At 39.5% G+C, this 395599-nt stretch carries 331 protein-coding genes and 10 tRNA genes (1 of these 341 running past the window's edge); 201 read left to right on the top strand and 140 right to left on the bottom strand.

Annotation, left to right across the window (positions count from 1 at the left end; all coding sequences use genetic code 11):
• Positions 1-2138, top strand: the 3' portion of a protein-coding gene (locus tag HDF25_RS01305; RefSeq protein ID WP_184621982.1) for a BamA/TamA family outer membrane protein. Its footprint begins 454 nt before the window's first position; only the last 2138 of its 2592 coding nucleotides appear in the window; the start codon falls outside the window, past its left edge; it ends in the stop codon at positions 2136-2138.
• 57 nt (positions 2139-2195) lie between these two features.
• Here HDF25_RS01305 and HDF25_RS01310 read toward each other — a convergent pair whose 3' ends face one another.
• Positions 2196-2993, bottom strand: a complete 798-nt coding sequence (locus tag HDF25_RS01310) for a hypothetical protein (RefSeq protein WP_184621984.1) — start codon at positions 2991-2993, stop codon at positions 2196-2198.
• A gap of 467 nt (positions 2994-3460) precedes the next feature.
• Between HDF25_RS01310 and HDF25_RS01315 the strand changes: the two genes are divergently transcribed.
• From HDF25_RS01315 to HDF25_RS01325, 3 genes are all read left to right on the top strand, one after another.
• On the top strand, positions 3461-4867 hold the full coding sequence (locus tag HDF25_RS01315; protein WP_184621987.1) for a glycogen synthase: 1407 nt from the start codon (positions 3461-3463) through the stop codon (positions 4865-4867).
• A gap of 9 nt (positions 4868-4876) precedes the next feature.
• Positions 4877-6151, top strand: coding sequence for a glucose-1-phosphate adenylyltransferase (locus HDF25_RS01320; RefSeq protein WP_184621989.1), 1275 nt, complete (start codon positions 4877-4879; stop codon positions 6149-6151).
• Between the two features lie 80 nt (positions 6152-6231).
• Complete coding sequence (locus tag HDF25_RS01325) at positions 6232-7041, top strand: hypothetical protein (protein WP_184621991.1); 810 nt, start codon at positions 6232-6234, stop codon at positions 7039-7041.
• A 4-nt stretch (positions 7042-7045) separates the two neighbouring features.
• Here the strand turns inward: HDF25_RS01325 and HDF25_RS01330 are convergent, their stop codons facing one another.
• Genes HDF25_RS01330 through HDF25_RS01340 form a run of 3 tightly spaced genes read right to left on the bottom strand, consistent with a single transcriptional unit; the run spans position 7046 to position 10857 of the window.
• Positions 7046-8101: a ferredoxin--NADP reductase gene (locus tag HDF25_RS01330; RefSeq protein WP_184621993.1), complete on the bottom strand. Its 1056-nt coding sequence runs from the start codon at positions 8099-8101 to the stop codon at positions 7046-7048.
• Between the two features lie 23 nt (positions 8102-8124).
• Entirely contained in the window at positions 8125-9483 is a 1359-nt protein-coding gene (locus HDF25_RS01335) for a sensor histidine kinase (protein ID WP_184621995.1), read from the bottom strand.
• A gap of 3 nt (positions 9484-9486) precedes the next feature.
• Entirely contained in the window at positions 9487-10857 is a 1371-nt protein-coding gene (locus HDF25_RS01340) for a sigma-54-dependent transcriptional regulator (protein ID WP_184621997.1), read from the bottom strand.
• Between the two features lie 179 nt (positions 10858-11036).
• Between HDF25_RS01340 and HDF25_RS01345 the strand changes: the two genes are divergently transcribed.
• The 11 genes from HDF25_RS01345 (at position 11037) to HDF25_RS01395 (ending at position 28377) form a co-directional block, all read left to right on the top strand.
• On the top strand, positions 11037-12281 hold the full coding sequence (locus HDF25_RS01345) for an efflux RND transporter periplasmic adaptor subunit (protein WP_184621999.1): 1245 nt from the start codon (positions 11037-11039) through the stop codon (positions 12279-12281).
• A gap of 34 nt (positions 12282-12315) precedes the next feature.
• Positions 12316-13014 carry an ABC transporter ATP-binding protein gene (locus HDF25_RS01350; RefSeq protein WP_184622001.1) on the top strand — a complete coding sequence of 233 codons (699 nt, stop codon included), beginning with the start codon at positions 12316-12318 and terminating at the stop codon, positions 13012-13014.
• Between the two features lie 138 nt (positions 13015-13152).
• Positions 13153-15555 (top strand): ABC transporter permease, encoded by a 2403-nt coding sequence (locus tag HDF25_RS01355; RefSeq protein ID WP_184622003.1) that lies wholly within the window; start codon positions 13153-13155, stop codon positions 15553-15555.
• Positions 15556-15574: 19 nt separating this feature from the next.
• Complete coding sequence (locus HDF25_RS01360; protein ID WP_184622005.1) at positions 15575-17968, top strand: ABC transporter permease; 2394 nt, start codon at positions 15575-15577, stop codon at positions 17966-17968.
• Between the two features lie 29 nt (positions 17969-17997).
• Positions 17998-18681, top strand: a complete 684-nt coding sequence (locus tag HDF25_RS01365; RefSeq protein WP_184622007.1) for an ABC transporter ATP-binding protein — start codon at positions 17998-18000, stop codon at positions 18679-18681.
• Between the two features lie 17 nt (positions 18682-18698).
• On the top strand, positions 18699-19496 hold the full coding sequence (locus HDF25_RS01370) for an ABC transporter substrate-binding protein (protein WP_184622009.1): 798 nt from the start codon (positions 18699-18701) through the stop codon (positions 19494-19496).
• A gap of 107 nt (positions 19497-19603) precedes the next feature.
• Positions 19604-19685: transfer RNA gene (locus HDF25_RS01375), tRNA-Leu, on the top strand.
• A 288-nt stretch (positions 19686-19973) separates the two neighbouring features.
• The gene (locus HDF25_RS01380; RefSeq protein ID WP_184622011.1) at positions 19974-20270 is read left to right on the top strand and encodes a hypothetical protein; all 297 of its coding nucleotides are present in this window, start codon (positions 19974-19976) and stop codon (positions 20268-20270) included.
• A 528-nt stretch (positions 20271-20798) separates the two neighbouring features.
• Positions 20799-24266: a hypothetical protein gene (locus HDF25_RS01385; protein ID WP_184622013.1), complete on the top strand. Its 3468-nt coding sequence runs from the start codon at positions 20799-20801 to the stop codon at positions 24264-24266.
• Positions 24267-24272: 6 nt separating this feature from the next.
• Positions 24273-27881, top strand: a complete 3609-nt coding sequence (locus HDF25_RS01390; RefSeq protein ID WP_184622015.1) for a DUF6443 domain-containing protein — start codon at positions 24273-24275, stop codon at positions 27879-27881.
• Between the two features lie 10 nt (positions 27882-27891).
• The gene (locus HDF25_RS01395; RefSeq protein WP_184622017.1) at positions 27892-28377 is read left to right on the top strand and encodes a hypothetical protein; all 486 of its coding nucleotides are present in this window, start codon (positions 27892-27894) and stop codon (positions 28375-28377) included.
• Positions 28378-28565: 188 nt separating this feature from the next.
• Here HDF25_RS01395 and HDF25_RS01400 read toward each other — a convergent pair whose 3' ends face one another.
• From HDF25_RS01400 to HDF25_RS01410, 3 genes are all read right to left on the bottom strand, one after another.
• Positions 28566-30212 (bottom strand): S8 family serine peptidase, encoded by a 1647-nt coding sequence (locus tag HDF25_RS01400; RefSeq protein WP_184622019.1) that lies wholly within the window; start codon positions 30210-30212, stop codon positions 28566-28568.
• 157 nt (positions 30213-30369) lie between these two features.
• A complete protein-coding gene (locus HDF25_RS01405; RefSeq protein ID WP_184622021.1) occupies positions 30370-31257 on the bottom strand; it encodes a DNA/RNA non-specific endonuclease in 888 nt (295 codons plus the stop codon).
• Positions 31258-31283: 26 nt separating this feature from the next.
• The gene (locus HDF25_RS01410) at positions 31284-31688 is read right to left on the bottom strand and encodes a nuclease A inhibitor family protein (RefSeq protein ID WP_184622023.1); all 405 of its coding nucleotides are present in this window, start codon (positions 31686-31688) and stop codon (positions 31284-31286) included.
• Positions 31689-31969: 281 nt separating this feature from the next.
• Between HDF25_RS01410 and tig the strand changes: the two genes are divergently transcribed.
• The 4 genes from tig to HDF25_RS01430 all read left to right on the top strand — a co-directional run bounded on the left by tig (position 31970) and on the right by HDF25_RS01430 (position 36459).
• Positions 31970-33325 (top strand): trigger factor, encoded by a 1356-nt coding sequence (gene tig / locus HDF25_RS01415; RefSeq protein ID WP_184622025.1) that lies wholly within the window; start codon positions 31970-31972, stop codon positions 33323-33325.
• Positions 33326-33523: 198 nt separating this feature from the next.
• Complete coding sequence (gene clpP, locus HDF25_RS01420; RefSeq protein ID WP_184622027.1) at positions 33524-34213, top strand: ATP-dependent Clp endopeptidase proteolytic subunit ClpP; 690 nt, start codon at positions 33524-33526, stop codon at positions 34211-34213.
• A gap of 3 nt (positions 34214-34216) precedes the next feature.
• Positions 34217-35458, top strand: a complete 1242-nt coding sequence (gene clpX, locus HDF25_RS01425) for an ATP-dependent Clp protease ATP-binding subunit ClpX (RefSeq protein ID WP_184622029.1) — start codon at positions 34217-34219, stop codon at positions 35456-35458.
• A 137-nt stretch (positions 35459-35595) separates the two neighbouring features.
• On the top strand, positions 35596-36459 hold the full coding sequence (locus HDF25_RS01430; protein WP_184622031.1) for an AMP nucleosidase: 864 nt from the start codon (positions 35596-35598) through the stop codon (positions 36457-36459).
• Here HDF25_RS01430 and HDF25_RS01435 read toward each other — a convergent pair.
• The 5 genes from HDF25_RS01435 to sppA form a co-directional block, all read right to left on the bottom strand.
• The gene (locus HDF25_RS01435; RefSeq protein WP_184622034.1) at positions 36456-36959 is read right to left on the bottom strand and encodes a SixA phosphatase family protein; all 504 of its coding nucleotides are present in this window, start codon (positions 36957-36959) and stop codon (positions 36456-36458) included. The two genes, HDF25_RS01430 and HDF25_RS01435, sit on opposite strands and share 4 nt — an antisense overlap.
• Positions 36952-37992: a glycosyltransferase family 9 protein gene (locus tag HDF25_RS01440; RefSeq protein WP_184622036.1), complete on the bottom strand. Its 1041-nt coding sequence runs from the start codon at positions 37990-37992 to the stop codon at positions 36952-36954. The genes HDF25_RS01435 and HDF25_RS01440 overlap by 8 nt, the downstream gene beginning before the upstream one ends.
• Positions 37993-37996: 4 nt before the next feature.
• Positions 37997-38599: a DUF4254 domain-containing protein gene (locus HDF25_RS01445; RefSeq protein ID WP_184622601.1), complete on the bottom strand. Its 603-nt coding sequence runs from the start codon at positions 38597-38599 to the stop codon at positions 37997-37999.
• 22 nt (positions 38600-38621) lie between these two features.
• On the bottom strand, positions 38622-40298 hold the full coding sequence (locus HDF25_RS01450) for a DNA polymerase/3'-5' exonuclease PolX (protein ID WP_184622038.1): 1677 nt from the start codon (positions 40296-40298) through the stop codon (positions 38622-38624).
• 134 nt (positions 40299-40432) lie between these two features.
• On the bottom strand, positions 40433-42202 hold the full coding sequence (sppA, locus tag HDF25_RS01455; protein ID WP_184622040.1) for a signal peptide peptidase SppA: 1770 nt from the start codon (positions 42200-42202) through the stop codon (positions 40433-40435).
• 51 nt (positions 42203-42253) lie between these two features.
• On the opposite strand from sppA, the gene folK reads away from it, so the two are divergent.
• A complete protein-coding gene (folK, locus tag HDF25_RS01460) occupies positions 42254-42751 on the top strand; it encodes a 2-amino-4-hydroxy-6-hydroxymethyldihydropteridine diphosphokinase (RefSeq protein WP_184622042.1) in 498 nt (165 codons plus the stop codon).
• A gap of 20 nt (positions 42752-42771) precedes the next feature.
• Positions 42772-43149 carry an Hpt domain-containing protein gene (locus HDF25_RS01465; RefSeq protein WP_184622044.1) on the top strand — a complete coding sequence of 126 codons (378 nt, stop codon included), beginning with the start codon at positions 42772-42774 and terminating at the stop codon, positions 43147-43149.
• A 69-nt stretch (positions 43150-43218) separates the two neighbouring features.
• Here HDF25_RS01465 and pssA read toward each other — a convergent pair whose 3' ends face one another.
• Both pssA and rho read right to left on the bottom strand, forming a co-directional pair.
• A complete protein-coding gene (gene pssA, locus HDF25_RS01470; RefSeq protein WP_184622046.1) occupies positions 43219-43902 on the bottom strand; it encodes a CDP-diacylglycerol--serine O-phosphatidyltransferase in 684 nt (227 codons plus the stop codon).
• Positions 43903-43908: 6 nt separating this feature from the next.
• Positions 43909-45630 (bottom strand): transcription termination factor Rho, encoded by a 1722-nt coding sequence (gene rho, locus HDF25_RS01475; RefSeq protein ID WP_184622048.1) that lies wholly within the window; start codon positions 45628-45630, stop codon positions 43909-43911.
• A 272-nt stretch (positions 45631-45902) separates the two neighbouring features.
• On the opposite strand from rho, the gene pyrF reads away from it, so the two are divergent.
• The 6 genes from pyrF (at position 45903) to HDF25_RS01505 (ending at position 51453) form a co-directional block, all read left to right on the top strand.
• Positions 45903-46736, top strand: a complete 834-nt coding sequence (gene pyrF / locus HDF25_RS01480) for an orotidine-5'-phosphate decarboxylase (RefSeq protein ID WP_184622050.1) — start codon at positions 45903-45905, stop codon at positions 46734-46736.
• 107 nt (positions 46737-46843) lie between these two features.
• Entirely contained in the window at positions 46844-47065 is a 222-nt protein-coding gene (locus HDF25_RS01485; protein ID WP_184622051.1) for a PspC domain-containing protein, read from the top strand.
• A gap of 105 nt (positions 47066-47170) precedes the next feature.
• Positions 47171-49804: a DNA translocase FtsK gene (locus HDF25_RS01490; protein WP_184622052.1), complete on the top strand. Its 2634-nt coding sequence runs from the start codon at positions 47171-47173 to the stop codon at positions 49802-49804.
• Positions 49805-49815: 11 nt separating this feature from the next.
• Entirely contained in the window at positions 49816-50466 is a 651-nt protein-coding gene (locus tag HDF25_RS01495) for a LolA family protein (RefSeq protein ID WP_184622053.1), read from the top strand.
• 90 nt (positions 50467-50556) lie between these two features.
• Positions 50557-51318: an MBL fold metallo-hydrolase gene (locus HDF25_RS01500; RefSeq protein ID WP_184622054.1), complete on the top strand. Its 762-nt coding sequence runs from the start codon at positions 50557-50559 to the stop codon at positions 51316-51318.
• A 51-nt stretch (positions 51319-51369) separates the two neighbouring features.
• Positions 51370-51453, top strand: a tRNA-Leu gene (locus tag HDF25_RS01505).
• Between the two features lie 99 nt (positions 51454-51552).
• On the opposite strand, the gene HDF25_RS01510 is transcribed toward HDF25_RS01505, so the two are convergent.
• A complete protein-coding gene (locus HDF25_RS01510; RefSeq protein WP_184622055.1) occupies positions 51553-52779 on the bottom strand; it encodes an alpha/beta hydrolase-fold protein in 1227 nt (408 codons plus the stop codon).
• 470 nt (positions 52780-53249) lie between these two features.
• On the opposite strand from HDF25_RS01510, the gene HDF25_RS01515 reads away from it, so the two are divergent.
• Together HDF25_RS01515 and HDF25_RS01520 are read left to right on the top strand one after the other, a co-directional pair.
• On the top strand, positions 53250-53507 hold the full coding sequence (locus tag HDF25_RS01515) for a hypothetical protein (protein ID WP_184622056.1): 258 nt from the start codon (positions 53250-53252) through the stop codon (positions 53505-53507).
• A 260-nt stretch (positions 53508-53767) separates the two neighbouring features.
• A complete protein-coding gene (locus HDF25_RS01520; RefSeq protein ID WP_184622057.1) occupies positions 53768-54115 on the top strand; it encodes a hypothetical protein in 348 nt (115 codons plus the stop codon).
• A gap of 77 nt (positions 54116-54192) precedes the next feature.
• Here HDF25_RS01520 and HDF25_RS01525 read toward each other — a convergent pair whose 3' ends face one another.
• Positions 54193-54918, bottom strand: coding sequence for a hypothetical protein (locus HDF25_RS01525; protein WP_184622058.1), 726 nt, complete (start codon positions 54916-54918; stop codon positions 54193-54195).
• A gap of 161 nt (positions 54919-55079) precedes the next feature.
• Between HDF25_RS01525 and HDF25_RS01530 the strand changes: the two genes are divergently transcribed.
• Together HDF25_RS01530 and HDF25_RS01535 are read left to right on the top strand one after the other, a co-directional pair.
• Positions 55080-55379 (top strand): winged helix-turn-helix transcriptional regulator, encoded by a 300-nt coding sequence (locus HDF25_RS01530; protein ID WP_260409292.1) that lies wholly within the window; start codon positions 55080-55082, stop codon positions 55377-55379.
• 147 nt (positions 55380-55526) lie between these two features.
• Positions 55527-55853 (top strand): nuclear transport factor 2 family protein, encoded by a 327-nt coding sequence (locus HDF25_RS01535; RefSeq protein ID WP_184622061.1) that lies wholly within the window; start codon positions 55527-55529, stop codon positions 55851-55853.
• A gap of 87 nt (positions 55854-55940) precedes the next feature.
• Here HDF25_RS01535 and HDF25_RS01540 read toward each other — a convergent pair whose 3' ends face one another.
• A complete protein-coding gene (locus HDF25_RS01540; protein ID WP_184622063.1) occupies positions 55941-58310 on the bottom strand; it encodes an ABC transporter permease in 2370 nt (789 codons plus the stop codon).
• A gap of 263 nt (positions 58311-58573) precedes the next feature.
• Here HDF25_RS01540 and HDF25_RS01545 point away from each other — a divergent pair, with 263 nt between their 5' ends.
• Together HDF25_RS01545 and HDF25_RS01550 are read left to right on the top strand one after the other, a co-directional pair.
• Complete coding sequence (locus HDF25_RS01545) at positions 58574-59242, top strand: O-methyltransferase (protein WP_184622065.1); 669 nt, start codon at positions 58574-58576, stop codon at positions 59240-59242.
• A gap of 160 nt (positions 59243-59402) precedes the next feature.
• The gene (locus HDF25_RS01550) at positions 59403-60830 is read left to right on the top strand and encodes an MFS transporter (protein WP_184622067.1); all 1428 of its coding nucleotides are present in this window, start codon (positions 59403-59405) and stop codon (positions 60828-60830) included.
• Here the strand turns inward: HDF25_RS01550 and HDF25_RS01555 are convergent.
• Together HDF25_RS01555 and HDF25_RS01560 are read right to left on the bottom strand one after the other, a co-directional pair.
• Entirely contained in the window at positions 60790-61470 is a 681-nt protein-coding gene (locus tag HDF25_RS01555; protein ID WP_184622069.1) for a hypothetical protein, read from the bottom strand. The genes HDF25_RS01550 and HDF25_RS01555 overlap by 41 nt on opposite strands.
• A gap of 95 nt (positions 61471-61565) precedes the next feature.
• Positions 61566-62138, bottom strand: coding sequence for a Crp/Fnr family transcriptional regulator (locus HDF25_RS01560; RefSeq protein WP_184622071.1), 573 nt, complete (start codon positions 62136-62138; stop codon positions 61566-61568).
• 163 nt (positions 62139-62301) lie between these two features.
• Between HDF25_RS01560 and HDF25_RS01565 the strand changes: the two genes are divergently transcribed.
• The 3 genes from HDF25_RS01565 (at position 62302) to HDF25_RS01575 (ending at position 64845) form a co-directional block, all read left to right on the top strand.
• Positions 62302-63351 (top strand): sensor histidine kinase, encoded by a 1050-nt coding sequence (locus tag HDF25_RS01565; protein ID WP_184622073.1) that lies wholly within the window; start codon positions 62302-62304, stop codon positions 63349-63351.
• Complete coding sequence (locus HDF25_RS01570; protein ID WP_184622075.1) at positions 63326-64099, top strand: LytR/AlgR family response regulator transcription factor; 774 nt, start codon at positions 63326-63328, stop codon at positions 64097-64099. Before HDF25_RS01565 ends, HDF25_RS01570 begins: the two co-directional genes overlap by 26 nt.
• A gap of 170 nt (positions 64100-64269) precedes the next feature.
• The gene (locus tag HDF25_RS01575; RefSeq protein ID WP_184622077.1) at positions 64270-64845 is read left to right on the top strand and encodes a porin family protein; all 576 of its coding nucleotides are present in this window, start codon (positions 64270-64272) and stop codon (positions 64843-64845) included.
• A 78-nt stretch (positions 64846-64923) separates the two neighbouring features.
• On the opposite strand, the gene HDF25_RS01580 is transcribed toward HDF25_RS01575, so the two are convergent.
• Both HDF25_RS01580 and lpdA (HDF25_RS01585) read right to left on the bottom strand, forming a co-directional pair.
• A complete protein-coding gene (locus HDF25_RS01580; protein ID WP_184622078.1) occupies positions 64924-65592 on the bottom strand; it encodes a hypothetical protein in 669 nt (222 codons plus the stop codon).
• 130 nt (positions 65593-65722) lie between these two features.
• Positions 65723-67126 (bottom strand): dihydrolipoyl dehydrogenase, encoded by a 1404-nt coding sequence (gene lpdA, locus HDF25_RS01585; RefSeq protein WP_184622079.1) that lies wholly within the window; start codon positions 67124-67126, stop codon positions 65723-65725.
• A 233-nt stretch (positions 67127-67359) separates the two neighbouring features.
• Here lpdA (HDF25_RS01585) and HDF25_RS01590 point away from each other — a divergent pair, with 233 nt between their 5' ends.
• The 6 genes from HDF25_RS01590 to HDF25_RS01615 all read left to right on the top strand — a co-directional run bounded on the left by HDF25_RS01590 (position 67360) and on the right by HDF25_RS01615 (position 73915).
• Complete coding sequence (locus tag HDF25_RS01590) at positions 67360-67503, top strand: hypothetical protein (RefSeq protein WP_184622080.1); 144 nt, start codon at positions 67360-67362, stop codon at positions 67501-67503.
• A gap of 140 nt (positions 67504-67643) precedes the next feature.
• The gene (mnmH, locus tag HDF25_RS01595) at positions 67644-68693 is read left to right on the top strand and encodes a tRNA 2-selenouridine(34) synthase MnmH (RefSeq protein WP_184622081.1); all 1050 of its coding nucleotides are present in this window, start codon (positions 67644-67646) and stop codon (positions 68691-68693) included.
• Positions 68694-68696: 3 nt separating this feature from the next.
• Entirely contained in the window at positions 68697-69728 is a 1032-nt protein-coding gene (gene selD, locus HDF25_RS01600) for a selenide, water dikinase SelD (protein ID WP_184622082.1), read from the top strand.
• 251 nt (positions 69729-69979) lie between these two features.
• A complete protein-coding gene (locus HDF25_RS01605) occupies positions 69980-72418 on the top strand; it encodes a TonB-dependent receptor (RefSeq protein WP_184622083.1) in 2439 nt (812 codons plus the stop codon).
• A gap of 309 nt (positions 72419-72727) precedes the next feature.
• Positions 72728-72811: transfer RNA gene (locus HDF25_RS01610), tRNA-Leu, on the top strand.
• Between the two features lie 306 nt (positions 72812-73117).
• Positions 73118-73915 carry an alpha/beta hydrolase family protein gene (locus tag HDF25_RS01615; protein WP_260409308.1) on the top strand — a complete coding sequence of 266 codons (798 nt, stop codon included), beginning with the start codon at positions 73118-73120 and terminating at the stop codon, positions 73913-73915.
• An 87-nt stretch (positions 73916-74002) separates the two neighbouring features.
• On the opposite strand, the gene HDF25_RS01620 is transcribed toward HDF25_RS01615, so the two are convergent.
• The 3 genes from HDF25_RS01620 to HDF25_RS01630 are packed head-to-tail and all read right to left on the bottom strand — an operon-like array spanning position 74003 to position 80083.
• Complete coding sequence (locus HDF25_RS01620; protein WP_260409293.1) at positions 74003-75610, bottom strand: SusD/RagB family nutrient-binding outer membrane lipoprotein; 1608 nt, start codon at positions 75608-75610, stop codon at positions 74003-74005.
• A gap of 25 nt (positions 75611-75635) precedes the next feature.
• Positions 75636-78794, bottom strand: a complete 3159-nt coding sequence (locus HDF25_RS01625; protein ID WP_184622089.1) for a SusC/RagA family TonB-linked outer membrane protein — start codon at positions 78792-78794, stop codon at positions 75636-75638.
• 41 nt (positions 78795-78835) lie between these two features.
• Complete coding sequence (locus HDF25_RS01630) at positions 78836-80083, bottom strand: ROK family protein (RefSeq protein ID WP_184622091.1); 1248 nt, start codon at positions 80081-80083, stop codon at positions 78836-78838.
• Positions 80084-80495: 412 nt separating this feature from the next.
• Between HDF25_RS01630 and HDF25_RS01635 the strand changes: the two genes are divergently transcribed.
• From HDF25_RS01635 to HDF25_RS01650, 4 genes are all read left to right on the top strand, one after another.
• Entirely contained in the window at positions 80496-81518 is a 1023-nt protein-coding gene (locus HDF25_RS01635; RefSeq protein WP_184622093.1) for an LLM class flavin-dependent oxidoreductase, read from the top strand.
• Positions 81519-81546: 28 nt separating this feature from the next.
• Entirely contained in the window at positions 81547-82584 is a 1038-nt protein-coding gene (locus tag HDF25_RS01640; RefSeq protein ID WP_184622096.1) for an aldo/keto reductase, read from the top strand.
• Positions 82585-82729: 145 nt separating this feature from the next.
• Positions 82730-83161, top strand: a complete 432-nt coding sequence (locus tag HDF25_RS01645; protein WP_184622098.1) for a DUF2147 domain-containing protein — start codon at positions 82730-82732, stop codon at positions 83159-83161.
• On the top strand, positions 83161-84177 hold the full coding sequence (locus tag HDF25_RS01650) for a WD40/YVTN/BNR-like repeat-containing protein (RefSeq protein ID WP_184622101.1): 1017 nt from the start codon (positions 83161-83163) through the stop codon (positions 84175-84177). Before HDF25_RS01645 ends, HDF25_RS01650 begins: the two co-directional genes overlap by 1 nt.
• A gap of 3 nt (positions 84178-84180) precedes the next feature.
• On the opposite strand, the gene HDF25_RS01655 is transcribed toward HDF25_RS01650, so the two are convergent.
• The 6 genes from HDF25_RS01655 to HDF25_RS01680 form a co-directional block, all read right to left on the bottom strand.
• Complete coding sequence (locus HDF25_RS01655) at positions 84181-85350, bottom strand: glycoside hydrolase 100 family protein (RefSeq protein ID WP_184622103.1); 1170 nt, start codon at positions 85348-85350, stop codon at positions 84181-84183.
• 11 nt (positions 85351-85361) lie between these two features.
• Positions 85362-86504: a glycosyltransferase family 4 protein gene (locus tag HDF25_RS01660; protein ID WP_184622105.1), complete on the bottom strand. Its 1143-nt coding sequence runs from the start codon at positions 86502-86504 to the stop codon at positions 85362-85364.
• Positions 86501-87142 carry a PIG-L deacetylase family protein gene (locus HDF25_RS01665; RefSeq protein WP_184622107.1) on the bottom strand — a complete coding sequence of 214 codons (642 nt, stop codon included), beginning with the start codon at positions 87140-87142 and terminating at the stop codon, positions 86501-86503. The genes HDF25_RS01660 and HDF25_RS01665 overlap by 4 nt, the downstream gene beginning before the upstream one ends.
• A gap of 92 nt (positions 87143-87234) precedes the next feature.
• Complete coding sequence (gene pncB / locus HDF25_RS01670; RefSeq protein WP_184622110.1) at positions 87235-88422, bottom strand: nicotinate phosphoribosyltransferase; 1188 nt, start codon at positions 88420-88422, stop codon at positions 87235-87237.
• Between the two features lie 58 nt (positions 88423-88480).
• Positions 88481-88969 carry a cupin domain-containing protein gene (locus tag HDF25_RS01675; protein WP_184622112.1) on the bottom strand — a complete coding sequence of 163 codons (489 nt, stop codon included), beginning with the start codon at positions 88967-88969 and terminating at the stop codon, positions 88481-88483.
• 12 nt (positions 88970-88981) lie between these two features.
• Complete coding sequence (locus HDF25_RS01680; protein ID WP_184622114.1) at positions 88982-89986, bottom strand: zinc-binding alcohol dehydrogenase family protein; 1005 nt, start codon at positions 89984-89986, stop codon at positions 88982-88984.
• Positions 89987-90086: 100 nt separating this feature from the next.
• On the opposite strand from HDF25_RS01680, the gene HDF25_RS01685 reads away from it, so the two are divergent.
• Positions 90087-90467 carry a winged helix-turn-helix transcriptional regulator gene (locus HDF25_RS01685; RefSeq protein ID WP_184622115.1) on the top strand — a complete coding sequence of 127 codons (381 nt, stop codon included), beginning with the start codon at positions 90087-90089 and terminating at the stop codon, positions 90465-90467.
• Between the two features lie 139 nt (positions 90468-90606).
• Positions 90607-91752, top strand: a complete 1146-nt coding sequence (locus HDF25_RS01690; protein ID WP_184622117.1) for a fatty acid desaturase family protein — start codon at positions 90607-90609, stop codon at positions 91750-91752.
• On the opposite strand, the gene HDF25_RS01695 is transcribed toward HDF25_RS01690, so the two are convergent.
• Together HDF25_RS01695 and HDF25_RS01700 are read right to left on the bottom strand one after the other, a co-directional pair.
• Complete coding sequence (locus HDF25_RS01695) at positions 91749-92351, bottom strand: hypothetical protein (protein ID WP_184622119.1); 603 nt, start codon at positions 92349-92351, stop codon at positions 91749-91751. The two genes, HDF25_RS01690 and HDF25_RS01695, sit on opposite strands and share 4 nt — an antisense overlap.
• 57 nt (positions 92352-92408) lie before the next feature.
• Positions 92409-93308 (bottom strand): NAD(P)-dependent oxidoreductase, encoded by a 900-nt coding sequence (locus tag HDF25_RS01700; protein ID WP_184622122.1) that lies wholly within the window; start codon positions 93306-93308, stop codon positions 92409-92411.
• Between the two features lie 94 nt (positions 93309-93402).
• Here HDF25_RS01700 and HDF25_RS01705 point away from each other — a divergent pair, with 94 nt between their 5' ends.
• Both HDF25_RS01705 and HDF25_RS01710 read left to right on the top strand, forming a co-directional pair.
• Complete coding sequence (locus HDF25_RS01705) at positions 93403-93894, top strand: DUF6985 domain-containing protein (protein WP_184622124.1); 492 nt, start codon at positions 93403-93405, stop codon at positions 93892-93894.
• Between the two features lie 59 nt (positions 93895-93953).
• On the top strand, positions 93954-94283 hold the full coding sequence (locus tag HDF25_RS01710; RefSeq protein ID WP_184622126.1) for a hypothetical protein: 330 nt from the start codon (positions 93954-93956) through the stop codon (positions 94281-94283).
• 492 nt (positions 94284-94775) lie between these two features.
• Here the strand turns inward: HDF25_RS01710 and HDF25_RS01715 are convergent.
• The 5 genes from HDF25_RS01715 to HDF25_RS01735 form a co-directional block, all read right to left on the bottom strand.
• Positions 94776-94860 (bottom strand) — tRNA-Leu (locus tag HDF25_RS01715).
• Between the two features lie 48 nt (positions 94861-94908).
• Positions 94909-94981, bottom strand: a tRNA-Gly gene (locus tag HDF25_RS01720).
• A gap of 50 nt (positions 94982-95031) precedes the next feature.
• Positions 95032-95116, bottom strand: a tRNA-Leu gene (locus HDF25_RS01725).
• A gap of 48 nt (positions 95117-95164) precedes the next feature.
• Positions 95165-95237 (bottom strand) — tRNA-Gly (locus HDF25_RS01730).
• A 135-nt stretch (positions 95238-95372) separates the two neighbouring features.
• Positions 95373-95858 carry a regulatory protein RecX gene (locus HDF25_RS01735; protein WP_184622128.1) on the bottom strand — a complete coding sequence of 162 codons (486 nt, stop codon included), beginning with the start codon at positions 95856-95858 and terminating at the stop codon, positions 95373-95375.
• Positions 95859-95930: 72 nt separating this feature from the next.
• On the opposite strand from HDF25_RS01735, the gene HDF25_RS01740 reads away from it, so the two are divergent.
• Together HDF25_RS01740 and HDF25_RS01745 are read left to right on the top strand one after the other, a co-directional pair.
• Entirely contained in the window at positions 95931-98393 is a 2463-nt protein-coding gene (locus tag HDF25_RS01740) for a bifunctional UDP-N-acetylmuramoyl-tripeptide:D-alanyl-D-alanine ligase/alanine racemase (RefSeq protein ID WP_184622130.1), read from the top strand.
• A 9-nt stretch (positions 98394-98402) separates the two neighbouring features.
• Entirely contained in the window at positions 98403-98993 is a 591-nt protein-coding gene (locus HDF25_RS01745; protein ID WP_184622132.1) for a DUF502 domain-containing protein, read from the top strand.
• 15 nt (positions 98994-99008) lie between these two features.
• On the opposite strand, the gene HDF25_RS01750 is transcribed toward HDF25_RS01745, so the two are convergent.
• Positions 99009-99716, bottom strand: coding sequence for a TIGR00730 family Rossman fold protein (locus HDF25_RS01750; protein ID WP_184622134.1), 708 nt, complete (start codon positions 99714-99716; stop codon positions 99009-99011).
• A 19-nt stretch (positions 99717-99735) separates the two neighbouring features.
• Positions 99736-101214 carry a sodium:solute symporter gene (locus tag HDF25_RS01755; protein ID WP_184622136.1) on the bottom strand — a complete coding sequence of 493 codons (1479 nt, stop codon included), beginning with the start codon at positions 101212-101214 and terminating at the stop codon, positions 99736-99738.
• 125 nt (positions 101215-101339) lie between these two features.
• On the opposite strand from HDF25_RS01755, the gene recR reads away from it, so the two are divergent.
• Positions 101340-101957 (top strand): recombination mediator RecR, encoded by a 618-nt coding sequence (recR, locus tag HDF25_RS01760; RefSeq protein WP_184622138.1) that lies wholly within the window; start codon positions 101340-101342, stop codon positions 101955-101957.
• 6 nt (positions 101958-101963) lie between these two features.
• On the opposite strand, the gene HDF25_RS01765 is transcribed toward recR, so the two are convergent.
• From HDF25_RS01765 to HDF25_RS01775, 3 genes are all read right to left on the bottom strand, one after another.
• On the bottom strand, positions 101964-104375 hold the full coding sequence (locus tag HDF25_RS01765; protein ID WP_184622141.1) for an outer membrane beta-barrel family protein: 2412 nt from the start codon (positions 104373-104375) through the stop codon (positions 101964-101966).
• 103 nt (positions 104376-104478) lie between these two features.
• Entirely contained in the window at positions 104479-105765 is a 1287-nt protein-coding gene (locus HDF25_RS01770) for a sensor histidine kinase (protein WP_184622143.1), read from the bottom strand.
• Positions 105762-106436 (bottom strand): response regulator transcription factor, encoded by a 675-nt coding sequence (locus tag HDF25_RS01775; RefSeq protein WP_184622145.1) that lies wholly within the window; start codon positions 106434-106436, stop codon positions 105762-105764. Before HDF25_RS01775 ends, HDF25_RS01770 begins: the two co-directional genes overlap by 4 nt.
• A gap of 137 nt (positions 106437-106573) precedes the next feature.
• Between HDF25_RS01775 and HDF25_RS01780 the strand changes: the two genes are divergently transcribed.
• From HDF25_RS01780 to trpA, 7 genes are all read left to right on the top strand, one after another.
• Positions 106574-107389 (top strand): SDR family oxidoreductase, encoded by an 816-nt coding sequence (locus HDF25_RS01780; protein ID WP_184622146.1) that lies wholly within the window; start codon positions 106574-106576, stop codon positions 107387-107389.
• Between the two features lie 3 nt (positions 107390-107392).
• Positions 107393-108232 (top strand): alpha/beta hydrolase, encoded by an 840-nt coding sequence (locus HDF25_RS01785; protein WP_260409294.1) that lies wholly within the window; start codon positions 107393-107395, stop codon positions 108230-108232.
• A gap of 73 nt (positions 108233-108305) precedes the next feature.
• A complete protein-coding gene (locus HDF25_RS01790) occupies positions 108306-108830 on the top strand; it encodes an OmpA family protein (RefSeq protein ID WP_184622148.1) in 525 nt (174 codons plus the stop codon).
• Positions 108831-109121: 291 nt separating this feature from the next.
• Positions 109122-110108, top strand: coding sequence for an anthranilate phosphoribosyltransferase (gene trpD / locus HDF25_RS01795; RefSeq protein WP_184622150.1), 987 nt, complete (start codon positions 109122-109124; stop codon positions 110106-110108).
• A complete protein-coding gene (locus HDF25_RS01800) occupies positions 110105-110740 on the top strand; it encodes a phosphoribosylanthranilate isomerase (protein ID WP_184622152.1) in 636 nt (211 codons plus the stop codon). Before trpD ends, HDF25_RS01800 begins: the two co-directional genes overlap by 4 nt.
• A gap of 12 nt (positions 110741-110752) precedes the next feature.
• The gene (gene trpB, locus HDF25_RS01805; RefSeq protein WP_184622154.1) at positions 110753-111934 is read left to right on the top strand and encodes a tryptophan synthase subunit beta; all 1182 of its coding nucleotides are present in this window, start codon (positions 110753-110755) and stop codon (positions 111932-111934) included.
• 24 nt (positions 111935-111958) lie between these two features.
• Positions 111959-112729, top strand: a complete 771-nt coding sequence (trpA, locus tag HDF25_RS01810) for a tryptophan synthase subunit alpha (RefSeq protein WP_184622156.1) — start codon at positions 111959-111961, stop codon at positions 112727-112729.
• A 25-nt stretch (positions 112730-112754) separates the two neighbouring features.
• Here the strand turns inward: trpA and HDF25_RS01815 are convergent, their stop codons facing one another.
• Complete coding sequence (locus HDF25_RS01815; protein ID WP_184622157.1) at positions 112755-113375, bottom strand: L-threonylcarbamoyladenylate synthase; 621 nt, start codon at positions 113373-113375, stop codon at positions 112755-112757.
• A gap of 78 nt (positions 113376-113453) precedes the next feature.
• Here HDF25_RS01815 and HDF25_RS01820 point away from each other — a divergent pair, with 78 nt between their 5' ends.
• Positions 113454-115112 (top strand): FMN-binding glutamate synthase family protein, encoded by a 1659-nt coding sequence (locus tag HDF25_RS01820; RefSeq protein ID WP_184622159.1) that lies wholly within the window; start codon positions 113454-113456, stop codon positions 115110-115112.
• 129 nt (positions 115113-115241) lie between these two features.
• Positions 115242-115958: a hypothetical protein gene (locus HDF25_RS01825; protein ID WP_184622161.1), complete on the top strand. Its 717-nt coding sequence runs from the start codon at positions 115242-115244 to the stop codon at positions 115956-115958.
• An 81-nt stretch (positions 115959-116039) separates the two neighbouring features.
• Here HDF25_RS01825 and HDF25_RS01830 read toward each other — a convergent pair whose 3' ends face one another.
• From HDF25_RS01830 to sucC, 3 genes are all read right to left on the bottom strand, one after another.
• Complete coding sequence (locus tag HDF25_RS01830; protein ID WP_184622163.1) at positions 116040-118085, bottom strand: M13 family metallopeptidase; 2046 nt, start codon at positions 118083-118085, stop codon at positions 116040-116042.
• Positions 118086-118439: 354 nt separating this feature from the next.
• Positions 118440-119888: an asparagine--tRNA ligase gene (asnS, locus tag HDF25_RS01835; protein ID WP_184622165.1), complete on the bottom strand. Its 1449-nt coding sequence runs from the start codon at positions 119886-119888 to the stop codon at positions 118440-118442.
• Between the two features lie 515 nt (positions 119889-120403).
• Positions 120404-121594 (bottom strand): ADP-forming succinate--CoA ligase subunit beta, encoded by a 1191-nt coding sequence (gene sucC / locus HDF25_RS01840; protein ID WP_184622167.1) that lies wholly within the window; start codon positions 121592-121594, stop codon positions 120404-120406.
• 132 nt (positions 121595-121726) lie between these two features.
• Between sucC and HDF25_RS01845 the strand changes: the two genes are divergently transcribed.
• From HDF25_RS01845 to HDF25_RS01860, 4 genes are read left to right on the top strand one after another with little or no spacing between them, the layout of a single operon-like run.
• A complete protein-coding gene (locus tag HDF25_RS01845; RefSeq protein ID WP_184622169.1) occupies positions 121727-122377 on the top strand; it encodes an ABC transporter ATP-binding protein in 651 nt (216 codons plus the stop codon).
• Positions 122378-122380: 3 nt separating this feature from the next.
• On the top strand, positions 122381-122878 hold the full coding sequence (locus tag HDF25_RS01850; RefSeq protein ID WP_184622171.1) for a hypothetical protein: 498 nt from the start codon (positions 122381-122383) through the stop codon (positions 122876-122878).
• A complete protein-coding gene (locus HDF25_RS01855; RefSeq protein ID WP_184622173.1) occupies positions 122878-123489 on the top strand; it encodes a haloacid dehalogenase in 612 nt (203 codons plus the stop codon). The genes HDF25_RS01850 and HDF25_RS01855 overlap by 1 nt, the downstream gene beginning before the upstream one ends.
• Before the next feature lie 35 nt (positions 123490-123524).
• Positions 123525-125150 carry a S41 family peptidase gene (locus tag HDF25_RS01860; RefSeq protein WP_184622175.1) on the top strand — a complete coding sequence of 542 codons (1626 nt, stop codon included), beginning with the start codon at positions 123525-123527 and terminating at the stop codon, positions 125148-125150.
• Between the two features lie 112 nt (positions 125151-125262).
• On the opposite strand, the gene HDF25_RS01865 is transcribed toward HDF25_RS01860, so the two are convergent.
• On the bottom strand, positions 125263-126204 hold the full coding sequence (locus tag HDF25_RS01865) for a M28 family peptidase (RefSeq protein WP_184622177.1): 942 nt from the start codon (positions 126202-126204) through the stop codon (positions 125263-125265).
• A 198-nt stretch (positions 126205-126402) separates the two neighbouring features.
• On the opposite strand from HDF25_RS01865, the gene HDF25_RS01870 reads away from it, so the two are divergent.
• A complete protein-coding gene (locus HDF25_RS01870; protein ID WP_184622179.1) occupies positions 126403-127386 on the top strand; it encodes an aldo/keto reductase in 984 nt (327 codons plus the stop codon).
• A gap of 10 nt (positions 127387-127396) precedes the next feature.
• A complete protein-coding gene (locus tag HDF25_RS01875) occupies positions 127397-127735 on the top strand; it encodes a YciI family protein (RefSeq protein WP_184622181.1) in 339 nt (112 codons plus the stop codon).
• 48 nt (positions 127736-127783) lie between these two features.
• Here the strand turns inward: HDF25_RS01875 and HDF25_RS01880 are convergent, their stop codons facing one another.
• Entirely contained in the window at positions 127784-129232 is a 1449-nt protein-coding gene (locus HDF25_RS01880; protein ID WP_184622183.1) for a glyceraldehyde-3-phosphate dehydrogenase, read from the bottom strand.
• Between the two features lie 88 nt (positions 129233-129320).
• Positions 129321-130181, bottom strand: coding sequence for an RNA polymerase sigma factor RpoD/SigA (locus HDF25_RS01885; RefSeq protein ID WP_008242129.1), 861 nt, complete (start codon positions 130179-130181; stop codon positions 129321-129323).
• 463 nt (positions 130182-130644) lie between these two features.
• Here HDF25_RS01885 and HDF25_RS01890 point away from each other — a divergent pair, with 463 nt between their 5' ends.
• Complete coding sequence (locus HDF25_RS01890) at positions 130645-130851, top strand: helix-turn-helix domain-containing protein (protein WP_184622184.1); 207 nt, start codon at positions 130645-130647, stop codon at positions 130849-130851.
• A gap of 11 nt (positions 130852-130862) precedes the next feature.
• Here the strand turns inward: HDF25_RS01890 and HDF25_RS01895 are convergent, their stop codons facing one another.
• Entirely contained in the window at positions 130863-131702 is an 840-nt protein-coding gene (locus tag HDF25_RS01895) for an MBL fold metallo-hydrolase (RefSeq protein WP_184622185.1), read from the bottom strand.
• Between the two features lie 86 nt (positions 131703-131788).
• Complete coding sequence (gene lpdA / locus HDF25_RS01900; protein WP_184622186.1) at positions 131789-133177, bottom strand: dihydrolipoyl dehydrogenase; 1389 nt, start codon at positions 133175-133177, stop codon at positions 131789-131791.
• Between the two features lie 345 nt (positions 133178-133522).
• On the opposite strand from lpdA (HDF25_RS01900), the gene HDF25_RS01905 reads away from it, so the two are divergent.
• From HDF25_RS01905 to HDF25_RS01925, 5 genes are all read left to right on the top strand, one after another.
• Complete coding sequence (locus HDF25_RS01905) at positions 133523-136783, top strand: TonB-dependent receptor (protein WP_184622187.1); 3261 nt, start codon at positions 133523-133525, stop codon at positions 136781-136783.
• A 189-nt stretch (positions 136784-136972) separates the two neighbouring features.
• Entirely contained in the window at positions 136973-137557 is a 585-nt protein-coding gene (locus HDF25_RS01910; protein ID WP_184622188.1) for a TetR/AcrR family transcriptional regulator, read from the top strand.
• Positions 137558-137583: 26 nt separating this feature from the next.
• Positions 137584-138936: a TolC family protein gene (locus HDF25_RS01915; RefSeq protein WP_184622189.1), complete on the top strand. Its 1353-nt coding sequence runs from the start codon at positions 137584-137586 to the stop codon at positions 138934-138936.
• A 4-nt stretch (positions 138937-138940) separates the two neighbouring features.
• On the top strand, positions 138941-140098 hold the full coding sequence (locus tag HDF25_RS01920; RefSeq protein WP_184622190.1) for an efflux RND transporter periplasmic adaptor subunit: 1158 nt from the start codon (positions 138941-138943) through the stop codon (positions 140096-140098).
• 22 nt (positions 140099-140120) lie between these two features.
• Positions 140121-143294 carry an efflux RND transporter permease subunit gene (locus HDF25_RS01925; RefSeq protein ID WP_184622192.1) on the top strand — a complete coding sequence of 1058 codons (3174 nt, stop codon included), beginning with the start codon at positions 140121-140123 and terminating at the stop codon, positions 143292-143294.
• Positions 143295-143371: 77 nt separating this feature from the next.
• Here HDF25_RS01925 and HDF25_RS01930 read toward each other — a convergent pair whose 3' ends face one another.
• Together HDF25_RS01930 and HDF25_RS01935 are read right to left on the bottom strand one after the other, a co-directional pair.
• Positions 143372-144553 carry an AIR synthase related protein gene (locus tag HDF25_RS01930; RefSeq protein ID WP_184622194.1) on the bottom strand — a complete coding sequence of 394 codons (1182 nt, stop codon included), beginning with the start codon at positions 144551-144553 and terminating at the stop codon, positions 143372-143374.
• A gap of 103 nt (positions 144554-144656) precedes the next feature.
• The gene (locus HDF25_RS01935) at positions 144657-146840 is read right to left on the bottom strand and encodes a glutamine synthetase III (RefSeq protein ID WP_184622196.1); all 2184 of its coding nucleotides are present in this window, start codon (positions 146838-146840) and stop codon (positions 144657-144659) included.
• Positions 146841-147091: 251 nt separating this feature from the next.
• Here HDF25_RS01935 and HDF25_RS01940 point away from each other — a divergent pair, with 251 nt between their 5' ends.
• The 5 genes from HDF25_RS01940 (at position 147092) to fbp (ending at position 150640) form a co-directional block, all read left to right on the top strand.
• On the top strand, positions 147092-147922 hold the full coding sequence (locus tag HDF25_RS01940; RefSeq protein ID WP_184622198.1) for an energy transducer TonB: 831 nt from the start codon (positions 147092-147094) through the stop codon (positions 147920-147922).
• Positions 147923-147995: 73 nt separating this feature from the next.
• Entirely contained in the window at positions 147996-148379 is a 384-nt protein-coding gene (locus HDF25_RS01945; RefSeq protein WP_184622200.1) for a VOC family protein, read from the top strand.
• Positions 148380-148435: 56 nt separating this feature from the next.
• Entirely contained in the window at positions 148436-149086 is a 651-nt protein-coding gene (locus tag HDF25_RS01950) for a tRNA1(Val) (adenine(37)-N6)-methyltransferase (protein ID WP_260409295.1), read from the top strand.
• A gap of 8 nt (positions 149087-149094) precedes the next feature.
• A complete protein-coding gene (locus HDF25_RS01955) occupies positions 149095-149586 on the top strand; it encodes a metallophosphoesterase family protein (protein WP_184622203.1) in 492 nt (163 codons plus the stop codon).
• 22 nt (positions 149587-149608) lie between these two features.
• A complete protein-coding gene (gene fbp / locus HDF25_RS01960) occupies positions 149609-150640 on the top strand; it encodes a class 1 fructose-bisphosphatase (RefSeq protein ID WP_184622205.1) in 1032 nt (343 codons plus the stop codon).
• A gap of 43 nt (positions 150641-150683) precedes the next feature.
• Here fbp and rnhA read toward each other — a convergent pair whose 3' ends face one another.
• Together rnhA and HDF25_RS01970 are read right to left on the bottom strand one after the other, a co-directional pair.
• Positions 150684-151157, bottom strand: a complete 474-nt coding sequence (rnhA, locus tag HDF25_RS01965; RefSeq protein ID WP_184622207.1) for a ribonuclease HI — start codon at positions 151155-151157, stop codon at positions 150684-150686.
• Positions 151158-151244: 87 nt separating this feature from the next.
• Positions 151245-151321: transfer RNA gene (locus HDF25_RS01970), tRNA-His, on the bottom strand.
• A gap of 458 nt (positions 151322-151779) precedes the next feature.
• On the opposite strand from HDF25_RS01970, the gene HDF25_RS01975 reads away from it, so the two are divergent.
• The 4 genes from HDF25_RS01975 to HDF25_RS01990 all read left to right on the top strand — a co-directional run bounded on the left by HDF25_RS01975 (position 151780) and on the right by HDF25_RS01990 (position 155815).
• A complete protein-coding gene (locus tag HDF25_RS01975) occupies positions 151780-152352 on the top strand; it encodes a UbiX family flavin prenyltransferase (RefSeq protein WP_184622210.1) in 573 nt (190 codons plus the stop codon).
• A gap of 153 nt (positions 152353-152505) precedes the next feature.
• A complete protein-coding gene (mtaB, locus tag HDF25_RS01980; RefSeq protein WP_184622212.1) occupies positions 152506-153825 on the top strand; it encodes a tRNA (N(6)-L-threonylcarbamoyladenosine(37)-C(2))-methylthiotransferase MtaB in 1320 nt (439 codons plus the stop codon).
• Between the two features lie 30 nt (positions 153826-153855).
• Positions 153856-155007 carry a prolipoprotein diacylglyceryl transferase gene (locus HDF25_RS01985; protein ID WP_184622214.1) on the top strand — a complete coding sequence of 384 codons (1152 nt, stop codon included), beginning with the start codon at positions 153856-153858 and terminating at the stop codon, positions 155005-155007.
• A 10-nt stretch (positions 155008-155017) separates the two neighbouring features.
• Complete coding sequence (locus HDF25_RS01990; RefSeq protein WP_184622216.1) at positions 155018-155815, top strand: inositol monophosphatase family protein; 798 nt, start codon at positions 155018-155020, stop codon at positions 155813-155815.
• On the opposite strand, the gene HDF25_RS01995 is transcribed toward HDF25_RS01990, so the two are convergent.
• Complete coding sequence (locus HDF25_RS01995; protein WP_184622218.1) at positions 155810-157141, bottom strand: hypothetical protein; 1332 nt, start codon at positions 157139-157141, stop codon at positions 155810-155812. The two genes, HDF25_RS01990 and HDF25_RS01995, sit on opposite strands and share 6 nt — an antisense overlap.
• Before the next feature lie 127 nt (positions 157142-157268).
• Between HDF25_RS01995 and HDF25_RS02000 the strand changes: the two genes are divergently transcribed.
• Entirely contained in the window at positions 157269-157610 is a 342-nt protein-coding gene (locus HDF25_RS02000; protein ID WP_184622220.1) for a DHCW motif cupin fold protein, read from the top strand.
• A gap of 60 nt (positions 157611-157670) precedes the next feature.
• Here HDF25_RS02000 and HDF25_RS02005 read toward each other — a convergent pair whose 3' ends face one another.
• From HDF25_RS02005 to HDF25_RS02015, 3 genes are all read right to left on the bottom strand, one after another.
• Positions 157671-158222 (bottom strand): NifU family protein, encoded by a 552-nt coding sequence (locus HDF25_RS02005; protein ID WP_184622222.1) that lies wholly within the window; start codon positions 158220-158222, stop codon positions 157671-157673.
• A gap of 87 nt (positions 158223-158309) precedes the next feature.
• Positions 158310-159656, bottom strand: a complete 1347-nt coding sequence (purB, locus tag HDF25_RS02010; RefSeq protein WP_184622224.1) for an adenylosuccinate lyase — start codon at positions 159654-159656, stop codon at positions 158310-158312.
• A 111-nt stretch (positions 159657-159767) separates the two neighbouring features.
• Entirely contained in the window at positions 159768-160007 is a 240-nt protein-coding gene (locus tag HDF25_RS02015) for a hypothetical protein (RefSeq protein ID WP_184622226.1), read from the bottom strand.
• Positions 160008-160149: 142 nt separating this feature from the next.
• Here HDF25_RS02015 and HDF25_RS02020 point away from each other — a divergent pair, with 142 nt between their 5' ends.
• Together HDF25_RS02020 and HDF25_RS02025 are read left to right on the top strand one after the other, a co-directional pair.
• Positions 160150-160716, top strand: a complete 567-nt coding sequence (locus tag HDF25_RS02020) for an RNA polymerase sigma factor (RefSeq protein ID WP_184622228.1) — start codon at positions 160150-160152, stop codon at positions 160714-160716.
• The gene (locus tag HDF25_RS02025) at positions 160713-161807 is read left to right on the top strand and encodes a S1C family serine protease (protein WP_184622230.1); all 1095 of its coding nucleotides are present in this window, start codon (positions 160713-160715) and stop codon (positions 161805-161807) included. The genes HDF25_RS02020 and HDF25_RS02025 overlap by 4 nt, the downstream gene beginning before the upstream one ends.
• A gap of 136 nt (positions 161808-161943) precedes the next feature.
• On the opposite strand, the gene HDF25_RS02030 is transcribed toward HDF25_RS02025, so the two are convergent.
• Positions 161944-162330, bottom strand: a complete 387-nt coding sequence (locus tag HDF25_RS02030) for a hypothetical protein (protein ID WP_184622232.1) — start codon at positions 162328-162330, stop codon at positions 161944-161946.
• 258 nt (positions 162331-162588) lie between these two features.
• On the opposite strand from HDF25_RS02030, the gene HDF25_RS02035 reads away from it, so the two are divergent.
• The 3 genes from HDF25_RS02035 (at position 162589) to HDF25_RS02045 (ending at position 164491) form a co-directional block, all read left to right on the top strand.
• The gene (locus tag HDF25_RS02035) at positions 162589-163515 is read left to right on the top strand and encodes a DUF72 domain-containing protein (protein ID WP_184622234.1); all 927 of its coding nucleotides are present in this window, start codon (positions 162589-162591) and stop codon (positions 163513-163515) included.
• Positions 163516-163578: 63 nt separating this feature from the next.
• Complete coding sequence (locus HDF25_RS02040; RefSeq protein WP_184622235.1) at positions 163579-164214, top strand: peroxiredoxin; 636 nt, start codon at positions 163579-163581, stop codon at positions 164212-164214.
• A gap of 79 nt (positions 164215-164293) precedes the next feature.
• Entirely contained in the window at positions 164294-164491 is a 198-nt protein-coding gene (locus tag HDF25_RS02045; RefSeq protein ID WP_184622237.1) for a cold-shock protein, read from the top strand.
• Between the two features lie 59 nt (positions 164492-164550).
• Here HDF25_RS02045 and HDF25_RS02050 read toward each other — a convergent pair whose 3' ends face one another.
• The 4 genes from HDF25_RS02050 to HDF25_RS02065 are packed head-to-tail and all read right to left on the bottom strand — an operon-like array spanning position 164551 to position 168180.
• Entirely contained in the window at positions 164551-165732 is a 1182-nt protein-coding gene (locus tag HDF25_RS02050) for a class I SAM-dependent methyltransferase (protein ID WP_184622239.1), read from the bottom strand.
• A gap of 4 nt (positions 165733-165736) precedes the next feature.
• Entirely contained in the window at positions 165737-166999 is a 1263-nt protein-coding gene (locus HDF25_RS02055) for an aspartate kinase (RefSeq protein ID WP_184622241.1), read from the bottom strand.
• A 36-nt stretch (positions 167000-167035) separates the two neighbouring features.
• Positions 167036-167494 (bottom strand): GNAT family N-acetyltransferase, encoded by a 459-nt coding sequence (locus tag HDF25_RS02060; protein WP_184622243.1) that lies wholly within the window; start codon positions 167492-167494, stop codon positions 167036-167038.
• Complete coding sequence (locus HDF25_RS02065; RefSeq protein WP_184622245.1) at positions 167494-168180, bottom strand: YggS family pyridoxal phosphate-dependent enzyme; 687 nt, start codon at positions 168178-168180, stop codon at positions 167494-167496. The genes HDF25_RS02060 and HDF25_RS02065 overlap by 1 nt, the downstream gene beginning before the upstream one ends.
• A 71-nt stretch (positions 168181-168251) precedes the next feature.
• Between HDF25_RS02065 and HDF25_RS02070 the strand changes: the two genes are divergently transcribed.
• From HDF25_RS02070 to HDF25_RS02090, 5 genes are read left to right on the top strand one after another with little or no spacing between them, the layout of a single operon-like run.
• Positions 168252-168866, top strand: coding sequence for a DUF4296 domain-containing protein (locus HDF25_RS02070; RefSeq protein ID WP_184622247.1), 615 nt, complete (start codon positions 168252-168254; stop codon positions 168864-168866).
• 25 nt (positions 168867-168891) lie between these two features.
• Positions 168892-171264, top strand: coding sequence for an endonuclease MutS2 (locus HDF25_RS02075; protein WP_184622249.1), 2373 nt, complete (start codon positions 168892-168894; stop codon positions 171262-171264).
• Between the two features lie 46 nt (positions 171265-171310).
• On the top strand, positions 171311-172363 hold the full coding sequence (locus HDF25_RS02080) for a PQQ-dependent sugar dehydrogenase (protein ID WP_184622251.1): 1053 nt from the start codon (positions 171311-171313) through the stop codon (positions 172361-172363).
• Positions 172364-172422: 59 nt separating this feature from the next.
• Positions 172423-173124: a CoA transferase subunit A gene (locus tag HDF25_RS02085; protein ID WP_184622253.1), complete on the top strand. Its 702-nt coding sequence runs from the start codon at positions 172423-172425 to the stop codon at positions 173122-173124.
• A 16-nt stretch (positions 173125-173140) separates the two neighbouring features.
• Positions 173141-173800, top strand: coding sequence for a CoA transferase subunit B (locus HDF25_RS02090; RefSeq protein WP_184622255.1), 660 nt, complete (start codon positions 173141-173143; stop codon positions 173798-173800).
• Here HDF25_RS02090 and HDF25_RS02095 read toward each other — a convergent pair.
• Together HDF25_RS02095 and HDF25_RS02100 are read right to left on the bottom strand one after the other, a co-directional pair.
• Complete coding sequence (locus tag HDF25_RS02095) at positions 173792-174445, bottom strand: uridine kinase (RefSeq protein ID WP_184622257.1); 654 nt, start codon at positions 174443-174445, stop codon at positions 173792-173794. The two genes, HDF25_RS02090 and HDF25_RS02095, sit on opposite strands and share 9 nt — an antisense overlap.
• A complete protein-coding gene (locus HDF25_RS02100; RefSeq protein ID WP_184622259.1) occupies positions 174435-175664 on the bottom strand; it encodes a LysM peptidoglycan-binding domain-containing protein in 1230 nt (409 codons plus the stop codon). The genes HDF25_RS02095 and HDF25_RS02100 overlap by 11 nt, the downstream gene beginning before the upstream one ends.
• A 184-nt stretch (positions 175665-175848) precedes the next feature.
• Here HDF25_RS02100 and HDF25_RS02105 point away from each other — a divergent pair, with 184 nt between their 5' ends.
• The 3 genes from HDF25_RS02105 to HDF25_RS02115 all read left to right on the top strand — a co-directional run bounded on the left by HDF25_RS02105 (position 175849) and on the right by HDF25_RS02115 (position 178554).
• Entirely contained in the window at positions 175849-176328 is a 480-nt protein-coding gene (locus HDF25_RS02105; protein ID WP_184622261.1) for a Dps family protein, read from the top strand.
• 99 nt (positions 176329-176427) lie between these two features.
• Positions 176428-178233, top strand: a complete 1806-nt coding sequence (locus tag HDF25_RS02110) for a UbiD family decarboxylase (protein ID WP_184622263.1) — start codon at positions 176428-176430, stop codon at positions 178231-178233.
• An 81-nt stretch (positions 178234-178314) separates the two neighbouring features.
• Positions 178315-178554 carry a hypothetical protein gene (locus HDF25_RS02115; RefSeq protein ID WP_184622265.1) on the top strand — a complete coding sequence of 80 codons (240 nt, stop codon included), beginning with the start codon at positions 178315-178317 and terminating at the stop codon, positions 178552-178554.
• Positions 178555-178651: 97 nt separating this feature from the next.
• Here the strand turns inward: HDF25_RS02115 and HDF25_RS02120 are convergent, their stop codons facing one another.
• On the bottom strand, positions 178652-180163 hold the full coding sequence (locus HDF25_RS02120) for an OmpP1/FadL family transporter (protein ID WP_184622267.1): 1512 nt from the start codon (positions 180161-180163) through the stop codon (positions 178652-178654).
• Between the two features lie 18 nt (positions 180164-180181).
• Positions 180182-181066: a hypothetical protein gene (locus HDF25_RS02125; RefSeq protein WP_184622269.1), complete on the bottom strand. Its 885-nt coding sequence runs from the start codon at positions 181064-181066 to the stop codon at positions 180182-180184.
• A 107-nt stretch (positions 181067-181173) separates the two neighbouring features.
• On the opposite strand from HDF25_RS02125, the gene proS reads away from it, so the two are divergent.
• The 4 genes from proS (at position 181174) to HDF25_RS02145 (ending at position 185174) form a co-directional block, all read left to right on the top strand.
• Positions 181174-182646: a proline--tRNA ligase gene (gene proS, locus HDF25_RS02130; protein WP_184622271.1), complete on the top strand. Its 1473-nt coding sequence runs from the start codon at positions 181174-181176 to the stop codon at positions 182644-182646.
• A 37-nt stretch (positions 182647-182683) separates the two neighbouring features.
• Entirely contained in the window at positions 182684-183823 is a 1140-nt protein-coding gene (locus HDF25_RS02135) for a cystathionine gamma-synthase (RefSeq protein ID WP_184622273.1), read from the top strand.
• 7 nt (positions 183824-183830) lie between these two features.
• Positions 183831-184610: a TIGR02757 family protein gene (locus tag HDF25_RS02140; RefSeq protein WP_184622275.1), complete on the top strand. Its 780-nt coding sequence runs from the start codon at positions 183831-183833 to the stop codon at positions 184608-184610.
• 66 nt (positions 184611-184676) lie between these two features.
• A complete protein-coding gene (locus tag HDF25_RS02145; RefSeq protein ID WP_184622276.1) occupies positions 184677-185174 on the top strand; it encodes a YdeI/OmpD-associated family protein in 498 nt (165 codons plus the stop codon).
• Between the two features lie 283 nt (positions 185175-185457).
• Here the strand turns inward: HDF25_RS02145 and HDF25_RS02150 are convergent, their stop codons facing one another.
• From HDF25_RS02150 to HDF25_RS02180, 7 genes are all read right to left on the bottom strand, one after another.
• Positions 185458-186186 (bottom strand): polyprenol monophosphomannose synthase, encoded by a 729-nt coding sequence (locus HDF25_RS02150; protein WP_184622278.1) that lies wholly within the window; start codon positions 186184-186186, stop codon positions 185458-185460.
• A 163-nt stretch (positions 186187-186349) separates the two neighbouring features.
• On the bottom strand, positions 186350-188266 hold the full coding sequence (locus HDF25_RS02155) for a peptide MFS transporter (protein WP_184622280.1): 1917 nt from the start codon (positions 188264-188266) through the stop codon (positions 186350-186352).
• A gap of 71 nt (positions 188267-188337) precedes the next feature.
• On the bottom strand, positions 188338-189999 hold the full coding sequence (locus HDF25_RS02160) for a peptide MFS transporter (RefSeq protein ID WP_221450831.1): 1662 nt from the start codon (positions 189997-189999) through the stop codon (positions 188338-188340).
• 110 nt (positions 190000-190109) lie between these two features.
• Positions 190110-191027 (bottom strand): hypothetical protein, encoded by a 918-nt coding sequence (locus HDF25_RS02165; protein ID WP_260409296.1) that lies wholly within the window; start codon positions 191025-191027, stop codon positions 190110-190112.
• Positions 191027-192205, bottom strand: a complete 1179-nt coding sequence (locus tag HDF25_RS02170) for an acetyl-CoA C-acyltransferase (RefSeq protein WP_184622282.1) — start codon at positions 192203-192205, stop codon at positions 191027-191029. The genes HDF25_RS02165 and HDF25_RS02170 overlap by 1 nt, the downstream gene beginning before the upstream one ends.
• 72 nt (positions 192206-192277) lie before the next feature.
• The gene (locus tag HDF25_RS02175) at positions 192278-193057 is read right to left on the bottom strand and encodes a GLPGLI family protein (protein ID WP_184622284.1); all 780 of its coding nucleotides are present in this window, start codon (positions 193055-193057) and stop codon (positions 192278-192280) included.
• 3 nt (positions 193058-193060) lie between these two features.
• Positions 193061-195847: an outer membrane beta-barrel family protein gene (locus tag HDF25_RS02180; RefSeq protein ID WP_184622286.1), complete on the bottom strand. Its 2787-nt coding sequence runs from the start codon at positions 195845-195847 to the stop codon at positions 193061-193063.
• Between the two features lie 412 nt (positions 195848-196259).
• On the opposite strand from HDF25_RS02180, the gene HDF25_RS02185 reads away from it, so the two are divergent.
• From HDF25_RS02185 to HDF25_RS02195, 3 genes are all read left to right on the top strand, one after another.
• Entirely contained in the window at positions 196260-196895 is a 636-nt protein-coding gene (locus HDF25_RS02185) for an RNA polymerase sigma factor (RefSeq protein WP_184622288.1), read from the top strand.
• Positions 196896-197334: 439 nt separating this feature from the next.
• Positions 197335-198414: a J domain-containing protein gene (locus HDF25_RS02190; RefSeq protein WP_184622290.1), complete on the top strand. Its 1080-nt coding sequence runs from the start codon at positions 197335-197337 to the stop codon at positions 198412-198414.
• Positions 198415-198502: 88 nt separating this feature from the next.
• Entirely contained in the window at positions 198503-198844 is a 342-nt protein-coding gene (locus HDF25_RS02195) for a hypothetical protein (RefSeq protein WP_184622292.1), read from the top strand.
• A 93-nt stretch (positions 198845-198937) separates the two neighbouring features.
• On the opposite strand, the gene HDF25_RS02200 is transcribed toward HDF25_RS02195, so the two are convergent.
• Positions 198938-199360 (bottom strand): hypothetical protein, encoded by a 423-nt coding sequence (locus tag HDF25_RS02200; protein ID WP_184622294.1) that lies wholly within the window; start codon positions 199358-199360, stop codon positions 198938-198940.
• A gap of 285 nt (positions 199361-199645) precedes the next feature.
• Here HDF25_RS02200 and HDF25_RS02205 point away from each other — a divergent pair, with 285 nt between their 5' ends.
• Positions 199646-200503 (top strand): energy transducer TonB, encoded by an 858-nt coding sequence (locus HDF25_RS02205; protein ID WP_184622296.1) that lies wholly within the window; start codon positions 199646-199648, stop codon positions 200501-200503.
• A gap of 44 nt (positions 200504-200547) precedes the next feature.
• Here the strand turns inward: HDF25_RS02205 and HDF25_RS02210 are convergent, their stop codons facing one another.
• The 6 genes from HDF25_RS02210 to HDF25_RS02235 form a co-directional block, all read right to left on the bottom strand.
• Positions 200548-201654 (bottom strand): efflux RND transporter periplasmic adaptor subunit, encoded by a 1107-nt coding sequence (locus HDF25_RS02210; protein WP_184622298.1) that lies wholly within the window; start codon positions 201652-201654, stop codon positions 200548-200550.
• Entirely contained in the window at positions 201638-204865 is a 3228-nt protein-coding gene (locus HDF25_RS02215; protein WP_184622300.1) for an efflux RND transporter permease subunit, read from the bottom strand. The genes HDF25_RS02210 and HDF25_RS02215 overlap by 17 nt, the downstream gene beginning before the upstream one ends.
• A 10-nt stretch (positions 204866-204875) precedes the next feature.
• Complete coding sequence (locus HDF25_RS02220; RefSeq protein ID WP_184622302.1) at positions 204876-206258, bottom strand: TolC family protein; 1383 nt, start codon at positions 206256-206258, stop codon at positions 204876-204878.
• A 78-nt stretch (positions 206259-206336) separates the two neighbouring features.
• Positions 206337-206711: a hypothetical protein gene (locus tag HDF25_RS02225; protein WP_184622303.1), complete on the bottom strand. Its 375-nt coding sequence runs from the start codon at positions 206709-206711 to the stop codon at positions 206337-206339.
• A 64-nt stretch (positions 206712-206775) separates the two neighbouring features.
• A complete protein-coding gene (locus HDF25_RS02230) occupies positions 206776-207846 on the bottom strand; it encodes a hypothetical protein (protein WP_184622304.1) in 1071 nt (356 codons plus the stop codon).
• The gene (locus HDF25_RS02235; protein WP_184622305.1) at positions 207843-209936 is read right to left on the bottom strand and encodes an XAC2610-related protein; all 2094 of its coding nucleotides are present in this window, start codon (positions 209934-209936) and stop codon (positions 207843-207845) included. The genes HDF25_RS02230 and HDF25_RS02235 overlap by 4 nt, the downstream gene beginning before the upstream one ends.
• 90 nt (positions 209937-210026) lie before the next feature.
• Between HDF25_RS02235 and HDF25_RS02240 the strand changes: the two genes are divergently transcribed.
• From HDF25_RS02240 to HDF25_RS02250, 3 genes are read left to right on the top strand one after another with little or no spacing between them, the layout of a single operon-like run.
• The gene (locus tag HDF25_RS02240) at positions 210027-210419 is read left to right on the top strand and encodes a BlaI/MecI/CopY family transcriptional regulator (RefSeq protein WP_184622306.1); all 393 of its coding nucleotides are present in this window, start codon (positions 210027-210029) and stop codon (positions 210417-210419) included.
• Positions 210420-210451: 32 nt separating this feature from the next.
• The gene (locus tag HDF25_RS02245; RefSeq protein ID WP_184622307.1) at positions 210452-212299 is read left to right on the top strand and encodes a M56 family metallopeptidase; all 1848 of its coding nucleotides are present in this window, start codon (positions 210452-210454) and stop codon (positions 212297-212299) included.
• Between the two features lie 30 nt (positions 212300-212329).
• Positions 212330-214780 (top strand): TonB-dependent receptor, encoded by a 2451-nt coding sequence (locus tag HDF25_RS02250; RefSeq protein ID WP_184622308.1) that lies wholly within the window; start codon positions 212330-212332, stop codon positions 214778-214780.
• A gap of 9 nt (positions 214781-214789) precedes the next feature.
• Here HDF25_RS02250 and HDF25_RS02255 read toward each other — a convergent pair whose 3' ends face one another.
• Positions 214790-215308 (bottom strand): hypothetical protein, encoded by a 519-nt coding sequence (locus HDF25_RS02255; RefSeq protein ID WP_184622310.1) that lies wholly within the window; start codon positions 215306-215308, stop codon positions 214790-214792.
• Between the two features lie 77 nt (positions 215309-215385).
• Between HDF25_RS02255 and HDF25_RS02260 the strand changes: the two genes are divergently transcribed.
• The 6 genes from HDF25_RS02260 (at position 215386) to HDF25_RS02285 (ending at position 220856) form a co-directional block, all read left to right on the top strand.
• Positions 215386-215781 carry a VOC family protein gene (locus HDF25_RS02260; protein WP_184622311.1) on the top strand — a complete coding sequence of 132 codons (396 nt, stop codon included), beginning with the start codon at positions 215386-215388 and terminating at the stop codon, positions 215779-215781.
• 70 nt (positions 215782-215851) lie between these two features.
• Positions 215852-216427: an NADPH-dependent FMN reductase gene (locus tag HDF25_RS02265; protein WP_184622313.1), complete on the top strand. Its 576-nt coding sequence runs from the start codon at positions 215852-215854 to the stop codon at positions 216425-216427.
• Between the two features lie 217 nt (positions 216428-216644).
• Entirely contained in the window at positions 216645-217811 is a 1167-nt protein-coding gene (locus HDF25_RS02270) for a TauD/TfdA family dioxygenase (protein WP_184622315.1), read from the top strand.
• Positions 217812-217823: 12 nt separating this feature from the next.
• Positions 217824-218990: a TauD/TfdA family dioxygenase gene (locus HDF25_RS02275; protein WP_184622317.1), complete on the top strand. Its 1167-nt coding sequence runs from the start codon at positions 217824-217826 to the stop codon at positions 218988-218990.
• The gene (locus HDF25_RS02280; protein ID WP_184622320.1) at positions 218968-219534 is read left to right on the top strand and encodes an HD domain-containing protein; all 567 of its coding nucleotides are present in this window, start codon (positions 218968-218970) and stop codon (positions 219532-219534) included. Before HDF25_RS02275 ends, HDF25_RS02280 begins: the two co-directional genes overlap by 23 nt.
• Positions 219534-220856: a DUF5690 family protein gene (locus HDF25_RS02285; RefSeq protein ID WP_184622322.1), complete on the top strand. Its 1323-nt coding sequence runs from the start codon at positions 219534-219536 to the stop codon at positions 220854-220856. The genes HDF25_RS02280 and HDF25_RS02285 overlap by 1 nt, the downstream gene beginning before the upstream one ends.
• On the opposite strand, the gene HDF25_RS02290 is transcribed toward HDF25_RS02285, so the two are convergent.
• Positions 220811-221758, bottom strand: coding sequence for a metallophosphoesterase family protein (locus HDF25_RS02290; protein WP_184622324.1), 948 nt, complete (start codon positions 221756-221758; stop codon positions 220811-220813). The genes HDF25_RS02285 and HDF25_RS02290 overlap by 46 nt on opposite strands.
• A 540-nt stretch (positions 221759-222298) precedes the next feature.
• On the opposite strand from HDF25_RS02290, the gene HDF25_RS02295 reads away from it, so the two are divergent.
• Positions 222299-223174, top strand: a complete 876-nt coding sequence (locus HDF25_RS02295) for an NmrA family NAD(P)-binding protein (protein WP_184622325.1) — start codon at positions 222299-222301, stop codon at positions 223172-223174.
• On the opposite strand, the gene HDF25_RS02300 is transcribed toward HDF25_RS02295, so the two are convergent.
• On the bottom strand, positions 223163-223852 hold the full coding sequence (locus HDF25_RS02300) for a response regulator transcription factor (RefSeq protein WP_184622328.1): 690 nt from the start codon (positions 223850-223852) through the stop codon (positions 223163-223165). The two genes, HDF25_RS02295 and HDF25_RS02300, sit on opposite strands and share 12 nt — an antisense overlap.
• Positions 223853-223854: 2 nt before the next feature.
• Entirely contained in the window at positions 223855-225303 is a 1449-nt protein-coding gene (locus HDF25_RS02305) for a sensor histidine kinase (RefSeq protein WP_184622330.1), read from the bottom strand.
• Positions 225304-225431: 128 nt separating this feature from the next.
• On the opposite strand from HDF25_RS02305, the gene HDF25_RS25775 reads away from it, so the two are divergent.
• Entirely contained in the window at positions 225432-225563 is a 132-nt protein-coding gene (locus tag HDF25_RS25775; RefSeq protein WP_260409297.1) for a hypothetical protein, read from the top strand.
• 28 nt (positions 225564-225591) lie between these two features.
• Positions 225592-226077 carry a DinB family protein gene (locus HDF25_RS02310; protein WP_184622332.1) on the top strand — a complete coding sequence of 162 codons (486 nt, stop codon included), beginning with the start codon at positions 225592-225594 and terminating at the stop codon, positions 226075-226077.
• A 12-nt stretch (positions 226078-226089) separates the two neighbouring features.
• Here HDF25_RS02310 and HDF25_RS02315 read toward each other — a convergent pair whose 3' ends face one another.
• From HDF25_RS02315 to HDF25_RS02330, 4 genes are read right to left on the bottom strand one after another with little or no spacing between them, the layout of a single operon-like run.
• Entirely contained in the window at positions 226090-229344 is a 3255-nt protein-coding gene (locus HDF25_RS02315; RefSeq protein ID WP_184622333.1) for an efflux RND transporter permease subunit, read from the bottom strand.
• Positions 229341-232601: an efflux RND transporter permease subunit gene (locus HDF25_RS02320; RefSeq protein WP_184622334.1), complete on the bottom strand. Its 3261-nt coding sequence runs from the start codon at positions 232599-232601 to the stop codon at positions 229341-229343. The genes HDF25_RS02315 and HDF25_RS02320 overlap by 4 nt, the downstream gene beginning before the upstream one ends.
• An 8-nt stretch (positions 232602-232609) precedes the next feature.
• Positions 232610-233800, bottom strand: a complete 1191-nt coding sequence (locus tag HDF25_RS02325) for an efflux RND transporter periplasmic adaptor subunit (RefSeq protein ID WP_184622335.1) — start codon at positions 233798-233800, stop codon at positions 232610-232612.
• Positions 233801-233814: 14 nt separating this feature from the next.
• Entirely contained in the window at positions 233815-235275 is a 1461-nt protein-coding gene (locus tag HDF25_RS02330) for a TolC family protein (RefSeq protein ID WP_184622336.1), read from the bottom strand.
• 278 nt (positions 235276-235553) lie between these two features.
• Between HDF25_RS02330 and HDF25_RS02335 the strand changes: the two genes are divergently transcribed.
• The 4 genes from HDF25_RS02335 to HDF25_RS02350 are packed head-to-tail and all read left to right on the top strand — an operon-like array spanning position 235554 to position 238879.
• Entirely contained in the window at positions 235554-236690 is a 1137-nt protein-coding gene (locus HDF25_RS02335) for a hypothetical protein (protein WP_184622337.1), read from the top strand.
• A 14-nt stretch (positions 236691-236704) separates the two neighbouring features.
• Entirely contained in the window at positions 236705-237133 is a 429-nt protein-coding gene (locus HDF25_RS02340) for a DUF1801 domain-containing protein (RefSeq protein ID WP_184622338.1), read from the top strand.
• A 22-nt stretch (positions 237134-237155) separates the two neighbouring features.
• Positions 237156-238184 carry an LD-carboxypeptidase gene (locus HDF25_RS02345; RefSeq protein ID WP_184622339.1) on the top strand — a complete coding sequence of 343 codons (1029 nt, stop codon included), beginning with the start codon at positions 237156-237158 and terminating at the stop codon, positions 238182-238184.
• 23 nt (positions 238185-238207) lie between these two features.
• Positions 238208-238879, top strand: a complete 672-nt coding sequence (locus HDF25_RS02350; protein ID WP_184622341.1) for a DUF6624 domain-containing protein — start codon at positions 238208-238210, stop codon at positions 238877-238879.
• Between the two features lie 2 nt (positions 238880-238881).
• Here the strand turns inward: HDF25_RS02350 and HDF25_RS02355 are convergent, their stop codons facing one another.
• From HDF25_RS02355 to HDF25_RS02380, 6 genes are all read right to left on the bottom strand, one after another.
• Positions 238882-239964 carry an NAD(P)H-dependent flavin oxidoreductase gene (locus HDF25_RS02355; RefSeq protein WP_184622343.1) on the bottom strand — a complete coding sequence of 361 codons (1083 nt, stop codon included), beginning with the start codon at positions 239962-239964 and terminating at the stop codon, positions 238882-238884.
• 12 nt (positions 239965-239976) lie between these two features.
• The gene (locus HDF25_RS02360) at positions 239977-240351 is read right to left on the bottom strand and encodes a nuclear transport factor 2 family protein (protein WP_221450832.1); all 375 of its coding nucleotides are present in this window, start codon (positions 240349-240351) and stop codon (positions 239977-239979) included.
• Position 240352: 1 nt separating this feature from the next.
• On the bottom strand, positions 240353-241087 hold the full coding sequence (locus HDF25_RS02365) for an SDR family NAD(P)-dependent oxidoreductase (RefSeq protein WP_184622347.1): 735 nt from the start codon (positions 241085-241087) through the stop codon (positions 240353-240355).
• 5 nt (positions 241088-241092) lie between these two features.
• Positions 241093-241311 carry a tautomerase family protein gene (locus tag HDF25_RS02370; RefSeq protein WP_184622349.1) on the bottom strand — a complete coding sequence of 73 codons (219 nt, stop codon included), beginning with the start codon at positions 241309-241311 and terminating at the stop codon, positions 241093-241095.
• 2 nt (positions 241312-241313) lie between these two features.
• On the bottom strand, positions 241314-241847 hold the full coding sequence (locus HDF25_RS02375; RefSeq protein WP_184622351.1) for a YceI family protein: 534 nt from the start codon (positions 241845-241847) through the stop codon (positions 241314-241316).
• A 110-nt stretch (positions 241848-241957) separates the two neighbouring features.
• The gene (locus HDF25_RS02380; RefSeq protein ID WP_184622353.1) at positions 241958-242530 is read right to left on the bottom strand and encodes a Crp/Fnr family transcriptional regulator; all 573 of its coding nucleotides are present in this window, start codon (positions 242528-242530) and stop codon (positions 241958-241960) included.
• Between the two features lie 123 nt (positions 242531-242653).
• Between HDF25_RS02380 and HDF25_RS02385 the strand changes: the two genes are divergently transcribed.
• The 7 genes from HDF25_RS02385 to HDF25_RS02415 all read left to right on the top strand — a co-directional run bounded on the left by HDF25_RS02385 (position 242654) and on the right by HDF25_RS02415 (position 246965).
• On the top strand, positions 242654-242974 hold the full coding sequence (locus tag HDF25_RS02385; protein WP_184622355.1) for an ArsR/SmtB family transcription factor: 321 nt from the start codon (positions 242654-242656) through the stop codon (positions 242972-242974).
• Between the two features lies 1 nt (position 242975).
• Positions 242976-243443 (top strand): SRPBCC domain-containing protein, encoded by a 468-nt coding sequence (locus HDF25_RS02390; RefSeq protein ID WP_184622357.1) that lies wholly within the window; start codon positions 242976-242978, stop codon positions 243441-243443.
• Position 243444: 1 nt separating this feature from the next.
• The gene (locus tag HDF25_RS02395; protein ID WP_184622359.1) at positions 243445-243825 is read left to right on the top strand and encodes a DoxX family protein; all 381 of its coding nucleotides are present in this window, start codon (positions 243445-243447) and stop codon (positions 243823-243825) included.
• Between the two features lie 12 nt (positions 243826-243837).
• Positions 243838-244416: a YdeI/OmpD-associated family protein gene (locus tag HDF25_RS02400; RefSeq protein ID WP_184622361.1), complete on the top strand. Its 579-nt coding sequence runs from the start codon at positions 243838-243840 to the stop codon at positions 244414-244416.
• A gap of 162 nt (positions 244417-244578) precedes the next feature.
• Positions 244579-245418: a pentapeptide repeat-containing protein gene (locus HDF25_RS02405; protein WP_184622363.1), complete on the top strand. Its 840-nt coding sequence runs from the start codon at positions 244579-244581 to the stop codon at positions 245416-245418.
• A 17-nt stretch (positions 245419-245435) separates the two neighbouring features.
• Positions 245436-246197 carry an ABC transporter ATP-binding protein gene (locus HDF25_RS02410; RefSeq protein WP_184622365.1) on the top strand — a complete coding sequence of 254 codons (762 nt, stop codon included), beginning with the start codon at positions 245436-245438 and terminating at the stop codon, positions 246195-246197.
• A gap of 42 nt (positions 246198-246239) precedes the next feature.
• Entirely contained in the window at positions 246240-246965 is a 726-nt protein-coding gene (locus HDF25_RS02415; RefSeq protein ID WP_317618178.1) for an ABC transporter permease, read from the top strand.
• 90 nt (positions 246966-247055) lie between these two features.
• Here HDF25_RS02415 and HDF25_RS02420 read toward each other — a convergent pair whose 3' ends face one another.
• The 6 genes from HDF25_RS02420 to HDF25_RS02445 form a co-directional block, all read right to left on the bottom strand.
• Positions 247056-249527 (bottom strand): TonB-dependent receptor, encoded by a 2472-nt coding sequence (locus HDF25_RS02420; protein ID WP_184622369.1) that lies wholly within the window; start codon positions 249525-249527, stop codon positions 247056-247058.
• 173 nt (positions 249528-249700) lie between these two features.
• Entirely contained in the window at positions 249701-250345 is a 645-nt protein-coding gene (locus tag HDF25_RS02425) for a hypothetical protein (RefSeq protein WP_184622371.1), read from the bottom strand.
• A gap of 52 nt (positions 250346-250397) precedes the next feature.
• The gene (locus tag HDF25_RS02430; RefSeq protein WP_221450833.1) at positions 250398-251537 is read right to left on the bottom strand and encodes an alpha/beta hydrolase; all 1140 of its coding nucleotides are present in this window, start codon (positions 251535-251537) and stop codon (positions 250398-250400) included.
• A gap of 45 nt (positions 251538-251582) precedes the next feature.
• Positions 251583-252149 (bottom strand): TetR/AcrR family transcriptional regulator, encoded by a 567-nt coding sequence (locus tag HDF25_RS02435; protein WP_184622373.1) that lies wholly within the window; start codon positions 252147-252149, stop codon positions 251583-251585.
• A 325-nt stretch (positions 252150-252474) separates the two neighbouring features.
• Positions 252475-252548 (bottom strand) — tRNA-Pro (locus HDF25_RS02440).
• 184 nt (positions 252549-252732) lie between these two features.
• Positions 252733-253758, bottom strand: a complete 1026-nt coding sequence (locus tag HDF25_RS02445) for a GntR family transcriptional regulator (RefSeq protein ID WP_184622375.1) — start codon at positions 253756-253758, stop codon at positions 252733-252735.
• A gap of 236 nt (positions 253759-253994) precedes the next feature.
• Between HDF25_RS02445 and HDF25_RS25780 the strand changes: the two genes are divergently transcribed.
• Both HDF25_RS25780 and HDF25_RS02450 read left to right on the top strand, forming a co-directional pair.
• Entirely contained in the window at positions 253995-254120 is a 126-nt protein-coding gene (locus HDF25_RS25780; protein WP_260409298.1) for a hypothetical protein, read from the top strand.
• A gap of 160 nt (positions 254121-254280) precedes the next feature.
• Positions 254281-256737: a TonB-dependent receptor gene (locus HDF25_RS02450; RefSeq protein WP_184622377.1), complete on the top strand. Its 2457-nt coding sequence runs from the start codon at positions 254281-254283 to the stop codon at positions 256735-256737.
• Here the strand turns inward: HDF25_RS02450 and HDF25_RS02455 are convergent.
• Positions 256726-257196 (bottom strand): Lrp/AsnC family transcriptional regulator, encoded by a 471-nt coding sequence (locus HDF25_RS02455; protein ID WP_184622379.1) that lies wholly within the window; start codon positions 257194-257196, stop codon positions 256726-256728. The two genes, HDF25_RS02450 and HDF25_RS02455, sit on opposite strands and share 12 nt — an antisense overlap.
• Before the next feature lie 537 nt (positions 257197-257733).
• On the opposite strand from HDF25_RS02455, the gene HDF25_RS02460 reads away from it, so the two are divergent.
• A complete protein-coding gene (locus HDF25_RS02460) occupies positions 257734-258270 on the top strand; it encodes a DinB family protein (RefSeq protein ID WP_221450834.1) in 537 nt (178 codons plus the stop codon).
• Between the two features lie 36 nt (positions 258271-258306).
• On the opposite strand, the gene HDF25_RS02465 is transcribed toward HDF25_RS02460, so the two are convergent.
• From HDF25_RS02465 to HDF25_RS02490, 6 genes are all read right to left on the bottom strand, one after another.
• Positions 258307-258579 carry a UBP-type zinc finger domain-containing protein gene (locus tag HDF25_RS02465; protein ID WP_184622381.1) on the bottom strand — a complete coding sequence of 91 codons (273 nt, stop codon included), beginning with the start codon at positions 258577-258579 and terminating at the stop codon, positions 258307-258309.
• A gap of 67 nt (positions 258580-258646) precedes the next feature.
• The gene (locus HDF25_RS02470) at positions 258647-259261 is read right to left on the bottom strand and encodes a hypothetical protein (RefSeq protein ID WP_184622383.1); all 615 of its coding nucleotides are present in this window, start codon (positions 259259-259261) and stop codon (positions 258647-258649) included.
• Positions 259262-259568: 307 nt separating this feature from the next.
• Entirely contained in the window at positions 259569-260228 is a 660-nt protein-coding gene (locus tag HDF25_RS02475; protein WP_184622385.1) for a TetR/AcrR family transcriptional regulator, read from the bottom strand.
• A gap of 2 nt (positions 260229-260230) precedes the next feature.
• A complete protein-coding gene (locus tag HDF25_RS02480) occupies positions 260231-261493 on the bottom strand; it encodes an aminotransferase class I/II-fold pyridoxal phosphate-dependent enzyme (RefSeq protein WP_260409299.1) in 1263 nt (420 codons plus the stop codon).
• A 126-nt stretch (positions 261494-261619) separates the two neighbouring features.
• Complete coding sequence (locus HDF25_RS02485) at positions 261620-262360, bottom strand: SDR family oxidoreductase (protein ID WP_184622388.1); 741 nt, start codon at positions 262358-262360, stop codon at positions 261620-261622.
• A 111-nt stretch (positions 262361-262471) separates the two neighbouring features.
• Entirely contained in the window at positions 262472-263722 is a 1251-nt protein-coding gene (locus HDF25_RS02490; protein WP_184622390.1) for a TPR end-of-group domain-containing protein, read from the bottom strand.
• A gap of 198 nt (positions 263723-263920) precedes the next feature.
• Here HDF25_RS02490 and HDF25_RS02495 point away from each other — a divergent pair, with 198 nt between their 5' ends.
• Complete coding sequence (locus HDF25_RS02495) at positions 263921-265306, top strand: M20/M25/M40 family metallo-hydrolase (RefSeq protein ID WP_184622392.1); 1386 nt, start codon at positions 263921-263923, stop codon at positions 265304-265306.
• Between the two features lie 65 nt (positions 265307-265371).
• On the opposite strand, the gene HDF25_RS02500 is transcribed toward HDF25_RS02495, so the two are convergent.
• Both HDF25_RS02500 and HDF25_RS02505 read right to left on the bottom strand, forming a co-directional pair.
• Entirely contained in the window at positions 265372-266310 is a 939-nt protein-coding gene (locus HDF25_RS02500) for a hypothetical protein (protein WP_184622394.1), read from the bottom strand.
• Positions 266307-268295: a phospholipase D-like domain-containing protein gene (locus tag HDF25_RS02505; RefSeq protein ID WP_184622396.1), complete on the bottom strand. Its 1989-nt coding sequence runs from the start codon at positions 268293-268295 to the stop codon at positions 266307-266309. Before HDF25_RS02505 ends, HDF25_RS02500 begins: the two co-directional genes overlap by 4 nt.
• Positions 268296-268548: 253 nt before the next feature.
• Between HDF25_RS02505 and HDF25_RS02510 the strand changes: the two genes are divergently transcribed.
• The 3 genes from HDF25_RS02510 (at position 268549) to HDF25_RS02520 (ending at position 271045) form a co-directional block, all read left to right on the top strand.
• Entirely contained in the window at positions 268549-269637 is a 1089-nt protein-coding gene (locus HDF25_RS02510; RefSeq protein WP_184622398.1) for a hypothetical protein, read from the top strand.
• A 36-nt stretch (positions 269638-269673) separates the two neighbouring features.
• Positions 269674-270489, top strand: a complete 816-nt coding sequence (locus HDF25_RS02515) for a helix-turn-helix domain-containing protein (RefSeq protein WP_184622400.1) — start codon at positions 269674-269676, stop codon at positions 270487-270489.
• Between the two features lie 79 nt (positions 270490-270568).
• Positions 270569-271045 carry a YybH family protein gene (locus tag HDF25_RS02520; protein ID WP_184622402.1) on the top strand — a complete coding sequence of 159 codons (477 nt, stop codon included), beginning with the start codon at positions 270569-270571 and terminating at the stop codon, positions 271043-271045.
• A gap of 15 nt (positions 271046-271060) precedes the next feature.
• Here the strand turns inward: HDF25_RS02520 and HDF25_RS02525 are convergent, their stop codons facing one another.
• Positions 271061-271711, bottom strand: coding sequence for a DUF6266 family protein (locus tag HDF25_RS02525; protein WP_184622404.1), 651 nt, complete (start codon positions 271709-271711; stop codon positions 271061-271063).
• Positions 271712-272065: 354 nt separating this feature from the next.
• Here HDF25_RS02525 and HDF25_RS02530 point away from each other — a divergent pair, with 354 nt between their 5' ends.
• A complete protein-coding gene (locus HDF25_RS02530) occupies positions 272066-273553 on the top strand; it encodes a GH1 family beta-glucosidase (RefSeq protein ID WP_184622406.1) in 1488 nt (495 codons plus the stop codon).
• A gap of 233 nt (positions 273554-273786) precedes the next feature.
• A complete protein-coding gene (locus HDF25_RS02535; protein ID WP_184622408.1) occupies positions 273787-274377 on the top strand; it encodes an RNA polymerase sigma factor in 591 nt (196 codons plus the stop codon).
• Positions 274378-274462: 85 nt separating this feature from the next.
• On the opposite strand, the gene HDF25_RS02540 is transcribed toward HDF25_RS02535, so the two are convergent.
• Positions 274463-275377 carry a glycoside hydrolase gene (locus tag HDF25_RS02540; protein ID WP_184622410.1) on the bottom strand — a complete coding sequence of 305 codons (915 nt, stop codon included), beginning with the start codon at positions 275375-275377 and terminating at the stop codon, positions 274463-274465.
• A gap of 254 nt (positions 275378-275631) precedes the next feature.
• Here HDF25_RS02540 and HDF25_RS02545 point away from each other — a divergent pair, with 254 nt between their 5' ends.
• The 5 genes from HDF25_RS02545 (at position 275632) to HDF25_RS02565 (ending at position 283544) form a co-directional block, all read left to right on the top strand.
• Positions 275632-276792: a FecR family protein gene (locus HDF25_RS02545; RefSeq protein WP_184622412.1), complete on the top strand. Its 1161-nt coding sequence runs from the start codon at positions 275632-275634 to the stop codon at positions 276790-276792.
• Between the two features lie 199 nt (positions 276793-276991).
• Positions 276992-280381 (top strand): TonB-dependent receptor, encoded by a 3390-nt coding sequence (locus HDF25_RS02550; protein WP_184622414.1) that lies wholly within the window; start codon positions 276992-276994, stop codon positions 280379-280381.
• A 14-nt stretch (positions 280382-280395) separates the two neighbouring features.
• On the top strand, positions 280396-281994 hold the full coding sequence (locus HDF25_RS02555) for a RagB/SusD family nutrient uptake outer membrane protein (protein WP_184622426.1): 1599 nt from the start codon (positions 280396-280398) through the stop codon (positions 281992-281994).
• A 10-nt stretch (positions 281995-282004) separates the two neighbouring features.
• A complete protein-coding gene (locus HDF25_RS02560) occupies positions 282005-283168 on the top strand; it encodes an IPT/TIG domain-containing protein (RefSeq protein WP_184622428.1) in 1164 nt (387 codons plus the stop codon).
• 94 nt (positions 283169-283262) lie between these two features.
• Positions 283263-283544 (top strand): CBU_0592 family membrane protein, encoded by a 282-nt coding sequence (locus tag HDF25_RS02565; protein ID WP_184622430.1) that lies wholly within the window; start codon positions 283263-283265, stop codon positions 283542-283544.
• Here HDF25_RS02565 and HDF25_RS02570 read toward each other — a convergent pair.
• Positions 283541-284131 (bottom strand): TetR family transcriptional regulator, encoded by a 591-nt coding sequence (locus HDF25_RS02570; RefSeq protein WP_184622432.1) that lies wholly within the window; start codon positions 284129-284131, stop codon positions 283541-283543. The two genes, HDF25_RS02565 and HDF25_RS02570, sit on opposite strands and share 4 nt — an antisense overlap.
• A gap of 219 nt (positions 284132-284350) precedes the next feature.
• Between HDF25_RS02570 and HDF25_RS02575 the strand changes: the two genes are divergently transcribed.
• Both HDF25_RS02575 and HDF25_RS02580 read left to right on the top strand, forming a co-directional pair.
• A complete protein-coding gene (locus HDF25_RS02575) occupies positions 284351-287503 on the top strand; it encodes a SusC/RagA family TonB-linked outer membrane protein (protein ID WP_221450835.1) in 3153 nt (1050 codons plus the stop codon).
• Between the two features lie 44 nt (positions 287504-287547).
• On the top strand, positions 287548-289041 hold the full coding sequence (locus HDF25_RS02580; RefSeq protein ID WP_184622434.1) for a SusD/RagB family nutrient-binding outer membrane lipoprotein: 1494 nt from the start codon (positions 287548-287550) through the stop codon (positions 289039-289041).
• A 25-nt stretch (positions 289042-289066) separates the two neighbouring features.
• Here HDF25_RS02580 and HDF25_RS02585 read toward each other — a convergent pair whose 3' ends face one another.
• The 3 genes from HDF25_RS02585 to HDF25_RS02595 all read right to left on the bottom strand — a co-directional run bounded on the left by HDF25_RS02585 (position 289067) and on the right by HDF25_RS02595 (position 292219).
• A complete protein-coding gene (locus tag HDF25_RS02585) occupies positions 289067-290344 on the bottom strand; it encodes an alpha/beta hydrolase-fold protein (RefSeq protein WP_184622436.1) in 1278 nt (425 codons plus the stop codon).
• 316 nt (positions 290345-290660) lie between these two features.
• Entirely contained in the window at positions 290661-291239 is a 579-nt protein-coding gene (locus HDF25_RS02590; RefSeq protein WP_184622438.1) for a dihydrofolate reductase family protein, read from the bottom strand.
• A 293-nt stretch (positions 291240-291532) separates the two neighbouring features.
• Positions 291533-292219, bottom strand: coding sequence for a hypothetical protein (locus HDF25_RS02595; RefSeq protein ID WP_184622440.1), 687 nt, complete (start codon positions 292217-292219; stop codon positions 291533-291535).
• Between the two features lie 376 nt (positions 292220-292595).
• Between HDF25_RS02595 and HDF25_RS25965 the strand changes: the two genes are divergently transcribed.
• The gene (locus HDF25_RS25965) at positions 292596-292733 is read left to right on the top strand and encodes a dihydrofolate reductase family protein (RefSeq protein ID WP_411267903.1); all 138 of its coding nucleotides are present in this window, start codon (positions 292596-292598) and stop codon (positions 292731-292733) included.
• Between the two features lie 182 nt (positions 292734-292915).
• On the opposite strand, the gene HDF25_RS02605 is transcribed toward HDF25_RS25965, so the two are convergent.
• Positions 292916-293122 (bottom strand): DUF6434 domain-containing protein, encoded by a 207-nt coding sequence (locus HDF25_RS02605; RefSeq protein WP_184622444.1) that lies wholly within the window; start codon positions 293120-293122, stop codon positions 292916-292918.
• Between the two features lie 104 nt (positions 293123-293226).
• Here HDF25_RS02605 and HDF25_RS02610 point away from each other — a divergent pair, with 104 nt between their 5' ends.
• The 3 genes from HDF25_RS02610 (at position 293227) to HDF25_RS25790 (ending at position 295860) form a co-directional block, all read left to right on the top strand.
• Entirely contained in the window at positions 293227-294363 is a 1137-nt protein-coding gene (locus HDF25_RS02610; RefSeq protein WP_184622446.1) for a hypothetical protein, read from the top strand.
• Between the two features lie 167 nt (positions 294364-294530).
• Positions 294531-294896: a transposase gene (locus tag HDF25_RS25785; RefSeq protein ID WP_184622448.1), complete on the top strand. Its 366-nt coding sequence runs from the start codon at positions 294531-294533 to the stop codon at positions 294894-294896.
• Between the two features lie 115 nt (positions 294897-295011).
• Positions 295012-295860 (top strand): transposase, encoded by an 849-nt coding sequence (locus HDF25_RS25790; protein ID WP_260409300.1) that lies wholly within the window; start codon positions 295012-295014, stop codon positions 295858-295860.
• Positions 295861-295989: 129 nt separating this feature from the next.
• On the opposite strand, the gene HDF25_RS02625 is transcribed toward HDF25_RS25790, so the two are convergent.
• Positions 295990-296063: transfer RNA gene (locus HDF25_RS02625), tRNA-Pro, on the bottom strand.
• Between the two features lie 249 nt (positions 296064-296312).
• Entirely contained in the window at positions 296313-297143 is an 831-nt protein-coding gene (locus HDF25_RS02630) for a DUF4349 domain-containing protein (protein WP_184622450.1), read from the bottom strand.
• A 370-nt stretch (positions 297144-297513) separates the two neighbouring features.
• Between HDF25_RS02630 and HDF25_RS02635 the strand changes: the two genes are divergently transcribed.
• The 8 genes from HDF25_RS02635 (at position 297514) to HDF25_RS02670 (ending at position 306356) form a co-directional block, all read left to right on the top strand.
• The gene (locus HDF25_RS02635; protein WP_082035969.1) at positions 297514-297591 is read left to right on the top strand and encodes a potassium-transporting ATPase subunit F; all 78 of its coding nucleotides are present in this window, start codon (positions 297514-297516) and stop codon (positions 297589-297591) included.
• A 9-nt stretch (positions 297592-297600) separates the two neighbouring features.
• Positions 297601-299319: a potassium-transporting ATPase subunit KdpA gene (gene kdpA / locus HDF25_RS02640; RefSeq protein WP_184622452.1), complete on the top strand. Its 1719-nt coding sequence runs from the start codon at positions 297601-297603 to the stop codon at positions 299317-299319.
• Between the two features lie 6 nt (positions 299320-299325).
• On the top strand, positions 299326-301356 hold the full coding sequence (gene kdpB, locus HDF25_RS02645; protein ID WP_184622454.1) for a potassium-transporting ATPase subunit KdpB: 2031 nt from the start codon (positions 299326-299328) through the stop codon (positions 301354-301356).
• A gap of 21 nt (positions 301357-301377) precedes the next feature.
• Positions 301378-301944, top strand: a complete 567-nt coding sequence (locus HDF25_RS02650; protein ID WP_184622456.1) for a K(+)-transporting ATPase subunit C — start codon at positions 301378-301380, stop codon at positions 301942-301944.
• 77 nt (positions 301945-302021) lie between these two features.
• Positions 302022-303092: a porin gene (locus tag HDF25_RS02655; protein WP_184622458.1), complete on the top strand. Its 1071-nt coding sequence runs from the start codon at positions 302022-302024 to the stop codon at positions 303090-303092.
• Between the two features lie 48 nt (positions 303093-303140).
• Positions 303141-303419, top strand: coding sequence for a hypothetical protein (locus tag HDF25_RS02660; protein WP_184622460.1), 279 nt, complete (start codon positions 303141-303143; stop codon positions 303417-303419).
• A 15-nt stretch (positions 303420-303434) separates the two neighbouring features.
• Complete coding sequence (locus HDF25_RS02665) at positions 303435-304565, top strand: sensor protein KdpD (protein ID WP_184622462.1); 1131 nt, start codon at positions 303435-303437, stop codon at positions 304563-304565.
• Positions 304566-304604: 39 nt separating this feature from the next.
• Complete coding sequence (locus HDF25_RS02670) at positions 304605-306356, top strand: ATP-binding protein (RefSeq protein WP_184622464.1); 1752 nt, start codon at positions 304605-304607, stop codon at positions 306354-306356.
• Between the two features lies 1 nt (position 306357).
• Here HDF25_RS02670 and hutG read toward each other — a convergent pair whose 3' ends face one another.
• From hutG to HDF25_RS02700, 6 genes are all read right to left on the bottom strand, one after another.
• Positions 306358-307374 (bottom strand): formimidoylglutamase, encoded by a 1017-nt coding sequence (gene hutG / locus HDF25_RS02675; protein ID WP_260409301.1) that lies wholly within the window; start codon positions 307372-307374, stop codon positions 306358-306360.
• Complete coding sequence (gene hutI / locus HDF25_RS02680; RefSeq protein ID WP_184622466.1) at positions 307350-308576, bottom strand: imidazolonepropionase; 1227 nt, start codon at positions 308574-308576, stop codon at positions 307350-307352. Before hutI ends, hutG begins: the two co-directional genes overlap by 25 nt.
• A gap of 1 nt (position 308577) precedes the next feature.
• Positions 308578-310251, bottom strand: a complete 1674-nt coding sequence (hutU, locus tag HDF25_RS02685; protein WP_184622468.1) for a urocanate hydratase — start codon at positions 310249-310251, stop codon at positions 308578-308580.
• Entirely contained in the window at positions 310229-311791 is a 1563-nt protein-coding gene (hutH, locus tag HDF25_RS02690; protein ID WP_184622470.1) for a histidine ammonia-lyase, read from the bottom strand. Before hutH ends, hutU begins: the two co-directional genes overlap by 23 nt.
• The gene (locus HDF25_RS02695) at positions 311784-312293 is read right to left on the bottom strand and encodes a MarR family winged helix-turn-helix transcriptional regulator (protein ID WP_184622472.1); all 510 of its coding nucleotides are present in this window, start codon (positions 312291-312293) and stop codon (positions 311784-311786) included. Before HDF25_RS02695 ends, hutH begins: the two co-directional genes overlap by 8 nt.
• 89 nt (positions 312294-312382) lie before the next feature.
• Positions 312383-313870: an ArnT family glycosyltransferase gene (locus tag HDF25_RS02700; RefSeq protein WP_184622474.1), complete on the bottom strand. Its 1488-nt coding sequence runs from the start codon at positions 313868-313870 to the stop codon at positions 312383-312385.
• A 224-nt stretch (positions 313871-314094) separates the two neighbouring features.
• Between HDF25_RS02700 and HDF25_RS02705 the strand changes: the two genes are divergently transcribed.
• Genes HDF25_RS02705 through HDF25_RS02720 form a run of 4 tightly spaced genes read left to right on the top strand, consistent with a single transcriptional unit; the run spans position 314095 to position 320106 of the window.
• The gene (locus HDF25_RS02705; RefSeq protein ID WP_260409302.1) at positions 314095-314877 is read left to right on the top strand and encodes a phosphatase PAP2 family protein; all 783 of its coding nucleotides are present in this window, start codon (positions 314095-314097) and stop codon (positions 314875-314877) included.
• On the top strand, positions 314864-316114 hold the full coding sequence (locus HDF25_RS02710) for a TolC family protein (protein WP_184622476.1): 1251 nt from the start codon (positions 314864-314866) through the stop codon (positions 316112-316114). The genes HDF25_RS02705 and HDF25_RS02710 overlap by 14 nt, the downstream gene beginning before the upstream one ends.
• A gap of 43 nt (positions 316115-316157) precedes the next feature.
• A complete protein-coding gene (locus HDF25_RS02715; protein ID WP_221450836.1) occupies positions 316158-317087 on the top strand; it encodes an efflux RND transporter periplasmic adaptor subunit in 930 nt (309 codons plus the stop codon).
• Position 317088: 1 nt separating this feature from the next.
• On the top strand, positions 317089-320106 hold the full coding sequence (locus HDF25_RS02720; RefSeq protein ID WP_184622478.1) for an efflux RND transporter permease subunit: 3018 nt from the start codon (positions 317089-317091) through the stop codon (positions 320104-320106).
• An 89-nt stretch (positions 320107-320195) separates the two neighbouring features.
• Here HDF25_RS02720 and HDF25_RS02725 read toward each other — a convergent pair whose 3' ends face one another.
• The 3 genes from HDF25_RS02725 to HDF25_RS02735 all read right to left on the bottom strand — a co-directional run bounded on the left by HDF25_RS02725 (position 320196) and on the right by HDF25_RS02735 (position 322530).
• Positions 320196-321206 carry a YncE family protein gene (locus HDF25_RS02725; RefSeq protein WP_184622480.1) on the bottom strand — a complete coding sequence of 337 codons (1011 nt, stop codon included), beginning with the start codon at positions 321204-321206 and terminating at the stop codon, positions 320196-320198.
• 64 nt (positions 321207-321270) lie between these two features.
• Positions 321271-321684, bottom strand: coding sequence for an EamA family transporter (locus HDF25_RS02730; protein ID WP_184622482.1), 414 nt, complete (start codon positions 321682-321684; stop codon positions 321271-321273).
• A gap of 30 nt (positions 321685-321714) precedes the next feature.
• Positions 321715-322530 carry a sterol desaturase family protein gene (locus HDF25_RS02735; RefSeq protein WP_184622483.1) on the bottom strand — a complete coding sequence of 272 codons (816 nt, stop codon included), beginning with the start codon at positions 322528-322530 and terminating at the stop codon, positions 321715-321717.
• 246 nt (positions 322531-322776) lie between these two features.
• On the opposite strand from HDF25_RS02735, the gene HDF25_RS02740 reads away from it, so the two are divergent.
• Positions 322777-324390, top strand: coding sequence for a Na+/H+ antiporter (locus HDF25_RS02740; protein ID WP_184622485.1), 1614 nt, complete (start codon positions 322777-322779; stop codon positions 324388-324390).
• Between the two features lie 142 nt (positions 324391-324532).
• Positions 324533-326908 carry an ABC transporter permease gene (locus HDF25_RS02745; protein WP_184622487.1) on the top strand — a complete coding sequence of 792 codons (2376 nt, stop codon included), beginning with the start codon at positions 324533-324535 and terminating at the stop codon, positions 326906-326908.
• A gap of 70 nt (positions 326909-326978) precedes the next feature.
• On the opposite strand, the gene HDF25_RS02750 is transcribed toward HDF25_RS02745, so the two are convergent.
• From HDF25_RS02750 to HDF25_RS02760, 3 genes are all read right to left on the bottom strand, one after another.
• The gene (locus HDF25_RS02750; protein ID WP_184622489.1) at positions 326979-328382 is read right to left on the bottom strand and encodes a hypothetical protein; all 1404 of its coding nucleotides are present in this window, start codon (positions 328380-328382) and stop codon (positions 326979-326981) included.
• Positions 328383-328942: 560 nt separating this feature from the next.
• Positions 328943-330100, bottom strand: coding sequence for a hypothetical protein (locus tag HDF25_RS02755; protein ID WP_184622491.1), 1158 nt, complete (start codon positions 330098-330100; stop codon positions 328943-328945).
• 10 nt (positions 330101-330110) lie between these two features.
• Positions 330111-331004 (bottom strand): TssN family type VI secretion system protein, encoded by an 894-nt coding sequence (locus tag HDF25_RS02760; RefSeq protein WP_184622493.1) that lies wholly within the window; start codon positions 331002-331004, stop codon positions 330111-330113.
• Between the two features lie 117 nt (positions 331005-331121).
• On the opposite strand from HDF25_RS02760, the gene HDF25_RS02765 reads away from it, so the two are divergent.
• On the top strand, positions 331122-332060 hold the full coding sequence (locus tag HDF25_RS02765) for a type VI secretion system baseplate subunit TssG (RefSeq protein WP_184622503.1): 939 nt from the start codon (positions 331122-331124) through the stop codon (positions 332058-332060).
• Here HDF25_RS02765 and HDF25_RS02770 read toward each other — a convergent pair.
• On the bottom strand, positions 332057-333907 hold the full coding sequence (locus tag HDF25_RS02770) for a type VI secretion system baseplate subunit TssF (protein WP_184622505.1): 1851 nt from the start codon (positions 333905-333907) through the stop codon (positions 332057-332059). The genes HDF25_RS02765 and HDF25_RS02770 overlap by 4 nt on opposite strands.
• A gap of 140 nt (positions 333908-334047) precedes the next feature.
• A complete protein-coding gene (locus HDF25_RS02775; RefSeq protein WP_184622507.1) occupies positions 334048-334482 on the bottom strand; it encodes a GPW/gp25 family protein in 435 nt (144 codons plus the stop codon).
• A gap of 157 nt (positions 334483-334639) precedes the next feature.
• Between HDF25_RS02775 and HDF25_RS02780 the strand changes: the two genes are divergently transcribed.
• From HDF25_RS02780 to HDF25_RS02885, 22 genes are all read left to right on the top strand, one after another.
• A complete protein-coding gene (locus HDF25_RS02780) occupies positions 334640-335161 on the top strand; it encodes a hypothetical protein (protein ID WP_184622509.1) in 522 nt (173 codons plus the stop codon).
• A gap of 2 nt (positions 335162-335163) precedes the next feature.
• Positions 335164-335658 carry a type VI secretion system transmembrane protein TssO gene (locus HDF25_RS02785; RefSeq protein ID WP_184622511.1) on the top strand — a complete coding sequence of 165 codons (495 nt, stop codon included), beginning with the start codon at positions 335164-335166 and terminating at the stop codon, positions 335656-335658.
• A 19-nt stretch (positions 335659-335677) separates the two neighbouring features.
• Entirely contained in the window at positions 335678-336628 is a 951-nt protein-coding gene (locus HDF25_RS02790; RefSeq protein WP_184622513.1) for a PKD domain-containing protein, read from the top strand.
• Positions 336629-336632: 4 nt separating this feature from the next.
• Positions 336633-338993, top strand: coding sequence for a type VI secretion system protein TssR (gene tssR, locus HDF25_RS02795; RefSeq protein ID WP_184622515.1), 2361 nt, complete (start codon positions 336633-336635; stop codon positions 338991-338993).
• Positions 338994-339003: 10 nt separating this feature from the next.
• Positions 339004-341517, top strand: coding sequence for an ATP-dependent Clp protease ATP-binding subunit (locus tag HDF25_RS02800; protein ID WP_184622517.1), 2514 nt, complete (start codon positions 339004-339006; stop codon positions 341515-341517).
• A gap of 73 nt (positions 341518-341590) precedes the next feature.
• Positions 341591-342037, top strand: coding sequence for a hypothetical protein (locus tag HDF25_RS02805; protein WP_184622518.1), 447 nt, complete (start codon positions 341591-341593; stop codon positions 342035-342037).
• Positions 342038-342072: 35 nt separating this feature from the next.
• On the top strand, positions 342073-343458 hold the full coding sequence (locus HDF25_RS02810; protein WP_184622520.1) for a DUF5458 family protein: 1386 nt from the start codon (positions 342073-342075) through the stop codon (positions 343456-343458).
• A gap of 176 nt (positions 343459-343634) precedes the next feature.
• Positions 343635-344204: an NAD(P)H-dependent oxidoreductase gene (locus HDF25_RS02815; protein WP_184622522.1), complete on the top strand. Its 570-nt coding sequence runs from the start codon at positions 343635-343637 to the stop codon at positions 344202-344204.
• 124 nt (positions 344205-344328) lie between these two features.
• Positions 344329-344724, top strand: coding sequence for a type VI secretion system tube protein TssD (tssD, locus tag HDF25_RS02820; protein WP_184622524.1), 396 nt, complete (start codon positions 344329-344331; stop codon positions 344722-344724).
• Between the two features lie 36 nt (positions 344725-344760).
• Positions 344761-345156, top strand: a complete 396-nt coding sequence (tssD, locus tag HDF25_RS02825; RefSeq protein ID WP_041878824.1) for a type VI secretion system tube protein TssD — start codon at positions 344761-344763, stop codon at positions 345154-345156.
• A 222-nt stretch (positions 345157-345378) separates the two neighbouring features.
• Positions 345379-345774: a type VI secretion system tube protein TssD gene (gene tssD, locus HDF25_RS02830; RefSeq protein WP_184622526.1), complete on the top strand. Its 396-nt coding sequence runs from the start codon at positions 345379-345381 to the stop codon at positions 345772-345774.
• Between the two features lie 113 nt (positions 345775-345887).
• Entirely contained in the window at positions 345888-346283 is a 396-nt protein-coding gene (tssD, locus tag HDF25_RS02835; RefSeq protein ID WP_184622528.1) for a type VI secretion system tube protein TssD, read from the top strand.
• A gap of 81 nt (positions 346284-346364) precedes the next feature.
• Positions 346365-348200, top strand: coding sequence for a type VI secretion system Vgr family protein (locus HDF25_RS02840; RefSeq protein WP_184622530.1), 1836 nt, complete (start codon positions 346365-346367; stop codon positions 348198-348200).
• A gap of 2 nt (positions 348201-348202) precedes the next feature.
• Entirely contained in the window at positions 348203-349717 is a 1515-nt protein-coding gene (locus HDF25_RS02845; protein WP_184622532.1) for a T6SS phospholipase effector Tle1-like catalytic domain-containing protein, read from the top strand.
• 70 nt (positions 349718-349787) lie between these two features.
• Positions 349788-350744, top strand: a complete 957-nt coding sequence (locus HDF25_RS02850) for a DUF2931 family protein (RefSeq protein ID WP_184622534.1) — start codon at positions 349788-349790, stop codon at positions 350742-350744.
• 197 nt (positions 350745-350941) lie between these two features.
• Positions 350942-351910, top strand: coding sequence for a DUF2931 family protein (locus HDF25_RS02855; RefSeq protein ID WP_221450837.1), 969 nt, complete (start codon positions 350942-350944; stop codon positions 351908-351910).
• Between the two features lie 15 nt (positions 351911-351925).
• Complete coding sequence (locus tag HDF25_RS02860; protein WP_184622538.1) at positions 351926-352921, top strand: hypothetical protein; 996 nt, start codon at positions 351926-351928, stop codon at positions 352919-352921.
• A 3-nt stretch (positions 352922-352924) separates the two neighbouring features.
• Positions 352925-353404: a DUF4280 domain-containing protein gene (locus tag HDF25_RS02865; RefSeq protein WP_184622540.1), complete on the top strand. Its 480-nt coding sequence runs from the start codon at positions 352925-352927 to the stop codon at positions 353402-353404.
• Between the two features lie 6 nt (positions 353405-353410).
• Complete coding sequence (locus tag HDF25_RS02870) at positions 353411-356122, top strand: OmpA family protein (protein WP_184622542.1); 2712 nt, start codon at positions 353411-353413, stop codon at positions 356120-356122.
• A 14-nt stretch (positions 356123-356136) separates the two neighbouring features.
• Positions 356137-356844, top strand: coding sequence for a hypothetical protein (locus HDF25_RS02875; protein WP_184622544.1), 708 nt, complete (start codon positions 356137-356139; stop codon positions 356842-356844).
• Between the two features lie 40 nt (positions 356845-356884).
• Positions 356885-357649 (top strand): hypothetical protein, encoded by a 765-nt coding sequence (locus HDF25_RS02880; protein WP_184622546.1) that lies wholly within the window; start codon positions 356885-356887, stop codon positions 357647-357649.
• 30 nt (positions 357650-357679) lie between these two features.
• Positions 357680-359170 (top strand): TPM domain-containing protein, encoded by a 1491-nt coding sequence (locus HDF25_RS02885; RefSeq protein ID WP_184622547.1) that lies wholly within the window; start codon positions 357680-357682, stop codon positions 359168-359170.
• 10 nt (positions 359171-359180) lie between these two features.
• Here HDF25_RS02885 and HDF25_RS02890 read toward each other — a convergent pair whose 3' ends face one another.
• Together HDF25_RS02890 and HDF25_RS02895 are read right to left on the bottom strand one after the other, a co-directional pair.
• The gene (locus tag HDF25_RS02890) at positions 359181-360980 is read right to left on the bottom strand and encodes a mechanosensitive ion channel family protein (protein ID WP_184622548.1); all 1800 of its coding nucleotides are present in this window, start codon (positions 360978-360980) and stop codon (positions 359181-359183) included.
• A gap of 27 nt (positions 360981-361007) precedes the next feature.
• A complete protein-coding gene (locus HDF25_RS02895) occupies positions 361008-362318 on the bottom strand; it encodes an NRAMP family divalent metal transporter (RefSeq protein ID WP_260409303.1) in 1311 nt (436 codons plus the stop codon).
• Positions 362319-362443: 125 nt separating this feature from the next.
• Between HDF25_RS02895 and HDF25_RS02900 the strand changes: the two genes are divergently transcribed.
• The 6 genes from HDF25_RS02900 (at position 362444) to HDF25_RS02925 (ending at position 372068) form a co-directional block, all read left to right on the top strand.
• A complete protein-coding gene (locus tag HDF25_RS02900; protein WP_184622549.1) occupies positions 362444-362758 on the top strand; it encodes a DUF6660 family protein in 315 nt (104 codons plus the stop codon).
• A gap of 133 nt (positions 362759-362891) precedes the next feature.
• Complete coding sequence (locus HDF25_RS02905; RefSeq protein WP_184622550.1) at positions 362892-367271, top strand: CusA/CzcA family heavy metal efflux RND transporter; 4380 nt, start codon at positions 362892-362894, stop codon at positions 367269-367271.
• A 19-nt stretch (positions 367272-367290) separates the two neighbouring features.
• Positions 367291-368484: an efflux RND transporter periplasmic adaptor subunit gene (locus tag HDF25_RS02910; protein WP_184622551.1), complete on the top strand. Its 1194-nt coding sequence runs from the start codon at positions 367291-367293 to the stop codon at positions 368482-368484.
• A gap of 11 nt (positions 368485-368495) precedes the next feature.
• Entirely contained in the window at positions 368496-369386 is an 891-nt protein-coding gene (locus HDF25_RS02915) for a cation diffusion facilitator family transporter (protein ID WP_184622552.1), read from the top strand.
• Positions 369387-369603: 217 nt separating this feature from the next.
• On the top strand, positions 369604-371580 hold the full coding sequence (locus HDF25_RS02920) for a KUP/HAK/KT family potassium transporter (RefSeq protein ID WP_184622554.1): 1977 nt from the start codon (positions 369604-369606) through the stop codon (positions 371578-371580).
• Positions 371581-371669: 89 nt separating this feature from the next.
• On the top strand, positions 371670-372068 hold the full coding sequence (locus tag HDF25_RS02925) for a c-type cytochrome (protein ID WP_184622556.1): 399 nt from the start codon (positions 371670-371672) through the stop codon (positions 372066-372068).
• Positions 372069-372208: 140 nt separating this feature from the next.
• On the opposite strand, the gene HDF25_RS02930 is transcribed toward HDF25_RS02925, so the two are convergent.
• Positions 372209-373723 carry a sulfatase family protein gene (locus HDF25_RS02930; RefSeq protein WP_184622559.1) on the bottom strand — a complete coding sequence of 505 codons (1515 nt, stop codon included), beginning with the start codon at positions 373721-373723 and terminating at the stop codon, positions 372209-372211.
• A 340-nt stretch (positions 373724-374063) separates the two neighbouring features.
• Between HDF25_RS02930 and HDF25_RS25925 the strand changes: the two genes are divergently transcribed.
• The 4 genes from HDF25_RS25925 to HDF25_RS02950 all read left to right on the top strand — a co-directional run bounded on the left by HDF25_RS25925 (position 374064) and on the right by HDF25_RS02950 (position 376481).
• Positions 374064-374636, top strand: a complete 573-nt coding sequence (locus HDF25_RS25925) for a GNAT family N-acetyltransferase (protein ID WP_184622561.1) — start codon at positions 374064-374066, stop codon at positions 374634-374636.
• A gap of 125 nt (positions 374637-374761) precedes the next feature.
• Positions 374762-375241 (top strand): VOC family protein, encoded by a 480-nt coding sequence (locus tag HDF25_RS02940; protein ID WP_221450838.1) that lies wholly within the window; start codon positions 374762-374764, stop codon positions 375239-375241.
• A gap of 3 nt (positions 375242-375244) precedes the next feature.
• Positions 375245-376042 (top strand): alpha/beta fold hydrolase, encoded by a 798-nt coding sequence (locus HDF25_RS02945; protein ID WP_184622565.1) that lies wholly within the window; start codon positions 375245-375247, stop codon positions 376040-376042.
• 97 nt (positions 376043-376139) lie between these two features.
• On the top strand, positions 376140-376481 hold the full coding sequence (locus tag HDF25_RS02950; RefSeq protein WP_184622567.1) for a darcynin family protein: 342 nt from the start codon (positions 376140-376142) through the stop codon (positions 376479-376481).
• Positions 376482-376555: 74 nt separating this feature from the next.
• Here the strand turns inward: HDF25_RS02950 and HDF25_RS02955 are convergent, their stop codons facing one another.
• The 3 genes from HDF25_RS02955 to HDF25_RS02965 all read right to left on the bottom strand — a co-directional run bounded on the left by HDF25_RS02955 (position 376556) and on the right by HDF25_RS02965 (position 380476).
• Complete coding sequence (locus HDF25_RS02955; protein WP_184622569.1) at positions 376556-378961, bottom strand: TonB-dependent receptor; 2406 nt, start codon at positions 378959-378961, stop codon at positions 376556-376558.
• Positions 378962-379091: 130 nt separating this feature from the next.
• Positions 379092-379808, bottom strand: a complete 717-nt coding sequence (locus tag HDF25_RS02960; RefSeq protein ID WP_184622571.1) for a DUF2490 domain-containing protein — start codon at positions 379806-379808, stop codon at positions 379092-379094.
• Positions 379809-379903: 95 nt separating this feature from the next.
• Complete coding sequence (locus HDF25_RS02965; RefSeq protein WP_184622573.1) at positions 379904-380476, bottom strand: Crp/Fnr family transcriptional regulator; 573 nt, start codon at positions 380474-380476, stop codon at positions 379904-379906.
• A 73-nt stretch (positions 380477-380549) separates the two neighbouring features.
• On the opposite strand from HDF25_RS02965, the gene HDF25_RS02970 reads away from it, so the two are divergent.
• The 6 genes from HDF25_RS02970 to HDF25_RS02995 all read left to right on the top strand — a co-directional run.
• On the top strand, positions 380550-381242 hold the full coding sequence (locus tag HDF25_RS02970) for an HAD family hydrolase (RefSeq protein WP_221450839.1): 693 nt from the start codon (positions 380550-380552) through the stop codon (positions 381240-381242).
• On the top strand, positions 381243-381875 hold the full coding sequence (locus HDF25_RS02975; protein WP_184622575.1) for a chloramphenicol acetyltransferase: 633 nt from the start codon (positions 381243-381245) through the stop codon (positions 381873-381875).
• Positions 381876-382581: 706 nt separating this feature from the next.
• A complete protein-coding gene (locus HDF25_RS02980; RefSeq protein WP_184622577.1) occupies positions 382582-382932 on the top strand; it encodes a hypothetical protein in 351 nt (116 codons plus the stop codon).
• 62 nt (positions 382933-382994) lie between these two features.
• Entirely contained in the window at positions 382995-383966 is a 972-nt protein-coding gene (locus HDF25_RS02985; RefSeq protein ID WP_184622579.1) for a 2,3-diaminopropionate biosynthesis protein SbnB, read from the top strand.
• A gap of 46 nt (positions 383967-384012) precedes the next feature.
• On the top strand, positions 384013-394932 hold the full coding sequence (locus HDF25_RS02990) for a non-ribosomal peptide synthetase (RefSeq protein WP_184622581.1): 10920 nt from the start codon (positions 384013-384015) through the stop codon (positions 394930-394932).
• Positions 394933-394949: 17 nt separating this feature from the next.
• Positions 394950-395599 (top strand): condensation domain-containing protein (locus HDF25_RS02995; protein ID WP_221450840.1); only part of this gene is annotated, 650 nt, incomplete at its 3' end.

Raw genomic sequence — 395599 nt, forward strand, 5'->3', positions numbered from 1 at the left:
CTTTAGCCGATGCACTGGGCATTCCTCATGCTAATCCTGAAATCCTTTATGTAGGCGATGATCCGGCTTTAGGAGAGTACAGAAAACAATTTGCCAACGCTGTTTATTTGCTGGAAGAACGTATGCCTGCGGGATATGAAAAAAGTGATAATAGCCTGAAGGCGCAGCGTAAGGTCGATGAGGATAATGATACCCATATTGCTCAGAAGTTAGTGTTAAGAGCCAGGTTACTCGATTTTATAGTCGGTGACTGGGACAGACACGAAGATAACTGGAGATGGTTAAAGCTGGATGATCAGGACGAAAAGGAATATGTTCCTGTACCACGTGACAGGGACAAGGTCTTTTATAAAACTTCGGGTGTATTTCCGTGGGTCCTTTCTCATCAGTGGCTGAAAGCAAATCTTCAGCCTTATGAACCCGTGATCAGAGCCGTAGACCAGTGGAATTTTAACCAGCGTTATTTTGATCGTTATTTTTTAAACGGGCTTAGTGAGAAGGACTGGAGAGAAGTAGTGAAATATGTGCAGGAAAAGCTACAGGACGGTTTGTTAAGACAGGCGATGTTACGTATGCCGGCTAATATTTTTGCTGAAGGAGGGGAGGAAACGCTGAAAATTATGATCGCCAGAAAGAATAATCTGGAAAAAAGTGCATTGGATTATTATCGTTTCCTGGCAGTTACTGTCGAGGTCTCTGCTTCTGATAAGCGCGAGTATTTTGAGGTGAAACATAAGAAAAATGGAAATATAGAACTGACCATCAATAATATCAAAAAGAATGGAGAGAAGGGACGAACATTATACCACAGGACTTTTCAAAAAGGTATAACCCACGAAATCAGGTTATATGGAATGGGAGGAGAAGATGTCTTTGAAGTTTCGGGAGAGACCCGTTCACCGATTACTGTTCGCATGATTGGCGGTGGAGGAAAAGATAAATTTGATGTTAGTCCGAACCATAAATCCAATACGTTTATTTATGACCGTTCGGACGAAGAGAATGAGTTACCGGCTTCGTCTGTAGCCAAATTACGTTTATCAACTGATACTACGGTTAACCAGTACAATAAGAAAAGTTTTATATACGATCAGTTTGGTCCTTTATTCCATCTGAATTACAATATTGACCAGGGGATACAAGCTGGTGTAGGTCTGATTCTGGAAAAACAGGGTTTCAGGAAATATCCATATGCCTCTAAACAGGAGTTCTGGCTTGATTACTCAACGGGCAGACAATCGTTTATCTTAAATTATGCAGGCGACTTTAAGAAGGTCATCGGGAATACTGATTTTAAAATTAATGCAAATTTTCTGGGCCCTAATAACCTGAGCAATTTCTTTGGTCTGGGAAATGAAACGGCATTTATCAAAGATGACGGTAAGGGAATGCCTTATTACAGGAACCGCTATGATTACCTCACCGCAGATTTTCAGCTTTACAGAAAGCTGGATCACTGGACTGTAGGTGGTGGCCTGGCTACTGAATACTATACCAGCAGTCGTAAGGGAAACCAAAACAGGTTCCTGAATGATTTTAATCTGGCTCATCCCGAAGAATCGGTTTTTGCCGATCGTCTTTATGTAGGTCTGGTTGCCGAGGTAAAATATGATTCGAGGGATAATATCGCTATCCCTAAAAAAGGTATTTACTGGAATACCAGAATAACTGCCAATCAGCAGCTGAATGATGATCATGAGCGTTACGGAAAAGTACAATCGGAGTTCCGTTATTATCTGAGCCCGGGAAATGGTGATTTTGTCATTGCCAATCGTTTGGGTGGGGGAACAACTTTTGGTGATCCAGAATATTTCCAGCTGATGCAGTTAGGGGGAGTACACAATCTCCGTGGTTTCCATACCAATCGTTTTACCGGTAAATCCATGTTATATTATAACCTGGATCTCCGGATGAAATTATTTGATTTTACTTCTTATATCGTTCCCGGATCTGTTGGGCTATTAGGATTTAATGATGTTGGCCGGGTCTGGATGCCCGGGCAATCTTCCGATCAGTGGCATTATGGTTATGGGGGAGGAATTTATGTGATTCCCGCTGACCTTATCCTAATCCAGGCAGCTGTTGGCTTTTCAAAAGAGAGTACCATGCCTTATATTTCTATAGGATTTAGTTTCTAAAAAAGAGCAGGTTGCTGATCGAACCGGTGGCCTGCTCTTTTAAGAGCCTGTCTAAATTCAGTTCTTAACCTGTTTGTAAATAACCTTCAATGTGTTGTTTATCCCGTTGACAGTACTGCTGATAGTTTCCGGATAATTATCACTGTTATACGAATAACTAAAAGTCTGATTCTTTTCCGGTTTTAGAGGGAAATTACATTGCTGTAAGTTATTCCTGGCAGACAGGAAAAGATTATCTTCTTTTTCCAGGGTGAGTAACCATAAATACCCGGCGTGTTTGAATAAGCCATTTTTAGTGTCGTAATCGAGTTTTGCTTCCTCCGTATTCCCTTTTTCTCCAATCAGGTTACCAGCTTCATTATATGATTTTTTTAGTTTATCTGTCAGACGGTCATTCATATCATAATAATTGATCTCACTGGGCTGATTAAGGCTATTATAACTTAATGTGTAATATCCGGTTTCGGTATAATTATTTCCCTTGACCACTGCCATTGAACCCTGTATCACCTGACCTTTTTCATTGAAATCATAATCTGTTGAGGAAATTAAAGCCGCACCCTTATATCTTTGCAGGGTTAATGGTTGTCCGGCTGCATTATAGGTCATCAGCATACTGGTTCCGTTACCATATTCTATTTTAGCGATGGATAAATCGGCCGTATAACTGATCTGCATACCTGATTTTCCTGTTCCAAGCTGTATAGGAATAAGTATTTTTGCAGATGGCTGTACAACTGGCGGGATTATCTTTTCATCAATTTCAGCTGCCCTTTCTCCTTTTTTACAACTTGTAAAATGGCTCAATATCAACAGACAAATAACAGGTACATGTTTTGTGAAAACTCTATTCATAACGATTAATTTTGGTTTTGATTAAAACCTCAAGCTAGTTCCATTATTTAGATATGTGTTTAATTATTTAGAAATTATTTTGCTATTGTGTAGAGGGAAGAGGAGTGCTAGTCGGGTTGTGTTCGGGTACTGGTCGGGTACTGGTCGTAATGAATCCATATTCAGGGTATCCTGCGTGTATGGTGAGGCCACGTTTTTTCTAAGTAAAAGGTGGCCTTAACGTGGGGTAATGGTGGCCTCATGTTGGCCTCATCCCGAATAGTACCCGAACACAACCTAACCAGTACCCGAAGACAAACCATCATGAAAGCGATCATTTGAACTATGGAGGTATTAATTCATTTCTTTTAAATTCCCTGTACAGGAAAATACCTTGCTAATAAGGGGAATCGTTAAAAAATGAAAAACCAATTGCTTTTATTTGAGTTATAACTCATATTTTAATAGAAAATTACAAGACCCTCTTTATGGAAATAATTCATCTGAGTGCAGAATGTTATCCGATAGCTAAAGTAGGCGGCCTGGGCGATGTTGTCGGCGCTTTGCCAAAATACCAGAACAAGCTGGGCCATTTCGCCAAAGTAGTCATGCCTGCTTATAATAATTCGTTTCTGATACAGAATGAGTTTGAAGTAGTTTATGATGCCTGGGGAAATATCGGTGCCCGTCATTTTCCGGTGCGGATCTTCAGGGAAAAAACAAACAAACTGGGATTTGATCTTTACCTGGTCTATATAGCCGGGCTGACTGACCGTGACCGCGTTTATGGTTATGACGATGATACAGAACGTTTCCTGGCTTTTCAGATCGCTACATTGGATTGGATCAGTCAGTGGGAACATCGTCCTGATGTCATTCATTGTCATGATCACCATACCGGTTTGGTCCCATTTATGGTTGGTAACTGCGAAAAATACAGGGGTCTGAGAAATATTCCCACGGTATTAACGATTCACAATGCTCAGTACCAGGGACAATTCGGATGGGATAAATTACATGAGCTTCCGGCTTTTGATTTATGGAGAGCTGGTCTGTTAGGATGGGAAGATGATATTAACCCGCTGGCTTCGGCTATAAAATGTGCCTGGCGCGTAACAACAGTTTCTCCAAGTTATCTGGAAGAAATCAGTTATAGTGCTAACGGACTGGAAAGCCTGCTGGCCAGCGAACGTGCAAAATCGGTCGGAATTCTGAACGGAATTGATAATGAAGTATGGGATCCGCAGCATGATCCTATGCTGGAAAAAACTTACAATAGCAGGACAGTAGAAAATGGGAAAAAAGCAAACAAAGCAGCTTTATGCGATGTTTTTAATTTAGATCCAACCAAACCATTGTTCACTTTTATTGGCAGGTTAGTAGGGGAAAAGGGAGCAGATTTATTACCTGAGATTTTTCATAATTCATTAGCACACAGCCGCGGGAATATCAATATTCTTGCATTGGGATCCGGCGATCCGGTTGTCGAAGGGAAATTGTTGGAATTAAAGAACTGGTTTCCTGGTGTATATAACGCTTATATTGGTTATAACGAAAAAATGTCCCATCAGATTTATGCAGGGGCTGATTTTATTCTGATGCCTTCGAGGGTAGAACCTTGCGGGCTCAATCAGCTATACGCTTTGCGTTATGGGACTATACCAATTGTACGCAGAATTGGCGGGTTGAAAGATACAGTGGTGGATATAGGAGATGGTGGATTTGGTATCTGTCATGATCAGACCAGTGTATGGGATGTAGGGCATGCTATCGGAAGGGCTTATGACCTTTACCAGAATAAAAAACACGTAAAAGATATACTTAAATATAGTATGCAAATAGACCACTCCTGGGATAGAGCAGCCCAGGAATATATAGACCTGTACCAAATGTAATTTAACCATATGACTGAAAAAGTACTAGGAGTCATCCTTGGCGGTGGCCAGGGCTCCAGATTATCGCCGCTTACCCAGACCCGTTCCAAGCCAGCAGTTCCGATAGCTGGTAAGTATCGTTTGGTAGACATTCCTATTTCGAATTGTCTGAATTCTGGTATCCATCGTATGTTCGTACTTACACAGTTTAATTCAGCTTCTTTAAACAAACACATTAAAAACACCTATCATTTCAGTCATTTCAGTGATGCTTTTGTAGACATCCTGGCAGCGGAACAGACACCTGATAACCCAACCTGGTTTCAGGGAACTGCTGATGCTGTCCGTCAGACCATGCATCATTTATTACAGCATGATTTTGAATATGTGCTGATCTTATCGGGTGATCAGTTGTACCAGATGGATTTTAATGAAATGCTGAATGCACACGAAGAAAGCGGTGCTCAGGTTACCCTGGCAACGATTCCAAGTACGGCAAGGGATGCAACTGGTTTTGGGATTCTAAAAGCGAATGAAGAAAATATTATTACTTCATTTATTGAGAAGCCTAATGCAGAGCAGCTGGTAGACTGGGCTTCTGATACAGGGCCTGAAATGCAGGCTGAAGGACGTAATTACCTGGCTTCAATGGGTATTTATGTTTTTAACCGTGATTTGCTGGTAAGGATTTTTGCAGAGAATCCCGATGAAAAGGATTTTGGAAAAGAAATTATCCCACGTGTTTTACAGACGCAGCGTGTACTGAGTTTTCAGTATGAAGGGTACTGGACAGATATTGGAAATATCAGTTCTTTCTTTGAAGCGAACCTGGGCTTAACCGATGACATTCCTAAATTCAATCTGTTTGACAGTAACCAGAGTATTTTTACGCGTCCGCGGATGTTACCTCCGACCAAAATTCTGAGTACTTCACTGAGTAAAGCAGTGATCGCCGAAGGTTGCATCCTGAATGCTGACCTGATTAAACATTCTGTAGTTGGGATACGCTCAAGAATAGGGAATGGTACTTCTGTTGAGAATACTTATATCATGGGAAGTGACCGTTATCAGACACTGACAGAAATTGCAGAGGAGAATGCTGCGGGCAGACCATTGATCGGAATCGGTGACCGCTGTAAAATAGTGAACGCTATCATTGATAAAAATTGTAAGATTGGAAATGATGTCCAGATCATTGGTGGAGCACATTTAGAGGATGGAGATTTCGAGAATTATGCAGTTAAAGACGGGATTGTTGTCGTGAAGAAGGATGCTGTTATTACCAATGGAACTGTTATAGGATAATTCCCTGATTGAATACATTACAAAGCCGTTTGCAGGAAATCCTGTAAACGGCTGTTTTGATTATAAAATATACTGATTTGATGAGATTTACATACCACTATCTATTCTTTCTTTTCATCGTTTTAATAACCAGCTCTGGTTATGCTCAGGAAAAAAAAATAAAATTAACGACTGATTTCTACAATGAGATAGGAAAATATAATCTCTCTGAAATTTTAACTGCTGATAGTATTCTGGCGGTAGACCAGATAGACGGAGAAATCACGGAGCGAAGAATCAAAAGAGGAGAGATCCTGGGTTTCATAGGGGATAAGTATCAGCGGATCCTGATCCATCTGATTTCGGTAGTTAAGAATCCCAAAAAACCTGGAGAATATTTAATCTATGGAAAGTCGAAGGTGAAGGAAAATATCTGTTCATTCCGAGGGACTTTAAAGATACTCGAGGCAAGGCTTTACAGAAACAATAGTATTCCAAAATACCGGGAAGGTCTGATGGTTAGTGAACTTTATTTAAATGAGGAAAAACAGCAGGTTTCGGCAGGATTCTTTAAAGGTAAGCTATACAGCAGGTTTGTTTTAGACGACAGCAATAAATTAAAATATTGTGCAATAAATTTTGCAACTGATGGCTTCTTAAATAATGCATTTACAGGTAGCTGGACAAGCTATAAAGGTGGTGCTTCTAAAAAGTGTAACTGGGGTGATTTCAGAATTCCAGGAAGTGGTGATCTGGATATCGGCGCAGGCGAATTTAGTGTAAATAGCCGTTATCTTGAAAATGGCTGGAAAACCTATAAAGATGCGCATGCAGATCTCAGAGAAGAGGGGTATACAGAGGAGATTATTGCTAAGGCTATGGAAAAAGAAAACGAACAGTGGTGGAAATAATAGTCTAAATCACGATTTTAGTATTATTCTGCGTGGGATGTGCAGTACAGATCAGTACTCTGCCCTGAGCAATTTCCTCATCAGTCAGGACTTCGTTATAATCCATTCTTACGCCCCCCTCGGTACAGGTGGATACACAGGTGCTGCAAATTCCTGCACCACAGCTGTAGGGTACATTAATATGATGGGAAAGCGCTACTTCGAGAATCCGTTTATACCAGGGTACTTCTAACTGATAAACCTGATTGTTGTGCTCCAGGATGACGGTGTAAGTGTTTTTGTCTTTGACGACCTTTTCGGTCATATCGTCTTCATCGATTTCATCTTCAGGGATAAAATAGGTCTCTTTTTTAATCTGATCCAGTCTGAAACCCATTCCCAGCAGGTTAATCCGGCAGGAAACCATGTAATCGATAGGGCCGCAGGTATAACAAAGAGCCTCCGACTGTTCGTAGATCAGATTGGTATTCACGAGATCGTGGATCAGGAAGCTGTTTAACCTGGCAAACTGGAGATTTTTAGAATCACTGAACAGATAAATGAGTTTTAACCGTTCAGGGTATTTTTTCTGCCATTCATTTAGTTCTTCATAGAACAGGGTCTGACTGGCAGACCGGTTGCTGTAGATCAGTACTATTCTGGAATATTCTTCCTGGAGTAAAGCAGTTTTTAAAATGGAAAAAACGGGTGTGATACCTACGCCGGCTGCAAAAAGAAAGACGGTACGTTGGATTTGATCAACCGGGGAATAGGTAAAGATCCCTGCCGGAGGTAAAACTGTAAATATATCTCCGACGGCAGTCTGATGATGGAGATATTTGGAAATTTCTCCGTTTTCAACCAGTTTTACGGCTATACTCAGTGGCTCGTCCATTGCAGGAGAACTACAGATAGAATAAGAACGCCTGACTTCTTTCCCCTTGACCTGGAAAAGAACAGTGAGGAACTGACCAGCCTCATAAGCTGGTATTTCACCGTTTACCGGGGCAAACTGAATGAAGACATTTTCTCCCGCACGTTTTGAAATCTCTGTAATACGTAATTGCAATGTGGTGATCATAGGCTGCAAATCTATCGATTTCCTTAAACATAGTTAAAAACAAGCGAGAAGATGGTTTTTTGATGAGGAACAGAGCTGACTTCGAGACTGCCATAATGCATTTTCATGATATTACGGGTAATGGTCAGTCCTATACCTGAACCATTTTTCCGTGTAGTGAAAAACGGAACAAAGATCTTTTCTGCCAGTTCGGGCTCGATCCCTTTTCCATTGTCGCTTACTTCAATAAAAAGCCGGTTTTGTTCTAAGCGGTAATCAATTTCAATCAGTGGGTTTTCGACATCTTCCAAAGCATGTATGCTGTTGGTAACAAGATTAATCAGCGCCTGTTCTACGAGTTTCAGGTCGACATTAATGGTGATTTTTGAAGAAGTCTGGCTTACTGAAAGTTTTACGTTTTTGGCGGCAGCAAAAGGCTGCATCAGTACCTGAATATGCTGAAGAATACCACCGATACTGTGTGATTCGAGTTCGGGTGTAGGCAATTCTGCAATCAGACGATAGTCTTTGACAAAATCGAGCAGACCTAAGGAACGTCTTTTGATAGCCTGTATAGCTGGCCGCATATCTTCAAGGTCTTCTTTGTCCAATGCTTCTTTATTGGTGATCATGCTGTTTATCGTATCAGAAAGAGAACTGATAGGCGTGATAGAATTCAGGATCTCATGAGAAATTACACCTATCAGCCTGTTCCAGGCCTCGGTTTCTTTTTGCTCAATCTCATCTTTGATATTCTGAAAAGAGATGATCCTGTAGTTCTTGTTATAGAGGTTAATAGGAATGACCTCGGTAGACAACTGAATGAGTTTGTCCTGAATTTTAAGTTCCAGAAACCGTTTTCCTCCCTGAAGTATATTTTCAATTTCAGTAGTAAATACGGGCAGGTGCTCTTTCAGACGGTGCCAGTATTTATAAGCCGGAACTTGCAATAACGCAGCAGCGGCCTCATTAAAAAAGGCTATTTCAGCTTGTTCAGCAGCATTACTGCTGTCCTTCACTACGATTACACCGACGGGAACTTGCTGGAGGATCGTTTTAATTAGCTGGAACATTGCATCCTGTTCGAGCTGGATGTCTTTATGCGTTTTGATGATGTCATCAAATGATTCGTACAGATCCGGAAAACTTCCTTTAGTACTTTTATTCCTGAAATTCAGGGTATGATCCCGGGTTTTGACCGCTACTATAAATCGTCTGATATCAGATTTGATCTGGTTAATATAATTGTACAGCGAAAAGATACTTAATAGCAGAATGCAGGAAACTCCGGTAATGGTAAACCATAACGAGGTTTTAAGGACAAGATAACCGAGTAAAACAGCTAGTGCATTAATCAGCAATAAGTAAAGCAGCAGCCTGAAAGTGAAACGTTGATAAAACATAGGTTATAATCCGAATTTTTCTATTCTGCGGTACAGGGCGGCCCTGGTAAGCCCGAGTTCGGCAGCTGCACGTGAAATATTGCCTTTATGGTTCTCTATTGCTTTTTGTACCATCATCTTTTCCATTTCTTCGAGGTCAAGTGTTGCCGGTAATGGGGCTGCACCGCCAAAACGCTGTGGGCTTAACTGTAAATCCATTTCGCTAATCTCGTTACCATCGGCCATGATTATTGCTCTTTCAATAACATGCTGCAATTCACGGACATTGCCTGGCCAGTGGTAATGAAGGAGCATATCACCTGCTTTAGTATTGATATGGGTGATGTTTTTATGGTATTTGGTACTAAATGTATGTAAAAAATGATTGGCAAGCAGCAGGATATCTTCGGCACGCTGGTTCAGCGGGGGAAGTTCTAATTCCACGGTATTAATCCGGAAAAGTAAATCCTGGCGGAAAGTTCCTTTGGCAACCATTTCATTGAGTGGCATATTGGTCGCCGTAATCAGTCTTACATTTACTTTCCGGTCTTTACTTTCCCCTAAACGGGTCACGGTACGATTTTGTAAAACTGTCAGCAGTTTTGATTGTAAGGGTAAAGAAAGGTTACCAATCTCATCTAGGAAAATGGTTCCGTTATCAGCCAGTTCAAATCTTCCTGGACGGTCATCACGGGCATCGGTAAATGCACCTTTGGCGTAACCGAACAATTCACTTTCAAACAGGTTCTCATTTAAAGAACCCAGATCGACATGCATGAAAATATGGTTCTTCCGCAGCGAATGCTTGTGCAGTTCATAAGCGAATACCTGTTTACCGGTACCGTTTTCTCCCAGAATTAAGACATTGGCATCGGTTGGGGCCACTTTAACCAGGGTATGCTGTAAATGTTTTATTGGCGTTGAGGTACCGATGATGTTTTCGAATTTCCTGGCCAGATCGGTCTGCATGGAAGTATGGATTTTTTCCAGCTTTTTAACCTTTTTAGTCGATTGTCTTAATTTGGATGCTGCCGAAAGGGTAGCATAAAGTTTCTCATTTTCCCAGGGTTTGAGAATAAAATCGGTGGCACCTTTTTTTATCGCCTGTACGGCCAGCTCTACGTTACCATAAGCAGTCATCAGGATAACAACGTAATCTTTATCAATAGATAATATATGTTCCAGCCAGTACAGTCCTTCACGGCCGTTACTGGCCCCTTTCTGATAATTCATGTCGAGCAATATAATATCTATCTCGTTGTGACTCAATAACACATTGATCTCTTTAGGCGATTTACAGGTGACAACCTGGTTGAAATGCTGCTTTAGAAAAAGCTTTGCACTTAACAAAATATCATCGTCATCATCTATTACTAAAACATTTGCGTCTATCATTTTTAAAGGATTTTACTCAAAAATAAAGGAATTGTCCGAAGCTGTACAAGAGGTGTCCGGTAATGAACAGTTATTTTGTTGGTTTTAGATTTAAATAACTGATATTTAGGTGTTTAATTATATTTTTTTGCTTTGGCATATCCTTGGCTTATGGCCTGATAGATTACACGTAAATTATCATGGACAAAATTATTGCTAAAAAAAGGTTCAGTACAAAAAAGATTTTAATGCTTACCGGTGGCTTGATGCTGGTTGTACTGGTTGCCTATGGATATAAATTATCACTAAGTAAAGTATATAAAGCTGACGCAGATAAATTAACGATCAGTAAGGTTCAGTATGGAGACTTTGAAGATGTCGTTTTATTGAACGCTAGTGTGGTACCATTGACCTCAGTGATTGTAAGTTCATCAGAAGGAGGAACGGTTGCTGAGATCTTTACAGAAAATGGTGCTTCGGTAACTAAGGGTACACCACTGCTGAGAATTGCCAATCCGAATGCTTTATCAAATTATACATCGAGCGAAACGAGTATTATAGAACAGATTAATCAATTGCGTAAAGTTCGTCTGGACCTGGAACAAAATCAAAGGGTGATGGCGCAGGACATGATGGTGATTGAGAATACGCTTCGTACGGCAGGCCGTAAATATAAAATTGACAGCGCTTTGTATGTGAAGAAAGTGATTACCAGAGAAGAATTTAATGCCTCAAGTCAGGATTATGAATATAATAAGGGCAGAAAAGATATACTTAAACAGGCGGTGAAACAGGAAAATCAAAGCAGGAAAATGCAATTGCAGCAGATTGATGTTTCAGTAACCAGGATGAATGAGAGTCTGGAAACTATCCGGAAAAATATTGAAAATATGACGATTAAGGCACCAGTTTCGGGTAGGTTATCTTCTTATGATCCCGTGATTGGTAAATCTTATACAGCCAATGAGATGTTGGGCAAGATCGATGTGCTGCAAGGTTATAAATTGCAGGCCGGAGTAGATGAATATTATATCAACCGGGTTAAGGAAGGTCAGTCAGCAACTTGCGAGTTTAATGGGAAAACCTATCGTTTAAGTGTCAGAAAGGTAATTCCTGAGGTCACCGCTGGTCAGTTCCAGGTAGAACTTGTTTTTGAAGGAAAATCGCCTGATGAGTTGAGAAGAGGCTTATCTTTACAAGTAAAGCTGACTCTTTCGGATAATAGCAAATCGTTGCTACTGGCACAGGGACAGTTTTTCCAAAGTACAGGAGGCTCATGGGTATTCGTACTGAAAGATGGAAAAGCACACAAAAGAAATGTGAAAATAGGTCGTAAAAACTATTTGTATTACGAAGTTATGGAAGGGTTGCAGAAAAATGAAGAAGTGATTACTTCGTCTTATGACCAGTTCAACCAGTACGATATTGTAGAGGTAAGTAAATAAGAAAAAAACAGATAAGCATATAAATCATCAGATCATGATAAAAATTGAGAACCTGGAAAAAGTATATAAAACTGAAGAGGTAGAAACTACTGCTTTAAACGGGATTAACCTGCATGTCAGAGCCGGAGAGTTTGTCTCCATTATGGGGCCTTCGGGTTGTGGTAAATCGACATTATTGAATGTAATGGGGTTGTTGGATAAACCGGAAAGTGGCAGTTACAAATTTCTGGAAACTGAGCTGCTGACGATGAACGATAAGGAACGTTCAAACTTCCGCAAAAGAAATATGGGTTTTGTATTCCAGAACTTCAACCTGATAGATGAGCTGACTGTATTTGAAAATATAGAATTGCCGCTGATTTATAATAAGGTGGCTGCCCCGGAGCGTAAACGCCTGGTCAATGAGATGATTGAAAGAATGAATATTGTTAACAGGAGCGGGCATTTTCCACAGCAGTTATCTGGTGGACAGCAGCAGCGTGTAGCTGTTGCCCGGGCACTGGTTACCAAACCGAAGCTGGTGCTGGCCGATGAGCCTACAGGTAACCTGGACAGCTCTCATGGTAATGAGGTTATGGAGCTGCTTTGTGAGTTGAATGAACAGGGAACTACGATCGTGATGGTTACCCACTCTTCGCATGATGCTAGTTTTTCAAACCGGATTATCAACCTGAAAGACGGGCATGTGATTTCTGAAAAAGTGAATAAAGCACGTACAGAAGAACTGATTTAAAGAGAAGGTTAATAGTGATTACCGCGTGCATCGATTTCACAGGTCTGGCCACCTGCGTTTGAAACAGGTCATTCTGAGAGTTGGTGTGCGCATGGTAATTCTCATCAAATATGAATAAACAATTTAGAAGAACTTGAAATGTTTAAACTCAATCTCAAAATCGCGTTAAGAAACCTTTGGAAGAACAAGGGATACACTTTTATTAATATTGCAGGTTTATCCATTGGAATGGCTTGCTGTATCCTCATTTTTATCTTTATCAATTACCAGTTGAGCTATGATCAGCAGTTTGCGAATAAAGACAGGATATACAGAGTAGTTTCTTACTGGAAATATGTGGATGGTGAGGAATTCCAGAGCGGGGTTCCCAGACCACTGGCACCAGCTATGCGTAATGATTTCGGGATGCTGGAAGAGGTAGCAGCTATACAGCGCAGCGGAGGGATTTTTAAAGTAAAAGACGCAGCCGGTCTGGTCAGACTGAAAACTGCAGAAGAAGCTTATTACATAGAACCTCAGTTTTTTAAAATATTTGATTACCCCTGGTTACAGGGAGATCCGCAGAAGGCATTGGCCGAACCCAATACTGTTGCGCTTTCGAGAGAAATGGCCACCAAATTTTTTGGTAACTGGCAGACAGCTGTAGGAAAGACACTGGAATTTAAAAACAAAGATGTACTTAAGGTTACTGGCGTATTTGAGGATGTTCCTGAAAATAGTAGTAACCCGATAAAAATTGCGATTGCTTATGCGGGTTATGAACATAGCAAAATGAAAAGCTGGCGGTCAGTTTCTTCTGGTTCACAGTGTTATATCTTATTGACAAAGGGTTCGGATATTGCAGATCTGGAAGGACCTAAAAAGGCCTTTATGAATAAGTATTATACAGATAAGGGAATCGGTAAGGAAGATCACTTTTTCCAACCCCTGGCAGAGGTTCATCAGGATGCACGTTATAGTAATTTCGCGCATAAAACTACTGGAAAAGGTGAACTGGCTGGTTTATTGGTGATCGGTGTATTCTTACTGATTACTGCCTGTATCAATTTTATTAACCTGGCCACTGCCCAGGCAGTAAGCCGTTCCAAAGAAATTGGCGTTCGTAAGGTGATGGGCAGCAGGCGTAAACAGCTGATGGCCCAGTTTCTGACCGAAACGCTTACCATTACTTTTTTTGCTTTGCTGGTGGCCTGTATATTAACGGAGGCTGCATTGCCAGGTATGGCTAATTTGTTTAAAGAAAAGATCTCTTTTGGTTTGTTCAGTCAACCGGTGATTCCTGTTTTTATGATCGGCATGGTGCTGTTTGTTGGCTTTGTGGCTGGTTTTTATCCGGCAATGATTATGTCAGGATTTGATCCGATACTGGCTATTAAAAATAAAGTGAGTATTGGGAACGGTGGCGGTGGTGTTTTGCGGAAGGTACTGGTTGTCGTACAATTTGCAATTACGGTAATTCTGATCACCGGGACGCTTGTCATCCTGAAGCAAATGAAATATATGAGGGAAAAACCATTAGGTTTTAATCCTTCTGCTATAGCCATGGTAGACGTTCCAAGTGATAGTTTGAGTATCCTGAAATACAATCTTTTAAAATCCAGGGTTTTAAAAGAATCAGGTGTGCGGTCTGTTAGTCTGTGCAGTACGGGACCTTCTTCGGGAGATTCCAATTTTGGAAACTTTACTTATAATCATAGTGCTAAAGACGCGGATTTTGAGGCGAGCATCAAGACTTCGGATGAAAATTATCTGCAGACCTTTGGACTGAAACTGATCGCAGGAAAGACATTTACTAAAAATGACAACTTAAAGGAAATCATTGTGAATGAAACTTTACTGAAAAAACTCAGTGTAAGCTCACCAGAAGTGGCGATTGGTAAAATAATCCAAATGGGGGGTGATCCGGTGGGAGCGTCAATTGTGGGGGTCGTAAAAGACTTTAACAACACGAATCTGAGAGAACCAATAGCACCTATTCTGATCGAAAAATCTACAGGTCCATCTACTACAACTCTTGCAGTGAAAATGGATACCAGAGATATTCCGGGGGTAATGAAAAACATAGAAGCGATCTGGAATTCTGTGTATCCCGAACATGTCTATGATTCTACTTTTATGCAGGATGACATCAATAAGTATTATGAAAGTGAACGTGTGATGGGGACTTTATTTAAAGTATTTGCCGGGGTGATTATTTTTATTGCTTTTATAGGGTTGTTTGGCCTGATTTCTTTTGTAGCTACACAAAGAACTAAAGAAATGGCTATTCGTAAGGTATTGGGGGCAACGACGCTCGAACTGGTTAATATGCTGAATTCGTCCTTTATGATCATGGTGTTGCTGGCCAATCTGGTGGCGTGGCCGGTGGCTTATATATTTATTGATCACTGGTTATCGAGGTATGCTTACCGGATAGAGTTAAGTGTATGGCCTTTTATTACAGCAATGTCTATTTCTATGGGAATTACCCTGATGACAGTAAGTTTCCGCTCTTTCAAGGCAGCGAAAACCAATGCAGTGGATGCCTTGAAATACGAATAAACAATTTAAGCCCAAAGATATGTTTAAGCTTAACTTCAAAATCGCCTTACGTAACCTGTGGAAGTATAAAACTTATACTTTCATCAATATTGCAGGATTAGCCATTGGAATGGCCAGCTGTATTCTGATATTTATTTTTATCAGGTACGAGCTAAGTTTTGACGATCAGTTCGTGAAGAAGGACCGTATCTACCGGGTGGTAAGTAACTGGACAGAGATTTCTGGTACTGATGCTTCACAAGGGGTGCCGGTTCCGCTGGCGAAAGCGATGCGCAATGATTTTCCACAGCTGGAAAAGGTAGCGGCTATACAAAGTGCACATGGCATTATCAGTACCACTAAACATGCTGGAAGGCCAATGATTAAAGAGGCAATCGGAGTGTTTTATGCAGAACCTGATTTCTTCGGCATTTTCAATTACACCTGGTTGGCTGGTAATCCGGATCAGGTTTTAAATGAACCGAATACAGTTGTACTTTGTGAAGAAAAAGCTACGCAGTATTTTGGTGACTGGCGTAAAGCGGTGGGGCAAACCCTGCGTTTTCAGCATGAAACTGAACTGAGGGTGACCGGAGTTTTCAAAGATCAGGGAGAAAATAACAGCCTTAATCTGCCAATGGTAATTAGTTATGCCAATTACCCAGGCAGGAAAGAGGATAGCTGGTCGCATGTAGCTTCAAGCTCTGAATGTTATGTGCTTTTAAAGGATGGTCTTCACATAGATGAGCTGCAAGGAGTACTAGCTGCATTTAATACTAAATACCATGCTAAAAATACGCTGACTATCAGGGAGTATAATACTTTTCAGCCATTAAAGGAGATACATTATGATTCGCGTTACGGGAATTTCGCGGGAAAGACAATGGAGAGGAAACAGATCTATGGGCTGTCTGTTATCGGAATTTTCCTGTTGCTTACCGCTTGTATTAATTTCATTAACCTGGCTACTGCACAGGCTGTAAACCGCTCTAAGGAGGTTGGGATAAGAAAGGTAATGGGCAGTGGACGTAAACAGCTGGTACTACAGTTTCTGGGAGAAACACTGACGATCAGTACGGCTGCCTTATTGATTGCCTGTGTATTGACCGAAATGGCGCTGCCTTATATGCAGAACCTGTTCAGTGAAAATATTTCATTTAGTATGCTGGAACATCCGGTCATATTTGTCTTTTTAGTAGGCCTGGTATTTTTAGTAAGTGCACTGGCAGGATTTTATCCGGCTTTGATTATGTCTGGTTTTAGTCCGGCTTTAGCGATTAAAAATAAAGTGAGTTCGGCAGCTGGTGGTGGAATGGGTTTAAGAAGAATACTGGTAGTTTTCCAGTTTACAATAACAGTTGTACTGATTATTTGTACCCTGATGATTTTAAAGCAGATGAATTATATCAGGCAAAAACCACTGGGTTTTAATCCTAATGCGGTTGCACTGGTGAATATCCCTGCTGATAGTTTAAACAGGCTTAAACAACATAATTTCAAGGACAGATTATTAACTATCCCAGGAGTAAAGGAGGTTAGTTTCTGTGATACTCCACCCTCATCAGGTATGGTAGCTGAAAACAGATTCTCAGTTAACGGAATTCCGGTAAAGGATTTTCAGGTAAGGGTGATGCATGGAGACCGTTCTTATTTTGAAACTTTTGGTTTGAAAATGATCGCGGGCCAGATTCTGCCGAAAAGTGATACGGCTAACGCCTGGGTAGTGAATCAGACTTTTTTAAAGAAAATGAATATAGCCAGTCCCGAACTGGCACTGGGTAAGTTATTGAAGGTGGGTGATCAGAATTTCAGAATTGTAGGGGTGATGAAAGATTTTAATGATAAATCACTACATGAGGAGATTTCTCCGCTCGCTATTTCATCGGGTCAGGTGGAATATTATAATGTGGCTGTTAAAATGGATCAGGCAAAGATGGTCGAATCTATGAAAGCAGTTGAACATCTATGGAACAGTACTTTTCCTGATGAGGTTTATGATGCCATGTTTGTGAATGATGACCTGAACCATTATTATCAGACCGAAATTGTCATGGAAACTTTGTTTAAGAACTTTTCCATGATCATTATCTTTATTTCCTTTATTGGTTTGTTTGGGCTGATTTCTTTTGTAGCCTCACAGCGTACCCGTGAGGTGGCTATCCGAAAAGTGCTTGGTGCAACAAACCTTGAACTGGTCAGATTGCTGAACGGCTCATTTTTACTGATGGTTTTTCTGGCTAATCTTTTGGCCTGGCCCATTGCTTACTTATTTATAAACAGATGGCTGGCGGGTTATGCCTACCGGATCAATGTAAGTATCTGGCCTTTTGCAATTGCAATGGTAGTTTCTATGGGAATAACATTGATTACGGTGAGTTTCCGCTCCTTCAAGGCCGCAAAGACAAATCCGATTGACGCACTGAAATATGAATAAATTATTTGACCTTTATAATCTAACATCAGATGATACAATTACAGAATATTGAAAAATACTACGCTAACAAAGGGGTAAAGAGTTATATCCTGAGACATGTCAGCACGACTATTCAGCAAGGGGAATTTGTCTCCATTATGGGCCCGTCGGGTGCCGGTAAATCTACTTTACTGAATATATTGGGAATGCTGGAAGAACCCACTTATGGTACCTATGAATTTATGGGTGAAAATGTGGTGTCCTTAAATGAGCGTAAAAGGATAGAACTTTACAGGAACCATATTGGTTTTGTCTTCCAGGCTTATCATCTGATTGATGAAATGACTGTGGCTGAAAATATAGAAGCTCCTTTGTTATATAAAAAGGTAGGTAGTGCAGAGCGCAAAAGTCGTGTGGCAGAAATGCTTGACCGGTTTAATATGGTCGCGAAAAGAGATCTGTTCCCTAACCAGCTTTCGGGCGGTCAGCAGCAATTGGTTGGTATTGCCAGGGCTTTAGCTGCACAACCTTTAATTATACTGGCAGATGAGCCTACAGGTAACCTTCAATCAGCACAGGCCTTACAGATTATGGAACTCTTCAGGAAATTGAATGAAGAAGAAAATATAACCATTATCCAGGTGACGCACTCGGAAATTAATGCAGGTTATGGAAACCGGATTCTGCATTTACTGGATGGGGTAATCAGTGAGGATCTTCAGGTGGTGGTTTAAAAAAGTATATTTGCTGTATGTTACGTGAGTTCACCGATCAGCTTAATACTAAGATTACAATTAATTATCCGCCAAAACGGATTATCTCTGTTGTACCCTCTCAAACAGAATTATTGTTTGAACTGGGTTTGAATGAAGAGGTGATTGGCCTGACTAAATTTTGTATCCATCCGGAGGCAGCTTTTAAAGCGAAGACCAAAATAGGAGGGACCAAAAAATTAAATATCGAACTGATCAGAAGTTTGAAGCCTGATCTGATCATTGGGAATAAGGAAGAAAATACCCGGGAAGATATTGAATTGCTGCAAAAGGAGTTTCCGGTCTGGATGAGTGATATTTATACGCTGGAAGACGCGATGCAAACGATTAGCCAGATTGGAGAATTGGTAGACCGGCAGCCAGAGGCGTCTTATCTGAACCATTTGATTAGGGCTGGTTTTACGGATTTGCAAACGCTGGCTTTGGAAAGGGGGATTAACAAGACTGTAGCTTACCTGATCTGGAAGGGGCCTTATATGCTTGCCGGAAGGGATACTTTTATCAATGATATACTGGTTAAAAACGGGCTGACTAATGTAACGCGCGAAAGCCGTTATCCTGAAACAGATCTGGAAGAACTGGCTGCGTTAAAACCCGGACTGGTCTTACTTTCTTCGGAGCCTTATCCTTTCAGGGAAAAACATATTGAAGAGCTTAAAATTGCGATACCGGCAGCTAAAGTGATGCTGGTTGATGGCGAAATGTTCTCGTGGTATGGCAGCAGGCTGGTAAAAGCAGTTCAGTATTTGTTTCAGCTACAAAATGAATTAAAATAAATTGGCTTATAATGAATGCTTTAGCCTAAATGAGGCAAAATAAATGCAAAAGGATTTTGAGAATTAATAACAATACCTATCTTTGCAGTCCTAAACAACTCCTAGATGCGGATGTGGCGTAATTGGTAGCCGCACCAGACTTAGGATCTGGCGCTTCACGGCGTGGGGGTTCGAGTCCCTTCATCCGCACAAAAAAGGTGATAACTGAAAAGTTGTCACCTTTTTTATTTTACCTGTTTTTTACTTGTATGTGGCCTGATATATTAGGCTATTTTTGTAGTTATATAAAACCATGCCTGATGGAGGAATTGTTTAGAGAATATAACGAGATTTTATTTTCAGCCAACAGCTGCGCTGTAGAAGGCAATACTTTTACAGTTGATGAAACACGTGAGTTAAGAGAACGGAGAATCAGTTTAAAATTGTAAAACCGGTCGCTCTATGAAGCTTATGAAATTCTTGACCATTTCAAAGCTTATGAATTTCTGTTTAACCAATCTGGAACAACCACTTACAGAAGAGCTGATCAAACAAACTCAAAAGATATTAACTGAAAACACAATCAAGTTTTCAAAGGGATACGAGCCAGGTGAATATACCGATACTCAAATGGCAGCCGGAGATACAGTTTTTGGTGATTATAAGGTTAACATCGCGCGTATAACTGTTTTTTTTGCAGAAACAGCTATAGGCAGAATGCAAAAGGAAATGGATCAGAAGAAAAATCTGACTCAGAACTTTAACATGAGTTTTAAACCCAGGAAAAAAGAGTAAAACGAATTATATTGTAATCCATTGCGAGGGAGGGCGAGTCCCTCCATCCGTACAAACATTAAAAAGCAGTCTTAACGACTGCTTTTTTGCTTTAAGAGGTTTTTGGAATCTTTTAACTTTCGCTCAACAAATCAATAACCGGTACGTTTGGTTTATTGTTAGCTCTCCGGTCTTGAAAATTTATGTGTTTATATATAATGTAAAATTCGTTGGGTGAATGTTTAGCTGTTTTAAATGAAAATTATTAGCTTAGTTGTTTATTTATAAGATTTAATTAGATATTTTAATTATTAATCCTGTAATATTATTTTAATGTGTTATTAAGATAATTTCAACCAAATAGCTCTTGACAAAATGATTAGAAAAATTAAGCTCTCTCCCTCTCTCTGTAACTCTTCGTGTTTGTCAATGACCTTGATTTAGTTGATCCGAACTCTGCCACCCTCATATCTCTGATTTAAATATAAAAACCAAATTATCAACAGTCATATTTAGGGGAAATCCTATTTGTGACCTGATCCTGTCATTATGAAAAAAAACTTACTGCTTCTACTGCTTTTTTATAGCATCTCATTTAAATTGTTTGCCCAGGTATTGCCGCAAACCCCAAATGCTGCCGAACTCGGAAGGTATGGACAAGTCCCTACAGATCTTTTTAACGGGTTGCCTCAAATCTCTGTTCCCATTCATACTGTTAAAATTAAGGACATTGAGGTGCCTATCCAATTAAGTTATTACGCCAGTGGAATTAAAGTGGAACAGCATCCTACCTGGGTTGGTTTAGGATGGAATCTTTCGGCAGGTGGGTCAATTACCAGGATAGTTAATGGAGCCCCGGATGAGACTACCAGAGATGATATTGCGAGAGATAATGGTACGACTTTTAGTACTTACGGATTTGGATATTTTTATAAATCAAAGGATCTGGATATTGCTGACTGGGCAGGTGCCGGAGGATTTAATACTTTGCAGATGGGGATTAACGGGGAAGGTCAGCCAGATGAATTCATGATCAATGCACCGGGAATCAATGCCAGTTTTTACCTGTACCGGGATGCGTTAGATTCTGTACGTGTAAAAGTTAAGTCTAAAGATGGGAGAAGAATCAGGGTGAAAGTAGATCTGGAAAAAGATTTAGCATTGAATTTTTATAATGGAAATTCTTTTCTTGCAGAAACACTTTTTGCTCCTTTCTATAGGTTTACGGTTAAAACAGAGGATGGAAAAACGTACGTATTTGGTGGAGACGTAGCTGCTACTGAGTACAGTAGTTCTCCTGCAAAATATTTTAAAGCACTTCCAACAACCTGGTACCTGACTAGTATAACTGGTATATCCGGGGGCAAGGTGAATTTTACCTATCAAAGGGACGGTAATCCGATCGTGGTCAGTAACGTGATTTCAAAGACAATTCGTTATATAAAGGATGACCCCAATTCCGGAAGGGAATGTCAGCAGGGGTGTGTTGCTAATTCTCAATTCTCCTACGGATTTCAACATCCAATATATTTATCTGGAATTTCTGGTTCAGACGGTACTCAGATAGGTTTCATTGATAGCCGGTCAACAGAATTACCTTATGAATATAATGAAACTTTTCTTAAGCAAAGGCTTACTAGCGAAGGTGTAGATTATCATGCACATCAAACTCTCATTCAATCAAATTATTGGATGAAGTTAGATGAAATTGTTATTAACGGTAAAAAAAGAGTGAAATTTAATTATACTGCTGATTTAAAGGCAAGATTAAAACTCAATAATATAGCTTTTAATGATGCAGATAAAAACCAGGCTGGAACCTATACATTTGCATATAATCCTATGTCTTTGCCTGGTTATAACTCGAAAATGTCTGATAACTGGGGGTATTATAACGGGAAAATGTTTGAAGGAACCTCCTTTGATCAACTATACCAATACAGGTCGGCTGATCCTGAAAAGATGAAGGCCGAAATTCTTACTTCTATTACTTATCCAACTGGGGGTGCTACATCTTTTTATTATGAGGCGCATGATTATAGTAAGATTGCTTCTCAGCTTCCCGATTTTAAATTGAACCCGGTTAGTGGAACTGCCGGAGGGTTACGGGTCAGTAAAATTGTATCCAAACCTGATCCGAATTCATCAGAGGGAGCCTTAACAAAAGAGTATTCCTATGTAAATGCTGATAATAGTTCAAGTGGAATTCTTTCTGGTATACCGTTGTACCATTCTATAGGTAGAATGCACGTTGAATATGATTATAGTGGTTGGTCTGGTCTGGTGTACTTTAGGACAAAGACCAATTATGACCAGACTTTTGATATGTTTTCCGAAAATTATGTGAATATGTTGGGTAACACAAATGGTAACCATGTGACGTATTCCAGGATTGTAGAGAAAACAAGTGGAAATGGAAAAGTCGTCTATAAATATACCAATCATGACACATTTCCGGATTTACCTCCACTTGCCATGGCGACAAATTTCGATGACAGAACATTTATGGATAAATTCATCTCAAGAGAATTAGAACGTGGACTATTAATTTCACAGGAGACATATAATGAATTGGGAATGCCAGTAGAAACAGTTACCAATGAATATAACTCCTCACCGGAAAGGTATAATGATCTTGTCAAGTCTATTTCATTAGCTGGGGTTGACGGGCTTTTAAATCAGCCATTTGTCAGACTGGTGACTACTGGTATCTACACTTTTTATCCGTATTTGCAGAAAAAAACAGTTACCAGTTATTTCCCTTCTGCGGTTTCAAAGACAACGCAATATTCTTACGATGCTGATGACAAGACTTTAAGTAGTGTTGTTTCAACTGATAGCAAGGGTGATATTTCTACTGCTACCTATACTTATCCTGGTAATCTGAAAGAAACATCACCGGTATATAAAACTATGTATAATGATCTGCATATGATTTCGCCGGTAATTGAGGAACGTCAGGCTCTTACGAAATCAGGGCAGAGTACTTCTATTCCATTGTCTCTTAGACGCACAAATTATTCGGAAGTTGGCCCTGGTGTTTTTATGCCCGGATCTGTTGAGCAGAGTATCGGCAATTATGCAACAGAGACCCTTGTGAATTATACTTATGATAATAATGGGAATATCTCTACTAAGTTTGCCCAGAAGGGGCCTTCTACCAGTTATATCTGGGGATATAAGGATCAATATCCTATTGCAATTATTGAGAATGCAAATAATGGAAGCTCTGTCAGTTCAGTTGGACCAAGATATTTAGGTATGGTAATACCTAACAATTCTAGTTCTAATACCACGGCCTTTACTACTGGTGCTGCTGCAGATATAAGTCTGCAAATTAATGGTGACCCTGGATTTACCTATACATTACAATACACATTAACTTCTGGAACAAGTATCTATAAACAAGGAAGTCTCTGTGCTAACAGAACCTCCTCAGGAAGCTGTAATTATCCGTCTGTTGTCGTATTCCCAAATTTACCGGCAGGAAATTACATTATGGATATAAGTGGATCGTCGGCACCTCCTGCTGGTCTTTACAGAAGTGCAACAATAACTTATCAGGAAAAAAAAATAGTGACAAAAGGAGCTAAAGAATTTTTCTATGAGGGGTTTGAAGAGAATACAAACGGAAATGTCATTACAGGAAATGATGCTCAGCCTGCTTATACCGGAAACAAATTCTGGAATGGAAATTATCAACCGGTATTTGATGCGCCAAGTGGACGTAGCTATATTATTCAATGGTGGAGTTATACAAATTCTAAATGGAGTTTTAATCAGAAGGCATATTCGGCAAACCTTACTTTGACCGGACCAGTAGATGATGTACGTATATTTCCTGTAGACGCTAAAATGAGAACTTATACTTATTCTCCACAAGTTGGGATGACAAGTCAGACCGATGAGAAAGGACAGACTTTCTATTATCTATATGATGGGTTTCAGCGGTTGATAACTGTGAAAGATCAGAATGGAAACATTATTAAAAGTTACAGTTATAACATTAAAAGCTAAATAGAGATGAAAAAATATTTAAGCCTGCCTGTCTTCCAATTTACGTTTATAATCTTTTTTTTATTGTTTCTGTTGTTTCCAGGTGCCGGTTATGGCCAATACCTGGAACTTTCAAAACCCACTGTTGGAGAGTATTCGTCAAACAAATCTTTTCAGGTGTCTCTTACCAGAGATTTAAATGAAGAATTAGGTTCTGCACCAACTAAGAGTCAAAACTATGTAATTACAAATATTTTCAGGAAACCAGCTGTCCTGAGTGTTGACAAGGCTAAGGTGAGTGAGGTAAGTCAGGAGATCCAGTATTTTGATGGATTGGGACGGCCAATACAGACTATTCAGACCAAAGCTAGTCCATTTGGAAGAGATATTGTTCAGCCTTTCACTTATGATGCGCTTGGAAGAGAAGCCACTAAATACCTGCCTTATACTGATGGAACAGCTGCAGCTGGTTCTTACCGGAGTAATGCTTTAGCTGATACTGGTGGGGTTTATACTGGTAGTGCGCAGTACTTGTTTTATCATCAAAACTGGGAAACTATCAACTATTCGTCAGTCAGTATTCCTTCAGCTTCAACAGCTTTCGAGCCTTCGCCATTAAACCGGGTGGTAGAACAGGGAGCTCCAGGAAGAGACTGGCAATTAAGATCGTGTAGCAAGCGGTTCGATTATGCAACTAATGATGGGACGAGCTATACAGCAAGACGCTTTGGGGTTAGTATTGATGCCAATGGCCAACGTAGCCCGATAGATCTGGGGAACTATGGAGCTGGTCAGCTTTATGTGACCATTTCTAAAAATGAAAACTGGCTGGTGAGCCAGGGCCAGGATGTCAATCGAAAGCTGAATACCACAGAAGAGTATAAGGATCAGGAAGAACATGTCGTGTTAAAAAGAACTTATAACAATAACAACGGAGTTTTTGAAACCTTGTCTACTTATTATGTGTATGATGACTTTGGTAATTTGTGTTATGTGCTTCCTCCGGGGGCAAATGCCGATAATGCTGTTAGCGGTCAGAATAATCAAGCTATATTAAATAACCTTTGTTATCAGTATGGTTATGACGAAAGAAACCGTCAGGTGAGCAAACAGCTTCCAGGCAAAGGGGTAGAATATCTGGTTTACAATGCTCTGGATCAGGTCGTGGCTACACAGGATGGTAATCAGCGGTCGAATAACCAATGGATGATCACTAAATATGATGCTTTAGGCAGAGTGATAATGACGGGCAGCTGGAGCAATGGCAATACGGCGATTAGTCCTCAAAGTTTAAAAGCCCTGGTTTATGCTCAAAGTATCAACTGGGAAAATAAAGATAATACACAAGGTTATGGTTATACCATGACCAATACTTATCCTCATACTCTGGATAATGTACTGACGGTAAATTATTACGATAATTATAGTACTCCTTATACCAGCCCTTATAACTATGCGGTAAACAGTCAGATCATTCCGGCCATGCCAGCAGCAGCAAGTACCATGACACAGGGACTGTTAACGATGAGTTTGACTGCGGTATTGAACGGGATAAATAACAACATAAGCCCAGGGAATATGCTGGGTACGGTTTATTATTATGATGATCAGGGAAGGGCTATCCAAAGCTATGAAATGCATTACCTGGGGGGCAAGTCTATTAATGCAGGGAACTATGATCAGATCAGTCATAGCTATGATTTTACCAATGCGATCACCCAGACTGTACGGGTTCATCATAACGCGACCAATTCATCTTCTCCTGCGGTGATTACCATAGCGAATAGTTATGTCTATGACCATATGGGCAGGAAACGCCAGACTTTTGAGCAGATCAATGAGGGAACTAATGTTTTGCTGAGTCAGAATGATTATAATGAGGTAGGCCAGGAATTGAATAAACACCTACATTCTGTAGATAATGGGGCTAGTTTTTTGCAGAATATTAGTTATACTTATAATGAAAGGGGTTGGTTGAGTACTTTAGGCACAGATGGGTTTCTGCTTAATCTCAGTTTGAATTATAACGCCCCGGCCCCTGGTACGGGGCGTACACCGCAGTGGAACGGGAATATCAGCCAGATGGGGTATGGTGTAAATAAAGGGATAGATAAGGGGACTCATGAGTTCATTTATAATTATGATGGTTTAAATCGCTTAACGAAGGCACAATCTACTGATAGCCTATTGGATGAAAGCCTAAACTATGATCAGATGGGGAATATTACCTCTTTAATCAGGGGAGGGACAAGTGCGGCCAACTTAGCTTATACGTATACTGACGTGAATGGTAACTACAGTAACCAGTTACAAAAGGTCACGAATAATAATGCAGTCTTTAGAAGTTATGGATATGATTCCAATGGGAATGCAACTTCGGATGGAGGTACTCAAACGATTAACTATAACCTGTTGAACCTGCCACAAAGTATAGTACAGGGTGGAATTACCAAAGCTTCTTATATCTATAGTGCAGCAGGAAACAAGTTAAGGAACACTGGAAGTGATGGCAGCTGGGACTATGTGAATGGTATTGTTTATCAGAATGGAGTGATCTCCTTTATCCAGACCGAAGAAGGCAGGGCGAGTTACAATGTGCAGAATGGGACTTACAATTATGAGTATAACCTGAAGGATCATTTAGGGAATACCAGGGTCTCATTTGATAAAGACCCAACAACAGGAAAAGCAAGGGTCATTCAGGAAGATGAGTACTATTCTTTTGGATTAAGAAAAATTGGGGGCTATGATTTCGCGAGCAATAATCGTTATCTTTATAATGGAAAGGAGATACAGACTGATTTAGCTAACCAATATGATTATGGGGCAAGGTTTTATGACCCGGTTATCGGAAGGTGGAATGTTCCAGATATGATTGCTGAGTTGACACCAAACTTGACACCATTCCGTTATTGTTTCAATAATCCAGTTAACTTTACCGATCCTTTTGGATTGTGGGAAAGAACTGACAATGGTTACAGTACAGATAGGAAAGAAGATATAGAGCGATTTTTTGATATGATGCAAATAGAAAAACATTCTCTAAAAAATAACCCCAGTATGTCTCAAATGTCAAGTTTTATTGATGGGGAGATGAAGACTGGTGGCTTGGGTAGTTTAAGCGATGGTAGTAAATTAGCTAAAGGATTCAGTATAAGTAGTCAAAAAGATTTCTTTGGGGCGAATCATTATGTGACCGATAAAAAATCATATAGTAATTTCTGGCATAGCGTTCAGGGAGATTTAACACCCGAAGCATTAGATTTAAGAACGTTAAATAAGCAATGGGGAGGCTATCTTGGTAAATTAAGCTATCCTGGGGCTGATAACCCTAAGAAATATAATGGTCAGGATGATTATTCTTATAATCCTTCTAATCCAATTGAGCAAGGAGGAAGAAATCATGATTTAGAATATAAGGCTTTAGGTATTAATGGACTTGATGGACTCTTCAATGATAAAAGAGCAATTCCAGCAGACTGGAGATTCGTTCGCCACAATATAGGGATTGCAATTAATCCCGCGATGAGTCCTCTTCAAAGAATTCAGGGTGTTATATTAGGTTATGGATTAGGTGGTCTTGCCTTACCTAAAACGATAGGGTATTATACGTCGAAAATGGTAGATTCTCTCTAAATAATTTAATATGAAATTTAAGAAACTAATATTAATCTTAAGCTTATTTTCCATTTCTTGCGGAAATATCGGCGCTGGAAGCTTAGGTGCCTGGAAAATAAAGGTATTTCCAGTGTCAAATAAGCAACTGGCCTTATCAATAAACTCTATATATAAGGAATATCCTAAATATAAAGTCCCAGAGAAATGGAAATACGAGTCTGAATATTGGATACGTGATGGCTTTGAAGTTTCAAAAATAATGTTCTTTTACTTTGATAGTAATCCAGAGGAAATGTATTTTGTCTCTTTCTTAGAACCAGGACTAGTGAAAAATCCTGAATATGCAAGATTAGCAATAAGATCTATTTTTACTGAAAAAACTGGATGGAAAGAAATAAAAAAGTATAGTGATAGCGAAAAGTTGAGAATTGAGGGACGATTTGAGCAGGAGATTATTCCAAAGCTGGAACGATTAACGGGCACAAAATCATATTTTGAAAAGACTTACCCCTAAAACTCAAACGATCTATAAAAAGGAATCCTAGTTATTATACTAATAATCCTATCCCTTAAGAGTAATATTTAGGTACTTAATACAGATACTGAAATACCAAGATTTGAAGTAAAAGCAATTGTAAAGACCGCCTTATATTTATTTATAAGGCGGTCTTTTGTTTAAAATTCTAAAAGTTTCAGCTGAATTTATTTCACTGCTTTTAGTACATCAATAGGTCCATAACCCAGTTTAGCATCCTTATTAGGATAAAACCTGGCTGACTGCTGCATTCTTTGTAAAACCTGATCTCTTGTCCATGAAGGATGGGCTCCCCAGACCAAGGCTGCAATTCCTGCATTGATCGCTGTTGAAGCCGAAGAAGAAGAAGTGTTCTGATAGATCGCCGATTTGTTTCCTACAACCAGTAAAACATTGTTTACTGAAGGAGCAGAAGCAGTGGTCGTAGTAAATGATATTTCCGGACCTTCATGACACTCTGCGCATTTCACCAGCGTGCTATTTGTACTGTAATTTGTTCCGGTTGCAGCTACAGCTTCTTTCATATTACCTGGAAATGGTACACCTATGATGTCCGGAATATTAATAGTCAGCAAAACATTGAAAGCAGCGATAGATGTCCCGCCTGCGGCGATAATCATTTTTCCTTTGCCATGTGCATATTTGACAGCGTCTGCAATCATAGATACATCCCAGATCCAGCCATTAGACATCGAGATAATTTTAACGTCGCTGTTGTCAGCAAGATCCATTAAGGCCTTAGCTACGCCTTCCTGCTGTTTAGAACCATAGAGCAGAAAGAAATCCGTTCCTCTGTAAGTCAGTAAATTACAGTTATAGGCTATTCCTACAGGAATTCCGGAGGCTCTTGGTGCTGCAATCAGGGCAGCCATACTGTTCCCGTGTCCTTTGGCCAGGTCGTCGTCTTTAATGAAGACCCCATCAGTAGTAGAAGTGCTTCCTTTGAAAGTCCCGTATTTTGCAATTTTTCTTCCTGTAGAGACACCCGAATTAAATTGAGTATCAAATACAGGCTGTGTGCTGTAAACACCATTGTCAATTACACCAATGGTAATACCCTTACCGGTACTGTATTGCCAGGCATCAGGAATATGCTGGGCTTCATAGACTTTTGGGATAATTGATCCGTCAGAAGCGGTACTGAACCAATTTGGGTCTACAGCAACAGAGCCAGGGTCTGGACCTGATGAACTACTGTTTGTCACTATACCTGAATTGTTAATTGCGCCCAGTTTGATCAGGTTCTTATTGTAATTGCTTGGATCCAGGTACCTGATCTGTTTAGATTGTCTGAGTTTCTGCAATGTACTCAGATTGCCTATTTTGACTATCATAGAAGTCAGTTTCGGACTCTCATATTGCAGTACATCATCTTTACCATTAACCTCAGTCGAACCTGCTGATTTTTTCTGATGTTCGTTTTCCCGGATCTGTTGAAGAATATTGTCCCGTATCCCTTCGATATTAATTCCCGCACTTTTTGCATCTGCTTTACTGATACGGCTTAACTGTTGCTGAGGGCTGATACTTTCTACCCGGATAGCATTGTTTTCTTCGCTGCTGTAACCGATAGTCAGCAGGCTGTCTCCGAGTATAACAGCGCTGTAGAGTAATTCGTCATTGGTGTTCTGCCAGCTGAACGTACCGTTCTTATTTAGCTGGGACTGGATTTCGGCATTGATCTGTGCAACAGTGTAAGGTGTGTTGCCTGGTTGCTGCCCCGGACTGCCGCTTGTCGTCTGATGATCCTTTTTACAGGATACGAGTGCCGTGGAGGTTAACACAGCGAAAAAGATGATTTTTTTTAGTTTCATGATAGATATGTTTTTATAAGTAGATTACATGAATATAAAGATTAATCATTAAGAAATAATGGTATTTTACACGAACGCCTTTTTCTTTTAGGTATGGCACGTGGTTTACCATGGTTAAAAGAGAAAGGCGAGGTGATGAAAACAGGAAAAATTGAAACTAAAGGTTATCCACTTTTTGTTTCAATGCAGTCTGTACTGCGGTTGGTAAACTGCTCAGGAAATTATAGCCTGTTGCAGTCTCTATATTTTTTACAGATGTTCTGTAAGTTTTCCAGTCGGTATTGATGCTGTTGATATTTGGGGTATTCACTGCAATGACTCTGGTCGAAGCTGTAATGCGGCTTAAGTCATTACTCCCGTCGGCAAGTACAACGATGATTTTCCATATATTGGAAGGAACGGTAACTTTCCCATTATCAATGGTTTTGGTCGTTCCGCCAAGAGAACCCGTACCTCCTTGACCATAAGATCCGCAGATCACATAAACTTCGCTTCCGGCTTTGACTAACGAACGGGTATAGTTCTCAAGGTTGGCCCAGGTCTGCTGATTATTGTTAGGCGCCTGAGGCATCATATTGGTCATCAGGAATGTCGCCGCGTTGCTATCTGTAGAAGCTGTGCGGTCACCTGAAGGACAGTTATGGCCACGATCGAAGCCTGAACCGGAGTAACTGCTGTTTTGTACCTGGTACCATCCCGATGGGAGAGAAGTATCAGCCTTGAATCCGTCAGTGCGTGAAGTAGTGCCCAGATCGGATGCCTGAATATGCCAGCTTACCCAGTTTGGAGTTCCTCTGTCACGGCTGTAAGAAAGGGTGTAATAAGTTTTAGTCATCAGGTAATTGTTTGGTAAACTGACGCCACCTGCACCACTAGGGTTACCCAGTAACAGGTTGCCATCATCGCCTGTGGCATTTACTGCATTTAAACTTTTGCTGCTGAGGGTTGAATTGTCTGCTGGCTGAAGCTGGTTTTCTTTTTTACAAGAGGCAATGACAAGGCATAGCATGGCCATTACGTAGAATTGCTTAATTGTACGGTTCATTGGAAAATGGAATTAGGAAGATTGATCTAGGTTTCTATAGAATAGGTTGAAATGGCTATAACTTCTCCGTCCGGGAAAAGGGATGTGATAATAATTGGAATATTGCTTTCCCCTTCGAGACGGAATACATTGATGTCTGTACTGTTGTTCTTTAAGTAAGCATATAATTCAGTAAACTTTGCTGCATTTTGCACGATAATCTGGTCGGCAGGATCGGCTGCGGCAACGATATCATTAAAAAATATAGCCGGATCAAGTTTGTTCAGGGTCAGACTGGATGATTCAGGCGTAAAAAGACCGGTGATTTTTTCGTCAAGCTGGTCTTTTGGCAGATTTCCAAGGGATTGTGGAGTCAGCGGTGCTTCTGATTCGCTCATGTACCACAAACCCTGTAAGCGGGCAGATAGTTCGGTTAAGATTTGATTTTCCATTATTTGGCAGAATAATTTACGGATTAAAATTAGGAGGTTTTCTGGTTAAAAAAGACTGACACACAAAGGGTAATATAAACTTCACATCGTTTTAATATGTCATGTCAATTCTATTTATAGCATAAATCTTGTTAAAATATGTGATATATAGACATAATCCCGATAGATTTTGATATTTAACTATGTCTTATTCGAGAAAATTAATACTTTTGGCACCTCTAAAGAGGCGGCGGTACTGAAGATCTCCTAAGAAAGACATTTTAACACATTGATTTAGAAAGATGAATATTACACAGGAAAAGATTGACAACTTAAATGCAGTTGTAAAGGTTAAAATTTCGCCTGAAGATTATACTGAAAAGGTCGATAAAACTATTAAAGAACAAGCGAAAAAATCTACGCTTCCAGGTTTCCGTAAAGGAATGGTTCCTGCTGCACATATCAAAAAGATGTACGGCAGAAGTATCCTTGTAGAAACTATAAATACTTTATTAAGCGAGAACCTGAATAAATTTTTAACAGAAAATAAAGTTGAGATCCTGGGTCAGCCAGTTCCGGTTTTAGATAATGGTAAAGATTTTAAATGGGATGGTACTGACGCTTTTGAATTTGACTACGAAATTGGTCTGGCTCCGGCTGTAGAAGTTAACATTACTGCTAAAGATAAATTCACTCAGTACAATGTAAAAGCTGACGAAGAAACTTTGGCTTCCCGTATCAAAAACATCCGTCGCAGCTATGGCAAAATGACAAACCCGGAAGTTTCGGCAGATGATGATGTACTTTATGCCGAATTAGCACAACTTTCTCCGGATGGTTCAGTTTTTGAAGGTGGCATTACCAATACTGGTTCTATCCGTTTGGATCAGGTTAAAGATAAAGCGATTTTAAAATCTTTAATCGGTTTGAAAAAGGATGCTGTAGTTGAACTGGATCTTCAGAAAGCTTTGGGCAACAATGAAGCGGTTATCGCTAAATTGCTGAATATCGGCGAACCTGAAGCTAAAGAATTACAGTCTAAATTCAGAGTAACGGTTAAGAATATCAACCGTTTAGAGGAATCTGATCTGAACCAGGAGTTCTTTGATAAAATATTTGGTGAAGGTGTCGTTACTGACGAAGCTGGTTTCACCGCGAAAATCACAGAAGAAATTGAAGGTATGTTCAAACAGGATGCCGACCGCAAACTGCAGAACGATATGTACACTCAGTTAACTGAAAACGTGAAAATGGATTTGCCTGATGAATTTTTACGTAAGTGGTTAAAAGCTACTAACGAAAAATTATCTGATGCAGAACTTGCTGAAGGTTACAATGATTTCGCGAAAAACCTGAAATGGACTTTAATTGAGAATAAAATCATTAAAGACAACAGTATCGAGATTAAATATGAAGATGTATTCCAAACTGCTAAACAACGTTTAGATGCACAGTTCAGAATGTACAGTCCGGCTCCAATGCCAGAAGATCAGTTGTCACAATACACAGCGACCTTCCTGCAGGAAAAAGACAATGCTAACCGTATATTCGAAGAGGTAAAAGCAATTAAAGTTTTTGAATATATCCAATCGGTTGCAACATTAGACCAAAAAGATATAGCTTATAATAAATTTCAAGAGTTAGTTGAATCTGTATAGCAGATTTTTCAAATTTCTTTAATCTTATCATAAGGCGGCTTTATTAAAGCCGCCTTATTTATATATCGGCTATTTAATTTTACAATAACCAAATAATTTGCCAACTTAGTTTAAGTACTTTGGCTCTGATTAATGGGGATTCACGTTAAAATGTGAACCTGATCTTATAATTAAAACAACGATAAAATATATACAGACATGAATATAGATAAAGACGAATTTAGAAAATATGCAGTTAAACACCACCGTATAAACGGTTTAAACGTTGATCGTTATATTGGCCGTACTAACAGTTCGCCAAAAGCAATGACACCATATATCATCGAAGAGCGCCAGTTAAATGTAGCTCAGATGGATGTGTTTTCGCGTTTAATGATGGACAGAATTATATTTTTGGGTGATGCTATCCATGATGGCAATGCTAATATTATCCAGGCGCAGTTATTGTTCTTACAGTCGACTGATACAAACAGGGATATTCAGATTTATATCAATTCACCTGGAGGTTCTGTTTACGCAGGATTAGGTATCTATGATACGATGCAATATATTACTCCTGATGTAGCTACGATCTGTACAGGTATGGCAGCATCAATGGGTGCAGTTTTACTGGTAGCAGGTGCTAAAGGTAAACGTGCAGCTTTAAAACACTCACGTGTGATGATTCACCAGCCTTCAGGTGGTTCGCAGGGTGTAGCTTCTGATATGGAGATCAACTTAAGAGAGATGCTTAAATTGAAAAAAGAATTATATGATATCATTTCAACGCACTCAGGTCAGACTTATGAATGGGTGGAGAAAGCTTCAGACCGTGATTACTGGATGAAAGCTGATGAAGCTCAGGGCTTCGGAATGATTGATGAGATTTTAGGTTCGGATAAAAAATAGATAATGGCTAAACAAAATAAAGAATCCCGTTGTTCTTTTTGCGGTTCAAGTAAGCAGGATACTTTAATGCTTATTGAAGGGCTGGATGCATACATTTGCGACAAATGCGTGACACAGGCTCACCAGCTGGTACTACAGGAATTTGGCAGTAAACAAGCCAAATCTCTGGATGCTGCCGGTCCCCTCTTAAAGCCAGCGGAGATTAAAGCACATATTGACCAATATGTAATTGGACAGGATGATGCTAAGAAAGTACTTTCGGTAGCTGTATATAACCACTATAAAAGGTTAGGACAGAAGGTTGATCAGGCAGATGAAGTGGAGATTGAAAAATCGAACATTATGCTGGTTGGTGAAACCGGTACCGGAAAAACGTTACTGGCGAAAACAATCGCTAAGATTCTCCATGTACCTTTCTGTATCTGTGATGCTACTGTATTAACAGAAGCAGGTTATGTAGGAGAGGATGTAGAGAGTATCCTTACCCGTTTGCTTCAGGCTGCGGATTATGATGTGGCTTCTGCAGAACGTGGAATTGTTTATATCGATGAGGTGGATAAGGTTGCACGTAAAAGTGATAACCCCTCTATTACCAGAGATGTATCGGGAGAAGGTGTACAACAGGCGCTGTTAAAGATCCTGGAAGGTACTGTAGTGAATGTTCCGCCTCAGGGAGGACGTAAACATCCTGATCAGAAAATGATTCCTGTAAATACAAACAACATCCTGTTTATCTGTGGTGGTGCATTTGATGGTATCGAACGCAAAATTGCCAACAGATTACGTACACAGGTGGTGGGTTACAAGGTGAAGAAAGATGAGACAGAACTGGATCTGGAAAATCTGTACAAGTATATCACTCCGGCTGATTTAAAATCATTTGGTCTGATTCCTGAACTGATTGGCCGTGTACCGGTATTGACTCACCTGAATCCGCTGGATAAACAGGCATTGCGTAATATATTAACGGAACCTAAGAATTCTTTGTTCCGTCAGTATGTGAAATTGTTTGAATTTGAAGGTGTAAACCTGGTCTTTGATGACGCAGTTTTAGATTTTATTGTAGACAAGGCAATGGAATATAAACTGGGTGCAAGGGGATTAAGATCTATTTGTGAAGCAATCATGCTGGACGCGATGTTTGACATCCCGTCCGATCCGAGTATAAAGGAGCTTGTGATTACGCTCGACTACGCGGTGGAGAAATTTGAAAAGGCAGACTTTAAGAAGTTAAAAGCTGCATAAGAATTTAAAATCCCCGTTTTTAACGGGGATTTTTTTTAACTTGTTATTTTACACAAATTATTAACCAGCAATCAGGAGGTTTGTCCTGAATATGATCCGCTCTGGCTGAAGACAGCCAATAATTAATACAAGAAGATATGAACGAAGAAAAAGAAGTAAACAAAGACGCAACGAATGTAGAAAAGTCCAAAAAGAATAAAGAAGTCAACTCTCCGTTAAAACCGGGATTGAAATCTAAAGCTGATATTGTGAAGAACTGGTTACCCAGATATACTGGTCGCCCGCTCGAAGAATTTGGTGAATATATCTTACTGACCAATTTCAGTAAATACCTGACCATGTTCTCGGAATGGAATGACAATGCACCGATTATGGGATTGGATAAACCTATGCAAAGTGTAACAGCTAACGGAATTACGATTATCAATTTTGGTATGGGTAGCCCGATGGCAGCAACAATGATGGATCTGCTGACAGCAATTATGCCTAAAGCAGTTTTGTTCCTGGGTAAATGTGGTGGATTGAAAAAGAAAAACCAATTGGGTGATCTGATCCTTCCGATTGCTGCAATCAGGGGAGAAGGTACATCGAATGATTATCTGCCGGCTGAAGTGCCTGCACTGCCTTCATTTGCACTGCAAAAAGCGATTTCTACAACGATACGTGACCATTCACGTGATTACTGGACTGGAACCTGTTATACCACTAACCGCAGGGTTTGGGAACATGATAAATATTTTAAGAAATATCTTAAAACGCTGAGAGCAATGGCAGTGGATATGGAAACAGCTACGATCTTCACCACTGGTTTTGCGAATAAGATCCCAACTGGAGCTTTATTACTGGTTTCTGATCAGCCTATGATTCCTGAAGGTGTAAAAACTACGGAAAGCGACAGTTCGGTAACTACTAACTATGTAGATACGCATCTGAGAATTGGTATTGATTCACTGAAACAACTGATCAATAACGGATTAACTGTTAAACACCTTAAGTTTTAAATTAAAGCGGTGTTTTTAGGATAATCAAATAATAATAGACTTCCTGTGTGATGACTTACCATTGACCAGTCATCAAATGGGAAATCTATATACACAACGCCTGCTGTAGGAATGGTATAGATATGGGCATCGGCAAGAAAATTAACGAAATCTGTTAATCCGGGGTTATGACCGAAAAGGGCTATCCGGTTATGCTGATTGTCAAATCTGTTTACCACCTGCAATAAGGCTGTGGTATTGGCCTCATAAATCGCAGGCTCTTTCTGAATCTTATCTTTTGGCATATCCCAGGTATCTGAAAAATGTTTTGCAGTTGTCAAGGCTCTCTTTGCCGGACTGCTGACCAATAATTCTGGAATGAGATTCCTTTTGCTTATCCGCTCTGCCATTTCCGGAGCATTTTTATTTCCCCGGTGATTTAAAGGCCTTTCGAAATCAGTCATCCCGTTTGTCGACCAGTCTGACTTACCGTGTCTTACCAATACCAGTTGTTTAGCCATTGTTTAGTTTTTTGGTTACAGTATGGATAACAATCTTTTCAGACAAATTGTTCATACAGGCAAAATCTCCTCTGTAACAAGGGATATTTCCGTACACAGAACAAGGTCTGCAATATAAATCCAGTTGTACAGTGTCTTCTTCTGACTGGCCGTATCCCAGAAATCCTGCATAGGGATGAGTGGCACCCCAGACAGAGACTACGGGAATACCTTTTAGTGAAGCCAGGTGCATACCGGATGAATCCATGCTGAGCATGAGATCGAGATTGGAGATCAGCTGTAATTCCTGTTCGAGATTTACTTTTCCGATCAGGGAGGTGATATTAGGGTGTCTGGCAGCCCAGAGTGCTGCGATATCTGCCTCTTCCTTTCCTCCTCCAAAAATAAATAACTGATAGTCAGATTCTGCCAGTTCAAGCAGCACGATTTCCATTTTTGACAGAGGATATACCTTTTGCTGATGTTGCGCGAAAGGACTTACACCAACCCATTTCTTGTTTTTAGGCATACCGGTTAGCTGAATCAGTTCTGGACTGAGCTTTTCGGGCGAAAAGGGGGCGAGCTGATGACTAAGCTGAAATGGATAGCCCAAATTACGGAATACAGCAGCATAACGTTCAGTCATAGGTAACAGCGGTTTCATGACTTTATGTTCGCGTCTGGTAAGCTGCTTTTTCTCTGCTCTCGCTTTATCTACCCGAACGGTTCTGATCCCAAAACAGTAGAAAAGAAGACCCAGGATACGGCTCCTCAAATTGTTATGTAAATCTGCTACTGCTGTAATTTGTAGCGATTTTAGTTCAAAAAAAAGCTTTACCAGACCGAAAAATCCCTTGTGTTTCCCTTTAGGGTCAAAAGAATGAAAGTGGAGGTCCGGAATCCCTTTATAAAAAGGGGCGAATAGTTTACGGCTGACCACTGTCAATTTTACCCCGGGGTAATGCTGTCTGAATTCTTTGAGTATGGGAGCTGTCATCGCTACATCTCCCATAGCCGAAAAGCGGATAACCAGTATTCCGGGGTTTTTGGGCATTGCCTTATTTGTTTTGGTAAAGTACCGGGTTTAAAGCAGGATCGTTATACATCTTCATCTGCTTATAAACTTTCATGTATTTCTGTCCGGATTCAATATCTGCAATCAGCTCATCCAGACTACTGGATAAATCAGTTCTCTGGTTTAGCAGGATATTTAATTTAGTTGTACAGGCTTCTATATGTGCAGCATCAGCATTAGGACGGATAGTTTCTTCGTGCATATGGTAAACTTTCAACGCAAGAATAGATAATCTGTCAATTACCCATGCCGGGCTTTCAGAATTGATTTTTGCATTTTCAACAGGTTGAACGGCTGCAAATTTTTCAAGGAAGTAACTGTCGATATATTCTACTACATCTGTTCTTTCCTGGTTAGACTGGTCAATGCGTCTTTTCCATTGCAATCCTTCTACGGGATTGATCTGCGGGTTTCGTACGACATCTTCCATATGCCATTGCACGGTGTCAATCCAGCATTTAAGATAGAGCAGATGCTCAATAGTATTCCCGCTATAGGGGTTTTCAATAGGTTGGTCAATGTTATTGTGAACGTGATAATCATTAATCACATCCTGGAATATTTTATTGCAGAGGGTGCTCATCATGGCTTCAAAGGTAGTTATAATATTATTTTCGGCTATTGAAATAATCGGTGATCTGGGCCAGGCTAAAGGCATTCAGACATTGTTTAGCCTGCAAACCACCTTTTCGGCCGATGTAAACACCGTAATGCATATCGCGGAAACCTTCCATACGGTGGGCATCGGGATTAACGGATAACAACACGCCTTTTTCCAAAGCATAGCGGTGCCATCTCCAGTCGAGGTCTAAACGGAGTGGGTTAGCATTAATTTCAATGACTACATGATTGGCTGCACAGGCATCGATCACTTTAGCATAATCTATCGGATAACCTTTACGGCTTAAGAGCAGGCGTCCTGTAGGATGTCCCAGAATGGTTGTATAAGGGTTCTCTACGGCTTTGATTAACCTGGCAGTAGCTTTCTCTTCATCCATCCTTAAATTACTGTGCACAGAGGCTACAACAAAGTCGAATGTTTTTAGGATGTCGTCACTGTAATCCAGGGAGCCGTCATTGAGGATGTCACTTTCAATCCCTTTGAATATTTTAAATGGGGCCAGTTTCTGGTTCAGGGCATCAATTTCCTGATGTTGTGCGAAAATACGTTGTTCATTCAGTCCGTTGGCATAAAATGCTGATTTGGAGTGATCACACATGCCCAGGTATTCGAGATGGAGGGTATCTTTACAGTAGACGGCCATCTGTTCTAAAGTATGTACACCGTCACTCCAGGTAGAGTGGTTATGCAGACTTCCTTTAAGGTCGTCGTAGGTAATCAGCTGAGGTAACTGATTGGTTTTTGCAAGTTCTATTTCGTTTAATCCTTCTCTGAGTTCTGGTTCTACATAACTCAGTCCAGCCTGCTGATAGATAGTCTGTTCATCGGTGAAAGGCCCGTTTCCAGTTAGTTTTAATACTTCCTGTACATGTGCTTCATTACCGGTCAGTTTAAATAGGTTAAGGTAAAAGTCTTCTTTCGGACAGATATGTAATTGTACCCTTAAACCGAAAGCGCTCATGGCAGCAAATGTATTTTCAGCCTGCTTTTCAAATGGAAGCTCTTTGAGTAAAGGAAGTTTTGCAATTGTAGCAGCAGGATCACTGACACCGATCACAAAATCCAGTTCTTCAATAATTTCCAGGTATCTCCGGTAATCTCCGGCTACCTGCAGCAATGGTTCAGGATCAGAGGTCTTTAACCAGGTTGTCAGCTCTTCGGACAGGGTATTAACCAGAGTCTCGGCCTGGGCATAAAGAAATTTACCCTGGGCAGCCATTTTAAATTCTATGACTTTTTTGATCTCTTCCTGGGTTTTTAAGCCGAAACCTTTGGCTTCAATCAGACGGTTTTCGTTACAGGCGTAATAAAGTTCACCAATATTTTCTATACCCAGGTCTTTCCAGATGATGACAATCTTCTTTGGACCTATCCCTTTAATTCCCAGCATCTCGACGATCCCCTCAGGGGTGTCTGCAAGGATATCCTGTAATTCCTGCATGGTACCGGTTTGCAGTAATTCCCATACTTTAGCAGAAATACTTTTACCGAGTCCGTCGATCTTTTCGATTTCCTCAAGACTTTTACTGCTGATCGCATAGGGTAACTTATCTACTTTAAAAGCAGCATTGGCTACGGATTTTATTTTAAAAGGATTGTCATTATGAAGCTCCATCAATTGTGACAGGAGTCTTAGACTACGGGCTATGGTTTTGTTTTCCATCGGGTGCTAAAATAAATAAAAAGAAGCATTTTTCCCTGATCAATGTATTTATCGCCTGTTGGTAATTCCGGAGTCTGGTCAGGCGTAAAAGAAGATGAGCTGATGCTCTTATCAGAACATCAGCTCATGTATTTTTATTGTACGTTAATCTGATAAGGCATCCTGGCCTGAACACCGGCCTGGACCACTACTTTTTTCAATTGCTGGTACAGGAAGAAGTTTTCACCAAATTCTTTCTGGGCATAATAGGTTTTTACATTATCACCTGCATCTGACAGGAAGGATTTTAAAGGATCAGTTTTTTGTGGGTACTCTACAATTTTATAATCTTTCAACTGCGCTTTTTTGCCTGCTGCTACGATTGCATCATTGAAACTGCCAATTCTGTCTGCCAGTCCGATTTTAACGGCATCAGTACCAACCCATACGTGTCCGCCACCGATTGAATCGATATACGCTTTGGATTTCTTACGTCCGTCTGCTACGCGGGTAATAAAGCTGTCATAGACATGGTTCACATCTGTCTGAATAATTAGTCTTTCTCCTGGTGTTAAAGGACGGGTCACACTCATAATATCTGCATACTGACCAGTTTTGACACCGTCAAAAGTAATCCCCAGTTTATTGGTCAACAGGTTCTGGAAATTAGGAATAATGCCAAATACACCTATCGATCCGGTAATAGTATTAGGCTGTACAAAAATAGAATCCGCTGCACAGGCAATGTAATATCCGCCGGAAGCAGCCACATCGCCGAAAGAGGCAATCACTGGTTTCACTTTTTTACTCAGGATAATTTCTCTCCAGATGACATCTGAAGCCAATGCGCTACCACCACCTGAATTTACGCGAAGGACAATTGCTTTGATTTTATCATCCAGTCTTGCTTTTCTGATCGCACGGGAAATGCGCTCAGAGCCTATGGACTCATCACTTCCTTCACCACCAGTGATATCACCGTTTGCATAAATTACAGCAATTTTATTACTGCTCTCGCTGTTGTCATCTTTCTGATTATTTGCATAATCATTGATAGTTATTGTACTCAGGCTTTCTTTTTTACCGGTTCCGGATAGTGTCTTCAATTCATCAAGTACTTCATCTTTATACTTCAGACCATCTATCATTTTATATTTCAATGCATCCTGAGGAAGCTGGATCTTATAGGTATTGGCCATCATATACAGGCTGTCTTTCGGGATATTTCTGGATTTGGAAATACCTTCCAGAAAAGTATTGTAAAGACCACCCAGATAAGCGGTAACCTGCTGACGGTTATAATCACTCATTTTATCATTGGTGAAAGGCTCTACAGCACTTTTAAAGTTTCCGACACGGATGATCTGAGCTTCAACACCCAGTTTTTCCATAGCACCTTTGAAGAAGGTCAGCTGAGAGCTGTAACCTTTAAATTCTAATGCACCCTGTGGGTTCAGGTAGACTTTATCGGCAACTGAGGCCAGGTAATAGGCATCCTGTGTATAAACTTCACTATAGGCAATGATCTTCTTCTTACTGGTTTTGAAATCGATCAGGGCATCCCTGACTTCTTTTAAAGTTGCTTTTCCCGCAGCAGGAGAACTCACATTCAGGTAAACGCATTTGATATTGTCGTCAGTTTTTGCTCTTTTCAGGGCTCTGATCAGGTCATTAAAACCGATGCTCTTTCCTGCTCTTGAACCAATAACGGGAAGATTATCGAATGTTTTGTTCGGGGTGCGTTCTTTAATGCTCTGATCGAGGTTCAGATAAAGTACGCTGTTGCTTGCAACATCCACAGTTTTATCACTGTCAACCGCAGAGACCATAGCAACTACTAAAACGACGAAAAATATAGCGATAAGCAGTGTGGAAATAATAATTCCTACGACAGTCGCAAAAACATATTTGAAAAATTCTCTCATGTGGATGTTTAATATTTAATTTGTAAATATATTAAATGAATTAGCTTTTATATGGGTTTGGAGTACAATATAGTTTATTTGTTACTGGGAAGTAATCTGGGAGAAAGAGAAAAATTAATTCAGGAAGCAATTTTACGGATCGGTAACCAGATTGGTACAATCGTTTCAAGATCAGGAGTATATGAAACTGCTGCCTGGGGAAAGGAAGATCAGCCTTCGTTTCTGAATGTAGCGGTTGGTGTAGAAACCAAAATGACCGCTGATGAGGTGCTGGACAATGTATTGAAAATAGAAGAGGAACTGGGTAGGGTAAGACTGGAGAAATGGGGAGCCAGGCTGATTGATATTGATGTAATTTTATACGGACAGGAGGTCATTAATGATGGGGAAAGGCTACAGGTACCACACCCCAGGATGCAGGAGAGAAGGTTTGTACTGGAGCCACTTGCTGAGATTGCCGGCGATGTCGAGCATCCTTTGCTGAAGCAGAGCATTTCTGCATTATTGTCTTTATTGAAGGATGATTTAACTGTGTTAAAAATATTATAATTTTATTAGTTTTGTTTCAAATGATTGACGAAGAAAAAAATAACAGCCCCCTTGATCTGTCGTATCTGAGTGATATGTCTGGTGACAGCGCCGAGTTCATGATTGAAATGATCGATATGTTTAAGTTGCAGACACCTTTGTATATAGCGGATCTGGAACAATCATTTGAAGCTCAGGACTGGGAAAAAGTGGCAGGTTATGCCCATAAAATAAAACCTACACTTTCTTATGTTGGCAGAGAGGATGCCCGCGGTCACCTGCAACAAATAGAAAACAATGCCCGGGAGCAGAAGGACCTTTCTGATATGCCAAATGCATTAAAGGAACTCAATGATTTTGTGCAGATTTTGTACAGACAACTGGATGAAGCTAAAGCTGAGCTGGAAAAGAGGCTCTGATATTTTATGTTTTTAGAATTTATAGCCTCCCATCCTGTGGAAGGCTATTTTTTTGTCCCTGAAAATGGGTTATAATTTAGGCAGACGTCTGAAATGCAGTACAGACAAACTGATGTAAAGAACGAGCACAAATGGTATTGCTGCAAACTTAAGGAAAGCGATCAGTACTGCTGATAACATCAGGAAAATGAACTTTACTTTATTGTGTTTCCATTCCAGCGAGCCGAACTTCAACGAGAAAATTCTGATTTCGCTGGTCAGTAAAAAACTCATAATTACTGTGACAGCCACGAGTAATATGGTGGAATTAATCAATCCCGGATAATCCTGCTGAATAAAAGGGAGTGAGACAATAAAAAGGGTGTTCATTGGGGTATTTAAACCGATGAAATCTTCTGTCTGCCGGGTATCAATATTGAATTTAGCCAGTCTTAAAGCTGAAAAGATAGTGATCAGGAAACCGAGATAAGGCAGGTAGGGAGACGAATAATCGCTTTGTGTAAGCAACTGAAACATCACCACACCTGGTAAAAAACCAAAACTCACCATATCTGCCAAAGAATCAAGTTCTTTACCAATAGGGGATTTGACGTTCAGTAATCTGGCTACAAAACCGTCAAAAAAATCGCATATGCCGGAGATTAACACGGCATATGCGGCAATATTTAGTTCACCTTTAAATGCAAAAACCACACCTATACATCCTGAAAAGAGGTTGGCACAGGTTAATGCATTGGGAATGTGTCTCTTCATATCTGACTAGCTGTTCATTGAAATTAAGAACTCTTCATTGGTTTTTGTGTTCTTTATTTGCGCCTGAACAAACTCCATAGCCTCCTGAGCATTCATGTCAGCCAGGTGGTTACGTAAGATCCATACTCTTTGTAAAGTATCTCTGTCATGTAATAAGTCATCTCTACGGGTACTTGATGCTGTAATATCAATTGCAGGGAAAATACGTTTGTTAGATAATTTACGATCTAACTGTAATTCCATGTTACCTGTTCCTTTGAATTCTTCAAAGATTACCTCATCCATTTTCGATCCTGTGTCTGTTAAAGCAGTCGCCAGAATAGTTAACGAGCCTCCTCTTTCAATATTACGTGCAGCTCCAAAGAAACGTTTTGGTTTGTGTAATGCATTTGCATCCACACCACCAGATAAGATTTTACCGGATGCCGGAGCAGTTGTATTATAAGCACGGGCAAGACGTGTAATTGAATCCAGCAGAATAACAACATCATGTCCGCATTCTACCAGGCGTTTTGCTTTTTCCAATACGATATTGGCAATTTTAACGTGACGTTCAGCCGGCTCATCAAAAGTAGATGCGATAACTTCAGCACGTACGCTTCTTGCCATATCGGTAACCTCTTCAGGACGTTCATCGATCAGTAGAATGATCAGGTAAACTTCCGGGTGGTTTTTAGCAATGGCATTCGCTACTTCTTTCAACAGGTTTGTTTTACCTGTTTTAGGCTGTGCAACGATCAAACCACGCTGACCTTTACCTATCGGGGTAAATAAGTCAATAATACGGGTAGAGTAATTGTTGGTTTCTGTGAAAAGATTTAATCTTTCTGTAGGAAATAACGGAGTCAGATAATCAAAAGGAACCCTGTCTCTTACATCGGCAGGCAAACGGCCATTGATGGTCTCTACTCTTACCAGTGGAAAATATTTTTCACCTTCTTTTGGTGGACGGATACTTCCTTTAACAGTATCTCCGGTTTTTAAACCGAAAAGTTTGATCTGAGACTGGGAAACATAGATATCATCCGGTGAAGAAAGATAGTTGTAATCAGCTGATCTCAGGAAACCGTAACCATCAGGCATAATTTCCAGTACACCTTCATTGGTGATGGTATTATCGAAATCCAGGTTTGAATAGCTGTTTTCGTTTTGTTTCTGGTTACTGTTGTTACCGTTGTTGTTATTGTTTTTTGGCCTGTTGTCTTCTCTGGCAGGTTTTACCTTTTTAATTTCGGTATGCGCCGGAGCCGCTTGCTGGTTATTTTGATTTTCTTCCTTTTTAGCTACCGGGGCAGCATTTTCAACCGGAGCGGTCTCGTTAATTTCAACTGGCTGTGAAGTCTCAGGCTGAGCCTGGTTTTCTACAGGTTGGGCATCGAATAAAGATGCTCTGTTGAAATTGTTGTTATTTGCCGGTGCTGCCTGTTCTGCTTCGTCTTTAGGAATACGTGTTCTTTTTCTAAGCGGTTTTTCGGCAGGGTTGATTTTAGGTGCTTTTTGTTTAGCAGCTTTTGCAGGGCTTTCTTTAGCAGAATCATCGCTGACTTCTGTTGCCGTGACATCAGCTGAGGGGGTAGCTTCTGGTGTTTGCTGTTGTTCACTAATTTGATGAATAACTTCAACCAATTCAGCTTTACGCAAATCATCAGCATTCAAGATCCCCTGAGATTTTGCTAACTCCCGCAATTCTGCAGTGAGTTTTTCATTTAATTCTGTTTTGTTAAACATTATGTGGGTGTAGAGAAATTTTTATAAACGTATTTATCAGCATATCAAAGCAAAAAAAATGCAATTATGAACTTGAAATTAGAACAAAATATTGTGAGATTTTCTGGAATGATCAGATAAACTTTTGAGAATTATGCTGCAATTGTATGTAATTGTATTCTAATCTCCAAGTAAAATATGAAAATGTTATAAATAAATTACTTTACTTGTTTAAAACTCGCGCTTAAATTCCTGTGGAAATTTTGGCATATTTGCACAAAATCTTAGCCCAAATGAATAAAAAGCAACTATTTGAACAGATACAGTCGAAAAAATCATTTTTATGTGTAGGACTTGATCCGGTAATGGAAAATATTCCTGAGCACCTGTTGAGTTTCGAAGACCCGATATTTGAATTCAATAAACAAATTATTGATGCTACTCATGATATCTGTGTTGCTTATAAACCAAATACAGCATTCTATGAATCAAGGGGTTTAAAAGGCTGGGAGAGTTTATTGAAAACCTGGGCACACATTCCTAAGGATATCTTTACCATTGCGGATGCCAAAAGAGGGGATATAGGAAACACTTCTGCGATGTATGCAGATGCCTTCTTTAACCAGGAGAAATCGGGTATGAGTTTCGATTCGATTACTGTTGCTCCTTATATGGGGTATGACTCTGTCGGACCTTTTTTGAAATATGAAGATAAATGGGTGATTTTACTGGCCTTAACTTCTAATCCGAGTCATAGTGATTTTCAGTTGCTGGAGAGTTCGGCAGGTAAACTTTATGAAGAAGTGATACGGGTATCTTCTAAATGGGGGAACAGTGATCAGCTGATGTATGTGGTAGGTGCAACCAGGGGTGATGAGTTTGCAAATATCAGAAGACTGGCACCTGATAATTTCTTACTGGTACCTGGTGTTGGGGCACAGGGGGGAAGTCTGGCTGATGTCTGCGAATTTGGACTGAATGCTACCTGTGGTTTGCTGGTTAATTCTTCCAGAGGTATTATTTATGCCGGTAAAGGCCGTGATTTTGCTGAAAAAGCGAGAGAAGAAGCTTTGAAATTACAGCAAGAGATGCAAATAATTCTGGAAAAAGCAGGATTATTAGGGTAAAAAGAAGCTGTTCTGAAAAAAAATGTGTAAATTGGTATTCGCAATACCTGTGTAGTAATTCCTGTTTGGGGTATGATTATTGCATGTGGTGTTATTAAACAAAGAGCATGTTTCAGAGCATCGTCACTTATTTCGAGAAGCAGAGTTTTGGGGTCTGTACTTATATTGCAGACCGTTTTGACATGTCTATCAGCAAAATCAGATTATTCTTTATCTATTCTTCCTTTCTGGCAGTAGGGTTCCCTATTATTTTTTATGTGATGGCAGTGCTGATACTGGACGTTCGTCATTATATCAAAAGGATCAGACAAAGGATTTGGGATTTATAGTTACAAGGGTTGAATTAACGCTTTTTATTCTTAGATTGAGGCTTAGAATAACATACACATACAACTATATATTATATTTGTTGTTTATTAATACAGTTACGAAAAATGTCGGTAAGGGGAAACCAATTTAAATCTAATTCATTCAAAAACGAATATAGTGAAAAGCCAGGTTCGAAAACATCATCCAGGGAACCAAGATTGAGATTTGAGCGAATACCCTCTCTGAATCTTCAGGATGAAAGGGTATTGAAGATTGCAGGCTTATTTTTCCTGATTTTGTCTATCTATTTCCTGGTTGCTTTTACTTCCTACCTGTTTACCTGGCAGGAGGATTACAGTTACGTTATTGATGCAAACGGGGGCTGGAGTAATCTTTTCAAAACAATGGAAGAATTACAGCAGCATAATATTCCTGTTGTCGTACAAAACTGGCTGGGTAAGTTTGGTGCTTTATTATCGCATCAGTTCATCTATGAATGGTTTGGTGTAGCTTCATTCTTATTTGTTTTTGTCTTTTTTGTAATCGGTTATCGTTTACTGTTTAAGGTGAAGATTTTTGCCCTTGAAAAAACATTAGGCTACAGCTTGTTCTTTTTGCTGTTCCTGTCTCTTACTTTTGGATTTTTACATTCCTTCTTTTTAGATTCTCCACATTATCTGGAGGGTGAAATCGGTTACTGGGCCAATAAGCTGCTGGTTGCACAGATCGGTGTGGCGGGAGTAGGAGGGCTGATCGCCTTTTTAGGACTGACGATCCTGATTATTGCCTACAATATTGACTTTAAATTTCCGGAAAGGGTACGTCCTGTAGTGGATGAAATTATTCCGGATAATTCCAATGATAATGTATTTTCAGCGAGGCAGGAGCCTTCTGAAAGAGTCTCTCCGATGGAGCGGACACCATCTTTTACAACACCGGTTAATGAAACGCGGACAGATCAGGTAGAGTTTACTTTGAATGACAGACTGGCGACAGAGCGTAAGCAGGAACAAAATGTGGTCCTGACGCCGAGTCGTTTTGAAGAAAAGGAGGCAGAGTCTGAACCAGAAGTGATTTTACCTAAATCACCTGTGTTAAACGTAATGAATGCGCCGATCATTCTTTCTCCAACGCCTACATCAGAGCCATTGACTGAACTGACTTTTGAGGAGGTAAAACCGGAACCTCAATTGACTATTGAAAAAACGGAAGAGGAAAAGAAATCTGAGGACCTGGTAGAGCAGTTTGGAAATTATGATCCTACGCTCGATCTGTCAAGTTATCAGTATCCGAGTCTGGAACTGTTGGAAAACTATGGTTCAAATAAGATTTCAGTGAATGCAGATGAGCTGGAAGCTAACAAAAATAAGATCGTTGAAACCCTCAACCACTATAATATTGAAATCGATAAGATTAAGGCGACGATTGGCCCAACGGTAACGCTTTATGAGATTATTCCTGCTCCGGGGATCAGGATTTCAAAAATTAAAAACCTGGAGGATGATATTGCACTGAGTCTGGCAGCCCTGGGAATCCGTATTATTGCGCCAATGCCAGGTAAGGGTACCATTGGTATTGAGGTACCGAATATGCACCCTGAAATGGTTTCGATGAGAAGTATCCTGAATACGGAGAAATTCCAGAAAACGGATATGGACCTGCCTATTGCTTTGGGTAAAACAATCTCGAACGAGGTTTATATAGCAGATCTGGCTAAAATGCCCCATTTGCTGGTAGCGGGGGCAACAGGACAGGGTAAATCGGTTGGTATTAATGCTATTCTGGTTTCACTGCTCTATAAAAAACATCCTTCACAACTTAAATTTGTACTGGTCGATCCCAAAAAAGTGGAGCTGACTTTATTTAATAAGATTGAACGTCACTTCCTGGCTAAACTTCCGGGTGAGGCTGATGCAATTATTACGGATACTAAAAAAGTAATCCATACTTTAAATTCATTGTGTATTGAGATGGATCAGCGTTATGATCTGTTAAAGGATGCACAGGTAAGGAACTTAAAGGAATACAATGATAAATTTATCAAACGGAAGCTAAACCCTAATAATTCGCATCGTTTCTTACCTTATATCGTATTGATTGTGGATGAGTTCGCGGATTTGATGATGACTGCGGGTAAAGAAGTGGAAACTCCGATTGCCCGTCTGGCACAGCTGGCCCGTGCGGTAGGTATCCACCTGGTGCTGGCCACGCAACGTCCTTCTGTGAATATCATTACGGGTACAATTAAGGCGAATTTCCCGGCCAGGTTAGCTTTCAGGGTATTGTCTAAAATTGACTCGAGAACTATCCTGGACAGTGGTGGTGCAGATCAGCTGATCGGACGCGGGGATATGTTATTATCTACGGGAAATGATCTGATCAGGCTACAGTGTGCGTTTGTAGATACACCTGAAGTAGACAGAATTTCTGAATTTATCGGTAACCAGAGGGGATATCCTGAAGCTTACCAGTTACCGGAATACCTGGATGAGGCGGCAGAATCTGCCAAGGCAGACTTTGATCCTGATGATCGTGATTCGATGTTTGAAGAAGCAGCGCGTTTAATCGTTATGCATCAGCAGGGATCTACTTCATTGATACAGCGAAAACTAAAACTGGGCTATAACAGGGCTGGAAGAATCATTGATCAGTTGGAAGCATCGGGTGTAGTAGGTCCGTTTGAAGGAAGTAAGGCAAGAGAAGTATTATTGCCTGATGAGTATGCTTTGGAACAGTTCTTGACCAACCTGAAGAAATAATATAAGCACGGATGAAGAAGTTATTATGCACGTTACTGGTTTTATCAGGAATAAGTTTTGGAGTTTATGCACAGCAGGATGCTAAAGCAAAAGCTATTTTAGCTGAAGTAAGTAAAAAATACAGGTCTTATGATATCGTGAAAACTGATTTTACTTTTACACTGGAGAGCCCGCAAAATAAAGTGAATGAAGTGCAGCAAGGTACACTGATTGCAAAAGCTGCTGCTAATAAATATAAAGTAGTCATGACTGATCAGGATTTGATCAGTGACGGGAAAAGCCAGTGGACTTATCTTAAAAAAGATAAAGAAGTACAGGTCTCGGCAGCAGACAACAGTGGTGATGCATTGAATCCTGCCAAAATTTTTACACTTTATGAAAAGGGCTATAAATATCTGTATACAGGGGAGAAAAAGGCGGGTGCCAAGACTCACCAGATGATAGATTTATCACCTGTGGATATTAATAAATCATATTTTAAAATCAGGTTGACTATTGATAAAGCGGCTAGACAGTTAGTTAATGTGCTGATTTTTGATAAAAATGGAAATAAATATACGTATGCGATCAAATCGTTTGTGGGAAATGCGAAGGTCCCGGAATCGACTTTTACTTTCGATGCCAGGAAATATCCTGGAGTTGAAGTAGTTGATCTGCGTTAATAAATTATTAAAGAGAAAAAGGGGTTCAGACAATTCGTCCGAACCCCTTTTTTTGTTATTTTTGAGTACCAATATTAACCTTATCTGCTTTTGAAAATTACATTTTTAGGTACTGGCACCTCGCAGGGGATTCCTGTGATCTGCTGCAATTGTGAAGTTTGCCGGTCTGATGATCCGAAGGATAACCGTCTGCGGGTTTCTGTGTTGGTAGAAACCGGTGATAAGACTATTGTAATAGATAGCGGACCTGATTTCAGATACCAGATGTTAAGAGCAGGTGTAAAAGACCTGGATGCAATTGTATATACGCACGAACATAAGGATCATGTAGCAGGCCTGGATGATATTCGTCCGTTTAATTATCTGTTACAGAAAAATATTGATTTGTATGCTACTGTAAGGGTGCAGGAGGCTTTAAAAAGAGAATTCTCATACATCTTTGCAGAAAAGGTATATCCGGGGATTCCGCAGGTTAATATGCATACGATTGGTACGGAAAGTTTTTTTATTGGCGAAACGGAACTGATCCCTTTAGAGATTATGCATTATAAACTGCCTATCCTGGGTTTCAGAATGAAGGACTTTACTTATATTACGGATGCGAAGACTATTCCACAGCATTCCATAGACCTGATAAAAGGAACAAAGGTATTGGTTATAAATGCTTTGCAGGTTGAACCGCATATTTCGCATTTTACACTGGCAGAAGCGGTTGAGTTTGCACAGGAAATAGGGGCAGAGATGACGTATTTTACGCATATCAGTCATAATATGGGTAAACATGCAGATGTAGAGAAAGAGTTACCAGCTAATATCAGGCTGGCTTATGATGGTCTGGTCATAAATTTATAAAATTTCTGTTTGATCTACGGTGAATAAATATATATTTGCACCTCAGTTCATACCCAGGTGGCGAAATTGGTAGACGCACCACCTTGAGGGGGTGGCGCTTGCAAAGGCGTGGCAGTTCGAATCTGCTTCTGGGTACTAACCGGAATCGAATATATCGATTCCGGTTTTTTTATGTCTTTTCTGAGCTTAAAAAACGAGAGTATGAGGAGATGCTACATTAATTTAAGCGATATCTCATTTCAAAGCTTTGAGCTTATCGACAGTAGGTGGGTAATCTAAAATTGATAAAGCCTTGATGTAATTCTTTTTAGCCTCTTCTTTTCTTCCTTTAGCAGAATGATAATCACCCAATGCATCATATACATTGAAACTATGTGGGTAATTTATTTCATTCATCTCAAAGAAGTGATAAGCAGACTCAAATTTATTTGATCTCAAAAAAGCATAGCCCAAATTGTTGATAATTTGTTCCGAGGGAAGTATTTCATAACCCATTGAGTTAGATATTTGTTTGTATCCAGATTTGAGAGAATCCAGAATCGTTTTGTCGTTAACAGAGGTGCTAAACAAATCGTAGTTATCAACAGATAGGAAATTATAGTCCCGAAAAATATAATGAAGACCGTCATACTCACTGATAAATGGAGCCGTGTTATGACCCTCCAGCTCGTAATATTTAATTTTCCAAAGCAAATTTTTATTACTATTCCGTTGTAAGGCACTCTTTAGTCTGTCCATAGCGAGAACAGCATCATTAAAAGGAGTTATGGTTTTTCTCACTTCTGCTGTATCAAGCTTTTTCTTGAAGCCGTTAGCAACAGAGATAAATAAGGTCTTATTCTTAAACTTATTATCTGACAATATATTCTCTGCTTCTTTTGAAAGCTTAGAATTGTCGTACCATAAAGCAGGATCTATTGAAATATATGAATTAAATAATTCGGTATGCTTCAATAGTGTGTTAATAACAAAAAGGCCACCTAAAGAATGCCCTATCAACATACGGTATGGTGCAGTTGGATATTTAGATTCAATTTCAGGAATCAGTTCGTTCTGCAGAAAAAGCGTAAACTTTTCCCCTCCACCTGATGATTTAGCTGAAACGCTATCCAAAAATATTCCAGAAGTTATGTGTGTAGGAGTGAAGTCTCTTATCCGGTCGACGTTTGGGATAGCTACAATGATAGATTCTTGAAATATCCTGAGTGAGCCCATATTCTCCATCATTGCTGCAAGTCCTTGAAAATGTTCTTCACCGTCTAATACATAAATGACCGGGTATTTTTGTTTGCTGTAGATTCTGTCTGATGCACTTTTAGGAAGATATATAAAGTATGACCTTTCTTCTCCGAGTATCTTGGAATATGTTTTGTAAGTCTTACCTATTGAAATATCATTATTTTCCTGTGAGTAGCTTATGATTGGTATCAGGAAAAATAGTAAAAAAAATATTTTCTTCATATTGCTTATATTGTGTTTTACGAAAAGATAGGTTTTAAACCGGAATATTGCATACACAAAATACTAAATTTAAATGCCTATATGAGGTCCTTTCTGTGAAATTTGAATACTTATTACAGAAGTATTTGCTGATTTCGATTTTAAATAGATTTAACATATGATGATATAAAGCGTGTTTTGGTAAAATGTAGACTTGCTTTACATTGCTCTTTTTGCTAAAATAACGAGAATATTAGAAATGCAAAAAGGAGAGGAAGGGAGGTTGCGGTTCTGGAATTCTCGAAAGATAATTAATAAAAGTGCAAGGTTATTCTTTATACTGATTGAGAGTCAAAAGGGCCAGTTGCAGAATTGGCCACTATTTTGATGTTTTGTTACATGCGTAAAACTTAATCATTTTTTAGGTAAATGTTATGGATATGAATACAAGAAAAACTTTATGTAAATTTGCTTGAATAGAATTAAAGACTATGGCTACTGGAGAAAAACGTAAATTATTTTTTGAGTTGAGTAAAAGCGAAAAAGAAAAAAGGTTTAGGTCTGTTCTTAATCCAGTATTGAAACGAAACAGAGAATTGAATCAGCCTGTAGTTTTTAGAAATAGTCTTTGTCACAAGTCAAATCAATTTGTTCATAAATATCCTAATGGGAAACAATTTATTATAGAAATAGATCTGAAAACGCTGAGTACCAAACTTGGAGATAGCCCGGCATTAATGATTATTTAGATCATGGCCCGCAGACTTTTTATTGTTGCAGGCCCAAATGGATCTGGTAAAAGCTTATTTTCAAAAGTGCTGACGGAATCTGATTTCGAGGTTTTTGATGGGGATAAACATATGACTGATCTTTCTGCGCGGTTCACTGAAACACCTTCTAAAGACTTATGGAACTATATTAATATACTGTCTTCGCTGAGGGAAAACAAGCTGCAATTAAATCCGGTCTTAATTATGCCTATGAAACCAATTTTAGTTCGGATCAGCCTATGGCATCTGCTCTTGAATTTCGTGAAAATGGTTATGAAATACATTTGATCTTCATGGGGCTTAATAGTATTGAAGAATCTATAGAACGTGTTTTATTTCGGGTTCAGACCGGTGGGCACAAAGTATCTGAAATTTCAATTCGCTATAATTATAAGTATGGTTTTGAAAATCTATATAAGTACTTCAGGGAATTCGATTCTGTTATCTTGTTCGATAATTCTATACCAGGCGATGAAGGTCCTTCAGCACCGCGTGAAATCCTACATATAGTTGGTAACGAATTGCATTTACTACCTGAGGGAGTTCCTGAATGGGCTCTGCCTATCATTTCTGAATTTAAAGATTAGGATGGAGATCTAAGGCTATTCTATCTAAATTACTCGTCTATCTTATAAACCCTTCTCCTTTTAAATCCTAATTACAATTAATTACAGAAATTGATATTCATAATTTCAATGCAGACGATGACATGATCTAATCGAACCTTATTGTTTTCATCTCTTAAATAAGCTAGCCGCCTGGTGGGCAGCATCAAGCCGTCAAACTGTTGATGATCATAAACATAATGTGTAACGGGAACCGAACCCAAAATGTCAGCAAAATAATCATGCCGCATTAAAAGACCGTTTTGATTAAAATAGAATAATTGTACTTTACTATGAGTTGCGATGTAGTCAGGAAAAGTAACTTTCAGACAACGCCATTGCTCCTCATTTTCCAGGTATGGTTCAATTTCTTTGGTATCGAATCCTGGAAGGTCAAAGTTAAAAGGCATGGTCAAATAGTTCCAGATGGCATATCCACTGAAATATAAAAGATCTGGCATATCCCAGTGGGTAGAAGGACCGTGGCTGTTAAATGACTCTCTTGGATTAAAGCGTTCTTCGAGGGTTTTACCGTTCGTTGATTGAAGAACCACTTGGTTCGGCTCAAAAATGCCTTTTAAGTTGTTTTCTGTTAAAGAGGTAAAGCATACCTTTTGTTCACGACAGTCTGAATATAAGTGAGTATTGCTCAAAATCCCTCCCACTCCTTTAGCATACCATAGTTGGCCTGTGATGCGGAGATGAACTGACATCTTTTCTTTTTTTTTCCATGTGGCTGTTCCTCCGTTTGCAGACAGCACAAATTTCAATAAGTCATTTTCCATTAAAAATCTAAATTTATACGAATTTACATCAACATACACTTCTCATAAACACGACGAAATTATAGCATTTAGGATATATATTTGTTCCTGCTATACTCTGGTATAACACCTACAACATGGAAGACTGTAAAGAATTAATAACCCACGAATGTGAAAAGGATATGAAATACCTTCAAGATACCCTTTATGTTATTAGTGGTAAATGGAAAATGCTGATTATAGTTTCTTTATATAATGGAAACAGGCATTACCGCGAAATTGCGCGAAGCCTTCCAAATATTACGTTTCGGATGCTTTCTAAAGATCTTAAAGAATTGGAACAAAATAAGTTAATTGCGCGTGAAGTCAATGATGATGTTACTTTAAGGGTCGAATACAACATCACAGCATATTGCCAAAAATTGATCCCATTAATTAGTGAGATGATCAAATGGGGTAAAGCACATCGTAAAGTAATTTAACTTTCCCTCCGGCCAGACTACTAGTCTATCTTATAAATTCTCAATTATTGATTCAATAAGGGTTAAAAAACGCTCTAAGTCCGACCTTTATTTTCTAATTTTATAGTTCTATGGGTGGCGAGTAGCCCTGTGCAATTACAAATAAGTATGGAAAAAGTTATTCAACAATTCATTGATGCTATAAATGCATTTGATATAGACGCCGCACTCGAATTATTCACTGATGATGCTGTGATAGACGATGAATCTGTGGGCGAAAGTTTTAAGAACACTGCGGGGGTGCGTAAATATCTCGATAAATTTTTCGTTGGCTATAAGACAGTAACCAAGTTAGAATCTATTGAGGTGCTTGATAATTGGCATATTAAGGCACAGGTTGATTTCATCGGGGATTTCGGTCACGAGACAGGTGGCTTGAATTTCACATTCAACACTAATGGATTTATCAATGCAATCAATGCCTATCTCGATTGATTATATCATAGCTCAACAAAACATACACTTATGCATTATTCCTAATATATTCTTAGGAGTACATCCTTAATGAATTGTTATTTGGTTTTATTCGTACTTCAGCGCTTTAACAGGATTCGCCGTTGCAGCTTTGTAGGCCTGAAAACTGACCGTCAAAAATGCGACAATTATAGTTCCCAATATTGATATGAATACAATTGAAAATGATACGGTTGTCCTGAACTCAAAATTAGTGAGCCATCTGTTCATCAGATAATAAGCCAACGGGACACCAATACATGCAGCAACAAATACCATCTTCAGAAAGGAAATGGAGAGCAGTCTCATGATATTGCCAATTGAAGCGCCGAGTACACGACGTACGCCAAACTCTTTGGTACGCTGTTCTGCACTGTATGCAACCAAACCATAAAGTCCCATACTAGAGATCAGTATCGCTATACCTCCAAACATGTTTGCCAGAATGCCCAGTATCTTTTCTGACTGTAGTTTTTGGGCGTAGAGGTCATTAACAATCCTGACTTCTACAGGGTATTCCGGGTTGATATTTTTGGCAATGGCCGAAATCAGTTCAACATTTTTACTTAAACTGTTGGCAGGATTTAACCGCATATTAATGATCCCATTCGGATTTTTATTAAAATTGATTACCATCGGACTTCCGGAACGATAAGGGGAGCCCCAGATGAAATCTTTGAAGACGCCGATCACCTTGAGCTGTTTTCCAAATTGATTTACAGTTATTCCTATGGGATTTTTAAGTTTCATGATCTTCACTGCTGCACTGCTTAGCAAAATCGCGGCACTATCTGATGCGAAATCTCTGGAAAAATCGCGACCAGATACCAGTTCAACACCACTTGTCTTCATAAAATCATACTGGGTCTCGACTCTGTTGAAAACAATTTCCTTACCTCTTTCATCCATTCCCGGCCATTGAAATCCATAAAACCAATTGCCACTTGTCATGCTCCCTGAGGACTGGTTTACGGATGTGACGGCTCCAGCCTTCATCGCCTGGTCCTTAAACAATTCAAACTTTCCGGATAGTTCTCCATCTTGTGGCATTTCGGCAAGCAAATTGATATTGTAACCTACAGGTCTGTCTTTTATAAACTGAAGTTGTTTATAGATGACAAGTGTAGCAATGATCAGCATAATGGCAAAACAAAACTGTACGACTACAAGTACCTGTCTCATGTTGACTGGTATGAGTCTTGCATTTGCTGTTTTCTTTTTTAAAGTCTGAATAGGGGTGAAGGAAGAAAGGAACAATGCAGGATAAGCCCCCGATAATAGGCCGGTTATTAATGCTACAGTCAGTATGCCCAGCCAATAGCCTGTATTGGTATAATCAATTGTAACATCTATGTTTAACAGGTTATTGAATAGGGGTAAACTGGCTTCAACAATAATAACAGCAATTAATACGGCTACTGTAGTAAGAATCATAGCTTCGGTCAGGAACTGGATGACCAGAGAACCCCTTGTTGCACCGATTGTTTTCTTGATACCCACTTCCTTTGCTCTGCGCTCTGATTTGGCAGTGGCCATGTTCATGAAATTGATACAGGCGACTAGCAAAATGCCAAAAGCCAATGCCAGGAAAAGATAAATGCGTTCTATATCGCCACCTACACTCTTGCCATTCTGAAATTCACCATACAAATGTACATCCGATAAGGGAAATAAGAAATTTTCACTCTTTTGATCCTTATAATTTTCATTGAACAGCGTTTTTACTTTAGCATTAATCAGATCAATATTGGCGGGATTATTAACCCTGACCATTACAGGAAAATTGAAATTCCCCCAGCCCGGTTTTTTAGCATATTCATTGATACGCTCAAGAAAAGACCAGGGCATCAAATAATCAAACTTGATTGATGTATTGGCAGGCAGATCTTTGATTATACCGGTAACCTTTAGATAGTTAGTGTTTTTATACTTGACTGTTTTGTTCAGTGCGTCAGTAGTGCCGAATAAAAGTTTTGCAGTTCCGGCAGTTAATATGATAGAGTTTGGTGTATTCAATGCGGTAATGGGGTTACCAGCCAAAAACGCATAATTGAAAATTTTCAGGATATCCGGATCAGCAAAGAGATCCGTTTTCTTAAACGTTTTTTGTTTGTTGGCGATGAGTGATTGATCAAAACCAGCAATCCTGGTAATCGCATCTACCTCTGGTATTTTAGCTTTAATAGCCATACCAATTCCATCTCCAGGTACTGGTCCGGTACTGGTAATCTTTCCGGTAGCATCCTGAAAATTGGTCATCACCTGATAGATTTTGTCAGCATCTTTAAAGTGACGGTCAAAGTTAACTTCGTAATTGACATAGAGTAACAGTAACAAGCAGGCAGATAAACCAACTGCCAGACCAATAATATTGATAACTGAAGAAGTTTTATTTCTCCAGAGGTTACGCAAAGCGATCTTTAAATTGAGTCTGAACATAGCACAATGATTTATCAACGAAATAAATACAATTGATCTGCAATTTACCAAGTTTATGCCAATAATGGTTTATGTTGTAACGTGTTGTTATATAGTTTGTTATGTTTTTGTGATTAATTGAAGCGTTCATTATCGGACGGAACATGTACAATGGCGGACAGTTGGGGGAGAGGAGTTAACCCACAGGATTTTATTGAAAATTGTAATTAAGAAGTACAAATGAATATTTAATATTGTAAGTGTAAACTTTAAATCTTAAAAAGATGAGCGGACAAATATTTGCACAAGTTGACCAGTATATTAGTAATCTCCTCGCACCGGAAGATAAGGTGTTACAGGATACCATTAAATCTCTTGATGAAGAAGGATTTCCACAAATCAGTGTAACACCGAATCACGGAAAGTTATTACAGGTTATGGCTAAGCTCTCCAATGCAAAGAAGATTTTGGAATTAGGGACACTGGCAGGCTACAGTACGATATGGCTGGCAAGGGCTCTACCGGAAGATGGAAAGATAATCACACTCGAAGTGGAAGAGCGACACTCTAATCTGGCAAGAAAAAACATTGAAAAGGCCGGGTTATCTGATAAGGTCGATTTCAGGGTTGGTAAAGCCATAGAAATTCTACCTCAGTTGCTGGAAGACAAAGAAGGTCCGTTTGATCTTATTTTTATTGATGCTGATAAACCACCTTATACGGAGTATTTTGAATATGCTTTAAAGCTGGCAAGACCAGGAACTGTGATTATCTGTGATAATGTAATCAGGGAAGGAAAAGTCCTGGATGAAAATACAACTGATGAAAAAGTGAAAGGTGTTCAGCGTTTTAATAAAATGCTTCAGTCTAATCAAGATGTAACTGCTACAATTATACAAACGGTAGGTGTAAAGGAACACGATGGTATTGCTATCGCTGTTGTAAACAGGTAAATGGTTTTTATCTTTTTCAAGAGGGTCGCTTTTTAAAAGGCGACCCTTTTTTGTTCAAGGACGCTAGAATTTCAGATAAGTCCTGTCAAACTGAATTTTTGTCCTAACGGACAGCTAAGCAGATGGATTAATTTTGATGAACTAATTGAAAAAGATAAAAATGGGATCTGCAAAATATGAGCTTATTACAGAAAATGAAGGGTATGGGGCTTCGGTACGTTGGGCACTGGCCAGTCTTTCTCTGTCCATGTTAATGTCTTCACTCGACACCAGTATCGCTAATGTGGGATTACCCACACTAGCTCAGGTATTCAATGCCTCGATGCAGGAGGTACAGTGGGTTGTCCTGGCTTATTTGCTGGTTATCACCACCTTGATTGTCAGTGCAGGACGTCTTGGTGATATCATCGGTAGGCGACGTTTGTTATTGATAGGTATCAGTCTGTTTACAGTGACTTCGTTTTTATGTGGTGCTGCGCACACGCTTTGGCTGTTGATTGCTGCGCGGGCGGTACAAGGGCTGGGTGCAGCTATTATGATGGCCCTGACAGTAGCACTGGTAGGAGAGACTGTTCCAAGGTCTAAAACAGGGAGTGCTATGGGACTGCTCGGTACAATGTCTGCGATTGGCACTGCGCTTGGCCCTTCGCTGGGTGGCTTTCTGATCGCCGGACCAGGCTGGCGAAATATCTTTTTCGTCAATGTGCCATTAGGAGTGCTGAATTTTTTTCTTGCACGTCGCTATCTGCCTGCTCATGAACAGCGGGGAAAGGCTGATCGAAACAGCTTTGACAATCTGGGCACGCTGTTACTGGGACTGACACTGACGGCTTATGCACTTGCTGTGACTGTTGGTAATGGCCATTTCGATCGGTTGAATGTGGTGTTACTGCTGACTGCTGTTTTTGTAGGTGGACTCTTTGTATTTGCTGAATCAAAAGTGACATCGCCACTGATCCGCTTAAATGAATTTCGCAATGTTGTATTCAGTACAAGCCTGACGATGAACCTGCTTGTTGCAACAGTGATGATGGCGACACTGGTTGTGGGACCTTTCTATCTCTCCCGTGGACTCGGACTTAAAGTCGCTTTTGTTGGAATCGTGATGTCTGTTGGTCCGGTTATCTCTGCATTAAGCGGTATTCCGGCCGGTCGTATTGTTGACCTTTTAGGGGCGAAAGCTGTGGTTATGATAGGGCTCATTGCAATGACGCTGGGTTTATTTGCCCTATCTATACTCCCGGGTATGTTTGGTGTTGCAGGGTATATCGCTGCGGTCGCTGTCCTGACGCCTGGCTATCAGTTGTTCCAGGCTGCAAACAATACTACTGTCATGATGGATGTACAGACGGATCGTCGTGGCGTCATTTCTGGTATGCTTAGTCTGTCCCGCAATCTTGGATTAATGACGGGTGCCTCTGTCATGGGCGTAGTTTTTGCCTTAGCTTCCGGTGCAGCTCATATCACAACGGCGCGACCCGAAGAAGTCGCGTCCGGTATGCGGCTTACATTTATTATAGCCGGAATTATGATGGTACTGGCACTTTTTATTGCGGTTGTAAGACGTACTTCGGTACCTGTGAATTGACAGTATTGTTATCCACCCAATAGGCCATAGCTACGAATAACCACTGAAATTGTGCTGACCAGGCCAATACCTGAACGTTCGCAGGTGGAGGTCCCCAAAAACTAGAGATCTGAACGAGTAGTAAAAGAATGATTAACAAGGCAAAAACAATCTTGCCAGTCATATTCTTAAAGATGATTGTCTGGAGGTAAAGGATAATTCCTGTTATCAGCAGGGCCATTTCTATCAGAGTTGTAAACCATATAGAAGCCCATGCACCCAAACCGAGATAAATTGAAGAACCAGGGTATAGGGGAAGGTCATGAAAGTGTACGATCAGATCAAGGAACCAATGACTGAGTACAGCCAGGCCCAATAGGATTCCATTTTTGCTGTTTTTTTTGAATATCCAGTAGATACTGCCAAAGAGCACAGACCATCCGATTGCTCCTAATAAGCTGTGGGTAATGGGATAATTGGTGAATTCAAGGCTTCGGGGGCCGCTAAGACCCGGGTGTATGGCCACTGTTTCGATATGAAGTAATAATAAGGTTGGCCAGACCAGATCCAGAAATTGGGTAGCCATAAGGAGTGTTCCCAGTGAGATTTTTGGAGCTGCTTTTTTTGTCGCCAGCCCTAACCCGAAATGTCCAATAAACATAAAGACTAAATATTAATGATTAATAATTGTGCATACAAAATTGGCCAGGATTCTCAGAAAACAGCTTGATAAAAATCAAGAAATTGCGGGTTCGTTCAGGAGTTAAGATTTTTCCTTCTTATTCTGCTTAAGGTCTCGGGTGTCATTCCCATCATCGAGGCAAGATATTGCAAAGGGACATATTGAAAAAGTGATGGATTGTGGTTTAATAACCAATGGTAACGTTCTTCTGCGTTCATGGATAGTAAGGAAAAGATTCTTTCTTCCATAAAAAGAAAAGCACGGGCAATAAACAGCTTTTCAAGCTCATGCCATTTAGGAATTATCTGGCCGATAGTTGAATAATCTTCTTTACTGATCGTGAAAAGCTCACAATCTGTCAATGCCTGAATAGAAGTGCGGCTGGATAAATCAAAGATCAGACCTGAAAGATCTGCGACAAAATTCCCACTGTCGGATATCCATTGCGTCACCTCAGCATCCTGGCTGTTGGTATAAAAGCGGATCAGACCGGATCTTTGAAAACTTAAAAATCTACCAATTTTGCCAGGTTTTAATAAATACTCTCCCTTTTGGAGTGATTGAGGCTTAAAATAGGAGGCAACATTTTTAACATCTGATCCGGATATTCCAAAAAAGGTCGATATATAGTTCTCCAATTCGTTCATTAATGTTGTTTTATTTTTATACAACGGAGAAGATAACATAATATGGTGACAATTTCAGAAATCTGAACAATTGATACCGCTCATAAGAACACTCGCTGCCATTTTTGCCTGCTTTAACCGAATATCTGTATATTCATGGTACAGATGATGTAATTTCGTTTTTATGGATTCAACTCTGCCGATCAAAAACCTTGTTCGTCTTAACTGGTTGCTCGCAGTCGCGTTTAGTACAATTGTTTTTCTGTTCCTGTTTTTTCTGATGGAAGAATCGCAAATGCACAAGCTGTTTTATATGGTTATCACTGCGCTTGCTATTGGATTAATCGGCTTTGCTAATGTCGGGATTCTTATTTTGCTGGCCCGAAGATTCGGAACCGGAACAAAAGTATTCAAACGGTACCGTTATCTTTTTACCTATTTCGCGAGTGTCATCATTTATTTAATGCTGGCACCGGTATTCAATTATGCTTCGCATAAAATGAACAGTTATTCTCCTCTGGTCTATTTTTCTATTTTTGTCCTCGCCAGCGCGGTTGTGAATACGGTGATTATCGTTTTGCAGGACTTTATTATTCTGCATCATTATAAAGCACATACCGATCTGGAACTCTCTAAGTTAAAAACGGCCAATGCCGAGGCTGTTAATTTGCTTTTAAAGCAGCAGATTCATCCTCATTTTCTTTTTAATGCGTTAAATACACTGAAAGCATTATACCGGAAAGACCCTGCTGCAGGAGACACCTATATAGTTCATTTAGCCAATTTTCTGAGGGCCTCTGTTTTTAACCATAATTCAAAAGTTGCCAGTCTGGAAGATGAGGTAGCTTTGTTGAATGATTATCTGGAAATGCAGAAAATCAGGTTTGGTATTGCATTAGATTGCAGAATTGATTTACCTGAGGAAATTTTAAAGAATTATTATCTGCCTTCTTTTTCATTGCAGCCGCTCCTGGAGAATGCGATTAAACACAATGAACTGACCAGAGAAATGCCTTTAGTAGTTGATATTTTTTGTAGTGATGAGAGGGTAGTTGTACGGAATAACCTCCAGAAGAAAACTATCAGCGTAACTTCGGTTAATCATGGCCTGGCTAATCTTGCCGAACGTTATCGCCTCTGGACCGGGGATGAGGTGATCATCGAAGAAAAGGAAAATGTATTTTCAGTAAGTATTAAATTATTGACCAATGAATATAGTGATCATAGAGGATGAGCAGGTAGTTGCGGATGATCTTGAACTGAGTATTACGCAATTAGTTCATGAACCTGTAAGCATTATCCAGCTTTATTCTGTTAAAGAAGCTATTACTTATTTTAAGGGTGGTTTTGAAGCTGATTTGATTTTCAGTGACATCCAGCTTGGCGATGGTTTGAGTTTTGAGATATTTATTGCTGTACCAATCTCGACTCCGGTCATCTTCTGTACGGCTTATGATGAATATGCCCTTGATGCATTTAAAGCAAATGGGATTGATTATATTCTGAAGCCTTTTACGTTACAGATACTGGAGGGAGCCCTCCAAAGATATAATCAACTCAAAAAACAGTTTTCAAATGATCAGGCCCAGCAATATAGTAGCCTGATGAAGATACTTGCTGCTCATGAAACGCAGCATGCAGCTTCTTTACTCGTCTACCATCAGGATAAAATCATTCCGGTTAAGGTAGAGGATATCGCCTTAATTTATCTGGCGAATGAGGTGGTGCATGTGCTGACCTTTCCGGGTAAGATCTTTTATCCGAATAAGAATCTGGACGAGTTAGAAAAACTAGTTGGAAGTTCCTTTTTCAGGGCGAACCGACAGTATCTGATTTGTCGAAGCGCTATTATTGATGTCTCAAACTTCTTCTCCCGCAAATTATTGGTGAACCTGAGTATCTCTTTTGGTGACAAGGTGATTGTAAGTAAAGGAAAGGCCCCTCAGTTTCTAAGCTGGCTAACAAAAGCCTCAGCCAATTAAAGTTGCTTAATGTTTTTTTACCTGCACTTATTCCCTTTGGAAGCTGACTTTGCCCGCTTCACCCGATTTTCTCATCTGTAAAGCACTCTGAACGTGCAATTTTGATACAAATAAAAAAAATAATCAGGCTTTAGGGCTGTGTTTAATGTGTCAAATTTTAAGAGAAAATTATGAAAAAGTTAATGTTAATTTGTTTGGTGCTGGTGTCTTCAAAAGGTTTCAGTCAGAATTTTTTAAAGCGATTTGAATTCGGGCTGAAGGCGGGTGTGAATTATAGCAACTTTACGGATGCCAGTTTTCCAACTGATCCTTTAGTCGGATTCCATGCGGGTGGTACAATAGCCTTTAAGATCACCAATAATTTCCTGATCCAGGAGGAGTTTCTGTTTTCGTCGCAAGGGGCAAAAGTTAAAGGGGATTCGTTTGATAACCAGAATCTAAAGCTTTATTATATTACAGTGCCGATCTTGTTAAAATATCGTCATAGCTCTGGTTTTTATATTGAAGGAGGAGCACAGGCTGGGATGAAGGCAAAAGAAGATGTCAAAGGGTTAAGTATGGGAGATTTTGCAAAAAAACTGGACCTAGCTGCTGTCGGAGGATTAGGTTATCAGTCAAAAATGGGACTGGGTATAGGCGCGAGGTATGTCTATGGAATATCGAAGGTAGGGGACTTTAATGTAACGAACATCAGAAATGATTTTAAAAACAATAATATTCAGGCAAGTATCTTTTACGTTTTTTAATTAAGGATTAATCCCTGTTGGTAACCGTGAACCTTTAACCCTCTTTACAATTTCTGTAAAGAGGGATTTTAATTTTGATCAGTTTGCCGGAGCTGGTGCAGTATCTTCATTATAGGCATGCACAATCAGTTCAATATTGTTATAGCTGTAATCTTTGTTTTTAGCTATTTTTGCGGCTATCTCGGGACGGTCTTTCAGATAGTCCTGTAATTGTTTCTTAAATTTACTTTTGCGGGTTTCCACACGCAGATATTTGTTCTCGCCGGTTCTTTTCAGATAATAATAAATCCGGTCCTTTGTCAGGTAGCTGGAAAGCCCCCCTGTTTCGGAGCTACCAGAGGTTTGTAATGCAAGAGAGGATATCTTATGTGTTTTATCCATGCTGGACAGTTCCAGGCTCATTTTGTACAATTTGACACTTCCAGTTTCTATCAATTCTGCAAAAGCTTTCGTGATTGGTCTTTTTCGGACCAGTGTGACAAAATCTATATCGTCAATTACTTCAAAAACACGGGGCCCAATACCAAATCCGGAGCATTTGGTAACATTAATGACAGTGCTTTTTTCTCCAAGTTGTTTTTTAAAAGAAAAATTCTGGCAGTCTGAACCGTCAAAAGCAATTAAGCCTTCTACTTTGTTCTTCAGGGAATCTATATAATAACCCTTTAGGAATTTTTCTTTAGCTGCAGCCTTGGCTACCACAGGTAGGACAGCAATGAGAAGTAACAAGTATATTAATTTTTTCATCTCAATATTTTCTAAGTTTCTGTGTTTTGTAAACGTAATATATCTTCTTATGTAAAGATATAACATTATTGAGTAATCGTTAGTCCTGAAAATAGATTGCTTTGCTTTTTTGGAGCTGAAAAAATGTGAACTATATGTTAATGGCCCCTTGTCCGGCTGCCTGGAGATAGGCATCTTTTAGTGCTTCAGAATAGGTGGGGTGTGCATAGCTGATATGATACATATCTCTTGCCGTAATTTCATATTCCATACCTACTACGGCCTGAGCGATTACATCAGCAGCCCGGGGACCAATAATATGTACACCGAGAACTTCGCCGTATTTTGGGGATACCAGTACTTTTACAAAACCATCCGTATCCATAGATGCCCTTGCGCGGGCACTTGCCGAATAGGGAAATTTGCCAACGGTATATTCAACGCCTTTAGCTTTTAGCTCTTCTTCAGTGGCACCCGAAGAAGCAACTTCAGGCCAGGTATAAACTACGCCAGGAATCAATTTATAATTAATATGAGGTTTTTGACCATCAATGACCTCTGCAACAAATGTTCCTTCGTCTTCTGCTTTGTGTGCCAGCATAGGTCCGTCTATAACATCGCCTATGGCATAAATATTTGGTACTATAGTTTGCAATTGCTCATTTACCTTGATTTTTCCGCTCTTCTCAGTTTCAATACCAACTGCACCCAGATTTAATCCGTCTGTATAAGCTCTTCTGCCAACAGCAACTAAACAGTAATCTGCAGTAAGCTCCTGTTCTTTAGCTTCATCGTTTATAAAATTTACAGTTGCTGATGAACCTGTGTTTGTTGCAGACTGCACTTTACTTTTTAAAAGTATGTTGATATTAAGTTTGGAAAGTGTCTTGAACAGCGTCTTCCCTAATTCTCTGTCCATAGTTGGAATCAGTGATTCAGTATATTCAATTATGGTTACCCGGGTGCCAATACGGGCATAAACAGAGGCCAGTTCTACACCTATAACGCCACCACCTATGATAATCATTGATTCGGGACGGGAGGAGAAGGATAGACTTTCTGTAGAAGTAATGATTCTTTTTTTATCAATAATCACTCCTGGTATAGAAGAGGGTTTGGAGCCTGTCGCAATAATAAAATATTTGCTGGTCAGCATAGTTTCCTGATCAGCAGTACTTACTTTAATTTGTGTCTGATCAATAAAACTGCCTGTACCCTGATAAACATCGATTTTATTTTTCTTCATGAGATAAATCAGTCCCGATGTATTTTGTCTGACTACTTCAGATTTACGCTTAATGAATTGTGTGAAATCAAGACTGAGATTGTCGAGATTGATGCCGTGTACCTTAAACTGTTCCTGTGCCTGATGGTAATGCTCTGAACTGTCCAGTAAAGCTTTTGCAGGTATACAGCCTACATTTGTACAAGTGCCTCCAAGTGTATTGTATTTTTCTACAATAGCTACTTTATAACCTAATTGAGAAGCACGAATGGCAGATACATAACCACCTGGTCCGGATCCGATTACTGTGATATCATATTGATTATTCATAAAATTGATTTGTGTTTTTTTAATTCAAATTGTCTTGTGATACAATATTAGTAAATAATATACTAATCGGTATATTATTTACTAATGGAATTAAATATACAGGAACAGCTATAATCGTTATAATGACCTTCTATAGGAAAAATACTTAATAAGTAGGGTTCTGACCAGGAATATGACTAAATTGGCAGAAAATATGATGATCCGCTTCAGGATCAGATTAAAACTAATGGATTATGAGTAAGGTAGTAAAAAAAGAAGATAAGAAAGTTGTAAAGGGTGACGAAAAAGCGGTTGTAGTTCGTGTACCTAGAAAACTGAAAAAGTGGAACAAAAAGAATTTTGGCATTTTATCTTTTGACGGAAAAGACGCTGAATAAAGCTAAAGCCTTTCTTTTTGAAAGGCTTTTTTTGTAAAATTTATTCTTCTGGTACCTCCTGCAATTATTCGACACCGGCTTTCTGTCCGTCTTCAGGATTCTGTACTATATTTGTTCATCTTTTGAACCAAATCATCATAATGACTAAACCAATAGCTATCAGTGACTTTCTCGGGTTAGCTGATTCAATTCCCTTAATCGATGTCCGTACTCCGTTAGAGTTTGTACAGGGGCATATTCCGGGAGCTTTTAATTTGCCGATTTTTACGAATGAAGAGCGGGTGAGTGTTGGTACAACTTATAAACAGGTAGGGAGGGAAGAAGCTATTCTATTAGGATTTGATATTACAGGAAGCAAATGGTCTGGTTTTATTAAAGAGGCTCTGGAAATAGCACCGCAGAAAAAAATTGCAGTACATTGCTGGAGAGGTGGAATGCGCAGTGGTGCAATGGCCTGGGCACTGAATCTCTACGGGTTCGAGGTTTACCTTATCGAAGGTGGTTATAAAAGTTACCGCAGATGGGCATTGCAGCAATTTGACCAAGGTTGGAAACTTAGTATTTTGGGTGGAAAGACAGGATCTGGCAAAACTAAAATTTTGCATCATCTTCAGACCATGAACGAACAGATTATCGATCTGGAAGATCTGGCACAACATCAGGGCTCTTCTTATGGGACGATGAATAAAATGATCCAGCCTACACAGGAACAGTTTGAAAATAACCTGGCCTGTCAGCTTAATCTGTTGGATCCTGAAAGAAAGATATGGGTGGAAGATGAAAGTTTAACGATTGGGAAGCGGGTTATTCCTCAGTTTTTCTGGCGTAATATGCGCAACTCTGTTTTGATCAATGTGAATGTTCCGTTGCAGCAGCGTGTAGAAATACTGGTTGAAGAATATGGAAGGCTGGACAAGGATTTTTTAATTGAATGCACACAACGTATATGGAAAAGATTGGGGCCAGAACAAACTAAACATGCTATACTAGCAATAGAAGAAGACCGGATGGCCGATTTTATTGGTTTTGTGCTGGTTTATTACGATAAAACCTATAAAACCGGATTGGGAAAAAGAGCTCCCGATAAAGTGTTCTCAATGGATGTCGGGAACAGCGAATTTGTCAGTATAGCTCAGCAAATAATAGATTTTTCCGGAAGTATCCCGGTGGTTAACATGAATACTATTTAAAAAATGGACATTAAATTAACTCAATATTCACATGGTGCGGGTTGTGGTTGCAAGATCAGCCCGGCAATACTTGACAAAATATTACATAGCCCTGTTCCTAAAAGACAGGATGCAAATCTTCTGGTAGGGAATGATAAAAGGGATGATGCTGCGGTGTTAGACCTTGGTAATGGTACCGCATTGATTTCTACTACCGATTTCTTTATGCCCATTGTGGATGATGCGTATGATTTCGGACGGATTGCATCGGCTAATGCCATTAGTGATGTATATGCTATGGGCGGAAAACCAGTTCTGGCAATTGCAATTTTAGGATGGCCTATCGAGAAACTGTCACCAGAAGTAGCACAGCAGGTATTAGAGGGTGCAAGGGCGATCTGCGCAGAAGCAGGGATTACATTGGCTGGCGGACATAGTATTGATTGCCCTGAGCCGGTATTCGGGCTCTCGGTGAATGGGCTGGTCAATATCACTGAGTTGAAACAGAACTCGACGGCCGAAGCCGGATGTCGCTTGTATTTAACGAAAGCACTGGGGGTTGGAATCTTATCAACTGCTCAGAAAAAAGGATTGTTGCAAGCTGAAGATGCGGCTGTAGCTTTGAAAAGTATGGTTACCCTGAATAAGCCAGGTGAGTTGTTTGGAAAGATTGACGGTGTTAAGGCAATGACTGATGTCACTGGTTTTGGTTTGCTGGGGCATCTGACTGAAATGTGTGAAGGCAGTGGCTTGTCGGCGGTTGTTGAATTTGATAAAGTGCCTGTGATAGCTTCACTTGATGGTTATCTTAGTCAGAATTGTTTTCCTGGTGGAACTCAGCGAAACTGGAATAGTTATGGTCAGAAGGTAAGTACACTAACCGATAAACAAAGATTTATTTTAGCCGATCCTCAAACCAGTGGGGGATTGCTGGTAGCAGTAGCAGAAGAAGCTACTGCAGATTTTGAAAAATTACTGGAACAACAGGGTTTACCTTCTCATTCTTTTGGCTGGCTGAAAGCAAATGATGGAGGAGATCTGATCCAGGTCATCTGACCTGCAGAGCGTATTTTTTACTATTCATCACCGCAATATGCAGTGATGAATAGTAAAAAAAGCTAAACCCTCTAAATTTCTCTCCTTTTCTCTTTTCTTCAAGGGAAATTCTGGTATTTAATAGAAAACAACTTAATCAAATGATTATAAATAATCATTTTTTGATCTTTGTGTAGAATAAATCTAAATAAATTTTGATCACTCATCGCCATCTCTTTTCTTTGCATCAAATTATAATCAATCTAAATAAGATGAGGAGAAATCTACTAATTATTATTATGCTGTTTTTGGGCTTATCACAAGTCAATGCGCAACAACAGACGGGACAGATAAAAGGGAAAATTATTACGCAGGATGGCAGTGCTGCTTCTAATATCAGTATTGTACTAAAGGGAATGGGAATAGGTACACTAAGTGAAAAGGATGGTACTTTTAGCTTAAAAAAAATCAAACCAGGGACATATACTATTGCAGCAACTGCTATTGGTTTACAAAAACAAGAACAAAAAGTAGTAGTTAAAGCAGGAAGCACGCAGGAAGTTGATTTCACCCTGAATGAAAATTCATCGAAATTAAATGAGATCGTGATTTCGCATGCTAAAACTAATCAGTTCACTAAGAAGAAAAGTGATTATGCGGCTAAAATGTCACTGAACAATTTAGAAAATTCACAGGTTTATACGACAATCACTAAAGAGCTGTTAACTAATCAGGTAAGTTTTTCTGTAGATGATGCGACTAAAAATGTACCTGGTTTACAGAAAATGTGGGATGCAACAGGACGCGGTGGTGATGGTGGAGCTTATTATAACTCCAGAGGTTTTATTGTGCAGGCTCAGTTAAGAAACGGGGTTGCAGGAAATGTGACCAGTCGTATTGATGCAGCAAACCTGGAAAGCCTTGAAATGATTAAAGGCCCTTCTGCTACATTATTTGGCAGTACCCTGACTTCTTATGGAGGATTAATCAACAGGGTAACTAAAAAACCTTATGATCATTTTGGTGGTGAAGTTAATTATGCAACTGGTAGTTATGGGTTTAACCGTATCAGTGCTGATGTAAATACGCCGCTGGATAGTGCTAAGAATGTTTTATTCCGATTGAATACTGCCTATAACCGTGAAGGTTCTTTCCAGGATAATGGATTTAACAGAAGCACAATCCTGGCGCCAAGTCTTTCTTATAAAGTTAATGACAGACTTTCCTTTTTACTGGATGCTGAATTATCTGGTGGTACAAATGTTGCAAAACCGGTTATCTTTTTCTATTATCCTGTTGCCAGTTTAGGTGCTGACAGAGCTGATCAACTAGGTTTAGACTATAAAAGATCTTATGCAAGCAATGACCTGACCCAGACCTATAAAAGCAATAATTTCTTTGGGCAGATGAATTATAAGATCTCGGATCAATGGACTTCTCAAACGAATTATACCAGTACTTATAGTTTTTCAAACGGACGTAATCCATATTTTTTCCTTGTTCCAAATTCTGTCGTGCTGAAAGATCCGAATGCTAAAGGAAGCGACTATCTTTCACGTGGAGACCAGTCCACACAAAACAGTGAAATTACGGTAACTGAGATACAACAGAATTTTAACGGAGCATTCAATATTGGAAATGTAAAAAACAGAATTGTGGTTGGTCTGGATTACTTCAGACAGAATTCAAATCAGAAATTTTACTCGATAGATAGATTTGATCTGGTCAAAAAGAATGGTAATATTCCAAACTACAGTAATTTCAATGAAGCTAATCTGGAACAACGTTATCAGACTATCAGTCCGGATTCTATCTCACATTATCCTGTCAAATTCATTTCGAATACTTATAGTGCCTATGTTTCTGATGTTATTAATCTGACTGATAACCTGATTGCCCTGGCGGCCTTAAGAGTAGACCGTTTTGACAATAAGGGTAGTTATAATGAAGCTACAGGATTATATAGCGGAGCATATAAACAAACAGTTTTCGCACCTAAATTCGGGTTGGTTTTCCAGCCTATCAAAGATCAGGTATCAATTTTCGCCAATTATCAGAATGGTTTTACCAACAAAACAGGAGTTGATTACCAGGGTAACACTTTTAAACCTGAAGAAGCCAACCAATTAGAGGGAGGGGTGAAACTAAGTTTATTTGAAGGTAAATTAAGCAGTACTGTGTCTTATTATAATATAAAGGTGAAGAACCTGGTTAGGGCTTACTTATTAGATCCGTCTTTACCGAATGCAACTATACAGAACGGTACAAAAATTAGTAAAGGGGTAGAGGCCGAAGTTGTTGCTAATCCTGTAGAAGGGATGAATATTATTGCTGGTTTCGCCTATAACGATAATAAACTGACTAATGCAGATGCTGATGTACAGGGTAGAAGGGATGCTTATTCGATGTCTCCGTATGCTGCAAATCTCTGGATGAGCTACAAGTTGGTTAACGGTAAATTAAAAGGGGCTGGTTTAGGTTTTGGAGGAAATTATGCCAGCGACAATAAAATAGTCAACAGTGTATCTTCAGGAGTATTTATTTTACCTCATTATGTAGTTTTCAATGCAACGGCATTTTATGATCAACCTAAATATAGAATAGGTCTTAAAGTGGATAACCTGACTAATAAACAATACTGGATTGGTTATGGTACAATGAATCCACAGCAATTAAGAAGTGTAATCGGAAGCATTGCTTTTAAATTTTAAGTATTTCTGATTCGGGAAACTACTGAATTGAATGAAACCCGGATTGATCATCATGATTAATCCGGGTTTTTTTATACTTTCTGATGAAGAAAATGATTTTTATTGTAAAATATAGTCCCGTTGTATGTGTCTGGCTAATTTGCAGATTATCAATTTGTAAGGTAGGTGATTGAGTGTTGATTACCGTGTTTTTGCTATGATAGAGTTCGAAAATGGGAGATATTTGTTAATATATTTAGAGAATATATTCCATCGTTTGAGAAATAATGCTACATTTGTCGCCACAGAGCGGATATCCAGAATTTTAATGCCCGGATGGCGAAATTGGTAAACGTTGCGGTCTCAGAAGCCGTTGGAGTAAGATCCTTGAGAGTTCGAGTCTCTCTTCGGGCACATTTTTATCAAAGCTCTTTGTAGCCTGCAAACCGAAAGTTTGCAGGCTTTTTTTATGTCATTAAAATCATTATCTGACATATCTGCCCAAAGTTTATCCTTTGGTCACATTTTTCCCGCATTCCGTCACATTTATTCCCACCAGGATAATATTGCTTTAGATTTAGATCATAATTTATAATCAAAAAAATAAGATCCTTTAAATTAAAGACAATGAAATCATATATACTTCTTCTGCTTAGTTGCTTCAGTTTTAGCTTGTTTGGACAAACTGCACCTGAGCCTGCTTATCGACTGGACTTCACCATGGAAAATGTTGAGTTCAACAGCGTCGGGGTCACTCTGGCAGGTACTATCTTTAAACCCAGGCATGCTTATGCCGCAGTAGTCCTGGTGCATGGATCTGGTCAGGAAGCAAGGATGATGGGAATGGCGTCACTTTTGGCGAGAAATGGTATCGCAGTATTAACCTACGACAAACGTGGAGTGGGAAAATCGGGTGGGGTTTATGCCGGACCGGAAGTTGGAACTAATAACATTGATTCTGCTAATCTTAACCTGTTGGCTTTAGATGCAAGCGCAGCCTCTAATGAACTGTTGGCGCATCTGCCGGCCCATCATGGGCCTTTGGGCTTAATGGGTTTTAGTCAGGCTGGCTGGATAATTCCTTTGGCCGCAAAAGAAAATCGTAAGGTGAACTTTATGATATTGTTTAGCGGACCGGTTGTTACAGCTCTCGAACAGCTGAGATTTCAGTTTTATACGCAGGGAAATTCTAGCTTTTGGGAGACACACACTGAAGCTGAGGCACGTGATCATATACGCAGCGACGCTGACCGGTATCAATTTGCTGACACTGATCCGCGTGATGCTCTTGCTAAACTCTCGATCCGTGGCCTTTGGCTTTTTGGAGGTAAAGATGTGCAGGCTCCGGTACGTTTATCGATAGAACACCTCAAAGCGCTTAAAGCACAAGGTAAAGCCTATGATTACCAACTGTTTTCAGAACTGGGGCATAACACTTCCTCCTCGAAATCACACGAGCCGGTTAACGCTGCCATTCAATGGATCAAAGCCAATTGTAGCCATATGAAACGGAAATAGTTAGGTTAGGGGGCATAAAAAAAAGCGCCCTAAGCTTTTGCTTAAGACGCTTCTAAAGAGGCATTAATTAAAGGTTCTTGATGCTGATTAAAAATTGGGCTTATTGACGTCCCACCATAATCTTGTACCACCGTTATCCGGACCGTTTAACAATTGAACAGCTTTCTGAATTTCATCTCCATTAGTAGAGTATTCATTCTGTGGAAAGGCCAGTCTGCGGATCTGAATTTGAGTATCTATGGTTCCGTTACTGTTGTTGTTGACTACAGTAAATAGTTTAGGATATCCGGTACGACGATATTCTGTCCAGGCTTCCTGTCCCTCAGGGAACATAGCAATCCATTTCTGAGTGATGATACGCTCTAACTTTTGCTCATTGGTTGCACCACCATCCCATTTGATAGTAATTGTGGAGACAGCAGGCGAGTTGTTGGTTGCATTGGAAGGATCAACATAAGCGATAGGTAAACTGGTCGCATCATTAATATAAGTACTGCCGTTTACTCCCCATTGAGTCATAGATGTTTGAATACCGGTAGTATAGTTGGTTTGTGCATCACCTGCAGCAGTCCATCCGCGTAATGCTGCTTCTGCTTTTAAAAACCATACTTCGGCAGCAGTCATCATCATCATTGGTGAACTTGGACTTACAATCGTTTGTGGATTCAATACAGAGTACCCGTTATAACCAGGTTTGTTAGTTACAGCCGATCCGATGCGAATACCTTTATACTGACCAGCAAAACGTGTATCAGTGGCTGGTGAAGCAAATTTAGGTAAACGTGGGTCATTATATCCAACCAGAAAAGTTTCTGCAGATGCGCCCAGCGCAATATCAGTCCAGCCGGTTGTGATCACATTCAGTGGATTATGATATCCGCCACCCGAAATAGCAGCATTATCTGAATTCGTGGTTAATACACCTCCATTAGCCGGATCTAAAGCTTTTAATGCCTGAGTCTGTGCAGTAGCTGCATCAACCTTTACAATATGCATTGCTAAACGCAAACGAAGAGAATTTGCAAATTTGATCCATTTGGTATAATCTCCTCCATAAACCATATCGTATGCTTGAAAAGGAGTTTTACCAGGGTTGGCTTTCACAAAAGTATTCAGGTTATTGACAGCTGTATCCAGTTCAAGGAAGAATTGGTTATAGATGCTTTGCTGAGAGTCATAAGGTGTGCCCTTAAAAGTTTGTCCTGCCTTACTATAGGCTGCAGGGCCAAATTTATCAGTTAACCTGTTCATAGTCTCTACTTTAAGGATTAAGGCGATACCCCAGAAATCAGGAAGTGAAGTTCTTGCTCCGGCTTTTGCAATCGCATTGATGGCAAAGAATGAATTGGTATAAGAAGTAACAAATACATTTTGGTTCCATCCGTCTACCAGACTGTAATTTAAGTTATTAAGGTTTCCTCTAAAAGGATTTGGAGACATCATATAACCAGCATAACAGTCCGCATTTAAGTTTTGGTTCAGTTGATAATCGCCTTCCTCTCCAAAAACAGCAGATTGTATGCCTGGAAATACCAATCCGACCTGAAACTTACCTGTACCTATACCCGTATTATCAGTGTTGAATTTTTCAAAGTCTTTTTTACAACCAGTAAATGTAAAGACAGTTAGCGCAAGGAAAGCAGCCAGAGCATGCTTATATCCATTGCCTAATATATGTTTATAATGAGTTTTCATCTGTTTAATTTTAAATTTGAACATTTTATAAGGTAAGATTCAGGTTAAAACCGAAATTGCGTGTAGCTGGCTGACTAAATACATCTACACCAGATAAGCCATTCCCTGTAGACATAGTAACCTCAGGATCGAATGGTGCTTTTTTATAGAAGTATAAAAGGTTTCTTCCGGTAACAGAGAATCTCAGGCTTTTAACTGCTCCTTTAGTAAATGGGATAGTATAACCTAAAGATGCTTCACGTAAGCGAACTACTGTTGCACTATAAATGTAATTTTCTGTAATACCATCACGGCCACCAACGGTAGTGTACCATGTTTTAGGGTCAACACTGGTTATTGCTTTTCCGGTAGTCGCATCTACACCGTTGATTGTAACTCCACCCTGATCTCTTGCTGCACCCGATTCTTTTGATACACCATATTTATCCAATACTGCCTGTGTAAGCGATAATACCTGTCCCCCAAATTTTCCGTCTACAAGGAAGCTGAATCTGAATCTTTTGTAATCAAAACTGTTGCCCCATCCTAACTGAAATTTAGGGCTTGGGTTTCCAATGTAATTGTATCCGCTGTTTACTAATGGTTTACCACCTGGACCGATTTCAATACGCCCCTGATTATCACGTTGGAAAGTAACTCCGTAGATATCTCCAAAAGAGCCACCAGTTCTTAATTCTGATTGATAAGTGTTGCTACGGTTAGGAGTCAATATAAACTGATTGATACCATCTTTTGAATCGACGTCAATTACTTTGTTTTTATTTGCTGATCCGTTAAAAGAAGAGTTCCAGGTAAAGTTTGTGTTTTTGATTACATCATAACCCAGCATAAATTCAATACCAGAGTTCTGAACATTTCCAGCGTTTACATACCCCTGTGAATAGGTAGTAACGAAAGATGGGATAACCTTAATAAACTGATTTTTGGTATTTGACTTGTAATAAGTGAAACTAAAGTTTAACCTGTCTGCAAGGAAACGCAGATCAGTTCCTACTTCATAAGAATCAGTCTTTTCTGGTTTTAATTCAGGGAAAGGAGCAACGGAGTTTAATAATACTCCACCACCTGTGCTAAAATGTGTTAAAGGATTGGTTACGTAGTTAGGAACGGTGTTACCTACCTGTGCATAGGTACCTCTTACTTTTGCATAAGAAATAACCTCAGGTAAACTAAACATCTGGTTCAGGATGAATGATAAACCTACTGAAGGATAGAAGTAAGAATTGTTAGGGGTGAATGCCAGGTTGGATGACCAGTCATTTCTTGCTGTAAGTGTTAAAAATGCATAGTTTTTGTACCCGATATTGGCATTTGCAAATATTGATCTGATTTGATTATGGTTATTAGGTAAGGTTGTAACTGGAGGACCACCTACAACTGAAGTGATGTTTTCAGGAAGGAAAATATTAGGTATAGTTAAACCTGGTGCATTATAGCTATTGCTTGCGTCAGGACCAATGAGTGTACCTGTAGTGCTGGCATCAGTTATACTGGTACCCAGTACACCATCTACTTTAAAGTCAGATTTACTTGGCACTGCAAATGTAAGGAGTAAATCTGCATATTTCTGCTCAGTAGTTTGGTTACTTAGTAATAACTGTCCGTTTGCCTTAGCTAGTACGGGATTCGTATTCGCATATAAATCCTGTTCATAGGCATCGGTGAAGCGATCTATATTTCCACGTGCCTGTATGCTCATCCAGCTGGTTATGTCGTATTTAACGCTGGCATTAACTAAGATACGGTTACGTTTAGCCTCATTTGGATTACGGTTAAGCACCCACCAAGGATTTTGTTGTATGTCTTCATTGAATGGCCAGTTTTGTGTTGGTACAGAAACGCCTTCTACCTGCGCTGGTAATTCGAATTGTTTATAAGGCGTAATATCTCTTCCTCTAGGGAATAAATACAGTCCAGTTAAAGGATTTAGGTAAAAACCCAAACCTGGGCTGTTATTGATCTTTTGAGTAATGTAATTAAAGTTCCCGTCAACGGTTAGCTTGTTATCCAGAAAATGAGCTGTTTCACGGAAGTTAATGTTATGACGCGCCAGCTTATTGGTCGGTTCTACACCTCTTGCAGTGGTATTGGCATAAGAGAAGTAAGACTGCGCAGCTTCGGTACCTCCTGACAGACTGATGGAATTGGTTAAGTTTGTACCAGTCTGGAAGAATGGCGAAACATTATCAGTTGCTGAAGGTATTTTTGCTCCCCAGCTATCCGCTCCGCCTGTTGTTTGTCCATAGCTGTTCTGAAACTGAGGTTTGTAAGCAATACGATCGAGCGAAATAGAAGATGAAAAGTTGATCTGAGTTTTTCCGGCTTTTCCCTTTTTGGTTGTAATCAAAATTACCCCGTTCTGTGCCTGACTACCATATAAAGCAGAAGCAGAAGCTCCTTTTAATACAGTAATACTCTCAATGTCTTCGGGGTTAAGGTTGGAGATACCATCACCACCGTCCTGACTTGCACTAGCTGCTGCGGCACCAGTAGGGCCTCCCTGACCAATATTGGATCCAAAGGTGTTATTAGGTTGCCCGTTAGCATTTGAACCATTGGAAATTGGAACTCCATCAATTACATATAATGGTTGGTTATTTCCTGCTGCTGATTTATTACCCCTTAAGATAACTTTTGCCGAACCACCCACACCCGAAGCACTTGGCGAGATTGTTACGCCTGAAATCTTACCATTCAGAGAGTTCATCAGGTTATCGCTTTTAACACGGGTCAGCTCTGAACCAGATACTTGCTGCGTGGAATAAGTAATAGTTTTTTCTGACTTTTTAATACCTAATGCCGTTACAACTACTTCTCCAAGTTGTTTGGAATCTTCAAGTAAGGTGATACTCACCTGAGTGGAAGTGATTTTTACTTCCTGTTTTGCGTAACCGATATAGGAGAAAACCAATACATCGCCAATATTGGCTTGTATAGCATAATTTCCATTTACATCTGTCTGAGTAACGCTTTTGGTGCCTTTTACCTGTATGCTAACTCCAACTAATGGTTGTCCGGTCGCATCTTTTACAGCTCCTTTGATTATTGTGGCTACTTTTAGCGCATTTAGCGAATTGGTCTTGTAGTGAGGCCAACTAATTAATGCCACCTTACCCGCATTGGTGAGATTTGCTCCCATCGCCAGGCCTGGCATTAATAACGTGATAAGTAATAATTTTTTCATTTTTGGTTTTTTTGAATTTAGGTTTAAATCGTATTTTTTGTTTAGTGTTTGATTTCCTGTGGTTTATCCATATTGAGTCGTTTAGTATTTATAACTAATTGTTCATTGTCGAAATTTTCCATCACGAGCGCAGCGGCACCGATGATTTCTCCGTCAAAACCGAGATCTGAGATCAGTAGTTCTGTATTTGCAGCTAATCTTGGAATGCAGTATTTATTTAAGGCCTGCTGTATAGGTGCCATCATTATTTTACCGGCTTTAGCACCCCGTCCACTCAATACAATAGTTTGTGGGTTCATGATATGAATCAGGATAGAGAGTGCTTTCCCTATTTTATATCCAGCGTCTGAAAGCAATTCAATGACGAATTGATCGCCGTTATTTGCAGCTTCAAAAATGGCATCTCCCATCAATTTCAGGGGGTCTTCAATAAAAGAATGCAATGTGGACAGACGGCCATGTTTAATACCTTCAATGGCTTTCTTTACCACTACCAGCATAGAGGCTTCAGCTTCCAGACAACCCTGTTTACCACATATACATAGTGCACCGTCTTCAAATAGGGGGATGTGACTAAACTCTCCTGCAAAACCACTGTAACCTCTGAAGATGTCTCCATTGACAATCATTCCAAGGCCAATTCCCCAACCCAGGTTAATAACCATGACTTCTTTAAGGGATTTTGCTATTCCGAATCTTTGTTCAGCAAGCGCAATGATACTGGAGTCATTATCTATATAGGTACGAAGACCAGTGGCCTGAGCGATGTAATCGGTTAGCTTTGCGCCGTGTGTATCCAGGTAAGAGTAGTTTTTACCATCTTTTACACTGACAAAACCGGGCATCCCAATACCAATTCCGAGCAGGCTGTCTTTGGTTATACCTGATTTTAAGATATGGTTATCTATATAAGTTATCAGTTGAGCTAAAGCGGTAGGATTTGCATTCAGAATCATCTCAACAGTTTCGATTTCAGTTACCGGATTATTGTTCAGATCTACAATAGCAATCCTGGTGGAAAGCTGATCCATAGCAATAGCCATCAAATACATGGCATCTGGTTTTACGGCATACATCAATGGTCTGCGACCACCACTCGAAGGCGCGTACCCTACTTCAATCACAAAACCTTCTTTAATTAATTCGTTTATCGTCTTAGTTATAATTGGTATGCTTTTGTTAAATAAGGCGCTCATTTCAGCACATGAAAGTGATTTCTCAAGATATAATTGCTTTAAAATTTCACTTTTTAATTCTGTGCTTTTGACTAGCTTCTCTTTTACTTCCATTATATAATTGTGTTACTTCTTAAACTTACTAAAATGGTTTAATAAGTTTTATATGTAATTAAAATAAAATAAAAATAATTCAATCTTTAATTCTGTTTTAGTTTAAATCGTTTTAGTTTATGTTTTTATTTTATAATTCTAATTTATTTAACCGGAAAAATTGAGTTAACGAGGGGTTTGGGTCGGCGGATTTCGTCGTGTTTTCCAGATTTGGCTTCTGGATTGTGTCGAATCGGGAAATAAAAACGTTTTATTTTTTAAAATTCTGATGGCTGTTTTCGGGATACGGAGAGGGACTGAAACCGGACTTGTGTATGCAAAGTCAAATCTTCCCGGAAGGATATTTTTGCCATAACTAATCTCTAATTTTATAAAAAACGGCAGATACTTTTACATTATAGCCAGCTTCAGAATGACAGATGAAACATATAAAAGGAAATTATCAGATCTTCCTTATTCAGTATTAGATTTAGCTACAGTTGTAGCAGAAAAAACGCCTGCTGATACTTTTCGTAACAGCCTTGATCTGGCCCGAAAAGCAGAGGAGTTTGGATATACCCGGTATTGGTTCGCAGAACATCATAATATGATTAATGTAGCAAGTTCAGCTACATCCTTGCTGATCGGCCATATTGCCGGTGGAACCAAAACAATCCGTGTAGGCTCTGGAGGTATAATGCTGCCCAATCATTCTCCCTTAGTTGTGGCAGAGCAGTTCGGGACTTTAGCTTCTTTATATCCGGGAAGGATTGACCTGGGACTGGGACGTGCACCTGGTACAGATCAGATTACAGCAATGGCTATCAGAGGCGAACGCTTTAATGCAGTGCATGATTTTCCGCAGGATATTATTAAACTCCAGACATTTTTTTCTGCTGAGAATGAAAATAGTGCAGTCAGGGCCATTCCTGGTGAAGGACTTGATATTCCAATCTGGATATTAGGCTCAAGTACTGATAGTGCCAGATTAGCTGCCGCTATGGGACTTCCATATGCTTTTGCGAGTCATTTTGCACCAGCTCAGTTTCTGACAGCCATTCATATTTACCGTCAGAATTTCAGACCTTCAGTACACTTGAAGGCTCCTTATGTGATTTCCTGTATCAATGTAGTCGCTGCGGATACGGATGCTGAGGCTGAAAGGCTGGCAACTTCATTTAAGCAGCTTTTTGTGGGTGTAGTTACTGGTAAACGCAAGCTGTTACAGCCTCCGGTAGAAAATATGGATGAAATCTGGAGTGATTTAGAGGAAGAAGCGGTTAATCAAATGATTGCCTGCTCATTTATCGGTAGCCCGGAAACAATTAAAGAAGACATGAAATCTTTTCTGGATCAGACAAAGGTAGATGAAGTCATGGTGACTTCACACATTTTTGACCATCAGGCGAGAATTCATTCTTATGAGCTTTTTGCAAAGCTTTTAAAAGAGAACTAATATCTATTATATCATAAAATAAGATAACATGGAATACAGACAATTAGGTGCTTCGGGTCTTAAGGTACCCGTATTAAGTTTTGGTACTGCTACTTTTGGTGGTGGTAATGAGTTTTTTAAGGCCTGGGGAAATACTCAGGTTGAAGAGGCTGGCAGATTGATCAATTTATGTCTGGATGCCGGTGTTAATCTGTTTGATACAGCAAATGTGTATTCTAACGGATCATCAGAAGAAATTCTAGGTCAGGCTTTAAAGGGACTCCGGAATAGAGTCTTAATTTCAACTAAAGCCACTTTTCCAATGAGTGATGGCCCGAATGATCTGGGTTCATCCAGGTTTCATCTGATTAAACAATGTGAAGAGAGTTTGAAAAGACTAAATACTGATCATATTGATATTTATCACATGCATGGTTTTGATGGGGTAACTCCAGTGGAGGAGACTCTGAAAACACTGGAGAATCTGGTTCAGAGCGGTAAGGTACGTTATATAGCCTGTTCAAATTTTTCGGGATGGCATCTAATGAAATCACTTTCGGTTTCTGAAAGATTCGGATGGTCAAAATATATTGCACATCAGGCTTATTACTCCTTACTGGACAGGGAATTTGAATGGGAACTGATGCCATTAGGATTGGATCAGAAAGTTGGAACTATTGTCTGGAGCCCGCTGGCTTCGGGGCGTTTATCAGGTAAATACAGACGTAATGAACCTCTTCCTGAAAATAATCGCGTACAACAGGGAGGTGGTCATGGACCTGCTTTAAATGAAGAACGTTTATATACCATAGTGGATGCACTAGATGAAGTTGCTGCAGAAACTGGTAAATCTGTAGCCCAGATTTCATTAAACTGGTTGTTACAACGTCCAACGGTTTCGAATATCGTTATAGGGGCAAGGAATGAAGAACAACTCAAACAGAATCTGGATGCAGTGGGCTGGAACCTAAATACTGACCAGATAAAGAAATTAGACGAAGCAAGTGCTCTCGAACCTATTTACCCTTACTGGCATCAAAGACAAAATGTAACCCTAAATCCTATACCGGAATTTTATAAAGGATAATGTTATTTACCGCGAAGAGGTACTTTATAATAGAGAAATAAAAACCAGTAGAAAAAATAATTGTTTAATAGTTGATGTTTTGGGGCTTAAGTTCTTTTGATTGGGAACTGTAATGTGTATTTTAGCTTAAACTAAATATAAACTTATGAGATATATTTCAATCTTATTACTTTTTACAGCAATCTCTTTCACGGGTTTTGCACAGAACAAAGATGCTATTCTTGGTCAATGGATTAATTCGACAGGTGAAGCACATGTAGAGATCTTTAAAAAAGATGCTAAATATTTCGGGAAAATTGTATGGCTGAAAACTCCAAAAGATGAGAAAGGCAATGCTAAAACAGATCTTAAAAACCCTGATGATAAGTTGAAATCAAGACCTATTCTGGGAATGGAAATGCTGAAGGACTTCGTTTTTGAAGATGGTAAATGGACTGATGGTAAGATATATGACCCTAAATCAGGTAAAACCTATAGCTGTAATATGAATATAAAACCAAATGGTGAATTAAATATGCGTGGTTATATCGGTATTTCTTTATTAGGAAGAACTGAAGTCTGGAAAAGAGTTAAATAATGCGGGCATTCTTATACATTTTATTGCTGATACCTTTTTCTGTTTATTCTCAAACCTACGAACTCAGTACTGTTAATACCGGAACCAATACCAGTATCAGGGGAATGTCTATAGTATCTGATAGTATTGCCTGGGTTAGCGGAAGTAACGGATGTATTGGTAAAAGTACAGACGGTGGTAAACAATGGACCTGGTTGAAGCCCAAAGGATATGAGAAATTAGATTTCAGAGATATTGAAGCCTTTGATGCGAATCATGCGGTTATCGTTAATGCCGGTTCTCCAGCGTATATTCTCCGTACAGAAGATGGCGGAAAAAACTGGACAGAAACCTATAAAAATCTGGATTCGGCGATATTTCTTGATGGAATGGAATTCTGGGATAAAAAGCATGGGATCATTTTTGGTGATCCCATTCAAAATCGTTTACAGTTGCTGATTACAGATGATGGGGGATGCAGCTGGAAAGATATATCAGAACGATTAACTCAGACTATGGCTAAGGGAGAGGCTGGTTTCGCTGCCAGTGGGAGTGGAATGAAAACACTCGGTGGTGGTAAGGTCTGGATAGCTACCGGAGGTACAAAATCAAATATTTACGCCTCGGATAATTATGGCTTGACCTGGAAGAAGTATGATTGCCCTATTTTGCACGGAAAAAGTAGTACGGGAGCATTTTCTATAGATTTTTACAATGAAAACCAGGGGATAGTTGTTGGCGGGGATTATGAAAAAGATAAAGAAAATACAAATAATGTCTTGTTAACCGAAGACGGAGGTAAAACATGGATAAAGCCATCCAGACCAGTTTTTGGTTACCGTTCTGGTGTGATCTGGTACGATGAGAAAACCTGTTTTGCTACAGGTACCTCGGGAACAGATGTTTCCAGAGACGGAGGAATGAACTGGTACCATATCTCGGAAGAAAGCTTCAATGTTATTCAAAAAGGTAAAAAAGGAAATCTTGTATTGCTGGCCGGTAATAAAGGATTGATTTATAGTTTGAAAATTAAATAAGAGTCAGACCCTTGCCTCATCAAAAAAGGGAGTTTTATTTTCTTCTACACATTTAACGGCATATAAATACATCGCGGCCGACCAGCTTTGCCAATCCTGTCCCATTGGCAGATTATCCTGTGCTTTATGCCACTCATTAAAACCAAAGTCCGGTGCATCATAATGAATGCGCCGGATGAGTTTAGTTAATGCACAGAGTTTCTCAAAAGCAAGTTTAGGTCTTCCGGCGGCGACTAAAGCCGCTATATAAAATCCAATGATAAATGGCCAGATTCCTCCGTTATGATATTCTCCGGGTAGGTTGAAATCGGCATATCGCAAACGCCAGTCGGGATCTCCTGGTTGTATAAACGGGAAGAAATTAGGAGGGAGGTCTCCGGTCAGATCCCCTGTTTTTTTCATTTGCTCAGTTTCTTTTTCTATCCATGAGATAATTTCAAGAGCTCTGGATGGGGGCGCTAATCCTGAAAGAATAGCTATGCTGTTACCTAATAAATCGAACCTTTCACTACTATATATTTTATAGGACCAGAGAGCATAATATGGTTTATGTTTTACGACAAGGCCTTCATGAACATGATGGTGTCTGGCATCTGCATTAATCGTAAAACGGCTCATGGCCTGGCGAAGTCCATCGGCCCGTTCATGCTGTCCAAAAAGTCTGAGGTAACTATAAACCAGTGAATTCACGTAGAGCCCATAACCCATTACCCATTGTTCATCCCGCCAGTCGCTGGTAGGTTGTTGGGCTGTCAGGTAACGATCAGAAGGACTTTGATACTCCATCCAGAGCAGGGATTTAGCAACAGCAGGTTCCAGAAAATCCATTTCACCGGTCACTTTCCTGAAAATGGAGATACCTAGTAAAAAAAGTGGGGTTGTGTCGCTTGCACCCCGGTCTTCTTTATCATGAACTAAAGAAGTGATATGTCCTTTTTCGGACTGATTTTCAGCTAATGTTTCCAAAACATTTCTGGTGGATTGTAATAGTTGCTCATTATCAGATACGGCGATCCCAAGGATAGAGATTAACAGATCGCGTGTATAGGGCTCAGGATATCCCCATCCTGCAGTACGGGGGAGCCCATGAAAGGGACCTTTTGCATTATGTAGTAATACGTCTAAAGCACATTGTTTTGCTTTTTGAATTTCATTCCAGTCTTCAGTTTGCATGGCTTGATCATTTATACTATCCCTAATTTATCATTGATAATCTTTACAAATTGTTCTGCAACTTTGCGATAATTGAAGTTTTCAACGACGCGTTTTCTGGCAGCCTGCCCCAGTTCAAGTCTTAATAATGGCTGTGTGATTAATTGATGGAGATACTCCGCTATATCATGAACATTGGCTCGGTAATCTACAGTCCTTGGTTCATCAAAAAGTATTTTTTTGTATCCGGTACTTTCTGATTCATCAGGAATGGAAACCTCATTGACTACTATTTTTTCCGCTACCCTGGCCAGAAGAGCGGTTTCTCCATGGATAAGCGTATCCAGCATACCCATTGCCCGGATTCCTATGACCGGTTTTTCACATGCCCCTGCCTCTACCTGTAACATTCCAAAGCCTTCCAGTCTTGAAGGGGCTGCATAAATATCACATGCCCCTAATAAATAGGGGACGAAATTGCGTGAAATTATATCGGTTGTAAATATTACATTTTGTGCAATGCCTAAATCTCTGGCGAGTTCCAAATCAGCAGCGTTTTGAATTCTTGTGCGTTCCTGAGGCCACACTTTACATACATATTTCCATTCCGGAATATCTTTTTTTAAGAGGGCTAATGCCTGCATTACTTCTCTTCCTCCTTTTGAAGCTGCGTCACCGCCAACAGTTAAAATCATCAGCTCGTCCTGATGAATGTTCAGCATTTGCCTGACTGCATGAATGCGGGGATTATTTTTATCGCGGGGTGTAAATGTTTCCGTGTCACAGCCTATAGGGAGAACTACAATATTATCCGCCTTAATTCCATCCCGCACATACATTTGTTTTACCCAATTTGAAGTGACAAGGATAAGTGGCAGGTTGTTCAGCACATCCTGATGATTTGCGATATAGCCATTGGCTACTAACCAGGGGACAGGTAGCATTTCATGTCGTAATGGATGAAGAACGAGATTTGGTGTATGTCCCCAATAGCCCGTGCCAATAACTATATCGGGCCTGAACCACCGGTAGTACCATTCTTTTTCCTGTGGGGATTCGAAATGTGCTGCTCTGGCATCAATGCCCAGCTCTAGTAATCCTCTGTATAAGAGATCGCCTTGTGTAGCCAGCCCGCTTGGAGACGGTGGATAATCATATAACAACAGAACCTTCATAACGGAGTGTTTTGTAAGAGGTAATTCATTGCTTTTTCTGAATTGGTAAAACGCCAGAAAGATTCTTCCTTTGGAGTAGTTCTGGCTTCCCAGCTGTTTTCCTGAAAACCATATAAGCTGGTAACCAGTTTATATTTCTCCTGCCAGACTTCTGCTGATAGCAGGAAATATAAATCAGCTGTTTGCCGGGCCTGAGGATAATACTTTTTATTGCCATCCTCATAAGCAAATAACCACAGCTCTTTGATGGCTAATAACCCTTTATGCCAGAGCTTAATCACTGCCCGGCTTGTTTCTTCATGACGTCGATGCCTGGTATATTCACCGTTTGGATGGTGAGAAATAACAAGGTCAAAAGACTGGCCCGGTAAGATTTTTAAAATTGTTTTTTCTACTTCATTCTCGTCAAGAGGAATTTGTTCCGGACCATCATCGAGATCAGCCATTTTTCCTTCTGCACCCAGGGTGTCTAGCAGGACTTTGAATTTAGGCGCACGGTCCTGGTCTTTAGAACGACATAGACTGGCTATGAAATATTGCCAGCTGGGATTTGCTAGTATTGTTCCGCCTGCCCATAAGGTTTCATCATCAGGATGAGCTACAATAATGGCTACCTTTCTCCCTGTTTTATCCTTCATAACAATATAGCAGCTTTTTGTTTGTAACTATCTGTTAGTCAAAACGATTAAAGTTGTAAATTGTTTATGTCGGATTGAATTTTATTTGGATATTAATCTTGTATCTCCAGAATATCTTTAGCCAGACTGATCATCTTTTCAGATCCAGTGTATTTGCCATGTTCATCGGATAATTTAATCACGTCTGTCCATTCTTCATTCTGCGGTTGAGCCTGCGTCATTTTAATTACGATATTCATCGGAGCTGGGCCTGCGTCATTGGTCAGATTGGTGCCTATGCCGAAAGAAATGCCAATTTTATTATAGCAATGCCCCGCAATACGGGATACCTTTTCATAATTAAGTGCATCTGAAAAGATAATTGTCTTAGTTCTCGGGTCGATTCCCATTCGTTGATAATGAGCAATTACTTTATCTGCAAACAGAAGTGGATCTCCACTATCATGTCTCACACCATCAAACAGTTTAGAGAACATTTTATCAAATTGTCTGAAAAATACATCAGTAGTATAAGTGTCTGATAGTGCAATTCCCAGATCTCCGCGAAAAACCTGTACCCAATGTTCCAGGCCTAAAGAGTTTGCCATTTTGAAACCATAGCGAGCGGCATGAAACATGAACCATTCATGGGCATGAGTTCCGATTGGTTTGGTCTGGTGCATCATAGCCATGTGAACATTACTTGTACCTATGAAAGAACCTGAACCATATTTTTGAAGTGTTTGCAATACAATACGGTGTACAGCATAAGAATATCTGCGACGTGTACCAAATTCTGCAACTGTTACACCCAGATCATGATAGTTTTCAATCTTTTTCCGGGTCCGCTCAATGATTTCTTCATTGCTGATCCGGATGGAATGATTCATCTCGTAAAATAATTCACAAATCAGGGACATGATTGGCACTTCCCATAAAATTGCGCGATACCACAATCCTTCAATATGCACCTCCAGCTGATCATCATGCTGTTCAATATGGACTTCCTCAGGCTGATAACGGTAGCCTTCCAGGAAATCCAGGTACAGCGGATCGAGATACGGACAGTTAACCTGCAGGAACTTCTTTTCTTCTCTGGTCAGACGCAGCTGGGCCATTTCATTGACTGCCTTACGCAGTGCATCACCAAATCCTGCCGGAAAGGAGTGATTCCCACGGTTTATAAATTTATAGCGGACTTTTGCATAAGGAAATAAGCGGATAACGCCCTGCTGCATCGTGAACTTATAAAAATCATTGTCGAGGATAGACACTATTGAAGGAACCGGTTGTATAGTCATATGTTCAGGTTAATCCAGCTATTAGCATAATTCGCGCCAATAGCTGATTAAATCTGCCTTAAATATAAGAATTAGCATCCAATAGAACGGCTAGTTGAATACAATGTGTATCAGAACGATTGCTCCAGGCATGATTTGTACCTCTCTGAACCACGATATCCCCGGCCTTTAAAAGTGTTTCTTCATCATCCAGGATCATATATATTTCCCCTGATAAGATGATAATATAATCTAATGTATCAGTTTTGTGCATCAGAGGATGTACCTGGCCTTTTTCCAGTGGTTTAATGCCCAGGTCTTTATCTGGTGGAATGCTGACGTAACGGAAATAAGAGCCATTAACAGGAACTTTGGGGAAAGCTGTGTTTTCAACCAGAACTTCTTTTGACAGACTTGCGGGCATTTCATTGGTAACCCAGATATCAGAAATAATCAGACCTGGAAAATGTTCGGAGACATTTTTCACAATGGCATCTTCGGTAATTACTGATTTACCATTTTTAATTCCTGTTACGATTCGACGGGGTATTTTGGGAATTGGAGACATATCTTTAATAATTTAAGCAACTTGCATAACTAATTTTTTTCCTTTGGTCTGATTATCTTCTAAAAGCTGATGGGCTTTGCGGACGGTTTCCGGATCTAATGGTCCAACAACTTGAACGGAGGGGGGCGTGATTGAAGATTCAGCCATTAATCTGATGACCTCATCCAGTTTCTCCCCGTAATATTGAAAGTTATTTTGCAGGGAGTAAGCATAATTGGAAATATTTACAATTACAGTACCCTTGTTAAACAGTTCCTCTCTGGCAATATCTGTAGTGAGTGCAGTCACATCAGTATAAGTACCATTTATTGTAATGATCAGCGCACAGACTAATGACATATCACCACCTACTAAATCTATACAGTGATTAAATTGATTCCCCTCATTTTTATCAAGGATCACCTGCACCAGGTTCCCGTTATGATAATCAATTATTTGTTCTTCTTTTAACCCGGCCTTAATCAATTGATTTTTGCTTTCTTCATTGCCAGCTGTGACAATTATATTTTGATAACCTTTGGCAACGAGTATCTTGATCAGTACCATACCCACGCCGCCAGCCGCACCACTAATAAAAATGGTATCATTTAAACTGATTGCTAAACGATTATAACATTGCAGGGCAGTGAGCGATGCACTAGGTATGGCTGCGGCTTCTTCAAAGCTGATATGTTCAGGTTTGGCTGCTAATATTAATTCGGGTACACTGATGTACTCGGTATAAGTACCGTTTGAGCCCATGCTCCCCGAGGCGGCCAATACAGCATCACCAACTTTGTATCTTTGGACTAGTTTGCCGGTTTTAACTACTATTCCTGAGAGTTCGCGTCCCAGGATAGGGGAGTGCATCCGTTTTCTTTCCGTCTTACCTTGTCTCATCTGATAATCTATAGGGTTGAAAGCTGTCGCTTTTATTTTTATCAATACCTCGTTTTCACCAGGTTCAGGTACTGACAGATTATCCTCAAGGATAAAATTAGCAGTACTTCCAAAGTCTTTTAATATAATCGCCTTCATGATCTTTTGATTTTACACCGGCTAAATTAGTTGACCAATAGTTTATATTTGCTATCAGTTAACTTCAGGTAACTAGTTACCCCGAATAAACCATCAGCATATGGGCACTGTGAAAAATAAAGGAAATGTAAGAGAAGCGAGCTGCCAGGAAGAACTTACAGCTATGCGCGATAGTATAGAAATACTTGGTGGAAAATGGAAATTGCTGATCATGCGGTATCTGACAAACAGAACTGCTGAACATAATCATTTTAAAAAGATTCAGCGTGGAATTAATGGGATTTCTGCTAAGATGTTAGCTAAAGAATTGAAAGATCTTGAAGTTAATATGATGGTTACCAGGACCATTCAGGATACCAGACCTGTTACTGTTGAGTATGCAATAACAGAATATGGGAAGAGTATTATACCTGTAACGGATATGTTGGTACAGTGGGGACTGAACCACAGGGAAAAAATTAAAGAAGAGGTACTTGTATAGATGGTTTATCGTTATAGCTGTATGTAAATAAGTGTTTATTTATTGAATGGTAAAGATTCGTTAACAGGAATCGCTAATTATATACACTACATTTACAGCATTGACTTAGAGTCGCGATCAACGGGGGAAAAAATACAGGATGACCAAAAAAGTCAAGTTCATTAATATCAATCAGTCTAAATTTTATAGTACAGTACGCAAAAGAGTTGATACTCATTTCAGAGAAAATAATATTTCCATTCATGCGAATGGTGCAATGTGGTTTAAAGCTGTATTCTTTTTAACAGGGTTGGCGTCGCTCTACCTCCTTATCCTTTTAGGGAGTTTTAGTCTGCCCGTTTTACTTTTACTGTCCGTTTTACTAGGTGTGTTCGGTGCATTCGTGGGTTTTAATATCTGTCACGATGCAATTCATAAAGCCTTTTCAGAAAATGCGAAGGTGAATCAATTATTTAGTTTTGTATTTAATCTGATCGGGGCTAGTCCATATGTCTGGAATATTTGCCATAACATTGTACATCATACCTACACCAATATTGCCGGACATGATGAAGATATTGATGTGGCACCAGGACTTATCCGTTTCTCTGATACCGAAACAGTTAATAAATTACAAAGCTATCAGCATTTCTATGCCTTTGTCCTGTATAGCTTTTCAATGCTTTCCTGGGTATTCAGAAAAGATTATAAGAAGTTTTTTCAGCATAAAATAGGGGAACATAAGACTGTCCATCCAAAAATTGAATACTTCAGGCTTTTCTTTTACAAGGCGATATATTATTTTCTTTTTATAGGACTTCCTTTATGGGTTATGCCTGTTACCTGGGGACAATTTCTGATTGGTTTTCTGGTGATGCAGTTTTCACAAGGTTTGGTACTCGGACTTGTTTTCCAGCTGGCGCATGTCGTGGAAGGAACAGATTTTCCTGCTCCTGACCCAGTGGGGAATATAGAAGAGGCCTGGGCAGTACATCAGTTACGGACTACTGCAAATTTTGCTGGTGGAAGTAAACTGGCTGCATTTCTCTGCGGCGGATTAAACCGTCAGATCGAGCACCATCTTTTTCCGAAGATTTGTCATATCCATTATCCTGCAATTGGTGCCATTGTGCGGAAAACTGCGATAGAATTTAATCTTCCTTACATAGAAAGTATAACATTCACAGATGCATTGCAGTCTCATTACCGGATGCTGCGAAAACTGGGAAAAGAAACTTATAAATTGAATAAAAATATCAATAGGGAAATATATGTTATTCCTGCCGTTATAGAGGCTGTACTTTAAACAGGTTGCCTGGTCAGGTGGTTCCCCTGGATTAACATATTAACCCCGTAGGCTGTAGTAGCAAATGCAACGCCAATACCCAGGAAAGATTGTATAAAAGGGAATGGTTCGGTATCCCTGACTATCATTGTTATACTGGCGATTGAAACCAGGCAGGTCCAGGTAGCCAGATAATAGTCGATCTTTCTATTGAATATTTTTGCCATAGGGTAGAAGTGGAGACCGACAATCATAGCTATTGCAGACAAAATAAATTGCTGATAACCCAGGAATGATAATAATATACAGGCTATAGGGATAGTTATGCCTTCAATGCCAAAGATGATCCCAAACCATTTTTTGATATTTTCTCCTTCCTTTTTATCCGCTTCAGAAGTGAATTCAGGATATCTTTTAGCGGCAGCAAACAGTTTGATACTATAAATAATAAATATCAGGATAAAGATGCAGAAAAATGTCAGGACCAAATAGTGGTCTTTCCCTTGTAACCCACCAGTGGCTATTCCCGCCCACATTGTTGTGAAAAGGGCCATTAGCAATAATCCGCTGGCAATAGAGGTAACGATAGCTCTGGGAATGATATTTGGTCCTGAATTCATGAGTTTGTGTTTTGAGGTCTCTGAACTTTAATTTACACAAATTAATTTGCTTCAGGATTATATCTCCAGGAATCCTTTCATGTTAGCCAATACCTTCTCTGACAACCTTTGTTTGGCCTCAAAAGTGAAACCTCCAAACTGATCTGATAAAATTATATTGTCATGTCCACTAAACTCTTTGATAAAATCACCTACTCCGTCAGCATCGAAGATGGCGAAGTTTTTGGGATTAGCAATCCATTTTAAAAATGCTTCTTTTTCAAAAGGCACACCCAGCGAAGTATTAACAAGGATTGAGTTAGTTTTCTTAAGTTCAAACTCCCGCTCGGTTAATAATATTGTGTTTTTAGGTAAGTGAGTGGTAACGATATCACAAGATTGCATTAACTCATCAAGACTAAGATAGTTGATCCCATTCTTCTCTTCTTCATATTTTCTTGTTCGGCTAAAATAAGATACATTCATTCCAAAATGTAAAGCAGTCTGAGCAACCATCAGGCCCAGTGTTCCAAGACCAATGATACCAATACTTTTGTTTTTCAGTTCAACTGGTTCATCTTTCCATCTCGCTTTAAGAAGCCCTTTCAACAGGAAAATAAGTTGTGCAAATATAAATTCCACCGCTCCTTCATCCCCATAATCCTTAACCCCTTTAACCAGTATACCTTTCTCGCGGGCAGCTATGATATTAACATTTGCTGAAGCCTCATCATAAAGACTGCAACACATTCCTATGTATTTTAAAGATGTTGTTTGGGCTATGATTTCGGCAGTGATTTTTGTTTGCCAGCTGACTAGTACACAATCTGCATCACCTATACGTGCAAGCGTCTCGGCATCATCTGCCGGATAATCATTGTATATGGTTATTTTGTGTCTGGATAAGTTAGAAATCTGCTCGATGATTTCCTGGGTTAATCCACAATTATCTATAATTATTATTTTTTCAAATGTCATTCTTTGTTAATTAATTATTCCGGATGCGAATATATGTTAATTTTAACGCTTGGTGTATGTGTAAATATATGTTGGAGTTTTCTTAATTTGCATCATGAGCAAACATAGATTTTGGGGTGTAGTAGAATTAGGCTGGGCTGGGTTTTCCGGTGAGAAAACTTATACTATTCCTCATTTTGCTAAAAGTGATGTTGAGATTTTTTTTGGCGATGAATTTGATGAGGAAGGTGAAGAACTTGAGGATGCCCCTTCTTCGGATAAATTGGATCAGTACGAAGAGACATTCTTAGCTTTTCTTGAGCATTTGGATACTATCATCATAGAAATTAAGCAAAAAACTTTTGAACGGTATCAGAAGATTTATGCGCATTATTATGAAGATAAATCAAAGTCTGGAAAAGATCCGCTTTATATCAACACCTCTGAGAAGCATTTCAAATGTGTTCAGGATATAAATTATATCCGAATATCGGACGACCATGTTTTAAGGATTTCTATTCGTTATGAAATAGATACAGAACATGGAATTGAGATAAAAATACAAGACAATAAGGTTATTGATATTGGAGGAATAGCGGAAACCTAAGCAGGATTAAACCATTTTAGTTTTTATACATCATAGGATAAAATTAAAAACATTGTACTATGAAAGCTAAGATTATAGGGTTGTCTCTATTGATAGCCACAATTGGATTAACAAGCTCAACTTTTGCCCAGGATAGTAAATTTGCTCAGACACATCCACGCAGAGCAGAGGTTAACAGTCGTTTGAAAAACCAGAATAACCGGATTCATAAGGAGGTTAAGGAAGGTGAGTTGAGCAAACAGCAAGCCGCTAACCTACATAGAAAAGACAAAAGTATAAGAACTGAAGAGCGAAATATGGCTGCACGTGACGGTGGGCATCTGACCAAAAAAGATCAGGCCAAATTAAATCATCGTGAAAACAACGTGAGTAAACAAATAGGACAATAAATCATTATTATATAAAAGCGGAATGACCAGGTTTATTTACAAGCCTGGTCATTCCGCTTTTATGTGTCTGCTAATATTTATTATTTGCTTAAATTAAAATTCATGTAGATAAAAACAATCATTAAACTAGATAACAGAACCTGATTAATAAATTGAAAAACATCTATATGTCGAGCAAAGAAATAAAGGAAAGATATGATGGACTTTATAACAGCCTTCTGTCAGCGTATTGATCAATATGGGGTAGCACTATACAGACAATAAAATAAAGACCCTAATTATATTTTTGGATTTTCTACGAACTATATTCCATTAAAGACAATTTCTTTGAAAGGAATAGCCTGCCCTAATTGTAATCATGTTGGAGAATTAGAAATGACTTTTCTGCAACTCGAGCAAGATGGAGTTGTTGTACAGCGATTAAATTTATCATTAAAACCAAACATCGGAAAACAAAAAAAAGCTTCTGGTGATAACCAGAAGCTTTTGCAGTACTCAGAGCGGGAATCGAACCCGCACGACTTTTAAGGTCACAGGATTTTAAGTCCTGCGTGTCTACCAGTTCCACCATCTGAGCAGGTGTAAAACCTTTCAAAATAAAAGCCCTCTGTAAAGAAGGCTTTAGAGCGAAAGACGAGATTCGAACTCGCGACCCCGACCTTGGCAAGGTCGTGCTCTACCAACTGAGCTACTTTCGCATTGGTATTGTATTATCGGTTCTGTATAACATTATACAGTTACTCTTGAGTACTCAGAGCGGGAATCGAACCCGCACGACTTTTAAGGTCACAGGATTTTAAGTCCTGCGTGTCTACCAGTTCCACCATCTGAGCAGGTGTTAACCTTTTAAATAAATGTCTTCCGGTAAAGAAAACACTTAGAGCGAAAGACGAGATTCGAACTCGCGACCCCGACCTTGGCAAGGTCGTGCTCTACCAACTGAGCTACTTTCGCATTGGTTTTGATAACATCATCCGATGTTTCCAGACTTTCATAAGGTTAAAACTGTATACCTTGTTTCCGTTTGGGATTGCAAATATAAGCACTTTTATATTACTGTCAAGTTATTTTTAATAAAAAAAACAGGTATTAACTTAAGTTATTGTCCTTCAGTACTTCAGAAATTAAATTATTTTCAAACCCTTTACCCATGAGATAGGTAATCAGTTTATATTTTCTTTTATAGGCATCTTTTTCTACCAGCACAGCCGATTTTTTTTCTGCTGCTTCACGTATGGTTTTTAAATAATCATCATAATCGATGGTATTTAAAGCTTTCAAAATCATTTTCTCAGGGACTTTTTTTAGCTTGAGCCCTTGTTTGATTTTAATCTTCCCCCATTTTTTGATGTTGAACTTGCCCGATACATAAGACATGGCAAACCTTTCCTCATTTAAAAAGTTATTCAGAATTAACTCTGTAATGATTTCTTCGACTTCATCAGGTCTTAATCCCCAGTCATAAAGTTTGTTCCTGATTTCCTGTTGCGCGCGCTCCTGGTAGGCACAGTAACTTTCCGCTTTAACTAAAGCAGTTCTTTTGTCCAGGATAGGTTTTGAATATTGTTTTTCCAATGATTGAATAGATCAGCAGGAACAAATATCTGCATTATTATTAACTTAGTCCCAATCTAAGTACCCGGATAAATGAGTGAAATTAACTACACTATTCAGCAGATTGCTGAACTTTTGAATATCAAATCTTTCGAAGAAAAACAACCTGCCTTAATCAATAGCCTGCTTATTGACAGCCGTATTATCATCAGTCCTGAAAACTCTTTGTTTTTTGCCATACCTGCTTTAAGAGATGGACATGATTTTATTGCAGAGGCCTATGCAGGCGGTATCAGGAATTTTGTAATCAGTAAAGCTGAATATGTTAAAGCCTTTCCAGATGCAAATTTCCTGTTGGTGCCCGATGTAGAAAAAGCTTTGCAGCATATAGCAGCAGTTCATCGCAGCCAGTTTGAACTGGAAGTTATAGCCATCACAGGCAGTAATGGTAAAACTGTAGTGAAAGAATGGTTATACCAGTTATTATCAGCCGACTTTAATATCGTCAGGAGTCCGAAGAGTTTTAATTCCCAGTTAGGTGTACCACTCTCGGTATGGCAGACCAACAAGGAACATACCCTGGGCATTTTTGAGGCAGGAATCTCTAAAACCGGAGAAATGCAGCATCTGGCTCCAATTATACAGCCTACTATTGGTATCCTGACCAATCTCAGAGAGGCACATGCCGAAGGTTTCTCTTCTCCGAAAGAAAAACTACAGGAAAAACTAAAGCTGTTTTCGGGCGTGAAACTTTTTATTTATGCTCCGGAATATACCGGGAATATAGCAACTGAAGATTTACCCGGTGAAAAGAAATTCTCCTGGAGTACCATACAAACCACTGCCGACCTGTTTATTCTTTTCGTAGAACCTATCAATGGAAAAAGCTATATCAGGGCAGTTTATAAAGATAAAGAAATTGAATGCCTGATCCCATTTAGTGACAGAGCATCACTCGAAAACGGAATTACCTGTTGGGCTACCTTATTAGCCCTGGGTTATACACCAGAGCAGGCAGACTTCCGTCTGGAACGGTTGACTGCAGTCAATATGCGTCTGGAATTGAAGAATGGTATTAATCAGTGTTCTGTAATAGACGATTCCTACAGCGCAGATATTTCCTCTCTGGCTATAGCACTTGATTTTCTGAACCTTCAAAATCAACACGAAATCAAAACAGTAATCTTATCAGACCTGTTACAAACTGGCAAAACAGATGTGGAGCTGTACAAAGAGATTGCTGCTTTATTAAAACAAAAACAGATTCACAGGCTGATTGGTATCGGCCCCCATATTACCGCTTTTGCAGACCTTTTTGAGATGCAAAAAACATTTTATGGTAGTACAGAAGAATTTATTCAGCAATTTCCTGGTATTCCTTTTAATAATGAGACTATTCTCGTTAAAGGTGCCAGACGTTTTGAGTTTGAGCGGATCAGTAAACTCCTGACCCAGAAAGTTCATGGGACTGTGATGGAAATTGACTTAAATGCTTTAGCAAGTAATTTAAAATTTTATAAGTCGAAGCTGAAACCTGGTGTGAAAGTGATGGCTATGGTCAAAGCATTTTCCTATGGGAGCGGCAGTTTTGAGATAGCCAATTTATTGCAATACCACAAAGTTGATTACCTGGCAGTTGCCTATACCGATGAAGGGGTAGCTTTAAGAAAAGCCGGGATTACTTTACCTATTATGGTGATGAGTCCTGAGCCTTTTGCTTTTGAGGCGATTCTGAAATATAAACTGGAGCCCGAACTGTATAATCTGGATATCCTGAAAGCCTTTATTGATTTTTTGCCGGCTGCAGAAAATTCCTATCCCGTACATATTAAGATTGATACTGGAATGCACCGCCTTGGATTTGAAGAACCGGATCTGCCCGGATTGCTGAGCTTACTGACCAGTACAGACAAGATCAAAGTAGTTTCTGCTTTTTCCCATCTGGCAGCCAGTGAGGATGAAGATCATGATGAATTTACTAAATACCAGATCAGAACTTACCTTCATATCAGTGGTAAACTCCGCGCAGGATTAGATTATGATTTTATCCATCATATTTCCAATACCTCGGCTATTACTAGGCATCCTGAAGCACAACTGGACATGGTCAGGTTGGGCATTGGTTTATATGGTTTTGATGGCGGTATGAAAAACCTGTCCGGATTACATACTGTAGCTGTTTTAAAGACTACAATTACCCAGATCAAAACCATTAGTCCGGAGGATACCGTAGGTTATGGGCGCAGAGGAAGTTTGCCGGCAGGAGGAACTATTGCTACTGTTAAAATTGGATATGCAGATGGTTATCGCAGAGCTTTTGGCAATGGGGTAGGGAAGATGCTTGTCAATGGAAAACCGGCCCCGGTTATAGGTACAATTGCAATGGATATGTGTATGCTTGATGTAACAGGCCTGGATGCGAAAATTGGGGATGAAGTTATTATTTTTAATAATCAATTGACTATTTCCGATTTAGCTGAGCAGATCAGTACTATTCCCTATGAGATTTTAACAAATATTTCTCAAAGGGTAAAACGCATCTATTTTTATGAGTAGTTTTGTGTCATGAATAGGATTGGGAAGGCATTGTTAAATTATCTGATTAAAGGATTATTAATCGTATTGCCTATAGCGTTAAGCATTTACATTGTGATCTGGGCCGTAACTACAGTTGACAGCTGGCTGAATGTGAATAATATTTTAGGCGTTGACCCCAGAACAGGAGAAAGCCGGAATATACCTGGTTTGGGGCTTGCGCTGGTTATCGCTTTAATTCTGACTGCAGGGATATTTGTGACCAATTTTGTGACTGAACCAATGTATAACTGGTTCAACCGCTGGATGAACAGATTACCTGGATTGAATTTTATCTATTCGTCTATTAAAGATCTGACCGAAGCATTTGTTGGTGATGAAAAGAAATTTAATCATCCGGTTCTGGTTGAAATTACAGCAGATATTAAAAGAGTTGGATTTATGACGCAGAGCGATCTGACGACAATAGGTTTACCTGGAGATTGCGTAGTCTATTTCCCTTTTTCCTATTCCTTTGCAGGACAGGTCTGCATCATTTCCAAGGATAAAATCAAGACCTTAAATATGAGCGCTGCTGACGCGATGAAGTTAGTAGTATCAGGAGGGGTTAGTCATATCTAACCCCTTTTGATTGTCTTAGAAATTCGGTTTCAGGACATATTTGTCATAGAACCTGAAGATATGCTCAGCAGCTTCTTCAGCTGTATCAGCTAATCTGAACAGATTTAAATCTTCTGCGTGGATATTATGTTCTTTTTCCAGCATTGTATTTTTGATCCAGTCAATTAATCCACCCCAGTAATCCTTACCTAATAATACGATAGGGAAACGGGCAATTTTGCCAGTCTGTATCAAAGTAATTGCCTCGAATAGTTCATCCATTGTACCCATTCCACCAGGTAAAACTATAAATCCCTGAGAATACTTCATGAACATAACTTTTCTGACAAAGAAGTAATCAAATTGCAGTAATTTATTATGATCAACATATTTATTGTGGAATTGCTCAAAAGGAAGGTCAATGTTAAGTCCTACAGACTTACCACCATTTGTATGGGCACCTTTATTACCAGCTTCCATAATACCAGGTCCGCCACCAGTAATTACTCCATATCCACGGTCAGTTAATAATTTACCACACTCTACCGCCATCTGGTAATACTTATTGGTTTCTGCAGTCCTTGCAGAACCAAAAATAGATACACAAGGGCCAATTTTAGCCAGTTTCTCAAAGCCATCTACAAATTCGGCCATTATTTTAAAGATCTGCCATGAATCAGTTACCTTAATTTCTTGCCAGTCTTTGTTTTCAAACGCGCTTCTTATTTTCTCTTCACTCGTCATTATTATACTTATTTATATTTTAAAATTTAGTCTGGTTATCAGTACTCTTCCCTGTAACCCATAGTAACAAAAATGTAATCAGACCGTTCAGAACGATCAGTTCAAAACCTATTTCATAACCGAACCATGCCATACTGTTACTTTTAATAAAGAAAGATAACAGCGGCGAGGCAATTACAATATAGGGTACCAGCTTATCTCTTACAGCTCTTTTGGTTAACAGTCCAAAAGAAAATAACCCCAGTAAAGGGCCATAAGTATAAGTCGCAGCAATAAACAAAGAATTTACAACAGAATCATCATTTATTACCTTAAATATTAAGATCACAAAGACCATCATTACCGAAAAGCCAATGTGTACCAGATGTCTTTTCCTGATCAGTTCAGGTGCATTCTGATCTTCTTTTCTGTCAAAATGCAGAAAATCCACACAGAAGGAAGTCGTCAAAGCTGTCAGTGCAGAATCTGTGGTGGCAAAAGTTGCTGCTGTTAAACCCAGCATAAAGATAATCCCGGGGATAACATTCAAATGATTCAGTGCAATTTCAGGATAAAGATTATCAGGCGTTTTTAAAGCTGCAATAGCTATACCATTTTTTGCAGCAAAAATATATAACAGGGCTCCCACACTCAGAAAGAAGATATTCATGACCACAAATACCCCCGTGAAAGTAAACATGTTTTTCTGCGCTTCCCCAATAGTCTTCATACTGAGGTTTTTCTGCATCAGGTCCTGATCCAGACCCGTCATGGCTATGGTAACAAAAATCCCTCCCAGGAATTGTTTCAGGAAATGAGATTTGGTACCCATAAAATCTTCCCAGAAAAATACCTTTGAATAGCTGCTGTTTTTTACTGCTTCAAAGGTACCTGCCATATCCAGGTTTAATGATCTGGCGATAAATATAATGGATAGAACAACAGACAGCAGTAAGAATACCGTTTGCAGGGTATCTGTAATAATTATAGTTTTTAAACCGCCTTTGTGTGTATAAGCCCAGATTAATACCAGGCAGATTACAATAGTCAACCAGAAAGGAACGTTCCAGGCATCAAAAATAAATTTCTGTAAGACAATGGCTACTAAAAATAAGCGAAGAGAGGACCCTATCGTTCTGGACACCAGAAAAATAACTGCTCCGGTTTTATAACTGTATGCTCCCAGTCTTCTTTCCAGATAAGTGTAAATAGAAATCAGGTTCATCCGGTAATAAAGAGGCAGGAGCACTGTAGCAATGATGATAAAGCCTACCGCATTACCTAATACGAACTGAAAATATCCGAATTCACTTTTACCGACAGCACCAGGTACAGAGATGAAAGTTACACCCGAAAGAGCGGTTCCGATCATTCCAAAAGCTACCAGATACCATTTTGAATTGCGGTTCGCTATGAAAAATGTGGCGTTGTCAGAAGCATTTCTTGAGGTGAAATAAGCTACTCCAATTAAAAGAGCAAAGTATCCTAATAAAAAGGATAAAAGTATGGCAGGAGTCATTTATAAATATACTTTAGGAGCTAAATGTAAGAATTTGATCTTTTAAAAAAATCAAATTCCTTTATAAATTTTAGAATCTGTTTAAACAAACTCAAAATAACGGAAGATAAGTATAAATTTGTAAAATGAACTTTTCTTCAAAGCTTCTCGAAGACGCTGTTAACGAATTTGCTAAACTACCAGGTGTCGGACAAAAGACTGCATTGCGTCTGGTGTTACATTTACTGACTAAAGAACAAGAGGAAGTGGATACTTTTGGCAATTCCATAATCAGGTTAAGAAGAGATATTAAACATTGCAGTATCTGTCATAATATATCAGATCTTCCGGTTTGTGGAATCTGCGCTTCTGCCAAACGCGAAAAGGAAGTCATTTGCGTCGTAGAAGATACACGCGATGTAATGGCGATAGAAAATACCTCTCAATATTTTGGTGTTTATCATGTGCTGGGGGGGCTGATCTCGCCAATGGATGGTATCGGGCCATCTGATCTGTTTATAGATTCATTGGTTCAAAGAGTAGCCACAACACCAGTCAAAGAAATTATACTTGCCCTCAGTGCAACTATGGAAGGAGATACGACCTTATTTTATCTTTACAAAAGACTAAAAGATTTTCAGATTCCCATCACCACCATAGCCAGGGGAATAGCCTTTGGTGGTGAACTGGAATATGCTGATGAAATTACGCTGGGCCGCTCAATTGTAACCAGGGTGCCTTACGTGAATTCAATAATCAAATAAACAGACTTAAAATTTATAGCTGTAGCCAATTCTGAAGACCTGGGTTTCATAAAAATCAGTACTGTTTAAGATAAAGCCATTGCCTGTGACCGATCGTTGAATACGCAGTGTATTGAAAATATCTGTCCCATTCATGAATATTTCACCCTTTCCTTTCTGGATATGTCTTCTTATCCCAAGATCTGTCGAAAACCGCGAAGCTATGCGGCCTTGCGGAATGAGATCGGGGGCCAGGTAAATAGTTGAAAACTGTATTTCTGTCTGGGCCGGTAATTTAAAACGGCCATTAAATTTCACATTTCCCGAAGTCAGGCTTTGTCTGGCTGCTGTGAAGACAGTAGGCACCGGGTACCTGTTTTCGATAGTGAAGGCATTTAATGTATTCTTGTATAAAGCCGCATTAACGTTAAATGAGAACCAGGGTGTTGCTTTCTGATCAAAGTTCATTTCCAGTCCATAATTATAACTCCGGCCGGCATTCTGAAAGATATTATAAATCAATGTACTTCCGGGAACGATCGTTGCAATACGTGTAATGGTGGCGTCTGTTGTTTTATGATAGGCAGCTGTATACAAACTTCCGGCCGTCCAACTTGTTTTATAACCTAATTCGAAGGTGTTTGTAAACTGAGGACGTAAAGATGGATTACCTACCTTAAGCACTTCAGGTTCGTCATATTTTGGAAATATCCTAATGTCAACTTCATTAGGACGATCTACCCGGCCATTGTAAAATAAAGAGAATTTATTACGGTCATCAGGTTTCCATGAGAACCTGACATTTGGGAATGGGCGGGCATAATTGTAGCCGTCGCTCTGATAAGTATTGTGATCAGGGTTTACCTCATATTTTACATTCACATATTCTACCCGAAGCCCGGCTTCAACCTCTATAGATTTGTTCTCGTAGATATAATTTCCGTAAACAGCAGGTATGGTTTCCTTATAGTTTGCCCATCCTCCGGCATTAGGGTCAATCACAGAATTAGCTCCTGGAAAAAATTCCATGTTAGTGGGAATATAACGATGTCTTAGTTTTAACCCTGTTTCCAGTCTTCCGTGTTTTAATGGTTTGATATAATCTACATTCAGATCTGCTACCTGTTCATCTGACAATAATTTATAACTATCTGTTCCAGTGAAAGCAGGCGTAATATTGGTAAAAAAGTACTTCTCATCTTCCCGGTGAAAAGTATAATTAAAACTAGTGTTCAGCACGTGTCCGGGTTGCTTAAATTTATGCTGATAGATGGCAGATGCTGTTGCTGTATACTTGACTTCATCTTCAACAAAAGACCATAGCCGGCTGCGGATTGATAGATCCTGATTGAAATAGGGGATGTCACCCAGATCTGCGATCTTCTCTCTGCTGAATAAACCCGACAAAGTAAAAGTATTCTGCTCATCAGGGTTCCAGTCAATTCCGGTTTTTGCAGTAGCCACTGTTGTGGTCCGGTTTCTTTTAACCTGTTGTTTAATTATGCTTCCGTCGTCATAAATACGCTCTGCGAATTCATTGCGGTTGAGTGTCTGATTGTATAACCAATCGGCCTGTAAAAAAGTATTTAACTTGTTTTTCCGGTAATTTAAAGACAAAGAAGGGTTTATTTTTGGTGTGGCCTGATATTGAGGACTTATACCCGGAAGATTTTCTTTTCTTACCCAGAGAGCACCTAAACCTGTGCTTAAGCCAATTTTTCCATTAAAACCGTCCTGGTTATTTTTCTTGTAGATAATATTGATAATACCTGCATTTCCATTGGCATCATGTTTAGCTGTCGGATTATTGATGATTTCTATACGTTCAATAGCTGAAGCAGGAATATTATCCAGTGCGGTCTGACTACCGAAACCAGTAATTGCATTCTGTCTGCCATCGATTAATACCGCCACTTTATCATTTCCGCGCAGCATGATCTTTCCGTCCTGCATAGTTACTCCCGGTAGGTTTTGCATAGCTTGTAAGACCGAGCCACCGGCTCTGCTGATATTGTCGGAGGGGGTGAAAATTCTTTTGTCCATTTGAGCAGCTAAACCATCCGCTCTGACAGAGGTTATCTTTACCTCATTCAATATTTTCGGATCTTCTTTTAAATGTATAGTCCCCAGATCTAAAAAAGGAGTCAGTGTCCCGGCCAGTAATTCCTGCTGATGCTGGATATAACCAACATAAGAAACTTCCAGCCGGTAATTTCCTGAAGTTATACCTTTAAGGATGAAACGTCCTTCTTCGGTGGTGACAGTTCCGGCAATAAAACGATTGTCTGTTTGTGTTTTTAATACCACATTGACAAAGGGCATAGTGGCCTGTCCATTAGCTTCCCTGATTATTCCGGAAAGTGTTACTCCAGTGTCCTGGGCAAAAGTTAAGAGGGGGCATAAAAGGGCTGTAAACAGCAAATATCTGATTATTCGCATGGCTAATTTAAATTTGATTTGTAAAAAAACAGATGAAATACCTGTCTGGCATCATCTGGTACAAATCTCCAATGCGATTTAGAATTAATTTTGAATTTCCTGTTTAGCTGCCGAAGTCTATAGTGAAAATATGCCGGTCAGCAGAAAAATCATAGGAGATCCGCCAGCCGTATCGGTTACAGATTTCCCTGACTATAGCCAGACCAAGTCCGCTTCCTGGTGTATAAGCACTTGCTGTACTGAAACGTTTGAATAATTTATCCTTAATAAGGCTTTGTGTACCGCTATTTGAAATCTGTAATTGCCCTTTCAGGACCTGAACATGGATCATGCTTTTTCCGGCATTATGCCTGATTGCATTCATCAGTAAATTGGTGAGCATAATTTCGATCAGGATTCTGTTTCCTTCTATGGTCTGGGTTGTATCCAGTGTCTTCAGGATTTCCAGTTCTTGTCCGGCTGCAAAATCAGCAACCAGTTCCAGTACTTCATTTAATGCATCCGCAAGGACAATTGTTTCTTTGTCATGGAATTGCCTGTTCTCAATTTTGGCGAGTAACAACAGATTTTTATTAATCCTTGAAACCCTTGACAGTGCTTTATGCATATCATTGATGATAACAGATTGTCTGGGACTAATATTTTCCTCCTGCTCCATTAAATCCAGTTTTGATTGTACAACAGCCAGAGGAGTCTGCAATTCATGCGCTGCATTTTCCGTAAATTCTTTTTGCTGTTTGTAAACCGCAATATTACAATCAATCAGTTTACTGATACTGTTATTCATCTCTTCAAACTCCTGGATATCACTTCGTTCAAATTCCAGGTTCGTTCCGCTGTTTAAATCAAATGCTTTTATCTTTTGAAGGGATTGATAAAAAGGCCGCCAGAGTTTGGCTGCAATCCTTTTATTCAATAAAACAAACCCGACCAGCAGGATTATAAAAAACAATACGGTGACCAGTGTAATCGCTAACATTGTTTCGTGCGTTTCCTCTACGTTGGTCTCGACAGTAATCTTGTAAACTTTGTCTCCTATAGTGAATGTAGAGACCAGTCCCTGAAAACGGTCCAGTCCTTTAGAAGTCGTATAACGGTTCTGACGATAAATATTATAGGTGCTGTCAGGACTAACTGCTGTAGTTTCTTCAATACGCGTTTCCGGATGTAATTTATTCCATAAAACCATGCTCTCCCGAAGCTGATTCGTATTGATATGGAGGTCTTTCAGGTTTCTTTGCGTAGCCTGGCTAACCATATGGTTATGTTCATCCAACTCTTTTAACCAGATAAAATCTATAATCAGATAATATACCGGAATACTGCAAAGCAGTACAATAAAAGCATAAAAGGTGAAAACCTTAAAGGGTTTATCTAGTAGCTTGCTCATCCTTCCCATTTATAACCAGTTCCGTAAACAGTTTTTAAGTAATTGCCACAATCAGCCTCAGTCAGTTTCCTTTTCAGATTCTTGATATGTGCATAGATAAAATCGTGATTATCCATCATATCTGCCAGATCACCTGAGAGATGTTCGGCGAGCGCATTTTTAGAAACAACACGGTTTTTATTGCTGATAAAATATAAAAGCAGATTTAATTCTTTTTTGGTCAATGGAACAACTTCTTCCTTCGCATAGACAGTTTTGGCCAGTAAGTCAATCTTCAGTTCATGCTCTTCAATGATATTACTGTTCGTAAAATGTCTCCGGCGGATTACCGAATAAATTCTTGCCGCTAGTTCCTGAAGATGGAATGGCTTAGCCAGGTAATCATCAGCTCCGATCTGCAATCCTTTAATCTTGTCATCCAGCGAGTTTTTAGCCGAAATGATAATCAGTCCATCTGCTTTATTCTCCGCTTTCAGTTTTTCGAGTATTTTCATACCATCTCCGCCCGGAAGCATCAGATCGAGTAAAATACAATCATATTGATGGAATTCAGTTTTTTGCAATGCCTGCTGGTAATCCATGGCAAATTCGCACCGGTAATTTTCATCAGTCAGATAAGTCGCAATACTCTCTGCCAGTTCAACTTCATCTTCTATAATAAGAATCTTCATTGATGTAAATTTAACGTTTAGATTCTGAATATTTTCTGAATTATAATTCTGGATTAGCCATTATTGATTACTTTTATCCCATTCAGCGAGTAAATTATATCATCAAATGATAAAGCGCTATACCTTCAGAAATAACAATGGATTTTAAGAATAAAGTAATCATCATCACCGGTGCTTCATCGGGAATAGGGAAATCATGTGCAGAGGAATTTGCTAAACGCGGTGCCAATCTGGTACTGGCTGCAAGGAAATATGTGACTTTGTGTGAGATCACTGCGGATTTAGAAAAAAGATATGGCATCAGAGCCTTGGCTGTTCAGGCAGATGTAAGTAAAGAAGAAGATTGCCAGGAGCTGATCAAAAGAGCATTACTCACTTTTGAAAAGATTGATGTAATGGTAAACAATGCTGGTCTTTCTATGCGTGCGCTCTTTAATGAACTCGATCTTTCCGTACTGAAAAACCTGATGGATGTTAATTTCTGGGGGACTGTATATTGTACTAAATATGCTTTACCCGAAATCCTGAAAACCAAAGGCAGTATAGTTGGCGTATCTTCTATAGCAGGTTATCGCGGTTTGCCAGGCAGAACTGGTTATTCTGCGTCAAAGTTTGCGATGAACGGATTTATGGAGGCTTTAAGAACAGAATTATTGCATACAGGAGTACATGTGATGGTTGCCTGTCCAGGTTTTACAGCATCCAATATCAGAGTGACAGCCCTGGCAAAAGATGGTTCGTCTCATGGAGAAACCAGTATGGAAGAAGGTAAGATGATGTCTTCGGACCAGGTTGCGGTAAATATAATCAATGGGTTAGCTGCCCGTAAGCGTACTTTAGTGATGACAGGGCAGGGTAAACTGACTGTCTGGATCAATAAATTGCTTCCTGCATTAGCTGATAAACTGGTATTTAATCACTTTACAAAGGAGAAGAATGCCTTAATCAAATAAGGAATGATCCATTTAAAAAAAGGACTGATGTTATTTGCCTTTTTGGGACAGTTTATGACTTTATCCGCCCAGGTAAAGGTACAGAAGGATATTAATTATACAGACGCAAACAATAGATACAGACAGCTGGATATTTATTATCAGAAAGATTTAGCTGTAAAGGATGTCATCATATTTATCCATGGTGGTTCCTGGAGCAGTGGTAAAAAAGATACCTACTGGTGGTTGGGCAGGAATCTGGCCCGTAAAGGGATTGTCGCGGTAAATATAAACTATGACCTTGCACCTGATCATCAGTTCATCAGAATGGCACAGGACTGTGCGTTTGCTGTAAAATGGGTCAAAAATCATATCTATCAATATGGCGGTAATCCGAACCGGATTTTCCTGATGGGGCATTCTGCCGGTGGGCATCTGGCTGAACTGATTAACGATGACCCGCGGTATTTCAAACATGCTGATATCGCGAACCCCGTAAAAGGAGTAATCTTGAATGATGCCTTTGGGCTGGATATGAAAGAGTATATGAGTCATGCTGAAAAAGATAAAAGCTATTATGATTTTCTTCGTACTTTTTCAAATGACCCAATCAACTGGGAAAAGGGCTCTCCTTTATATTATATAGAGAACTGTAAGAATCCCCATCTTATTTTTTATGGTGAAAAGACCTATCCCGCTATTCAGCAGCAGTCAGAGAGGTTCAATAAATTACTGGTAGCTGCTGGGGTTCCTACCGAGCTTCATATCATCAAAGGGAAGAAACACGTAGCCATGATTTCCCAATTGGTTTTCGGCAGTAACCACTTATATGATTTAATTATAAAATTCTTAAAACGTACTTAATTGTTACGGCCAATCGTTTCTATAATTAGTGTGAATTTATTTATGTTTACAACTCACAAATTATAAAACACAAATGAAACTTTTAAGAACCCCATTATTATTAGCCGGAGCCGGATTATTGGTTTTCTCACTGCAATCTTGTAAGACCAAAAAAATCGTTGCTAAACCTAATCCGCCTGTTGTCGCTGCAAAACCTGTAGAAAAACCAGTTGAAGCTCCAGTAGAGCAGAAGGCAGAAACTACACCTGTAGTAGAAAAACCAGATTTCAATTTTAATAATATTCAGTTTGAATTTAATTCAGATGTACTTAAAACTGCTTCGATAGAAACTTTGGATAAAGCAGCCAGAGAAATGAAAAAAGATCCTTCTGTGAAATTTGTTTTAAACGGTCACTCTTCTGCCGAGGGAACTGTAGCGCATAATATGTCTTTATCCGTAGACAGAGCAAATGCTGTCAGATCTTATCTGATGAATGCTGGTATCAACGGAAATAATCTGGCTGTTAAAGGTTTTGGTGCAACACAGCCGGTTAGTGCCAACACTACCGACGAAGGCAAAGCATTAAACCGCAGAGTTGAACTTAAGATAGCTCAATAATCATTCAGAATCAGGAAGTTTGCATGAGCTCAGCACTCAAATTTTAGCGTAACTGGCTCATGCAGCCTTCCCGTTCCGTAGGAAAAAGGGACTATTTAAAAATAATTCAATAAATAGTTGCTCTTTTCCAAAAACAATTCCATATTTGCTACAAGATGATACAAACAAACGGACTTAACAATTGGTGGTGGCACAACTCAACTGAGTAGTGTGACCCAATTTTGTACGTTTTATTTTATATAAAAATATTTTGAGGGTTGCTTTTTAAGCAACCTTTTTTGTTTTATACCCATGAAGAAAATACTCAACCATTTATTTGAAAATAAGTCTTTTAGCAGGGAAGAAGCCCAGCGGATTCTTACAGCAATTGCCGCAGGAGAATTTAATACCTCGCAGATTGCCGCCTTTATTACCGCTTTTGGCATGCGGAATATTACTGTCGCAGAGCTACAGGGATTTCGGGATGCGATGCTCGATCTCTGTGTGAAAGTAGATCTGTCCGGTTATGAACTGGTAGACCTTTGTGGTACCGGTGGAGATGGAAAAGATACCTTCAATATTTCGACACTGGCTTCATTTATTGTAGCAGGGGCTGGATATAAGGTTGCAAAACACGGAAATTATGGTGTTTCTTCTGGTTGCGGATCTTCTAATGTGATGGAGTATCTGGGGTATAGCTTTACCGCTGACCAGGATGAGTTAAGAAGGAGCCTGGACAGATCCGGAATCTGTTTTATTCATGCACCATTATTTAATCCGGCGATGAAAATAGTAGCGCCGATCCGTAAAGATCTGGGGGTGAAAACTTTCTTTAATATGCTTGGCCCTATGGTTAATCCGGCGCAGCCGAAAAATCAGATTGTAGGCGTATTTAGTTTGGAACTGGCGCGTTTATATGCTTATTTATATCAGGATACTGATAAAAACTATACCATTCTCCATGCAGTAGACGGTTTTGATGAGGTCTCCTTAACCTGCGATTTTAAGACCTTCAGCAAAAACGGAGAGGCACTGGTTAAAGTAGCCGACCTGGGTTTTGAACAGATCAGTGAATTTGAAATTGCGGGAGGTGATACTATAAAATCGTCGGCAAATATATTCTTAAATGTATTACAGGGAACTGGTACTGATCCGCAAAATAACGTAGTATTATGTAATGCAGCGATTGCAATACAAACAATTAAACCGGAACAATCTTTTGCAGATTGTTTTTATGAAGCAGAGTCGTCGCTGGTAGGCGGTTTAGCTTTAAAAAGTTTTCAGAATCTGGTAGGATGAGTACAAAACTAAAAATCTGCGGAATGAAGGTACCGGGAAATATAGCTGAAGCTGTATTGTTACAGCCAGATTATCTGGGTTTTATTTTTTATCCCGGATCTAAAAGATTTATAGCTGATTTAAATCCTGAGTTGATTCGCAATATACCATCAACCATAAAAACTACCGGTGTATTTGTCAATGAAGAGCTGGAAATAGTGAAAAAGGCAATTGTAACCTATCAGTTAAAAGCTGTTCAGTTGCATGGAGAAGAAAGTGCAGCTTATTGTGGTGAATTAAAAGGACTGGCAGAAGTAATTAAGGCATTTGGGATCCATGAAACTTTTGATTTTAATCAACTGGATGGCTATATCAATCAGGTCGATTATTTTCTTTTTGATACTAAAACCCCTGAACATGGTGGCTCGGGCAAAACTTTCAGCTGGCAACTCCTGGGAAATTATCACCTTGAAAAGCCTTATTTTCTAAGTGGGGGAATAGGAATGGCACATCTTGCTGATTTGCAGCAGTTCAAAGATGAACGTTTATATGCAGTGGATGTGAACAGCAGATTTGAAATTGCACCGGGGCTGAAAGACATTGCCCTGCTTACAGAATTTAAAGAATCATCAGGCTGTTTTGGACAGCTTTAAAAAAAATAAGAAATGAATTATTTTGTAAATGAAAAAGGTTATTACGGAGACTTTGGGGGAGCATACATTCCTGAGATGTTATATCCGAACGTAGAAGAACTCAGACAAAATTATCTGAAAATTATTGGTGATCCCAGCTTTCAGCAGGAGTTTCATCATTTGCTGAAGGATTACGTAGGCAGGCCTTCTCCACTTTATCTGGCTAAACGGCTGTCAAAGAAATATAATGCCAATATTTTTTTGAAACGGGAAGATCTGAATCATACCGGGGCACATAAAATAAATAACACCATTGGTCAGATTCTGCTGGCTGAAAAATTAGGTAAAAAGAGGATTATTGCCGAAACCGGGGCTGGTCAGCATGGCGTAGCCACGGCAACTGTCTGTGCATTGCGCGGACTGGAGTGTGTGGTTTATATGGGTGAGATAGATATTCAGCGACAGGCACCTAATGTGGCCAGAATGAAAATGCTGGGTGCTAAAGTAGTATCTGCTGTTTCCGGGAGTAAAACTTTAAAAGATGCAACGAATGAAGCGATGCGTGACTGGATTAATAATCCGGTAGATACGCATTATATTATAGGATCTGTAGTCGGACCTCATCCATACCCTGATATGGTTTCTATTTTTCAGTCAGTTATCTCTGAAGAGACGAAAAAGCAACTTTTAGAACAGACGGGAAATGATCAGCCTGATTATGTACTGGCCTGTGTAGGTGGCGGAAGTAATGCGATGGGGATGTTTTATCATTTTATCGATGATGAAAAGGTTAAGCTGATTGCAGTAGAGGCTGGGGGTAAAGGGGTAGATACTGGTTTTTCTGCTGCAACAACCTTTCTGGGTAAAGAAGGGGTATTACATGGAAGCAGAAGTATTCTGATGCAGACGGCAGACGGACAGGTTGTAGAACCTCATTCAGTTTCAGCAGGTCTGGATTATCCAGGGATAGGGCCTCAGCATGCGCATCTTTTCAAAACCCACAGAGCAAAATATGTTTCTATCACAGATGATGAATCGTTACAGGCAGGGCTGTTGTGTACGCAGATGGAAGGAATTATTCCGGCAATTGAAAGTGCCCATGCTTTAGCTTATTTAGAGAAAATGGAATTTAAAGGTGGTGAAAATGTGGTAGTTTGTTTATCCGGAAGGGGAGATAAAGACATGGATACCTACATGAAATATTTTGGGTTTTAGTATATATTATAGCATACAGATCACATGAACAGGATTACTAAATTATTCAAAGAGAAGAAAAACAATATACTCTCTATATATTATACTGCGGGTTATCCAGGTTTGGGAGATACCATCGCTATCGCTAATGCATTGGAAAAGGCGGGGGCAGATATGCTGGAAATAGGATTTCCTTACTCAGATCCTGTAGCAGACGGCCCGGTTATTCAGGCGAGCAGTAAACATGCATTGGATCAGGGAATGGATTTGAACCTGTTATTTGAGCAGCTAAAGGAATTACGTAAAACAGTTACGATCCCTGTTTTATTAATGGGATATGTGAACCCGGTTTTACAATACGGGGTAGAGCGATTCTGTGAAGCCTGTGCACAGGTAGGCGTAGACGGTTGCATCGTACCTGATTTACCAATGGTAGAATACGAAGAGTTTTATAAAGATACTTTCCTGAAATATGGATTAAGTAATGTTTTTTTAGTGACTCCGCAAACTTCTGTAGAGCGTATTCATAAAATTGATTCTCTGAGTAACGGATTTATCTATTTATTGTCTTCTTCGGCTACCACAGGTCAGAATCTTCAGGTATCTGATACCACAGCCGCTTATTTTTCAAGAATTGCAGCCATGGAGCTGAATAATCCAACGATGATTGGATTTGGGATCAGCAGTAAGGAAACCTTTGATAAAGCCTGTAAATATGCAAACGGTGGAATTATCGGTACTGCATTTGTGAAATCATTGTCATCAGACAAGCTGAATGAAAACATCGATGCATTTATGAAGATGTTCAGGGCATAATACCTTATATAAGGATACTGGTTAACTACAAATAGTTTTCCAGTATTCCTTTTCCCTGACGGATGATTTCGAAATCACCCATCGTACAGTCTACTACAGTGGATGGTTCATTATCTCCATAACCACCATCAATGACCAGGTCAACCAGTGATTCATACTTCTCATAAATGAGTTCAGGATCTGTAGAATATTCGATCAGTTCATCATCATCTTTAATTGATGTCGATAAAATCGGGTTTCCTAACTGCTCCACTATCCCTCTGGCAATCGTATTATCTGGCACCCTGATCCCTACAGTTTTTTTATTTGAACTGAGTAATTTGGGTACATTATTATTAGCATTAAATATGAAGGTAAAGGGACCTGGCAAAGCTTTTTTTAGCAACCTGAAAACGGTAGTGTCGATAGGTTTTACAAAATCAGAGATATGGCTTAGGTCTGAACAGATGAAAGAGAAGTTTGCTTTATCAGGTTTTATGCCTCTGATCTGACAAATCCTTTCAATTGCTTTCTGATTGGTGATATCACAGCCAAGTCCATACACAGTATCAGTAGGATATATAATAATACCGCCTTTTTTCAGTACTTCAACCACTTGTTCAATCGCTTTCGGATTCGGATTCTCCGGATATATTTTGATTAACATATGTGAATTTACTTATAATTTTGTTGAGTCATTGATAAATGTTCGTACTATTGCCCCTAATTTAGTAATTCCAACAGTATGAGAAAAGCATTTATTGCGATTGCCGCATTTTTAGTTACGGCAACTTTGATGATTAGCCTGGCTTGGCCACCATTTTATTGGGCCTTTATTTTTATCGGTCCTATTGTTTTATTGGGCATTTATGACCTGTATCAGCCAAAACATAGTATTGTTCGAAACTACCCTGTTTTAGGTCGTTTAAGATATCTTGCTGAAGATTTACGTCCTAAAGTATACCAGTACTTTGTAGAAAGTGATACCAATGGAAAACCTTTCAGCAGATTGAACCGTTCCCTGATTTATCAGCGTGCAAAAAAAGAAAATGACACTATTCCATTCGGAACCCAGCTTGATGTTTATGAGAATGGATACGAATGGTTGAGCCATAGTATTGCAGCGATCAGTCACCATGAATTAAATGAAGATCCAAGAGTATTGGTTGGTGGGCCTGAGTGCGCTCAGCCATATTCTGCCAGTATATTAAATATATCTGCAATGAGTTTTGGTTCATTGAGCCAGAATGCGATTCTTGCCTTAAACGGCGGAGCGTTCATGGGTAATTTTGCACATAATACCGGAGAAGGAGGGATTAGTGACTATCATGCGGCTCCAAATGGAGACCTGATCTGGCAGATAGGTACAGGATATTTTGGTTGCCGGAATGACGATGGTACATTTAATTTTGATGCTTTTGGCATTCGTGCGAAAGGTGAGCAGGTTAAGATGATTGAAATTAAATTATCTCAGGGTGCTAAACCAGGTCATGGTGGTATTTTGCCGGCCAAAAAGGTAACTCCTGAAATTGCGAGAATCAGGCTAGTGAAAGAAGGTTTTGATGTAATTTCTCCACCTGCACACTCTGCATTTTCTACGCCACTGGAGTTATTGGCCTTTGTCAAAAGACTAAGAGAACTTTCTGGTGGTAAACCTATCGGGTTTAAATTGTGTATCGGTCGTAAAAGTGAATTCTTTGCGATTTGTAAGGCTATGGTTGAAACCGGTACTTATGTAGATTTTATCACTGTTGATGGTGGTGAAGGTGGTACCGGAGCGTCTCCACAGGAATTCTCTAATGCAGTGGGTATGCCTTTAAGAGAAGGTATTGCTTTTGTATATGATGTACTCTCTGGTTTTGATTTGAAAAAACATATCAAGATCATTGCTTCGGGTAAAGTATCTTCAGGTTTTGACCTGGTAAAAAATATAGCATTAGGTGCCGATTTATGTAATTCTGCCCGTGCAATGATGTTTGCTTTAGGTTGTATCCAGGCACTGGAATGTAATAGTAATACCTGTCCGACAGGCGTGGCTACACAGGATCCAAGCTTGATGAAAGGATTGGTTGTGGAGGATAAGAAGGTACGCGTATTTAACTATCACCGTCTGACTGTTGCCAGTGCAGTCGAATTGTTAGGTGCAGCAGGTCTGCGTCATACTTATCAGTTAAGCAGAGCTTATATTAACCGGAGGATTGCACCGAATGTGATGCAGTCTTACATGGAGACTTTCCCATATATTCCGGAAGGAAGTTTGTTAAACACTCCTTATCCGTTGAGATTTGAATTGGGTATGGCATTAAGTACTTCATCTAGTTTTGCGCCAACGGATTATAGAGTAACAGCTATTGATTATGCACATGCGAATTCGTTTCAGGATACGCATCAATCCAATAACTAATTTAACTCCGGTATTTCGGTTAAAAAAGCTGGTCCAATAGGGATCAGCTTTTTTTTGTCTGCTCTCTAAAAAACGCCAGATAATTTTAGCTTTCAATGTAATAAAGGCATCTTTGTGAAAAAACATTACATGAAGAAAAATTACGCTTTCCTATTCCTTTTAATTGTTTTCAGTGCGAGGCTGAAGGCGCAACAAACGCAGACCCGTAATGTTACAGGGCCAGGATCATTGATCGGGAGTAGTTTGATAGCTGGAAGTGATTTTGTTATCCAGGCCAATACTGGAGGCAGATTTACAGATAAAGGGGCAGCCCTGGAATTTGCAATACCAGCTGGGACTGATGGTTTAAATGTATGGGGACAGGGAAGAATCCTTACTGTTGCGCAAAACCAGTATAACGGGGATGCTACAGGAAAAATGATTTTGGGTACCCGGCGAATGATGAATAAATATGGGACTGCTTGGGAATGGTATTATGGTGATGATATTGTGATAGATGGAGCTGGTAATGTGGGGATGGGTATGCTTAGCCCTGCGGAAAAGTTATCAGTAAATGGTAGTATCCGTGCAAAGGCAATTAAAGTAGAAAGCCAGAACTGGCCTGATTATGTTTTTGATGAGGATTATAAAGTTAATTCCCTGCTGGAGGTGGAACAATTTATCAAAACGAACAAGCATCTGCCTGAAATGCCTTCGGCTAAAGAAGTGGATGCAAATGGAATTGAGCTTGGTGAGATGAATAAACTGCTGCTTAAAAAAATAGAGGAACTAACTTTGCATTTGATTGATCAGCAAAAAACAATAAATAAACAGGGAAAGCAAATCGAACAATTACTGAATAAGTAGTAAACTGATAGTCTGAAACAACGAACGGGCCTGTATGTTGAATACAGGCCCGTTCGTTATAAATGGAGTTTTATTTTAAGGCTACCAAACCCCTACACGGTTAGCAGGAGCGACATACATCTTTGCAGTAGCTGGAATATTAAAAGCCTTATAGAAGGCTTCCATACTATACACAGGCCCGTTCACTCTGAACATTTCCGGAGAATGCGGATCTGTTTTTAAACGTACACGCATAGATTCATCCCTGCTTTTGATACGCCATACCTGGGCAAAACTTAAAAAGAAACGCTGATCTGGAGTAAATCCGTCAATTTTCTTGTCGCTTTTGCCATCAGGCGTTAGTTTAAAGGCTTCGTAGGCAATAGCCAGACCACCAATATCAGCCAGATTTTCCCCTAGAGTCAACTGCCCATTCACATGTTGATTATCCAATAAGGTGAAGCTATTATACAAGTCAGCAACCTTTTTAGCTTTATCATTGAATTTAACCGCATCTGCTGCAGTCCACCAGTCTTTCAGGTTTCCGTCTTTGTCATACTGTCTTCCCTGATCGTCAAAACCATGGGTCATTTCATGGCCAATGACAGCGCCTATAGCACCATAGTTGATGGCATTGTCAGCACCAAAATCAAAGAAAGGGAATTGAAGGATTCCGGCAGGGAAAACAATCTCGTTTATAGAAGGATTGTAATATGCATTTACAGTTGGTGGAGTCATATCCCATTCAGTCTTATCTACAGGTTTGCCCATTTTTCCAACCATCTCTTTATAAGTATGCTTTTCTGCTGACTGAATATTGGCAAAATATGAGTTCTTCGCAATTTCTACATCATCATATTTTTTCCATTTATCCGGGTAGCCGATTTTTTTGATAAAGGCATTTAATTTCTCAATAGCTTTCTGCTTAGTTGCAGGACTCATCCAGTCCAGTTTTTCTATCCTTGATCTGTAAACTTTTTGAAGGTTATCAACCATTTCAAGCATTCTTTTCTTGGCTTCAGGAGTGAAATGTTCCTTGACATATAACTGTCCCAGTAACTCGCCTAAGTTTTGATCTGTACTACCTACAATAGTTTTCCAGCGCTCTTTTGGTTCTTTCAAACCATTGATGGTTTTACCAAAGAAATCAAAACGTGCAGCACGGAAATCTTTGCTTAGTGCATTGGCTGAACTACTTATAGCATCAAACTTCAGTTTCTCTTTCCAGGTCTCGATAGGTACTGTTTTAAATAAATTATTCAGCGCCTGGTAGTATTTAGGTTGCCCTACCAGAATTGTATCTGTTTTAATCTCTAATTTGCCTAATACTGATTTCCAATCGATATCCGGAGTCAGCTTTTGAAAATCAGCCAGATAATATTTATTGTAATTTTTCTGTGGATCACGCAGTTCGACAGGAGTGGAGTGTGAATTTGCAATGCTTGTTTCCAGTTTTAGTACATTATCTGCGTATTTGGCAGCATCCTCTTTTTTAGCACCTGTTAAGACAAAAAGCTGTGTAATGTATTTCAGGAACTCTGCTCTTATATTTTTGGTCTGTGCGTCGTTGTTAAAATAATAACTACGTTCAGGTAAGGTAATCCCAGACTGGCTGAAATTAACAGCATTTTTACTGCTGATTTTGTCATCTGCGCCAACGTGGAAATCCAGTAAATCTCCATTGCCATCTTTATAACCTTCAGCTATGAAATTGATCAGTTCTTTGTAGTCTTTAAGTCCATCAATCTTGGCGAGTACTGGTTTTAGTGGAGTATATCCCGCTTTTTCAATAGCAAGGGTGTCCATTCCACTTGCATAGAAATCACCAACTTTCTGTTCCAGGCTTCCTTTAGTATGATCTTCTTTAGAAGCATCTGTCAGGATCTGATTAAGCGCCTTTATATTGTCATCGTATAAGCTGTAAAAGGAACCCCATCCTCTTTCTGTTTTTGGAATTTCTGTTTTTTTCATCCACTGCCCGTTCGCATACAAGAAGAAATTATCCCCCGGATTGACAGTTGTGTCCATACCAGACTTGTTAAAGAACTCCGTCCGGACTTCTTTATTTGCAGTATGGCCCTTGTCTTTATTCTGACAAGCTGCAAGGAGTGCCAATCCTGCCAATGATAAACTCAGTTTTGTTTTCATATTTTAAAATAATTGTTAATTAAAAGGGTAAAATGGGAATATTCGCTGGAATTCAGCTTATCTTAAAACTAAGCAAATAGAAAGAGAAAATGGAATTATTGGGGTGTAAAAAAGAGGATACCGATTTTTAGAATCATCAGTGTATGGGACTTTGCATTACTTTCCGTATTGTGTCTGATGTTGGAATAGGGTTGGTATAGCCAATCGCTATGCCAACCCTATTCCAACATCAGACACAACATGAACACAACCTTATTTACAGTTGGTCTTAAAACACCCAAAATGCAAATGGCCGAATAACTTTTTAATTTGTTATCCGGCCACATAATGAGTACCAAATTTTATATTCTATGCTTAGAACTCTGCATTTTTTGGAAAGCGAGGGAAGGCAATCACGTCTCTGATGTTAGTCATACCAGTTACGAATAGCACCAGACGTTCAAAACCCAATCCAAAACCGGAATGTGGAGCAGAACCGAATCTTCTAGTGTCTAAGAACCACCATAATTCTTCCTGAGGAATATTCATTTCTTCCATACGCTCTGTTAATTTGTCCAGTCTTTCTTCTCTTTGAGAACCACCGATCATTTCGCCGATTCCAGGGAACAGGATATCCATAGCAGCAACGGTTTTTCTGCCTTCTGCGTCTGGTTCATTCTGGCGCATATAAAAAGACTTAATATCAGCTGGGTAATCAGTAAGGATGACCGGCTTTTTGAAGTGTTTTTCTACCAGGAAACGTTCGTGCTCAGATTGTAAATCGGCACCCCATTCATTAATCAGATATTTAAACTGTTTCTTCTGATTTGGTTTTGAAGAACGTAAAATAGCGATAGCCTCTGTGTAGGTCAAACGCTCAAAGTCGTTGTTTACACAGAAATTAAGTTTCTCTATTAATGATAATTCGCTGCGTTCCTGCTGAGGTTTGGTCTTTTCGTCTTCCAGTAAACGGTTGTTTAAGAATTCGATTTCCTCTTTACAGTTCTCCTGCGCATAGGTGATCACATATTTCATCATGTCCTCTGCCAGCTGCATGTTGTCTTCCAGATCTGCAAAAGCAACCTCTGGTTCAATCATCCAGAACTCTGCCAGGTGACGTGTAGTATTTGAATTTTCAGCCCTGAAAGTAGGGCCGAAGGTATAGATTTGTCCAAAGGCCATGGCAGCCAGCTCACCTTCCAGTTGACCGGAAACAGTAAGATTGGTTGCGCGTCCAAAAAAGTCTTCTGAGAAATCTACTTTACCGTCTTCAGTTCTTGGTGTTTTATCAAAATCCAGTGTAGTTACTTTAAACATTTCACCAGCACCTTCTGCATCTGAAGCAGTGATTACCGGAGTATGCATGTAAACAAAACCTCTTTCATTATAAAACTGATGTATAGCAAATGCCAATGCATGACGCACTTTAAAAACGGCATTAAAAGTATTCGTACGGAAACGCAGGTGTGCAATCTCTCTCAGGAATTCAAGACTATGTTTTTTAGGCTGCAAAGGAAATTTATCCGGATCACTGTCGCCAAGAATTTCTATTGAAGCAGCTTTGACATCAACACGCTGACCTTTCCCAAGGGATTCTACCAGCTGACCGGTAACGGCAATAGCAGCACCTGTAGTAATTCTTTTTAATAAATCCTCCGCAGTATTTGCAAAATCAACAACTATCTGAATATTTCCCATGCAGGAACCATCATTGATGGCAATAAATTGGTTGTTACGAAAGGTTCTTACCCAACCCATTACGGTCACTTCTCTGTTAAAATCACTAGTCTCTAACAGGCTTTTAATTTTTTCTCTTTTAATCATGATTTTCTTGTGGAGCGTTCAAAAATAACGATTTCCATTTAGAAATAACAGATTTAGAAGAGGAGATTTGAGTTTTTGCAAGAAAGGTTGATCTTGTGTGTTTTTTAGTATATAATCAATTTTTAAATACTGTTTTTTATGTTTTTGTGTTGTTTATTTGTTTTTGTGGTGTTGATATTTTGTTTTTTACGGTATTTTGTTGTTTTAATTTGATTTTTTATTGTTTTTAATTTGTGTTTTTATTGTTTATTGCATTTGTTTTTTAATATTATTGATTATTTGTGTTATTTAATTGTGTTTAATATGAAAATAATGTGTTTTAATGGTTGTTTTATTGAATAATATCCTATATTTGTATTGCTCGTTTAAATTATATTTGGTTAAAAAACCTTCGGCTTAATTGCTGGAGGTTTTTTTTATGGATTTTTGTAAATGAAAAAGGATGGGAACCAATTATATGGACACAAAAAAAGGGGTAACCTAATGGCACCCCTTTTTCTATATAAAGATTTTGTTTATGCTAAAACCTGAGTAACCAAAGCAGCAGCATCTTTCAAAGCAATTGCTGAGAACACTTTCAGACCAGATTCATCGATTAATTTTTTAGCTTCAACAGCGTTTGTACCTTGTAAACGGCAGATAATTGGAACCGGGATATCTCCGATTTCTTTATAAGCATCGATAACACCTTGTGCCACACGGTCACAACGTACGATACCACCGAATATATTGATTAAGATAGCTTTAACATTAGGATCTTTTAAGATGATGTTAAAACCAGCTTTTACAGTTTGTGCATTGGCAGTTCCACCTACATCCAGGAAGTTAGCCGGCTCACCACCTGCAATTTTGATAATATCCATAGTTGCCATTGCTAAACCAGCACCATTAACCATGCAACCAACGTTTCCGTCTAATTTTACATAGTTTAAGTTAGATTCACTTGCTTCAACGTCAGTTGGATCTTCTTCCAGTTTATCACGCATTGCTGCATAATCAGGATGACGGAACAAAGCATTCTCATCTAAGTCTACTTTAGCATCAACAGCAATAATTTTATCGTCTGAAGTTTTTAAAACCGGGTTGATTTCAAACATTGCAGAGTCAGTATTGTCATAAGCTTTGTAAAGTGCTGTTACAAACTTTACCATTTCTTTGAAAGCTGCACCGCTTAATCCAAGGTTGAAAGCAATTTTACGTGCCTGGAATCCCTGAAGACCAACTTTAGGATCGATCTCTTCTTTGAAGATTAAATGAGGAGTGTGTTCAGCAACTTCTTCGATATCCATACCACCTTCGGTTGAATACATGATAATGTTTCTTCCGTTACCACGGTTTAACAGAACACTGATGTAAAATTCTTTTGTTTCAGAAGCTCCAGGATAATAAACATCCTGTGCAACAAGAATTTTATGAACTTTTTTACCTTCTGCACTAGTCTGAGGTGTGATCAGTTGCATACCTAAAATGTCGGTAGCTCTTTGTTTAACCTCGTCAAGGTTTTTAGCTAATTTAACACCACCACCTTTACCTCTTCCACCAGCATGTACTTGCGCTTTAATTACTACCCAGTCAGAGTTGTAGTCTGCTTTCATTTTTTTAGCAGCTTCTACAGCCTGCTCAACAGTTTCGGCAACTATGCCTTCTTGTACGGCAACACCAAAACTTTTAAGTATTTCTTTACCTTGATATTCGTGTATATTCATTTGCTGAAAAAATTTGATCCAAATCTACAATTTCAGATTGGTTTTAAAAACTTATTCTCCCTTTTATCCTGAAGGAAAAGCCTCAATTTTCACCTTAACTGAAATTAATCCCAAATTTTGTAAGTTTGCTCCATGCTAAAAGCCACAGGTATCAGAAAAGCTTATGGAAATCTGTCGATCCTGAAAGGGGTAGATTTTGAAGTATCCAAAGGAGAGATTGTCAGTATAATAGGTGCTTCAGGTGCAGGCAAGAGTACGCTGTTACATATCCTGGGTACACTGGATAAACCTGATGAAGGTACCGTCGAATTAAATGGTACCGGGGTGTGGAAATTATCCGGTGAACCATTGAGCATTTTCAGAAATCAGAATATTGGTTTTGTTTTCCAGTTCCATCACCTGCTACCTGAATTCTCTGCACTCGAGAATATCTGCATTCCTGCTTTTATCGCTAAGAAAAATAAAAAAGAAGCTGAATCCCGTGCGAAGGAGCTTCTGGCCTTACTTGGTCTGGAAGACCGTGCTTCACATAAACCCAATCAACTTTCGGGTGGAGAACAGCAACGTATTGCTGTAGCAAGGGCATTAATTAATAACCCTTCCATCATCCTGGCCGATGAACCTTCAGGGAATCTTGATTCGGCTAATGCCGAATCATTGCACCAGTTCTTTATCACACTGCGTGATAACTTCCAGCAGACTTTCGTAATTGTTACCCATAATAAAGACCTTGCCGAAATCAGCGACAGGGTAGTCACCATGAAAGATGGTTTAATTGTATAAAATTTGAAAACACTCCTAACCGGCGGCAAATCTGCCCAGGCATTAAAAATATTAAAAGCATTTACAGGTGACCAGATTATGCTGGGAGACTACGGAGAGATACCTGCTTTTGCGTCTACTCAATATCAATTTGTTGATCTTGGTGTTAGAAACGATGAAACTATAGCTCACAATCTGCTTAATTCTTGTCTTGATCTGGAAGTTGACAGACTTTTACCACTTTACCAGTTTGAACTTGAAGCTGTGATGAGATCGGCAGTATTATTTGAAGAATTTAATATTCATGTTTTGCTCCCTGATCTACTTAGTTTTCCACTTTATTTATCCGAAACAGTGGTAGACAAACAGAATTGGGCTGTGTTTGATAAAGGCGAATTATTGTATGCCGCTATTCCCGCAGAAATTATTTCCAGCACTGGAAAAGAAAATGCACTAAACGGCGTTTTCTACATGAATGAAAATTCAAATGAACAAAAGCCAGTATTATTTACGATTGCCTGATGAAGAAATACGAAGATTATACTAAGACTAACGAAGCCTTCATCTTTGAACTGGATAATGTTTTATACCCTGAAAAGGACTATCAATTACAGGTTTATTACTTGTTTGCCCAGTTTATAGAATATGGAGAGCAGATAGATGCACAGGAAATCCTCCATTTTATGGAGGAGACTTATTTCAACGAAGGTAAAACTGATATTTTTGAAAAGACAGCAACCAGATTTGGATTAGCTGAGAAATACAAAATCAATTTTGATCTGTTACAACAGAATGCTAAACTCCCTTTGAAATTGTTACTGTTTGCTCCGGTTCTTGATTTTCTGAAAGAGATCCGTGATGCCGGAAAATTTATTTTTCTGCTGGTTGAAGGAGATCCGGCACAACAGTTGAATAAAATCAAACAAATTGAGTGGAATGGCCTGGAGCAATCTTTGATTGTGTATTTTAGTGCTGAAACGATAAGTGGTTCTTTTGAAGATACATTGGATATGATTATCCTTAAACATGAGTTAAAGAGAGAGGAAGTACTCGCTTGCCAGGCTTCTTTGAAAAAGCATGGCACAGCTGCCTCAGGGCAAATTAAATTTTTGCCAATTGATAAAATTATCTAACTTAACTGCTTAATTGTCAGTATATAATTCTATATATGAGAACAGAATTACTTCGCAATCGATTCGCACTTTGTTTCGCTTTTGTTTTTGTCATTGGCTTTAGCTCATGCAAAAAAAGTCCTGCACCGGATACCTCGGGTAACAATGGCGGTACGCCAGGAGTGCCTGCAACTGGTACCCGTACCCAGTTGACTTTGGACTCTTTGTATTTATATGCAAAGCAGATCTATTTCTGGAATGATGTACTTCCTGACTACAGTGTATTTAATCCCAGACAGTATTCAAGTAAATCAGCCACTCTGGATAATTTAAATGATGAGTTATTTGCCTATACCCAGCTAAAGATTAATCCTGCAACGGGTAAAGCTTATGAGTATTACCCTGATGGAGCACCTAAATATTCTTATATCCAGGATCTGACTACTGCAAACCCTAGTGCAAGCTCGAGTTTAAACAGTGCTAATGTAGATACTGAAGGTAATGGATATGACATTGGGATCAGACCTGTTTTTTATCTGTCTGGTGATGCTTATTCTCTATTTGTTACGGCAGTTTACCCTGGTTCGCCAGCTGCTGCTGCTGGAGTTAAACGCGGATGGCTGATTACCAGTGTTAACGGACGTGCTGTTGGAGCAAGCTATAAAGGGGAGAATAAGTGGGTAGGTGATGCATTAAGCAGCTCTTCAGTGACCATATCAGGGGCTGATTTTAATAGTAAAGTACCTTTTACTTTAACGCTGAATAAGGCTTCTTATAAGAGTAGTCCGGTTTACGCTTCTACGGTAATTGCCAGATCGGGTAAAAAAATCGGTTATTTAGCATTTGCACGTTTCTCTGTTTTATCTAATCAAAGCGGGCCTAGTGATTCTAATTTAGATCCAGTGTTCTCGAGTTTTAGTTCACAAGGGGTTACTGACCTGGTTATTGATTTAAGATATAACGGTGGGGGATATGTATCGACGGCAGAATATCTGGCAAACCTGGTTGCGCCATCATCAGTCTCCGGAAAAGCAATGTACAGTGAGTATTATAATACAACTATGCAGACTGGAAAAGCTACCATTCTTTCCAACCAGCCACAAGTTGATGTGAATGGAAAGGTTATATTCCAGAATGGTAAAATGCTGACGAATGCTGATGTAGATTATTCGATTGCAGGTAACAGCTTTTCATTTAGTAAAAAGGGATCGCTTAGTGGAATAAGTAATGTAGTGTTTATTGTTTCCAGAAACACGGCCTCTGCAAGTGAATTGTTGATTAACAGTCTGAAACCCTATATGAATGTGAAACTGGTTGGGGATACTACTTACGGAAAACCAGTTGGTTTCTTCCCGGTGACTATAGAAAACAGGTATGAAGTTTTTATGTCCTTATTTGAAACCAGAAACTCTGCCGGACAGGGAGGATATTATACAGGTATGGTTCCTGATGTATTATCTCAGTATGATGATCCGACTTATGTTTTTGGAGATCCAAGAGATAATTACCTTTCCCTTGCACTGAATGTGCTAGCACCTGGTTCAACTACTCAGGGTACTGCGATGAGTATTGGAGACCGTCCTGTACAAAAAGAGAGTTTTAGCAATTCACAAATCAAGAAGGTCAATCCAAATAGTGAATTTACTGGTATGATTGAAAGAAGACATACCCGGAAGAAATAGATCAGAAACTGATCTTTATACAAAAGCGCTGCTGTTTTCAAATTCTCAATGAAGAGATATTTTTGAAAACAGCAGCGCTTTTTTTATGCTGTACTAATTTAAAGCTGGTTTGTTATCTCATGCTGGATTGTATCTTGTCGTGAAAGACCTTTTCAACGGTACGGTCCTTATCATAATTATCAATAATCTCCAGGATGCCATTTGCAGCATTGATAAAGAAAGCCGGATTGATATTTTCGAATTTGTCAGACGCTTTATGGTAGTCTTTGTGATCTTCCACACCAAAATAGATGAATGGAATATTCTTCTTATTGAAAGCAGACTGATCACTTTGATCTGTCCAGTCATCTGTAGCTAATCTGGGGTTGTCATGACCGAAGAGGATTTTTAAGTCCGGATTTGTGGTTGCTATATAACCTTTAAGCTGAGGGTATTTGTAAGTTCCTGCGGCATAAAGCTCCCCTTTATCATTATGGCTGATCATATCCAGGTTAACATTCAGTTTGATCTTTTTCAGGTCTACAGGGGGATGGTTAACAAAATACTCAGAACCTTTTTTTCCAAACTCTTCAGCATCAAATGCAGCGAAAACCAATGTGTAAATAGGTTTGTTCCTCGCATAATGTGATGCGATTTTAAGCATGCCTGCGACTCCTGAGGCATTATCATCGGCACCATTAAAGATCTTTCCGTTAATTATTCCAAGATGGTCGTAATGAGCCGAAATAACAATTACATTGCTGGTAGTCCCTTTGATGTAGCCGATTACATTTTTTCCGGTGATTTTAGGGTCGTCAATACCTGCGAAGGTAAATGATTGCTGGTAGCCGTTGCAAAAGGAGAAGTTCCTCACACCAATTTCCTTGAATCGTTTAGCAATATATGTCCTTGCTAATTCAGCTCCTTTAGTTCCTGTTTTTCTACCTTCAAAAGTATCTGAAGAAAGTGTTTTGATATCATTGAGTATCTGATCAGAATGAGAGGGCAGATTAGATGTTCTTACTGAATTGCAACCCAGAGTAAATGCCAGGGGTAATAGCAAGTATAATTTCATAGCGCCAGGTTTTATTAGTCGGTTTATTGTGTTGATAGTTCTAATATATTACAAAATAGTGACAGATCAATGCGTAAACTGAAAAACTTAAGTAAAGCGGGCATGTTGTTATTTTATACATTTAGCTAATTAATTAATCAGATAATCTGCAAAATAAGCTGGCAGACTAAATAAATAATAATAAAAAAACAGATTGAAATGGAATACAGACGATTAGGAAAATCAGGATTGCAATTGAGCTCACTTTCTCTGGGAAGCTGGCTTACATTTGGTCAGCAAATCAGTGATAAAATTGCTGACGAACTGATGGGGATTGCTTATGACGCAGGGGTGAATTTTTTTGACAATGCTGAAGGGTATGCTGAAGGAAAATCGGAAATAGTGATGGGGAAAATCTTGAAAGCCCATCATTGGGAGAGGGAGTCTTATGTGGTTTCAAGTAAAGTGTTTTTCGGAACAGAAAACAAAGGGCCTAATCGTGTCGGATTGTCCAGGAAACATATTATAGAAGCTTGTAATGCAGCGTTAAAACGTTTACAGGTTGACTATCTGGATCTGTATTTTTGTCATCGCCCTGATAAAAATACACCGATTGAGGAAACCGTATGGGCTATGAACACCTTATTACAGCAAGGGAAGATATTATACTGGGGAACATCTGAGTGGAGTGCTTCAGAAATAATGGAGGCTATTCGCGTAGCCCGTCAATATAACCTGATTGGTCCGACAATGGAACAACCGCAATACAACCTGATCGAAAGAAATAAACTTGAAAATGAATATTTATTACTTTTCAAAGAATACGGCCTGGGAACAACTATCTGGTCACCTTTGGCATCTGGACTGCTTTCAGGAAAATACACTTCAGGAGAAGCTAAGAATACACGTTTGGATATGAAAGGCCTGGAATGGCTTAAAGAATCGGCACTGGCAGAAGAAAAGCTGGCAAAAGTTAAAAAATTACAGGTCCTGGCTGATGATTTAAATGTACCTCTTGCTAAATTATCTTTGGCCTGGTGTCTGAAAAATCCAAATGTAAGTACGGTGATACTGGGTGCTTCAAAAGTTGAACAACTGAAAGAGAACCTGACTACATTGGACGTATTACCTCTATTAACTGATGAGGTAATGGAAAATATAGAAAAAGTGATGCAGACTAAACCCGTATTACCTCAATTTTAATCAAACAAATATGGCTGATTATATCGTCCTGTTCAGAGAGCCTGATGGCAGGAAAGAAGAACATACAGCAGAAGAAATTAAACAGCATCAGCTCAATTGGGCAGAGTGGTTTAAACGAATGAGTGCAGATGGAAAGCTAAAGGGTGGGAGTGGACTGTCATTGAATGGTGCTTTGATTCAGGGAAGAGATAGAGAAGTTACTGATGGTATTCATCAAGCCGGGACTGAGATTGTCGGAGGATTTCTATTATTGGAAGCAGCGGATTTACAGGAAGCTGTAAGTATTGCACAGGGCTGTCCGATTTATGAATTTGATGGATATGCTGAGGTAAGGGAAATGCAGCAATAAAATATAACCGTTATGCTGATAATTATCAGCATAACGGTTTATCATTATCTAATAATAAGTGAGACGCACTACTCCGGCTAATTTCTTAGCCAGGCGGATTACTTGTCTGGTATAGCCGTATTCATTATCATACCAGGTATAAATCACGACAGATTTATTATCCTTCGCAATAATTGTTGCGGGACCATCAATAATTGAAGCATGGCTGTTTCCGATCAGATCAGAGCTAACCAATTCATTTGAAATTGAAAATTCTATCTGTTCAGACAGGTCTCCAAAAAGGGAAGCTTTTTTAAGAAGGTCAATTACTTCATCCCTTGAAGTAACTGTATTCAGTGATAAATTCAGAATAGCCAGTGAAACATTAGGTGTAGGGACACGTACCGCATTTCCTGTTAATTTTCCACCAAGATGTGGGATTACTTTAGCTACGGCTTTATCAGCTCCAGTTTCGGTAATCACCATATTTAATGCAGCAGATCTTCCGCGGCGATATTTTTTATGATAATTGTCCAGTAGGTTCTGATCGTTTGTATAGGAGTGTATAGTCTCAATATGACCTTTTTCTATACCAAAAGCATCATCGATCACTTTGAGCACCGGAACAATAGCATTTGTTGTACAGGAAGCATTGGACAGAATAGTTTCCTGCCCGAAATCAAATTCTGTATCGTTAACTCCTGCTACCACATTAGGAATATCTCCTTTTGCAGGCGCTGTGAGTAATACTTTGGAGATACCTTTAGATGACAGGTGGCGGCTAAGTCCTTCGCGGTCACGGAAGACACCAGTGTTATCAATTAATAAAGCATCTTCAATTCCGTACGTTGTATAATCTATATCTTCAGGTTTATTAGCTACAATGAAATAGATTGTCTGTCCATTGATGATCAGTGCTTTATTGATGAAATCTTCTATGATAATCCCATTGAATGTACCATGGACAGAATCAGTGCGTAATAATTCAGCACGTTTGATCAGTTCCTCATCGCTATAGGTTCTGGTTACAATGGCGCGCAGTCTCAGCTGTTCACCCTTTCCTGCCTGAAGAATTAATTCTCTGGCAGCTAATCTTCCGATTCTTCCGAATCCGAATAAAACTACATCTTTTGGTAACAGGCTAATTTTATCTTTGCCAATATGACGGCTGAGTTTGCTGATGACAAAATCATGCATAGTTGCAAAATCGTTGTTTTCATCCAGCCATTCAGCAGCCAGTCTGCCGATGTCAACACGTGAAGGGGCAAGGTTACATTTTGCAATTTCATTGGCCAGTTGGAGTGTCTCATAAATATTAATGTCTTTGCCTGAGATCTCTTTGGCGTATTGATGGTGAGCAAGGATTTCACTGCTGCCTACATCGAATAATGGTTTGCGGAAAAGTACGAGTTCAATAGATCTGTCGAACCATAACTGTCCAACAACATTTAGTAATTCAACTGATTTTTTCTCTTTTTCAATCCAGTTTTGAAATTCGGATTGGTATTTATTAAACATATCGGGATTATTTGGTTAGAGTGCCACAAAAGTAAAAAAGATTGGGGGAAACCCAATCTTTTTCTATCCGATTATTTTATGTTTAGGATTAACCTAAATACGATTTTAATATTTTACTACGGGAGGTATGACGCAGACGTTGTAAAGCTTTGTCTTTAATCTGACGCACACGTTCGCGGGTCAAATTGAATTTCTCACCGATTTCTTCCAGAGATAACGGGTGGTTAGTACTCAGACCAAAGAAAAGTACGATGATTTCGCGTTCACGTTCAGTTAACGTAGAAAGAGAACGTTTAATTTCTTCAGAAAGTGATTCATTGATTAAGCTGCTGTCAGTGTTTGGTTCGTGGTTTTCCAGAACGTCCAGCAAAGTGTTTTCTTCACCCTGAACAAAAGGAGCATCCATAGAAACGTGTCTTCCGGAGTTACTTAATGTATCAGAGATTTTGTCAACTGTTGTTTCCAGAATATCAGCCAGCTCTTCAGGTGAAGGTTCGCGCTCATATTCCTGCTCTAGTTTAGAGAATGCTTTACTGATTTTACTCAGTGAACCTACCTGGTTTAAAGGAAGACGTACAATACGGCTTTGCTCAGCAATAGCCTGCAAAATTGACTGACGAATCCACCATACTGCATAAGAGATGAATTTGAAACCTTTAGTCTCATCAAAACGTTTAGCCGCCTTGATTAATCCAAGGTTACCCTCATTAATTAAATCACCTAAAGTTAATCCCTGATTTTGATACTGTTTAGCAACAGAAACCACGAAACGTAAATTTGTCTTGGTCAGACGCTCTAATGCAGCCTGATCACCTTCACGAATCTTTCTTGCCAGTATTACTTCTTCTTCTGCGGTGATTAAATCTACTTTACCAATCTCATGAAGATATTTGTCTAGAGATTGACTCTCGCGATTGGTTATGGATTGGGTGATTTTGAGTTGTCTCATTTATGTGCTTTGGTGCTCTTTATGTGTTAGAACGTGCAAAAGTAAGGATTAAAAGGCAATTTTAAAACATAAATTCCTGAAAATGTTACAGTTTACACTGGTTATTTATACGATAATTTAGTAGCAAAAATTATTCCAAAGTACTTTTGACAGTTTACGTGTCGTGTATTGATAAATGTATATTATTTATTGCTTATCAATGATAAATGGCTGAAATTTAATAATTCATCATTTGTGACTGTTAATTAATAATAGTCAAACCATGACATTTTATGGATTTGATATGATAATTTTACAAAAAATATGTTCAATATTTATCATATGTCAGTTACTGAAGATTTATTCTGCCATCGTTTTATTTTATCTTTTTTCTAAAAAATCCAAAATTTTGAGGATGTTGTCTGTAAAAGCCGACAATTTTACCGATTTTTAGTTGTGTTTAGATTTATAAAAGGACCCGCATATGCCTATAATTATCAATTTGGATGTCATGTTAGCCAAACGCAAAGTATCACTTACCGAACTGAGTCTTAAGGTTGATATCACATTGTCGAATCTTTCTATACTAAAAACCGGAAAAGCCAAAGCTATCAGGCTGGAAACTTTAGCTGCTATCTGTAAGGCACTAAACTGTCAGCCCGGAGATATATTAGAATATATCCCGGCCTGAATTTAATCTGCTTACAGCTCAGCTAGTTTAAAAGTTTCCTTTAATCTGATTCCTTTTTCGGTTTGTTGTACTGTGCAGCATTCATTCACAGCATCATGCTCTAAATAAAGAATGTAGTTTTTGGCTGCAGCTTCTTCAAGGAATATCTTTTTCTCTTTTAAGGTCTGTAGCGGAAACATGTCATAGGCCATTACATAGGGGAGGGGAATATGTCCTACAGAAGGTAAAAGATCTGCTGCATATATAATAGTATGATTTTTATAGGTCAGTTCGGGTAGCATCATCGCGTCAGTATGTCCAAAGGCAAAGCGCACATTGAATCCCGGCCGGAATTCTATACCTTCCTTTTCACTGATAAACTTTAGCTGTCCGCTTTCCTCGATTGGCAGGATATTATCTTTCAGGAAGGATGCTTTTTCTCTGTCATTTGGATGAACAGCCCAGTTCCAGTGTTTTTCGTTACTCCAGTAGGTAGCTTGTTTAAACGCAGGTACCAGTTGATCACCTTCGCGTACGATTGCACCTCCACAATGATCAAAGTGTAAATGCGTCAGAAATACATCCGTAATATCGTCTTTACTGAATCCTTTTGCTGCAAGTGATTTCTCTATGGTATCATCACCATGCAAATAGTAATGGCTCAGAAATTTTTCATCCTGTTTATTGCCTATTCCGGTATCGACTAAGATTAAACGGTTGCCATCTTCTATTAATAAACAGCGCATTGCCCAGGTACACATATTATTTGCATCGGCCGGATTACTTTTCTGCCAGATAGATTTAGGGACTACGCCAAACATGGCACCGCCGTCAAGTTTAAATAATCCGGTTTCTATAGTATGTAAGTTCATGTGATTAAAATTTGGTATGCTGTAAAAATAAAAAAAACCTGCTGTCTGAACAGCAGGTTTAATGTAATAATATATAAGGATATAACTTACAAGTGAATTACTTCTCCGTAAGCATCAGCAGTAGCCTCCATAATTGCTTCACTCATTGTTGGGTGAGGGTGAACAGCTTTCAGCATTTCGTGACCAGTAGTTTCTAATTTACGGGCTACAACGATTTCTGCGATCATTTCAGTTACATTGGCACCAATCATGTGTGCACCTAATAATTCACCGTATTTTGCGTCATAGATCATTTTGATAAATCCATCTTTTGCACCAGCAGCACTTGCTTTACCTGAAGCTGAGAATGGGAATTTACCAATTTTCAATTCATAACCTGCTGCTTTAGCTGCTTTCTCTGTATAACCTACAGATGCAATTTCAGGTGAGCAGTAAGTACATCCCGGAATATTGTTATAATCTAATGGTTCAGGTGACTGACCAGCAATTTTCTCCACGCAGATAATTCCTTCAGCTGAGGCAACGTGTGCCAGAGCCTGTCCGCCAACGATATCACCGATTGCATAATATCCTTTTACAGATGTATTATAGAATTCGTCTACAACTACTTTACCTTTTTCAGTTTTGATTCCTGTTTCTTCGAGACCAATGTTTTCAAGGTTAGCCACTACACCAGCAGCAGAAAGAACGATATCACATTCGATCGTTTGCATACCTGCAGCAGTTTTAACCTGAACTTTACAACCGTTACCGCTTGTATCAACAGATTCTACACTTGAAGAAGTCATCACCTCGATACCTACTTTCTTGAAACTGCGCAGTAATTGTTTAGAGATGTCTTCATCTTCAACAGGGACGATATTATCCATGAATTCAACCACAGTTACTTTTGTTCCCATAGTTGCATAGAAATAGGCGAATTCTACACCTATAGCTCCTGAACCAACAATAACCATTGATTTAGGCATTTCAGGAAGAACCATAGCCTGTCTGTAGCCGATTATTTTTTTACCATCCTGTTTTACGCTTGGTAATTCTTTTGAACGTCCGCCTGTAGCCAGGATAATATTTTTTGCAGTTAATTCAGTTTGAGAACCATCTGCACCTTTAACTTCAACCTTGTTACCTGGTTTAACTTTACCAGAACCCATGATGACATCAATTTTATTCTTTTTCATCAGGAACTGAACACCTTTGCTCATTCCTTCTGCGACACCACGGCTGCGTTTGATCACAGCTGCGAAATCAGCTTCAGCTTCAGCAGTTTTGATACCGTATTCAGCTGCATGATTGATATATTCAAACACCTGTGCACTTTTTAATAAGGCTTTGGTTGGTATACAGCCCCAGTTAAGGCAGATTCCTCCTAAGGATTCACGTTCTACAACTGCAGTTTTTAAACCTAATTGTGACGCTCTAATTGCAGCAACGTATCCGCCGGGACCGCTACCTATTATAATTACATCGTAGTTCATATCTTTTAATAGGGGACTTTAATAGTAAAGTCCAAAATTAAAAAAAAATGTTCGTTAAACAGCGAGTTTGATTTTTGTGCTGCTAATTTCTGTGTGTCAGTTAGCTACATTCTGTTTCATTAAAAAACTGTTTTTTGGGGCTATTCCAAATAATTAACTGATAAACTGCCGGTTAAGCTTATATTATAAATGTTAAATGTGGATAAAAAACATATATAATTAATAATTTATTAACATTGAAAGCTAAATCGTTGTTAAATTAATATTTACTTTTGCAGCGGTAAACTATTATTACACTAAAACGGAAGCGTTTTAAAACAAAACAAATTCATTTAAAAAAACAGTATGAAGAAATCTCTACTATTTAAAATTGTAGTCATCATCTTTGCTTTTGTAGGAACAGTACTTTCTGCAGATGCACAGGTAACCACTGCAGCTATGACAGGTGTTGTTAAGGATTCGAAAGGTCCACTGCCTGGCGCTAGCGTTAAAGCTATACACGTACCTACCGGTTCGGTGTATACTACTACTACCAACGGTGATGGTCGTTTTACTATTGCTAACATGCGCGTTGGCGGGCCTTATTCAGTTACAATTAGTTTTATTGGATTTCAGCCAGCAAAGTATGACAACCTTAATTTAAAATTAGGTGGATCTTATCCTTTAAACGTTGTTTTATCGGACGGAGCACAGCAATTAAGTGATGTAAATATTACTGCTAACAAAAGTAAAGTGATCAACAGTTCAAGAACTGGTGCGGCAACTAACGTTTCTCAGAAACAAATTGAGCAGATGCCTGCAATTTCAAGAAGTATCACTGACTTAACGAAACTGACTCCTCAGGCTAATACTCAGGGTGATGGATTCTCTTTTGCTGGTAGAAACAGTTTGTTCAACTCCCTGACATTAGATGGCGCGCAGATGAACAACGTTTTTGGTTTATCGTCATTACCTGGTGGTGGAACCGGAGCTCAGCCATTTTCTTTAGATGCATTGGAAGAGTTACAAGTTAACTTAGCACCTTATGATGTAAAACAAAGTGGTTTTACTGGTGCTGGTGTGAACGCGATTACTAAAGCGGGTACTAACACTTTCTCAGGATCAATTTACACTTATTATAAAGATCAGAACTTACAGGGATATAAAGTAGGTAGTGCTGATCTAACCAACCAGAAAGCAAATCAGGCTTTTTTAAACAAACAGTTTGGATTCAGATTTGGTGGTCCGATTATCAAGGATAAATTATTCTTATTCGTAAACGGAGAAATTACACGTCGTACCAGTCCTGGATCTACATGGGTAGCTAACAGGGGCGTTGCGGGTGCTAACGTTTCAAACGTTTCTGCATCAGATCTTGACCTGGTTAAGAATACATTAATCAAAAATTTCGGATACAATCCTGGTGTATATGAAGGATATAGCAATTTGCAAAGTGCAGATAACCTTACTGCACGTTTAGATTGGAATATCAGTAACTCAAACAGATTAACTATCAGATATAACTATCTTAAATCATTCAAAGATATTAATCCAAGCGGATCAAATTCAAACAGTGGTCGCGGACCATCATTGAATTCTTTGGATTTCGATGGAATGAAATACAGACAGTACAGTAATATCAATTCGTTTACTGCCGAATTAAATACACGTTTCAGTGAGAAATTTGCCAATAACCTGCAATTAGTTTACTCAGGTTTCCGTGATTACCGTACAACAAACGGAAATCCTTTCCCTGTTGTAGATATTGAAAACGGAAACGGTGCTAACTATATTTCATTTGGTACAGAACCTTTCAGCAGCGTTAACAGACTGAATCAGGATATCTATACTTTAAATGAGAACTTCAACATTTTTGCAGGTAACCATACGATTACTATTGGTGGTACTGCAGGATATCAGAAGTTTGCAAATGCTTTTGCTCAGTTTACTAACGGACAGTTCAGATACAAATCTTTAGCAGATTTTATTGCTGCTGCGAATGGTAACAAAAGTATCAATCCAACTCAATATCAGTTAACTTATTCTGCAGTTCCGGGATCTCCGATTCCTGCAGCTGTTTTCAGCCAGGCTCCGATTGCTCTTTATGCACAGGACGAATGGTATATCAAACCAAACTTTAAGTTGACTTATGGTTTAAGAGTAGATGTGCCAATTTATACAGCAAAAATTCCTTCTAACCCACTAGTAACGGCTGCAACATTCCGTGATGGTGAAAAACTGGATGTAGGTAAATTACCTAAGACTCAGTTTTTATTCTCTCCAAGAGTTGGATTTAACTGGGATGTTAACAGTGATGGTACAGTTCAGGTTCGTGGAGGATCAGGAATATTTACTGGATCAGTTCCTGCTGTTTGGTTAACTAACCAGGCTGGAAATACTGGTTTAGCAACAGGTGCAGAATTCTCTACTAATCCGAAAAACCGTCCGTTTAACCCGGATCCAAATGCATATGTTCCTGCTAACCCTGCAGCATCTCCATCTTTCGCTATTAACGTAGCTGATCAGAACTTTAAAGTTCCGCAAATCTGGAGATCAAGTTTAGCAGTAGACTATAAATTGCCGGGTGGAGTAATTGCTACGATCGATGGTTTATATACAAAATCGATAAACGAAGTATTCCACAGAGATGCTAACCTGGTTAATCCTACTGGTAATTTCACTGGTACTGGTGATAACCGCGCATTTTTCCCAGGTGGAGCTTTAGACAAAATTAACCCATCCATCACCAATGCAATTGTATTTGATAATACAAACAAAGGTTATGCATGGAACATTACTGCTCAGTTGCAAAAAAGATTTGGTAAATATGTTGACGTGATGGCAGCTTATACAAGAAGTGATGCACGTGATATTACCTCAACTCCAGGTTCACAGGCTGCTTCAGCATTTAATGGTAACCAGGTAGCTGGTGATCCAAACAAACCAGTATTAGCTTATAGCAGTTTCTTAGTGAAAAACAGAATAATCGCGTCTGTTAATGTAAACTTTGCTATTATCCCTAACCTGCCTACCTCATTTGGTTTAATCTATGAAGGTATGCCATACGGTGATACTTTTGGTAATACAAGATTCTCTTATACAGCTTCAGGAAACATTAATGGTGATAACTCAACATCTAATGACCTGATCTATATTCCAAGAGACCGGAATGATATTGTTATAGTTCCGATTGCAGCTTCTGTACCGAACAAAACAAGTGCTGAAACAGCTGATTCTCAATATGCAAGATTAGATGCTTACATCAATCAGGATAAGTATCTAAGCAAACACAGAGGTCAGATGTCTGAAAGAAATGGTGCTGAATATCCTTGGGCAAACCGTTTTGATATTAGAATCTTACAACAGATTAAAACTGTATTTGGTCAAAAATCAAATAACAGATTTGAGATCTCTGTAGATATTGTCAACTTTGGTAACTTGTTAAACAGAAACTGGGGTACTACACAACTTCCACAGTTAACTAACTTCTTACAATATAAAGGTGTTGTAAATAACACACCAACTTATACTGTAAGTCAGCAGTTACCAAGCTCTACATTCAGAGATAACACAGGTATCGGATCAAGATACCAGATTCAGATTGGCGCAAGATACAGCTTCAACTAAGCTCTAATTTTTTTAATTAAAACCCCCGCTCTGATTATTCAGAGCGGGGGTTTTTGCGTTTAGGGAAATCCATTCCTTTAAATTCTTCGTCTGCTTCATCTGAAGGCGTAATTTGCATCACATCAAATTTCTGTCATTTTAGGTTAAACGAAATTTTCTTGTTTTAATTTTCTGTTTATTTGCAACCGAATGAACGTTCAATTAGAAGATACAACAGGAAAACGCGTAGCTGTCCTAAACAGTACACTCGCTTTAATTAAGGAATATGGATTTCATGGAACTCCCATGAGTCTGATCGCTAAACGTGCTGGCGTGGCAGCAGGGACTATTTATCACTATTTCGATTCGAAAGAGACATTGATTATAGAACTGTACGTCCATGTGAAAGATAAGATGGCCCTGGCTGTAGCGGCTGGGGATGACGAGGAAAAGCCCTTTAAAGACAGGTTTATAAACTTAATGATTAACCAGTATAATTTTTATGTGGAGAATGAAAATGCCTTGTTTTTCCTTGAACAATATATGAGTTCTCCTTTTGCGAAGAATTATCCTGACAGAGATAGTCAGCTGTTTATGGATAAGGTAATTAAATTTTTTGAGTATGGCATAGAAAATGCGTATTTCAGAAATATTGACTCCAGGCTATTAGCGCCGACGATAAAAGGTACACTCGTCGCTGCTGCCACTTTCCAGTTGTCGGGTCAGATTGTATTCTCTAAGGATGACATCCTGGAGGTAGCGAACGTGATCTGGGATGGAATTAAAAGACAGTGATTTATTAAATACCCTTAATTATATATATGAAACCTCACAAATTGATTTTAAGTATGCTCGTCTGCATACCAGCCTTTCTGCCAGGAGGACTGTATGCCCAGACGACAGTCAGGGAGCAGCCGACGCTGAGTAATGCAAGCCTGCAGGAATGCATTGACTATGCATTGAGCAACAAGCCAGGGGTACAGCAGTCACTGATTGACGAAGAGATAGGAGAGCGGGAGATTAAATCAGCATTATCTGGCTGGTTACCGCAGATTAATGGTACAGGAACAGCGAACCATAATTTTAAACAGCAATCTCAGATCCTGACCACAAATGGCCAGTCTTCTTTACTAACCTTTGGTGGTAAGAATACCTCTTCTTTTGTTTTGCAGGCTGATCAGCAGTTTTTGAATGCCGGGTTAATTCAGGCTTCCAAATCAGCTAAATATTACAGACAGCAGTATAAACAAAGTACAGAAAATACTAAAATCAATACAATAGTTGATGTTAGTAAAGCTTTCTATGATATTCTAACCAGTAAAGAACAGCTCAATATTATTTCTGAAAATATCGCAAGACTGGAAAAACAGCTGAAAGATGCGAGTGCGCAATATGATGCCGGTCTGGTCGATAAAACAGATTTTCAAAGAGCGCAGATTAGTCTGAGCAATTCTAAGGCAGACAGAAAAAGGACAGAAGAACTGTTGAAATACAAATATGCTTATCTGAGAGAATTAATCGGTTACAGCGCAGACAAAGAGTTTGGTTTATCCTTTACTAATAGTAATATGGAGAAGGATGTAATGATAGACACTGCACAATTACTGAATTATCAGAATCGTATAGAATATCGTTTACTCGAGACTCAGAAACAGTTGCAGAAGATTACGACCAGTTATAATAAATGGAGTTATGCACCTACGCTTTCCGGATTTATCAATTACGGATGGAATTACCAGAATAATGAGCTGCGTAGTTTATATGATAATGTCTATCCGAGTTCAGTAGTAGGCCTGAAAATAACTGTGCCGGTTTTTCTGGGTGGAAAACGTACTCAGGAGATTAAAAAATCACAATTGCAGGAGAGAAAGATTGACCTGGACCTGATAAATACAAAAAATAAAATCAATACCCAGTATGAACAGGCTATTGCAACTTATAAAGCCAATTTGAATGATCTGCATACTAATAAATCGAATGTTGATATTTCCAGACAGGTGTACAATACTATCAAACTTCAGTATGACGAGGGGATTAAAACTTATCTCGATCTGATGACCTCAGAAACCGACCTTCGTACTGCACAAATCAACTACCTGAATTCACTATATAACCTGCTTTCGTCAAAATTAGATGTTAAACAAGCACTAGGAACAATCACCGTAAACCAATAAAGACATGAACATTAAATACATAAAATTAAGCATTTTTATCCTTGGTTCAGTAACCTTAGCCTCTTGCGGTGGTAAGCAAGCACCTCCACAGGGACCTCCTCCGGCAACGCCTGTTACTACTTATACAGTAGGCGAACAGCCAGTTACCACAGTGGATAGTTATCCTGGGGTGGTTGTGCCCTTAAATGAAGTTGAACTTCGTGCTCAGGTTGGTGGTTATATTACTGCTATTTACGTGAAAGATGGCCAGCGTGTTACTAAAGGCCAGAAATTATACGAGATTGACCGTACCAAATACCAGGCGGCTTATAATTCAGCTAAAGCGAATGTGGCTGTTGCCAAAGCTAACCGCGATAAGGCAAAAAAAGATGCTGACCGCTATACTAAATTAGCACAGCAGGAAGCTATCGCCAAACAACGTGTAGATTATGCACTGACTGATCTGGCCAATGCCGAATCTCAGATTGCAGCTGCACAGGCAAACCTGGCTTCTGCTGCGAATGATTTACAACGTTCTATTATCGTTTCACCGTTAAATGGGACTATCGGTATTTCACAGGTAAAACTGGGTGCTTTGGCTTCGCCGGGAACCACCTTATTAAACACAGTTTCTACTAACGATCCGATTGCAGTAGATATTCCGGTTAATCAGTCAGAGATCCCGCGTTTTATTCAGCTGGAGAAAAATGCTGCAGCAGTTAAAGATTCACTTTTCAGTATCCAGTTACAGGATAACAGCATCTATAAACGTCAGGGAAGAATTATTGCGATTGACCGTGCCGTTGATCCGCAGACAGGTACAATCAAAGTAAGGATCAGTTATCCTAATGAAGCCGGAAGGCTGATTGCAGGAATGAATGTTAACCTGCAGGTCTTAAACAAACTGGTGGGTGACCAACTGGTGATTCCTTATAAAGCTGTAACCGAACAATTAGGTGAATTTAACGTGTATGTAGTTGGAGACAGTAGTAAAGCCTCACCAAGAATAATCAAAGTGGGTACCCAGATAGACCAGAATATCGTTGTCAAAAGTGGTTTGAAAAAAGGTGAAGTTATTGTAGTCGAAGGTGTTCAGAATGTGAGACCTGGTGCAGTAGTACATGCAGGGACGGCAGCAGAAGCTAACGGACAGCAGCCAGCAGCGGCAGGAGCAAAGAAATAATGATTATAAGAATTTCAAGCATATGATATCAGAAGTATTTATCAAACGACCGGTCACGGCGATCGTCATTTCCATATTAATTGTACTGATAGGAGCGATTGTGATTACCACATTGCCAATCAGTCAATACCCGAGTATCGCTCCGCCTACAGTTACCGTAACCGGTACCTATACAGGAGCCGATGCTCAAACTGTAGAACAAACGGTAACTACACAAATTGAAAGTCAGATTAACGGTACGCCGGGAATGAAATATTTGTCGTCAAACAGTACATCAGACGGTCGTTCGGCGATTACTGTAACTTTTGATGTAGGTACAAATATTGACATTGCTGCATTGGACGTGCAGAACAGAGTGGGGATTGCACAGCCAGGATTACCTGAGGCAGTTCAGCGTTTAGGTATCACCACTAAAAAAGCAAATAACGATATCCTGATGGTTATCGGTTTATATTCCCCTCACGGGACATACGATCAGAAATTTATCTCTAACTATGTTAACTTATATGTGAAAGATGCTTTACTACGTATAAAAGGTGTAGGGGATGTGCAGGTATTCAGTCAGCCATTTAGTATGAGGGTATGGCTGGATGCAGGTAAACTGGCCAGATTAGGTTTAACACCTTCACAGGTTTCTGCTGCAATTGCTGAGCAGAATACACGTGCTCCAGGTGGTAGTGTTGGTGGGCCCCCTCAGCAGAACTCACAGACCTTTGAATTCTCTGTGGTTATGGATGGTGATTTGAACTCTGTAGAACAGTTTAAAAATATTGTTGTTAAAACAGGTCAGGATGGTTCTCCTGTCTATCTTAAAGATGTAGCACGTGTAGAATTAGGTGAGTTTGCTTATTCTACTACAGCAAAGGTAAATGGTAATGTTGCTTCCCTGATGGCAGTCAACCAGACGCCCGGAGGAAATGCAGTTCAGACTGCTGCAGGAATTGACCAGACTATGGCCGAATTAAAGAAATCATTCCCTAAAGATTTAGATTTCAAAATCAGTTATGAAACCGTTTCTATTATTAAGGTATCTATCAGTGAGGTAATTCATACGCTGGTTGAAGCACTGCTCCTGGTAACCATTGTAGTATTCTTCTTCTTACAGAGCTGGAGAGCAACATTGATTCCTGTACTGGCTATTCCAGTTTCCATTATTGGTACTTTTATCTTCTTTACCCTGCTGGGATTCTCGATCAACGTACTAACCATGTTTGGTTTCGTACTCGCCATTGGTATTGTGGTGGATGATGCGATTGTCGTGGTAGAGGCTGTTCAGCATTATATGGACCATGAAGGGCTTTCCGCGCCTGATGCTACACGTAAAGCAATGAAAGACATCACTGCACCGGTAATTGCGATTGCATTGATTCTTGCGGCTGTATTCATCCCGGTTGGATTTATCCCGGGTATGGTTGGTCAGCTGTATCAGCAGTTCGCCATTACAATTGCAGTATCAGTATTGATTTCGGCATTTATCGCTTTATCATTGACTCCTGCATTATGTTCGTTGCTATTGACACCAATGAATCTGACTAAAGAGTCAAAAGGATTGAACAAATTCTTCTTTAAATTCAATGGCTGGTTTGCGAGAGTAACGCATGGATATTCTAATGGGGTGAGATGGGCTTTGAAAAAAGCACCTTTAGTCATGGTAATCCTGGTTTGTATCTATGTTGGTACTATTGGCCTGTTTGCGAAAAAACCTTCAGGATTTATTCCAAATGAGGATGCTGGTATCTTTATTATGGGGGCAACCTTACCAGAAGGAGCATCTGCAGTCCGTACAAATGCGTTTATTAAACGGATTACTGATTCCATACAGAAAAATATCCCTGAAGTACAGAATATCACTTCTATAAGTGGTATCAATATTCTGAACAGATCATTCAAGTCTAATGCTGGTACGTTCTTCGTACAGTTGAAAAACTGGGATGAGCGTAAAAGGGATGTGGCTACAGTTTTAGGGCAGGTGTCTAAAACGTTTGCTGGTGATAAGGATGGAAGTGTGCTTGCTGTTACACCGCCACCAATTCCAGGATTAGGTATTAGTGGTGGTTTCTCTATGCAGATTCAGGAAAAACAGGCTGGTGATATCAAGAAGTTTGAAGGAGTGGTTGGTAAGTTCCTGGCTGCGGCTAATCAGCGGCCTGAGATTGGATTCGCCTATACTTTATTTAACGCAAGGACTCCGAATTATCAGCTCCACGTTGATCGTGATAAAGTGAAAAGGATGGGGGTTTCTATCGGGGCTGTATACAGTACGATCTCTGCTTATCTGGGAAGTAGTTATATCAATGACTTCACCAAATACGGACGTAGTTTCCGTGTGGTTTCACAGGCAGATACGAATTTCCGGAGCAGTATTGAAAACCTGAACCAGATTTATGTCAATAATAGCGTAGGAACACCAGTGCCTTTAAGTTCATTTGTAACTTATAAGATGACTGAAAACGCATCTATTATTAACCACTATAATATGTTCAGGTCAATTGAGATCGGTGGAGCTGCGAAACCAGGAAGAAGTTCTGGTGATGCCTTACAGGCTTTAAGAGAGGTTGCAGCACAGACTTTACCGCAAGGTTATACTTATAACTTCTCTGGTTTGAGTTTGGAAGAAACAGAAGCCGGAAGCAGTACAACTCTGATCTTTGGTTTGATCATTGTCTTTGTATTCCTTTTACTGGCTGCCTTATACGAAAGTTGGTCAGTTCCTTTCTCTATCTTATTAGCCGTTCCACTTGGTTTGTTCGGGGCAATTCTGGCCTTGATATTTCTGCCAAAACTGGATAATAACATTTATGCGCAGGTTGGTCTGATCACGCTGATTGGTTTATCTGCCAAGAATGCGATTCTGATTGTCGAATTTGCCAAAGAACGGGTTGACTGGGGAATGGAATTAATTGCAGCGACTATTGAAGCTGTTAAATTAAGATTACGTCCGATTATCATGACCTCATTAGCATTTATCCTGGGAGTTATTCCTTTGATTATTTCTTCTGGTGCTGGTGCAGTATCCCGTATGACAATTGGATGGACAGTAGCTGCGGGTATGCTTTCGGCGACGATTCTGGCACTGTTTATTGTTCCGGTATTATTTGTACTGATTACCAGGCTGGCTTATGGTAAGAAAAAACTTGCCGAATTAGAAGCAAATTATAAACCAGAAGACCATACTGATACGCTGCACGCGGATTAATAGTCTAAAATAAAACAATCAAAAAAAATGCGGTATCAGAATTCTGGTACCGCATTTTTTTATAAGAAATAATTAGGTTATTCGTAATTGAATTGCCCTTTTTCACTGTGAATAGTCACTTGTTTATGAGCTGAATCTTCCACGCGACCGATAATTTGTGCGTCAATGTTAAAGCTTTTTGAAATGGCAATGATGTCTTCAGCAATTTTCTGAGGAACATATAATTCCATTCTGTGACCCATATTAAATACTTTGTACATCTCTTTCCATGCTGTTCCGGATTGCTCCTGGATCAGTTCAAACAAAGGAGGAACGGGGAATAAGTTATCTTTAATCACATGAATATTATCATTGATAAAATGAAGCACTTTAGTTTGTGCACCACCGCTGCAATGTACTAAGCCGTGAATCTGGCTTCTGTGTTTCTCCAATACCTTTTTAATTACCGGTGCATAGGTACGGGTAGGGGATAGAACCAGTTTTCCAATAGTTATCTCTGTGTTTTCATCAATCCTGATTTTGTCTGTCAGTTTTTTACCTCCCGAGAATACAAGGTCATATGGAACTGCCGGGTCAAAACTCTCAGGATAACTATCTGCTACCGATTTGTCAAACACATCATGACGTGCAGAAGTCAGGCCATTTGATCCCATACCTCCGTTATATTCTGATTCGTAAGTTGCCTGACCTGAAGAAGAAAGACCTACGATAACATCTCCCGGCTGGATCTGATGGTTACTGATTACTTCATCCCGTTTAATACGGCAGGTAACCGTTGAATCTACAATGATAGTTCTGACCAGGTCACCCACATCAGCAGTTTCACCACCTGTAGAGTAAATCGAAATACCCATTTCTCTCAGTTCAGCAAGAATTTCTTCTGTTCCGTTGATAATGGCAGCGATAACTTCTCCGGTAATCAGGTTTTTATTCCTGCCGATAGTAGAAGATAGCAAAATATGATCAGTAGCACCTACACAAATCAGGTCATCCAGATTCATGATGATGGCATCCTGTGCAATACCTTTCCATACAGAAATATCGCCGGTTTCTTTCCAGTAAACGTAAGCTAAAGAAGATTTTGTACCTGCACCGTCAGCGTGCATAATATTGCAGAAAGCTTCATCATTACCCAGGACATCCGGGATGATTTTACAAAATGCTTGTGGGAAAATACCCTTGTCTATGTTTTTGATGGCCTGATGCACATCTTCTTTCGAAGCAGAAACGCCACGCTGGTTATACCTGTTATCACTCATATTGCTGCAAAGATAGAGAAACGCCCGAATGTAGACGATTCAAACAAAAAAAAATAACCTCTGCATTTTAGGGCAGAGGTTATATCAATAAATTAATAGAATTCTATTTTAAAAATAACAACTCTCTGAATTTTGGTAAAGGCCAAACGCTGTCATCTACAATCTGCTCTAATTTGTCAACACTGTAACGGATTGTATCAAAATGAGATTTAACGGTTTGCTCATAAGCAATTGCTTTGTCTCTTGAATCTTCGATCGTATTAGCTAATTTACGGGCTTCCAGCATTTCATCAATTGTAGTTTTTACAATAGATAAGTGCTCAGACAGTTTATTGATGATAGCCAGGGGAGCAGCTTGTGCTTCTTTAGATAAACCTAGATCCTTAAGACCTTTAACATTCTCTAAAAGGGTGTTCTGGTAAGAGATACAAGCTGGGATAATCAATGTATCGGCTACCTCACCCATCACTCTCGCTTCGATCTGTAGTTTTTTATAATAGCTCTCTAAAAGAATATCATGGCGGGCATGTAATTCACGTTTAGTGAAAATATTAGCTCTTTCAAATAATTCAGTAGATTTCTCAGAAATGTAAGCATCCAAAGCTAATGGAGTAGTTTTGATGTTAGCTAATCCACGTCTTGCTGCTTCATCTTCCCATTCCTGGCTATAACCATTTCCTTCAAAACGGATATCTTTTGATTCTTTAATGTATTTTTTGATTACTGTTAAAAGAGCGATATCTTTTTTCTCTCCTTTTTTGATCAGTTTATCAACTTCAACTTTAAATTTAACCAGTTGGTCGGCCATGATAGAGTTCAACACAGTCATCGGAGCTGATGAATTTGCTGAAGAACCTACAGCGCGTAATTCAAATTTATTACCAGTGAAGGCAAAGGGTGAAGTACGGTTACGGTCAGTATTATCTAATAAGATTTGTGGGATTTTAGGAATTCCTAACCACAAAGCATTATCTTCTTTGATTTTTTTGCTGATACGTGAGTGTTCGATTTCATCTAACACTTCGTTCAGTTGTTGACCTAAGAAAATAGAAATGATTGCCGGTGGCGCTTCGTTTGCACCTAAACGGTGATCATTACTTACAGAGGCAATACTTGCTCTTAATAAATCTGCATGTTCATGTACGGCTTTGATTGTATTTACAAAGAAAGCAAGGAACATCAGGTTGTTTTTTGGTGTTTTACCAGGAGCTAATAAGTTTTTACCCGTATCAGTAATCAGTGACCAGTTATTATGTTTACCCGAACCGTTGATACCAGCATAAGGTTTCTCATGTAATAACACTTTGAAATTATGACGGCGTGCAACTTTTTCCATCAGATCCATCAATAATTGATTGTGATCGATAGCCAGGTTGATTTCTTCATATAGTGGGGCACATTCAAATTGCAATGGTGCAACCTCATTGTGACGCGTTTTTAAAGGGATACCTAATTTAAAAGCTTCATTCTCAAAATCTACCATGAAAGTGAATACACGTTCAGGAATAGATCCGAAATAATGGTCATCTAATTGTTGTCCTTTAGCTGACATATGACCGAATAAAGTACGGCCTGTTAAAGCTAGGTCAGGACGTGCATTAAATAAAGCAAGGTCAACCAGGAAGTATTCCTGCTCAATACCTAAAGATGCAGTTACTTTGCTGATCCCTTTATCGAAATACTGACAAACATCTACAGCTGCTTTATCTAAAGCATTTAAAGCTTTTAATAATGGAGCTTTATAATCTAAAGCTTCACCAGTATAGGCAACAAATACAGTAGGGATACATAATGTTTTTCCTGCTTTACTTTCCATAATGAAAGCCGGAGAAGAAGGATCCCATGCAGTATAACCTCTGGCTTCGAAAGTATTTCTTATTCCACCATTCGGGAAACTTGACGCATCAGGTTCTTGTTGAACTAATGCACTTCCAGCAAACTTCTCAACCGGTCCTTCAGCAGTCGGTTCAAAGAACGAATCATGTTTTTCGGCAGTTGAGCCAGTTAAAGGTTGAAACCAATGCGTATAGTGAGTAGCTCCTTTAGACATTGCCCAATGTTTCATCGCAGTAGCGATTTGGTTGGCATCATCCGAATTGATTAATTCGCCCTGATCAATAGCTGAGATTAATTTTTCATAAACTTCTTTTGATAAGAAGTCTTTCATTTTCTTTTTATCGAACACATTTGAGCCAAAAAACTCAGAAATTTTGGTAGATGGAGCCTTAACTTCTGGTGAAACTCTGGTTTGTGCTTCTTTTAGTGCGTTTGTCCTTAAGCTTTTCATTAGTTTCTTTAAAATTTGATCAAAAATATAATTTTTATAATTAATTATTGAATAATTGTGTGTAAAAAAACAAATATCAATATGTTATCTGGTGTTTTGCTGGTCTTTTGTTTTGGTTGTATGGCCATTTTAGAGGTCAGATTGTCTTGTTAATGCTTTAGTTCGGGTTTTAATGGCCTTTTTTTTAATTTATTTTAATTGTGGAATTTAATCATTTGTCTCATCATACAGGCGAACCTAATCATTAAATTATGTTAAATATCTCATCAAACCTTTACAAGTCAGAGTGGACTAACCTTGTATTTAAAAATCGAAACCAGGCTTACGGTGCTTATTTGTTGAGGGCACAGTCATCTTCTATTACCTGGAAAGCCTTTTATTTAACTGTACCTGTATTCGTGTTGCTTTTTGCAGGGCCGATGTTATATAGGCATCTCCATCCGGATGATGACCTGAAAAATTTCGCAACAGAAATTCCCGTAACAGTGGCACCACCACTGGTAGACAATAAAATCCATGAGTTAAAGCAAGAGCCGGTAAAGCCGGTTCAGCAACAGGAAAAAGTGAAAACCTATAAACTCACTTCTCGTATTGAAGTGGTAGATAAACCAGAGACAGACGAAATGCCCCAGTTAAAGGATCTGGAGAATGCTGTGGCTGGGCAGGTCACACAAACAGGAGTTTCGGCACAGGCTGCTGCTATACCGGTCTCAACAGTTAGCGGGAATGGAAATGGCGATACCCCGGCAGTAGATAATAATGTATATGATGGTGCAGGCGTAGAACGTTATCCTGAATTTGAGGGTGGAATGGGGGCATGGACAAGATTTTTGCAGCGTAATCTGAGATATCCAGATCAGGCACAGGAAAGAGGGGTACAAGGGAAAGTGTATCTAAGTTTTGTTGTAGAGAAAGACGGGTCGATTTCATCGGTTACCTTAATTAAAGGGATTGGTGCTGGATGTGATGAAGAAGCTATCCGCGTACTTAAAAAATCACCCAGATGGAAACCCGGACAGCAAAATCAGCAAAGTGTCAGAGTACGTTATACTATGCCATTTTCTTTTCAGCTGGGACAATAAACCAGATTAGCTGATTAGAAATTGTAAGATGAGCCGGAACCTGTTTCCGGCTCATTTTTTTTATCTTTGTTTCATGTTGAAAAGAATCCATCATGTCGCAATTATTTGTTCAGATTATATAGTAAGTAAAGATTTTTATGTGAATGTCCTGGGGTTGGAAATTGTGCAGGAGGTCTATAGAGCGGAGCGGAAATCCTATAAACTGGATTTATCCGTAAACGGACTTTATCAGATAGAATTATTTTCTTTCGAAAATCCACCCGAAAGACCTTCCAGGCCTGAGGCTGTCGGTTTGAGGCATCTGGCTTTTGAAGTTGATGATGTCGCTTTAGTTGCTGCAGCATTGAATGCCAAAGGGGTGAAAACTGAAGCACTTAGGGTTGATGAATATACAGGTAAACAATTTACCTTTTTTACTGATCCCGATGGTCTGCCATTGGAAATTTATCAATACTAAGTATGGGGAGTATTTTCAAATTCAAAGGGTTTGAAATAAATCAGGCTGGTTGTGCGATGAAAATTAATACAGATGGTGTCTTGCTGGGGGCTGTAGCCGAACACCCTTTGCCATTGAGTATCCTGGATATAGGTACCGGAACAGGAGTAATTGCCCTGATGATGGCACAACGTTTTGCTGCTGCCAGTGTGGATGCTGTAGAAATTGATGAGTCAGCTGCGCTTGCAGCATCGGAAAACTGTCAGAATTCTCCTTTTGCTGCCAGGACTACTGTGGTTCACCGGGCATTTGAAGATTTTAATACAGACAATAAATATGATTTAATTGTTTCCAATCCACCTTATTTTGTGAATGACCTGAAAAATCCGGAAAAGAGGAAAGAGCTGGCCAGGCATGCGGATGAGGATTTCTTTGACGCCCTGTTGCGAAAAGCCGCAGGTCTGCTCAAAGCAGGTGGTTTACTCTGGTTGATCCTTCCGGTTAAACAGGCGGAAAATGTAATTACCCATGCAGTACTTCAGCAACTTTTTCCCTCCAGAATTATTCATATTTATTCGGATAAAACCAAACCTTCGTTCAGGCAGATTATCTGTCTGGGGGCTGATGACGGGCCGCCGGAGCAGGAACACCTATATATATATGAAGCACAAAATCAGTATACCAGCCAGTATAAGTATTTACTCAGGGATTTTTTCCTGGCATTTTAGTTAGATTTATGAAGACAATTGGATTAATTTCAGACACGCATGGTTATCTTGATGATGCCGTATATAAGCATTTTGATGCCTGTGATGAGATCTGGCATGCAGGTGATTTCGGGCCTGATGTAGCTGAAAAATTAAAAGCCTTCAAACCACTGAAAGGTGTGTACGGAAATATCGATGATAAAGTAATCCGGGCGGAGTTTCCAGAGCATCTGCGTTTTAACTGTGAAAAGGTGGATGTGTGGATGACACATATCGGTGGTTATCCTGGGAAATATGCACCAAATATAAAGGGTGAAATTTACACTAACCCCCCGAAGCTTTTTATCACCGGACATTCACATATACTTAAAGTGATGTTTGATCCTAAAATTAATTGTCTCCATATAAACCCCGGTGCTGCTGGTAAATCCGGCTGGCATCAAATGAAAACTTTAATTCGTTTTTGTATTTCGGAAGAAAAAATCCATACCTTAGAGGCCATAGAAATAGGTAAAAGGTAACGTATAAAGTACACTAAGTATAATGACGGGGATAAAAACATTAGGACAGTTTATTATTGAGAAGCAGGCTGATTTCTCTTACGCAAAAGGAGAACTTTCAAGATTATTGAGAGACATTGGTATCGCCGCAAAAATTGTTAACCGGGAGGTGAATAAGGCAGGTCTGGTAGATATACTAGGTGATGCCGGAACAGTTAACATACAAGGGGAGGGGCAGAAAAAACTCGATGTTTTTGCGAATACCCAGTTTATTTCGGCTTTAACCAGTGGTGGCGAGTGTTGTATAGTGGCTACTGAAGAAGAGGACGACTTTGTGCCGATCGATTCTCCGGTGTCTAAAAATGCAAAATACATCGTATGTATTGATCCATTGGATGGTTCCTCTAACATCGATGTTAACGTCGCTGTCGGAACTATTTTCTCTATTTACCGCAGAAAATCTGTGGAAGGTATGGCTACCCTGGCTGATGTATTACAGAAGGGTACAGAGCAGGTGGCTGCAGGTTATGTGATCTATGGTTCTTCGACCATGCTGGTATATACTACCGGTAAAGGTGTTAACGGGTTTACTCTTGATCCTTCAATCGGTGAATTCTGTTTATCTCATCCGAATATGAAAGTACCTCATGATGGTAGTATTTACTCTATCAACGAAGGTAATTATGTTCATTTTCCAATGGGTGTAAAGCAGTATATTAAATATGCGCAGGTTCATGATGTGGCTTCAAACAGGCCATATACTTCCAGGTATATCGGTTCGATGGTAGCAGATATTCATCGTAACCTGATCAAAGGTGGTATTTATATCTATCCTACTACGGCAAGTTCTCCGAATGGAAAACTGAGATTATTATACGAATGTAATCCAATGGCATTTATTATAGAGCAGGCTGGGGGAGTTGCTTCTGATGGTTTCAGACGAATTCTGGAAATACAGCCTGTTGAATTGCATCAGAGAACCTCTATTTTTATTGGTTCCGAAAAAATGGTAAGAATGGCCGAAGAGATGATGGTTACTTACGCAGAGGCTGAGCCTAATCACAAAAGCGCATAGACGATTTTATATTATATAAAGCGGGGTAAACAATTATCCCGCTTTACAATAAAGTACCTCTGCTTTTTTCAGCTTCAAATTCTGTGTCGATTTGTTGCGTTCCTCTGTCTTTAGAGGCGGCTACAGCCAGTTCATCACATCTTTCGTTTTCCGGATGGCTATTGTGGCCTTTAATCCAGATAAATTTTACTTCATGTAATTTATACACGGCGAGAAAACGGATCCACAGATCTTTATTCTTTTTATCCTTGAATCCTTTTTTGACCCATCCGAACACCCATTTTTTTTCAACGGAGTCTACTACATATTTAGAATCTGAATAAATGGTTACCTGTGCCCCTGGTTTTTTGATAATCTGAAGTCCTTCAATAACAGCCAGCAATTCCATTCTGTTGTTGGTTGTCATCCGGAAACCTCCGCTTAACTCTTTATAATGAGTTCCTGAACGTAATATCACTCCGTAACCTCCAGGTCCCGGGTTGCCACTTGCTGCGCCGTCAGTGTAAATCTCAATCATAAAAGGTTATTTTAAACAAATAAGATGTATTTGTATTTGAGTTTAAATAAAGAAAGCAGCCTTGTAGGGCTGCTTTCGCTGATTTTATGGGGTGGAATATGGGGCTCGAACCCACGACCCTCGGTACCACAAACCGATGCTCTAACCAACTGAGCTAAAACCACCATGTTTTTCAGTTTGACAAAAGTACACTTTTTAATATTCTAATCAAATATTTCTGAATTAAAATTCGAATTATTTTTTAAATAATTCATAGACAGGATTTTAAATTTCAATAAAATTTAACAGAATCTGCTGGATTTAGTTCTCAGAACCAGAAAAGGCTGTTTTTGTAGGTCGTGGCTGGATATAAACCAGACATAAATGCACCAAACAGGTCTTATTTTTTCTGATTCCCGGTTAAAATAGTTGTGTCAGTCAGTTTGGCTAAACATAGATTTAGCATAATTGTATCATAAAATCTTAAAAAGTGTTAAAGTTTTCTTTTTCTTAGAAAAGAATATTACATTTGGGCTTACCCTTTTCAAGGGTATGTTTTTCATAGGTAGATGTAGGGCCGGAAATTTATTTTCGGCCCTTTTTTGTCATTTAAATTTAAACAGGCTCTGTATCTTTGCAAATCATGAAAAAGAAAAAAGTCATTGTTGCAATCACTGGTGCCAGTGGGTCTGTATATGCCAAACTCTTATTAGATAATCTTCAGCAATTGTCATCCCAGATAGAAAATGTGGGTGTGGTGATGTCTGATAATGCAAAAGAAGTCTGGCGTTTTGAATTAGGGAACAGTGATTATGATCAGTATCCTTTTGATTTTTATCAAAAGATGGACTTTAATGCACCCTTTGCATCGGGCTCTGCCAGATTTGATACCATGATTATTATGCCCTGCTCGATGGGTACTCTGGGCAGAATTGCACAAGGAATCTCAAACGATTTGATTTCAAGAGCTGCCGATGTCATCCTGAAAGAACGCCGAAAGCTGATCGCTGTGGTAAGAGATACACCATTTAGTCTGATTCATATTAATAATATGAAAACAGTGACCGAGGCCGGGGGAATTATCTGTCCGGCAAACCCTTCCTATTATAGTCTGCCCAAAACTATCGAAGAAGTTGCCCAGACTGTGGTCAGCAGAGTAATTGATTTGGCAGGACTGGAGCAGGATAGCTTTCGCTGGAATGAGGAAAACGGATAATTTGACACTGGGCAGATGGTTATAAGGTGATTCTTAGGTCTGTTATCTGATAAATTATATTACAAACTTAATCTAAACAGTTATCTTTGCCCCTCGAATGAATTTTGATGGGCTGTAGTGTATATTGACCATCTTCTCATAACAATAATTTCAATGAAGAAAGTAGCATTTTATACACTCGGTTGCAAGTTAAACTTTTCTGAAACTTCAACTATCGGCCGTCTTTTTACTGATGCAGGTTATGCAGTGGTAGATTTTACTGACGGTGCTGATGTATATGTCATCAATACCTGTTCCGTTACAGAGCACGCGGATAAAAAATGCCGTAAGGTAGTGAAGGAAGCACTTAAATATGCCCCTGATGCTTACATTACTATAGTAGGTTGTTATGCCCAGTTGAAACCCGTTGAAATTGCTGAAATTGAAGGAGTGGATATGGTATTGGGAGCGGCAGAGAAATTTCGTATCGTAGAATATATTACAGATCTGACGAAACAGCCAAAAGCTGTCATTCATCAGCAAAATATTGAGAAGGTTAATCATAACTTTATTGCTGCCTATTCTATAGGTGACCGTACCCGTACTTTTCTTAAAGTTCAGGATGGATGTGATTATCCTTGTACTTATTGTACTATTCCGCTGGCAAGAGGGGGAAGCAGAAGTGATACCATAGAAAATGTGGTCAACAGAGCGAAACAGATTGCTGCAAGCGGAGTGAAGGAAATTGTGCTTACGGGGGTAAACCTGGGTGACTTTGGTATCCGTGACGGAAAACGTGAGGATAAATTCTTTGATCTGGTTAAAGCACTGGACGAAGTTGAAGGCATTGAAAGAATACGCATTTCTTCTATTGAACCAAATCTGTTAAGCAATGAGATTATCAGTTTTGTAGCTTCCTCTAAAAGATTCGTTCCACATTTTCATATTCCATTGCAATCCGGATCTGATAAAATCCTGGGACTGATGAAAAGACGTTACCGCAGAGATTTATATACAGAACGTGTGGCTACAATTAAAGCCCTTATTCCAGATTGTTGTATAGGAGTGGATGTAATTGTAGGTTTCCCTGGAGAAACCAAAGAAGACTTTTTAGATACTTACCAGTTCCTGAATGAACTGGATGTTTCCTATCTCCATGTATTTACCTATTCGGAGCGTGAGCAGACTGAAGCCGCTGATATGTCAGGTATTGTTGCTGGCAGTACCCGTGCTGAGAGAAGTAAAATGCTTCATATTTTATCAGATAAAAAACGCAGGTCATTTTATCAGTCACAGATCGGTTCTGTCGGAGAGGTTTTGTTTGAGGATGATCAGAAAAATGGTTTCATGCATGGTTTTACCAAAAATTACGTCAAGGTAAAAGCTAAATATGATCCGGTAATGGTTAATGAAATTAAAACTGTTAAACTCATGGAATTAACGGCTGATGGCGAGGTAGAAGTTATGGAAACTGACCAAGTATTAGCACATTAATCTTATATTCGCGTAAAAAAAATTACGCATATGTTTCCAACCGTTTCCCATTTTATAGAATATCTTTTTGGTATACAGGTTCCCTTGCCCTTTAATACTTTTGGTGTATTAGTGGCATTGGCCTTTATTGCCGGTTACTGGGCTTTTACTCAGGAGCTCAAAAGAAAAGAAGCACTGGGATTATTACATCCTGTAAAAAGGATTATCACGATTGGTCAGCCTGCTACTACAACCGAGCTGGTCTACAATGCAATTTTTGGTTTCCTGATTGGTTACAAATTAGTTTATGCAATACTAAATTACCAGTTATTTGTCAGTGATGCACAAACCGTATTGTTATCGGTGAAAGGAAATATTCTGGGCGGGTTATTCTTCGCTGGATTATTTGCCTACTGGGATTATAAAGAAAAGAATAAATTCAAACTCGATCAGCCTAAAAAAGTTGAAGTAACTGAACACCCTTACGAACTGATGGGAAATATGATCGTATGGGCTGCGGTATGGGGCTTCCTGGGTGCTAAAATCTTCGATAACCTTGAACACTGGGATTCTTTTATCAAAGACCCTATAGGTGGTTTACTTTCTTTCAGCGGACTTACATTTTATGGTGGACTGATCTGTGGTGGTGCTGCAGTATTATATATCGCAAAGAAAAATGGAATAAAACCATTGCATATGCTGGATGTCGGTGGACCGGGAATGATGCTGGCTTATAGCGTAGGCCGGATCGGTTGTCACCTGTCAGGTGATGGAGACTGGGGGATTGTCAATCTGCATCCTAAGCCATTCAGCTGGTTGCCTGATTGGTTATGGGCTTATACCTATCCTAATAATGTGGCTATGGAAGGTGTACCGATTCCGGGTTGTACAGGTAAGTTCTGTAACGTCTTACCTTTACCGGTATATCCTACACCAATTTATGAAGTTATTGTTTGTTTTATCCTGTTTCTTATCCTTTGGCGTATCCGTCACCGGATTAAATTACCAGGAATGATGTTTGGTATTTATTTAATGATGAATGGTGTAGAACGTTTTTTCGTGGAGCTGATCCGCGTTAATTCAAAATACCATGTAGCAGGTTTATCATTTACGCAGGCTGAATTGATTTCCTCATTGTTATTTATCTGCGGACTGTTACTGGTTGCCTTCTCGATTAAGAATAAGAACACACAAACAAACTAAATTTTAAGATTTGAATTACGAATTACTGAGTTCACAGGTTATTGCTATCGCCAGACTGGCTGGCAATTTTATAAGAAAAGAATCAATGAATTTTGATTCTGAAACTATTGAATTCAAAGGATTAAACGATATGGTTTCCTATGTAGATAAAACTGCCGAAGAGATCCTGGTCGATAATCTTGCCCAGTTAATACCTGGCGCCGGATTTACAACCGAAGAAGACACTATAGATACTAAAGGGAATACCTATAACTGGATCATTGATCCGCTCGACGGGACGACCAATTTCATACATGGTATTCCCACATATTCTATCAGTATTGCTTTGTATGAAGAAGATAAACCTGTTCTTGGGATTGTTTATGAACTGAACAGGGGAGAGATGTTTCATACGTTTAAAGACGCACCCGCTTATCTGAATTATAAGCCTATCCATGTTTCCCGGAGAAATAACCTTGCAGACTCGTTGCTGGCTACAGGATTCCCTTATTATCAATTTGATAAACAAGCTCAGTACATGCAGTTGCTTGCAGAATTGATGCAGAAAACACATGGTTTAAGACGGATTGGTTCAGCGGCAGTAGACCTGGCTTATGTAGCCTGCGGAAGATTCGATGCATTTTTTGAATATAACCTGAACTCTTATGATGTAGCAGGTGGTGCTTATCTGGTGCAACAGGCAGGCGGAAGGGTGATGAATTTCAGTGGCGGAGATGAGTTCATCGAACGCAGAGAAATCCTGGCTACAAACGGACTGATAGATTTCAGTATGCTAGAAGCTATCGGTAGACATTTTAATAGTTTATAATCCGGCACGTGTAAAGGAATAAGCCGGAAACTGATAATTGTTGTAAGTACTGAAGAATTCCCTGCCACAATTTTCAGGTAAAGAAGCGAGGCCAAAAAGCATGCTCGAAAAATCTATTCCCTGAACTTCATTAGCTCTCCAGGATGCATCCGTAGTGCTATACCTCCATAAAATTTTATACGAAGTGCCTGGAAGCATGTAAACTCCCTTATTAGTCTTGTATAAATTGATCAGGTCATTCTTTATACTTTGATCAACCGGGATAAAGCCACTTATAATGTGCGGAGAAACGATGTTATTTGCATTATCATTGATACGGTTAGCCTGATAACCAGTCGGTGCACTTCCTGCTCCAAGTCCCCATTCATAAGCAGCCAGACCAGTGGTCAGTGTCCACCATTTTTTATCAGCCAGCATCGAATTCTTCATATAACTTATGTATTTTGTGCTGGCCGAGTAAGGTTGGCACAAATAATAACAGAACTGAGGGATAAAATCAGAAAGGAATGAACCCGGTGAGTCAGTTAAAACGCTATAACCCGAATAATCAGATTTTGGTAAACTGGCAGGGTTGGCATAAAAATTATTCCATAAGGTAGTTGCAGGTCCTCCGGCTCCGTTTTCTGAATGATAAGCCAGGTTGGCCAGGATCATGTATTCATTGTATACCGAAGTTTTTCCCAGTCCGTTACCTTTCCCATCAAGTGAAAGATATAATTTACCAGTAGCAGGGTCGGCTATTGCTTTAGACCAATCAATGGATTGATATAACGAATCGGCAAGACCGGCGATGATCGTATTCCCACTATAATATTTTTTGCAAAAGAGCGCGCCAGAAACCATAATAGCGGCATCAACAGTACTATATTCAGAATTCCATTCCTGTGCACCGGTTTCCATGTTCACAAAATGACGGGGAAACCCTGATGTATTTACGTCCAGCTTAAAGCCTGGAGTATGACCTAGTAGCGTTCTCAATGTGGTAATCACTTGCTGACTGCCATCAGGAACCCATTTCATTTTATCAGCAATGCATAGCGATATCATTCCGATTCCAATATTCGCAACCGAGGCGGGATGATAATCAGTGCCATTAAACAGTTTGGAATCCCTGTAAATCCCTTTGGTATTACGCTGCATTTCGTATACCCGGAAAGCATTCCTGAATAAAACAGCTAAAGTATCAACTTTGCTGCTGTCCTTTCCTGAAATCGATTCAGTACCTGAACGGTCAATTAATGCCTTATCCTTAGAACAGGAAGAAAGTCCTGCTGACAATATTACAAGGCCTAAAATTAAGCTGGTTTTGCTTAGGTATTTCCTCATGGGTAGAAATGGTTTCGTTCACCTTAAATATAGTTAGATAATGGGGGTATTTCTTTAAATAAGGTATCTTATCTTTATTTAAAAATCAAAATCTGGAATAACGTAAAAAAATAATAAAAAAATTAGAATGAGTAATATACCCTTTCAGACCATAGATTGGAATAAAATTCCAAAAGTCGAACACCCAGGTGAAACAGGGACATCAATGTGGCAGACACTACAATTCGAAGGACTTCGGGTAAGAATGATAACCTATACTAAGGGCTATTTAGCTGACCATTGGTGTCAAAAAGGACACATCGTCCATTGTATAGAAGGCGAATTTATAAGCGAACTTGATAATGGTGAAGCATTCTCGTTAAGTCAGGGAATGACCTATATCGTTTCCGACAATTTAAGCTCACATCGTTCATTTTCAGAGACCGGAGTAAAGCTCTTAATTATTGATGGCGATTTCTTGAAAAATTAATTCATAAAAAAAAGGCTCTTTGGAAATTTCCAAAGAGCCTTTTTTTTATGAATAGCTAAATTACAAAGCGTTTGAAACCACTTCTTTAACTTCAGGAACCATACGTTGTAACAAATTCTGGATACCAGATTTTAAAGTAATTGTAGAGGAAGGACAGCCACTACATGAACCGCGAAGTTCAACGGTAACTACACCTTCTTCAAAAGACTTATAGCTGATCGCACCACCATCCTGTTCAACAGCAGGACGAACATAGTCGTGTAAGATTTGCTGGATTTTTATTTCCAGGTCTGATCCTTCAAAAGCCGGTGCTTCTTCAGTTGTTACTTCTTTGATTTTATATTCTGATTCTACAGCACCTTTAACAAATTCCTTTAAAATTGGTTCGATATCAGGCCATTCCGCATCTTCAGTTTTTGTGATGGTCACGAAATTGCTCGCGAAAAATACACCACTAACAAAATTGAATTTGAATAATTCTTTTGCAAAAGGAGAGTGCTCAGCACTTTCTTTTGTAGCAAAATCTTCGCTGCCATTGATCAAAAGCTTATTGACCATAAACTTCATGGTGGCAGGATTCGGGGTTTGTTCTGTATATACGTTGATAGTCATTGTCTCTTTTTTCTTACAAAAATAAATAAATCACGACTCAAATTCAGATATCGATGTCTGTTTTAGGTCATTATATAGCAAAGGCTATTAAAAGACCCCTGTGTAATTAAATGGTGTGATTTGCTTCAGTTCCTGTTTTAAGTCCTCATCAATCTGTAAACCATCAATAAATGCTGCCATAGTATGTGCAGTAATTTTCTGATTTGTTCTTGTCAGGTCTTTGAGGGCTTCATAAGGATTTGGATAAGCCACTCTTCTCAATACAGTCTGAATAGCTTCAGCTACTACAGCCCAGTTGTTTTCAAGATCTGCGGCAATCACTTCATTGTTTAATAAAAGTTTATTGAGCCCTTTTAAAGTAGAAGCGATAGCAATTGATGTATGTGCCATAGGTACACCTACATTCCTCAATACAGTAGAATCTGTAAGATCGCGCTGTAAACGTGAAATCGGCAATTTCGCTGCAAAGAATTCAAATAATGCATTGGCGATGCCGGCGTTACCTTCTGCATTTTCAAAATCAATAGGGTTTACTTTATGCGGCATAGCCGAAGAGCCAACTTCGCCTTCTTTGATTTTCTGTTTGAAATAGTTTTTTGAAATATATGCCCAGATATCCCGGTCAAGATCAATAATAATTGTATTAATTCTTTTGAGTGCATCACATTGTGCTGCAAACTGATCATAATGTTCGATTTGTGTGGTATGCTGTGCACGGCTCAGCGTTAAGATATTATTGACGAACTGATTAGAGAAATCTACCCAGTTAATTCCAGGGTAAGCGATATGGTGTGCATTGAAATTTCCGGTTGCACCACCGAATTTTGCACTGTGAGGAATAGTTTTCAGATTATTCAGCTGAATTTCCAGACGTTCTGCAAAAACCAGGAATTCTTTGCCCAGTTTAGTAGGTGAAGCTGGTTGACCATGCGTATGTGCTAATAATGGAATATCTTTCCATTCGGTAGCCAGTTCATGCAGTTTATCAATTAATAACTGAATATTAGGGTAATAAACTTCGTTCAGGGCCAGTTTAAAGGTGTATGGGATTGCCGTATTATTGATGTCCTGTGAAGTTAATCCAAAATGGATGAATTCTTTAAAGTCTGCCAAACCTAAATTATCAAATCTTTTTTTGATAAAATATTCAACAGCCTTCACATCATGGTTGGTGATTTTTTCCGTTTCTTTTATTTCCTGTGCATCCTCATCACTGAACTGCTCGAATATATTGCGGAGTTTAGTGTAATCTGATTTGTTAAAATTACTTAAACCTGCTAAACCAGTTTCACACAAAGCGATGAAATATTCTATTTCAACGTATACTCTATACTTGATTAAAGCAGACTCAGAAAAATATTTTGAGAGATTTTGAGTGGTATTTCTATAGCGGCCATCAACCGGCGATATAGCTTGTAGAGGAGATAAATTCATGAATAGGAATAATTTTACAAATGCAAAGGTAGCATTTTTTTAGGCTCTTATAGGCACAAAAAAAAAGGCTTTGGAATTTCCAAAGCCTTTTTATGAATAAAATTATTCAGCTTATTTTTTAACTGGAGCTGCAGGAGCAGTAGCTGGTTTAACTTCAGTAGTAGTAGTTTTAACAGTAGTATCTTTCTTAGTAGAATCTTTAACTGTAGTATCAACGTCAGTTGTAACAACTGCACCTGAATCAGTTACTGAAGTGTCAGTAGATGAACCAGTTTTTTTCTCTGAGTTACAAGCTGCTACTGATAAAGAGATTGCTAAAGCTAAAAAGCCGAATTTGAATAAGTTTTTCATTTGAATTCTGTTTAAAATAATTAATTAATTTTACAGATTAATACCACAATGATAAAAAGGTAACCCACCTATTTTAAAAAAGATTGAATTTATTTTTTTTGTCTAATATTGGGTTACCATTCACGTATAAATGTATTAATTGGTGAGTAAGAAGTTAAGCGATTCAGTTCCAACAGATAGAGAGGTTGTTTTAGGGATACTAAATAACTCGGAAGATGCACTTAATAGACTGTACATCGGGTATTTTCCGATGATTTTACAGTTTATTTTAAATAATAACGGTGATGAGGACGATGCAAAAGATGTCTATCAGGAGGCGATTATTATATTATATAATAAAATTAAGAGCGGGGATTTCGAGTTAAGCAGTAAATTAAAGACATATATATATTCGGTTTGCAGACGCATCTGGTTAAAAAAGCTTGCACAGTCAAGCAAGAAAACCAATAACGTTTCGGATTTTGAAGATGTCATTGCTGTAGAAGTTGATGTAGAGTACCACGAAGAGAAGGATATTCAGTTTGATAAGATGGGGGCAGCCCTTGATAATCTGGGAGAACCTTGTAAGACTATTATTCAGGATTTTTATATAAATAATCTCTCCATGCAGGAAATCTGTGAGAAGTTTGGCTATACCAATACGGATAATGCCAAAACTCAGAAGTATAAATGCCTGCAGAGATTAAAGAAATTATTTTTTCAATCATGAGGAACGAGACAGAATTAGATGCAATCATTGAAGATTACCTTCAGGGTAAACTTACACCGGCAGAAGCTGATGCTTTTGAACTGCTGCGTGCCAATGATCCTGTAATTGACCATAAAGTAGTTGCACATAAAGTTTTTATGGATGCAATCAAACAATATGGTAAGGTCCTTTCCCTGAAAGAGCAGATGGATAAAGTACATGCCGGAATTGATGTAGCCTCATTGACAGAGGAGTTAAGACCACATCCTGCTTTTATCGTTAATTTATGGCGTAAAAATAAATCTGCGATGGCTATTGCAGCCTCGTTTATCCTTTTAACCGTATTCTCTATTTATTCCATCCAGCATAATACCTTGCAAAATGGTACTTATGAAGTGATGCGCAGAGAGATCACCAATATCAAGAATAACCAGAATAAACTCGTAAGAACTCTCAATTCAAGTCCTAAGACAGAAAAGAAACCAGGTGGTTCAGCTAAATTTGGAGGTACCGGATTTGCTTTAACTGCTAACGGATACCTGTGTACCAATTACCACGTGGTAAGAGATGCAGATTCTGTATATGTACAAAATAACAAGGGCGATGCTTACAAGGCTAAAATTGTTTACCGTGATCCGCAATACGATATAGCTATCCTTAAAATTGTAGATGAAGAATTTACGACTTTGCCAAGTCTTCCTTACAAACTGAAGAAAAACGGTATTGGAATGGGCGAGAACGTATATACTTTAGGATACCCTAAAGATGATGCGGTATTGGGAGAAGGTTATATCAGCTCGAAAACTGGTCATGTAGGTGATACAACCCAGTACCAGGTTTCCATTCCGATTAACCCAGGAAACAGTGGTGGTCCTTTATTGGATAACTACGGAAATATCATCGGGGTGATCACTGCCAAAGAAAATCAGGTTGACGGTGCTACATTTGCTGTGAAAAGTAAATACATCCTGGAGGCTTTAAATGCAATCCCTTCAGATTCATTAGGTAAAAAACCTGTATTCACTAAAAAGAATCCTTTACAGGGTCTAAACAGGACTAAACAAATAGATAAAATTGAGAACTACGTTTATATGATCAAAGTATATAACTAGTTCAGCAAGTTTTTTTGAAAACCCCGAAACATAATGCTTGTTTCGGGGTTTTTCTTTTTTAAGTTATATTAGCTGTAAGAGTTTCCTCGAACTGACCTCTTACAAATCTATTGTGGTTATTTGTAGTGAATATTTATTAATAATCATCAGCATTTTTACCGATATGCAGTTTTTTAGTGTTATCAAATAGTATATATTCAAACTTTCCAATTACATGCTGGCTCATAACTTCAACCTGTTTATCGGTAGTTTTTTTATCAAATAGTTTTTTAACATAGGTTTTTGCAATTTCTTTGTTGTCATAATAGTAAATTGTCAATGCTACACTTCCAGCCTTATTATACTCGGCAAATAATATTTTATTAATTGACTTTATATCAGACATTTTCTGAACGTACACATCCATTCTATTTACAAATCCTTTATTATCTTTTTCTTTATTAACGATTTCATAATTTTTGTGAATCGGTTTATGTACTAATGCACTTATAAATAGAAGAAAGGCAATAATTACTAGTTTCATAATTCTGAATTAATTTTTCACTTTGCACTACTCCTGCCACCATTCTAAACCTTGCATTTTTTCAGAAATAGTTATTATCTGTTCTACCATAAAACCATTCTGCGTAATTAGATTAACTTCTTTAGCTCGGTTCGTCATCTTTATATTCGTATAATAAAGTTACATTTAAAGATCGGATAAGAAAAAAAGCTACTTTTCATATTTTCAAATAAAACATAATGCTTGTTTCGGGGTTTTTCTTTTTTAAGCCAATAGATTATGGAATTTGGAAAGGTAGATTCAAAAGATGTGAAGTCTGTAGATTTCTCGCTCCCTGAAGACGGATTACAAACCCAGAGGATATTAAAAGGGCCGGCTGCCGGAAAAACCAGTGTTTTCGTTGGCTGTGCAAAATGGGGTAGGAAGGAATGGGTAGATTTTCTTTATCCCCCTAAAACCAAAGAAGCTGATTTTCTGGATCAGTATGCCCGGCATTTCAATTCCATAGAGCTCAATGCCGCTTATTACCAGGTTCCTTCGGCAAGTACTATTCAGAAATGGAAGCAGAAGGTCAAAGACAATGCAGCCGGAGAATTCCTGTTTTGTCCGAAGTTTCCCAATACAGTTACCCATATCAAAAGATTGAAAGGAGCGGAATCTGCTACAGAAGAATTTTTAAATGCGATAGCCGGGTTCGAAGAATATCTTGGCGGCTGTTTTTTACAGCTCAGTGAAAACTTTGGGGTGAAAAACCTGGCCATACTACAGGACTATCTAAAATTTTTACCTGAAGAGCCTACAGTTTTTGTTGAATTGAGAAATGAGCAGTGGTTTGCAGATCCTGCGATCCGCAAAGGAGTCTTCGAACTGCTGGCACAAAACCATAAAGGTGCTGTTATTACCGATGTCAGTGGCAGAAGAGATGTCCTTCATATGGAAGTTACTATTCCCGAAGTATTTATCAGGTTTATCGGTAATGGAAGCGGGCATAGAGAGAGCGATTTTGCCAGGATCGAAGCATGGGCCGAACGGTTGCGCTTATGGCAGGAAAAAGGCTTAAAACGTATTTACTTCTTTCTGCATCAGCATGATGAGCGGGATACCCCTTTAATAGCTGCCCATGCGATCAAAACATTTAATAAGCAACTGAATTGTAATATTCCGGAAATATCGCTCCAACCACAGCTGTTTGTTGGAGATTGTTGAAATATCTACTATATTGGTAGTGATTATTGTAGCGTAAAATTGTTCAATTAAAATAAAAAAATTATGAGTATCAGAATAGGAGATATCGCACCAAACTTTAAAGCTAAAACCTCAATCGGGGATATTGATTTTTATGAATTTCTTGGAGATAGCTGGGGCGTGATCTTTTCACATCCGGCAGATTATACACCTGTTTGTACTACAGAGCTTGGACGTACAGCCTCTCTTAAAGGAGAATTTGATAAAAGAGATGTAAAAGTTATTGCTCTGAGTGTAGATTCTGTCGAATCACATAAAGGCTGGATCAATGATATTAATGAAACACAAAATACTGACGTCGAGTTTCCAATTATAGCAGATGAGGATAAAAAGATTGCAGATTTGTATGATATGATCCATCCCAATGCCTCAGAAACACTGACGGTGAGATCATTATTTATTATCTCTCCTGATAAAAAAGTAAAACTGATGCTGACTTATCCGGCTTCTACAGGAAGGAACTTTACCGAGGTACTTAGAGTCATTGATTCCCTTCAGCTGACGGCTAAATATAGCGTAGCCACACCTGCAGACTGGAAAGATGGAGAGGACGTTGTCGTGATGAACAGCATTAAAACTGAGGACATCCCTGCTAAGTTCCCTAAAGGACATAAAGTTATCAAACCATATCTGAGAACTACGCCTCAACCGAACAAATAATTTTTAAAACTTATTGCTTTTCTTTAAGTTTGATATAATTGATAATTTAAAGAAATATAAATTTTTACAACACAATATTATGAGTACTGGAAAAGTAAAATGGTTTAATACGCAAAAAGGTTATGGATTTATAATCTACGAAGGAAACAAGGATATTTTTGTCCATTTCAAAGATGTCATCGGAGGAATAGAGAGTATTCAGGAAAATGATGAAGTCGAATTTGAGGTTACCGAAGGCAAAAAAGGTTTACAAGCGGTGAAAGTGAAGAAGATTTAAATACCTTCATCTTTATAAAAGCTTTGCAAAAGCCTCCATTTAATGGGGGCTTTTGTCTTTTAATAATGCTGAATGATAGTCCCTTTGATAATGATTTTTCCTTCCGATTTATGCTGAGTGAAAATCATAAATTGTTTATCATCCGGTTTAATATTATATTTTTCTACCAGTGAGGCAGCTTTATCTGGATAATTTCTGACAATTACATTGCCTACCAGATTCTTTTCTTTTTTGATTTTTGCCGCAGACAATACCTCATCTATTTTAAAAATCCTTCCCGGAAATTCAGGATAAATCGCCGCAGAAGTATACAACTGAGTTTGATGATGAAATTTTTCCAGCTGATATCTTTCCGCAATCAGGTTGAAAGCACCACTTTTTAAAAGCGCGACATCAGGTTCATATAAATATTGTCCGGTTATAACTGCCCCGGTCAGTTCGGCTGAACCTTCTTCACCCTGAATAAAACTGAATTGTTTCTGTGACGCATTTAAAGTAGTAGCAACAATTTTAACAGCTGCTTCGAAATCCCTTTCTATTACCCAGATCAGTTCTTTACACTCATTTTTAACACTGACAATATGGATTTCTGCTACATGGTTTAGTTCCTTCAGACCTGCGGTAATGTCCAGCAGGGGAGCTGTTTTGAGTAATATCCGTTTAGCTTTGCGCAATAACAGATCCAGGTGTTCCACTATATTGGGGGTACAATCCTTCAGCATAAAAACTTTTCCTGCAGTACTGCGTCTGGCTGGGTCTATATAGATACAATCAAATTCCTGATCCGTGTTTTTCAGGTACTCAATTCCGTCTCTGCAAAGAAATTGGATATTTTCCTGTTTCAGTAAAGCGGCATTATAACTGGCAATGCCGGATAATTCTTCGTTAATTTCACAGTGCGTAACGGAATCGATCTCTTTCGAAAAATAATAGCTGTCCACTCCGTAACCACCGGTCAGATCAATTAAAGCCTTTCCGGTAGCCAGTTTGGCCTTATAGGCAGCAGTAAGTTCAGAGGAACACTGCTCGATAGATAATAAAGCCGGGTAATAAATTAGCGGCGTATTAAACCAGGTCGGCAGTTTACGCTGCGATTTTTTTCTGGCAGCTATCTGATTGGCCAGTTCTTTCCCTGTAATTCCGGGAAATGGGCTTTTGGCAAGCGCAATCTGATGCACATCCGCATTTAAATTGTCATGGATATAATCCTGAACGACCTGATCTGTGAGATATTGATTCAATTGTCTATTTATCTTTCATTACCATCTGGCAGGTATGACGACTCTTAACCTCCAGCAAAATTTCCTTATTAACTGTTACTCTATCTATGGTATCCTGGTTATAATAGCGGATAGTGACCAGTTCCAATCCTTCATTATATTTTACTTTATACAGTACAGACAATTCCTGGATCAGTTGTGCTATCTTTTCTTTATCCTGGTCAACACTTACCGAAAAGCTCAGTGCCGAATTCAGCATTGTATTTACTTTTACCCTGTGTTTATGGAACAGACTAAAAATATCACTCAGGTTTTCTTCAATAATGAAAGAGAAATCCTTAGGCAGGATAGAGATCAGCACCTGGTTAACCTTGAAAATAAATGAAGGTACAGGTAAAATACTTTTAAGTTCATTGATCACCGTTCCTTCGCCCTCAGGATTTACAAATGACCTTACATATAAAGGAATATTCTTATTCTGAAGCGGTTTTATAGTTTTAGGGTGGATAACCGTAGCGCCGTAATAGGTCAGCTCAATGGCGTCATGATAAGATAACTGAGGGATACGTTCGGTCTCATCGAACCATTTAGGGTCAGCATTCAATACACCAGGTACGTCTTTCCATATCGTTAAAGAAACAGCATCCAGACATGACGAGAATATAGCTGCCGAATAATCAGAACCTTCTCTGCCCAGTGTAGTGGTAAAGTTTTCACTGGTACTGCCAATAAATCCTTGTGTAACTACAATATTTTTTTTTAGTAGCGGGATCAGGTGTTTACGGATTTCTGTTTCTGTCTTTTCCCATTCCACCTTTCCTTCGCGGTAGGTGTTATCCGTTTTGATGAAGTTCCTGGCATCGGCCCAGGTGGCAGTCAAACCTGTTTCGTGCAGATAAGCAGCCACAATTTTAGTCGATAATACCTCGCCAATAGATACGATCTGGTCGTAAATATAATCAGGGGCATCACTGGCCTCTTCTTCCAGTAACCATTCAATTTCTACAAAAGAATTGGCAATATCGTTAAATACCGGATGGTGATGATTACTGAACAGCTCATTCAGAATATTGAAATGATAAGCCTTTATTTCTTCCAGTAACTCATGCGTGTTCTCTTTTCCGGATATATATGCTGAAGAAAGTTCCTCCAGTTTATTAGTCATTTTGCCCATGGCCGAGACCACGATCAGAAGATTTTCTTTGTCTGCCTGGCGGATAATAGCAGCAAGATTTTTTACTGCTTCTGCATTGACTACAGAGGCTCCCCCGAATTTATATACTTGCATTTGATTTGAAATTGATTAAATAGAACCTGGGTTTGCTTATAGCTGATCTTTATTAAAAGAAGTATTCAGCCATCCCGATTCAATCTGCGCCCCATATTTTTTATAAAAGTTGATTGCTGGCTCATTCCAGTCCAGCACCTGCCAGGTCATTCCATTATAATTCTGGTCCCTGGCTTCCTTCATCACTCTCTCGAAAAGAACTTTCCCTAATCCCTTTCCTCTCTGGTTTTCTGAAACGAAAAAATCTTCCAGATATAAACGGCAGCCTTTCCAGGTAGAGTACCTGATATAGAATAAGGCAAAACCCAGAATTCCTGTAGAATTCTCTACTACAAATGCTTTCCACACTGCCTGTTCGCCAAATCCGGCGTCCGCGAATTCATCCAGGGTAACCGTTACTTCTTCCGATGCTTTTTCATAAGCAGCAAGCTCATGGATCAGTTCCAGTAAACGTGGACAATCTTCTTTTACGGCATATCTTAATTGAAAATCCATTAGGCTTTATAATGTTTAATTTTTCTTACACCAAAAATACTACTTCCTATTCTAACCATGGTACTGCCTTCTTCGATGGCCAGTTTATAATCTCCGGACATCCCCATAGACAATTCTTTGAAGGAGCTTTCTTTTCTGAAAAAGCTCACCTTGATACCATCAAATAATACTTTCAGTTCCTGAAACTCATCTTTAGTTTGTTTCTCTTCAGCATTATTAGTGGAAATCCCCATCAGTCCTGTGATACGGATGTTTTTCATAGCCAGATATTCTTCAGATCTCAGCAATTCGATAACCTCAGCATGGTCCAGACCAAATTTGGTATCTTCATCAGCAATGTAAATCTGTAGCAGGCAATCGATCACTCTGTTGTTTTTCGCTGCCTGTTTATTAATTTCAGCCAATAATTTCAAACTATCCACCGACTGGATCAATTTGATAAAAGGAGCAATGTATTTAACTTTATTAGTTTGTAAATGGCCAATCAGGTGCCATTCAATATCTTTAGGCAGTGCCTCCTGTTTTTCGACCAGTTCCTGCACAATATTCTCCCCGAAAATCCGCTGTCCTGCGTTATAAGCAGCTAAAATTGCTTCTGCATCATTGAACTTAGATACAGCAATCAGTTCCACGTTTTCTCCTTCTAATTCCTTTTTATATTTTAATAAGTTATCTGCTATGCTCATTTATCAGTATTTTTGGTAAAATTAACATCCTTAGCCTAAATAGCTGCGGAAAAAATAATGTTTTATTTATAATGAGAAATTTTTTGTGCATTTGCCTGCTGTTAATCGGCATAGGAGGATGTAAGCAAGGTATACCGTCAGATATCATTCAGCCAGATAAAATGACTGATGTTTTATATAACATCCATTTGACAGATGGATATATCGGAACTATCCCGGGACAGGATTCGGCGAGAAGAGTGAGTGCTTCCTTCTATAAAGGAGTGTATCAGAAGTTTAATATAGATTCATTGTCTTATACCCGAAGCATGAATTATTATTATGACCATCCTGATGTTTTAAGTACGATATATACCAAAATTACAGATCGCTTAAAAAAATCAAAAACTATCGAAGATAAGGCGCAGGAGAAAAGGCTGAAAAAACTAGCTGCTATCCGGAAAGCTAAAAGGGACAGTATGGAGAAAGCCGATCCGATGCTGGTTAAGAGAGAAGCTGCTGCCAAAAGAGATAGTGTGGCAAAAGCCGAAGCACAGCTGAAAAAGGACAGGGCAGCAAATGCTATCAAAAACAGAAAAGACAGCTTAATCAGAGTTGCCCAAATGAAGAAGGCACAAAAAGCTGAAGAGAAAAGATTAAAAGAAAACGGAAAAAAGCCAGAACCCGCTAAAAAGGAACTGCTTTAGCTCCCGTTAAAAAGATTCAATAAAAATGATATACCCCGATAACTGTTTAGACAGACTTGGCTTCACTGAAGTCAGACAACTCATCCTGAAGCATTGCCTGAGTCCGATGGGACAATACATGGTCAGCAAAATGCAGGTGATGAATAAATATGATCAGATTAATAAATTTCTAAGACAGACCAAAGAATTTAAAAATATCCTGGAAAATCAGGAACCATTACAGATCAGTACATTTTTTGATATAAAATCATTAGTAGAGAAGGTTAGGGTAGAAGGCAGTTATCTGACCGAAGAGGAGCTCTTCCAGATTTACCTTTCCCTGCAGACTGTTTTTTCAGTACTGCGGTTCTTTGACGAACGAAAAGATATCTATCCTAACCTGGAAGCTTTATTCGAGCATTTGCCGGTAGAAAAGAATATCCTTAGAAAAATAGAAACAGTACTGGATGCCAAAGGTAAAATCAAACCCAATGCCTCTCCTAAACTACAGGAAATTATAGGTGATATTGCCAAGGGAGAACAGGAAGTCCGCAAACGGATGGATGTGATCTACAAACAGGCAGTAGCCAGTAACTGGGTTGCAGACGGAAGTTTAACCGTTCGTGACGGAAGGATATGTATTCCAATCCTGGCCGAAAATAAACGGAAACTGAAAGGGTTTATCCATGATGAGTCGGCCAGCGGGCAGACCGTGTACCTCGAACCCGAGGTTGTGTTTACCCTGAACAATAAAATAAGGGATCTTGAATTTGATAAAAGACGTGAGATCATCCGGATATTAATTGCTTTGACAGATGACCTGAGACCGTTTACACCATTAATGCTTTCTTATCATGGCTTCCTGACGAAACTGGATTTTGTACGGGCCAAAGCTTTGTTTGCAATTGAAGTAGAAGCAGATATGCCTGTACTGGTCGCTGAACCGAGGATTAAACTCATTAATGCCACACACCCTTTACTGTATTTGTCCTTTAAGGAAGATAAAAAAACAGTGGTGCCCCTTAACATTCATATGAATGAAAATTTAAGGATTGTACTGGTTTCAGGCCCGAATGCCGGAGGAAAATCGGTATGTATGAAAACCGTAGGTTTATTACAACTCATGTTGCAGTCAGGTTTGCTGATCCCGGCTCATGAATCCAGTGAAGTAGGTATATTTGATAATATTTTCGCTGACATCGGCGATGACCAGAGTATCGAAAGTGATCTGAGTACTTATAGCGCCCATTTAACGAAAATGCGTTATTTCGTTGCCCACGCCACACCTAAATCATTGGTTATGATCGATGAGTTTGGTACTGGTACCGATCCGCAGTTCGGTGGGCCGATGGCCGAGGCCGTACTCGAAGTACTGAATAATAAAAAGGTACGTGGGGTGATGACCACACACTATTCCAATCTTAAATTATTTGCAGGAAATACACCAGGCCTGGAAAATGCTTCCATGTTATTCGATAATGATAAGATGAAGCCGCAATACGTGCTGGAACTGGGTAAACCCGGAAGCTCTTATGCTTTTGAAATTGCACAGAACATAGGTTTGCAGAAAGAAGTACTGATCCTGGCCAGAGAAAAAACCGGCACAAATCAGAACAGGATAGACAGTTTGCTGGTCGATCTTGAAAGAGAGAAAAAGCAGATTTATGATACTAAAATTCAGTTGTCTTTACAGCAGAATAAAGTGAAAAATCTGGTTAAGGAAAATGAAGAGCTGCAGCAGTTTCTGGAAGAAAACAGAAAGGTCCTGATTAAAGAGGCTAAACTCGAGGCGCAGAACATTATAAAAAATGCCAATAAACTGGTTGAAAATACGATCGCGGGGATCAAAGAGAACCAGGCTGATAAAGAAGTCACCAAACAGTTAAGACAGAACCTGCAAAAGGTCCTGGTACAACATCAGGTTAAGGAAGAGAAAAAAATTGAAAAGGCAGTCCCTTCCAATACCCCGATTGAAGTAGGTGATTGGGTACAGCTCAATAACACTGATACTATGGGGCAGGTTATGGAAATCAACCGTGGTAACCTGGTTCTGGCTTTGGGAGATCTCCGTTCTGTAGTAAAAAAAGACAGGGTGCAGAAGATTAGTAATAAACAGGCTAAAAAGGTTGTACAGAGTAATTCATTTTCCGGAAGGATCTCAGAGGCGATCGGCAATTTTACAGCTGAACTCGATTTACGTGGAATGCGTGGTGAAAATGCGATACAGGAAGTAGAAAAATATATGGATAAATCCATTATGCTCGGTTTCCCTTTTATTAAGCTGATCCATGGTAAAGGCGACGGTATCCTTAGAAAACTAATCCGGGAATACCTGCGGAAATACAGCCAGGTCAATAGAGTAGAAGACGAACACGCAGACCGGGGTGGAGATGGAATAACCTATGTGTATTTCAATTAAATAAACATATTGATCGGACAATTGTTTATCATAGAAATACCCGACTATGAGGATAATTTTTACTTCGATATTTATCTTATTTTTTTTATCAGCCTGCGAGAAGAATAAAAACAGCAGTGATCCGGCCGTGCTGCCGGATGCTGTTCTGAAGACTGAAGTGCTGACACAATCCCTGAAATTCCCATGGGAAATCATCTATGGGCCAGATAATTTTATCTGGTTTACTGAGAGAGCCGGCAAAATCAGCCGTTTAAATCCTTCGACTGGTGTCATTACGCTTGTGCGCAACATTACTGAAGTAAACAGTATTGGTGAAGGGGGATTGCTGGGTATGGTACTGCACCCCCAGTTTAATGCTAATCCTTTTGTTTATGTAGTTTATGACTATGGAACAGCAGATAATTACAAGGGAAAAGTGGTCCGTTTTACATTTAACAACGGTGTGCTGAGTGCACCACTCGTGTTGCTGGATCAGATACCCGCTTCTTCGAATCATAATGGATCCAGGTTGCTGATTACCCCAGACCTTAAATTACTCATTACTACCGGAGATGCCAACGCACCTGCCCAGGCACAAAATACTAAAAGTCTGTCTGGTAAAATTCTGAGATTAAACCTCGATGGTACCATTCCTGCAGATAACCCTTTACCAGGTAACCCGTTATGGAGTTATGGTCACCGCAATCCCCAGGGCCTGGTTATTGCCAATAGTGCGCTCTATTCTTCTGAACACGGACCAGATACCACTGATAAGATAAACCTGATCCAGAAAGGCGGCAATTATGGCTGGCCAAACGTAGCTGGTAAGACCGGGCCTATGTTTGCCTGGACGCCTACTATTGCACCCTCAGGTTTAACCTATTATAATTCCGACTATATCCCGCAGTGGAGAAATTCATTGCTTGTAGTAACCCTTAAAGGGTCTATGCTTACCCAGCTTCAACTCGATGACAATGGGATTAAAATCAAACAGGTCAAGAATTATTTCCAGAACCAGTTTGGCCGGTTAAGGGCTATCTGTCAGTCACCCGATGGAAAAGTTTATATCGCAACCAGTAATGGTACTAACGATCAGATCATAGAAATTTCTGCGAGGTAACCTCATTAATATTTTGCCGGCTTTGTTTTTATCTATAATTTAGCAAGCAAACCAAATATATGATCAACAAGAGAGTATCGGATGCCGATGAAGCGATCCGTGATATAACAGACGGACAAACTATTATGCTTGGTGGTTTCGGACTATGTGGTATCCCTGAAAAGTGTATAGCTGCATTAGTCAAGAAAGGCGTGAAAGATTTGACCTGTATTTCCAATAATGCAGGTGTCGATGATTTCGGAATCGGGCTGTTATTAAAGACCCGCCAGGTAAAGAAAATGGTTTCTTCCTATGTAGGAGAAAACGCAGAATTTGAACGTCAGCTGTTAAGTGGCGAGCTGGAAGTAGAGTTGATCCCGCAAGGAACACTCGCTACCCGTTGTATGGCCGCTGGTTATGGGATGCCGGCAATTTTCACTCCTGCCGGTGTGGGTACAGAAGTAGCCGAAGGCAAAGAAGTCAGAAATTTTAATGGGAAGGATTATTTAATGGAATATGCTTTTGATGCAGATTTCGCGATAGTCAAAGCCTGGAAAGGGGATACCGCCGGTAACCTTATTTTCCGGTCTACCAGCCGCAATTTTAATCCCGTAATGGCGATGGCAGGTAAAATTACCATTGCTGAAGTAGAAGAACTCGTAGAACCGGGTGAACTTGATCCGGATATGATTCATACTCCGGGAGTATACGTACACCGTATTTTCCAGGGTTCAGATTACGAAAAAAGAATAGAGCAGCGTACAGTAAGACCACGTAGCTAACCAATCAGAATTTTATATGTTAGATAAAAACGGAATAGCGAGACGTATCGCTAAAGAAATAAGAGATGGTTACTATGTGAACCTGGGAATAGGTATCCCTACACTGGTAGCAAACTATATCCCTGAGGGGGTTAATGTCGTGCTGCAATCAGAGAACGGCTTACTCGGCATGGGGCCTTTTCCTTTCGAAGGAGAAGAAGACCCGGATATGATCAATGCCGGTAAACAAACTATTACCACATTACCTGGTTCTTCAATTTTTGATTCAGCCATGAGTTTTGGTATGATCAGAAGTCAGAAAATTGATCTGACGATTCTGGGAGCTATGGAAGTTTCCGAAAACGGCGATATTGCCAACTGGAAAATTCCAGGGAAAATGGTGAAGGGAATGGGAGGCGCGATGGATCTGGTTGCTTCGGCAAAGAATATCATTGTGGCCATGCAGCACGTGAATAAAGCAGGTGAAAGTAAGTTGTTGCCCAAATGTACGTTGCCCTTAACTGGTGTTAACTGTATCAGGAAAGTAGTTACTGAATTAGCTGTATTGGATATCTTACCTGAAGGTGGTTTCCGCTTAATTGAAAGGGCTCCTGGTGTAAGTGTAGATTTTATCAAACAATCTACCTCAGGAAAGTTATTCGCTGAGGCAGATGTTAAAGAGATGGATTTAAACTGATCTTTTTGAAGCCAGTATGGTTTCTTTTAATTCGTCAGAAATTTCTTTTGAAGTTGCAATAATATCATCAGCAACATGTTTGTTGTTGATGATAACTTTCTGGCAAGATTCTTTGTAAGGAAGCAGAAACTGTTTGTACGCAGGCATCACGTGGTTTACCCACTGGTACATTACCATATCACGGCTATAACCACGTTCAGTCTCATCTCTTGAGATTCTGCGGTTAAGCGTGATTTCTTCGTCTGCATCCATAAATATTTTCAGATCAAACAGCTGAGCGAGCTCAGGGTAGTGGAAAACAAATAGGCCTTCTACAATAATAATTGGTGCACTCTTAATATTCATTAAACGTGCATTCTCTTCATTGATATTAAAAGTGTATTCTTTTCTGGAAATTGACTCACCATCAATAAGCAGCTTCAGGTCTTCCAATAATTTGTCATCATGAATCCCTTCGGGCAGATCAAAATTGATCCAGCCGTTTTCATCTACCTTCTGTTCACCTATAGGTTTGTAATAATCATCCTGTGAGATCAGACATACCTCTTCCGTGCTGAAATGGTGGAGAAAACATTTCAAAAAAAATGTTTTACCGGAACCACTACCTCCAGCAACACCTATAATATAGGGTTTGTTATTGTTCATTCGCTTGTCCACTGTACGTTAAATTGCACAAAAACCTCTTATCCAATGCGCCTAATGCATCAGCTACTGCTTTTGTGACTACAATAATAACATCTTTTGTGGACTCATTCTCAGTAAATTTACCAACAACCTTCGCAAAGGTAGATCTGTTGCTCATCGGATTGGTAATTTTCATGATCGTTCCGATAGGAGCAGTGCGGTGAAGAACCAGCATTTTTGACGAGTCAAGATCTTTATCAGCGATCCAGATTCCCGCACCTTTTTCATCCATCTGGCTCAGGCCATAACGGCTTGCCGGTAGTTTTAAAGAAGGATTTTTAACAGATTCTATAGTATCAGCCTCATTGGTGACTGCATTATTTTCGGCATGTTCAGGTTTTACCGGATACTGACCATTGATCAATAATTTCTGGCCAACGTATAAAGAGTTGGTCGTTAAATTATTTTTAGCTTTTAACTGGTCAAGGGTCAGATTATATTTTGTAGCAATCGAATACATGGTTTCATTAGAAGCAACCGTATGAACGACTAACTGATCTTTTGCCGGTGGGGTCTCCTGTTGTGCTGGTGTAGTAGCAACAGGCTCAGTTTTTTTTGTTTGTATAGGTGCTGTTTGTACTGGTGTAGGCGTTGGATGTTGGACAACAGCAGTAGTTTGTACAGGAGTTGGGGTTACAGGTGTTGTTTCCGCTCCTGCTTTAACAGGCATTTTTAAGATTTGTCCTATTTTCAGATTAACAGTAGTCAGGTTGTTGATTCGTTTAATTTCTCCGACGGTCGTATTGTATTGCCTTGCAAGCATCATCAGGTTTTCCTTAGGCTGTACAGCATGCTCGGTAAATTCAGTGTTTTCCTGGCTGGCAGTAGCAACTGTTTTTGCCTGGTTGGCCACCTGCTGTTTTGCAGTTCCGACAGGTTTGTGTATTTCTGTTTTTGCTACGGTTGCCGGTGCGTTTCCTGAAAAAGGTACGTTCGTTGGAACTTTGATCACTACTCCGATAGAAAGGAACTTGTTATCGTTATAAGTCATGATTTCCTTTGGACTTACATTATACCTTCTTCCGATAGCATAATAAGTGTCTTTGGCTACGACCTGGTGGATGATTAATTTTTTACCGTTCAGATTTTCAACTCCTATAGAGTCTCTCAGGTTATCGGCTTTGGCTGTAGATAGGTTCAGAATCAGACCAAATAGTAATGGTATATAATATTTTTGCATTAACGTTCGTGTGAATGATTAGTCAGGCAATTATACGAATAAAATACAAGAGCCTCAATTTTGAATATTAAACGGTGTATTATATGTCAGTATTGTATCATAAGCATTTTTTAAAAAACCTTATGCGTTTGTAATTGTTCTTCTAGTATAGATTAACAACCCAAAATTAAAATAAAAATACAATATGGACGCAAAAGAAATTAGTTTAAGTGAGAAACAAGTAAAGCCTGTAGTAGATCTGTTAAATGATTATCTTGCTAACTATCATATTCATTATCAAAAACTAAGAGGATGTCACTGGAATATTAAAGGGCAGAATTTTTTTACTTTACATCTTAAGTTTGAAGAGTTATATACTAATGCACAATTAACCATTGACGAGATCGCCGAACGGGTACTGACTTTAGGGAAACCACCACACAGCCGCTTTGCAGATTATATTAAGGAGTCTGGTCTCAAAGAAATTAATACCATTGGTTTACAGGATTTGGCTATGGTAGATGCTGTTCTGGAAGATATGGCACATTTAATTCAGCTGGAGCGCGAATTACTGGAGGCATCTGCTTCGGCAGGGGACGATGGAACCAATGATATGGTCAATCGTTTTATGCAGTTCAAGGAAAAAACTACCTGGATGTTACGTTCATTCGCTGGTAAAAAGTAATATAAATCTCTTTACAGAGAGAAAAAGCCATGCATTTTGCATGGCTTTTTCTGTTTTAATGAAGTACACAAACAAGAATTCTTAATACCTTTGGACCAGATGGGATATAAAAGCTTAGCCGAATGTGTGGCTGATTTAGAAAAACATGGTCATTTATTACGAATTAAAGAAGAGGTGGATCCTTATCTTGAAATGGCCGCTATTCATTTACGTGTTTATGAACAAAAAGGACCAGCTATATATTTTGAAAAAGTAAAAGGCAGCCCTTTTCCGGCAGTATCCAATCTTTTTGGTACACTGGAAAGATCTAAATTTATATTCAGGGATAGTTTATCGCGCGTAGGGCAGTTGGTTGAGCTGCGTTCAGACCCTATGAAAGCATTGAAGAATCCATTTAAATATCTGGGTGCTGGTCTGACCGCCTTTTCTGCTTTACCAATGAAACAGCGTTTGTTTAAGGCTGGATTTGAAAAGACCACGATCAGCCAGCTTCCGCAGATTGTGAACTGGCCTATGGACGGAGGTCCTTTTGTGACCATGCCACAGGTATATACAGAAGATGCTGATAAACCAGGGGTATTAAATGCGAACTTAGGCATGTACCGTATTCAGCTGGCGGGTAATGAATATATCAAAGACAAAGAAATAGGACTGCATTATCAGATTCACCGCGGAATAGGGGTACATCAGAGTAAAGCCAATGCTAAAGGTCTACCTTTAAAGATAAGTATCTTTGTTGGTGGCCCGCCTTCACATCCGCTTGCTGCGGTGATGCCTTTACCCGAAGGGCTGTCCGAAATGACATTTGCCGGGGCTTTAGGCAACCGCCGCTTCCGTTATTTTTATGACGATGAAGGGTTCTGTCTTTCGGCAGATGCAGATTTTGTGATCACTGGAACAGTCTATCCGCATGAAAATAAACCAGAGGGGCCTTTCGGAGATCATTTAGGCTATTATAGCCTGACGCATCCGTTCCCTCTGATGAAAGTCCACAATGTCTATCATAAAAAAGATGCCATCTGGTCCTTTACTGTTGTCGGGCGTCCACCACAGGAGGATACCAGTTTTGGAGCGTTGATCCATGAGATTACCGGTTCGGCAATTCCACAGGAAATCCACGGTTTAAAAGAAGTCAATGCAGTGGATGCGGCAGGTGTTCATCCTTTGCTATTTGCTATAGGCAGTGAAAGATATACACCTTACCTTAAAGAACGCAGACCACAGGAAATCCTGACTATTGCCAACCATATATTAGGTAAAAACCAGTTGAGTCTGGCCAAATATGTTTTTATTGCTGCCAGGGAAGATAACGAGCAGCTGAATACCAATGATATTGAGCCGTTTTTACACCATATATTATCCCGTATAGATTTAAAACGGGATCTTCATTTTTATACAGAAACTACAATTGATACGCTCGATTACAGTGGGGAGGGGCTTAACAGCGGATCTAAAGTTGTTATTGCAGCTGCGGGCGAAGAAAAGAGGAAACTTTCCAGCCAGTTACCAGTTGATTTTACGCTTTCCGGAGAGTTTGAACAATATTATATGGTGATGCCAGGTGTGCTGGCTATTACGACAGCAGCTTATACAACTAGTAAAGAAGCAGGCAGACTGACAGCACAGTTGAACCTTGAGTTAAAAGATCAGCCGCTGGATGGTCTGGCGTTGATTGTATTATGCGATGATTCGGCATTTACAGCTGGAAATATTGACAATTTTGTTTGGGTGACCTTTACCAGGAGTAATCCTGCAACCGATATTCATGGTATCGGTGAGTTTACTAAAGATAAACACTGGGGATGCACCGGACCACTGGTTATTGACGCCAGGAAGAAGCCTCATCATGCGCCAGAACTGATTAAAGATCCTGAGGTAGAAGAGCAAATTAATAGGTACTTTTAACCTTTGACTGAAGAGTTCTTTTTGTGAATCAAAGGAATCATTTCTCGTATTATAATGGTGATTATTTAAGTATTTATCTTTATGAACACATCTTCAATTGTAGACAAGCTTTTAAAAAACATGGGTAACATGCATGAACTAGGTCGCCAACGTGCGTTCGAGCTAGGCAATCCCTTTTATGCACAGTTTGCAGAAGATGGGGGATATTGGCGTAAGGAGTTGCCAACTGGTGAAAAATACCTTGTTTCCCTGGAAGTGATAACAGACGATAATGATATGCCTATTGAGATAAAGGATACTATTATTAAAAGAGTGGACTAGCATTATGCCGGAATAGTACCTGTTGAGATATAACCAGATATAAAAAATCCCCTGCTGATAATTCAGCAGGGGATTTTTTATATCTGGTTGGATTAATTTAGAATCTTACACCAACAGTCATAAATATATTGTTTCTTGCCACTTTAGTCGTGGCTAATGGCTCTGAACCATTATCCAGGAAATAAGGACTGAAGAAATTGTTCGTTTCAACACGTTGATAAGCTAAGTCAATATAGTATTGGTTTATCCTGTATCCGATACCGCCTGAATAAGATTTGATTGCAGATAGATTACCCGGATCAACTTTGTATGGTGTACCGCTGTAACCGTAACCAGCTCTTAAGCTAAACTGATCAATTTTGTATTCACCACCAACTCTGTAGTTAAATGCACTTCCGTAATTATTTTTGATAAAATTATTGTTAGCTCTGATATCATCAGCATAGCCATCACTTACAGAAAGTTTAGTAGAGGCATAATCTACATAGTCTACATCCGCGGTTAATAAGGCATTTTTAGCCAGGATTACACTTGCACCAAATGATCCTTTGTATGGAGTTCTTACATTATAGTTAAAGTTAGAATTCATGAAATCACTAGGTATATTCTGAGGATTAGCACCACCAGTGTAACTTACATCCAGAATTTCAGATCTGTCTACTTCCATATGCATCCAGGTAGGAGACTGGAAAGTAGCACCTAATCTAACTGCTTCTACTGGTTTGTAGATCAGACCCACTCTACCGGTTATGCCTGCTCCATTAGTCCTGGTATCCACCCCGTTAACCAATGAATACTGATAACCGAGATAACGGTTGGTTGGGGTTGCAACGATACTTCCTGTTTCAGTATAAGTTGAATTAGACTCATAATGTACGTTTGCAAATGCAATGCTTGCACCAACATAAAGTTGGTTGGAAATGTTGATCGCGCCAGAGAAGTTGAATTCAGAAGTTGAACCTCTGCGGACTTCATTCTGGCTTTGAACATTATTGGTACTTGAAGTAGCCGGTATATACTGATTGGTAGTTCCCGGTTGTAATTCAATTAAGTAACTATCATAAGCAGTAGTTTCGACATTTCCTTTCTGCAAGTTATCCGGGGTGTATCCGTTTGCACGTTGTGCCCAGTCATTTGCGATAGAACTCTGATTATTTTTCGCTGAGTAATTGTTTTCAACACTGAAATCGTTATTTCTGTTATAACCTAAACCCCAAACTACGCTCAGTACACCTTTATTTAAGTTTGACCCTCTTGGTTTTACTATAGGATTATACCATACTGCAGCAGCCTGGTTTAAATTGAATTTATTTTTATCAGTTTTAGTGTTCTGCCCCAGGTAGTTTGAATTCGCCTGTATGATATTGAATTCGGGCGTGATGCTGAATTCTGAACGGGTAAACATTCCTAAACCAGCGGGATTACCGCCGATAGAACTGATGTCACCACCTAAACTTGTCTGCGCATTTCCCAAACCTTTGAAACGTGCTGAACTTCCGTAATCTGTCCGCGAAAACCTCAATGCATCACCTGCATAAATGTTTTGGGCATAGATATTACTTGTAGTACCTACTATAGCTACTACTACGAGTTGTATGAATTTTTTCATTTAGATATTAAATACATTTTAGTTTCTGCCTCCGCGACCACCGCCGCCACCTGATGATCTTCCACCGCCGCCGCCGTATCCGCCGCCGCCATAACTACCTGATGATCTTTCTGAAGAACTTCTTTGTGGGGTATATGATTGTGAACGATCAGGTCTTGTAGTCGACTGACCATAAGATCTGTTACTTCTATCATAGCCGTAACCCTGAGCTCTGCCATTGTAATAGCTTCTACTACCGCTTCTGGCTACGCCAGAACCATTGTAGCTGCTTCTGCCACCATAACTCCTGGTACCATAATTGGTCGCTCTTCCGCTATAGCTTGAACGCTGAGTATCTCTGTTGTAAACCGGTCTGTAGTTACTGTTACGGCCATAATATCCGCCGCCATAGTATCCACCACCCCAGAAACCGCCACCCCAGTAGCCACCGCCCCAAAGTCCGCCGTAATAACCACCGCCCCATCCCCAAGGAGAATAGAATCCGCCACCCCAGCCATATCCAAAGCCTAAACCCCATGAACTGCCGTAGTAACCGTTACCGAATCCGAATCCAAAACCTGAGTAATAAGGAGAGTATCCGTTATAAAATCCATCATAGTAGAAAGGGTCATAATAACCTCTGTATGGACTTCCGTAATAAAATCTGTTGATGCGTGAAGAGTAATCCATGTCAGCATAAAGGTCGCTGCTGCCATAATAGTCATCATTTCCATCTGTATATCCGTCATCTACGGATTGAGAAGAGTAGGTGCGCTCCGGTGCAGTATATTCTACCGCCTTGGCTGTTGAGCCATAAACATCGTCACTATGACGAGTTTGCTGGGCCATTTGTGGAGCAGAGCAGGAGGACACGGCGAGAGCCGCAACCACCAGCATGCTGGGAAATAAATGGTTAGGTTTCATAATATGTGAGTTCTTTGTGTGTGTAAACAGTTTTTTTGTAGGCATAAATTTATAAATTTGTACCCTGGTATGCAAGTTATTTAACACAAAAAACGTTCCAAACAGTTATGAGCAAAGGTATTACAAGTAAAAACGAGGATTATTCCCAGTGGTATAACGAGATTGTTATAAAGGCCGATCTGGCAGAACATTCGGCTGTCAAAGGTTGTATGGTTATAAAGCCCTATGGCTATTCTATTTGGGAAAAAATGCAGGCTGTTTTGGACCAGAAATTTAAGGATACCGGACACAGTAACGCCTATTTCCCTTTATTCATTCCTAAGTCATTTTTTTCTAAGGAAGCGGCGCACGTTGAAGGTTTTGCGACAGAATGTGCAGTTGTGACACATTACCGTCTTAAAAATGATGGAGAAGGCAATATTATTGTAGATCCTGAAGCGAAACTGGAAGAAGAACTGATCGTAAGACCAACTTCTGAGACTATTATATGGAACACCTTCAGAGGATGGGTGCAGTCTTACCGTGATTTGCCTTTGCTGATTAATCAGTGGGCAAACGTAGTCAGATGGGAAATGCGTACGCGTCTTTTCCTGCGTACCACCGAGTTCTTATGGCAGGAGGGGCATACTGCACACTCGACTGCTCAGGAGGCTATTGAAGAAACCGAAAGAATGCTGAATGTATATGCAGATTTTGCAGAAAACTGGATGGCTTTACCGGTTGTCAAAGGTGTTAAGACTGCTAATGAACGTTTTGCTGGTGCAATGGATACTTATTGTATTGAAGCACTGATGCAGGATGGAAAAGCTTTACAGGCAGGTACATCTCACTTTTTAGGACAAAACTTCGCGAAAGCATTTGACGTGAAGTTCACAAATAAAGAAGGAAAAATCGAACATGTATGGGCTAGTTCGTGGGGTGTTTCAACCCGAATGATCGGTGCTTTAATCATGGCACACAGTGATGATCAGGGTTTGGTCCTGCCACCTAAATTAGCACCTATACAAGTGGTGATTGTACCTATCTATAAAAACGATGAAGATCTGAAAAACATTTCTTCTTTTGTCGATGAGCTGATGCCTAAGCTGAAAAAGCTGGGTGTTTCAGTGAAATATGATGACAGGGATTCTCAGCGTCCGGGCTTCAAATTTGCCGAATACGAATTGAAAGGTGTACCAGTACGTCTGGCTATCGGTGGCAGAGATATGGAAAATGGTACTGTCGAACTGGCCAGAAGAGATACCAGAGAGAAAAGCACTGTGAAACAAGAAGGACTGGAGACTTATATCGTTGAATTATTAGACGAAATCCAGGCTAATATCTATAAAAAGGCTGCTGATTACAGAACAGAGCATATCACTATAGCGAATTCTTATGATGAGCTTAAAGATCTTTTAGATAACAAAGGCGGATTTATTTCTGCGCACTGGGATGGTACGCCAGAAACAGAGCAAAAAATAAAAGAAGAAACAAAGGCTACAATCAGATGTATTCCGTTAGATAACCAGTTAGAAGACGGAGTTTGTATTTATTCAGGTAAACCATCTATCCAACGCGTTTTATTTGCCCGTGCTTATTAAGCATTCGGCTTCATAAATTTTTTAAAAAAACAGCAATATGAAATTTGCAACTAAAGCCATACACGCAGGTCAGGAACCTGATCCGACAACAGGAGCTGTCATGACTCCAATTTATCAGACCTCTACTTACTGGCAGAAATCACCAGGAGAGAACAAGGGATTTGAATATTCGAGAGGAACCAATCCTACCCGTCAGGCCCTTGAAAACTGTCTTGCCGCATTGGAAAATGCTAAATACGGCCTGGCTTTCTCTTCAGGTATGGGAGCTACGGATACAGTGATGCGTCTGTTGCAGCCAGGTGATGAAGTGATTACCGGTAATGACCTTTACGGAGGATCTTACAGGATATTTACGAAGGTATATGCAAAATACGGTATCAAATTCCATTTCCTGGATTTATCAAAACCAGAAAATATACTGCCGTATATCAATGATAAAACTAAACTGGTTTGGATAGAAACACCTACCAACCCAACTATGCAGATCGTTGACATTGAAGGCGTAGCTAAAATCACTAAAGAAAAAGGACTCATCCTGACTGTAGATAACACTTTTGCTTCACCATATCTGCAAAACCCTATTGATCTTGGGGCTGATATTGTCATGCATTCGGTAACTAAATATATTGGTGGTCACTCTGATGTGGTTATGGGAGCTTTGTTATTAAACGATGATCAGTTATACAAAGATCTTTGGTTTATCTATAACGCTTGTGGTGCAACACCAGGCCCACAAGATGCTTTCCTGGTATTAAGAGGGATCAAAACGCTGCATCTGCGCATGAAAGCACATTGTGAAAACGGAGAGAAAGTGGCGCATTATCTTAAAAATCACCCTAAGATTGATAAAATCTACTGGCCAGGTTTTGAAGATCATCCTAACCATGATATTGCGAAAAAACAAATGCGTGGTTTTGGTGGTATGGTTTCTATTACGTTAAAAGGAGCTGACCTGGCGGAAACTTTCCGTGTAGCCTCTTCATTCAAAGTTTTTACACTGGCTGAATCTCTTGGTGGTGTGGAATCCCTGATTAATCACCCGACTACGATGACCCATGGTTCTATCCCTAAAGAAGAACGTGAAAAAGTAGGTGTTACAGATAACCTGTTACGTCTGAGCGTTGGGGTTGAAGATATTGATGATCTTTTAGCCGATTTAGCACAAGCACTTAATTAAGAAAATATTGGAATTTTTAGAACTGAAGGATTTTCTGGATAATAAAGTTGGGCAATATAACAGGCCCGACTTTATCACAAACGATCCGATTTGCATTCCTCATCGTTTTTCTAAAAAACAAGATATCGAAATTGCCGCATTTTTTGCGGCAATTTTGGCTTGGGGCCAGCGGAAAACGATTATCAATAAATGCACCGATCTCTTTGACAGGATGGATAATGATCCGTATAACTTCATGCTCCATCATGGCGATGATGACCTGCGCCGTTTACTGAACTTTAAACACCGGACTTTCAACGATACAGACCTGCTGTATTTCGTTTCTTTCTTTAAACACCATTATTCGGTTTCAGACAGTCTGGAAACAGCCTTTCTCCCGGCAGATTTTAAACAGGACGGAACATTCACGGCAGAACTTGCCCTGAACCATTTCAGATCCTATTTCTTTAGTCTGCCTGATTCTCCGCGCAGAACAGTCAAACATATTTCTTCTCCTTTGCAGAAATCCACCTGCAAAAGATTGAATATGTTTCTTCGCTGGATGGTCCGTCAGGATCAGACAGGAGTAGATTTTGGCGTCTGGAAAACGATTTCCCCGGCTGACCTGATCTGTCCCTGTGATGTTCACGTAGACCGGGTAGCCCGCCGTCTGGAACTGATCACCCGTAAACAGACAGACTGGAGAACAGCTGTTGAACTGACCGCGGAGTTGAGTAAGTTTGATCCGGCAGATCCGGTAAAATATGATTTTGCCTTGTTTGGTCTGGGTGTAGAAGAGAAATTTTAGAACTCATAAATTTGCTTTATCTTTAAAAGCCTGTTTAAGATTATTTTAAACAGGCTTTTATATGAAATGATAATTTTCGAAGCAGAAATAGAACGGTTTTCCAAAATGGGTGAAAAGACAGGCTGGTCTTTTGTCACTATCCCTATGCATATCGCCAGTCAGATCAAACCCGACTGCCGGAAGAGTTTCCGTGTCAGGGGATTTCTCGATACCTTACCAGTTGAAGGAATGTCTTTTATCCCAATGGGAGAGGGCGATTTCATCCTTGCCCTCAAAGCAAGCCTGCGTAAACAATTACGGAAAGAGGAGGGAGCAAAACTTAGGCTGGAACTGGAAGAAGACACCAGCTTTAAGATCGATATGCCTGAAGATCTTGAGCTCTGCCTGTCGGAGGAACCGCATTACATGGATAACTTTCTTAAAATGCCTAAATCTCACCAGAATTATTACATCAACTGGCTGAATACGGCAAAAACAGAAACGACAAGAGTTAAACGTCTGACCAAAATCGTCATCGCCATGGACCGGAACCTGACTTTCTCAGAGATGATGCGCGAGAAATAGTATCAAAAGATAAAAAGTAATTTCAAGATAACATCTGGGTGGAACTGTATAAGGCACTGGTTGGGATGAGTGCATGGTGAGTCCATGTTGAGTGCATGGTAAGTGCATGTATTTTCAACTAGCTAAAAACACATGGACTTACCATGCACTCAGGTTATGATGAAGATGCACTCACCCGAATGTTAACTCCTGTTAATCTTAATTAGTATCAATTGATAAGATAATACGGGACTTACCCGAACGGTACCGTCTGGGTTACATCAAATAAATAAAATTGAAAATCTTAACCTCTTTTGTAGTTTCTGAACCAGCTGGTGATCTTCATTTGGATTACACCAACAAAAGCTTCTCTGAAAATCCGGGTACTCATTTTTGAAACCCCTTCAGTTCTGTCGGTAAATATGATAGGTACTTCAACGACTTTAAAACCATATTTAATGGCAGTAAACTTCATTTCTATCTGGAAGGCATAACCTACGAACCTGATTTTGTCGAAAGGAATAGTTTCCAGAACGATTCTCTTGTAACACTTAAAACCAGCAGTTGCATCCTGAATGTTGATCCTGGTAATGAATCTTACATACATGGAAGCGAAATAAGACATCAATACGCGGCTCATTGGCCAGTTCACCACATTTACGCCACGTACATAACGCGAGCCTATAGCTACATCGGCACCATTTATGCAAGCCTCACGCAAAGCAGAAAGATCTTCAGGATTATGAGAAAAATCGGCATCCATTTCAAAAATGTAAGCGTACGAATGTTGAAGAGCCCATTTGAAACCATGGATATAAGCAGTTCCCAAGCCTAGTTTTCCAGTTCTTTGCTCCATATGCAAACGTGGAAATTCCAATTGTAATTTTTTTACAATATCTGCTGTACCATCTGGCGATCCGTCATCAATAATTAAAATTTCAAAAAGGAAATTGAGACTAAATACCTTGCGGATAATTTTCTCAATGTTCTCTTTCTCATTATAGGTAGGGATGATGACTAAGCTGTCTGACACGTGGGTAGTTATAAATGGTAATAAATTATTCGCGAAAATATTGATTAAAATTGAAACTAGGATACATTAACAAAATTTAACATTCATCGCTGAACATTTTTGATCTAAAAAAAAGGCCGCTTTATTGAAAAAACGGCCTTTTTGAAATATTTATAATCGATGACTATACTTTTGCATTCATCGTTTTCTGTAACCATTTGGTTAAGAAGAACAATAACAGCGAAGCAATACCTGCCATCACTACGAATAACATAAAGAAATCATATAGATTTTTGATCGTGTATCCCATGAATGTTGGTTTCTCAGGATTAAGGTTATAAACCTCAACTACCGAAGCATTCTGATCAGAACCTTTAATGATATAGATTTCGGACTGGGCAGCATTGGTACCTAAAACGAATTTACCCTCTGTTTCACCAGCTACCTGAAGTTTTTTAACTTCTTCAGCACTTAATTTTTTAGGAGATATTCTGTTTATTTTGTTAGTATCAATAGTAATTGCCTGCTGAGCTGCATTAATAGAAAGGGCTACCAGAGAATCAGGGCTGATAGAATGAGCGTTCTTTTTAACAAGGCTTAATTCCCATTGCTGGATATTCTTTTTGCTATTGCTAACTTCTTTCCAGTTGATAGTGCTGCCGGTAAATACCAGAGGGCTCACTTTGTATTCTGCTACTTTAGCTTCCTCTTCAGGATATTTAGAACTTAACTTACCAGCCAGTACGTTTGCGCCTGCATTGGCAAGGAACCATACAGCCATTAAAAGCGAAGAAAGTTTGAGTGGGGAAAGTTTGTTAACCAGTGATAATCCGATAGGAGATAGACATAATTCACCCCAGGTGTGGAATGCATACATACCGATCAGGTAGATCATACTTACTTTGATACCAGCACCTACATCTTTTACCCCAGTAGCAATGACCAGGTAACCTAAAGCAAGTAATAATAGACCTAAAGCCATTTTAGTAGGGGCAGAAGGCTCTCTTTTACCTAACTTAATCCATAACCAGGCAAATATGGGTGCAAATGCAACTACGAAAATAGAGTTTAAAGACTGGAACCAGCTTGAAGGAACGGTAAAGAAACCCAGATTTCTTTGAGTCTGCTCTTCAGCAAAGAAAGTTAATGATGCTCCTGCCTGCTCGAAAGCACTCCAGAAGAATAATACGAAGAAGGCAACGATGAAAATTACTGAGATTTTTTTCTTCTCTATTTTAGTCAGGGTTTTATCCGTGAAGATCATCACTGCAATACCAATTACGGCAATCATCAACAGATAACTCAGGTAACTGACAATTTTAGCGTCAATATACAACATCCCTACACATAATGCAGAAAAAGCAAATAAGCCGAGATAAACCAATACCGGTGAAACTTTTTTGCTGTCGGGATTGGCGGGTGTTAAACCTAAAAGATCCCCATTCTGATCACGTACATACTTATCTCTGAATTTGATGAAAACAATTACGCCAATGGCCATTGCAATTGCACCAGCAAGGAATGCCCATTTGAAATCAGCAGGATTTCCTGTGTCTCCAAAAAATCCGCAGATAAACGGACCCAGTGCACCACCTACGTTGATCCCCATATAGAAAATCGTATAAGCAGCATCAATTCTGCGGTCATTCTTAGGATAAAGCTGACCTACCATTGAAGAGATATTTGGTTTAAAGAAACCATTACCCGAGATCATGAAGCCTAAACCCGTAAAAAATAGAAATGTAGAAATATCCGGCATGGTATGATAAAGGGAAGCACAACCGAACATAATCAGTTCTCCCAATGCCATCAAAATACCTCCGGTTACAATAGATCTTCTGTTTCCCCAATATTTGTCAGCGATAAAACCACCAATCAATGGAGTCAGATATACAAGTCCTGTATAACTTCCATATAAATTTGACGCAAATGCTTTGTCAAATAATAAGGCTTTGGTCATAAAGAGCACCAAAACAGCCCGCATACCGTAGTAATTGAAACGTTCCCACATCTCGGTAGCGAACAGCACATATAATCCTTTTGGATGGCCTTTTTGAGCGGCGTCTAATTGCTCTGGCTTAAGGATTTCAGATTGATCCATAAATGTTGTTTTATATTTTTGTTAAATTAAAAGTTTGCAAATTAATTCTAATTATTGATTATTCCCGGTAACTATTTTATTCCTTTTTCCTCCATAATCCCATTCAGCCATTTTAACAGGGAGAATGCAATCATTGCCGAGAAAAGCAGAAGACTAAAGTTCACCCAGAAGAAATTAGCTTTATTCTCATAGGTATCCCAAAGTGTTGCCAGTACGCCGGATAGTTTGTTTCCAATAGAAGTAGCCAGAAACCATCCACCCATCATCAGGGAAGTGATCCTTACCGGACTTAATTTAGAAACCAGTGAAAGTCCCATAGGACTCAAAAACAGCTCGCCAATGGTAATGACACCATAACCAGCTACCAGCCATAATACAGAAACTTTCTCAGTACCATTATGGCCCGAATAAACTGCCCCGATCATGACCAGAACGGATAAGGCTGAAATAAATAAGCCAAAGGCGATTTTTGTCGCTGTACTGGGTTCTCTGTTTCTGCCACGTAACCAGGTGAAAAAAGCAACGACCAATGGAGTCAGCAGGATCACCCAGGCAGGATTAATAGACTGACTCAGGTTAGTAGCCCAGAGTTCAACTTTACCACCTTCGGCAGGAAGTTTGCCGGCTGGGATATTCTTGAAATAAGTCGGGTAATTATATTCTTTCAATACGTTACCGTTTTCTTTTTGAATACGGAAGGCCTGATCATACAAAGCGATTGAGTCTTTGGCGTAAGTGAAATTCTGTGAGAAATTGAGTTTGGAGAAGGTCTTCTCTGCAACTGGATTCTGGAGGTGACGGTCAGTGTAGCGATCTGCCCAGGTAGTCAGGGCTGTTCCGTTTTGCTTGAATACCGCCCAGAACAGAATCACTACCGCGAATATGGTTAACAAGGCCGCAATTGGTCTTTTTTCGTCTTTATCGGCCTTAGCCAGTAAAGAGCCATAAAAATAAATTACCGGAACACAGGCAAAAATAAAGGCATCGGTAGAAGCCGAGCCTACCAGGGCATGACCCATTAATTTTGTAGGGACTACCCAGCCAATAATACCGGCAATTACAGAAGGGACCAGAATAACCAGTACAATTTTCAGAAAGGACATATCGCCTTCTTTTACCCCTTTTTTAACGTCAAATGCCCTATAGTGTTTCATTCCATAAATAAATATGGCAACACCAAGGAACATACCTACACCGGCGGCAATAAAGGCATAACCCCAGCCCAGCATAATATATAAGGCAGCACCAAAGAAATTACAAATAAAAGCACCGATGTTGATCCCCATATAAAAGATATTGTATCCTTCATCTTTTTTGTCAGCGTATTCGGGGGTAGAATAGATATTACCCAGCAGGGTAGAGATATTTGGCTTGAAAAAGCCATTTCCGATAATGACCAGTGTCATTGACAGGTACAGGATTGGTAAACTATGGATAGCCATCATGCAGTAACCGGCTCCCATTAACAGTCCGCCAAGAATGATAGATTTAGCATAACCCAAATAGCGGTCTGCAATTAATCCGCCTAAAAATGGTGTCAGAAATACAAGGGCTATAAATGTACCATACAGGTCGGCTGATTCGGCTTCGGTCATTGAAAAACCGGCCTTCACATCTTTTAAATACAGGGTAAATATCCCTATCATCAGGTAATATCCGAAACGTTCCCACATTTCAGATAAGAAAAGAAAAGTCAGTCCTCTCGGATGCTTTACTTTAATGGTTTGATTCATTAATTTCAAGAATTATTTGTGTGTTTGCAGTTTAGTGCATCGCGCAATATAAGGACATGACCTCGTAATCGCAAATTTAAGCTATATAGAGGCCGTTTTTTGCTTTTAAATTAATTTTTTGCCGGTATCACTTTAGGTTTAGGATCAATGTAAAGATCATCCTTGGCGTCCGGATCATTCTTTAATTCTATATTTTCCATCAGCTTGAGTTTATCTCCCACCAGGCGGTAACCATCAAAGCTTGAGTCGGAAGCATAATACTCGAAATTGCCTTCCATATTCGGATCAAAAGGGGCCAGGTGATCAAATACAATCATCTGTTCTTTTTTATCGAGTCTTAAGGTCATGGAATTGAGTTTGTTGTATTCAAATACTACCCTGTTTTTGACGGGGGCGTTTTTAGGACCCTGAAAAATTGCTTTTCCGAATTTTGGTTCATCATTAACGAAGGATAACACATCAATTACCTTTTTAGAGGTTTTGGCAGTATTTCCTTTCCAGCCCAGCAGGACATAAGAAGTATTTTGTCCACCTACGATCAGCGGTACGACTTCATAATAACGGGCACCATACCATTGTTTATTCGTACTGATCTGGTTGAGGTCCTTGAAGTGCTCTGTGTCATCAATCAAAGGATATAATTTGAGTTTTCCGTCTCTGGTGGCCATCTGAATGGTACCAAAAAACCGGTACGTCCCTTCAACTGTCGGAACATACCAGGAGAAGATCCTGAAAGCATTATCCGGTGACCTGACTACAGATATCGTTTGCAGGGAGTCAAATTCAAATTCAAAAGAAGAAGGTGTTTTTAAAGCAGTAACGAGGGTTTTAATAAATCTGGCGTTCTGTTCAAAGCGGTCGATATTATTAGGGGCAGTAAACAGGGTACGGGTAATTTTGAGCAGGGAATCCTGATATTTGCCAAGGGTAATGGCATTTCCCGTACCCGGATTAAGCTGTGCGGAGACATTGGTCACTGCACAGCTCATCAGGAATACTATTAAAAAGGGTTTGAAAACCACTTTCATTAATTTAATCTTTCAATAACCAATGCACTGGCACCGCCACCTCCGTTACAGATTCCGGCAACACCAATTTTTCCATTGTTCTGCGCTAAAACAGAAAGTAAAGTCACAACGATACGTGCTCCTGAAGCACCCAGTGGGTGACCCATGGCTACAGCACCACCATTCACGTTAACATTTGTTTCAGACAGTCCCATTTCCTGGTTATTGGCTAAAGATACGACAGAGAAAGCCTCATTGATTTCAAAGAAATCTACATCAGCTATGCTTTTTCCAGCTCTTTTCAAAGCTAAAGGAATAGCTTTTGACGGAGCAGTTGTAAACCATTCAGGTGCCTGTTGCGCATCAGCATAACTTAAGATACGTGCCAGCGGTTTTAATCCTAATTCTTTAGCTTTATCAGCACTCATCAATACTAAAGCAGCTGCACCATCATTTAAAGCAGATGCATTTGCAGCGGTTACTGTACCGTCTTTTTTAAAGACAGGTTTCAGACCTGGTAGTTTATCAAAATTAACAGTCCAGGCATCTTCATCTTTATCTACAATAGTTGCATTTCCTTTGCGGTCAACAACCTCTACAGGAATTATTTCTGCATTGAATTTACCATCATTTTGTGCAGCCTGTGCTCTTTTATAAGAACTTACCGCATAATTATCCTGTGCTTCACGACTGATATTACAGGTAGATGCACATAATTCGGCAGCCGAACCCATATGGTAGTCATTGTAAACATCCCACAGGCCATCTTTTACCAGACCATCAGTGATTTGTCCATGTCCTAATCTATAACCTGTTCTTGCTTTATCAAGATAGTAGGGAACATTACTCATGCTTTCCATTCCACCGGCAACAACAATATCATTTTGTCCAAGAGCAATACTTTGTGCAGCAAGCATAATCGCTTTCGTACCAGAGGCACATACTTTATTAATTGTGGTACCAGGAACATCAGGTAATCCGGCAAATTTAGCGGCCTGAGTAGCTGGTGCCTGACCTAAATTAGCAGATAAAACGTTACCCATATATACTTCCTGTACATCTTCTGGTTTAATGCCCGATTTCTCAACAGCAGCTTTAATGGCAAAACCACCCAACTGGGTAGCTGTGAAACCCGACAGTGACCCGCCGAAACTTCCAATTGCTGTCCTTAATGCTGATACAATAACTACTTCTCTCATTTGTCTCTATTAAATTTGGTTATCAGCAAATCTAATAATTTTAAATTTGCTCAGGAAGCTCTTTTTTAAAACCTACATTAAAAACCACTTATACATGGGACGTGCATATTGGCCCCATTCTTTCAATGCTGCGGTCAAAGTATTCATTAATGCCTTGTTATCAGTGGCTTTGCCCTTGGTTGGTGCAACGAGCTGAGAGTTTTCTACCGGTCTGTCGGCTACCGATTTTGCAAACCAGGTTACATTCTCATGTGGAATGGCCAGTCCTAAGATCATTCCAGGCAAACCATTGAATGATTCCGGACCACCTGAAACAGGAATTTGTTCTGTATAAAATGCCACTACATAAATAGAATCCATAATCAGTGCATTTGCACGGCGGCAGTTAAAACCGGCAATCTCTCTGGTTTCATCAGTTATTTTCCAGTTGATTGCCCTGGTGCTGTCCTTAACCAGAAAGGTTTCTTCAAAGACTTTCTTCTGGGTAACCTGCTGGCTGGTAGCCAGGTTGGTATAGGTTGTATTGATTTGAGTTACAGAGGGATCCTCACCGAAAAACGGAACTGGGGGAGAGCTGTCCGCTGTGGGTTTAAACAAGGTTGTCTGTTTAGAAAAAGTCAGGGTACTTTTAGTGAGTTTAAATTGCGGTGATGTTTTTTTAAACTGTTCAAAAGCCTGGTTAAGATAGCTTTCGTTATCTTTATTGATCCTTTTCTGGATCATAGCATACATATTGTTACTTCTTTCAAATTCGATTACTCCTTCTGTGGTAAATCTTGCATTTTGTGCAAACAAGGGAGTCGTGGAGCCAATTAAAAGGCAGGTCAGGGTTATTAATGTCAGGTTCTTCATCGCTTATTTTTTTGTAGGTGCACCACCCATTTTGTTAAAATCCCAGCTCAGAGAAGCCATAAAATATCTTTTAATGGTAGTGTAGCTGGTTTGTGTAATCATAGTTCCATTCGCATTTCTGTCGAAACCTACATTCTGGTTCAGTAAGTCATTTGCAGCAATCGAGAACTTCAGGCTTTCTGATTTCAGGAATTTTTTGCTGATCCTGGCATTTAGCAGCAGCAGATGAAAATCTGTCGCGAAAGACTGTGTTTTTGCTCTATATTGATAACTGGCATCCGAACCGAACTCAAATTTACCAGGTAAATAAACCGTGAAATTGCTATTTCCAGTTAATCCCCAGCCGTTATCATTAGTTGATTTCTGTAAAGAGGATTGGTTGGTCGTATAAGAAGGGCCAAAAGAGATACGGCCTTCAAATTTTTTCTCTTTATACTTTGATAAAGAGAGTTCGGCGTAATAGCTGTTGGAATTGGTTTGGTTTAATGAACCATTGATATAGCTATAATAGGTATTTCCGTTAGTGTTGAAATTGATACCCGGGCTCAGATCCATAAATTTTAACTTCTTTTCAAATCCGGCGTATAAATAGTAATTGCTGGTTTGCTTATCGGAGAGATTGGTAGATTGATAAACGCTTTTACCAGTTGCATCCGTATTTACACTATTCACTATAGGATTTGATGTAAAATTGTAACTACCACCTATATAGATATTCTGGCCACTTAAAACTTTGTAAGAGTAATAATTCAGGTTTACTGTGTTGGTAAATGAGGTCTTCAGGTCGGGATTACCTAATCTGATATTTAGGGGGTCAGTATTATTTCTTACGGGTTGTACCTGGTCAATGGATGGCTGGGTAGTATTACCGTTGTAGCTAAGATTCAAAGATCTTTGCTGACTGAATTTATACCTGATACTGGCTTGTGGATTCCAGTTAACGAAATTTCTTTTATAGCTGGTATTATTGATCACGTCTTTCTGATCAAAATTGATCAGTGAAACCTTAGTTCCGAAGTTAATCGTGGTCTTATCTTTTTTGAAATTCAGGATAGCTCCACCCAGGTTAGAAAATTGATTTAGCTTATAATTATTACTATAGACTGTATCCAGGATAGTATAATTCCCGTCTGGGGCCTTATTGAATGATTTTCTGTTGGCGCTGCTGTTGTTAAAACCGAGTCCATAATTCAGAATAAGTGATAAAGTTTTTGATAAAGGCTCTGTATAAGCAAGACTGCCGGTAAATATGGAAGATTTAATGGTATTGATCTTATACTGATCTACAATCTGGCTGCTGTCTTTAACACCTTTGGAATTGAAGAAATCATTTTCAGAGTTTAAGAATCCTTTAGTTTCACTTTGTTTAATCGATTCACTGAGACTTAAAGATAAAGTACGGCCTGTTTTCTTTAGCTTTTTTGTCCAGAACGCTTTTGCATTGAAAAGTTTATCATGCTCATTGTTGGACACGGTTCTTAGGCTTTTATTTAATAGCAGGCCATTAGATGAACTGTTTCCTGAATATGTACTGTGTGCTTCACTGTTTTTTGCAGTTCCATCTACCGAGAGTTTTAAATTAGATGTAGTATCAAGTTTTACCTGGTATGTCGCGTCGAGTTTTTGACGGAACATATAGTTATTGAACTGTTCGTCCGAGTTCGAATTGATAATTCCTGTCGGCAGATTGTTCTGACTCAAAATGTTTTTTGTACCGTCCACATTTAATGAGCCTATTTTATAATTTGCATTGATTGACTCTTTATCGTTATTCCATTTGGAATCGTAATGTAAACCTCCGGCTCTGGCCAGCGGGATACCCTGACCGTTGTATTGTCCGTTGTACGAATCAAGCGCATCACCTCCTCCAAAAGAGAAAGAAACACCTCCATCCTGGAATTGAACATTATCGGCACCTGAACCATATTTATTGCTATCCTCCCAGCCTAAACCCAGTTTACCTGTATTGGCAATAGTACCATAAGCAGAGAATTTCTGTTTGGCTTTAAAAGCGTTAAACATGCCTTGTCCCTGGTAAAACTTGTTAGTCGCGACACCTCCATCCAGTTTCCCAAAGTAACCGTTCTTTTTGTCTTCTTTAAGTTTAATATTGATGGTTTTCTCCTTCTGACCGTCATCTATACCTGTAAAGGCAGCCTGATCACTCTTTTTATCATAGAGCTGGACCTTATCTACCATATCACCTCTCAGGTTTTTAGTCACCAGGGTGGGGTCATCTCCAAAGAACTCTTCTCCGTCAACGAGTACTTTGTTTACCTTCTGGCCCTGGGCAGTGATCTTTCCATCTTTATCTACTTGTATACCTGGTAATTGTTTCAGCAGGTCTTCTACTTTTGAATTGGGCTGGATCTGGTAGGAGGAGGCATTAAATTCGGTGGTGTCACCTTTGATTTTTATGGCAGTAGCCTTTCCTTTGATGATCACATCGGCAAGAAGGGTTGCTTTGAGCGTTAATTTTATTTTCCCAAAATCAACACTGGTTTTGGAGCTGTCCAGACTGAACGGTTCCACATAATCTGCGTATCCGGGGTAGGTAACCAATAAAAACAGTTTCCCTTTTGGCAGGTGGGGAATACTGAAGTTACCGTTTTCACCAGCCCGGGAAAATTTGACCAGGGTAGAGTCCTTAGCGCGCAACACGCTGATTGTCGTATGATGCAAACTTGCACCAGAGGTGTGATCAGTCACAGATCCCTTGACAGACCAGGGGTCTTGTGCCAGGGCAGTGATAGAAAAAAGGCAGAAAAAAAGCAGGATAAATAATTTCATATCGGTTAAGTATGAGGCTAATATATAACTAAATTCTTAGGAGATGTGTTAATACGATTGTTAAATAGAGTTAAAGTTTGTTAAATTATTCTTTTATGATTCTTTGATTAATCATCTAGGCTAATTCAGCAACATTTAGTTAGTGTATTGTTAAGACCCGAAAACGACGTTTTTGTTACATATCCTGGTAACATTAAGCAAAAAATGCGACCTGGTTCTCCAGGGCGGTTCTGGCCGGATAGGAGAGACCTTGAAAAAAAAGCAAAAAAAAACAGGCCCTTTTTAATATCAGAAAAACGTTTTTCTAAATCTATAAGTGTAGAATTACATTCAACAGTATTGTTGAATTAGAAAAAAGTATTTAACATTGGATATTAATTAGTTATAGAATTATGTGGGAGTAAATGACAATATGAGAGTGAAAACTGTAGAAAATATGCGCTGGAGTGACGAAGAATTAATCAGTCATATCAGGGCGGGAAACAGAAATGCATTTGAACAACTTTACAGAGATCATAGCGGTGGGATTTACTGCAATCTGAGGAAACTGACCAGAGATGATGACCTGGCGAAAGAGCTGCTTCAGGATGTCTTCATTAAAGTATGGGAAAAGAAAGCAGTACTCAGATCTGACAAGCCATTCCGGTTTTATTTATTTGGGATGGCCAGAAATACATTAACTGATTTCTACCGTAAGGTTAAGCGTGACAAACAGATGTTGCAAAATCTTCAGCTACTGGCTTCCGAAATTACACATCAACCGATTGAGTCTATAGTAACCGGTGCAGAAGAGGAATTATTGCTCCAGGCAGTAGATTCTCTTCCACCCCAAAGAAAAAAAGTATTTGTGCTTTGTAAGCTGGAGGGTAAATCATATGAGGAGGTCAGTAAACTGCTGGGGATTTCTACTTCGACTATTGGAGATCATATCGTCAAAGGGATTAAATCTATTAAAAATCAATTGCTTAGTCCTGATCGTGTATTGTTGGTTTTGGGTATTTCGATGGTGATCAGTTTTGTAGAATATGTCTGGCAGAAAATATTTTAAAAAAAGATGAAAAGGGAGCAGATGAAAAAAGAGACTTCTCCGTCTTTACAATACAACAGCACCCAATAAAGATATTGTCATCAACGCCCGTTGCTCTGACAAGTTTAGGTAAATAATAGTTAATAAGCCGGCCGATGTACGTGGATGCGACATCGGCTGATTTTTTGAAGAGAGGCTTATGGTGATTAATTGCCTCTATGTAGGACGAAACTTGTGTTAACCTAAGCTATGAAAGTAGTATTAGATTATAAGTTGTTAAATTTCCTTAACTTACTGTCTGCTCAAATGTTGACTCCAGATCAGGTATTTTTATTCCACGATAATGAATTAAGTAAGGCGGTTATTTGCCTGGAATATACCTGATGATAAAATAAAACCTATGTTGGCACTAGTTAATCACTTATATGCCTTTAAATACAAGTTAAACAATAATTAAAGTATGAATAGCGTAGATTACTATAAAACACTTGGAATTGGAGAGAAAGCAACCATTAAAGAGATAAAAAAAGCCTTTAGAAAACTGGCGCACAAATATCATCCTGACAAAAATAAGCAAGATGAGAACGCCACCAGAAAATTCGCCGAAATCTATCAAGCCTATAAAACCCTAAGTGATCCGGAAAGACGCAATAAATATGACCAGTACGGGAGTGCCCAACAGTTTGAACAGGCCGAACGACAAGAAAGCCAGCAAGATCGAGACCAGGAATATGCAGCCGCATTCCGGGAGACAGATGAGTATAAAAAATTGATATCCAGTATTGAGAACGCTGAGCTATGGCACCCGGTTATCATTTTTATCATTGCGATATCCGTTATTGTTGATCTGATTTCCATTACATATCCCATATTGTACAACCGAAAGGTAAATCAAGAAAACGAGCTTAGCATAAAAGAATATAACAAAGAACGGAACACCATTGCCTCTATAGAAAATTTACTACCCACATTTGGGCCGGTATACCTGTATACCAATGATAGTGGAGCTCTGGCTAAACTGGTCCCTGATATTAAAGGTGTAGCTTTCGAATCAGCAGAAGACAGACAAGCATTTAATAAGTCTTTTGTGCAAAGACCAGATCATATTGGTGTGGTTACTATCATCACGACCAGCGATCAGCAATCATTTCAGACATCAGAAAGTGTTTTTGATAAAGTCGTGGGGAAATTAAAGCTCCAGTTTATGTTCTATGACCTTGTTGACGAAATTCCGCATAACACCGCAAGACTTAGAGACAAAACCATTGACTTAAGCTTAGGTAAAAAGTACAGTACAGCATACTGTATCAACTTCAACGATAAGCCACAGATCAAGGAAAATATGCAGGGTTTTACACCATTTCTTCTCCTCAAAAAATACCGGAATCTTAAAGTATACATGACAGTTCGGTCGACCAGAGACAAGACCATGCAGGTCGATTTACCAACCTTTAAATATGCAATAAGCGTCGTAAATAAGCGATTACATCAATTGCATATTGATACCACTGCATTTAAAATGAGCTTGTTTGACAGATAATCCAAACCGCTATGTTTCGCTCAGTTGTAAGTATAAACTCTGAGCTTTTCTATTGAAGGTTGAATTGAAAAACGTTAGCTTAGCGCTTATGGAATTTATAGACTTTAAACTGCCTGAAATAGTATTCTTAGAGCCAAGCGAACATCTGGGTAACGAGCTTAAGGGGAGGACCGTAATACAACATAATGTTTCTCATACCGTACTTGAAGTGGTAGCGCTGGATGAAGTAGATGGTGTTAATTTTAATACAGGCATCAAAACTTATGAATTTGAGTTTCTAAATATTTATGGTTTGGTTGAAAACCATTTGTTTGCAGTTCATTTCACATTAGAGGAAGATAAATTGCCGGAGATATTTATCCAATGTTCTGAATGGTACAGAGAATATCTCAGATGGGAAGACCGGAACATTATAGAGGATGAGGAATAATCAAATTTCTAGTATACATCGCAACCTTTCAGAAATGAAGGGCTTTTTTATTCCAGATTACCGCCTTGTATGGAAGATAAATTAAAATTTCTTTTAAGCACCGGCATTTAACTGTTTCGACATTGGCAGGACAACAATTGGGTTTAAATCTGTTCTAGCCACCTTAAGTTCAACTATCTTCATCTCATTAACCAGAGCTTCCAATTGTTCAATAAGCTCCGCATCTAAATGTTCTGGAGCAGGATGATTATTATCAATGAACTTTTTTGCGGCGATATGAATAAATTCTGAAACAGTAATTTGTCCATCAGCAGACAAATAAATTTCCTGAGGCCAAAAATCCATAGTAATCATCGTTGGCCTATCATTCAGTTTAGAAGCGACATAAATTTCTTTCTTATTTAACCAATCCCAGGGTTTTACGCGAATAAAGTACTTGTCTTTTAACAAAGAAGCCTCTAAGGCCTGAAATTCAGGCACGCTGATCTTTTTTCTTTTAAAAAATTCCCCGAACATATTTATAGATTAAAAGCGTTATAAAATTCAGATCTACACTATTGCTTAACAAGGAAGGTCTGTTTGTAAAGATTGTTAAGTTATACGAATATATGAGATTTTCATATTCGTATAGTAAAGAAAATCATAGCTTTTGGAAATCAACATTTTTAGTTTTGATACCGCTAATTGAGATAGGGAAGTACAATATCACCCGGTTTTTAGCTGAGATTATGCTTTGGCGATAATTTCACTAGTTTTGCTGTTCATCAAATAAGATCAGTTCCTGATCATCAGAATCTGCCTATGTTACAAAAAAAATCTTTGCTATACCGATATGGCTTCATTTTCTTTTTTACGCTGATATCCTTACCTGTTGTCGCTCACGATGCCCAAAAACGGGATAAGCCCCATCATCTTTTTTCGGTAAATCCGGATTGGGATAAATTTTATGTTTTTCTAAAGACGAACATCAAATACCCAAAAGATGCCCGTTATGCTGACCTTAGCGGAACTAATCAGTATAAATTCAGCGTCGAGAATGGGCTGGTCAAAAATATAACGTCTGTTTATGAATCAGATGGTATCGGTTTCGGAACTGAAATCGGAAAGGTATTACTTTCATATCATGATTTTAAAAGTTCTCAAAATGGTAATTATACCATACAAATATCTTTTGAATTAACCGGATCAGCGCATGCCTTGAAAAATCAGGGACTACGTCCGGTAGCAGGATATAAACCCCTGGATAAAATCATCATCCTTGCTCTTGGTAAAAAAGACCAGGAAAAATATGTAAACCAGATTGCTGACCCGGGACAAGGACCCGTAAATAACAACGATCAGGAGGTTTATGTAACCACCGAAACAAAACCCTATTTTCCGGGAGGGTTGGATAAATTTGATAGTTATGTTAAATCGGTTGCAAAGCATCCCGAAAAAGCTAAGGATTTTAATATGGAAGCAAAGGTCTTTTTATCTTTTGTAGTGGAGAAAAATGGAGAAATCACAGATGTGAGGATTCTCAGAGATCCTGGTCTGGGGTTTGGGGACGAAGCTGCCCGGGTGATGAAGACATCTCCAAAATGGGTTCCGGCTACCACAGATGGTCAGATTGTAAGAGCAAACTATAGGGTTCCAATTACCTTCCCTGTGTCTCAGTAATGAAAAAGGGTAGCTAATCCTGAAGATTAACTACCCTTTTTCTATTAATTCATTTTTGTGCCTTGTTTAATATCGTCTGTGGCATGAATCACAATCTGATCACCTGGTTTCAGATTTCCAAAAACCTCAGTAGAATCAGTGCCAGCAAGTCCTTCCTTAATATCAGTCAGTAAAGCTTTTCCCTGAACTACCTTGATGATAAATTGTCTTTCGGTAGAACGTACAATTGCATCATTAGGTACCAGTAAAGATTTCGACGCAGAAAGCAGTGGGATTTTAACTTCTCCGTACATACCCGGTTTTAGTTTCAGGTCATCATTCTGTACATCGACCTCAATAGCCTCAGTCCGGGTTCCACCCAGTGAGTTAGCCGATCTGCTGATCATTTTCTGAAGATTTAACCCCGGGATAGCTGTGAAACTAATACTTACAGGAGCTTTAAGATCTACCTTATCTACATAAGCCTCCGGAATTTGCACTTCCAGACGCAATTTCTGCAGATGTTGGATGAGTAATAAAGGCTGTCCGGTTTTGGAAGTACCAGAAAGGGCTCCTGCAGAGACATTACGCTGTACAATTACCCCGTCAAATGGTGCCCTGATAGTCAGGTAACTTTGCATTGTTTTTACCGAATTGACATTGGAACGTTGTCCGTTGGCAGTTGCCTGGTCGGCTTTCATTTTAGAAAGCGCATTGTCCAGATCTAACTGAGAAACTGCTCCGGCCTCCTTTGAAGCATCTTTTAAACGTTTGTACTTATCTTCGCTGGCGCGGTATACTTCCATAGACTGCAAGTATTGTGATTGTGCTGCCTGTAACTGTGCCTCTATTTCCGGTGCTTCGAGCGTTAAAAGTAGTTGGCCCTTTTTAACTTTTGAACCACGGTCTACATAAAGATTCTTTACAAATCCATTGACTTTAGGATAGATGGCAACTTCCTCGAAAGGTTTGAGTTCTGCCGGTAACCGGACTTCGCTGGCCAGACCTTTCTGGGTAATAACACCAATGTCATACTTTTTATCTGTTTGTTTGGCTTTGCCGGACAGGTCATTTGGTTTCTCTTTGCCAGCGCAGGCACTGAGAAGGAGTAAAAATGCTGGTAACCAGTATTTACCCTGGGTCAAACCGGATAATTTATATTGTGTTTTCATTATTTTCGGGCATTAAAGAAGGTGATTGATAAGTTGTTTTACGTTGAATAGAAGCGAATACCTGTGGAAGGACGAATAAAGCAGCCAGGGTGGAAGCAAACAGCCCACCTATAACAGCGATACCCAGGGGAGCAGTCTGTTCACCTGCTTCTCCCATACCAGATGCCATTGGAATCATACCGGCAATCATGGCAAGACTTGTCATTAAGATTGGTCTGAGCCGGATAGATGCACTGGTAATTGCAGCCTTAGTCGAATCATGGTAATCCAGTCTCAGCTTTTCTGCATTCGTTACAATCAGGATAGCATTGGCTACGGATACCCCGGTGGACATAATCATACCCATATAAGATTGTAAATTCAGTGTACATCCTGTCAGGAGTAAGGCCAGTAATGAACCTAATATTACCGCTGGCACTGTTGATAATACAGTCAGGGAAAGTTTGAATGACTGATAATTGGCAGCAAGCAAAAGGAAGATTACTAAAATCGCATAGATCAGTCCGTTCTGTAAGCCCGCAAGTGTTTCGGTTAAGAGCGTTGACATCCCCTTGATTTCGACCAGTAAACCTTTGGCCGGTTTTCCCATAGACTGTACAGCTTTAGACACATCGCTTGTGGCTGTGGCCAGATCTGTTTTGTTAATATTAGCACTTACTGTCAGGAATCTTCTCGGGCCTGAACGGTCATATTCACCAGGGACATAATTAATTTTAAAGGTGGCGATATCACCCAGTACAGGACTTGATTGTCCTTTGACCAAAGGGATTTCTTTCAACTCGTCCATCGTGTTCATCACAAATTCAGGAACTTCTACCTGTACCTGATAGGTGTAAGCTGTTTTAGCATCCAGCCATTGGTTTTTTTGCGTAAAACGACTTGACGAAGTACTTGCTGTCACTGAACGGGCAACTTGTTCGACATTTAAACCAAGTTGAGCTGCCTTGATCCTGTCGAGCTGGATAGCGATAACCGGGAAATTGAGTGGCTGTGCAATCTGTACATCTCTCAGATAACTGATTTTCTGCATTTTTTTGACCAGTTCTGTTGCGTAGTTTTTGATCTGATCCATATCCTTTCCAGCCACACGTACTTCTATCGGGGTAGCTGCTCCCTGACTCATGATCTTTTCGGTCATATCGATAGGCTCAAAAGAAATCCTGAGCTCGGGCAGGGCATAAGCTATGTTTTTGCGTAAGACATCCTTTAACTCATCCATATTAACCTTATATTCAGGATCAAGATTGACCTGCAAGACAGCCTCATGGGTACCCGTGTTGAAAATATATAAGTTACTTGTACCATAACTGCTGGGGATCAGCCCGACATAACCAGAACTGATCAGCACTTTATGATCTACTGTCTTGTCTATAATACCCAGCACTTTTTTTAATTCTTCTTCGGTACGTTCCAGCCTTGTTCCGTCCGGTGCTTTGATCCTGATCTGGAACTGGCCATTATTAAGTTTTGGCATCATGTCTTTTCCAATGATGACAAAACAAAGTCCGGCAATGCCTAAAACAAGTACCAGGTAAACCGGAATCATGATTTTTTTGATCTTCATCAGACTGCTGATGATTTTGATATACCGCATCTTCACCTTTTCAAACAGGTCATTTTTTTCAGGATGCGCCTGTTCTTCCTGAAGATGGCTTTCTACCTGATCTATTTCGGCATTGTCTAAAGCTTCTCCGGCATGGGCATGAACATGCTGATGATCGTAATGCTGATACTGACTGGCATTAATCAGCCAGTTACATAAAATAGGGACTAAAGTCTGGGCAATAACGAAAGACACAATCATGGTAAAACCGATGGAGAGTGACAATGGTAAGAACATGGCTTTCGGAATTCCGTTCATCATAAATGAAGGAGCAAATACAGCCAGGATACATAACAGGATTAGTAAAAGAGGGAAAGCGATTTCTTCACAAGCATCAAAAATAGCTACTCTTTTAGGTTTCCCCATTTCCAGATGCTGATGGACATTTTCTATGGTTACAGTGGCCTGATCGACCAGGATACCGATCGCAAGGGCCAGCCCGCTGAGTGTCATGATGTTAATGGTCTGACCGAAAAAGCTCAGCATCAGCACACCGATGAGAATAGAAACCGGGATGGTAATGACTACGATCAGACTACTTCTCCAGTCTCTTAAAAATAATAAAACCATCAGACCGGTCAGTAATGCACCCAGTCCTCCTTCACTCATTAAACTCTTAACAGCGTTGATTACAAATACCGACTGGTCAAACTCATACGAGATCTTCACATCATCAGGCAGCAGGTTCTGCATTTCAGGGATTTTGCTTTTAACGGCTTTAACCACTTCCCAGGTGGAGGCATCAGCGGTCTTTACAACCGGGATATACACTGATCTTTTTCCGTTAATCAAAGCATAATCAACCGTTACATCGGCTGCATCAGCCACGCGGGCAATATCCTTAATTAAAACAGGCGTACCGTTTTTTACAGTTACAGGGATATCTCCGAATTCTGTTACTTTATCTACCAGCGAATTTAGTGTGGTGATATACATCGTATTTTTCAAACGCAGGTTTCCTGAAGGAGACATTACGTTGAATTTAGCCATCGCATCTACGACTTCATCGGGCGTCAGACTGTAACTCCTCATTTTATCCGGATCCAGACTTAGGGTAACAGAGCGCGCATTCGCACCAAAAGGGGGAGGGGCTGAAAGTCCGGGTACCGACGAAAACATCGGACGGATTTTCGTAGCTGCCATATCATTGATTTCCTTTAAGCTTTCACTTTTACTGGATAAAACCAATTGACCTACAGGTAAAGACGAAGCATCGAAACGAACTACCTGCGGAGGTTGTGCCCCCGGAGGGAAAAAGGCCATTGCCCGGTTAACCTGTAAAGCTACCTGCGCCGAAGCTTCGGCCATATTTGTACTTTCGTAGAAACTCAGTTTGAGTATGGTCAGTCCCTGTATATTTTTAGAAGTGATATTCTTAATCCCGTTGACATAGAGAAACTGATCCTGCAAGCGGGTAGAGAAAAATCCTTCCATCTGTTTGGGTGACATCCCTCCATAGGACTCTATAACATAGATTGTTGGCTGGTTGATCTGCGGGAAAATATCGATTGGTATTTTCAGGATGCTCAACACAGAAAATATCAACAGACTCATCGTAACGACAACGGTAGTGATGGGCCTTTTTAGTGCTGAAGTGACTAGTGACATAATAATTATTTTAAGGATTAAGCAGGAGTTGAACTTGATTTTGTGTGATTGCTTTTTCAAACATTGCATGTAAAAACGCGTATTTGGCAGTAGCGTAATCGGCTTCTGCCCTGTACAACAGGTTCTGTGCAATGTTGAGCTCAATCAGATCGATCAGTCCGTTCTTATAAAGGGAATACTTTTGACGGTAAGCAGCATTGGCAGCTGATAGCTGGTGAGGGATCTCAGCCAGACGGTCTAAGGAAGTCTGTAGCTCGACATCAGCCTGATGGATGCTGGTTTCGAGGTTTACTTTCTGCTCCGCCAGCCTTTTCTCTTCATAAATACTCGTGTTTCTCTGTGTGTTTAATTTTAACTTTTTCCTTTTGAGATCGGTCAGATTATAACTCAGACCAATACCGACCAGATAATTGCTGCGGCTCAATCCCCATCCCTGGTTTAAAGCGTCAAATTGATTCGCATTACTGATTGAAGACCCTCTTCCCCAGACAGCTCCTTCGAGCAGGACTTTGGGCAGGTAGGTCTTTTTGACCAGATTTTCTTTCTCTTTGCTGTTTTGATAAAGTGACTGGTAATAAGTAATCAGCGGATGTGTTGAAGGGTTACTATTTCCTGAACTCAGCTGATGATTGATATTCAGCAAGGGCTGAACCATTGTTGTATCTGCGACGATGTTCTGATAGGGGATACCACTCAGGGCCGAAAGCTGTAACTGAATTTGTTTGAATTTATTGGTGAGTTCAATCAGTGTTAATCTTGATTTGGATAACTCGGCTTCGGCTATGCTGGTATCTACACCGGCGCGGATCCCGCTGGTCGCCAGAGACTGGATAGAAGTACGGATCTGCTGATTCCTTTGGATATTTTCTTCCTGGATATGAAGCAGGTTCTGAAAATGGAATAATTGCAGGTAATCTTCAATGACAGTCCCCTGTAATTGATATTTGGATAGTTTATACTGATCCTGAACTACCTTCACGGTTGAACTGGCGACTTTATTCTGGGCTTTATAACCGCCGAAATTGTAGATTTCCCAGTCCAGTGTAGCGATACCCAGGTTGGATAACGCTGTGCTGGAAACATTGGCTGGCCTGATTCCCCCCGAATTTGAGGGTACTATGCCAAAACCAAAATAGGCACCAGGTACGTTGTTATTGGTACCCAGGTCTGACTGGTAATTTAATTTTAAGGATGGTAACCAATTATAGCGGGTATCCTCTGCTATGGATTTACTAATATTGATTGCCGAGGAATCAGCCTGTAAAGATGGTGCCTGGGTAGATACCCGGGACAGTAAGTCTGCTAATTTTAAGGTGGGTTGCTGCTGGGCCGATACCTGTGAAAAAGGGGCAAGCAGCAATAATAAACCCACAGATTTTTTGAAAAGATGCATAACAAAAAATGAGAAATGATAAATAGCTTAATACCTGTCTGTTTTTGCAGCAGGTCATTTTAAACAAAAAAATCAATCTCAGATAGTCAGCTTTCCAGTAGAAAGATAAATTGCCCTTTCGGGCTGAAGCTGTAGATCCAGTTCACGGAGGTAACGCTGCGTAGCTTTACTGAAAACCAGCAGAGGTGTAATAACGCCGAGAAAGAAACGGCATATACTCCAGATAAAAGTTAAATCGGAATCGGTTAATCCCTGTTGAATGGCAACGACCTGTGCCAGGTCATCATCCAGGTAATCCTGCTTCCTTTTACTGAAGAGCTTTTGGAGCAATTCAATATTCAGGCCGCCATCTGTTTTTGCATGCTGAACAATGCCGAAACCAAGAATTGGTTTTGCACTAAGAATCATTCCTGCAAACAGGAATAATATCTTTAGATACTTAGCATATTTCATATATTCAAAAACATTAATATAATATACAAAGATGTCTATTCGTAAGACATGAATTATCTGGTATCTAAAATGTTACAAGATGGAGAGGGAAGGTGTATTCTCCATCGCCCCAGTTTCCTGTTAAACTACCGTCAGCCATTATTTTGAGATTAAACACTTCAGGTTTGCTTTTAGTGTCATCAGACTGCGTTTTCTTAAGTAGCAGATCAGAATCTTTTCCTATCGTACCAGAGAAGTCGATTGGCTTGCCATATTTATCATAAAAATAAGTCCCATAACACGATTTGTCTTTAAGATAGGTGATCAGTAGTGTGATCGGATACATCTGGTTTATTTTGCCTTTATATACTCCCTTACGCAATGCAGTTACGGGAGAAAATAGGCAATTTTCACTTTTAATTTTTAAGAGGCATTTCCCGTAGTCATTTAAATGAGGCAGGAGAAATTTAATGCTGAGTTGATTGGCATAAACATTGGCCTCATCTTCAAGAGCCTGAAAATAATGTGAGCCTGAGCATGATTTACGGGTTAAAGATAATCCGTTAGCACCGAACTTCAGGTCGTCTTCGTTCAGGTCATCCCCGGTCATGCTGTTAAGACATTCGGTATAGACTTTTGTAGCATCCGCATCAGCTGGGTTTTTTGCAGTTTTCAGATAATTGCTCAGTCTTTTTTTACGGTCGGCGATTACAAATTTCCGGACAGCCTTATATCCTTCATTAGTAAGTAGATCGCTCAATTGGATAAATCTCCCGGTCCGGGCATCGAAATTGTAAACAGTGGAAGATTCATTGAGTTTTCCACTGGTATATTCCCTGTTGATTTCAACAGAAAAGACTCTGGAAGAGTTAGTCAGTACCTGATAGTTTAACTCGGTAACCCCAGTAGTTGAACCCTTTGCCGGTGCTATATTCTCGAAGTAGCTCTGTTTCTGTTTTCCTGGCAGGAGATTTAACTCTTGCCCCTGCAGATAAGTATTGATCAGGTTTTCGGCAGGTGTTTTTCCGGTAAGTATCAGGAAGGACAATTCATTTTCGTCTTCAACTTTTTTGACATGGAAATACTGTGCACTGGCCTGGATAGAAAAAGTACTAAACAATACGATCAGGGAGAATATGGCAGGGATGTTCTTCATTTCTTGTTTGTTGGTTCAGGGTTCTGTTTTTCTTCAAAAAGGGTGTATTTACCATTTACTATCTTAAAAATTTTCTGATAGCTGGTCAATGTAGTGCCCGTTTTTTTTGTTTCTATACTGCTGATTGTTTTTGCAACCGGATCAAAGTTAACATTTGGTAAACTGGAAAGTAAGGTATCCAACTTAAAAATACTTTCAGTCTGGTCATAAAAGTAATAGTTTTCGTATAAATTATTGTTTTCAGTGTCGTCTTTTGAACTTGCTCTCAGGCTGAAATCAGGGAAGCCATCAAAATTGTAATCATCAACGTAAAGTATATTGTTTGTAGTATCCGCATCATTGAGTGTTGTAATTAGTTGTATAACTTTCTGATCTGATAGCCTGGTCACCCGAAGGGCAACTGGCTGAGAGTTGGCATCTTTAACAGATTCGAATTTATATAGGGGCGTTTGGGCTGTATATCCTAACCAGTTATCTGGGAAAACAGTTTCCTTTTTAATCCATCCTTTAACTTTATGATTGGTAGCAGTGGTGATCTCGGCAAAGAAAAACAAGGGCTTTTCGGCTGTTATATAAGCATAATCACCTTTGGATACAGTTTCTACTGGCTTGTTTAATTCATCGGGGCTATTGTAAACAGCGGCTGAGGTTAACAGGTCAATACCTCTGTTCTCTTGTTCAATCCATTGACCGTCAATCAGCTCACCTTTGCTTTCCTGAACAAAATAACCAGCTGAAGCAGCCTGATTCCAGTCGGCCGTTTTGACAAGTTGTTTATTAATGTAAGTATAAGTTTCGCCACCATGATTTGCAGCTCCATTTCGCCAGCCGGTGCTGATCAGCTTATTTTTTGTGTCTATGTGAATCTGGGGGAACTGAGATAGTTCATCATTATATTCAAAATCTCCGGTTTGGGGATTGTAGAGATAGAAATTATGGGTGTCATTTGGACCTGCTCCGCCGGTCTGCATCAGTAAACTAATATCCGGATAACCATCAAAATTGCAATCCTGTACCTGGATCACCTCATTCTGATTTGACCGTAAAACGGCACCTACATTGAGAATGAGCTGATGTTTTCCTGTTTTTTTATTGATAATTCTGATCGCATCGACTGTTCCGCCATCCGAACTATAAGCGCTTTCTTCGGGGGATGGTGTCGTTGCAGAAATGTCAAAGCTGAACTGTTTGGTCTGCTGTTTCTGTTTTACCCATGGACTGGAAACAAGATCCTCCAGTTTTATCCAGCCGGAAATAGTATTGGGATAGGTTGTACCGGCTATCATCCCGTAATCGGTACTGTAATATTTATGATTGTCTTTACAAACCTCAATTTTATCAACAGCATACCATTCTTCTGATGCTGCATTGCTGACAGCTATGTACTCGCCTTTTTCAAAGTAATTTTTAATCAGTGCCTTTGAATTTGGCTGGGCATACAATGGGATTTTTGGTTTGTTTTCATTAAAAAGCAGATCGACATAAGGAGTTGTGCTTTTTCCCATATAATTGAAAAAGGACTGCTCAAAGATGTAATTTTTACCAGATCTGTAATTCCCTGAGATGGTATCTCTGTAAGTTTTATCTTCAATTTTCGGGTCTTTATAAATACCGAACAAGTCATAGTCATTCTGACCAAAGAACCATTTGCCTGTTAGATCTATACGACCGGGAAAATAGTTGTCAAAATCATCGGAAGGAGTAAGTTTACCATCCTTGATTGCGAACAGCTGCGAGAACCACGGGCCTTTGGTATAACTGTAATCCGCCGGCGGATTTTTGGTCGTAGCAGCAAATATCTGTTTTCCCTTTTCGGTAACGGTATCTTTTAAAAAAGCAATCTTGGCCGTTGTATGAGTTTTGTTAACGGCGACGATAGCGTAAGTTAATCCGTAAGCAGTAACTTCACGATGAGGGATAATCTGCATTGACATAAAATCATCAATTGGCCTGAACTGTTCAGCATAATGACTGGCCCCGAAATAATTGTTGCGTTGTGTATTTAATTTATATAAGCCTGACTGGGGAACTTGTGCCAGAGCTGTAAAATAAGATAAGCAGCTTAAAAGAAAAACGGTTAAATAACGCATATAGAGTATTAGATCTCAAATATAGCCATTCATTTAAAAAATATTTCACATAATATTTGTTTCGTACGAAAAGTTTCCTACCTTTAATCTATGAATAATCAAGAACTTAGAAATATGATCCCGGAACCTACAAAAGCTGAGTTGGAAATCCTGCAGGTTTTGTGGGAATTTGGTCCTTCAACTGTACGTCTGGTCAATGATAAACTGAATGAGCAGAGAGACGTGAATTATACTTCGACATTAAAGCAAATGCAGATCATGGCTGAGAAGGGGATACTTAAACGTGATGAGAGCCAGATGAAACATATTTATATTCCGGTAGAAGCTGAAGAGAAGACTAAGGGCCTTTTGCTCGACCGTTTTGTTAACACTTTATATAAAGGATCGGCTACTAATTTGATGATGCAGCTGATGGACAATGACAAGACGTCGAAAGAAGATATAGAAGCAATGAAAGAGTTGCTGAGTAAGCTCGATAAATAACAAGAATTCAAAATAATTTAAGAACCACAATTATGGAATTTCAATTTATAAACTTATTACCTTCAAACTGGGTCCATGCCTTAGGTATTACCCTTTTTCATTCGCTTTGGGTAGGCACAATCCTGGCTTTAGTAACAAGCCTGATTATCGTTAGCACAAGAAAAAGTACAGCATCAACCCGGTATAATCTATTGACTGGTGTACTGGGACTGTTTGTTGTAGCGATGGTCTTTATATTCTGCCAGGCTTTAAATCATCAGGCCATAGAGCGGATAAATACATTTCAGTTGAATGCGCCGCAGGTGACGGGAGCTGTTGCAGATTCCCCATTGCCAGAAACTGTAAATACTGTCGTATTCAATAAAATGAGCAGTTTAATGTATCTGTGGAACTCTTATGCTGCACAGATTGTATTGGTTTGGTTTTTGATTATTTGTGCTAAAGCTATTCAGCTGATGGCTGGTCTGCATACTGTTTACTATCTTAAAAATACGAGTGTTTTTAGCGCTGGAAGTGTTTGGGAAGATAAAGTAAATGAACTTTCTGCAAAACTGGGGATTACACAAAGTATTAAGCTGTTGCAGTCGGGGATTGCCAAAGTGCCTATGGTTGCAGGGCATCTTAAACCAATTATCTTAATTCCGCTGGGTATGTTAAATGGTTTAACCACAACTGAGGTGGAGGCTATACTATGTCATGAACTGGCGCATGTGAAACGCAGGGATTATCTGATTAATATTCTGCAAAGTCTGATTGAGATTATATTCTTCTTTAATCCGGCAGTATTGTGGGTATCCCGGTTGATTAAAGAAGAACGTGAAAATTGCTGTGATGACCTGGCTTTATCCTGTACAAGTAATAAAAAGGAATATATTAAAGCGTTGATTTCCTGTCAGGAATTTCAGTTTAATGTTCCGGAATATGCGATGGGAATTAAAGGGAAAAGGAGCCAGTTGCTGGAGCGCGTAAGCAGAATGGTTTTTAACCAAAGTTCTTCCCTGAATAAAATGGAGAAAACTATACTGACCTTAGTCCTGATTTCTACTTTGATATTTACTGCGGCTTTTACCAATATCACTAAACCGGCTAAAGCTATTCAAAAGGTGGTTTCTAAAATACAGGCAGATGCCGTTCAGGATACGACCAAAAGGAAGAAACAGGTCAGAGTTATTGAGAGAAAAGTATCTGTAGATAAGGCAGGTGGTAAAACAGTATCTGCTTCAGAGGAACATCATACCGTGAGCGAGATCAATGAGATTAAGCAGGCTGATCAGGATGCTGCCAAAGAAGCTGCGGCTATTTATAATAAGGAAGTGGTAGATTATCAGAAGGCGGCAGCGAGATATGACAAAGCAGCGAAACAATATGCTGTAGATATGAAGAAATATGCCAGAGATGTGGCGGCTAACGGGAAAGTAAAAGCCCCGAAAGCACCAGAGTTTACCGCAGTAATGCCTGAGGCTCCCAAAGCCCCTGATGCTCCGATGTCTGTGCCGGTTCCTGTTAACTTACGGATTGCTACTCCGGTAGTACCTGCAACTCCGGTACCGCCACTTCCTCCTGTTGAACCGGTTGATAGAAAACGGAATAATAAACGTACGATAGTCAATGATGAAATCACAGGTGCCCGCAAAGTAGTAACGATAACTACTGACCGTAGTGGTGATATGTCTGATGAAACGGATGATATTAACAGACAATTGTTGCAGGATGGCGTAATCCGTCAAACCAAAAAACTGAACTATAAATTGACTGAACGTGAGCTGGTTGTGAATGGAGTCAAACAATCTGCCGGTTTGCATCAGCAATATGCTGCGAGATATTTGAAAGGTACCAACAGTTCACTTGCTTATTCATTTGATGAAAATCCTAAACACTAGGAGATTTTAGATACCTAAAGATACATGCTGATGAAACTTAAATTAATGATCATTTTGATCATAGGGATAGCTATTGCCTCAGATTTTGCTCAGGCTCAACAAAAAGATGGTCTTATTTCCGGACAAATAAAAGATGCAGACAACAAAGCTTTTGATCTGGCAACGGTAGCACTATTTACCGGAAGTGATTCTGTGATGGTTAAAACAACCTTTACACAGGCGGATGGAAAATTTCGTTTTGAAGGGCTGAAGTATGGTCTCTACCAGATCAGGATTTCGGCTATGGGTTATACCAATTACCGCAGTGCTTCAATTCAATTGAGCGGATCGTCTGCTTCTCTGGATCTGGGAGATATTCATTTGACAACAACCTCTAAAAATCTTAAAGAAGTCAATATTACTTCCAGGAAAGCCTTTGTAGAACAGAAAATTGACCGGACTGTAGTTAATGTGGACGCTTTAATTTCAAATGCAGGAACTTCGGCGCTGGATGTTTTAAGTAAATCGCCAGGAGTAGATGTAGACCAGAATGGGATCATTACTTTAAAAGGGAAATCGGGGGTCACCATTTTTATAGATGGTAAACCGTCTTATCTTTCTGGTGCGGATCTGGAAGCTTACCTGCGTTCCATACCTTCCTCTTCACTTGACCAGCTGGAAATCATGACTAATCCGCCAGCAAAATATGATGCTGCGGGAAATGGAGGGGTGATTAATATTAAAACGAAAAAGGGTACTGTAAGAGGCTTTAATGGTGGTTTAAACTTAAGCCTTAATCAAGGGAAGATGTCGAGGTCACTCAATAGTTTGAACCTTAATTTCAGAAATAATAAATTCAATTATTTCGCTAACCTGAGCTATAATCTTAATAATGGTTTTACAGATCTGGATATTAACAGGACGTATAAAAACGCAGACGGGAGTGTCGCTTCCTTTTTCGATCAGAACAGTTATATCAAAAGACATGGAAATACCTATAATGCAAAAACAGGTTTAGATTATTATCAGTCTGACAAAACAACCTGGGGGATTGTACTTACAGGAATGTATAGGGTCAGTACACAGACAAATAACAATACCAGTAATCTGTTAAATTCTTCCAGACAGCTTGATTCAATTATTACAGCTAATAATATAGATAAGATTGACTTTAAGAACAAAGCAGTGAATCTGAATTATCGTCATGAATTTGCAGAGAAAGGACATGAAATCACTGCAGATGCAGATTATCTGAGTTACAGAAACCGGACAGATCAGGTGTACAATAATTTTAGTTTTTTTCCTGACAAAAGCTTGAAATCGCAGGATATATTAACCGGAAGGCTACCATCCAATATTGATATCTATTCTGTGAAGACAGATTATTCGCTGCCCTTAAAGAATGAATGGAAGTTTGCAGCAGGACTAAAATCGAGTTATACTAAAACGGATAATACGGCAGATTATGCTTATACACTGGATGGACTCACTAAGCCTGATTATGATAAGAGTAACCACTTTTTATATAAAGAAAATATTAATGCTGCTTACGTTAACCTCAATAAGGAATTTAAAAGGTTATCAATACAGGCGGGCTTAAGGATGGAGAATACAGTTTCAACTGGTCATCAGTTAGGTAATTTGCTAAAGCCGGACTCGTCCTTTAAAAGAAATTATACGGGACTTTTTCCAACGCTGTATCTTTTGTATAAAGTGGATACAGCAGGTAATCACAAAATTGGATTGAACTATGGAAGGAGAATTGACAGGCCTTATTATCAGGATCTGAACCCTTTTGTTTCTCCTTTAGATAAGTTTACCTATTATGTAGGTAATCCTTTCTTGAAACCGTCTTATACCCAGAGCATAGAACTTTCTCATAGTTATAAAGACAAATATATCACTACAGTAAGTTACTCAAATTCTAAAGATGATGTGAATGAAACCATAGAAATTTTGAATGGAACCTATTTCAGCCGTCCGGCAAATATCGGAAAGAAGGTGACCAAGAGCATCTCTTTTAATGGTACGTTTGATCCATATAGCTGGTTAAATATCAATTTGTATACGGAACTGACAAATATTGCCAATAAAAGTGCTTTTTATACTGGTGAGTTGAATACAAACGGAACTTTTTGTTATCTGAGTGGCAATCTTAAGTTTGCCATGGGATATGGCTGGGATACACAGCTCGATGGTTCCTACAGAAGTAAGTTATATGATGCGCAGTTTGTCCTGGGTAGTTTATGGTCTGCTAATACTGCTGTACAAAAGAAACTGTCAAAAAGTACATCCTTAAAATTAAGCGTCAATGATATATTCCGCAGTAAAGTCTATAGAGGGGTAATCAATAACCTGGCACAAACCGAAGCTAACTGGGTAAACAGAGGTGACACCAGAACAGCTGTTCTGACATTTAGTTACCGTTTTGGAAAGACTTTTTCAACTCAGGCCAAACACGGTGATTCGGGAGAGGAGCTGAGAAGCAGAGTGAAAAACTAAACTGTCTTTTTAACGGAGCGATACCAGTAGGCCCTGTAGTTTTTCCTGTATATCGCCCCGGTCATAATAAGCATAGAGGTGATAAGATTTATAGTAATAATCACTTTCATCAGCTTCGTAATATGGGCTATTGGCTGTACCTGCTATATTTTTATGTCCAAATTTCGCCGATAATACTTGTTCGTTATCCAAAAAATGGAGGCCAAAAGGAAGCTGGACGAGGTCCGGGAGGCTGCTGTCTGCCGGATCTGGTTTGAAAAAATTTACACCGGCTAAATAGATTGGTCCATTTCCTATGGGCCGTTTGATTAAGGAGTCGGCATTATCTGATCCTGGATAATAACGGTCAAAGTTCAGGATAAAACCCTGGTGAAATTTTACGATCAATGGCTTAATTCCCTTTTTTTCCGGGAGCTGAGGGGATGGAAGTTTATGGGTATCGGCCTCATGAGCCTGAAGAAAAGTAATGAACTCGGGATGATCTACACTGTAACCTAAAAACTGGATTAACTCTTTTCCTTTTATCATGTGAATGTTCAGCGATTTTTCCTTCTTATGGATACTACCTATCTTGGGCCGCTGGTGATTACAAAAATATTAAAAAGATGAAACAGTCTATAGCACATATTGCGCTTGTTGTTGATGATTATGATGAAGCGATTAAATTTTACACTGAAAAGCTCAGTTTTTCACTATTAGAGGATATTGTCCTGAGTGAAACTAAAAGATGGGTAGTGGTGGCGCCTCCTGGTGCAAAGGAATGTAGTCTGCTTCTGGCAAAGGCTGCAAATGAGGAACAACAGACAAGAGTTGGCCGTCAAACGGGGGGAAGGGTCTTTCTTTTCCTGTACACGGATGATTTCTGGAGAGATTATAAAAATATGCAGCATGCAGGTGTCAATTTCGTAAGACCTCCGGTAGAAGAAAATTATGGTACTGTAGCTGTGTTTGAAGATTTATATGGTAATCTCTGGGATCTGCTGGAGATGAAGCATAAATAAGTCATCCTGATTTAGGCTAAATTATTACATTTGAGTGCTGCGGAGAAAGGAGCATTAATTGTAATATAAGATGGCTGACAAAATAAAAATCCTGGCAATTTCTGGTAGTACCAGAAGTAGCTCTTCAAACCTTAATCTGATCAATGCAATCACTAAACTGGCTGCTGATCAATTTGAAGTATCTGTTTTTGACGGATTAACCGGACTTCCTCATTTCAATCCGGATATAGATCATGAGGTTGTTGCTGAGCCGGTTGCTAGTTTCCGCAAACAGATCAGGGCTGCAGACGGGGTTTTGATTTGTACGCCTGAATATGCAATAGGGGTACCCGGGACCTTGAAAAATGCAATTGACTGGACAGTGTCTTCCATGGAGTTTTCGAGGAAACCTGTAGCCTTGATTACTGCTGCTTTATCTGGGGTAAAAGCTCACGAATCGCTTTTAGGCACTTTGCTGATTATCGAAAGTAATATGACCAGCGAGACTCAGCTGGTTATTTCTGGTGTTAAAACTAAAGTGAGTGGAGATGGTGAAATAACCGATGTGCATACATTGGAATCGGTGAAGAAACTGATCGCTTCCATGACAGCGATGGTTAATGGCAATGCTCCTGTAGAATTGCTGGTTGCTCCGGTACTTTATTAATGATCGGTTCTGATTGCGTATGAACTGATTGTTATCAAATGGTTATTATATCGGTATTTTCTATTCTTTTTTTCTTCTTTTTATTGGCCGGACAGGGCTTTCATTTGTCCATTTTGTAATAATTTATTAACAAATGGCTGTATTCTATAATACTGCGTTTAACTTTTCTTAATCTAACCTGCTGACTTTTGATCCTGTAACAGAGAGGGTCAGAAACATGGAGCAATACCATATAGTAACTTATTCAGCCGGTGAAGATATACTGACTATAAACTGGTCGGACGGACACATCAGTAGCTATTATTATATTTATTTAAGGGATAATTGCCCTTCTGTCGAAAATATCCATGAAAATGGACAAAAGATTACAGAGACGGCTGATATCGATCCTTTGATTAAACCAGCTGTCGTTACCCTGCTGCAGGAAAATCATATAAACATCATCTGGGAACAGGATGGACATCATAGTCAATTCAGTGCCCGCTGGTTGCGTAATCATTGTCTATCCAGACAGGAGATCGAAAAACGGGAGAGCAGAAACAGTTTACTTGAACCTGTTGAGTTGTGGGATGGAACTTTAAATATTGGCGTTCCCCTGGCTGATTATCATCAGGTATCAACGGATGAAATTTCGCTGACGGTGTGGCTGGAATATATCAGGCGGTATGGTTTTGCGGTATTAAATGATGTACCTCTCATTACTAGTGCTGTCTGTGAGGTAGCCAGGTTATTTGGTTATGTCCGCGAAACAAATTACGGACGCAGTTTCCAGGAAAGAACAGTACTCAGACCTGGAAACCTGGCTTGTAGTTCGAGGGCGCTGAGCCCGCGTACAGAGAATCCATACCGGAATCCTACACCCACACTCCAGCTCCTGCATTGTATGCAAAATAGTGTACAGGGAGGGGATGTGATTGTAGTTGATGGTTTTAAAGTCGCTTCAGATTTTCGGAAGCGATATCCCGAACTGTTTGAATTGCTGAGCAGTATACCTGTGAGTTTCCGTTTCAGGGATAGTGGGCACTGGATAGAAAGGAAGACGACAATCATAGGTCTCGGGCCTGAAAAGGAAATTTGTGCTATCCGTTTTAATAACCGGTCAATCCAGCCTTTTGAGATAGAAGGGCATCTCATCCCACAATTTTATAAAGCATATCAGACTTTTTCACGGATGCTTGAAGATGAAAATTATCAGGTGAAATTTAAAATGAAACCCGGAGATCTTTTTATCGCGGATAATGAACGTGTGCTGCATGGCAGGACAAGTTTTAACAGTAAGGAAGGGAAAAGGTACCTTCAGGGGACTTATGCCGACCGGGACGGGTTATTGAGTAAACTACGCATGCTGAAAATAGCACAGACGTATCCTTCATACGAAGATTAAATAAGCAATAGAATGAATAGAATTCAAAAAATTACAGAAAAGTCATCTGCTCTTGTTGTGAGCTGGGAGAGTGGTGAGAACTCAGTTTATCCTTATTTGTATTTAAGGGATAACTGTCCTTCGCCTGCTACCAGACATAGTACAGGACAAAAACTAATAGAAACCTCGGCAATAGCTCCGGATATCGCTCCTTTAAAAGTTATACTTTCTGCTCATCAGGAAGTTGTTGTTGACTGGAATTGTGGTACACATACGAGCAATTTTAGTGCAGACTGGTTATTCGGACACCGGATTTCCAGACAGGCCATTCAGGAACGTCAGGAAGAAAAAAAGAAGAAATATCCGGTTAGTTTATGGAATGCAGCGCTGAACAAAAGTTTGCCTGAAGGAAACTATCCTGATGTTTTAACGAATGAGGTTGCTTTGGCCGACTGGCTGGAAAAGGTCTCTACCTATGGGTTTGCGATATTACGTAATGTACCAGCAGAACCAGAGATGGTGATTCAGGTGACTAGCTTGTTTGGCTATATAAGAGAGACGAACTATGGGAAGCTGTTTGATGTTAAAACTACTGTGAACCCTAATAACCTTGCTTTTACTTCATTAGGGTTAAGTGCCCATACTGATAACCCTTACCGGAATCCAACACCTACGCTGCAATTACTGCATTGTCTGAGTTCTAGTGCTGCGGGAGGCAATTCAATTCTGGTGGATGGATTTAAAGTGATTGCGGATCTGAAAGCGTATTCGTCAGAGCTATTTGAACTGCTTTGTACCACACCTGTAACTTTCAGCTTCGCAGATCAGCATAGTCATATAGAAAGAACCACAACCATTATTGGCCGGGATGTGTACGGAGCGGTGAATGCTATTCGGTTCAACAACCGCTCCATCCAGTCTTTTGAAGTTGAGGAGGATAAAATGCTGGCATTCTATACCGCTTATCAGCAGCTCGCTAAAATGATTGACGATGAAAAATACTTTGTACAGTTTAAAATGGAAGCTACAGATTTATTTATTGTCGATAATGAAAGGATATTACATGGCCGGACTGCTTATGACAGTGCTGCTGGTGAACGTTTTCTACAAGGGGCTTATGCTGACAGGGATGGATTACTGAGTAAAATGAATGTTTTAAACTATAGAAGATATACGAATGAAAACAGCAATACAAGATAAGGTAGATCACATATTTGACCTGTACGAAACTCATGGAGGGCAGGAATATGGAGAAAGGGTAAGTATGCTGATGCATATGATGCAATGTGCACAGCTGGCGCATGCTGCTGGTGAAAACGAGGAGATAGTTCTCGCAGCTTTCTTTCATGATATCGGTCATTTTTTTGAAAATGTCGAACAGATGGATGGTTATGGTACACTCGAACATGATAAACTAGGTGGGAAATGTTTGCTTGAACTGGGTTTCCCTGACCGCATGGCAAATCTGGTGTCGCATCATGTAGCTGCTAAAAAATATTTGATTTATGCAGAACCAGCTTATTATAATGAGCTGTCTGAAGCAAGTAAAATTACCCTTGAATTTCAGGGGGGTAAAATGACTGCAGCAGAGGCTGCACATTTTGAAGAAGACCCTTTAGCTCCATTGTATGTTAAGATACGTCGTTGGGATGATTTAGGGAAAGATGCAAATAAACCAGTTTTACCGGCAGAGCTGTTATGGATGAAAGAGATGACATTTAATTATCTGCTTAGCCTTCAGTAATGCAAAAGATAACCACTGGGCTCAAAGCGAGGTTAATTCAACTTCCACCGGTTTATACGGCCATATTATGTTCAGTTGCTGCTTTTAGTATTTATGTCTGTACTTATGCTTTTCGCAAGGGATTTACGGCTGGTACTTACGAAGGCGAAAAGTTGCTGGGAATAGATTTTAAAGTATGGCTGGTCTTAGCCCAGGTTGCCGGTTATGCACTTAGTAAATTTATAGGTGTAAAATTCATTGCAGAAGTCAAACCAAATGGAAGAGCCAGGGCTATTCTGGGGCTAATAGGTATAGCCTGGCTTTCTCTGCTTGGCTTTGCACTGATCCCTGCACCTTATAACATTGCCTGTTTTTTTATCAACGGAATCCCGCTGGGTTTAATCTGGGGACTTATTTTTAGTTATATTGAAGGAAGGAAAAGTGCTGAATTTATTGGTGCGGTGGTCTGTACAAGTTTTATCTTTTCTTCGGGAATCATTAAAACTATAGGTCGTTTGATGATGACTCATTTTGGTGTTACAGAATTGTGGGTGCCATTTATTGTGGGATTGCTTTTTGTAATTCCTCTTGTGTTCTTTGTCTATCTCCTGGCGCAGGTTCCGCCGCCATCGGCCGAGGATGTCAAACATAGGACACAGCGTCTTCCAATGACAGGGAAGGAACGTAAAGCATTTGTCCGGTTCTTCTTTACCGGATTGGTACTGAATATTATAATCTATGTCTTTTTAACGGCGATGCGCGATTTCAGGGATTATTTTGAAGTGGAAATCTGGACAGATTTTGGTTACAGGGATAATCTGAATATCTATAGCCAGATTGATATTCCAATCGCCATTATTGTACTGATACTTATGTCGCTGATCCTGCTGGTCAGGAATAATTTTCTGGCCCTCAAGCTGGCTCATGTAAGTATCATCCTGGGTTTTGTACTGATTGGCTTGGGTGCCTGGACTTTTCAGCATGGTATGATTGGTCCTAAAGCATTCATGTATGCAATTACATTAGGGCTTTACTTATCTTATGTGCCTTATTCCATCCTGTTTTTTGAAAGGCTCATTGCAACTTTTAAATACAAAAGTAATGTCGGATTTATGATTTACTTGGCGGATTCTGCCGGCTACCTGGGAAGTGTGGGTGTTTTACTTTTCCGGCAGCTGGGCCCCGCCAATCTTTCGTGGGGAAACTTCTTTATTCACGGATCTTTCATCGTCTCGGTTGTCGGGATCATTGGTATAAGCCTGTCTTATGTTTATTTTTATAAGAAGAAACAATCAGTTTATGGCTGGTCACCACGTAAACTGATTATCCGGTCTGAAATATAAGGAACAGTAGGGTATCCGTTATAACCTGCTGCACTGTGTTGGTTTTCCGGATTCGGGTAAACAGATTTTTTACCTTTAATTTTAATGATCCCATTATCATAAATGCTTACATAAGCCCAAAGTGGATCTTTGGTAGATGCGTATCCATCTCCAGCTTCCGCATGAGAAAACTGATAAGACATACTATTGATCTGTATATAGTGGATGTTATTGTAAATATTATGGTAATCTTCATGATGATGTCCACTAAATACCAGTCTGATCTGATTAAATCCGGCCTTTTGATTTAACCTTTCAAAAATGAGCCGGATGAGACTACCTTCTTTGATACCATCCTGGTCATTGTCAATTCCCTGATGGCAAAAGATAATGACGGGCAGTCTGGTATTTTCTATGTCTTTTTTCATCCAGTTGATCTGTTCTTTACCAATTGATCTTGGATAAGCCTGGGATGTATCTCCCTGAGGCCTTTCATTACCGTTGAGCACCACAAAGTGATAACCATTCTGATCAAATGAATAATATTTTCCTGTAGCTTTCCAGAAAGTTATCACCTGATCGTGGGTAAATCCGCCATCTGTGTCATGATTGCCCAGAACATGGTAACTGGGTTGCTTAAACTGGTCCCAGATCTCCATAAGCGGACGGTTTTTTTCTTTGGGCATGCAAAAATCACCCGTTTGAATTATAAAATGAGGTTTGAGCTGGTTCATCTCCTCAATAAAGGCTTGTAATCTCTTTTCTCCGTCTTTGATGAGATCGTGGTGCAAATCAGTACAAATTCCAAAATTGATCAGGACTTTACCTTTTTCAGTGTAAGGTACCATACCAAATGCTTTCGTAATACTGGTAGCTGCAATGCCAGCGATAGCTGATTGTTTTAGAAAGTTACGTCTTCTCATGATCTTAGGATAGGTCAATGGTTTGCTGGTTAATTCTTTTGTGTAGTAAAGCTAAATATTGTTTATTAATACTATACTAAAATAATATTAAATATTTGATAATTGCAACGAGGAGTTATATAATTCTGAATGAAAAATTTTTGCGCTATCTATCAGTATATGACCGGTTTATGTTGGGGTCATTTTCAGAAATATGAAATTAAAATACCATTAAAATTTTTCTTGATGTTTTAATCATTTTCTTATCTTTGCAATGTTGCTCTGGTACGATAATCAATGTTTCTTAATGAAACAATCTTATGATCATCTGGTTATCAGAGGGATGTCAGGATAAATAGCAAATATGTGGTGCTGAAGCCAGAATTATATATGGCTTTGAAGCCCTTCCAAAGGTCTAAAATAAGAGTCTGTACTCTTAGGTTAGTTAATAATTGATAGCAGATACGTCTGGTAAACGTATCTGCGCTTTTTCTCAAACTTTTAAGCGTTGCATTTGTTATTGCTAACAGCAAATAATTTATAAATTAAATTATAAAACAGATGTATATCGTAGTTGGAGCATCAGGACAGGTTGGATCAGCAGTTGTCCGAAATTTATTGCAAAGGGAGGTTCCTGTTAAAGGAATTGTTCACGATAGCCAAAAAGCCGGTAAGCTGGAGAAACAGGGGGCAAAGGTAACTGTTGCCGACGCTTTTGACTTGCCTGCCTTAACTGAGTGTTTTAAAGATGGTCATGTTTTGTTTGTAATTACTCCCGAAACCGGCCGGAACCAGGACGTTCTGAAAGATACACAGACTATCCTCGGAAATTATAGGGAGGCCATTAAAGGATCTTCAGTTAAAAAAATAATAGGACTTTCCTCTATCGGTGCCCAGCATGCCCAGGGTAAGGGAAATCTGGAAATGTCTTTTATGCTGGAGCATGCCTTTGAAGGTTTGCCGGTTCATCAGGTATTTATCCGCCCTGCTTATTATTTCAGCAATTGGTTTATGAGCCTCGATCAGATTAAGGCCGAAGGTGTACTGTATACATTTTATCCATTAGATTTTGCTATTCCGATGATTTCCCCGCAGGATGTTGGTCAGATCATAGCGGAGATTATGGTGCATGAAGAAAGCGATAGTATAACTTATGAACTGGAGGGCCCTCAGGCTTATACTTCTGTTGAGGTAGCCAGTGCTTTTGCCAAAGCTTTAAATAAGGAGATCCGGGCAGTTCAGATCCCCAGGGATGAATGGGGAGTTGTTTTGCAAAAACTTGGTTTCTCTAAAAACGGGATCATGAATTTTGTTAAAATGACGGATGCAGTTATTGACGGAAGTGCTGTAGCTGAGAAACAGGGAATGGTAGCTGTTAAAGGGGCGACAACCTTACAGCAGTTTGTGGATCAGCGAATAGCAGAACTAAACGATTAATTTATAGCCGATTCCCCTGATATTAACGATCTGGATATCCGGATCATTTTTCAAGTGTCCCCTTATTTTTGTAATAAACACATCCATACTCCGGGCATTGAAAAATGTATCTTCACCCCAGAGTTGCTCTAAAACAGATTTTCTTTCCAATACCTGATTTTTGTTTTCGATCAGCAGTTTCAGGAGGGAGGATTCGCGGAATGATAGTTTGACCACCTGGGTATTGTTCCTCAGTTCCTGGGACGTAGAATTAAAAGAAAAAATTCCGACTGTACATTTGAGTTCTTCGGTATTTGGAGATACCTTTTGCAGTGGTCTTCTGAGTAAAGAATGAATCCTCACAATAAGCTCCTCCATACTGAATGGCTTTTTAAGATAATCGTTCCCACCTATTTCAAATCCTTTAACCACATCTTCAGTAAGAGAACGTGCGGTCAGAAAGATGATTGGTGTTGCTGAATTTATTTTCCTGATATCGGCAGTCAGGGAGAAACCGTCCATCTCGGGCATACTGACATCAAATACGCAGATATCCGGTTGATATTCCCGGAATACGGAATAGGCTTTAGTTCCGTTTTCTACAAATTTCACCTCGAAATTTCTGGTTTCCAGGCTCTCTTTAATGATCCTCCCCAGAAAGGGCTCGTCTTCTGCCAGTAATATTTTGATTTTCTCCATGATTATTGTAAAAGTTTAATTGTAAAGTGGGTCCCCTGATCAGGTGTATTATTTAAGGTAATACTGCCATTGTGCATTTGTATAATCGTGGCTACATAACTTAAACCCAGGCCAAATCCACTTACTTTGGCCAGGTCACCAGTAGGTACCCTGAAGAATTTTTCAAATATCTTATTTTGATATTGTTTGGGGATACCTACACCATGATCACCAAATTCAATGATAAAGGCTGTCTCTTCTTTTCTGCAACTTATTTCTATCAGTGGATGTTCACCGGCATATTTAATACTGTTGTCTATCAGGTTGTAGATGACACCCGAGAGGTGAGTTTTATCTGCTTTAATCGAATAATCTGGTTCTGCGGAATTGAAAACTAGTTTGGCTCCTTTGTTCTTCAGCATTAGTTGCATATTGTTAATGACCTCTTCAATTAAGGCAACTACATTAATCTGCTGCAAGTTTAAACTCACCTCACTGCGTTCAAAAGCAGCTAGTTTGAGCACTTTCTCGACCATCTCCGCTACTCTTTTAATTTCACTCTCACAGATATCCAGGTATTCAGCAGCCAGTTCAGGTTTACGCAGTACATCGAAATTTTTCATGGCTTCTATTCCCAGTGCTACTGTAGTGATCGGGGTTTTAAACTCATGCGTCATATTATTGATAAAATCACTTTTAATCTCAGCGACCTTTTTTTGTTGAAAGATAGTCCGGAGCATATAAATAAATGAACAGGAGACCATAATCAGGATCAAAGTGGAAGCGAGTAAAATCCACTGCATTTTCCGGAAATAATACTGATTGTCCGACTCAATGGCTAATTGCATCACATAAGGGGTCATCAAACCAACTCTGATCGGTACTTCTTTTGCTTTGATTTGTTTGAATAATTGCGGCTGATCTATATAGATACCTCCTTTTTTATTGGAATTGGATAGTTTCAAAGCGTACCTTGAAGAGATTCCCTTTGTTTTAAATAATGAATCCAGTCTATGACGTAAAGAAGGGACCTGGGACTTTAAAGTAGCAGCTATATAGGTAGAATCTGTATTAACGGTGAATAGTTTTGATTTTGAATCTTTTGTTCCTGATTTTTTATTTAGAGAGTCCTTTGTGTCTTTTGTTGTTGAGGAATCAGTCATTGCAAGCGTAATAGTCAGGCCTGTTTTATGTTTTTTACCCTGTTCATCAGACATGGAGAGTAATAATCTGCTCAATTTAGCAATCATCCCTGAAGTATAAACTTTACTGGAATCTCCGTAAATGCCATGTTGTATAGCCTCATTAAAGACAACGGCATTACTATTCTGTTCCAGTACAGTCGCTATATCTCTTTTAAACTGATCCATCGAGATCTTATAGGAGTTATTCAGCCAGAAAGCCTGTAACAGGAATATCCCTATCAGAGAGAGCCCCATTATACCTATAATAAATCTTAGTTTTTTCTTCATTTAAAACAAATTTACAATTATCCTTTGTGGTTTAATTAAGTGTTAACACTGTTTAACACTCAATAACTCTGAATAACAAAACTCTGGTGATTAGTGATATACCTTTGTTGAAGTTAAACTTAATCAAAATGAAGTATTTAATTAAATCTATAGTCCTGATTTCATTAATCTGTTCACAGGTAGTGGTGGAACAAAGGACAAATTCAGCAGGAAGTTATCTGATAATCAGAATCAATATTCCTTTGAGATCAATTAAATAGGTAGCTTTATTGGCTAGTCATTTAATTCATGAAAGATAAATACAGAACCGGTGCCAAGGGTGCTCTGCTTGACGAATACGAAAAAGCAATTGCTGAACTGATCGATTGTATAGCATCCGTTTCGGATAAAAATCTGATTGCTGTTGTTGATGAAACAACGACAGATCCTGATTGTAAATCTATTCAGGCTATCCTAGCGCATGTTGTCCGGTCAGCTTATAGTTATGCAATCTATATTGAACATTTAAAAGGGGGGAGCTCTGTCAGACCTGAGAAACAATATTATTCTTTAGCTGATGAATATATCAAGGATTTGAACGAGGCATTCGAATTCACCCAAGGTGTCTTTAATGAAATAAAGAATAATGAGTTAGAGGAATTTGATAGTGCAAAGAAGATCAGCACGGCCTGGGGACAGTGTTATGATATTGAGCAATTAATGGAGCATGCCATAGTTCATATCTTAAGGCACAGGCGGCAGATTGAAAAGTTTAAAATACTGCTGGAAAATTAAATCTTTAGACCCTTATTTTTCCTCATGCTGAGCTTTTGCTTCAGCAATATCGTATTCTAATTCTGCGTCTATGTTCTGTTCTTCCACTTTCTTTGCTTTTTCTATCAACTCTTCATGGTGCTCCTTGAGCCATTTTAATTGCTTTTTACCATAAGAGAACCGGGTTAATAAAACAAAAAGAACGGGTACTATAAAAATCGAGATGGTGGAAGATGCGATCATACCACCCAATACAGTTATTCCAATCGTATTACGGGCTACAGCACCTGCTCCGGTAGCGAATACCAATGGTAAAACACCCAGAATAAAGGCCATAGAAGTCATGATAATAGGACGCAGACGTAAACGGACGGCTTCGAGGGTAGACTGAATCAGATCTTCTCCCAGATCTACTCTGATCTTGGCAAATTCTACAATCAGGATTGCATTTTTAGCGGACAAACCAATTAAAGTAATCAACCCTATCTGCGCATAGACATTGTTGGTCAGCGGAGGGATGAAAGTAAGAGCCAGGATAGCACCAAAAGCACTGACCGGTACAGCGAGCATAACTGAAAATGGAACTGACCAGCTCTCGTAAAGTGCAGCGAGGAAGAGGAATACAAAGAGTATAGAGAAGCTGAAGATATAAATGGTCGTAGAGCCGGCTTTGATCTCTTCATAACTTAAACCTGAGAATTCGTAGGTATAACCCCGTGGTAAAGATTTTTCGGCCAGCGCTTTCAGGGCTTCAATTCCCTGACCTGTACTGTAGCCTGGAGGGGTTGAGCCATCTACCTCAGCAGAACGGAAAATATTAAAGTGTGTAATCAGTGGGGCTGCCTCTGTCGGTTTATAGGTAATGACTGCACTTAAGGGAACCATCTCACCAGTCTGGTTACGGACATAATATTTATTCATATTGGTGATTAAAGACCGATAAGTTGTATCGGCTTGTACCACAACATGGTAAGTGCGGTTGTAGAGGGTAAAGTTGTTGACGAACAGACTACCCATGTAAGCTTGCATGGTATTAAAAACATCAGGGATATTGACACCTAGTTTTTCGCATTTTTCACGGTCTACGGTCAGCTCAAAGCTGGGGGTATGTGCTGAAAAATAACTGAAGGCACTGGCTATAGCCGGAATCTGATGGGCGTCGGCGACAAATTTTTTGACTACTTTTTCAAAAGTATGAATATCATCGGTGGCATTTCCCTGTTCTATCTGCATACTGAAACCGGCAGCCTGCCCGATACCTCTGATTGGAGGAGGAGGGATCACAACTACATTGGCATTTTTGATACCGGCTTTTGCAATTCTTTTTTTAAGGACATCCATGATACCCGGGATCCTTGTTTTTGGTGAGGTACGTTCATCCCAGGGCTGGAGCATGCAAAATATACTTCCGTTATTTGAATTGGCCCCACCATTCAGAATGTTAAGCCCTGAAAGAGCCGTATAATGTTTGACCCCAGGAGTAGAGCCTACAATTTTCATGAGTTTAGAGATGAGTTTCACCGACTGGGTGGTCGAGGATGCCTCTGGAAGCTGATAGGTGACATATAAACGGCCATCGTCTTCAGAAGGGACGAAACCGGAGGGTTTAAATTTAAACAGGAAGTAGGCACCTGCGCAGATACAGGCAAGCAGGATAATAATCAGTCTTGAATTTTTGATACTTCTTTTAACGCCATTGGCATATTTGAAAGTAATCCGGTCAAACCAGGTATTAAAATAATAGAAAAATTTATCGAGCCATTTAGACTGTTTGTCTATATGTGTGGGTTTTAACAATAAGGTACAAAGTGCAGGGGTTAAGGATAAAGCAATAAATGAAGATATAATCACAGATATAGCAATGGTAATAGCGAACTGCTGATACAGGTGGCCCACGATACCTGGAATAAATCCAACCGGTACAAATACTGAGGCTAATATCAGGGCAATTGCAATAACGGGCCCTGAGATATCTTTCATTGCCCGGTAAGTAGCTTCTTTGGCCGACATCCCCTGTTCATCAATATAATGCTGTACGGCCTCGACCACAATAATGGCATCATCCACTACAATACCGATAGCGAGCACAAAACCAAACATGGTCAGGGTATTGATGGTAAAACCCAGGGGAATAAAGAAACAAAAAGTACCCAGGATAGATACTGGGATAGCCAATATCGGGATGATGGTAGAACGCAGGTTTTGTAGAAATAGAAATACAACAATAGCTACCAGACCCAATGCTTTGAGTAGGGTACCCAATACTTCCTGCATGGATACCTTGATGATCGTCACTGACTCAAAAGGGACTTTATAGTCTACATCTGCTGGGAATGATTTCTTTAATTTAGCCAGCTCAGCATAAACATTATCTGCGGTTTGCAAAGCATTACTACCAGGACTTTGAAAGATCTGAAGAATGGAAGTCCTTTTGCCATCCACAAATGAGTTACTTGAAAAAGTGAATTTACCAAGTTCTATTCTGGCTACATCTTTTAAATAAATGAGCTGACCGGTAGAAGGAATGGTTTTGACAATGACCTTCTCATATTGCGGAACGGTATTGAGCATACCGTTGACCAATATTCCGGTTTCAAAATTCTGTGCAGAGCGCTGCGGTGGAGCACCCGCAGAACCGGCAGCTACGTAGACATTCTGTGCATTCAGCGCTGCAGTTACATCTGCGGGCGTTAAACCATAGGAAGCCATTTTATCTGGGTTCATCCAGATACGCATACTAAAGTTATCTGTACGGGTACTGACATCTCCTACACCAGGAACACGTAAAATGGCATCCTGTATAAAGACGTTGGTATAGTTATCCAGAAAAGTAATATTATGACTGCCTTTGGGAGAATAGATAGCAATCATCATCAGCATATCCGGGTTCCGGGCACGGACCGTTAAACCTAGTTTACTGACTACTGAAGGTAATAAAGGGGCCGCAATACCTACACGGTTCTGAACGTTTAATGCCGATATATGTACATTGGTACCGATGTTAAAGGTGATCTTGACGTTCATCCCTCCGCTATTGGTACTGGTACTCTGCATATACTCCATTCCTGGCGTACCATTTACTTGTTCTTCAATTGGCGTAGCAACAGTTTGTTCGACCGTTTGTGCATCGGCACCTGTATAGGAACCGGTCACTGAAACGGTAGGCGGGGAAATATCCGGATACTGATCGACTGCAAGATTGTTCATACAGATCAATCCAGAGATCATCAATACCACTGATATGACAATCGCTGTTACAGGCCTTTTGATAAATGTATTGGCTATCATTCTAAACCAGCTTTACTAATGTCACGTGATTTTTGTATTTCGTACTCCAACTCAGGATCCAGGTTCTGGGCTTCTACTTTTTTAGCTTTATCCATCAGTTCTTCATGATGTTCCTGCAACCATTCTAGTTTCTTCTTACCGTAAGAGAGGCGGGTAATTAATACATAGAGTACCGGAACAATAAATATGGCTAATGTGGAAGCTGCGAGCATACCACCTAAAACAGTTAAACCTATAGTTCTGCGGGCTACTGCACCTGCTCCTGTAGCAAAAACAAGGGGTAATACACCCAGAATAAATGCCAGTGAAGTCATAATAATTGGCCTTAACCTAAGCCGGACTGCCTCGAGTGTCGACTTGATCAGTTCTTCACCGCGGTCTACCCTGACTTTGGCAAATTCAACAATCAGGATCGCATTTTTTGCAGCGAGACCGATCAGGGTGATGAGCCCTATCTGAGCATATACGTTATCTGTCAGATCGGGGACTAATACTAAGGCGAGTATGGCACCGAAGGCACCTACCGGAACTGCTAATAACACCGAAAAAGGAACCGACCAGCTTTCGTACAGGGCGGCGAGGAACAGGAATACGAACGTAATTGAAAACAAGAAGATATAGACGGTCGTAGAGCCGGCTTTCTTTTCTTCATAACTTAAACCTGAAAACTCATAGGTATATCCTTCTGGTAAAACTTTTGCAGCAACATCCTGTAATGCGGTCAGGGCCTGGCTGCTGCTGTACCCGTCGGCCGAAGCGCCATCTATTTCTGCTGCCCTGAAAATATTAAAGTGAGAAATCAGGGGTGAGGCTTCTGTAGGAGAATAGCTGATGAGCGTACCTAAAGGTACCATTTCTCCCGACTGGCTGCGTACATAATATTTATTCATATCAGCCACCGAGGTACGGAATGCGGTGTCTGCCTGTACCATCACATGGAATGTACGGTTGTAAGTTGTGAAATCATTGATATATAAGCTACCCATATAGGCCTGAATAGTCGTAAAAACATCAGCTATATTGACGCCGAGTTTTTCGCATTTTTCACGGTCAACCTTCAGGTTAAAGTTAGGTGTATGTGCCGAATAAAAACTGAATACTTTGGTTATTGCAGGATTTTTATTGGCTTCTGCGACAAATTTCTTTACCACTTTCTCAAAGTCCTGGAGGTTATCTGTTGTACTGCGTTGTTCTAACTGCATGCTGAAACCTACTGTCGAACCCACACCAGGCAGGGGAGAAGGTTGTATTACTTCTATACTTGCATTTTTTATCCCTGCGTCTGCAATGCGTTTTTGCATCACTGCAATTATACCAGGTACCTGTTCGCTTGATTTGCCACGCTCATCCCAGGGTTTAAGCTGGCAAAAGATGGTACCGTTGTTTGAGTTACTGGCATTGGTAATGACGTTTAGTCCTGATAAAGCTGCATAATGGGCTACTCCCGGCGTACCAGCAACGACATGCATTAATTTAGACATGACTTCCACCGAACGGGCTGTAGAGGATGCTGCGGGCAGCTGAAAAGTAACATACAGGTTTCCATCGTCTTCTGAAGGAATAAAACCAGTTGGTTTTTGCTGGAAGAGGAAGTAGGCACCGGCACAGACACAGAGTAATAAAATCAGGATATACCTGGATCCTTCAATACTCTTTTTAACGCCGATTGTGTACTTGTCAGTCACCCGGTCAAACCATGCGTTAAATTTGGTGAACCATTTGTTGATGCCTTTATTTTGTTTATCCGGATTGGTAGGTTTTAATAAAAGGGTACAAAGTGCCGGGGTCAGGGACAGGGCGATAAAGGCAGAGATGATTACCGATATCGCAATGGTAATGGCAAACTGCTGATACAAACGCCCGACTATACCAGGTATGAATCCAACCGGTACGAAAACGGCTGCTAATATCAAAGCAATGGCGACCACTGGGGCTGATATCTCCTTCATGGCCTGATAAGTTGCCTCTTTGGGGGACATGTGCTCGTTATCAATAAAATGCTGCACGGCCTCGACGACGATAATCGCATCATCGACCACTATTCCAATAGCGAGTACGAAACCAAACATGGTCAGGGTATTAATTGTGAACCCTAGCGGAATAAAGAAGCAGAAGGTACCGAAAATGGAGACGGGAATGGCGAGTACCGGAATCAGTGTAGAACGGAAATTTTGCAGAAACAGGAAAACTACGATAGCGACTAGTCCCAGCGTTTTTAACAGGGTGACCACTACGTCTTCCATGGAAACTTTGACTACAGTAACAGATTCAAAGGGAACACTGTAAGCTACGCCCGAAGGAAAGGTCTGTTTAAGCTTGGCCAGTTCGGCGTAAACACCTTTAGCTGTCTCCAATGCATTACTTCCTGGCGCCTGGTAAATCTGAAGGTAAGAAGCTCTTTTACCGTCTACAAAAGAGTTACTTGAAAAAGTGAATTTACCGAGTTCGACTCTGGCGACATCTTTCAGGTAAACCAGCTCTCCGTTTGCAGGAATAGTTTTTACAATGATATTTTCAAACTCCGAGACCTTACTTAAACGTCCGTTTACTAAAATACCCAATTCATAAGTCTGACTGGAAGACTGAGGCGGAACCCCGGCTGTACCGGCGGCTACCTGGACGTTCTGGGCATTTAAAGCAGCGATCACATCCGAAGGGGTCAGGCTGTAAGAGGCCATTTTCTCGGGGTTCATCCAGATACGCATACTGAAATCGTCAGTAAATCTGTTGATACTGCCTACACCAGGGACACGCAATAGCGCATCCTGGATAAAAACATTGGTATAATTATCAAGGAAAGTAATATTGTGTGATCCGTTGGGTGCATAAATCGCGACCATCATCAGCATACTCGGATTAACAGCTCTTACAGTAAGTCCTAGTCTGCTGACCACAGCGGGTAGCAATGGCGTGGCAATACTGACCCTGTTTTGTACATCCAGCGCAGCTACATCAATATTAGTCCCGATTTTAAATGTCACATTCATAGACATCAGACCATTATTGGTACTGTTGCTCTGCATGTATTCCATGCCGGGGGTTCCGTTAACCTGCTCTTCAATAGGAATGGCAACGGTCTGCTCCACTGTTTGTGCATCTGCACCAGTAAACTGACCATTCACCTGAACAATAGGAGGGGTAATATCAGGGTACTGATCTATAGGTAAAAGCAAAATACACACTGCACCGGTAATTACCAGGACAATAGATATAACTATTGCAGTTACGGGTCTTTTGATAAAGGTATTTGCAATCATAACTTTTGTTAATGTCCTTTTCCACCAGTTGATGGTGCTACCTTGTTTGCTGTAGTTATTTCAGATTTGTCGTGTAAAGACTGGATACCATCTACTACAATCCGGTCATTAGCTTTTATTCCGCTTGTGATGACCACATTTGCCCCGATGGTTTGTCCTGGCATAACCTTTTTCTGAATGGCAAATAACCTGGGTTTATTAGCTTTGGCCTTTTGGCCTTCATGCGTAGTGCTCACACTGTCCTTAACAATACTGTCCTGGGCTACATAGACAAAATATTCTCCCATTTGTTCGGTGACGGCTTTTCCAGGTAAGACCAATTGAGGTTGGGTATCCTGATTGTGCACTTTCACCACACAACTCATCCCAACTTTTAAAACATTTTTAGGATTGGGAAAGACCAGTCTGATGCGGATCGCGCCGGTTTGTGAATCAACCGCCCGATCGATAATACTGAGTTCGCCTGTGAAATTATAAAGTGTATTATCAGGCAGTAAAATAGTGAAAAGTGAGTCGGGTACATTCTTTTTATCCTGTTGCAGCTTTTCGAAATGCTGTAGCTGTTTTTCATTGATGACAAAATCGACAGCCATCGGGTTTGCTGTTGAAATGGTATTTAACTGGGTTGTTCCAGGAGAAACAACGTTTCCTAATTTTACCTGGCTAAAACCAATCTGCCCATCGAAGGGAGCAGTTACAACCACATAATTTAAATTTGTCCTGGCTGTTTTTACGGCTTCATCTGCAGATTTGACCTGGTTCTGTGCATTTTGCAAGGTGATCACAGCATGGTCATATAACTGTTTGGCCACCGCATTGTATTTGTTGAGATATTCATAACGGTCTGCATCTTGCTTGGCTTGTACCATCGTACCCTGTGCGACTTTCAGATTAGCAACGGCAGCATCATAACCGGCCTGATAAATACGTTTATCAATTTCATATAATTTCTGTCCCTTGGTGACATAACTGCCTTCTTTGAAAAAGATGCCCGTAATTGCCCCCTGTACCTGTGGTAATAAAATCACCTGGCTCATTGCAGCCGTAGTTGCTGGATACTGGTCATAATATAAAACACGCTGTTCTTGCACTTTATATAGATTAACAGGTATTTCAGGACTGACCGGAGGCTGTTTTCTTTTGCAGGCAGCCAAAGAAAGACAGCTCATCAAAACGATATTTAAATATGCTCTATTCATAGAGAAGGATGTTTTTAATATGAAATATTTCCCATTGCTTTTTGTAGATCTATCTTGCTGGACAATACCTGGAACAAGGCATTCAGATAACCTATTTCGGATGTAATTAAATTTGACTCAGCAGTTATCACATTCAGGTAGGGCACAATTCCCTGCTTATACTGAAGGCTCACGACAAAATAAACACGCTTTGCCTTGTTTACATTTTTTTGCAGCAGGTGTAAATTGTAGAAATTGCTTTTATAGGTGGCCAGAGCCGTAGTATATTCGGTATAAATCTGGGATTTCAGCCCTGTTTCATTCCATGTGATGAGTTTTTCCTGCAGCTTGGCTTTATGTAAATTATGCAATCGTGCGCCTCCGGTGAAAATGGGGACACTGAATGTTAATCCTACCACAGAATTAGGGAATGTAGTACTGGTAAACAGTTTTGAAAACTGATCGTTCTCAAAAGCAAGATTGTAATTGTAAAAGGCCGAAAGGGTAGGGATAAAGGAATATTTGTAATAACTGATCAGTTTCGATTGCAATTGTTTCTCGGTCGCGATCTGTTGGATTTCTATACGCTTTTCATATTGGAGCTGCTGTGTTGTATCTATATTGATATCTCTGGACATTTGCAGGGTATCGAAATTCAGGTTAAACTGTTGTTGGGGCGGATAACCCATCAGTTGTTTTAAAGTAGCGTATAATGGAACGATATTCTCGTTTGCCTGCCTAAGCTGGGCCATGGAATTATTCAGGGTAATACTGGCCTGTTCATAATCTGTTTCATCTACAATACCCCCTTTGTACTGATGATAGGCATCTCTCAGATTTTTACCCAGACGGGCGGTATCTTCTTTTAAGACGTTAATCTGTTCGAGGTTCAGCAGGGTATTATAAAATGATTTGCTGATTTGGGTAACCAGCAGTATTTTGGTACTGTCAGTAATTTGTTGCGCCTGTTTAACATAAAGAGGGGCAGCTTTTGAAACATACAGCAGATTGGGATTGAATATGGCTTGTGAAGCGGTTAGCCCGGGAATAAAGGAATTGGTTACAGTTTGATTTTTTGTAGTTACTCCTGGACTGGGATTACCAGTATTTACGGTCGCACTGGTGTTCGGTAACTGAATGTAATGTACCAGATTACCTGAAGCACTTACTTGCGGCAACCAGGGCGCTAAATTGATCGCATTGGTTGTTTTAGCAATATCTACATTAATTAATGCTTTATTTAGTGCCGGTTGATGAAGCAGTGCATAATCAATACATTGTTTCAAGGTCAGGGACTGACTGGAACTATACTTTCCGGTATCCTGCGGGGTTACTGGCATCAGCAAGCTGGTCCTGCTGGTATCGGGGAGAATGAGCTCAGTTGTTGCGTGCTTTGTTTTTTTGATTTGTGCCTCTGAAGCTGACACAGCAAAAAACAAACTACACATGAGTAGAAAAACGAGGAACTTACGCCTGCTAAAAAAGATACTTGCCATAATAGAACACGTCAATTAGTATTTCCAATAAATGTCTTGCTATACACAAAAACCTTAAAGAGATCCTGATAGGCAGTATCAAAATTATAAAGACCTCTATAGCTATATGTGCGATGTAAAAGTGAACATTTGATGGGATTATTTAGGTAACAATTTTATTAAGCTATTGTTTTGTAGTTGTTTGTGATACGTTTGTTACAGCTAAAATGATTTATGCTTGTTGAAATGCTTGTGAACTGCTTTATCTATTTTTATATATTTATAATTAAATACATAAAATGAAGCTCTCAAAAGAAATTTATCGCGATAAGCAAGGAAATTTGATTAGAAAATTTAATCATAACGGTCTGATTACCTCTGAAGAATACCATGATCCTTCCTTTATAAGGTCAAAAAAAGTCTTGTATAAAGAGGAGAAGCAGATAACCAGTATACTGGAAACACGTCAGAATAACGAAGGCACATCTTCTGAAGAAGACGGTATTTTAAGCCTTTACCAATATTCGGGTGAAAGTTACCAGGTATTTAAATATCGTATCGGGACTGGTACTTATAAAGACTTTGTCAATCTTAAATACCTGAGCTATGGAAAGGATGACTGGCATAATGTAGATGAAGCATCTTCGGTTTATAAATTTAAGCTGGAAAATGGATTACCTGTTACTGAAGTTTATCAGGATTTGTCGGACGGAACAAAATCTACAGTAAACTATAGTTACAGTAATGGATTAAAGGTTTCGGAAACCAGAACAGCTGAAGATGGTACTGTGGTGAAATCTGATTTTGCTTATGAAAATGGTAAATTAAAATCAAAATTAACGTCTGTAAATTCTGAATTCTCCGATATGCTGCTTTATGTATATCAAAATGATTTGCTTTCAGAGGAACAGAAAATCTGTAGATATAAGGGAATACAATATCCGGCATTTCAAAAGAAGATTTTTTATAATTCTAAAAATGAAATAGAGAAAACGGAGTATTATGGAAGATATGATGAGAGGATGCTGTTGTATAAAAAAGAAGAGGTAATCCGCAAAGGAAATCTGGTCACAAAAAAACACTTTGAAACCCCGAATTTAGAAATGATGACCGGTCAGTATGATTTAGCAGCACTGCATGCCAAACTGAGAGAAGACCAGATGGACTGGGCGATCCCTCTATTTGATAAGAAATACGCGGAAACAGCTAAACCTGAATTGGGAAACTGGTCAATTGAAGCACATGATGAAAAGGGAAATCTCACTGAAATTAAAATGATGCACCCTGATATAGCTAAGAAAGAGGTTTTGGCACATCTCGTTTATCGTAACGAATACAATGAGGAGTCACTTTTAGAGTTTGTTATCTCTTATCGGATAAATGAGGAAGATAAACAGGAAGAAATGGATATTAAGAAGTTTTATTACTATAACTAAAGTAGTATAGCACAATGGCAAAAAATAAAACAACTGAGACTACCCTGAATGTAAATGATTTTATTGATCAGTTGACTGACCCGGTGAAAAAGGAAGACAGTTCCAAACTCATAGCTATCATGAAGAATCAGACAGGGTTTGAAGCTAAATTATGGGGATCTTCTATTATAGGTTTTGGCAGTTATCATTATAAATATGAAAGCGGACACGAAGGAGATGCACCCTTAATTGGTTTTTCACCACGAAGTAGTGCAATTTCTCTTTATCTGGCCTGTGGTTTCAAGGAAAGAGAAGACTTGTTAAAGCAGCTGGGTAAATATAAAACAGGTAAATCCTGTATTTATATTAAAAGACTAAGTGATATTGATTCTGTAGTTTTAACAAAGATGATCGATCTGTCTTTTTCTTATAGTAAAGGATTACATCCGGAGGCAGCACCTTGAAAATTTAACCCTTGTATAACCGATGAACCGAAAGTATTTTATTTCCTCTTTAATAGCCTCAGGGGCGGTATTGACAACTTTAGAAGGCTGGGCAGCCAGTCCTGTGGAGGAGGATGCAGTTGTGGGTAAGATCCCTCCATATCTGAAAACGGGGGATACTATAGGGATTACCTGTCCTGCTGGTAATATTAGTCTGGCAGAAATCCAGCCCGCTGTTCAATTGCTGGAAAGCTGGGGTTTTAAAACTGAAATTGGTTCTGCCATAGGTAAAAAGGATTTTACTTTTGGAGGGACTGATGAAGAACGGACTGCTGATTTGCAGCGTTTCCTGGATAATCCTGCTATTAAAGCGGTTATGTGTGCCAGAGGAGGTTATGGTTTAATCAGGATTATTGATCAACTGGATTTTAAACATTTTGTGAAACAGCCTAAATGGTTGATAGGGTTCAGTGATATTTCAGTGCTGCACTGTCATATTCATCAGAACTTTGGTATTGCAACTTTGCATTCTAAAATGTGCAATAGCTTTCCTAACGACTGGGCAACAGCAGAACCCATACAGGTTTCTACGATTTTATCTATCAGAGATGGCCTGATGGGCCGGGATTTGAAATATACAGCCCCCACAAATCTGTCAAATAGGGCAGGCAAGGGAACTGGAATACTGGTTGGAGGTAACCTGAGTGTTATCGCCAGTCTTGCGGGCACAAAATCAGATATAATTACTAAAGGAAAAATCTTGTTTTTAGAAGATACAGGTGAGTATTTATATAATCTTGACAGAATGCTCTGGAACCTGAAACGTACGGGTAAGTTTGCTCATCTGGAAGGACTCATCATAGGTGGATTTAAAATAAAACCAGATGATCCGGGTGAGGTGTTTGGCAAATCTCTCTATGAAATTGTCCTGGAAAAGGTTAAAGAATACAATTATCCGGTTTGTTTTGATTTTCCGGTAGGACATCAGAGAGATAATTTTGCCTTAAAATGCGGGATAGTACATCTGCTTGAAGTAGGGACAGAAGGTGCGACACTGAGGTCATTGAATTAGTTGTATCAGATAGATTAAGATTTATGACAAAGAAAAAACTGCTGCTCGCTACCTTGTTTTTTTGTGCTGCTTTTGGGCAGATTAATGCGCAGACGAAAAACTTTAACCAGCCACTGGCGGATAGTCTCGCTAAATGGGTAGTGGTTGATCAGATTGCCGCCAAAGTTCCACAGGGTGAATATAAACTCTGGCCACGTGAAAAATGGGATCAATATAAAGATAGCATATTCAGTAACCATCAGCAGTTGCTGTCGGCTATTTTTAAAAAATATGGCTATCTGGGGTATGACCAGGTAGGCCAGAAAGGTTCATTCCATTTTTGGTTAATGGTACAGCATTGTGATAAATGGCCAGCTTTTCAGCAAGAGGTTCTGGAAGCAATGAAAGTGGAAGTCTATAGCAATAATACGGATAGAAAAAACTTCGCCTATCTGACTGACAGGGTAAACCTTAATACAGGCAAAAAACAGATCTATGCTACCCAGGTGACCTATAATGTTAAAATTTGTCAGGCTATACCCAAACCGTTGGCTGACAGCCTTAACGTAAACAAACGCCGCCGGGAAATGGGCATGCCGCCGGTTGAAGAATATCTGAATGAAATGTCAAAGTCGCATTTTGAAATGAACAGGGCTAATTATGAAAAACAAGGCATTTTAAAACCCGTGCTGGTGCCTGTACCAAAAGGTGTGTAAACTCATTCCCCTGGACTCAGGATTCCGCCTGCTTCCTCAACTAAAGATTTTATCAGTGTTTCAACCCGTGTATGCTTGAGTATAGGTGCGATTTGGCCAGCCCAGAATAGTACCATATCCCATTTTCCCTGATTGATTGCTGCTTTTCTCAATGATGATATTAAGCCAGCCTGTAAGGGGAACGGCAGGAACTGATCTTCTTTCCCAGATAAGTCTTTAGCTATGCGGCTGGTGATACCACGTCCCAGACGTCCTGTAAAAGCACGGGTAAGTGTGGTGTATTTAGCTGCATCAGAAAATAATATTTGCCGGTGGATAGGGAGTGCACCCGATTCATCGCAAGCCAGGAATGCGGTGCCGACCTGAACTGCATCAGCACCTAATGTCATTGCAGCGGCCAGACCTCTGCCGGTAGCAATGCCGCCCGCTGCAATAACAGGTATCTTCACTTTGTCTTTAATGAGTTGCAGCAACACAAAAGTACCGGTAATTGATTCTTCGGCAGAAGCTAAAAATGACGGCCGGTGACCGCCCGCCTCAAAACCAGAAGCAATGACCATATCTACCCCGGCAGCTTCTAAAGCAATAGCTTCATCCAGCGTTGTCGCAGTGCCAATTGTTTTGATACCCCGCTTCCGGCATTGTTCGAGTATATCTTCGGATGGTACACCAAAAATAAAACTGAACACTTTTGGACGAACGTCCAGGATAACCTGGATCTGGTCTTCAAAACGGGATTTAAAAGGCATCGGTTTTTCAGGCAGAGCAATGCCCGCCTCATCAAAATAAGGCTTGAACAAAGTTTTGGCTTGTTCATAATGGGGCTCTGAAACTGTACCATCTGGTGTATCTGTATCCGAAACCCACAGGTTAAGATTATAAGGCTTATTTGTTGCTGTTTTGATCTGATGGTCAATCTCATAGATTTCCTGTGGACTTAAGGTATAGGCGCCATATCCCCCTAAACCTCCTCCATTGGATACGGCAGCTACCAATTCAACGGATGACAGGTTGCCACCGAAAGGGCCCTGCATAATTGGGTAATCCATGCCTAGTATTTCCGTTACTTTTGTGTTGTACCACATAGTTTTAAAATTTTATCCGTTTACATCGCTGATCATCTTGTTGACGATGAGCCAGCTGTTGTTAATTTGATGGAATGAAAGAAATTCATGGTAATTGAATTCATACATTTTTACGTTTACTTCAGCTATGGCGATGGAATTTACTACTTTAATAGAAATAATATCACCTTTGAATGGTTTGCCTGAGTCCTTCGGGCTCTGACGGTTTGCCACGCCATCAAGATACTGTTCAAGTGTCTTGGCGTAAGGCTGTCCTTTTACATCACCAAATAGTAAGGTGTTGGTATGGAAAATATGGTTTAACAGATTAATGTCGCCTTCATAGATTCCTTTGAAGTAGTAGTCTCTGAGTGCCTGAGTGATGGCACTTTCGTTTAATGGTTTCATTTTAGTTGAGATTATGTCCTGCTGCCATACCACCGTCGACATTGATTATCGCGCCGGTGATAAAGTTGCTTTTAGCCACTGTATAGACCACTTGTGCAATGTCCTGTACTTCACCGACACGGTTCAGTAAATGCATGCCTGCACTTTGATCGGCACTATTGCCATGCATGGGTGTACGAATAACGCCCGGTGCAATTGTATTGACGCGGATGTTAAACCGGCCAAACTCAGCCGCAAGCTGGATGGTCAATGCGTGTATCGCGCCTTTGCTGGCCAGGGGAGCTGTAGCGGGTGCTCCCCCGAAAGCGTGATTGACTATCGGTGTGCCGATATTGATGACCACACCGCTCTTCTGTTTAAGCATTTGTGGGATAACTGCTTGCGTGGTAAAGTAAGTCCCCTTTAGATTGGTATTCAGGAATTTGTCGAGATAAGCTTCATCTACCTCGAGAAAAGGCCTGGTTTCAAAGATGCCTGCATTGTTGATAAGGACGTCTGCCGAACCAAATTTTTCAATTGCCCTGGCTACTAACTGTTCACCTGTGTGTTTATTACTGATGTTACCACTAACCATTTCGAGGTTATCTCCGGCACCGAGTTCATAAAAAGCATTTTCAAGTTTCTCAGGGTTGGCGGAATTAATCACAACGTTATCGCCTTTTTCTAAAAAATGACGGGCTAATTCTTTACCAATACCAGACGATGCACCGGTAATGATAATCGTTTGTTTATTCATGATATTTATTTTTTATCAGCCGTAATGCCTTTTTCTCTTAATACTGATACCTGTTCACCAGCATGTCCCCAGTTATCCAGATCAACTTCTTCAATCCTCACGTGCGTTAAATAGGGGTCTTTATTCAGTGTGTTGGTTATCAGGTCAGTAACACCTTTAATCAGGATTTGTTTTTGCTCGCGGGTGACTCCCTCACGGGTAAGCTCAATTTTTATGAATGGCATAATTATAGTTTTTTAGCAGTGATTTTTACATTCAGATCAAATTCATTATAAATCATTGTATCGCCGAGGTCTTTAAAGAAATTACCGGAACGGAACTTCATACCATATTTGGTACGGTCAATTACAATTTTACCAGTTGCAGTTACTGTATCATCAGCGTAATCAATTTGTGCATTGAATTTTACCGGGTGGCTGATGTCTTTGATTGTAAGGTCAGCATCAATATGAGTAGTATTATCGCTGTCTGGAGCTACTGCAGTGATCACAAGAACAGCCTCAGGAAATTCCTTGGAGTTAAAGAAATCTTCAGAAGCCAGGTGACCTGCAAACTGCGCGTTGGTTGCAGGATCAGTTACATCCAGTATTTGAATAGATGTAGTATCAATGACAAATTTTCCACCCGAGAGTTTTCCGTTATTTAAGTTTAGTATTCCTTTTTGGATACTGATGGTTCCATGATGCGAACCGGTTACTTTGCGGCCGGTCCAATCGATGTTGCTTTTTGTGTTTTCAATTTCAAAATTTCTTGTTTCCATTTCTTTTGTTTTTAAATGACAAGACAAATTTGGGAAGGAACGACAAGCAATCAGCGTGATCTACATCACATTCGGAAAGGGTGGTGGTTTATGTGATGTACGTCACATGATCAGGAGTGGTAAAGACGGCTTAGGGTTTCTCTTGAAACGCCTAAATAGGCCGCTATTAAGTGTTTAGGGACTATGTTGTATAGCGCAGGGTATTGTGCAAGCAATTCTTCATAACGATGTCTGGTATCATTATTCATAAATGACAGTAACCTTTTCTGAACTGCTACATAACCTTTATTGGTACGCCAGCGGAAAAAGTGTTCCACCTGATGGATCTCATTACAAAGTTTCTCCCGGTCATGGTTACTCAGGCAGAGTATCTCAGCATCTGTAATGCAATCTATATTAATTGTTGCTTTAGTATTGCTGTAAAGTGCATCAAAGTCTGATGCCCACCAGGTTGGCATAGAAAATTGGAGAATAAACATTTTCAGGTCATCATTGATATAAAATGATTTCAGGCAGCCATTCAGTACGAAATACTCACAATCGACTTTGTCGCCAGCGGTAATAATAGCCTGACCCTTTTTGAAAGACTGTGTTTTGAAATGTGAGAAGAAATAATCGAATTGCTCGTCTGTCAGTGTTACGGTTTTATCGATGTGCTCCCTGAGAATTTCTTTTGCCTGCATTAACCAAAATTAGTGAATGCAGAGGAAATTAAGATAGGTTTTCAAATTGGTGAATCATTTTTATTGTTAAATATTTGCGTAGTCAAATAACTACACTTATATTAGTAGTCAAATAGCTACATAATGAATTTAAGAAGAGACGTATTTCAGGCCATCGCAGATCCGACAAGAAGGGCAATATTGCTATTGGTCGCATCGCAGGCAATGACAGCAGGTGCAATAGCTTCAAATTTTGACACTGCCAGACCGACGGTTTCAAAACATCTGCAAATACTCACCGAATGCGAGTTATTGGAACAAAAGCAAAATGGCAGAGAAATTTACTATCATATAAGCCCCAAAAAAATGAAAGAGGTATCCGACTTTATTGAGCCATTCCGCAAGATGTGGGATGACCGATTCAACAAATTAGAAGAAATAATGAAGAATTATAAAGGTAAATAACATGGAACTGAAAACAAAAGTTAATGCCGAAGACGGCAAACAGGAATTAAGGATTACCAGAGAATTTGATTTGCCATTGGAATTGCTTTTTAAAGCATATTCAGAGCCTGATCTTGTAGCGCAATGGATGGGGACGAAAGTATTGAAACTTGAAAATAAGAAACATGGCAGCTGGCGGTTCGAAACAAGTAATGCTGAGGGGAAGGTGGTATTCAGTGCTAATGGAGTCATTCATGAGTTTAGTCCGAACCAGAAAATCACACGGACATTTGAAATGGAGAACGCATCTTTTGGTGTACAACTGGAGTTTTTGGAATTTGAGTCACTAACCCAAGACACGAGCAGGCTGAATATACATACTGTCTATAAATCGGTTGCAGACAGAGACCAAATGCTCAAAATTGGTATGGGGCCGGGATTGAATATGGCACATAACAGATTACAGGATATCATAGGAAAACTAAAATAAGATGGAAAAGAGAGATAAAATTATCTATTGGTTCTTTACGTTATGGCTTGCCTTAGGGATGTCCTCGACGGGAATAGTACAGTTATTTAAAGCGAAAAAGGAAGTTGATATGATTATGCATCTTGGCTATCCCGTCTATTTGCTTACTTTATTAGGTATTTGGAAAATTTTAGGAGTTATAGCAGTACTTATTCCTAAATTTAGTTTACTTAAGGAGTGGGCTTATGCAGGCTTTTTCTTTTCGATGTCGGGTGCAGCAATCTCACATATTATGCTGGGCGATTCTATAGGCGATATAGCTCCCTCGGTGCTGTTACTATTCCTGACTATCATATCGTGGTATTTCAGGCCTGCTGACAGGAAGATTATTTCAGTTAACTAATAAATAAAGCGTATGAATCCTAAGGTTGATTGGTATTTTACCAAAGCTAAAAAGTGGCAGGAAGAACTGGAGCAATTGAGAATGATTATTCTCGACTGTGGACTAACTGAAGAACTGAAATGGGGAGTTCCTTGTTATGTGCTCGGGAAAAGTAACATCGTTTTAATACATACATTTAAAGAATACTGTGCGCTTTTGTTTTTCAAGGGGGTATTATTAAGTGATACCAATCATATTCTGGTTCAGCAAACAGAGAATACGCAGTCTGCACGCCAGATCCGGTTCACGAACATCCGCGAAATAATTGATCTGAAACCAGTCCTGAAAGCCTATGTCTATGAGGCAGTTGAAGTGGAGAAATTAGGACTGAAAGTGGATTTTATAAAGAATACTGAACTCGTATTTCCCGAAGAATTTCAAAGTAAATTAGATAGCATTCCCGCCTTGAAAACTGCTTTTGAAGCATTGACCCCAGGACGGCAAAAGGCATACAATCTGTATTTTTCTGCACCTAAACAAGCTAAAACCCGCGAATCAAGAGTGGAGAAATATATGCCGCAAATTCTCCATGGCAAGGGTTTAGATGACTAATGTCTGTTTAGTATCTGAGTTTTGACCTATCTGACTGATATTTTGTTAAATAACAACTATAAGTAGCGTAAATGCAACTATAAGTTTTTGTGTTTTTTTGATTCTGGAAATATACCCGGATACCTTTGTTATATCGAAAAAATAAATAAAAAGATAGTGTCTATGTTAAATACTAAAATGATAGGCAATAAAATTGCCGAAGCGCGGAAAAAATTAAATATTTCTCAGGCTCAGCTTGCCCAGCAGCTTTTCATTAGCCCACAGGCTGTTGGAAAGTGGGAGCGTGGCGAATCAATGCCAGATATCACTACTTTAACCCGTCTGGCTGAAATAATGGGAGTTGACCTTAACCATTTTTCAGAAAACTTCCAATCTGCGGCTACTGAAATAGTGCCCGTTGAATCCTCATTAGGAAATCGGATGAAACAGCTTAACCGCGATATGTCTGGCTGGAATTGGGCTGGTGCAGACTTTTCGGGCGCAGATTTAACCGGTTGCTCATTCAAGAGCAGTAATTTAAGGGGAGCTAACTTTGATCATGCAAATCTGACAGACTGCAATTTATCCACGCTTGATCTTACTGGCGGGAGCTTTGATCAGTCAATTTTGTTGCGTACTAACTTCAGCAGATCCGGGCTGGTCGGAACGAGGTTCATGGGGGTGGAACTAACTGATGTAAGGTTAACTACAACTGATCTTAGAAAAACCATCTTTGAGAATTGTGTCTTTAATGGGGTGGACTTTAAAAATTCAGATCTGAGTGGGTTATGTTTTGACAGGCAGATCTTTATCGGAGTCAGGTTTGATAATGCCGCACTGAGCGGAGTTACTTTCAGGGGTGCAACGCTCAAAAATGTGTCTTTCCGTTCACCGTATGCTTTGACTAATAAATATTACCGTGTCCTGAAAACCATCTGCTTTGATGGAGCTATGATGGATAAGCCGGTCTATGCTGTACTCAAAAGTGTAGAGATCGATTTATCAAAGGTTACAGTCATTTGAAATCAGGAGAAAGGAATATGGAAAACAAAGCCATCCGGGTGAAGGGACTGAAAAAATCGTATAAGGAGCTTGATGTTCTGAAAGGTGTGGATTTCGAAGTAGAACAAGGTAGTATTTTCGCCCTGCTCGGCTCCAACGGCGCAGGCAAGACAACGATTGTTAAAATCTTGACTACCCTACTGAAACAAGACAGTGGAAGCGTTATCGTAAATGGGTTCGACGTTTCATTAAATCCAGGCAATGTGCGGCAGTCGATCAGCTTGACCGGGCAGTTTGCTGCCGTGGATGAGATATTGACCGGGCGGGAAAATCTGGTTATGATCGCCAGGCTGCGGCACCTCAAAGATCCGCGCCAGGTTGCAGATGATCTGCTGAACCGTTTCGACCTGACCGCTGCTGCCGACCGCGCGGTATCCACTTATTCAGGAGGTATGCGCCGCAGACTCGATATTGCGATGAGCCTTGTCGGAAAACCGCTGCTCATTTTTCTGGATGAGCCGACTTCTGGTCTTGATCCGGAGGTTCGCATCGAGTTTTGGCAGATTGTCAGAGAGCTTGCCGACGGAGGCACGACGGTATTTCTGACGACGCAGTATCTGGACGAGGCTGAACAGCTTGCTGATCGGATTGCCATTCTGCATGAGGGTAGAATTATCGTAAGTGGTACGCTCTCAGACCTGAAAAAGTTGTTCCCCGCCACAAAAGTAGAATATATTGAAAAACAGCCGACTTTGGAGGAGATCTTTCTTGCGATCGTTGGCAAAAAGGAACAAAAATAAATGGAAACGATAAAGAACTATTTTTTCATAGATCTGAGTGTTATGCTTGGACGTAGCATGCGTCATATTTTTCGCAGTATGGATACAATCATCACTGTCACCGTCATGCCAGTTGCGCTTATGTTGTTGTTTGTTTATGTGTTAGGTGGTGCAATTCAGACCGGCGCAGATAATTATGTGAATTACCTGTTGCCTGGTATACTGTTAGTTGCGATTGCAAATAGTATAGGCTACACATCTTTCCGTCTGTTTACCGATGTACAAAGGGGAATATTTGAGCGTTTCCATTCGATGCCGATTGCACGTTCGGCTGCATTGTGGGGACATGTACTGACCTCGCTTGTATCCAATGCGATTTCGGTCGTTGTGGTTATTCTTGTCGCGCTTCTGATGGGTTTTCGCTCACCGGCTGGCGTATTGTCGTGGCTTGCCATAGCCGGTATACTTGCATTGTTTACGCTGGCCCTGACCTGGATCGCAGCGATTGCCGGACTTTCCGCAAAGTCAGTGGATGGCGCAATTGCAATTGCCTATCCAATTCACTTTCTGCCATTAATTAGCTCGGCATTTGTGCCTACCAGATCTATGCCGGGGCCTGTTCGTGCCTTTGCCGAAAATCAGCCCGTGACCTCTATTATTGAGACCATCCGGGCGTTGCTTTCAAACCGACCGGCAGGCCATGAAATATGGATTGCTTTGGCCTGGTGTGTCGGAATTATATTCGTGGCTTATATTTTTGCGATGAGAGCATATAAAAGACGGGCTTAACAGGTTCCCCGGAGTTATACAAATGTATAATCTAAAAAGCCCTGTGACCAATTGGTCACAGGGCTTTTTAGATTATAATTCTATCTAGATCTAGAACCTATAAGATAATGTGGTTGCAAACTGACGCGGAGGGATTGGGTTTACGCTGTAGTTTTCATGTACGAAGTAATTTAACACATTCCCGATATTAGAGATCTTTGCAAGCAGGGAGAATTTGTTCCAGGTATAACCAGCAGAAAGATCAACGGTTGTAAAACCTTTTAAAGGAATGATACCTGTGGAAGTATTGGCTTTTGTTGTATTTCTTCCACCATTACGGTCTCCTGTATAGAATGCAGATGCACCTACTTTAAGACCTTTCAGATCGCCGCTCCCGAAAGTGTAAAATAAACTTCCGTTTGCTGTGTTTTTGGTTGTTCCAACTAAACGTTCACCTTCAACAATACCACTAATAACGGTTTGTTTGTTGGTTTTTGGATCAGTATAGGTCCTGGTATCTGATGTGCTTGTATAACGCATATAGTTGTAACTATAACCAGCGATGAAATTTAAACCTTCTACTATGGTACCTGTGATATCGATCTCAAGACCATCACTAGCTGTCTTTCCAGTGAACTCTTTAAGATTTGTATCACCATTTGGTGCGCCAGAAAGATTAAACTCTGCGGTTTGCGCAAATCTGTTATTGATGATCTTGTAATAGGTTACATTGGCAGATAGTTTTCCATCCAGAAAATCGTTTTTAACCCCAGCCTCATACTGTTTAATAATAGATGGTCTCATTGGCGCATTGGTTGCAACATCGATTCCAGGGTTAGAAGTGAAGTTATTAGAAAAACTGGCATAGATTGAAGTCGTCTTAATTGGCTGATAAATCAAGCCTACCTTTGGTGAAAAGGCTTTATCTATTTTGTCATCAACAAGACCTTTTGTGTTGCTGCCATCAGCTATTGTATTAATAGTTGTTGTTGGCGTTTTTTGAAATGTCCATCTAACACCTGCCAAAACTTTAAATTGTTCTGTTACTGCTATCAGATCCTGTACAAAACCGCCCATTCTGAATATTGGAGCTAAAGTATTGGTCAGTAAAGCTGTTCCAGGTGTATTGAAGTTAGTTGGCTGGTTAAATGATAATGGATCGAGAATATTTACCTGATCATAATATTTAGTATCAGTTCCGTTTAGTTTAACAGTTTGTGTGTTGGGATTGGTAAATGCTCCGGTAGTAGTTTTAGACTGATCAGCGTCAACACCAACTAATAGCGTATGTAGTATTGAAGCGGTTTTAAATGTACCGCTTAAGTTGATCTGTTCGTTATAAGTGAATTCTTTTATTTGTGAACGGGTTAGTGACCTATACCAGATTCCTGCAGCGTCAGCAGCTGGACGCTCAGTAGAAAAGTAATTTCTGTTATAGGCTTGCATGGAGGCTACGGCATTTAACTTCCAGTTGTCATTAAATTTGTGATTCAGATTAATCTGAGCGGTAGAAGTGTTGGTCTTGTTGTATGCCCAGTCTGTATTTAAGAATACATTTCGTCCTAGCGGAGATAGTTTGTTGCCCACTGTACCAATCCCAAAATCAGGTGTGAAATCACTCTTTAAGTAATCTCCCTGGATTAATAATTCTGTTTTATCACTGATCTTATAAAGTAAAGATGGATTTACATAGATTCTTTTAGAATCCACGTGATCTCTGTAGCTGCCGGCTTTTTCGTAAGTCCCAATCACCCGGAAAGCTATTTTTTTAGAAATCGGGCCATACAGATCGAGTGTCGGTTTATAAAGGGCATTACTTTCCATACGCATAGAAACTTCGCCACCATACTCGAATTTTGGCTTTTTCGTGATCATGTTAATGACAGCACCACCACTAACGCCGCCGTATAATAAAGCTGCACTACCTTTTAATACTTCTACCGATTCTAAAGTACTGGCTTCCGGCATACCTCCAATGGTTGTTCTTGCACCGTTTTTGAAAACATTGTTGGTACCTAAAGCATAACCTCTTGAATAGAAATTCTCACCAACAGAGCCACGGTTAGCACCTAATGCTACACCGTTTACATTCTTTAAGACGTCACCCAAACGATTGGCTTGCTGATCCTGGATTACCTGACTGCTGATAATTTGAACAGCCTGAGGTAAGTCTTTGGGCGCAATTGCAGTTTTACCAAGATTTACAGGTTTCTGATTAGGTGTTTTATATCCGTTAATAGCTACTTCGTCAAGTTGCGAAGAAGATTGAGCAATTGAATAGCTTACTTCCGTAGTTTGGCCAGCAACAACGGTAACTGTTTTTTCTTGTGCCGTTAAGCCAATGGCAGAAATCTTTAAAGTATAAGTTCCAGGTTTAACATCTTTAATTGAAAACGCACCATCTTCACCGGTAGAAGTGGAGCGTCCGTTTTTTAAACCAATGTTAACAAAGCTGGCAGGTTTACCATCACTGGTTTTAACGATCCCTGTTATTTTTCCTGAGTTGTGAGTTTGGGTGTATCCAGTGACGTGGAAAGAAATTATTAAAGTAAATAGAATAAAATATTTGTAAAAATTGGGCATATGGTTATTAAGATTAAATCTAATTTGCGGCAAAGATAGAGTCTCTTCTTAGAATCCCAAATTTTATTTAGAATAAATGTAAATAGTTGGGTGTGGTGCATTTATAGCTAATAGCCATTACCCATAGATCTAATGGCTATTTAAGATAGGTTGGTAGGATGTTTAAGTTTCTTTTAATGTACCAGGACAGTAATAAGCAGTATAAATCCGCAAATAAACATGATAAAGAAAATGAACTTTTTAATCTCGTCAACTGTTCGCCCTTCTTTTAGGATTAGTCGTCTTGCTGGCTCAAATGTAAGTAGTAGAGCGCAGGTCAACAGCATAAACCCCAATGCCAATTGAGGACCAAGTCCTAAGTGTGGGCCAACTTTACTTTCCCCAAAGAAGTTTTGAAAATTAATGAGAAAAAGGATGTTCCAAATAACTACAATTGCAATTGCAGCTGATGTTTTAAGTGGAAATCCTCCCTGAGACTGAGTTTTGGTAATACGCTCTTCCAGATCGGCAGGGAGAGGGATTGTATTGGTCAGAAAACCAGTCGCTTCAATCTTTTTTATGATTTCATTCGGGCTACTAAAAGTCCAAAAAACAACATTATCATTATACCCTGGGACATTATGGTTGATTTTAAGTCCGCTGCTCATCAAACCAGAATATGGCACAATAGAGATGATGTCGCCAGGCTTGAAAATCAGATTCCCAAGGATTGTCGCGTTAAGTTGTAATTTTTCATTATTTACAGTCAGGGTCGCAAAAGGCCATGTCGCGTTTGCCATACCAATTCTTGCTCCCCCTGTTTCTTTTACTTCAGTCATTATTTAATGTGAAATTGATATAAATTGGGATAAGAAACAACAAAAAAAGCTATTATTTCAGTCCTTTCAATTTGATCCATGAGCGTATAGTCTCCGTAATTTCGTGTTTACGTTCCAAAGGCACCCAATGCCCAGCGGGCTGGTCGATTACCGTAAGATTTGAACAGGCGTTTCGCATAGGATCTCCGATTTTGCTCAAATTAATATTGGAGAACGGTTCATATTCGTCATTGACGAATAGAACAGGCAGCTTCAGCTGACCATTGTTTACCGCAACCTTAGCGTAGGCAATGTTGGCTTCATCGTTTAGATAATAGGAATCGCATGGTCGAAATCCTGTTTTTCTGAATGCAGCAACCAGCACATCGAAGTCAGCTTGTGGCCATAGTGTATAATCGGGCTTCGTGGCGGGTGCCCGGTGCGCAGCGCCATATCGCCCGCCATTAGCTGTCACTACTGCTGATGGTGACAATTTGCCTACTGATGCGGGGATGCCCTTTGTGTAAATAGATGCAAGTGTTGCCGGGATATCAGCATCCATGTCGCTCACGGCCTGATCAAAATGGGTGAGGTAAAAACGCCAGTAGTCCCATTGTCCGTCCGGATATTTATCGGCGGGATAAAGAGTTCGGTCAACCAGCGGTATTAAATTCGGTAATGCCCAACCGTTCGGTAAATAAGGTACAGACATTAGTATTAATCCCCGGCTGATCTTAGGGTAATGCGCGACAATTGATCCGGCTACAACGCTTCCCCAGTCGTGCCCGACCCAAATAGCGGCTTTTCCGCCCAGGTGAGCATTGAGCGCAATCATGTCATCAACAATTTCCTTAATAGCGTAAGCACCCTTTGCCGTGGGCACCGATGAATCTCCGAAACCACGCAGGTCAGGTGCAATACATCGCCAACCTTCGGCGGCGAAGGCTTCCATTTGTGCACGCCACACCAGCCCGATCTCCGGCCAGCCATGAAGGAAGATCATCACCGCGCCGTCGCTTGGCCCAGCTTCCCAATAATGCGTGGTCGTGCGCTTCGAGGTAAATATATGCGAAGTTAACATCGATTCTTTTTCCTTTGAACTTAGCGGTTGATCCTTGTGATGAGCGGCGTTTGCTCCAAAACTTAAGATACTTATCAGCAGGCCCGCTACAATTGCAGCCCCCGCTTTAATGAATTTTTTTTGTAAAGTCATGGTGATATCTTTTAAGTGTTTTTTAACTACCCGTTAGTTTTTAATTCAAAGCAGTTTTTGAATTATTGCTTTAGCCGATTGCAAATCATCTGCCTGCTTAAATATGGAGGCGGCTATTATGCCTCCGTCCAGCATCATGAATATCAGCCCGGTCAATTCTTTATCTGTCAAAAGCTTTTGGTGTCCGGAATTAACCACGAGTCTGGCTATAAAATCTTTGAGATGCTGCTTTGCTTTTTGTATCTCTGCTAATACCCGTTCATCGCTCATACCGGCTTCGTCATTCGCTTTTATAAACCGACAACCACCATATCCGTTTCGTACCTGGCGTTCAAGATGATGATCGAATAGAATTAGTAATTTCGCTTTGGGGTCGACTTCTTTGTTTACATCGGCTTCAAGTTTATTAAACCAACACTCGTGTAAGCGCTGCAAGTAAGCTACCAACAGGTCAGTCTTTGATCCAAAATGTTTATATAATGATGCTTTGGCAATATCAGCCTCTTCGATCACCTGGTTGATTCCAGTGATATGATAACCCTGTGTAAAAAACAGCCTTTCTGCTGTATCCAGAATTTTATCAATTACAACTTGTCCTCTTTGCTTGATCATAAAGCAAAGATAGATATTAAATAGACATAGTTGTCTATTTAATTAATGCAGGATTTACCTGGGGAAATGTTCTTTTAGAAGATACGACTACTACACCGTCCTTAGCCAAATTGCTAAAATCTGTATTAACCATTGTTTCAAGATGTTCTACCTAAAAATTCTTTTCTGTATCAGAATGAAATAATCTAATGTTACTGAAAATACGATTAAAGTCTTCTGTGTATATGATTTTACCCTTTACAATAGACAGAATCGTAAGTAATAGATAGGGTTGAGGAAAAACAAAAAAAGCCTTTAAATCATAGATCTAAAGGCTTTTTTTAAGTCGGGGTGGCAGGATTCGAACCTACGACCTCCTGCTCCCAAAGCAGGCGCGATACCGGGCTACGCTACACCCCGAACTTGACCAACGTCTAAGTTATTGATAACCTTCGTCGTTGTTGGGATTGCAAAAGTACAACAATATATTTAGTACGCAAATTTATTTTTTCTTTTTTTGATTAAATAAATAAGACGCTCAAATGTCTTGTTATTTAATCATTGATAATCATTTGTTTATCGGAATGGTACCTGCTAAAAATATTTATAAAGAATTCCTTAAGGTAACTCTAAAAGGGATCTGAATATGCTCCGTAGAATTATGAAGAAGCAATTCAGCAGTTTTTTCGCCCATCATTTTAAAATCTGTAGATATAGTGGTGATCCCATCGAGGATAATTTTTTTAATCGGAGTTTCATTGTAAGAAATGATCCCTATATCTTTTCCAATCTGAAAATTAGCTTCAATGGCTTTCTCAATCAAAACGACCAGGTCGTCCTCTACCAGGTTAATATAAACAGCGCCCCGTTCTATTTCGTGGTGATCCAGATTATTTACGATTTCATTTTTATAATCATATTGCTGACAGAAACGCAGAAATCCTGTTAGAATTTTCTTTGAATAATAAGTGTTCTGCGGGAAGATGATTTTAAGCGTATTGTATTTGGATAACCTGGTTGAAAGCTGTTCCAGCGCAGAAAATATATCCTCTTCGAAGTCTTCATATACCGCTCCGAAATTCCCTGTAATACCTTCTGCGAGTTTGTCCATCAGGATTAATTTTTCCTTAGCGATCGTGTCGATCAGTTTATAACCCAGTTCCCTGTTTTCATTGAAATGAGGGACAATCACACATTTTGCATAATGATCAACTTTTTCCTGCAATAATTTTTTAAATACATTGAAGTCGTTGTTATAGATATAAAAGTCTATGGCGGCCTCATTTCCTAAAGTAGCAGCAAAGGCATCATAAATGATTTTTTTATGAATGCTCAGTTTGTTGAAAAGCAATAAGACTTTTACGGGTCTCTGAAATTGCGTATGGACAATAAAGAACCCTTTGCCGGCAACTGATTGGACCAGTCCCATTCTTTTAAGTTCATTGTAGGCTCTTTCTACGGTACTCCTTGCAGTTTCAAGCACATAGCTAAATTCATTGATAGAGGGGAGAATATCGTCTTTTTTAATCTGTCCGGATTGAATTCCCAGAAGAATTGAATTGATTAACTGCAAGTATTTCGGAGTAATAGAGTAGGCATCAATCTTCACTATTTTCAGGATGTTGTTCATGTTGGATTATAATGCTTTATGCTAACTAAATTTACGGAAACAGATTAGTAATGTAAAATTCAGAAATGAATTACTCTTTAGGGAGATTAATGTGCTTATGACTACAAGGGTTGCTATTGGCCGGGAGATAGGTAATTGTTTGATTTTCAGTATAAATTGGGTGGTTGATTAATCCTTTCAGCCTGACTGCTGTCTATGAGGATATAGGTTAAATTATAAAATTAAAACACACACAAATGAAAACATTCAAAACCTTACTGTTACTAACAGTAGTTGCGTCGTTATTAAGTTCTTGTTTCGTTCAGGAGCCAGGATACCACAGACATTACAGACATGATGGTTATGGGTACAGAGGTTATTAATCCGACCTTTATCAAATCAATTCAAAATTATAAAACCTGAATAAACCGAGCCGGTATTCTCCTCAGAGATACCGGCTTAATTTATTGTTTGCAAAAATAAATTTGACATTGCTGTAACCTTTTATCTGTAGACACATCTTAAAGACATAATATTTTTAAGATGAAAAAAATACTAACCTATATATTAGCTTCAGCGTTAAGCCTGTTTGCAACCTCAGCAGTCAATGCTCAAACCGGTAATGGTACCGGTAAACTGAGTGGTAAAGTTCTTGACGAAAAACAAATCAGTCAGTCTTATGTCTCAGTAAGTTTATTAGCAGCTAAAGATTCTACCTTAATCAAAGGAACCATTACAGATGATAACGGTGGTTATCTTTTTGAAAGTTTAGCAGAAGGACAATATTTGCTGGCTTTTAATACAATCGGTTATGCCAGGGTTTTCAAAGGTCCTTATGCGATCAGTGCAGCACGTAAAAATTATACTATTGATAACGTACAGCTGGTACCTACCGCTAAACAACTGAATAACGTAAATATTGTCGCTACCAAACCCCTGATTGAAAGACAAATTGATAAAACGGTTGTCAACGTAGAAAATAGTGTGCTCGCAGCGGGTAACACCGCTTTGGAAATTTTGCAGAAAGCACCCGGAGTAGCTGTTGACAAAGATGGTAATGTCAGTCTCAGAGGGAAAACAGGTGTAACTGTGATGCTGGATGGTAAACCTACTTATCTGTCCAGTGAACAATTGGCCAATTTATTGCGTTCTACCGAAGGTAATGCGATACAATCAATAGAACTGATCACCAATCCTTCAGCTAAATATGATGCTGCCGGTACTTCAGGAATTATTAATATCAAACTGAAAAAGAACCGTAATTATGGTACTAACGGATCTGTAACGGCAGGAGCTGGCTATGGCAGGTATTTTAGAACTAATGATGGAATATCCCTAAATCACCGAGAGAAGAAGTTTAATGCTTTTGGTGAGTTTAATTATGGTTATGGCAAAAATTTTCATGACCTGGATATTATCCGTGTCAATAATACAACGTCAGATCAGACCTTTTTTAATCAGACCAGCAGAGCTATCCGGTTAAGAAATAATTACAATTACAAAGCCGGGGTCGATTATTTTATCGATGATCGTAATACTATCGGTTTTGTGGTCAATGGTTATAACAGTAACGGCCACAGCAGTGCAGATGTACGTACATTAATTGGCAGTCAGCCTGGTAAAACAGATTCATCTGTTGTGGCTTCAAACCCTAATCAGTTTAAATACACTGGTATTACCTATAACCTGAACTATAAAGGAACAATAGATACGACTGGTCAGGAAATTAATGCTGATATGGATTATTCAAGGTATAATGGATATCAGAACAGTGAGTATTATAATAATTATCTGAATGCAGCGGGACAGCCTAGTAAGGCACCTTATATTTTCAGGAATGCAATCCCTTCGGTAGTGAAGATATGGGCGGCTAAAGTTGACTATACTTATCCGATAAATAAAAAGACAAAACTTGAAGCTGGTCTGAAAAGCAGTGTTGTAAGTACAGATAATATCTCAACTTTTGATAACTTTTTAAATAATAGCTGGCAGAGTGACCCGACCCGTAATGACCATTTCATCTATGATGAAAATATCAATGCAGGTTACCTTAACCTGAACCGGGAATTTAAAAGTACAACTGTACAACTTGGATTAAGGGCAGAACAGACAAATTCAAAAGGAAATTCGATTCCTACACATCAGGTTTCGGACCGTCATTATATTAATTTGTTCCCTAGTGTTTTTGTGAACCAGGTGCTTTCCAAAAATAATGAAGTGGGGTTTTCTTACAGCAGAAGGATAGACCGTCCTGATTATGAATCATTAAACCCATTTATCTTTTTTGTAGACTTATATACCTATGGCGTAGGAAATCCATTTCTGAGTCCACAGTATACCAACTCGTTTGAAGTTTCTTATTCTTATAAAAAGACAATTAATGTTGCATTGAACTATAGTCAGACCAGTAATGCTATTTCAAGAGTACTCGTTTCTGATACAATTAAAAAAACGTTATTTATTTCTTCCCAGAATCTGGCAGAAAAGAAATCTTACAGTCTGAATATCAACTCACCTTTAACGATATTCAAATGGTGGACAACGAGTAATAACCTGACCATTTTCCGCAATGAATTCAGTACACCAAATTTATTAGGAATGCCTTATAAAAGTGGAAAAACTGCCTTTAGTTTTAATACAAATCATACGATTAAGGTTAATAACTCAACCAATTTTGAAATGTCTGCTTTTTATCGCTCTGCTATGGTAGAAGGAACCCTGGCCATAAAACCTGTTTATAGTATCGATCTGGGAATGAGCAAATCATTTATGGATAAAAAACTGAATATCAAACTGGCTGCAAATGATGCATTCTTCATGCAGAGGTTCCGTATTACAAGTGCCTTACCTTCGCAGAATTATTCTGTGAATGAACGTGATGATAGCCAGGTTTTCAGATTAACCTGTACCTATAGGTTTGGTAGTAATGATATTAAAGGGGCACGCCAGCGTTCTAAAAGCTCATCTGAAGAAAATAGCCGGGTGAAGTCAGGTGGGTAGAGGTAAGCCGGTTTCGGCCTTAGCCTGAGAGATGACAAGAGAACTATGCACACTTCCGACATTCGTTAGAGGGGCTATTCTCTGCCGGAGGAAAGTATTGTAAGCATTCATGTCAGGAATTATGATTTTTAACATAAAATCATATTTTCCTGTAATGTGATAACACTCAAGGACCTCGGGGTAGGCAATGACAGCTTGCTGAAAAGACGCGAGTGAGTCTTCAGCATGATTGTTCAGGGCTATTTGCGGAAAGGCAACTATAGAGTTTGTTATTTTCTCCCGATCGAGAACGGCTACATATTTTTTGATATAGCCCATTTCTTCCAAACGTTTTCTTCTGTCAAAAATAGGAGAAATCGTTCTGTTAAGATGATGTGCAAGTTCTTTATTGGTCAGTCTTCCATTTTCCTGCAGAAGATTTAATATCCCTAAATCAGTAGGATCTAAATGCGAGCTCATAGATGCAATTATTTGGCTTAGTGTAGAAAATTTATTTGATGATAAAGAATCATAATTCATCAAATATATATTATTCGCAATCTAATGTATAATGTGCATTGTTAAAAAATAAATGAAAGATCAGGATAGTGTATTTGTATAATTCTATTAAAACGATTTTAAGTAACCTTAGAGCTTCTCCTCCGGTTATTTGCCAACCGGAATTTTTTTGCAGTTTATTTTACAACTCGCTCTAAGGTATACGCATCTAACCAGGATGAAATTTATATGTCTTTACTTTTGTACGATTCAATACTAACCAGGCAGACAATAGTTATACCAATAGCACGGAAATTGTTTTAATTATTTGATGATCAGTGTGTAGTGTTTTGTTTGTTTTTTGTTTCGAAAAAAAGATGATCAGAAACCTTTCATTTTGGTTTGGTGTTTGTCAAAATAAGTTGATCGGATTTATTCTGATTACTGAATTCCTGCTGACATACTGTTGTCAGCGGGCCATAATACCTTTACATCAATCAAAAAAGAAACTTGTAAATTATGGGAAACTTAACTATTGAAAAATCAGATACAACGACAACACAATCAACTATTGTAGGTCTGATGAAAAACTATTCGAATTATAATCTATGGGCAAATGCGACATTGGTCGGTTGGCTCAGAACAAAACCGGAAGCACTGGTTGAACAGGAGGTGTTGTCAAGCTTTCCAAGTATTAAACTAACCTTATTACACATCCAGGCAACTGAAAGGTACTGGTTCTCTGTTTTGAATAAAACTGAATTCCAATTTGAGTCTGCTGAATATCAAACGCTTGATGACCTTTATGTCGGTTTTTTGGAGCAATCGGTTGCGCTGGCAGACTATGTCAATGCAATGAATGAGGAACAGTTAGTGGATAATACTCTAGTTGTCAACCCATGGTTTCAGTGTGATTTCCAGAATTTTGATTACGTAATGCAGGTAATGAATCATGGAACCTATCACCGTGGACAGATTATCACAATAGGCCGTAACCTGGGTTTTACAGATGCACCGATGACAGATTATAATTTTTATAATGTGCACGGTAAATAAAAAAAAATGCAGCTGGGAGATATTCCAGCTGCATTTTTAATATTCTATAAATTGTTCGTCCGGATAACACCAGAGCCAGCGTTCTCCTGGTTCGGCAGAGGCTATAACCGGATGTTTACTTTTATGGTAATGTTTGGTCATATGTTTTTCTGGTGAATTATCACAGCAAAGTGTAACTCCACAGGTCTGACAAGTGCGCAGGTGCATCCATTCTGTATGCTGCCTGATGCATTCCTCGCAAACATAATCTTTACTGATTCTTACCTCTTCAATACTTCTGAGATGCTCGCAAAGTTTTTGTTCGTTCATTTCTTCTGAATTTGTTAACTAAAGTTAAGGAATAGAAACAAGAAGAATGATAAAACGGAAACTCTTCTTATTTCTGATATAACCTCACACTTTTAAACAAACGTCCGCCCGCATTAGAAAAGTTTGTTTTACTGTAAACTACACGATGATTATTAATCACTAAACAATCCCCCTGATTAAGAATATATTGTTCACCGGCTTCAACGATAATATCTTCCAGTTTTTTGAGAATATCCTTTGCAAGATACAGCAGGGTAGTGGTATTTATACTTTCGCCATTATAACGGAGTCGATAATGACCTTCGTGCTGTGTTAACACAGCAGCTCTGCCTGAGCTAAATTCAAATATGGGACTACTCAGGACATCAATTTCAATTTCGGTCAGCCTTGCCAGAATGTGATCTACTTTGCATAGTACAGTTCGTTTTGTTTCACTGGTCAGGCATAAATGAGCGATTACGTCATGCATATGGCTATCCGATGTACCACTGTCGAAATACTGCTCCGTGATAGGGGAACCCACTTCGTCACAGATGGATTTGAAAAGATCAAAGGAGTCAACAGGGGTGTTTTTAATGATACATCCAAAGTTATCCTGATTGAGATTTTTGGATATAGATGTGGAAATAACAGAAACGTAGTTTTTCTGTGTTTTTTCATTTTGGAAATCAATGATTTTCATAGGGTATGTTTTTAATAGGTGTAAAAAACAGGGAGATGATTTTGTTGTCTGGCGATATTTTTCTTTAATTGTTTATCTTCTTGCGCAAGATTAGTGACAATTTGTTAGTATTCCAATATATTTCACCGATAAGTGAATAAAATATTTTTACGCCTAATTATAAACGCATTGATCTATTTAATCAATGCGTTTATAATTAGGCTGTATCAATGTTAAATACAGGGAAATTCAACTAGATTTATAGTAAGATTTAAATCTTAAAAAAGGAACCTGATGTAAAAGAATGGTTCGGTAGGGCAGATGTTGTTTATGAGTTGCTTTTTTGCTGTTTTTCGGCTTCATTGTAGCTCCATTCTACAACCTGTTTCAGACTTTTTATTATTTTTTGCTGATCGGTGATTTCGTTAATGTCCATTCCGCAAAAAGTACTGCCATTAGCTTTTGCATGTAAAATCAGATAATAAACACCACCGATAAGTATTGCCTGGATTGCTCTGAGATCAATGTCCGTATTTTCGAAATGAGGATCAGTTATTTTAAAGAGTTCATTACCGAAGGCTTCTCTGGCATCGGCGATTTCCCGCATCAGGTTGCTTTGCTCACTGATTTCCCAAAGAATTATTTTTTGCATCTCATCAGCCTGGAGGAAAAAGTTAAACTGATCGATTAATAACTGGCTGGCGAGATCTCGTCCGCAGTTACTTTTATTTTCTTCAATTAAGACATGGACACCTTCTGAAAAGGTATTCCAGTAGTCTTTCTGACGGACATAGGTCTCCACAAGTTTATCGACACTTTCGAAATAGAGATAGATCAGTTTTTTATCAACTTTGGCTGTAGCAGCAATATTATTTACTCCAAGGCCTTTATAGCCTTGTTTTGTGATGATCTCACCTACAGCATTAAGTAACTTCAGTCTTGTTTTTTCTTTGTTACGTATTGGTCCTTCAGTAGTTTTTCTGATCATCTTTATACCCTTTGCCTGGTAATATCCATTTTTTGATTTACATATTCAAATGCATTCAGGGCTTTATCCAGCTGTTCTTTGGTATGGGTAGCCATCAGACTCATCCTGATTCTTGCATTTTTTTTGGCCACAGCAGGGTACAGTATGGGATTGGTATAAACACCAGCCTTGAGTAATAATTTACCAGCATCACCAGTTTTATGTGGATCACCTATTTTTACAGGAACGATAGCGGATTCAGTAATTCCGATGTCGAGCCCGATGTCAGTCAGTCCTTTCTTGAAATAATTAATGTTCTCCCATAATTTTAAACGCCATTGTGGTTCTTCATCCAGTAATTCAATGGCTTTGATAATACCTGCTGCAGCTGGTGTACTGGTGGCAGAGAAAATTTGCTGCCTGGACTGAAATTTGAGAAAATCGATTACTTTAGGATCGGCAATTACATATCCGCCAACATTGGCAAATGTTTTACTGAAAGTTCCGGTAATAAAGTCTACTTCTTTCATCAGATCACAGACTTCCAAAGCTCCACGTCCCGTTTCTCCCAGAACACCAACACCATGTGCATCGTCTACCATTACATAGGCTCCGTATTGTCTGGCCAGCTCAATAATTGTTTTTAAAGGAGCCATATCACCATCCTGAGAATAAACTCCGTCAATGATAACCAGCTTTGTCCTGTATTTATCTTTGGCTTCTTTTAATATCCGCTCCAGTGATTCGGTATGATTATGAAGAAATGTCTTGGTGTTCGTTAATATACAGCCCTCATATACACTGGCATGGACGGCCATATCAATGATAGCCAGATCCTCCTTTTGGAGCAGGCTCATTAATGTTGCACTATTGGCAGTATATCCAGTGGTGTATATAATAGATGAGTCTTTACTTCTTTTAAAAAAAGCAGCTATTTTCTCTTCTAAAACTTCATGATAGGAAAAATGCCCACCTATCAGTGGAGAAGCTCCGGCTCCCGTACCAAATTCCTGAATTCCGCGGATTGCTGCTGCTTTAACCTCAGGATGTTGAGTGAACCCCAGATAATCATTAGAGACAAAACTTACATAACTGGTCTCTTTTTGATGCACCCCCGTATTTACATACATCTCCGGCCCACATCCTGAAGAATTCAGTAAACGGTAATTCATATGTCCGTTATCCTTCATATACTGAAGGAATTCTCCGAAAACCTCTGCTCTTTGATATATATCGTGCCCTTTTATATTTTCAAAGTTTTTAAATGTTGCGTTTGCGAAATCCATTTTCAAGATTATTTTTTAAAGAGATATGAGCGAAAATTAAAGCGCGCAATTGTACTGAATGTTAACTGTATTTGCAAATAATTTTCCTGAAAATGAATTTTTAAAAAAAATGATTTACCTCAGGGGTTAAATTACCCCGCCATTTACTCTTAAAGACTGTCCGTTTATCCAGGAGGCATTTTCACTGACAAGAAATGAAACAGCATTGGCTATTTCTTCTATCTCTCCCAATCTTTGCAGTGGTGATGCTTTTGAAGCCAGTTCAATTTGTTCCTCGGTTTTACCCTCAAAAAACATCTCGGATCTGATCAGGCCGGGAGCAATAGCATTGACAGAAATGTCTTTACCTTTGAGTTCTTTGGCGAAAATCCTGGTAATCGCTTCTACCGCAGCCTTACTGCCGGCATATAATCCCATTCCTGGTGTAGATGCCGCGACAGCCGTACTGGAGAAATTGATGATCTTTCCGCCTTTGTTTAAACGTTCAACAGATAGTTTCAGCCCATTTACTGTTCCCCGGACATTGGTATTAAAAAGATAATCAAAGATCTCATCTGTACTGTCTGCAATTAAGCCAATCTGAGAAACACCTGCGTTATTAACGAGTACATCAATCTTCCCATAGGCTTGTTCACTGATCGAAAAAAGCTCCGAAAACTCACTCATAATTGAAATATCGGCTTGAACAGCAATAGCCCTGCCGCCAGCTTGTTCTATTTCAGCAACAACCTGGTGTGCCTCAGCCTTACTATTAGCATAATTTACAACAACATTAAATCCATCAGTAGCAAGTTTAAGTGCTATCGCTCTGCCAATACCTTTAGCTGCACCCGTTACGATCGCATTTTTTTGGGCTAAACTTTTCATAATCAATTTGTTTTTTTTATAAAGTTAATTGATTGGCTCCCGAAAAAATGGTAATGATTTAAGTATTTTTGTGTGATTTTACGTTGTTAGTTGCTAAAGCGATATACCATTTTAAAATAATTTATCTGCACCGCTTTTTTCATAAAAAGAATTATAGTCTTTAATATTGAGCATATCAGAAATGGCTTTTTGCTTATCCGTACTGTTATTGTAATATGCTTTACAGATCTGATATCCTACCCAATAACCGAGGTCAGCCGGTTTTTCAGCAGTCTCCTGGTTGGAATTTGCTATCCAGTTATAGTAGCGATTCAGATACATTTCTTTTTTGAAGTCAGCCCAAATAAGCTTCTCTTTACCTTTAGCCCATAGATGGAGACGACTGTTGGCAGTTTTACCGGAGATCAGTTCACCAATAAAATCGGCCATACCCTCTACTAAAACAGAATGGAGTAAAGTGGTGTCATTTTTCATCCCTTCCTGATTAAAATGAATCAGCTCATGTGCAATCAGGTTAGGCAGGTTTTTGAGTTCCGCAAAATTGTTCCTCTGCCATAGCGTAAGCTCGTCCACCGGAATGTCAGGCGTTCTTACACCCTGGTCAAGACCAATCAGTAATCCATTATCAGATGAGGTCCCACCCGAAGTAAATGCACCGATGACAAAATAGATATTTGGAAAATTAGCTTGTGGATAGAGCTGTTTCAGTTTGACCATACTTTCCAACATTTGAGGTTTCAGCTTGTCTACACTGAAGGTGTTCTTCCTTATCGCTCTGTAAAAATTTGGTTTCTGGTCATGAGTTGCCAGAAAGTTTCTCATTGTTTTAACTTTAATACCAAAGTAGTCCTGCAGGCCTTCTGTTCCTGCATCAATGTAATATGTTCTGTAAATTTCACTTCTTTTTGCTGTATCTGTCTGGGCAAGATCATAAGCCTTCCAGAAGTTCTTTATATCAGAAGTAACCAGTTTTGCCTTATATGGATCGTGTGTGCTGGTGGATACAACTTTAATAGAACTAATTAACTTATCCCATTCCGGATTGCTATGCAGGGTCATGAGATCGGAGTCCTTTTTGATGTTCCCCAGATCCTTATAACCATAGGCAATAGCCGATTTTAATAAGGTCATCGCACTATCCGCCCGTCCGTTGAGCGCGTAACAGCAGGCTGCATTATAGTACCCCCCGGTTTTTGAAATTTTAAAATCCATCTTTTGTGCGGATAACAGATATAATTTACCTGCTTCTGTATAGTTTTTGGCCTTATAAAGACTATCGGCTGTTCTGCTTAAATTGTTCTGTGCAAAAACAGCAGTATTTAGCAGCAAGCAAAAAAGGAGGGAGAGTTTAAAATATTTCATATACTAAAATACAAAATAATAATGGCAGGAATCAAGATCTTCGATTGGTCTTTCTTCGCCGATCTGAATAAAACTTAATCATTCCATCGGAGATTATAGGAGCTTTCATTTATAATAATATATTTGCTGTTAGTATCCGTTGACAGGGTACAATGCTTATCAGCTCCGGTTCGTGGAGGAAAAAACTATTATATAACGATGAAAAAAAAATTAACCCTTATCTTCTCTGTCCTGTTAATTGCAAACCAGCTATATGCTCAACAGGATTCGCTGACCTTACGTAAGATTTATGATGAAGCCCTGGTCAATGGCAAATGTTATGAGAATCTTCGTTTCCTCTGTAAGAATATTGGTCCGCGCTTAAGCGGATCGGCTAATGCTCAAAAAGCTGTTTCATGGAGTAAAAAACTGATGGAAAGTTATGGCTTTGACAAAGTATATCTTCAGGAGGTCATGGTGCCACACTGGGTAAGAGGAGCAAAGGAAACAGCTTTTATCATAGATGGTAAAAACCGTATCGCTGTACCGGTTGCAGCTCTGGGGATGAGTGTTGCTACACCTGAACAGGGTCTGACTGCAAATATTGTTGAAGTACAGAGTCTTAAAGAGGTTGAGCAAATGGGGGAGCAGATGATCAAAGGCAAGATAGTTTTCTTTAACCGTCCTTTTGATCCAAAGTTTATCAGTACCGGACAGGCTTATGGAGGTGCTGGTGACCAGCGTTTCATGGGACCGGCTGTTGCAGCCAAATATGGAGCTGTTGGGATTATCGTTCGTTCGCTAACTGAAAGTCTGGATGATTATCCGCATACGGGTGCTACATTCTATGATAGAAATGGTAAAAACATACCTGCCGCAGCTATCTCGACTAAAGCAGCTAATCAATTGAGTGCATTATTGAAAATGCGTAAACTGCCATTGATTAAATTCTATTTTAAGCAGAATTGCCAGATGCTTCCTGATGTATTGTCCTACAATGTTGTGGGAGAACTAACTGGTACGGAACATCCGAATAAGTTTATTACGGTTGGTGGACATCTTGATTCCTGGGATCTTGCCGAAGGTGCCCATGATGACGGTACGGGTGTGATGCAGTCTGCCGAGGTACTGCGAATCTTCAAAGCCCTGAATTATAAACCTAAGAATTCGGTTCGTGCGGTATTTTTCATGAACGAAGAAAATGGGCACCATGGTGGCGATAAGTACGCTGAGCTGGCTGCCCAAAACAAAGAGGAGCATATAGCTGCTATAGAAACTGATGAAGGTGGTTTTACCCCACGCGGTTTTAGCTTTGAAGGTGTATCCAGAGATTTCATCAGGAAAGTTAACAACAACTGGAAAGAGCTTCTAAACCCTTATGAGGCTGATCGTTTAATTATCGGTGAATCGGGAACAGATATCGGGCCTTTGAAGGACAAACGTCCTGGAATTATCCTGATTGGTTTCAGACCGGATTCCCAGCGTTATTTCGATATACATCATTCTTCAAACGATGTATTTGAGAACGTTAATAAACGTGAGCTTGAACTGGGGGCTGCAAGTATGGCTAGTCTGATTTATCTGATCGACCAGCACGGATTTTAGCCAAAAATTCATAAAAAAAGAGACCATCGGTCTCTTTTTTTATGAATGGTCCAGATGCGGTAAACCTACCTTTTAATGAAATCCATTACATATTTAACGGATTCTGTTTTATTACCTGCTATCGGTTTAAGTTCAAATCTTTTCACTCCAGAGCTTCTCATCCAGTCTGACCAGATAATTTTCATAATTTCCATATCGGTAGGATGTTTGGTGGCTGCACCGGTTTTGGAAAGTGAACGATCATACATTTCGAGTACAATGACTTCAAGATTGTTTAAAAATGGATTTTTTGCCGGATTAATCCTGAACCTGGGATTCTTAGCCAGAAAAGTTTCCATATTGCTTTCTTTTGACTTCAGGAATGCGTTTCGGAATTCTGAAACCTTATCTGAGCTTAAATCATATCCTTTTTTGTAAATACCAGCTTCAATATAGCCGTCGGTTATCAGAACCATGATATTGCGGAATCTATGGGTTATTTTGCCTTGTGGTATTTCAGGCAGAACAATCCTTTCATCAATGCCAGATTTAAAATAGGTCCAGATGTCGGCTCCGTTATTGGAAAGAGCTGCTTTATTGTTGAGTTTCCGGTATTCTGCTGCAAACTTACCGATATCTCCGGGCAGTGTCTGGGGTACTCCTCTGGACATAATATAATTAATTCTATCGTTCTGTTTATCAAATCGTTGAAAATCAATAGTCAGTACATCAGTATTTACTTTGTACATATTAATCAGTCCTTTATTGATAAAGTCAACACTGTAGTGGTCCAGTTGTCCCTGATCTCTTTTAATCCGTAGGATATTGGGCCAGATTTGATCCAGTACACCATTGACGATATCGGCATCATTCACCGCCTTTGGATATAATTTGGGGTTTAGTCTGTTTGATAAATCCGGTGCGAAGACTATATTGTAGTGAACAACTTCTTTCTGTTTCTGAGCAGACAATTTTGCTGTAGCCATAAGTATCAGGAGGCCAATTAAAAAATGCTTTTTCATCATATTTTTATGCGTTTGTCAATTTGTGAGGTTTCTGTTTTTTCGTTCTGCCAGTTGATAGCCGTGTCAAAAGCCTCTCTTGATTTTTCTATTGCTATGGGTATTGAATAATGTTCATGCAGATAATCATTCCAGCCCTCCAGAAAAATATTGATTCTGTCACGGAGTGCATCCAGAGAAATTGGGAGATAATCGTTTTCTATATGACTCTTGTAAATTGTAGCAATGTCCCGGATGTGTTGTTTGCCAGTTATTAAATCGGTCTTCTTGATCTCTTTGAGGAGATTCAGTTTACTGGGGATAGATGTCAGCAGGACTTCTGTAATTTTATATTGCGCATTCAGATCTATATTGACTCCTTCTATAGCGTAGATTTCGTCTTTAAGCAAAATTATTTTTTCCTCTTCCAGTTTGATGGATTCCTCCAGGTGGCTAATCAGCAAATTGTTCTTTAAGGTTGCGATATCGGGATTGCGTTCATCAAAAATAGACATCAGTTTCTCAAAGGCGAATTTCAATATTAAAAGGCCAAAGGCACCCAGTAAAAACACCAGATAAAAATTCGGATCTTTAAATGCCATCTCAATTTCCCATATGACGTTCGTGTCACCCCGATCATATTTCATCTGATAAATGGCGGATGAAACCTTATAGGCTATTGCGGTGTCCACCAATAAAACACCCACTAAAAACATGGATATGATAATCCATTGTTTCCTGGTAAAGAGCTTGATCAAGGCACAGAAAAGTGGAAGACTAACAAACAGAAAGATGAAAAATATTCCTGAACCGCCTTTTTCAAATGTGAGGCCTAAAGCTTTTGGGTTAAATATTTCCATGGGTATTGCTTCCAGACCAGCAGCTTTCGCAGCTTTAGCATCATCTACTGCAAATAATAAAATATAACAAGCTGATGAGTAAAAAATGAATAGATAAACTATCAGACAAAGATTCGCAAAAAGCACAGGGATAAATTCATACCATTTGAACTTCGGACTGATGAAATCGCGTTGAGCATTGCGTATTTTTTCCCTGATTTCGTTGAATGACCGCTCATGAAAAGCGATTTTGCTGTTATTGATGCTCTCTACGTTCTGTTTGTTTTTCTCAACTTCTGATTTCAGGTTAATCATCTTGTTTTTCGCATTTGAAGCTTCATTTTCTGACTCCACTTCTGCAGTCTGCAACTGTAAGCTCAGATTTTCTTCAAAGGCATTAATACTGGTGATTTCCTGCTCGTCGATTTTGGTCATCAATCTCCTTTTTTTATCATCTACCACATCAATATCATTGATGAAAATTGAATAAACAGTATCCAGGGCCTTGGTTAATACCTGATGATCTCCATTATTGAATTTCGACCGTTCATAACCTTGTTTGCTTAAAATAGTACGGTCAAAATTCCCGATTTCAGAAGCAATCATTGAATCCAGTACGTTTGTGAATTCGGAAATTGCATATTCTTTGGCAGTGTGCTTCTCGATCCTGGATTCTGCTGTTATGGGTTCTTCAGGAATTGTTTCAGAACTCTGTGAGGAAGCTTTCTGATGAATATCGTTAAACGTAGTAATCAGGCTTGCTACCGTTTCGGTATGATTGGTTACAATAATACTTTCATGATTGTTTTTTCTTGCATTTACAGACCAGTTATAGGAGCCATGGAGGGCAATCCGTTTGTCTATAACACAGAACTTCTGATTCATATTACCATAGCCGGCACTTTTGATCCTGGTCACAGAAGCCCCGAGCGCAATCAGTTCTTCGAAGTTGAGTTTTTGATTTTCCTGATTGTCTGCAATAATAAGCTGGATGTTTATGTGCTGAGCAGCCTTCCTTTTTACAATGTCAAAAAGTTCATCATCTGTAAACCAGGCGCTGGCAATCAGAATTTCAAAATCTGCACCTTCCAGTTCTTTAACTATACGTGCAAAGATTTCCTTATTGTTTTGCAAGACTTCTTGCTCAAGAGATTGCTGGGATGTTATCATTTTTGGATTGAATTGATTAAGAGTTTAACTCTCCAAAAGTATATACACCGTATATGCTTTATTTACGGGAAACCGTAAAGGCCCCGGCAGTTCTGAATCAATTTAAATGAACAGGAGTCAGGTACATCTGTAATTAGATTTTTATACTAAGGTGTTTTGATTAAGTATCTGTCTTTAAGTGTATTTGTGGATTACGGGAAACCATAATAATTCCGGAAATTCCACCTTATTTTTATGCTTTAATTTTTAACGGATGTTTGAAGAATATAAAAAAGAAGTATTAGAATTTTACTTTTTTAAAAAGGAGACCAATCAACTTTCCAGTAATCTGGAAAGCCTCGGGCGTTTGAAGTTGAGGAAAGAATGTCTTAAAATTCTTGCAGAAAAATATAGTAAGAAAGATGATGAAATGCTCAGGTTGTTTTTCGATCCTTTAAGGAAATATAACGACCATGTCCGAAGTATCGAAAATTTCGAACTGGATAAATTCAGACCTTTAGTCAGCTTTTTACGAGATGGAACAAGTATCAGAGATGACCAACCCGTAAAACTTATTGCATGGTTAATGGATTTTGATTCTTATCAGGACTGGAGGTTTAGAAAAGAGACCAGCCAGCCAGATGATTGTGGATTTTCTGATAACGGAATGGATAGTGAACCCGATACAGGGGAGGAAGGGGAACCAGATAGTGATACGGATGAAAGCTCTTCCTTTGTTGGTAAAGAAGAGGCAGATGAAAAAACTACTCCAGAAGCTCAGCAGGAAGATTGTGAGCAAAATGCATCCAATGATTCACGAAACGTTCTTGAAATAAGTATTAAACGATCGTTTTCAATTAAAAAGACACTCATAATTAGTATGGTATTTTTACTCCTGGGAGGCGGTGTCTTCTTTTTATTGGGGGGAAATACAACTGGTACGGCCAGGCAGCCATCCGTTGGTGAGGAATGTATGTATTGGACAGGCGATCATTATGAACCCGTTAAGTGTGATGAAAAGATTAACGATGCAGTGTTAGTCCCGCTGAATCTCCAGACTTTAAATAACTTAAGAAAAATAAATTTGATGGATACCCTGACCGCGAATTCGCTTGGAAAGGTATGGTATTCGAAAATAGGAGGGAAACATGAGTTTTTTACAGATAGTGGGGTACATCCAGTGGATACCCTCAAAAGGCTAAAGCCGCTGACCAACTATATCTTAAACAAGCATGTTTCTTACTATAGGTATTTATTGACCCGTTTAATGTGGTCCGTTTCTGTAATTGTTATGGCCATATTGGGCATAGCTTGTGTAATTTATTTTCTCTGGCGACAAAAAAAAGGTCTGAAGTCTTTCTGATGATTATATTAACTTAGATATAGTTATTGGTTATGTATGTACTATCAAGAATTCAGTCCAAATAGTTTTTTAAAGAATTATGTACAATGTTATTTTGTATGTGAAACTGATACGGCTGTATTTACCCAGGATAAGGTTTTTGCGACAGGCTTTATCGAGATCATGTTCAACCTGGGAACTGACGGACCACAACAACTAATAAATGGTGATTTAATAAATAAGCCCGATGTGCAGTTGTGGGGGCAAACGATTCAGCCATTTACTTTTACTTCTTTCGGTAAACATTCCATGTTTGGCATTCGGTTCTTTACGCATACAGCAGCTTGTTTTTTTAGTGAACCAATAGAAGAATTTAATGACCAGGTAATTGATTTCAAAGATATAGGAGGTAAAGAAATTGTCTTGCTACATTTGAAATTATGGGACGCTAGATCCCTGGACCGAAGAATTGAATTAATCGAAGAATTTTTATTGCAAAGGCTTTCACGTTTCATGAATAAATTCACCAGATTAAAAATGGTAAACAGTATCATGTGTGACTTAAGCAAAGATGACTTTTTTGAAAATATTAACTCAATAGCTTCCCGATACGGCGTCTCCTCCCGTTACCTGCAAAAAATATTTTTAAATTATTCCGGTCTTAGCCCAAATCTGTTTAGTAAGATAGCCCGGTTTCAAAAAAGCATTCACCTTGTTGCAGGTAAAGACTCCTCGCTTACCACAATCGCGCATCAATGTGGCTATTTTGATCAGTCACATTTTATAAAGGACTTTAGATTTTTTACCGGTTCAACGCCCTCCCGGTTTTCTCCGGAAAGTTCAACCGATCTTTTTGTTGCGCTCCATAATTGATTGTTCCGTTTTTTACAATTTATACTCTTTTTCAAGTGGCAATTTTGCTTTAATTATTCATCTAATTAATTAAAGCATCATGAAACAAAACAACCTTATAACAGCAATCGTATGTATAACCCTCTTTTTCGTTTATGATAATTGCCGGGCCCAGGTTAATTCTACTCCCGGTTTACCAGGAGTAAAAAAGGCGATTGAAAATATAAACACGCTTTATTTTGACCTGTTTGCGAAAAACGACGAGTCCATTGTCAACCTTTATACCGAAGACGCCTGCCTGTTAGCTCCGAACATGCTCCCTATATCCGGAAGAAAAGCACTCCAAAAAGATTTCGCAGATACATTTGCAGCAGGAAAAGTTAAAGGTGTCAGGTTCCAAACGAGTAATATTTATGGAGATGGTAAAGAATATGTAACCGAGGAAGGAACCTGGCAGGTTTTCGATCCAAAAGGAAAACTTCTCGACGATGGTAAATACCTGAAATTGTGGAGAAAAACAAAAGCTGGCTGGAAAATATTCAGAGACTCGTTTAACAGCAATCACAAGGCACAGTAAAACGGGTTGGCTGTCTTAGGTCTTAAACCGTCCACAATACACGCTTCTGGAAACCTGATCGCTCATTACATCTTTAAAAGCTATAAATACTTCAAAGGTCTTCCCTTTAAACTGGTAGGAAGAGAGAGAAATGGAATCTTTTAATTCAGACCTGCGGGCACCACTATAACTGGCATGAAAGTGTGGTTGCACACTATCGTATAGCAAAATAATAGCTCTGTCATTCTGAGATCCAATGATGTTTTTATTCTCGTCCCAGGTAAAATGAAAGGTTTTTGATGTGATGGTTACCTTCACATTTTCAGGTTTGGTCAGTTCACCATCCGAAACCAAAATAGCCTCCCAGTTAATCTCCTGTTCTGGGAATTCGCCTTTAATAGCATTCAGCAGATTTATAGATTTAGCAGCATTATTCGCAGTGATATTCCGCTCCAGAGCCCTTTGCTTAAAGCCGATCTTAAGAAATTTTGCAGTTGCATTTAAAATTGGACTCAATAGCTTCATTTTATTGGCCTGAGCTTGTTGTAGAACGCTTCTTTTTGCTTTCTTATGGGCGGTGGCCGGTTTTGAGCGGGCGCATACCTTGTCTTTCCATCGATATATTACAACGGTTCCTATTTTTCCTCTTATTCCTGTTAATACGGTGCCTTCCTGTAAAATTGCCATAATTACCTCTGATTAGTATTACAATATAGATAAAATATTAATCAAAAGTGTCATTAGAAATTTTTTATTATAAAATTATTCACATGTAGTGTACCTCTTGTTCGGTGGAAACTGAATAATGGTCTTTAGGACCTCTGAATGATGTCTGAACGATGTCTGAACAAAGTCTATACAGAACACTGATTGTCAGTGAATTACGATTTATGGTTTTTTACTGTTTTAAATGCTGTAAATTAATTTCTATAGTATCCAGTACGTTCCTAAAATTCCTTCGTCATTTACATGAAACCAATTTGACGGCGTATTCTTTCGGGAAACCCCTCAGCTTAAACAATCATTCTTAAACTCAGTGATATGCTAATAAGAAACAATGGCCCTAAAAATTTTGCCAGGCGTAATTTTATAAAATCCGCCGGAATCACAGCTCTTGGGTTATCGGTAGCCCCAGCGCTCATCTCTTTTAAAAATCCACAAGAACATGAAAGAAAATCTTCCGAACGGATGTTTCCCGAAGGTTTTTTATGGGGAACTGCGACTGCGGCATATCAGGTAGAGGGGGCGGTTAATGAAGACAACCGTGGAGCTACAATATGGGATACTTTTTCTCATATCCCCGGAAAGATCAAAAATAACGACAATGGAGATGTGGCCTGCGATATGTATCATCGGTATAAATCTGATGTACAGCTGATGAAAGAATTGAATATTAAATCATTCCGTTTTTCCATTGCCTGGTCACGTATTTTTCCAAATGGGACCGGAACACCAAATCAAAAAGGACTTGATTTTTATAAACGATTAACAGATGATCTGTTGGCAAATGATATAGAACCTTTTGCTACTTTATATCACTGGGACCTGCCACAGGCCATCCAGGATAAATTCAAAGGTTGGGAGTCCCGTGATACAGCGAAAGCATTCGGTGATTATGCAGGTTATGTAGCTAAAAATTTAGGAGAACGTGTAAAACACTATTTCACAATTAATGAGCTGCGTACATTTGTAGAGTTAGGTTATGGAAATGGTATGTTTGCGCCAGGACTGAAATTGCCGGCACGGAACTTAAATCAGGTACGTCACCACTCTCTATTGGCTCATGGTCTTGCGGTACAGGCCATCCGCGCAAATGGAAATGCAGGCACCAGGATAGGATTGGCAGAAAACCTGGATGTGCCAGTTCCTATTATAGATACCCCGGAAAATATTAAAGCTTCAGAAATTGCAATGCGTGAGTCAAATGCCGGCTACCTTACCGTGATTATGGAAGGGAAATACACTGAGAAGTTTCTGCAAAATGCAGGTGCCGACGCGCCTATATTTACCCCGGAAGATCTTAATATTATCAGTTCACCACTTGATTTCTTAGGAATAAATATTTATATGCCTTCTCAATACGTACAGGCGGCTAATAATGCTGATGGATATAAAACAATTCCATTTGCCAAATCACATCCGCGAAGCACTTCCGAATGGCAGGTTTTGGGTCCGGAAGCACTTTACTGGGGGCCTAAAAATGTACAGAAAATATGGAATGCAAAGGAAATTTACATAACCGAAAATGGGATTAGCGGCGCCGATGAATTAACGGCTGATAAGCAAGTTTATGATACCGACAGAATATCGTTCATGCGTAATTATCTCACGCAGTTGCAAAAAGCAACTTCAGAAGGTGTGCCGGTTAAGGGATACTTTTATTGGAGTATGATGGACAACTTTGAATGGGCTAGCGGATATGATACTCGTTTTGGATTATACTATGTAGATTATAAAACACTTGAGAGAATCCCTAAAGAAAGCGCCAGGTATTTTAAGGCCCTGGCACAAAGTAACAAAGTAAGATAATTAAGCTCAATATTGTATTCAATAACATTACCGTTATAAATGCTGTTGAATACAATATTCTAATGAAGGTTTTCTGCTCTGGACCAGCGTTTTGATGTTGTAGCAATATTTTAACCGGCTGTAATATGCCGAAACGAAAGGTAGGAATGAAACGTGATGAAAAGATAATATCTCAACTTATTTTGTATTATTGTGCATCAATACTAAGTAACCAAATATATTCAGCTTTATTCATGTTAACTTCTCAGGAAAAACTTCTTTTGAATGAAATTTCGAAAGGTAACGAAAAGTCATTCAGGAAATTGTATGATAGCTACTTTCACCAGGTAACGGCATATGTTTTCAAAATAAGTAAATCAGATGAGGTTACAGTGGAAATTGTGCAGGACGTTTTCCTGAAACTCTGGCAAAACAGGGAAGCACTAACCTATGTAGAAAATATTAAGGGTTACATTTATTCTATTTCACGTAATCGTAGTATCGACTATTTGCGCAAGCTGGCAAAAGAGGTAGATCTGATCAAAGTGTTGGCAGCACACCATCAGCAGTACGATAATAATGTCGATCAAAAGATAAATGCCAACGACCTGCAACTAATCATCGAGCAGGCCTTATATTTCCTTTCCGATCCCAAAAAGAAAATTTTTCAGATGAGCAAAATTGATGGAATGAGCCACGATGAGATTGCTGAGTTAATGCATCTATCGAAGAGCACTGTCAAAAATCACTTGTCGGAAACTTTAAAATACCTGCGCCAATATTTTAAGGATCGCCCCGAACATGAATATCTTTTAATTTTATTGGTCATTAACTTACTGAACTAAATTATAAAAGCGAAAGGCCCGGATTGATTCCTGACCTTTTGCTTTAAAACAATTGAATGTAAGATTGTGTAATCAGGTTTTAGGCTTATAAGGTTCTTTTGTCAACGGTTACATAATCAACCCACAACATGGTTTTGCTGAACAGGTTGATCTGGCTGTTATTAAAAATACCGATATTATTATTTGAACCCACGTTAAGGTTGAAAATGATATTATGAGGACCAAAGTTTTGTAATTTCAGATTGCCGTTTATTGCATTAGTATAAGAAGACACTGTTACGCCATCCAACTGAATGGTTACCGTTATATTTCCATTTTCGTTTTTCCAGTACTCGTCATATGTATGCCAGCCGGAATTTACGCCATATGGTTTTTCGCAGGTATTGCCCAGTTGGTTATTATTGGCCGATGAGCCGTAAAAAAGATTACTGGCGTATTTTGCGCTGTTGCCAAACGAATAACCTTCCATGATGTCTATCTCGCCTTGTACCGGCCAGTTAGTTTCCTGTACGGTCCAAAATGCCGGCCATGCCCCATATGTTTGTGCGAAATCTTTCCATGTGGTGCCATCCAAAGCTATTAGCTTTATAGAAGCACTGGTTCTATATTCTTCGTTCACACCCGGCTTGAAAGAGAAATTTGACTTCACAAGACCCGATTTATAGGTTCCTCCATTAGGTGTCGCAGTTAATACTAATACACTCCTTGAATCATAATTGCCGATTACCGGTACATTCGGATCATAAACACAAAGGCTCGAGTTATAATCTGCCCGATTGGCTTTCGTCCAGTTGCTAAAACTGCCACTATTAGTAAAATCATCAGTGAAAATCCGCGACCATGCGCTGACCTGGTTACTCAATTTAGGCCCCGTCCTGGCAGCAATTTGATCGACAGGGATGTCTGCTGTGGGTTTCTGTTCTATCTTTTTACAGGACAGAATGATCGGTGAAGTGAGGTAAATAGCCATAAGGCAGATAAGTTTGCTTGCTTGTTTCATAATTATTTGGTTTAATTTGGTTTTGTCATTAGTTACCTCGCTTTCAGCGGGACGACTAATAAACACAAGACGTTAATTTAGGAATGACGTACTGCCAGAGAAAATGTTTCTTTGATATAGTCGATTTTGTTTCTGATGATAAGAAACTGTAAAAATAAATTATCATTAAGGCAGTACGTTTGGTTCTGACTGTTCGTCTTAGCTCTTACTGAACCCAAATTTTAGCCTTTTATAAACCTAATTTTCCTTTAAATATGCCCGAACTATCAAGATTGGAGTATCTATTGCAGCAATATGCGGAAAGTAATTGTACGCACGATGAATTGCTTGAACTTATGGAGCTCATCAATAAAATGGGGGATGATCAGGAGCTGAGCAAGGCATTATCCGAGGTCTGGAAACAAATAAATCCGGCAGATCCGATTCCGAAAATAGATCAGGAACAGATTTTTAGAAATGTACTGGATTCCGGTAAAATTCATCGTTTGCCGGTCAGGAAATACCAAACTGTCAAATGGATTGCAGCAGCGATACTGTTGTTTTGTTTGGGTTTAGGTCTTCACAATATTAATAAACAGCGCGTTAGTGTTCAGGATAATCTTTCGGCTGAGAAAGTTATTAAACCGGGTACGAACAGGGCAGTGTTAACGCTAGCAAATGGCAAAACCCTCAAATTAGATGATAACAACGCTGGTAATACACTTAAACAAGGAAACACCACCATCATTCGTTTAGGAAAAGGCCAGCTGGCTTACCTGGGTGATACAAAAAACAACAACGGCGATTTGGCTTATAACACGCTCACTACACCTAAAGGTGGACAGTATCAGATTGAGCTGCCGGATGGTACCAGGGTTTGGCTCAATGCTTCATCATCCCTGCGTTTCCCGGTCCAGTTCCAGGGCGAAAACCGTCGCGTGATACTTGAAGGGGAGGCTTATTTTGAAGTTGCGAAAAATAAATATAAACCTTTCCATGTGGAGGTGAATCATACTGATATACAAGTGCTGGGTACGCATTTCAATGTTATGGGGTATGCCGACGAAGTCAGTACAAATACTACGCTGCTGGAGGGTTCTGTGCTAATTACAGCAGGTACCGAAACGGGCTTGCTAAAACCCGGCGAACAAGCTAAAGTAAAAGACGGTATTCATATTTCGAAGGCGGATCCCCTTGAGGCACTGGCATGGAAAAACGGAAATTTCAATTTCGGACACGAAAAAATACAGAGCATCATGCGAAAGTTGTCCCGCTGGTACAATGTCGATGTGAAATATGAGGGCAATATTACCAAAGAGGGTTTTGTCGGTACTGTAAAACGGTCTAAAAAATTGTCAGATGTATTGGATGTTCTGGAGTCGACTGGGCTGGCACACTTTAAAGTTGAAGAAAGGAGCGTAACTGTTATGCCATAGACATCTACGATCAACACTTATTATAGGCCATAAACAAGTCCGGGGGCGGTCGAAGGCCCCCGAACGATGTCTGGTTCCTATAACTAAATAATTGAGGCACAATTACAAATCCATTTAAACCAAACATTTCAAATATATGAAATTATACGCTCTGAGAGAGTGTAGGCTAACTGCTTTCACCCATAAATTTTTGCGGGTCATGAGAATCACCTTATTTTTACTGATCAGTTTTTTCGTCCAATTGTCCTTTGCCGGGCATGCGCAAAAACTAACGATAGACCAGGGCAATGTCACCTTCCTGAAAGCTATCCAGGAAATTCAGCACCAAAGCAATTTCCAGTTTGTTTATACTGATGAAATGCTGGATGGGACCCATCTGGTGAGCCTGTCATTTAAAAATGCTTCTTTAAAAGAAGTGTTGGATGCCTGTTTTAAAGGGCAACCGCTTAGTTATGTGATTAAAAACAACAATACAATAGTCCTGCGGCATAAGCCCGAAGGAATGGTAACCGGAAAGAACCAGCTTATTACCGTTCGGGGTAAAGTACTCGATAATAAGGGCCTGCCACTGATCGGTGTAACGGTGAAAATTAAGGGTTTGTCAGTGGGGGCAGTGACTGATAATCTCGGGAACTTTATTATCCATGCAAATAATAGCAGCGATATTTTAGTATTTAGCTACACGGGTTTTGTGAGTCAGGAAGTACAGGTAGGCGAACAAACAGTGGTTAATATTGTGCTCCTGGAATCTGTAAAATCACTTGATAACATTGTGGTCATAGGCTACGGTACACAAAAGCGGGGCGATCTGAATGGTGCTGTATCATCTATCAGTGCAAAAGACATAGCCAACGTTCCGCAAACTAGTATCGACCAGATGTTGCAGGGTAAAGCAGCCGGACTTACAATTACCCAAAACTCGGGTGCACCTGGAAGTTCCACATCGGTTCATATCCGAGGCATCACCTCATTAAGCGGTAGTAACGAACCTCTGTATGTGATAGATGGAGTGCCTGTTTCGGGCGATGCGACCAACTTTGGGACCAGTAAAAACTCGCCTTTACAATCGATCAATAATGACCAAACTGCGGTAAGTCCGTTATCGCTGATCAACCCGAACGATATTGAATCTGTCGATGTGTTGAAAGACGCTTCGGCGGCAGCTATTTATGGCAGCCGGGCTTCCAACGGCGTTATCATTATCACTACAAAACGCGGAAAAAATTCATCGGCGAAGGTAACTTACGACGGATGGCTGGGTTATCAGCAGCCGGCAAAGTATTTGAAGATGATGGATCTTAAGCAATACGCTAATTTGCAAAATACTTTAGGTGATTTATACGGTGCGGTGCGCCCCGAATTTGCTGATCCTAGTTTATTAGGAACCGGAACTGACTGGCAGCGGGCAATTTTTCGTACAGCGATGATGCAAAGTCACCAGATTTCAGTATCAGGCGGTAAGGATGGCTCAAATTATTATTTGTCGGGTGGCTATTTGAAACAGGACGGGATGGTTATCGGCTCGGGTTTCGACAGATACTCTTTTCGTTCAAATGTAAATAGCCAGGTGAAAAATTGGTTGAATGTGGGGATGACGCTTTCTGGAAGCCGTACCAACGAAAATGTTGTATTGAATGATAATAACGGTATTATTTATAATGCCTTGCTCAGTGCACCTGATATTGCTGTTTACAATGCTGACGGAAGTTATGCAGGACCACCCGAAAGCCAGATTGGAGGTGCAATAAACCCGGTAGCGCAGGCATTGAGTATTACCAATAACCTTATACGCAACAAGATTAACGGTAATATCTACGGAGATATCCGCTTCTCAAAGGATCTTTCCCTGCGTTCGGAATTAGGCGGGGATTTTAATTTTACCGATAACCGGTTATTTAACCCTACTTACGCATGGGGCAGGTTTGTGAATACTACAGCGTCATTAAGCGAACTGTCTACGCAGAACACTTTCTGGGATTGGAAGGAATATCTTACTTATAACCACACTTTTAATTCAAAACATGCAATCACAGCACTGCTGGGGCACGAAGTACAGCAATACACCTATAGAGGCGTATCTGCTTATCGCCAGAAGTTTTTTAGCAACGATGTTCAGACGCTCAACTTAGGTGACGCCGCAACCGCACGTAACGATGAATATAAGGGAAGCGGTGTACTGGAATCGGCCTACGCACGGGGAATTTATACTTATGATGGCAAATATAGCCTGACTGCTACAATACGTGCGGATAAATCATCCAATTTTGTACCAGGTAAAAACGTTGGTTATTTTCCATCATTTGCTGCCTCCTGGCGCATATCAGATGAGTCTTTTATGGCAAAGACAAAGTCTGTTGCCGATAACATCAAATTGCGTGTAGGTTACGGGCAGGTAGGCAACCAGGATGTGGGCGGCTATTTATTCGGTTCGTCTTTAAGTCCTACAGTGACCGGATTGGGAACGGGCTTCTTTTTCAATCAAATCCCTAATCCAAAACTAACCTGGCAAACTTCCATTCAAACGGATATCGGAATAGATGCCAGCTTCTTTGACAGCCGGCTGGATGTGACTTTCGACTGGTATAACAAAACGTCTAAAAACTTTTTGTTTCAGCAACCTTTGCCTGCATATCTTGTGGGAGATGCCAGTTACCTGGGGGGGATAAATCCACCAACTATTAATGGCGGTAATTTGCAAAATAAAGGGTTTGAATTTACAATCCGGTCGCAGAATATCCGTAGTAATAAATTCCGTTGGAGTTCAACGTTTATATTCTCTCATTATAATAACAAAGTATTATCACTGGCTAACAACAGCGGTCCGCTGATTGGTGAAGTGATGAATGGTTTTCTGCATTTGCCGGTAACGCGCACAGTTGTAGGAAGATCTATTGGTGAATTTTACGGTTATAAGGTTGCGGGGACATTTAAAACTGATGAACAATTAAGGAATGCCCCGGTACAATTTGGTCGTCCTGTTTCGCCTACCCAGGCTGGTACCTGGTTAGGGGATGTACAATATGTGGATATTGACCATAATGGTAAAATTGACGAGAATGACCAGACCTTCCTGGGAAGTCCCAATCCTAAATTTACCTACGGGTTCACCAATAATTTTACTTACAAGGCATTCGACCTCTCTGTTTTTCTCAGTGGATCATATGGCGCAAAAATCCTTAACGTGCTGAACAGGACCATCGGAGGATTATCCAGCCTATATCAGAATCAGCTCGCTTCTGAAGCTGCCTTTTGGACACCTGTTAATTCAACATCCAATATTCCGGCTCCCAAAGGTGGTACAGATAATCCAAACCTGGCTATTTCCGACAGGTACTTGGAGAGTGGTTCTTACCTTCGGATCCAGAATGTAAGTTTGGGATACAACCTCCCTGCTAGTTTTATTAACCGTGTAAAGTTAAGTAAGTTAAGGGTTTATGCCAGCGTACAAAACTTATACACTTTTACCCCTTACAAAGGATACGACCCCGAGATCGGATCTGCAAACCAAAATGTTTTTTTAACCAACATTGATCTGGGCAGGTATCCCATACCACGGACCATCACATTTGGAATTAATGCAGAGTTTTAAACTTGAAAGAAAATATGAAAATATATAGAAAATATATACTATCTCTTGGCCTTATCAGTTGCCTTATTGGCCAGGGTTGTAAAAAGGAATTTTTTAACCGTCCGCCCGAAAGTGCACTGACACTGGACAACTTTTATCAAAATGCCGACCAGGTTAGATCCAGTACCAACGGGCTTTACAATGCACCTTGGTTTAACTGGAATAATCAGGCAAGCTGGGCCATCACTGAGTTATACGGAGGTAACGCCCGAACCTATTCAAGCGACGTTGTCAACTTCGGCAAATTTGCGGTAACCGGCGATAATATTGTATTAAGCAACGGATGGAATTCACTATTTACTGTTGTAGCACAATCTAATGCGCTGATTAATAATCTGAAAAATAATGTTCCTGCATCGGTGCCGGTTGCAATAGTAAATAATGCACTTGGCGAAGCACACCTAATGCGCGGGCTTGCTTATTTTTATCTGGTAAGGGTTTGGGGTAACTTACCGATTATTGAAAACAGCCTGAACTATGTGGATAATTACCAAATCAATACGAATCCCGTGAGTGACGTGTACAAATTCATTGTGAATGATTTAAAGTTTGCAGAAAGTAATTGTACCCCAATGGTCAGAAATGGCTCATCACAGGCCCAAGGTCATGTTTCCAGTGGTTCAGCAACCGCTTTACTAGCCAAAGTATATCTTTATATGGGCGATTATACCAATGCACGTATCTGCGCCGAAAAAGTCATCAACAGCGGCGAATTTAAACTTTACGGTGTTGATGTAGCCGGGAAAAGCTATAATGATCTTTTTAAGACGGCTAATAATAATAATGAAGAATCGGTAATCGCCATCCAATGGTTAGGTGGCAGCTCTTACGGGCATGGTAACTCTTTACAGGCTTCTTTTGCCTATAATTCTACCATTACTGGTACAGGTGATGGTTATGCTGCAATTGGTCCTTCGGTTGATTTACAGCAAACTTACGAACCAGGTGATCAACGCATTTATGGCACGATTATGTTAGCCGGTGCCAAATATCCCGAACTTACACAGGCTAACGGAGGCTTCACAGTTCCGGCAGATGTAAATGCACAGGATACCCGGGCTGCCATCAAGAAATATGTAGTTGGAACACCTGCAGACAACGGGGGGCTGGGAGCACAGTTCTCTGCTGGGAATAATACCTATTTAATGCGGTATGCAGACGTGTTGCTTATTGAAGCTGAAGCAGTACTGGCTGGTACCACCAGCACATCTGATCCGGCTGCCTTAATACCTTTTAACAAGGTACGGTTACGCGCCGGGCTTAATGCTTTACCTGCCATTACCCAGGCAAATATATTGCATGAACGCCGGGTTGAATTTGCGATAGAAGGCGATTATTGGTTTGACTTGTACAGAATGGATGGATGGAATGGTATTATAGCTAACCAGCATCCTAAAGCCATTGCACTCATTAGCAACCAGGAACGCGGCATTTATAGTGCTGATAAACCACCTTTAGTCTACTCTCAGAAGTTTATACCAACTAATGCGAATTTCGTTTTTCCATATCCGGCAGCCGAATTGGCTCAGAATCCGAAGCTCAATCAGGCACCGGTTCCTTATGTATTTAAATAATTAAAAGATTATGAAAGAAAATGCTTATTCACCATATAAGGTGGCTTTTTTTTTGCTTATTTGCTTAACAACTATTTTTGTTTCCTGCAAAAAAGACAATAATGGTCATTCGGGGGCACCCATTATCTCCCGCGTGAGAACCGTTTCCAAAGACTCTCTTTTGAAGAGTGTGGTTACCCGTGTTAACCTGGATTCAAATAAGGTGGCTGATCAGATCAAACAGGTCGCCTTTGATTCTACAGTGACCTCAGGTAGACTAAATGGGTTATATGCCATAGTTGGAAACAATTTGGCTACCACTTCGCAGGTGTTTTTTAACGGTATGTCGGCTTATTTTAATCCAGCGCTCTTAACCGATAAGAGTATCATTATTGCTATACCGGCAAATGCTCCATGGGGAGCCGGACAGACTAATAAAATAACTATCGTTACCAGATATGGTCAGACAGATTTTAATTTTGCCATACAGCAGCCACCAGCAACAATTACATCTATTACTCCTCTCGCAGGCAGTCCGGGGGATGTGATCACACTAACTGGTACTAATTTTAATGGTGTGAGCAGCATCAGATTTGATAACGTTGAGGCTAAAATTGTAGGGGCGACTGATACTCAGTTGAAGGTAAGTGTGCCTGCGGGGGTGGTACAGGCCTATATTTATGTGACTACACCGGGTGGAACTGTAAAATCCCCTACGGCATTCGGCTTTAAGTACCTGGTTTATGATGATGCGCTGGCTAATGGCTGGTGGGTAGGTGGTTGGAATGGCGGTGATAAGCCGGATTTCAGCAATACGACTCCGGTAAAAAGAGGATCTCATTCTATTGCCGTCACTTATTCAGGAGGTTTTGCAGGTTTCCAGATTGGCAACGGAGGCGGAACCATCAGCCTCGCGGACAAATCAGCTATTAAGCTGTCTATTTATGGCGGAGCAGGTTCGGATGGGCATGTTGTTCGCATCATGGTTATGGGAGCTGATAAAGACGGAAAGCAGGCGACCGGAGATAATGATGGCGTGGTCGTTACCTTAAAAAAGGGTGAGTGGACAGATTTTACTATCCCGTTAACCAGTTTTGGTACACGACCGGTTGTTCTGGAGCAATTGCGGATACAGGAACTTAGTGGCATTTCATCTCCCGAAACGATTTATATCGATGATATAGGGTTTATTTAACTGCTAAGCTGCCGGAATACGAATACGATCATTTGGCTTAAAATCATACAAGCGTGTTCTGGCAGCTTACTTATCAACTTAAATAAGCAACTTTATGGCCAAACAAACTATGATGTCGCATATAATATTAACGAGTATTGGCTGGTTAGGCGTGGCCTTATGTACATTGGGTTATTTACTCCTGAGTACAAATGTGATTAAGGCAAAGTCTGTCACTTTTCAGTTGATGAATGTTTTTGGAGGACTTTTTTTGGTTGCAGTGGCCGTTGAGAGCCGGGATATTCCAAACGCTGCTGCCAATCTATTGTGGATGTTTATAGCGCTATATGCATTAACACGACATTTAAAAACTCAAAAGTCGGTTAAAAAGGACTAAGGTTCTATGCCCAGGATCTCATAGGCCTTATTTTTGTAAAAATCGACTTTTTCTGAAAAGGCCGCTTTATCATCTTCCAGTGAAAGGTAGAAATAAGAGCCATCAACCAGTACAAAAATCAGATCTGCGGCAACTTTTGGATCAGCGACCTTGATTAAACCCTGCTGATTACAACGTTCAATAATCAGTGCAAGGGTATTACGAAGTGAATCCAGGATAATTTTATATTTGGCTTTGATCTTCTTATCTCTAAAAGCCAACGCATAAAACGCATAAAATAATCCATCGTCAAAGAGCAAATTCCATTTCTTTGAAAAAAGTGCTTCTATGGTTTTATGAAGATCCGAAAGCATCCCCTTTTCTTTAATACTATATATTAACAGATACCTGTCCAGGATATAATCTATCAATGCATAGGTGAGATTTTCTTTTGTTTTAAAATAATGGATAATCAGGGTAGGATTAACACCCATTTCATTGGCAATTTTCGCAATCGAACTGTTTTCATAACCTTCTTTCTTCGCAAGCTTATAAAATGCTTTAATGATTTCTAATTGTCTTACGTCTTTAATGCTTTTTCTGCCCATGTAAATTTAATTTCAATGGGCAAACTACTAAAAAAAACAGTTATAAAAAGCACTATATACATTTCTTTAAATGACTTCTTTCTCTAGAATAGATTAAACAACTGTTTAGTCAATTTATTAATGTTATATTGATATTGAAATAACATATGACGAGGATATTAGCTGCTTGTTATATAGTCGTTTATAAATGAAAATTATTAAATATTAACCTTGGATAGTATGAGAAAAAATGTACTTTTTATGATCTTTAACAGCATTAAATTTTATTTGTTACTGCTGTTTTTTTTGTTTACCGCAACGAATAGTTTTGCGCAGAACATCACAGTAAAGGGCCAGGTTTTGGATGGCGAGACCAAAACACCAATACCGGCTGTTAATATCCTGGTCAAAGGCACGTCCCTAAAAGCGGCAACTAATGCAAATGGTGTTTATACGCTGGCTAATGTAGATCCGAAAGCGGTGCTCGTATTCACTTATATTGGGTATACGCCTCAGGAAATAAGTCTTCGCGGCCAAACACAGCTAAACGTAATTTTAAATGCTGATAATGGTAACCTGAAAGAAGTTGTGGTAACCGCATTAGGTATCAAAAAGGAAAAGAAATCTATCGGTTATGCTATACAGGAGGTGAAAGGTGAAACTCTGGAAAAGGTCAAAAGCCCTACGGCTATAGGTGCATTAGCTGGAAAGGTAGCAGGTTTGAATATTTCCAATACAACCGACCTGTTTCAAAGCCCTACCATTTCATTAAGGGGGCAGACACCATTAATTGTGATAGATGGGATTCCGGACCCTACGGCTGATCCGTATAAAATTAATGCGGATGATATCGAAAGCATTACGGTATTAAAGGGTACGGCAGCAGGTGCACTGTATGGTTCTATCGGGATCAATGGTGCAATTATGTATACCACTAAAAGAGGTAAAAAAGGAAAGACAAGTGTGGAGATTAATTCTTCGACTATGTTCCAAACCGGATATACCGTAGTACCAAAAGTACAGACCCAATATGGCGCCGGAAATAATGGGAAGTATGCTTATGTAGATGGATCTGGCGGTGGTACAGAAGGCGGTGGATGGATTTGGGGGCCTAAGCTGGACCAAAAAGATCCAAGTACCCCAAGTGGTTATTATGAAACCACTCAATATAATAGTCCAACAGATCCGGTAACCGGTAAATTGATTCCCTTACCGTGGATTTCAAGAGGAAAAGACAATATTAAAAATTTCTTTCGAACAGGAATGCTTTCCACCAATTCTGTTTCAGTATCTACAAGCGGTGAGAATGGCTCATTCAGAATATCCGCGGCAAATAATTATCAAAAAGGTACAGTGCCCAATACAGGTGTAAACAATTCCTCTTTTTCGGTGGCTGGAAATTATGCCCTGTCACCTAAGTTAACCATGGACGGACGGCTTACTTATAACAGAGAATACTCTAATAACTATCCCTCAACAGGTTATGGCCCTACCAATATCCTATACAACCTCTTACTATGGATTGGCCCGGATGTGGATATACGTGATCTTCAGAATTACTGGGTGAAAGGAAAAGAGGGCATACAGCAAAGAAATTATAATCTCTCCTGGTATAACAACCCCTATTTTATTGCGAACGAACAGCTAAATGGTTATAGGAAAGACAATACTTTTGGGAATTTTTCCTTAAACTATCAGATTGCCCCTGATTTTTCTGCTAAACTACGATCAGGCTTTAACCAGTATGGAACAGATGTGGATTCAAGATATCCTTACAGTTATATTGGTTATGGAACCCTTTCAAAGGGAGATTATTCCTATACAAAGAGCAGTCATTTCGATATCGCCACGGATTTGATTTTGACCTACAAACACAAGTTTAACGATGATTTTAATCTATCTGTAATCGGGGGAGCGGCAAATTCTTATAACAATACCAAAGGAATGACCACCAGTACAGATGGACTTAATATTCCTGGATTCTATAATATAGCTAATTCCACTAATCCGTTGAAAGGTTCTAATAGCCTTCAGGAACGACAAATAAACAGTTTGTATACTATGGCAGATCTGGAAGCCTACCGTTTCCTTTATCTGTCGTTCACAGGCAGAAGAGATCAGACCTCTACTTTGCCTGTAAAGAATAATGCCTATTTTTATCCATCAGGAAGTCTTTCAGCTGTATTGTCTGATGCGCTAAAATTACCGGAAACCATCTCGTTTTTAAAAGTGCGCACTTCGGTAGCAAAAGTAAACAGCGGTGCAATCACCACTGACCCTAACAACTTCTATGCACAGATTCAGACTTATAACATAGGTAATAAATGGAACGGAAATGCCTCGTTAAGCTGGCCGGATAGTTACAAAATGCCAAATCTTATCCCGAATACGGTTATGTCCTGGGAGTCAGGTATGGTGGTAGGCCTATTTAAAAACCGCTTAAATGTTGATGTCACTTATTTCCAGAATAAGGAATATAATAATTTCCAGCTGGTTCCGCTTTCAGAGACCAGTGGTTATACGACGTTGCTTCAGAATGCGAATGTATACCAAAGAAAAGGCTGGGAATTTATGATTAGCGGAACCCCGGTAAAAACATCTTCTTTCGAATGGGAAAGCAGTTTTAATTTTAGTAACAGCCACCGCTGGCTTAAAGAAGCAACACTTAGTCCGGATGGCTATATTGGTAACCTGAAAGTTGGAGAGAGAGCAGACAAGATTTTCACTTCATTATACCAGAGAACACCCGATGGACAGACCATCTATGGTAGCAATGGAATGCCTTTGAATGATCCTTACCAACGCAGCATTGGGTATGCTGATGCGAATTGGATCTACGGCTGGCAAAATACATTTAAGTATAAAAATATTTCACTCAGCATTTCTGTTGACGGACGCATCGGAGGTTCTATTTACTCTACTACTAATTATAAAATGTGGTGGGGTGGAACTGCTTTAGGTACCGTAAATCAGTATCGTGATGATGCCAATGCTGGAAAAAGTACTTATGTAGGTAAGGGGGTAATTGTTACTTCTGGCGCAGCAACGTACGACAATCATGGTAATATCATCAGTGATACCAGACAGTACGCACCTAATACAACTCCGGTAAATTACATTGCTTATAATACAGGGACAGGCAGCAGCGCAGAGAATAATTATTTCTATTACAGTGGTACTTATTTGAAGATGCGTGAAGTAGCACTGACCTATACTCTTCCTCAGAAATGGATAAAAAAGCAAAAGGTATTTCAGGGGGCTTCTGTTTCCCTTATCGGAAACAACTTGTTCATGCTGGCCAAAATACCTAATGTAGACCCGGATGCAGAGAGTGACAATCTGCAAACACCTTCTATGCGAAGTATTGGTTTCAACTTCAATCTTAAATTTTAATGTACTCATCAATGGCATTTCATAGTCATCAATCATTTTATATCATGAAAAAGAAATATCTATTTAGTATTGTTTTCTTAGTGGGAATTGCTTTATCGTCCTGCAAAAAATTCGATCACTACCAAATCAACCCGAATACACCAACTCAGGCCGATCCTTCTCTGGAGTTGGCGAATATTGAGCAAACAGCTTTTGCTACTATTTCTACCGATGCCGGTTTAGCTACGCGCCAATTGGTTTATACGCAAAGTGCCAGTACAACACAGTATTATGGCTGGCAAAGAGCAGGTTTCTCGTACGGAAATATCTCGCAGGTGGTTAAAATGGAACAGGAAGCTGCCCGTACAGCCAAACCAAATTATAAATATCTGGGAAAATTTTTCAGGTCGTATTATATAGTTGGCATCACCCTTAACTTTGGAGATGTTCCTTATTCACAGGCGATGCAGGCACTGAACAACAATTTTTCTGATGCTGCTATCAGACCTGTTTACGATACACAGGAAGATATATATCTGCAGGTTTTAAACGATTTAAAATTAGCAAGCGATTCGCTGTCTGCTTCGGGAGGCATAATTAATAATGATATTATTTACAATGGAGATGTCACGCAATGGAAAAAAGCAATCAATACCTTTTCTCTGAGAGTATTGATGAGCCTTTCAAAAAAAGAAGCGAATACCAAACTCAATATCAAACAACGATTTAATGATATCGTTTCTAATCCGGCTAAATACCCATTGCTTGCCTCTAATGATGATAATGCAAAACTGACGTATTATGATCTGGTAGGAAACCGTTATCCGTACAACAACAGTAATAGCTTAAAGACGGATTATTATCTGGATGATTCTTTTGTTAAAATGTTAAAAGGCCTGAAAGATCCGCGTCTTTTTGTTTATGGTACGCCAACGCCTAATGCGGTTGCCGCAGGACTTTCACCTCAAGACTTTAACGCTTATGCCGGTCTGACTGGTAGTGCTCCGATTGCTGATAATGTGCAGAAGATGACCGCCGGAAATGCTTCGGCCATTAATCACAGATATGCGTATGATGCAGTCAATGAGCCAAGTGTTGCCATTGGATACCCGGAATTGCAGTTTATTCTGGCAGAGGCTGCTGCGCGGGGCTGGATAACTGGAGACATTAATAAATTTTATACCAGCGGGATTAGGAATGCAATGCTCTTTTCCAGGTATAAAGGAGATGCTGCTTATACTTTGGCTGATATTGAAACCTATTTGAACCAACCTTCTGTTGCGCTGCAAGCCGGAACACAAGTACAACAAATAATGATGCAGCGGTATATCAATACTTTTATGAATACGGGCTGGCAGTCATTTTATGAACAAAGACGTACTGGTTTTCCTACTTTTGAAACCGCTGGTAGCGGTATGCTCAATGGTGGTAAAATACCAACCAGATGGATGTATCCGACGGCTGAGTTGAACAATAATGGCGTAAATGTAGATAATGCCATCAAACGACAATATCCTGGTGGAGATGATATCAACGGGGTGATGTGGTTATTGCAATAAATCTGTTAAAGATTAAATAGCTCAACTAAAAAGTTGAGCTATTTAATAAATTATTTTTTCCTTCATTTAATAACTTCTGCAATTTCTCTTTGGTTTCCGGAATTGCTTTCAATGTTAAAGCTTTTTTGAAGCTCGCGATAGCTTTAGTTTTATCGCCGGTGTTCAAATAGTAGTCACCCAATGAATCATAACAATTGCCACTGTTGGGATAGTTGGTAATGTTGAGTTTGAATAAAGTTTCTGCCTTTTTGAATTGTTTAGTACCCATCATCTGGTATCCAAGATTATTAATCTGGCTTTCATCCGGCTTAATATTATAGCCCATTTTTTCAGAGACGTTCTTGTAATGTGTAACCAGTAATGAATCCAGTTTAAAATCAGGGTTTTTTAATTCGCTGTCATAAATTTTAAGCTTGTAAAAATCAAAGATAAACCGGAGTGCATCATATTCTCCGGCCAATCTTACGGAAGGGTGGTTGTCATCTTCATAAAACTTGTATTTGAAACGTAGCTGGTCTTTTTTGTTTTTAGAAAGGTCTTTGATGAATTCCAGATTGCTGCGGATAAGGGCCGTAGTCCCGCTTGTATCTTTTTGAACACTGAGCGTATCTATTCCTCTTTCCAGACGATTGGCCATGGCCATAAACAGGGCTTTTCCTTTATAATTTTGAGTTGGTAAAATCGTTTTTGCTTCTTTTACAGTTTTTTGATTATCCCACCACAAAGATCCATCGAGAGAAACATAAGAATTAAATAAATTGGGTTGATGCAGGAAAGTGTTAATGACGGTTAAGCCCCCAAGGGAATGACCAATAAATGTTTTATAAGTTGTGGTCGGATAAGTTGTATCTATATAGGGAATAAGTTCTTTCTCGACAAAAGACATGAATTTTTCGCCATTACCAACAACTCCGGGTAATTCTTTATCAGCACCAGTTGTCAATTCACTCACTCTGTCTTTAGGCAGGATTCCAACTACAATTATTGGTGGACAAAGGCTTGATTCAGTCATATGTTCTGTAATACTGACAACGGTGTTGAAATTTTCACTTCCATCCAATAAATAAACTACAGGATAATGTCCTCTGTCTTTTATTTTATTTCCTCCGTTGCTGTTAGGAATATGTATCCAGATTTTACGTTCCTGTCCCAGGATCTTTGAAGGAATCGTTTCCTCGAAGCCGGTAGTAAATGGGCTGTTTTCTTGCGCGTGGATGCAAAAAGAAGATAATAATAAAAGAATCGAAAGGGAAACAGATTTCATAGTGTTGGTTCGGTTCAAGATGAATAAATAGTGCTTCATGAGGCGTTTTTTAGATTATTTTTAATAGACACGTATTTTTTGATTGTGTTACAAATATTTTATTCCTCTTAGCATATCGACAGGGGATGGGGCAAGTACTATTGACCTGTTTCTTAGGAAAGGTACCACATGGAAATCGAAGATTGATTTTAAAGAGTTAAGGGATTGATTACACTCTTCATTTTAGTAAAATTGGCGGCATGTTGTACTATAAACCGGAAGATATCTGCCGCCAATTGTAAATGTGCTGTTATAGCATGTTAATTTCGCTTTCTATAATTAATAGATTTGACAGGCCGTCCGGGTTGGTGGAAGATTAGGTTTTTTGCAGTGGTCCAACATGCCGGTAAGTGTTCATGAGTACGCCTGTGGATGTGGCCTTCGAACTGACGAACGCGAGCTCGCGTGGTTCAACACTGTCCGAAAAGAAGCGTTTGCCCTGGCCCAGCAAGACCGGGTAGACTATCAGAACAACCTCGTCGACCAGTCCCTGGCCTAGCAACACGGAGGTAAGCGTTGAACTTCCACAGACGATCAGATCAGGGCCATCCGTTGACTTGACGTAGCGAATATTCTCTATAATGTCTGCGCCCAGATCCTTGGCCGGGCCCCATTTGAGACTGTCAGGTCTGTGGGTGGCGACGTGTTTTGTAGCAGCATTCAAACCGTTAGCTATTGGACTATTCCCAGCTTTTGGCCAGAAGTCGGCCCAGGCATCATAGGTGCGGCGGCCGAGAAGCAGATCAAAGCTTGTGCCGTATGCCTCGACGACGGCCTCTAACCCGGCAGGAGTCCGATAAGGTGTTGTCCATCCGCCATACGCGAAGTCGTCGTCGTTTTCGTGCTGAATCACGCCGTCCAGCGAAATATGCTCGAAGATTCTGATTTTTCTCATTTTGTTTCCTATTAGTTGAATGTTTGCATAAAGTTAAAATTGACAAGGTGCATGTACAAGGGGCAATCGTGACAATATGTGGGCGTTTTTGCGACCATATGTGGGTATGATTTTGGCTGCTGGAGACCTATATAGTCAAAACTTATGTTTGCGGAGGATGGAGAAGACATAAAAAAACCTTTGAATCATTGATTCAAAGGTTTTTTTATGTCGGGGGTCGTAATAAGATATGGTTGTTACTTAAACATCTTATTTACAAATACTTATTTCCTGTTTAAATATCAGAGTTGCATCTACAATTTCTGGTCAATTAGATGGGTGTATAGCTGATCGATAAACTTATAAAAAGCAGCAAATGTTTTATCGATATCATGTCTTACAGCAAGATATTCACTGTCCGTAAAGTTGATACTGTCCAGAAGATTATCATTTGATCCAATAGTATGCCCTGTCTCATGACTGAGATGCAATGCGCCGAGATATTTAAGTTTTGCTGCAACGGGACTTGCTGCAGTTCCTGTAACAGTAGTAAGTATTGAGAAAAATGCGTTACCAGTGGCTTCAATTGCTTCAATTATGGCAAGTCTCGCTTCAGCCGGTTTATTTTTAATGATTCCGACAAGTTCATATGTTAATATTCTGCTTGGTGCTAATTCATCGGACCACAAATAACTAATGTTCTTGGTTGTACTGACATTTTCATTGAATCCCATTGTATCAAGATCCGAAATATACCACATTGAATGATTAGCATCCTCTAGAGCGTGCATATTTACTGCTATTTCCAAATCAGTACTGGGATTTACAAATGGTAATACATACTTATTGAGATCGCTAAAACTCATTACAAAATGAGCCATTTCAGGCAAGAATCTCAACCTTTGATTAATTGGGCCATCGGATGTTTTAATGTAATTAAAGAAAGGGTGTTGTTCGAAATTATGCTTTAATTCTTGTAAATAAGTTGATAATTTTTCCATATTACCTTTATAATGTTAACTATCAGTGTGATGAATTAGTTGTAAGTTTTGTTATAATAATGCTGTAATAAGTGCATTCAGACAATCAATTTGATTTATAGTGTGAAATTGTTAACTAAATATAGTGTGATGTTAAATTTTATTTGTTGTTCTTTCTATTCATTTCTACCCATATATATTCACTTGTATTCAGGCAATCTATAATGTATTCAATTGTGTATCTCATTAGAATTAGTGTATCTAATTTGAGGTAAATATTGATCCAGTTAAGCCAGATTTAATTTAGTTATTCGTTGTTTTTTTGTAGGTTGAATGTGGCATACATTTGTGTTAGACGATAGAGGAAGAATTCGGCTAACCTTGCCAGACCATAAATATTCCTTTACAACTTGCAGAACTTGATCTGATTGATGAATATCGTTTTGTGGTTCACCCGATAGTAGTAGGAGAAGGGAGACGGTTGTTTGAAGGGATCAACCTGCAAGAGAAATTACAATTAAAATTTGTTGAGTAAACGGTTTTTAAGTCGGGGTGTGCTGCGCTTCGGTATTTGAAACAATAAGTGAGAAATACCGATATGGTCAATGGCAGCGGGATCAACTGCCAGATTATATTCACAATCTTGTCCTGGATGATCAAAGATTAAGGAATCATATCCGTTGGTACGTGTTCATCTGCTGAAAACATTTAATATTACTATTTTTTATTTTCAAACTCCCTTATGGCATCTCCCAATGTCTTGCCAACATTAGTCTTCAGCCAAGCCATAAATTCTCGATTCATTTTAAAATTGGTGCCAAAATGAGATTGAAAAAAACGCCTAACGTTTTGCGTATTTTTATAATTTGCAGTAATGATGGTATTGCCTTTTAATAGCTCAGAATGCCAATTAAACTTATCCATATAGGAAGGTAAGAAAAATGAAACAGGAAATTGAAATTTACAAAATAGCTATTTAATCATCAGGATGATAAATTCAATTTATTGTATCTTTCTAAAAAAAAGATATGAAGAAAACCAAACTACTAATTCTAACTCTGTTTATTGCCAATTTCAGTTACGCACAAACCACATTAATGGATAGTTTAATTCAAAAAAACTACTCCACCTTTAAAAAAAACAATAACAACGCTTTCGAAGGCAAAGGATGGACTACCCTACAGGATGAAATCAGTAAAAACAATTCTGTGTTATTGGGCGAGGTGCATTTCAGCAGTGAAGTCCCTTACTTCACAAACGCGATTGTCAATAATACTAAGTTCGACAATTATTTTCTGGAAATTGATCCATATACAATCAACACAATATCAGCAAAAATCAAATCCTTATCTCCGACTGACCTGGATAAATTCCGTAATGAATCAGGTTCAGCTTTATCCTTTTTACAAGGTGAAGCTGAGTTTGATTTATTCAAAAATATAACTCAGCAGAATATCAAAATATATGGAACTGAGCAAATTAGTTTGTTTTCAGAACGGTTACTGCTTTCGGAATTGAGTAAACAATCCAAAAATGCTAAAGCAAAAGAAATTTATAAGCAGATGATTGCTAATTCGGCTGCTTATGATACAAAAAAGAACACCACGTTCTATTTATTCTCTGACGATTGTCTGGCAAAAATGAATGCATTAAGCGCTCTCGATTTATCAGCCAACGAGAAAGAGCAGCTTGAAGCACTAAAATTAAGCAAGGAACTATATTTAAATCGAATTCATCGTTTAAGAATTCAATACATGAAACACCTGGTTCTTGAAAAACTCCCTGAATGGAAAGACAAGAAGAATCTTTTCAAATTTGGTGCTAATCACATGCCTAAAGGAGAGAGTTTAATGGAAGTATTCGATATTGGCAACCTGGTTTCCAATATTGAAGAAGCAAATTACCGGAAGTCGTTACATATTATGGTCATCGGAAAGGAAGAAGATGAAAAATTGGCTGATTTAAATCAATATAAATCTTTCTTAACAGTCGTAAAAGATGAGAATTGGTATAGCTATGATTTAAGACCCTTGAAACAAGAAATTTCTAAAAAGAAGCTTAAAGTAGAGGATTTGGAGCTGGAAAGAATTATAAAAGGTTACGACTATTTGGTTTTCATTCCAAACATAACTAAAACCCCAAAAAGAGGTTTACAAGACCATTAAATCTACTCAAGAGCCGGTTGTTTTATAGTGCAGCCGGCTTATTTGTGTGATTCATATAGATCCTTTCAATAACTTTATGTTAAAACGATGAAAAAACGGATCAATGCCAAAAGTTGTGGAGTAGGCATTAAAATTATAGTTTTGTCTACTTATCATCCTAACTATTTATGCCATCCGCTACGAAGTCTTTATTAAGCCTATTTCTGCCAGAATTTATCTTAGAGAATTTTGAATTTACTAATGCGATCGAAGAACCTGATACTTTTCACATCCAGTTAGAGGAGCTCAATAGCTTGCCAAAGGAATGGGATTCGATTAAGGTGCATTCTAAAGGTTTTTTTCCTGAGATTGTGGTTCAGGATTTCCCTATTCGAGGCCATAAAGTTTTTTATCACATCAAACGGCGTCGCTGGATCAATGTGGAAAGTGGTAAGGTGATTTACCGGGATTGGACTTTAGTAGAAAAAGGAACGCGAATGACAGGGGATTTCGCGGCTTTTTTAAAAGAAATCAATCGATACAGCGCCGAATAGTGTAGATTCTATCAGTGCTTTTTACGGTGTAAAAGCTAAAAACCTACTCCGTCAATACCGTGATTACCTCAGTGATTTCAAGAGCTGGGACCAAAAGGCGCATGCAAAGCAGTGGTTGTTATATCCTGAAAACCTGGGTGAACAGCTCTCTATCGATGAAACCAGTTTGTCTCATGGCGAACTTTATACGATCGTCACTAATAAAGCTGCTAAGGGAAAGAAAGGTGCTATTGTTGCTGTTGTAGCAGGTACCAAAGCCGAAACAGTGATTTCAGTACTGCAAAGAATCCCTGAAAAAGCAAGAAAAAAAGTAGCTGAGATTACCCTGGATATGGCAGGTAATATGGAACTGATTTGTAAGCGTTGTTTTCCTCAGGCAACCCGGGTGACTGATCGCTTTCATGTACAGAAACTGGCTACAGAAGCACTTCAGGAAATGCGGATTAAATATCGATGGGAAGCCATGGACGCAGAAAATGAAGCCATTGAAGAGTCGAAAAGATCTGGTAATCCATTTCAGTCAGAAGTATTCCACAATGGAGATACCATCAAACAGTTATTGGCGCGTAGCAGGTATGTATTGTATAAAAGAGCTTCAGACTGGACAGCTAGTCAGAAGGATCGTGCAACACTCTTATTCGAAAGGTTTCCTGACCTTAAAACAGCATACGGACTCAGTATGGGGCTGAGTCAGCTATTTGATCATACAAAAGATAAGGTCTTTGGACTAGCTAACCTCGCCAAATGGCATGAGAAAGTTAGACAAACGGGTTTTAAAGCTTTCAATACCATTTCCAGGTCTATACAAAGTCATTATCAAACGATATTGAACTACTTTGACCGCAGATCTACGAATGCATCAGCAGAGTCCTTCAATGCGAAAATTAAGGCATTCAGGTCGCAATTCAGAGGAGTCAAAAATATCGAATTCTTCCTTTTCAGGCTTACTCAACTCTATGCGTAAAATCAAAAAAAATCTCAGCGCTCCACAACTTTTGGCATTGATCCGTAATATGCCCTGCTTTGATAAAAACGAAAAAACCTCTAAATGTAATATTTAGAGGTTTTTTGATAGAGTTTGACATCTATGTTGTCGGGGTGGCAGGATTCGAACCTACGACCTCCTGCTCCCAAAGCAGGCGCGATACCGGGCTACGCTACACCCCGAAAAAGGTATCACCTTTAAGGTCCCTCTTGCGAAGGGTCTGCATTTGATTGCTCTTTTGCAGAGACCAAATTTTGATTAATCATAAATGATTTTTCTGATTTGGTGTGCAACAAAGGTAAGCAAAGAGTTGACATTTTTATCGCTGAAGAGCATTTAAAACGTAAAAAACTCTTAATATGTTGCTTTTCAGGGAGAAAAAATTTCAAGGCAGGTGTGTATACGAGCCACAGGGGGAGGATATGTTAGATTTATACCCGTAATCTTTTGCTCCGATAACGTCTGAAGAGCAGATATCCGACAATTACAATCAGGATCAGCATCCATAAATCGGCCAGAATGAGAATGAATTCTTTGAATATGCTCCAGCCATTCTGAAGACTTAACCATAATCTTCTGAAAAAGTCGGGGCGGTAATCAGAAAGATTATCATTACCTACGATTATTTTCTTTACAGTATTATCCTGGTAAAAGTTTAAGGTAACTGTGCTAAACTTTACTTTCTGATCGATCTCCAGGTTATTGATTTGATGATCTACATCAGCATCGCGGATTTCCAGAGATTTTTCTGCCCCCCGCGTTTTCTTTTCGTCAGTTTTGCGCAGCTGAGTTATAGCTTCCTGTTTATTTTGGCGTTTTAACTGATTCGAGAGGTAGGTGAGACTCTGATTATCTAGCTTTAAAGACTGATCATCAATAAAGACAGCCATTTTAACCACCTGATTGGTGAAATTATCCAGTTTTTCTGCTGGAACCCGGGCTACGACCAATCCTTCAACCCTGTAGGATATTAACTCAAGCAGAGAATCGGTCGTATATTTTACTTTTTCATTTTCCCGGATCTGGCTGTGGATATTAAACTCTGCAATTGTTCCACCTTCAGTTTTAATGAGATCAGCTAATTTTTCTTTGGTGGTCTGTACATTCTTTACCCGGAACCTCATGTCTGCAGTTTTAATGATTTTCCCGTTTAGGGTAGAATCGGCAACCTGATCAGGTCCTGTACCAGCCCTTTCTTTTTTATCACTGCTGCAGCCAAAAACTGTGAGCAGAAGTATAATACAAATCAGATGATTTTTCATTATATTTAAGATTATAGGTTTCTCTTAATACTGGATTTTACTATTAAGTAACCCATAAGATCAGGTTTAACTCTATATCCCCGCGTATAATGGTTTCCAGGCGTATTGGTTAGCCCTTATCCTTCCATATCGATAAAAAACCCTTCCATTTTGAAAGGGTTTTTCTGAATTAATTTTTTAATGAAATTGCGTTTTACGCCTAATTGATTGAAAAATAGCTGCTTGTGACTTCATTACTTTCTTTGGTATACCTATTGGTTAATGGCATAAAAAATAAATACAATGATGACTGTACTACTATTAATCGCCCTGCTGGTCCTCACCTGGATCTGTTACAAATCAATCGACTGGTTCGAAAAAATCTAAAATTATGATCGCACTATTTATTATCGCAATCGCAGTATTTATCTATATGATTTACGTGCTGATTAAACCCGAAAAATTTTAATTGAACGCTATGAACACTGAATTATTTGGAATCGTCGCTACCTACCTCCTTACCCTGGTTATAGCTATTCCTTTAGGTAAATATCTTGCAAAGGTATTTGCCGGCGAAAAAGTCTGGACTGACTTTTTAAAACCTATTGAATCTGGTATCTATAAACTTTCCGGGATCAATCCAAAAGAACAGATGAATTGGAAACAGCACATGAAAGCGCTGATGACAATCAACCTGGTTTGGTTAGTTTATGGATTCTTTGTATTAATGTATCAGGATAAGCTGCCTCTTAATCCTGATCACAACCCGGCGATGTCGCCAGATCTTGCTTTTAATACGATCATCAGTTTTGTGGTTAACTGTAACCTCCAACAATACTCAGGAGAGAGTGGTGCTACTTATCTGACGCAACATGTTGTCATGATGTTTCTTCAGTTTGTGAGTGCTGCTACCGGTATTGCTGCTGCTGTAGTCTTTTTTAAGGCCTTCAGAGATAAAACAGCAACGAATCTGGGAAACTTCTGGGAGTTTTTTGTAAAAGCAATCACCCGTTTATTACTTCCGCTTTCCTTAATTATGGCTGTTATTCTGGCTTTTTCAGGTACTCCGTCAAATTATGAAGCAAAAGATCACTTTATATCACTTCAGGGAGATTCTGTAAATGTATCCCGAGGCCCTGCGGCTGGATTTGTTGCCATTAAACACTTAGGTACAAATGGTGGTGGCTGGTTTGGTGCAAACTCAGCACATCCTTTAGAAAACCCTTCTTATTTTACCAATTCAGTAGAATTGATCGCTCAGGTAATTATCCCGATTGCGATGGTTATTGCCTTTGGTATTTTTATCAGACGCAGAAAATTATCCTGGATGATTTTTGGGGTAATGACCATAGGTATGTTATTATTACTGATCCCAACCATAAGCAGCGAGCTCGGCGGAAATCCAGCCATTGCTAAAATGGGCGTTACACAGTTATCGGGTGCAATGGAAGGGAAAGAGATGAGATTCGGACCTGCAATTACCGGTTACTGGAGTACGGTGACAACGATTATATCTACAGGTTCTGTAAATAGTATGCATGATAGTGCGATGCCGCTGACCGGTCTGTGGCAGTTATTAGGAATGATGATTAACGCCTTTTATGGAGGTTGCGGGGTAGGGATGCTCAACTATTTCATCTATCTGATTATTGCGGTATTTATTTCGGGTCTGATGGTGGGACGTACACCTGAGTTCCTGGGACATAAAGTAGAAGCAAGAGAGATTAAAATTGCAGCTTTAGTTACTTTATTAAGTCCTTTCTTAATTCTTGCAGGTACTGCATTAGCAAGTTACGTCTTTACCACTCACGGAAATGCAGCCTGGGCTGTACAACCTAAAACGTGGTTAAATAACCCTGGTTTTCATGGGTTCTCTGAAATGTTGTATCAGATGACTTCTTCTAACGCAAATAATGGTTCAGGTTTCGAAGGATTAGGAGATAATAACATCTTCTGGAACGTAAGTACTGGATTTGTATTATTCCTGGGCAGGTTTATACCGATTATTGGTCCGATAGCTATCGCCGGATTACTGGGTGCTAAAAAGCACATCCCTGAATCGGCTGGTACTTTAAAAACTGATACACTAACCTTCAGTCTGATGACTTTAGCTGTGATTATCGTATTAAATGCCCTTTCTTATTTCCCTGCCCTGACTTTAGGCCCGTTGGCAGAATATTTTACCCTGATTAAATAGATTATCATGAAGTCTTCTAATAAATTATTTGAACCTGCATTGGTTCAGAGTGCACTTAAACAATCTTTTATAAAACTTGATCCGCGGATAATGGTTCGCAATCCGGTGATGTTTACTGTTGAGGTAGGCACCCTGATTATGGCTTATGTGACTGTTTATTCAGTTAGTCATACCGGACAAGGATCTCCATTATATAATTTCTTTATCTTCTTAGTTCTTTTCTTAACTGTATTGTTTGCCAATTTCGCTGAGGCAATTGCTGAAGCCAGGGGAAAAGCCCAGGCAGATAGTTTAAGAAAAACAAGAGAAGAAACTCCGGCCAAAGTAATTCTTGGCAACGGAAAAATCGAAATGCGTTCTTCCAGCCAACTGAAAAAAGGCGATGTTTTCTTTTGTGAAACCGGTGATACTATTCCAACAGACGGAGAGATTATCGAAGGTATTGCTACTATTGATGAGTCGGCAATCACAGGGGAATCTGCACCGGTAATCAGAGAATCAGGTGGTGATAAATCATCTGTAACTGGCGGTACTAAAGTACTGTCAGATGAAATCAAGGTGATGGTGAGCACTGAGCCGGGAGAAAGCTTCCTGGATAAGATGATCGCCCTTGTAGAAGGAGCATCGCGTCAGAAAACACCAAATGAGATTGCTTTAACAATCCTGCTGGCAAGTTTCACTTTAGTATTTATCATTGTTTGTGTAACCTTGAAACCTTTCGCGGATTACGCTAATACGCCAATTACTATTGCTGCACTGATTTCTTTATTTGTTTGTCTGATCCCTACTACCATTGGTGGTTTGTTATCAGCTATCGGAATCGCCGGAATGGACCGTGCCTTACGTGCAAACGTAATTACCAAATCTGGTAAAGCAGTTGAAACTGCTGGTGATATCGACGTATTGTTGTTAGATAAAACAGGTACGATTACTATCGGTAACCGTAAAGCAACCAATTTTTATCCTACAGCATCTGTAGATGTGAAACTATTTACCAATGCTTGTGTATTGAGTTCATTAGCTGATGAAACCCCTGAAGGTAAATCAATTATCGAGCTGGCACACGGACAGGCTAACTATGTTTTACCTCATACTCCTGAGGGAGCCGTATTCATCAAATTTACTGCCGAAACCAGATCAAGTGGTATTGATACACCAGATGGAAGACGTATCCGTAAAGGAGCTTTTGATTCTATCCGGAATATCGTTCAGAAAGCAGGCAATGTCTTTCCTAAAGACATTGAAGAAGAAGTGAAGAAAATCGCTTCCAATGGAGGTACTCCACTGGTTGTTTCTGAAAACGAACAGGCGCTGGGTGTAATTGAGTTACAGGATATTATCAAACCAGGTATCAGTGAGCGTTTTGATCGTCTGCGTAAAATGGGCGTGAAAACAGTGATGGTAACTGGAGATAATCCATTGACTGCTAAGTTTATTGCTGAAAAAGCTGGTGTGGATGATTTTATCGCAGAAGCTAAGCCAGAGGATAAAATGAACTACATCAAAGACGAACAGGCTTTAGGTAAACTGGTTGCAATGATGGGTGATGGTACCAATGATGCGCCTGCATTAGCACAGGCAGATGTTGGTGTGGCTATGAACAGTGGAACCCAGGCTGCGAAAGAAGCAGGAAATATGGTCGATCTGGATAATGACCCGACCAAACTGATTGAGATTGTAGAAATTGGTAAACAACTACTGATTACCCGTGGTACACTGACTACTTTCTCTATCGCGAATGACGTAGCTAAATATTTTGCTATTGTTCCGGCTCTGTTTATAGGTTCTATACCAGCACTGCAGCGTTTGAATATCATGGGTTTACATAGTCCTGAGAGTGCGATTATGTCAGCTATTATCTTCAATGCGATTATCATTCCAATCCTGATCCCTCTTGCCTTAAAAGGGGTGGCTTACAAACCAATTGGTGCAAGTGCTTTATTGCGCAGAAACCTTTTGATTTATGGCCTGGGTGGTGTTATCGCGCCTTTTATCGGGATTAAACTGATCGATATACTAGTTGGTTTGTTCGTTTAAAATATTTTAATACTTAATGTTATGAAAAAGTACATTTTACAGTCTCTACGTCTTACAGCAGTTTTATTAGTTCTGCTTTGCGTCATATATCCTTTAATAGTTGCCTTTGCCGGAAGTTTTTCTAAAGGTCAGGGTGGTGGAGAAAAGATCACTAAGAATGGCCAGGTAGTAGGTTATGCTTTGTTAGGCCAGTCATTTACTAAACCTCAGTATTTCTGGGGCAGACCATCTGCGGTAGGCTATAAAGCTGATGGATCAGGTGGTTCAAACAAAGGTCCGTCAAATCCTGACTATTTGAAAGAAGTAAATGGCAGAATTGATTCCCTGCTTAAATATCACCCATACCTGAAACGCAGTGATATTCCTTCGGATATGGTAACTGCCTCTGGTAGCGGACTGGACCCTAATATTTCGGTAGAAGGTGCAGCTATTCAAATTAAAAGAGTAGCCCAATACAGAAAACTGAATGAAAAAGAGGTAGCTGACCTGGTTAAAAAAACTGTTAAAGGTCCTTTCTTAGGCCTTTTTGGCCCAAGTACAGTGAATGTACTTGAACTTAACGTAGCACTGGATAATCTGAAAAAATAATTTTTAGCGCCTGTTGGAAATGAAAAATTTAAACAGGCGCTTTTACAAGCCCTTTCCCAATTAATTAAGAACAAAACATGAACAAATTTTTGATTGCAGCTGCCACTGTATGTGTAGGTTTAAGTGCAAAAGCACAAGACGAACCTAAAGTGAAATTTTCGGGATATGCCGAAATATATTATGGATACGATTTTAACAGACCGATGAATAATAACAGACCTGGGTTCATTTATTCACATAACAGAAGTAATGAAGTTAACCTGAACCTGGGATATATTAAAGCTGCCTATGATTCCGGAAGGATCAGAGCTAACATGGCGATCATGGCAGGTACTTATGCAAATGCAAATTTAGCTGCTGAATCTGGTGTGGCCAAGAATATCCTTGAGGCTAATGTAGGTTTTAAATTATCCAAAAAAGCTAACCTATGGGTAGATGCAGGAGTTTTCTCTTCTCATATTGGTTTTGAAAGTGCTATATCAAAGGATTGCTGGGTACTGACAAGAAATATTTCATCAGAGAATACACCTTATTTTGAGTCTGGTGCTAAAGTGACTTATAGTACTGATGATAATAAATTTACAGCCACTGCACTCTATTTAAACGGATGGCAGCGGATTGCACGTCAGGACGGTAACAGACAGCCGGCCGGCGGAGTACAGCTGACCTGGAAACCGACAGATAAAATTACTGTTAATTACAGCAATTATCTGGGGGCAGAAGGTGCTGATTCTGTAAGGGTAACCCGTTTCTATCATGATGTATATGGTATATTTCAGTTGAGTAAAGCTTTTGGGGTAACCGTTGGATTTGATTACGGTACACAGCAGAAATCTAAAACTGACCACCGTAAAAACGAGGTGTTGTCACCAGTTGTGATTGCACGTTATACCATCGATCCTCAATGGGCCCTTGCCGGAAGATTTGAATATTACAAGGATAGAAATGGCGTCCTGATAACTTCAGAGTCCCCTAATGGATTTAACACAAAAGGCTATTCATTAAACATTGATTACGCACCGGTACCTAATGCTGTAGTCAGGCTGGAAGGCAAGGTTTATGATAGTAAAGACAAGATTTTTAAAAGAGAGTTGAGTAATGTAAACTATAATGCGACTGTCACTGCAAGTGTGGCTGTTTCATTTTAAATTGATTAGCAGCCGGGGCTTATAACCCCGGCTTTAAAAGCTATAAACATGGAAACATTTTTAGAATTTTTATTTACAGCATTCATTACTGTTCTGGCTGGTTTTTTAATTTTAAAGTATAAGCCGAAAACTAGGAGAAGGGCAAGAAATATTAAGCTGAACAGGACGAAGGAAGTCCGGTTAAACCCGCAACGGAAATCTGCTGCGGGAAATGATTTTTACCGGAATTATTCAGGTAAATTTATATTGTTGTTTTTGATAGGTATGACACTCTTTTCAAGCGTGTTTTATTTGGTTAATGTGGGTTATGTGATCATCAAATGGTAACGTAAAAAAAATATTTTGGAAGATAATAGTAAAGAAGATACTGTAAGCCAATTCCTTGATCTGGTCAAGAAATCCAGAAGAGGTAAACTCAAGATCTACATTGGGATGAGTGCAGGTGTAGGTAAAACCTACAGGATGTTGCAGGAAGCACATGCTTTGCTGAAAAACGGGATCGATATACAGATAGGTTATATTGAAACGCATAACAGGGAAGAGACACATGCACTTTTAGCTGGTATTCCTTTAATTCCCAGACGTAAGCTCTTTTACAAGGGAAAGGAAATGGAGGAGATGGATGTTCAGGCGATTGTAAGCCGGAATCCTGAAGTTGTAATTGTGGATGAGCTGGCGCATTCCAATATGGAAGGAAGTAAAAATACTAAACGCTGGCAGGATGTAATGGATATCCTGGAAGCAGGAATCAGTGTAATCTCCGCGGTGAATATTCAGCACCTGGAGAGTATGAATGAAGAAATTGAAAAAATTACAGGCATTCCTATAACGGAGCGTATTCCGGACAGGATATTGGACATAGCCGATGAAATTGTAAATATCGACCTGACGGCGGATGAATTGATAGACCGCCTGAAATCGGGTAAAATATATGATAAAACCAAAATTGAAAGAGCGTTAGGAAATTTCTTTCAGTCAGAGCGGATTCTTCAGCTCCGCGAACTGGCTTTAAGAGAGGTAGCTCATCATGTGGAAAGGAAGATCAGTGTAGAGATCCCAAAACAAATTAAGTTGCGGCCGGAGCGTTTTATGGCTTGTATTTCGACCAATAATGTAACAGCAAAGATCGTAATCAGGAAAACAGCCAGACTGGCTTCTTATTACAGATCACCCTGGATTGTATTGTATGTGCAAAATAGCAATGAAAGGAGTGACAGGATTAAACTAGATTTGCAGCGCCATCTGATTAATAATTTTAAGCTGGCAACCGAACTGGGCGCAGAGGTGATTAAGGTAAAGAGTGATGAGGTAACTAAAACGATCATCAAGATAGCACAGGAGAAAGAAATTACAACGATATGTATGGGAAAACCTCATTTAAATTTATTTCAGGTCATTATGAGAACCGCTATTTTCAATGAGTTACTGAAAAGTATTGCATCAACCGAAACTGACCTGGTAATTCTGTCTTAGAAACGATAATGTAAAAAATGAATATCAATAAATAACGCAATGAAAATAAAAACAAAACTCCGCCTCGGATTCGGGTTCCTATTTGTGGTGGTACTGTTGTTCGGCTCGATTTCACTTTATTACATGAACCAGATTTCGGTGAGTGCAAAAGTGATTTTGAAGGATAACTATGAGACGCTGAGTTACACCAGGGATATGAGATCAATTCTCGATCAGAATGATTTGCCTTTATCGGCTGAGTTACAAGCGAAGTTTAAAGAAAAACTTGATCTGGAGTCAAAAAATGTAACCGAGAAAGGAGAGGGAGAGGCTGTGAATGCACTGACAGCTGCCTATAAAAAGATGATCGATCCTGCAACGCCATTGGCAGAACAGAAATCAGCACTAGGTGTAGTAAGAGCACAGCTGATGGTTATTGATCAGCTGAATATGGACGGGATTGTCAGGAAAAATGCCGTTGCACAGCATTCGGTAGAGAAAGCCAGCTTGTATCTGGTAACCGCGGCTTGTTTTTGTTTCCTTGTATTATTTTCATTTATTGTGAATTTCCCGGGTTTTGTAGCCAACCCGTTGAGAGAGTTTTCGGAAGCGATTCAGGAGATCGGCCGTAAAAATTATAAACAAAGACTGGAGTTTGATGGAACAGATGAATTCTCGGAGCTGGCCAAGTCATTTAATGAAATGGTTGAGCAGCTGAATAAATGGGAGAATAGTAACCTGGCCAAAATCCAGTCAGAGAAACTGAGAATTGAGGCTATTATAGAGCAGATGCAGGATGCCATTATCGGTCTGAATGAGAAACAGGAAATTCTGTTTATGAATAAAGTCGCTGCTCAGCTGATGAACCTGGAAGAAGGAAAAGTAAACGGGCTGAATGTTAAAGACCTGATGAAAAAGAATGATCTGTTAACCCGGATCATGAAAAACGAAGGTAATGATCAACCGATAAAAATTTATGCAGATCATAAAGAATCCTATTTCCAGTTGCAGAAAAGAGAGATTGTAGTTCCTGTTTATGACGATCAGGAAACAACTATCCTGCAGACAGGTAAAACAGCTGGTACTGTTTATATTCTGAATAATATTACGCAGTTTAAAGAGCTTGATGAAGCTAAAACGAATTTTATAGCAACCGTTTCCCACGAACTTAAAACACCAATTTCATCTATAAAGATGAGTTTGAAACTCATGGATGATGAAAGGATCGGGACGATGAATACTGAGCAAAAACAGTTGGTAGAGCATATTAAAGACGATTGCAGCCGTTTGCTGAAAATCACAAGTGAATTGCTGGATCTTGCTCAGGTAGAAACCGGAAATCTACAGTTGAATTTTGTGAAAGCTGATCCTTCAGAAATTGTAAATTATGCACTCAATGCAGTCAGATTTCAGGCGGAACAAAAAAACATTCAGCTGGAACTGATTACTGATGATAGACTTCCGAAGGTGAATGCCGATGTAGAGAAAACGGCCTGGGTACTGATTAACTTTTTATCCAACGCACTCCGTTATAGTGCTGAAAAATCAAAAGTACTGATAGAGATTGCCCAGAAACATCACGGCATAGAATTTTCAGTTCGTGATTTTGGAAAAGGAATTGATGAGCAGTATCAGAAACGTTTGTTTGACCGCTATTTCCAGGTACCGACCGATGGTAACAATAAATCAGGTTCCGGATTAGGTCTGGCCATTTCCAAAGACTTTATTGAAGCTGAGAATGGTAAGATATGGGTGGAAAGTGAAATAGGGGCAGGAAGCCGCTTTTGCTTCTTCCTGCCCGTAGCAGATTAAATTATGGATTAATCATCCTGAAGGCCAGTGCTGCTGCTAATTTAGCAGTGCGCTGGTCCTGATCGTAAACAGGATTACATTCTGCAATATCCATACTGATAACTTTGCCGCTGGCCAGTACAGTTTGCAGGCAACTAAAGAAAAATGCATCTGGGATCAGTCCGCTAAAAGCAGCGGCGCTTACACCAGGAGCAAACGAGGAGGAGAACACATCCATACATATGGTCAGATAGATATGCGTTGATCCGGTTATAAATTCTTCCAGCTGAATGCGTATCTCTTCTGCTCTTGAAACCATAAAACCTTCGGCAGGAATATAATTTACTTTCAGGTTTGATGCGGTATCAAATAAGTATTTAGTGTTACTGTTCTGCTGAATACCAACCGGTAAATATCTGAATGGTTTACCATCTGACTGACAGTCTCTGGCTATTTGCAGAAAACCAGTCCCCGAGTTAGTCCCGTTTTCATTAGGCTCACGCAGATCAAAATGTGCATCAAAATTAATAATGCCAATGCTTTCAGCCGGTTTGACATGATTTTTGATTCCTGTATAATGCCCGTAAGCGACCTCATGACCTCCGCCGATTACGAATGGCTGATATCCATTCGACAAAGCGAAAGCAACTGTCTGAGCAAGGGATAACTGTGCTTCTTCCATGTTCTGATCTGTACAGATAATATCTCCAAGATCAAGAAAGACTGCATCTTCAGTTAAATGAACAGGTAGGTTACAGCTGGCTTTACGGAAATGGGCAGGGCCATCTTTAGCACCTGTCCGGCCGCCATTACGTCTTACGCCTTCGTCGCAGGAGAAGCCAATTAAGGCAATCCCCTGATCGCCTGCTGGGGGTAAGCTCACATTTTCTGCCTGAAGGTCAATACGAATGATCCGCTGATGCCAGCGTTGAACAGCCAGATCTGTACCATCGTTTCTTCCGGTCCATACATCAGCCGGAGTGCTGCGGTAAAATAATGGATTAATCATATTCTTTAGATTCTTGTTCCTTTTTTCCATACGATGCCAGGTTTGATTTTGCCCTGATGATAAAGTATTTCCCTGTAATCATTGCAAGGATAAGCCTGCATATCGGCCAGCATACCGTTGTCGAGTGTACCGCGGTCTTCCAGACTTAAGGCCTTTGCTGCTCTGAATGTCAGGGCTGCAAAAACTTCTGCTGTACTTAGTTTTTCTGAAGCACTCATCACTGCAGCCTGCATTAATAAGTCTCCCATTGGTGCCGATCCGGGGTTCCAGTCACTGGCAATAGCCAGACAGGCACCCGCATCAAGTAGAATCCGGGCAGGCGCATACTGCATACCTAAACCAAGAGAGGCACCAGGAAGTACAACTGCCACAGTATCGGAATCTTTTAATAAAGCCGCTTCTCGTGCTGTGCTTGCTTCGAGGTGATCTGCCGAAACAGCACCGGTTTCGATCGCTACTTCCAGTCCGCTTGTTGTAAACTGATCAGCATGAACGGTAATTTCAAATCCCATTGCTTTGGCAGCCTTTAAATAAGGTATTGAGGTTGCACGGTCAAAGGCACTCTCTTCAATAAAAATGTCTACACGACTGGCCAGGTTTTCGGTTTTAATTACAGGTAACAGGTTTTGCAGGACGTGATCCAGGTAAGCTGTGGCTGTACCTTCAAAATCTTTTGGTAAAAGATGAGCAGCCAGGCAAGTAGGAACCAGGTCAGCTTTTGAGGTTAAGGAAACTGCTTTGATCGCTCTTAGCATTTTCAGCTCATTCTCTGTATCCAGTCCGTAACCACTTTTAATTTCAATAGTCGTGATGCCATCATTTAAATGTCTTTGTACACGCTGCGCTAAAAGATCCGTAAGTTTTGCCTGGTCAGCTGCACGTGTCTGCTGAACTGAATCCCATATACCACCGCCACTTTTTGCAATTTCCAGATAGGTTTTACCCTGGATACGAAGGCTGTAGTCTTTAGCCCTGCTGCCAGCAAAACAAATATGGGTATGACAATCGACAAAACCAGGTAATAACACTTGTTCGCCTTTAACTTCCTCAATCTCCAGTTCAGGATTGGTGCGGCGTAAAGTTTCGAAATCACCAGTAGCCTGGATCAGTCCGTGCTCTACAATTACTCCGCCATTGGGAATGATCTGAAGCTGATTATCTTCTATAGCACCATTCAGTGCTAAACCCGACAGGGTCAGGATCTCACTGAATGGTCCGATTAATTTTTTCATTTTATCCTATTTTTAAACCGAATTTCTCAGCCCATTTCTCTGCCTGATCATAACCTGCGTCTGCATGACGGAATATACCCATCGCAGGATCGTTGTATAACACACGGCTGATACATTTTGCAGCACGTTCAGTTCCGTCAGCCAGTACAACCATACCAGCGTGTTGTGAATAGCCCATACCTACGCCACCGCCATGATGGAAAGAAACCCAGGTAGCACCACCCGAAGTGTTTGACATTAAGTTCAGTAAAGGCCAGTCGGAAACAGCATCAGAACCATCTTTCATCGATTCTGTTTCACGGTTAGGAGAAGCTACAGAACCACAGTCAAGGTGGTCACGTCCAATGACGATAGGACCTTTTACTTTGCCGCTGGCTACCAGTTCATTGAATATCAAACCTGCCTTTTCACGTTCACCCATGCCCAACCAGCAGATACGTGCTGGTAAACCCTGGAAACTGATTTTATCCTGTGCTTTCTGCAACCAGTTAATCAAATGTGTATTTTCAGGAAATGCTTCCATCAATGCACGGTCAGTTACATAGATATCCTCAGGATCACCTGATAAAGCTACCCATCTGAACGGACCTTTACCTTCACAGAATAATGGTCTGATATAAGCTGGGGTAAAACCAGGGAAATTGAAGGCATCTTTTTCTCCACCCTGTCTGGCAAACTCTCTCAGGTTATTTCCGTAATCAAAAGTAACGGCACCTTTTTTCTGTAATTCAAGCATAAAGCCTACGTGACGGGCCATACTGGCTAATGAAAGTGCTTTATATTTTTCCGGATCACTTTTACGTAAGACAGCAGCTTCTGCCAGTGATAAACCGTTAGGAACATATCCATTGATAGGATCGTGCGCAGAAGTCTGGTCAGTCAGGATATCCGGGATCAGCTGATCTGCCGACAGGCGTTCCAATAAATCACCAGCATCCATCACAATTCCAATAGAAATTGCTTCTCCTGTTGCTTTTGCCTCATTAACCCATTTGATCGCTTCTTCATAAGAATGGGTAATGCGGTCTATATATTGCGTGTCTACACGCTTTTGTATCCTTGTCTCATCTACATCAGCTCCTAGGAAGATAGCTCCAGCCATAGTTGCTGCCAGTGGTTGTGCACCACCCATACCACCAATACCTGCACTGACAATCAGTTTACCGGTTAGGTTATGGTCAAAGTGCTGACGGCCACATTCTACAAAAGTCTCATAAGTACCCTGTAGGATACCCTGCGTGCCAATATAGATCCAGCTACCTGCTGTCATCTGACCGTACATCATTAATCCTTTGCTGCGCAGTTCATTGAAATGCTCCCAGTTTGCCCATGCAGGGACTAAGTTACTGTTCGCGATCAAAACACGTGGAGCCTCAGGATGACTTCTGATGATACCTACAGGTTTTCCTGATTGTACCAGCAAAGAATGGTGTTCATCCAGTTCCAGTAGAATTTCAATGATTTTTCGCAAAGCTTCCGGATTACGGGCTGCCTGGCCGATACCACCATAAACTACCAGTTCTTCCGGGTTTTCTGCTACCTGGCCATCCAGGTTATTCAGCAACATACGTAATACTGATTCTGTCTGCCAGCTTTTAGCATGTAACTGCATGCCTCTTGGCGCTTTGTAATGAGGATGGTTAGCGTAGGTCTTAATAAATTCTGAAGTCGTCATCGTTGTTTAGGTTAATGTGGTTTGAAATAGCAGTTTCATTTGCAGTTTTCAGCAATGAACCATTTTTTATCAATTGATGTAATTCGTTGATATCGTCTGCGAACAGGCGGTCTTCTTTAATATAAGGAACGTGTTTTCTGATCAGTTCATGACAGGCTTCAATAACCGGGGTCGATTTTAGCGGTCTTCTGAATTCTATAGCCTGTGAAGCATACAGCAACTCAATAGCCTGGATAAATTCCAGATTGTCAATTACCTGATGTAATTTTCTTCCACTGATAGAACCCATAGAAACATGGTCTTCCTGTCCTAATGAGGTAGGGACACTATCGGCACTCGCCGGGAAACATAAAGTTTTATTCTCTGTAACCAGGGCAGCAGTAGTGTATTGCGGGATCATTAATCCAGAATTCAATCCTGCATCAGCAATCAGGAGTTTAGGCAGATCATATTTACCTTCATTCATCAGGTAACAGCGACGATCAGCGATATTACCTAATTCTGCTGCAGCAACAGTTGCGTAGTCCAGGACCATTGCTAATGGCTGACCATGGAAGTTTCCTCCGCTTATGGTATCCTCAGCATTAAAAATAACCGGGTTATCAGTTACTGAATTTAGCTCAATTTCAGTCAGTTCTTTTAAGTGAAGCCACGCATTACGGGAAGCCCCATGTACCTGCGGCATACAGCGGATAGAATAAGGGTCCTGTACACGGCTGCAATTAATATGTGAAGTGCCAATGGCTGATCCTTCCAGCAGGGCAGACAAACGGTGAGCTACCAGCTTAGTTCCTTTATAAGGTCTTAAATTGTGCAGACGTTCGTCAAATGGACGCGTAGATCCTGTTAAACCCTCCAGAGACATTGCTCCGCTTAAATCGGCCAGATCCAGTGCGTCATTTAAACGCTGTACTGCTTTAACTGCAAAAGCAAGGATAAACTGTGTTCCGTTAATCAGGGCAAGTCCTTCTTTCGGACCAAGGACAATTGGTTCAAGGCTATACTCTTTCAGCATTTTTGCTGAAGAAACACGTTCTCCTTTAATAAATACTTCTCCCAGACCAATTAACGGAAGGAATAAATGCGATAAAGGAGCAAGATCACCTGAGGCGCCTACAGAACCTTTTTCAGGAACAAATGGAATGATATCATTATCGATGTGCCAGATAATACGTTCCAGTGTCTGTGGTGCAATACCAGAAAAACCCTGAGCAAGCGCATGAACCTTGGTGATCATCATGATTTTAGCAATTTCCAACGGAATTGGCTGACCTACACCAACACTATGACTTTTAAGAATATTACTTTGCAGAAGTGAAGTGTCATTTTCTGAAATATGTGTATCACAAAGGGGGCCAAAGCCTGTGTTTACACCATAGACTGGTTTCTGGCTGCGCACAATTTTTTGAACCTCTTCCCAGGAAGACTGAATGTTTTTTGCTGCTGTCAGGTTAAGCTGACCTTTTATTTTACCTGCCGCGATAGACAAGCAGATTCCGCTGGTCAGGTGATCGGTACCATAAAAAAATGAATTATGCATTTGATTGAGATTTAACAGAGTGATGTATTTTATGTTGAATATTTTTAACGATGTCGACTGATTTGAAAGTTGCTTCCAGTTTAGTCAGGGTATCCAGAATTGCACTCCCTTCAGGACTTCCGCCAGCTACTTCTTCCATGGTTTCCTGGATGGCATCCCACACAGGAAGGATACGTTCTAAAAGGGCTTTACCTTCTTCACTCAGTGTAACCAGTTGTTTACGGGCATCATCAGGACTTGTCGTACTGATGACTAAACCTTTGTTTTTAAGATTTGTAACCAACTGACTTGCTGCGGGATGTGAGACTTCAATCTGTTCACATAACTCCTGTATAGTCAGTGTTTTATTCTCTGAAAGAAGATAAAAGACCGGAAACCAGGTCGTTTCAAATACAATACCCTCCGCGCGGTAGGATTTATTGATCTCTGAAAGGAAAAGCTCACTTAGCCGTTTTAACCTGCTGCCCAACACCAGGTATCCTAATGATTGATAGTAATTCATAGCTAAATATATAAGTAATTATATAAGTACTTATATAAATTGTGAAAATAATTTTAAATAGGCTTTGAAAGGGGTTGTGGGGCTGGGGTTTAACGGTAATCGCTACAATAGTAAACCAAAAATTTACGTACAGCCCGACCATTTCTTCTGATAATAATTGGTTTTAATTCCTGAACTGACCTAAAGTAATGTAATAATAGATCAGTAGGTAAAGCCTCTTTATTTTCATTGGTAAAACGGGGTGCCGAATCTATGTACAATGCATTTTTTCCTTTAAGGGTTTGAAGGTTGGCATTCACATAATCAAATTCCAGGGCATTTTCACCAATGATATTTTGTGAGTAGGTAAAACCGCTGGTCATCAGGTTTAGTTCTGCGGAAGTTTTATAACCATCAGCAGAAAACACAAATGTATCGGGATAAGTTTTTTTAAGTTGTGTAACCTGTTTGCCCAGTTCTTCCCAACCATACCAGGTATCATCAGATTGGATAGGAACAGGGTAGAGTAATATTTCGACAGCGAATACGACATGGAGAAATAGGGAGAGTATGACCTGGTAAGACATCCACTTTTTTGACATATAAATACTGACGAGGATAACTCCCGTAAGATAACCCGGCATCAGCCAGTTTAATTTTATCCAGTAGAAAAATGATAATATGGTAAAGCTACCTACCAGAGGCAGAAAAAAACATAACAGAAAGAGTTTTTCGGACGGAAGCTGAAGAAAGTTGAATCTATATTTCTTAAGGATGCGAAAAACAAAATAGAGAATCGTAATCAAAAGAAAAGGGATAATAATAAAAGACTGATGCCCTAAGAGTCCAAAGAAATATTTGAGTTCAAAGTGCATTCCGGAAGCGGCACTCATCCTCGATATACTCTGAAATTTAAAAGAGGCAAAACCATGATCAAAATTCCAGATAAATACAGGAAGAAGTATGACAAGAAACAAAAGGGCGGCAACCCAGAATTCTCTGGATATCAGTTTATGACGGTAAGTATTGGAAAGCAGTAAGAATAAAACCAGTCCTGCGGGAAGAAATATACCCGTATACTTACTATCGAAAGCAAGTCCCATAGTGATTCCTGCCCATATCCAATACCAGTTTTTGTCTTTGAATATAGCCTGGTAAAGTAAGTATAATGATAATGTCCAGCACATTAGTAATGGTGTGTCTGGTGTTGATACCAGCGAGAGAATCGTGACCATGAAGGTGGAAAGCAGTAATAATACGGCTTTTCCCGACGATTTAACGCCCAGAAAACAATGACTTAGCTGATAAAATAAGACAGTGGTAATGATGGTTACAAACGAATCGGCCAGTTTTAGTGCAATTACATTTTTGCCAAAAAGAGTAGTGAAAAATCTTAAGATATACGCGATCACCGGAGGATGATCAAAATAGGAGAGTGCCGGATGCTGACTGTAGAAAAAATAATAAGCATCCTGGGGCATAGGCCCCATCAGGAAGATAAATAATAAACGCAGCATGATAATCGCTGTAACCATTGCAATCGCAGATCTGTCAGATTTATAATCAGCAGAAAGCTGACGAATAAGATTTTTCCTCATGTAGATAGGTACAGTCTATTAGAGACTAAAGTAGGATTAAATTGCTGAGCTATTCCAGAACTCACATTAAATTGGCATTAAAACAGAATGCCGGCCTGGTATGCACAATAGCTTCAGATTTCCTCCAAGATTGAATAGTTTCTTTGTTGATAAATGCTGATTAAACCTATATTGTAGTTAACAATAGGTTTAGTTGTTAAGTATTAGTTTAAAGAAATTATTGCATGAGATTTTTGAGTATTATTTTAATAGCGTGTTTACCCGGATTGACTTTTGCCCAGCAGACAGATTCTCTGAAAAGAGATTCAAGTATGCAGGCGCTGAAAGTATCCATCAGAAATAGCCGTGGTCTGAACCCACCTAAAATTCAATCATTTATAGCCCCGGCAGTGTTGATGAGTTATGGATTGGTTTCCCTTGGAAATAATGCAATCAGAACACTGGATTTCAGTACGCAGAAAGAACTACATGAAGACCATCCTAATTTTTCTACCAAAGCTGATAACTATCTTCAATTTGCACCTGGGGTCGCATTTTATGCGTTAAATCTGGCAGGAGTGAAGAGTAAACACGGTTTGGTAGATGGAACCGCACTGTATGTGTTGTCTGAGGCGATTATGGGTGTCTCTACCTACTCTGTTAAACATATCGTAGGTCGTGAACGTCCCAATGGCGGAGATAAATTCTCATTTCCTTCTGGACATACAGCTAATGCATTTGCTGCTGCCGAATTTCTGAATCAGGAATATAGAGATGTCTCATCCTGGATCGGATATGCAGGATATGCCGCTGCCACCGCTACCGGAGTTTTAAGAATGTATAATAATGCACACTGGTTAAGTGATGTTGTTGCCGGTGCCGGATTTGGAATTGCTTCTACTAAATTAGCTTATCTGATTTATCCACATCTGAAAACAATGGTCATGGGAAAGCAGTCAATGAAATATTCTCTTGTACCAATGTATCAGCAAAAAGCAGCGGGGCTTTCTTTCAATGGAACATTTTAAAAAATATCTCTTAATTCTGGTCATCTCAGGATTTGGCTTATGCCAGGTCAGGGCACAGCTTCCGGTAAGAAATCTCAACTATTTTTATGAGGAAGCACTTAAACGCAGTCCCTTAATCAAGGATTATCAGAATCAATTGCAATCCAACAGGATTGATAGTATGCGGGTAAAGGCAGGTTATCTCCCTCAGGTTACCGGCTTGGGTAATGGGATGTATGCACCTGTTATTAATGGCTATGGTTTTGATAAAGTACTAACCAATGGACAGGCCCTTGAAGCAGCGTTAAATGTAAACTATAACCTGGCCAGTAAAAAACGGATTAATAACCAGCTGGAAAGTGTTGGCTTACAATCTGACTCTATCAGATTTGCATCACGTCTTTCCAAACTGGACTTGCAAAAGGCTATAACAGATCAGTATATTACTGCTTTTGCCAGTCAGCAGCAAGCTGCATTTAACCGTGAAGTATATCAGTTACTTCACCAGGAAGAGACCGTACTTAAAAAGCTTACACGTGTTAACGTTTATAAGCAGGTAGATTACCTGACTTTTCTGGTTACTTTTCAGCAACAGCAATTGCAATGGAAACAAGCAGAGCTGCAATTAAGAAATGATTACTCTACTTTAAACTATTTAACCGGTATTACTGATACGACTACGCATGAATTGGAAGAACCTGCCATTCAGGCGGCATTACTGAGTACTGAAAATGGTTTTTTTACCCGTCGGTTTGGAATTGACAGTTTAAAACTGATTAATCAAAGACATGCAGTTGATTTCAACTATAAGCCTAAAGCAAGTGTATACGCTAATGGAGGATACAATTCTTCTTTTACCCTTCAGCCTTACCGGAACTTTGGTACCAGTGTAGGTTTCACGATCTCTGTTCCTATTTTTGATGGGCATCAACGAAAAATGCAATATGATAAACTCAATATTGCCCAGTTGACTATCAATGGGTATAAAGAATTCTTTCAGAACCAACACATTCAACAGTTGAATTTACTCAGACAGCAAATTTCTGATCAGAATGGTTTGTATGAACAGGTCTCTGCGCAGATCAAATTTACTAAAAGCCTGATCCAGGTAGATAGCAGGTTATTGCAGACAGGGGATATCCGTATAGCGGATTTTGTAATTGCGATTAACAATTACCTGGCAGCACAAAACCTGATGAGACAAACTAATATAACCCGTTTGAAGCTGGTCAATCAGCTGAACTACTGGAACAGATAATGATATATAGTCTATGTAAATGGACAAAAACAAATACGTACTCATGAAACAGACCATAATTAACGCGGTATTCATCTCTTTATTTAGTCTTGTCCTGATATCCTGTCAGAGTGATTCTAAAAAGTCTGCGGCCGAAGAAACTGTAGTCCCGAAAACTCCTGTACAGGTCGTTTCTGTAGCAAATTCAACGCTCAGTGACGATATTGTATTGAATGCGACCTCTACCTATCTGGAAAAGAGTGTCGTGAAAGCTAATACGAATGGCTATCTGCAAAGTGCAACTATACAGGCTGGGGCTATTGTCGGCAGTAATCAGGTTTTGTTTAAGATTATTACGAAGGAGGCAAGGGCGATAGGAAACTCAATTAATGAACTTGATCCTGGATTTAAATTTTCGGGAGTTTCTGCTATCCGTGCAGAAAAAAGTGGTTTTGTAACCTCTGTCAGCCATCAAAAAGGCGATTACGTGCAGGATGGGGAGGCACTGGCTACCATTATTAATCAATCCAGTCTGGTCTTCTTACTTGATCTTCCTTATGAAATGAGGAGTGTTATTCTTCAGAATAAGACACTGGAAATCACCTTGCCGGATGGTGAAAAATTAAAAGGGATAATCACGTCTTCTTTACCAGCGGTTGATTCGCTGGCACAAACGCAGCGAATGATCATAAAAGTTAATGCTTCACATCCCATACCAGAGAATCTGGTTGGAAAGGTAAGGGTAGTAAAATCGGCTGCTGCCAATGTACAGGTATTACCCAAATCGGCTGTGCTGACAAATGAAACGGAGGATGAATTCTGGGTGATGAAACTCATTAATGATTCTACAGCAGTAAAAACCATTGTGAAAAAAGGGATGGAAAATGAGCAGTCGATCCAGATCATATCGCCTGTTTTTAATGAAAGAGACCGTTTGATTTCGGTAGGTAATTACGGCCTGGCAGATACGGCGAAAGTCAAAATCGTTAAATAATATGAAGAACTTTTTTATTTCCCATAGGAATCCGCTACTGGTCGTACTGATCCTTATTCTGGCCGGGGGATTGTTTTCCTATCAGCGGTTAAAGACTTCCTTGTTCCCGGAAATTACCTTTCCAAAAATAAAAATCATTGCGGATGCCGAATTACAGCCGGTAGATCAGATGATGATCACAGTAACCAGGCCTTTAGAAAATGCAGTAAAGCAGGTTCCGGATCTTCATGTAATCAGAAGTACAACCAGCAGGGGAAGTTGTGAGATTTCGGCTTATATGAACTGGAATGCGGATATTGATTTAAGTCAGCAAAGAATCGAATCGCAGATACAGAAGATCAGAAACAGTTTGCCGGCGGGGGTAAATGTCTCTGTAGAGAAAATGAACCCTTCTATATTGCCGGTGAGTGGTTATACGCTAGAAAGTCATACACAATCATCTATAGCTTTAAAGAAATTAGCGATTTATACGGTCAAACCATTTTTATCACAGGTTGACGGGGTTTCAGAAATCAGGGTAATTGGCGGAAAAGATAAGGAGTACTGGATTCAGCTGGACAGACAGAAGATGAGCGCTTTAATGATCAGTCCGGATCAGTTGAATGCAGTCTTGCCACAGACAAATTTCATCAAATCCAACGGTTATTTATCTGATTATAATTACCTGTATCTGTCGATTACCGATGCGACTATTAAAACAAAGACAGACCTCGAGAATCTGATTGTCAGTAAAAAGAATAACAGAATAGTCAGGGTAAAAGATATTGCAGAAGTTAAGATCCAGGAAGGGGTAGCCTATACCAGAATTAATGCGAATGGTAAAGACGCTATCCTGGTGGCTGTCATTAAACAACCGAATGCCAATCTGGTAGATCTGTCTACACAAATGCAGGTGAAAATTACAGAACTGCAAAAAATATTGCCCAAAGGGGTAACGATCAAACCTTATTATCAGCAATCTGATTTTGTAGAAGAATCGGTGCGGAGTGTAAGTGATAGTTTACTGATTGGACTGGCCCTGGCCATTATTGTAGCAATTATTTTTTTACGTTCAATTAAGGCAAGTGCGGTTATATTGATCACTATTCCGGTTACTTTGTGTCTGACGGTAATCGTACTCTATGGCATTGGCTATTCTTTAAATATCATGACTTTAGGAGCCATTGCAGCTGCTATAGGATTGATTATAGATGATGCGATTGTCGTGGTGGAACAAATCCACCGGACACATGAGGAACATCCTGAAGAACCTACTGTAACACTGCTTAAAAAAGCCGTAGACTATCTGTTTCTCGCTATGCTGGGGTCCTCGGTCAGTACGATCGTAATTTTTGTACCTTTTGTCCTGATGACTGGTGTTGCAGGATCTTACTTCCAGGTGATGACCAATACGATGATTATTACACTGGTCTGCTCATTTTTTGTGACCTGGATAGGTCTGCCTGTTATCTATTTGGTTTTAACTAAAGATTCTTCTTCCAATTCAGTAAAGTCATCGGTTACTCACCAGGTTCATCAGCAGAAATGGGTTTATTACTTTATTCAAAGACCCTGGATCAGTTATTTGACGATGCTGGTTTTAGCGGTAATTATTTTTCTGGTCCTTCCAAAATTAGAAACGGGTTTTCTGCCGGAAATGGATGAAGGTAGTATCGTTGTCGATTATACTTCCCCTCCAGGTACTTCCTTGCAGGAAACAGACAGGATGCTAAAAGAAGTAGAAAAACTGTTGGTTAAAGTGCCCGAGGTACAAACCTATTCGCGCAGGACTGGAACACAAATGGGTTTTTTCATTACAGAACCAAATACCGGGGATTATCTCATTCAACTGAAACCGGACAGGGAAAAAACTACTGAAGAAGTAATCAGTGATATCAGATCAAAAATACAGGCTTCTCAACCAGCATTAAAAGTTGATTTTGGACAGGTAATAGGGGATATGCTTGGCGATTTGATGAGTTCTACCCAACCTATTGAAGTTAAAATATTTGGTAATGAGCAGGATAAATTGAAAAGTCTGTCTAAACAGGTTGCTGATGTGCTTGGAAAAGTTAAGGGTACAGCCGATGTGTTTAACGGGATTGTAATTGCAGGACCTTCGTTGAGTATACAACCAAATTTTGCTTTACTGGCACAATATGGAATTACACCAGGTGATTTTCAGTTTCAGCTTCAGAATGCTTTACAAGGTAATGTAATTGGGAATGTGTTTGATCAGCAGCAGCTAACGCCAATCAGAATGATTTATCCTGGCAGTAAACAATTTGGTATTGCTGATGTCAATAAGTTACAGTTGTTTTTACCAGGTGGCGGAGTTGTTCCTATTGAGCATCTGGCTGAAGTGAAGATCAAAGCTGGAGATGCAGAGATTAAAAGAGAAAACCTGCAATCCATTGGTGTGGTTACTTCCAGGCTGGAATCGAGAGATCTGGGTAGTGTAATGGCTGATATCCAGAAAAATGTGAAGTCTCAGATTAATCTGCCGGCAGGTTATCATATCGAATATGGTGGTGCTTATGCTGAACAGCAACAGTCCTTCAAGGAATTACTAACCATTCTGATCACTTCCAGTATGTTGGTATTCAGTGTAATCTTATTTCTTTTTAAAGATTTCAGGATCGCATTTATTATTCTGATTATCTCTTTGTTAGGCATTTCAGGCAGTTACCTTGGCTTATATTTAACACATACACCATTAAACGTAGGAAGTTATACAGGTCTGATTATGATTGTGGGGATTATAGGAGAGAATGCCATTTTTACTTTTCTGCAATTCAAGGAGTCATTACTGGATAAAACTGTGGATGAGGCAATTGTTTATTCTATATCAACCAGGTTAAGGCCAAAACTGATGACTGCTCTTGGGGCTATTATAGCTTTAATGCCACTGGCTTTAGGAATTGGTGCCGGTGCGCAGATGCATCAGCCCCTGGCCATTGCGGTAATTGGCGGTTTTATTATTGCATTGCCCTTACTGCTGATTGTTTTGCCGAGTATGGTGAGGAAGTTCTATCACTAGTATTTCAAACTAGGAGGTTATTTAACATAAAAATAAAAGCGGCTGGTACAAGGTACCATGCCGCTTTCTCATTGTGGTGTGTTTGTGTTTTACTTACCGAATGTCAATACCCTGAATGTTCCGGGAATGTGCACTGGTCTTTTGTTACCCTCACCTGGTTTAAGATCTGCTGTGGGTAAAAAGATATGATGGTTGCTATAGTCTAATGCCAGTGTACGGGCACCTTTAGCAGTTTTAATATTTTCAAGAACGGTATACTGATTGTTACTTACTTCTTTGATTACCGTTAGTGTTCCTTCACCGTTTGAACTGTAGATTAATTTTAACTGGGGATCAAAGGCAACTCCGTCACTTCCTTCACCAATAGGTAAGGAACTGATTTTTTTACCTGTATTTGCATCCAGTACCAATAATACTTTATTTGAACAACCAATAAACAGACGGGATGTTACTCTGTCAATGGCTAATCCTGAAGGTTCTTCTGCACCTTCCAGTTTGAAACGTTTCTTTACTTTAAACGTAGTGGCATCGAAGTTTACAATTTCATTTTTATCTTCTATGTTCACATAGATATTTCCTTTTCCATCAGAAACACCGGTTTCTGGTTTGCCTCCTAAAGGAATAGTTGCAATAACCTGATCTTTTACCGGATCAATCACACTGACGTTCAGACTGTGACCATTGAATACAAATACTTTCTTGGAGAAGTCATCATAAAAAATAGCGTCAGGATTATCTCCGACTTTAATTGTTTTCAATACGGCATTTGTATTTACATTAAAAACAGTACACTCTCCTGTGCGTCCATTACTGGTGTATCCTTTTTTTAAGGCCGGTACAATAGCTATACCATGTACTCCGGGAGTATTTGCAATTACGCCGACAGAATCACCTGTCATTGCATTTAAAATGTTTACCTGTGTACCATGAGCAATGTATAATCTGTTCAGAGAATGCTCTGCAAGCAGGTAATCCCATTTATCACTACCGCTCACCTTATGCGTATTTAGCAAGTGAATACCTGTTTTTGTTTGTGCCTGTAATGCAGTTGCAGCACAAAAATTAAGAAGGAGTAAGGCTAAGGTTGCCGTATTTTTCATAATGATTTTTTTAACAAAAAAACACATACAGTCTGTAGGAATTCTGAAGTGAAAAAATAACTCATCAGAAAATCAGAATAATGGTTCCGCCAATAATCAATAGTACCGCGATTGCTGTTTTTAAAGTGATTGCCTCACCCAGAAATACTGCCGATAACAGAATCGCAATGGCTACACTTGCTTTGTCAACAGGGGCAACCTGTGAAACTTTTCCCATTTGCAGCGCCTTAAAATAAAAGATCCAGGAAAGGCCTGTGGCAAGACCTGATAACAGTAGGAAAGTCCAGTTCTGTTTGGTTAAACTAGCGATACCATGATGATCATTTCTGAAAAATACAATAGCCCAGGCTAGTAGTAAAATAACCACTGTCCTGATTGCTGTGGCCAGGTTAGAGTCTATTCCTTTAATTCCTATTTTTGCCAGTATCGCCGTTAAGGCTGCAAAAAAAGCTGATAGTAAAGCATATATCCACCACATAGGCCCCGGTTACTGGTTAACCTGAATTAGTTAAGCAGGTTTGTTTTTTTTGAAAAATGGAAATTTAATCAACTGAAAAAAGTTTGACGGAGAGTGACCATGGTACACATCCAGTCCAAATTTTATATCTGTGGCTTCCATTTCTTTATAGGTGCCAAATAATCTATCCCAGATGCTGAAAACATCTCCATAATTACAATCTGTATAAGGTAGTTCAAAATGATGATGTACGTGATGAAGATTAGGAGTGATAAATAATAATCCACATACTTTATCTGTTTTTTTAGGAAGTCTGATATGTGTGTGGGCAATCAGATTGGCAAATGTCTGCACAGTTTGTCTGATGAGCAGTAAGCCAATAGAAGCACCAGCCATAAATACAAAGAGCATCTGGAAACAAACTCTGACTAAAGTTTCACCCGGATGTTCCCTCACAGTAGTAGATACATCCATTTCTACGTCTGTATGATGAACCAGGTGGAATCTCCATAAAGGAGCTACCTTATGCATGAATACATGGTATACATATTCAAAGAAATCCATCAGGAAGAAACCTATCACATATTTTACCCATATACTCTGAGAATTGGGAAGAAGATACAGAATTCCCCAATGATGGATACCAACCCACCCTGATATAAATATAACAACAAGTGTAAGTGCAAGTTGAATAGGTAAAGCAGTTAGGATAAACATCAGGTTAACCCAGGTGTGCTGCCATTTTTTTTTCAGAGAATAAACTGCAACACTAAATTCGGCAAGCCATATAGAGACAATTACTATCAGGTATAAAATAATTTGTATAAGAGTACCATGATCTTTTAGCATGGATGAAATCGTGCTCATGAATAGTGTTTGTTAGAGATTTTTGTTTTGTTAATGTAAACAATGATAAGAATTAATACTGTAGTAAAACTAAAGTATAAAAATGTTTTGTAAAATTTACATGAAATTGTAATTGTAATTAAAACAAGATTAAAAAAAATAAAAGGCTTTTACTCGTGTATGAAGGACGTTTTTGTGATTGCGGTGATTAATCTGTAATTTGTAACCACCTATTTCATCTATTTATTAAATTAGAATTCCCGGTTTATGTTTCATGAGCAGTTCTTAATTGTACTTACTCTTCTTTTTGCAGTTTTTATCCTGATTATGCTGGGACAAAAGCTAAAGATCTCTTATCCAATATTTTTAGTGCTGTCTGGATTGGCAATTAGTTTTATTCCAGGTATGCCACGGATCGAAATTGAACCAGAAATGATATTCCTTTTATTTCTGCCACCTCTTTTATATGAAGCAGCATGGTACACTTCCTGGAATGATTTCTGGAAATGGCGGCGGCCAATTGGGATGCTGGCCTTTGGTCTGGTATTTCTGACTTCAACTATTGTTGCTTTTGTCTCTACTGCAATGATCCCTGGTTTTACACTGGCCCTGGGATTTTTATTGGGCGGTGTAATTTCTCCTCCCGATGCTGTTGCAGCAGGTTCAGTATTGAAAAATGTAAAAATACCTAAAAGGCTGATTGCGGTGCTGGAAGGGGAAAGTCTGATTAATGATGCATCCAGTCTGATTGTGTTTCGTTTTGCCCTGGCAGCGGTATTGTCAGGATATTTTTCGATGGGGCAAGCGGTAGGTTCCTTTTTTCTGGTTGCGGGTATGGGGATTGTTGTTGGTCTTGCAATTGCACATGTAATGTACGTGGTACATCGTTTTCTACCGACCACGCCAAGCATTGATGCCGCGCTAACTTTAATGACCCCATATATTATGTACATAGCTGCTGAACAATTCCATTTTTCGGGAGTCATGGCAGTTGTAAGCGGGGGATTATTTCTTTCTTATCGTTCACATGAATTATTTACTACCGGGAATTCGCGTTTGCAGGCCATCAGTGTATGGGCAACTGTCGTTTTTATACTGAATGGACTGGTTTTTATCCTTATTGGGCTGGAACTACCTGTAATCATGTCGGATATGGGTGGGTATTCAATTGCTGAAGCAATCCAATATGGTCTGGTGATTAGCCTGATCTCTATCTTAATCAGAATTTTATATGTTCTTCCGATTGCCTATGTCCCTAAATGGCTGGGCAATACGAAAAGAATGGACCCGAAAAATCCATTATGGAAGGGGCCCCTGATTGTGGGCTGGGCTGGAATGAGAGGAGTCGTTTCACTGGCTTCTGCACTCTCTATTCCATTATTGCTGACCAATGGACGGGTTTTTCCTCACCGCAGTCTGATTTTGTTTATCACCTTTGTGGTTATCCTGGTGACTTTAGTCTTTCAGGGATTGACACTCCCTTTGCTGATTAAATGGATTAAAATTAAAGATACGGGTGATTTCCTGCCAGATGAAGAACAGGAGGCGGGAATTCAACTCCGGTTAATGAATGTAGCTGTTAAAATAATAGACGAAAAATATACAGCCGAAGCAAGGGATAATGAACTGGTAGGTTTTCTTAAAGATCAGCTGAGTAATGATATTTCGATTATGGGTCAGCGTCTGGAATCCCTGGAATGTGATGATCTGAAAAGATCAGAGGTGGAAAAATATAACAGTATTTTACTTGATATTTATGCTGTACAACGTCAGGAACTGCATATCATAAGGGGGGAAAAGTTTTACAGTGATGAAGAAATCCGTAAACAGGAGAGCCAGCTGGATCTGGATGAGACAAAAATATTAAAAGCCGGACATTAATATGGATAGCTTGTACGGATGCGCACACCTGACTGTTCATTATCGTGCACATTTAAATGTGCATTGCCTTTTTTAAACATTTAAACGTGTTTTGGAAGGATGGCACCAGGATTGGCTATAGTAGGAAAAACCAGACAATATTATGTTTCAACATCATCTTTTACTGATCTTCAGAAATTTTAAAAGGTATAAAAGTTCTTTCTTTATCAACCTGGTTGGTCTTTCAGCGGGTTTAACCTGTGCTTTGCTCATTTATTTATGGGTAAATGATGAGATTCATATCGACCAGTTTCATACCAGGAGCAATCAGTTATATCAGGTGCTTGAAAATGAACGTACAGAAACCGGAATAAATACGACTGATGGAACGGCAGGAATCCTGGCCGAGGCATTGGTGAAAGAGATGCCGGAGGTTGAACAGGCTGTGATAGCTTCTCCTACGTATTGGATTGCGAAGAGCAAACTATCTGTCCGGAATAGTACAGGGATTAATGGTGCCGGAATATTTGCCGGTAAAGATTTTTTTAAAGTATTTTCCTATCCGCTAAGTTCTGGTAATATCAACCAGGTATTAAACAGTAAAAATTCTATTGTCATTTCGGAGGCGATGGCTATGAAATTATTTCATAGTACTGATGTTCTGGGAAAAGAGGTGGTCTGGGAAAATTCAGATATGAGTAAAGAAAATCACGCACTGGTTTCGGGGGTATTTAAAAATATACCAGGCAGTTCTTCTGCGCAATTTGACTTTATAGCTTCTATTGCAATGTTAATGGATCCAGGATCTCCTTTTTTAAAATGGGAGAATCATGGGCCAAATACTTTTATCGTTCTAAAAAAAGGAGCAGATCTGGAAGTGCTGAAGGCAAAAATGAAAGGGTTCATGAAATCAAAAGGTCAGAATACCCGCGAACTGCTGATCAGACCATATGCTGATGGTTATCTATATGATAAGTATGAGAATGGGAAACAGACTGGCGGCAGGATCGAATATGTCAGATTGTTTTCGCTGATAGCTATATTTATCTTAATTATCGCCTGTGTAAATTTCATGAACCTGGCTACCGCAAGAGCATCTGTAAGAATGAAGGAAGTTGGTATCAAGAAAGTAATGGGAGCCAGCCGTGGGTCACTGATCCTTCAGTATATAGGTGAGTCTATGTTGTTATCTTTTTTGTCTTTATTTATCTCTTTGCTTTTTGTCGAACTCCTGCTTCCCCAGTTTAATGAAATAACCGGTAAACATTTAGTGCTGCATTTTGACTGGAAACTGGTGTTAACCTTGTTTGGTATCTCTTTTTTTACCGGACTGATTTCTGGAAGTTATCCCGCACTTTATCTGTCCGGGTTTAATCCTGCTGCAGCATTGAAGGGTAAACTGAGCCATTCGACAGGAGAATTATGGACACGTAAGGGACTGGTTGTATTTCAGTTTGCCCTTTCGGTTATTCTGATTGTCTCGGTACTAGTGGTTTATAAGCAGATTGAGTTTGTTCAGCATAAAAATATCGGCTATCATAAAGATAATGTACTCTATATTGAAACAGAAGGAAAGCTGAAAATCAATGGAAATCCATTTATTGCAGAAGTCAGAAATATTCCAGGTGTACTAAATGCCTCCAGCATGAACAAGCGCTTTATTGGTGACCTGAAATCAACCATAGGAGATTTCAGCTGGGAGGGAAGAAATCCTAAACAAGTGATTAACTTTCAGTTTGCGGGGATCAATAGTGGTCTGATTGAGACAATGGGCATGGAGATGGTTCAGGGGCGTGCTTTTTCGAGTAAATACGGTGCCGATAGTACCAAGGTTATTTTTAATGAAGCTGCTATAAAAATTATGGGATTAAAGAACCCTGTAGGAAAGATATTTACTTTATGGGGTAAACAGCTTCAAATTATAGGAGTGGTCAGGAATGTGCATTTTGAATCTATGCATGAAGTCGTGAAACCTATGTTTTTCCAGTATGATGCACAAAATACGAACAGGATAATGATTAAGCTGAAAGCGGGTAAGGAAAGAGAAGCTATTGCGGGGATTCAGCAGATTTATAAAGATTTTAATGGGGGTGAAGCTTTACAGTACCGGTTTTTAGATGAGGATTTTCAGGAACAATACGTTTCAGAAAACAGGGTTTCTCTGTTATCCAGGTATTTTGCCGGACTCGCTGTGATTATATCTTGTCTGGGATTATTTGGCCTGGCTTCCTTTACAGCAGAACGCAAACTCAAGGAAATTGGGATTAGAAAAGTACTGGGAGCAAACGAGTGGGAAATTATTTACAGCTTGTCCAAAGATTTTATTCAGCCAGTACTGATTGCAATTCTGATTGCTCTTCCACTGAGTTATATCATAGCAGGACAATGGCTGGACACCTTTGCTTACAGAATAGATCTGCAATTGTGGTATTTTGCGGGTGCAGGGTTTCTGGCATTGCTGATTTCATGGATTACAGTCAGTATGCAGGCCATCAAAGCCGGATTTAAAAATCCTATAAGCTGTCTTAGAGAAGAATAATACAGAAAAGACTTTGTAGTTTTTGTGAAGTCCAGGATACTTGTTTTTCAGAAGATTTGACGGATGTTCCTCATTCATCAAATATCTTATTTGTTTTCCATTTGAATAGGCAAGGGGTGTAATTTATGATTCCAATAATTTCTTTTTTTGCTTCATCAAAAAACAGATAGTCAACTGACCCACTATTAAATTCACTTTGTTCAAGTGCCAATATCGCTTTGTTGGTATTCAAATCCCAAACAATAAGCCTGTTCATTTCTGTATTGGGGTTTTCAATTCTATTGGCAGTTATTATATAATGTTTGTATTGGTATATTTTATGCACAACTCCAATTCCATGAACGTACAACTGTTCCAAACAACCATTTTTTGAAACAATTTGGGCACCTGTAAATCTTGCAGAATTTTCAGTACTGCTGGTACCTATGAATCCTTCACCGCCATCCATAGCTGTAGGTTTCATGGTCTTTGGGGTTAAGTAAAAATAAAAACCGCGTAACTCCGAAGTAGAATTCAATAGTGGCACTGGATAGGGCAATCCAAAATTCATCTCTACATTCGAATACGGGACATTCTTTAAGCAATTATTTTTATTTGTTATCTTTAAGCTGTCACTTGAAATAACGGAGTACGGATTGGCTTTATAGATTCTATAAATTTTATCAACGTCCTTCGTACTTGTTGGTTCCAGATATATCTTTTTTTGCAATAATTTTTTTAAGTCTGGTAGAATAAAATGTACTGATTTATATTTGAGGCTTTGTCCCGGTTTCCCCATTATGCTGCAAACAAGTTCAAAATCGGTTTGTCCATCGTTGGTAAAAGTTAGGTGAAAATCATAAGCTTCCATAGAAAATGGAATAATTCCTTTCCCCCGGTCATAATAATCTGGATCATTCGTGACTTTATTTCCAATATCTTGAAAAACAGTTGAGTTTGAAACTAAATCTTTGAAATCGTAGCATTTTTTATGAACAATATCGTACAATTTTAAATTATATCCATCAGAAACTTCTGTCGAAAAATCTTCCAAAAACCACATGTATTCATCATTGGGTGCTATGTATGATTTTCTGACAATCTTTTGATATGGAACTGTTTCGTTTCCTCCAATAGGTTTTAGATAGACAAAGGAAGACTTAGCCTCTTCCCCCCAATTATCTGAAACAATGAATATGGTACCATCATTCAATCTTGCTGCGTTTGTTATTTCGTTGCAATTCTTGATATTAAAAGATGACAGTTTATCCGAAATTTCAATAGGCTTTATGGTATTGATGTTATGAGGAACAAACTTGAAATATGTTTCAAGTTTGGAAAAATTTTCGGGCAGGTTTACCTGCTCAAAAAGACTAATCGCTTTTGTAGAATCGATCGTGTCTTTTGGGCTATCATCAAAATTGTGTGTCGTATGCACTCTGTGCGTACAACCAAGGCAAACTGTTAAGAAAAACAAGCTTATATATTTTTTCATTGGAGTATATGTTGTTTTTTATTGGTGATGAAGCTATCATAAGCATATCCATTGTTGTTTGTAAACGGTATGCTTATGATGGTTTCACCCAAATAAAGCATTTTAAAGAATGGTGAACTATCCTCTAATGGACATTCTAATGATAAGAGAAGGCGCTGGTGTACAAAAGAACAGTAAAATAAGTGATGACAATAAAGTTCCTTTACGAAACCAATTTCTCCTTTCTATAATAGCCCATATTATTATAGCAAATAAAGCTATTATCCAGGCGACAACCATACAAAGGCCTAAAGAATAACTTTCGGGGTAGCTGGTTAAACTTAATATTATCTCCCAAAAAGTGTTTATTCACGTATAAAATATAGCTACCCTTAATAGTATTGGATTCCAAACCATTTTAAAGAAAATCATATAATTGTTTTTTGTTGAATTTTAATCAGAATCACAATTTCGGGCGAGATCATGTCAGGATTTAATTTTCGACATGCTGCCATTTGCCGAATGGCATAAATGTATAGAGGACAGATAGGAAATATTTCCTATCTGTCCTCTATTATAATCTAATCGAGTAAAGTCCAGGTTCTTTTTGTTTGTACCTGCTGTACCATTTGCTGTTCAGCAACCACAATATTTTCTTTACGCTGACCAATGTATTCCAGCATGCTTAATTTATTCCAGAGTGCTACCATTACTTTTAAAAACTCTTCGACAGTAGACATAGAAGCCTGTATATTCTGATGATCATAGATCATTTCAATATTACGGGCTAAAAGCTCTTCAAAATTACCCGGGGTTACATCACGCCATTCATAAAAATACTTCAGCATCTCTTCCCTTTCTTTGGGTTCGATCAGTTTAATACCTGTGAAAAATACATGCGCCAGATTAGAGCAGTAACCTACGATATGTACAGGTGATTGCTGATAGCCCAGGTTTCTGTAACTGAAAAATATCTGGGCAATATAATCCAAAAGTTTTTCGGAAAGTAAACGGATATTTTTCCCCAGGGGAGTGATAGAATCTCTCGCCGAAGTTTTATCAATGATTTTAAAGGCAGCCAGTTGCAGATCGTTAATTAATGAACTGAATAATTCATAATACCGGATCAGTGCAGGATGGCTGATAACCGAGCTGCTAGGCGGAATATAACTGGTGTTAATCGAGATCCTGCCATTATCCAGAACAAATTGTCCGATAGTCAGGTGATAATTATCTGATGAATTTGGTGTTATCTCAGAAGCAGGCAGGATAGAAATACTGTATTTTTTCGAAATATCAGGATAGCGGGGTGGATTGTCCCTTGGATCAGGGTTCCCGGAAGGAACCCTTTCAAAAGGATTAACCAGTAGCAGGATATTGTAAATTGTAACTTTTGAATAATCAGTGTTCTCATTACTGAAAAACTGACTGTGTGAAACCTGGTTATCATAGTTCGAAGTCTGAGGGATATCAATCCTGCACCCTTCGGCTGTAATTGCATTACAATGTCTCACCTTAATTTCAATATGATTGGTTGCCTTTTCAGTGATTTCAATATCATGTGATACACGTTCACCCGAAAAAGGGGGAAGAAGGCCATAATTGAAATTACTGATAAATACTGAACTGGCATCCCTTACAAAGTCCTGGTTGAACTGATCGGTAGCAACAAAATGGTTGCTCGATAGTTTCATCCCATCTACCCAGTTAACAGGTTTATATTTTAATGGTGAAATCATAATATATTAATTAGATGAAAATAGATTCGTCTCCGATTGTCTCCGGCCTGATGGCATTTTCAGAAACCCTCTTAGCATAGATGGTAACTTTTTCAGTAATCCGGTTCTGTATAATATCCTGATCAGGATCGATAAAGACATTCTTCTTGAAAAAAGATGTCTTGATAAAAAAGATCCATTTATAGGATTCGTGATATTCACTGTTATAACGGACAGGGCTTTTAGGGAATTTCAGATTGTAGTCTTCAATAAATTTATAGAACCAGTTACCAAATACCATATTTTCCGGGGCTTTAACTTTAACACGTAATGGTTCCGGATCATCTGTGTTTTTATATAATTCCAGTTCCAGCACCAGCATACGGTCGAAATCTAAATGATCCATGTCTATATTGATAGCAGAAGACGGATATTCCCAGATTTTATAGATTTCGGTAGGGATACTGATCAGGGCTACATAAGCCCACCAGAATAAAAGAGGGACAATAAAGGTGGGGATACTTGTGGCTGCCCAGATACCAAAATGGATATCACTTAGCCAGTTAAAGGCAAACTGAAACAGATAAAAACCAAGGAGTGAGCCTACCAGAATACCAAATATGATAAAAAGCTTTCGTTCCAGTAATTCTTTGGGATATTTTGAGGTGAACAGAAAAACAAAAAGACTCCCGGTAATGATATAATAGATCTGACAAATCAGATAACCCCAAGGCATAAAATCGAAACTCAAGAAGCCAAGAAAACCCGGTAATGCAAGTATAATACTGAGTAACAGAATACCAATAATTAATCTTTTGTTATTAAGAAACTGATTTTTCTTATTTACAATTGAGAGTAAAGCTGCGGATACAATAAAGATTAACGGGAATAATAAATAGCGGAGAAAGAATGATTTTACGTCCATTAAATTATACTTGATGTTTTGTTTTAACTCTTAACAAATATAATACCTTAAATCTTTCAAAATTAGAATGGTATAGTTATTAGTGTATATTAGTTTAATTCTACGGTAAATAAATATATGAAGCAAAGGCTGTATTTAAAAAACGAGCTTAATACTGATTTCGAAGCTATTGCAAAAGCAGCAGAACTGATTGAAAGCGGCGAATTTCAGACTGATCAGATTTCGATACTTCCCATTGGCGCAAAACAGAGGGCTTACGCAAAGGATATCAGTAATTTTTCATTTTATTATTCAGATAGTAAGCGTAAGGAGTGTTTAACCATAGAGGTTAACCAGGAGGGATTTTACGACATGCTTCCCGAAGGCTTGTTTCATCTTCCGCCAACCGGAAGTGCAGGCTTGTCCGAAGAAGAGATGGTCGAAGATGTACAACTGAGACGGGCAGAGGAGAAAGACGCCAGAAAATTCTTCATGCCCTTTGAGGCTGAAGTCAATTATCTGAAAACTGTATTGCAGCTTTATGAGAACAGACTGGATAAAAGGACAACTTACAATGACCTGACCAATATCTTTACTGCTGAATGGAAGGAATTCGAACTACTGGACAGAGAGCAGAGTATTATCTGGATGCATTTTCTGCCTATTATCCATCAGAAACGTAATGACCTCAAATTTCTTGGACAATTACTTACTGTGCTTTTTAAAATTCCTGTCAAAGTAATTTTAAAAAGCACAAATGTTAAGGAGGCACCGATAGATGATGAATTGCAATTCAGATTGGGTTCAGGTGCTTTAGGTATAAATTCAATCATTGGAAGCAGTTTCTTAACTGATGAAGAGGAGGTACAGATCAATGTAGGTCCTGCACCGATCAGTAAACTAGTCAATTTCATGCCAGGCACAGCACATGCTCATCTGATAGATCTGGCTGTGTCTTATCTTTTACCTGTTGAAACAGAAGTCAGTACTTATCTGATTGCTGATGAGCAGAATAAGATAGGCTCTCTGGGGGTTGAAAGTGATAATGCTTATCTGGGTTATACCGTATATCTTTAATTCAGCAGCAACCTGTAATGAATGTTCATGGTACTTCGGATTTCCAGTTTTGATTTAGTGAGGCTGAGCATAGATTTCCATTCTTCTTCATTTAACTCATTCTGATGTGCCGGGGTAATCAGAATATCAGTGGTTTTAAGAAATCCTTCCTTTGGATTTTGTGCTGGTATAAGGCCTTTACGAATGGTTACTGTCTTTATCTTGCCACCCAGCTCATAGAAACAGAAATTAATAATATCCGACTGCGTTACCAGCCTGTTGCCAGTAGTAAGTCCGTATTTATAAGCCTGGACCCTGTTCGTGGCATTTAATCTTGACCTTCCGCCTTTTGAGTTGCTCAATAAAATAAGGCTCTCAGGAATGATCTTACTGCTCTCAAACGCTTGTAGTGTACTTCCAGATCTGATCTGGTTACCAAGCTCTGCATTGGTTGACCAAAATTCAAGAAAGAGTATATCTGCATTATTCAGCGGCTTGACAATAATATAGTTCAGCAGTTCTTTAATGGCAATTAGTTGTGCTTTTGTTTTTTGCTCAATAATAGAGATGTTTTGTTCCAGTTCTTTTAAGGAACTATTGAGGAAATCAGACCCATAAGCTGAGAATGCAGCTTTCTCGTCCCTTAATAATTCAAAAAGATAATCTACAATTTCCTTTGCGTTTCGGTTGTCGAAACGTTCAGATCCACCATAACGAATTGAATAAGAACCTGCATTAGTATCATCTTCATGGTTGTGCGGAATTTCAGTATAGGCATTTCCGAGTTTGTCTGTCAGCGAATGGACGCATAAAAACTGATCATGATCCTGAAGTTTGATGGGCATAATATTAGTCATCATCTTGAGACGATGTTTAAAATCATGTAGTCTTTTATTGACTACGGGAAACCCATTGATTGAAACATGCAATTCATCCAGCATAACTTCTGTAATAGCAGCTGGGAAAACAACTTTAAGCCAGAGCATAGGTTTTTTGAAGCTGGTGAGGGCTGTCTGAAATGTAGTTTCGAATTCCTTAGGATAAAGCTGTAAGTAAGGTTGTTCGGGAAATATATTTTCTTCATCTACAGTGAGAAATCTGTTGGAGTAGAACGCTTTAACATCTTCTGTAATCAGGTTTAATATATCCTGGTTTTCAAAAGGAGATTGTCTGTCATGCGCCGGGTCTATATAGAATTTATCCATAGACAGGTTTAAGGGCAGATCGTTTAAAACCCATTTAGTTAAACTAAGCAGATCATAAACACTATCATTAACGACGTAATTCCGCCAGTCAAAATAGAAATTGAGACCAGTGAGCTGCGCCAGTGCCGGTGGATTTTCTATACCAATATAGAGTGTATTTTTATCCAGGGCTTCTGCTGGGTTACTATGGTTAAGTAATGACTTATTGTGTTGATTGTCAATTTTAAACAGGTTTGTTCCATTGGCCAGGTAAGCTATCGTTGAATTGAAAATTTTAACAGGTTTTAAAGGACTGAAGAAGATATCGGTTGTGTTTTCCCCGTTGCTTTCATTTTTGTCTTTTAGTCTTTTCTTAAAAAAAAATTGTGATTTCGTATCTACAATCTCTGTTGTTTCTATAGAACGCGCATGAAGAATAGCATGGGCAGGTAGGGCAGAGGTCAGTGTGTCTGAAGCTAGAATACGTGATATTCTGTCCAGAATCCTGTTTTCCAGATTTTTTACATCATTTGAAACATTGAATAGTTCTGTGCTCAGGGCTTCAATTAATAACTTGACCATGGGATCAAAATCATTCGTGTTTTTTATACCCCAATAGTCCAGTGCATTTTTTAAAATTCTATTCCTGATTTCATCTTTTGAAGAGTAAAAAATATGTTTCATCCTGTTTATATTATTTTTATCGGTGATGAAGCTGCCATAAAAAATGGCGGTTCCATCCTGTTTGTATTGTGTCTAATGATATGTTGATGTCGTGCTGTATATAAAACAGTTCAATGTTTCCTTAAAATAGAACACTATAGCTAGCTGGATAATGGACTTAAGAATAAGCCAGTGTTAAAATAATACTTTTCTCCTGTAATATTCATCTTACCCCGGATAGAAATGTCCACTTTTTTCTTTATTTCTGTAACATTTTTGAAAGAAAATTTCTTTTCTACCTCACTCATATTAATCTCTACCTCTACCTGGTATAACCTAGGCTCATATTCGGTAATAGACCTTAATAACGACTGTCTGAACTTTTCTTCCCAGGTAGTCTCACTCACTATCAATTCGAAATCCAGGTCCCATATTTCGCAGCCAAAGCTTCTGTTATGCCTGTGTTCCCCATATCTGGTGAATATAATCAGTTCTATATTTTGTGAGATAGACTTGCCTAAGTCTGTTTCTATCAGGTCTTTGTTTTCCAGAATGTTTTTTAATCGAAATGGTTTGTTGTATAAGTAATCTGACATATGAAAATACTTAAGTGGAACAATAATTGGTAAACGGTTAATCAATATTACGTCCAAAAAATACAATTACGGACATAATGGGAATAAAACTTAATAAACATGTTATTATAATTTAATTTTTTACCCTCTCAGTCTGACCATCTAATATTTACCCCTGATGAAACCTATAAACGCTCTGGAACTAAACAAGTCATACCGGCTATTTATTTTTAACTTCATTGCCCTTACTGTTTTTGCAGTTCTCTGTGTTTATCTTTTTTTTGCGTCTTCAAAGTATGAGTATCAATTACTTGAAAAGGAAGTTAAACAGACTGACCAGCTTCTTGCCAAAAGAAAAGATATCAATACCAGGTTTGATATGATCCTGCTGAGATTCAAACAGCTTTCAAAATATACTTCTATTAATTCTGAGGAGATGAACAACCAGGCTATTATGCTGGAAGATATTCAGAATGCGAATTTTAAGATCAAAGAAATTATCAAAAAGGAGCAGTCACCAGTAAGCAGTTTTCTTTTATATAAGAAAATGACTGATGATGTATCCCAGATGGCCGGCATACAGGATTCATTATTCACAACCAGATTTCAGATAGAAAACGTCAAGACCCAACTTGACGGATGCTTTAAAACGAACCAGTCTGCTGCAAAGAAAATAAGAGGAGGAAGATTTACCAGGTAATTATGATTAAACTAAGTATTAAAGAACGAAGAGAACAGTTCCTGTTTTTTATCGGAATATTTCTGTTCACCACTGCGCTGTTGAGTTTCGGGTTATTTTATGATTATAACGACGGACGCATGGTTTCTAAGAAAGATCTTGCCGATAAGCTCGAACAGAATGCAGATTTTGAAAAAACTGTTAAAGAACAGAGACCTACTGTAGACACAAGCTACAAATCTATCATGACTTTTGATCCCGGGGTACAGGCTGTTTTCCTGGAAAATGATATCAAAAACTCTTTGGCTTCCATTAAATCGAATTATGATAGGAAAGCCTATGATCAGCGCTATAAAACCTTTCTCCAGGTTTCCCAATTATACAGTGCACTGTTTTATAACAGGCGTGAGCTTAAAGGGAATAGAAATGATATGGACAGGTTAAATAAATCACTCGAAGACTGTAAACTCTCTACTCGTCAGCTAAGACAAACAATAGGTAGCGTAAGTAATAAATAATAAACCAAAACATAAACATATGGCCGAGACTAATACTAGTAATGGAAAATCAGTAAGCAGTAATTCACAGGGATATATATTTCTGTACATTTTTATTGCAATTCTGATCATTGCAGCCCTTATCTTTTTATTAAAGAGTTCGTTTTTTGATAAACGTACAGTGGATGCAAGGATTTTAAAAGATGAGATGTACCTGAATGAGGACCTTGTATTTACTGATAATACAAGAAGTGCGAAAAAATGGCTCTGGGAGTTCGGAAACGGGGCAAAATCTACTACACAAAACGGAAGTTACCGTTATCAGAAATCAGGATCTTATATTATCAGATTAACTGTTGACGGAGAATTAAAAGAACAGTTTCCAGTGACTGTGCGTGATACTGTTATTGCCGCTCAGGATACTATGGTCACGATCAGCGGACCTACCTCCGGGGTGGTCAATGAGGAAGTCAGGGTTGAAGCCGAGGGGAAAGCCAATCAGTTTGAATGGTCTTTTGGAGAAACCAACAGGGTTGATGTGAAGGGAAGAACAGCTTTGTACACTTTCCATACACCGGGTAAATTCCTGGTGAAGTTAACTACAGACAGAAGCCACAGACCTATTTACCACACTATTTTTATCACAGACCCGAATGCTGAGCTGGAGACTGATATGGTGGTACCGGGTGAAGGAGAGCGTAAGGTAATTGATGATATCAGGGCCCGTTTACAAGCCATCGCCAACGGAGCAGATTTTAATACAAATTATTACTACCTGATCCGTAAGTATATGTGTAACAACGAAAAGGTTACTGTAGCTGTAGAACAGGACAGTATTAAAAAATCGAGTGATTTTTATTCTTATTGCATGGGACTGACTTTCGGCGGAGAGATTGTCGTGGATGAAGCGCAATTAACTATCAGCCCTAATTCTGCCTGCGCGACCCTGGTTAATATTAAACAACACTCAGCCAATACCGTAAAAAAATAATCCTATGAAAAGAGTTATATCCCTCACTATATTGATTGCCCAGACTGCTTTTGTGATGGCCCAGTCGCCGTCTGCATTTGGGAAAAAAGTTAAATACATGCCTAAGGCTTATGCTAAACCATCAGCCAATACCAATCTGGGCGAAGATGGTGGTAAAACCAGTCTTCCCTGGATCGTTTTCTCGGATAGAGATGAGAATTACACGACGACTGCTCCGGGAGGAAGTCTGATTATGAAAAAGCTGAATTTTATGGAACCTTTCTATGTTTCAAAAGAAGAAAACGGCTATCTCAAACTGATCAAATACAAAGCTGGAATGATCAGGGGAAGAAAGATCAATGATAAGAAAAGCGCTATAAGTTATGGCTGGATCCCAAAATCCAAGTTATTATTATGGCAGAGATCTTATTCGAACCAGAAAACAGGTTATCCTGAGAAATCGATCGCTATTATTACTGGTAAAGTACCTTTAACAGAATCTAAGTTTTATTATGATAATACAGATTCAGCTTATGTTTATAGTTCTCCCGAACTGAAGAAAAAGGTGACAAAAGTGAGGTTGCATGAGATCAGTTATATTTTTAAAAAATCTGAGGATGGTAAGAAATACCTGATCGGCAATGAAGACCAGCTGGTAGCTGATAGTGCCAGGAAAAGTATTTATGGCTGGGTAGCAGCCGATGCAGTGCATAGCTGGGGAGACCGTCTGTATCTGACCCCGTCAAAAATAAATTCTTACGAACAGAGCGATTCAGTCTCCATGGCTTTAAATGGTGTACATATGGATCCGCTTTTGTCAGCAAATGATATCATTCTGAGAAGTGCCCCGGTGGTGGCTGATGATGGTGCTGGAAACTATACTTTAGGTGTAGCCAGTGATGTTTATGATAAATCTAACAATAAACTGATTACGATTAACGGATCGACACTTTCCTATCTGACTTATCTGGATCTGAGAAAAAATATCCATCAGATCAATGTGATTTTTGTGGTAGATGGAGGTAGTCCGATGGCAAGATATTTTTCAGGGTTAACGAATACTATTCAGTCTTTTGAGAATATTTTTAATGATTATGGTAAAAAGCACAGGATAAATTATGGTGCTGTGGTTTATAGAAATGAATTGCAGGGAACATTAGCCACTCCGGCAGTTTCGCCTGATTACAGAAAATTAATGAGTTTCCTTTCCACTGAAGCAAAGAAAACAGAAAGATTTAATGGAAGAATTTCGGCAGAACCTGTTTTTGAAGGGGTTAAGGCAGGTCTAAACTTAATCAAAAATCATAGAAATGAAACCAATCTGATTGTATTAATCGGAAGTACAGGAAATGAAGTAACTTCTTCTTATAAGCTTAGTCAGCTGACTGAAGAATTTGCAAGGGCAGATGCGAGATTACTGGCTATCCAACTGTATAGTGATTACGATCAGCTGTTCAATAATTTTGTGCTACAATCTAAAAAGCTAGTTTCTGAAGCTGCTGTGTATTCGGCGGATAAAAAGAAGAGGTTTTTAGTCAAAGGAGAAGGTTTGAATAATACCCAGGCTTATAATACCAGCAGATTGGATTCAATTTCTTATTATCTGGATTATCCCAAGAATAGTCTGATCCAGGGTGGAGTAGTTTTCCCAACTAAGGGCTCAGTGAATTCGAATGAGTCTATGAACATTGCCATGAGACGTTTCATCAAAGAAACTGATATGGACATCAATAACCAGGTAAGTTCTTTAGACAGCGCCTTCAGGTTAACCGGTATAGCCAGGAAAAATCTCTCGCCAATTGTAGAGAGCCAGTTGAGTGCCCCTGTTGGTGACGAGGTTGCCGATAAAATGCCGCATAATGGATTTAAGTATTATATGACATCTTCTGTTCATTCGGATATCGTGTCCAAGAATAAAGATTTATTGCAATATGCTTTGATTCTGAACAGTATGGAGTATAAACAGATCAATGATATCTTTTCATTAATGATCGGTCAAAATCTCCAGGCGGATCAGTCTTCTTTCAGAAGAAATCTGCAGAAGAATTATTTTAACATTCTGCGTAATTTACTGGATATGAATATTTCTAAAGGTCACATCAAAACTTTGACTCTGGCTACCTATTTTAAAATGGTGACAGGTTTACCGTTAACCAATGAACTGTTAAGTAAGTATACCGTATCAGATTTGAAAAATCAGAGTAAAATGCCGCAGGCAGATTTCGAATCTTATCTGAAATTCCTGATCAATTCTAACGAACAGATTAAAAGAGGTACGCAGATTGGACAGCAGTTTAATTCTAATGGAAAGAGCTACTACTACATCACGGAACAGAATTTCAGTCAGACTCCGGCTAAAGAAAATCCGGTAAAAGAAAACCCTTAGTTTCAATATTATGAGTCTTACAAACATTAGTGAATCTGTAAAATTAGCCATCAGGGTTGCGCAATCTCTGGCTAAAGAATATCATAATCCTGAATTTACTGCTGCACACCTGTTGAAAGGTTTAATGCATAAGGAAGTTGGGTTGAGAGGTTTCCTGTCTTCGATAGGAAAAGATGAAGAATATATCAGCGAATGGGCAGAAGTCAGGATTGAAGAACTCGAGAAGTTATCTTCTTCAGCAGAGGAAGTAAAAGGCAGTCCGGAAATTGCGAAGGTTTTTGAAGAGGCCGACCTGGTAAGAATTAAACTCGGACTGGATTTAATTACACCGGTATGTGTGCTGACAGCTTTATGTAAGCCGACTGTCGGGTTTAAACCAGATCAGCTGAAGTCATTTCCGATTAAAGAAAAAGAGTTACTTGATCTGTATCTGAAAGATGAAGAGTTACAGCAGGTTGTGGCGCCAGCCTCTGGTACAGCGAAAGCAAATAAAGGTGCCGGGACAACCGCCCTGCATAAATATTGTATTGACAGAATTGCATTGGCCAGAGACGGTAAAACTGATCCTATTATAGGCAGGGATAAGGAAGCAAGGATGATTATGGAGATCCTGTGCCGCAGAACGAAACCTAATGTGATTATTACGGGAGATGCAGGCGTTGGTAAAACAGCATTGGTAGATGGTTTTGCACAGGATATTATCGCAGATAATGTACCTGAACTGTTGAAGGGTGTACAGCTTTTTGAACTGGATCTTGGCTCTCTGATTGCCGGAGCTTCCTATAAGGGAGAAATTGAAGACCGTCTGAAGAATATACTGAAAGAAATCAAACAGTTTGATAAGGCTGTTCTGTTTATAGATGAGATCCATACTTTACTGGATAATAAAGGTCCGATTGGCGGAGGTGTAGGTAATTTATTGAAACCTGAACTGGCCAGAGGGGAGATTACTGTCATTGGTGCAACTACAATTGATGAGTATCGTAAAATTATAGAGCCAGAGCAAGCTTTCAGCAGAAGGTTTGAGGTTTTGCAGGTGAATGAACCGAACGAAGCGTCGGCCATCAAAATGCTGGAAAAACTGACAGTTAAATACGAAGAACATCATCAGCTTAAAGTACATCCTGATGCGATCCCCGATTGTGTAAGACTAGCTAAACGGTATATGAAAGACCGTAGGCTCCCTGATTCAGCTTTTGATCTGCTGGATCGTTCCATGGCTGCGATCAAGATGATGAACGATACTTCTGATAAAGTTCTTGAAGAATTAACACAAACGCTTGCCGAATTAGAACTGTCTGATATTGATGAAGAAGCCGAACTGACAGATTATAAATGGCTATACAATCAGTTACAGGATAAAGTAAGTCCTGTCCTGCTTGGTCAGCTCACTGATGAAACGCAGGTTGAAGCCTTTGAAACTGCCGATGAATATCACCAGTATCTGGCTAAAAACCTGGATGCACTGAAGATTTTGGCTGAAAGTAAATCAGATGAAGTTAGCAAACAGGATATAGCTTCTATCGTTTCTTATAAAACAGGTATTCCATTAGGAAAGATCCAGGCCCAGGAGAAAGAGAAATTGCTGAATATGGAACAATTCCTGAAAAGGAGAGTGGTTGGTCAGGATCAGGCACTGAAGGCTGTTTCGGATGCAATTCTGGAATCCAGGAGCGGATTAAACAAAAAAGGACAACCCATTGGTTCGTTCTTCCTTTTAGGTCCTACAGGAACAGGAAAAACAGAACTGGCTAAATCTATTGCTGAATTTTTATTCAATGATGAAAAAGCAATGATCCGTTTTGATATGTCTGAATTTAAGGAAGAGCATTCGGCTGCATTATTATATGGAGCACCTCCGGGATATGTCGGTTATGAAGAAGGAGGACTGCTGGTTAATAAAATCAGACAGCAACCGTATTCGGTACTATTATTTGATGAAATTGAGAAAGCTCATCCATCTGTTTTTGATACCTTTTTACAGATCCTGGATGAAGGACATATGCACGATAGATTAGGAAAAGAAGGTGATTTTTCAAATTCACTGATTTTGTTTACTTCTAATATTGGCAGCGAATGGATTGCCGAACAGGTAAGTAAAGACGAGATTCCAACTTCACAGCAGCTGATGGAAATTATGTCCCGTCATTTCAGGCCTGAATTCTTAGCCCGTTTATCTGAAATTGTTCCGTTTGCACCTATCAGTGAGCGTAATGTAGTCCGGATATTTGAGATCCAGTTAAAGAGCCTGATTGATGCTTTGCAAAAACAGGGCATAGCTTTTGAGATTGAAGAAGAAGCGACAAAAATGCTGGCTCTGAGTGGTTTTACTCCTAAATATGGAGCAAGACAGCTTTCGGGGGTGATCCGGAATGAGCTCAGAAGACCGATCTCAAAATATATTATTTCCGGTGAATTAAAGAAAGGTAATACAGTTGTCGTTAAGAAGCATGCGACAGAAGACCGTCTCGAATGGAAGATCATTGAGCAAAGCCCTGTAACTGAACTAGAAAACAAATTATAAGTTAAAACGTTTTTTAAAATTAAATTCAATATTTTTATTATTAATAATTCATAAACCCTTAAATATCAATACTATGTTTAACTATGAAATAGGTGGAAACGAAAGAAAAATTGATACCTCAGAAGCATTCGCAGATATTGCCCATAATAAAACACTATTTATACAAAAACTGACGGATAATGAGCCAATCAAGCCGGAGAAAGTAGAAGGATTAAAAACAGTTCAGGAGGTTTTTAATCACTATAAACCGAAAGTTAATGTAGCATTTGAAAGACAGGATGGTTTACCTGTATCAGAAACACTGCATTTTAATAACCTGGGAGATTTTTCAGTGAAGAGTATCATTAACCAGAGCACACACCTGAATAACATCAATATTGAACGTGAAATGTCTCTGAATGTGATTAAGCAGCTTAAATCTAATAAAACATTAAAATCGACATTGGATGATGAGGAAACAAAACATGCCTTCATCAGTGCTTTGAAGAATTTCGTGGCCGAATTAGAAGAGAATAAATAGATCAGGTAATACATAGGTAGATTATAAAATATATTATGGCAACTCCAGAAGAACAAAAAACAGGACAGGATTCGGCTCAGGCGGCTGGTTTTAAACCGGCAGAGAAAAAGGAAAAACTTTCTCTCCAGGAGAGTCTGGATAAACTGGCAAGAGTAGGTGGTTTTGATTTATTGGAAGCAACGGTAGATGGTTTGCAGAATTTAAATCCAGAAAGAAAAGCAAGGAAACAAATTTTTCTGACAGGAGATGAGAAGAAAAAGGAAAGAGAAGAATTAAAGAAGAAAATCCAGCTTTGGATTGACGTATTGGAGGATTCTGATTCTGTGGCTTCCATGACTACAAAAAGTACTGAGAAGTTACTGGCTGCAGAAGAAAACCTGAATAAAAATATAGCTTCGGCACTGGAAACAACCAGGGAGCTGGAGCAGGCTTACCGTTCTGTTAATTTATTCTATCAGAATACTGAAGCAGACAAATTGAAAAATGTTGTATTGCTGAATGCTTCAATGGATCAGATTAAAGATCTGGACAATCCAAGATTTGTGGATTTTGTAAGTGATGAACTGAAGCAGAAATATGATCGTCTTGATCTAAGGGAAAATTATTCCCTGATGGTTATTCCAGGTTATATGGGTTCTAATAAAGTAGTAGAGAAGTGGGGTAAGGTTGCTTATGAAAATAAAGCGATGCTGGTGACTGACTTTGCAGACCTGGATCAGCCTGATGATGTGATTGATTTGTTTACGGCAGCAAATTTAACAGGTGCAGATGCTTTCAGATCGAATGTAATTATGACTTGTAACTGGCTGGTTGGCCGCGGAAAAGTAAGTGAGGTAGGTGAAGAAGATGACCTGACGGTTCCAGGATCAGCAGCGTTAGCAGGGAAAATGTATTATACGCTGATGTCACAGGTTACAGCAGGTAAAAAACATGGTGCGATCAACGATATTGACGGAGTGAAATTTGATCTGAAAAAGAGTGAAATTTCTCATCTGGAGCGCATTGGTTTGGTTCCAATGGTCAACGAATATGGAAAAGTAATGGCGTTCTCGGCCAAGACTTTATTTAACGGAGATAATATTGGTTTACAAACTTACTCGGTAGTACGGGTGTTTGATTATGTGACTAAGGTTCTTTTTGATTTCTTAAACAGAAGGGCTTTTGAAAACTGGACTTCTAAAACTGAACAGGACCTTCGCGGACAGATTGTGAAATTCCTGGATAGTATTCAGGGACCTGACCGTTTAATTGAACGTTTTAAAATCATGCGTTTTGAACGTGATGATTTACAGAAAGATAAAATTCACCTGGATATCCATATTACCCCTTATTTTCCTGCTAAGAGTTTTGTAGTGAAACTTGACGGACAGAAAGGGGAAGACGAAGAGACTACCTGGAGTTCAGAATACGCACAGCAGTAATTTTAATTTTCTGCGCTAAAAATATCCGGTCCGGACTTAATCAGTCTGACCGGATATTTTTTTATTTGTTCGGCGGGGCTCGGAGCTGTTTAAAATTTATTTGATATATTTAAACAGCTGCTTAACATTTTCTTCATATTTTAGCATTTGAATCTTTATATAGGCCCCGGAAATAAATGAAACAAGTATTGATCATAAATGGTGATCCTGAAAAAACTGCTGCTACAAATTATTTAATACAGGCGTATATTAAAGGGGCCCAGGATGCCGGAGCACATATTAAGGAGATTGCTATTGTGGATTTGATTTTTAATTCAAACAAGCAATTCAATAACCGCGTCACCGAACTGGAACCTGATCTGAAGCGTGCACTGGACCTGATTATGTGGGCTAATCATGTGGTTTTATTCTGTCCTGTCTATTTATCTTCTATTCCTACCCGCATTACCGGATTCTTTGACAGGCTGTTTATGCCTGATCAGGTTTTTCATCCCGGTCAGCAGAAAATGAACAATAACTTTAGTGGTAAATCCGCACGGATTGTTTCTATTCTGGATCAGGAAACTTTTGAGTACTGGAAACAAGACAAAAAAATCACCTACCTGTCTATTAAAAGAAACGTTTTTGAAAACTGCCGCTTTCATCCTGTGCTGACCAATACAATCGGCCAGCTATATTCTCTGGATAATGAATACAGTAAGAAGTGGTTAAGGAAACTGGAAGCCTTCGGATCAAAAATTATCTAGCTGAAAGCGATTTTAGTGGGTTATTAAAATTATTTTTTATATCTTGTTGAGTATAAGATGATAATGGCAAAATAATTGCTCTTGTCTCTGTAATTAAAGAATAATAACCCTAAAACTAAAAGTTATGGCTTTCAAAGCAAGATTAGACTTTTCGGGCAAGGAGTACGACGTGCTCCATTGTGCCTATTCTCTAAACCGTGATGTTGATGCAAAAGGAAGACCCTCTTCCGGAGTGTATGGTGGAACAATCGATATTGAACTCGAATCTACCGAAGATACCTCAGTTGTTGAAGCAATGGTAAACAATCAGTACAAACCTTTAACCGGCACTTTGCTAATCAAGAAATCTGAAGAAGATGCGAAGATGAAGGAGGTTCATTTTGAAGATGGATACATCGTTAAGTATTCGGAAGGAATTAATATTGTTGGAGATAATCCAATGACTTTAAAATTCCAGATCTCGGCCCGTAAATTAAAACTCGGAAATGCTGAGCACATTAATGACTGGCCTAAGGCTTAATAGTAACTGAACGTTTAACATTTAAAAAAAATTATCATGGCATTTAAAACCAGATTGACCTTAGGGTCGAAAGAATTCGACGTGCTGCAGTGCAGCTATTCATTAAACAGAGATGTTGACGCAAAGGGACGTCCGTCATCTGGAGTTTATGGTGGTACCATCCATTTGGAGATAGAATCTACTGAAGATACTTCAGTGATTGAATCTATGGTGAACAATCAGTACAAGCCTCAGGCTGGAACTATTGTGTTCAAAAAGGGAGAAGAGGATGCAAAAATGAAAGAACTTCATTTTGAAGATGGTTACATTATTCAGTACAACGAGGGGATTGCCGTTAACGACAATACACCGATGACTTTAAGCTTTGTCGTATCAGCGCGTAAGTTAAAGATCGGTAATGCCGAACACACTAACGACTGGCCTAAAGCGTAAACAGGTATTTTAAGGATCAGCCTGCCGTAATTTATTTACAGGCAGACTGATCTTTTATGTCCATCTGATCAGCAAACTGTAGTATTAATCAGCAATTAAATTATTTGTTTAGCCCTGTACCTATGAAACTGGCTTGTTTTAGGCTCGTTTAGGCAACAGTGGCAAACTTTTTGTTATTGTCTGTGTAGTTTATAAAAAATATTTCACCCCAAAATTAAAGTTATGGCTTTCAAAGCAAGATTAACAACTATGGGCAAGGAGTACGATGTACTTCACTGTTCTTATTCTTTAAATCGTGATGTAGATGCAAAAGGAAGACCTTCTTCTGGTGTCTACGGCGGAACTATCGACATCGAAATCGAGTCTACTGAAGATACTTCAATTGTAGAAGCAATGGTAAATAATCAGTATAAGCCACTTGCTGGTACACTGCTGATTAAAAAATCTGACGAGGACGCGAAAATGAAGGAAGTTCATTTCGAAGACGGATACATTGTGAAATATCAGGAAGGGATCAACATTACAGGAGCCAATCCGATGACGCTGAAATTCCAGATCTCAGCACGTAAATTAAAGCTTGGTAGTGCAGAGCATACCAATGACTGGCCGAAAGCTTAATTAACCTTTTAAAATTCTGATATCTGTTTTTAGTATAACACTAAATATTAACGATATTTAAGCTTATTGGGTTAATCAATTAACAATTTTTTAAAATATTATTACGTATTATCATGGCTTTCAAAACCAGATTAACACTCGGATCTAAAGAATTCGATGTACTGCAGTGCAGTTTTTCATTAAATAGAGATGTTGACGCTAAAGGCCGTCCATCATCAGGTGTTTATGGCGGAACAATCCACGTTGAAATAGAATCAACAGAAGATACATCTGTTATAGAATCAATGGTTAATAACCAATATAAACCCTTATCAGGAAATATTATTTTCAAAAAAGGGGAAGAAGATGCGAAAATGAAAGAATTGTCATTTGAAGACGGATATATCATTCAATATAATGAAGGTATAGCTGTAAATGATAAGACACCTATGACTTTAAGTTTTGTAATTTCTGCACGCAAGCTGAAACTTGGCAATGCAGAACATACTAACGACTGGCCAAGGGCATAATGATTTATTGAATGCTGTCAGGTAATTGCCTGGCAGCATTTTGCAAAATAATCAACCTTCAAACCGCAGAAATTCCAACCGATGGAAAAGAAAATAAATCTGGAAATACAAATTGATGATAAAGCAATCGTTCATTTTAATTCCCTCAGAATCACGCAGGCATTTAACCGCCATCATGAATTTGAACTTATCATTAACCAGGACGTCATTGAAGAAACGGGATCTTTCAAAATAGACCAGTCCAAAGCATGGATTGGAAAAAGCTTCGTAGTCAGTATTGACCAGGGAAATACTGCCTTTAAGGGAGTAGTCTGCGAGGTGAACCTTTCTCAGAGTCATGGACTCAGGGGAAACCTGATTGTCAAAGGGTACTCACCTACAATTTTATTGGAAACCGGAGGAAAGATGCTATCATTCAGTGATATGCAACTCGATGCGATCGTTAAGAAAGCAACTTCTGGTTTAGCCTCGAATGATATGGATTTTGCTGTAAAACCAGCTTACCGCGAATCTCTTAAATATATTACACAGTTTAAAGAGAGTAACTTCAGCTTTATCAACCGTTTAAGCTCAGAATATGGAGAGTTTTTCTATTATGATGGCAAAGTACTCCATTTTGGTAAACCATCCGATCAGAAATCTGTTAAGCTGGTACATGGCCAGAACCTGAACGTCATGAATATGGCTGTTCGTATTCAGCCGATGAACTTTTCATACTTTTCTTACCGTTCTCAGGAGAATACCACACTGGATACACAGGCTCCAGATCATGTAGATGGACTAAATGGTTTTTCTCAGCATGCTTTACAACAGTCTTCTTCGGTGTATGACAGCAGCGTAAATCATCCGATCAAACCAAGGGTCGAAAATAAAAGTCAGCTGGATAAACTGGCGGCAAAACATAAGGCAGCGATGGCCTCAAACTTATCGGACATTACTGGAGAGAGTACTAATACTGCCTTGAATATCGGCAGTATAGCTGATGTATATGTATCCCGTAAAATTGATACAGGTGCATTCAACCAGGACTCTTTAAGTAAGTTTTTAATTACGGAAATTACACATCATATTGATGGTTTAAGCAGATATACGAACACTTTCAAAGGAGTTCCAGCAGATACAGAGGTATTACCTGTCGAAAAAGTTCATGTACCTCAGGCGGAGTCTCAGGTTGCGATCGTGACTGATAACAATGATCCTTCTCAGACAGGAAGAATTAAGGTACAGATGTTATGGCAAAAAAATAATGAAACTACTGACTGGATCAGGGTATTGACACCTGATGGCGGAACCAGTGACCCTTTTACAAAAAACAGAGGTTATGTGTTTATCCCAGAGGTAGGCGATCAGGTTATTGTGGGTTTTAGATACAATGATCCGGACAGACCTTTTGTAATGGGAAGTATTTTTCATGGTTCTACCGGTGGTGGTGGATCAGATGCCAATCATATGAAAAGCATTGCCACCAGAAGCGGTCACCTGGTTGAATTTAATGATGGGCCATCCGGTCATGGAATTACCATTACCGATATTAATAAGAATGTCATTCATATAGATACTGCCGGGAATAATATTACGATTACAGCGAATGAGAATATGACGCTGAATTCTAAGAATATGCAGATCAATGTTGCAGAGAACCTGGATGTCATGGTAGGACAGAACATTACCATGACTGCCAGTCATAACATGAGCACACAGGTTGGAGTGAACGGCCAGATTAGTATAGGGGCTGATTATACACTAAATGCGGCTAATATTACAGAAGTAGCGGTGAATGCTTTTCAGAGTGAAGCGACGAATATTACTAAAACAGCTGCGGGCGCACTTAACATGAGCAGTACTGAAGGTAGTATTACTAAACATGCCGCCAAGACAATACATAATAACAGCGGAGAAAAAAGTAATCTGTTTTAGTCATGATTAAAGGTAATATCACAAAGATTTCTAACGGACATATGAATGAGGTCTCAAAGCTCGATCATATCTCTTATGCGAAGACCATGCAGTCAAATGCTTCGGGGCAGATCAATGAGAAAGCCACCGACGGTGTTGTCTTTGGTAAACCTGAGGAAATGAAGTTTACTACGGTTGACGAGATAGATATCGTCATTGGTGTTTTCTTTGATGGGACCTTAAACAATAAATACAATACGGAACATAAGGACGCCGGAAAGGGGAAGGGAAGTTATGGAAATGATTATTCAAATGTGGCAAGGCTCTTTTATTCATATAAGGAAAAAGGTTATACGGTTTCAACTTATATTGAAGGGATCGGTACTGAAGATGGTGAATCTGATTCAACCATAGGTTCTGGTTTTGGGGCCGGAGATACCGGTATTCCTGCTAAAGTGCAAAAAGGGTGTAGAAATATTGTAGATACAATTTTAAAAGTTGCAAACAAGCGGATAGGTACATTAACGATCGATGTCTTTGGTTTTAGCAGAGGCGCAGCAGCAGCAAGACACTTCATCTATGAAGTAACTAAACCCAGCTATGCACCAACATCAAATACTTCTTTTAGTGAAACTAAATATGACGCCAATGGTCATGAGACAACGCTCGACGAAATGCCTGCCGGAGGTGAATTAGGTAAGATCTTATTAGAACGAAAATTAAAAGTGAATCAGATTAAGATCCGCTTTGTGGGATTATTCGATACGGTGTCTTCTTTTAATAAGGGAGGGTTCTCCGTCTCACCGGATTTCAGCAATGATGTAGGGGAATTACACTTAAACCAACTTTTTAAAGCTGAAAAGGTAATTCATTTTACTGCGGCTGATGAACATCGGAAGTATTTTGCGCTTACCCGTATACAAAGTGCAGGCTCTAAGGGAATAGAAAAAGATTTTCCGGGCGTGCATTCTGATATTGGTGGCAGTTATCCTGACGGAGAGGAATATGTAGATGAGATTTTAATGGGATATAACGATGAATTAGTAGCAGAAAAGAATCGTCTTATTGCCGAGTCTTGGTATAAGGATGAGCAGCTCGAAGTTCATAGTTTCTTGGGTAAGTTATCGGGAAGAAGAAATTTAAAGAAAGCCTATAGTTATATAACGCTTCATTTTATGTGTGAGTTTGCAGTAAATTATCCAACCCCTCTGTCCTTTGATCGGGCATTTCTTGAACAAAAATATCCAATCAGTACAAGTCCTGACGATTTATTAGGCTTTATGAAAATCAGGTTGCATAGTTATGTTTTTGATAATCATGAGCCACTTAAATTTAAATATTACAGTCAGTTGCAAGATGCCCTTAAAAACAATAAAATAACTCCTTCAGCTTTTAATAAAGAATTAGAAGAACAAAAAAGGATAAGGGTGTTACGCAATAATTATTTGCACTGGTCCGCAACCTTTAATGGAATAGGAGAGCCATTTCAACCAAATATTGAAGATCAACAGCGTAAAAGAATCCCTTATGTCGGTTAATAAATTCACGATCCTTAAACTAGTCACTTTACAACTGATATTAATTATCCAATTATCATCATGTCAACGTATGCAAACTGAAAAATATGAGTGGATTCCCACTATAGGTGCTCCGGAAATATACCCGATTAAAATTATCAGGGGAGAATTTATCACGAAAAATGAAATTGGCCCCGATTTGCCGCGATGTGATTTTGTAGGAGCTGGTTGGGGAAGGAGTGGTTGTGTAATGGTTGTTGGACCTGATAAAAAAGCGCTTCCAGATAGTTTGTCAATAACCTGGTTATCTTATGCTGAAAATAAGTTTTATGATGGGAGATTTGTTTTGCCTAAAGAAAGAATATCCGATCTTTTCAAAAAGGGATATGTGGACCGTAATACTGATAAACAAAGAACTTATGACTATTTAACAGTGGGGATGACTCCAGGAGGTACTGTTGTATTATGGTTGTCAGGAGGCAGAAGACAGATCGAAGTTGGCCAGTTTAAAGCTAAAGAAATTAAATTGACGATAAAAGATCTGGGAACTGATTTTGAATATATGTTCAAACCTGGATTTGTTAAAGAAACCTATGAGCGAAATATGTCTCCTGAATTAAAGGAGCAATTTAAAAAAGATGGAATTCAATATAATCTTGCTGAGAAATGGCTAAAGCGGTATAACTGGAATTTCACTGTTAATTCGGATAAGGTGAAATTTTATCAGCTCATGCCATTTTATTTGAATTCTGAGCAGGAACAGATTTTTGATTCAGCGTTACTAAGTGATGTTGCTCAGCAAAGAGCGGTACCTGAAAAAATAAATGTGGAATGGTTTGACCAGAAAAGTCGTAAAATGATAACTGAGATTATTTTTGATGAAAACGAGATCCAGGCAGCATTTGCCAGAATACCTCAGAATGGCAAAGGAGAATTACATTTTGAAGTTGATCCTAATGAATATACAGTCGCAGTTACGCTGAAAACAGATGGGAAAAATATAAAGATAGAGAAGCAGAAAGCAAAAACTCAGCATGATGCAGATTAATTCGCCTGACTGATTAATTACGTGAACAATGGGAGACGAAATAAACAATATTCGAAATGGAATTGGAGAACCTTTTCAACCAAATACTGAAGATCAACAGCCTAAAAGGATTCCTTATGTCGGTTAATAAATTCACAATACTTAAACTAGTCATTTTACAAGTGATATTAATTATCCAATTATCATCATGTCAAGGAATGCAAGTTGAAAAATATGAGTGGATTCCCACTATTGGTGCTCCGGAAATATATCCAATTAAAATTATCCGGGGAGAATTTATCACGAAAAATGAAATTGGCCCCGATCTGCCCAGATGTAATTTTGTGGGAGCTGGTTGGGGGGATAGTGGTTGTGTAATGGTAGCCGGACCAGATAAAAAAGCACTTCCGGATAGTTTGTCAATAACCTGGTTATCCTATGCTGAGGACAAATTTTATGATGGTAAGTTTGTTTTACCTAAAGAGAGGGTATCTGATCTGTTCAAAAAGGGATATATGGACCGTTATACTAATAAACAAAGAACTTATGACTATTTAACGGTAGGTATGACTCCGGGAGGTACTGTTGTTTTGTGGTTGTCAGGAGGTAGCAAGCAGATTGAAGTTGGCCAGTTCAAAGCTAAAGAAATTAAACTGACGCTAAAAGATCTGGGACCTGATTCTGAATATATGTTCAAACCTGGATTTGTTAAAGAAAGCTATGAGCGTATGATGTCTCCTGAATTAAGGGCACAATTTAAAAAAGATGGAATTCAATATGACCTCGCTGAGAAATGGCTAAAGCGGTATAACGTGAGTTTTACTGTTAATTCGGATAAGGTAAAATTCTATCAGCTCATGCTGTCTTATTTGAATTCGGAACAGGAGCAGATTTTCGATTCGGCGCTTGCAAATGATACTGCTCAGCAAAGAGCGGTACCTGAAAAAATAAATGTGGAATGGTTTGACCAGAAAAGTCGTAAAATGATCACTGAGATTATTTTTGATCAAAATGAAATCCAGGCGGCATTTGCCAGAATACCTCAAAGTGGAAAAGGAGAATTACACTTTGAAGTTGATCCTAATGAATATACAGTCGCAGTTACGTTGAAAACAGATGGGGAAAGTGTAAAAATAGAGAAGCAGAAAGCAAAAACTCAGCATGATACAAATTATTCGTCTGACTGATTAATTACATGAACAATGGGAAATGAAATAAACGTTGAGACACCTGCTAAACAGGTTTCATTTGCTTCAAATCATGCTGTTTTGTTGCAACTTATACCTCCTTATTTTAAAAGGGTGTATGGATTGCGCCAGGTTTTTAAATCAGCTGATGCTGAAACTGTTTTAAAATATGAAACCTCATTTACCTATAAAAAGACTGTTGCCGATGATCGGAGGCTGTTTGAAATAGACCGGGTGAGTCAGGTTTACATTAACGACACTTTACCCGAATCTGTTGCGGATCAGCTTGCTTTACAAACAGGGGCAGTGTTTTATCCTTTACAGGTCCTGGTTAATTTTAAGGGAGAGTTTATTTCTGTAGCTAATCCGGAGGATTTACGGGAACGCTGGAAAAGTACTAAAGAATCCATACTTGACTATTTTGTCGGAGAGGATGTGATACATTATCTTGAAGTCACAGAATCCGTTATTGCGGATCAGCATCAGCTGAATGAGGTAATCAGTAAAGACCTGGTGATCCGGACATTTTTTGCCGGGATATATTGCTCCTATAAAAATGATGAGGGTATTCTAACAGAGCTTAATTTTCCATTGACCGGTCAGGCAGCGCCATGGCAGTTTTCGGTTAAACAAATTGTCAGCCCGGTATATAATCCCGATGGTCAGATAGAAATCAGACATGAAGGAGTTTCTATAGATGATCGCTGTATTGGTGATATGATTAGGGAAGATGATTATGCGACTATGCGCTTTGAAGATGAAACCATTCCTAAAGTGGAGGCTGGTTATAAGGCCAGATACGCTTTGAATGCAATTACTAAAAGTATAGAGGCCCTGGAGGTTTCCTGGAATATGAAGCTACAGCAGGAAGAGATAATCAGTATAAGCATGTATGAAATATCTGGTGCAGACAAGCAGTCAGAAGAACAGCTGGCTAAAGACTCTGTTCAGAAAGAGAAACATGAGCAGGCAGCCGGAGTATCCGGATTTATAAAAAAGTTATTTGGTTAAGTTATGGCAGAGAAATATATAGTCGTTCAAGGGGCAGTATGTCAATGTAATTTTGGATCTGCGCCCGATCAATTGAAAGTATTAAGCCAGACAAAAGAGTATGCCAATGATAAAGATGGTAGTACTAAGCTGATTGCCAGTACAAAAGATATCGGTGGCTCAACTTTTAGCAGTAATACCTTTGGTAGTTGCTCCAAACAGAACAACAGACCCTGTAAGACAGTAGTAACCGAGTGGAAGGGCTTTTATGAAAAGGCCACTTTGACTAATGGAGGGAAGGTTTTGACCGAGGATAGTAAAGCCACCTGTCCGATAGGCGGGGCGGGTTGTATTAAAGTAGTCAAACACGGGCAATCTGCTGAAGTGAGTAAAGAACACACGCAGAAAGCTAATGCTAAGGTCCAGAAAGCATTAAATCCAGCGGTTGACCCAAAGGCACTCAATCATCCAAAATTCACAGCGGAAGGAATCATTTTATCTTAATTTGTAATGGCTGATAAAGGAATAAAAAAAATAGCCCTGGCGCCCACTAATATCTATTATCCTAAAATGGGCGGGGGGAAGGTACTGGTTTTACCTGGTGGTGCTTCTTCGTCCTTTAGTGTTGCTGAATGGCTTCCCGGTACAACTGAGGCAGAAAAGAAGAAAGTATTCTGGAGGTTGCAGGACAATAAGAAAAAAGAGATTATTGTACAGTACCAGGGTAGCAGCCCGGTTCTCAGTAATTTTGTAATCTCCAAAAAACTGAGTGGTGCACAGGTCTATTACCTGGGAGCAAGCTTAAGTGATAAGCCAGATTATGAATCAACTTCTGGGATTTATGTACGCGGTTACAGTCCTCCAAGAATTATCAGTTCTGTCTGGAGTATGGAGCCAAACGGGGCGGATATCCGTAAAAAAGAAGAGATAAGTTATGGCGAGGACATTAACCTGAACATGATTACTGAAGGTTTGAATGGCTATACTTTAACCATAACCGTTTACAGCCGCCAATGGGGACCAGACAAAAATATTTTTACCTATACCAGTGTCGAATGTTTTAATGGTGAGGTTAACCTGAAAATCAGAAATACTTATGCCTGGTACAGTAAGATTGGGGGGGATAAACTAACCCATGAGCTGTATGTTAAAGTTCGGATTGACGGGGCGCCGAATTATGTTGTTGATGAACATAATGATGATTCGCATGCGCGTTACTTAAAGATTAAGGATGTCATTTATAATAAAACGGTTGCAGGTGCGGTTAACAACCTGCCTGTAAAGATCGGAGAGAGTGATTTAAATATCAAACGATATGAACCTTGTAGTTTCACACAGCTCCAGATCATAGAAGACGGAGAGAAATTTCTACTCTTTGATGAGGGAAAACTGGGTGTAAAGGGATTGAAAAAAGATTCTTTTTCAAGGTCTGAGGAGATCTACTATGATTTTGCTAAATGGAACCTAACGGGTTCTGCACGTTCTGTACTGGATAAACTGGCCACTTTTCTACTGGAATCGCCCTATGTACCCGTTGAATTAGGATCGCATACAGACAACCGTGGTACTGACGCATTTAACATGACACTATCCGAAAAGAGAGCCAAAACTGCGGTAGACTATCTGGTAGGAAAGGGAGTTACCCAATCGAGGATAACGGCTAAAGGATACGGGAAAACAATGCTTGTTATTAAAGGTGATCATCTTACCGAGGCACAGCATCAGATGAACAGACGAACGACAATCCTGTTCAAGATCTTTGAAAATAATGCTGAAAATATAGTTTATGAAACCTTCGCAGGAGATTTTGACCTTAAAAAGAAAATGCCTTTAATTATCAAGGATTTTACCATTAAGGGCTGCCTGAGAACACCTTTACATAATAACAAGAAAATAAAGGTCGTCAAGATTGCTGCTTTAAAAGAGGGGTCCAATCCCACCTATGAATTAGCCATGGACGGGGACCAGATCCATACAGCTGTTTATTCAGATCTTGCTAAATTAGATGCTTTTCCGATCAGTTATATCTGGCCTATCCTGAATCCGCCAAACAAATTTCTTTTTTACATCAACAGCTGCAGGTATTTTTCAAATATAGAGCGGCCCACTGTTGCAATTGTAACCTATTCAGATATTAAATGGGATTTTCATTTCTATTTAAACCTGAGTGAAGCACTCAGTGTTAAATGGCAGAAATTAAGCCCTGATCAGCATAAAAAGATGCAGCAGCAGGCTGGTCGTATCGGGGCAGAAAAGTCCAATCAGAATGTAAAGGTTGATTTTGGTGTAGTATTAGAGGCGAACTGGAATAAAGAAGGATCTAAATATGGCGGTCATAACGAGTTCACCGCTAAATATGATGAAAAGATTAAGTGGCTCTATAAGATATTTGCTTCTTTGAAAGAAGTCTCTAAAGCAATTACTGATACGACAAAAGGGAAGGTGAAAAAAATGCCTATGGGTTTGGCTATTTCTATTCAGCAACCTAATTTCTGTCTGGGTGCTGAATGGCAGCTGCAAAGAGGTGAGCGTAAAATGCAGAAAACCAATGAAATAGGTACTGAGATTAAGTTTTATTTTCAAGCCAAACCTATTATTGGTATGGAACTTAAAATAGATCTGTTAGATGGAATTGTACAGGGGGTGGTAGGGGTTTTTACCGGGGGTACGGGAAACCTTGTGGCTAAGGAGATATTTGATGATGTAAGAGACTGGGTGGGTGACGATGGACATTCAGTTACGTTAAAAATGTATATTGATCTGATCATTAAGGGTACTATACAAGGTGAAACTAATCTGACCATTAATACCAAATCCGACAGGAATGTGTCCAATTCGAAGCTCGATGCAACCTTAACAGTTACTATTGATGCGGGAATTGAAGCCAAAGGAAAGGTCGTTGTTGTTGGTGTTGAGGCCTATCTTAAAGGCGTACTGAAAGCTACTGGTTCTGCCGCAATAACCTTTGGTCATAATCTGAACTACGATGGAAAAGGGCTTAATTACAGACCTGAATTGATTTTTGAAGGACTAAAAGTTAAATTCGTTGTTAAAGCCGAAGTGGGGATCTCTATTAAAAAGAGCTTCTTTGCCACTGAGAAAAATTATAACCTGGCTGATTTTGATAAAACAGTCATGCTGATCCCTGAATTTGATGTTGTGAAAAATTTAGAGAAATATGCAGGAATAAGTGCAGATATACCATTAATTAGAAACTCCTAAATAAAAACTAAAACATGAAAACAACCATTTTTGTTATTCTATTTGCTATGACTATTCAATCTTGTGATTCTAAAAATAATGGAAAGAATGAAAATAAGGATACTGTGAACAAGGCTGCGGTTAATCAGGATACAGTTCATAAAGTTGAACCTGCGACGCCGGTTTCGGGCGGATTTGATCTGGCCAGCCTGACCTTTAAAGAAACGATCCAGTCTGTTGATCAGCTTTCCGGTGTTAAAGTGAGTGCCAGTCCTTCTGAAGAGAAGACCTTGTTTGGTTATGACAGATCAGAAAGTACTTCTCCTAAATTATTAATTTATAATCAGATCCCTCTTGCCGGTGAGGCGGATAATATGACCAGTAAGGTTATTTTTCATTATAAGGAAAAGGGCGGTGAACTGGCGATGTATGAACTGAGAATTTACTCTGCTGTACCAAACAATGCTCTGGTTAAAGCCATCGAACAGAAAGTTGGGCAACCGGTTGTCAACAATTCTCCTAAAGATAGTGATAGCGGTGTTAATTTTAAACAATACGTCTGGGTGAAAGGTGATATCATATACGTCCTTTTACAGGAACTGAATCAAACAGGTGTCAAAGTCTCAAACCTTGCTGTATTTAAAAATGACAACAAGGATTTCTATAATCTACTTGGACAGAAAGGTTATGCGATTGATGCGGTTGGATTGATTAAGGGGGCTTTAGCTAAAGGAAGTAAATAAGTACTGTAACTAATTATTAATTTACATTAAGAACATCACATTGAAACCATATTATGTAATTGAATTTAGCGCATCGACCTGTCTGTTTGAGATCAGGGTTAACGATGTTCCGGTTATTATCCTTGACTTGCCAGGGCAGGCCTCTTCTATGGTACCTGTGAATTTTGCTATTCTGGAGAATGGAATCCAGACTATCGACGCTAAAATACTTCCCCATTCGGGACAAACGACAGTAGATCCAAATGCCTCTCTGGAGTACCGCGTGAAACTCTATGATGTGAGTTATGAGTTCGTTTTTAAGGAACAACTGAAAGAATATGTCTTTCCTAAAGCTGAGAAACCTCTGCCTTATAGCCGGAAACTGGATCAGTTTAATGCACAGATACCCTATCAGCTTGAAGGCTGGCGCAAAGGAGTTAACCTGAAAGATGTAGAAGATACAGGCCTGAAATTGAAAAGGGCTTACGACCGTTTGGCATTGTCAATCCGTAACAAACAATACGATCAGTTTAAAAATGCGCTGGCCAACAGGGAAAACATCATGGCAACCAGTATGTACCTGAGTGAAGGGGAATCTGTAAGACGGGTAGCAAATCTCATTAAAGATTTTGAGGATGGGTTTGAGGTGATGCCAATGGCACCGGATGCTGTATTTCACTATTATGCTAATGGAAAGATGGCCGCTTACAGAAGAGTAAACGGAGAGCCTGCACTGTTTTTACAAAACCTGGAAAAGAAAGAAGAAATTAGTCTAGATCTCTTGTTTTATATACCAGAAGGTAAAACTGAGTTTGAAGTAATTTAGTACCTGTTCCGGATCATAAAATTATCCCTGATGTCTTTAAAAAAAATCATCATTTGCCTCCTGTTCTTTCTTTTGCCAGGGACCAGCTTTTCTTATGCGCAGCAACACGCCTATACTATAGATCAGTTTCCTGATCCTAAAGCTACAGGGAATAATTATGTCAGTAATCCGGATGGGGTTTTGAGCAGTGCTGCGGTAGATTCATTAAACACGACTATTGCAACACTAGAAGGTAAAACCAAAATTGAAATTGCTGTGGCTGTGGTCAGTAATTTTGAAGAAAATGAAGATCCTTACAATTTTGCCCTTAATTTATTCAGGAAATGGGGGGTGGGGAAAAGTAAAGCTAATAATGGATTGTTGCTTTTCATTGCTACAGACAGGAAACAATATCGCTTTATTACAGGTTATGGGCTCGAAGGGCTTCTGCCCGATGCCGCACTGAAAAGGATAGGTGATCATTATTTTATCCCTGCTTTCCGGGCCGGTAATTATGGATATGGAACAAACCAGGCCTTACAGACGATTGCCAGTTATCTGGAGCAGCCAGCTAATCGAAAAGAGCTGGAACAGTTGCTGGGGGAGGATAAAAAAGAATCTTATCCCTGGATCCCGGTTATTGCGATCAATGCACTGGTCATCGGTCTCTTTGCGCTGACTCTGAGAGATATCAAAAAGAAAACGCCGCGTGTCACAAAGGAGAAAGCTAAACATGCAGTTGTTTATGATAAAGCAAACGGGATAGGCTGCGGGGGATTAATCTTGCTGATCATTGCACTGGTGGTCATCCTGGGTTTTGGCACTGTGAGTTCGTGGTTTAAAGAACACAACATTTTTAATGTTGCTCTGGTCTTATACGTTTTTCTCTCTTTTATCTTACTGTTCAGGTATTTAAATTCGCTGAGTGCAATCAGAAAGGCTAACGTAGATGATTTAAGCTTCAATACAGCGGTCCAAACATTAAACCAGGGTGCAAAATGGTATCTGATTGGATCTCCCTTGATTCTGTTAGTCCTGATTATTGAGGGTAATCGTCAGAAAAAATCTGCAGGCCGTTTTAAACCACTGGTTGATTCTCAAAATATGGAGATGAGCAGAGTGGACCGGAATAAGAACAAAAATGGTACGCCTTACTTAAGTAAAGGACAACAGAAAGAAGAAAAATTGGGTGTCAATACTTATGATATCTGGATAAGTAAAAACGAACAGAAAGTTTTGGGTTATCCCGGTGCTCAATATAGCTCATTTGATCTTTGTCCGGAATGTAACTTCAGGACGTTCAGTCATCAGAAGACCGTTCCTGTTATCAACCCCACCTATCAAAAAGAAGGAGAAGGAAAGAAGGTCCGTATTTGTGAGAATTGTGGGTATGAGGAACTGATCAAAATGATTGTTTTGCCGATACTGTCCACCAGGGACAAGGATTCAGGGTCATCAGGTAGTAGTGACAGTTCCTCCTCCGACAGTGGTAGCTGGGGCGGAGGAGAAACTGGTGGTGGTGGTGCCGGCGGAAACTGGTAGCCGGTATAAATTACGATGAAGATCCCGCCGGTGGCATTGCCGATGCATTTCCATCTCGCATTGCCGTGTAATGCGGAGACATAATTTCTACTCCTGCGGCATTAAACTCATTTTGAATATTTTCAAATAACTTACTATAGATAATAGCCTGCTTATTGGCTTCTTTGGTATAGGCGTTGATCTGATAAGAAATATAAAAATCATCCAGGCTCGTTTGCAGTACAAATGGTTTGGGTTCTGACAGGATATACTCCGTTTTTAAGGCGGCCTGTGTGAGCATGTTGTAAATATGCTCAAAAGGGATGTCATAACCCAGTGTAAGTGTCTGGTGAACAATCAGGCCCTGGCTTTCTTTTCGGGTATGGCTTGAATAATTGATTGTACTGCTGGAAAGGACCATAGAGTTTGGTACTGTAATATCTTCGTTTTTGATAGTTTTGATCCGGGTTACCAGCATGGTTTTTTCCAGTACGTCACCTACAACTTCTCCTATTTTTACTCTGTCGCCAATTTTAAAAGGACGCATATAGGTAATGACCAGCCCTGCAACGATATTTGTAATTGCACTTGATGACCCCAGAGAGATCAGAATACCGAGAAACACAGATACACCCTGGAATGCCGGAGAACCTGACCCTGGCAGATATGGAAATATCAGGATCAGCATGAAAGCATATAGGATCACTTTCAGAATATTAAATGTTGGTATGGCCCAGTCTGAGTGAAAGCCCCTGAGTTGTATCTGTCCCAGTTTTATTTCATAAAAGAAATATTTGACTCCCTTAATCACATATTTAAAGATAAAATAGATGACCATTACAGTAAACAGATTCGGCAGATAATGCGCAATGGCATTTAAAGCTATTTGAAGCGGGCTTAATATCCAACCTAATAAAGTGCCCGTCCAGGCTTCTGTTTCAGGAAAAATACTGAACAGCAAGGGGAGGGAGAGATAAATGATCAGAATGATAACAGCAATACGGAAGATATTATTGATCCTGAGCAACACATTCTCAAAATGTTCGGGTGTGAAGATTTTGATGTTCCTGACTTTTAATAGATTGAGGTAGCTTTCCCGCTTAGAAGATAAAAATGAGGCTATCCGTTTAAACAAGCGATTGATAACTGAGATGATCACCGTTAATAAAGCTATGATCAGGACTACCAGACCAATTCTCTTCAGCCAGTTGACCAGACTGTTTGCTTTTCTTTCGGCTGCAATGCTCTGTTTAATTTTATGCAGGTATTCTTTAGCCAGCTGCTCGTTACTTTTGGCAAACCATAAGCCATCCAGATTACCTACGGTCATCAGTACATCGTTATCTTTATAGATCAGGTCAAAACTATTCTCATTTGGACTGACAACCAGAGAGTCAGCTTTATAAAAAGGATCATCATAAAGTTTTACGATCTTTTTAGAAATAGCTTCTGCCCGTTCCAGGGCACTGAAAGAACCAGTTCTGACGAAGATGTAAAATAAGGTATCGGTGTTTAAACGAACAGGATAACCCTTTGCATTCTTTTTTAAAACTTGTATTTTTTCAAGCTGTTGTATCTTTCTTAAAGAATCATTGACCGCGATCTGGCGGATTTTTTTCTCCAGCTCTAAAGTCTTTTTACTATTTCCTGCGGCCAGCTGAAGTTCGTTCTTTAACTGAATTTTTACCAGGGAATCAATCTTTTGCTGTTGCTGATCCTTTAACAGTAAAGCTTCATTAATATTTTGTGTATCCTTTTTTACAGAGTCCTGTCCGTAGGATGCTGTGAAAACTAACAGTGAGATACTAAAAAGGAATAATTTTAATCTCATATAAATTACAACAAATTTAATCAGGTTCTAAATGGTATAAAACATAGCTATTGCAGCAGCTCCCATAGCCACAAAAGTGATCCAGACCAGGATATTGGAGAGCAGACCACTTTTATTTTCGCCCATGATCTCTTTGCTCATCGCAATTCTGCCGATCAGGAATAATAAGGGTACAGCAGCTACACCATTGAGTACAGCGGCATAAACAAGTGCTTTAACAGGGTCAATCCCAATGAAATTGATCAGGAGTCCAATAATAGTTGCGACTGTAATCACCCCATAAAAACCGTATGCTTTTTTAAATTTGAGATTTAAACTCGCATTCCATTGAAAAGCTTCCGAAACAGCATAGGCGGCCGAACCGGAAAGGACAGGTACAGCCAGTAAACCTAATCCGATAATACCTATTGAAAAGATCAGTTTAGCCAGAAAACCAGCATTAGGAAATGAATGCACCAATGGTTCCAGTGCTTTTGCAGCATCGGCTGCTGTATTGATATCTTTGACCCCACTACCATGCAGTACGGTAGCCCCAACCAAAAGGATACACCAGGTTGTAAACTCTGAAATGATCATACCAGCCATATTATCAATACGCATATTTTTAATCCGTCTGGCATTGATGACTTTGCCTTTCCGGATTAAATGCCTGTCTGGTTGTTCTTCTACTTCCTGCGAGGCCTGCCAGAAAAACATATAAGGCGAGATTGTTGTGCCCAGCACTCCGGTAATGATAAATACAAAAGCAAAATTCAGCTCAAAATGAGGGATCACCGTCGCTCTCAGCACCGTTGGCCAGGGTTGGTGGACAATAAATACTGTAATGGGATAAGCAAGTAAAGAGATGGCCAGCCATTTCAGAATTTTAGAATAGGCTTTATAATTCGTGAAAATCTCAAGTATTAAAATAACTGATGTAAAAAAAAGAGTCAGTATGACGAAGTGTACGGGTACCAGTAACTGGGCTGCTGAGGCCATTGCACCTATATCCGCACCAATGTTAATTGTATTGGCGATGACAACCAGGGCGACAACAGCATAGAGTACAGGTCGGCTGTAATGTTCTTTGACTACCGCTGCAATTCCTTTGCCCTTGACCATACCGATCCGGGCACAAGCTTCCTGTACAGCTATCATAAACGGTAACATATAAAGCGCAGTCCAAAGCTGACCGTAGCCAAACTGGGCTCCGGTCTGTGAATAGGTAGCTATACCAGACGGATCGTCATCTGCTGCACCTGTGGTCAGGCCAGGGCCTAATACAGTGAAGAATTTCCAAAATTTCTTTCTACGGGGTTTAGGCGTTTCAGGTTCGAGCATATAGGTTATGTATGCCATAAATATACTTATTTAAGGCTATGTTTATCAATTGATTTTTTTATCAGTGAGGACTGCAACCGGATTGCATACTTCGAATAAATTAGGCAATTCAATAATTTCTTTGTTACCTTCGTCTCAATTACATGAGATTATTATCATTCATAGGGATCATATTAGTGCTGGGACTTAATTTAGTGCCATGTGGTGATGTTATAGCCTCTCTGAATGGCAATACAAATACCGAACAGGCAATTGCAACTCACCACAGTGAAAAAAGCAATGATGCCTGTACGCCTTTCTGTAACTGTGCCTGTTGTGCTACCGCTTCGGTAACTAAAGAAGCACAGGTTATTGCTACTCCGTTTACCGAACATGTCATTTTGTTTTCTGCGCATTCTGCCGGAAAATTTATAGCTGTTGATCTCCCGATCTGGCAGCCCCCTCAGTTAGTTTCTTAGCCATCCTCATTGCTCTGTTTATGCTTCACGCATGAAACAGGTTATTATTTATTATTTCCATCAATGCTTTTATCAAAGGATCAGACAAATTCTGTATGGAATTTATTCTTTGATATCTCATTATAAATAAGATATGCTAAGTAAGATCATAAAGTTCTCTATTCACAATAAACTGGTGATTGGTCTGTTTACCCTCGCGCTGATTGCCTGGGGTGTATATTCACTGAAACAATTACCGATTGATGCCGTGCCGGATATTACCAATAACCAGGTACAGGTTATTACCTTAAGTCCCTCCCTGGCTACCCAGGAAGTTGAACGCTTAATTACTTTTCCCGTTGAACAAACCATGTCTACCATTCCCGAAATTGAACAGGTACGCTCTATTTCCCGTTTCGGGCTTTCGGTGGTGACCATTGTTTTTCATGATAAAGTTGACATTTACTGGGCAAGGCAGCAGGTCAATGAAAAACTCTCAGAAGCTAAAAACAATATTCCCCCTGGAATCGGAAACCCTGAAATATCACCTATTTCAACCGGGCTGGGTGAAATTTATCAATATGTAATTCATGCAAAACCAGGATTTGAGAAGAAATACGATGCCCGGGAATTGCGTAGTATTCAGGACTGGATTGTAAGAAGACAGTTATTAGGTACTCCCGGAATTGCAGAAGTGAACAGTTTTGGCGGTTTACTCAAACAATATGAAATTGCGATGGATCCCGATAAGCTGAATAGTTATAATTTAAGCATCAGTGATGTTTTTAAAGCACTGGAGAAAAATAACCAGAATACCGGCGGAGCTTATATTGATAAAAAACCCAATGCCTATTTTATTCGTAGTGAGGGCCTGGTTGGAAATATTGAAGATATCAATAAAATCGTAGTTAAAAATACCAGTACCGGAATTCCTGTTTTGGTGCGCGATATTGCCACTGTGCAGATTGGAAATGCAATCCGTTATGGTGCTCTTACCCGGGCAACAGAGAAGAGTCAGGGAGAAGCTGTCGGAGGGATTGTCATGATGTTAAAAGGCTCGAATGCCAATAACGTAGTGAAACAGGTAAAGGAAAAGATTGCAAGGATCAATAAGACACTTCCCGATGGGATAGTCGTTGAGCCTTTTCTGGACAGGAGTGCTTTGGTTGACCGTGCTATTGGTACAGTAGCTAAAAACCTGATCGAAGGTGCATTGATCGTTATTTTTGTACTGGTGCTCTTCCTCGGAAATTTCAGGGCAGGTATTGTCGTGGCTTCAGTGATTCCACTGGCTATGCTGTTTGCCATTTCCTTAATGAATGTTTTTGGCGTTTCTGGTAACTTGATGAGTCTGGGGGCCATCGATTTCGGTTTGATTGTCGATGGAGCGGTGATTATTGTCGAAGCGACAATGCACCTGCTCGGCGAGCGTAAACTGAAACAGGCCATGACACAAAAGGAGATGGATGCTCAGGTTGAGCAGTCTGCGACCAGGATGATGAGTGCAGCAGCTTTCGGGCAGATTATTATTCTGATCGTGTACCTGCCTATCCTTGCCCTGGTTGGTATAGAGGGTAAAATGTTCGGGCCAATGGCACAAACCGTTTCCTTCGCTATTTTAGGTGCATTCCTGTTATCACTGACTTATGTGCCGATGATGTCTTCTTTATTACTGAGCAAAAAATCAGTAACCAAAAAGAATTTTTCGGATCGCATGATGGACTTTTTTCAGCGGTATTATACACCTTTAATTAACGGCGCTTTACGTAAACGTATGCTCGTTGTAGTCTTATCAGCCGTGTTGTTATTGATTAGCGTCGTTATATTTACACGGATGGGCGGTGAGTTTATTCCTACCCTGGAAGAAGGTGATTTCGCTGTTGAAACACGTTTACTGACTGGAAGTTCATTAAGTCAGAGTATAGATAAGGTCAACCAGGCTTCCCGTATTTTATTGAAAGAATTCCCCGAAGTCATAGAAGTCGTTGGTAAAGTGGGGGCTGCGGAAATTCCGACAGATCCGATGCCGATGGAAGCTACAGATTTAACGATTACCCTGAAAAATAAAAAGGAATGGGTAAGTGCGACATCCAGAGAAGAACTCGCTGAAAAGATGGCCAGGGCCCTGGACAAGGTTACCGGTGTTACTTTTGGTTTCTCACAGCCTATTCAGTTACGTTCTAACGAGTTGATCTCGGGTGTAAGGCAGGATATTGGGATTAAGATATTTGGTGATGATCTAGGGACACTGACGGATATCTCTCAGAAGATCGGGAAAATTGTCAATACCGTTGATGGGGCAAAAGATCTTTATTTAGAGCAGGCCACAGGTTTGCCGCAGATTGTGGTGAAAATCAACCGTGACCAGCTGGCCCGTTACGGTATAGACATCGAGACTGTCAATCAGGCTATTAATTCGGCTTTTGCCGGTCAGTCGGCCGGATTGGTCTATGAAGGGGAAAGACGTTATGATATGGTTGTCCGTTTGTCAGAACAGAACAGACAAGGGATTGATGATGTGAAAAATATTTATATCTCAGCACCTAACGGAAGTAAAATCCCACTGACCCAGCTTGCCGCTATAGAGTTTCAGATCGGGCCCAATCAGATCCAGCGCGAAGATACCAAAAGAAGGATCATTGTAGGATTGAACGTGCGTGGCCGTGATATAGCTACTGTAGTGAACGAGATTGAACAAAAAATCAATGAAAAGATCAAATTACCTGCCGGCTATTATATCACTTATGGTGGACAGTTTGAGAATCTGAAAGCAGCTAAGGAAAGGTTATCTATTGCCGTTCCGGTAGCCTTGCTGCTGATTCTGTTATTACTTTATTTTTCTTTCGGATCTGTTAAACAGTCGGTACTGATTTTCTCAGCAATTCCAATGGCAGCTATCGGAGGAGTATTTGCGCTCTTATTGCGCGGAATGCCGTTCAGTATTTCAGCTGGTGTTGGATTTATCGCCTTATTCGGGGTGGCAGTTTTAAACGGTATTGTGCTCATTACAGAGTTCAACCGGTTAAAAGCCAGTGGAATCACCGATCTGAAGGAGATTGTCCTGAAAGGAACGGCACTGCGTTTAAGACCAGTACTGATGACTGCTACGGTAGCTTCCTTAGGATTTTTACCTATGGCATTGTCCACTGCTGCAGGCGCTGAGGTACAGAAACCCCTGGCAACAGTTGTTATCGGTGGATTACTGACCTCTACTATTTTAACTTTACTTGTATTACCCGTGTTATATACATATTTCGAAAGCTTTAAAAAAGGCAAAAAGGAAATTACAACTGCAGCAGTTGTCTTCCTGATGGGATTATCTTTTATTCCTTCAAAAACTATGGCGCAAAGCCAGATCAGCGGCAGACCGGTTACCGTACAGCAGGCCGTTGAAATTGCACTGAATAAGAATCAGCAGGTTAGATCATCCCAGTTACAAATTAATAAACAACAGGCGCTTAAAAGCAGTGCCTTTGATTTAGGAAAAACCAGTGTGAATTTACAATATGGTCAGATTAACAGTGTCAAAAGGGATAATAACATTTCCATCCAGCAGAATATCCCTTTTCCTGGTCTGATGAAGAGCCAGCGTAACCTGTATGAGGCACAGGTTCGCAGCAGCCAGCTTAATTTGTCAGTTACACAAAACGAGCTGATCCGCCAGGTCAAAAGTACCTATGCCCAGCTAAGTTATTTCAAGGCACTCCAGCAATTATACAAGAGTCAGGATTCGATTTTCAGCAACTTTCTGAAAGCCTCTTCACTGCGTTATAAAACGGGTGAAACCAATTTGCTGGAAAGTGCTTCGGCCGAAACCCAGTTGAATGAGGTCAGGAACCAGTCCGAGAAAAACCGTGCTGATATCGAAATCTATAGTGCCGAATTACAAAGGCTGCTGAATACTCAGGAACCAGTTGATGTAATGGCCGGGAAATTAAAGAAAGAGGAGTGGAGCCAGGCTGTTCCAGATAGCCTGACTGGTACCTCTCTGCTCGCTTTACAACAGCAACAGGTTGAAATTGCTGATCAGACTTTAAAAGTCGAACGGGCCAAAGGTGGACCCGATTTTACAGTAGGCTATTTTAATCAATCCCTTATCGGTACGCAGAATATCAATGGGCAGGATCAGTATTTCGGTTCTGGTAAACGTTTCCAGGGAATACAGGCAGGAATTTCCATCCCATTATTTTATAAACCATTTGCTGGCAGGATTAAAGCGGCCAAAATAGAAAAGCAGATTGCGCAAACAGAGTATAAGCTGTTTCAGACTAATTTACAGACACAGTATAAACAGGCAGAGCAGGATCTGCTCAAGAATTCACGTAGTATCGCTTACTATGAGAAAAATGCGTTGCCAAATGTGAACCTGATCCTGAAACAATCACAGATAGCTTTTCAGAGTGGAGAAATCGGTTATATCGAATTTTCGCAGGCGCTGCGGACTTATTCTGATATCCGTTTCAACTATTTACAGGCAATTAATCAGTATAACCAGTCTGTATATACCCTTCAGTATCTAATCGATTTAAAATAATAGCTTAAAAAATATAATAATGAAAAGAGTCATTCCAGTTAAACAAGCCATCTATATATTTGCGATATCTGCTTTATTTATAGTTTCCTGTGGAAATAAAAAAGAGGCGGAGAATAAAACACCTGCAAAAGAAGCACCGGCTAAGGAAGAGGAAAATACTGTGCAATTAAATGAGGCACAGTATAAAACCAGTGGGATTACCCTGGGAAAAGTAGAGCGGAAAGCAATCAGTGGGGTACTTAAAGTGACAGGTTTTATAGATGTACCACCTGAAAACCTGATCAGTATTACCACACAGATGGGAGGGATTGTTAAATCTACTCCTTTATTACAGGGCTCTATTGTGAAAAAAGGTCAGGTCATTGCTGTACTTCAAAATCAGGAGTACGTACAGCTGCAACAGGATTATCTTGAAAATAAAAGCCAGCTGGAACTTGCCGATTCGGAGTATAAAAGACAGCAGGAGCTGGCCAGACAAAATGTGAATGCACAAAAGGTATTGCAGCAGGCAAGATCTCAGTATCAGACCATGTTATCCAGAGAGAGTGCCATCAGACAAAGATTGTTACTCATCAATATCAGTGCAGCGACACTGACACCTGCAAATATCCGCAGTACAATTAATATCTATGCACCGATTAATGGTTATGTAACCAAGGTCAATGTCAATGCGGGTAAATTTGTAAGCCCGAATGATGTGATGTTTGAAATTGTAAACAACGCTAATTTACATGTAGAGCTGAAGGTATTTCAAAAAGACGTAGATTTAGTAAAGAAAGGACAGAAAGTACGGTTCTCATTGCAAAACGAGGCGGAGGAGCGGACGGCTACAGTGACTCTGGTGGGTAGGGAAATTAATGAAGATAAAACAGTTACTGTTCACTGTATTTCGGGTTTTCAAAGCAAAAACCTGATACCAGGGGCTTACCTGAATGCATTGATTGAAACCGGTACTGAAGAAGTAAATGCTTTGCCGATAGCTGCAATAGCAGATTTTGCCGGAAAGAAATATGTATTTACAGAGACTGGCCAGAGCGAGGCAGATAAAAAGGTTAATTATCATTTTAAGCTGATTGAAGTTACTGTTGGCCCGGCCGATGCAGGATATGTAGAAGTTAAATTTCCCGAAGGACTGGATCTGTCAGGCGCTAAAATAGTGACCAAAGGGGCATATGACTTAATCTCAAAAATGAAAAATAGTGAAGAAGATTAATCGTCGATCATATGGAACAGCAAATCACGTTATCTCAGGCCAGCAAAAATAAAGGCCGCCTGAAATTTGTGCTCGGATTTACCCTGTTATACCTTATTGTAGAGGTCATAGGAGGGATTATGACCAAAAGCCTGGCTTTACTGGCTGATGCCGGACACATGTTAACCGATGTAGGCGGGCTGGCCCTGGCTTTAATCGCTATTAATTATGCAGAACGTAAAGCTACCGGACAACGTACTTACGGCTATTACAGGGCAGAAATATTAGCTGCCCTGGCCAATGCAGTCGTTTTGATATTTATCTCTGTTTATATATTATACGAGGCTTATCTGCGTTTCCTTGATCCGCCGAAAGTGGAAAGTAAGGATATGATGCTCGTGGCAGTTGTTGGTTTACTGGTCAATATCGCAGGTATGCTCATCCTGAGAAAAAGTTCAGGCGAGAGCCTGAATATGAAAGGGGCCTACTTTGAAGTACTTTCTGATATGCTGACCTCCGTTGGGGTTATTGTGGCTGGTGTGATTATGCTAACTACCGGATGGTACTATGCAGACCCTTTATTGTCTGCCGGAATAGGTCTTTTTATTTTACCCAGAACATGGATGCTATTGAAGGAATCGATAAGCATACTGCTGGAAGGAACACCAAAGGAAGTAGATATCGTTGAATTGCGCAGAACGATGCTACAGGTAGAGGGAGTTGCAGATTTACATGACTTACATGTCTGGGTACTGACTTCAGGAGTTAATGCCATGACAGCACATGTGATATTAAAAAAAGGTGCTGCTACGAAGCTGGTTTTACAAACGCTTCAGGAGCATATTAAAAATAATTTTAAGATCGCTCATACTACATTGCAGCTGGAAGTGCCTGGTTTTATCGAAGAGCCGACCCATCTCTGACCAGTTCATTCAATATGCCTGTTGGTTTAACCAGGCATATTGAATGATTTATATTGTATATTTATACTAATAGGAAGAGATCCGGTGGATTCTGATTAAATATTTATCTCTTTAATCAATTGATTGTTAGTTTGTTTCTTTCCCTAAAAGTTCGCTATTTTCGCGGACAATTTTAAAAAAGAATAATAACCGGTTATGCTTAATAATTATACAATCGATGAGTCCAAATCTTAAAAAGTTAACAGCAGCGGGTGCGCTGATAACATTGGGAATAATTTTCGGAGATATTGGTACTTCACCACTCTACGTATTTCAGACCTTATTAATTGAGGGAGGGAAAGTAAATGCAAGCCTTGTGCTCGGATCAATTTCCTGTATCTTCTGGACACTGACACTTCAAACTACATTCAAATATATTTTCATTACACTTCAGGCTGATAACAGAGGTGAGGGGGGGATATTTTCACTTTACGCACTGGTCAGACGTTATGGGAAGTGGCTCGCCATTCCTGCGATCATAGGGGCCGGAACTTTACTGGCCGATGGAATTATTACACCTCCGATATCCGTAACCTCGGCTATTGAAGGTTTAAGTCTTGTACCCGCTTTTGCTTCTATTATTGTACCAGGCAATGATGTCGTTCTGATCATTGTAATTACAATTATGATCTTACTGTTCTTTTTCCAGCAGTTTGGTACCGGGGTAGTAGGGGCAGCATTCGGGCCTGTGATGTTTCTCTGGTTTGTAATGATTGCTGTGATTGGCTCTATGCAAATGGTACATTATCCGCAGATTGTAAAAGCCCTGAACCCATATTACGGAGCACGATTATTAATTGATCATCCTAAAGGTTTCTGGCTTTTAGGTGCAGTTTTCCTGTGTACTACAGGTGCAGAAGCACTGTATTCTGACCTGGGACATTGTGGCCGTAAAAATATTCAGGTGAGCTGGATCTTTGTAAAGACTGCTTTAATGCTGAACTATTTTGGACAAGGAGCATGGGTATTAATGCAGCCAGCCAATAAAGATTTTAACGGGATTAATCCATTCTTCGAAATGGTTCCTCATGCTTTCTTAATTCCAAGTATCGCTATTGCAACACTGGCTACCATTATTGCCAGTCAGGCCCTGATCAGCGGATCTTTCACCCTGATCAGTGAAGCGATCAGTATGAATTTCTGGCCTAAGATAACCGTGAAATATCCATCTAATATCAGAGGACAGGTTTATATTCCAAGTATTAACTGGATTTTGTGTGTTGGCTGTATCGCCGTTTCTTTGTATTTCCGTACTTCTGCAGCAATGACAGCAGCTTATGGTTTCTCGATCACGATAGCAATGCTGATGACCACTATTCTGATGTATTACTTTATGCGGTATGTGAAACACTGGCCGGTATGGCTGGTGACCATTATCCTGTGTGTATTCTTATGTGTTGAATTCTCATTTTTCGTAGCTAATGCGGTGAAAATTCTGAAAAGACTGTTCTTCCTGGTATTTGAATTCGGTCTGATATTTACCATGTATATCTGGTTCAGGGCAAGAAAAATTAATAATCGCTTCCTGCACTTTATCGATTTGAAAGATCAGATTCCTTTGCTGACCGCATTGAGCGAAGATCAGGGTGTTTCTAAATTTGCTACCCACCTGATTTATCTGACCAAGGCTAATAATCATAAACAGATTGAGCAGAAAATCATGTATTCGATTTTAAGCCGGAAACCTAAAAGAGCGGATGTTTATTGGTTTGTTCACATTCATCGTACAGATGAACCCTATACCATGGAGTACAGCGTAGAGGAATTAGAGAATGATAAGGTAATCCGTGTCGAATTCCGTCTGGGTTTCAGAATACATCCCAGAGTAAATGTCCTGTTCCGTAAGGTTGTTGAAGATATGGTAAGCCGTAAGGAAGTTGATATCACCAGCCGTTACGAGTCTTTAAGGAAATATCACCTTGCAGCTGATTTCCAGTTTGTGATCATGGAGAAATTTCTTTCTTATAACAATGAATTCAGTGTGAGTGAAGGATTTATTCTGAACAGCTATTTTGCCATTAAGAAACTCGCCCAGTCCGAAGCCAAAGCTTTTGGTTTAGATACAAGTGAGACAAGGATTGAGAAAATACCACTGGTAGTTAAGCCTTTAAGTAATATATATCTGACAAGAGTAGACGCTTCGGCCCCTTATTAGTATACCTGGTAGACTGTCTAATTTAGAATGATTACTGATTTATCGTAATTAAATGTTTTTTAACTTAGTTAAAATATAATTTGAATGTCATGCGATATAAAACAATTGTTACTTTATCTGTACTGTTTACCAGTGTTATTGTTTTAAGCGGGTTTATGCCTCAGGCAGAAAAAAAGGCCAGTAATCTGAAAGTCCTTCCAAAAGATATCAGTCATGAGGATCTGGATAAAATTATGGACGGTTATAAGGCTGCCCTGGGTGTGAAGTGTAATTTCTGCCATGCCCCAAGTAAGGATGATCCTAAACATATGGATTTTGCAAGTGATGCAAAACCAGAAAAGGAGATCGCAAGAAATATGATGAGAATGACTAACCGCATTAATAAGAAGTTTTTTCATGTTAAAAATGCGAATGAGGTAAAAGCTGTGCTTGCGGTAAACTGTGTGACCTGCCATAATGGTAAGGCACATCCTGAAGCTGCTAATTAATAGCTGGCCGATATGATTATTTATACAGATGGCAGGCTATTTAGCCTGCCATCTGTATTTAGAGGTTAACATTTTTCATGCTGAGTTTGGGATTGCTGCAACTAAAATTATTGATATAGCTTCATAGTCGGTTAGGCTTATTATAAATGATAACCATGCTCGCTTTTAATCTGTTGTAGTTTCAGGGCCAGCGATTTTACCTTTTCAGGATATTGCCCGGCGAGGTTTTTGTTCTCGTGGATATCAGCAGACAGATCATATAACTGAGGTTCTTTGCTATTGCCCAATTCTGTTTTTGTCGTCCGGTCATAAGGGGAGCCATTATTAGGCTCAATATATTTCCAGTTATCAATGATAATTCCTAATCCATTAGCATCTTCTACCAGATAAGGCCGGTTAACAATTGATTTTCCTAAAAGCTGGTTAATCATATTGAAGCTATCGTAGGCCTGGTTTTCAGGGATTTTTTGACTGAGGAAAGCAGAAAATGAACTGAGCAGGTCAACCTGGCTGATCAGGGCATCGTTAACACCTTTTTTAACTATAGTTGGCCAGCTTACAATAAAGGGAACCCGTGTTCCGCCGTCAAATGCACTGTATTTGCCACCTCTGAGCGGGCCCGCAGGTTTATGTCCATTCAGCATTTCTTCTGCCTGATCCTGATAACCATCATCGACTACCGGGCCATTATCACTGCTTAACACAACAATCGTGTTTTTGCTGAGGCCCAGACTATCCAGTGTTTTCATAATCCGGCCGACACTCCAGTCAAATTCCAGAATGACGTCTCCGCGCGGCCCCATTCCGCTTTTACCCGCAAATTGTTTATTCGGGGTTCGGGGTACATGGATATTCGGGGATGCGAAATACATGAAAAAGGGTTTATCCTTATTTTCAATGATGAAATGTGTTGCCTTATCGGTTAATTTTTCAGTTAAGGTATAATCATCCCATATGGCCGATTTACCTCCAGTCATATAACCTATGCGGCCAATGCCATTGATGATGGTATTGTCATGCCCGTTAGAAGATAACATCGTTAACAATTCGGGATGATCCTTACCTGTAGGCCAGTCACCCGTCTTCTGATGATAACTAACAGTGATCGGGTCATTGGGATCGAGGTTTTCAACACGGTGACCATCCAGGATTACTGTGGGTACTCTGTCCAGGGTCGCTGGTATAATATAAGATTTGTCAAAACCAAGTTCCAGAGGGCCAGGTTTGATGACCCCGTTCCAGTCAGGGCCACCTTTCCCACCTAAACCCAAATGCCATTTTCCAATTGCGGTGCTGGTATATCCTGCTTGTTGAAATACCTTAGCCAGGGTGATCTGTGCGGTATCAATCAGCAGAGCTGCATTTCCTGGGGCTATACCGGTACCTTTTTTTCGCCAGGCATAAACCCCTGTCAAAATGGAAAACCGGGAAGGGGTGCAGGTGGCACTGGATGCGTGCGCATTGGTAAATCTGATCCCTCCTTGGGCCAGCTGATCTATATGTGGCGTTTTGATCTTTCTGGCGCCATAACAACTCACATCGCCATAACCAAGGTCATCTGCGTAAATAACGATTACATTGGGCCGTTTCTGCTGGGCAAAAGCAGTGTTCAGGGCTGTCAGGGTAATGAGTATACTTAAATAGGATTTCTTCATCAGGTTATAATTTATGGTCGTTTACCCAACTCACTACCCTCTTTTAAGAAAGTAATTAGTTCTTCACCAGTATATAAGGATTTTGATAACATTGATCTGTTATGGAATTGTTTTTCAATTTAGCTAATCCTTCAAAAGAAGCTAATTAAATTTATGTGCAAACGTTTGCGCTGGTCTGGATTTCAATTATGAATACTAATTATTGGTGGTCTTTCAGGTTTGGGGAAACGCAATAAATCTAAATTAGTAAGCAATATTTTTTCTTTTTATAAGTTTATATTTTGAATCCGTATAATGAAAGCTGATTTCAATTGTTCATATAAAAAGAAGATTTAATAAAGTGTTAAAAGCAGAACCTAAAGACAAATCTACAGTAGTTGATATTTTGACAAAGGCCTTTAATGAGAACCGGAGTTTTAATTCTATTATAAAACAGGATAAAAACCGTGTTAAAAGAATAAGGAAGGTATTTGAATATTATTTTGACGTTTGTTCAAAATCTGGATTGGTCTATCTTTCTGATGACAAAAAAGCCTGTGCTGTTGTTTCTTTTCCAGACCAGCTTAAAGTTACCTTTAAATCAATTTTAATGGATATCAGATTGTTGTTTCTACTTGGGTTTAAAAGTGTGAGATTAGGCGTCAGGAGGGAAGCTAAAATTAATAAGGTACATCCTGAATCTAATTTTTATTATCTATTGTTTATTGGTGTTGATCCAGATTTTCAGTACCAGGGAATTGGGAGCAAATTATTAAAAGAGCTGATTACTGATAGTAAACTGCTCGGACGTCCGGTTTACCTGGAAACTTACCTGGAGAAAAATATTACGCTCTATCAAAGATTTGGATTCACCATTTATAAGGAACTGGACTGTGGATTCCCTCTGTTTTGTATGAAAAGGGAGTTTATCTAAATCTGATCAAAGCCCCCCCCCCAAGAATGTCGCATTGAGACCTTTGGTTTACCCAGATTGTATTTTAAATTTGTTTTAGTAATCAAAGACTTATAAAAAAAATAAGGAGAAATATTATGGCAACAATGCAGAAGATTATCTCGAACTTATGGTTTGATAGCCAGGCTGAAGAGGCAGTAAAGTATTATGTCTCTATTTTTAAGAATTCCAAAACCGGGAAAATTTCCCGTTATGGTAAAGAAGGTTTTGAATTTCATGGAAAACCAGAAGGAACTGCGATGACTATAGAGTTTGAACTGGAAGGCCAGACTTTTCTGGCGCTTAACGGAGGGCCTCAGTTTAAATTTAATGAGGCAATATCTTTCATTGTTAACTGTGATACGCAGGAAGAACTGGATTATTACTGGGAAAAGCTGGGTGCGGGAGGCGACCCTAATGCTCAGGTATGCGGTTGGCTTAAGGATAAATATGGTCTTTCCTGGCAAATAGTTCCTACTATTCTGGGTGATCTGGTAACTGGGCAGGATGCTGCAAAATCCGGCAGAATAATGAATGCAATGTTAACGATGAAAAAACTGGATATTGAAGCACTAAAGAATGCATAATTTATGGAACCAGGCCAGAAACAAGCAGTAAATACCGGGCAATATGCCAGGGTAAACGAGCTGAATATGTATTATGAAATTCATGGAGAGGGAAGACCTCTGGTGCTCATTCATGGAGGAGGATCTACGATTGGTTCAACTTTTGGCCGGATACTCCCGGAATTCGCTAAAACACATCAGGTAATTGCAGTTGAGCTCCAGGCGCATGGCCATACGGCAGATATTGACCGGCCTCTGAGTTTTGAACAGGATGCTGATGATGTGGCGGAACTCCTGAAACAACTCGGGATTACAAATACTGATATCTTAGGGTTCAGTAATGGTGGAAGTACTGCTTTACAGCTGGGAATCCGTCATCCACAACTGATCGGGAAATTAGTTGTGGCTTCGGGTATGTATAAAAAGGAAGATCTGTATCCCTGGTTCTGGGAAGGCATGGCAAAGGCAACATTTGCTGATATGCCCCAGTTATACAAAGATATTTATTTAGAGATAACTGGCGACCCCGAAGGACTGATGGCTATGTTTAAACGAGATAGTCGTCGGATGCAGACTTTCGAGTCGTGGAAAGACGAGGATATTCAATCCATCAAAGCACCTGTTCTGGTTGTCACTGCCGACCAGGATGTAATCAGGCCTGAAGGGGCAACTGACTTATTCAGGTTGTTGCCTAAGGGAAGGCTTGCTGTATTTCCTGGGGCGCACGGTGAATATCTGGGTGAGATTCTTGCCATGCGGCATGGGAGCAGGGTACCGGAACTCTTTGTGACTATGGTGGAAGAGTTTTTGTTTGCCGGGTAATTTTAGGTTCCTGACCGGCTAATTTAGAGGTTTTACCGGAAAGTTGTCTATAGCGGTTTGCGTTGCTTTTATCTTCGGTCAGATTAAATTTAAGAAGATGAGGTATACGATTGTTATTCTGTTAAATGCAACTCCGCTATGGTTGAGCAAATCACGCGCTGAAAGAGATGAATTTGTGAATGTTGAATTGCGCCCTGTGCTGAATCATTTTTCGGCTTCCTGTAAAGTCAGTCTTTTTGATAGCGACTTTACGCATGCTAAAGTGTCTGATTTTATGCTTATTGAGACGGATGAACTGGAAACCTATGGATTGATGATGGGTTATCTGAGAGAGTCGGCAACGCTGGCGGCACCTTATTTTGTGATTCAGGAATTAGTGGTGGGAGTAGCGAATAATTTTCGCGGATCTATGGAAATTGCAGACTTGAGGAAAGGATAGGATGTAATTCTAAATTAGCTTTGAATAAGGATCAGAAGATTTGGGCTCCTTACTCAAAGCTAATTTGGTTATACTTAGAAACGGTATCCTATTGACCCTGCTACTGTTCTTGGGCGCATAGGCTCTATAGTAGACCAGCCTTTGTAGTATATTTTGTTAGTCAGGTTATCCATTTTTAATGCAAAATTGAAATGTCCTGTCTGATAATTAACTGCTGCATTTAGTACTGTATAGGAAGGAAGTGTAAATACTCCGGTAGTAGCTCTGTTCAAAATGCTGTTTTTACCCGCATAGTTTCCGCCAAAGCCAAAACCAAGACCTTTTGCGCTACCATTCATCAGTTTGTAGCTGATCCATGCATTGATCAGGTCTTCTGGCCCTGCACTTTCCGGTCTTCTGCCTTCATAATCCGCAGGGCCACTGGTTAACTTACTTTTGTTTTTGCTGTATCCGGCAATAATATTAAAACCAGGGAAAGGATTAGCCTGTATTTCTGCTTCAAATCCTTTACTGTAATTTTTCCCACCTTGTGTATAGTCATTTTCACCAACTGATAAGACAGTATTTGATACCTTAATATCATAATAGCTTAGAGAAGCAGTTAGTTTTCCATCAAATAAATCTGTTTTTACACCAGTTTCCCATTGGTTGGCTTGTTCAGGTTTGAAAACACGGGTAGTGGAAACTCCGTTTACCGAAACGCTGATTGGGGCAACATTGGTAAACCCATTCATGAAGTTACCAAACACAGAAAGTCTGTCTTTTAATATCTGATAAACCAGTCCAAATTTAGGAGATAAGAAAGTTTGTCCGTATTTATCAGCATCAGCAACTCCTTGTCCTCCGTTCACAAAGTGGTCTACCCTTAAACTGAACATTCCTGATAGCTGGGGGGTGAAATTAAGTATATCCGAAGCATAAGCACTGTATACCTGTTGTGTACTGATGGTGTTAGTGTATGTTTTACTGGCAGCTATTAAGGCATCGACACTCTCTTTGGTCAACACACCTGTATCTGTTCCTCCAAGAGAGACAATTCCAGCGGTTACATAATTAGAGCTGTTATTGATATAAGTCCTGTTGAAATAATCCAATCCGGCAACGATGCGGCTACGTAAGCCTGCAATCTGGAAATCCCCGTTAAAATTCTGCTGTATGTCGGTGGTTTCAGTAGTTGTATTCTGATCACTTACAGAACGTCTGAAAGTAGAAGGAACATTTGGATATCCAGGAACTGTGCTGGACATTTCATAAAGATAAGAGTAATAACCATCCGATTTTGCAGATCCCCTTGAAATCAGGGTCTGTGAATTCCACTGATCGGATAATTTATAATTCATTTGTGCCTGCATACTGGCAACAGGAGTTTTGATACTGAGGTTGTTGCTGGTGTAAGATTTCTTAGGGTCATAATTTAGACCGGCTATTGTATTTACTTTTAAGGCAGTTCCTCTGTCCAGGAACAACATGGTTGGATTAGTTCCTTCTGCACTTAAGAATTGGGTATTCAAAAGGAAGGAAAGTCTGTCATTTACCTGGTAAGATAAAGACGGGGCAACGAATCTTGTTTTTTTGAATCCTGCATCCTGAAAGCTGTTCTCGTCCTGGTAGGCTGCATTCATTCTGAAAAGTACCTTGTGATCTTTATCCAGTGGTGTATTAATATCTGCTGTAACTCTGTTCAGGCCGTAACTTCCCGCTGTATAAGTGACTTCGGTTGCTGTTCCGTCATGAGGTTGTTTCGTTACAGTATTAATCAGACCACCATAAGAAATCAGGCTGCTTCCAAATAAGGTACCTGATGGGCCTTTTAAAACTTCGATGCGTTCTACATTCGAAACATCCAGACTCCCATTGGTTAGTCCTGGTAAACCATTGACTAAAGTAGGCTGAACAGCAAATCCTCTCAGAGAGAAATACCCGGCACCATCTCCGCCACGACCTGTAGAAGACCATAATTTGTCGATCCCTGGTACATTTTTTAGCGCATCATCGTAATTTGTGATAACTTGTTCTGTCATTAATTCTTTAGAAACTACAGCATATACCTGTGGGTTTTCAAGATTTTTCAGGGGCATTTTAGAAACTAATGCACTTTCTTTAACGGCGAATTTGTTTGTTTTTCCTCCACTGACCACTACTTCCTTTAATTGTTCATTAGAGGTTGATAGTGTAATGTCATAGGTATAGGCCTGACCTGCTGCCAGTGTAATTTCTTTAGAGATTGGATGTACGCCTACCAATCTTGCAATTACGATGTGTTTTCCTGCCGGAATTTTTTTAAGTGTGTAAGATCCGTTTTTGTCGGTAGTGGTACTGATAATCCCTTTGATGGCAACGGTTACCAATTCTGCCGGGACACCATCAGAAGTGGTAATAGTACCTGTGATGGTGCCGGTTCTTGTCTGTGCAAAAGTAAAAGAATGGAGCAGCAAGATAAAAATTGCTGTGAGATAAACTCTGGGAGTAGAAAAAGTCATTGTGTGTGTTATTTAGATTAATTTTAAATAACAAACATACAGTAGGAAATATAATTAATCGGTCTTTTGTTTAGATTGATTAAAAATAAGACAGTTTAATGACAAAACAACGTAGGGGGTCGTTAAACCGTTAATTCCCGAACCTGGTATAGACAGCTATCTGTAATACATGATTTAAAGTATAGGATTCTACGTGTTTAATATATTGGTTAAGATAACCTGCTTCCAGATCGACCATTTTATTAAAACGATAACCAAAAGCTATGTAGGCACGGTTCTGGTCAAATAGGTGTTGATTGACCTTATGCTTGTTCTGGATGTTCGCAAAGGTTTCGTTTTGTAAAGCTACAAAAGTACCTTTTGTAAAAGTAGAATCTCTGTTCAAAGGGATTACTCCCCTGATGAAATAGCGAAGTCTTTGTGCAAAATAAGGATCTTGCGTAGCAGTGCTGCCTAAAAACCTTTGTTCCAGGCGGAGACGATGAGAGAGTTGTGTATTAGCGCCTACTTTATGACTGTAGATGAATTGTTGAAAGATGCGGTGTTCCGGTCTGAAGGTTTTGGTATCCCCTGATCTTCCATGACTTGCGATATAAGCATAACCTAAATCCAGGTGAGCATTCTTACTAAAATAATAATTGGCGGATGGTCGCAGCAGTACATTCTTTAAATAGTCTGCATGATTAGCTGAACGGAACTGTCCGTCAAAGGAGGCACCCCAGCGTGGAGAAAACTTCTGAGTATGGAACCAGGCTCCCCAGGCAGTGTATTCTTTTTGTTGTGCTTTGACTAAGGGAGTAGCAATTAATTGAAAGGCGAGGAGGTAAAAAACGATTTTGAAGTTCATCAGCGTGGCGGGTTTCTGTTTGTGTGTGTTTACAAATTTATTCTTTTACACGTAAAACGGAAATCTGGCCTTGAAAAAGGCTACTTCTGTCAGAGTTAAGGTTTTGATGTTAGTTGTTTCAGCGTTCTGTTCAGGCTTCTGATTGAAATACCCAGGTAAGCCGCCATATCATCTTTTGTCAGGCTGATCTGTTCTGTTTGCTGAAGCTGCAGTAATTTGGATAGACCATGTTCTATACTATATAATTGCTGATAAGAAGCCCTGCTGCTGGTATTCAGTATCCGGTCTGCCAGGATGTGGAGCAGAATTTTGTTGATCTCTAGGTTTTTGTCAATCTGAGACAGGAAGAATGGGATGGAAAGGGCATAGACACTCACTTCGGTGATGGCTTCGATAGTACACAGGCAATCCATGTTTTTGAGTGCTTCTATTTCACCGGCAATTTCTCCCTTTCCCAAAAATTCAAATAGATAGTCTTTATCATTTTCTTCGGTGAGGTAACATTTGGTGACACCTTCTTTAATGATCAGTATTTTGCTGATCTGCTGGTGCTGTTTAAGCAACTGATCTCCCTTAGAAAAAGTACGCAGTATGATATCTTCTTTCCTGGATTGGTTCAGATAAAGTTCCTCAATAAAGGATAATAAGCCTGGGTTGGTTCGTAGCATAGATGTTTCGGGACAAATGTCCTTTTTCCGGACAGCAAAGGTTTTATTTTTGTGATTCTTAAAAACAAAAGTAATGATCAGCAATGAAATACATAGTATCGCATTTGATGCAGACGATACACTCTGGGTGAATGAACCTTATTTCCAGGAAACTGAAAGGCTTTTTTGTGAGTTATTACAGGATTACCTGCCTCCTGATATGATCTCAAAAGAGTTATTCAAAACTGAAATGGAGAACCTGAATCTCTATGGGTATGGTATCAAAGGTTTTATGCTTTGTATGATAGAAACATTGAGCCGTGTCAGCGGTGGTAGGGCGAGTCTGACACTGGTGGATAAAGTGATGGAACTGGGTAAAGCACTTTTGCAAAAACCAGTAGAACTGCTGGATGGGGTAAAAGAAGTTTTAGATAGTCTGAAAGGCAATTTCAGATTGATCGTAGCGACCAAAGGGGATTTGCTTGATCAGGAAAGAAAACTTAAAAAATCAGGATTACTGGATTGTTTTCATCATATCGAAATTATGAGTGATAAGGGAGCAAGTGACTATCGTAAATTATTAAAACACCTGGATTGTAAACCGGAACATTTTTTAATGATTGGTAATTCTGTTAAATCTGATATTATTCCTGTACTGGAAATAGGGGGCTTCGCAGCTCATGTTCCTTATCACACCACCTGGGCACATGAAGAGGTGAAGTCTGGTGTGGGCCATCCCCGTTTTATACAATTAACAACAATTAGTGAAATTAAGCAGCTACTATAGATGAAAAGAGAACTAGATATAAATACATGGAAGAGAAAGGAGCATTTTCATTTTTTTAAACAGTTTGAAGAACCATTTTTTGGTGTAACTGTAAAGATTGACTGCTCAGAAGCTTATCGTATAGCTAAGCAGGCTGGGCAATCATTTTTTCTGTATTATTTATATCAGTCATTGAAGGCGGCAAATAGGATAGAGGCCTTCAAATATAGGATACAAGATGAAAAGATAATTATATATGACCAGGTTGATGCTTCTTCAACAGTAAACCGGCCGGACGGGACTTTTGGGTTCTCTTATTTTCAATTTGATGGAGACGCTAAGGTATTCCACGATCAGGCCAGGGAAAATATGGAGCTGATTAGCAAAGGTACCAGTTTGTTTCCTCCTGTGCTGGGAGATTGTGTAATTCATTATTCTGCGCTTCCATGGATTGATTTTACCTCTTTATCTCACGCGAGATCTTTCTCATTTAAGGATAGTTCACCGAAAATATCTTTTGGTAAGATGACTGAAGAAGGGGGACGTAAACTGATGAGTGTTTCTGTCCATGTTCATCATGCTTTAATGGATGGTTATGAAGTGGGACAATTTGTTGAACATTTTCAGGATTTAATGAAAAGCGCTCGGGTATAGATTAGCCTGATTGAATGTTGCACTGGTTTAAATTCAGCTAGTTTTAATTCATAGACTGTTCGGTTTGGTTCGAAGGATCTTCGAAAGAAGTTAGACTTGAATTCTCTTGTTAAATTAATATATCCTGCTCAATAAATTCGTTCCTGCTACAGGTAATGTTGAAACAGGCTTCTGATGAATTCTTTCGCGATTTCTTTTATGCTATAAATATAGCAGCCTGATACCGGCTTCTGCGGGATGAATAGTGGCTTTTTTACACTTTTCATCAATTTTATGTTAAATAAATTAATAATTGTATTGTTTTATGTTTTTAAAAAATAGGTATTATTAGTAATTGTAATATTATTAATATAATAGTGAATATAAGATCGTTTGTAGTCAAGTAATTACTATTATTGACATTTATTGGTGAATAGTCAAAAGGTATTGATTTTAATTGTTTGTTTTTTTTAACTTTTTGGATATATAATAGTAATGAATTGTTAATAATTAGCTTTATTTAAATGTGTATTTTTACGTAAAATATGGTATTTGGGTTTTAAATGCTGTTTTATTAGTTAATAGTTAATAATCTGTGGGTATTGATATTTAAGGTTAAAATTTTAATACTTCCTTAAAATTTTAATAGAGGGGTACGTGTAAAAAATGTAGAATGTAATAATATTTTTTGAAATCAATTTTCTCTTATAATTAACTTGTAAGGTTTATGCTAAAGGGACTTGGAAAACTGCTCGGATTTATTGGCAATAAACTGCTTATAAGTTCGAATAATAACAATGTCAAGCTGTTTGTAAAGCCGGTATACCAATATCTTTTCCAGAGTTCAAAGAACCTGGTTTCATCCATTATCATTCCAGGTTTAATTAGTGTTTTTATCACACTAAGTCATATGATGGCTGTGCCATTCATTTCTTCTTTTCCTAAGCAAAAATGTACTGAGATCAATTTAGCCGGTGCAAATCTATATAATCCAAAGACCTGTTTTATCCCTTTTTTTTCTGATTGGATTCATACCAGTTCAGAGGTAATCAACCTTAAGGAATGGGGGCCTGGTTAGCTGTAAAGTTAATCAATTCTATCTATTGTATAATAAACATCAACCTATAAAATAAAAACAATATGTTATATCTAAATGCAGATACGATTAATGAAATCGGTGTGAATTGGAAACAACTCATAACTGTAGTCAGAGAAGCTGTTCAGGAGCTTCATGCCAGTAATTATTCACAGCCAATTAAACCTTATTTAAGATTTGGTGATCCTAAAAACCGGATTATCGCTATGCCCGCCTATATAGGAGGAAGTAAACCATGGGCTGGTATAAAATGGATTGCCAGTTTCCCTGATAATATTTATAAAGGAAAACTCAGGGCCAACTCAGTTACAATTTTGAATGAGCATGATTCGGGAATACCTTGCTGTGTAATCAATACGGCAACTATCAGTGCGATAAGAACGGCAGCGGTTTCAGGGCTGATAGTCCAGGAATTTATGCTGGGTAGAGGTGATCATGAAAAATTAATCATAGGCATTAATGGTTTTGGACCTATTGGTCAGATGCACCTGAAAATGATTACTTCGGTTTTGGGTGCTGCCATTGATAAGGTATTCATCTACGATATCAATCCGATTGACACAAATGTCATTGGTGATGAGATCAGAGAGAAGGTATTGGTTGCTGCCAACTGGGCGGAATGTTATACAGAAGCTGATGTTTTTATTACCTGTACAGTATCTGCCGCATCTTATATCAATCTCCCTCCGAAAAAAGGGTCTTTACAACTGAATGTATCCCTGAGAGATTATAAGGTTGAGATGAAAGATTTCATGGATGTTATTGTTGTTGATGATTGGGAAGAGGTCTGCAGACAGAATACGGATATTGAGAATATGCATCTGGAGAAAGACCTTCTGGAGAGCGACACGATTTCTATTGCAGAGGTTGTAAACAAAGGAAACCTGAACAGGAATTCGGCTTCGGATGTGGTCATGTTCAACCCCATGGGGATGGCTATTTTTGATATTGCCGTAGCCGGATATTATTATCAGGAAGCCCTTCGCGAAAAGGTTGGATTTGCTTTGCCTGATTAACCGTATTTAACATTTCTTATTGATTATGACTCTAAAATAAATAATTATGTCATTCCAAATTTTGCCTCTGCACCCTGCGCAGAAAGATGTATATATTGATCAGATGATTAACACCGAAGCCCCATATTATAATGTCGGCGGGTATATATTACTAAAAGGTTTACTGGATAAAGAAAAATTCATAGCAGCTGTGAATTCTGCACCCCTGGTATTTGATGCCCTGAAAATGAGATTTGATCTCCAGGATCCTCAGCCGGTTGCTTATCTGGATGAGACTTATGATCATTTTGAATTACCAGAGCTGGTTTTTGAAGACGGACCAGATAAAAAAGAAAGGGTAGGACAGTGGATCAGAGAACAGTTAGCTGCTCCTTTTAAAATTGAAAAGACCAGCATTCCTGTCGAACAATACCTGATTCAGGTTCAGGAAGATGAATACTGGTACTATTTCAAATTTCATCATTTAATTGCTGATGGATATGGTTTATCAGGCCTGAACCAATTCATAGCCAGGAAATATAAATCGTTAATAACGGCTGATTATGAAGTGGAGTTTAAATACCCTTCTTATGTAGAGGAAGCTATCAGGGCATCTGCTTATCATAACTCTGCTGAATATGCTGCAGAAGGAGAATACTGGAAAAAGAAGGTTGGGAAACAAACGGAGAATCTGTTTCAAAGACGAATACTTTCAGATAATAACCTGCAAACGAAATCTGACACACTGATTCTGGAACTTACAGAAAAGGATAGGGAAAGGCTGGAAACATTACAACTGAATACAAAGGCTAACCCGCAGCAACTGACAATGGCTGCGCTGATGATTTACTTTGCCCGTACCTCCAGTCAAACTGATTTTGTTTTTGGGATACCACTACACCGGAGAAGAACAAAGGCCTTACGCACTATTCCAGGTATGTTTACAGGTTTGATTCCATTTGTCGGACACTGTTCTCCGGGAACCAAATTAACAGACCTGATTAAATCAATCCTGTCCTCTCAACGGGAAGATTATCGTTATCAGAATTATCTGATCGGTGATTTGAAAAGATTTTTCAGGATGGAAACGCAGTTGGCAGCGGATGCCTTAACCGAGATTGTCGTAAACTATGCACCAATTGATTTTCAACTCGATTTTGGTGAAGGACTAAAATCTCAATCTATTAATATTCCGACCGGCCATGTACCATTTCCAATAGAGATGTTCTGGTATGATTACGGAAAACAGCAGCCATTGCAGCTTCGCGTAGATTTTCAGTTGCAATATTTTGAAAAAAAAGAAATAGAACTGCTGACGCAGCGCATTCTCTATATTTTAGAGCAGTTCGATACCAAACTGGATAATGATATAGAAGCGATCCATATATTGCCACCTGCGGAACAGATCCTGTTAGAAGAATTTAGCCATCAGGGCGCCTGTACACCTGAGTCAGCTCAGACTTTACCGGGTTTGTTTGCCGTTCAGGCGGCCCTTACGCCAGATGCTATTGCAATTAGGTTTGAAAAACAGCTGATTTCCTATAAACAGCTAGATGAACAGTCAAATCAGCTTTCGCACTATCTGCGCGGTCAGGGTGTAACTACAGATTCGATGGTGCTTTTATGCATGAACCGTTCGATAGACATGCTGGTTGCTATACTGGGTGTAATGAAGGCCGGAGGGGCGTATGTACCGGTTGACCCGGCGTATCCCGCAGAGCGAATTAATTATATTCTGAACGATACTTCATCAGGAATTGTGATTTGTAATGATGAAAGCAGGGCCTCTGTAATTGCTGATGTGGATATGATTAATATCAATGATGAAACGCTGTTATTATCCCGACTGCCTGCTGATTATCCTGCTGCTGTTCCCGGAACTCATGATTTATGTTATGTGATTTATACTTCAGGTTCGACAGGTAAACCTAAGGGGGTAATGGTAGAACACCGCGGGATGCTTAACCACCTGTTTGCCAAAGTAGCCGATCTGCAGATGAATGAACAAACCCGTCTTGCTTTTACGGCATCCTCTACTTTTGATATTTCTGTATGGCAGATGTTTGCTGCATTATTATGCGGAGGCTCTACTGTTGTATATACTGATCGGTTGATTTATACGCCGGCAGAATTGATAAGCGCAGTAGCCGAAGATCAGGTTACGATATTGGAATTGGTTCCTTCTTACCTTACTGCGGTATTGCAGGAGGAAATGCATACGCCGCTGGAAAACCTGCGGTATCTGCTGGTAACCGGGGAGGCTGTCAGTCAGTACCTGCTGAACCAATGGTTCACTCATCCATATTATGGAACCATTCCGGTGGTGAATGCCTATGGTCCGACTGAGGCTTCGGATGATATTACACATCATTTCATGTATGAGACTCCTGTTACTGCGAATGTACCACTAGGGAAACCTTTACAGAATCTTCGTATTTATGTATTAAATGAAAGTAATGAAATATGTCATGTAGGGCTGCCCGGTGAGATTTGTGTGGCAGGCATAGGTGTGGCAAGGGGGTATGTAGGGCTGCCTGAACTAACGGCGCAGAAATTTACTCAGGATATTTTTAGCATGGATCCATCAGAACGGATGTACCGTACAGGTGATCTGGGCCGTTGGTTAGCCGATGGAAATATAGAATATCTGGGGCGTATTGATGACCAGGTGAAAATCAGAGGATACCGCATTGAACTAGGTGAGATAGAGAGTGTTTTGCAGCAAAGTGAGCTGGTCAGAGAAGCTGTGGTACTGGCCAGAGCTGATGACAAGGGACATAAACGACTGATAGGGTACATCGTTCCTGTCGGAAAACTGGACAAAGAAAATATAGTGGCCTATATGAGGGAACGGTTACCGGAATATATGGTGCCGGGAATGCTTGTAGAAATGGTAGCTTTCCCACTGACTCCGAATGGGAAAATTGATAAAAAAGGATTACCCGATCTTGATACTGATGTTGTCTTCACAGATGATTATGTACCTGCGGGCAATGATGTAGAAGAGTTTCTTGCCGTGATGTGGCAGGAACTGCTGGGCATAGAACGTATTGGCATACATGATAATTTCTTTAAGCTTGGCGGTGATTCAATTATTATTATTCAGCTGGCAAGCCGTGCTAAACGTGCGGGGTATGCATTGCAGGCAAAAGATGTATTTCAACATCAGACTATTGCGCAGTTGGCTGCATGGATGTCGGGGAAAAAGAAAAAAAATGCGGGAATTGCAGCGGGAGAAGAACATGTGAAAGGGGAAGCAGGTCTTTTGCCTATCCAGCAATGGTATTTTGAACAGGAGCCCCAAGAAACCCGGGCACTTCATCACTACAATCAAAGTTTATTACTGAAAGCAGATAAAACGATCAATGCTGAATTGTTATCAGCTGTATTATCACATCTACTGGAACAGCATGATGCTTTACGGTTTTCTTATCAAAGGGTAGGGCGCAAATGGTCACAAACTTATGGTAATCAGAACAGTTCTCTCTATACAGAAGATCTATCTGAGGCAGGGTCTGAATTATCTTCTTTAATTACCACTTGTTGTGAGCAGTATCAGGCAAGTCTTGATCTTGAAAAGGGAGATATCCTGAGGATGGTACTGATCAAAACTCCGGAGAGTGATACCCACAACCGTTTGCTGATAGTAGTTCATCATTTGGCAATAGATGGCGTATCCTGGCGTATTCTGCTGGAAGATATAGAGGAATTAATAGCTGTCGCACAATCGGGTAAAGAAATGGAATTAGCTGGTAAAAGCAGTTCTTACCAGCGTTGGTATAATCATCTGACCGCATATGCACAGAGCAACCAATTGTTGTCTCAAAGGCAGTATTGGGAAAATATCGCCTTAGCTAAATGTCATCCATTGGTTGAGAACTTAGTAGAAAATAGTGTTTTGATAAGTGATAGTAAAACATATACCGCTGGTTTAAATGCAACATTTACGCATCTTTTATTAAAAGAATCACACCAGGCATACCATACTGAAATTAACGATATCCTGCTGGCAGCACTGGTCCGTACGTTGACAGAATGGAACGGTAAAAAAGAGGTAATTATTGGATTGGAAGGGCATGGAAGGGAAGAAATAGGAACTGGTATTGATATCAGCCGTACGGTAGGCTGGTTTACCAGTCTTTATCCTGTACTGGTCGATGCGGGCATAAATGCTACAGATGAACAGCTGATCAAAAATGTAAAGGAACAACTACATGGAATTCCTGATAAAGGACTGGGGTATGGTATCCTGAAATATATAAATAAAGAAACTGTTTTACAGGGAGATGACCCGTGGGAAATTGTTTTCAATTATCTGGGACAACTGGATAATTTAACGAAAAACAGTCCTCATTTTCAATTTGCTGAAGAATATACCGGTCATTCAGTAAGCCCTGCACATATCATGCGAGATAAACTCGCCATAGACGGAATGATACGTGATGGGGTGCTGCAATTTCAATGGAGTTATAGTGGTCTGCACTATCAGGAATCTACTATTGAACAGCTATCAGCTAGTTACTTGACGCATCTTAAGACATTGATCCAGTTTAGTTCGGATCAGGGGAAAATCAGAGAGGTGTTCACACCTTCAGATTATGGTCTGCCAGCTCTGGTAAATTATGAAGCACTGGACGAATTTTTAATGCAACCTGGATGGCCAGGAAACGTTTTAAAACGTGCGGATACAGTGGATGCAATTTATCAGCTGAGTGCTTTGCAGGAAGGTATGCTTTTTCATAGTTTATATAATGCCGGAGGTACTGATTATATAGAACAATTTAGCTGTGATCTGCAATTGACAGATCCGGAGGCTTTGCAGCAGAGCTGGAATCTTTTGCTGAAGCAGCATACGGTATTACGCAGTAGTATTAATTATAAAGAACTGGCTATACCTGTACAGTGTGTGCATCATGAGGTCGAACTGCCATTTGAAATTCTGGACTATAGTCACCTGAATGCTGATGACCAGCAACTGGCTATTAATGCGTATGTGAAAATAGACCGGGAGCGGCCATTTGATTTTGAGGTACCGCCATTAATGCGGATTACCTTACTCCAAACCGGCAATGAGTCTTACCATATGTTATGGACTTATCATCATATCTTGTTGGACGGATGGTCATTACCCGTTATTATAGAATCGATATTAAGATATTATAATCAACTAGTCAGCAAAGAAGAAGTAATATTGGGAGCTGAGGACAAATACGAAGATTATATTCGCTTTATAGCACACCGTGATAAATGGACGGAAGAAGTATACTGGAAAGAATATCTGAGTGGGCTGGAAACCAATACTTCATTACCTTTTGTTAAGCCTTCCGGGAACCATACCAAAGTACCGGAAGAATTTAAGGAGGAGCGCCTGATCCTGAATGAAGAAACCAGTCAAACAATAACTGCCTACGCCAAAAGAAACGGATTAACATTAAATACACTGATGCAAGGGGTATGGGCCTTTATACTACATCATTATACAGGCCATAATAGTATTGCTTATGGGGTAGCGGTTTCCGGACGCCCGGTAGATCTGGCAGATATAGAAAAACGGGTGGGACTCTATATTAATACTCTGCCTTTACACACCAGGTTTGAGAAGGAAACAGCAATCATTTCGTGGTTACAGGATATTCAGCGTGATCAAATACGATCAAGGGAGTACGAGCATATACCATTGAGTCAAATACAGGAGTTAACAGGAATCAAAGGTGATTTATTTGACAGTTTGCTTGTTTTTGAAAATTATCCGGTAAGTGAAGTCCTGAAATCCGAGGACTGGAAACTTAAAGTAGATCACATCGATGTAAAGGAACAGACAAATTATCCGCTGGTTGTTGTCATTACCGCTTCGAAGGAGACTGAACTCAGGTTCACTTATAATGCGGGAGCTTTGGATACTATCTATGTACAACAGTTGGCAAGGCATTTTGAACAGGTACTAGCAGAGATACTGGCTCATGAGCAAGGAAAATTAGGTCATATCACTTTATTGACGGCACAGGAGCGGGAAAGACTTTTACAGTATGCAGGTACAGAAAAGTATTATCCGGCGGATAAAACAATAACAGATCTTTTTGAAGAACAGGTATGGAAAACACCAGACGCTGTCGCTGTTGTAGAAGAAGATAAATTTTTGACTTATGCCGAGTTGAATCATCGTGCTAACCGGCTGGCCCGCTATTTAAAATACAGAGGTGTTAAAACGGAAACACTGGTTCCAATTTGTACAAATAGAAGTTTGGACATGATAGTTGGGATTCTGGGTATATTGAAGGCCGGAGGAGCTTATGTCCCTGTTGACCCTGCATATCCGCAGGAACGGATTCGTTTCATGTTGGAAGATACCGGCAGTAGATTATTACTGACTACCTTATCTTATCGGGAACAGCTGGCCGGACAATCGGACGAAAGTATGATTATCTGTCTGGATGAAAGTATTGAATTTGATGAAGAACAGTTAGATACGGAAGAAGTTCTGTTGCCGGAACAATTAGCCTATGTCATGTATACCTCGGGATCTACGGGGCAGCCTAAAGGGGTATTAGTCACGCATCGTAATGTTGTGAGCCTGATACATGCCGCTAATTATATTGTACTGGACAAAGAAGATGTACTGCTGTCTGTTGGTTCAATTGCTTTTGATGCAACGACTTTTGAATATTGGGGTGCTTTATTGAATGGTGGCCGGTTAGTGCTGGGGGCTGAGAACAGTTTGCTGGATCCGGTTCAGTTAAAACGGGTATTACAGGAGGAGGGAGTGACCAAGATGTTCTTCACTACAGCCTGGTTTAATCAGCTGGTAGATACGGATGTTACTGTATTTGGAAGATTGTCCGCTGTGCTCACTGGTGGAGAAAAATTATCTGAAAATCATGTCAAACGGTTTATGCAGGCTTACCCTGAAATTGTAATCAGTAACATTTACGGCCCTACTGAGAACACTACATTTTCACTAAGTTATGTCATGAATAACCAGGAAATCACTGTAAATACGCCGATTGGTATTTCATTGGACAACCGCAGTGCTTATGTACTTGATCAGGATCAGCAACTGGTTCCGATGGGAGTAACGGGAGAATTATATGTTGGAGGTGAAGGAGTAGCCAGAGGATATTTGAATCGTCCTGAACTCACCTTGGAACGGTTTATCACTAATCCTTTCCATCAGGATCCGGCAAAGAGATTATACAGGACCGGTGATCTGGTCCGGATGCATCTGGATGGTAATATAGAGTTTGTTGGTCGTTCGGATAATCAGGTGAAAATAAGGGGGTACCGTATTGAATTGGGTGAGATTGAAAATGTGTTGCGTCAGAACAGTATGGTACGTAATTGTGTGGTCGTTGCAAAAGCGGACAGGACCGGAGGAAAACGTCTGATTGGTTATGTGGTTGAAGAAGAGATGTTTGATAAAGAGAAAATGAATGCCTGGTTGAAAGTACGATTACCTGAATACATGGTCCCTTCTGTATGGCTGACACTCGAAGAAATACCACTTACAGTCAATGGCAAGACAGATTATGCTGTTCTGCCTGATCCTGATATAAATGATTTATCAATAAATGAGTACGAAGCACCTCGTGATGAAACCGAGACAAAACTGATTGCTGTCTGGCAGTCAGTGCTGAATATTCAACGGATAAATATACATGATGATTTCTTTGAGTTGGGCGGACACTCGTTACTGGCCATCAGATTACTGGCTGCGGTCCGTAATGAACTGGCAGTAGAACTTAGTGTGGATAATGTATTTACCTACACAACTGTTGCTACAATGACGGCATTTATACAGCAAATGGAAAGTACAGTTCTGTTGCCTGAAATTGTCAGACAGGAAAGACCGGAAAATATTCCTCTTTCCTTTGGACAGGAACGGCTGTGGTTTATAGATCAGCTGGAAGGAAGTGTACATTATCATATTCCTGCTGTACTTTGCCTGAAAGGAGACCTGGATGTAAATGCATTACAAACTACATTTCAGGATATAGTTAATCGTCATGAAATCCTCAGAACGGTAATCGGGCAGAAAGGCGGAGTGCCTTATCAGCAGATCCTGGAACCTGGAACCTGGAAATTATCAGTTGTAAATCCTGGAGCTGACCAGCAGGCTACAATTTTAAATTTTATTAATCAGCCTTTTGATCTTGCAAATGATCATATGCTCAGAATCGGTTTAATTGAAATTGCTGGAGATGAACATTTGATGGTGCTTTCACTGCATCATATCGCCTCTGATGGATGGTCATTATCAGTTATTGTTGGCGAATTATCTGAATTGTATAATGCCTACACAAGCGGTCTGTTGCCCAGTCTTAGAGAACTTACTCTAAAATATGCCGATTATGCTTTATGGCAAAGGAACTATGTAAGTGGGGAGGTATTGCAACTGCAACAGGAATATTGGAAAACTCAGCTATCAGGAACAGAATTGCTGAACCTGCCAACTGATTATAGCAGGTCGGCTATTAGCAGTAAACATGGAACAACAACCTCTTTTATGCTTGATCCTTTGCTGAAGGAAGAATTGAATGAGTTCAGCCAGCGGGAAGGGGTTACTTTGTTTATGACGTTGCTGACAACTTTTAAAATCTTATTATACCGCTATAGCGGACAGGAAGATATTTGTGTGGGTACTCCTATAGCCGGCAGAAGACAGAAGGAAACTGAAAATCTGGTTGGATTTTTCATCAATACACTGGCTGTGCGTTGTGATCTTAGTGGTGAACCAGCTTTCAATGCTTTATTAAAACAGGTAAAAGATACATTTCTTGCGGGGTATGCTCAACAGGATATTCCATTTGAAAAAGTGGTAGAATCAGTAGTAACCAGCAGAGACCTGAATCAGAACCCTCTGTTTCAAGTGTTGTTTACCTTGCAGAATATTCCGGATATACCAGCATTTGCCCTCAACAAGCTTGACGTATCAGTACAGACTGTACCGATCACTGCGGTGCAGTTTGATTTGACTTTTACGGTGGTCGAAGAAAAAGAAGGACTGTTACTTAATATAGAATATTGCTCTGAACTGTTCCGCGGAGAAACGATCACGAGGATGGTGGGGCATTATGAGCAGTTACTTCGGTCGGTTATCGCTCAGCCAACTCAGAAAATCAGTGCATTAGCTATGATTCCCCCAGTAGAAACCTCTTTGCTGGAGACATTATTCAGTGGTCCGGTAGTTGATTATCCAAAAGAAAAAACAGTAATGATGCTGTTTGAAGAATGGGCAATCCAGACGCCGGATGCTGTTGCTTTGCAATATGAAGAGGAGAAAATCACCTACCAGGAGCTGAATGAAAGAGCCAATCAGCTGGCGCATTACCTGCGTGGCAAAGATATCCATTCAGATTGCCTGGTTGGAATTTGTATAGGACGTTCAACTGATATGATTGCTGGTATATTGGGAATCTGGAAGGCAGGAGGGGCCTATGTCCCGATTGATCCCGGGTATCCTGAAGAACGGATTGGTTATCTGTTGGCTGACAGTGGCGTGAATGTGATTGTAAGTAATAAACGCAGCCGGCAAAGTTTACCTGTTGAAAAGCAGGCTTTAATTATTTCTCTGGATGAAGATGATTTGCTGAGTCAGCAACCGGTTACTTCTCCTGAACATTTAACGGCTGTAGATAATCTCTCTTATGTAATCTATACTTCTGGTTCGACAGGTAAACCCAAAGGGGTACTGGTAGAGCATCGTGGGATGCTCAATCATTTGTATGCTAAAGTGAATGAACTGCAGATGGATAATCATACGATACTCGCCTATACAGCTTCTTATACTTTTGATATTTCTGTATGGCAGATGTTTTGTGCTTTGCTGTGCGGGGGGCGTACTGTTATTTATTCTGATTACCTGATCCTGCAGCCAGCAGCGTTAATGGAGCAGGTGGAAGCAGACAGGGTAAGTATTCTGGAACTGGTACCTTCTTATCTGGCAGCAGTTTTACAGGAAAATACAACTGCGACTTTAAAATGTCTGCGCTATTTACTGGTTACGGGTGAGGCAGTCAGTCAGGCCTTGCTGGCACAATGGTTCAGCCACCCAGACTATAGGAATATTCCGGTTGTGAACGCCTACGGACCTACAGAAGCTTCGGATGATATTACCCATCATTTTATGTACAGTACTCCGGCAGGAAGTAATGTGCCATTGGGGAAAACCATACAAAACTTACATATCTATATTTTGGATACTTACGGACATATATGCCCGGTTGGTGTACCTGGAGAGATTTGTGTAGCTGGTGTTGGGGTATCCCGTGGTTATCTGAACAGAGAGGAGCTGACCAGGGAGAAGTTTGTACAAGACCCTTTCCATTCCGGTCAGCGTATGTACAAAACCGGCGATTTGGGAAAATGGCTACCGGATGGCAATATAGAATATCAGGGGCGTATTGATGATCAGGTTAAAATCCGTGGTTATCGTATAGAGCTGGGCGAAATTGAACACGTGCTAAATCAGCATCCGCTGGTCTTACAAAGTGTGGTGATTGCAAAATCTGATACCAATGGAATGAAGCGGTTGATTGCTTATTTCGTGCCGTCTAAAGAAGAAGCTAAGGAAGAACTCTTTACTTACCTGAAATCCAGCTTGCCAGAATACATGGTACCTGTACTGGTTGAACTGGATGAATTACCACTCACTGCCAACGGGAAAATAGATAAGAAATCATTACCGGACCCAACGGGGGAAATGTTGCTGACTAATGTCTATGTAGGGCCCCAGAATCCAACTGAGGAAGTTTTAGCTGAAATCTGTCAGCAGTTATTAGGTATAGAACGGATAGGGGTAGATGATAACCTGTTTGAAATAGGTATGCACTCCTTATTGGTAATGCGTTTGATAGCTGCTACACTGGAGGAATTCAAAATTGACATACCTGTCAGAACTTTCTTCGAGTTAGCGACAATTAGGTTGCTGGCTGAATACATAATAACAAGACAAGCAAACAGTGCGAAGAAACGTACAAGAATAGTATTATAACATTTTAAATAGCTTATATGATTAACCAGAATTTAGCTGATGTCAAAAGCCTGTTAGAAAAAGCAAATGACTTAGGTATTGAGATATTTCTTGAAGACGATGATCTGATAGTGGAGACTTTAGAAGAGACGGAGATTGATGAAGACTTTTGGGATGAACTGAAAAAAAATAAACCTCATTTAATAACATACTTTAAAGAAAATACGAATTTATCAGCTGTAGATAAGATTCAGGCTGTTAGCACCGGTATGAACCGTATTCCATTGTCATTCAGTCAGGAGCGGTTGTGGTTTATCGACCAGTTGGAAGGGAGTGTACCTTATCATATTACTGAGGTACTGGAACTCCATGGCGAGCTCAGCGAGGAAGCTTTGGTATATGCTTTACAAACGATTATCAACCGTCATGAAGTACTGCGGACAGTGATCCGGCAGGAAGATGGTCTGGCTTATCAGGTGGTTTTACCGGCAGATAGCTGGCAGTTATCTGCCATTGAAGCCGGTGAGGATATACAACAGGCTGTGGCAGCTTTCAGGCAGCAAACCTTTGATCTTGCCGCTGATCATATGCTAAGAGCCGGATTGTTAGGTACAGCTACTGGCGGGCAATTGCTGGTGATTACGATTCATCATATTGCCTCGGATGGCTGGTCATCGTCTATCATTGT

Source organism: Pedobacter cryoconitis (genome assembly GCF_014207135.1).
Classification (GTDB): Bacteria; Bacteroidota; Bacteroidia; order Sphingobacteriales; family Sphingobacteriaceae; genus Pedobacter; species Pedobacter cryoconitis_D.

Bases quoted from the DNA above. Each gene is read 5' to 3' on its own strand.
- HDF25_RS02860 (WP_184622538.1), top strand. From the start codon at position 351,926: ATGGGAAATGAAATAAACGTTGAGACACCTGCTAAACAGGTTTCATTT.
- HDF25_RS01995 (WP_184622218.1), bottom strand. From the start codon at position 157,141: ATGAGGAAATACCTAAGCAAAACCAGCTTAATTTTAGGCCTTGTAATA.
- HDF25_RS01510 (WP_184622055.1), bottom strand. From the start codon at position 52,779: ATGAAGAAAATATTTTTTTTACTATTTTTCCTGATACCAATCATAAGC.
- HDF25_RS01605 (WP_184622083.1), top strand. From the start codon at position 69,980: ATGAGGAGAAATCTACTAATTATTATTATGCTGTTTTTGGGCTTATCA.
- HDF25_RS02465 (WP_184622381.1), bottom strand. From the start codon at position 258,579: ATGAACGAACAAAAACTTTGCGAGCATCTCAGAAGTATTGAAGAGGTA.
- HDF25_RS01625 (WP_184622089.1), bottom strand. From the start codon at position 78,794: ATGAAAAAATTATTACTTATCACGTTATTAATGCCAGGCCTGGCGATG.
- HDF25_RS02955 (WP_184622569.1), bottom strand. From the start codon at position 378,961: ATGACTTTTTCTACTCCCAGAGTTTATCTCACAGCAATTTTTATCTTG.
- HDF25_RS01380 (WP_184622011.1), top strand. From the start codon at position 19,974: ATGAATTTCTGTTTAACCAATCTGGAACAACCACTTACAGAAGAGCTG.
- HDF25_RS01895 (WP_184622185.1), bottom strand. From the start codon at position 131,702: ATGAACTTACATACTATAGAAACCGGATTATTTAAACTTGACGGCGGT.
- HDF25_RS02450 (WP_184622377.1), top strand. From the start codon at position 254,281: ATGAAAAAAATACTAACCTATATATTAGCTTCAGCGTTAAGCCTGTTT.
- HDF25_RS02365 (WP_184622347.1), bottom strand. From the start codon at position 241,087: ATGAATAAACAAACGATTATCATTACCGGTGCATCGTCTGGTATTGGT.
- kdpA (WP_184622452.1), top strand. From the start codon at position 297,601: ATGAACACTGAATTATTTGGAATCGTCGCTACCTACCTCCTTACCCTG.
- trpB (WP_184622154.1), top strand. From the start codon at position 110,753: ATGAATTATTTTGTAAATGAAAAAGGTTATTACGGAGACTTTGGGGGA.
- HDF25_RS02320 (WP_184622334.1), bottom strand. From the start codon at position 232,601: ATGATTGCAAATACCTTTATCAAAAGACCCGTAACTGCAATAGTTATA.
- tssD (WP_184622524.1), top strand. From the start codon at position 344,329: ATGGCTTTCAAAGCAAGATTAGACTTTTCGGGCAAGGAGTACGACGTG.
- HDF25_RS01325 (WP_184621991.1), top strand. From the start codon at position 6,232: ATGAGATTTACATACCACTATCTATTCTTTCTTTTCATCGTTTTAATA.
- HDF25_RS01820 (WP_184622159.1), top strand. From the start codon at position 113,454: ATGAGAAAAGCATTTATTGCGATTGCCGCATTTTTAGTTACGGCAACT.
- HDF25_RS01650 (WP_184622101.1), top strand. From the start codon at position 83,161: ATGCGGGCATTCTTATACATTTTATTGCTGATACCTTTTTCTGTTTAT.
- HDF25_RS02445 (WP_184622375.1), bottom strand. From the start codon at position 253,758: ATGAACAACATCCTGAAAATAGTGAAGATTGATGCCTACTCTATTACT.
- HDF25_RS02610 (WP_184622446.1), top strand. From the start codon at position 293,227: ATGAAGAAAACCAAACTACTAATTCTAACTCTGTTTATTGCCAATTTC.
- HDF25_RS02845 (WP_184622532.1), top strand. From the start codon at position 348,203: ATGATTAAAGGTAATATCACAAAGATTTCTAACGGACATATGAATGAG.
- HDF25_RS01705 (WP_184622124.1), top strand. From the start codon at position 93,403: ATGAGCAAACATAGATTTTGGGGTGTAGTAGAATTAGGCTGGGCTGGG.
- HDF25_RS02045 (WP_184622237.1), top strand. From the start codon at position 164,294: ATGAGTACTGGAAAAGTAAAATGGTTTAATACGCAAAAAGGTTATGGA.
- kdpB (WP_184622454.1), top strand. From the start codon at position 299,326: ATGAAGTCTTCTAATAAATTATTTGAACCTGCATTGGTTCAGAGTGCA.
- HDF25_RS01680 (WP_184622114.1), bottom strand. From the start codon at position 89,986: ATGAAGGCGATTATATTAAAAGACTTTGGAAGTACTGCTAATTTTATC.
- recR (WP_184622138.1), top strand. From the start codon at position 101,340: ATGAACTTTTCTTCAAAGCTTCTCGAAGACGCTGTTAACGAATTTGCT.
- HDF25_RS02125 (WP_184622269.1), bottom strand. From the start codon at position 181,066: ATGAAACCTAACCATTTATTTCCCAGCATGCTGGTGGTTGCGGCTCTC.
- HDF25_RS02575 (WP_221450835.1), top strand. From the start codon at position 284,351: ATGAGAAAAAATGTACTTTTTATGATCTTTAACAGCATTAAATTTTAT.
- HDF25_RS02245 (WP_184622307.1), top strand. From the start codon at position 210,452: ATGGAATTTCAATTTATAAACTTATTACCTTCAAACTGGGTCCATGCC.
- HDF25_RS02920 (WP_184622554.1), top strand. From the start codon at position 369,604: ATGAGTCCAAATCTTAAAAAGTTAACAGCAGCGGGTGCGCTGATAACA.
- sppA (WP_184622040.1), bottom strand. From the start codon at position 42,202: ATGAGAGAATTTTTCAAATATGTTTTTGCGACTGTCGTAGGAATTATT.
- fbp (WP_184622205.1), top strand. From the start codon at position 149,609: ATGACGGGGATAAAAACATTAGGACAGTTTATTATTGAGAAGCAGGCT.
- HDF25_RS01865 (WP_184622177.1), bottom strand. From the start codon at position 126,204: ATGAAATTATACTTGCTATTACCCCTGGCATTTACTCTGGGTTGCAAT.
- HDF25_RS02035 (WP_184622234.1), top strand. From the start codon at position 162,589: ATGGAATTTGGAAAGGTAGATTCAAAAGATGTGAAGTCTGTAGATTTC.
- HDF25_RS02810 (WP_184622520.1), top strand. From the start codon at position 342,073: ATGGCAACTCCAGAAGAACAAAAAACAGGACAGGATTCGGCTCAGGCG.
- HDF25_RS02960 (WP_184622571.1), bottom strand. From the start codon at position 379,808: ATGAACTTCAAAATCGTTTTTTACCTCCTCGCCTTTCAATTAATTGCT.
- HDF25_RS01590 (WP_184622080.1), top strand. From the start codon at position 67,360: ATGAGTAAGGTAGTAAAAAAAGAAGATAAGAAAGTTGTAAAGGGTGAC.
- purB (WP_184622224.1), bottom strand. From the start codon at position 159,656: ATGAATTTATCTCCTCTACAAGCTATATCGCCGGTTGATGGCCGCTAT.
- HDF25_RS01390 (WP_184622015.1), top strand. From the start codon at position 24,273: ATGAAAAAATATTTAAGCCTGCCTGTCTTCCAATTTACGTTTATAATC.
- HDF25_RS02750 (WP_184622489.1), bottom strand. From the start codon at position 328,382: ATGAAAAAATATATAAGCTTGTTTTTCTTAACAGTTTGCCTTGGTTGT.
- tssR (WP_184622515.1), top strand. From the start codon at position 336,633: ATGAAAAGAGTTATATCCCTCACTATATTGATTGCCCAGACTGCTTTT.
- HDF25_RS01465 (WP_184622044.1), top strand. From the start codon at position 42,772: ATGATTGACGAAGAAAAAAATAACAGCCCCCTTGATCTGTCGTATCTG.
- HDF25_RS01885 (WP_008242129.1), bottom strand. From the start codon at position 130,181: ATGAGACAACTCAAAATCACCCAATCCATAACCAATCGCGAGAGTCAA.
- HDF25_RS01975 (WP_184622210.1), top strand. From the start codon at position 151,780: ATGAAAAAGAAAAAAGTCATTGTTGCAATCACTGGTGCCAGTGGGTCT.
- HDF25_RS02215 (WP_184622300.1), bottom strand. From the start codon at position 204,865: ATGTCACTAGTCACTTCAGCACTAAAAAGGCCCATCACTACCGTTGTC.
- HDF25_RS25780 (WP_260409298.1), top strand. From the start codon at position 253,995: ATGAAAACATTCAAAACCTTACTGTTACTAACAGTAGTTGCGTCGTTA.
- HDF25_RS02725 (WP_184622480.1), bottom strand. From the start codon at position 321,206: ATGAAAAATACGGCAACCTTAGCCTTACTCCTTCTTAATTTTTGTGCT.
- HDF25_RS02550 (WP_184622414.1), top strand. From the start codon at position 276,992: ATGAGAATCACCTTATTTTTACTGATCAGTTTTTTCGTCCAATTGTCC.
- HDF25_RS02730 (WP_184622482.1), bottom strand. From the start codon at position 321,684: ATGTGGTGGATATATGCTTTACTATCAGCTTTTTTTGCAGCCTTAACG.
- pyrF (WP_184622050.1), top strand. From the start codon at position 45,903: ATGAATAAAAAGCAACTATTTGAACAGATACAGTCGAAAAAATCATTT.
- HDF25_RS02715 (WP_221450836.1), top strand. From the start codon at position 316,158: ATGAAACAGACCATAATTAACGCGGTATTCATCTCTTTATTTAGTCTT.
- HDF25_RS02185 (WP_184622288.1), top strand. From the start codon at position 196,260: ATGAGAGTGAAAACTGTAGAAAATATGCGCTGGAGTGACGAAGAATTA.
- HDF25_RS01935 (WP_184622196.1), bottom strand. From the start codon at position 146,840: ATGAAAAGCTTAAGGACAAACGCACTAAAAGAAGCACAAACCAGAGTT.
- HDF25_RS02495 (WP_184622392.1), top strand. From the start codon at position 263,921: ATGAAAAAAAAATTAACCCTTATCTTCTCTGTCCTGTTAATTGCAAAC.
- HDF25_RS01435 (WP_184622034.1), bottom strand. From the start codon at position 36,959: ATGGCTAAACAACTGGTATTGGTAAGACACGGTAAGTCAGACTGGTCG.
- HDF25_RS02980 (WP_184622577.1), top strand. From the start codon at position 382,582: ATGCTAAAGGGACTTGGAAAACTGCTCGGATTTATTGGCAATAAACTG.
- HDF25_RS01665 (WP_184622107.1), bottom strand. From the start codon at position 87,142: ATGAAGGATAAAACAGGGAGAAAGGTAGCCATTATTGTAGCTCATCCT.
- HDF25_RS01880 (WP_184622183.1), bottom strand. From the start codon at position 129,232: ATGTTTAATAAATACCAATCCGAATTTCAAAACTGGATTGAAAAAGAG.
- lpdA (WP_184622079.1), bottom strand. From the start codon at position 67,126: ATGAATAATCAATATGATATCACAGTAATCGGATCCGGACCAGGTGGT.
- HDF25_RS01945 (WP_184622200.1), top strand. From the start codon at position 147,996: ATGTTGAAAAGAATCCATCATGTCGCAATTATTTGTTCAGATTATATA.
- HDF25_RS01905 (WP_184622187.1), top strand. From the start codon at position 133,523: ATGAAGAAATCTCTACTATTTAAAATTGTAGTCATCATCTTTGCTTTT.
- HDF25_RS01695 (WP_184622119.1), bottom strand. From the start codon at position 92,351: ATGAATTCAGGACCAAATATCATTCCCAGAGCTATCGTTACCTCTATT.
- clpP (WP_184622027.1), top strand. From the start codon at position 33,524: ATGAATATAGATAAAGACGAATTTAGAAAATATGCAGTTAAACACCAC.
- HDF25_RS01800 (WP_184622152.1), top strand. From the start codon at position 110,105: ATGAGTACAAAACTAAAAATCTGCGGAATGAAGGTACCGGGAAATATA.
- HDF25_RS02075 (WP_184622249.1), top strand. From the start codon at position 168,892: ATGATATACCCCGATAACTGTTTAGACAGACTTGGCTTCACTGAAGTC.
- HDF25_RS01345 (WP_184621999.1), top strand. From the start codon at position 11,037: ATGGACAAAATTATTGCTAAAAAAAGGTTCAGTACAAAAAAGATTTTA.
- HDF25_RS02585 (WP_184622436.1), bottom strand. From the start codon at position 290,344: ATGAAGCACTATTTATTCATCTTGAACCGAACCAACACTATGAAATCT.
- HDF25_RS01525 (WP_184622058.1), bottom strand. From the start codon at position 54,918: ATGGAAAATGACTTATTGAAATTTGTGCTGTCTGCAAACGGAGGAACA.
- HDF25_RS01635 (WP_184622093.1), top strand. From the start codon at position 80,496: ATGACAGATGAAACATATAAAAGGAAATTATCAGATCTTCCTTATTCA.
- HDF25_RS02205 (WP_184622296.1), top strand. From the start codon at position 199,646: ATGTTACAAAAAAAATCTTTGCTATACCGATATGGCTTCATTTTCTTT.
- HDF25_RS01430 (WP_184622031.1), top strand. From the start codon at position 35,596: ATGAACGAAGAAAAAGAAGTAAACAAAGACGCAACGAATGTAGAAAAG.
- HDF25_RS01620 (WP_260409293.1), bottom strand. From the start codon at position 75,610: ATGAAAACTCATTATAAACATATATTAGGCAATGGATATAAGCATGCT.
- HDF25_RS02120 (WP_184622267.1), bottom strand. From the start codon at position 180,163: ATGAAAAAATTCATACAACTCGTAGTAGTAGCTATAGTAGGTACTACA.
- HDF25_RS01770 (WP_184622143.1), bottom strand. From the start codon at position 105,765: ATGAGCAAGCTACTAGATAAACCCTTTAAGGTTTTCACCTTTTATGCT.
- HDF25_RS02670 (WP_184622464.1), top strand. From the start codon at position 304,605: ATGAAAATAAAAACAAAACTCCGCCTCGGATTCGGGTTCCTATTTGTG.
- folK (WP_184622042.1), top strand. From the start codon at position 42,254: ATGGGTTTGGAGTACAATATAGTTTATTTGTTACTGGGAAGTAATCTG.
- HDF25_RS02580 (WP_184622434.1), top strand. From the start codon at position 287,548: ATGAAAAAGAAATATCTATTTAGTATTGTTTTCTTAGTGGGAATTGCT.
- HDF25_RS02800 (WP_184622517.1), top strand. From the start codon at position 339,004: ATGAGTCTTACAAACATTAGTGAATCTGTAAAATTAGCCATCAGGGTT.
- HDF25_RS02755 (WP_184622491.1), bottom strand. From the start codon at position 330,100: ATGATTTCACCATTAAAATATAAACCTGTTAACTGGGTAGATGGGATG.
- HDF25_RS02930 (WP_184622559.1), bottom strand. From the start codon at position 373,723: ATGAAGAAATCCTATTTAAGTATACTCATTACCCTGACAGCCCTGAAC.
- HDF25_RS01520 (WP_184622057.1), top strand. From the start codon at position 53,768: ATGGCATCTGCTCTTGAATTTCGTGAAAATGGTTATGAAATACATTTG.
- HDF25_RS02040 (WP_184622235.1), top strand. From the start codon at position 163,579: ATGAGTATCAGAATAGGAGATATCGCACCAAACTTTAAAGCTAAAACC.
- mnmH (WP_184622081.1), top strand. From the start codon at position 67,644: ATGACTAAACCAATAGCTATCAGTGACTTTCTCGGGTTAGCTGATTCA.
- HDF25_RS02080 (WP_184622251.1), top strand. From the start codon at position 171,311: ATGAGGATAATTTTTACTTCGATATTTATCTTATTTTTTTTATCAGCC.
- HDF25_RS02100 (WP_184622259.1), bottom strand. From the start codon at position 175,664: ATGCAAAAATATTATATACCATTACTATTTGGTCTGATTCTGAACCTA.
- HDF25_RS02555 (WP_184622426.1), top strand. From the start codon at position 280,396: ATGAAAATATATAGAAAATATATACTATCTCTTGGCCTTATCAGTTGC.
- HDF25_RS02280 (WP_184622320.1), top strand. From the start codon at position 218,968: ATGAAAACAGCAATACAAGATAAGGTAGATCACATATTTGACCTGTAC.
- HDF25_RS02535 (WP_184622408.1), top strand. From the start codon at position 273,787: ATGTTAACTTCTCAGGAAAAACTTCTTTTGAATGAAATTTCGAAAGGT.
- HDF25_RS02340 (WP_184622338.1), top strand. From the start codon at position 236,705: ATGGCAAAAAATAAAACAACTGAGACTACCCTGAATGTAAATGATTTT.
- HDF25_RS02925 (WP_184622556.1), top strand. From the start codon at position 371,670: ATGCGATATAAAACAATTGTTACTTTATCTGTACTGTTTACCAGTGTT.
- HDF25_RS02590 (WP_184622438.1), bottom strand. From the start codon at position 291,239: ATGAGAAAAATCAGAATCTTCGAGCATATTTCGCTGGACGGCGTGATT.
- HDF25_RS01490 (WP_184622052.1), top strand. From the start codon at position 47,171: ATGTCGGTAAGGGGAAACCAATTTAAATCTAATTCATTCAAAAACGAA.
- HDF25_RS02850 (WP_184622534.1), top strand. From the start codon at position 349,788: ATGCAAACTGAAAAATATGAGTGGATTCCCACTATAGGTGCTCCGGAA.
- HDF25_RS01615 (WP_260409308.1), top strand. From the start codon at position 73,118: ATGGAAAATGTTGAGTTCAACAGCGTCGGGGTCACTCTGGCAGGTACT.
- HDF25_RS02605 (WP_184622444.1), bottom strand. From the start codon at position 293,122: ATGGATAAGTTTAATTGGCATTCTGAGCTATTAAAAGGCAATACCATC.
- HDF25_RS02565 (WP_184622430.1), top strand. From the start codon at position 283,263: ATGGCCAAACAAACTATGATGTCGCATATAATATTAACGAGTATTGGC.
- HDF25_RS02395 (WP_184622359.1), top strand. From the start codon at position 243,445: ATGGAAAAGAGAGATAAAATTATCTATTGGTTCTTTACGTTATGGCTT.
- pssA (WP_184622046.1), bottom strand. From the start codon at position 43,902: ATGAAGAGACACATTCCCAATGCATTAACCTGTGCCAACCTCTTTTCA.
- HDF25_RS01445 (WP_184622601.1), bottom strand. From the start codon at position 38,599: ATGATGAGCACCCTCTGCAATAAAATATTCCAGGATGTGATTAATGAT.
- HDF25_RS02060 (WP_184622243.1), bottom strand. From the start codon at position 167,494: ATGGATTTTCAATTAAGATATGCCGTAAAAGAAGATTGTCCACGTTTA.
- HDF25_RS02505 (WP_184622396.1), bottom strand. From the start codon at position 268,295: ATGATAACATCCCAGCAATCTCTTGAGCAAGAAGTCTTGCAAAACAAT.
- HDF25_RS01690 (WP_184622117.1), top strand. From the start codon at position 90,607: ATGACCAAAAAAGTCAAGTTCATTAATATCAATCAGTCTAAATTTTAT.
- mtaB (WP_184622212.1), top strand. From the start codon at position 152,506: ATGAAGAAAGTAGCATTTTATACACTCGGTTGCAAGTTAAACTTTTCT.
- HDF25_RS01740 (WP_184622130.1), top strand. From the start codon at position 95,931: ATGAGTGAAATTAACTACACTATTCAGCAGATTGCTGAACTTTTGAAT.
- rho (WP_184622048.1), bottom strand. From the start codon at position 45,630: ATGTTTAACAAAACAGAATTAAATGAAAAACTCACTGCAGAATTGCGG.
- HDF25_RS02655 (WP_184622458.1), top strand. From the start codon at position 302,022: ATGAACAAATTTTTGATTGCAGCTGCCACTGTATGTGTAGGTTTAAGT.
- HDF25_RS02015 (WP_184622226.1), bottom strand. From the start codon at position 160,007: ATGAAAAACTTATTCAAATTCGGCTTTTTAGCTTTAGCAATCTCTTTA.
- HDF25_RS01655 (WP_184622103.1), bottom strand. From the start codon at position 85,350: ATGCAAACTGAAGACTGGAATGAAATTCAAAAAGCAAAACAATGTGCT.
- HDF25_RS01310 (WP_184621984.1), bottom strand. From the start codon at position 2,993: ATGAATAGAGTTTTCACAAAACATGTACCTGTTATTTGTCTGTTGATA.
- HDF25_RS02480 (WP_260409299.1), bottom strand. From the start codon at position 261,493: ATGGATTTCGCAAACGCAACATTTAAAAACTTTGAAAATATAAAAGGG.
- HDF25_RS02025 (WP_184622230.1), top strand. From the start codon at position 160,713: ATGAGGAACGAGACAGAATTAGATGCAATCATTGAAGATTACCTTCAG.
- HDF25_RS02595 (WP_184622440.1), bottom strand. From the start codon at position 292,219: ATGGAAAAATTATCAACTTATTTACAAGAATTAAAGCATAATTTCGAA.
- HDF25_RS02875 (WP_184622544.1), top strand. From the start codon at position 356,137: ATGAAAACAACCATTTTTGTTATTCTATTTGCTATGACTATTCAATCT.
- HDF25_RS01910 (WP_184622188.1), top strand. From the start codon at position 136,973: ATGAACGTTCAATTAGAAGATACAACAGGAAAACGCGTAGCTGTCCTA.
- HDF25_RS02650 (WP_184622456.1), top strand. From the start codon at position 301,378: ATGAAAAAGTACATTTTACAGTCTCTACGTCTTACAGCAGTTTTATTA.
- HDF25_RS02660 (WP_184622460.1), top strand. From the start codon at position 303,141: ATGGAAACATTTTTAGAATTTTTATTTACAGCATTCATTACTGTTCTG.
- trpA (WP_184622156.1), top strand. From the start codon at position 111,959: ATGAACAGGATTACTAAATTATTCAAAGAGAAGAAAAACAATATACTC.
- HDF25_RS25785 (WP_184622448.1), top strand. From the start codon at position 294,531: ATGCCATCCGCTACGAAGTCTTTATTAAGCCTATTTCTGCCAGAATTT.
- asnS (WP_184622165.1), bottom strand. From the start codon at position 119,888: ATGATTAAAAGAGAAAAAATTAAAAGCCTGTTAGAGACTAGTGATTTT.
- HDF25_RS02630 (WP_184622450.1), bottom strand. From the start codon at position 297,143: ATGAAAAATCATCTGATTTGTATTATACTTCTGCTCACAGTTTTTGGC.
- HDF25_RS02950 (WP_184622567.1), top strand. From the start codon at position 376,140: ATGAGGTATACGATTGTTATTCTGTTAAATGCAACTCCGCTATGGTTG.
- HDF25_RS02380 (WP_184622353.1), bottom strand. From the start codon at position 242,530: ATGCAGGCAAAAGAAATTCTCAGGGAGCACATCGATAAAACCGTAACA.
- tssD (WP_184622526.1), top strand. From the start codon at position 345,379: ATGGCTTTCAAAGCAAGATTAACAACTATGGGCAAGGAGTACGATGTA.
- HDF25_RS02370 (WP_184622349.1), bottom strand. From the start codon at position 241,311: ATGCCATTCATAAAAATTGAGCTTACCCGTGAGGGAGTCACCCGCGAG.
- HDF25_RS02160 (WP_221450831.1), bottom strand. From the start codon at position 189,999: ATGAATCAAACCATTAAAGTAAAGCATCCGAGAGGACTGACTTTTCTT.
- HDF25_RS01540 (WP_184622063.1), bottom strand. From the start codon at position 58,310: ATGTTCAGACTCAATTTAAAGATCGCTTTGCGTAACCTCTGGAGAAAT.
- HDF25_RS01920 (WP_184622190.1), top strand. From the start codon at position 138,941: ATGAACATTAAATACATAAAATTAAGCATTTTTATCCTTGGTTCAGTA.
- HDF25_RS02360 (WP_221450832.1), bottom strand. From the start codon at position 240,351: ATGAAACCATTAAACGAAAGTGCCATCACTCAGGCACTCAGAGACTAC.
- HDF25_RS02885 (WP_184622547.1), top strand. From the start codon at position 357,680: ATGTCTTTAAAAAAAATCATCATTTGCCTCCTGTTCTTTCTTTTGCCA.
- HDF25_RS02720 (WP_184622478.1), top strand. From the start codon at position 317,089: ATGAAGAACTTTTTTATTTCCCATAGGAATCCGCTACTGGTCGTACTG.
- HDF25_RS02235 (WP_184622305.1), bottom strand. From the start codon at position 209,936: ATGCGTTATTTAACCGTTTTTCTTTTAAGCTGCTTATCTTATTTTACA.
- HDF25_RS01675 (WP_184622112.1), bottom strand. From the start codon at position 88,969: ATGTCTCCAATTCCCAAAATACCCCGTCGAATCGTAACAGGAATTAAA.
- HDF25_RS01555 (WP_184622069.1), bottom strand. From the start codon at position 61,470: ATGTTTATTGGACATTTCGGGTTAGGGCTGGCGACAAAAAAAGCAGCT.
- HDF25_RS02695 (WP_184622472.1), bottom strand. From the start codon at position 312,293: ATGAATTACTATCAATCATTAGGATACCTGGTGTTGGGCAGCAGGTTA.
- HDF25_RS02745 (WP_184622487.1), top strand. From the start codon at position 324,533: ATGTTTCAACATCATCTTTTACTGATCTTCAGAAATTTTAAAAGGTAT.
- HDF25_RS01405 (WP_184622021.1), bottom strand. From the start codon at position 31,257: ATGAACCGTACAATTAAGCAATTCTACGTAATGGCCATGCTATGCCTT.
- HDF25_RS01365 (WP_184622007.1), top strand. From the start codon at position 17,998: ATGATACAATTACAGAATATTGAAAAATACTACGCTAACAAAGGGGTA.
- HDF25_RS02500 (WP_184622394.1), bottom strand. From the start codon at position 266,310: ATGATGAAAAAGCATTTTTTAATTGGCCTCCTGATACTTATGGCTACA.
- HDF25_RS02000 (WP_184622220.1), top strand. From the start codon at position 157,269: ATGAGTAATATACCCTTTCAGACCATAGATTGGAATAAAATTCCAAAA.
- HDF25_RS02970 (WP_221450839.1), top strand. From the start codon at position 380,550: ATGATCAGCAATGAAATACATAGTATCGCATTTGATGCAGACGATACA.
- HDF25_RS01815 (WP_184622157.1), bottom strand. From the start codon at position 113,375: ATGTTAATCAAAATATATCCGGAGAATCCGAATCCGAAAGCGATTGAA.
- HDF25_RS01410 (WP_184622023.1), bottom strand. From the start codon at position 31,688: ATGGAAAATCAAATCTTAACCGAACTATCTGCCCGCTTACAGGGTTTG.
- HDF25_RS02530 (WP_184622406.1), top strand. From the start codon at position 272,066: ATGCTAATAAGAAACAATGGCCCTAAAAATTTTGCCAGGCGTAATTTT.
- HDF25_RS02065 (WP_184622245.1), bottom strand. From the start codon at position 168,180: ATGAGCATAGCAGATAACTTATTAAAATATAAAAAGGAATTAGAAGGA.
- HDF25_RS02055 (WP_184622241.1), bottom strand. From the start codon at position 166,999: ATGCAAGTATATAAATTCGGGGGAGCCTCTGTAGTCAATGCAGAAGCA.
- HDF25_RS02560 (WP_184622428.1), top strand. From the start codon at position 282,005: ATGAAAGAAAATGCTTATTCACCATATAAGGTGGCTTTTTTTTTGCTT.
- HDF25_RS02325 (WP_184622335.1), bottom strand. From the start codon at position 233,800: ATGAATAGAGCATATTTAAATATCGTTTTGATGAGCTGTCTTTCTTTG.
- HDF25_RS02135 (WP_184622273.1), top strand. From the start codon at position 182,684: ATGAAATTTGCAACTAAAGCCATACACGCAGGTCAGGAACCTGATCCG.
- HDF25_RS02350 (WP_184622341.1), top strand. From the start codon at position 238,208: ATGACAAAGAAAAAACTGCTGCTCGCTACCTTGTTTTTTTGTGCTGCT.
- HDF25_RS02945 (WP_184622565.1), top strand. From the start codon at position 375,245: ATGGAACCAGGCCAGAAACAAGCAGTAAATACCGGGCAATATGCCAGG.
- HDF25_RS01985 (WP_184622214.1), top strand. From the start codon at position 153,856: ATGTTTCCAACCGTTTCCCATTTTATAGAATATCTTTTTGGTATACAG.
- HDF25_RS02165 (WP_260409296.1), bottom strand. From the start codon at position 191,027: ATGAAAGTGGTTTTCAAACCCTTTTTAATAGTATTCCTGATGAGCTGT.
- HDF25_RS02315 (WP_184622333.1), bottom strand. From the start codon at position 229,344: ATGATAGCCAATACATTTATCAAAAGGCCTGTAACAGCGATTGTCATA.
- HDF25_RS02420 (WP_184622369.1), bottom strand. From the start codon at position 249,527: ATGCCCAATTTTTACAAATATTTTATTCTATTTACTTTAATAATTTCT.
- HDF25_RS01890 (WP_184622184.1), top strand. From the start codon at position 130,645: ATGCCTATAATTATCAATTTGGATGTCATGTTAGCCAAACGCAAAGTA.
- HDF25_RS02285 (WP_184622322.1), top strand. From the start codon at position 219,534: ATGCAAAAGATAACCACTGGGCTCAAAGCGAGGTTAATTCAACTTCCA.
- HDF25_RS02265 (WP_184622313.1), top strand. From the start codon at position 215,852: ATGGCTGACAAAATAAAAATCCTGGCAATTTCTGGTAGTACCAGAAGT.
- HDF25_RS02705 (WP_260409302.1), top strand. From the start codon at position 314,095: ATGAGATTTTTGAGTATTATTTTAATAGCGTGTTTACCCGGATTGACT.
- HDF25_RS01775 (WP_184622145.1), bottom strand. From the start codon at position 106,436: ATGAAGATTCTTATTATAGAAGATGAAGTTGAACTGGCAGAGAGTATT.
- HDF25_RS02900 (WP_184622549.1), top strand. From the start codon at position 362,444: ATGAGATTATTATCATTCATAGGGATCATATTAGTGCTGGGACTTAAT.
- HDF25_RS02430 (WP_221450833.1), bottom strand. From the start codon at position 251,537: ATGACTTTACAAAAAAAATTCATTAAAGCGGGGGCTGCAATTGTAGCG.
- HDF25_RS02710 (WP_184622476.1), top strand. From the start codon at position 314,864: ATGGAACATTTTAAAAAATATCTCTTAATTCTGGTCATCTCAGGATTT.
- HDF25_RS01370 (WP_184622009.1), top strand. From the start codon at position 18,699: ATGTTACGTGAGTTCACCGATCAGCTTAATACTAAGATTACAATTAAT.
- proS (WP_184622271.1), top strand. From the start codon at position 181,174: ATGAGCAAAGGTATTACAAGTAAAAACGAGGATTATTCCCAGTGGTAT.
- HDF25_RS02770 (WP_184622505.1), bottom strand. From the start codon at position 333,907: ATGAAACATATTTTTTACTCTTCAAAAGATGAAATCAGGAATAGAATT.
- HDF25_RS01685 (WP_184622115.1), top strand. From the start codon at position 90,087: ATGGGCACTGTGAAAAATAAAGGAAATGTAAGAGAAGCGAGCTGCCAG.
- HDF25_RS02255 (WP_184622310.1), bottom strand. From the start codon at position 215,308: ATGATAAAAGGAAAAGAGTTAATCCAGTTTTTAGGTTACAGTGTAGAT.
- HDF25_RS01560 (WP_184622071.1), bottom strand. From the start codon at position 62,138: ATGAACGAATTGGAGAACTATATATCGACCTTTTTTGGAATATCCGGA.
- HDF25_RS02975 (WP_184622575.1), top strand. From the start codon at position 381,243: ATGAAAAGAGAACTAGATATAAATACATGGAAGAGAAAGGAGCATTTT.
- HDF25_RS02240 (WP_184622306.1), top strand. From the start codon at position 210,027: ATGAATAATCAAGAACTTAGAAATATGATCCCGGAACCTACAAAAGCT.
- HDF25_RS02700 (WP_184622474.1), bottom strand. From the start codon at position 313,870: ATGAGGAAAAATCTTATTCGTCAGCTTTCTGCTGATTATAAATCTGAC.
- HDF25_RS02785 (WP_184622511.1), top strand. From the start codon at position 335,164: ATGATTAAACTAAGTATTAAAGAACGAAGAGAACAGTTCCTGTTTTTT.
- hutU (WP_184622468.1), bottom strand. From the start codon at position 310,251: ATGACGACTTCAGAATTTATTAAGACCTACGCTAACCATCCTCATTAC.
- HDF25_RS02070 (WP_184622247.1), top strand. From the start codon at position 168,252: ATGAGAAATTTTTTGTGCATTTGCCTGCTGTTAATCGGCATAGGAGGA.
- HDF25_RS02915 (WP_184622552.1), top strand. From the start codon at position 368,496: ATGGAACAGCAAATCACGTTATCTCAGGCCAGCAAAAATAAAGGCCGC.
- HDF25_RS01780 (WP_184622146.1), top strand. From the start codon at position 106,574: ATGGATTTTAAGAATAAAGTAATCATCATCACCGGTGCTTCATCGGGA.
- HDF25_RS01335 (WP_184621995.1), bottom strand. From the start codon at position 9,483: ATGTTTTATCAACGTTTCACTTTCAGGCTGCTGCTTTACTTATTGCTG.
- HDF25_RS02510 (WP_184622398.1), top strand. From the start codon at position 268,549: ATGTTTGAAGAATATAAAAAAGAAGTATTAGAATTTTACTTTTTTAAA.
- HDF25_RS02425 (WP_184622371.1), bottom strand. From the start codon at position 250,345: ATGACTGAAGTAAAAGAAACAGGGGGAGCAAGAATTGGTATGGCAAAC.
- HDF25_RS01385 (WP_184622013.1), top strand. From the start codon at position 20,799: ATGAAAAAAAACTTACTGCTTCTACTGCTTTTTTATAGCATCTCATTT.
- HDF25_RS02110 (WP_184622263.1), top strand. From the start codon at position 176,428: ATGGGATATAAAAGCTTAGCCGAATGTGTGGCTGATTTAGAAAAACAT.
- HDF25_RS02005 (WP_184622222.1), bottom strand. From the start codon at position 158,222: ATGACTATCAACGTATATACAGAACAAACCCCGAATCCTGCCACCATG.
- HDF25_RS02105 (WP_184622261.1), top strand. From the start codon at position 175,849: ATGGACGCAAAAGAAATTAGTTTAAGTGAGAAACAAGTAAAGCCTGTA.
- HDF25_RS01340 (WP_184621997.1), bottom strand. From the start codon at position 10,857: ATGATAGACGCAAATGTTTTAGTAATAGATGATGACGATGATATTTTG.
- HDF25_RS01955 (WP_184622203.1), top strand. From the start codon at position 149,095: ATGAAGACAATTGGATTAATTTCAGACACGCATGGTTATCTTGATGAT.
- hutH (WP_184622470.1), bottom strand. From the start codon at position 311,791: ATGCATAATTCATTTTTTTATGGTACCGATCACCTGACCAGCGGAATC.
- HDF25_RS01785 (WP_260409294.1), top strand. From the start codon at position 107,393: ATGATCCATTTAAAAAAAGGACTGATGTTATTTGCCTTTTTGGGACAG.
- HDF25_RS02775 (WP_184622507.1), bottom strand. From the start codon at position 334,482: ATGTCAGATTACTTATACAACAAACCATTTCGATTAAAAAACATTCTG.
- HDF25_RS02635 (WP_082035969.1), top strand. From the start codon at position 297,514: ATGATCGCACTATTTATTATCGCAATCGCAGTATTTATCTATATGATT.
- HDF25_RS01915 (WP_184622189.1), top strand. From the start codon at position 137,584: ATGAAACCTCACAAATTGATTTTAAGTATGCTCGTCTGCATACCAGCC.
- HDF25_RS02475 (WP_184622385.1), bottom strand. From the start codon at position 260,228: ATGATCAGAAAAACTACTGAAGGACCAATACGTAACAAAGAAAAAACA.
- HDF25_RS02410 (WP_184622365.1), top strand. From the start codon at position 245,436: ATGGAAAACAAAGCCATCCGGGTGAAGGGACTGAAAAAATCGTATAAG.
- HDF25_RS02115 (WP_184622265.1), top strand. From the start codon at position 178,315: ATGAACACATCTTCAATTGTAGACAAGCTTTTAAAAAACATGGGTAAC.
- HDF25_RS02455 (WP_184622379.1), bottom strand. From the start codon at position 257,196: ATGAGCTCGCATTTAGATCCTACTGATTTAGGGATATTAAATCTTCTG.
- HDF25_RS02085 (WP_184622253.1), top strand. From the start codon at position 172,423: ATGATCAACAAGAGAGTATCGGATGCCGATGAAGCGATCCGTGATATA.
- HDF25_RS02355 (WP_184622343.1), bottom strand. From the start codon at position 239,964: ATGTGGTACAACACAAAAGTAACGGAAATACTAGGCATGGATTACCCA.
- HDF25_RS02295 (WP_184622325.1), top strand. From the start codon at position 222,299: ATGTATATCGTAGTTGGAGCATCAGGACAGGTTGGATCAGCAGTTGTC.
- HDF25_RS02330 (WP_184622336.1), bottom strand. From the start codon at position 235,275: ATGGCAAGTATCTTTTTTAGCAGGCGTAAGTTCCTCGTTTTTCTACTC.
- HDF25_RS02990 (WP_184622581.1), top strand. From the start codon at position 384,013: ATGTCATTCCAAATTTTGCCTCTGCACCCTGCGCAGAAAGATGTATAT.
- HDF25_RS01315 (WP_184621987.1), top strand. From the start codon at position 3,461: ATGGAAATAATTCATCTGAGTGCAGAATGTTATCCGATAGCTAAAGTA.
- HDF25_RS02250 (WP_184622308.1), top strand. From the start codon at position 212,330: ATGAAACTTAAATTAATGATCATTTTGATCATAGGGATAGCTATTGCC.
- HDF25_RS02225 (WP_184622303.1), bottom strand. From the start codon at position 206,711: ATGAAATATGCTAAGTATCTAAAGATATTATTCCTGTTTGCAGGAATG.
- HDF25_RS01515 (WP_184622056.1), top strand. From the start codon at position 53,250: ATGGCTACTGGAGAAAAACGTAAATTATTTTTTGAGTTGAGTAAAAGC.
- HDF25_RS01575 (WP_184622077.1), top strand. From the start codon at position 64,270: ATGAAAAAGTTAATGTTAATTTGTTTGGTGCTGGTGTCTTCAAAAGGT.
- HDF25_RS01765 (WP_184622141.1), bottom strand. From the start codon at position 104,375: ATGCGAATAATCAGATATTTGCTGTTTACAGCCCTTTTATGCCCCCTC.
- HDF25_RS02390 (WP_184622357.1), top strand. From the start codon at position 242,976: ATGGAACTGAAAACAAAAGTTAATGCCGAAGACGGCAAACAGGAATTA.
- HDF25_RS02790 (WP_184622513.1), top strand. From the start codon at position 335,678: ATGGCCGAGACTAATACTAGTAATGGAAAATCAGTAAGCAGTAATTCA.
- HDF25_RS01875 (WP_184622181.1), top strand. From the start codon at position 127,397: ATGGCTGATTATATCGTCCTGTTCAGAGAGCCTGATGGCAGGAAAGAA.
- HDF25_RS02415 (WP_317618178.1), top strand. From the start codon at position 246,240: ATGCTTGGACGTAGCATGCGTCATATTTTTCGCAGTATGGATACAATC.
- HDF25_RS01750 (WP_184622134.1), bottom strand. From the start codon at position 99,716: ATGACGAGTGAAGAGAAAATAAGAAGCGCGTTTGAAAACAAAGACTGG.
- HDF25_RS01790 (WP_184622148.1), top strand. From the start codon at position 108,306: ATGAAACTTTTAAGAACCCCATTATTATTAGCCGGAGCCGGATTATTG.
- HDF25_RS02965 (WP_184622573.1), bottom strand. From the start codon at position 380,476: ATGCTACGAACCAACCCAGGCTTATTATCCTTTATTGAGGAACTTTAT.
- HDF25_RS02290 (WP_184622324.1), bottom strand. From the start codon at position 221,758: ATGAGAAGACGTAACTTTCTAAAACAATCAGCTATCGCTGGCATTGCA.
- HDF25_RS02570 (WP_184622432.1), bottom strand. From the start codon at position 284,131: ATGGGCAGAAAAAGCATTAAAGACGTAAGACAATTAGAAATCATTAAA.
- HDF25_RS02090 (WP_184622255.1), top strand. From the start codon at position 173,141: ATGTTAGATAAAAACGGAATAGCGAGACGTATCGCTAAAGAAATAAGA.
- HDF25_RS02170 (WP_184622282.1), bottom strand. From the start codon at position 192,205: ATGAGAGAAGTAGTTATTGTATCAGCATTAAGGACAGCAATTGGAAGT.
- HDF25_RS02520 (WP_184622402.1), top strand. From the start codon at position 270,569: ATGAAACAAAACAACCTTATAACAGCAATCGTATGTATAACCCTCTTT.
- tssD (WP_041878824.1), top strand. From the start codon at position 344,761: ATGGCATTTAAAACCAGATTGACCTTAGGGTCGAAAGAATTCGACGTG.
- lpdA (WP_184622186.1), bottom strand. From the start codon at position 133,177: ATGAACTACGATGTAATTATAATAGGTAGCGGTCCCGGCGGATACGTT.
- HDF25_RS01545 (WP_184622065.1), top strand. From the start codon at position 58,574: ATGAGCGGACAAATATTTGCACAAGTTGACCAGTATATTAGTAATCTC.
- HDF25_RS02210 (WP_184622298.1), bottom strand. From the start codon at position 201,654: ATGAAAACACAATATAAATTATCCGGTTTGACCCAGGGTAAATACTGG.
- HDF25_RS02545 (WP_184622412.1), top strand. From the start codon at position 275,632: ATGCCCGAACTATCAAGATTGGAGTATCTATTGCAGCAATATGCGGAA.
- HDF25_RS02870 (WP_184622542.1), top strand. From the start codon at position 353,411: ATGGCTGATAAAGGAATAAAAAAAATAGCCCTGGCGCCCACTAATATC.
- HDF25_RS01940 (WP_184622198.1), top strand. From the start codon at position 147,092: ATGTTAAATATCTCATCAAACCTTTACAAGTCAGAGTGGACTAACCTT.
- HDF25_RS02515 (WP_184622400.1), top strand. From the start codon at position 269,674: ATGTACTATCAAGAATTCAGTCCAAATAGTTTTTTAAAGAATTATGTA.
- HDF25_RS02200 (WP_184622294.1), bottom strand. From the start codon at position 199,360: ATGTTCGGGGAATTTTTTAAAAGAAAAAAGATCAGCGTGCCTGAATTT.
- HDF25_RS01565 (WP_184622073.1), top strand. From the start codon at position 62,302: ATGGATTCAACTCTGCCGATCAAAAACCTTGTTCGTCTTAACTGGTTG.
- HDF25_RS02890 (WP_184622548.1), bottom strand. From the start codon at position 360,980: ATGAGATTAAAATTATTCCTTTTTAGTATCTCACTGTTAGTTTTCACA.
- HDF25_RS02180 (WP_184622286.1), bottom strand. From the start codon at position 195,847: ATGAAATTATTTATCCTGCTTTTTTTCTGCCTTTTTTCTATCACTGCC.
- HDF25_RS01930 (WP_184622194.1), bottom strand. From the start codon at position 144,553: ATGAGTGATAACAGGTATAACCAGCGTGGCGTTTCTGCTTCGAAAGAA.
- HDF25_RS02270 (WP_184622315.1), top strand. From the start codon at position 216,645: ATGGAGCAATACCATATAGTAACTTATTCAGCCGGTGAAGATATACTG.
- HDF25_RS01355 (WP_184622003.1), top strand. From the start codon at position 13,153: ATGTTTAAACTCAATCTCAAAATCGCGTTAAGAAACCTTTGGAAGAAC.
- HDF25_RS01630 (WP_184622091.1), bottom strand. From the start codon at position 80,083: ATGGAAGTAAAAGAGAAGCTAGTCAAAAGCACAGAATTAAAAAGTGAA.
- HDF25_RS01495 (WP_184622053.1), top strand. From the start codon at position 49,816: ATGAAGAAGTTATTATGCACGTTACTGGTTTTATCAGGAATAAGTTTT.
- HDF25_RS01350 (WP_184622001.1), top strand. From the start codon at position 12,316: ATGATAAAAATTGAGAACCTGGAAAAAGTATATAAAACTGAAGAGGTA.
- HDF25_RS02300 (WP_184622328.1), bottom strand. From the start codon at position 223,852: ATGGAGAAAATCAAAATATTACTGGCAGAAGACGAGCCCTTTCTGGGG.
- HDF25_RS02485 (WP_184622388.1), bottom strand. From the start codon at position 262,360: ATGAAAAGTTTAGCCCAAAAAAATGCGATCGTAACGGGTGCAGCTAAA.
- HDF25_RS01660 (WP_184622105.1), bottom strand. From the start codon at position 86,504: ATGAAGGTTCTGTTGTTATATGATTATCCACCGTCTCCAAGCGGGCTG.
- HDF25_RS02910 (WP_184622551.1), top strand. From the start codon at position 367,291: ATGAAAAGAGTCATTCCAGTTAAACAAGCCATCTATATATTTGCGATA.
- HDF25_RS02985 (WP_184622579.1), top strand. From the start codon at position 382,995: ATGTTATATCTAAATGCAGATACGATTAATGAAATCGGTGTGAATTGG.
- HDF25_RS01860 (WP_184622175.1), top strand. From the start codon at position 123,525: ATGAGAACAGAATTACTTCGCAATCGATTCGCACTTTGTTTCGCTTTT.
- HDF25_RS02030 (WP_184622232.1), bottom strand. From the start codon at position 162,330: ATGAAACTAGTAATTATTGCCTTTCTTCTATTTATAAGTGCATTAGTA.
- HDF25_RS01640 (WP_184622096.1), top strand. From the start codon at position 81,547: ATGGAATACAGACAATTAGGTGCTTCGGGTCTTAAGGTACCCGTATTA.
- HDF25_RS01570 (WP_184622075.1), top strand. From the start codon at position 63,326: ATGAATATAGTGATCATAGAGGATGAGCAGGTAGTTGCGGATGATCTT.
- HDF25_RS02155 (WP_184622280.1), bottom strand. From the start codon at position 188,266: ATGGATCAATCTGAAATCCTTAAGCCAGAGCAATTAGACGCCGCTCAA.
- HDF25_RS02735 (WP_184622483.1), bottom strand. From the start codon at position 322,530: ATGAGCACGATTTCATCCATGCTAAAAGATCATGGTACTCTTATACAA.
- HDF25_RS02435 (WP_184622373.1), bottom strand. From the start codon at position 252,149: ATGATCAAGCAAAGAGGACAAGTTGTAATTGATAAAATTCTGGATACA.
- HDF25_RS01530 (WP_260409292.1), top strand. From the start codon at position 55,080: ATGAAATACCTTCAAGATACCCTTTATGTTATTAGTGGTAAATGGAAA.
- HDF25_RS01440 (WP_184622036.1), bottom strand. From the start codon at position 37,992: ATGCCCAAAAACCCCGGAATACTGGTTATCCGCTTTTCGGCTATGGGA.
- clpX (WP_184622029.1), top strand. From the start codon at position 34,217: ATGGCTAAACAAAATAAAGAATCCCGTTGTTCTTTTTGCGGTTCAAGT.
- HDF25_RS02195 (WP_184622292.1), top strand. From the start codon at position 198,503: ATGGAATTTATAGACTTTAAACTGCCTGAAATAGTATTCTTAGAGCCA.
- sucC (WP_184622167.1), bottom strand. From the start codon at position 121,594: ATGAATATACACGAATATCAAGGTAAAGAAATACTTAAAAGTTTTGGT.
- hutI (WP_184622466.1), bottom strand. From the start codon at position 308,576: ATGAAAAAATTAATCGGACCATTCAGTGAGATCCTGACCCTGTCGGGT.
- HDF25_RS02815 (WP_184622522.1), top strand. From the start codon at position 343,635: ATGAAACAAGTATTGATCATAAATGGTGATCCTGAAAAAACTGCTGCT.
- HDF25_RS01320 (WP_184621989.1), top strand. From the start codon at position 4,877: ATGACTGAAAAAGTACTAGGAGTCATCCTTGGCGGTGGCCAGGGCTCC.
- HDF25_RS02175 (WP_184622284.1), bottom strand. From the start codon at position 193,057: ATGAAGAACCTGACATTAATAACCCTGACCTGCCTTTTAATTGGCTCC.
- HDF25_RS02275 (WP_184622317.1), top strand. From the start codon at position 217,824: ATGAATAGAATTCAAAAAATTACAGAAAAGTCATCTGCTCTTGTTGTG.
- HDF25_RS01925 (WP_184622192.1), top strand. From the start codon at position 140,121: ATGATATCAGAAGTATTTATCAAACGACCGGTCACGGCGATCGTCATT.
- HDF25_RS02345 (WP_184622339.1), top strand. From the start codon at position 237,156: ATGAACCGAAAGTATTTTATTTCCTCTTTAATAGCCTCAGGGGCGGTA.
- tssD (WP_184622528.1), top strand. From the start codon at position 345,888: ATGGCTTTCAAAACCAGATTAACACTCGGATCTAAAGAATTCGATGTA.
- HDF25_RS01710 (WP_184622126.1), top strand. From the start codon at position 93,954: ATGAAAGCTAAGATTATAGGGTTGTCTCTATTGATAGCCACAATTGGA.
- HDF25_RS02760 (WP_184622493.1), bottom strand. From the start codon at position 331,004: ATGGACGTAAAATCATTCTTTCTCCGCTATTTATTATTCCCGTTAATC.
- HDF25_RS01485 (WP_184622051.1), top strand. From the start codon at position 46,844: ATGTTTCAGAGCATCGTCACTTATTTCGAGAAGCAGAGTTTTGGGGTC.
- HDF25_RS01450 (WP_184622038.1), bottom strand. From the start codon at position 40,298: ATGGAAAACAAAACCATAGCCCGTAGTCTAAGACTCCTGTCACAATTG.
- HDF25_RS01550 (WP_184622067.1), top strand. From the start codon at position 59,403: ATGGGATCTGCAAAATATGAGCTTATTACAGAAAATGAAGGGTATGGG.
- HDF25_RS01950 (WP_260409295.1), top strand. From the start codon at position 148,436: ATGAAAATTAATACAGATGGTGTCTTGCTGGGGGCTGTAGCCGAACAC.
- pncB (WP_184622110.1), bottom strand. From the start codon at position 88,422: ATGACTATACAACCGGTTCCTTCAATAGTGTCTATCCTCGACAATGAT.
- HDF25_RS01755 (WP_184622136.1), bottom strand. From the start codon at position 101,214: ATGACTCCTGCCATACTTTTATCCTTTTTATTAGGATACTTTGCTCTT.
- HDF25_RS02490 (WP_184622390.1), bottom strand. From the start codon at position 263,722: ATGAAATATTTTAAACTCTCCCTCCTTTTTTGCTTGCTGCTAAATACT.
- HDF25_RS02385 (WP_184622355.1), top strand. From the start codon at position 242,654: ATGAATTTAAGAAGAGACGTATTTCAGGCCATCGCAGATCCGACAAGA.
- HDF25_RS01830 (WP_184622163.1), bottom strand. From the start codon at position 118,085: ATGAAAACAAAACTGAGTTTATCATTGGCAGGATTGGCACTCCTTGCA.
- HDF25_RS02840 (WP_184622530.1), top strand. From the start codon at position 346,365: ATGGAAAAGAAAATAAATCTGGAAATACAAATTGATGATAAAGCAATC.
- rnhA (WP_184622207.1), bottom strand. From the start codon at position 151,157: ATGATTGAGATTTACACTGACGGCGCAGCAAGTGGCAACCCGGGACCT.
- HDF25_RS01330 (WP_184621993.1), bottom strand. From the start codon at position 8,101: ATGATCACCACATTGCAATTACGTATTACAGAGATTTCAAAACGTGCG.
- HDF25_RS02260 (WP_184622311.1), top strand. From the start codon at position 215,386: ATGAAACAGTCTATAGCACATATTGCGCTTGTTGTTGATGATTATGAT.
- HDF25_RS02765 (WP_184622503.1), top strand. From the start codon at position 331,122: ATGAAGCAAAGGCTGTATTTAAAAAACGAGCTTAATACTGATTTCGAA.
- HDF25_RS01825 (WP_184622161.1), top strand. From the start codon at position 115,242: ATGAAGAAAAATTACGCTTTCCTATTCCTTTTAATTGTTTTCAGTGCG.
- HDF25_RS02855 (WP_221450837.1), top strand. From the start codon at position 350,942: ATGCAAGTTGAAAAATATGAGTGGATTCCCACTATTGGTGCTCCGGAA.
- tig (WP_184622025.1), top strand. From the start codon at position 31,970: ATGAATATTACACAGGAAAAGATTGACAACTTAAATGCAGTTGTAAAG.
- HDF25_RS02335 (WP_184622337.1), top strand. From the start codon at position 235,554: ATGAAGCTCTCAAAAGAAATTTATCGCGATAAGCAAGGAAATTTGATT.
- HDF25_RS02095 (WP_184622257.1), bottom strand. From the start codon at position 174,445: ATGAACAATAACAAACCCTATATTATAGGTGTTGCTGGAGGTAGTGGT.
- HDF25_RS02230 (WP_184622304.1), bottom strand. From the start codon at position 207,846: ATGAAGAACATCCCTGCCATATTCTCCCTGATCGTATTGTTTAGTACT.
- HDF25_RS02865 (WP_184622540.1), top strand. From the start codon at position 352,925: ATGGCAGAGAAATATATAGTCGTTCAAGGGGCAGTATGTCAATGTAAT.
- HDF25_RS01580 (WP_184622078.1), bottom strand. From the start codon at position 65,592: ATGAAAAAATTAATATACTTGTTACTTCTCATTGCTGTCCTACCTGTG.
- HDF25_RS01745 (WP_184622132.1), top strand. From the start codon at position 98,403: ATGAATAGGATTGGGAAGGCATTGTTAAATTATCTGATTAAAGGATTA.
- HDF25_RS01870 (WP_184622179.1), top strand. From the start codon at position 126,403: ATGGAATACAGACGATTAGGAAAATCAGGATTGCAATTGAGCTCACTT.
- HDF25_RS02145 (WP_184622276.1), top strand. From the start codon at position 184,677: ATGATAATTTTCGAAGCAGAAATAGAACGGTTTTCCAAAATGGGTGAA.
- HDF25_RS02540 (WP_184622410.1), bottom strand. From the start codon at position 275,377: ATGAAACAAGCAAGCAAACTTATCTGCCTTATGGCTATTTACCTCACT.
- HDF25_RS02400 (WP_184622361.1), top strand. From the start codon at position 243,838: ATGAATCCTAAGGTTGATTGGTATTTTACCAAAGCTAAAAAGTGGCAG.
- trpD (WP_184622150.1), top strand. From the start codon at position 109,122: ATGAAGAAAATACTCAACCATTTATTTGAAAATAAGTCTTTTAGCAGG.
- HDF25_RS02190 (WP_184622290.1), top strand. From the start codon at position 197,335: ATGAATAGCGTAGATTACTATAAAACACTTGGAATTGGAGAGAAAGCA.
- HDF25_RS02940 (WP_221450838.1), top strand. From the start codon at position 374,762: ATGCAGAAGATTATCTCGAACTTATGGTTTGATAGCCAGGCTGAAGAG.
- HDF25_RS01855 (WP_184622173.1), top strand. From the start codon at position 122,878: ATGAAGAAATACGAAGATTATACTAAGACTAACGAAGCCTTCATCTTT.
- HDF25_RS01360 (WP_184622005.1), top strand. From the start codon at position 15,575: ATGTTTAAGCTTAACTTCAAAATCGCCTTACGTAACCTGTGGAAGTAT.
- HDF25_RS01645 (WP_184622098.1), top strand. From the start codon at position 82,730: ATGAGATATATTTCAATCTTATTACTTTTTACAGCAATCTCTTTCACG.
- hutG (WP_260409301.1), bottom strand. From the start codon at position 307,374: ATGGAAAAAAGGAACAAGAATCTAAAGAATATGATTAATCCATTATTT.
- HDF25_RS01400 (WP_184622019.1), bottom strand. From the start codon at position 30,212: ATGAAACTAAAAAAAATCATCTTTTTCGCTGTGTTAACCTCCACGGCA.
- HDF25_RS02780 (WP_184622509.1), top strand. From the start codon at position 334,640: ATGAAACCTATAAACGCTCTGGAACTAAACAAGTCATACCGGCTATTT.
- HDF25_RS02740 (WP_184622485.1), top strand. From the start codon at position 322,777: ATGTTTCATGAGCAGTTCTTAATTGTACTTACTCTTCTTTTTGCAGTT.
- HDF25_RS02220 (WP_184622302.1), bottom strand. From the start codon at position 206,258: ATGCATCTTTTCAAAAAATCTGTGGGTTTATTATTGCTGCTTGCCCCT.
- HDF25_RS01395 (WP_184622017.1), top strand. From the start codon at position 27,892: ATGAAATTTAAGAAACTAATATTAATCTTAAGCTTATTTTCCATTTCT.
- selD (WP_184622082.1), top strand. From the start codon at position 68,697: ATGGACATTAAATTAACTCAATATTCACATGGTGCGGGTTGTGGTTGC.
- HDF25_RS02470 (WP_184622383.1), bottom strand. From the start codon at position 259,261: ATGAAAATCATTGATTTCCAAAATGAAAAAACACAGAAAAACTACGTT.
- HDF25_RS01535 (WP_184622061.1), top strand. From the start codon at position 55,527: ATGGAAAAAGTTATTCAACAATTCATTGATGCTATAAATGCATTTGAT.
- HDF25_RS25775 (WP_260409297.1), top strand. From the start codon at position 225,432: ATGAAGTATTTAATTAAATCTATAGTCCTGATTTCATTAATCTGTTCA.
- HDF25_RS02895 (WP_260409303.1), bottom strand. From the start codon at position 362,318: ATGGCATACATAACCTATATGCTCGAACCTGAAACGCCTAAACCCCGT.
- HDF25_RS02375 (WP_184622351.1), bottom strand. From the start codon at position 241,847: ATGGAAACAAGAAATTTTGAAATTGAAAACACAAAAAGCAACATCGAT.
- HDF25_RS02905 (WP_184622550.1), top strand. From the start codon at position 362,892: ATGCTAAGTAAGATCATAAAGTTCTCTATTCACAATAAACTGGTGATT.
- HDF25_RS02525 (WP_184622404.1), bottom strand. From the start codon at position 271,711: ATGGCAATTTTACAGGAAGGCACCGTATTAACAGGAATAAGAGGAAAA.
- HDF25_RS01700 (WP_184622122.1), bottom strand. From the start codon at position 93,308: ATGACATTTGAAAAAATAATAATTATAGATAATTGTGGATTAACCCAG.
- HDF25_RS02310 (WP_184622332.1), top strand. From the start codon at position 225,592: ATGAAAGATAAATACAGAACCGGTGCCAAGGGTGCTCTGCTTGACGAA.
- HDF25_RS02405 (WP_184622363.1), top strand. From the start codon at position 244,579: ATGTTAAATACTAAAATGATAGGCAATAAAATTGCCGAAGCGCGGAAA.
- HDF25_RS01845 (WP_184622169.1), top strand. From the start codon at position 121,727: ATGCTAAAAGCCACAGGTATCAGAAAAGCTTATGGAAATCTGTCGATC.
- HDF25_RS02460 (WP_221450834.1), top strand. From the start codon at position 257,734: ATGGGAAACTTAACTATTGAAAAATCAGATACAACGACAACACAATCA.
- HDF25_RS02805 (WP_184622518.1), top strand. From the start codon at position 341,591: ATGTTTAACTATGAAATAGGTGGAAACGAAAGAAAAATTGATACCTCA.
- HDF25_RS02305 (WP_184622330.1), bottom strand. From the start codon at position 225,303: ATGAAGAAAAAACTAAGATTTATTATAGGTATAATGGGGCTCTCTCTG.